Annotated in this window: 376 protein-coding genes, 16 tRNA genes, 1 other RNA gene and 1 pseudogene (2 of these 394 cut by a window edge); 171 read left to right on the top strand and 223 right to left on the bottom strand. The window is 67.6% G+C overall.

The features are described 5' to 3' along the window. From HFGMBDPB_RS11905 to HFGMBDPB_RS11895, 3 genes are all read right to left on the bottom strand, one after another. A protein-coding gene (locus tag HFGMBDPB_RS11905; RefSeq protein ID WP_016450491.1) for a sodium:proton antiporter crosses the window boundary here: on the bottom strand, positions 1 to 589 show its 5' end (the start). The gene continues 839 nt to the left of window position 1, outside the view; only the first 589 of its 1,428 coding nucleotides appear in the window; its start codon is at positions 587 to 589; its stop codon lies beyond the left edge, outside the window. Positions 590 to 650: 61 nt separating this feature from the next. Continuing rightward, a complete protein-coding gene (pncB, locus tag HFGMBDPB_RS11900; RefSeq protein ID WP_016454370.1) occupies positions 651 to 1,871 on the bottom strand; it encodes a nicotinate phosphoribosyltransferase in 1,221 nt (406 codons plus the stop codon). A gap of 115 nt (positions 1,872 to 1,986) precedes the next feature. Beyond that, positions 1,987 to 2,448: an acyl-CoA thioesterase gene (locus HFGMBDPB_RS11895; RefSeq protein ID WP_017404735.1), complete on the bottom strand. Its 462-nt coding sequence runs from the start codon at positions 2,446 to 2,448 to the stop codon at positions 1,987 to 1,989. Between the two features lie 323 nt (positions 2,449 to 2,771). On the opposite strand from HFGMBDPB_RS11895, the gene HFGMBDPB_RS11890 reads away from it, so the two are divergent. Beyond that, positions 2,772 to 3,320: a phasin family protein gene (locus HFGMBDPB_RS11890; RefSeq protein ID WP_016450488.1), complete on the top strand. Its 549-nt coding sequence runs from the start codon at positions 2,772 to 2,774 to the stop codon at positions 3,318 to 3,320. A 178-nt stretch (positions 3,321 to 3,498) separates the two neighbouring features. Here HFGMBDPB_RS11890 and HFGMBDPB_RS11885 read toward each other — a convergent pair whose 3' ends face one another. Next, entirely contained in the window at positions 3,499 to 4,821 is a 1,323-nt protein-coding gene (locus HFGMBDPB_RS11885) for an MFS transporter (RefSeq protein ID WP_016454372.1), read from the bottom strand. 169 nt (positions 4,822 to 4,990) lie between these two features. Further along, on the bottom strand, positions 4,991 to 5,650 hold the full coding sequence (locus HFGMBDPB_RS11880; RefSeq protein ID WP_016454373.1) for a GntR family transcriptional regulator: 660 nt from the start codon (positions 5,648 to 5,650) through the stop codon (positions 4,991 to 4,993). Between the two features lie 281 nt (positions 5,651 to 5,931). Between HFGMBDPB_RS11880 and HFGMBDPB_RS11875 the strand changes: the two genes are divergently transcribed. From HFGMBDPB_RS11875 to HFGMBDPB_RS11845, 7 genes are all read left to right on the top strand, one after another. Next, the gene (locus HFGMBDPB_RS11875; protein ID WP_212645437.1) at positions 5,932 to 7,242 is read left to right on the top strand and encodes an amidase; all 1,311 of its coding nucleotides are present in this window, start codon (positions 5,932 to 5,934) and stop codon (positions 7,240 to 7,242) included. 14 nt (positions 7,243 to 7,256) lie between these two features. After that, a complete protein-coding gene (locus HFGMBDPB_RS11870; protein WP_047218005.1) occupies positions 7,257 to 8,453 on the top strand; it encodes a CaiB/BaiF CoA transferase family protein in 1,197 nt (398 codons plus the stop codon). Continuing rightward, positions 8,450 to 9,238: an enoyl-CoA hydratase gene (locus HFGMBDPB_RS11865; RefSeq protein ID WP_212645436.1), complete on the top strand. Its 789-nt coding sequence runs from the start codon at positions 8,450 to 8,452 to the stop codon at positions 9,236 to 9,238. The genes HFGMBDPB_RS11870 and HFGMBDPB_RS11865 overlap by 4 nt, the downstream gene beginning before the upstream one ends. Positions 9,239 to 9,249: 11 nt before the next feature. Beyond that, the gene (locus tag HFGMBDPB_RS11860; protein WP_349305368.1) at positions 9,250 to 10,161 is read left to right on the top strand and encodes a polysaccharide deacetylase family protein; all 912 of its coding nucleotides are present in this window, start codon (positions 9,250 to 9,252) and stop codon (positions 10,159 to 10,161) included. Continuing rightward, positions 10,158 to 11,534, top strand: coding sequence for an MmgE/PrpD family protein (locus tag HFGMBDPB_RS11855; protein ID WP_016454379.1), 1,377 nt, complete (start codon positions 10,158 to 10,160; stop codon positions 11,532 to 11,534). The genes HFGMBDPB_RS11860 and HFGMBDPB_RS11855 overlap by 4 nt, the downstream gene beginning before the upstream one ends. Before the next feature lie 126 nt (positions 11,535 to 11,660). After that, entirely contained in the window at positions 11,661 to 12,707 is a 1,047-nt protein-coding gene (locus HFGMBDPB_RS11850; protein ID WP_016450487.1) for an extracellular solute-binding protein, read from the top strand. A gap of 131 nt (positions 12,708 to 12,838) precedes the next feature. Then, positions 12,839 to 13,597: a 3-hydroxyacyl-CoA dehydrogenase gene (locus tag HFGMBDPB_RS11845; RefSeq protein ID WP_034363673.1), complete on the top strand. Its 759-nt coding sequence runs from the start codon at positions 12,839 to 12,841 to the stop codon at positions 13,595 to 13,597. 153 nt (positions 13,598 to 13,750) lie between these two features. On the opposite strand, the gene HFGMBDPB_RS11840 is transcribed toward HFGMBDPB_RS11845, so the two are convergent. Both HFGMBDPB_RS11840 and HFGMBDPB_RS11835 read right to left on the bottom strand, forming a co-directional pair. Next, a complete protein-coding gene (locus tag HFGMBDPB_RS11840; protein WP_034363668.1) occupies positions 13,751 to 14,605 on the bottom strand; it encodes a formyl transferase in 855 nt (284 codons plus the stop codon). A gap of 21 nt (positions 14,606 to 14,626) precedes the next feature. After that, entirely contained in the window at positions 14,627 to 16,342 is a 1,716-nt protein-coding gene (locus HFGMBDPB_RS11835; protein WP_212645434.1) for a cyclic peptide export ABC transporter, read from the bottom strand. A 247-nt stretch (positions 16,343 to 16,589) separates the two neighbouring features. On the opposite strand from HFGMBDPB_RS11835, the gene HFGMBDPB_RS11830 reads away from it, so the two are divergent. The 5 genes from HFGMBDPB_RS11830 (at position 16,590) to HFGMBDPB_RS11810 (ending at position 21,991) form a co-directional block, all read left to right on the top strand. Continuing rightward, positions 16,590 to 17,555 carry an alpha/beta hydrolase gene (locus HFGMBDPB_RS11830; RefSeq protein WP_212645433.1) on the top strand — a complete coding sequence of 322 codons (966 nt, stop codon included), beginning with the start codon at positions 16,590 to 16,592 and terminating at the stop codon, positions 17,553 to 17,555. Between the two features lie 152 nt (positions 17,556 to 17,707). Further along, positions 17,708 to 18,820 carry a GNAT family N-acetyltransferase gene (locus tag HFGMBDPB_RS11825; protein WP_212645432.1) on the top strand — a complete coding sequence of 371 codons (1,113 nt, stop codon included), beginning with the start codon at positions 17,708 to 17,710 and terminating at the stop codon, positions 18,818 to 18,820. An 11-nt stretch (positions 18,821 to 18,831) separates the two neighbouring features. Further along, complete coding sequence (locus HFGMBDPB_RS11820) at positions 18,832 to 20,130, top strand: lysine N(6)-hydroxylase/L-ornithine N(5)-oxygenase family protein (RefSeq protein WP_212645431.1); 1,299 nt, start codon at positions 18,832 to 18,834, stop codon at positions 20,128 to 20,130. 214 nt (positions 20,131 to 20,344) lie between these two features. Continuing rightward, positions 20,345 to 20,944 carry an RNA polymerase sigma factor gene (locus HFGMBDPB_RS11815; protein ID WP_016450480.1) on the top strand — a complete coding sequence of 200 codons (600 nt, stop codon included), beginning with the start codon at positions 20,345 to 20,347 and terminating at the stop codon, positions 20,942 to 20,944. A 12-nt stretch (positions 20,945 to 20,956) separates the two neighbouring features. Then, the gene (locus tag HFGMBDPB_RS11810) at positions 20,957 to 21,991 is read left to right on the top strand and encodes a FecR family protein (RefSeq protein ID WP_212645430.1); all 1,035 of its coding nucleotides are present in this window, start codon (positions 20,957 to 20,959) and stop codon (positions 21,989 to 21,991) included. Positions 21,992 to 22,067: 76 nt separating this feature from the next. Here HFGMBDPB_RS11810 and HFGMBDPB_RS11805 read toward each other — a convergent pair whose 3' ends face one another. The 32 genes from HFGMBDPB_RS11805 to folC all read right to left on the bottom strand — a co-directional run bounded on the left by HFGMBDPB_RS11805 (position 22,068) and on the right by folC (position 83,620). Beyond that, a complete protein-coding gene (locus HFGMBDPB_RS11805) occupies positions 22,068 to 24,467 on the bottom strand; it encodes a TonB-dependent siderophore receptor (protein ID WP_017404743.1) in 2,400 nt (799 codons plus the stop codon). Positions 24,468 to 24,649: 182 nt separating this feature from the next. Beyond that, on the bottom strand, positions 24,650 to 43,474 hold the full coding sequence (locus HFGMBDPB_RS11800) for a non-ribosomal peptide synthase/polyketide synthase (protein WP_249343409.1): 18,825 nt from the start codon (positions 43,472 to 43,474) through the stop codon (positions 24,650 to 24,652). After that, a complete protein-coding gene (locus tag HFGMBDPB_RS11790; RefSeq protein WP_249343408.1) occupies positions 43,474 to 53,667 on the bottom strand; it encodes a non-ribosomal peptide synthetase in 10,194 nt (3,397 codons plus the stop codon). The genes HFGMBDPB_RS11800 and HFGMBDPB_RS11790 overlap by 1 nt, the downstream gene beginning before the upstream one ends. A 10-nt stretch (positions 53,668 to 53,677) precedes the next feature. Further along, the gene (locus HFGMBDPB_RS11785; RefSeq protein ID WP_212645428.1) at positions 53,678 to 58,384 is read right to left on the bottom strand and encodes a type I polyketide synthase; all 4,707 of its coding nucleotides are present in this window, start codon (positions 58,382 to 58,384) and stop codon (positions 53,678 to 53,680) included. Then, the gene (locus HFGMBDPB_RS11780; protein WP_212645427.1) at positions 58,384 to 63,729 is read right to left on the bottom strand and encodes a non-ribosomal peptide synthetase; all 5,346 of its coding nucleotides are present in this window, start codon (positions 63,727 to 63,729) and stop codon (positions 58,384 to 58,386) included. Before HFGMBDPB_RS11780 ends, HFGMBDPB_RS11785 begins: the two co-directional genes overlap by 1 nt. Before the next feature lie 20 nt (positions 63,730 to 63,749). Beyond that, complete coding sequence (locus tag HFGMBDPB_RS11775; RefSeq protein WP_016450666.1) at positions 63,750 to 64,739, bottom strand: TauD/TfdA family dioxygenase; 990 nt, start codon at positions 64,737 to 64,739, stop codon at positions 63,750 to 63,752. Beyond that, positions 64,736 to 65,425 carry a 4'-phosphopantetheinyl transferase family protein gene (locus HFGMBDPB_RS11770; RefSeq protein WP_212645426.1) on the bottom strand — a complete coding sequence of 230 codons (690 nt, stop codon included), beginning with the start codon at positions 65,423 to 65,425 and terminating at the stop codon, positions 64,736 to 64,738. Before HFGMBDPB_RS11770 ends, HFGMBDPB_RS11775 begins: the two co-directional genes overlap by 4 nt. Next, entirely contained in the window at positions 65,403 to 66,146 is a 744-nt protein-coding gene (locus tag HFGMBDPB_RS11765) for a thioesterase II family protein (protein ID WP_212645425.1), read from the bottom strand. The genes HFGMBDPB_RS11770 and HFGMBDPB_RS11765 overlap by 23 nt, the downstream gene beginning before the upstream one ends. Positions 66,147 to 66,151: 5 nt before the next feature. Continuing rightward, positions 66,152 to 66,433, bottom strand: a complete 282-nt coding sequence (locus HFGMBDPB_RS11760; RefSeq protein WP_043790278.1) for an MbtH family protein — start codon at positions 66,431 to 66,433, stop codon at positions 66,152 to 66,154. 150 nt (positions 66,434 to 66,583) lie between these two features. After that, positions 66,584 to 67,108: a sigma-70 family RNA polymerase sigma factor gene (locus HFGMBDPB_RS11755; protein WP_212645424.1), complete on the bottom strand. Its 525-nt coding sequence runs from the start codon at positions 67,106 to 67,108 to the stop codon at positions 66,584 to 66,586. Positions 67,109 to 67,838: 730 nt separating this feature from the next. Continuing rightward, positions 67,839 to 67,915 (bottom strand) — tRNA-Asp (locus HFGMBDPB_RS11750). 44 nt (positions 67,916 to 67,959) lie between these two features. Continuing rightward, positions 67,960 to 68,035 (bottom strand) — tRNA-Glu (locus HFGMBDPB_RS11745). Between the two features lie 38 nt (positions 68,036 to 68,073). Then, a tRNA-Ala gene (locus tag HFGMBDPB_RS11740) sits at positions 68,074 to 68,149 on the bottom strand. 126 nt (positions 68,150 to 68,275) lie between these two features. Next, entirely contained in the window at positions 68,276 to 68,611 is a 336-nt protein-coding gene (locus HFGMBDPB_RS11735; RefSeq protein WP_016450797.1) for a P-II family nitrogen regulator, read from the bottom strand. 16 nt (positions 68,612 to 68,627) lie between these two features. Beyond that, on the bottom strand, positions 68,628 to 71,717 hold the full coding sequence (locus tag HFGMBDPB_RS11730) for an efflux RND transporter permease subunit (protein WP_016450796.1): 3,090 nt from the start codon (positions 71,715 to 71,717) through the stop codon (positions 68,628 to 68,630). A 4-nt stretch (positions 71,718 to 71,721) separates the two neighbouring features. Then, on the bottom strand, positions 71,722 to 72,939 hold the full coding sequence (locus tag HFGMBDPB_RS11725) for an efflux RND transporter periplasmic adaptor subunit (protein ID WP_016450795.1): 1,218 nt from the start codon (positions 72,937 to 72,939) through the stop codon (positions 71,722 to 71,724). A gap of 38 nt (positions 72,940 to 72,977) precedes the next feature. Further along, positions 72,978 to 74,432, bottom strand: a complete 1,455-nt coding sequence (locus HFGMBDPB_RS11720) for a TolC family protein (RefSeq protein ID WP_016451428.1) — start codon at positions 74,430 to 74,432, stop codon at positions 72,978 to 72,980. 226 nt (positions 74,433 to 74,658) lie between these two features. Next, entirely contained in the window at positions 74,659 to 75,027 is a 369-nt protein-coding gene (locus tag HFGMBDPB_RS11715) for a hypothetical protein (protein ID WP_017407525.1), read from the bottom strand. A gap of 278 nt (positions 75,028 to 75,305) precedes the next feature. Further along, positions 75,306 to 75,382: transfer RNA gene (locus tag HFGMBDPB_RS11710), tRNA-Asp, on the bottom strand. 44 nt (positions 75,383 to 75,426) lie between these two features. Beyond that, a tRNA-Glu gene (locus HFGMBDPB_RS11705) sits at positions 75,427 to 75,502 on the bottom strand. Between the two features lie 39 nt (positions 75,503 to 75,541). Further along, a tRNA-Ala gene (locus HFGMBDPB_RS11700) sits at positions 75,542 to 75,617 on the bottom strand. Positions 75,618 to 75,630: 13 nt separating this feature from the next. After that, positions 75,631 to 75,707, bottom strand: a tRNA-Asp gene (locus tag HFGMBDPB_RS11695). Between the two features lie 44 nt (positions 75,708 to 75,751). After that, positions 75,752 to 75,827 (bottom strand) — tRNA-Glu (locus tag HFGMBDPB_RS11690). A 71-nt stretch (positions 75,828 to 75,898) separates the two neighbouring features. Beyond that, positions 75,899 to 75,975 (bottom strand) — tRNA-Asp (locus HFGMBDPB_RS11685). Between the two features lie 44 nt (positions 75,976 to 76,019). After that, a tRNA-Glu gene (locus tag HFGMBDPB_RS11680) sits at positions 76,020 to 76,095 on the bottom strand. Between the two features lie 38 nt (positions 76,096 to 76,133). Further along, positions 76,134 to 76,209 (bottom strand) — tRNA-Ala (locus tag HFGMBDPB_RS11675). A gap of 70 nt (positions 76,210 to 76,279) precedes the next feature. Further along, positions 76,280 to 77,686, bottom strand: coding sequence for a glutamate--tRNA ligase (gltX, locus tag HFGMBDPB_RS11670; RefSeq protein ID WP_017404949.1), 1,407 nt, complete (start codon positions 77,684 to 77,686; stop codon positions 76,280 to 76,282). Further along, on the bottom strand, positions 77,683 to 78,897 hold the full coding sequence (locus HFGMBDPB_RS11665; RefSeq protein WP_017404950.1) for an O-succinylhomoserine sulfhydrylase: 1,215 nt from the start codon (positions 78,895 to 78,897) through the stop codon (positions 77,683 to 77,685). Before HFGMBDPB_RS11665 ends, gltX begins: the two co-directional genes overlap by 4 nt. Positions 78,898 to 79,092: 195 nt before the next feature. Next, positions 79,093 to 80,601, bottom strand: a complete 1,509-nt coding sequence (gene purF / locus HFGMBDPB_RS11660) for an amidophosphoribosyltransferase (RefSeq protein ID WP_016449259.1) — start codon at positions 80,599 to 80,601, stop codon at positions 79,093 to 79,095. Between the two features lie 133 nt (positions 80,602 to 80,734). Further along, positions 80,735 to 81,226: a CvpA family protein gene (locus HFGMBDPB_RS11655; RefSeq protein WP_016451425.1), complete on the bottom strand. Its 492-nt coding sequence runs from the start codon at positions 81,224 to 81,226 to the stop codon at positions 80,735 to 80,737. Between the two features lie 55 nt (positions 81,227 to 81,281). Continuing rightward, positions 81,282 to 82,226, bottom strand: coding sequence for an SPOR domain-containing protein (locus tag HFGMBDPB_RS11650; RefSeq protein ID WP_212645423.1), 945 nt, complete (start codon positions 82,224 to 82,226; stop codon positions 81,282 to 81,284). A 71-nt stretch (positions 82,227 to 82,297) separates the two neighbouring features. Further along, positions 82,298 to 83,620 carry a bifunctional tetrahydrofolate synthase/dihydrofolate synthase gene (folC, locus tag HFGMBDPB_RS11645; RefSeq protein WP_016449256.1) on the bottom strand — a complete coding sequence of 441 codons (1,323 nt, stop codon included), beginning with the start codon at positions 83,618 to 83,620 and terminating at the stop codon, positions 82,298 to 82,300. A 79-nt stretch (positions 83,621 to 83,699) separates the two neighbouring features. On the opposite strand from folC, the gene HFGMBDPB_RS11640 reads away from it, so the two are divergent. The 4 genes from HFGMBDPB_RS11640 to argG all read left to right on the top strand — a co-directional run bounded on the left by HFGMBDPB_RS11640 (position 83,700) and on the right by argG (position 86,841). Then, positions 83,700 to 84,077 carry an ArsC family reductase gene (locus HFGMBDPB_RS11640; RefSeq protein ID WP_016449255.1) on the top strand — a complete coding sequence of 126 codons (378 nt, stop codon included), beginning with the start codon at positions 83,700 to 83,702 and terminating at the stop codon, positions 84,075 to 84,077. A 127-nt stretch (positions 84,078 to 84,204) separates the two neighbouring features. Next, positions 84,205 to 84,945, top strand: coding sequence for a glycine zipper 2TM domain-containing protein (locus HFGMBDPB_RS11635; protein ID WP_016449254.1), 741 nt, complete (start codon positions 84,205 to 84,207; stop codon positions 84,943 to 84,945). Between the two features lie 123 nt (positions 84,946 to 85,068). Further along, a complete protein-coding gene (gene ppnP / locus HFGMBDPB_RS11630) occupies positions 85,069 to 85,386 on the top strand; it encodes a pyrimidine/purine nucleoside phosphorylase (RefSeq protein WP_016449253.1) in 318 nt (105 codons plus the stop codon). A gap of 120 nt (positions 85,387 to 85,506) precedes the next feature. After that, positions 85,507 to 86,841: an argininosuccinate synthase gene (argG, locus tag HFGMBDPB_RS11625; RefSeq protein ID WP_016449252.1), complete on the top strand. Its 1,335-nt coding sequence runs from the start codon at positions 85,507 to 85,509 to the stop codon at positions 86,839 to 86,841. A gap of 202 nt (positions 86,842 to 87,043) precedes the next feature. On the opposite strand, the gene HFGMBDPB_RS11620 is transcribed toward argG, so the two are convergent. Continuing rightward, entirely contained in the window at positions 87,044 to 87,943 is a 900-nt protein-coding gene (locus HFGMBDPB_RS11620) for a LysR family transcriptional regulator (protein WP_026062941.1), read from the bottom strand. A 138-nt stretch (positions 87,944 to 88,081) separates the two neighbouring features. Between HFGMBDPB_RS11620 and HFGMBDPB_RS11615 the strand changes: the two genes are divergently transcribed. Further along, entirely contained in the window at positions 88,082 to 88,951 is an 870-nt protein-coding gene (locus HFGMBDPB_RS11615; RefSeq protein WP_017407584.1) for an MBL fold metallo-hydrolase, read from the top strand. A 98-nt stretch (positions 88,952 to 89,049) separates the two neighbouring features. After that, positions 89,050 to 89,412: an SPW repeat protein gene (locus HFGMBDPB_RS11610; RefSeq protein WP_016451422.1), complete on the top strand. Its 363-nt coding sequence runs from the start codon at positions 89,050 to 89,052 to the stop codon at positions 89,410 to 89,412. A 101-nt stretch (positions 89,413 to 89,513) separates the two neighbouring features. Here HFGMBDPB_RS11610 and murB read toward each other — a convergent pair whose 3' ends face one another. Next, complete coding sequence (gene murB / locus HFGMBDPB_RS11605) at positions 89,514 to 90,614, bottom strand: UDP-N-acetylmuramate dehydrogenase (RefSeq protein WP_016449248.1); 1,101 nt, start codon at positions 90,612 to 90,614, stop codon at positions 89,514 to 89,516. Positions 90,615 to 90,718: 104 nt separating this feature from the next. Here murB and HFGMBDPB_RS11600 point away from each other — a divergent pair, with 104 nt between their 5' ends. The 3 genes from HFGMBDPB_RS11600 to HFGMBDPB_RS11590 are packed head-to-tail and all read left to right on the top strand — an operon-like array spanning position 90,719 to position 92,936. Continuing rightward, positions 90,719 to 91,204, top strand: a complete 486-nt coding sequence (locus HFGMBDPB_RS11600; protein WP_012206580.1) for a YajQ family cyclic di-GMP-binding protein — start codon at positions 90,719 to 90,721, stop codon at positions 91,202 to 91,204. A 36-nt stretch (positions 91,205 to 91,240) separates the two neighbouring features. Further along, positions 91,241 to 91,906, top strand: a complete 666-nt coding sequence (locus tag HFGMBDPB_RS11595; RefSeq protein WP_016449247.1) for a retropepsin-like aspartic protease family protein — start codon at positions 91,241 to 91,243, stop codon at positions 91,904 to 91,906. A 40-nt stretch (positions 91,907 to 91,946) separates the two neighbouring features. Continuing rightward, on the top strand, positions 91,947 to 92,936 hold the full coding sequence (locus tag HFGMBDPB_RS11590; protein WP_016451420.1) for an HD-GYP domain-containing protein: 990 nt from the start codon (positions 91,947 to 91,949) through the stop codon (positions 92,934 to 92,936). A gap of 45 nt (positions 92,937 to 92,981) precedes the next feature. Here the strand turns inward: HFGMBDPB_RS11590 and HFGMBDPB_RS11585 are convergent, their stop codons facing one another. The 7 genes from HFGMBDPB_RS11585 to ybaK form a co-directional block, all read right to left on the bottom strand. Then, entirely contained in the window at positions 92,982 to 94,742 is a 1,761-nt protein-coding gene (locus HFGMBDPB_RS11585) for an FAD-dependent oxidoreductase (RefSeq protein WP_212645422.1), read from the bottom strand. Then, on the bottom strand, positions 94,721 to 96,265 hold the full coding sequence (locus HFGMBDPB_RS11580) for a polyamine aminopropyltransferase (protein ID WP_212645421.1): 1,545 nt from the start codon (positions 96,263 to 96,265) through the stop codon (positions 94,721 to 94,723). The genes HFGMBDPB_RS11585 and HFGMBDPB_RS11580 overlap by 22 nt, the downstream gene beginning before the upstream one ends. Positions 96,266 to 96,352: 87 nt before the next feature. Then, a complete protein-coding gene (locus tag HFGMBDPB_RS11575) occupies positions 96,353 to 98,503 on the bottom strand; it encodes a TonB-dependent receptor (protein WP_212645420.1) in 2,151 nt (716 codons plus the stop codon). Positions 98,504 to 98,690: 187 nt separating this feature from the next. Continuing rightward, on the bottom strand, positions 98,691 to 98,909 hold the full coding sequence (locus HFGMBDPB_RS11570; RefSeq protein WP_016449242.1) for a DUF350 domain-containing protein: 219 nt from the start codon (positions 98,907 to 98,909) through the stop codon (positions 98,691 to 98,693). Between the two features lie 18 nt (positions 98,910 to 98,927). Next, positions 98,928 to 100,460, bottom strand: coding sequence for a DUF4178 domain-containing protein (locus HFGMBDPB_RS11565; protein WP_016449241.1), 1,533 nt, complete (start codon positions 100,458 to 100,460; stop codon positions 98,928 to 98,930). A gap of 98 nt (positions 100,461 to 100,558) precedes the next feature. Continuing rightward, a complete protein-coding gene (gene plsY / locus HFGMBDPB_RS11560; RefSeq protein WP_016451416.1) occupies positions 100,559 to 101,239 on the bottom strand; it encodes a glycerol-3-phosphate 1-O-acyltransferase PlsY in 681 nt (226 codons plus the stop codon). A 168-nt stretch (positions 101,240 to 101,407) separates the two neighbouring features. Further along, positions 101,408 to 101,902: a Cys-tRNA(Pro) deacylase gene (ybaK, locus tag HFGMBDPB_RS11555; RefSeq protein ID WP_017404114.1), complete on the bottom strand. Its 495-nt coding sequence runs from the start codon at positions 101,900 to 101,902 to the stop codon at positions 101,408 to 101,410. Between the two features lie 57 nt (positions 101,903 to 101,959). On the opposite strand from ybaK, the gene HFGMBDPB_RS11550 reads away from it, so the two are divergent. Genes HFGMBDPB_RS11550 through HFGMBDPB_RS11535 form a run of 4 tightly spaced genes read left to right on the top strand, consistent with a single transcriptional unit; the run spans position 101,960 to position 103,517 of the window. Beyond that, positions 101,960 to 102,508, top strand: coding sequence for a DUF2975 domain-containing protein (locus HFGMBDPB_RS11550; RefSeq protein ID WP_016449239.1), 549 nt, complete (start codon positions 101,960 to 101,962; stop codon positions 102,506 to 102,508). Then, entirely contained in the window at positions 102,505 to 102,663 is a 159-nt protein-coding gene (locus HFGMBDPB_RS11545; RefSeq protein WP_016449238.1) for a hypothetical protein, read from the top strand. The genes HFGMBDPB_RS11550 and HFGMBDPB_RS11545 overlap by 4 nt, the downstream gene beginning before the upstream one ends. A 3-nt stretch (positions 102,664 to 102,666) precedes the next feature. Then, positions 102,667 to 102,882 (top strand): helix-turn-helix domain-containing protein, encoded by a 216-nt coding sequence (locus HFGMBDPB_RS11540; RefSeq protein WP_013801570.1) that lies wholly within the window; start codon positions 102,667 to 102,669, stop codon positions 102,880 to 102,882. Then, positions 102,879 to 103,517 carry a hypothetical protein gene (locus HFGMBDPB_RS11535; protein WP_212645419.1) on the top strand — a complete coding sequence of 213 codons (639 nt, stop codon included), beginning with the start codon at positions 102,879 to 102,881 and terminating at the stop codon, positions 103,515 to 103,517. The genes HFGMBDPB_RS11540 and HFGMBDPB_RS11535 overlap by 4 nt, the downstream gene beginning before the upstream one ends. 37 nt (positions 103,518 to 103,554) lie before the next feature. On the opposite strand, the gene HFGMBDPB_RS11530 is transcribed toward HFGMBDPB_RS11535, so the two are convergent. The 3 genes from HFGMBDPB_RS11530 to HFGMBDPB_RS11520 form a co-directional block, all read right to left on the bottom strand. Further along, complete coding sequence (locus HFGMBDPB_RS11530; RefSeq protein WP_212645495.1) at positions 103,555 to 104,616, bottom strand: aldo/keto reductase; 1,062 nt, start codon at positions 104,614 to 104,616, stop codon at positions 103,555 to 103,557. Positions 104,617 to 104,720: 104 nt separating this feature from the next. Beyond that, positions 104,721 to 105,815: a 4-hydroxyphenylpyruvate dioxygenase gene (hppD, locus tag HFGMBDPB_RS11525; RefSeq protein WP_016449235.1), complete on the bottom strand. Its 1,095-nt coding sequence runs from the start codon at positions 105,813 to 105,815 to the stop codon at positions 104,721 to 104,723. A gap of 21 nt (positions 105,816 to 105,836) precedes the next feature. Next, a complete protein-coding gene (locus tag HFGMBDPB_RS11520; protein ID WP_212645418.1) occupies positions 105,837 to 107,261 on the bottom strand; it encodes an amino acid permease in 1,425 nt (474 codons plus the stop codon). Between the two features lie 320 nt (positions 107,262 to 107,581). Between HFGMBDPB_RS11520 and HFGMBDPB_RS11515 the strand changes: the two genes are divergently transcribed. Beyond that, positions 107,582 to 108,229 (top strand): TetR/AcrR family transcriptional regulator, encoded by a 648-nt coding sequence (locus HFGMBDPB_RS11515; protein WP_016449233.1) that lies wholly within the window; start codon positions 107,582 to 107,584, stop codon positions 108,227 to 108,229. On the opposite strand, the gene HFGMBDPB_RS11510 is transcribed toward HFGMBDPB_RS11515, so the two are convergent. From HFGMBDPB_RS11510 to HFGMBDPB_RS11495, 4 genes are all read right to left on the bottom strand, one after another. Next, positions 108,202 to 109,113 (bottom strand): LysR family transcriptional regulator, encoded by a 912-nt coding sequence (locus HFGMBDPB_RS11510; protein ID WP_016451411.1) that lies wholly within the window; start codon positions 109,111 to 109,113, stop codon positions 108,202 to 108,204. The genes HFGMBDPB_RS11515 and HFGMBDPB_RS11510 overlap by 28 nt on opposite strands. Before the next feature lie 83 nt (positions 109,114 to 109,196). After that, entirely contained in the window at positions 109,197 to 110,288 is a 1,092-nt protein-coding gene (locus tag HFGMBDPB_RS11505; protein ID WP_016449231.1) for an ABC transporter ATP-binding protein, read from the bottom strand. Between the two features lie 6 nt (positions 110,289 to 110,294). After that, positions 110,295 to 112,034, bottom strand: coding sequence for an ABC transporter permease (locus tag HFGMBDPB_RS11500; protein WP_012206599.1), 1,740 nt, complete (start codon positions 112,032 to 112,034; stop codon positions 110,295 to 110,297). Positions 112,035 to 112,131: 97 nt separating this feature from the next. Further along, on the bottom strand, positions 112,132 to 113,460 hold the full coding sequence (locus HFGMBDPB_RS11495; protein ID WP_212645417.1) for an ABC transporter substrate-binding protein: 1,329 nt from the start codon (positions 113,458 to 113,460) through the stop codon (positions 112,132 to 112,134). A gap of 201 nt (positions 113,461 to 113,661) precedes the next feature. Between HFGMBDPB_RS11495 and HFGMBDPB_RS11490 the strand changes: the two genes are divergently transcribed. The 3 genes from HFGMBDPB_RS11490 to HFGMBDPB_RS11480 all read left to right on the top strand — a co-directional run bounded on the left by HFGMBDPB_RS11490 (position 113,662) and on the right by HFGMBDPB_RS11480 (position 115,455). Continuing rightward, on the top strand, positions 113,662 to 113,976 hold the full coding sequence (locus HFGMBDPB_RS11490; RefSeq protein ID WP_013801561.1) for a type II toxin-antitoxin system HigB family toxin: 315 nt from the start codon (positions 113,662 to 113,664) through the stop codon (positions 113,974 to 113,976). 5 nt (positions 113,977 to 113,981) lie between these two features. Beyond that, complete coding sequence (locus HFGMBDPB_RS11485) at positions 113,982 to 114,374, top strand: transcriptional regulator (RefSeq protein ID WP_193726204.1); 393 nt, start codon at positions 113,982 to 113,984, stop codon at positions 114,372 to 114,374. Between the two features lie 103 nt (positions 114,375 to 114,477). Then, entirely contained in the window at positions 114,478 to 115,455 is a 978-nt protein-coding gene (locus HFGMBDPB_RS11480) for an alpha/beta fold hydrolase (RefSeq protein ID WP_047326805.1), read from the top strand. Between the two features lie 55 nt (positions 115,456 to 115,510). On the opposite strand, the gene HFGMBDPB_RS11475 is transcribed toward HFGMBDPB_RS11480, so the two are convergent. Next, positions 115,511 to 118,045: a penicillin acylase family protein gene (locus HFGMBDPB_RS11475; protein WP_047326804.1), complete on the bottom strand. Its 2,535-nt coding sequence runs from the start codon at positions 118,043 to 118,045 to the stop codon at positions 115,511 to 115,513. 185 nt (positions 118,046 to 118,230) lie between these two features. Between HFGMBDPB_RS11475 and HFGMBDPB_RS11470 the strand changes: the two genes are divergently transcribed. After that, positions 118,231 to 118,611 (top strand): hypothetical protein, encoded by a 381-nt coding sequence (locus HFGMBDPB_RS11470; protein ID WP_212645416.1) that lies wholly within the window; start codon positions 118,231 to 118,233, stop codon positions 118,609 to 118,611. Positions 118,612 to 118,759: 148 nt separating this feature from the next. Here the strand turns inward: HFGMBDPB_RS11470 and HFGMBDPB_RS11465 are convergent, their stop codons facing one another. The 4 genes from HFGMBDPB_RS11465 to HFGMBDPB_RS11450 all read right to left on the bottom strand — a co-directional run bounded on the left by HFGMBDPB_RS11465 (position 118,760) and on the right by HFGMBDPB_RS11450 (position 123,447). Next, positions 118,760 to 119,509: a sterol desaturase family protein gene (locus tag HFGMBDPB_RS11465; RefSeq protein ID WP_016449226.1), complete on the bottom strand. Its 750-nt coding sequence runs from the start codon at positions 119,507 to 119,509 to the stop codon at positions 118,760 to 118,762. Between the two features lie 19 nt (positions 119,510 to 119,528). After that, positions 119,529 to 120,521: an LD-carboxypeptidase gene (locus tag HFGMBDPB_RS11460; protein ID WP_034363628.1), complete on the bottom strand. Its 993-nt coding sequence runs from the start codon at positions 120,519 to 120,521 to the stop codon at positions 119,529 to 119,531. A 286-nt stretch (positions 120,522 to 120,807) separates the two neighbouring features. Next, complete coding sequence (gene tadA / locus HFGMBDPB_RS11455) at positions 120,808 to 122,127, bottom strand: tRNA adenosine(34) deaminase TadA (RefSeq protein WP_212645494.1); 1,320 nt, start codon at positions 122,125 to 122,127, stop codon at positions 120,808 to 120,810. Between the two features lie 60 nt (positions 122,128 to 122,187). After that, positions 122,188 to 123,447 (bottom strand): branched-chain amino acid ABC transporter substrate-binding protein, encoded by a 1,260-nt coding sequence (locus tag HFGMBDPB_RS11450; protein ID WP_061287833.1) that lies wholly within the window; start codon positions 123,445 to 123,447, stop codon positions 122,188 to 122,190. A gap of 467 nt (positions 123,448 to 123,914) precedes the next feature. On the opposite strand from HFGMBDPB_RS11450, the gene HFGMBDPB_RS11445 reads away from it, so the two are divergent. After that, on the top strand, positions 123,915 to 125,921 hold the full coding sequence (locus HFGMBDPB_RS11445) for a peptidase U32 family protein (protein WP_016451402.1): 2,007 nt from the start codon (positions 123,915 to 123,917) through the stop codon (positions 125,919 to 125,921). On the opposite strand, the gene HFGMBDPB_RS11440 is transcribed toward HFGMBDPB_RS11445, so the two are convergent. Together HFGMBDPB_RS11440 and HFGMBDPB_RS11435 are read right to left on the bottom strand one after the other, a co-directional pair. Continuing rightward, positions 125,885 to 126,166, bottom strand: a complete 282-nt coding sequence (locus HFGMBDPB_RS11440; protein WP_012206611.1) for a hypothetical protein — start codon at positions 126,164 to 126,166, stop codon at positions 125,885 to 125,887. The genes HFGMBDPB_RS11445 and HFGMBDPB_RS11440 overlap by 37 nt on opposite strands. Positions 126,167 to 126,176: 10 nt before the next feature. Beyond that, positions 126,177 to 128,519 (bottom strand): FdhF/YdeP family oxidoreductase, encoded by a 2,343-nt coding sequence (locus tag HFGMBDPB_RS11435; protein ID WP_016449221.1) that lies wholly within the window; start codon positions 128,517 to 128,519, stop codon positions 126,177 to 126,179. A gap of 128 nt (positions 128,520 to 128,647) precedes the next feature. On the opposite strand from HFGMBDPB_RS11435, the gene HFGMBDPB_RS11430 reads away from it, so the two are divergent. Continuing rightward, positions 128,648 to 129,106 carry a GNAT family N-acetyltransferase gene (locus tag HFGMBDPB_RS11430; protein WP_013801551.1) on the top strand — a complete coding sequence of 153 codons (459 nt, stop codon included), beginning with the start codon at positions 128,648 to 128,650 and terminating at the stop codon, positions 129,104 to 129,106. Between the two features lie 12 nt (positions 129,107 to 129,118). Here the strand turns inward: HFGMBDPB_RS11430 and HFGMBDPB_RS11425 are convergent, their stop codons facing one another. Continuing rightward, positions 129,119 to 131,881 carry a winged helix-turn-helix domain-containing protein gene (locus tag HFGMBDPB_RS11425; RefSeq protein ID WP_212645415.1) on the bottom strand — a complete coding sequence of 921 codons (2,763 nt, stop codon included), beginning with the start codon at positions 131,879 to 131,881 and terminating at the stop codon, positions 129,119 to 129,121. 177 nt (positions 131,882 to 132,058) lie between these two features. On the opposite strand from HFGMBDPB_RS11425, the gene HFGMBDPB_RS11420 reads away from it, so the two are divergent. The 15 genes from HFGMBDPB_RS11420 (at position 132,059) to HFGMBDPB_RS11350 (ending at position 148,403) form a co-directional block, all read left to right on the top strand. Further along, on the top strand, positions 132,059 to 132,841 hold the full coding sequence (locus HFGMBDPB_RS11420) for an SDR family NAD(P)-dependent oxidoreductase (RefSeq protein ID WP_016449219.1): 783 nt from the start codon (positions 132,059 to 132,061) through the stop codon (positions 132,839 to 132,841). Positions 132,842 to 132,975: 134 nt separating this feature from the next. Next, positions 132,976 to 134,160: an acetyl-CoA C-acetyltransferase gene (locus tag HFGMBDPB_RS11415; RefSeq protein ID WP_016451397.1), complete on the top strand. Its 1,185-nt coding sequence runs from the start codon at positions 132,976 to 132,978 to the stop codon at positions 134,158 to 134,160. Positions 134,161 to 134,229: 69 nt separating this feature from the next. Continuing rightward, positions 134,230 to 135,054, top strand: a complete 825-nt coding sequence (locus tag HFGMBDPB_RS11410) for an ABC transporter ATP-binding protein (protein ID WP_212645414.1) — start codon at positions 134,230 to 134,232, stop codon at positions 135,052 to 135,054. After that, positions 135,038 to 135,763, top strand: a complete 726-nt coding sequence (locus HFGMBDPB_RS11405) for an ABC transporter ATP-binding protein (RefSeq protein WP_046240650.1) — start codon at positions 135,038 to 135,040, stop codon at positions 135,761 to 135,763. The genes HFGMBDPB_RS11410 and HFGMBDPB_RS11405 overlap by 17 nt, the downstream gene beginning before the upstream one ends. Before the next feature lie 5 nt (positions 135,764 to 135,768). Beyond that, positions 135,769 to 136,641, top strand: coding sequence for a branched-chain amino acid ABC transporter permease (locus HFGMBDPB_RS11400; protein WP_034363620.1), 873 nt, complete (start codon positions 135,769 to 135,771; stop codon positions 136,639 to 136,641). 130 nt (positions 136,642 to 136,771) lie between these two features. Beyond that, entirely contained in the window at positions 136,772 to 137,809 is a 1,038-nt protein-coding gene (locus HFGMBDPB_RS11395; RefSeq protein ID WP_212645413.1) for a branched-chain amino acid ABC transporter permease, read from the top strand. A gap of 29 nt (positions 137,810 to 137,838) precedes the next feature. Continuing rightward, entirely contained in the window at positions 137,839 to 138,717 is an 879-nt protein-coding gene (locus HFGMBDPB_RS11390; RefSeq protein ID WP_212645412.1) for an enoyl-CoA hydratase-related protein, read from the top strand. A 143-nt stretch (positions 138,718 to 138,860) separates the two neighbouring features. After that, positions 138,861 to 140,069, top strand: a complete 1,209-nt coding sequence (locus HFGMBDPB_RS11385; RefSeq protein WP_212645411.1) for an ABC transporter substrate-binding protein — start codon at positions 138,861 to 138,863, stop codon at positions 140,067 to 140,069. Between the two features lie 34 nt (positions 140,070 to 140,103). Beyond that, on the top strand, positions 140,104 to 141,759 hold the full coding sequence (locus HFGMBDPB_RS11380; protein WP_047218397.1) for a long-chain-fatty-acid--CoA ligase: 1,656 nt from the start codon (positions 140,104 to 140,106) through the stop codon (positions 141,757 to 141,759). A 12-nt stretch (positions 141,760 to 141,771) separates the two neighbouring features. Continuing rightward, positions 141,772 to 142,854 carry a CaiB/BaiF CoA transferase family protein gene (locus HFGMBDPB_RS11375; protein WP_012206624.1) on the top strand — a complete coding sequence of 361 codons (1,083 nt, stop codon included), beginning with the start codon at positions 141,772 to 141,774 and terminating at the stop codon, positions 142,852 to 142,854. A gap of 9 nt (positions 142,855 to 142,863) precedes the next feature. Continuing rightward, a complete protein-coding gene (locus tag HFGMBDPB_RS11370) occupies positions 142,864 to 144,426 on the top strand; it encodes a long-chain-fatty-acid--CoA ligase (RefSeq protein WP_016451389.1) in 1,563 nt (520 codons plus the stop codon). Positions 144,427 to 144,451: 25 nt separating this feature from the next. Further along, positions 144,452 to 145,600: an acyl-CoA dehydrogenase family protein gene (locus HFGMBDPB_RS11365; protein ID WP_047218395.1), complete on the top strand. Its 1,149-nt coding sequence runs from the start codon at positions 144,452 to 144,454 to the stop codon at positions 145,598 to 145,600. A gap of 77 nt (positions 145,601 to 145,677) precedes the next feature. Continuing rightward, a complete protein-coding gene (locus HFGMBDPB_RS11360) occupies positions 145,678 to 146,568 on the top strand; it encodes an SDR family oxidoreductase (protein WP_034363614.1) in 891 nt (296 codons plus the stop codon). A gap of 17 nt (positions 146,569 to 146,585) precedes the next feature. Next, the gene (locus HFGMBDPB_RS11355) at positions 146,586 to 147,398 is read left to right on the top strand and encodes a crotonase/enoyl-CoA hydratase family protein (protein WP_016449207.1); all 813 of its coding nucleotides are present in this window, start codon (positions 146,586 to 146,588) and stop codon (positions 147,396 to 147,398) included. Positions 147,399 to 147,656: 258 nt separating this feature from the next. After that, positions 147,657 to 148,403, top strand: coding sequence for a 3'-5' exonuclease (locus HFGMBDPB_RS11350; protein WP_212645410.1), 747 nt, complete (start codon positions 147,657 to 147,659; stop codon positions 148,401 to 148,403). Here HFGMBDPB_RS11350 and HFGMBDPB_RS11345 read toward each other — a convergent pair. Continuing rightward, positions 148,400 to 149,578, bottom strand: coding sequence for a GGDEF domain-containing protein (locus HFGMBDPB_RS11345; protein ID WP_212645409.1), 1,179 nt, complete (start codon positions 149,576 to 149,578; stop codon positions 148,400 to 148,402). The two genes, HFGMBDPB_RS11350 and HFGMBDPB_RS11345, sit on opposite strands and share 4 nt — an antisense overlap. A gap of 313 nt (positions 149,579 to 149,891) precedes the next feature. Here HFGMBDPB_RS11345 and HFGMBDPB_RS11340 point away from each other — a divergent pair, with 313 nt between their 5' ends. Beyond that, positions 149,892 to 151,181 (top strand): O-acetylhomoserine aminocarboxypropyltransferase/cysteine synthase family protein, encoded by a 1,290-nt coding sequence (locus HFGMBDPB_RS11340; RefSeq protein WP_016449204.1) that lies wholly within the window; start codon positions 149,892 to 149,894, stop codon positions 151,179 to 151,181. A gap of 7 nt (positions 151,182 to 151,188) precedes the next feature. On the opposite strand, the gene HFGMBDPB_RS11335 is transcribed toward HFGMBDPB_RS11340, so the two are convergent. From HFGMBDPB_RS11335 to HFGMBDPB_RS11320, 4 genes are all read right to left on the bottom strand, one after another. Next, entirely contained in the window at positions 151,189 to 152,253 is a 1,065-nt protein-coding gene (locus HFGMBDPB_RS11335; RefSeq protein WP_016449203.1) for a hypothetical protein, read from the bottom strand. 86 nt (positions 152,254 to 152,339) lie between these two features. Beyond that, positions 152,340 to 153,650, bottom strand: a complete 1,311-nt coding sequence (egtB, locus tag HFGMBDPB_RS11330) for an ergothioneine biosynthesis protein EgtB (protein ID WP_126312129.1) — start codon at positions 153,648 to 153,650, stop codon at positions 152,340 to 152,342. Further along, positions 153,637 to 154,695 carry an L-histidine N(alpha)-methyltransferase gene (gene egtD, locus HFGMBDPB_RS11325; RefSeq protein ID WP_043790104.1) on the bottom strand — a complete coding sequence of 353 codons (1,059 nt, stop codon included), beginning with the start codon at positions 154,693 to 154,695 and terminating at the stop codon, positions 153,637 to 153,639. The genes egtB and egtD overlap by 14 nt, the downstream gene beginning before the upstream one ends. A gap of 362 nt (positions 154,696 to 155,057) precedes the next feature. Continuing rightward, positions 155,058 to 155,672: an OmpW/AlkL family protein gene (locus HFGMBDPB_RS11320; protein ID WP_016449200.1), complete on the bottom strand. Its 615-nt coding sequence runs from the start codon at positions 155,670 to 155,672 to the stop codon at positions 155,058 to 155,060. Between the two features lie 230 nt (positions 155,673 to 155,902). On the opposite strand from HFGMBDPB_RS11320, the gene HFGMBDPB_RS11315 reads away from it, so the two are divergent. From HFGMBDPB_RS11315 to HFGMBDPB_RS11295, 5 genes are all read left to right on the top strand, one after another. Beyond that, the gene (locus HFGMBDPB_RS11315) at positions 155,903 to 156,418 is read left to right on the top strand and encodes a sigma-70 family RNA polymerase sigma factor (protein WP_016449199.1); all 516 of its coding nucleotides are present in this window, start codon (positions 155,903 to 155,905) and stop codon (positions 156,416 to 156,418) included. Next, positions 156,415 to 157,452: a FecR family protein gene (locus tag HFGMBDPB_RS11310; protein WP_212645408.1), complete on the top strand. Its 1,038-nt coding sequence runs from the start codon at positions 156,415 to 156,417 to the stop codon at positions 157,450 to 157,452. The genes HFGMBDPB_RS11315 and HFGMBDPB_RS11310 overlap by 4 nt, the downstream gene beginning before the upstream one ends. A 102-nt stretch (positions 157,453 to 157,554) precedes the next feature. Next, positions 157,555 to 160,026: a TonB-dependent siderophore receptor gene (locus HFGMBDPB_RS11305; RefSeq protein ID WP_212645407.1), complete on the top strand. Its 2,472-nt coding sequence runs from the start codon at positions 157,555 to 157,557 to the stop codon at positions 160,024 to 160,026. Between the two features lie 279 nt (positions 160,027 to 160,305). Then, positions 160,306 to 161,847 (top strand): hypothetical protein, encoded by a 1,542-nt coding sequence (locus tag HFGMBDPB_RS11300; RefSeq protein WP_212645406.1) that lies wholly within the window; start codon positions 160,306 to 160,308, stop codon positions 161,845 to 161,847. A 117-nt stretch (positions 161,848 to 161,964) separates the two neighbouring features. After that, positions 161,965 to 162,585, top strand: a complete 621-nt coding sequence (locus HFGMBDPB_RS11295) for a glutathione S-transferase family protein (RefSeq protein ID WP_016449195.1) — start codon at positions 161,965 to 161,967, stop codon at positions 162,583 to 162,585. Positions 162,586 to 162,621: 36 nt separating this feature from the next. Here the strand turns inward: HFGMBDPB_RS11295 and HFGMBDPB_RS11290 are convergent, their stop codons facing one another. Then, positions 162,622 to 162,957, bottom strand: coding sequence for a type II toxin-antitoxin system YafQ family toxin (locus HFGMBDPB_RS11290; RefSeq protein ID WP_212645405.1), 336 nt, complete (start codon positions 162,955 to 162,957; stop codon positions 162,622 to 162,624). Continuing rightward, complete coding sequence (locus tag HFGMBDPB_RS11285; RefSeq protein WP_016449193.1) at positions 162,957 to 163,253, bottom strand: type II toxin-antitoxin system RelB/DinJ family antitoxin; 297 nt, start codon at positions 163,251 to 163,253, stop codon at positions 162,957 to 162,959. The genes HFGMBDPB_RS11290 and HFGMBDPB_RS11285 overlap by 1 nt, the downstream gene beginning before the upstream one ends. A 262-nt stretch (positions 163,254 to 163,515) precedes the next feature. Between HFGMBDPB_RS11285 and HFGMBDPB_RS11280 the strand changes: the two genes are divergently transcribed. Continuing rightward, positions 163,516 to 163,770: a hypothetical protein gene (locus tag HFGMBDPB_RS11280; protein WP_016449192.1), complete on the top strand. Its 255-nt coding sequence runs from the start codon at positions 163,516 to 163,518 to the stop codon at positions 163,768 to 163,770. Between the two features lie 33 nt (positions 163,771 to 163,803). On the opposite strand, the gene HFGMBDPB_RS11275 is transcribed toward HFGMBDPB_RS11280, so the two are convergent. From HFGMBDPB_RS11275 to HFGMBDPB_RS11240, 8 genes are all read right to left on the bottom strand, one after another. Continuing rightward, entirely contained in the window at positions 163,804 to 164,610 is an 807-nt protein-coding gene (locus HFGMBDPB_RS11275) for a hypothetical protein (protein ID WP_016449191.1), read from the bottom strand. A 32-nt stretch (positions 164,611 to 164,642) separates the two neighbouring features. Then, positions 164,643 to 165,287, bottom strand: coding sequence for a hypothetical protein (locus tag HFGMBDPB_RS11270; protein ID WP_016451378.1), 645 nt, complete (start codon positions 165,285 to 165,287; stop codon positions 164,643 to 164,645). 318 nt (positions 165,288 to 165,605) lie between these two features. Further along, entirely contained in the window at positions 165,606 to 166,583 is a 978-nt protein-coding gene (locus HFGMBDPB_RS11265; RefSeq protein ID WP_016449189.1) for a DUF808 domain-containing protein, read from the bottom strand. Positions 166,584 to 166,708: 125 nt separating this feature from the next. Then, on the bottom strand, positions 166,709 to 167,941 hold the full coding sequence (locus tag HFGMBDPB_RS11260; RefSeq protein ID WP_016449188.1) for a VWA domain-containing protein: 1,233 nt from the start codon (positions 167,939 to 167,941) through the stop codon (positions 166,709 to 166,711). Continuing rightward, a complete protein-coding gene (locus HFGMBDPB_RS11255) occupies positions 167,938 to 170,505 on the bottom strand; it encodes a DUF5682 family protein (RefSeq protein ID WP_016449187.1) in 2,568 nt (855 codons plus the stop codon). The genes HFGMBDPB_RS11260 and HFGMBDPB_RS11255 overlap by 4 nt, the downstream gene beginning before the upstream one ends. Before the next feature lie 62 nt (positions 170,506 to 170,567). Next, complete coding sequence (locus HFGMBDPB_RS11250; RefSeq protein ID WP_016449186.1) at positions 170,568 to 171,650, bottom strand: AAA family ATPase; 1,083 nt, start codon at positions 171,648 to 171,650, stop codon at positions 170,568 to 170,570. Between the two features lie 66 nt (positions 171,651 to 171,716). Beyond that, positions 171,717 to 173,471, bottom strand: a complete 1,755-nt coding sequence (locus HFGMBDPB_RS11245) for a DUF5691 domain-containing protein (protein WP_047218383.1) — start codon at positions 173,469 to 173,471, stop codon at positions 171,717 to 171,719. Next, positions 173,468 to 174,898, bottom strand: coding sequence for an SWIM zinc finger family protein (locus tag HFGMBDPB_RS11240; RefSeq protein WP_227740950.1), 1,431 nt, complete (start codon positions 174,896 to 174,898; stop codon positions 173,468 to 173,470). Before HFGMBDPB_RS11240 ends, HFGMBDPB_RS11245 begins: the two co-directional genes overlap by 4 nt. A 511-nt stretch (positions 174,899 to 175,409) precedes the next feature. On the opposite strand from HFGMBDPB_RS11240, the gene HFGMBDPB_RS11235 reads away from it, so the two are divergent. After that, a complete protein-coding gene (locus HFGMBDPB_RS11235) occupies positions 175,410 to 176,729 on the top strand; it encodes a putative DNA modification/repair radical SAM protein (protein WP_016450772.1) in 1,320 nt (439 codons plus the stop codon). Between the two features lie 15 nt (positions 176,730 to 176,744). After that, complete coding sequence (locus HFGMBDPB_RS11230; protein WP_070080959.1) at positions 176,745 to 177,584, top strand: TIGR03915 family putative DNA repair protein; 840 nt, start codon at positions 176,745 to 176,747, stop codon at positions 177,582 to 177,584. A gap of 77 nt (positions 177,585 to 177,661) precedes the next feature. Here HFGMBDPB_RS11230 and purL read toward each other — a convergent pair whose 3' ends face one another. Beyond that, a complete protein-coding gene (gene purL, locus HFGMBDPB_RS11225; RefSeq protein WP_016450770.1) occupies positions 177,662 to 181,693 on the bottom strand; it encodes a phosphoribosylformylglycinamidine synthase in 4,032 nt (1,343 codons plus the stop codon). 178 nt (positions 181,694 to 181,871) lie between these two features. Here purL and map point away from each other — a divergent pair, with 178 nt between their 5' ends. Further along, a complete protein-coding gene (map, locus tag HFGMBDPB_RS11220) occupies positions 181,872 to 182,687 on the top strand; it encodes a type I methionyl aminopeptidase (RefSeq protein WP_016450769.1) in 816 nt (271 codons plus the stop codon). A gap of 89 nt (positions 182,688 to 182,776) precedes the next feature. Continuing rightward, positions 182,777 to 185,410: a [protein-PII] uridylyltransferase gene (locus tag HFGMBDPB_RS11215; RefSeq protein ID WP_046986780.1), complete on the top strand. Its 2,634-nt coding sequence runs from the start codon at positions 182,777 to 182,779 to the stop codon at positions 185,408 to 185,410. Positions 185,411 to 185,491: 81 nt separating this feature from the next. On the opposite strand, the gene HFGMBDPB_RS11210 is transcribed toward HFGMBDPB_RS11215, so the two are convergent. Continuing rightward, entirely contained in the window at positions 185,492 to 186,985 is a 1,494-nt protein-coding gene (locus tag HFGMBDPB_RS11210; protein WP_016450767.1) for a nucleobase:cation symporter-2 family protein, read from the bottom strand. A 291-nt stretch (positions 186,986 to 187,276) separates the two neighbouring features. Continuing rightward, positions 187,277 to 187,816 (bottom strand): peptide deformylase, encoded by a 540-nt coding sequence (gene def, locus HFGMBDPB_RS11205; RefSeq protein WP_016450766.1) that lies wholly within the window; start codon positions 187,814 to 187,816, stop codon positions 187,277 to 187,279. Between the two features lie 262 nt (positions 187,817 to 188,078). Between def and HFGMBDPB_RS11200 the strand changes: the two genes are divergently transcribed. The 4 genes from HFGMBDPB_RS11200 (at position 188,079) to HFGMBDPB_RS11185 (ending at position 188,909) form a co-directional block, all read left to right on the top strand. Beyond that, positions 188,079 to 188,498: a YbaN family protein gene (locus tag HFGMBDPB_RS11200; protein WP_016451371.1), complete on the top strand. Its 420-nt coding sequence runs from the start codon at positions 188,079 to 188,081 to the stop codon at positions 188,496 to 188,498. A gap of 86 nt (positions 188,499 to 188,584) precedes the next feature. Further along, positions 188,585 to 188,660, top strand: a tRNA-Asn gene (locus HFGMBDPB_RS11195). A gap of 52 nt (positions 188,661 to 188,712) precedes the next feature. After that, positions 188,713 to 188,788: transfer RNA gene (locus tag HFGMBDPB_RS11190), tRNA-Asn, on the top strand. A gap of 45 nt (positions 188,789 to 188,833) precedes the next feature. Then, positions 188,834 to 188,909, top strand: a tRNA-Asn gene (locus tag HFGMBDPB_RS11185). Between the two features lie 44 nt (positions 188,910 to 188,953). On the opposite strand, the gene HFGMBDPB_RS11180 is transcribed toward HFGMBDPB_RS11185, so the two are convergent. Continuing rightward, positions 188,954 to 189,280, bottom strand: coding sequence for a hypothetical protein (locus tag HFGMBDPB_RS11180; protein WP_016447407.1), 327 nt, complete (start codon positions 189,278 to 189,280; stop codon positions 188,954 to 188,956). Between the two features lie 237 nt (positions 189,281 to 189,517). On the opposite strand from HFGMBDPB_RS11180, the gene aat reads away from it, so the two are divergent. The 3 genes from aat to HFGMBDPB_RS11165 all read left to right on the top strand — a co-directional run bounded on the left by aat (position 189,518) and on the right by HFGMBDPB_RS11165 (position 192,001). Continuing rightward, complete coding sequence (gene aat / locus HFGMBDPB_RS11175; protein ID WP_212645404.1) at positions 189,518 to 190,303, top strand: leucyl/phenylalanyl-tRNA--protein transferase; 786 nt, start codon at positions 189,518 to 189,520, stop codon at positions 190,301 to 190,303. Beyond that, positions 190,300 to 191,049: an arginyltransferase gene (locus tag HFGMBDPB_RS11170; RefSeq protein ID WP_133073726.1), complete on the top strand. Its 750-nt coding sequence runs from the start codon at positions 190,300 to 190,302 to the stop codon at positions 191,047 to 191,049. Before aat ends, HFGMBDPB_RS11170 begins: the two co-directional genes overlap by 4 nt. Before the next feature lie 127 nt (positions 191,050 to 191,176). Beyond that, positions 191,177 to 192,001, top strand: coding sequence for an IclR family transcriptional regulator (locus HFGMBDPB_RS11165; protein WP_016447410.1), 825 nt, complete (start codon positions 191,177 to 191,179; stop codon positions 191,999 to 192,001). An 89-nt stretch (positions 192,002 to 192,090) separates the two neighbouring features. Here HFGMBDPB_RS11165 and HFGMBDPB_RS11160 read toward each other — a convergent pair whose 3' ends face one another. The 7 genes from HFGMBDPB_RS11160 to HFGMBDPB_RS11130 all read right to left on the bottom strand — a co-directional run bounded on the left by HFGMBDPB_RS11160 (position 192,091) and on the right by HFGMBDPB_RS11130 (position 201,418). Then, a complete protein-coding gene (locus HFGMBDPB_RS11160) occupies positions 192,091 to 193,188 on the bottom strand; it encodes a serine hydrolase (RefSeq protein ID WP_016447411.1) in 1,098 nt (365 codons plus the stop codon). 119 nt (positions 193,189 to 193,307) lie between these two features. Beyond that, positions 193,308 to 194,846, bottom strand: a complete 1,539-nt coding sequence (locus HFGMBDPB_RS11155; protein ID WP_016447412.1) for a 2-isopropylmalate synthase — start codon at positions 194,844 to 194,846, stop codon at positions 193,308 to 193,310. A gap of 98 nt (positions 194,847 to 194,944) precedes the next feature. Further along, positions 194,945 to 196,630 (bottom strand): 2-isopropylmalate synthase, encoded by a 1,686-nt coding sequence (leuA, locus tag HFGMBDPB_RS11150; RefSeq protein WP_212645403.1) that lies wholly within the window; start codon positions 196,628 to 196,630, stop codon positions 194,945 to 194,947. A 226-nt stretch (positions 196,631 to 196,856) separates the two neighbouring features. Continuing rightward, a complete protein-coding gene (pssA, locus tag HFGMBDPB_RS11145; protein ID WP_012206663.1) occupies positions 196,857 to 197,690 on the bottom strand; it encodes a CDP-diacylglycerol--serine O-phosphatidyltransferase in 834 nt (277 codons plus the stop codon). A 210-nt stretch (positions 197,691 to 197,900) separates the two neighbouring features. Further along, complete coding sequence (ilvC, locus tag HFGMBDPB_RS11140) at positions 197,901 to 198,917, bottom strand: ketol-acid reductoisomerase (RefSeq protein ID WP_034365514.1); 1,017 nt, start codon at positions 198,915 to 198,917, stop codon at positions 197,901 to 197,903. Positions 198,918 to 198,990: 73 nt separating this feature from the next. Further along, on the bottom strand, positions 198,991 to 199,482 hold the full coding sequence (gene ilvN, locus HFGMBDPB_RS11135) for an acetolactate synthase small subunit (RefSeq protein ID WP_012206665.1): 492 nt from the start codon (positions 199,480 to 199,482) through the stop codon (positions 198,991 to 198,993). A 154-nt stretch (positions 199,483 to 199,636) separates the two neighbouring features. Beyond that, positions 199,637 to 201,418 (bottom strand): acetolactate synthase 3 catalytic subunit, encoded by a 1,782-nt coding sequence (locus HFGMBDPB_RS11130; protein ID WP_016447415.1) that lies wholly within the window; start codon positions 201,416 to 201,418, stop codon positions 199,637 to 199,639. Between the two features lie 276 nt (positions 201,419 to 201,694). On the opposite strand from HFGMBDPB_RS11130, the gene HFGMBDPB_RS11125 reads away from it, so the two are divergent. Genes HFGMBDPB_RS11125 through HFGMBDPB_RS11100 form a run of 6 tightly spaced genes read left to right on the top strand, consistent with a single transcriptional unit; the run spans position 201,695 to position 205,201 of the window. After that, complete coding sequence (locus HFGMBDPB_RS11125) at positions 201,695 to 202,267, top strand: RNA polymerase sigma factor (RefSeq protein WP_016447416.1); 573 nt, start codon at positions 201,695 to 201,697, stop codon at positions 202,265 to 202,267. Continuing rightward, entirely contained in the window at positions 202,264 to 202,722 is a 459-nt protein-coding gene (locus tag HFGMBDPB_RS11120) for a DUF3619 family protein (protein WP_026062765.1), read from the top strand. Before HFGMBDPB_RS11125 ends, HFGMBDPB_RS11120 begins: the two co-directional genes overlap by 4 nt. 20 nt (positions 202,723 to 202,742) lie before the next feature. After that, a complete protein-coding gene (locus HFGMBDPB_RS11115) occupies positions 202,743 to 203,594 on the top strand; it encodes a DUF3106 domain-containing protein (protein WP_016451365.1) in 852 nt (283 codons plus the stop codon). Between the two features lie 22 nt (positions 203,595 to 203,616). Then, complete coding sequence (locus HFGMBDPB_RS11110) at positions 203,617 to 204,159, top strand: RDD family protein (protein WP_212645402.1); 543 nt, start codon at positions 203,617 to 203,619, stop codon at positions 204,157 to 204,159. Between the two features lie 38 nt (positions 204,160 to 204,197). After that, entirely contained in the window at positions 204,198 to 204,611 is a 414-nt protein-coding gene (locus HFGMBDPB_RS11105) for a diacylglycerol kinase (protein ID WP_016447420.1), read from the top strand. Next, positions 204,608 to 205,201 (top strand): LOG family protein, encoded by a 594-nt coding sequence (locus tag HFGMBDPB_RS11100; protein WP_016447421.1) that lies wholly within the window; start codon positions 204,608 to 204,610, stop codon positions 205,199 to 205,201. The genes HFGMBDPB_RS11105 and HFGMBDPB_RS11100 overlap by 4 nt, the downstream gene beginning before the upstream one ends. Positions 205,202 to 205,289: 88 nt before the next feature. Here the strand turns inward: HFGMBDPB_RS11100 and HFGMBDPB_RS11095 are convergent, their stop codons facing one another. Together HFGMBDPB_RS11095 and HFGMBDPB_RS11090 are read right to left on the bottom strand one after the other, a co-directional pair. After that, complete coding sequence (locus tag HFGMBDPB_RS11095; RefSeq protein WP_012206673.1) at positions 205,290 to 205,628, bottom strand: P-II family nitrogen regulator; 339 nt, start codon at positions 205,626 to 205,628, stop codon at positions 205,290 to 205,292. A 71-nt stretch (positions 205,629 to 205,699) separates the two neighbouring features. Continuing rightward, complete coding sequence (locus HFGMBDPB_RS11090; RefSeq protein ID WP_016451363.1) at positions 205,700 to 207,349, bottom strand: NAD+ synthase; 1,650 nt, start codon at positions 207,347 to 207,349, stop codon at positions 205,700 to 205,702. 86 nt (positions 207,350 to 207,435) lie between these two features. On the opposite strand from HFGMBDPB_RS11090, the gene HFGMBDPB_RS11085 reads away from it, so the two are divergent. Then, positions 207,436 to 208,653, top strand: coding sequence for a GNAT family N-acetyltransferase (locus tag HFGMBDPB_RS11085; RefSeq protein ID WP_016447423.1), 1,218 nt, complete (start codon positions 207,436 to 207,438; stop codon positions 208,651 to 208,653). A gap of 3 nt (positions 208,654 to 208,656) precedes the next feature. Here HFGMBDPB_RS11085 and HFGMBDPB_RS11080 read toward each other — a convergent pair whose 3' ends face one another. The 4 genes from HFGMBDPB_RS11080 to HFGMBDPB_RS11065 all read right to left on the bottom strand — a co-directional run bounded on the left by HFGMBDPB_RS11080 (position 208,657) and on the right by HFGMBDPB_RS11065 (position 214,151). After that, positions 208,657 to 210,483: a methyl-accepting chemotaxis protein gene (locus HFGMBDPB_RS11080; protein WP_016451361.1), complete on the bottom strand. Its 1,827-nt coding sequence runs from the start codon at positions 210,481 to 210,483 to the stop codon at positions 208,657 to 208,659. Between the two features lie 500 nt (positions 210,484 to 210,983). After that, entirely contained in the window at positions 210,984 to 212,753 is a 1,770-nt protein-coding gene (locus tag HFGMBDPB_RS11075) for a methyl-accepting chemotaxis protein (protein ID WP_126312146.1), read from the bottom strand. Between the two features lie 180 nt (positions 212,754 to 212,933). After that, positions 212,934 to 213,461 (bottom strand): inorganic diphosphatase, encoded by a 528-nt coding sequence (ppa, locus tag HFGMBDPB_RS11070; RefSeq protein WP_013801496.1) that lies wholly within the window; start codon positions 213,459 to 213,461, stop codon positions 212,934 to 212,936. A gap of 147 nt (positions 213,462 to 213,608) precedes the next feature. After that, a complete protein-coding gene (locus tag HFGMBDPB_RS11065; RefSeq protein WP_016451358.1) occupies positions 213,609 to 214,151 on the bottom strand; it encodes an Mpo1 family 2-hydroxy fatty acid dioxygenase in 543 nt (180 codons plus the stop codon). Between the two features lie 62 nt (positions 214,152 to 214,213). Here HFGMBDPB_RS11065 and HFGMBDPB_RS11060 point away from each other — a divergent pair, with 62 nt between their 5' ends. The 9 genes from HFGMBDPB_RS11060 (at position 214,214) to HFGMBDPB_RS11020 (ending at position 222,483) form a co-directional block, all read left to right on the top strand. Further along, positions 214,214 to 215,053, top strand: coding sequence for a Crp/Fnr family transcriptional regulator (locus HFGMBDPB_RS11060; RefSeq protein WP_016447427.1), 840 nt, complete (start codon positions 214,214 to 214,216; stop codon positions 215,051 to 215,053). Positions 215,054 to 215,114: 61 nt separating this feature from the next. After that, complete coding sequence (locus tag HFGMBDPB_RS11055; RefSeq protein WP_016447428.1) at positions 215,115 to 216,548, top strand: aldehyde dehydrogenase family protein; 1,434 nt, start codon at positions 215,115 to 215,117, stop codon at positions 216,546 to 216,548. Positions 216,549 to 216,621: 73 nt separating this feature from the next. Continuing rightward, a complete protein-coding gene (locus tag HFGMBDPB_RS11050; RefSeq protein WP_126312147.1) occupies positions 216,622 to 217,221 on the top strand; it encodes a DUF2889 domain-containing protein in 600 nt (199 codons plus the stop codon). Between the two features lie 24 nt (positions 217,222 to 217,245). Continuing rightward, positions 217,246 to 218,031 (top strand): SDR family oxidoreductase, encoded by a 786-nt coding sequence (locus HFGMBDPB_RS11045; protein ID WP_016447430.1) that lies wholly within the window; start codon positions 217,246 to 217,248, stop codon positions 218,029 to 218,031. 65 nt (positions 218,032 to 218,096) lie between these two features. Then, a complete protein-coding gene (gene moaA / locus HFGMBDPB_RS11040; protein ID WP_016447431.1) occupies positions 218,097 to 219,233 on the top strand; it encodes a GTP 3',8-cyclase MoaA in 1,137 nt (378 codons plus the stop codon). Between the two features lie 62 nt (positions 219,234 to 219,295). Continuing rightward, positions 219,296 to 219,991 carry a molybdenum cofactor guanylyltransferase MobA gene (gene mobA / locus HFGMBDPB_RS11035; protein WP_212645401.1) on the top strand — a complete coding sequence of 232 codons (696 nt, stop codon included), beginning with the start codon at positions 219,296 to 219,298 and terminating at the stop codon, positions 219,989 to 219,991. Positions 219,992 to 220,020: 29 nt separating this feature from the next. Next, positions 220,021 to 221,358, top strand: a complete 1,338-nt coding sequence (gene moeA / locus HFGMBDPB_RS11030; protein WP_047326770.1) for a molybdopterin molybdotransferase MoeA — start codon at positions 220,021 to 220,023, stop codon at positions 221,356 to 221,358. Positions 221,359 to 221,372: 14 nt separating this feature from the next. After that, the gene (locus tag HFGMBDPB_RS11025) at positions 221,373 to 221,705 is read left to right on the top strand and encodes a thioredoxin family protein (protein WP_034365530.1); all 333 of its coding nucleotides are present in this window, start codon (positions 221,373 to 221,375) and stop codon (positions 221,703 to 221,705) included. 46 nt (positions 221,706 to 221,751) lie between these two features. Next, a complete protein-coding gene (locus HFGMBDPB_RS11020; protein ID WP_227472562.1) occupies positions 221,752 to 222,483 on the top strand; it encodes a TetR/AcrR family transcriptional regulator in 732 nt (243 codons plus the stop codon). 47 nt (positions 222,484 to 222,530) lie between these two features. Here HFGMBDPB_RS11020 and HFGMBDPB_RS11015 read toward each other — a convergent pair whose 3' ends face one another. From HFGMBDPB_RS11015 to HFGMBDPB_RS10985, 7 genes are all read right to left on the bottom strand, one after another. Further along, positions 222,531 to 223,508, bottom strand: coding sequence for a Bug family tripartite tricarboxylate transporter substrate binding protein (locus HFGMBDPB_RS11015; RefSeq protein WP_026062757.1), 978 nt, complete (start codon positions 223,506 to 223,508; stop codon positions 222,531 to 222,533). 54 nt (positions 223,509 to 223,562) lie between these two features. Continuing rightward, positions 223,563 to 224,384: a TauD/TfdA dioxygenase family protein gene (locus tag HFGMBDPB_RS11010; RefSeq protein WP_016451352.1), complete on the bottom strand. Its 822-nt coding sequence runs from the start codon at positions 224,382 to 224,384 to the stop codon at positions 223,563 to 223,565. 38 nt (positions 224,385 to 224,422) lie between these two features. Further along, complete coding sequence (locus HFGMBDPB_RS11005; RefSeq protein ID WP_160855571.1) at positions 224,423 to 226,666, bottom strand: xanthine dehydrogenase family protein molybdopterin-binding subunit; 2,244 nt, start codon at positions 226,664 to 226,666, stop codon at positions 224,423 to 224,425. Continuing rightward, entirely contained in the window at positions 226,644 to 227,090 is a 447-nt protein-coding gene (locus HFGMBDPB_RS11000) for a (2Fe-2S)-binding protein (protein ID WP_017404538.1), read from the bottom strand. The genes HFGMBDPB_RS11005 and HFGMBDPB_RS11000 overlap by 23 nt, the downstream gene beginning before the upstream one ends. Positions 227,091 to 227,141: 51 nt before the next feature. Continuing rightward, positions 227,142 to 228,227, bottom strand: coding sequence for a porin (locus HFGMBDPB_RS10995; RefSeq protein ID WP_034365538.1), 1,086 nt, complete (start codon positions 228,225 to 228,227; stop codon positions 227,142 to 227,144). 223 nt (positions 228,228 to 228,450) lie between these two features. Then, on the bottom strand, positions 228,451 to 228,897 hold the full coding sequence (gene rnhA / locus HFGMBDPB_RS10990) for a ribonuclease HI (protein ID WP_016447441.1): 447 nt from the start codon (positions 228,895 to 228,897) through the stop codon (positions 228,451 to 228,453). Then, positions 228,894 to 229,703, bottom strand: a complete 810-nt coding sequence (locus tag HFGMBDPB_RS10985) for a class I SAM-dependent methyltransferase (RefSeq protein ID WP_017404536.1) — start codon at positions 229,701 to 229,703, stop codon at positions 228,894 to 228,896. The genes rnhA and HFGMBDPB_RS10985 overlap by 4 nt, the downstream gene beginning before the upstream one ends. A 19-nt stretch (positions 229,704 to 229,722) precedes the next feature. Between HFGMBDPB_RS10985 and gloB the strand changes: the two genes are divergently transcribed. Together gloB and HFGMBDPB_RS10975 are read left to right on the top strand one after the other, a co-directional pair. After that, complete coding sequence (gloB, locus tag HFGMBDPB_RS10980; RefSeq protein WP_016447443.1) at positions 229,723 to 230,496, top strand: hydroxyacylglutathione hydrolase; 774 nt, start codon at positions 229,723 to 229,725, stop codon at positions 230,494 to 230,496. Then, positions 230,496 to 232,034: a transglycosylase SLT domain-containing protein gene (locus HFGMBDPB_RS10975; protein WP_016451348.1), complete on the top strand. Its 1,539-nt coding sequence runs from the start codon at positions 230,496 to 230,498 to the stop codon at positions 232,032 to 232,034. The genes gloB and HFGMBDPB_RS10975 overlap by 1 nt, the downstream gene beginning before the upstream one ends. Before the next feature lie 67 nt (positions 232,035 to 232,101). Here HFGMBDPB_RS10975 and HFGMBDPB_RS10970 read toward each other — a convergent pair whose 3' ends face one another. The 5 genes from HFGMBDPB_RS10970 to dnaX form a co-directional block, all read right to left on the bottom strand. Further along, positions 232,102 to 233,187: an ABC transporter substrate-binding protein gene (locus HFGMBDPB_RS10970; RefSeq protein WP_016447445.1), complete on the bottom strand. Its 1,086-nt coding sequence runs from the start codon at positions 233,185 to 233,187 to the stop codon at positions 232,102 to 232,104. An 84-nt stretch (positions 233,188 to 233,271) separates the two neighbouring features. After that, positions 233,272 to 233,703 carry an MAPEG family protein gene (locus tag HFGMBDPB_RS10965; protein WP_212645400.1) on the bottom strand — a complete coding sequence of 144 codons (432 nt, stop codon included), beginning with the start codon at positions 233,701 to 233,703 and terminating at the stop codon, positions 233,272 to 233,274. 45 nt (positions 233,704 to 233,748) lie between these two features. Further along, positions 233,749 to 234,339 (bottom strand): recombination mediator RecR, encoded by a 591-nt coding sequence (gene recR / locus HFGMBDPB_RS10960; protein ID WP_034365541.1) that lies wholly within the window; start codon positions 234,337 to 234,339, stop codon positions 233,749 to 233,751. A 146-nt stretch (positions 234,340 to 234,485) separates the two neighbouring features. After that, on the bottom strand, positions 234,486 to 234,818 hold the full coding sequence (locus tag HFGMBDPB_RS10955) for a YbaB/EbfC family nucleoid-associated protein (protein WP_012206701.1): 333 nt from the start codon (positions 234,816 to 234,818) through the stop codon (positions 234,486 to 234,488). A gap of 47 nt (positions 234,819 to 234,865) precedes the next feature. Continuing rightward, complete coding sequence (gene dnaX, locus HFGMBDPB_RS10950) at positions 234,866 to 237,052, bottom strand: DNA polymerase III subunit gamma/tau (protein WP_212645399.1); 2,187 nt, start codon at positions 237,050 to 237,052, stop codon at positions 234,866 to 234,868. Positions 237,053 to 237,152: 100 nt separating this feature from the next. On the opposite strand from dnaX, the gene ffs reads away from it, so the two are divergent. Beyond that, positions 237,153 to 237,249, top strand: an RNA gene (gene ffs / locus HFGMBDPB_RS10945) — signal recognition particle sRNA small type. A 65-nt stretch (positions 237,250 to 237,314) separates the two neighbouring features. On the opposite strand, the gene HFGMBDPB_RS10940 is transcribed toward ffs, so the two are convergent. After that, entirely contained in the window at positions 237,315 to 238,691 is a 1,377-nt protein-coding gene (locus HFGMBDPB_RS10940; protein WP_209671526.1) for a TIGR03862 family flavoprotein, read from the bottom strand. 271 nt (positions 238,692 to 238,962) lie between these two features. On the opposite strand from HFGMBDPB_RS10940, the gene trxA reads away from it, so the two are divergent. Then, on the top strand, positions 238,963 to 239,295 hold the full coding sequence (trxA, locus tag HFGMBDPB_RS10935; protein WP_016447450.1) for a thioredoxin TrxA: 333 nt from the start codon (positions 238,963 to 238,965) through the stop codon (positions 239,293 to 239,295). A 266-nt stretch (positions 239,296 to 239,561) separates the two neighbouring features. Then, the gene (gene rho, locus HFGMBDPB_RS10930) at positions 239,562 to 240,824 is read left to right on the top strand and encodes a transcription termination factor Rho (protein WP_016447451.1); all 1,263 of its coding nucleotides are present in this window, start codon (positions 239,562 to 239,564) and stop codon (positions 240,822 to 240,824) included. Between the two features lie 66 nt (positions 240,825 to 240,890). Here rho and HFGMBDPB_RS10925 read toward each other — a convergent pair whose 3' ends face one another. Further along, the gene (locus HFGMBDPB_RS10925) at positions 240,891 to 242,300 is read right to left on the bottom strand and encodes a CoA transferase (protein WP_212645398.1); all 1,410 of its coding nucleotides are present in this window, start codon (positions 242,298 to 242,300) and stop codon (positions 240,891 to 240,893) included. 100 nt (positions 242,301 to 242,400) lie between these two features. Here HFGMBDPB_RS10925 and HFGMBDPB_RS10920 point away from each other — a divergent pair, with 100 nt between their 5' ends. From HFGMBDPB_RS10920 to HFGMBDPB_RS10905, 4 genes are all read left to right on the top strand, one after another. Then, positions 242,401 to 243,594, top strand: coding sequence for a citrate synthase family protein (locus HFGMBDPB_RS10920; protein WP_016447453.1), 1,194 nt, complete (start codon positions 242,401 to 242,403; stop codon positions 243,592 to 243,594). A gap of 114 nt (positions 243,595 to 243,708) precedes the next feature. After that, positions 243,709 to 243,954: a type B 50S ribosomal protein L31 gene (locus HFGMBDPB_RS10915; RefSeq protein ID WP_012206708.1), complete on the top strand. Its 246-nt coding sequence runs from the start codon at positions 243,709 to 243,711 to the stop codon at positions 243,952 to 243,954. 155 nt (positions 243,955 to 244,109) lie between these two features. Then, a complete protein-coding gene (locus HFGMBDPB_RS10910; protein ID WP_016447454.1) occupies positions 244,110 to 245,849 on the top strand; it encodes a glycosyltransferase family protein in 1,740 nt (579 codons plus the stop codon). Then, entirely contained in the window at positions 245,846 to 247,213 is a 1,368-nt protein-coding gene (locus HFGMBDPB_RS10905) for an MATE family efflux transporter (RefSeq protein WP_016451342.1), read from the top strand. The genes HFGMBDPB_RS10910 and HFGMBDPB_RS10905 overlap by 4 nt, the downstream gene beginning before the upstream one ends. A 28-nt stretch (positions 247,214 to 247,241) precedes the next feature. Here the strand turns inward: HFGMBDPB_RS10905 and phoR are convergent, their stop codons facing one another. The 7 genes from phoR to pstS all read right to left on the bottom strand — a co-directional run bounded on the left by phoR (position 247,242) and on the right by pstS (position 254,041). Beyond that, complete coding sequence (gene phoR / locus HFGMBDPB_RS10900; protein WP_212645397.1) at positions 247,242 to 248,636, bottom strand: phosphate regulon sensor histidine kinase PhoR; 1,395 nt, start codon at positions 248,634 to 248,636, stop codon at positions 247,242 to 247,244. A gap of 120 nt (positions 248,637 to 248,756) precedes the next feature. After that, the gene (gene phoB / locus HFGMBDPB_RS10895) at positions 248,757 to 249,452 is read right to left on the bottom strand and encodes a phosphate regulon transcriptional regulator PhoB (RefSeq protein ID WP_016447457.1); all 696 of its coding nucleotides are present in this window, start codon (positions 249,450 to 249,452) and stop codon (positions 248,757 to 248,759) included. Positions 249,453 to 249,472: 20 nt separating this feature from the next. Further along, positions 249,473 to 250,174 carry a phosphate signaling complex protein PhoU gene (phoU, locus tag HFGMBDPB_RS10890; protein WP_016447458.1) on the bottom strand — a complete coding sequence of 234 codons (702 nt, stop codon included), beginning with the start codon at positions 250,172 to 250,174 and terminating at the stop codon, positions 249,473 to 249,475. A 13-nt stretch (positions 250,175 to 250,187) separates the two neighbouring features. Beyond that, positions 250,188 to 250,970: a phosphate ABC transporter ATP-binding protein PstB gene (pstB, locus tag HFGMBDPB_RS10885; protein WP_016447459.1), complete on the bottom strand. Its 783-nt coding sequence runs from the start codon at positions 250,968 to 250,970 to the stop codon at positions 250,188 to 250,190. Positions 250,971 to 251,008: 38 nt separating this feature from the next. After that, positions 251,009 to 251,872: a phosphate ABC transporter permease PstA gene (gene pstA / locus HFGMBDPB_RS10880; RefSeq protein WP_034347746.1), complete on the bottom strand. Its 864-nt coding sequence runs from the start codon at positions 251,870 to 251,872 to the stop codon at positions 251,009 to 251,011. A gap of 17 nt (positions 251,873 to 251,889) precedes the next feature. Further along, a complete protein-coding gene (gene pstC, locus HFGMBDPB_RS10875) occupies positions 251,890 to 252,828 on the bottom strand; it encodes a phosphate ABC transporter permease subunit PstC (RefSeq protein WP_016447461.1) in 939 nt (312 codons plus the stop codon). Between the two features lie 172 nt (positions 252,829 to 253,000). Next, positions 253,001 to 254,041 carry a phosphate ABC transporter substrate-binding protein PstS gene (gene pstS, locus HFGMBDPB_RS10870; RefSeq protein WP_016447462.1) on the bottom strand — a complete coding sequence of 347 codons (1,041 nt, stop codon included), beginning with the start codon at positions 254,039 to 254,041 and terminating at the stop codon, positions 253,001 to 253,003. Between the two features lie 249 nt (positions 254,042 to 254,290). On the opposite strand from pstS, the gene HFGMBDPB_RS10865 reads away from it, so the two are divergent. Beyond that, entirely contained in the window at positions 254,291 to 255,775 is a 1,485-nt protein-coding gene (locus HFGMBDPB_RS10865; protein ID WP_046238476.1) for a Ppx/GppA phosphatase family protein, read from the top strand. A gap of 117 nt (positions 255,776 to 255,892) precedes the next feature. On the opposite strand, the gene ppk1 is transcribed toward HFGMBDPB_RS10865, so the two are convergent. Beyond that, complete coding sequence (gene ppk1 / locus HFGMBDPB_RS10860; protein WP_212645396.1) at positions 255,893 to 258,337, bottom strand: polyphosphate kinase 1; 2,445 nt, start codon at positions 258,335 to 258,337, stop codon at positions 255,893 to 255,895. Positions 258,338 to 258,546: 209 nt separating this feature from the next. Between ppk1 and HFGMBDPB_RS10855 the strand changes: the two genes are divergently transcribed. Together HFGMBDPB_RS10855 and HFGMBDPB_RS10850 are read left to right on the top strand one after the other, a co-directional pair. Next, positions 258,547 to 259,518 (top strand): Ppx/GppA family phosphatase, encoded by a 972-nt coding sequence (locus HFGMBDPB_RS10855; protein WP_016447465.1) that lies wholly within the window; start codon positions 258,547 to 258,549, stop codon positions 259,516 to 259,518. A 109-nt stretch (positions 259,519 to 259,627) separates the two neighbouring features. Further along, complete coding sequence (locus HFGMBDPB_RS10850; RefSeq protein WP_016447466.1) at positions 259,628 to 261,481, top strand: EAL domain-containing protein; 1,854 nt, start codon at positions 259,628 to 259,630, stop codon at positions 261,479 to 261,481. 86 nt (positions 261,482 to 261,567) lie between these two features. Here HFGMBDPB_RS10850 and glmM read toward each other — a convergent pair whose 3' ends face one another. From glmM to HFGMBDPB_RS10830, 4 genes are all read right to left on the bottom strand, one after another. Further along, entirely contained in the window at positions 261,568 to 262,911 is a 1,344-nt protein-coding gene (gene glmM / locus HFGMBDPB_RS10845) for a phosphoglucosamine mutase (protein WP_046984523.1), read from the bottom strand. Positions 262,912 to 262,927: 16 nt separating this feature from the next. Then, the gene (gene folP / locus HFGMBDPB_RS10840; protein ID WP_016447468.1) at positions 262,928 to 263,764 is read right to left on the bottom strand and encodes a dihydropteroate synthase; all 837 of its coding nucleotides are present in this window, start codon (positions 263,762 to 263,764) and stop codon (positions 262,928 to 262,930) included. A gap of 139 nt (positions 263,765 to 263,903) precedes the next feature. Then, positions 263,904 to 265,826, bottom strand: coding sequence for an ATP-dependent zinc metalloprotease FtsH (gene ftsH / locus HFGMBDPB_RS10835; protein ID WP_016447469.1), 1,923 nt, complete (start codon positions 265,824 to 265,826; stop codon positions 263,904 to 263,906). A 171-nt stretch (positions 265,827 to 265,997) separates the two neighbouring features. Beyond that, positions 265,998 to 266,651, bottom strand: a complete 654-nt coding sequence (locus HFGMBDPB_RS10830) for an RlmE family RNA methyltransferase (RefSeq protein WP_026062160.1) — start codon at positions 266,649 to 266,651, stop codon at positions 265,998 to 266,000. 550 nt (positions 266,652 to 267,201) lie between these two features. On the opposite strand from HFGMBDPB_RS10830, the gene HFGMBDPB_RS10825 reads away from it, so the two are divergent. From HFGMBDPB_RS10825 to HFGMBDPB_RS10775, 11 genes are all read left to right on the top strand, one after another. After that, complete coding sequence (locus tag HFGMBDPB_RS10825) at positions 267,202 to 267,528, top strand: hypothetical protein (RefSeq protein ID WP_017404517.1); 327 nt, start codon at positions 267,202 to 267,204, stop codon at positions 267,526 to 267,528. Beyond that, on the top strand, positions 267,518 to 268,702 hold the full coding sequence (locus HFGMBDPB_RS10820; protein ID WP_212645395.1) for a phage/plasmid replication protein, II/X family: 1,185 nt from the start codon (positions 267,518 to 267,520) through the stop codon (positions 268,700 to 268,702). Before HFGMBDPB_RS10825 ends, HFGMBDPB_RS10820 begins: the two co-directional genes overlap by 11 nt. A gap of 9 nt (positions 268,703 to 268,711) precedes the next feature. Then, positions 268,712 to 269,032 (top strand): single-stranded DNA-binding protein, encoded by a 321-nt coding sequence (locus HFGMBDPB_RS10815; protein WP_212645394.1) that lies wholly within the window; start codon positions 268,712 to 268,714, stop codon positions 269,030 to 269,032. Positions 269,033 to 269,179: 147 nt separating this feature from the next. Then, positions 269,180 to 269,377, top strand: coding sequence for a major capsid protein (locus HFGMBDPB_RS10810; protein ID WP_212645393.1), 198 nt, complete (start codon positions 269,180 to 269,182; stop codon positions 269,375 to 269,377). Next, on the top strand, positions 269,377 to 269,697 hold the full coding sequence (locus HFGMBDPB_RS10805; RefSeq protein ID WP_212645392.1) for a hypothetical protein: 321 nt from the start codon (positions 269,377 to 269,379) through the stop codon (positions 269,695 to 269,697). Before HFGMBDPB_RS10810 ends, HFGMBDPB_RS10805 begins: the two co-directional genes overlap by 1 nt. Before the next feature lie 43 nt (positions 269,698 to 269,740). After that, positions 269,741 to 271,078 carry a virulence factor TspB C-terminal domain-related protein gene (locus tag HFGMBDPB_RS10800; protein WP_212645391.1) on the top strand — a complete coding sequence of 446 codons (1,338 nt, stop codon included), beginning with the start codon at positions 269,741 to 269,743 and terminating at the stop codon, positions 271,076 to 271,078. Beyond that, entirely contained in the window at positions 271,075 to 271,356 is a 282-nt protein-coding gene (locus HFGMBDPB_RS10795) for a DUF2523 family protein (protein WP_212645390.1), read from the top strand. Before HFGMBDPB_RS10800 ends, HFGMBDPB_RS10795 begins: the two co-directional genes overlap by 4 nt. Continuing rightward, complete coding sequence (locus HFGMBDPB_RS10790) at positions 271,353 to 272,432, top strand: zonular occludens toxin domain-containing protein (RefSeq protein WP_212645389.1); 1,080 nt, start codon at positions 271,353 to 271,355, stop codon at positions 272,430 to 272,432. Before HFGMBDPB_RS10795 ends, HFGMBDPB_RS10790 begins: the two co-directional genes overlap by 4 nt. A 619-nt stretch (positions 272,433 to 273,051) precedes the next feature. Next, the gene (locus HFGMBDPB_RS10785) at positions 273,052 to 273,654 is read left to right on the top strand and encodes a recombinase family protein (RefSeq protein WP_212645388.1); all 603 of its coding nucleotides are present in this window, start codon (positions 273,052 to 273,054) and stop codon (positions 273,652 to 273,654) included. Positions 273,655 to 273,742: 88 nt separating this feature from the next. Then, entirely contained in the window at positions 273,743 to 274,216 is a 474-nt protein-coding gene (locus HFGMBDPB_RS10780) for a YhbY family RNA-binding protein (protein WP_012206726.1), read from the top strand. Between the two features lie 13 nt (positions 274,217 to 274,229). Further along, positions 274,230 to 275,024 carry a hypothetical protein gene (locus HFGMBDPB_RS10775; protein ID WP_046238475.1) on the top strand — a complete coding sequence of 265 codons (795 nt, stop codon included), beginning with the start codon at positions 274,230 to 274,232 and terminating at the stop codon, positions 275,022 to 275,024. A 66-nt stretch (positions 275,025 to 275,090) separates the two neighbouring features. Here the strand turns inward: HFGMBDPB_RS10775 and HFGMBDPB_RS10770 are convergent. From HFGMBDPB_RS10770 to uvrB, 16 genes and pseudogenes are all read right to left on the bottom strand, one after another. Continuing rightward, positions 275,091 to 276,413: pseudogene (locus HFGMBDPB_RS10770) on the bottom strand (IS3 family transposase). 48 nt (positions 276,414 to 276,461) lie between these two features. Continuing rightward, on the bottom strand, positions 276,462 to 276,620 hold the full coding sequence (locus HFGMBDPB_RS10765; protein ID WP_212645387.1) for a helix-turn-helix domain-containing protein: 159 nt from the start codon (positions 276,618 to 276,620) through the stop codon (positions 276,462 to 276,464). 186 nt (positions 276,621 to 276,806) lie between these two features. Further along, a complete protein-coding gene (locus tag HFGMBDPB_RS10760) occupies positions 276,807 to 277,178 on the bottom strand; it encodes a hypothetical protein (RefSeq protein WP_212645386.1) in 372 nt (123 codons plus the stop codon). Positions 277,179 to 277,180: 2 nt separating this feature from the next. Beyond that, the gene (locus HFGMBDPB_RS10755; RefSeq protein WP_016447116.1) at positions 277,181 to 277,600 is read right to left on the bottom strand and encodes a phage holin family protein; all 420 of its coding nucleotides are present in this window, start codon (positions 277,598 to 277,600) and stop codon (positions 277,181 to 277,183) included. A gap of 8 nt (positions 277,601 to 277,608) precedes the next feature. After that, positions 277,609 to 277,920, bottom strand: a complete 312-nt coding sequence (locus HFGMBDPB_RS10750; protein WP_016447117.1) for a DUF883 domain-containing protein — start codon at positions 277,918 to 277,920, stop codon at positions 277,609 to 277,611. A gap of 201 nt (positions 277,921 to 278,121) precedes the next feature. Then, positions 278,122 to 279,222: an NAD(P)/FAD-dependent oxidoreductase gene (locus HFGMBDPB_RS10745; RefSeq protein WP_047327346.1), complete on the bottom strand. Its 1,101-nt coding sequence runs from the start codon at positions 279,220 to 279,222 to the stop codon at positions 278,122 to 278,124. Between the two features lie 159 nt (positions 279,223 to 279,381). After that, a tRNA-Val gene (locus HFGMBDPB_RS10740) sits at positions 279,382 to 279,456 on the bottom strand. A gap of 42 nt (positions 279,457 to 279,498) precedes the next feature. After that, complete coding sequence (gene dnaQ / locus HFGMBDPB_RS10735) at positions 279,499 to 280,215, bottom strand: DNA polymerase III subunit epsilon (protein WP_016447119.1); 717 nt, start codon at positions 280,213 to 280,215, stop codon at positions 279,499 to 279,501. An 11-nt stretch (positions 280,216 to 280,226) separates the two neighbouring features. Next, on the bottom strand, positions 280,227 to 280,565 hold the full coding sequence (gene fdx / locus HFGMBDPB_RS10730; RefSeq protein ID WP_013802212.1) for an ISC system 2Fe-2S type ferredoxin: 339 nt from the start codon (positions 280,563 to 280,565) through the stop codon (positions 280,227 to 280,229). Between the two features lie 25 nt (positions 280,566 to 280,590). Further along, positions 280,591 to 282,459 (bottom strand): Fe-S protein assembly chaperone HscA, encoded by a 1,869-nt coding sequence (hscA, locus tag HFGMBDPB_RS10725; protein ID WP_212645385.1) that lies wholly within the window; start codon positions 282,457 to 282,459, stop codon positions 280,591 to 280,593. An 84-nt stretch (positions 282,460 to 282,543) separates the two neighbouring features. Then, positions 282,544 to 283,062: a Fe-S protein assembly co-chaperone HscB gene (hscB, locus tag HFGMBDPB_RS10720; protein WP_212645384.1), complete on the bottom strand. Its 519-nt coding sequence runs from the start codon at positions 283,060 to 283,062 to the stop codon at positions 282,544 to 282,546. 116 nt (positions 283,063 to 283,178) lie between these two features. Further along, entirely contained in the window at positions 283,179 to 283,502 is a 324-nt protein-coding gene (iscA, locus tag HFGMBDPB_RS10715) for an iron-sulfur cluster assembly protein IscA (RefSeq protein ID WP_016447122.1), read from the bottom strand. Position 283,503: 1 nt separating this feature from the next. Beyond that, complete coding sequence (gene iscU, locus HFGMBDPB_RS10710) at positions 283,504 to 283,902, bottom strand: Fe-S cluster assembly scaffold IscU (RefSeq protein WP_016447123.1); 399 nt, start codon at positions 283,900 to 283,902, stop codon at positions 283,504 to 283,506. Positions 283,903 to 283,945: 43 nt separating this feature from the next. Next, entirely contained in the window at positions 283,946 to 285,166 is a 1,221-nt protein-coding gene (locus HFGMBDPB_RS10705) for an IscS subfamily cysteine desulfurase (protein WP_017403940.1), read from the bottom strand. Between the two features lie 134 nt (positions 285,167 to 285,300). Continuing rightward, positions 285,301 to 285,837, bottom strand: a complete 537-nt coding sequence (gene iscR / locus HFGMBDPB_RS10700; RefSeq protein WP_012205825.1) for a Fe-S cluster assembly transcriptional regulator IscR — start codon at positions 285,835 to 285,837, stop codon at positions 285,301 to 285,303. Positions 285,838 to 286,062: 225 nt separating this feature from the next. Further along, entirely contained in the window at positions 286,063 to 288,150 is a 2,088-nt protein-coding gene (gene uvrB, locus HFGMBDPB_RS10695; RefSeq protein ID WP_017403939.1) for an excinuclease ABC subunit UvrB, read from the bottom strand. A 128-nt stretch (positions 288,151 to 288,278) separates the two neighbouring features. Here uvrB and HFGMBDPB_RS10690 point away from each other — a divergent pair, with 128 nt between their 5' ends. The 3 genes from HFGMBDPB_RS10690 to HFGMBDPB_RS10680 all read left to right on the top strand — a co-directional run bounded on the left by HFGMBDPB_RS10690 (position 288,279) and on the right by HFGMBDPB_RS10680 (position 293,415). Beyond that, entirely contained in the window at positions 288,279 to 289,475 is a 1,197-nt protein-coding gene (locus HFGMBDPB_RS10690) for an amino acid aminotransferase (protein WP_016447126.1), read from the top strand. 192 nt (positions 289,476 to 289,667) lie between these two features. Next, a complete protein-coding gene (locus HFGMBDPB_RS10685; RefSeq protein ID WP_212645383.1) occupies positions 289,668 to 290,621 on the top strand; it encodes a CoA transferase in 954 nt (317 codons plus the stop codon). Between the two features lie 331 nt (positions 290,622 to 290,952). Beyond that, complete coding sequence (locus HFGMBDPB_RS10680) at positions 290,953 to 293,415, top strand: EAL domain-containing protein (RefSeq protein WP_212645382.1); 2,463 nt, start codon at positions 290,953 to 290,955, stop codon at positions 293,413 to 293,415. A 6-nt stretch (positions 293,416 to 293,421) separates the two neighbouring features. Here the strand turns inward: HFGMBDPB_RS10680 and HFGMBDPB_RS10675 are convergent, their stop codons facing one another. The 6 genes from HFGMBDPB_RS10675 to HFGMBDPB_RS10650 form a co-directional block, all read right to left on the bottom strand. After that, complete coding sequence (locus tag HFGMBDPB_RS10675) at positions 293,422 to 295,908, bottom strand: YgiQ family radical SAM protein (protein ID WP_016451686.1); 2,487 nt, start codon at positions 295,906 to 295,908, stop codon at positions 293,422 to 293,424. A gap of 75 nt (positions 295,909 to 295,983) precedes the next feature. Beyond that, positions 295,984 to 296,976, bottom strand: coding sequence for an AraC family transcriptional regulator (locus tag HFGMBDPB_RS10670; RefSeq protein ID WP_046239848.1), 993 nt, complete (start codon positions 296,974 to 296,976; stop codon positions 295,984 to 295,986). A 108-nt stretch (positions 296,977 to 297,084) separates the two neighbouring features. After that, on the bottom strand, positions 297,085 to 297,288 hold the full coding sequence (locus tag HFGMBDPB_RS10665; RefSeq protein ID WP_016447131.1) for a hypothetical protein: 204 nt from the start codon (positions 297,286 to 297,288) through the stop codon (positions 297,085 to 297,087). Next, positions 297,285 to 299,021 (bottom strand): FAD-dependent monooxygenase, encoded by a 1,737-nt coding sequence (locus HFGMBDPB_RS10660; RefSeq protein WP_212645381.1) that lies wholly within the window; start codon positions 299,019 to 299,021, stop codon positions 297,285 to 297,287. The genes HFGMBDPB_RS10665 and HFGMBDPB_RS10660 overlap by 4 nt, the downstream gene beginning before the upstream one ends. A 115-nt stretch (positions 299,022 to 299,136) precedes the next feature. Next, the gene (locus HFGMBDPB_RS10655) at positions 299,137 to 300,003 is read right to left on the bottom strand and encodes a helix-turn-helix transcriptional regulator (RefSeq protein ID WP_212645380.1); all 867 of its coding nucleotides are present in this window, start codon (positions 300,001 to 300,003) and stop codon (positions 299,137 to 299,139) included. A 181-nt stretch (positions 300,004 to 300,184) separates the two neighbouring features. Beyond that, positions 300,185 to 300,355, bottom strand: a complete 171-nt coding sequence (locus tag HFGMBDPB_RS10650) for a hypothetical protein (protein ID WP_016447134.1) — start codon at positions 300,353 to 300,355, stop codon at positions 300,185 to 300,187. A 196-nt stretch (positions 300,356 to 300,551) separates the two neighbouring features. Between HFGMBDPB_RS10650 and HFGMBDPB_RS10645 the strand changes: the two genes are divergently transcribed. Continuing rightward, complete coding sequence (locus tag HFGMBDPB_RS10645) at positions 300,552 to 301,151, top strand: IMPACT family protein (RefSeq protein WP_016451681.1); 600 nt, start codon at positions 300,552 to 300,554, stop codon at positions 301,149 to 301,151. A gap of 21 nt (positions 301,152 to 301,172) precedes the next feature. Here HFGMBDPB_RS10645 and HFGMBDPB_RS10640 read toward each other — a convergent pair whose 3' ends face one another. Beyond that, positions 301,173 to 302,351: a M20 aminoacylase family protein gene (locus HFGMBDPB_RS10640; protein WP_212645379.1), complete on the bottom strand. Its 1,179-nt coding sequence runs from the start codon at positions 302,349 to 302,351 to the stop codon at positions 301,173 to 301,175. 10 nt (positions 302,352 to 302,361) lie between these two features. Beyond that, entirely contained in the window at positions 302,362 to 303,345 is a 984-nt protein-coding gene (locus tag HFGMBDPB_RS10635) for a tripartite tricarboxylate transporter substrate binding protein (RefSeq protein WP_013802199.1), read from the bottom strand. A 134-nt stretch (positions 303,346 to 303,479) separates the two neighbouring features. Between HFGMBDPB_RS10635 and HFGMBDPB_RS10630 the strand changes: the two genes are divergently transcribed. After that, positions 303,480 to 304,430, top strand: coding sequence for a LysR family transcriptional regulator (locus HFGMBDPB_RS10630; RefSeq protein WP_180319425.1), 951 nt, complete (start codon positions 303,480 to 303,482; stop codon positions 304,428 to 304,430). A gap of 107 nt (positions 304,431 to 304,537) precedes the next feature. On the opposite strand, the gene HFGMBDPB_RS10625 is transcribed toward HFGMBDPB_RS10630, so the two are convergent. The 3 genes from HFGMBDPB_RS10625 to HFGMBDPB_RS10615 all read right to left on the bottom strand — a co-directional run bounded on the left by HFGMBDPB_RS10625 (position 304,538) and on the right by HFGMBDPB_RS10615 (position 306,506). Next, positions 304,538 to 304,843, bottom strand: coding sequence for a hypothetical protein (locus HFGMBDPB_RS10625; protein ID WP_212645378.1), 306 nt, complete (start codon positions 304,841 to 304,843; stop codon positions 304,538 to 304,540). Between the two features lie 132 nt (positions 304,844 to 304,975). After that, on the bottom strand, positions 304,976 to 305,251 hold the full coding sequence (locus HFGMBDPB_RS10620; protein WP_212645377.1) for a hypothetical protein: 276 nt from the start codon (positions 305,249 to 305,251) through the stop codon (positions 304,976 to 304,978). Positions 305,252 to 305,291: 40 nt separating this feature from the next. Then, entirely contained in the window at positions 305,292 to 306,506 is a 1,215-nt protein-coding gene (locus HFGMBDPB_RS10615) for an HAF repeat-containing protein (protein ID WP_212645376.1), read from the bottom strand. Between the two features lie 294 nt (positions 306,507 to 306,800). Here HFGMBDPB_RS10615 and HFGMBDPB_RS10610 point away from each other — a divergent pair, with 294 nt between their 5' ends. Continuing rightward, complete coding sequence (locus tag HFGMBDPB_RS10610) at positions 306,801 to 307,295, top strand: hypothetical protein (RefSeq protein ID WP_212645375.1); 495 nt, start codon at positions 306,801 to 306,803, stop codon at positions 307,293 to 307,295. Between the two features lie 237 nt (positions 307,296 to 307,532). Next, positions 307,533 to 308,957, top strand: coding sequence for a dihydrolipoyl dehydrogenase (locus HFGMBDPB_RS10605; RefSeq protein ID WP_212645374.1), 1,425 nt, complete (start codon positions 307,533 to 307,535; stop codon positions 308,955 to 308,957). 28 nt (positions 308,958 to 308,985) lie between these two features. Here the strand turns inward: HFGMBDPB_RS10605 and HFGMBDPB_RS10600 are convergent, their stop codons facing one another. Beyond that, complete coding sequence (locus HFGMBDPB_RS10600; protein WP_212645373.1) at positions 308,986 to 310,806, bottom strand: ABC transporter ATP-binding protein/permease; 1,821 nt, start codon at positions 310,804 to 310,806, stop codon at positions 308,986 to 308,988. 284 nt (positions 310,807 to 311,090) lie between these two features. On the opposite strand from HFGMBDPB_RS10600, the gene HFGMBDPB_RS10595 reads away from it, so the two are divergent. Continuing rightward, positions 311,091 to 311,702, top strand: coding sequence for a chromate transporter (locus HFGMBDPB_RS10595; RefSeq protein WP_016447143.1), 612 nt, complete (start codon positions 311,091 to 311,093; stop codon positions 311,700 to 311,702). After that, positions 311,699 to 312,307, top strand: a complete 609-nt coding sequence (locus tag HFGMBDPB_RS10590; RefSeq protein WP_016447144.1) for a chromate transporter — start codon at positions 311,699 to 311,701, stop codon at positions 312,305 to 312,307. The genes HFGMBDPB_RS10595 and HFGMBDPB_RS10590 overlap by 4 nt, the downstream gene beginning before the upstream one ends. A gap of 111 nt (positions 312,308 to 312,418) precedes the next feature. Here HFGMBDPB_RS10590 and HFGMBDPB_RS10585 read toward each other — a convergent pair whose 3' ends face one another. Both HFGMBDPB_RS10585 and HFGMBDPB_RS10580 read right to left on the bottom strand, forming a co-directional pair. Then, the gene (locus tag HFGMBDPB_RS10585) at positions 312,419 to 313,198 is read right to left on the bottom strand and encodes an SIR2 family NAD-dependent protein deacylase (RefSeq protein WP_026062008.1); all 780 of its coding nucleotides are present in this window, start codon (positions 313,196 to 313,198) and stop codon (positions 312,419 to 312,421) included. A gap of 57 nt (positions 313,199 to 313,255) precedes the next feature. Further along, positions 313,256 to 313,894 (bottom strand): TetR/AcrR family transcriptional regulator, encoded by a 639-nt coding sequence (locus HFGMBDPB_RS10580; protein WP_016447146.1) that lies wholly within the window; start codon positions 313,892 to 313,894, stop codon positions 313,256 to 313,258. Positions 313,895 to 314,116: 222 nt separating this feature from the next. Here HFGMBDPB_RS10580 and HFGMBDPB_RS10575 point away from each other — a divergent pair, with 222 nt between their 5' ends. From HFGMBDPB_RS10575 to HFGMBDPB_RS10555, 5 genes are all read left to right on the top strand, one after another. Next, entirely contained in the window at positions 314,117 to 314,620 is a 504-nt protein-coding gene (locus HFGMBDPB_RS10575; RefSeq protein WP_016447147.1) for a VOC family protein, read from the top strand. A gap of 61 nt (positions 314,621 to 314,681) precedes the next feature. Then, a complete protein-coding gene (locus tag HFGMBDPB_RS10570; protein ID WP_209802569.1) occupies positions 314,682 to 315,104 on the top strand; it encodes a VOC family protein in 423 nt (140 codons plus the stop codon). A gap of 47 nt (positions 315,105 to 315,151) precedes the next feature. Continuing rightward, a complete protein-coding gene (locus tag HFGMBDPB_RS10565) occupies positions 315,152 to 315,535 on the top strand; it encodes a VOC family protein (RefSeq protein ID WP_013802186.1) in 384 nt (127 codons plus the stop codon). 8 nt (positions 315,536 to 315,543) lie between these two features. After that, positions 315,544 to 316,020, top strand: a complete 477-nt coding sequence (locus HFGMBDPB_RS10560) for an SRPBCC family protein (RefSeq protein ID WP_016447149.1) — start codon at positions 315,544 to 315,546, stop codon at positions 316,018 to 316,020. Between the two features lie 25 nt (positions 316,021 to 316,045). Beyond that, positions 316,046 to 316,423 carry a DUF1428 domain-containing protein gene (locus HFGMBDPB_RS10555; RefSeq protein WP_016447150.1) on the top strand — a complete coding sequence of 126 codons (378 nt, stop codon included), beginning with the start codon at positions 316,046 to 316,048 and terminating at the stop codon, positions 316,421 to 316,423. Here HFGMBDPB_RS10555 and rlmB read toward each other — a convergent pair. Continuing rightward, positions 316,420 to 317,211, bottom strand: a complete 792-nt coding sequence (rlmB, locus tag HFGMBDPB_RS10550) for a 23S rRNA (guanosine(2251)-2'-O)-methyltransferase RlmB (RefSeq protein WP_212645372.1) — start codon at positions 317,209 to 317,211, stop codon at positions 316,420 to 316,422. The genes HFGMBDPB_RS10555 and rlmB overlap by 4 nt on opposite strands. Before the next feature lie 215 nt (positions 317,212 to 317,426). On the opposite strand from rlmB, the gene sstT reads away from it, so the two are divergent. Next, entirely contained in the window at positions 317,427 to 318,650 is a 1,224-nt protein-coding gene (gene sstT / locus HFGMBDPB_RS10545) for a serine/threonine transporter SstT (protein ID WP_212645371.1), read from the top strand. A gap of 40 nt (positions 318,651 to 318,690) precedes the next feature. On the opposite strand, the gene HFGMBDPB_RS10540 is transcribed toward sstT, so the two are convergent. Further along, the gene (locus tag HFGMBDPB_RS10540) at positions 318,691 to 319,401 is read right to left on the bottom strand and encodes an ABC transporter ATP-binding protein (RefSeq protein ID WP_017403911.1); all 711 of its coding nucleotides are present in this window, start codon (positions 319,399 to 319,401) and stop codon (positions 318,691 to 318,693) included. Positions 319,402 to 319,417: 16 nt separating this feature from the next. On the opposite strand from HFGMBDPB_RS10540, the gene HFGMBDPB_RS10535 reads away from it, so the two are divergent. Beyond that, positions 319,418 to 320,083, top strand: a complete 666-nt coding sequence (locus HFGMBDPB_RS10535) for an arylesterase (RefSeq protein ID WP_016447154.1) — start codon at positions 319,418 to 319,420, stop codon at positions 320,081 to 320,083. A gap of 19 nt (positions 320,084 to 320,102) precedes the next feature. On the opposite strand, the gene HFGMBDPB_RS10530 is transcribed toward HFGMBDPB_RS10535, so the two are convergent. From HFGMBDPB_RS10530 to HFGMBDPB_RS10510, 5 genes are all read right to left on the bottom strand, one after another. Further along, positions 320,103 to 320,288, bottom strand: coding sequence for a hypothetical protein (locus HFGMBDPB_RS10530; protein WP_016447155.1), 186 nt, complete (start codon positions 320,286 to 320,288; stop codon positions 320,103 to 320,105). A 64-nt stretch (positions 320,289 to 320,352) separates the two neighbouring features. Beyond that, positions 320,353 to 321,162, bottom strand: coding sequence for a DUF2189 domain-containing protein (locus tag HFGMBDPB_RS10525; protein WP_047470570.1), 810 nt, complete (start codon positions 321,160 to 321,162; stop codon positions 320,353 to 320,355). A 116-nt stretch (positions 321,163 to 321,278) separates the two neighbouring features. Continuing rightward, positions 321,279 to 323,030: an alkaline phosphatase D family protein gene (locus HFGMBDPB_RS10520; RefSeq protein WP_212645370.1), complete on the bottom strand. Its 1,752-nt coding sequence runs from the start codon at positions 323,028 to 323,030 to the stop codon at positions 321,279 to 321,281. 98 nt (positions 323,031 to 323,128) lie between these two features. After that, complete coding sequence (locus HFGMBDPB_RS10515) at positions 323,129 to 324,358, bottom strand: PLP-dependent transferase (RefSeq protein WP_046239850.1); 1,230 nt, start codon at positions 324,356 to 324,358, stop codon at positions 323,129 to 323,131. 100 nt (positions 324,359 to 324,458) lie between these two features. Then, positions 324,459 to 324,929: a BON domain-containing protein gene (locus tag HFGMBDPB_RS10510; protein ID WP_016447159.1), complete on the bottom strand. Its 471-nt coding sequence runs from the start codon at positions 324,927 to 324,929 to the stop codon at positions 324,459 to 324,461. Between the two features lie 150 nt (positions 324,930 to 325,079). Here HFGMBDPB_RS10510 and HFGMBDPB_RS10505 point away from each other — a divergent pair, with 150 nt between their 5' ends. From HFGMBDPB_RS10505 to HFGMBDPB_RS10490, 4 genes are all read left to right on the top strand, one after another. Then, positions 325,080 to 326,825, top strand: a complete 1,746-nt coding sequence (locus HFGMBDPB_RS10505; protein ID WP_212645369.1) for a SulP family inorganic anion transporter — start codon at positions 325,080 to 325,082, stop codon at positions 326,823 to 326,825. Between the two features lie 31 nt (positions 326,826 to 326,856). Next, a complete protein-coding gene (locus HFGMBDPB_RS10500) occupies positions 326,857 to 327,639 on the top strand; it encodes a GGDEF domain-containing protein (protein ID WP_212645368.1) in 783 nt (260 codons plus the stop codon). Beyond that, the gene (locus HFGMBDPB_RS10495; RefSeq protein ID WP_016447162.1) at positions 327,626 to 328,495 is read left to right on the top strand and encodes a MinD/ParA family protein; all 870 of its coding nucleotides are present in this window, start codon (positions 327,626 to 327,628) and stop codon (positions 328,493 to 328,495) included. Before HFGMBDPB_RS10500 ends, HFGMBDPB_RS10495 begins: the two co-directional genes overlap by 14 nt. Before the next feature lie 66 nt (positions 328,496 to 328,561). After that, entirely contained in the window at positions 328,562 to 329,353 is a 792-nt protein-coding gene (locus tag HFGMBDPB_RS10490; protein WP_203400913.1) for a sulfurtransferase, read from the top strand. On the opposite strand, the gene HFGMBDPB_RS10485 is transcribed toward HFGMBDPB_RS10490, so the two are convergent. The 3 genes from HFGMBDPB_RS10485 to HFGMBDPB_RS10475 form a co-directional block, all read right to left on the bottom strand. Further along, positions 329,350 to 329,904, bottom strand: coding sequence for a flavodoxin family protein (locus tag HFGMBDPB_RS10485; RefSeq protein WP_074921314.1), 555 nt, complete (start codon positions 329,902 to 329,904; stop codon positions 329,350 to 329,352). The two genes, HFGMBDPB_RS10490 and HFGMBDPB_RS10485, sit on opposite strands and share 4 nt — an antisense overlap. Before the next feature lie 154 nt (positions 329,905 to 330,058). Beyond that, entirely contained in the window at positions 330,059 to 330,466 is a 408-nt protein-coding gene (locus HFGMBDPB_RS10480) for a DoxX family protein (protein ID WP_016447170.1), read from the bottom strand. 22 nt (positions 330,467 to 330,488) lie between these two features. Further along, the gene (locus HFGMBDPB_RS10475; RefSeq protein ID WP_016451660.1) at positions 330,489 to 331,190 is read right to left on the bottom strand and encodes a pirin family protein; all 702 of its coding nucleotides are present in this window, start codon (positions 331,188 to 331,190) and stop codon (positions 330,489 to 330,491) included. Positions 331,191 to 331,322: 132 nt separating this feature from the next. Between HFGMBDPB_RS10475 and HFGMBDPB_RS10470 the strand changes: the two genes are divergently transcribed. From HFGMBDPB_RS10470 to HFGMBDPB_RS10450, 5 genes are all read left to right on the top strand, one after another. Further along, positions 331,323 to 332,261, top strand: a complete 939-nt coding sequence (locus HFGMBDPB_RS10470) for a LysR family transcriptional regulator (RefSeq protein WP_016447172.1) — start codon at positions 331,323 to 331,325, stop codon at positions 332,259 to 332,261. Positions 332,262 to 332,395: 134 nt separating this feature from the next. After that, entirely contained in the window at positions 332,396 to 333,523 is a 1,128-nt protein-coding gene (locus HFGMBDPB_RS10465) for an NAD(P)/FAD-dependent oxidoreductase (protein WP_046239826.1), read from the top strand. Between the two features lie 66 nt (positions 333,524 to 333,589). Next, positions 333,590 to 334,528 (top strand): tRNA glutamyl-Q(34) synthetase GluQRS, encoded by a 939-nt coding sequence (gene gluQRS / locus HFGMBDPB_RS10460; protein WP_212645367.1) that lies wholly within the window; start codon positions 333,590 to 333,592, stop codon positions 334,526 to 334,528. A 64-nt stretch (positions 334,529 to 334,592) separates the two neighbouring features. Further along, positions 334,593 to 335,348 carry a tRNA (guanosine(46)-N7)-methyltransferase TrmB gene (trmB, locus tag HFGMBDPB_RS10455; protein ID WP_197065211.1) on the top strand — a complete coding sequence of 252 codons (756 nt, stop codon included), beginning with the start codon at positions 334,593 to 334,595 and terminating at the stop codon, positions 335,346 to 335,348. Positions 335,349 to 335,382: 34 nt separating this feature from the next. Next, positions 335,383 to 336,405 carry a GGDEF domain-containing protein gene (locus tag HFGMBDPB_RS10450; RefSeq protein WP_016447176.1) on the top strand — a complete coding sequence of 341 codons (1,023 nt, stop codon included), beginning with the start codon at positions 335,383 to 335,385 and terminating at the stop codon, positions 336,403 to 336,405. Between the two features lie 22 nt (positions 336,406 to 336,427). Here HFGMBDPB_RS10450 and HFGMBDPB_RS10445 read toward each other — a convergent pair whose 3' ends face one another. The 3 genes from HFGMBDPB_RS10445 to alaS all read right to left on the bottom strand — a co-directional run bounded on the left by HFGMBDPB_RS10445 (position 336,428) and on the right by alaS (position 341,486). Continuing rightward, positions 336,428 to 337,678 carry a GGDEF domain-containing protein gene (locus tag HFGMBDPB_RS10445; RefSeq protein WP_154834186.1) on the bottom strand — a complete coding sequence of 417 codons (1,251 nt, stop codon included), beginning with the start codon at positions 337,676 to 337,678 and terminating at the stop codon, positions 336,428 to 336,430. A gap of 9 nt (positions 337,679 to 337,687) precedes the next feature. Then, on the bottom strand, positions 337,688 to 338,770 hold the full coding sequence (locus HFGMBDPB_RS10440) for an ABC transporter substrate-binding protein (RefSeq protein ID WP_016447178.1): 1,083 nt from the start codon (positions 338,768 to 338,770) through the stop codon (positions 337,688 to 337,690). 91 nt (positions 338,771 to 338,861) lie between these two features. Further along, positions 338,862 to 341,486, bottom strand: coding sequence for an alanine--tRNA ligase (gene alaS, locus HFGMBDPB_RS10435; RefSeq protein ID WP_047327365.1), 2,625 nt, complete (start codon positions 341,484 to 341,486; stop codon positions 338,862 to 338,864). Between the two features lie 436 nt (positions 341,487 to 341,922). Here alaS and HFGMBDPB_RS10430 point away from each other — a divergent pair, with 436 nt between their 5' ends. Continuing rightward, positions 341,923 to 342,222: a hypothetical protein gene (locus HFGMBDPB_RS10430; protein WP_212645366.1), complete on the top strand. Its 300-nt coding sequence runs from the start codon at positions 341,923 to 341,925 to the stop codon at positions 342,220 to 342,222. A gap of 140 nt (positions 342,223 to 342,362) precedes the next feature. Here HFGMBDPB_RS10430 and HFGMBDPB_RS10425 read toward each other — a convergent pair whose 3' ends face one another. Further along, positions 342,363 to 343,700, bottom strand: coding sequence for an MFS transporter (locus tag HFGMBDPB_RS10425; RefSeq protein ID WP_212645365.1), 1,338 nt, complete (start codon positions 343,698 to 343,700; stop codon positions 342,363 to 342,365). Between the two features lie 297 nt (positions 343,701 to 343,997). On the opposite strand from HFGMBDPB_RS10425, the gene cyoA reads away from it, so the two are divergent. The 7 genes from cyoA (at position 343,998) to HFGMBDPB_RS10390 (ending at position 350,942) form a co-directional block, all read left to right on the top strand. Continuing rightward, positions 343,998 to 345,044 (top strand): ubiquinol oxidase subunit II, encoded by a 1,047-nt coding sequence (gene cyoA, locus HFGMBDPB_RS10420; protein ID WP_016447182.1) that lies wholly within the window; start codon positions 343,998 to 344,000, stop codon positions 345,042 to 345,044. Positions 345,045 to 345,109: 65 nt separating this feature from the next. Beyond that, entirely contained in the window at positions 345,110 to 347,116 is a 2,007-nt protein-coding gene (gene cyoB / locus HFGMBDPB_RS10415; RefSeq protein WP_016447183.1) for a cytochrome o ubiquinol oxidase subunit I, read from the top strand. Beyond that, on the top strand, positions 347,109 to 347,741 hold the full coding sequence (cyoC, locus tag HFGMBDPB_RS10410) for a cytochrome o ubiquinol oxidase subunit III (protein WP_016447184.1): 633 nt from the start codon (positions 347,109 to 347,111) through the stop codon (positions 347,739 to 347,741). Before cyoB ends, cyoC begins: the two co-directional genes overlap by 8 nt. Beyond that, the gene (gene cyoD, locus HFGMBDPB_RS10405; protein ID WP_016447185.1) at positions 347,742 to 348,176 is read left to right on the top strand and encodes a cytochrome o ubiquinol oxidase subunit IV; all 435 of its coding nucleotides are present in this window, start codon (positions 347,742 to 347,744) and stop codon (positions 348,174 to 348,176) included. It abuts the gene before it with no gap. 71 nt (positions 348,177 to 348,247) lie between these two features. Beyond that, positions 348,248 to 348,961, top strand: a complete 714-nt coding sequence (locus HFGMBDPB_RS10400) for an SURF1 family protein (RefSeq protein WP_160855247.1) — start codon at positions 348,248 to 348,250, stop codon at positions 348,959 to 348,961. Positions 348,962 to 349,074: 113 nt separating this feature from the next. After that, positions 349,075 to 350,376 (top strand): ATP-binding protein, encoded by a 1,302-nt coding sequence (locus HFGMBDPB_RS10395; RefSeq protein ID WP_016447187.1) that lies wholly within the window; start codon positions 349,075 to 349,077, stop codon positions 350,374 to 350,376. A gap of 29 nt (positions 350,377 to 350,405) precedes the next feature. Beyond that, a complete protein-coding gene (locus HFGMBDPB_RS10390; RefSeq protein ID WP_012205888.1) occupies positions 350,406 to 350,942 on the top strand; it encodes a response regulator transcription factor in 537 nt (178 codons plus the stop codon). A 72-nt stretch (positions 350,943 to 351,014) separates the two neighbouring features. Here the strand turns inward: HFGMBDPB_RS10390 and cyoE are convergent, their stop codons facing one another. Further along, positions 351,015 to 351,920 carry a heme o synthase gene (gene cyoE, locus HFGMBDPB_RS10385; RefSeq protein WP_016447188.1) on the bottom strand — a complete coding sequence of 302 codons (906 nt, stop codon included), beginning with the start codon at positions 351,918 to 351,920 and terminating at the stop codon, positions 351,015 to 351,017. Next, positions 351,917 to 353,107 (bottom strand): COX15/CtaA family protein, encoded by a 1,191-nt coding sequence (locus HFGMBDPB_RS10380; protein WP_212645364.1) that lies wholly within the window; start codon positions 353,105 to 353,107, stop codon positions 351,917 to 351,919. Before HFGMBDPB_RS10380 ends, cyoE begins: the two co-directional genes overlap by 4 nt. A 522-nt stretch (positions 353,108 to 353,629) precedes the next feature. On the opposite strand from HFGMBDPB_RS10380, the gene HFGMBDPB_RS10375 reads away from it, so the two are divergent. The 4 genes from HFGMBDPB_RS10375 to HFGMBDPB_RS10360 all read left to right on the top strand — a co-directional run bounded on the left by HFGMBDPB_RS10375 (position 353,630) and on the right by HFGMBDPB_RS10360 (position 354,860). Beyond that, positions 353,630 to 353,851: a hypothetical protein gene (locus HFGMBDPB_RS10375; protein WP_017403888.1), complete on the top strand. Its 222-nt coding sequence runs from the start codon at positions 353,630 to 353,632 to the stop codon at positions 353,849 to 353,851. Between the two features lie 200 nt (positions 353,852 to 354,051). Continuing rightward, the gene (locus tag HFGMBDPB_RS10370; RefSeq protein ID WP_016447190.1) at positions 354,052 to 354,234 is read left to right on the top strand and encodes a hypothetical protein; all 183 of its coding nucleotides are present in this window, start codon (positions 354,052 to 354,054) and stop codon (positions 354,232 to 354,234) included. Continuing rightward, positions 354,231 to 354,479, top strand: a complete 249-nt coding sequence (locus HFGMBDPB_RS10365) for a hypothetical protein (protein WP_016447191.1) — start codon at positions 354,231 to 354,233, stop codon at positions 354,477 to 354,479. Before HFGMBDPB_RS10370 ends, HFGMBDPB_RS10365 begins: the two co-directional genes overlap by 4 nt. Positions 354,480 to 354,578: 99 nt before the next feature. Next, on the top strand, positions 354,579 to 354,860 hold the full coding sequence (locus HFGMBDPB_RS10360; RefSeq protein ID WP_212645363.1) for a hypothetical protein: 282 nt from the start codon (positions 354,579 to 354,581) through the stop codon (positions 354,858 to 354,860). 36 nt (positions 354,861 to 354,896) lie between these two features. On the opposite strand, the gene HFGMBDPB_RS10355 is transcribed toward HFGMBDPB_RS10360, so the two are convergent. The 4 genes from HFGMBDPB_RS10355 to HFGMBDPB_RS10340 all read right to left on the bottom strand — a co-directional run bounded on the left by HFGMBDPB_RS10355 (position 354,897) and on the right by HFGMBDPB_RS10340 (position 358,186). After that, positions 354,897 to 355,685, bottom strand: a complete 789-nt coding sequence (locus HFGMBDPB_RS10355) for a class I SAM-dependent methyltransferase (protein WP_212645362.1) — start codon at positions 355,683 to 355,685, stop codon at positions 354,897 to 354,899. Between the two features lie 710 nt (positions 355,686 to 356,395). Further along, positions 356,396 to 356,533, bottom strand: coding sequence for a hypothetical protein (locus tag HFGMBDPB_RS10350; protein WP_162233967.1), 138 nt, complete (start codon positions 356,531 to 356,533; stop codon positions 356,396 to 356,398). Between the two features lie 170 nt (positions 356,534 to 356,703). Beyond that, positions 356,704 to 357,240 (bottom strand): cysteine hydrolase family protein, encoded by a 537-nt coding sequence (locus HFGMBDPB_RS10345; protein WP_016447196.1) that lies wholly within the window; start codon positions 357,238 to 357,240, stop codon positions 356,704 to 356,706. Between the two features lie 442 nt (positions 357,241 to 357,682). Beyond that, complete coding sequence (locus HFGMBDPB_RS10340) at positions 357,683 to 358,186, bottom strand: GNAT family N-acetyltransferase (protein WP_016447197.1); 504 nt, start codon at positions 358,184 to 358,186, stop codon at positions 357,683 to 357,685. 1,328 nt (positions 358,187 to 359,514) lie between these two features. Between HFGMBDPB_RS10340 and HFGMBDPB_RS10335 the strand changes: the two genes are divergently transcribed. Beyond that, positions 359,515 to 359,588 (top strand) — tRNA-Gly (locus tag HFGMBDPB_RS10335). An 83-nt stretch (positions 359,589 to 359,671) separates the two neighbouring features. On the opposite strand, the gene HFGMBDPB_RS10330 is transcribed toward HFGMBDPB_RS10335, so the two are convergent. Continuing rightward, positions 359,672 to 359,998 carry a 7(1) septoil knot domain-containing protein gene (locus tag HFGMBDPB_RS10330; RefSeq protein ID WP_016446204.1) on the bottom strand — a complete coding sequence of 109 codons (327 nt, stop codon included), beginning with the start codon at positions 359,996 to 359,998 and terminating at the stop codon, positions 359,672 to 359,674. A 135-nt stretch (positions 359,999 to 360,133) separates the two neighbouring features. Next, entirely contained in the window at positions 360,134 to 361,507 is a 1,374-nt protein-coding gene (locus HFGMBDPB_RS10325; protein WP_249343405.1) for a helix-turn-helix domain-containing protein, read from the bottom strand. Between HFGMBDPB_RS10325 and HFGMBDPB_RS10320 the strand changes: the two genes are divergently transcribed. Next, entirely contained in the window at positions 361,506 to 362,333 is an 828-nt protein-coding gene (locus tag HFGMBDPB_RS10320; protein ID WP_016451625.1) for an isocitrate lyase/PEP mutase family protein, read from the top strand. The genes HFGMBDPB_RS10325 and HFGMBDPB_RS10320 overlap by 2 nt on opposite strands. Here the strand turns inward: HFGMBDPB_RS10320 and HFGMBDPB_RS10315 are convergent. From HFGMBDPB_RS10315 to HFGMBDPB_RS10280, 8 genes are all read right to left on the bottom strand, one after another. Continuing rightward, a complete protein-coding gene (locus HFGMBDPB_RS10315; RefSeq protein ID WP_017403878.1) occupies positions 362,318 to 362,623 on the bottom strand; it encodes a hypothetical protein in 306 nt (101 codons plus the stop codon). The genes HFGMBDPB_RS10320 and HFGMBDPB_RS10315 overlap by 16 nt on opposite strands. Then, positions 362,620 to 364,290: an SWIM zinc finger family protein gene (locus HFGMBDPB_RS10310; protein ID WP_212645361.1), complete on the bottom strand. Its 1,671-nt coding sequence runs from the start codon at positions 364,288 to 364,290 to the stop codon at positions 362,620 to 362,622. The genes HFGMBDPB_RS10315 and HFGMBDPB_RS10310 overlap by 4 nt, the downstream gene beginning before the upstream one ends. Beyond that, on the bottom strand, positions 364,287 to 365,480 hold the full coding sequence (locus HFGMBDPB_RS10305) for a VWA domain-containing protein (RefSeq protein ID WP_212645360.1): 1,194 nt from the start codon (positions 365,478 to 365,480) through the stop codon (positions 364,287 to 364,289). Before HFGMBDPB_RS10305 ends, HFGMBDPB_RS10310 begins: the two co-directional genes overlap by 4 nt. A gap of 47 nt (positions 365,481 to 365,527) precedes the next feature. Continuing rightward, positions 365,528 to 367,984, bottom strand: coding sequence for a DUF5682 family protein (locus tag HFGMBDPB_RS10300; RefSeq protein ID WP_212645359.1), 2,457 nt, complete (start codon positions 367,982 to 367,984; stop codon positions 365,528 to 365,530). Next, positions 367,974 to 369,098 carry an ATP-binding protein gene (locus tag HFGMBDPB_RS10295; protein WP_212645358.1) on the bottom strand — a complete coding sequence of 375 codons (1,125 nt, stop codon included), beginning with the start codon at positions 369,096 to 369,098 and terminating at the stop codon, positions 367,974 to 367,976. The genes HFGMBDPB_RS10300 and HFGMBDPB_RS10295 overlap by 11 nt, the downstream gene beginning before the upstream one ends. Further along, positions 369,098 to 372,025: a DUF4132 domain-containing protein gene (locus HFGMBDPB_RS10290; RefSeq protein ID WP_212645357.1), complete on the bottom strand. Its 2,928-nt coding sequence runs from the start codon at positions 372,023 to 372,025 to the stop codon at positions 369,098 to 369,100. The genes HFGMBDPB_RS10295 and HFGMBDPB_RS10290 overlap by 1 nt, the downstream gene beginning before the upstream one ends. Before the next feature lie 23 nt (positions 372,026 to 372,048). After that, positions 372,049 to 375,042, bottom strand: a complete 2,994-nt coding sequence (locus HFGMBDPB_RS10285) for a DUF4132 domain-containing protein (RefSeq protein WP_017403873.1) — start codon at positions 375,040 to 375,042, stop codon at positions 372,049 to 372,051. A 75-nt stretch (positions 375,043 to 375,117) separates the two neighbouring features. Beyond that, positions 375,118 to 378,060 (bottom strand): DUF4132 domain-containing protein, encoded by a 2,943-nt coding sequence (locus HFGMBDPB_RS10280; RefSeq protein ID WP_212645356.1) that lies wholly within the window; start codon positions 378,058 to 378,060, stop codon positions 375,118 to 375,120. 392 nt (positions 378,061 to 378,452) lie between these two features. On the opposite strand from HFGMBDPB_RS10280, the gene HFGMBDPB_RS10275 reads away from it, so the two are divergent. Continuing rightward, the gene (locus tag HFGMBDPB_RS10275) at positions 378,453 to 379,175 is read left to right on the top strand and encodes an alanyl-tRNA editing protein (protein WP_016451616.1); all 723 of its coding nucleotides are present in this window, start codon (positions 378,453 to 378,455) and stop codon (positions 379,173 to 379,175) included. A gap of 45 nt (positions 379,176 to 379,220) precedes the next feature. On the opposite strand, the gene HFGMBDPB_RS10270 is transcribed toward HFGMBDPB_RS10275, so the two are convergent. After that, a complete protein-coding gene (locus HFGMBDPB_RS10270; protein ID WP_016446216.1) occupies positions 379,221 to 379,511 on the bottom strand; it encodes a hypothetical protein in 291 nt (96 codons plus the stop codon). A 326-nt stretch (positions 379,512 to 379,837) separates the two neighbouring features. Between HFGMBDPB_RS10270 and azu the strand changes: the two genes are divergently transcribed. Next, positions 379,838 to 380,296, top strand: a complete 459-nt coding sequence (gene azu / locus HFGMBDPB_RS10265; RefSeq protein WP_016446217.1) for an azurin — start codon at positions 379,838 to 379,840, stop codon at positions 380,294 to 380,296. Between the two features lie 190 nt (positions 380,297 to 380,486). Here azu and HFGMBDPB_RS10260 read toward each other — a convergent pair whose 3' ends face one another. The 3 genes from HFGMBDPB_RS10260 to HFGMBDPB_RS10250 form a co-directional block, all read right to left on the bottom strand. Then, positions 380,487 to 380,996 carry a hypothetical protein gene (locus HFGMBDPB_RS10260; RefSeq protein ID WP_017403869.1) on the bottom strand — a complete coding sequence of 170 codons (510 nt, stop codon included), beginning with the start codon at positions 380,994 to 380,996 and terminating at the stop codon, positions 380,487 to 380,489. Beyond that, positions 380,983 to 382,320, bottom strand: coding sequence for a hemolysin family protein (locus tag HFGMBDPB_RS10255; protein WP_016446219.1), 1,338 nt, complete (start codon positions 382,318 to 382,320; stop codon positions 380,983 to 380,985). Before HFGMBDPB_RS10255 ends, HFGMBDPB_RS10260 begins: the two co-directional genes overlap by 14 nt. A 189-nt stretch (positions 382,321 to 382,509) precedes the next feature. Next, positions 382,510 to 382,860 (bottom strand): hypothetical protein, encoded by a 351-nt coding sequence (locus HFGMBDPB_RS10250; protein WP_016451613.1) that lies wholly within the window; start codon positions 382,858 to 382,860, stop codon positions 382,510 to 382,512. A 153-nt stretch (positions 382,861 to 383,013) separates the two neighbouring features. Between HFGMBDPB_RS10250 and HFGMBDPB_RS10245 the strand changes: the two genes are divergently transcribed. Beyond that, the gene (locus tag HFGMBDPB_RS10245; protein ID WP_026061999.1) at positions 383,014 to 383,520 is read left to right on the top strand and encodes a hypothetical protein; all 507 of its coding nucleotides are present in this window, start codon (positions 383,014 to 383,016) and stop codon (positions 383,518 to 383,520) included. A gap of 128 nt (positions 383,521 to 383,648) precedes the next feature. Beyond that, positions 383,649 to 384,536 (top strand): class I SAM-dependent methyltransferase, encoded by an 888-nt coding sequence (locus tag HFGMBDPB_RS10240; RefSeq protein ID WP_016446222.1) that lies wholly within the window; start codon positions 383,649 to 383,651, stop codon positions 384,534 to 384,536. 67 nt (positions 384,537 to 384,603) lie between these two features. On the opposite strand, the gene HFGMBDPB_RS10235 is transcribed toward HFGMBDPB_RS10240, so the two are convergent. The 8 genes from HFGMBDPB_RS10235 to HFGMBDPB_RS10200 all read right to left on the bottom strand — a co-directional run bounded on the left by HFGMBDPB_RS10235 (position 384,604) and on the right by HFGMBDPB_RS10200 (position 391,559). Continuing rightward, complete coding sequence (locus HFGMBDPB_RS10235) at positions 384,604 to 385,251, bottom strand: nitroreductase family protein (RefSeq protein ID WP_133072914.1); 648 nt, start codon at positions 385,249 to 385,251, stop codon at positions 384,604 to 384,606. After that, positions 385,248 to 385,751, bottom strand: a complete 504-nt coding sequence (gene fur / locus HFGMBDPB_RS10230) for a ferric iron uptake transcriptional regulator (RefSeq protein ID WP_160852292.1) — start codon at positions 385,749 to 385,751, stop codon at positions 385,248 to 385,250. The genes HFGMBDPB_RS10235 and fur overlap by 4 nt, the downstream gene beginning before the upstream one ends. Next, entirely contained in the window at positions 385,748 to 386,368 is a 621-nt protein-coding gene (locus HFGMBDPB_RS10225; protein ID WP_212645355.1) for a DUF2325 domain-containing protein, read from the bottom strand. The genes fur and HFGMBDPB_RS10225 overlap by 4 nt, the downstream gene beginning before the upstream one ends. Before the next feature lie 303 nt (positions 386,369 to 386,671). Continuing rightward, positions 386,672 to 387,673 (bottom strand): c-type cytochrome, encoded by a 1,002-nt coding sequence (locus HFGMBDPB_RS10220; protein WP_047327448.1) that lies wholly within the window; start codon positions 387,671 to 387,673, stop codon positions 386,672 to 386,674. Positions 387,674 to 387,690: 17 nt separating this feature from the next. Then, positions 387,691 to 388,428, bottom strand: coding sequence for a c-type cytochrome (locus HFGMBDPB_RS10215; RefSeq protein ID WP_016446227.1), 738 nt, complete (start codon positions 388,426 to 388,428; stop codon positions 387,691 to 387,693). 204 nt (positions 388,429 to 388,632) lie between these two features. Continuing rightward, positions 388,633 to 390,162 (bottom strand): ATP-binding protein, encoded by a 1,530-nt coding sequence (locus HFGMBDPB_RS10210; RefSeq protein WP_212645354.1) that lies wholly within the window; start codon positions 390,160 to 390,162, stop codon positions 388,633 to 388,635. Further along, the gene (locus HFGMBDPB_RS10205) at positions 390,159 to 390,821 is read right to left on the bottom strand and encodes a response regulator (protein ID WP_012206042.1); all 663 of its coding nucleotides are present in this window, start codon (positions 390,819 to 390,821) and stop codon (positions 390,159 to 390,161) included. The genes HFGMBDPB_RS10210 and HFGMBDPB_RS10205 overlap by 4 nt, the downstream gene beginning before the upstream one ends. 150 nt (positions 390,822 to 390,971) lie before the next feature. Beyond that, positions 390,972 to 391,559: a TetR/AcrR family transcriptional regulator gene (locus tag HFGMBDPB_RS10200; RefSeq protein ID WP_016446229.1), complete on the bottom strand. Its 588-nt coding sequence runs from the start codon at positions 391,557 to 391,559 to the stop codon at positions 390,972 to 390,974. A gap of 145 nt (positions 391,560 to 391,704) precedes the next feature. Here HFGMBDPB_RS10200 and HFGMBDPB_RS10195 point away from each other — a divergent pair, with 145 nt between their 5' ends. The 4 genes from HFGMBDPB_RS10195 to HFGMBDPB_RS10180 all read left to right on the top strand — a co-directional run bounded on the left by HFGMBDPB_RS10195 (position 391,705) and on the right by HFGMBDPB_RS10180 (position 395,204). Next, entirely contained in the window at positions 391,705 to 392,904 is a 1,200-nt protein-coding gene (locus HFGMBDPB_RS10195; protein ID WP_074921337.1) for an MFS transporter, read from the top strand. An 85-nt stretch (positions 392,905 to 392,989) separates the two neighbouring features. After that, complete coding sequence (locus HFGMBDPB_RS10190) at positions 392,990 to 393,988, top strand: TlpA family protein disulfide reductase (RefSeq protein WP_016446231.1); 999 nt, start codon at positions 392,990 to 392,992, stop codon at positions 393,986 to 393,988. Continuing rightward, complete coding sequence (dsbG, locus tag HFGMBDPB_RS10185; protein ID WP_016446232.1) at positions 393,985 to 394,791, top strand: thiol:disulfide interchange protein DsbG; 807 nt, start codon at positions 393,985 to 393,987, stop codon at positions 394,789 to 394,791. The genes HFGMBDPB_RS10190 and dsbG overlap by 4 nt, the downstream gene beginning before the upstream one ends. Positions 394,792 to 394,802: 11 nt before the next feature. Next, positions 394,803 to 395,204: a DsrE family protein gene (locus HFGMBDPB_RS10180; protein WP_212645353.1), complete on the top strand. Its 402-nt coding sequence runs from the start codon at positions 394,803 to 394,805 to the stop codon at positions 395,202 to 395,204. On the opposite strand, the gene HFGMBDPB_RS10175 is transcribed toward HFGMBDPB_RS10180, so the two are convergent. Beyond that, complete coding sequence (locus HFGMBDPB_RS10175; protein ID WP_012206046.1) at positions 395,189 to 395,653, bottom strand: hypothetical protein; 465 nt, start codon at positions 395,651 to 395,653, stop codon at positions 395,189 to 395,191. The genes HFGMBDPB_RS10180 and HFGMBDPB_RS10175 overlap by 16 nt on opposite strands. Positions 395,654 to 396,041: 388 nt before the next feature. Between HFGMBDPB_RS10175 and dsrO the strand changes: the two genes are divergently transcribed. The 3 genes from dsrO to HFGMBDPB_RS10160 all read left to right on the top strand — a co-directional run bounded on the left by dsrO (position 396,042) and on the right by HFGMBDPB_RS10160 (position 401,226). Further along, on the top strand, positions 396,042 to 396,887 hold the full coding sequence (dsrO, locus tag HFGMBDPB_RS10170; RefSeq protein ID WP_016446234.1) for a sulfate reduction electron transfer complex DsrMKJOP subunit DsrO: 846 nt from the start codon (positions 396,042 to 396,044) through the stop codon (positions 396,885 to 396,887). A gap of 16 nt (positions 396,888 to 396,903) precedes the next feature. Then, positions 396,904 to 397,947 (top strand): NrfD/PsrC family molybdoenzyme membrane anchor subunit, encoded by a 1,044-nt coding sequence (gene nrfD / locus HFGMBDPB_RS10165; RefSeq protein ID WP_016446235.1) that lies wholly within the window; start codon positions 396,904 to 396,906, stop codon positions 397,945 to 397,947. Positions 397,948 to 398,025: 78 nt separating this feature from the next. Beyond that, a complete protein-coding gene (locus HFGMBDPB_RS10160; protein ID WP_212645352.1) occupies positions 398,026 to 401,226 on the top strand; it encodes a tetrathionate reductase subunit A in 3,201 nt (1,066 codons plus the stop codon). On the opposite strand, the gene HFGMBDPB_RS10155 is transcribed toward HFGMBDPB_RS10160, so the two are convergent. The 8 genes from HFGMBDPB_RS10155 to HFGMBDPB_RS10120 form a co-directional block, all read right to left on the bottom strand. Next, positions 401,227 to 402,681, bottom strand: coding sequence for an efflux transporter outer membrane subunit (locus HFGMBDPB_RS10155; protein ID WP_212645351.1), 1,455 nt, complete (start codon positions 402,679 to 402,681; stop codon positions 401,227 to 401,229). Then, a complete protein-coding gene (locus HFGMBDPB_RS10150; protein WP_212645350.1) occupies positions 402,678 to 403,913 on the bottom strand; it encodes an efflux RND transporter periplasmic adaptor subunit in 1,236 nt (411 codons plus the stop codon). The genes HFGMBDPB_RS10155 and HFGMBDPB_RS10150 overlap by 4 nt, the downstream gene beginning before the upstream one ends. 29 nt (positions 403,914 to 403,942) lie before the next feature. Continuing rightward, positions 403,943 to 405,718, bottom strand: a complete 1,776-nt coding sequence (locus HFGMBDPB_RS10145) for an MFS transporter (protein WP_016451598.1) — start codon at positions 405,716 to 405,718, stop codon at positions 403,943 to 403,945. A 1-nt stretch (position 405,719) separates the two neighbouring features. Continuing rightward, positions 405,720 to 406,268 (bottom strand): TetR/AcrR family transcriptional regulator, encoded by a 549-nt coding sequence (locus HFGMBDPB_RS10140; RefSeq protein WP_016446240.1) that lies wholly within the window; start codon positions 406,266 to 406,268, stop codon positions 405,720 to 405,722. A gap of 105 nt (positions 406,269 to 406,373) precedes the next feature. Continuing rightward, positions 406,374 to 407,291 carry a pseudouridine synthase gene (locus HFGMBDPB_RS10135; RefSeq protein ID WP_074921343.1) on the bottom strand — a complete coding sequence of 306 codons (918 nt, stop codon included), beginning with the start codon at positions 407,289 to 407,291 and terminating at the stop codon, positions 406,374 to 406,376. A 12-nt stretch (positions 407,292 to 407,303) separates the two neighbouring features. Continuing rightward, positions 407,304 to 407,720 carry a putative toxin-antitoxin system toxin component, PIN family gene (locus HFGMBDPB_RS10130; RefSeq protein WP_016451596.1) on the bottom strand — a complete coding sequence of 139 codons (417 nt, stop codon included), beginning with the start codon at positions 407,718 to 407,720 and terminating at the stop codon, positions 407,304 to 407,306. Beyond that, positions 407,717 to 407,944 (bottom strand): AbrB/MazE/SpoVT family DNA-binding domain-containing protein, encoded by a 228-nt coding sequence (locus HFGMBDPB_RS10125; protein ID WP_016446243.1) that lies wholly within the window; start codon positions 407,942 to 407,944, stop codon positions 407,717 to 407,719. Before HFGMBDPB_RS10125 ends, HFGMBDPB_RS10130 begins: the two co-directional genes overlap by 4 nt. A 64-nt stretch (positions 407,945 to 408,008) precedes the next feature. Then, positions 408,009 to 408,764: a GntR family transcriptional regulator gene (locus HFGMBDPB_RS10120; RefSeq protein ID WP_016446244.1), complete on the bottom strand. Its 756-nt coding sequence runs from the start codon at positions 408,762 to 408,764 to the stop codon at positions 408,009 to 408,011. Between the two features lie 138 nt (positions 408,765 to 408,902). Between HFGMBDPB_RS10120 and HFGMBDPB_RS10115 the strand changes: the two genes are divergently transcribed. The 8 genes from HFGMBDPB_RS10115 to tsaA all read left to right on the top strand — a co-directional run bounded on the left by HFGMBDPB_RS10115 (position 408,903) and on the right by tsaA (position 418,061). After that, positions 408,903 to 409,697 (top strand): SDR family oxidoreductase, encoded by a 795-nt coding sequence (locus HFGMBDPB_RS10115; protein ID WP_046988026.1) that lies wholly within the window; start codon positions 408,903 to 408,905, stop codon positions 409,695 to 409,697. Positions 409,698 to 409,752: 55 nt separating this feature from the next. Further along, positions 409,753 to 410,685: a 3,5-dioxohexanoate:acetyl-CoA acetone transferase gene (gene kce / locus HFGMBDPB_RS10110; protein ID WP_016451593.1), complete on the top strand. Its 933-nt coding sequence runs from the start codon at positions 409,753 to 409,755 to the stop codon at positions 410,683 to 410,685. Positions 410,686 to 410,731: 46 nt separating this feature from the next. After that, the gene (locus HFGMBDPB_RS10105; RefSeq protein ID WP_016446247.1) at positions 410,732 to 411,610 is read left to right on the top strand and encodes an SMP-30/gluconolactonase/LRE family protein; all 879 of its coding nucleotides are present in this window, start codon (positions 410,732 to 410,734) and stop codon (positions 411,608 to 411,610) included. Positions 411,611 to 411,731: 121 nt separating this feature from the next. Then, a complete protein-coding gene (locus tag HFGMBDPB_RS10100; protein WP_016451591.1) occupies positions 411,732 to 413,051 on the top strand; it encodes an MFS transporter in 1,320 nt (439 codons plus the stop codon). 37 nt (positions 413,052 to 413,088) lie between these two features. After that, positions 413,089 to 414,435 carry an MFS transporter gene (locus HFGMBDPB_RS10095; RefSeq protein WP_212645349.1) on the top strand — a complete coding sequence of 449 codons (1,347 nt, stop codon included), beginning with the start codon at positions 413,089 to 413,091 and terminating at the stop codon, positions 414,433 to 414,435. Between the two features lie 147 nt (positions 414,436 to 414,582). Next, positions 414,583 to 416,865: an AsmA family protein gene (locus HFGMBDPB_RS10090; RefSeq protein ID WP_212645348.1), complete on the top strand. Its 2,283-nt coding sequence runs from the start codon at positions 414,583 to 414,585 to the stop codon at positions 416,863 to 416,865. Positions 416,866 to 417,204: 339 nt separating this feature from the next. Then, positions 417,205 to 417,570 (top strand): winged helix-turn-helix domain-containing protein, encoded by a 366-nt coding sequence (locus HFGMBDPB_RS10085; protein WP_016446251.1) that lies wholly within the window; start codon positions 417,205 to 417,207, stop codon positions 417,568 to 417,570. Further along, positions 417,567 to 418,061 carry a tRNA (N6-threonylcarbamoyladenosine(37)-N6)-methyltransferase TrmO gene (gene tsaA / locus HFGMBDPB_RS10080; RefSeq protein WP_016451588.1) on the top strand — a complete coding sequence of 165 codons (495 nt, stop codon included), beginning with the start codon at positions 417,567 to 417,569 and terminating at the stop codon, positions 418,059 to 418,061. Before HFGMBDPB_RS10085 ends, tsaA begins: the two co-directional genes overlap by 4 nt. Before the next feature lie 35 nt (positions 418,062 to 418,096). On the opposite strand, the gene HFGMBDPB_RS10075 is transcribed toward tsaA, so the two are convergent. From HFGMBDPB_RS10075 to HFGMBDPB_RS10050, 6 genes are all read right to left on the bottom strand, one after another. Next, the gene (locus HFGMBDPB_RS10075) at positions 418,097 to 421,483 is read right to left on the bottom strand and encodes an error-prone DNA polymerase (protein ID WP_212645347.1); all 3,387 of its coding nucleotides are present in this window, start codon (positions 421,481 to 421,483) and stop codon (positions 418,097 to 418,099) included. Then, positions 421,476 to 422,984 carry a Y-family DNA polymerase gene (locus HFGMBDPB_RS10070; RefSeq protein ID WP_212645346.1) on the bottom strand — a complete coding sequence of 503 codons (1,509 nt, stop codon included), beginning with the start codon at positions 422,982 to 422,984 and terminating at the stop codon, positions 421,476 to 421,478. The genes HFGMBDPB_RS10075 and HFGMBDPB_RS10070 overlap by 8 nt, the downstream gene beginning before the upstream one ends. A gap of 6 nt (positions 422,985 to 422,990) precedes the next feature. Continuing rightward, on the bottom strand, positions 422,991 to 423,875 hold the full coding sequence (imuA, locus tag HFGMBDPB_RS10065; protein ID WP_016451585.1) for a translesion DNA synthesis-associated protein ImuA: 885 nt from the start codon (positions 423,873 to 423,875) through the stop codon (positions 422,991 to 422,993). A gap of 91 nt (positions 423,876 to 423,966) precedes the next feature. Next, complete coding sequence (locus HFGMBDPB_RS10060; RefSeq protein ID WP_016451584.1) at positions 423,967 to 425,331, bottom strand: HD-GYP domain-containing protein; 1,365 nt, start codon at positions 425,329 to 425,331, stop codon at positions 423,967 to 423,969. Positions 425,332 to 425,439: 108 nt separating this feature from the next. After that, positions 425,440 to 426,078, bottom strand: a complete 639-nt coding sequence (locus HFGMBDPB_RS10055) for a 3-oxoacid CoA-transferase subunit B (RefSeq protein WP_012206068.1) — start codon at positions 426,076 to 426,078, stop codon at positions 425,440 to 425,442. A gap of 2 nt (positions 426,079 to 426,080) precedes the next feature. Further along, positions 426,081 to 426,788 (bottom strand): CoA transferase subunit A, encoded by a 708-nt coding sequence (locus HFGMBDPB_RS10050; protein WP_016446257.1) that lies wholly within the window; start codon positions 426,786 to 426,788, stop codon positions 426,081 to 426,083. 73 nt (positions 426,789 to 426,861) lie between these two features. Between HFGMBDPB_RS10050 and HFGMBDPB_RS10045 the strand changes: the two genes are divergently transcribed. Next, positions 426,862 to 427,404 carry a PAS and helix-turn-helix domain-containing protein gene (locus HFGMBDPB_RS10045; protein ID WP_016446258.1) on the top strand — a complete coding sequence of 181 codons (543 nt, stop codon included), beginning with the start codon at positions 426,862 to 426,864 and terminating at the stop codon, positions 427,402 to 427,404. Positions 427,405 to 427,668: 264 nt separating this feature from the next. Continuing rightward, positions 427,669 to 429,120 carry a catalase gene (locus tag HFGMBDPB_RS10040; RefSeq protein ID WP_016446259.1) on the top strand — a complete coding sequence of 484 codons (1,452 nt, stop codon included), beginning with the start codon at positions 427,669 to 427,671 and terminating at the stop codon, positions 429,118 to 429,120. Between the two features lie 66 nt (positions 429,121 to 429,186). Here the strand turns inward: HFGMBDPB_RS10040 and HFGMBDPB_RS10035 are convergent, their stop codons facing one another. Both HFGMBDPB_RS10035 and HFGMBDPB_RS10030 read right to left on the bottom strand, forming a co-directional pair. Next, positions 429,187 to 429,627, bottom strand: coding sequence for a nuclear transport factor 2 family protein (locus HFGMBDPB_RS10035; RefSeq protein WP_154834156.1), 441 nt, complete (start codon positions 429,625 to 429,627; stop codon positions 429,187 to 429,189). Between the two features lie 47 nt (positions 429,628 to 429,674). Then, entirely contained in the window at positions 429,675 to 431,696 is a 2,022-nt protein-coding gene (locus HFGMBDPB_RS10030; RefSeq protein ID WP_212645345.1) for an NADPH-dependent 2,4-dienoyl-CoA reductase, read from the bottom strand. A gap of 160 nt (positions 431,697 to 431,856) precedes the next feature. On the opposite strand from HFGMBDPB_RS10030, the gene HFGMBDPB_RS10025 reads away from it, so the two are divergent. Next, positions 431,857 to 432,396 (top strand): PadR family transcriptional regulator, encoded by a 540-nt coding sequence (locus HFGMBDPB_RS10025; RefSeq protein WP_212645344.1) that lies wholly within the window; start codon positions 431,857 to 431,859, stop codon positions 432,394 to 432,396. A 57-nt stretch (positions 432,397 to 432,453) separates the two neighbouring features. Here the strand turns inward: HFGMBDPB_RS10025 and HFGMBDPB_RS10020 are convergent, their stop codons facing one another. From HFGMBDPB_RS10020 to HFGMBDPB_RS09980, 9 genes are all read right to left on the bottom strand, one after another. After that, a complete protein-coding gene (locus HFGMBDPB_RS10020) occupies positions 432,454 to 433,377 on the bottom strand; it encodes an SMP-30/gluconolactonase/LRE family protein (protein WP_212645343.1) in 924 nt (307 codons plus the stop codon). Between the two features lie 22 nt (positions 433,378 to 433,399). Continuing rightward, positions 433,400 to 434,290 (bottom strand): amidohydrolase family protein, encoded by an 891-nt coding sequence (locus HFGMBDPB_RS10015; protein ID WP_212645342.1) that lies wholly within the window; start codon positions 434,288 to 434,290, stop codon positions 433,400 to 433,402. 4 nt (positions 434,291 to 434,294) lie between these two features. Continuing rightward, complete coding sequence (locus tag HFGMBDPB_RS10010; protein WP_016446265.1) at positions 434,295 to 435,251, bottom strand: tripartite tricarboxylate transporter substrate binding protein; 957 nt, start codon at positions 435,249 to 435,251, stop codon at positions 434,295 to 434,297. A gap of 39 nt (positions 435,252 to 435,290) precedes the next feature. Continuing rightward, positions 435,291 to 436,295: a Bug family tripartite tricarboxylate transporter substrate binding protein gene (locus HFGMBDPB_RS10005; RefSeq protein ID WP_043790526.1), complete on the bottom strand. Its 1,005-nt coding sequence runs from the start codon at positions 436,293 to 436,295 to the stop codon at positions 435,291 to 435,293. 70 nt (positions 436,296 to 436,365) lie between these two features. Beyond that, positions 436,366 to 437,298 (bottom strand): NAD(P)-dependent oxidoreductase, encoded by a 933-nt coding sequence (locus HFGMBDPB_RS10000; RefSeq protein WP_212645341.1) that lies wholly within the window; start codon positions 437,296 to 437,298, stop codon positions 436,366 to 436,368. Beyond that, the gene (locus HFGMBDPB_RS09995; protein WP_016451551.1) at positions 437,295 to 437,981 is read right to left on the bottom strand and encodes an RraA family protein; all 687 of its coding nucleotides are present in this window, start codon (positions 437,979 to 437,981) and stop codon (positions 437,295 to 437,297) included. Before HFGMBDPB_RS09995 ends, HFGMBDPB_RS10000 begins: the two co-directional genes overlap by 4 nt. Positions 437,982 to 438,029: 48 nt before the next feature. Then, positions 438,030 to 439,028, bottom strand: coding sequence for a Bug family tripartite tricarboxylate transporter substrate binding protein (locus HFGMBDPB_RS09990; protein ID WP_212645340.1), 999 nt, complete (start codon positions 439,026 to 439,028; stop codon positions 438,030 to 438,032). After that, positions 439,025 to 439,960, bottom strand: coding sequence for an amidohydrolase family protein (locus HFGMBDPB_RS09985; protein WP_209802459.1), 936 nt, complete (start codon positions 439,958 to 439,960; stop codon positions 439,025 to 439,027). The genes HFGMBDPB_RS09990 and HFGMBDPB_RS09985 overlap by 4 nt, the downstream gene beginning before the upstream one ends. 77 nt (positions 439,961 to 440,037) lie before the next feature. Further along, positions 440,038 to 441,039 (bottom strand): Bug family tripartite tricarboxylate transporter substrate binding protein, encoded by a 1,002-nt coding sequence (locus HFGMBDPB_RS09980; protein ID WP_016451549.1) that lies wholly within the window; start codon positions 441,037 to 441,039, stop codon positions 440,038 to 440,040. Between the two features lie 127 nt (positions 441,040 to 441,166). Between HFGMBDPB_RS09980 and HFGMBDPB_RS09975 the strand changes: the two genes are divergently transcribed. Then, on the top strand, positions 441,167 to 441,955 hold the full coding sequence (locus HFGMBDPB_RS09975; protein ID WP_016451548.1) for an IclR family transcriptional regulator: 789 nt from the start codon (positions 441,167 to 441,169) through the stop codon (positions 441,953 to 441,955). Between the two features lie 40 nt (positions 441,956 to 441,995). Here the strand turns inward: HFGMBDPB_RS09975 and HFGMBDPB_RS09970 are convergent, their stop codons facing one another. Both HFGMBDPB_RS09970 and HFGMBDPB_RS09965 read right to left on the bottom strand, forming a co-directional pair. Continuing rightward, a complete protein-coding gene (locus HFGMBDPB_RS09970) occupies positions 441,996 to 443,504 on the bottom strand; it encodes a YdgA family protein (protein WP_016446273.1) in 1,509 nt (502 codons plus the stop codon). Positions 443,505 to 443,892: 388 nt separating this feature from the next. Continuing rightward, a complete protein-coding gene (locus HFGMBDPB_RS09965; protein ID WP_212645339.1) occupies positions 443,893 to 444,795 on the bottom strand; it encodes an alpha/beta fold hydrolase in 903 nt (300 codons plus the stop codon). A 133-nt stretch (positions 444,796 to 444,928) separates the two neighbouring features. Between HFGMBDPB_RS09965 and HFGMBDPB_RS09960 the strand changes: the two genes are divergently transcribed. Continuing rightward, positions 444,929 to 445,855 (top strand): LysR family transcriptional regulator, encoded by a 927-nt coding sequence (locus tag HFGMBDPB_RS09960; protein WP_212645338.1) that lies wholly within the window; start codon positions 444,929 to 444,931, stop codon positions 445,853 to 445,855. A gap of 120 nt (positions 445,856 to 445,975) precedes the next feature. After that, complete coding sequence (locus HFGMBDPB_RS09955; RefSeq protein ID WP_013801997.1) at positions 445,976 to 446,557, top strand: peroxidase-related enzyme; 582 nt, start codon at positions 445,976 to 445,978, stop codon at positions 446,555 to 446,557. Here the strand turns inward: HFGMBDPB_RS09955 and HFGMBDPB_RS09950 are convergent. Then, entirely contained in the window at positions 446,526 to 448,019 is a 1,494-nt protein-coding gene (locus HFGMBDPB_RS09950) for an aminotransferase-like domain-containing protein (RefSeq protein WP_212645337.1), read from the bottom strand. The two genes, HFGMBDPB_RS09955 and HFGMBDPB_RS09950, sit on opposite strands and share 32 nt — an antisense overlap. Positions 448,020 to 448,115: 96 nt before the next feature. Between HFGMBDPB_RS09950 and HFGMBDPB_RS09945 the strand changes: the two genes are divergently transcribed. Next, a complete protein-coding gene (locus HFGMBDPB_RS09945; RefSeq protein ID WP_212645336.1) occupies positions 448,116 to 448,910 on the top strand; it encodes an arylamine N-acetyltransferase family protein in 795 nt (264 codons plus the stop codon). A 4-nt stretch (positions 448,911 to 448,914) separates the two neighbouring features. Here HFGMBDPB_RS09945 and HFGMBDPB_RS09940 read toward each other — a convergent pair whose 3' ends face one another. Then, positions 448,915 to 449,919, bottom strand: coding sequence for a LacI family DNA-binding transcriptional regulator (locus tag HFGMBDPB_RS09940; protein WP_046239660.1), 1,005 nt, complete (start codon positions 449,917 to 449,919; stop codon positions 448,915 to 448,917). A 229-nt stretch (positions 449,920 to 450,148) separates the two neighbouring features. On the opposite strand from HFGMBDPB_RS09940, the gene HFGMBDPB_RS09935 reads away from it, so the two are divergent. Continuing rightward, positions 450,149 to 450,983: the 5' portion of a Bug family tripartite tricarboxylate transporter substrate binding protein gene (locus HFGMBDPB_RS09935; protein WP_212645335.1), read on the top strand. The gene runs 134 nt beyond the window's last position; 835 of the gene's 969 nt are visible here — the first part of the coding sequence; it begins with the start codon at positions 450,149 to 450,151; its stop codon lies off the right edge, out of view.

The following is a 450,983-nucleotide window of genomic DNA, read 5'->3' as shown; positions in this document are numbered from 1 at the left end:
CCACCCCCTTGAGAAAGCCCAGGAACAGCGGTGGATCGCCCAGCGGCGTCAGCGAGCCGCCGGCATTGGAGACGATGAAGATGAAGAACACCACCACATGCACCTGGTGCCTGCGGTTGTCGTTGGCGCGCAGCAGCGGCCGGATCAGCAGCATCGAGGCGCCCGTGGTCCCCATGAAGCTGGCCAGCACGGCGCCGATCGCCAGGATGGCCGTGTTCAGCCCCGGCGATCCCTTGAGATTGCCGCGCACATAGATGCCGCCCGACACCGTGTACAGCGCCGTCAGCAGGATCACGAACGGCAGGTATTCGGCCAGCAGGGCATGCACCAGGTTGGCCATGGCCGCGCCCACGCCGAACACCGCCGCGAAGGGCAGCAGAAAGACCAGCGCCCAGGCGGCCGTCACCTTGCCGAAATGCCGGTGCCAGAAGTGGGGCGCCGCCAGCGGCACCAGGGCGATGGACAACAGCATGCCCGCAAACGGCACGCCCCAAAGTACCGAAAGCTGGCCGCCGTCGATATCGGCGGCCAGGGCCCAGGATGGCGCGCAGGTGGCCAGCAGCGCCAGCAATCCGCGCAATGCCTTCATGGTCCCGTCTCCTCTTTGTTCTCTATTCACTGTCCCCTCCTGGCGGCAGGTGGTGCCGCAATCAAGCCTGCGCCGCAGGCGGCGCAATCTCGAACACCTGGCGCAGGTAGGCCAGGTACTTCTCGTCATCGCACATGCTCTTGCCCGGCGTGTCCGAGAGCTTGGCCACGGGCTGGCCGTTGCAGCGGGTCATCTTGATGACGATCTGCAGCGGCACATGGTCGGGCGCGTCGCCCAGGTCGTTGGTCAGGTTGGTGCCTATGCCGAAGGCCAGCTGGCAGCGGCCATGGAAGCGCTGGAACAGCTCGATGGTGCGCGGCACCGTCAGGCCGTCGCTGAAGATCAGCGTCTTGGTCAGCGGATCGATGCGGTTGGCACGGTAGTGGGCCAGCAGCCGCTCGCCCCACTCGAACGGGTCGCCGCTGTCGTGGCGCGCACCGTCGAAGAGCTTGCAGAAGTACAGGTCGAAATCGCGCAGGAAGGCCGACATGCCGTAGACGTCCGACAGCGCAATGCCCAGGTCGCCCCGGTATTCGCGCGCCCAGGATTCGAAGCCGAAGATCTGGCTGTCGCGCAGGCGCGGGCCCAGGGACTGGCAGGCCTGCAGGTATTCATGCGCCAGCGTGCCCAGGGGTCGCACGCCCAGCTTCATGGCGTACAGCACATTGCTGGTGCCGGCGAACTGGCCTTCGGACTCCGCGGATGCGCCGGGCCGGCCCAGGCGTGCGCACAGCACGCGCAGCACCTCTTCATGCCAGGCCCGCGAAAAGCGACGGCGCGTGCCGTAGTCGGCAATCTTGAGCTGCTCCAGGCCGGGCTGCTGCAGCAGCGCAATCTTGGCGTCGAGACGGCGCCGGCCCTCGGGAAAATCGGGCACCGGCTGGGTGTTGCGGAAGTACACCTCGTTGACGATGGCCAGCACGGGAATCTCGAACAGGATGGTGTGCAGCCAGGGCCCGCGGATGGTGATGTCGATCTCGCCATTGGGCAGCGCCTGCACCGTGATGCATTTCTCGTTGAGGTGGAACAGGCCCAGGAAATCGACGAAGTCGCTCTTGATGAAGCGCAGCGAGCTCAGATAGGCCAGCTCCGCGTCCTGGAAACGCAGGCTGCACAGCGAGCGGATCTCGGAGCGGATCTCGTTCACATAGGGTGCGAGCTGCACGCCGGGGTTGCGGCACTTGAAGCGGTACTCGACCTGTGCTCCGGGAAACTGGTGCAGCACCACCTGCATCATCGTGAATTTGTACAGGTCGGTATCGAGCAGGCTGGTGATGATCATGGACAGAGCCGGGCGGTAAGCGCCCCAGCGGTCAGATGGCAGACAGCTTTCGAGTGTAGGCCATACACACGCTGCCGCGCTGCGAGCGGGCGCCTTGCATGCGCCCCGAACGCCATCAACCGCGCAGCAGCGGCTCCAGCACCTGTCGCAGCGCCTGCGGAATCTGGGCAGGCCGGCGCGTATGCCGGTCCACATAGACATGCACGAAATGCCCGGCCGCCGCCGTCAATGGCTCGCCCTGCGCGAACAGCCCCACCTCGTAGCGCACGCTGGAGCCACCGATGCGGGCCACCCGGATACCGGCCTCCACCTCCTGCGGGAAGGCCAGCGGCGCAAAGTAATTGCATTGCGTCTCTATGACCAGGCCTATCGTCTCGCCCGCGTGGATATCCAGCGCGCCCTGCTCGATCAGATGGGCATTCACCGCCGTATCGAACCAGCTGTAATAGACGACGTTGTTGACGTGCCCGTAGACGTCGTTGTCCGACCAGCGCGTGCTGATGCGTCGGAATGCCGCATAGGCCGAACGGGGCTGCGGCGCGGGGCGGCTCGGGGGCGATTCATTCATGGCGGCCATTGTGCCGCCGGCCGAATGCGCCCTGTCCCCAGCCCCTGTCGCCATCACGACGCGCACTGCTGCCAATCACTCGCCAAGCGAGTAAGCATGCAAACCGAAAAATGTCGTCAAACCGACATAAAATCAATTCAAAATCAAAGACTTACAAAAAACCCACAGCTTTGCCGATTTTTTTGCTGCACCGCAGCATCAGGTACTTGATTCCTTTTTTGCAATCCCTACAATAAGACCCATGCTGCACTGCAACATGACACTCAGTCAGGTCAGCGCAGGCAATTCCCCGTAACCCGAGACCCCTGTGGTCCGTTTTTCTGGAGACTGACATGAGCTTGACCCCTGACCAAATCCTGAGCGCACAAAAGGCCAACCTGGAAACCCTGTTCGGCCTGACGAGCAAGGCCTTCGAAGGCGTTGAAAAGCTGGTGGAACTGAATGTGACCGCCTCGCGCGCCGCACTGAACGAAGCCGCCCAGCACACCCAGGCCGTCCTGAGCGTGAAGGATGCGCAGGAGCTGCTGTCGCTGCAGGCCAACCTGTTCCAGCCCCTGGCTGAAAAGACCGCTGCCTACAGCCGCCACCTGTACGACATCGCCAGCGGCACCGGTGCCGAGCTGGCCAAGGCCTTCGAAAGCCAGGCGTCCGATCTGCAGAAGAACTTCAGCGCCCTGGTGGACACCACCGCCAAGAACGCACCCGCAGGTTCCGAAACCGCCGTGGCCGTGATGAAGAGCGCCGTGTCGGCTGCCAACAATGCCTTCGAGTCGGTGCAAAAGGCCGTCAAGCAGGCTTCGGACCTGGCGGAAGCCAACTTCACGGCCGTGACCAACACCGCCAGCGAAGCCGTCCAGTCGGCCCAGACCCGCAAGCGTTGATCACGCCGTCTTACAACAGGACTGCGTGCAAGAATCAGTGATTACCCTCATAATTGCATGCATCCCGGGTCGCAAGACCTGACCAGTTGTCTCCTTGGATCCTCTCGAAACCCCCGTTTCTGGATCCTTTCAAAACCCAGTCCTTGGACTGGGTTTTTTTTCGCCTGCCATGGCCTGTTCATGGTTTGAGCCTGCGCATGGCCAAAGCCACAATGGCCGATGCGGCCAGCTGCATTGCGGCCACTCCATAAAGGCCCGCGCCGACACCACCGGTCCACTGCTTGGCCCAGCCCATCATGAACGGCGTGGCAAAGCCTGCGAGATTGCCTACCGAATTGATGAAGGCAATGCCCGCAGCAGCCGCTGTGCCGGTCAGAAACGAAGCTGGCATGGCCCAGAACACCGGGAAGGCGCCCAGAACACCAATGGCAGCAATGCTCAAGGCCACCATGGCCAGCACCGGGTTGCCCATGGTGGCGCCAGTCAGCGCAAGCCCGACAGCACCGACCAAGGTGGCACCCGCACAATGCAGACGGCGCTCGCGGGTGGCGTCGGAATGTGCCCCGTTGATCACCATGGCCGCCGTGCCAAGCATGAACGGAATCGCCGACAGCAGGCCGATGTGCAACGCACTGTGCACACCCAGCTCACGCACCAGCGAAGGCATCCAGAAGGCCAGCGTGGCATTGCCGCCCACGATGCAGAAGTACGCCGCCGTGCACAGCCACAGCGCGGGCAGACGCAGTGCCTGCATGAAGCTTGCATGCTTGCCCGCACCCTGCCGCTCGGCGTCGAGTTGCATTTCCAACGCGCTTTTCTCTGCCTCGGACAGCCAGTGAGCCTGGCAGGGCCTGTCGGGCAGCCATGCCAGGACCACCAAGCCAGCGATCACCGAGGGAATGCCTTCCAGGACGAACAGCCACTGCCAGTTTCGCAGAGGGGCCACTGCCTCCATTCCACTCATGATGAGCCCAGCGATGGGCCCGCCCACCACGCCCGCGATGCCGAAGGAAGTCATGAACCATCCGTTGATGCGGCCTCGCCTGGCAGCCGGAATCCAGTAGGTCAGGTAAAGCATGACGCCCGGGAAAAACCCCGCCTCGAACACACCGAGCAGGAAGCGCAGCGCATAAAAGGCCTCGGGCGTGGTCACAAAAGCCATGCCCATGGACGCCAGCCCCCACAGGATGGTGATGCGCGCCAGCGTCTTGCGCGCACCTATGCGCTGCAGCAACAGATTGCTGGGGACCTCGAAGAGAAAGTAGCCGATGAAGAAGATGCCTGCGCCCAGTCCGTAGACAGCCTCACTGAATCGCAGGTCCTGCAGCATCTGCAGCTTGGCAAAGCCGACATTGACACGGTCTATCCAGGCCAACAGAAACAGGAAGACAAGAAAGGGGATCAGCCGCCATGCAACCTTGCGATGCACGGCGTCCGAATCGAAAGCCGGCGCTTGGACCAGCGCCTGGGGCAAAGGCAACTGCGGGGAAAGAGCGTCCATGATGGGTGGTTCCTTGGTAGGTATGCCTGCACAAGACATCCCCCTCGAAACAGCGAGGTCAGGATGCACGATCAAATTTTTTTGATTTCTATAAATATATTTTTGATCGCGCAAATAACTTATATACCCCGGGACTTCCCGCAGATGTCCTGCCTGCGCCCTCGTGCGCTCAAGCCAGCAGGTGCTTGGGCAGGGCCGCGATGAACGACGCGAAACTGGCCGAGCCCTGGCCAGGACTCATGTGCCGGGTCATCAGGGAGGCCGCCCGCGAAGCATCCTGCGCCTGGACTGCTTCGACCATTTCTCCATGCTGAGCCCAGGACAGGGCCGTCTGGCCAAAGGCCGAAAATGCATGGCGTCTGTAGGCACCGGTGCGTGAACGCATACGCAGGATCTCCTGCCGAAGATAGGGATTGCGCGCCCCCTGGTACAGCGCCTCGTGGAAGCGCCGGTTGTGCTCCTGCCAGGCTTGTGCGTCCTCTCGACGCGCCACGGCTGACGCGCGTTCATGGATGGCGGCCAGCTCCTCGCGCTCTGCTGGTGTCATGCGCTCGCAGGCCAGCCTTGCGCCTATGCCCTCCAGCTCCGCCAGCAACTCCCACATGGCCAGCAGTTGGCCCACATCCATCTTGGCCACCACCATGCCGGCGCGCGGCAGATTGACCACCAGGCCCTGGGCCTGCAACTGCAGCAGAGCCTCGCGTACGGGTGTGCGTGACACGTCATAGGTCTGCATCAGCGCCTGTTCATCCACCGCATCCCCGGGCAGCAGGCTGCCGTCGCGTATGGATTCCTCAATGGAAAGGCGGATGCGCTCAGCAGCCTTCATGGCAAGCCTCCCCTTCGCAAAAACAGAACGGATCGCGGCCTGATTTTATTTCCTTGACTTTCATAAATATATTTATGACACTCAAAATTAGATCAATGCACAAGCGTAGCAGGAGACAAGCACCATGCACGAAGACTGCTCACATGATTGGCTGGCCTGGGCTGCGCTGGCCTGCCGACTGCGGGGCCTGGCTTTGCCACCGCAGGACCTTCAGGCCATTGCCCAAACACTGGCCCGATTGAGCGCCGTGGCGAACGAACTGGAGTGCACGGAGCCCGGCCATGGCTGAGTTCGAGACGCTTCCTTCAGTGGACGAAATGCTCCGGCGCTTCGCCCTGCTGCCTCCCTCGGCACATGACAGTCATGCGGCAGCACTGGCCACCGAATTCAGGCGCCGCAACGCGCAGTGGCACTGCGCGGAGCACATCTTTGCCGCACCGTCGCCCCAACCCGGCGGCCTGCTCTCCGGCGTGCCACTGGCACACAAGGACGTCTTCGACACGGGCCTGCACGTGCCAGGTCTGGGCCGGCCTCGCACAACGGGGCAGATCCGGCCGGCCGCCACCGTCTTGCAACGGCTGAAGGCGCAGGGCGCACTGCACCTGGGCGCGCTCACCATGGCGGAATTTGCATGCGGCGCCACGGCAGAGAGCCTCCATTCACCACGGCTGCTCAACCCTCTTGACGCCCAGGCTGCCGTCGGCGGCTCGTCCAGCGGATCGGCCGTGGCCGTGGCTGCGGGTCTTTGCGCGGCTTCGCTGGGCACCGACACGGCGGGCTCAGTGCGCATGCCGGCGGCAACCTGCGCCCTGATCGGCCTGAAGCCTACGCGCGGCCTGCTGCCCTCCGATGGCGTGGCGCCATTGGCTCCCACTCTGGATACCGTCGGGGTGATCGCGCGCAGCGCAGCCGATGCGGCCCGCATCTTCACAGCCATGCTGCCGACGCGGCCTGACACGCCGGAGCCCCCACCGCGCTGGCGCATCGGCAACGCAATGCGCACAACCCACGAGGATGCCGGCGTGGCGGCTGCGCTGACCCTCTTCGAAAAGAGCCTGCACGCCAGCGTGCAGATCCAAAGCCGCCCGGCGCCTGACCTGGGCCGGCTGAACCGGCTGGCCCAGATCGTCCTGCATGCCGAGGCAGCCATTTCACTGGAGGCCGCTGTGCGCACAGAGCTTGACACCCTGGCTCCGGCCACAAGGGCCATCGCCCTGCCGGGCTGGGCCATGCCAAATGGCTGGTATCGCCATGCCTTGCATCAGATACCGGCACAGAGCCATGCCTTCATGACCACCTGCCTGGACGGCATCGACCTTTTGCTGACGCCCTGCCTGCCAAAAGGCGTGCCCGACCGCGAGACCGTCACAACCTCCTGCCCCGGCTTCGACCCTCGCGCGCTGGCGGCAATGCACCGCCACCACGCCTATATCAACTACCTGGGGCTGCCAGCGCTGGTCATGCCCGTGGGCAAGGACGGCCGGGGCCGTCCGGTCAGTGTCCAGATCGTGGGAGCACCCGGCAGCGAAAGCCTGCTGCTGGCCTTTGCCCACGAGTTTGCCTTGCCCTTCCATCACTTTGTGCACCCTTGATACCGGGAGACAACATGCCTCAAATCAACGCATCCCCCGCCCTTGCGCATCTGCGAGTGCTTGACCTGTCACGCGTGCGGGCCGGCCCGACCTGCGTGCGCATCCTTGCCGACTTCGGCGCCGATGTGATACGGATCGAGCCACCGGCAGGCATCGATCCCAATGAGGCCATGTTTGCCGCCGACCGCCAGGGGGGAGACTTCCAGAACCTGAACCGCAACAAGCGGTCGCTGACACTCAATCTCAAGACGCCCGAGGGCTTGGAGGTATTTCGCAAGCTCGTGGTCGACGCCGACGTGGTGGTCGAGAACTGGCGGCCCGATGTCAAGGACAGGCTGGGTCTGTCCTACGAAAAGCTGAGCGCCATCAACCCCCGCGTCATCCTGGCCAGCATTTCGGGCTTCGGCCAGAACGGTCCCTATGCAGGCAGGCCCGGCTTCGACCAGATCATTCAGGGCATGGGTGGGCTCATGTCGGTCACCGGCTTTTCTGGTGGCGGACCGCTGCGTGCAGGTCTGGCCGTGGCCGATTGCGGCACCGGAATCTATGCCGCCGTCGGTATCCTGCTGGCTTTGCTGGAGCGCGAGCATTCGGGCCTGGGTCAGTGGATTCACAGCTCGCTGCTGCACACGCAGATAGCGCTGATGGACTTCCAGGCCGCGCGCTACCTCAACGAAGGCGACCTGCCGGTGCAAGTGGGCAATGACCATCCCACAAGCAGCCCCATGGGCCTGTTCAATGCGCGCGATGGCGCCTTCAACCTGGGAGCCTCGGGAGAGGGCAATTGGAAGCGTCTGTGTGACTGTCTGGGCGAGGCCGCGTGGCTGCAGGACCCGCGCTACGCGTCGGAAAAACTGCGCGTGCGCCACCGCACTGCGCTGAACGAGGCCCTGGCCAGGCGCTTTCGGGAACGCGACGTAGCCCACTGGGTGAAGCTGCTCAATGACGCAGGTGTTCCCGCAGGTCCGGTCTATTCCATGCCTGAGGTGTTCGACGACCCCCAGGTGCGACATCTGGGTGTGGCGCAGGCCGTCCCCGGCGACGATGGCAGCAGCTACCGGCTCATCTCCCAGCCCGTCACCCTGGAGCGCACGCCTGCCGGCATTGCGCGTCCCGCGCCTGGCTGGGGCGAGCACACACAGGAAGTGCTGGCCGAGATCGGCTATGGCACCGCCGATGTGCAGCGCATGCGCAGCGAGGGGGTGGTATGAGCGGCGGCCATATCCAGCAGGCGTTGACCGACGGCATCGCCACCTTGACGATCTGCCACCCCGAACGGCGCAATGCAATGACGCTGGCCATGTGGCAGCAGCTGGCGCAGGCGCTGTACCAATTGCGCGAGGCCGATGGCCTTCGTGTGCTGGCACTGCAGGGCACAGGCAGCCAGGCCTTTGTCTCGGGCGCTGATATCGCAGAGTTCGATCAGGTTCGCGATGGCGCCGAGGCTGTGCTGCGCTACAACCAGGCAGTCTCTGAGGCACAGCAGGCGCTGGCAGGGTTTCCCGCCCCGACCGTGGCGCTGATCCAGGGCGCCTGCATGGGCGGGGGTATTGGCCTGGCACTGGCTTGCGACCTGCGCTATGCCAGCGCAAGCGCGCGCTTGCGCATGCCGGCCGCACGGCTCGGCCTGGGTTACGGCTTGGCCGACATGCGCCGTCTCGTCGAGGTGACAGGCATGGCATCAGCCTTCGAACTGTTCTACACGGCACGCACGCTGGACGCATTCCAGGCCCTGGCCAGGGGACTGGTGCAGGAGTGCTTTGCTTTGGAAGACTTTGCAGCCATGTCACGCACGCGCCTCGAGACCATCGCAGCAAACGCGCCGCTGACGTTGCGCGCCGCGAAAGCAGCCATACTGGCCTCGCGCCAGCCAGGCAGCAGTGCACAGGCCGTGGCCACAGAGGCACTGATACGCCAATGCTTCGACAGCGCGGACTATGCAGAAGGCCGCCGCGCCTTTGCGGAAAAGCGCGCCCCTTCATTCACAGGCCGATGACCGCACCCATGATGAACAATCCCCGCATCCCGTTTCAGCTATCCAGCCGCAGGCCAGCGCTGCGCGGATTGGACGGCCGACATATCCTGGTCCACCTGGTCATCAATGTGGAGCACTGGCCCTTTGACCAGCCCATGCCGCGCACCATACTCACGCCGCCCCACGGCCGAGAGAATCTGCCCGACGTTCCCAACTTCAGTTGGGCCGAATACGGTCTGCGCTGCGGCCTGCCTCGCATGATGGCGGCCATTCGCAGCCGCGGCCTTGTTGCCTCGGCCAGCCTCAACGCCACCGTCATCGACGCCTATCCCCAGGCCGCTCAGGCATTGCTGGACGCAGGCTGGGAAATCATCGGACATGGCATGCACCAGCGCGCGCTGTCGCACGATGGTGGTTCGGACCAAGCCGGGGCCATTTCCAGCGCACTGGACCGCATAGAACGCTTTTGCGGAATCCGGCCCCGCGGATGGCTGTCGCCGGGCCTGCGAGAAACGCTGCAAACGCCCGACCTGCTGGCCCAGGCCGGCATAGACCATGTATTCGACTGGTGCCTGGACGATCTGCCCAACTGGATGCAGACCTCCAGCGGTCAGTTGCTGGCGCTTCCATACGCGCTGGAACTCAACGATTCGGTCATTCACGCCGTGGAAAAGCACGCCACGGGCGAGTTCGGGCGCCGCCTGGAAAGCACGCTGCAGGTTTTCGAGAACGAGGTGCGCGAGCATGGCTCACCGCGCGTGCTGACGCTGGGCCTGCACCCTCATCTGATGGGAGTCCCCCATCGCCTGCCCGATTTCGAGTCCATACTGGATCGGCTACAGCAGCATCCGATGACCCGCTTCGTGACAGGCACCACCCTGCATGCCTGGTATGCGCAGCAGTGCCCGCCACCCACCTGCACGCATGACCGAGGTGCTGCATGAATGCAATCGACACACTGGTCGCGCACGTACAGCACCTGCGCTATGAGGACCTGCCCGCGCCTGCCGTGAACGCCGCCAAGGCATTTTTGCTCGATGCCGTCGGCGTGGGGCTGTCAGGCTCACGCCATCCGCGCATGGCCGCGCTGCACCGGGCGGCAGCGGCCCTGGGCCAGGGACAAGAGGCCACGGTGTGGGCCAGCGGCGAGCGACTGCCGCTGGCCAGTGCGGTGATGCTCAACGCCTACCAGGTCTTCAATCAGGAATTCGATGCCATCCATGACCGCGCCGTGGTCCATGCATTCGCCTGCATCGCGCCTGCGACGCTGGGCTACGCCGAGCGCGAGGGCGCAATCGACGGCCGCCAACTCATAGAGGCGGTGGCCGCTGGCCTGGACTTCGCCATCCATGTGGCGCTGGCGCAGCGCGCGCCCATGCGCTTTTTCCGGCCCGCCATGTGCGGCGGGCTGGGCGCCACGGCCGCACTGTGCAAGCTGGCGAGTCTGGACGAGACCACCACGCGTGATGCGCTGGGCCTGGCCTACAGCCATCTGTCGGGCACCATGCAGGCGCATGCCGAGGGATCGCCGGCCGTAGGACTGCAGGTAGGACTGAACGCGCGTGCCGCAGTCACAGCCTTCGAACTCGCACAAGCGGGTTTTCCTGGGCCGCGTGACATTCTCGAAGGGCCGTTTGGCTATTTCGCGCTGTTCGACGCCGGCCAGGCCCGCTGGCACGAAGTGGCTGCCGACGTGGGTCATGTGTTCCAGATCGAGCGCATGAGCCACAAGCCCTACCCCACAGGCCGCGCCACGCACAGCGGCATAGGCGCCGTACTGCAATTGATGCGCGAGCACGGATTGCATGCGCAGGACATCGCAAGCGTATGCGTACATGCCTCTGCACTCATCGTGCGCCTGGTAGGCCGGCCGGCGCACGCCGGCATGGACTCGGCCAGCGCAAGACTGTGCATGGGCTACGCGGTGGCCACGGCCGCGCTGCAAGGCCACGTAGGCCTGGACGACTTCGACGCCGCCATGCTGTCCGACCCGCGCAGGCTGGAGCTGGCCTCACGCGTGCAGGTGCTCGACGACGGCAACCCCGACCCCAATGCAATGACACCGCAGCGCGTGGAGTTGCGGCTTTGCAATGGGCGCGTGCTGTCACTGGACATGCCCGATCTTCCTGGCAGCCCCGCATTGCCGCTCAACGAAGCCGAGCAGGATGCGAAATTCCACGCCTGCTGCGCGCATGCACTGCCGCCGGTACCGAGTGCACGGGCCGAGAAACTGCGGCAGGCGCTGCGCCAGTTGCAGGACCAGACGGACCTGCGCGACATCATTGCGCTGATGCGTCCGGCATCCTCGCCGCACTGAGCACCGCACCCTGCAACGCACAAAGGCCCTGGGGCGAGAAAACCTTTGGAAGCCTCTTCCCTTTATTAAGAACAATTCGCGTCTGGCCTATCATCGCACTTTGCCAACAAAGAGAGGCCTGTCTTCATGTCGAAATCCCTGAAAGCCCTGTTTGCCGCTTGCGCCCTGGTGGCTGCCGGCACAGCCATTGCCGACTCCCAGGTCGTCAACCTCTACTCCGCGCGCCACTACTCCACGGACGAGGAGCTGTACAACGGCTTCACCAAGGCCACCGGCATCAAGATCAACCGCGTGGACGGCGACGACGCCGGCATCATTGCGCGCCTGAAGGCCGAGGGCCAGGCCTCGCCGGCCGACGTGATCCTGCTGGTCGATGCCGCGCGCCTGTACCGCGGCGAGGTGGATGGCCTGTTCCAGCCCATCCACTCCAAGCTGCTGGAAGACGCCATTCCCTCCAACCTGCGCGCCCAGCCCACGGCCGATGGCATCAGCTGGTTCGGCCTGTCCACACGCGCCCGCGTCATCGTCTACAACAAGGCCAAGGTCCAGCCTGCCGACGTGCAGAACTACGAATCGCTGGCCGACCCCAAGTTCAAGGGCCAGCTGTGCATCCGCTCGGGCTCGCACCCCTACAACCTGAGCCTGTTCGGCACCGTGGTCGAACACATGGGCGAGCAAAAGGCAGAGGGCTGGATCCAGGGCATGAAGGCCAACCTGGCCCGCCCGCCCAAGGGTGGCGACACCGACCAGATCAAGGCCGTGGCCTCGGGCGAATGCACCATCGGCGTGACCAACAGCTACTACCTGGCGCGCATGATGCGCTCGGGCAAGCCCGAGGACCAGGCCGTGGTCGGCAAGATCGGCGTGGTCTTCCCCAACCAGTCCAGCTGGGGCACGCACCTGAACATCGCGGGCGGCGCCGTGGCACGCCATGCCAAGAACAAGGACAACGCCGTCAAGTTCCTGGAGTACCTGGCCAGCCCTGCGGCCCAGAACTACTTTGCCAACGGCAACAACGAGTGGCCAGCAGCCAAGGGCGTGGAACTGGACAACCCCGCACTCAAGGAAATGACCGGCGGCAAGCCCTTCAAGAGCGAGACCATCCCGATCACGGCCGTGGGCAAGAACATGACCAAGGTCCAGCAAATGCTGGACCGTGCCGGGTTCCAGTAACCCCCATCGCGCCCATCACCAGCCCGGCACTGCCGGGCTTTTTCTTGGGCGCGACATGGCTGCGGCCGGGGCTGCATGCATAATTTGAGAGTTACGTTTACGTCAACGTCAGATAACCAAGGAGACATTCCATGCAGATCAAGGACCGGGTATTCATCGTCACGGGCGGCGCCTCCGGGCTGGGCGAAGGCACGGCGCGCATGCTGGCGGCCGAGGGCGGCAAGGTGGTGATCGCCGATATGCAGGCGGACAAGGGCGAGGCCGTGGCGCGCGAGATCGGCGGCGTCTTCGTCAAATGCGATGTGAGCCAGGAGGCCGATGGCCAGGCCGTGGTGGACAAGGCCGTGAGCCTGGGCAAGCTGGCAGGCCTGGTCAACTGCGCAGGCATTGCGCCCGCCGAGAAGACCGTGGGCAAGAACGGCGCGCACAACCTGGCGCTGTTTTCCAAGACCATCACGGTCAACCTGATCGGCAGCTTCAACATGATCCGCCTGGCCGCCGCCGCCATGTCGGCCAACGAGCCCGAGAGCACGGGCGAGCGCGGCGTGCTGATCTCCACGGCCAGCGTGGCGGCCTACGACGGCCAGATCGGCCAGGCGGCCTATGCGGCGTCCAAGGGCGGCGTGGTCGGCATGACGCTGCCCATTGCGCGCGACCTGGCGCGCAACGGCATCCGCAACATGACGATTGCCCCCGGCATCTTCGGCACGCCCATGCTGTTCGGCATGCCGCAGGAAGTGCAGGATGCGCTGGCCGCCGGCGTGCCCTTCCCCAGCCGCCTGGGCACGCCCCAGGACTATGCCAAGCTGGTGCGCCACATCCTGGACAACGACATGCTCAATGGCGAGGTGATCCGGCTGGACGGGGCCATTCGTCTGGCGCCGAAGTAAGCACCCCCTGAGCGGCTGCGCCGCTTCCCCCTCTCTTTCTCGCTTCGCGAGGGAGGGGGACGACACCCTCGCGGCGGGGCGGCGCGGCCGGCATAGGCCCTTGCTCGGTGTCCCTCGCTTTGGGCCGTGCCGGTTTTTGAGATACGCACGTTGTCACACCGTGGTGTCTGCAGGCGTGTCTGCAGGCGCTCTGGCCATCATCTCCAGCCCCTTGCGCAATGCAGGGAACAGGCTGTGCTGGAAGTTGTTCCAGCGCAGCTCAAGAATCGTGTCTTGGGGATCGATGTCGGTGCCCAGCACGTCGGCGATGACTTCGCCGGAGTCGATGCCGTTGTCCACGTAGTGAAAGGATGCGCCGGTCTTGAAAAGGGGCGGGACCGGGCGCTGTTCCATGGTCTTCCAGTCCACGACCTTGTAGCCTTGTGCGCCATGCAGCGCGTCCAGCGTGGCGCAGGCGCCCCGGCGTTCATAGGGTGACTCCAGGCGCGTGATGCCGGGGTGGATGTTGGCGATCCTGCGGTGGAACAGGGCACCGGGCCGCACGAGCCGGTCCAGGATGACGAGCAGGCCATCCAGCACCACCCGCTCGGCACCCAGCTGTACCAGCCTGTCCTGCAACTGCGCCTCGAACATCTGCTTGCCCACGGCGCGCTGCGGATCGTTCAGCGGCAGGCGCCGGTAGGAAGACGGCACGGCCATGAGCAGGTCATTGACCCTGCGCCCCTGGATGCGCAGGTCCGGCGGATAGAACCAGCGGCCGCCCGGCCGGTAGCTGAAGCCGTAGTCGCCGATCTTTTCGCGGTCGCGCGGCGAGGCCTCGTCGTCGTCGTGGATCACGGCCTCCAGGCTGTAGATATCGCCCAGCGGGCTGGTGTCCAGCAGCTCGCCCAGGTATTCGAGCGGCGACTTCATGTAGCGCGTTGCGCCCTTGTAGGCGATGTGCTGGCCGGCCTGGTCGGCGGCGGCGTTTCTCAGGGACCAGATGTAGACGAGTTTTGTCTTTGCCATGTTCGTGGATTCAGCAGGAATTCAGATGTCGGCCAGCACGCCTTGACTGGCCAGTCCGGCCGGGCTGGCCGCCACCGGCTGCGCCCCGTCTTGCGGCAGGACCATGCGGCCGGCCTCCATGCGTACGATGCGGTCGGCCAGGTGGAAGTAGCGATCGTCATGGGAGATGACCACCAGCAGGTGGCCCCTGGCGCGCAGCTCGGGCAGCAGCTCGGTGTAGAACAGGTGGCGGAAGCTCGGGTCCTGGTCGGCCGCCCATTCGTCGAAGACCAGCACGGGCCGGCCCTCCAGATAGGCGTGGACCAGGGCCAGGCGCTTGCGCTGGCCGGTGGACAGGTCGATGGTGCTGAAGCTGCCGTTGCGCACGCTGACCTTGTGGGCGATCTCCAGCCGCTGCAGGTAGGGCAGCGCGGCCTCGGGCAGCGCGGCGGCCTGGCCCTCTTCGCCACCGGCCACCAGGTCCTCGAACAGGTAGAAGTCCGAGAACACCGTGGTGAACAGCTGGCGGTAGTCATCGCGCGTCTGTGCCGTGACGGGCTGGCCGTCATGCAGGATCTCGCCCTGCTGGGGCGCATACAGGCCCAGCAGCAGCTTGATCAGCGTGGTCTTGCCCGAGCCGTTGTCACCCACCACAAAGACCAGTTCGCCCTTGCGCAGCTTCAGGTCGATGGGGCCGATCTCGAAGGCCTTGCCGCCTTCGGGCGCATCGAAGGCATAGCGCACGCCCCGCAGCTCCAGGCCGTGGTCCAGGCGGACCTCGCCGGGCAGGCTGTCCAGGTGCAGGTGCGGCTCGGGGCTGGCAAAGCGCGCCGACAGGTCGGCAATGCGCTGCAGCGCCACCTTGGCACGGCCCAGGTTGGGCAGCGCGCCCGCGATCTGGTCCATGGGGCCCTTGAGGAACAGCAGCACCAGCACGAAGCCGCTGAGCACCACGGGCTCGGTGGTGCGCAGCGCGGCCCAGCCCAGGATGAGGGCGATCAACAGAAAGAACAGCGCGGAACCGAAGGCCGTGGCCAGCACATAGGTGTTGATGGCGCGGCTGTTGATGCGGCGGATGGCATCCACCGTGCCGCCGATCTGCCCGTCGAAGATGCGGCCCCGGCGCGCGCGGTGCATGCGCAGTTCCTTGGCGCCTTCGCTGATGGCGCGGTAGGCCTTGTGCAGCACTTCCTCGTGATCGCGCGCCTTCCAGAACCCCGCCACGCCGCGCGACTGGGCCAGCGCCTGCAGGCTGACGCCCAGCACCAGCGCCACCACCAGCATGGCAAACAGCGGCGGCGACAGCAGGGCCAGATAGGCCAGGCAGCCCAGCGCAATGGCCAGGGCGATCACGTTGGAGGCCAGCACGAAGGCCACGTCGCTGATCATGTCCACGTCCTGCGTGAGCACGGGCATGAGGCGGTGCGTGCGGTAGCGCTCCAGCGCGTCGATGGGCGCGGCCAGGATCTTGCTGGCCAGTTCCTTGCGCAGCCGGGCCACCAGGCGCTGCCCCACGAAATTGCCCGACATGTCCGACGCGGCCCGGCACACCAGCACGGTGGCGCACAGGGCGATGAAGGTCAGCAGCAGCCCGCCCGCCAGCCCACCGGGACGATTGAGCACCTGGTTGATGGTCGCCAGCAGCGCCACCGTGGCCCCACCCGCGCAAATGCCCGTGACCACGGACAGGGCCATCCACGGCAGGAAGGGCCTGAGCAGGCGCAGTACCTCGGATGGCGGTCGGCTGGCGTTTTCCATAAGGGATTCCTCTGGCGCCCGTGGGCGCATGGCCTTGCAATACCGGCGCGGCCCGGCGTTTTCCTGGGGATGCGGCGCACGGCGCACGCTGCCCACTCCCTGCAAGACGTGCGAGCGCGGGAAATGTTCATCGTCCCGGCGATGAACAAATTCCGCCGCCCAGCGTCATCACGGGGAAGGGGCAGCGCGGGCGCCATGCCCTGCACCGGCCCGCCCTGCCTTGTCTGCCGCACACCCGAAGGACGCCATGGCTCTCCACCCCGACCTGCAAGCATTTCTTGAACTCGCCAACGCCCAGGCATCCAGCCGCCCGCGCATGAGCCAGATGACGGCAGCGCAGGCGCGCACCGCCTACGACAACGCCACGCTGGCGCTGGACCTGCCGGGCGACGATCTGCCCACCGAGGACCTGGAGCTGCCCACGCGCGACGGCGCGCGTATCCGTGCCCGGCTCTACCGCGCAGCCCCTGGACACACAGCCGCGCCCTGCCTGCTGTTCCTTCACGGCGGCGGCTATGTGCTGGGCGGGCTCGACTCGCATGACAGCCTGTGCCGAAGCCTGGCGCTGGGCACGCCCTGCAATGTGCTGGCCATCGACTACCGGCTGGCGCCAGAGCACCGCTTTCCCACCGCCTTCCTCGACGCAGAGGACGCCCTGGCCTGGCTGCTGGAGCACGGCGGCCGCCATGGCCTGGACGCGCAGCGCCTGGCCATTGGCGGCGACAGCGTCGGGGGCACGCTGGCCACGGCCCTGTGCATCGCCGCACGCGACGCGGGCATGCCCCAGCCCTTGCTGCAGTTGCTGCTCTACCCCTGCACGGCAGCGCAGCAGGACAGTGACTCGCATGCGCGCCTGGCCACCGGCCATCTGCTGGAAGGTGACACCCTGGCCTGGATGTTCGGCCAATACCTGCGCAGTGATGCGGACCGGCAGGACTGGCGCTTTGCCCCGCTGCAGGCATCCGACCTGGGCCGGCTGGCCCTCACGCTGATGGTGCTGGCCGAGTACGACCCGCTGATCGACGAAGGAAAGCGCTATGCCGAGCGGCTGCAGGCCGCCGGCGTGGCCGTGGACCTGCAGATCTACGCCGGCATGGTCCATGACTTTGCGCGGCTGGGCGCCCTCACCGAAGAGACCGAGGTGCTGCGCGACCGGCTCTGCAAGGCACTGGCCCATGCCTTCCAGGCGGCCCGGATCCCGGCCCTGGCATGAACGGCCCTGGCATGAACATTTGCCGCGCCTGCACGTCATCCCGGTCATGAGGCTGCCTTGTGTCCCCTGCGTCCCCTGCGTCCCCTGCGTCCCTTGTGCCCTTGCCCCCATCCGTGTCCCGCACGCGGGGCACTCCACCTGAAAGAGTCCACGTGCGTCCAGTCGAAGCCACCGCTACACCGTCACCGGACGCCTCTGGCGCCAGCTACCTTGCGCATGCCGGCGCCGAGACGATCAGCGTCTTCGGCGATGGACAGCGGCTGCGCCTGGAACGTTCGGGGCCCGTGGATGCCGGCAGGCCCGGCAAGCACAGTCTCTGGAACCTGTCACCCGCGGCCGCGCCAGGCCTGCTGCGGCTGCAATGGCTGGGCCCCTGCTCGGGCATGCCCGAAGCGGATGAACTGCTGGCCGCGCTGCAGGCCGGTTTCGGCCTGCGCCCGGATGCCCGGGAAATCGAGCTGTCCCTGCCCCGCCTGCCACCGGGCCTGCGCGACAGCATTGCCACAGTGCAGCCGGGCCAGGCCCCGTGCGTGGCAAGAAGCGTGCTCTGGCAGCAGCCCCTGTGGCTGCCCCGCCCGCGCCCACCCTATGCCCTGCACTACACGCTCACCGAAGGCCGGCGCCACCCCGTGCGCCTGCACAAGCCGCGCGGCGAGGTCTACCGCCGCTTCATCCCCTGGCTGGGCCGCACGCTGAGCTTTCGCACCGTGGAGCCCGAGGCCGACCTGCCCCTCATCCACCGCTGGATGAACGACCCGGTCGTCGCGCATTTCTGGGAGGAAAGCGGCGACCTCGCCCACCACCGCGCCTACCTGCAGCGCATGGCCGGCGACCCGCATGCGCTGGGCCTCATCGGCTGCTTCGACGGCGAGCCCTTCGGCTACTTCGAGGCCTACTGGGCCAAGGAAGACCGCATCGCCCCCTTCTATGACGCGGGCGACCATGACCGGGGCTGGCATGCGCTGGTGGGGGAGGCGCGGTTTCGCGGCCAGCCCTACCTGACGGCCTGGCTGCCCTCGCTGTCGCACTACCTCTTTCTGGACGACTGCCGCACGCAGCGCATCGTCGTGGAGCCGCGCGCCGACAACCGCAAGATGCGCAAAAGCCTGCCGCGCTGCGGCTATGCGCTGGTCAAGGAATTCGACTTCCCGCACAAGCGCGCCGTGCTGGGAGTGCTGCTGAGGGAACGCTTTTTCGCAGACGCCTTGTGGATACCGCAGACCGACGCAGCCGCGCCGGACGCACTGGACGCATCGACCCAATGAAAGGACCTTCCATGCAAACCCACCCGCTGATCGGCATCGGCTTCGGCCCCTCCAACATTGCCCTGGCCATCGCCCTCAAGGAGCGCGAAGCCACCGCGCGGGCCATGCACCCCGTCTTCATCGAAAAGCAGCCGCGCTTCGCCTGGCACAAGGACATGCTGCTGGAGCAGGCCCACATGCAGGTGTCCTTCCTCAAGGACCTGGCCACGCTGCGCAATCCCACCAGCCGCTTCACCTTCATCAACTACCTGCACGAGAAGGGCCGGCTGCAGGACTTCATCAACCTCAAGACCTTCTTTCCCAGCCGCCACGAGTTCAACGACTACCTGGCCTGGGCCGCCTCCAAGTTCGAGGACCGTTGCGTCTACGGCCAGGAAGTCATCGAGGTGCTGCCTGAAAAACGCGACGGCAAGGTGGAGCTGCTGCGCGTGCGCTCGCGCGATGCGGCCGGCAACGTGCATGAGCGCCTGGGCCAGAACCTGGTCATGAGCATCGGCGGCACGCCCAGTATTCCCGAGCAGTTCAAGCCCCTGCGCGGCGATGCGCGCGTCTTCCACTCCAGCGCCTACCTGCGCAGCATTGCCGAGCATGCCAGGCCGCTGCGCATCGCCGTCGTGGGCGCGGGCCAGAGCGCCGCGGAAATCTTCATGGACCTGCACGGCCGCTACGCCAAGGCCGAGATCGACCTGGTCATGCGCGCCCGCTCCATCCGCCCCTCGGACGACAGCCCCTTCGTCAACGAAATCTTCAACGCCGACTTCGTGGACCATGTCTACAGCCGCCCGCACGACGAGCGCGGCGCTCTGCTGCGCGAGTTCTGGCACACCAACTACGCCTGTCCCGACCTGGAGCTGATCGAGAGCATCTTCAAGGTGTTCTATGAACAGAAGGTCGTCGGCGACACGCGCCACCGCTTCCTGCGCCGCCACGAGGTGCAGGATGCGCGCGCTGCCAGCGACGGCATCCACCTGGGCCTGCGCGACCTCAACAGCGGCATCGACCATGCATCGCGCTACGACGTGGTGGTGCTGGCCACGGGCTATGCGCGCGAGCACCACAAGACCCTGCTGGACCCGCTGGCCCCCTACCTGGGCGACTTCTCCGTGAGCCGCGACTACCAGGTGCACACCACGCCGGACTTTCGCCCCGCCATCTTCCTGCAGGGCGCCTGCGAGGGCTCCCACGGCCTCAGCGACACCCTGCTGTCGGTCACCTCGGTGCGCACCGGCGAAATCGGCGACGCCCTGCTGGCAGCGCAAGCCCAAAAACCCGATGTTGCGCGCACAGAACAGCTGGCGCTGCAGGACTGAAAGATCGCACCGGGCATGATGGCGCACGAATCTCCCATGCCATAATTTGAATGCAAACCATTTGCATTTGAATTCGAATCACCTGCGCCGCTGAATCCCATACCCGCTGCTGCACCGCCCCGGCCCTGGCCGGGGTTGCGGCATCCGGTAGGCCCATCTCTGTACGGACCCAGGGGTTCCAACCCATCGCCCTTGCGGAAAGGCAGGTATCCGGATGCGTGACCTGATCCAGGAACTCGTGGCTCACTATGGCGATCTGCGCCGCCAGCTCACGCGCGATCTCCGGGATCCGCACTATGCGGCCGACATCGCGCAATCGAGCTTCGAGCGGGTCTATGTGCACGCCCTGGGCCTGCGCAGCGGCAAGAAGGCCGAGGCGCTCCCCGATGCCGACATCGAATCCCCGCGCGCCCTGCTGTTTCGCGTGGCACGCAACCTGTGCATAGACGATGCGCGCAAGCGCAAGACCTCCCAGGACTGGACGCGCCAGCAAATGGCGGTGCAGCACAGCGCGCCCTCCAGCGAAACCCTGGCCGCCCAGCGCCAGATCCTGGACCGCGTCGTCCAGGCGCTGGAAGGCCTGCCGCCGCGCCGGCGCGAAGTCTTCATCCTCTTTCGCGCCCATGGCTACACGCGCGCGGAAATCGCCGATCAGCTCAACATCACCGAAATGGCCGTCGCCAAGCACATGGTGCGCGCCACGCTGGACTGCTCGCGCGTGCTGGCCCAGCTGCGCTCCGAGCTGATCGAGGACCATGCGCTGGGCAGCGCCATGGATTTCGACAACAGTACACTGACCGACGACGCATCCTGACCCCCCCTTTCCATGGCAAGTGCACCTAGCGAGCGCATGGTCGAGCATGCGCTGACGCTGATCGTTCAAAGCGAAATCGCTCCCGACCCGGTGGCCCACCAGGCACGCCTGACCCTGGGCGCATGGCGCGAGAAATCAGCCCGGCACGATGCCGCCGCACGCGAGGCGCACCTGCGCTGGAACATGCTCGGCGGCCTGTCCGGCGGCCTGCGCGAGCAATTCCAGGAAACCGCCCTGCTGGCGGACAGCGCCTCGCGCTCCACCAGGAGCGTCCAGCGCCGCAAGCTGCTGCTGTCGTTTGCAGGGCTAGTGGGCACCGGCGCGCTGGCGGGCCGGGGCGCCTACTGGTACTGGCAGCAGCCCCTGCACACCTCGGCCTATGCCACGCGCAACTCGCAGATGCTCAAGGTCACGCTGGCCGACGGCAAGGCGCCGCTGCAGGCCAGCCGCATCGAGCTGGCGCCCCAGAGCGCCATTGCCGTGACGCTCTACCGCCAGCGCCGCAGCGTATCCATGTCGCGCGGGGAAGCGCGATTCGAAGTGGCCTCGGACCCCGACCGCCCCTTCGAGGTCATCACGCGCGAGGCGCGCATCGAGGTCGTGGGCACGGTGTTCACCGTGCGCGACCGTGGCGGCACGGTCACGGTGGGCGTGGAGCATGGCCATGTCAGGGTCCGCGTGCTGGGCAGGGATGCGCAGGATCCGGCGACCGAGGCGGCGGCCACGCTGGACCTGCTGCCAGGCCAGGTGGTGGACATCCGCAATGGCCAGCCCGAGGCCGTGCGCCAGGCCGATGCCGCCACGCTGTCCGCCTGGCGCGAAGGCTGGCTGGTCTTCGAGAACACCCCGCTGGCCGAGGCCCTGGCCACCGTCAACGCCTACCGCACCCAGCCCATCGAAGCCGCCGATGCGCGCGTGGCCGCGCTGCGCCTGACGGGGCGCTTTCGCGCCAATGACTCGGCCGGCCTGCTGGCCGTGCTGCCCTCCATCCTGCCGCTGAGGGTGCGCGCGCAGGCCGATGGCAGCGTGCAGCTGCAGGCGCTCTGAACGGCGCCTTCGGTTCCCCGACAAAGAAAAGGCCACGGCCGGATCGCTCCAGCCGTGGCCCATGGCCCGTGCCCGCTTACCAGCGATAGGTGGCCGTGCCGATCACCTTGCGGGGCTCGCCGTAGAAGCAGCCGTAGGAGCAGCTGGCGATATAGGTCTTGTCGGTCAGGTTGGTGAGGTTCAGGGCGAAGCGCCAGGGTCCGGTGGTGTAGCTGACCATGGCATCCACCAGGGTGAACGCCGGCAGCGAGACGGGAACGCCATAGGCCAGGCCGCGTGTCTGGCCCAGGTACCTGGCGCCCATGCCCACCTTGAGGCCGGCAAGCCCGAAGTCGCCAAAGCTGTAGTCGCCCCACAGCGATATCTGGTTGTAGGGCACGCCGATGGAGCGCTTGCCCAGCTCGTCCGGCTGCAGGGGGCTTGCCTGCGTGGTGCGCGCATCCGTGTAGGCATAGGCGGCAATGATGTTCACATTGCGGCCGATGGAGCTTCGCGCCTCCAGCTCGAAGCCGCGGGAACGGACTTCACCGGCCTGTATGTTGAACGCCCTGCTGGCGTCCTGGGGATCGGGCACGAGCAGGTTCTGGCGGGTGAGCTGGAAGACCGCCGCCGAAACCATGGCCCTGGAGCCGCTGGGCTGGTAGCGGACACCGGCCTCGTACTGCTGCCCCGTCGTGGGCTTGAACCGCGATCCAAGGCGGTCCTGGCCCTGGGTGGGCTCGAAGGACTCGCTGTAGCTGAAGAAGGGGGCAAGGCCATTGGCGGCGAGATAGACCACGCCCACCCGGCCCGTGAAGGCCGAGCTTTTCTCATTGGCCGCGCTCACGTCCCCGGTGAAGAAGTTCGTCTCGTTGAAGCGGACCTTGTCATAGCGGCCGCCCAGCAGAACCACCCACTTGTCATCGATCTTGATCTGGTCCTGCGCATAGATGCCGAGGCGCTTGTAGTCGTTCTTCCAGGACGATCGGTAGTAGGGGGAGACAGGCCCCACCGGCTTGCCGTAGACCGGGTTGAAGACATCGAGGTCGGCGGCCTGCTGTTCATAGCGCTCGGTCTCGTGCTTTGGCAGGGCGTAGTCGAAGCCCACCAGCATGGTGTGCTTGATGCGGCCCTGGTCCAGCTGGTACTGCAGCGAGGTATCGGTCACGAAGGCCGACGAGCGGTCCCAGCGCGGCTGGTAGTAGCGCTCCACCACCGAGCGCTGGTCGGCGGACAGGCCCCAGCCGTCCGTGCTGAAGTAGCTGCTCTTTGCGTTGTAGTAGCGCATGCTGTTCCTGAGCTTGAGCTTCTCGGAAAAGGCATGTTCGAAGAGATAGCCGATGGAGTAGCGGTCCAGATCGAATTTGTCCCGCCCCGCCTCTCCGATGAAGCGGTTGCGGGGAATCTGTCCATTGATGTTGGGCAGCAGGGTGCCGTAGGCGGGCAGCCCGTAGACGTAGGTGGTGCGGTCCTTCTGGACCTCGGCCAACAGTGTCAGCGAGGTATTCGCATCGGGCTGCCACTTGAGCGATGGGGCGACATAGGTTCTGTCATCGGGGACACGGTCGATGAAGCTGTCGCTGTCGCGCTTGAGCGCCACCAGCCGGTAGGACCATTTGCCCTCGTCGTCCAGGGCACCCGCAAAATCACCCGAGACCTGCCTGCGCCCGAAGCTTCCGGCGTCGATGTTCAGCTCCCGGATTTTTTCCGTGGTGGGCCGCTTGCTCACGGTGTTGACCACGCCGCCCGGGGAGACCGAGCCAAAGATCACCGAAGAGGCGCCCTTGAGCAGCTCGATGCGCTCCAGGCCGTAGGGCTCCTGCCGTCCGTCGTAGATGTTGGCCGTGAACAGGCTGCCGTCCCGGTACATGCCCGTGGTGCGGAATCCGCGCAGGTACAGGCTGTCCGAGGTGCGGTCCAGGCCCTCGGCGCGGGTGACGCCGGCCGCGTAGCCCAGCGCATCCTGCAGGCTTTGCGACTTCAGCGTCTCGATCTCCTGGGCACCGATGACCGTGATGGACTGCGGTGTCTCCAGGATGGGCGTATCGGTCTTCGTGCCCGTTGAACTGCGCCGGGCGACATAGCCCTGCACGGGGCCGGCTGCGGTTTCGCTGTCCGTGACGTTGATGGTCGGCAAGGTCGCGCCGGAGACCGCGGGACGGCGGATGGCGAAGCCTCCGTTGTTCATCCTGATGGCTTCCAGGGACGTGCCGGCCAGCAGCTCCCGCAAGGCCTGCTCCGATGTCAGGCGGCCGTTGACGGCGCGGGAACTGAGCCCGGCAACCAGCTCGCCTGCGGCAAACATCTGGGTTCCCGTCTGGCGGGACAGCTCGTTGATGGCCGAAGCCAGGGCCTGGGCCGGCACATGGATATCGAACACTTGGGCAGCCTCCTGCCCTGTGGCCTGGGCCACCGCCTCGGTGCTCCAGAACGAGACGGAACCAAAGGCCGTGGCAAGGGCCAGGCTCAGCAGATGTTGACGGGGCAAGGAAGGCATGGTCGAAGAATTTCCAAAGGCATTGAATGAGACTGGTTACCAACCGGGCACGGACCTCCGCCCGGGTTGTTGTGCATTCCAAAGACGTTCTGCGCGCAAAAATGGAGACAAGGTGTAACCCGGTTTTCACGAAAAAGACCCGGGACGGGGCGGGCCGGGGGCACCCCGGCCGCCGTTGCCCCTCAGTCCAGCGCGTACTCCAGCGCCAAGGCGTCGAGGATTTCGGCTGTCAGCCCCTCGTTCCTCATGATGGCGTAGTGGTCGGCGCGGATCACCGCGCCCTCTGCCCTTTCGGCCCTTCCGGCGTCCTCCTGGCGCAGCTGGTGCGCGAGCCGCAGCCGGTGCCCGGCCGCGGTTTCATCGCTCCACCAAAGGCTTGCCGCCGCTTGCACGGGCGCCAGGGCCTGCGCCTGCAGCGCCAGGTGCTTCAGGTGCAGGGTGGTCAGAAAGGCCTGGGCCAGGTCGGCGCCGTCCATGCAGGCATGGCCGCTCGGTCCCCCCGGTCCCTGCCTTGCAGCTTCGCGGCCCAGCGCGGCAGCCAGCAGATCGGCGCGGGGCGGCACCGATGCATCGATGTCCGCAAGGTCCTCGATGCGTGCCAAGGGCAGCATCTGCGAGACGAAGAGCCGGAAGTCATCCCACCACGACGGGGACCCGGCCGTATCGCCAGCAGGCACGAACGGGTCCACCAGCCCCAGGAAGCCCACCGTCTGTCCCTGGCCTTCGAGCCGGGCCGCGATCAGGGCCGCCAGGCTGCCGCCCAGGGACCAGCCGAGCAGGTGGTAGGGGCCGGCGGGCTGTACCTGCCTCACCATCGCGCAGTAGTCGTCGGCCATCTGCTCCAGCGAGCGGTCGCGGTAGCCGGGATCGCCCAGGCTGCGGCAGGGTATGGCGTGGACGGTGCGCCGGTCCTGCAAGGCCCGCGCCAGCGGCTGGTAGTCAAACACCGTGCCGAACCCGGCATGCACGCAAAACAGCGGTGGCGCAGCCTCACACACGGCGTTGAGCGCCACGACGCCCCCAGCTCCACCGGCGCCGGCTGAGCGAAGCTCCAGCAAGCCGGCAATGGTCGGCCGCTGCAGCAGGTCGCGCAGCTTGAAGTCCAGCTGCGGATCGCCCAGCTTGCGCACCTTGGCGTGCATCCTGAGACTGAGCAGGGAGTCCCCGCCCAGTTCGAAGAAGTTGTCGGTCTCGCCCACGCGTTCCACGCCAAGCACCTCCTGCCAGATGCGGGCCAGCGCCATGGCCGACGCTGTGGACGGTGGCACGTGAACCCGCGCGGCATCTGCCTGCGGCAGCGGCAGCGCACCACGGTCGAGCTTGCCGCTGACCAGTCTTGGCAGGGCGGGCAGGACCAGCGTATGGGCCGGCAGCATGTAGTCGGGCAGGTGCTCGCCTGTCTGCTGGCGGATGCGCTGGACCAGGGACTGCGCGGCCGTGCCCTCCTCCCCCACCACATAGGCCACCAGCTGCTTGCCTGTACCGGCATCCTGGACCAGCACGGCGGCATCGACCACGCCGGGCACGGCCCGGACGGCCTTCTCGACCTCGCCCAACTCGATGCGGAAGCCCCGGATCTTGACCTGGTGGTCGGCCCGGCCTATGTACTCGATGTTGCCGTCCGGCATCTCGCGCACCAGGTCCCCCGTGCGGTACAGGCGGCCGCCACCGCCGTCGAAGGGGTCGGCGACGAAGCGCTCGGCCGTCAGGCCGTGGCGCGACAGATAGCCGCGCGCCAGGCCGTAGCCGCCGATGTACAGCTCGCCCACGACGCCGTGCGGCACCCGGTGCAGGTCGGCATCCAGGATGTGCACCGTGCGCTCGCCCACGGGCCGGCCGATGGGGGCGTAGGCGCAGTCGAAGGTCTCGCTGGCCTCGGCCTTCCAGATCAGCGGCGTCACCACCGTCTCGGTGGGGCCGTAGCCGTTGATGAGCAGGCGCGGGCGCAGGCTCTGGCGCACCTTGTCGTAGGCGGCCTTGGGCATGGCCTCGCCACCGAAGACGTACAGCTCCACCGGCGGCGGCTCCTGCGACTGTTCTGCGGCCCAGTCCGCGATCTGCGCCAGATAGGCCGGCGGGAACGCGGCATTGGAGATGCCGTGGTGGCGCAGGGCCTCGCAGGCCTGCTCCGCCGTCCACATCTGCGGCTCGCGCAGCACCAGGCCGGCGCCGATGCTCAGGGCCGTCAGCCAGCGCTCATGCGCGCCGTCGAACGAGAAGGACATGAAATGCAGCTCACGCGAGTTCGCCCGCATGCCGTAGATCCCGGCCGTGGCCGCGCAGTGCATGGACAGCGGCCCGTGCTCGACCACCACGCCCTTGGGCTGCCCGGTCGAGCCCGAGGTGTAGATCACATAGGCCAGGTCGTGCTCGTGCACGGCATGGGCCGGCGCCGCGTTGCAGGCCTGGGTGAAGTCCACCTCCTCGGCCACCACCAGATGGGCCACAGCGGGCGTGCCCAGCTTGTGCAGCGCCGCCCTGTGGGCGATCAGGTGGGAGGCACCGCTGTCTGCCAGCATGAACCTCTGGCGTTCGGCGGGCGACGCCGGGTCCAGGGGCAGGTAGGCCGCGCCCGCCTTGAGCACGGACAGCAGGCAGATCACCATTTCCAGCGAACGCTCCATGGCGATGCCGACGATGGCGCCGCGCCCCACGCCGGCCTGCACCAGGCGGTTGGCGAAATGGTTGCTGCGCGCCTGCAGCTCGCCATGGCTGATGGTCTGCTCGCCCATGACCAGCGCCACCGCGCCCGGGTCCCGGTGCGCCTGCAGCGCCATGCCGGCATGCACGGGCAGGAATGGCGTGCGGCAGGCATCCGTGCCCGTGCCCGTGCCTGTGCCTGTGTCCGTGCCCTCCGGCCCATCGCGGCCGGGCTCGGGCAGCAAGGCGATGTCCCGCAGGCAGTGCATGCCCTCGCCCGCCATGGACGCCAGCACCTGCACCAGTTGCCGCAGCAGGGCCTGCACGGCGTCATCGCCGAAGCTGCTCCGCTGGTAGATCATCTTGAGCGACAGCACATCGCCCAGCCGCACCTCCAGGTCCATGGGATAGGAGGTCACGTCGATGGCATGCGTCACCGCAAACCGCAGATGCGGGTCGTCGTGCGCGGACAGCACGGCATCCATGGGGTAGTTCTCGAACACCAGGATGCTGTCGAACAGGCCGCGCTGGCCCTTGCCCGCCCAGCGCTGGATGTCCGAAAGCGACGTCTGCTCATGCTCGCGCGAGGCCAGGTTCTGAGCCTGCAGCGTGCGCAGCCAGGGACCCAGCTCCAGCGCGCCGTCGCAGGCCACGACCACCGGCAAGGTGTTGATGAACAGCCCCTGCATTCTTTCCACACCGGCCAGCTCGGGCGGGCGGCCAGCCACCGTGGCCCCGAAGGCCACCGTGGCCTGGCCCGTGTACCGCGCCAGCACCAGCGACCATGCGGCCTGCACCACGGTGTTGGCCGTCACGCGCTCGCGCTGGGCAAACTCCACCAGCTGCTGCGTGACACCGGCATCCAGCGCGGCGCCGGCCTCGTGGTGCCCCTGACGGGCTGCAGGCAAGGCACCAGGCCGGACAGCAGGCCGGGCAAGCGCATCCACCAGCAAGGTGGGCTCGTGCAGCGGCTGCACCAGGCGCCTCCAGTAGGCCTCGCTGGCCCCGTGGTCCAGGCTTTGCAGCCATGCGATGTAGTCGCGGTAGCTGGTGTCCACGGGCTCCACGGCAATGCCCTTGTAGTCGCGCAGCACCTCGCCCAGCAGGCTCGATGAACTCCATCCGTCCGTGAGCAGGTGGTGGGCGGTCCAGATGCAGTGGTGGCTGCCATCGGACACGCGGACCAGGGCCAGCCGCATCAGCGGCGGCTTGCTGAGGTCGAAGGCCGCGAACTGCCCGGCGGCCAGGGCATCCAGGGCCCCCGCCACATCCTCGCTGTGCCGGCAGTCATGCTCGGTGATGTCCAGCAGGACCTGCCGGGCCACCCATTGCAGCGGCAGGGACGCGTCGGCCAGGAAGCCGCTGCGCAGCACGGCATGGCGGTCCAGCACCGCCTGCCAGGCCTTTCGGAAGCGCGCGGCATCCAGGCCATGCGCGTCGATGCGCAGCTGGGTGACATAGGACAGCCCCGAGGGATCGGACAGGCTGTGGAACAGCATGCCCGACTGCATGGGAGACAGCGGATAGAGGTCCGCCAGATTGCCCGCAGGCAGGTCCAGGCCGTCCAGTTGCGCCTGCGTGACCCGGGCCAGCGGGAAGTCCGAGGGCGTCACCCCCTGCGCGCCGCTCAGGCAGTGGTCGATCAGGCCTTCCAGCTCCTGCCGGTAGCGCCCCATCCAGGCCTGCACATCGGCGGTGTCGTGGCGCGCCGTGCTGAAGGCGGCCGTCATCACCAGCTCGCCGTCGTAGACGCGGCCATTGATGGTGAACTCGTGCGACAGCGGCGCCGAGGCGTCGGCCGGCATGCCGCTGCCCTCGGCAGCCGGCAGCCATTGGGCCGCGCTGTCAAAGCTTGCGTCGAACTGCCCCAGGTAGTTGAAGACCAGGCTGGCCTGGGGCAAGGCCCGCATGGCCTGCCTTTGCTGCGCCGTGCCCAGGTACTTGAGCACGCCATGGCCCAGGCCGTGCAGCGGCACTTCGCGCAGGCTTTGCTTGACGCGCTTGAGCGCGTCGCCCGGGCCTGTGCCCGCATCGAGCGCCACCGGGAAGACGCTGGTGAACCAGCCCACGGTGCGCGAGACGTCCACGCCGGCCGAAAGCTCCTCGCGGCCATGGCCCTCCAGGTCCACGAGGATGCGCTGCTGCCCGCTCCACGCGCACAGGGCGCGCCCCAGGGCGGCCAGCAGGATGTCGTTGATCTGCGTCCTGTAGGCCGCCGGCACGCGGCTGATCAGGGCCTCGGTGCGCTCGCGGTCCAGCCGCAGCTCGACGCTGGACTGCCATGCCAGGGTGTTGGCCCCCCCGGGGCGGGCACAGGGCAGGCTGGCCGGCACCTGGGCCAGCGCCTGCCAGAAGGCCAGCTCGCCGCCGCATTGCGCGGCATGGGCCTGCAGCGCCTGCGACCAGCGCTGGTAGCTGGCGGTCTTGTGGACCCTGGCGGGCTCCAGGCCCTGCAGCCGGCTGGCATAGGCCGAACGCAGGTCTTCGAGCAGGATGCGCCAGGAGACCCCATCGACGACCAGATGGTGGGCCACCAGCAGCAGGCGCCAGCTGCCGTCGCCCACCTCGATGCACAGCCCGCGCAGCAGCGGCCCGTGGACGATGTCCAGGCTGCGCTGCGCCTGTTCGCACAAGTCCTCGATCGCGCCGGCATCCCGTGCCTGGCGCACCCACAGCAGTTCCTGCAGGTCGGCCTCGGACGGGCTTGCGTAGGCCTGCTCCCAGGCGCCCTGCGCCGTGGGGCGAAAGCGCAGGCGCAGGCTGTCGTGCCGGGCCAGCAGATCGGCCAGGGCCTGGCGCAGCGGCGCAGGCTGCAGCGGCTGCGTGCTGCGCAGCAGCAGGGCCTGGTTCCAGTGGGATCGCTGCGGCACGTCCGTTTCGAAGAACTCCGCCTGAATGGGCAGCAGGGGAACGCTTCCCTGGACCGGTGTGTCCTGCTGCACGGCCTCGTCCTGCACGGGCTCGGCCACACGCGCCAGCTCGGCAATGCTTTGCCGCTCGAACAGCTGCCGTGGCGACAGCTTCCAGCCGAAGCGGCGCAGGCGCGAGACGATCTGCAGGCTGAGGATGGAATCACCGCCCAGCGCGAAGAAGTTGTCGCTGCGCCCCACCCGCTCCAGGCCCAGCACCTCGGCCCAGATACGGGCCAGCAGCGCCTCCAGTTCGCCCTCGGGCGCCTGGCTGGCGGCTGGCATGCCGAACGCGGGCAGGGCCTGCCGGTCCAGCTTGCCGTTGGCGTTCTGCGGCAACTGGTCCAGCACCATGATGGCGCCCGGCACCATGTAGTCGGGCAGTACCGTGGCCAGGCGCTCGCGCATCTCCTGCCCGTCCAGGGTCCGCCCGCTGCGGGCAGACACATAGGCCAGCAGCCGCGTGCCCGCCGGTCCCTCGCCGGCCACGACCACGGCCTCGCGCACATCGTCCAGCGCCAGCAGTTGCGACTGCACCTCGCTCAACTCGATGCGCAGGCCGCGGATCTTGACCTGGTGGTCCACCCGCCCCAGGTACTCCAGCTGGCCCTGTGCATTCCAGCGCACCAGGTCGCCCGTGCGATAGAGTCTTGCGCCATCGTGGCCGAAGGGGTCGGCGACAAAGCGCTCCGCGCTGAGCCCTGCCCGGTTCAGATAGCCGCGCGACAGCAGGGGGCCGCCTATGCACAGCTCACCGGCCACGCCCAGGGGCACGGGGCGCATCCGGTCGTCCACCACCCACATGTGCCGGCCCGCCAGAGGCCGGCCTATGGGAAGGTCCTGGGGCGCCGCGCCGGCGCCTTCCACCAGGCCCGTGCAGTCGAAGAGGGAGGCCGTGACGGTGGCCTCGGTCGGGCCATAGGCATTGAGCAGCCTCACATGGCCCAGCCCGGCATCGCGCCAGGCCTTCAGGCCGGCGCCCGGCATGGCCTCGCCGCCCACATGCACCTGCCTGAGCCGCCCGTACCCGCGCAGGCCCTGGCGCGCGAAATCCTGAACCAGCAGCAGCCAGTAGGCGGTGGTCAGATCGGCCACGCTGATCTGCCTGGCCATGAGTTCCCTGTGGAAGGTGGCGCTGTCCCAGAGTTCGGGCCCGCGCAGCACCATGGCCGCGCCGGCCACCAGCGGCGCGAACAGCTGCTCGATGCAGCCATCGAAATTCAGCGTGGCGAACTGCAGCACGCGGTCCTGCGGCGACAGCGCGGCAAAGCCGACGGCCAGCTGCGCCTGCTCGGCCAGGCAGCGGTGGGAGATGCCCACGCCCTTGGGCCGTCCGGTGGAGCCCGAGGTGTAGATCACATAGGCCAGGCATTCGCCATGCACGGCGGCGCCGGGGTTGTGGCCGGGCCCCGGCATCACGCCGATGGCGTCCAGGTCCAGCGCCTTCACGCGACCGGCCACCTCCAGCCCCAGGCGGGACTGCGTGAGCAGGCAGGCCATGCCGCTGTCCTCGACCATGTGGGCCAGGCGCTCGGCCGGATAGCCGGGGTCCAGGGGCACATAGGCCGCGCCCGACTTGAGCACGGCCAGCACGGCCACCACCATCTCCACCGAGCGTTCCACCGCAATGCCCACGCGCACCTCCGCGCCCACGCCCTCGGCGATCAGGCGGTGCGCAAGGCGGTTGGCACGCCGGTTGAGCTGCGCATAGCTGATGCATTCGTCGCCAAAGACCAGGGCCGTGGCCTGGGGCCGCTCGTCCACCTGCTGCTCGAACAGCCTGTGCACCAGGGGCGGGGCGTCGCGGCTCTGGGGGTTGCATCCAGACTGCACCGATTGCGCCCATTGCGTCAGCTGCGCCCATTCATCCCGGTCCAGCAGCTCGATATCGCAGGCCGGCAGCGCGGGCGTTTCGGCCAGAGCCGCAACAATGCCTTCCACGGCGGCCAGCATGTAGGCGCACAGGCGCTGCGCGCCCACGGTCTTGCTGGCCTGCCCGACCAGGCGGAAGCCCTGGCCCAGGTCATCGATGGACATGTCCACCGGGTAGTTGGTGCGCTCCTGTCCGCCCAGGGCCGTCATGCCCTCCCACGCTCCCGAGGCTGCGCCCGCTGCCTCCGTCTCCTGCGGCGCTGCGGTGTAGCGGTAGTTGAGCAGGGCCGAGAACAGCGGCGTCCCCCCCGCCAGAGCGCTGCAGCGCTGCGCCAGCGACAGCGTGGCGTGCTCGTGGTGCATCAGCCCCGTCAGCAGCTCATGCGTCTGGCGCAGGCATTCCTGCACGCTGCGCCCGCCCAGCTGTATGCGCAGCGGCAGCGTGTTGATGAACATGCCCAGCGCGCTGTGCGCGCCCTCTCCGCCCTGCATGCGGCCAAAGAGCACGGTGCCGAACACCACGTCATCCTTGCCCGTGGTCCTGCCCAGCACCAGCGCCCAGGCCAGGTGGAACAGGCTGGCGGCACTCACCCCATGGCGCTGCGCCTGCCGGCGCAGCTCGCGCGACAGCGGTGCATCCAGCGCAAGCCTGGCCTCCTCCACCGCGCTGCCGTCGCCCTGCACATCCAGCAGGCCAAACGGCGCCGTGGGCTCATCCACATCGCCGAGCATGGCGCGGAAGAAGTCCTCATGCGCGCTGGTGCTCACGCCCAACCGGGCCTGGGCCACGAAGCGCCTGAACGGCAGGGGCCTGGGCAGCTCCGCCTCGCGGCCCTGGGCCATCAGTGCGATCTCCTCGACGATGCGCTCCAGCGTCGTGTGGTCCAGCACCAGGTGGTGGGTCAGCAGCTGCAGCAGCCAGCGTCCGTTGCGCGCATCCTGCGCCGCCACGGCGCGGATCATGGGTGCACGGCGCACATCGATGCGCTGCACGCGCGGGTCCAGGCGCTGCTGCAGCACGGCGGCTACATCGCCCTCGCTTTCACCAGGCTCCAGCCAATCGACCAGCACCTGTGCCTGCCGGCAGACCACCTGCACAGGCTCGGCCAACCCCTCCCACACCACGGCCGTGCGCAGGATGTCGTGGCGTGCGATGACCCGGTTCAGGTGGGCCACAAAGCCCAGCAGCCGCTCGCGCGTATCGAAGCCCAGCAGCGTGGGCGTGGCGTAGGCGTCGCCCTGCGGGTGCAGCGTGTGGTGGAACAGAATGCCTTCCTGCAATGGCGCCAGCGGATAGATGTCCTGGATGTTGGCCGCGCCACCGGGCACGGCGGCCTCGACCCGTGCGATCTCCTGCACGTCCAGCGCCGCCAGTGTCAGCATGGCGGGCGTGATGGCCGTGCAGCCTTCGGGGATGCCGTTGGGCGGCACCTGCACCTGGGCGGCGCTGTCCGCCTGCATCAGCTGCGCCGCAAAATCCGCCAGCTGCGGATGCTGGAACAGGCTGCGCACCGAGGCCGACAGGCCCTGCGCGCGCATGCGTTCCAGCATGCCCATGGCCAGCAGCGAGTGCCCGCCCAGCTCGAAGAAGTTGTCGCGCCGCCCCACGCGGTCCTGCCCCAGAAGCTCGGCCCATATCGCCGACAGCTGCTGCTCCACCCCGTTGTGCGGCGGCTCGTATCCACGCTGCGCCCATTCGGGCTGCGGCAGGGCCTTGCGATCCACCTTGCCGTTGGCATTGAGCGCAAGCGCAGGCAGCACGACGATGGCCGAAGGCTGCATGTAGTCCGGCAGCCGCCGGGCCAGCGCCTGGCGCAAGGTTTCGGCCAGCCCCGCATCGGCGTCCGGGCCGGCCACATAGGCGACAAGGCGCGCGCCCGCCGCGCCCGATGTGGCTTGCGCCGCGACCACCACGGCCTCGCGCACGCCGGGCTGGGCCAGCAGATGGGCCTCGATCTCGCCCAGCTCGATGCGCAGGCCGCGGATCTTCACCTGGTGGTCCAGGCGCCCCAGGTACTCGATCTGGCCGTCGACGTTCCAGCGCACCAGGTCGCCCGTGCGGTACAGCAGGCCGCCCTGCGTGTCCAGCGGGTCGGCCACAAAGCGCTCGGCCGTCAGTGCGGGGCGGTTCAGATAGCCGCGCGCCAGGCCCATGCCGCCCAGGTACAGCTCGCCGGCCACGCCCTGTGGCGCCGGCCGCATGGCGCAGTCCAGCACATAGGTGCGGATGCCGCTGATGGGCCGGCCGATGGGAACCTGGAGCCGCCCGTCGTCGCGGCAGCGCCAGTGGGTGACGTCGATGGCCGCCTCGGTAGGCCCATAGAGGTTGTAGAGACCGGCTCCGGGCAGGAGCCTGAAGACGGCGTTCTGCGCCTCGGCCGGCAGGGCCTCGCCGCTGCACAGGATGCGCCTGAGGCCCGTGCATGCTGCAACGCCCGCGTGCGCCACAAAGGCCTGCAGCATGGAAGGCACGAAGTGCACGGTGGTGACGCCATGGCCCGTGATCAGCGCCACCAGCCTTGCGGGGTCACGGTGATCGCCAGGCGCGGCCATCACCAGCCGGGCGCCGGCCATCAGGGGCCAGAAGAACTCCCAGGCCGACACATCGAAGCTGAACGGTGTCTTTTGCAGCACGGCGTCCGAGGCATCGAGCGCATGGGCCTGCTGCATCCAGGCCAGCCGGTTGTGCAGGGCCGCATGCCGGTTGGCCGCGCCCTTGGGGCGGCCCGTGGAGCCCGAGGTGAAGATCACATAGGCCAGATGCTCCCCATGCACGGCAACCACGGGGTTGCGCTGAGATTCACCGGCCACATCGATGCGGTCGATGTCCAGCCACTGCAGATCCTCGCCTGCGGGCAGGCGCTTGCGCAGCGCGCTGTGGGTGAGCAGGCGCCGCACGGCGCCGTCTTCGATCATCTGCGCCAGCCGTTCGGGCGGGTGATCGGGGTCCAGGGGCACATAGGCGCCACCGGCCTTCATGATGGCCAGCAGGCCCACCACCATCTCGATGGACCGCTCCATGGCGATGCCCACCCGGGTCTCCGGCCTCACGCCCAGGGCCATCAGCCGGTGGGCCAGCTGGTTGGCGCGGCGGTTGAGCTGGTCGTAGCTCAGCACCTGATCGCCAAAGACCAGCGCCACGGCATCCGGCCGTGCCTGGACCTGGCGCTCGATCAGCTGGTGCACGGGCTGCATTCCGGGTTCGGCTCGGGCGCCCAGGCTCCAGGCCTGCAGCTGCGCCCATTCCTTGCCGTCCAGCATGTCCAGCGCCGCAGCCTCCAGGCCGGGCTCGCTTTCCAGCGCGTGGACCAGGGAGGCCACGGCCGCCGCCATGTATCCACACAGCCGTTCAGCCCCCAGAGCAGCATCGGCCTGGGCCACGATGCCAAAGCCTTCGCCCAGGTCGTCGATGGACACGGTCACGGGGTAGTTGGTGCGCTCCTGCCCGCCCAGCGCCGTCATGCCTTCCCATGCGCCCGAGGCTCCGCCCGCTGCGCCCCCCTCCTGCGGCGCCGCGCTGTAGCGGTAGTTGAGCAGGGCCGAGAACAGCGGCGTCCCCCCCGCCAGAGCGCTGCAGCGCTGTGCGAGCGACAGCGTGGCGTGCTCGTGGTGCATCAGCCCCGTCAGCCCCGCATGCGTCTCATGCAGGCAGTCCTGCACGCTGCGCCCGCCCAGCCGTATGCGCAGCGGCAGCGTGTTGATGAACATGCCCAGCGCACTGTGCGCGCCCTCCCCGCCCTGCATGCGGCCAAAGAGCACGGTGCCGAACACCACGTCATCCTTGCCCGTGGTCCTGCCCAGCACCAGCGCCCAGGCCAGGTGGAACAGGCTGGCCGCACTCACCCCATGGCGCTGCGCCTGCCGGCGCACGCTGCGCGCCAGGGGCTCGTCCAAGGCCATCCTTGCCTCCTCCACCGCGCTGCCGTCGCCCTGCACATCCAGCAGGCCAAACGGCGCCGTGGGCTCATCCACATCGCCGAGCATGGCGCGGAAGAAGTCCTCATGCTCACTGGTGCCCACGCCCAGCCGGGCCTGGGCCACGAAGCGCCTGAACGGCAGGGGCCTGGGCAACTCCGCCTCGCGGCCCTGGGCCATCAGCGCAATCTCCTCGACGATGCGCTCCAGCGTCGTGTGGTCCAGCACCAGGTGGTGGGTCAGCAGCTGCAGCAGCCAGCGCCCGTGGGGCGCATCCTGCGCCGCCACGGCGCGGATCATGGGTGCGCGGCGCACATCGATGCGCTGCACGCGCGGGTCCAGCACGGCCTGCAGCCGGCTGGCCACGTCCGCAACCTCCCCTTCGCTACCATTTTCGCTCTCGTCCAGCCAGTCGAGCAGCACCTGCGCCTGCCGGCAGACCACCTGCACGGGCTCGGCCAGCCCTTCCCACAGCACGGCCGTGCGCAGGATGTCGTGGCGTGCGATGACCCGGTTCAGGTGGGCCACAAAGCCCAGCAGCCGCTCGCGCGTGTCGAAGCCCAGCAGCGTGGGCGTGGCATAGGCGTCGCCCTGCTGGTGCAGGGTGTGGTGGAACAGAATGCCTTCCTGCAGCGGCGCCAGCGGATAGATGTCCTGGATGTTGGCCGCGCCACCGGGCACGGCGGCCTCGACCCGTGCGATCTCCTGCGCGTCCAGTGCCACCAGCGTCAGCATGGCGGGCGTGATGGCCGTGCAGCCTTCGGGGATGCCGTTGGGCGGCACCAGCACCTCATGCCGGGGCAGGCCTTGTTCGCGGCGCAGCGCCAGTGCCAGATCCGCCAGCCGGGGGTGCTGGAACAGCGTGCGCACCTGCGTCACCCAGCCCTGGGCGCGCATGCGCTCCAGCAGCTTCAGGGCCAGCAGCGAGTGCCCGCCCAGCTCAAAGAAATGGTCGTGGCGCCCCACGCGCTCCACGCCCAGCACCTCGCTCCAGAGTGCGGCCAGACGCTGCTCGCCATCGCCCACGGGCGCCTCGTAGTGCAGGCTGGCCAGCAGTTCAGGCTCGGGCAAGGCGGCCCTGTCCACCTTGCCATTGGCATTCAGGGGAAGGCGGTCCAGCACCATGATGGCGGCCGGCACCATGTAGTCCGGCAGTTCAAGGGCCAGGCGCTCGCGCAGTTCGGCCGCCGTGACCTGCTGCCCTTCATGCGCCGAGACATAGGCCGCCAGGTGCATTCCGGCAGAGCCCTTGCGGGCCACGACCACGGACTCCCGCACCTGGGGCTGGGCCAGCAGCCGGGCCTCGATCTCGCCCAGCTCGATGCGAAAGCCCCGGATCTTCACCTGGTGGTCCCGGCGCCCCAGGTACTCCAGCTGGCCTTCGTCGTTCCAGCGCACCAGGTCGCCCGTGCGGTACAGGCGGCCGCCGCCCTGGTCGAACGGGTCGGCGACGAAGCGCTCGGCGCTCAGGCCGGGCCGGCCCAGGTAGCCCTGCGCCAGCGCCTGCCCGCCCAGATAGAGTTCGCCGACCACGCCTGCGGGAACCAGTCCCAGATCCTGGCCCAGCACCAGGGCCTTGGTCGCGCTGACGGGGCGGCCGATGGGGACCGGGCTGCGGCCATCGTCGCGGCAGGTCCAGTGCGTCACGTGGATGGCGGCCTCGGTGGGGCCATAGAGGTTTTGCAGGCTGACGCCGTGCAGGCGGCGCAGGGCCTCGCGCTGTGTCTCGGCCGGCATGGCCTCGCCGCCGCAGATCACATAGCGCAGGCGGGTCTCCTCCTCGATGCCCTCATGGGCCAGAAACGCCTGCAGCATGGCCGGCACGAAGTTCAGCGTGGTGATCTGGTGGCGGCGGATCAGCGCGACGATGCGCTCGGGATCGCGGTGGTCGCCGGGCCGGGCCACCACCAGGCGCACGCCTGCCGTCAGCGGCCAGAAGATTTCCCAGGCCGAGACATCGAAGCCGAAGGCCGCCTTGTGCAGCACCGCGTCGGCCCGCGTGAGCCGGTAGTGGTCCTGCATCCAGGCCATGCAATTGGACAGCGCGGCATGCCGGTTGGCCGCCCCCTTGGGCCGGCCGGTGGAGCCCGAGGTGTAGATCACATAGGCCAGATGGTCGCCATGGACCACCACTCCGGGATTGTGGTCAGGCCCTGCGTCCAGGTCCAGATCGTCGAGCTCGACCACGTTCAGCGCCTGCGCGAACGGCAGGCGCTCGCGTGCCTTGCGCTCGGTCAGCAGCAGGGCAATGCCGCTGTCCTGGGCAATGTAGGCCAGGCGGTCCACCGGGTACTCCATGTCCAGCGGCACGTAGGCGCCACCGGCCTTGAGCACCGCCAGCAGTCCCGCCACCATGTCCACCGAGCGCTCCAGCGCAACGCCCACGCGCACGTCCGGCCCCACGCCCAGGGCCATCAGCCGGTGGGCCAGCCGGTTGGCACGGGCGTTGAGCCGGGCCGAGGTCAGCGCCTCGTCGCCATGGACCAGGCAGACGGCATCGGGCTGCTCCCGCACGCGGGCCTCGAATTCCCGGTGCACGGGCAGGGCCTGGGGATGGGACTTGCCATTGAGGCTCCACTGCAGCAGCCTGTCCCGTTCATGCGCGGGCAGCACCGCAATCGTGGTCACGGGCTGGCCGGGGTCGCGCGCCAGGGCATCGGCCAGGCCGTCCAGCGCCTGGTGCATGTAGCCGCACATGCTGTGGGCATTCACCGCATCGATCACATGCGCGATCAGCGTGAAGCCCTCGCCCGTGTCGTTGACCGACAGGCCGAACGGGAAGTTGGTGCGCTCGTGGCTTTGCAGTATCTGCACGCCGCTCCAGGCATCGCCGGCGTCCGCGTCCTGCAGCGCCGTGTGCCGGTAGTTGAGCAGGGCCGTGAACAGCGGCGCCCCGCCGGCCAGGCCGCTGCAGGACTGGGCCATCGACAGGCTGGCGTGCTCGTGCTGCAGCAGGTCCGTCAGCGTGGCCTGGGTCTGGCGCAGGGCCTGGGCCACGCTACATCCGGCCAGGCGAACGCGCAGCGGCAGCGTGTTGATGAACATGCCCAGCGCGCGGGCCGCGCCCTGCTGCGCCTGCATGCGGCCGAACAGCACGGTGCCGAACACCACGTCGTCCCTGCCGCTGGTCCTGGCCAGCACCAGGGCCCAGGCCAGGTGGAACAGCGCGGCGGCGCTGACGCCGTGGCGCCGGGACTGCTGCCGCAACCGGGCGGCAAGGCCGCCGTCAAGCACCTGCCGCACCTCGTTCGTGCGCGCTCCGTCGCCCTGGACATCCAGCAGCCCGAAGGGCGCCGTGGGCTCCTGCACATCGCCCAGCATGGTGCGGAAAAACGCCTCATGCCCGGCCGTGCCCTCGCCCGAGCGCGCCTGGGCCACAAACTGGCGGAACGGCAGCGGCCGGGGCAGCGCGCTGGAGCGGCCCTGCTGGATCAGCGCGATCTCACCGATCACCTGCTTGAGCGTGGTGTTGTCGTCCACCATGTGGTGGGCCAGGATCTGCAGCAGCCAGCGCTGGCCCGGCGCGTCGTGCGCGGCCACCAGATGGATCAGCGGCGCCTTGCGCAGGTCGATGCGGTAGCCCTGGGCGCAGGCGGCCAGCCGGGCCAGCGCGTCCTGCGCGTCCTGCGCGTCCTGCGCGTCCTGCGCGTCCTGCGCGTCCTGCGCGTCCTGCGCGTCCTGCGATGATGCCGCTGTTCCGCCCTCCTCCAGCCAGGACAGCGGCAGGCGGGCCTGCCGGCAGACGACCTGCACGGGCGTCGCCAGGCCCTCCCAGAACACGGCCGTGCGCAGGATGTCATGCCGCGCGACCACCTGGTCAAAGCTCTCGGCAAACCGCTGCAGCCGCTCGCGCGAGTCGAAGCTCAGCGTGTGCGAGGTGACATAGGCATCGCCCTCGGACTGCAGCAGGTGGTGGAACAGAATCCCCTCCTGCAGCGGCGCCAGCGGGTAGATGTCCTGGATATTGGCCGCGCCACCGGGCACCGCAGCGGCAATGCGTGCAATCTCCTCCTCATCCAGCGCCACCAGGGTCAGCATGTCCGGCGTGATCGCCGTGCAGCCTTCGGGGATGCCGTTGGGCGGCACATCGATCTCGCCGGCCACCTGCTCCCCTTGCTCACCCTGCTGCTCCTGCTGTTCCTCCAGTACCGCCTGCGCAAACTCCGCCAGCCCCGGATGCTGGAACAGCGTGCGCACCTGCACGCGCAGGCCCTGGGCGCGCACGCGCTCCAGCAGGCCCAGGGCCAGCAGCGAATGCCCGCCCAGCTCGTCCGGCGTGATCGCCGTGCAGCCTTCGGGGATGCCGTTGGGCGGCACATCGATCTCGCCGGCCACCTGCTCCCCTTGCTCACCCTGCTGCTCCTGCTGTTCCTCCAGTACCGCCTGCGCAAACTCCGCCAGCCCCGGATGCTGGAACAGCGTGCGCACCTGCACGCGCAGGCCCTGGGCGCGCACGCGCTCCAGCAGGCCCAGGGCCAGCAGCGAATGCCCGCCCAGCTCGAAGAAGCCGTCCTGCCGACCCACTCGCTCCACGCCCAGCACCTCGGCCCAGATCTTCGCCAGCGTTTCTTCCAACTCGCCCTGCGGTGCCTCGTATTGCTGGGCGCTGACCATCTCCGGCTCGGGCAGCGCCTTGCGGTCCACCTTGCCGTTGGCGGTCAAAGGCAGGGCATCGAGCACGACGATGGCCGAGGGCACCATGTAGTCGGGCAGTACCTCGCCCAGCCGGTCCTTGAGCAGACCCTCTGCGATTTCTGCATTCAGCGACACATAGGCGATCAGTCTGGCACCGCCCGCCCCCTCCTTGGCCAGCACCACCGCCTCGCGCACCTCGGGCTGGGCCAGCAGTTGCGACTGCACCTCGCCCAGCTCGATGCGGAAGCCCCGGATCTTGACCTGCTGGTCGGCACGGCCCAGGTATTCGAGTTCGCCCTGGGCACTCCAGCGCACCAGGTCGCCTGTGCGGTACAGGCGCTCGCCCGTCTCGCTGAACGGGTTGGCAATGAAGCGCTCTGCCGTCAGTCCTTGCCTGTTGAGATAGCCGCGTGCCAGTCCTTCGCCGGCCACGTACAGCTCCCCGGCCACGCCCTGCGGCAGCAGGTTCAGGCTGCCATCCAGCACATACAGGCCCAGGTCCGGAATCGCCACGCCCACGGGGCTGCGCCCGCCCTCCAGATCCTTCCGGGTGATCTCCCGGTACGTCACATGCACGGTGGTCTCGGTGATGCCGTACATGTTGATGAGCTGCGGGCTCTCGTCACCGAAGCGGTCGAACCAGGGCCGCAGGGTCTCGGGCTCCAGCGCCTCGCCGCCGAAGATCACCTGGCGCAGCGCCAGGCCAGCGCCACACTCCTCATCCTGCTCCACGGCATGCACCAGCTGCCCAAAGGCCGAGGGTGTTTGATTGAGAACCGTTACGCGCTCCGCACGCAGCAAAGCCAGGAAGTCCTGGGGCGAGCGGCTGACCCAGTAAGGCACCACCACCAGCCGGCCGCCCGTGCACAGGGCGCCAAAGATCTCCCAGACCGAGAAGTCGAAGGCGTAGGAGTGGAACAGGGTCCAGACATCGTCAGGCCCGAAGCCGAACCAGGCATCGGTGGCGTCCAGCAGCCGTGCCACGTTGCGGTGGCTCAGTTGCGCGCCTTTGGGTTTGCCTGTCGAGCCCGAGGTGTAGATCACATAGGCCAGACTGTCGGCCGAGACTTCAACCTGCGGATCGGTATCGGGTTCGCCCGACAGGTCCAGCGTATCGATCTCCAGCACCTGCAGCGCAGCAGCGCCGGGAATGCGCTCACGAACAGCAGCCTGCGTCAGCACCAGAGAGATCCCGCTGTCGGCCACCATGTGCGCCAGCCGGTCGGCAGGGTAGTCCGGGTCCAGCGGCACGTAGGCGCCGCCGGCCTTGAGGATGGCCAGCAGGCCGGCCACCATCTCCACCGAGCGCTGCATGGCGATGCCCACGCGGGTCTCCGGCCGCACGCCCAGGGCGATGAGGCGGTGGGCCAGGCGGTTGGCCCGGGCGTCGAGTTCGGCGTAGGTCAGTCGTGCGGACTCGCAGGTCAACGCCACCGCATCCGGCCGCTGCTGCGCGCTTGTGGCAAAGCGCTGGTGCAGGCAGGCGGGCTGCGCAGGGTTGAGGGCCGGTCCATTGCGGGTACTGCGGCGCGCGCTGCGGTCCAGAAGCTGCGCCTGCTCATCGCCGGGCAGCAGCTGCACCTGGTCCAGCGCGCACTGCGGCGCATGCGCCAGCGCCTGCAGCAGCAGCGACAGATGCGCGCCCATGCGCTGCACCGTGGCCGGCTCGAAGCGCTCGCGCGCATAGGCAAAGCCCAGTTGCAGGCTGCCGTCGGCGCGGCGGCTGGCGTGCAGGGTCAGCTCGAACTGGGCGGCCAGGCCGTCCAGCTCCAGCTTCTGGATCTCCAGGCCCGCCAGGCCGGCCGCCTCTTCGTGCTGGTAGTTCAGCATCACCTGGAACAGCGAGCTGCCGTCCAGGCTGCGGCGCGGCTGCAGCGCCTCGACCAGTTGCTCGTAGGGCAGGTCCTGGTGGGCCAGGCCCAGGCGGACCCGCTCGGCCAGTTGGGCCAGCAGCTCCTGCAGGCGCATGCGGGGATCGAGCCGGCCACGCATCACCAGCGTGTTGACGAAGAAGCCGACCAGCGGCTGGGCCTCGGGCTGGTTGCGGTTGGCCACGGGCACGCCCACGCGGATATCGGTCTCGGCGGTATAGCGGTGCAGCAGGGCCTGGAACCCGGCCAGCAGCGCCACGAAGAGGGAGGTGCCCTGCTCGCGGGCGCGCTGCTCCAGTCCGGCCACCAGGCTGGCGGGCAGATCCAGCCGGTGCCAGGCGGCATGCCAGCGGTTCTCGGCGCCCGGCGCGCGGGCATGGTCGGCGGGCAGCTCCAGATGCAGGTCCTGACCACCGGCCAGCTCGGGCAGCCAGTAGTCCAGCAGGCGCTGTCTTTCCCCGGCCTCCAGCCAGTCGCGCTGCCAGGCGGCGTAGTCGGTGTAGGCAATGGGCAGCGGCGGCAGGCGGGTCGGGCGCTGCTGCACCAGTGCCGCGTACAGGCCGGCGAACTCCTCCAGCAGGATCTGCATGGAGCGGCCGTCGGAGATGATGTGGTGCATCACCACCACCAGCAGGTGCTGGCGGCTGTCCAGGCGAACGGCGGCCACGCGCAGCAGCGGGCCGCGCGTCAGGTCAAAGGGCGTGAGGCACAGGCGCTCGGCTTCGGCCAGGGCCCGTTCGCGCCGCTGTGCGGCAGGCAGGGAGCTGAGGTCGATCAGCGGCAGCTCCAGGGCCAGCTGCGGCACGATACGCTGCCGCGCCAGGCCGTCGGGGCTTTCCTCGAACACCGTGCGCAGTCCGCCGTGGCGCTCCAGCAGCACGCCGAAGGCCTGCCGCAAGGCCGCCAGATCCAGCTCGCCATGCATCCACGAGGCCTGGGCGATGTGGTAGGCCGAGCTTTGCGGGTCCAGCTTCCACAGGAACCACTGGCGCAGCTGCGCATGGGACAGGGCTTCGGTCTGGTCGGGCGATGGTGCGCGGACCGGGATGGGGAAGTGCGAGAGATCCAGTCCCTCGGCCCGGATCTTTTGCAATGCCAGCGTGCGCTGGGCAGGGCTCAGGCTTGCAAAGCGCTCGGCGATTTGGCGCAGGCGGCCACGGTCCATCAGATATCTCCCAGAGTTTCGAGAAAGGAATCCAGCGCATCGAGCACCTGCGCATCCGCGCCTGTCGTGCCTGTTGCACCCGCAGCACCCGCAGCATCCGCGCCGCCATGGGCCGGCAGGCGCACCAGGCCTGCCATGTCCTGCAGCACCGGGGTGCGGAAAATGTCCTGGGCGGTCAGCCCCGCAGCGCCTGCCCCCTGCAGCCGCGCCAGCAGTTGCACCACCTTGAGCGAGTGCCCGCCGCGCTCGAAGAAGCTGTCGCGGCGGTCCACGCGGCCACCGCCCAGCAGCTCGGACCAGAGCCCGGCCAGCATTTCCTCGGCCTGCCCCGAAGGCGCCTCGTAGGACTGGCCGGCCGGTGCCTGCGCCGCAGGCAGCGCGGCACGGTCCACCTTGCCGTTGTTGTTCAGCGGCAGCGTGTCCAGCACCACGATGGCGGACGGCAGCATGTAGTCGGGCAGGCCGCTGGCCAGTCTTGCGCGCAGTGCCGCAGCGTCCAGGGGCGGGCCTGCATGCAGCGGTGCATGCAGCGATGCATGTAGAGATACGTGCGCCACAAGGCGCGTATCGCTGCCGGACCCCGCTGCCGTGACCACGGCCTCGCGCACCTCGGGCTGGGCCAGCAGCGCGGCCTCCACCTCGCCCAGCTCGATGCGGTGGCCGCGGATCTTGACCTGGTGGTCCAGCCGGCCCAGGTATTCGAGCGCGCCATCGGCATTGCGGCGCACCAGGTCGCCCGTGCGGTACAGGCGTTCGCCAGCCGCGCCCGGACCCGCGAAAGGATCGGCCACAAAACGCTCTGCGCTCAGGCCCGGCCGCTGCCAGTAGCCGCGCGCCAGGCCCTGGCCGCCAATGAACAGCTCCCCGGCCACGCCTTGCGGCACGCAGCGCAGTCCTTCGTCAAGCACCAGCAGCCGGGTGGCCGCGATGGCCTGGCCCAGGGTGGCGGCATCGCCCTGCACCTGCTGCAGGCTGGACCAGATCGTGGTCTCGGTCGGGCCGTAGAGGTTCCAGAGGTCCACGCCCGCCGCGCGCAGCAGGGCGATCAGGTCCGGCGCAAGCGCCTCGCCGCCGCACAGCGCCTTCAGCGGCCGTGCCGCCTTCCAGCCACCGGCCAGCAGCAGGCGCCAGCCCGAGGGCGTGGCCTGCATCACGCTGGCGCGGCTGCGCTCCAGCAGCGCCGCCAGCGCGGCCGCGTCGCGCACCTGTTCGCGCCCGGCCACCACCAGCTGCGCGCCCACGGCCAGGGGCAGGAAGATCTCCAGGCCCGCAATGTCGAAGGACACGGAGGTCGTGGCCAGCACCACGTCCTGCGCCTGCAGGCCCGGCTGTGCCGCCATGGACTGCAGGAAGTTGGAGAAGGCCGCATGCCGCACCACCACGCCCTTGGGCCGCCCGGTGGAGCCCGAGGTGTAGATCACATAGGCGGCCTGGTCGCCATGCACCTCGACGCGGGGCGCGCGTTCCGTGCCTGCCTGCGGCCCTGGCTCCGATGCCTCCAGTACCTCCAGCGCCTCCAGTTCCAGCACCTTCGGCACGCTGGCGGCGAGCACGGCCAGCCGGCCCGGCGCCAGGCCCGAGGCCAGCACCAGGCAGGCCCCGCTGTCCTGCAGCATGTACTGCATGCGCTCATCGGGCAGGGCCGGATCGACGGGCACGTAGGCGGCGCCCGCCTTGAGGATGGCCAGCAGGCCGGCCACCATGGCGGCCCCACGCTCGGCCACCAGACCCACGCGCTGCCCGGGCCGCAGCCCCTGGGCGATCAGGGCCTGCGCCAGGCGGCTGGCCCGCCGATCCAGATCGCCGTAGCTGAACACCTGCCCGTCCGCAGCCAGGGCCGGGGCCTGGGGCCGCTGCCTTGCCTGCGCCTCGAACATGCGGTGCACCGGCAAGGCCTGCGGCCAGGACCGGGGGTTGCAGGCCTGCGCCAGCAGCGCCTGGCGCTCGGCCGGGGGCACCACGTCCAGCGTGCGCAGATCGCGGCCGGGCTGCTGCTGCAGCGCCTGCACCAGCGCCTGCAGGGCCTGCTGCATGTAGGCGCAGACACGCCCGGCCCCTACGCTGCGCACCACCTGGGCGACGAGCACAAAGCCCTGGCCGTCGTCATCCACGGCCATGCCCACGGGATAGTTGCTGCGCTCGGGGCGGCCCAGCACCTGCACGCCGGCCCGGGCCAGCTCTTGCGCAGCGCCCTCTGCCGCGCCATGCCGGTAGTTCAGCAATGCGCCGAACAGCGGCGTTCCCGCAGGCAGGCCGCTGCAGCGCTGGGCCAGCGACAGGCTGGCATGCTCGTGCTGCAGCAGCGCCGCAAGCGCCGCCGCCGTGCTGCGCAGGCCCTGGAGCACGCTGCCTTCGCCCAGCGGCAGGCGCAGCGGCAAGGTGTTGATGAACATGCCCAGCGCCTGCTGCGCACCGGCGCCGCCGTCCATGCGGCCCATCAGCACGGTGCCGAAGACCGGCTCCTGCCTGCCGCTGGTCCGGGCCAGTACCAGCGCCCAGGCCAGGTGGCAGAGCGCGGCGGGGCTGACCCCGTGCGCACGCGCCTGGCCGCGCATGCCCTGGGCCAGTGGGGCGTCCAACCGCAGGCGGGCCTCCTCCATGCCACGGCCATCGCCTTGCACGTCCAGCAGGCCGAAGGCGGCCGTGGGCTCCTGCACATCGGCCAGCATGCGGCGGAAGAACCGCTCGTGCGCCTCGGCCGCCACGCCCTGGCGAGCCTGCGCCACAAAGCGCCGGAAGGGCACGGGCACCGGCAACTCGGCCGCACGGCCCTGCTGAAGCCGCAGCACCTCCTGCAGCAGCAGGTCCAGCGTGATGCGGTCCATCACCAGGTGGTGACTCAGCAGCTGCAGCAGCCAGCGGCCTTGCCCGGCATCGTGCGCGGCCCGCGCCCCTATCATCGGCGCCTGCCGCACGTCCAGGCGCAGGTCGTGGCTGCGCAGTTGCTCCAGCATCTGCGGCACCAGTGCCTCATGTGCCTCATGTGCCTCATGTGCCTCATCCGCATCAGGCCACTGCAGCTGCAGCGGAGCCTGGCGCAGCACCACCTGCACGGGCTCGGACAGCCCCTCCCAGAGCACGGCCGTGCGCAGGATGTCATGGCGCGCAATCACCTGGTTGAGGCTATGCACGAAGGATTGCAGCTGCTCGCGCGCCCCGAAGCTCAGCAGGTTGGGCGAGACGAACACATCGCCCCCGGACTGCAGCAGGTGGTGGAACAGAATTCCCTCCTGCAACGGCGCCAGCGGATAGATGTCCTGGATGTTGGCTGCGCCACCGGGCACCGCAGCGGCAATGCGTGCAATCTCCTCCTCATCCAGCGCCACCAGGGTCAGCATGTCCGGCGTGATCGCCGTGCAGCCTTCGGGGATGCCGTTGGGCGGCACATCGATCTCGCCGGCCACCTGCTCCCCTTGCTCACCCTGCTGCTCCTGCTGTTCCTCCAGTACCGCCTGCGCAAACTCCGCCAGCCCCGGATGCTGGAACAGCGTGCGCACCTGCACGCGCAGGCCCTGGGCGCGCACGCGCTCCAGCAGGCCCAGGGCCAGCAGCGAATGCCCGCCCAGCTCCTCCGGCGTGATCGCCGTGCAGCCTTCGGGGATGCCGTTGGGCGGCACATCGATCTCGCCGGCCACCTGCTCCCCTTGCTCACCCTGCTGCTCCTGCTGTTCCTCCAGTACCGCCTGCGCAAACTCCGCCAGCCCCGGATGCTGGAACAGCGTGCGCACCTGCACGCGCAGGCCCTGGGCGCGCACGCGCTCCAGCAGGCCCAGGGCCAGCAGCGAATGCCCGCCCAGCTCGAAGAAGCCGTCCTGCCGACCCACTCGCTCCACGCCCAGCACCTCGGCCCAGATCTTCGCCAGCGTTTCCTCCAACTCGCCCTGCGGTGCCTCATATTGCTGGGCGCTGACCATCTCCGGCTCGGGCAGCGCCTTGCGGTCCACCTTGCCGTTGGCCGTCAAAGGCAGGGCATCGAGCACGACGATGGCCGAGGGCACCATGTAGTCGGGCAGTACTTCGCCCAGCCGGTCCTTGAGCAGACCCTCTGCGATTTCTGCATTCAGCGACACATAGGCGATCAGTCTGGCACCGCCCGCCCCCTCCTTGGCCAGCACCACCGCCTCACGCACTTCAGGCTGGGCCAGCAGTTGCGACTGCACCTCGCCCAGCTCGATGCGGAAGCCCCGGATCTTGACCTGCTGGTCGGCACGGCCCAGGTATTCGAGTTCGCCCTGAGCGTTCCAGCGCACCAGATCGCCCGTGCGGTACAGGCGCTCGCCCCTCTCGCTGAACGGGTTGGCAATGAAGCGCTCTGCCGTCAGCCCTTGCCTGTTGAGATAGCCGCGTGCCAAGCCCTCGCCCGCCACATACAACTCTCCCGCCACGCCCTGCGGCAGCAGGTTCAGGCTGCCATCCAGCACATACAGGCCCAGGTCCGGAATCGCCACGCCCACGGGGCTGCGTCCGCCCTCCAGATCCTTCCGCGTGATCTCCCGGTACGTCACATGCACCGTGGTCTCGGTGATGCCGTACATGTTGATGAGTTGGGGGCTCTGGTCACCGAAGCGCTCGAACCAGGGCCGCAGGCTCTCGGGCTCCAGCGCCTCGCCGCCAAAGATCACCTGGCGTAGCGCCAGGCCAGCGCCGTTCCCATCTTCCTGCTCGACGGCATGGACCAGTTGCCCAAAGGCCGAAGGTGTTTGATTGAGAACCGTTACGCGCTCCGCACGCAGCAAAGCCAGGAAGTCCTGGGGCGAGCGGCTGACCCAGTACGGCACCACCACCAGCCTGCCGCCCGTGCACAGCGCGCCGAAGATCTCCCAGACCGAGAAATCGAAGGCATAGGAGTGGAACAGGGTCCAGACATCGTCCGGGCCGAAGCCGAACCAGGCATCGGTGGCGTCCAGCAGCCGTGCCACGTTGCGGTGGCTCAGTTGCGCGCCTTTGGGGCGGCCCGTGGAGCCCGAGGTGTAGATCACATAGGCCAGGCTGTCCGGGTTCACATCGACCTGCGGATCGGTATCGGGTTCACCCGACAGGTCCAGCGTGTCGATCTCCAGCACCTGCAGCGCAGCAGCGCCGGGAATGCGCTTGCGCACCACAGCCTGCGTCAGCACCAGAGAGATCCCGCTGTCGGCCACCATGTGCGCCAGCCGGTCGGCAGGGTAGTCCGGGTCCAGCGGCACATAGGCGCCACCAGCCTTGAGGATGGCCAGCAGGCCGACCACCATCTCCACCGAGCGCTGCATGGCAATGCCCACGCGCGTCTCCGGCCGCACGCCCAGGGCGATGAGGCGGTGGGCCAGGCGGTTGGCGCGGGCGTCGAGTTCGGCGTAGCCGAGAACGTGGTGCTCGAAGGACAGCGCCTGCGCCCCGGCCCGCGCCAATGCCTGGCTGGCGAAGCGGCCGTGCAGCGTCTGCGCTGCGGCCGGCCGACCGGCAGGCAGGCCGGCGGCGCGGCCCCATGCCTGCTGCCTGTGCAGTTCGGCCGCGCCCAGCAAGGCGACCTCGCCCACCTTGCGGGCCGGATCATCAGCCAGCGCCTGCAGCATGGCCACATAGTGGCCGGCCAGCGCGCCGATGGTGGAAGCCTCGAACAATTCGCGGGCATAGGTCAGGCGCAGATGCAGGCGGCCCTGTGCATCGTCGGTGGTGTCCACGGTCAGCTCGAACTGGGCGCCCTGGCCCTGCAGCGCATATTCCTGCAGCTCCAGCCCAGGCAGTTGCTGCAGCGCGCTGCGGTCCTGGCGCTGGTGGTTGAACAGCACCTGGAACAGCGGCTGGGTGCCGGCGTTGCGTTCAGGCTGCAGCGCCTCGACCAGTTGCTCGAAGGGCAGGTCCTGGTGGGCCTGCGCGCCCTGGGCGGCCTGCCGGGCCTGGTCCAGCAGTTGCGCCAGGCCCATGCGCCCGTCCAGCGTGGCGCGCAGAACCTGGGTGTTCACGAAAAAGCCCACCGTGCCCTGCGTTTCCACCCGGTGGCGGTTGGCAATGGGCACGCCCACGCGAATGTCTTCCTGGCCCGTGTAGCGGTGCAGCACGGCCTGCAGGCCCGCCAGCAGCAGCACGAACAGCGTTGCGTCCTGCGCCTGGGCGCGGCGGCGCAGGCTGCCGACCAGTTCGGCCGGCAGCTGCAGGCCATGGCTGGCGGCCACATGGTCCGCGCCGGGCCGGCGCGGGTGGTCGGTGGGCAGTTGCAGCACGGGGTGCGTGTCGCCCAGCTGGGTGCGCCAGTAGGCCAGTTGCCGCTGCCGCTCGCCGGCCTCCAGCCACTGGCGCTGCCAGGCCGCGTAGTCGGCGTACTGCAGCGGCAGGGGTGCGGCCTGCGGCACCTGTCCCTGGCACCGTGCGCGGTACTGCTGCACGGATTCATCCACGATGATCTGCATGGACCAGCCGTCGGAGACGATGTGGTGCATGGCCACGACCAGCAGATGCGCCTCGGCCGACTCCCGGATCAGGCCCACGCGCAGCAGCGGCCCGGCCTGCAGGTCGAAGGGCTGGCGGTGCACGGCGGCCGCCGCCTGGTGCAGTTGCTCCTGGCGCTGCGCAGCGGGGAGTTCGGACAGATCCGTTTGTTCGACCCGCACACCGCCCTGTGCGGCGATCACCTGCACCACCTGCCCGTCCCCGCCCATGCGGAACACCGTGCGCAGCGACTCGTGGCGCGCCACCAGCGCGTCGAAGCTTTGCTGCAGCGCCAGCACGTCGAGCGTGCCCAGCAGACGCAGCGCGCCGCTGATGTGATAGGCCGTACCGGCCGGCTCCAGCTGCCACAGGAACCACTGGCGCAATTGCGCAAAGGACAGCGGCAGCGGGCCACTGCGGTCGGCCCTGGGCAGGGGCGCCGTGCCTTCGGTCTGCTCGGCGCCGGCAACCGGCCCCTCCACCAGCCGTGCCACACCCGCCGGCGTCTTGCCCGTGAACAGCTGCTTGGGCGTGAGCTTGACGCCGCGCCTGCGGGCGCGCGCCACCAGCTTGAGCGCGAGGATGGAGTCCCCGCCCAGCGCGAAGAAGTCGTCATGCCGGCCCGCGCGCTCCAGGCCGAAGAGGTCGGCCCAGACGGCGGCCAGCGCCTGCTCGGCCTCGCCTTGGGGCGCCTCGAACAGATCGGCGGCCGCCTGCTCCGGCACGGGCAGGGCCTTGCGGTCGATCTTGCCGTTGGCCGTCAGGGGCATGCCTTCCAGCACGGTGATGCTGGCGGGGACCATGTATTCGGGCAGCGCCTGCGCCAGCGCGGCGGCCCACCCCGGCCTGTCGGCGGGAACGCCGGCCTGGGGCACGGCATAGGCATGCAGCTGCATGCGCCCGTCCCCGCCCCCATCCCCATTCCCATTCCCGTCCAGCCGCGCCACGACTTCGGCCTGGGCCACGCCGGGCACGGCCTGCAGCGCCAGCGCCACCTCGCGCAGCTCCACGCGGTAGCCTCGCACCTTCACCTGGTCGTCCATGCGGCCCAGGAACTGCAGGCCGCCATCGGCCAGCATGGTCACGCGGTCGCCCGTGCGGTACAGGCGCTCGCCCGGCTGGAACGGGCTGGCCACGAATCGCTCTGCCGTCTGCCCGGGCCGGGCCTGGTAGCCGCGCGCCAGGCCCGGCCCGCCCAGATACAGCTCGCCGCTGGCGCCCCGAGGCACGGGCTGCAGGTCGGCATCCAGCACCAGGGCGCGGCTATTGGCCAGCGGCCTGCCCACGGGCAGGCTTTCGCCGCCGCGCAGCGCCTCGCCCGCCTCCTGGGTGAGGATGCCCACCGTGGTTTCGGTGGGGCCGTAATGGTTGAGCACGCGGCAGCCGGGCCTGAGCGCGGCGATGCGGTCCACCAGCGGCCAGCGCGTGGCCTCGCCGCCCAGCACCAGGCGGCTGGCAGGCAGCACCTCGGCGGGCATGCCGGCGTTCAGCAGCCCCTGCAGATGGCTGGGCACGATCTTGAGCACGTCCACGCGGTGCTCTGCCATGTAGCGCGCGAAGCCGTCGGGGTCGAAGGCCAGTTCGGGCGCCATCAGATGCAGCGCGCGCCCCGAGCACAGCGCGCCGAACAGCACGGTGTGCCCCAGGTCCGCCGCCACGGTCGAGACCATGGCCATGCTGCGCGCCGCCTCGGGCAGGTCCAGCCGCTGCAGCACGGCCTGCACATAGTGGGCCAGCGCCCCGTGGCTGACGACCACGCCCTTGGGCTGCCCGGTCGATCCCGAGGTGTAGATCACATAGGCGCCCTGTGCGGAATGCGGCGGCGCGGCCGGCGGCGCCTGCCCCGCAATGCACGGCTCCCGGCAGGCATTCAGGTCCAGGCTCAGCAGGGGAACGCCCGCGTCCCAGGCGGGCGCCTGCTGGCAGAGCATCAGCACCGCGCCGCTGTCGCGCAGCTGCCAGGCCAGCCGCTGCGCCGGCAGGCCGGGGTCCAGGGGCACACAGGTGCCACCGGCCTTGAGCACGGCGAGCAGGCCCAGCACAAAGGCGCAGCTGCGCTCGGCATGCAGGGCCACGCGCACATCGGCCCCCACGCCGCGCGCCACCAGGGCCCGGGCCAGCTGGTCGGATTGCCGGTCCAGCTGCGCGTAGTCCAGGGCCGAGCCTGCGTCCCTGACCGCCGTGCCATCGGGATGGGCCTGCACGGCGCGCGACCACAGCTGCAGCACGCTGTCGGCGCCAAAGGCCTGCACCGGGCCTGCAGACTCCGACACGCGGCCTGGCAGTGACAGTTCGCCCAGCCTGGGCTGCCTGTCGCTGATTGCGCCGGTGACCTGCCGCGCAAGGTCCTGGAACGCGGCGGCCATGTCACGCACCGCGGCTTGGTCGAACAGTTCATCGGCGTAGATCAGCACGCAGTCGATGCCGTCCTGCCGGTCGGTGAAGTCCAGGCTCAGGTCGAAATGCGCCTGGCCGCTGGAGACGGCCTGCATGGCGATCTCCAGGCCGGCGATGTGGCGCGCGGCCGATGCATCCTCCTGCTGGGTGCACTTGACCTGGAACAGCGGGTGAACGCCCGGCTGGCGGGCCGGCTGCAGCGCCTCGACCAGCAGGTGGAACGGCAGGTCCTGGTGGGCCTGCGCGCCCAGCACCGCCTCGCGCACCTGCGCCAGCAGCGCGCCGAAGTCCTGCGCGGGATCGATGTGCGTGCGCAGCACCAGCAGGTTCAGGAAGTAGCCGATCAGCCCATGCGTCTCGGCCTTCTGGCGGTTGGCCACGGGCGTGCCCACGCGCAGCTCGCGCGTGCCGCTGAAGCGGTACAGCACCAGCTTGAGCAGGGCCAGCATCACCATGAACAGCGAGGCGCCATGCGCGCGGCCCAGGGCACGCACGCGGGTGGCCAGCGCGGCGGGCAGCGTGAACTCCAGGCGCTGCTCCTGTGCTTCCTGCACGGCCGCCCTGGCCTGCTTCATCGGCAGGGCCAGGGCCTCGTGCTCGGTGCCCAGCCGGGCGCGCCAGTAGGCCAGCTGCCGCTCGCGCTCACCGGCATCGAACCAGCGGCGCTGCCAGACGGCGTAGTCGGCGAACTGCAGGGCCATGGCCGGCAGGCGCGATGGCTGCTGCGTGCGCAGGGCCTCGTACAGGTGGAACAGCTCCTCGACCACGATGCCGTTGGACCAGCCATCGCCCGCAATGTGGTGCAGCGACAGGCCCAGCACATGCTCCTGCGCGCCCAGCCGGCACAGGACGGCGCGCAATGGCGTTTCCGTGTCCAGCGCAAAGGGCTGGCGGGCCAGCAGCAGCACCTGGCGCTGCGCCTCGGCCTGCGGATCGCCGTCCGCCCATGCACCCAGATCGACATGGCGCAGGGGCACGGGCGCGGCGGGCTGGATGGACTGCCGGGGCTCGCCGTCCTCGCCGGCCGGATAGCAGGTGCGCAGGATCTCGTGGCGCTCGGCCAGGGCCTGCAGCGCCTGCTCCAGCGCCAGCGCATCCAGCGGCCCCTTGAGCGACAGCGATCCCACCATGTTGTAGGCGGGGCTGGCGGGCTCCAGCCGCCAGGTGAGCCAGAGGCTGCGCTGCGCGGGGGACAGGGCAATGGCCAGCGTGCGGTCGCAGCGGGTGATGGTATGGGCCGTGTTGCGGGTGTCGCCGTCCGGCAGGCCACCTGCGCCACCTGCATCGGATGCAGCGGGTGCACCGGATGCACCCCGGAGCCTCAGGGCCAGTGCGGCGCGCTGCGCATCGGACAGGCGGGACTTGCGGGAATCGAGATCGTTCAGGGACATGGTGGTCTTCTCACGCAGATGCGAAGGCGGCAAGGGCATCGCCTTCATCGGTAACGGTGGCCTCGATCTCCTCGATCAGCCGGGTCTCCACCAGCACGGCCAGCTCGCCGACGGTGGGGGCCTTGAAGAAGGCCGCAGGGTGCAGCTCGACACCAAAGCGCTTTTTCACGCGGCCCAGGATCTGCAGGGCCAGCAGCGAGTCGCCGCCCAGCTCGAACAGGTTGTCGTCCACGCCCACCGGGGCAATGCCCAGCATGTCGGTCCACAGAGCGGCCAGTGCCTGCTGCAGCTCGCCTTCGGCCGCGACGTAGGCGGTCTGCAGCGCCGGGCGCTGATGGCCGCCACGGGCCTGCGATCCGTTGGCAGGTTCGGCGACGGCTTCGGCGGCAGGTTCTGCCAGCGCATCCACCAGCCCGGCATCGATCTCGCCCAGGCGCTGCCGCAGGTCGGTGGTGGAGATGACCACCTGGTGCGGCACATCGCCGTTGACGATGCGCTCGAACACCGCTGCCGCTTCTGCGCCGCTCCAGCCTATGCCCTCGGGAATGCGCATGCCGGCGGCCATGCCCAGGTCACGCCAGGCGTCCCAGTCCACGGAGATGACGGGCCAGGCGCGCTGGCGGCTGGCCAGTGCCGCCAATGCATCCATGCAGGCATTGGCGGCGGCGTAGTCGCTCTTGCCCAGGCCTGCGGTGAGGCTGGAGATGGACGAGCACAGCAGCACGAAGTCCGGCGCCTGCACGTCCTGCGTGCCCTGCGTGCCCTGCGTGCCCAGCAGGTCCAGCAGCAGCCGGGTACCACGCAGCTTGGGGGCGAATACGCGCTCCACGCTGTCCCGCGTGCGGGTGGCCAGCATGCCGCTGTCGGCATGGCCTGCGGCATGGACCACGCCATGCAGGGCGCCAAAGCGCTGGTGCGCCAGCGCCAGCGCCGCCTGCATCTGCGCGGCGTCGGCCACATCGGCGGCCAGGGTCAGCACCTGGGCGCCCTCGGCCTCCAGGGCCAGCAACTGCAGCAGTTGCTGGCGCAGAGTGCTCGGCTGCCCGTCATCGGCGGCCAGCGCCTCCCATTGGCTGCGCGCAGGCAGCGCCGTGCGGCCCAGCAGCACCAGGCGGGCCTGCCAGTGCGCGGCCAGATGCCGGGCCAGCGCCAGGCCCACGCCGCCCAGGCCGCCTGTGATCAGGTACACGCCCTGCCTGCGCAGGCGCGGCGCTGCGGCTTCCTGCCATTGCAGGGGCTCGTAGGTCTTGCGCCAGCGGTGGGCACCGCGCAGGGCGATGGCCGTGTCGGCCGCGCGCAGCCCATGCGGCGCGCGGGCTTCGTCCAGCAGCTGGCGCGCCAGCCGGGCCTGCATTGCGGGCGAACCCGCCTGCACCACATCGACGAAACGGCAGTCGATGGACGGGCATTCCTGCCCTATCGCCTTGCACAGCGGAAAGACGGCGGCCATCTCGGGGTTCAGCGCTTCCGCTCCGGTCACATCTTCCGAACCGCCTGCGGCCACCAGCAGCAGCCGCCGTGTGCGCGGGCCTCCAGCGCCGTGCGCACGGGCCTCCAGCGCCTGCGTCAGGGCCAGCACGCTGTGAAAGCCGCGCTCCAGCGGCGCAGGGGCGGCCGCGTCCATGGCCCACAGGTGGTAGATGGCGCCCACGGGGCCGAACTGCGCCTGCACCGCATCGAGCAAGTCCTCGCAATCGCGGCGCTCGCCGGGGCGCACGGCATGCCGGCCCGGGGCCAGGCAGGCGGGGGCGGCGCCCGCTTCCACGCAGACCACATCGGCGCCCTGCGCGCGCAATGCGTGCACCAGGGCCTCGGCCGTGGCACTGCCGTCGCCAAACACCAGGGCCACCTGGGCTGCGGCGGCAGCGGTGCCTGCCGCCAACTGCAGAGGACTGCGCTGCCAGGCGGCTGCGTAGAACGGACCCGCAGTCGCCGAGGGACCTGCCGTGCCTGCCGCTTTCGGTGCATCGCCACCCTGCCCCGCCGCCTGCACCCAGAAAGAGCGGCGCTGGAAGGCATAGGTCGGCAACGGCACGCGCCGGCCTGGCCGCCCGCCCCGGCAGGCAGTCCAGTCGATGTCCACGCCCGCGCACCACAGTCCGGCAACGGCCTGCGCCAGCAGTTGCGCGCTGCGTGCGGTCTGCTGGGGATGGGCCTGGCTGGGCCAGATGCCGGCCGCCGTGGCGGCGCGCGCATGCTGGCGGGCCAGGGCGGCAAGGGCCTGGCCGGGGCCCACCTCCAGCAGCACGCGGCCCGGCACGCTCAGCAGCTCGTCCAGCCCGTCCGCAAAGCGCACGGTATGGCGCAGGTGGCCGGCCCAGTAGGCGGGGTTCATGGCCTGCTCGGCCGTGATGGGCTTGCCGGTCACGCTGGAGATGAAGGCCAGGCGCGGCGCATGCCGGGGCACGCTGGCCACCACCTGCTCCAGCTGCGCCAGCAGGGGCTCGGTCATGGCCGAGTGCGAGGCCACGGCAATGTGCAGCCGGCGCGCGGTGATGTCGCGCGCGCGCAGCGCCTCTTCGGCCGCCTCGACGGCGGACAGCGGGCCGGACAGCACGCACAGGCGTTCGCCATTGACGGCACCCAGGTCACAGCCCAGATCCAGCAGGGATTGCAGCTCGACCTCGGCCAGGGGCACCGAGGTCATGGCGCCCTGCGGCAGCGACTGCAGCAGGCGGCCGCGCGCCGCGACGATGCGCAGGGCATGCGGCAGCTCGAACACGCCGGCCAGGCAGGCCGCCACATACTCGCCCAGGCTGTGGCCCAGCATGGACATGGGCTGCACGCCGCGTGCCATCCACATCCGGGCCAGCGCATAGCCGATCACGAACAGGGCCGGCTGGGCCTTGTCCATGGCGGACAGCGCCGCGTCGGCCTCCACCTCTTCACCCGGGGCGGGGAACAGCCACTGGCGCAGGTCCCAGCCTGTTTCGGCCTGCAGCAGCTCGCAGCAGCGGTCCACCTCCTGCCGGAACACACCGCCGTCGCGGTACAGGTCCAGGCCCATGTTGGCGTGCTGCACGCCCCCGCCCGGGAAAAGAAAGACCACGCCGGGCGGCTGTGCCGGCACCTCGGTGGCCTGGCCTGGCGGCGCAGCAGCAGCAGCAGCAGCAGCAGCAGCAGTAGCAGCAGAGAGGTGCAGGCCCTCCACCGCCATGCCCATGCCGTCGGCCACCACGGCACGGCGATGGCCGAAGGCGCGGCGGCCCTGCTGCAGGGTGTGGGCCACATCGTCCAGCGACAGGCCGCTGCCGGCCTGCTGCAGATGGGCAGCCAGGCGGCGCGCCGACTCATCCAGCGCACGGGGGCTGCGAGCGGACAGCGGCAGCACCTGCCAGCCCCGGGCTGCATCCGCCTGTGTAAGGGAAGGGGCGGCAGAGGTGGCAGGGGCGGCAGCAGCCTCCTGCAGCACCACATGGACATTGGTGCCGCCAATGCCGAAGGCGCTCACGCCCGCGCGGCGCGGTGTGGCCGCCTGGGGCCAGGGCCTGGCCACGGTGTTGACATGGAAGGGACTGCGCTCGAAGTCGATCTGCGGATGCGGCCGCTCGAAATGCAGGCTCGGCGGCAAGGTGGCATGCCGCAGCGAGAGCACCGCCTTGATCAGGCCCGTGACACCGGCGGCCGCATCGAGATGGCCGATATTGGTCTTCACCGAGCCGATGGCGCAGTAGCCCCTGCGCTGCGTGCTGGCGCGAAAGGCCTGGGTCAGCGCCGCGATCTCGATGGGGTCGCCCAGCGCCGTGCCCGTGCCATGGGCTTCCACATAGCCGATGGTGTCGGCCGGCACGTCCGCCAGGGCCTGCGCCGCGCGCACCACGGCGGCCTGGCCGTTGACGCCGGGCGCCGTGAAGCCCACCTTGTCTGCGCCATCGTTGTTGGCGGCGCTGGCCAGGATGACGGCGTGGATGGTGTCGCCGTCGCGCAGCGCATCGTCCAGGCGCTTGAGCACCACAATGCCCGCGCCGCTGCCCTGCAGCGTGCCTGCGGCCTGGGCATCGAAGGCGCGGCAATGCCCGTCCGGCGAGAAGATGGCGCCGGCCTGGTAGCGGTAGCCGCCGTTTTGCAGCAGGTTGAGCGAGACGCCGCCGGCCAGCGCCATGGCGCATTCATGGCCCAGCAGCGCTTGGCAGGCGGTGTGCACGGCCATCAGCGAGGTCGAGCAGGCCGTCTGCACGGTGACGGCCGGGCCGCGCAGGTCCAGCTTGTAGGCCACGCGCGTGGCCAGGGCATCGGCGATGTTGCCGCTCATCAGGCCCAGCAGGTCGGCGACCTGGGCGCCAGGGCCCGGCGCATGGCGGGGCAGCAGATGGCGCATCAGGTAGACGCTGGCGCCCGTGCCCGCATACACGCCGATGGCGCCGGGGTAGCGCCGGCCCTCATAGCCCGCATGCTCCATCGCCTGCCACGCGCATTCCAGGAAAAGGCGGTGCTGCGGGTCCAGCTGCTCGGCATCGCGCGGGGTGTAGCCGAAGAAGTCGGCATCGAAGAGGTCCATGCCGGCCAGCGGCATGCCGGCCTTCACGTAGCCGGCATCGTCCAGCAGGGCCTGGGGCACGCCCAGGGCGCGCAGCTCATCGTCGCTGTAGCGCTTCACGGATTCGACGCCGTCACGGATGTTGGCCCAGAAGCGGTCGATGTCGTCGGCGCCCGGAAAGCGCCCGGCCATGCCGATGACGGCGATCTCCAGGCCGGTGGTTTCGGAGGAAGAAGACATCAGAGGGTCCTTTCGATGTGGCGCTTGCGCTGCAGCAGCGCCTCGCGGCGGCGCTGGGCCGCGTCCATGCCGTCCCGGGCGGCGGCCGCCTGCGCGGCGCCGTCGCCCTCGCCCTCGCTATCTGCGCCCTGCTCGATGCGTCGCGCCAGGGCCGACACCGTGGGGTGCTTGAAGAGATCGACCAGGGACAGCTCCCGGCCCAGCCGCGCCTCCAGCAGGCCATGCACGCGGATGAGTTGCAGCGAATGCCCGCCCAGGTCGAAGAAGTTGTCGCTGGCGCCTATGCGCTCCACGCCCAGCACCTGGGTCCAGAGGGCGGCAATGGTCGCGGCCACGCCGCCTTCGGGCGGCTCGTAGGCCTGGTGCTCCAGGGCCGGCAGGGCGGGCGCCTCGGGCAGCGCCTTGCGGTCCACCTTGCCATTGGCGTTCAGCGGCAAGGCATCCAGCACGGTGATGGACGAGGGCAGCATGTAGTCGGGCAGGGCCGCGGCCAGCGCGCTGCGCAGCGCGGCCATGTCCAGGGTCTGCCCCTGCTGCACCGAGACAAAGGCGGCCAGCCGCGCGCCGTCGGCCGCCTGGCGGGCGACCACCACAGCCTCGCGCACGGCGGGGTGGGCCAGCAGTTGCGCCTCCACCTCGGCCAGCTCGATGCGAAAGCCGCGGATCTTCACCTGGTGGTCCACGCGGCCCAGGTAGTCGATCTGGCCGTCGCCGCGCCAGCGCACCAGGTCGCCCGTGCGGTACAGGCGCTCGCCCGTGCGGCTGGCGGGATCGGCGACAAAGCGCTCGGCGCTCAGGCCCGGGCGCCGCCAGTAGCCGCGCGCCAGGCCCACACCGCCCAGATACAGCTCGCCGGCCACGCCGCGCGGCACCTCGTTGAGCGCGGCATCCAGCACATGGGTGCGCAGCCCGGCCACGGGGCGGCCTATGGGCACGGACAACGCGCCCTCGTCCCGGCAGTCCCACCAGGTGACCTCGATGGCCGCCTCCGTGGGGCCGTAGAGATTGAGCAGGCGGGTGCCGGGGAAGGCCTGCAGCACGGTCGCCTGCAATTCGGCGGACAGGGCTTCGCCGCTGCAGATGATGCGCTGCAGCCCCTGGCAGGTGGCGGCCGCCGGGTGCGCCATGAAGGCCTGCAGCATGGACGGCACGAAGTGGATGGTGCTGACCTGGTGGCGCGCTATCAGCTCGGCCAGGCGCCGGGGATCGCGGTGGTCGCCGGGGGCGGCCAGCGCCAGGCGTGCGCCGGTGGTCAACGGCCAGAAGAATTCCCAGAAGGAGATGTCGAAGCCGAAGGGCGTTTTCTGCAGCACCGTATCGCCCGGGCCCAGCGGCTGGTGCATCTGCCCCCAGGCCAGGCGGTTGCACAGCGAACGGTGGCGGTTGGCCGCGCCCTTGGGCCGGCCCGTGGAGCCCGAGGTGTAGATGACATAGACCAGGCTGTCGCCATGCAGGGCAACGGCCGGGTTGTGGGCCGGCATGTCCTGCAGCCGGGACGCCAGGCCCGGCACATCGACCAGTCGGGCACTGCAGCTGGCCGGCAGGCGGTCACGCACCTGCGGCTGCACCAGCACCAGGGACACGCCGCTGTCCTCCAGCATGTAGGCGATGCGGTCGGCCGGGTGCTCGGGGTCGATGGGCACATAGGCCGCGCCGGCCTTCATGATGGCCAGCAGCCCCACGACCATCTCGATGGAGCGCTCCATGGCAATGCCCACCGGCACGCCGGGCCGCACGCCCGATGCGATCAGGTGATGCGCCAGGCGGTTGGCGCGCGCATTGAGCTCGGCGTAGCCCAGCGTGGCCTCGCCCAGGCACAGGGCCGGGGCATCGGGGCTGCGCGCCACCTGCTGCTCGAAGCGGCGGTGCACGATGTCGCCGCCGTGCAGGACCTGGCCATTGCAGCTCCAGGCCGCCAGTTGCTGGCGTTCGTCGGGATCCAGCAGCGGCACCTCGTCCACGGCACATTGGGGCTGGTGCGCCAGTGCGTCCAGCATGGCCGCATAGTGGGCGGCCAGGCGCTGCATGCTGCCCGGCTCGAACAGCTCGCGGGCATAGACCAGGCTGATGCCCAGGCCGCCATCGGAGCGCTCGCGCACTTCCACGGTCAGCTCGAACTGTGCATCTGCGGCCGCCAGCGGCTGGCCGGCCACCGTCCAGCCCGGCACCTGCTGCAGCGCGTGCCAGTCCTCCACCAGATGATTGAACAGCACCTGGAACAAGGGGCTGTGCGCCAGGCTGCGCTGCGGCTGCAGCGCCTCCACCAGCTGCTCGAACGGCAGCGCGTGGTGGGCCTGGGCGCCCTGCGCCGCCTCGCGGGCCTGCTGCAGCACCTCGGACAGGCGCATGCGCCCGTCGATGCGGTTGCGCAGCACCAGGGTGTTGACGAAAAAGCCGACCACGCCCTGCAGGTCGGCATGCGCGCGGTTGGCTACGGGCACGCCGACGCGGATGTCCTCCTGGCCCGTGTAGCGGTACAGCAGTGCCTGCCATCCTGCCAGCAGCAGCGTGAAGAGCGTGTCTGCCTGCTGGCGGGCCTGCGCGCGCAGCGCCTGCAAGGTCGCGCCGGGCAGTTCGAAGCCGTGCCGCCCCGCACGATAGCGTGCCAGCGCCTGGCGAGGATGGTCGGTAGGCAGGGCCAGCACAGGCTGGGCCTCGCCTGGAGGCACCTGCAACCGTTCCAGCCAGTAGGCCAGCGAGGCCTGCTGGCCTTGCTGGGCCTGCTGAGCCTGCTCCCGCTGCCAGACGGCGTAGTCCACGTACTGCAGCGCCGGGCCGCTGTCCGGGGCGCCGGCATACAGCGCCGCCAGATCGTCCAGCAGGATCTGCATGGAGGCGCCGTCGGAGACGATGTGGTGCATCACCAGCGCCAGGATGTGCTCATGGGCCTGCAGCCGCACCAGGCCAGCCCTGGCCAGCGGCCCCTGCTGCAGATCAAAGGGCTGGGCGCACAGCGCCTGCAGCCATTGGGCGGCGTGCTCCTGGCGCTGCGCGGAGTCGCCCTGCGCGGCATCCAGCCACTGCAGCTCCAGCCTGCCCTGGGGGTCCAGGCGCTGCTCGACCTCCCCATCGGGCCGGGCGTTGAATACCGTGCGCAGCGAACCATGCCGTTCGGCCAGGCCCTGCACGGCTGCACGCAGGGCGCCTGCATCCAGCGGCCCGGTGATGCGCAGGGCGCCCTGCACGTGGTAGGCCGTGCTGCGCGTATCCATCTTCCAGAGAAACCATTGGCGCTGCTGGGCCGGCGTCAGCGGCAGGGGCATGGCGCGACGAGCCTCGGCCAGCGGGGCAATGCGCTGCAGTGCCGTGCCCGGCTGGCGCTGTTGGCACAGCCGGTCGATGTCGTGCGCCTGGTCGCGCAGCCGCGGGTGCTCGAAGACCCGCCCGGCCGGATACTCCAGGGACCATTGCCGGCAGATGCGCGCAGCCAGCCGCACGGCGGCCAGGGAGTTGCCGCCTTGCGCGAAGAAGTTGGCCTCGCCGGCCGGCTTGTGCAGGGCATCGCCACCGAGCACTTCGCGCCACAGGCCGGCCAGCGTGCCTGTGGTGGGATCTGCCGCGCCCGCCTCCTGCGGTGCCTGGCTGCCGCCGTCCGCGAAGCGGCCCGACTCGAACACGGCCCAGGCATCCAGCGTGCGCGCGGACCAGCCCTGGCGGCAGGCTGCGCGCTGCAGCTTGCCGCTGGAGGTGCGGGGCAAGGCGCCGGGGTTGAGCAGCACGATCACCGTGGGTGCCTCGCCGCACTGCGCGCCCACGGCGGTGCTCAGGGCATCGACCAGGGCCTGGGCCGGCACCAGCTTTTGCATGCCGAACGAGACTTCGGCAGCAATGCCTATGCCCTCCCGGCCATCGATGTCCACCGCAAACGCGGCCACGCGTCCCTTGCGCACGGCTTCTACCTCGGCCTCGACCACGCGCTCGATGTCCTGCGGGTAGAGGTTGTGCCCGCGCACGATGATCAGGTCCTTGATGCGGCCCGCCACATGGACCTGCCCGCCGTGCACGAAACCCAGGTCGCCCGTGCGCAGCCAGCGCCGGCCTGCATGCTCGACAAAGGCCTGCTGCGTTTGCTGCGGCTTGCCCCAGTAGCCCTGGCTGATGCTGGGGCCGTGCGCCCAGATCTCGCCCACGCGGCCGGGCTCCAGCACCTGCAGGCTGTGCGGATCGACGATGGCCACGGCATGGCCGGGAACGGCGGGGCCGCAGCCCACCAGCGCGGTGGTCTGCGAGGCGCCGGGGCTTTCCACGGCCCGGCCCTGGCCCAGGGCCTCGGTATCGAAGGACGTGATCGTGGCGCCCGCGCCGCAACTGCCGCCGGTGATGAACAGGGTGGCCTCGGCCAGGCCGTAGCAGGCATAGGCCGCGTCGGGCCGCAGGCCGCAGGCGGCAAAGCGCTGCGCGAAGGCCGTGACGGTGTCGGCACGCACGGGCTCGGCGCCGGTGTAGGCCAGCCGCCAGCTCGACAGGTCCAGCTGCGCCAGCTGCGACGGCTTGATGCGCTCCAGGCACATGCAGTAGGCGAAGTCGGGGCCGCCGCTGATGGTGGCGCGGTGGCGCGAGATCAGCTCCAGCCAGCGCACGGGGCTTTCCAGGAAGAGGCGCGGCGAGGTCAGCACCAGCGGCAGCCCGCTGTACAGCGGCTGCAGCAGGCCGCCGATCAGGCCCATGTCGTGGTACAGCGGTGCCCAGGACATGAAGCGGTCGCCCGCGCCGATGTCCATGCGCTGCTGGATGGCGGCCTCGTTGGCGATGAGGTTGCCGTGGCTGACCATCACGCCCTTGGGCGCCGAGGTGGAGCCCGAGGTGTATTGCAGGAAGGCGATGTCGTCGGCAGCCGGCGCATGGGGCCGCCAGGCGTCGGCATCGGCCAGGTCCACCTGGTCGGCGGCCACGGCGGCAATGCCGGCAAAGCGCGCATCGGCGCCGGGCAGGGCCTGCATCACTTCGGCCGTGCTGATCACGCAGGCCGCGTCCGCGTCGCCCACGATGCCCAGCAGCCGCTCCAGGTGCTGCACGCGCAGCGATTCCAGCGGCGGCACCGGCACGGCGATCACGCCCGCGTAGAAGCAGGCCAGCATGCTGGCGGCGTAGTGCTCGTCGTTGTCCATCATCACCAGGGCGCGCGCGCCCACGGGGCACAGCTGCTGCAGCCGGGCGGCCAGCGCGCGCACGCGGCGATCGAACTCGCCATAGCTGTGGCTGCGCTCGACCACGCGGCCGTCCTGCACGGCGGCCACGGTGAGCCAGATGTCGTCGGGCCGCTGCTGCGCCAGGCCCCTCAGATGCTCGACCAGGCTGGCCGGCGCCTGGCCTGCTGCCGCGATTGCACTTTGTCCACTCAGCATGTCAGCTGCCTCCCGGGTTCTCAGAAACGGTCCAGATTGCTGCGCGGCTCGGCCATGGCGACGATGACCTTGCGCGGCCCCTTGAAGGGCGAGCGGGCATGGGCCACGAGCATGTTGTCCAGCATCAGCACGTCGCCCTGCTCCCAGGGGAAGCTGACGGTCTCGGCATCCAGCGCGGCGCGCACCTCGGCGAAGATGTCGTCGCCGATGGTGGAGCCGTCGGCGAAGAAGGTGTTGCGCGGCAGGTTCTCGATGCCGTAGACCTCCTCCAGCACCTCGCGCTCCTCGGGCTCGCGCGCCGAGATGTGGAACAGGTGGGCCTGGTTGAACCAGACCATCTCGCCCGTGACGGGATGGCTTTCCATGGCCTGGCACAACTGGCGCGTGCGCAGGCCGTCGTCCTCCTTCCACTCCCAGTCCATGCGCGCATGGCGGCAGAAGGCCTCGACCTCGGCGCGGCTTTCGGTGTTGAAGACCTTCTGCCAGGGCACGTCCATCTCGCCGAAGTTGCGCACGTAGAGGATGCCGGGCTCGAACAGCTCGCGGATGCGCGCCGGAATGCGGCGGTAGACCGCACGGCTGTCGGCAATCGGCGTCTCGCCGCCCTCGGGCGATGCGGTGACGCAGTGGAACCAGATCTTCATGGGCCACTCGCGCGTGTAGGCCTGCTCGTTGTGCAGTGGAATGCTCTGGTGGGCCGGGTACTCGGTGGAGGTGTAGACGCCCGCGCCGCTGGAGGCCTCGACCGCGCTGCGCGGCGTGGAGGCGAATTCGTACTTGAGCAGCGGATGGCCGAAGGCCGAGGCGAAGCGCTGGAAGGTCTCCACATCGGGTACGCCAAAGCCGCGCAGCAGAACGCCGCCCGTGGTCAGCAGCGCCTCGTCGATGTCGCGGCGCAGCGGCGGCAGCGCGGCCAGCAGGTCCTGGCCCGGCTGGGCGGGCGTGATGAGCTGGGGAAGCAGCGAGCCCGCGGGGGCCTTGCGCTCGAAGCGCTGGAGGGTTTCGTTCATGTCGATTCCTTGGTGCGCCACGCAAGAGCTGCCGCGTAGCCCGGCGGCGCTGGCAGCGCCATCGCTTGAAAACCATTCCAGTCGGGGACCGCGCAGGCGATGGCCAGCCGTCCGTCCCCTCCCGGGCTGATGCCTATGGAGCGCAGGTGCTCGGCCACGCCAATGCCGATGGCCTTGAGCACGGCCTCCTTGCCCACCCAGCGCTGGTAGAAGGCCGCCAGCCGATCAGGCGCACGGCGCACGCTGGCGCGTTCCTGGTCGGTGCAGACGGCGTCGAGCATGACCTCGGCATCGAGGTCGGGCTTGTGCTGCTCGATGTCCACGCCCAGGTGCAGCACGCCACCGGGGTCGGCCAGCGCGATCAGCGCATGGCCGCCCGAATGCGAGACGTTGAAGAGCGGTGCCCGCAGCGGGTCCTCGTCGACAAAGGGCTTGCCGTGGACGCCGACCGCCAGCGGCACATCGGCCGGGCAGCAGCCCAGCCTGCGCCCCAGCAGCCGCCGCGTGGCAGCGCGCGTCTGTGCGAAGCGCAGCCGGTCGGCGGCCCGCACGAAGCGCGCGGCGCGACCGCGCTCCTCGGGGGTCAGGTGCGGCAGGCTGTCGCTCAGTTCGGCCGACAGGTCCAGGTCCAGCCTGAAGACCTCGATGCCCTGGCTCATGGCCTCACGCACGGACACGAGCTGCATGGATTTCCCCCTGGAGTGACTGGGACCCGGCCAGGCGCTGCTCCAGCACGGCCAGCACATCGCCTTCGCGCTGCCTGATGAAGAAATGCCCGCCCTCGAACCAGTCCAGCGTGAAGGCCCCGGCGGCCTCCTGCGACCAGGCCTGGACGCGGGGCGCCTCGATGTCGTCCTGCCGCCCCGCAAAGACGTGCACCGGCAGCGGCAGGCCCGCAGCGGGCACATGGCCGAAGCTCTCGCAGACGCGGTAGTCGGACCCCAGCACATCCAGCGTGATGCGCATGAGCTCGGGGCTGCCAAACACCTCTTCGGGCGTGCCGCCCTGTCTGCGCAGATCGGCAATCAGCGCCGCATCGTCGCCCTTGCCCGCAAAGCGCTCGGGAGCACGGCAGGCCGGTGCCGGGCTGCCCGAGGCAACCAGAGCCAGCGGCAGCTCCCTGCCCTCCTCGCGCAACTGCCGCGCCATGCCGAAGGCCAGCAGCGCGCCCATGCTGTGGCCCAGCAGCGCAAAGCGGCCGCGCATGGCCTGGCGCTGCTCGGCGCACAGCAGCGATACCAGCTGCCCGAAGTCCTCGACCGCAGGCTCGCCCAGCCGGCTGCCCCGCCCCGGCAGCTCCACCGGCGCAATGCGGATCCAGTGGGGCAGCAGCCTGCGCCAGCGCAGGTACATGGTGGCGCTGGCGCCTGCGCACGGCAGGCACAGCAGGGTCAGCGGCGCGTGCATGCGCGTCAGCCCGCTGCGGTTTCGGTATCGGTATCGGCCTTGTGCAGCGCGGCGCCGGAGCCCGCCTGTTCCTGCTGCTGCATCCACACGCGCAGCGACTTGGGCCGCATGTCGGTCCAGGTGGCGTCCACGTAGTCGAGCACGGTTTTCTTGTCGCCCTTCACGCCCTCCACGGCGGTCCAGCCGCCGGGCACGGCCTTCCAGTGCGGCCAGATGGAATACTGTTCCTCGTGGTTGACCAGAACGATGAAGGTTTCGTCTTCGCGGTCGAAGCAGCTTGTAGACATGCAGGCGTCCTTGTGCAGTTGAACATCGGTGAGGCCAGTTCCGGATCGCGGCGACCCGGTACTGCGCCTCTGTTGAACATGACGTTCCGGATCCGAAACTGTTCACGCCGCGTGCGCGCCGGTTCCGGGTCGTGCGCCGGGCTGCACCGTTCAATGGCGGTCCAGCAGCGAGCGGTGGACATGGATGGCCTTGCAGGCGTCGGCAATCCTGGCGTTCACCAGGCCCAGCGCGCACTCCATGTGCTCGGCGATCTGGCGCTGCGTGAGTCCCTTGATGCGGTACAGCTCGAAGGTCTCCCGTGTCTTGGGCGGCACCTCATCAAGAGCTTGGTCGATCAGGCGTATGGCCTGGGACTCGAACAGGCTGCGCTCGGGCGAGCGGCCGTCCGGTATCTCCAGCGTCTCCACATCCACGCCGTGGGTGCGGTAGGTGTTCTCGCGCTCCTGGCGGCGCAGGTAGTCCAGCGCCATGTTGCAGACGGCGCGCGTCCAGTAGGCGGCGGGCCTGGCGATCTCGGCATCGCTGCGCATCTCGGCAACGCGCAGATAGGTGTCCTGCACGGCGTCGTCGGCCAGTTCGGGATTCCTGAGAATTCTTCGCGCGACCCTCACCAACTGTCCACGCGAAGCAATGAAGACCTCTTCCAGCGAAGAATGTGTGTGATTCAAGGACACGATGCAGTTCCTCTCGCAAGCTAGGCAAGAACGTCAAGGGGAAATGTCGACCGCAGGTCGATGGACGGCCGGCGTGCCGCCCGTGCAATAGGGCGGAGCGGGACTCGGCACAGGCGGCAAGCGGAGGCACAACCGCTGACCGCAGGGCATCAGTGCGCGCCGATGCGCATCGGCGTGACTTGGGAGGCAGGCCTAGATCGGGCCTAGATCGGCCTCATGACGGCCTCAGGGCGGCGGCCGCCCTCGCCGGATCCATGCGTCCTGCAACAGGATCGGCAAGGGCTGTGCGGCCTTGCAGACGTGCTGAAACTTGAACCGGGACCATGGCATGCAGTGGCGCTCCTTTGACGTTTTCCAACATTGAAATGAGAAGCATTACCAGTTCCGGCGGCAGGACCGGGCCTGGAATGGCTGCTCACACCTGCCTGGAAGACGTCCCGCCAGTGCAAACGGAGACACGGCTATCGGCTGTGGAAAATCGGCAGGCATCGCCTATGGCGCATCGCATCACCATGGCTTTCCCTCGCCGTGGATGATGGGCCTGGATCATGACGGACTGGTGATGCCCGATACATCGGGATGGAAGCAGGAACTGCCTGCAGCGCAGGCCCCTGCCATCGCACTGGGCAGGCCCCATCGAGACGCGGCCCGCAGCGAAACTGCAGACGAAAAAAAGCCACCTTGCGGTGGCTTCTTGTCTGCGCAAACGCGGTGGTTTGCACAAGGAATCTGGCGGAGTGGACGGGACTCGAACCCGCGACCCCCGGCGTGACAGGCCGGTATTCTAACCAACTGAACTACCACTCCTGGCAGACAGCTTTTGCGCTCTTGCGAGCCAAGTGCTGCAAACTTGGCGACCCTACGGGGATTCGAACCCCGGTACTCACCGTGAAAGGGTGATGTCCTAGGCCTCTAGACGATAGGGTCAATCCTAGAACTTGCGTAAATACTCAAGTCTCAATTTTTGGTGGAGGTAAACGGGATCGAACCGATGACCTCTTGCATGCCATGCAAGCGCTCTCCCAGCTGAGCTATACCCCCTTGCTGCAACGTTGCACTGCTTCGTTGCTGCGATTCAAAAATTGTAGCACAGCGTTTTTGGGGCAATTCCGGAATGCATGACTTTTTTATGTCGCCCTGCATTCCGGCGCCCTGCTCAAGCCCGGGTCAGGCCAGGCTTTGCCCGTCGCGTATGCGGTGGATCTCGGCGATGTCCACCACCCAGACCAGGCCGTCGCCGACCTGGCCCGAGTGACAGGCCGAGGTGATGGCCGCGCGGATGGGCTCGACCATGGATGCCTCGGCCAGCACGCAGACCATGATCTTGTCGGAGAAGTCGGTCAACTCCTCCTTCACGCTGCGCTTGTCGATGGCGGCCGGGGCCGTGAAGCCCTCGGCACGGAACAGCGTCACGCCGGGGAAGTTGGGAATGGCGCGCAGCGCGTCGCGCAGGCGCTCCAGGCGGCTGGGGCGCACGATGGCCCGGATTTCCTTCATGGTCATTGCAGTGTCTCCTTCATCAGGCTTCCAGCGGTTTTTCGTCAAACCAGCGGTACAGGGTCGGCAACACCACCAGCGTGAGCAGGGTGGACGAGATCAGGCCACCGATCACCACGATGGCCAGCGGGCGTTGCACCTCCGAGCCGGGGCCGGTGGCGAACAGGAAGGGCACCAGGCCCAGCAGCGCGACGGTGGCCGTCATCATCACGGGGCGGAAGCGCTGCACGCAGCCTTCGCGCACGGCCTCGGCCACGTTCATGCCATCTTCGCGCAGCTTGCGGATGCAGGAGACCAGCACCACGCCGTTGAGCACCGCAATGCCCCACAGCGCGATGAAGCCCACCGATGCCGGCACGCTCACGTATTCGCCCGTGACGAACAGGCCTATCAGTCCCCCGATGGAGGCGAAGGGCAGCACCAGGATGATCAGCCCGGCCAGCTTGACCGAGTTGAACAGCAGGAACAGCAGGAAGAAGATGGCCACGATGGTCAGCGGCACGATGATCTGCAGCGTGCCCATGGCGCGCTCCATGTTCTCGAACTGGCCACCGTACTTGAAGTAGTAGCCATCGGGCAACTGCACTTCACTGTCGATGCGCTGCTGCACTTCGGTCACGAAGCCGCCCAGGTCGCGCCCTTCCACGTTGGCTCCCACCACCACGCGGCGCTTGCCGCCTTCGCGGCTGATCTGCGCGGGGCCGTCCACCAGCTCGATGCGGGCCACGCTGCTCAGCGGCACCTGGGCGCCCGTGGCCGTGGTCAGCAAGGTGGCGCCGATGGCGGCGGGCGAGCCGCGGAACGGCTCGGGGAAGCGAACCACCACGTTGTAGCGGCGCTCGCCCTCGTAGACCGTGGTCACTTCCTTGCCGCCGATGGCCGACTCGATCACGCCCTGCACGTCGGTGACGTTCAGGCCGTGGCGGGCGATCGCCTTGCGGTCGATATCCACGGTCAGCGCCTGCTGGCCTGACAGGCGCTCGACGCGGATGTCCGTGCTGCCCGGCACGCTCTTGAGGATGCGTGCGACCTGCTCGGACACGTCGCGCAGCTCGCTCAGCTCGTCGCCGAAGACCTTGATGGCCAGTTGCGAGCGCACGCCCGTGACCATTTCGTCCACGCGCTCGGAGATCGGCTGGGACAGCACGATCTGCACGCCCGGGATCGAGGACAGGCGCTGGCGGATGTCTTCGTCGATCTCATCCTGGGTGCGGTCGGACTCGGGGTCCAGCAGCACGATGGGGTCGGACTCGTTGGGGCCTGCGGGATCGGCCGGCGATTCGCCGCGTCCGAGCTTGGAGACCACGCTGAGCACGCCGGGCACTTCGGCCACGGACTTCATCGCCGCCATTTCCATGCGGATGGACTCGTCCAGCGAGATGCTGGGCACGCGGTTGATCTGCGGCGTCAGCGCCCCCTCCTTCATGGTGGGCATGAAGGACTTGCCCAGCAGCGGGAACAGTCCCAGCGAGCCCAGCAGCAGCGCCACGGCCACGGCCAGCGTGGCGCGGTTGCGCGCGGTGGCCAGGTCCAGCAGGCGCAGGTAGTGGCGCTTGAGGAAGGCGATCAGGCGCGTGTCATGGTCCGCGCCGCCCTTGAGGAAGTACGAGCACAGCACGGGCGACAGGAACAGCGACACGGCCAGCGAGACGGCCAGCGAGATCGCGATGGTCAGCGCCAGCGGGCCGAACATCTTGCCTTCGATGCCTTGCAGCGTCATCAGCGGCAGGAACACCAGGATGATGATGGCGATGCCGAAGATGGTGGGCGTGGCCACCTCGGTGGTGGCCGACAGCACGGTGCGCACGCGTGCGCCCATGCTGTCGCCGGCCTGGCCGAGCTTGTGGAACACGTTCTCCACCACCACCACGGTGGCATCGACCATGAGGCCGATGGCGATCGCCAGCCCCCCCAGCGACATGAGGTTGGCCGAGATGCCCCAGCGGTTCATCATGATGAAGGTGGTCAGCGGCGTGATGATCAGCGTGGCCACCACGATCAGGCTGGAGCGCACGTCACCCAGGAAGATGAAGAGCACCACGACCACGAGCAGGATGCCCTCGATCAGCACCTTGCCCACGGTCCACAGCGCCGAGTCGACCAGGTCGGTACGGTCGTAGTAGGGAACGATCTGCAGGCCGCCGGGGAGCATGCCCTTGGAGTTGATCTCCTGCACGCGCTCCTTCACGCGGGTGACCACCTCCTTGGCATTGCCGCCGCGCATCATCAGCACGATGCCGGAGACGCCTTCGGTATAGCCGCCCTTGATGATGGCGCCCTGGCGCACTTCCTGGCCCAGCTGGACTTCGGCCACATCGCGCACGAAGACCGGCACGCCGCCTTCCTGCTTGAGAACGATGTTGCCGATGTCATCCAGCGACTGGACCAGGCCCACGGCGCGGATCAGGTACTGCTCGGTGACCTGGGGCAGGATGCCGCCGCTGGCATTGGCGTTGTTGTCGGCGATGGCCTGGACCACATGGCGCACGGACAGGCCGTAGTGGCGCAGCCGGCCGGGATCGACCTCCACCTGGTACTGCTTGACGTAGCCGCCCTGCGAGTTGATTTCGGCCACGCCGGGAATGGAGCGCAGCAGCGGGCGCGCCACCCAGTCCTGGATGGTGCGGCGCTCGGTCAGCTCCTCGGGCGTGAGGGCCCGCTTGCCGTCGTCGGGATGGTCCAGCGTGTACTGGTAGACCTCGCCCAGGCCCGTGGACACCGGCCCCAGCACGGGGATGATGCCTGCGGGCATGCGCGGCGTGACCTCCATCAGCCGCTCGGTGACGAGCTGGCGTGCAAAGTACACGTCGGTGGCATCGGTGAAGACCAGGGTGATGATGGACAGGCCGCTCTTGTTGAGCGAGCGCATCTCCACCAGGCCCGGCATGCCGGTCATGGCGATTTCCAGCGGCACGGTCACGAAGCGCTCGATTTCCTCGGGCGAACGGCCTGGCGCCTCGGTGGCCACCTGAACCTGGACGTTGGTCACGTCAGGAAAGGCATCCACCGACAGATTCATGGCGGCGCGCAGGCCGAAGCCGCACAGCACCAGCGAGAGCACGATCACGATGAGCCGCTGGCTCAGTGCGGCCCGGATCATGGAAGCGATCATGGGCTTACTCCAGCTCTGCGCGCTTGCGCTCGTTGTTCAGGTGGAAGGCACCCGTGGTGACGATGACCGTGCCATCGGCCACGCCCTTGTTCACGGGGCGCATGCCGCCGCTGGCGGTGCCCAGCTCGACGGGCGTGAGGCGGTAGTGGTTCTCGCCCTTCTTGACGAAGACATGGTCGCGGTCGTTCTCGCGCACCACGGCCTCGGCCGGCACGGCCAGCAGCTGGCGCACCTCGCCCTGGATGCGCATGGTGGCCAGCATCTGGGGCTTGAGGTCGCGCTCGGGGTTGTCCACCTGGGTTCGGATGGTGACGGTGCGGGTCTCGGGCGTGACGGTGTCGCCCACATGCACGATCTGGCCCGACAGCACCCGCTCGCCCAGGGCGGGCACGGCGATCTCCACGGCCTGGCCGGCACGCACGCCGCTGGCCATCTGCTCGGGGATCGCGCCCACCACCCAGACGCTGCTCAGGTCGGCCACGGTGAACAGCGGATCGCCGGGCTGGGTCACCTGGCCGGAGCTGACCTTGCGCTCGATCACCACGCCGGCCCCTGTGGACAGCACGGCCGCATGCGACTGCAGCGTGCCCTTGTCGCGCAGCTGGGCGATGGCGCTGTCGGGAATGCCGATCAGGCGCAACTGGTCGCCGGCAGCGCGCTGCTCGGCGCGCGCAATCGACAGCTCGGACTCGCGGCGCTGCAGCTCGGCCGAGCCGATGACGTCGGCGGCTATCAGCTGGCGCGCGCGCTCCACGCCGCGCTCGGCCAGCGTGGCGGCGGAGTGTGCACGCAGATAGGCCAGCTGGGCGGTGGTCAGCTCGGGGCTGGCCACGCGGGCCAGCACCTGGCCCGCGCGCACGCGGTCGCCCACTTCGACCAGCACTTCGGTCACGCGTCCCGTGGCGGCCGCGCCAATGCGGGTGACCTGGCGCTCATTGGCCTCGATGCGGCCGGACACCTCCTGCAGCAGCGCGATCTGCGCCTGCGCCACGGGCTTGACGGCGAAGTTGGGCGCCATCTCGGCGGTGACGCGGACCTCCATCGGGTCCTGCTCCTGCGCAGCGGCCGCTGCGGGCGCCGCCTTGGCTTCGGCCTCTTCGTTCTTGCCGCAGGCGCTCAGCGCCAGCGTTGCGGCCAGCAGGCCGGCCAGGGCCAGGGAGTTCACCAAGGTGCTGCTGCCTGCGCGGGCGGCGATGGGTTGCGGATGCATATTCAAGGACATGTTCGTTTCTGATTTCGGGTGTGAGGCAGGGGCGCGCTTCACAGCGCGGACGGATCGTCGTAGCGGCCCGCCAGGTATTCGAGCTGTATGCGCGCCGCCTGCAGCTGGTAGCGCGCGTCGAGCAGGTCTGCACGGATGGAGCGCAGCACGCGCTGCGCATCGAGCACATCGAGAATGCCGCGCTCGCCGAAGCGGTAGGCGGCCTCGGCCACGCGCAGGGCCGACTCGGCCTCGCGCACCGAACCCTGGCTCAGTGCCTGGGTGCGCAGTCGCGCCATCTCCAGCTCCTTCCAGGCCTGCAGCGTCTGCTGGCGCAGCTCGATCTGCCGGCCTTCCAGCTGCAGACGCGCGCGCTCCAGCTCGGAGGCCGCCTCGTCGATGGGGCCGCGGTGCTGGTCGAGCAAGGGGATCTGGATGCTCACGCCCACCGTGTTCAGGCGCACATCGGGCTCGCGCGTCTGGCCGTAGCGCAGCTCCACGCCCGGCCAGCGCGAGGCCTTGGCACCGTCAAGCCGCGCCTGGGCACGCTCGACCTCCGCCTTGAGCTGGCGCAGTTCGGGATGCTCCATGGGATCGATCTCGCCCATGTCCTCGATGCGCAGCGGATCCTCCAGCGACACATCCAGGCGGAAGCGCACGGGCAGCTGGCCTGCGGCCAGGCGGCCCAGCGCCAGCTGCGCCTGCTCGGCACGCAGCCTTGCGGTCTGCTCCTGCTGGCGCGCCTGGATGATTTCGGCATCGGCCTTGATGATTTCGTAGCGGGCCGCCTCGCCGCTGTCCACGCGGACGCGGACGCGCTCATGGGCCTGCTCCAGAAGGCGCACCGCCTCCTTGGCGGCCTCGACCTCCGCCTCGCGCAGCACCATTTCGTAGGCGCGCAGCCGCACCTGGGCCACCAGCGCATTGCGCGTGGTCGCCACGAAGTGCACCGAGCCCTGCTCGCCTGCCCTCGCGGCCTCCACGCGCGCACCGCGCACGGCGGGGTTCTCGATGGGCAAGGCCACGGCCCAGCCCTGCACCGTGCCGGCTGCCGCGCCCGGAACGCGGGCGCTGTTGCGGCCCTGGTTCCATTCGAGCTTGGGATTGGGCAGCGCCGAGGCGCTGACCACGCCTGCGCGCGCCGTGGTCCGGGACTGCTCGACAGCGCGCAGATCGGGGTTGTGGTCCAGCACGGCGCGAACGACCTCGTTCAGGCTCAGCTGGGGCAGGCGCTGTGCGGCGGCCGAAGCCACCGAAGGCGCCTCTGCGGCCGAACCGGCCTTCGGCACGATCGGCGTACGGGACGCCGCGGCCTCGGCGGCCTCGGCGGCGGCCGGAGCCGCCTGCGTCAGGGGCGCCTGGGACGCCTGGGGCTTGCCAGGGGGATGGGCCTGCGCCGAAGCGCCAGCACCCCAGCCCACCAGCAGGCTGCAGATCGCGCCTTGCAGGACCTTGCGCGAACAGGATGGAAAACGGGCGGGGGCCATTCCCGCCAATACCGTTGGATTCACCATGGCATGCATCTGCCGCAAAGCGACAGTCGAGGGGTTGAGTAAGAGATGGGCCCTTCCCTGCGGACCACGCGGGAACGGGCATGGCCGCGCCGTGCGCAGTCAGCGCGCGGACGACGGCATGGCGTGCACGCCAGCAAGGCGCGCACGAGCAGTGATCAGGCAGTGGGATGCGTCAGCCGACAAGGGGCGCAAGGGGCACAAGGCATGCCTGCGCCGCAATATGCGGTCAGCCGAGCAGGGAAGGTCTTGGAGGGCGCAGCAGCTGGCCCGGGGCGGGCGACAGGTGCGCCTGGGAATAGGTCGAAGGCGGGGCCCACAGCGACACCACCTGCACGGCGATGGGCTCGGGCGGCCAGTACATCTCGGCGGAACGGTCCTCGCCGCAGGCCAGCAGGGCCAGCAGCTGGCGCTTGTTGCCGCTGTGTGCCGTCAGCTCGGCAAACTCGGTCTCGTCGTCTTCCTCCACTTCCGCGAGTTCCTCGAGGAATTCCTCATCGATGGTCACGACGGGATGGTGCGCCAGCAGGCCATCGCCTTCCAGTCCATCGGAAGATGCCGAAGCTGCCACCTGCCCGCAGAAGATGGACAACAGCATCAGCAACGAAAAGACAAACGATGGCGCAAGGCGCATGGAGCGGGGCAGACGAGTCGGTGAAAGATGGACGCCCTGCAAACAGGACACCGTCTATTGTTACGAATGTTGAGGGAAAGTTCCGGGTTTGCCCTTAAAAAATCTGGGCAATAGATCGTGTTTTGTGCACAAAGGCTTTCCATGTGAAGAAGTCACACCAAAAACCGCAACAACCAGAAACAAAAAAGCCACCTTGCGGTGGCTTCTTGTCTGCGCAAACACGAGGGTCTGCACAAGGAATCTGGCGGAGTGGACGGGACTCGAACCCGCGACCCCCGGCGTGACAGGCCGGTATTCTAACCAACTGAACTACCACTCCTGGCAGGCAACTTTTGCGCTCTTTCGAGCCAAGTGCTGCAAACTTGGCGACCCTACGGGGATTCGAACCCCGGTACTCACCGTGAAAGGGTGATGTCCTAGGCCTCTAGACGATAGGGTCAATCCTAGAACTTGCGTTACAAACTCAAGTCTCGATTTTTGGTGGAGGTAAACGGGATCGAACCGATGACCTCTTGCATGCCATGCAAGCGCTCTCCCAGCTGAGCTATACCCCCAAGAATCCGATACTGGCGGAGTGGACGGGACTCGAACCCGCGACCCCCGGCGTGACAGGCCGGTATTCTAACCAACTGAACTACCACTCCTGGCAGGCAGCTTTTGCGCTCTTGCGAGCCAAGTGCTGCAAACTTGGCGACCCTACGGGGATTCGAACCCCGGTACTCACCGTGAAAGGGTGATGTCCTAGGCCTCTAGACGATAGGGTCACAGCCTGTGATCCGCCGATAAAAAAGCGCCTTCGTGTTTCAAAGGCGCTTACATACCAAGCGACAAATTTTGGCGGAGTGGACGGGACTCGAACCCGCGACCCCCGGCGTGACAGGCCGGTATTCTAACCAACTGAACTACCACTCCTGGCAGACAGCTTTTGCGCTCTTTCGAGCCAAGTGCTGCAAACTTGGCGACCCTACGGGGATTCGAACCCCGGTACTCACCGTGAAAGGGTGATGTCCTAGGCCTCTAGACGATAGGGTCAATCCTAGAACTTGCGTTACAAACTCAAGTCTCAATTTTGGTGGAGGTAAACGGGATCGAACCGATGACCTCTTGCATGCCATGCAAGCGCTCTCCCAGCTGAGCTATACCCCCTTCATGCTGCAATCGCTGCTTCTTGTTAGTTGCTGCGTTTGCATCAGAGACTCGAATTATAGACAGGTTTTCAGCGGTTTTTCAAACGCGCCAGAATTTTTTCACGACCCAGCAGCTCCAGCACCGCATCCACCGAAGGCGTGTGCGCTGTGCCCAGCGTCAGCACGCGCACCGGCATGGCCAGTTGCGGCATCTTCAGGCCCTGGGCCTTGAGCACTTCCTTGATCAGGGCAGCAATGGCTTCCTTGCTCCACTCCACCGAGGCGATGCCTTCGGCGAAGGCGTCCAGGGTGGGCGCCACGGCGTCGGTCACGTGCTTTGCCAGGTCCTCGGCGTTGCGGTCGAAGGCGTCCACATAGAACAGGCGCACCCAGCCGGCCAGATCGACCAGGGTTTCGCAGCGGTCCTTGAACAGGGCGCAGATGCGCGGCAGGCGGTCGTCTGCGTCGAGCAGGGCCTGGTCCAGGCCGGTCTTGAGCACGAAGGGGCGCACCAGCTCTGCCAGGGCCGCGTCGTCCAGCGCCTTCAGGTGCTGGGCGTTGACCCAGCGCAGCTTGGCCTCGTCGAACTGGCCAGCGCTGCGGCCCAGGTGGTCCAGGTTGAACCACTCCAGGAACTGGGCGCGGCTGAAGATTTCGTCGTCGCCGTGGCTCCAGCCCAGGCGGGCCAGGTAGTTGACCATGGCGTCGGGCAGGTAGCCTTCGTCGCGGTACTGGGTGACGGCCTTGGCGCCGTTGCGCTTGCTCATCTTCTCGCCCTGCTCGTTGAGCACGGTGGGCAGATGGGCGAACACGGGCACGCTGGCGCCCAGGGCCTCGAAGATGTGGATCTGGCGCGGCGTGTTGTTGACGTGGTCGTCGCCACGGATGACATGGGTGATGGCCATGTCCATGTCGTCCACGCAGACGCAGAAGTTGTAGGTGGGCGTGCCATCGGGGCGCGCGATCACCAGGTCGTCCAGCTCGCTGTTCTGGAACTCGATGCGGCCCTTGCACTTGTCTTCCCAGGCCACGACGCCGCCCTTCGGCGTCTTGAAGCGCAGCACGGGACGCACGCCTTCGGGCACGGGCGGCAGCACCTTGCCTTCCTCAGGGCGCCAGGTGCCGTCGTAGCGCGGCTTTTCCTTGTTGGCCATCTGGCGCTCGCGCAGGGCGTCGAGTTCTTCCACGCTCATGTAGCAGGGGTAGACATGGCCCGAAGCCTGCAGGCCGGCCAGCACCTCCTTGTAGCGGTCCATGCGCTGCATTTGATAGAACGGACCTTCGTCATGGTCCAGCTGCAGCCAGGCCATGCCCTCGATGATCACGTCCACCGAGGCCTGGGTGGAGCGCTCCACGTCGGTGTCCTCGATGCGCAGGATGAAATCGCCGCCCGTGGCGCGCGCAAAGGCCCAGGGATACAGGGCCGAGCGGATGTTGCCCAGGTGGATGAAGCCCGTGGGAGACGGGGCAAAACGGGTACGTACTTTTTGTGTCATTGCAGGGTATCCAGTCCGCGGGAGAGATCGTTCTTGAGGTCGCCCAGGTATTCCAGTCCGACGGAGATGCGCAGCAGGCCCTGGCCGATGCCGGCGGCACGGCGCTGCTCTTCGCTCAGGCGGCCATGCGAGGTGCTGGCCGGATGGGTGATGGTGGTCTTGACGTCGCCCAGGTTGGCCGTGATCGAGCACACTCGGGTGCTGTCGGCCACATGGAAGGCGTTGGCGCGCAGCTGTTCGGCGCCCTCGCCCACCACGTCGAAGGACAGCACGCCGCCGCCCATGCCGTTTTGCTGGCGCATGGCCAGCTCGTGCTGCGGGTGGCTGGCCAGGCCCGGGTAGTAGACGCGGGCGACCTTGGGATGAGCTTCCAGCCAGGTGGCCAGCTCCAGCGCGGAGGCGCTTTGCGCCTTCACGCGCAGGGACAGCGTCTCCAGCCCCTTGAGCACCACCCAGGCGTTGAACGGTGCCAGGTTCAGGCCGCCGCTGCGCAGAAAGGTGCCCATGACCTTGTCCACCAGTGCCATCGTGCCGCAGACGGCGCCCGACATGACACGGCCCTGGCCGTCCAGCAGCTTGGTGCCGGAGTGCACGACCAGGTCGGCGCCGAACTTGGCAGGCTGCTGCAGCACGGGCGATGCAAAGCTGTTGTCCACGGCCAGCAGCGCGCCATGGGCGTGCGCCAGCTCGGCCAGCGCGGCGATGTCGCACAGGTCGGTCAGCGGGTTGGTCGGCGTCTCGGCGAACAGAAGGCGCGTGTTGGGACGGATGGCCGCCTTCCAGGCCTGCACATCGGTCTGCGAGACAAAGCTGGTCTCCACGCCAAAGCGCGCCATCTCGCCGCCCAGCAGCTTGATGGTGGAGCCGAACATGGACTGCGAGCAGATCACATGGTCGCCGGCCTTGAGCGTGGTCAGCGCCACGAGCAAGATGGCCGACATGCCCGTGGACGTGGCCACCGCGCATTCCGTGCCCTCCATGGCGGCCAGGCGCTGCTCGAAGCTGGTGACCGTGGGGTTGGAGGTGCGGCTGTAGGTGTAGCCGGGCTCTTCATTGGCGAAGCGGCGTGCGGCCGTTGCACAGTCGGGCTGCACGAAGCTGCTGGTCATGTACAGGGCTTCGCTGTGCTCACCCCACTGGCTTCGCTCCACGCCCACGCGCAGGGCCAGCGTATCGGGATGCAGGCCTTCGGGAAGTGTCTTGTTGGTCACGTTGATGGTCCTTGGGGATCGGGCGCAGCCCGCCAGCGGTGGCGGTGCCCGGAAAAAAGGAGCTAGAAGCACTTGTCACCTGGCGGCTTCCAGGGCCTTGCGGCCCTGGACGCTCCAGCACCAGCGCTTTTAGCTCATTTGTCAAAAAAGGCGGGCCACAGGCCCGCCCGACATTGTCACTGAATGCCCTGGCGCTCAGGCTTCCTGGGCATTGGGCAGGGACAGGCGCGACGCATCGCTGGCCTCTTCCTCCCCGCCCCGGTTACGACCCTCGTTGAGCGCCGTGACCTCGTCCTCGGAGATGTCGCCCGTGATGTAGACGCCGTCGAAGCACGAGGCCTCGAAGCCCTGCACCTGCGGATTGATCTTGCCCACGGTCTGCTTCATGGCGGCCACGTCCTGGTAGATCAGCGCGTCGGCGCCGATGACCTGGCGGATTTCCTCGACCGTGCGGCCATGCGCCACCAGTTCGGCGCGCGTGGGCATGTCGATGCCGTAGACGTTGGGATGGCGCACCGGAGGAGCGGCCGAGGCCAGGTAGACCTTGACGGCGCCGGCGTCACGCGCCATCTGCACGATTTCCTTGGAGGTGGTGCCGCGCACGATGGAGTCGTCCACCAGCAGCACCTTGCGGCCCTTGAACTCGCTGCCGATGGCGTTGAGCTTCTGGCGCACGGATTTCTTGCGCGAGGCCTGGCCCGGCATGATGAAGGTGCGGCCCACGTAGCGGTTCTTGACGAAGCCTTCGCGGTAGGGGATGCCCAGCAGCTGGGCCAGCTGCATGGCGCTGGGCCGGCTGGATTCCGGAATCGGGATGATGGCGTCGATCTCGTTGGGCGGCACGGTGGAGACCACGCGCTTGGCCAGCGTCTCGCCCATGTTCAGGCGCGCCTGGTAGACGGAGATGCCGTCGAGCACCGAGTCCGGACGGGCCAGGTACACGTACTCGAACACGCAGGGGTGCAGCTCGCTCTTTTCGGCGCACTGGCGGGTTTCGACCTGGCCGTCGCTGTGCACGAACACGGCTTCACCCGGAGCGACATCGCGCTCGAGCTGGTGCAGCGTGCCTTCCAGGGCCACGGATTCGCTGGCCAGCATCACCGTGCCGTCGGCGCTGCGGCCCATGCACAGGGGACGGATGCCGAAGGGGTCGCGGAAGGCCAGCAGGCCGTAGCCCGCAATCAGCGCGATCACGGCGTACGAGCCCTTGATGCGCTTGTGCACGGCGCTGACGGCCTGGAAGACGTCTTCGCTCTTGAGCGGTGCGCCGCTGCTGGCGCGGGCCAGCTCGTGGGCCAGCACGTTGAGCAGGACTTCGGAGTCGCTCTCGGTGTTGGTGTGGCGGTGGTCGGTGTCCGACAGTTCCTCGCGCAGCTGCTTGGCGTTGGTGAGGTTGCCGTTGTGCACCATGACGATGCCGAAGGGCGCGTTCACGTAGAAGGGCTGGGCCTCTTCCTCGCTGGTCGCGTTGCCGGCCGTCGGGTAGCGCACCTGGCCCAGGCCCACCGTGCCCGGCAGGGCGCGCATGTTGCGGGTGCGGAACACGTCGCGCACCATGCCCTTGGCCTTGTGCATGAAGAACTTGCGTTCCTGCTGGGTCACGATGCCGGCGGCATCCTGGCCACGGTGCTGCAGCAGCAGCAGGGCGTCATAGATCAGTTGATTCACGGGCGCGGTGCTGACTACACCAACGATTCCACACATAGTTGCGTTCCATCCGTTTGCGAAGGTCGCCCTTCGCTGTCTGGGCCGTAGCAGCCACCCATTGGCCACGCCTGCGCCCGATTTCTCTATCCAAACTGTTTCTGCCAGCCGACTCCTGCGCTGCAGCGCCTTGTCATGCAGCCGGCAGATAGCGTCCCCATTCCTGCGGCAGCTGCGGCAAAACCGCAGCCAGCGCCTGCATCAGCCACGGCGCCAGGGCTGAATCCTGCCACCACTGTCCCTGGTGCAGCGGCGTGTAGCTGATCACCATCGTTGCCACCAGGGCCAGCAGCGCCCCGCGCAGCACGCCGAACAGCGCGCCCAGCGTGCGGTCCACGGGCCTCAGGCCCACCGCCTCGATCAGCCGGCGCGACAGCCAGGACACCAGGCCCCAGCCGAACAGCGCCAGCACGAACAACAGCACAAAGCCTGCGGCATAGCGCAGCTGCATGTCCCAGTCCTGCATGGGCAGCCACAGCGCCACGTCGGCCGCCCAGATGCGGGCCACGACGAAGGCCACCAGCCAGCCGAGCAGCGACAGCACCTCATACACCAGCCCGCGCCAGGCGCCTAGCAGCATCGATGCCAGCACGCAGGCCAGCAAAACCCAGTCCACCGTGGACATACGCTATCTCTGTGCGCCTGTGCTGCTTTGCAAGATCAAGATGTACGTCACCGCCTCAGAGCTTGAGCACCGACGCCGGCAGGCCCTGGCCCTTGACGCGCGCCGCCGCCTTGTCGGCTTCGGCACGGCCGTTGAACGGACCCACACGCACACGCGTGCGCTTGCCGTCCTTGGTGTCCACCACCTGCGTGAAAGTCTTCAGGCCCGCCAGCTCCAGCTTGGCGCGGATTTCCTGGGCCTTGCCGGCATCGGAGAAGGCGCCGACCTGCACGATGAAGCGCTCGTTCGTCGCCGCAGCAGCCGCCGGCGCCGCCGGTGCGCTGCGACCTTCCAGCAGGGCCCGGGCACGCGCGGCGTCGTCGCTCCTGGACGGCTCGGGCTTGGGTTCGGGCTTGGGTTCGGGCTTTGGCTTCGGCTCGGGTTTGGGTTCGGGCTTGGGCTCCGGCTTGTGTTCGGGTTTGGCCGGCTCGGGCTTGGGCCTGGGTTCCGGCTTGGGCTCGGGTTTGGTCTCAGGCTTGGCGGCGGGCTTGGGCTCAGGCTTTGCCTCGGGCCGGGTTTCGGGCTTTGCTTCCGGCTTGACCGGAGCCACCTGCGAGACGGCCGGCGCCACGGGCACGGAAGGCCTGCCCATGGGAACCTCTTCCTCGTCGGCGCCCAGCGAGGCCTGGGCCGACACGCGGCCTGCCGGGGAAGCCGCGCCCTGGTGCGGATGGGCGTCCACGGCATTGGCGCCGGGCACGACCAGAGGAGCGACCTTGTCGCGGTCGGGAATCTCGATGGGGATGTCCACGGGAATCGGACGCGGCTGGGTGTCGAACAGCAGGGGGAAACCCACCACGCCCGCCAGGACCAGCACGGCAGCGCCGATGAGGCGGTGGCGCGCCCGGCGGCGCATGACATCGACGCTTTCCGCCTGTCCCAGCCGTGTGGGCCGCCTCGATGCGGACGACGAATCACCGTCGTCTTTTTTGCCGGGCCAACGAAAATTGAAAAATGCCATGGAGTGCGGACTCGTTCAGATCGGCCACCACAGGCAGCCACGATGGCCGTTTGCGGTGCGGATCACTGGATTCAGGTGCCCAGATGCTTGGCGTTCAGCCGGGGCGGGCCGTCCTGCAGCACGCCGCCCACCGTGAAGAACGAGCCAAAGACCACGATTCTATCAGTGGGACCTGCTGCAAGAACCGCGGCATCCAGCGCCAGCTGCGGGTTTGCGAAGGTGGCCAGCGAGATCTCGCGCGGCACGCCCGGCGCGGGCGGCAGGGCTTCGATCTTCTGGCGCAGCACCTCGGCGCTCTCGGCGCGCGGCGTGGGCAGGTCGGTCAGATACCAGCGGTCGATCAACGGGGCAATCCTGGCCAGCATGGGCGCCAGGTCCTTGTCGTGCATGGCGCCGAAGACCGCATGCGTGCAGGGAAAGTAGCCCATGGCATCGAGGTTGGCCGTCAGCGCCGCCACCGAATGCGGGTTGTGCGCCACGTCCAGCACCAGCGTGGGCTGGCCCGGAATGATCTGGAAACGGCCCGGCAGCTCGACCATGGCCAGCCCCGTGCGCACGGCCTGGGCCGTGACCGGAAGGCGGCTGCGGATGGCCTCGAGCGCGGCCAGCGCACCCGATGCATTGACCAGCTGGTTGGCGCCGCGCAGCGCCGGATAGGCCAGACCGGCATAGCGCCGCCCGCGTCCGGCCCAGCCCCACTGCTGCTTGTCGCCCGAGAAATTGAAGTCCTGGCCCAGGCGCCAGAGATCGGCGCCAATGGCCTGTGCATGGTCCAGCACGCTTTGCGGCGGCATGGGATCGCTGACCACCACAGGCCGGCCGGCGCGCATGATGCCGGCCTTCTCGCGGCCGATGCTCTCGCGGTCCGGCCCCAGGAATTCCACATGGTCGATGTCGATGCTGGTGATGACGGCGCAATCGGCGTCGATCACATTGGTGGCATCCAGCCGCCCGCCCAGGCCCACCTCGAGAATCGCCACATCCAGCCTGGACTGGCTCATCAGCCGCAGGATGGCCAGCGTGGTGAATTCGAAATAGGTGAGCGCCACTTCCGTGCCCTGCACGCGCGCCTGCTCCACGGCCTCGAACTGCGGCAGCAGCTCGGCGGCCTTCACGATCTCGCCGCCCACGCGGCAGCGTTCCTCGAAATGCACCAGATGCGGCGATGTGTAGACGCCGGGGCGAAAGCCCGATTGCAGCGCCACGGCCTCCAGCATGGCGCAGGTCGAGCCCTTGCCGTTGGTGCCCGCAACCGTGATCACGGGGCAGTCGAAACGCAGGTCCAGGCGCTGGGCAACTTCGCGCACGCGATCCAGGCCCAGCGCAATATTCTTGGGGTGCAGGCGCTCGCAATAGGCGAGCCATGCATCCAATGTGGGAAATGAGGTGTGCATACTGCGCGCTATTGTTACCCAGGGACAGTGTCCTTATGGGGTCCTCGCCATCCATTGACTGCGGCAACTGCAACCAATCATGACCACTGCAAACACTGTGACGCTCTACGGCATTCCCAACTGCGACACCGTCAAGAAGGCCCGCGCCTGGCTCACCGACCAGGGCATCGCCTACGAATTCCACGACTTCAAGAAACAGGGTGTTCCCGCCGAGCAGTTGCCCGCCTGGATGCAGGCTGTCGGCTGGGAAAAGCTGCTCAACCGCCAAGGCACGACGTGGCGCAAGCTCGATGCCGACACCCAGGCCGCCGCCCAGGATGCGGCCGGTGCCGCAGCCCTCATGCAGCAGCAGCCCAGCGTCATCAAGCGCCCGGTCGTCCAATGGCCGCAGGGACGCATCACCGTGGGTTTTGCGCCCGACGCCTGGGCAGAGATGGCCCACGGGGGCAAGCGCTGACTCTGCCATCAGGCCTGGAACAGCTTATTACGTGGATTTACGCGACCGCAAACTGCTTTCCAGGCCCGAGGAATACACTTGCATGGAGCCTGGCAGGAAATACCGCCAGCGCAACAGGAGTGCAATCATGAAATCCCTGGTTCTTTTGACGCTGGCGGCCACGACCGCCACCGTGGCCCTGGCCCAGGAGCAAGGCCGGGTGCTGTCGGTGACCCCGGTGACCCAGCAGGTGGCCGTGCCCCAGCAGGTCTGCCGCGATGAAAACGTCTATACCGGCCAGCGCACCTCGGGCGCGGGCGCCGTTCTGGGTGCCCTGGCGGGCGGCGTGGTCGGCAATGCCATCGGCCATGGCGGCGGACGCGCGGCCGCCACGGCGGCCGGCGTGATCGGCGGCGCTATGCTGGGCAACCAGGCCGAGGCCACGGGCCAGCCCCAGTACCAGACGGTGCGCAACTGCACCACCCAGACCTACTACCAGAACCGCGCCGTGGCCTATGACGTGGTCTACGAGTACGCAGGCCGCAACTACACGACGCGTACCACCACGCCGCCCGGGGACTGGATCGCGCTGAGCGTGCAGCCCGCCGCCAACAGCGCGGCCTATGGCAGCAACGGCTACTACGGCACCAACCAGCCGCCCCAGGCCGCGTACTCCACCGCACCCGTGCCGCCGCCCGTGGTCTACCAGAACAACTACTACGACGGCGGTGGCTACTACGCCCCCCAGCCTGTGCAGCCCGTGTATTCGGCCGGTGACTATGTGGCTCCCGTGGTGATTGGAGCAGCCCTTGCTGCCGGCGTGTACTACGCCTCGCGCCCCAGCTATCACGGCTGGCGCGGCGGCTACCGTCATGGCTGGCGCCGCTGAGACGGACCTGCGCATGCAAAGCCCCGACAAGGGGCTTTTTGCATGGCGGCGGCCAGCACGTACGGGCAGCGGCCGGGTGCTGGCCTAAAATGGGCGGTTTAGTCCACCCTCTGCCCAGCTTCCATGACCACCGAAACCATCTCTGGCATCACCCTGACCACCAAGGCCAATGTCTATTTCGACGGCAAATGCATCAGCCATGGCTTCACGCTGGCCGATGGCACGAAGAAGTCTGCGGGCGTGGTGCTGCCCAGCCAGCTGACTTTCGGCACGGCCGCCGCCGAGATCATGGAATGCGTGGCCGGCTCCTGCGAGTACAAGCTCGACGGCACGGACCAGTGGCTGACCTCCAAGGCCGGCGAGTCCTTCCAGGTGCCTGCGAACTCCAAGTTCGACATCCGCGTGACCGAGGCCTATCACTACATCTGCCACTACGCCTAAGAGCGCCTGAGCGCCTGGGCAGACCGACGCATTCGACCTGACGGCGCCCAGGCGCCTTCCGTGTTTTCCGGCAGCCGCGTCCCGCACGCCAGCCGCCATCGTTATTGAGAGAAGCATCGTATGGAAACCATCCTGCAAAACGTCCCCGTCGGCCAAAAGGTCGGCATCGCCTTCTCGGGCGGCCTGGACACCAGCGCCGCCCTGCGCTGGATGAAGAACAAGGGCGCCCTGCCCTACGCCTACACGGCCAACCTGGGCCAGCCCGACGAGGCCGACTACGACGAAATCCCCCGCAAGGCCATGGAGTACGGTGCCGAGCAGGCCCGCCTGATCGACTGCCGCGCGCAGCTGGCCGGCGAAGGCATTGCCGCCATCCAGGCCGGCGCCTTCCACATCTCCACGGGCGGCATCACCTACTTCAACACCACGCCCCTGGGCCGTGCCGTGACCGGCACCATGCTGGTGGCCGCCATGAAGGAAGACGACGTCAACATCTGGGGTGACGGCTCGACCTTCAAGGGCAACGACATCGAGCGCTTCTACCGCTACGGCCTGCTGACCAACCCCGCGCTGAAGATCTACAAGCCCTGGCTGGACCAGACCTTCATCGACGAGCTGGGCGGCCGCGCCGAGATGTCGGCCTTCATGACCAAGGAAGGCTTCGGCTACAAGATGAGCGCCGAGAAGGCCTACTCGACCGACAGCAACATGCTGGGCGCCACGCACGAGGCCAAGGACCTGGAGTTCCTGAACAGCGGCATCCGCATCGTCAACCCCATCATGGGCGTGGCGTTCTGGAAGCCCGAGGTCGAGGTCAAGGCCGAGGAAGTGTCGGTGACCTTCGAAGAAGGCCGCCCCGTGGCCCTCAATGGCAAGGAAATCGCCGATCCCGTGGAGCTGTTCCTGGAAGCCAACCGCATCGGTGGCCGCCACGGCCTGGGCATGAGCGACCAGATCGAGAACCGCATCATCGAAGCCAAGAGCCGCGGCATCTACGAGGCCCCCGGCATGGCCCTGCTGCACATCGCCTACGAGCGCCTGGTGACCGGCATCCACAACGAGGACACCATCGAGCAGTACCGCATCAACGGCCTGCGCCTGGGCCGCCTGCTGTACCAGGGCCGCTGGTTCGACCCGCAGGCCATCATGCTGCGCGAAACCGCCCAGCGCTGGGTGGCCCGCGCCGTGACCGGCACCGTGACGCTGGAGCTGCGCCGCGGCAATGACTACTCCATCCTGAACACCGAATCGCCCAACCTGACCTACGCGCCCGAGCGCCTGTCGATGGAAAAGGTCGAGGACGCGCCCTTCAGCCCCGCCGACCGCATCGGCCAGCTGACCATGCGCAACCTGGACCTGATGGACACCCGCGACAAGCTGGCCATCTACGCCAAGGCCGGCCTGCTGTCCCTGGGCACCAGCACCGCCCTGCCCCAATTGGGCGGCAAGGAATGACCTACACCCCCTGAGCGGCTGACGCCGCTTCCCCCTCTCTACTCGCTTCGCGAGGGAGGGGGACGACGCCCTCGCTGCGGGGCGGCCCTTGCTCGGCGTCCCTGGCATGGGACGCGCCCGCCAAGCACGCGACGCCATGGGCCAGAAAATCGCACACTTGCATCCCACAAGCCGCCGCAAGGCGGCTTTTTTTACGCCCCTGCTACCAGTGCGCGCCCTCGAAACGCTGCACGAGAAAATCCAGCAGCGCACGAACGGCCACCGGCAGATGGCGGCGCGAGCTGTACAGCGCATGCACGGTCAGCGGCTGCGGGCGCCAGTCGGGCAGCACCAGCTCCAGCTGGCCGTTTTGCAGCATGGGCTGGACCAGGTAGGTTGGCTGCAAGGCAATGCCGGCGCCTTCGACGGCAGCGGCGGCCAGCACGGTGGCTTCGTTGGCGTTGAACCAGGTGGTGACGGCGATCTGCTGCTCATCGCTTTCATCGTCACGGCGAGTCAATTGCCAGACATTGCGCCCCACGCGCATGTGTCCCAGGCAGCGGTGCGCCTGCAGCTGGGCCGGTGCCTGCGGCCGGCCAGCCGCATCCAGATAGGCGGTCGAGGCCACCAGCACCGATTCGCAGACGGCCAGCGGCCGGCCGATGAGTGCGGCGCCCGGATCGGCGCTGATGCGTATGGCCAGGTCGATGCGCTGCTGCACCAGGTCCAGCGCGCCGTCGTCCACCAGCAGGTCGATCTTGAGGTGCGGGTGCAGCCGCATGAACTGCGCAATGGCCGGCGCCATCTGCGCATGGCCGAAGGACATGCTGCAGGTCACGCGCAGCAGGCCGCGCAACTGGCTGTCGCTGGCGCGCATCTCGCCTTGCACCTCATCGGCCAGGGCCAGCATCTGCTGGCTGTAGCGCAGGCACTGCGCACCGGCATCGGTGAGCGAGACACGGCGCGTGGTGCGGTGCAGCAGGCGCGCGCCCAGCCACTGCTCCAGCGACTCCACATGGCGCGTGGCCATGGCGCGCGACAGGTCCAGCCGCTCGGCCGCCGCCGTGAAGCTGCCGCATTCGGCCACCGTGGCAAACACCTGCATCGCCAGCAATCGGTCCATGGATATGCTCGATTTCTGCAACAAACAAGCGCATATTTTGCCGTTTATCTGCTCGATTTCAAAAACTAAAGTACCACCCATGGCAGCACGGCGCTGCCACCCGCTTTCTGTCTTGTGCTTTTTTCAAAGGAAATCGACATGCTTCGCACCACCTTGCTTTCGCTCACCCTGGCCCTGTCGGCCGGCCTGTCCCACGCCCAGGCGCCCGCCCCGCTGCAGATGAAGGTCTACCAGGCCGACGAACACAGCTTTGCCGTGACCTCCACCCTGATCACCGGTGCCAAGGAGGCCGTGGTCGTGGACAGCGGCTTCACCCGCGCCGACGGCCTGCGCATTGCCGCCAACGTGCTGGACAGCGGCAAGCAGCTGACCACCATCCTCATCAGCAATGCCGACCCCGACTACTACTTCGGCGCCGAGGTGCTCAAGAGCCTGTTCCCGCAGGCCAAGGTGGTGGCCACGCCGGCCGTGCGCGAGAAGATCGAGTCCAAGCTGCAGGGCAAGCTGGCCTTCTGGGGCCCCAAGATGGGCGCCAACGCCCCCAGCCATCCCGTGCTGCCCGAGGCCCTGCAAGGCAATACGGTGATGGTGGACGGCCAGGCGCTGGAGCTGCGCGGCACCACCGGCCCGCTGGCCCACCGCCCCTATGTCTGGGTGCCTGCGCTGCAGGCCATCGTCGGCAACGTGGGCGTGTTCGGCAACCTGCATGTCTGGACAGCGGACACGCAAAAGAGCGCCGAGCGCAAGGCCTGGCTGGCGCAGCTGGACGAGATGCAGGCCCTCAAGCCCGCTGTCGTCGTGCCCGGCCACATGCAGGCCGGCACGGCCATGGACGCCAGCGCCATCGCCTATACACGCGACTATCTCCAGCGTTTCGAGGCCGCCGCCGCCAAGGCCGGCAACAGCGCCGAGCTGATCGGTGCCATGAAGCAGGCCTACCCGCAGGCCGGCATGGCGCTGTCGCTGGACATCGGCGCCAAGGTGAACAAGGGCGAGATGCCATGGTAAGCATGCACTTTCGCAAAAATCCTCATGGAACCTGCATGCTGCGCCCTTGATCCAACCAGCTGCCGCCCTCATTCGTCGTGGCGGCAGGAGGTGCAGCCATGAAATACATGAAGCATTGGCAGGACCCGCTCAACGTCCTGCTGGGAGTCTGGTTGGCAGTCTCGCCCTGGGTGCTGGGGTTCCAGGACCAGATGGCGCCCACGGCCAACGGCGTGGTCATCGGACTGGCGCTGATTGCCGCTGCGCTGGGAGCCATCTTCATGCCCCGCGCGTGGGAGGAATGGACCGAAGGCCTGCTGGGTCTGTGGATGGTGATCTCGCCCTGGGTGCTGGGCTTTGCCGGCCAGATGGACGCCATGCGCAATGCCGTGGTGTCGGGCATCGTGGTGCTGGTGCTCGCGCTGTGGGTGCTGATGACCGACAAGGACTATATGGACTGGCGCAGTCACTCCGCCCACTGAGGCGCTGATGCGCAGCGGCCCGCAGGCGGCAATGCCCTGCGGGCCGCTGTTTTTTTGCCGCCGTGCCCCTCAAGAACCGCCCAAGGACCGCCCAAGGCCGCTCAGACTACGACGGGCTCGGGCTCCAGGCGGATGCCGAATCGCTCGTAGACGCTGGTCTGTATCGCTCCGGCCAGCGTCATGACCTCGCCGCCCGTGACGCTGCTGTCCACGCTGTGCCGGTCGCCCCGGTTGACCAGCACCAGGGCCTGCTTGTCATACACCCCGGCGCGGCCCATGGACTTGCCCTTCCAGCCGCAGGCATCGATCAGCCAGCCGGCGGCCAGCTTGATGGAGCCGTCGTCCATGGGGTAGTGCACGATGCGGGGCTCGCGCGCAATGATGTCGGCGCACTGCTCGGGCGTCACCGTCGGGTTCTTGAAGAAGCTGCCCGCGTTGCCGATGTGCTCCGGATCGGGCAGCTTGGCGCGGCGGATCTCGCACACCCAGTCGAAGATCTGGCGGGCCGTGGGCTCGGCCACGCCCGCCTCGGCCTGGCGGCGCTGCAGGTCCAGGTAGCCCAGGCCGGGCTTCCAGTCCTTGGGCAGGGCCAGGCGCACGCGCGTGATCACGGCACGCCCCTTCAGGCCCATGCCGCGCGGCGGCACGCCGCTCATGCGCGCACGCGCCACGGGCGTGGGCTCGGCCGGCGCATGCTTGAACACCGAGTCGCGGTAGCCGAAGGCGCATTGCGCGGCATCCAGCGTGAAGGACTCCCCCGTGGCCAGGTCGATGGCATCCAGCGACTCGAACCGGTCCTGCAGCTCCAATCCGTAGGCGCCGATGTTCTGCACCGGCGACGCGCCCACGGTGCCGGGAATCAGCGCCATGTTCTCCAGGCCGCCGTAGCCCTGCGACAGGGTCCAGGCCACCAGGTCGTGCCAGCGTTCGCCGGCACCGGCCTCGACGATCCAGTGGCGATCGGTCTCGCGCAGCAGGCGCATGCCCGCTATCTCCATCTTGAGGACCACGGGATCGACGTCGCCCGTGATCACCACATTGCTGCCGCCGCCCAGCACGAACACGGGCTGGCGGCCCCACAGCGGATCGGCCAGGAAATGACGCACGTCCTCGTCGCTGCGCACGCGCACCAGGGTGTGGGCACGGGCGGCGATGCCGAAGCTGTTGCAATGCTGCAGCGGAACATTTTTCTCGACTAACATCGACCGGATTGTCGCACCGCCTCCCTGCGCCGCCGGCCCCGCGCCCGCATCGCCCGGCCGCGCGCTGCGGTACTTTTTCAGAACATTTACAGGAAATATTTGCCATGCCTTCTTTTGACACCGTGTGCGAAGCCGACTTCGTCGAAGTGAAGAACGCCGTGGAGAACACCGCCAAGGAAATCGGCACACGCTTCGACTTCAAGGGCACCTCGGCCGCCATCGAGCTCAAGGACAAGGAAATCACGCTGTTCGGCGATGCCGACTTCCAGTTGCAGCAGGTCGAGGACATCCTGCGCAACAAGCTGACCAAGCGCAGCGTGGACGTGCGCTTCCTGGACATCCAGAAGGCCCAGAAGATCGGCGGCGACAAGCTCAAGCAGACCATCAAGGTCAAGAACGGCATCGAGGCCGAGCTGGGCAAGAAGCTGCAAAAGCTGATCAAGGACAGCAAGCTCAAGGTGCAGGCCGCCATCCAGGGCGACGCCGTGCGCGTCACCGGCGCCAAGCGCGACGACCTGCAGGCCGCCATGGCCCTGATCCGCAAGGACCTGGCCGACCATCCCCTGTCCTTCAACAACTTCCGCGACTGATCGCCTGGCACCCGCCTCTGCGCCACAAGCCACCCCATGCGCCACCTACGTGCCGTACTTCTGAGCCTGGCCGCAGCGGCCGCGCTGGCTCCACCATCGGCGACGGCGCAGTCCGTGGCGCTCAGCGGCGTGCTGGGCAGCAAGGCCTTGCTGGTCATAGACGGCGGCACGCCGCGCGCGCTGGCGGCGGGCGACAGCCTGCAGGACGTGCGCGTGCTGCAGGTATCGGGTGACACGGCCGAGGTGGAAATCAAGGGCCGCCGCCAGACATTGCGCCTGGGCGAGGCGCCCATCAGCCTGGGCGGCCGGGGCGCGGCGGCGGGCGATCCCGCGCTCGGCCGGCGCGTGGTGCTCAAGGCCGACAACCGGGGGCACTTCATCGAACGCGGCCAGATCAATGGCAAGACCATGGTCTACATGGTGGACACGGGCGCCAGCTCGGTCGCCATCGGCCGGTCCGACGCCGAACGCATGGGCCTGCCCTTTCTCAAGGGCCAGCCGGTGATGATGCGCACCGCCAACGGCGATGCCCAGGGCTGGCGCCTGCGGCTGGATTCGGTGCGCGTGGGCGATGTCGAGGTCTTCGGTGTGGACGCCGTGGTCGCCCCTCTTCCCATGCCCTATGTGCTGCTGGGCAACAGCTTTCTTGCCCACGTCCAGATGACCCGCCAGGGCAGCGAGATGGTGCTGGAGCGGCGCTGATGCGGCCTGCATGCGCCCCGCTTCCCGCACCCCGCCAACGATGAGCCGACGCCCCGACGATTCCTACGAAGACCTGCTGGGCCTGTGGTCCGACCTGGAGGCCGCACTGTCCGTGCTGCTGTCCGCGCCGCTGCAGGTGCAGGGCTTCCTGGTCAAGCTGCAGCAGATCGACCTGTGGCTGCAGGAGCTGATCGCCCACGACAGCGATGCCGCGCTGTACCTGATGTTCCAGCGCGCCTGCTCGTCCACCGTGGGCTACAGCGCCTCCCATGCCCTGGTCTGCGCCTGCCTGTGCCATGTGCTGGCGCGCGAGCTGCGCCTGGACGAGTCCGAACACCGCACCCTGGTGTATGGCGCACTGACCATGAACATCGGCATGAACGCGCTCCAGGACGAACTGGCGCTGCAGCGCGAGCCGCTGACCCCCGCCCAGCAGCAGGCCGTGCAGCGCCACCCGCTGCACAGCCAGGCCCTGCTGGCGCGGCTGTTCGTCAACGATGCGCTGTGGCTGGAGCTGGTGGGCCACCACCACGAGGCCGTGCCGCAGCAGCCGCTGTCCACGCTGGCGCCCGTGCAGCGGCTGGTCCGCATCCTGGGCACGGTGGACCGCTACGCCGCCCTGATCAGCCCGCGCAAGTCACGCGAAGGCCGCAGCGCCGCCGAGTCGCTGCGCGCGCTCACCCAGCAGCAGCGCTACTCCGACGAGGTGGGCTTCGCGCTGGTGCGCGCCGTGGGCCTGTGCCCGCCGGGCACCTATGTGCGGCTGGACAACGGTGACATCGCCGTGGTGCTGCGCCGTGGCGAGCCGCCGCAGCCGCCGCTGGTGGCCAGCGTGATCGGCGCCGACGGCGCGAGCCTGTATCCGCCCGTCATCCATGAAGGCGAGGACGGCCCCCGCATCCGCTCGGCACTGGCGCGCGCCGCCATCACGCTGGAGCTGGACCCGCGCACGCTGGCCCAGCTGGGCGTGCTGGCCGCACGCGGCAGCCAGTCGCTGTACCGCATGGTGCAGATGCCCGGGCCTGTCTGAACGATCTGGCGCCTGAAGCGCGCGACACCGGCGCCGCGGCCCGTGTCAGGTCCGCGCGCCAGCCCACAGGCCCGCATGGTGGCCACGCGTGAAGGCCTCCTCCAGTACCGAGTAGCCGGCCCAGTCGGAATGTGCGAACCACAGGCGGCGCGTGCCCGGCGTGGGCAGCAGGGCCACGCGCTCGCCGGCGCACAGCGCGCTGCGCCCCCGGTGCAGCGACTGCAGCGCCACCTGGCTGAGCAGTTGCTGGTCACCGGGCCGGGGTATGGCCATGGCGTGGCCGTAGCGCGTGATCTCCATGCGCGTGGCCTTGTGCAGCAGGTCGGGATGGGGGACGAGCAGGCTGCCGACGATGCGGTCCCGCCAGAAGCCGAAGGGCTGGCCCAGCAGTTGGGCGCGCCCGTCAGGCCAGTCGCCCAGCGCCTGGTAGTAGCTGAGCACCGTGGGCCGGGGCGTGAGCCGGTCCAGGCCCTGGTGGCCCGCGTCCACGTAGCCCAGGCCGCCCGCATTCGGATCGGCAAACAGCACGTTGTCCCAGGCCGGATCGGCGCCGGGCCGGTCGGCCAGCGGCCGCTGCAGATGGATGTTGGCCACCAGCCAGGACGCCCAGTCCAGCCGGCCCGCCACCGCGCGCAGGAAGTCCGGCGCATCGCGCACCACGCGTGCCGCGATGAAGCTGGGCAGGGCCACGATGCAGCGCGCGGCCAGCCAGCGCTCGTGCTGCTGGCGACCGTGGTGGTAGACGTCGATCTCCACGCCATCGGCACTCTCGGCAATGGATAGCACGCTGCAATCGGTCTGCAGGTCGGTGGAGCCCAGCCCGGCCACCAGTTGCTGCGACAGCCAGCCATTGCCCTGGGGCCAGGTCAGCACGGCATCACCCGCGTCTTCGGGCGTGCGCTCATCCTGGCGGCGCGGGGCCGAGAAGCCGTGGCGGCTGGCGAAATAGTGAATGCCTGCCCAGGCCGACACCCGCGCCAGGCCCGCGCCGAAATCGTCGCGGCAGCAGTACTCCAGATACCAGATCAGCTGCGCATCATCGATGCCCTGGCTGGCCAGCCAGGCCTGCATGGTCTGGCCGTCCAGCGCGGCATGGGCGGCGGGCAGCCGGCCCTGGCGCTGCCAGACGCGGATGGACGGCATGGCAAAGGGCGCCCTGTCTATCTCCTGGGCCACGCTGCGCGCAAAGAGTTCGTACTGCTCCAGCGTGCGCGGCGCCACGCCATCGACGGGCAGCAGGCCCTCATGCCAGGCGCCCTGCCAGAACAGGCGCTCCTGCGGGCTGTGGCACAGATGGCGCTCGTCGTACTGCCAGCGGCCTGCGCGGCGCTGGCGCAGGCCCAGGGCCTCGAGCCAGTCCTGGACCTCGGATGCATCGTCGCCAGGCAAGGGCAGATAGTGGGCGCCCAAAGGACAGGCCAGCCCGGACATGCTGCCGCCCTGGCTGTTTCCGCCCATGGCCGGCTGCGTGTCCAGCAGTGCCACACCCTGCACCCCCGACAGCTCCAGCGCCCGCGCAGCCGCCAGGCCCGCCATGCCGCCACCGGCAATCACCACGTTGGCGCGGTGCACCACGGCCGGCGCCGGCAGCGCCAGGCCCTGGCCCAATCGCTGCCAGAACGCGCGCAAGGCATGGCCACGCTCCAGCGCCACGCCGCTGAAGCCACCAGGCAGGTCTTCCAGACGAGGCGGCGTTGGCGTGCAGCCGACCAGGCCTGCGGCCGCACCGCCGGCCAGGCCCTGCAGCCATTGGCGCCGGCTCCACAAAGACGGGCGGTCGGGGCTCAACGCTCCACCCTGCCCCATTCGCGTTCGTAGGTATTGACCAGCACCTGGTTGGACAGGCGGTTGACCTCGGCCGGCACACGCGCCATGTCCAGCGGAAAGTCGAACATCAGCGCCATGGTCTGCGCGCTCAGAAAACGCAGGCCCGCAGGCAGTGCATCGGGCTCGCGCCAGGGCCGGTGGCTGGCGATGACGAAGCCCCACTCGCCAAAGCTGGGCACATGGGCGTGGTAGGGCGTGGCCTGCAGGCCGATGGATTCGATGGTCTGCACCACGGTCCAGTAGCTCTTGCGCGCGATCAGGGGCGACGTGGTCTGCACCACGGCGTAGCCGCTGGCGGCCAGGCGCTTGTCCAGCAAGGCATAGAAGCTGTTGGTGAACAGCTTGCCGATGGCGAAATTGGTCGGGTCGGGGAAATCGACGATGACCACGTCGAAGGTGTCTGCGCCCTGCTGCAGCCAGTGGAAGGCATCGGTGTTGACGATGCGCACGCGCGCATCGCTGAGCGCATCGCCGTTGAGCCGGCGCAGCATGGCATTGTCCTTGAACAGGTCGGTCATGGCCGGGTCCAGCTCCACCAGGGTGACCGACTCCACCGAGGGGTACTTGAGCACCTCGCGCACGGCCATGCCGTCGCCGCCGCCCAGCACGGCCACGCGCTTGGGCGCGCCATGCGCGGCCATCACGGGATGGACCAGGGCCTCGTGGTAGCGGTACTCGTCGCCTTGCGCGAACTGCAGGTTGCCATTGAGGTACAGCCGCGCGCCCTGGCGTCCCTGCGTCACCACGATGCGCTGGTAGGGCGAGCTGCTGGAGAGCACGATGCGGTCCTGGTAGAAATGGTCGTCGGCCAGGCGCGTCAGATGGTCGGCTCCCCAGATGCCCGTGCCAAGCAGGGCCAGCACGGCCGCGCAGGCCAGGGCATGGGCGCGCGGGCGCCGCAGTTCATGCCGAAACAGCAGCAGCGCCCAGACCGCCACCGCCGCGTTCATGAAGCCGAACAGCAGCCCCGTGCGCACCAGGCCCAGCTTGGGCACCAGCAGCAGCGGAAATGCCAGCGACACGGCCAGCGCCCCCAGGTAGTCGAAGGTCAGCACCTGGGACACCAGGTCCTTGAGCGTCACATTGCGCTTGAGGATGCGCATCACCAGCGGAATCTCCAGCCCCACCAGCGTGCCCACCACCAGCACCATGCCGTACAGCAGGAACCGGAACGCGCCGGGCGCGTAGGCATTGGCAATGAACAGCGTGGCCGGCAACGCACCGCCGATCAGGGCCACCATCAGCTCGATGCGCAGAAAGTGCGCAGGCAGGTGGTCCTCGAAATAGCGCGACAGCCAGGAGCCTATGCCCATGGCGAACAGGTAGCTGCCGATGATGGTGGAGAACTGCAGGACGGAATCGCCCAGCAGATAGGAAGCCAGCGCGCCCGCAGCCAACTCATAGAGCAGGCCGCAGGCCGCGATCACGAAGACGCTGACCAGCAGGGCGATGTCGATGGGGCGCGCCGGCTGCGCGCCGGCAAGAGAGGCTGAGGTTTGCACGGCCGGTATTGTGCGCGATGCGCCCCCCGTGTGCGCGAGAGGCGCCGTGCAACGGGAGAAGGCGCCGCGCGCCTCCTGGGGGTTCCGTCAGAACTGGTAGTTGGCGCTGACCAGCACGCTGCGCGGTGCGCCCGGCATGGAGCTGGAGCGCCAGTACTGCTTGTCGAACAGGTTGGACAGGGCCACGGTCACGGTCCAGGCGTCCTGGCGCCAGCCCACCAGCGCATCCCAGCGCGAGTAGCCGGGCAGGATGGCCGTGTTGGCGGCGTTGGTGAAGCGGCTGCCCGTGTAGGTCACGCCGACTTCGCCATACCAGGGTCCCTTGGGCGCATAGCGCAGGAACAGGTTGCCGTTGCGCTTTGCCGTGTCACGCAGGTACAGGCCCACGTTGGCGGGGTTTTGCGCGTCTTCAGCCACCTTGGCCTGCATGAAGGCCACGCCGCCGCGCACATACCAGGAACCGGCCACGCGGCCGGCCGCGCTGAACTCGATGCCGCGCGAACGGTCCTTGCCCCGGATGGCCCAGGTGTAGGGATCATTCTCGGGATCGGGGCGGTAGCGGATGTTGTACTTCTCCAGCTGGTAGACGGAGACCTGGGTGGACAGCGCACCGCCCAGCCAGTCGCTCTTGACGCCGACCTCGGACTGGCGCGAGTACTGGGGCTCGTCGTCCGGCACCGCGCCCACGGCGGTTTCCACGGTCAGGATGCCGCGCCCGCCATAGGGCGAGTAGCTCTTGTTCCAGGACGCATAGAAGCTGTGCTCGCGCACCGGCTGCCACACCACGCCCACGCGCGGGCTGAAGCCGTTGCCGTCGGTCTTGCGCGTGAGGTTGGCGATCTTGTTGGTGCTCTGGAAGTCATAGCTGTCGTAGCGCAGGCCCAGCAGCAGCTTCCACTGCTCGGTCAGGCTGACCAGGTCCTGCATGTACAGCGCCTGGCCTTTGCCCTTGTGATAGTTGTCCTGGGTCGGCTTGCCCTGCGCCGGACGGCTGAGCCAGACGATGGGCTGCAACGGGTCATAGGCGAAGGTGCTGCCGGGCTGGCCGACGCGCGGCGCGCGCTCTTCCTCGCTGGCCTCCAGGCCCACCAGCAGGTCGTGCTTGATGCTGCCCGTGCTGAACTTGCCCGTCAGGTCCAGCGTGTTGGACAGCGTGGTGTTGCGGGTCTGCTGCCAGGCGTAGTTGGGCGTGATCTTGCCGGTGGCGGCACGATAGGTGCCGGCGAAGTAGTGGTCGAAATCCTGGCTGGCCTCGCGCTTGCTGGCCACCCAGCGCAGACTCCAGCGGTTGTTGAAGTCGTAGGACAGGTCGGAGCGCAGCACGCGCAGGCGGTCTTCCACATAGTCGCCCGGCGCCGCAAAGCCCTTGCGGATGGAGACACCGGCCGGCAGCTGGTCGTAGACCGGGCCGCGATCGGGCACGCGCCAGACGTTGTCATAGGTGTACTGGCCGGTCCAGCGCCAGCCCGTGCGCGAGTCCACCAGGATGCTGGGCGAGACCATCTCGTTGCGGTTGCGTATGCCTTCGCGGAAGCTGTGGGCCTGCTCGCGGTCGGCCGTCAGTCGCACGGCCACGTTCTCGTTGAGCACGCGGTTGATGTCGATGGTGCCGCCCACGTTGTCCCAGGAGCCGCCGCGCAGCGTGATGCTGCTCTTGGCGTCGAAGCGCGCCTGCTTGCTCACCATGTTGACCACGCCGCCGCCCGCGCTGCGGCCATAGAGCACCGAGGCCGGGCCCTTGAGGATCTCGATGCGCTCCACATTGGCGGTGCTGCGGCGTACCTGGCCGCTCTCGCGCACGCCGTCGCGGTAGATGTCGCTCTCGTCGGCCTTGAAGCCTCGGATGTACACGCCTTCGCCGCGCATGTCATAGCTGGTGTTCACGCCGGGAACGCCGTCCAGCATGGTGGCCAGGTCGTTGATGCCGTAGCTCTTGTACTTGTTGACCTCCAGCGTGTCGATGGTCTGCGGGATGTCCTTGGGCGCCAGGTAGGTCTTGGTCGCCGTGGTCACGCCTTCGGGCCGCACGTCGTCAGGGTCGTACTGGGAGGCGTTGACCTGCAGCGTGGGCAGGGTGTGGGCCTGTTGAGGATGCGTCTGCGTCTGCGTCTGTGCCAGGGCCGGATCGGCTGGAGCGGCCTCCTGGGCATGGACCCCGCCCGCCAGCGCGGTGGTGATGATGCCAGCGGTCACACCCACTGAAAGCCTTGCCCTGCGGGCAGCTTGATGGTCTGTCATGGAAACCCTCTCTTCGAATGAAGGGGGCGATTTTATTTAGAATGCAAACGAATATCATTTGCAAACTCACTATCAACAAGGAATTTGTTGCAACGCAGCAACGCCGCCATGCGCAGCGCAGCCGCACCTTTTCAGGCGGGCTGCGTGTCGGCAGGAGATGGGGAATGCGGGGGCCAGGCGGCCCCGTTCAGTGGATAGCGGCCGCGACGATGATGCTGATGCCCAGGCACATGGCGGCCACCACCATGGCCAGCGCCTTGTTGTGCTTCTCGACGATCTCGGCCCACATGTCCACGGGTGTGATCTTGTCGATGATGAAGAAGCACAGCCAGAACACCACCACGCCTACCAGCGCATAGAGGATCGAGCCGAAGAAGGCGGCGGGGTTGAGCCAGTCGAAGTTCATGATCAGTTTCTCCGTTGTTTACTTGTGGCTGCCGCCCGAGGTGTAGCCACCCCAGGAGCCGCCGCTGCTGCGGGTGTAGCTGTTGCAGTTGGCGTCGGTATTGGGGTCGCAGTTGGGGCGCGATGCGCAGCCGCGCAAGGTGACGAACACCAGCCAGAGGATGAGCAGCCCGATGATGATGGTCCACAGCCCGAAGCGGCTGCCCGACATCACACCGACCTGCGAGCGGTCACGCAACTGCTTGAGGCCGAAGGCCATTGCCAGCGTGGTGGCCGAGACGGCGCTGCCATGCGACCAGGTGGTCTCGCCGCTCTCGGTCTCGCTGGCCAGGAAGGCCTTGTTCTGCGCGCCTGCGCTCACATAGTCCACATTGCGCGTGGTCTGGCCGCGCTGCACGGGCCAGTAGAACTCGCCCAGGGCGTAGGTGGTCTCGGCCGTGTAGCGCGATTCAAGCTGGTACTGCCGGCCCATGTACTTGGCCGTGCTGCGGTTCTTGGAGAGCTTGGGCACGCCCGTGGTCACGCGGGCCATGCTCCAGCCATCGGAGGAATCGACCAGGAATGCGAAGCCGGCCTTCTGGTTGAACAGCAGGTACTCCTCCCAGCCAAAGCTCTCGTCGTCGCCAGGCTCCTGGCCCATGCGGTGCTGAAAGCCCACCACCTGCCATTGCTGGCCTTCCAGCACACCCTTGCTGCCCAGCGGGATGGCCGGGCGCACGGGCTCGTTCTGTTCCGCATAGGCCAATTCCTTGCCAATGCCCTGGCTCAGGTCCACCAGCGACCCGCAGCTGGGGCAGCTCAGGCTCTTGGTGGTGGAAAAGCGCACGGGCACCACGGCGCCGCACTTGGGGCAGTTGAAGTGCCGGCCCTGCTCACCCTTGAGCGAGGCGCCGTCGCGCAGCCCCTGCATCCTGAGGTCGTCCAGCACCACGCGCTCGCCCAGGCTCAGCGCGGGCGGCTGGACGGAGAAGTCCACGGACAGCACCTGGCCCTGCTCGCTGCGCAGCTCCACCAGCCGGTACGGTGTGCCGGGCTCGGGCAGCTGCGCCAGCTCGCCCTGGGCCGATACCAGCCGCGCGTTCTGCACGCTGCTGACCGTGAAGCTCTTGCCGCCCAGCACACGCTGCGAACCCAGCAGCCAGTCGGAGGCCTTGAACGGCCCGTTACGCAGGGCCTCGGCCTCCCAGGGCCAGGACCAGACGAACTGGCCGTTGTCCTCGCTCAGGAAGCCCAGCGCGCCATCGCTGAACGCGGCCACCCATTCGCTCCAGGCGCCCGCCTCGCTCTTGAGCTGCAGCCGCCCGACCAGGGTGAAGTGCTCGGGCTTGCCGTTGCGCAGCATCTGGCCCGTGGCGCCGATGCGCAGGGGGCTGTAGTCCTCGAAGACCTCGGCCATGGAGCCACGGCGCTGCAGCACATCGCCCTGGCGCACCACGGTGCTGCGGCAGAACTCGCAGACGGCATAGCTGGCCTGGGCGCTGGCAAATTCCACGGGCGCGCCGCAGCCGGGGCATGGTGCGCGGTACACGCGCTGCGATGGACTGGATGCCATGTGTGAAGGTCGTCAGTGAAGAGAGGGCCTGGAGCGTGACCGGCCGGCCACGCCCCGCACGCAAGCTGCGCCCGTGGTGCGCGGCGCGGCGACGACGGTCAATGCGGCTTGCCTTTGGCCGTGCCGGGCTTGGCCGCGGCGGCTGCCGGGTCGGCCTTCTTGCTGCCCAGCCTGGATTCCTTGCCGGCCATCAGGCGCTGGATGTTCTCGCGGTGGCGCCAGATCAGCAGGGCCGCCATGGCGACGATGGCGGCGGCAATCGGTGTCTCGGCATACCAGACCACGCCGCTGCACAGCAGGTAGTAGACGGGAGCGAACACGGAGGCCACCAGGGCCGCCAGCGAGGAATAGCGGAAGAACACGGCAATGATCAGCCAGGTCAGCGCCACCGCCAGGCCCAGCCAGACGCTGATGCCCAGCAACACGCCCAGGGCCGTGGCCACGCCCTTGCCGCCCTTGAAGCGGAAGAACACCGGGTACAGGTGGCCCAGGAAGGCAGCCAGCGCCACCATGGCCACCGTGCCATCTCCCATGCCGAAGCGGCTGCCGAACCATTGCACCAGGGCCACGGGCAGCCAGCCCTTGGCGGCGTCCAGCAGCAGGGTGACGGCCGCTGCCGCCTTGCTGCCGGAGCGCAGCACATTGGTGGCGCCGGGGTTGCCGCTGCCATAGGTACGCGGATCATTCAGGCCCATGGCCCGGCTGACGATGACGGCGAACGACAGCGAGCCGATCAGGTAGGCCGCCACGGTGGCGAGAAGGGGGTAGAGCGCGTTCAATTGAAGTCCTTGGCCGGTCTGTGGAGCGCCGGCGCGCGATCCGGCCGGCCCTGATGGCCCGCCCTCCCTGATCGCCGACACATGTTTTTCATCAGGACCTGCGCGAACCCGGTGGAGGCGGCGGCCGCCTTCCCGTGTGCGCAAGTCGTGTTCATTTCTTCAGGGCATCTATTCTGCCAGCGCGCAGTGCACGGGCCGTGCATCCAGCAGCCGCACGCAGACCTGCGGGTCCAGCTGCACCAGAAAGCCCCGGCGCCCGCCGTTGATGGCGATGCGCGGCAGCGCCAGGATGCTCTCTTCGATATAGACCGGCATGTCGCGGCGCGTGCCGAAGGGCGAGGTGCCGCCGACCAGGTAGCCGCTGTGGCGGTTGGCGACTTCGGGCTTGCAGGGCTCCACGCTCTTGGCGCCGATCTGCCGCGCCAGGTTCTTGGTGGAGACCTTGCAGTCGCCGTGCATGAGCACGATCAGCGGCCTGGCGTCCTGGTCCTGCATCACCAGGGTCTTGACCACCATGTGCTCGTCCAGGCCCAGGCTGGCCGCGCTGTGCTCGGTGCCGCCGTGTTCCAGGTACTCATAGGGATGCTCGGTGAACTCCACCTTGTGCGCGCGCAGCAGTTGGGTGGCCGGTGTCTCGCTGACATGAGAGTTTTTCTTGGACATGAATTTTTTATCGTTTTACAATAAATTTTTATCGATTCATCAATACAAGGCTGTGCCATGAACTATACGCCCCACGCCGCGGGCAACGCCCTGAGGCGCCACTCCCAGGCGGCGCGCATCCTGATTGCCCTCGGTGCCGTCGCGCTGCTGGCCCTGCCGGCAGCCGCCCTGCTGTCGCCGCAAGATCTTTCGGGCCAGGCGCAAGGCCTGCTGGGCATGCCGCCCGGCCAGCCGCTGGACATGGCTGCGCGCTGGCGCACCGCACTGGTCAGCCTGCTGCCCGTGGGCTGCGGGCTGTATGCGCTGCGCCAGCTGTGGACACTGTTCGGCGAGTACCTGCAGGGCCGTGTCTTCGGCCAGCAGGCGCAGCACGCCCTGATGCGCTTTGCCTGGACGGTGCTGGCGGGCGCGCTGGCCCTGCCCTTCACGCGCGCGCTGATGTCGGTGGCGGCCAGCATGGGCAATCCGCCAGGGCAGCGCTTCGTCACGCTGGGCCTGTACTGGCACGATGGCCTGCTGGTCCTGCTCGGCGTGGTGCTGGTCTCCATCGCCCATGTGATGCTGCAGGCGCGGCGCATCGCCGACGAGAACGCGGGATTCGTATGAGCGGCGTTCCCATCACGATCCACCTCATGGTGCTCCCCGGCCAGCGCCCGCTCTCGCTGCACCTGTACGAGGCCGCATTGGTGCTGCTGGGCCTATTCCTGCTGACCCTGGTGATCTTCCTTCGCGACGCCAACCGATTCCGGGATGGCGACTGAACCATGCCCATCATCGTCCACCTCGATGTGATGCTGGCGCGCCGCAAGATGCGCTCGCGCGAACTGGCCGAGATGGTCGGCATCACCGAACAGAATATTTCCCTGCTCAAGAGCGGCAAGGTGCGCGGCGTGCGCTTCGACACGCTGGAGCGCATCTGCGAGGCACTGCAGTGCCAGCCCGGCGACCTGCTGGAATGGGTGGCAGGGCCCGAGGCTTGAGCAGCGGACGGCTGCGGCTGATCGCGGGCCTGCTGCTGTCGCTGCTGCTGCACGGGGCGCTGCTGTGGCAGGGTCTGGCCCCGGACAATGCGCGGCCCGGCAGCGGGCAGGCCGAGGCGCACCGCCTTCAGGTGGTCTGGGTCGAGACGCCGACGCCGACGCCGATGCCGATGCCGATGCCGACGCCGACGCCGGCCCCCTCTCCTGCTCCTGCTCCAGTGGCTGCCCGGCCCGGACCGGCGCCCGCGCCTACGCGACGGCCGGACACCGCCGCCGTCGCACCGCCATCAAGGCAAAGCGCAGGGGCTGCAAAGGCCACGGAGCAGGCCGCGACAGCCGCCGCGCAAGCGCCTGTGCTCGCCGACACCGAGGCCGCTCCGGACGCCGCGCGCAGCGCCAGGGCCATGGGCCGCCTGCTGGACTCGGCCGCAGGCCGCGAGGCCGTGCAGTCGGCGGCCCGGCAGGGCCTGGTCAGGCCCCAGATCCCTGCGCAGCGCGAGGACCCGCTGGCCAGCGGCATGCGCGAGGCCGCCCAGGGCGACTGCATGAAGGGCGAGTTCAAGGGCGGCGGCATGGGCCTGCTGAGCCTGCCCATGCTGGCGGCCGCTGCGCTCAAGGGCGAGTGCAGCCGCTGAAGGCGCAGAGCCTAGGCCTATTGCGCAGGGCCGAGGCCTATTGCGCAGGGTCGCGCACTTCCCAGCGGATGGCGTCGATGGCCGACAGCAGTTCGGGCGACAGTTGCGTGCCCCAGGCGTTCAGGTCCTCATCGAGCTGGGCCACCGAGGTCACGCCGATGATGGTGCTGGCCACCTGCCACTTGGTGTAGCAAAACGCCAGCGCCAGCTGCGTGGGCGTCATGCCGTGCTCGCGCGCCAGCGCGTTGTAGCGGCGCGCGGCGGCCAGGGCTTCGGGCCGGCCCCAGCGCTGCTTGCGCACGGACTCGTAGCGCGCAATGCGTGCGGCCTGCGGCGCAGCGGGATCGGTGGGCGCATGCACGTCGAACTTGCCCGTGAGCAGGCCGAAGGCCAGCGGCGAATAGGCCAGCAGCGAGACACCCAGGCGGTGGCAGCTTTCGTCCATGCCGTTTTCCCAGCTGCGGTTGAGCATGCAGTAGGCGTTCTGCACCGAGGCCACGCGCGGCAGGCCGTGCTGCTCGGCCAGGCGCACGAATTCGTGCACGCCCCAGGGCGTTTCGTTGGACAGGCCGATGTGGCGCACCTTGCCTTCACGGACCAGGCGGCCCAGCGCCTCGAGCTGCTCATGGATGCCGGTCTGCGAGCTTTCCTTGGACGGGTCGTAGTACAGCTGGCCGAAGGCCGGCACATTGCGCTCGGGCCAGTGGATCTGGTAGAGGTCGATCACGTCCGTGCCCAGGCGGCGCAGGCTGCCTTCGCAGGAGGCGGCGATGTCGGCCGCCGTCATGCCCTTGCCCTCGCGCACCCAGGGCATGCCCCGCGAAGGACCGGCCACCTTGGTGGCCAGCACGACCCTGGCGCGCGCGCCAGGGCGCTGGGCGAACCAGCGGCCGATGATGGTTTCGGTGGCGCCGCAGGTTTCGGCGCGTGCGGGCACGGCATACATCTCGGCCGTGTCGAAGAAGTCCACGCCGCGTTCCAGCGCGCGGTCCATGATGGCAAAGGCCTCGGCCTCGCCGACCTGCTCGCCGAACGTCATGGTGCCCAGGCAGATGGGGCTGACTTGCAATGCGCTTTGACCGAGCGCCACCGGTTGCATCGAGGGGGAATTCATGGGCACCGAGTGTAGGGCCGCCCGTGTTTACCCTGACGACAGCGCGCCCACCCGGCCAGGGCCGGGCGGGCGCGCTGCGTCCGTCGGTATCAGGCGCCCTGCGGTGCCTCGGCCTGCAGCACGCCGCGGTTGATCTGGTCGCGCTCCATGGACTCGAACAGGGCCTTGAAATTGCCTTCGCCGAAGCCCTCGCGGTAGTTGCCCTTGCGCTCGATGAACTCGAAGAACACGGGCCCCAGCATGGGCTGGGAGAAGATCTGCAGCAGCAGGCGCGGCTGGCCGCCCTCGGTCGTGCCGTCCAGCAGGATGCCGCGTGCCTGCAGCTCGCCCACGGGCTGGCCGTGGCCGGGCAGGCGGCCTTCCAGGTTCTGGTAGTAGATGTCGTTGGGCGCGGTCAGCAGCGGAATGCCGGCCATCTGCAGCTGGTCGATGGAGTCCAGCAGGTTGTCCGTCAGCAGCGCGATGTGCTGGATGCCCTCGCCGTTGAACTGCATGAGGAATTCCTCGATCTGGCCGCCGCCCTGGCGCGATTCCTCGTTCAGCGGGATGCGGATCAGGCCGTCGGGCGCCGTCATGGCCTTGGAAGCCAGGCCGGTGTATTCGCCCGAGATGTCGAAGTAGCGGATCTCACGGAAATTGAACAGCTTGCTGTAGAAGTCCGCCCAGTAGGTCATGCGGCCGCGGTAGACGTTGTGCGTCAGGTGGTCCACCACCTGGAAGCCGTGGCCCTTGGGGTTGCGGTCCACGCCGGGCAGGAACTCGAAGTCGATGTCGTAGATGGACTTGCCTTCGTCGAAGCGGTCGATCAGGTACAGCGGCGCGCCGCCGATGCCCTTGATGGCCGGCAGGCGCAGCTCCATGGGACCCGTGGGGATCTCCACCGGCTGCGCGCCCAGCTCCAGCGCGCGCTTGTAGGCCTGGTGCGCATCCTTGACGCGGAAGGCCAGGCCGCAGGCCGAGGCGCCGTGCTCGGCAGCGAAATAGGCGGCCTGCCCCGGCTCATTGTTGATGATGAAGTTGATGCCTCCCTGGCGGTACAGCAGCACGTTCTTGGAACGGTGCCTGGCCACCAGCGTGAAGCCCAGCTTCTCGAACAGCGGCTCCAGCACGCCGGGCGTGGGCGATGCGAATTCCACGAATTCGAAGCCCATCAGGCCCATCGGGTTGTCGAACAGGTCTGCCATGGTTGGTTCTCCTTGAAGGTTTCAACGGGGGATGTGCGCGGGTTCCAGTACGGATTCCAGCACAGGCGTGGGACGTTGGCGGAACACGAGGCGATAGGCCCCGTAGACCACCAGGACCCAGATCGGAATGGCCAGCGCGGAGGACCGCACCGACGGTGTCAGCAGCATCACGCCCACCACCAGGGCCATGGCGGCCAGGCAGATGGCATTGGTCAGCGGCGCGGCCGGTGCGGGAAAGCCCAGCACGGTCCCGCGTGCCGCATGGGCCCGGCGAAAGCGCCAGTGCGCCACGATGATGATGGTCCAGGTAATCACCAGGGCCGCCACGATCAGCGACATCAGCAACTCCAGCACGCCGGCCGGCGCCACATAGTTCAGCACGATGGCCAGCGCCGTGAAGATGGCCGGATAGACGATGGCCCGCACCGGCACGCCGCGGCGGTTGACCTGCATCAGCGAGCGCGGTGCATTGCCTTCGCTGGCCATGCCGTACAGCAGGCGGCTGTTGCTGTAGACCATGCTGTTGTAGACCGACAGCGTGGCCGTGAGGATCACGAAGTTCAGCAGGTGGGCGGCCACGTTCTCGCCCAGGCCCGAGAACACCAGCACGAAGGGGCTGCTGCTGTAGGTGTCGCCGCCGGCCTTGAGCTGGCCCAGCAGGTCGGTCCAGGGCATCAGCGACATCAGCACGGCCATGGAGCCGATGTAGAACACCAGCACGCGGTAGATGAGCTGGTTCACGGCCTTGGGGATGACGGTGCGCGGCTGGTCGGTCTCGGCCGCCGCGAAGCCCAGCATCTCCACGCCGCCGAAGGCGAACATGATGAAGGCGAAGGCCATCACCAGGCCTGAGAAGCCGTTGGGGAAGAAGCCGCCGTGCGTCCACAGGTTGCGCACGGCCTGCTCGGGCCGGTCGGCGCTGAACAGCAAATACAGGCCTGCGCCGATCATGGCCATCACGGCCACGATCTTGATCAGCGCGAACCAGAACTCGAACTCGCCATAGGCCTTGACGTTGATGAAGTTCACGCCGTTGATCAGCACGAAGAACACCGCCGCCGTCACCCAGGTGGGTATGCCGGGCCACCAGAACTGGATGAACTTGCCTGCGGCCGTCAGCTCCAGCATGCCCACGAGCACATACAGCGCCACACAGTTCCAGCCCGCCAGAAAGCCCGCGAAGCGGCCCAGGTAGCGGTTGGCGAAATAGCTGAACGAGCCCGCGTTGGGCTCCTCGACCAGCATCTCGCCCAGGAAACGCATGATGAAAAAGATGATCAGCCCGCCAATGGCGTAGCCGAGCAGCACGGACGGGCCGGCCAGCTCGATGATGCCGGCCGAGCCCAGGAACAGGCCCGTGCCGATGGTGCCGCCCAGCGCGATGAGCTGGATGTGGCGGTTCTTGAGCCTGCGCTCCAGATGGCCCTGCGAAGAAGAACTGTGCATCAAGGGGGTGCTCCGGCTCTCAGCAAGGCGCGCGGCGGCGCAGGGGTTGGAACACTTCGGTGGTCTTCACGGCAATGTCTCCTCGTGGGGTGCCTGTTGGAATGCGGGGCCTTGTGCGCCCCTTGTTGATGGGTATCAACTATAAAAAACAATAAATTATTATTTCTTGTAATTTATCCCTATGGACAAGCCCAAAAAGAAGGAGTAGCGAAGGCGATCGACGCATTGCCGCCCGCCATGCCGCACTCCGGCAACGGTTGAACGCCCGCAACAAACAAAAACAATCTACTATTATTTTTTTGCCCTCTGGAGCCCAGAACATGACGACGTCCGCCACGCAGCGGCGCGCACGCACGCCGCAGACCGAGCGTGTGGAGACAACGCAACGCAAGATCATCGACTCCGCCCTGGCGCTGCTGCGCGAGGGCGGCTTCAAGAGCGCCACGCTGCAGGCCATCGCGCGCGGCGCCGATGTGTCGCTGGGCGCGCTGCAGCACCACTTCGAGAGCCGCGATGCGCTGATGGAGCGGCTGGTCATCGAGGTCATGGAGCCGCTGAGCGACCAGGGCACGGTCTGGCCCGACAAGGCCCTGCCCCTGCGCGAGCGTGCCGAGGCCTTCGTCACCCTAGCCTGGGACAACATCTTCGGCGCGGCCAACTACCAGGCGGCCTGGAGCATGTTCTTCGGCTGCAAGGCCTCCCCCTCGCTGTTCGACCGCGTGGACGCGCGCCGGGTACATGTGGACAGCGTGTTCTACACCCGCTTCCTGGACGTCTTCCCCGAGATCGCGGCCCACCATCCCCGCCCCCAGGGCTTTGCGGCCATGGCCTTCGCCATCCTGCGCGGCACCGGCGTGCTGGAGCTGTTCGAGGTGGGCGAGCAGGAACGCCAGGGCAGCCTCGATGCGCTGGTCGAGGCCATCGTCCAGGCAGGCACCCCTCAGGCCGGCGGCGGCGCCGCCGCCTGAACCTCGGTCAGCCCCCAGACCCTGCGCAGCTGCGACAGCGTGGCCACCAGGGCCGGGTCGTGCTCGGCCTCGCGCGGATGGATGAAGCCCAGCTGCGCCGACACGCGCGCATGCGGCCAGATGGCCACGCAGCCATGCTCGGCCGCGGCCAGAGCGCGGTCCTCGCGCAGCAGCGCCAGGCCCAGGCCGGCGCGCACCAGGCTCTCGGGCGCGGCGGCGGCATCGCTTTCCACGATCTGATTGGGGCTCAGCCCCTGGCGGGCGAACAGCGCCAGCAGCAGGGCCTGCTCATGGTGCTGCGCTGGCGCGCCGATCCAGGGCAGTTGCGCCAGGTCCTTCCAGCCCGATTGCAGGACGCGTTCGCGCAGCGCGGGCGGCGCCGCCACGCGGTAGTGCAGTGTCTGCAGCACCAGCGCGCCCAGGTCGCGCGGCATATGGGCGCCGATATAGAACGCGCCCTGCAGGCCGCCGGCCGCGACCTGCGCGCGCAGCTCCTCGGCCCAGCCCTGGCGTGTCTTGATGTCCAGCAGCGGCAGCGCCTCCACCAGGCCATGCAGCAGCGAGCCCAGGCGCAGCGCCTCGGGGTCGGCCACCGTGCCCAGCAGCAGCTGGCCGGTGACCTCGCCCTGCAGCTCGCGGGCCTGGCCCTGCAGCCGTCCTGCCGCATCCAGCACCTGCCGGGCGGGCTCCATCAGGGCCTCGCCGGCCCGCGTGAGGCTGATGCGGCCCGGGCGCCGGTCGAACAGCGCCACGCCCAGCTCTTCCTCCAGCGCCTTGATCTGGGCCGTGATGGCCGGCTGGGTCAGGTGCAGGGCCTCGGCCGTGCGCGTGACGCTGCCCAGCGTGGCCGCCGTGACGTAGGCGCGCAGCTGATACATCTCCATGGGCGGCCAGCCTAGCGCAGGCGCCAGGGCCTGCGGCCCGGGCAGGCCCGGGTGTCAGGGAACATCCCTAGCCGTCTCATCGTTCACTCATCGAGGTAGCGCAGCTGCGTGGGCTCGATGCCCAGCCGCACCGGCATGCCCATGGGGAACATGGCAATGCCCGCGTAGTGCGCCTGGTCGGCGACCACGGCCACCTCTCCCACGCGCACGCGGTAGCGCGAGAACTCGCCCAGGAATTCGGCGCTCTCGATCTGCCCTTCCACCCACACACGCGAGGCATCGCCCGCATCGTCGCGCACCGCAATCTGCACCTGGTGCGGCCGGAAGGCCAGCGCCGCACGCCCCGGCACGGGCGGCTGCGCCGGGCGCGGCAGGGTCAGCGTGCCCAGGCCCGGCACCTTGAAGACCAGCGACTCGCCTGTCGTCGGCAGCACCTCGCCCTCCAGCACATTGGCCGTGCCGACAAAGCCCGCCACGAAGCGGTTGGCCGGATAGTCGTACAGCCCCGCCGCCGAGCCCACCTGCTGCAGCACGCCCTTGTCCAGCACGGCCATGCGGTCGGCCGTGGTCATGGCCTCTTCCTGGTCGTGGGTGACGAAGATGGTGGTCAGGCCCAGCTTGCGCTGCAGGCTGCGCAGTTCCTCGCGCATCTGCACGCGCAGCTGCTTGTCGAGGTTGGACAGCGGCTCGTCCAGCAGCAGCAGCTTGGGCGCGATGACCACGGTGCGCGCCAGCGCCACGCGCTGCTGCTGCCCGCCCGACAGCTGGCCCGGGCGGCGCTGCGCGTACTGCGACAGGCCCACCAGCTCCAGCACCTCGCCCACCTTGCGGCGGATGGTGTCGCGGCTTTCGCGGCGCTCGACCAGGCCGAAGGCCACGTTGTCGTACACCGTCATGTGCGGCCACAGCGCGTAGTTCTGGAACACCATGCCGATGTTGCGCGCATGCGGCGGCACGCCCGTGATGTCCTGCCCGCCCACCAGCAGCTCGCCGCGCTGGTGCCGGTTGAAGCCCGCGATCAGCCGCAGCAGCGTGGACTTGCCCGAGCCCGAAGGCCCCAGCAGCGCGAAGAACTCGCCGGGCTCGATCTTGAGGTTGACGTCGCGCAGCACTTCGTTGCTGCCGTAGCTCAGGCTGATGTGCCTGCATTCGAGGGAGACAGGGTCCAGGTGCATGGCGGTTCACTCCGAAGTCGATTGCACGGTGGCGCGCGAGCGCTCCACGAAGCGGTGCGAGAAATACGTGCCCAGGCCGACCACGACCACGGCCAGCACGCCCAATGCCGCACCGGGCCCGCGCCCCGAGATGCTTTGCATGTACAGGTAGATGCCGTAGCTCATGGGCGCCTGGCTCTGGGCCGAGGCCAGCATGATGGTGGCCGACAGCTCCACCGCCGCCGTGATGAAGCTGGTGACGAAGCCGGCCAGGATGCCGCCGGCCATCAGCGGCACCATCACGCGCCGTATCACGCTGGTGCGGCCCGCGCCCAGGCTTTGCGCGGCCTCCTCCAGCGAGATGTGCACCTGCTGCAGCGCCGCCATGCACGAGCGCAGCGCATACGGCAGCCGCCGCACCGCATAGGCCAGCATGATCAGCACCCAGGTGGTGACGATGGGCGTATCGGTGAAGGGCAGGTTCACGCCCTTGAACAGCCGCAGGTAGCCGATGGCCAGCACCAGCCCCGGAATCGCCAGCGCCACCGAGGCCAGGTAGTCCAGCCACTGCCGGGCAGGCAGCCGGGTGCGCAGGATCAGGTAGGCGATGGCGGTGCCGATCACCACGTCGATGCCCGCTGCCATCAGGCAGTACAGCAGCGTGTTGCCGATCATGTAGCCCGAGTCGGTGAACACCGTGGCGTAGTGCTCCAGCGTATAGCTGTCGGGCAGCACCGAGAAGCTCCAGACCTTGGAGAAGGACATCAGCAAGATGCCGATGTGCGGCGCCAGCACCACCAGCAGCACCAGGGCGATCCAGCCATAGGCCAGCAGCGCCTCCCAGGCCGACAGCCGGCGCTTTTGCAGCGCGCTGCCGCCCTTTTGCAGCGTGGCGTAGTCCTTGCCCTTCATCACCCGCGCGGCCAGCCACAGGGCGACGATGGAGAACGCGATCATGATCACGCTGATCACATAGCCAAGCGGATCATCGAGCCCCACCGAGGTGATGCGCAGATAGGCCTGGGGCGCCAGCATATTGGTCACGCCCATCACCAGCGGCGTGCCCAGGTCGTCGAACACCTTGACGAACACCAGGGCCGCGCCCGCCAGGTAGCCGGGCATGGCCAGCGGAAAGATCACGCGCCGGAACAGCCGGAATCCACGCGAGCCCAGGTTCAGCGCCGACTCCTCCATGGCCCCGTCGATATTGCGCATGGCCGCCACGAGGTTGAGCAGGATGAACGGGAAGTAGTGGATGCTCTCCACGAAGATCACGCCCGTCAGCCCCTCCATGATGGGCACGGTGAAGCCGAACCAGTCGTCCAGCAGCAGGTTGACCGAGCCGCTGCGCCCGAAGATCAGCTGCAGCGCCACCGCCCCCACGAAGGGCGGCATGATCAGCGGCAGCACGCCCAGCGTCTGTATCAGCAGCGCGCCCCGGAACTCGAAGCGCACGGTCAGGTAGGCCAGCGGCACGGCGATCAGGCTGGCGAAGAACACGCTGGCCAGGGACACGCCCAGGCTGTTGAAGAACGACTCGCGGAAGACGGTCTGGCCGAAGAAATTGCCGAAGTGCCCCAGCGTGAGCCCGCCGCCTTCATTGACGAAGGCGGTGTAGACCACCATGCCCACGGGCACGATGAGAAAGGCCAGCAAAAAGGCCAGGATCAGCGCGAAGGCCAGCCACGGCCCCCAGCCCGACGGAATGCGCCGTGCGCGCGCAGCAAGGGGGGCGGCGCCGGGCGCCGCCATGGAATCGATGCTCATGCGAATGCTCCGCAGCGAAAGAGACTGTCAAGGGGAGTGCATGCAGGCGCCCGGTGCCGGGCCCCTGCGCCACCTACCACGCCACCTACTGCGCCACCTACCGGGCCAGGCCGCGCGCCTCGGCCGCCAGCTTGGCCGCGCGCTCGTAGTTGGCACGCGCCTTGTCGGCCCACATCTGCTCCAGGCCCGTCAGTTCCTTGGACACGGCCACATCGCGCCGGCTCTTGCGGAACAGCTCCAGGAACTGCTCATCCTTCACATTGGCTTCGCCCACCAGCGGCGAGTAGGCGATGTCGCGCGCCTGCGCCAGCAGCTCCTGCCCCCTGGCATTGGGCTTGGCCTGCAGGGCCTTGTGCGCCTCCTGGATGGCGCGCGTGGCCGCCTGCAGCTCCTTGAGGCGGAAGGTCACCATCTGGTCGAACAGGCTGATCACCACGGCATAGCGCGACTCGGACAGGTTGGCATCGAACTGCACCTTGGCGCGCTGCGCCACCTCCTGCGGCACGGGGTAGCCGGCCGGCGCCTTGAGCTGGCTGTAGGGCAGGATGGGCAGACGGCTGATCTTGGGGTCGAACAGCAGCTGCTGGCCCGGCACCGACATGGTGAAGGCCATGAACTTGCGCGCCTCATCGGCATTCTTGGCGCCCGCGATCAGCGCGATGTTGGCCGGCACCACGGCCGTCATCGCCGGGTAGGCGAAGTCCACCGGGAAGCCCGAGTACTTGCCCGCCAGCCCGAAGAAATCGATCACGATGCCTATGCCGTACTGGCCGTTGTTCACGCCATCGGGCACGGCAAAGCTGCGATCGGTCACGGCAGCGGCATTGCCCATCATGGACAGCAGCTGGCGCCAGCCCTTGTCCCAGCCCTCGCCCTGCAGGATGGTCTCCACCGTCAACTGCGTGGTGCCCGAACGCGAGGGCGAGGAGATGGCGATGTGGCCGAAGTACTCGGGCCGCGTCAGATCGCTCCACTCCTTGGGCGCCGCCAGCTTGTGCGCCTTCAGGTAGCGCGTGTTCCACATGATTCCGTAGCCTGCCAGCGCCTGGCCGTAGTACAGGCCCTGCGGGTCGTTGAGCGGGTAGTTGCCGATCTTGGCGGGCGCGGCCGGATTGCGCGTCTCGGGCGCGGCGGTCAGCAGCTTGTTGCGCGCCAGCACCTCGAAGGCATCGGGGGCGCTGGCCCACATGATGTCGGGCCGCTGGCCCTCGGGCAGCTCGCGCACATAGGCCACGGCGGCCGTGGTGTTCTTGTTCAGGATCTCGATCTTGATCCCCGGATTGGCCGCCTCGAAGGCCTTCTGGTAGGCCGTGGTCAGCTCCTTGGGAAACGAGGTCAGCACCGTCACCGTGCCGGCCTGCGCCGCCATGGCGGCGCCCCACAATCCTGCGGCCATGGCGGCCGTCAGCCATCTGCGTTGCTGCATTGCTGTCTCCTTCGGGTTGTTGTGCGGTCAATCTGCAACCCACTGTAGGCAGCGCCGGCCCGGCCGGCCAATCATTGTTTCTGATGCCATGCATCAGCGGCGGCGGCGCTCGGGTTAACCCGGCGCGAAAGCACAAGCACGGCAAAGAGCACAAAGACCATGCCGGCAGCCTCAGTCCCAATTTGGGACTAACATCCACCCATGCACATCGTGGCCCGTTCCACCCTCGTCAATTTCTACAGCAGGCCGGAGCATGCGGATGCCAAAGGGCCGCTTGAGGCGTGGTTCGACATGGCCACCCGCGCGCAGTGGACCTGCCCCCAGGACGTGAAGGACCAGATCGGCAATGCCAGCATCGTGGGCAACAACCGGGTCGTGTTCAACGTCAAAGGCAACGACTACCGCCTGATTGCCGCCATCGCCTACAGGCAGCAGTGGCTGTACATCAAGTTCATAGGCACGCACGCGCAGTACGACAAGGTGGATGCCGCCACGGTGGACCAGAGCCTGCAATGAAAGGAATGACCATGGAAATCCGCCCCATCCGGACCGAGCAGGATTACAGGACAGCACTGACCGAGATCTCGCAACTGATCGACAAGGACCCGGCCCCGGGAACGCCCGACGGCGACAGGCTGGACATTCTCGGAACGCTGGTTGAGGCCTACGAGGCCAGGCATTACCCCATCGCTCCCCCCGACCCTATCGATGCGCTGCGCCTGCTCATGGAGTCCCGGGGCATGACGGTCAAGGACCTGGTGCCCTACATCGGGCAGACCAACCGCATCTACGAAATACTCAACCGCAGCCGCCCCCTGACGCTGAACATGCTCTACAGGCTTCATGACCTGGGCATACCGGCCGAGAGCCTGCTGTCCCGCCCGCGCACCGCCGCCCCGGAAAGCCACGGTTGATGCCCACCCCGGCCGGGAGCCGTGCTGGCGCACCGGGAAATCCCCAGCCACCGCTGTCCCGCCCCTGACTGCTGCACAGCAGCAAACCGGAATAATCGGCGGGATGCTGCAAGCCCCCTCTTCCCTCCCCGCCACGGCCGCTGAAGAAGCGCCCATCTACGCTCCCACACGCCCCTGGCGCTCGCGCATGGTGCCGGTGCGCACCATGGAGTACCACGTGCGCGAGTGGGGACCTGTGGATGGCGATCCCGCGCTGGCGCCGCTGGTGCTGGTGCACGGCTGGATGGATGTGGCGGCCTCCTACCAGTTCGTGGTCGATGCCTTTGGCGAGGCCTTCATGGCGGGGCGCCGCATCATCGCGCCGGACTGGCGCGGCTTCGGCCTGAGCCGGCCGGCCTGGCCTGCCGACCGGCATGACTTTGCCGACTACCTGGGCGACCTGGACCATCTGCTGGACACCCTGGCGGGCGATACGCCCGTGGACCTGGTGGGCCACAGCATGGGCGGCAACGTGTCCATGATGTATGCGGGCGCGCGGCCTGCACGCATACGCCGGCTGGTCAACCTCGAAGGCTTCGGCATGCCGGCCACCCGGCCAGACCAGGCGCCTGCGCGCTATGCGCAGTGGATGGACGAGCTGCGCCAGCTGCGCAGCGGCGGCATGGAACTCAAGAGCTATGACAGCGTGCAGGACGTGGCGCGCAGGCTGATGAAGACCAACCGCCGCCTGCCCGAGGACAAGGCGCTGTGGCTGGCCCACCACTGGGCGGCGCCCAATGCGCAGGGCCGCTGGGAAATCCTGGGCGACACGGCGCACAAGCTCATCAGCGCCCAGCTGTTCCGCGTGGAAGAAATCCTGGCCCTGTACCGCGCCATCACGGCGCCGGTACTGGCCGTCGAGGCCAGCGACGACAGCCTGGGCATGTGGTGGAAGGACCGCTACACGCTGGCCGAGTACCACGAGCGCATCGGGCAGATTGCGGACTGCCGCACGGCCGTGGTTCAGGACGCCGGCCATATGCTGCACCACGACCAGCCGGCGGCCGTGGCCGGGCTGATCGAGCAATTCCTCAGCACCTGAGGCCTGCGCGCGCCGCTACTGCAGCCTATTGCAACCTACTGCAACCTACTGCAACCTACTGCGGCCGCAGCATCATCGAATGGCGCCAGCGCGCGGGCGCCATCTGCAGCGGCCGGTAGCGGCCGTCGGCCCATTCGGCAGACATGTCCGCATAGCGGCTGGACAGGGCCACGCCGCTTTGGCCGGTCTGGTAGATGAACAGCGAGCGCTCGGGCTCGGCCAGGTCGTAGATGGCGCGCAGCGATGCCGCATGGCGGTTGGCGAACGGCGCCCTGGCATCGCCGGGCAGGTACTGGCCCACGTTGACGGTGTAGCTGTCACCGCCCGAAGGCACGCTGACATTGAAGATGCCCGCCAGCAGCCCCACGCTGCCCAGCGGCCGGTGGCTGCTCAGGGCCGCATGCGCCGTGCCCCAGCGCCAGCGGCCCAGATCGCTGCCCTGCATGGACTGCAGGCGCACCAGCGCCCGGTCCAGCGCCTGGCTGACCTGGGCACTGCAGCCTGCAGCCGCGCACCACCAGCCGTCGCGGCGTTCCAGCATGCCTTCGATGCCTGCGCGGTAGTCGCGCTTGCCATAGGTGGCCGCAAAGGTCTGTGCGCCAATGCGCGGGATCACCAGGCCGCGCGTGAGTTCGTCCACCCAGGCGGCAAAGATCAGGGGCGCGGCCTGCGCAGCATCCATGCGGCCGTCGAACTGCGCCATCACCCGGCGCGCCTGCCCGGCCAGCGGATGTGTGGCCGGCGCTTCGTCCAGGGCCTTGAGCATTTGCGGCAGCAGGGCACGGGCGGCCAGCGAGGTCTGGTCGTTCTGGATGGAGGCCATGCTGACCACGTCGTGCCTGTCCTTCGCATCGATGAGTTCGGTGATGCGCTGGTGCCGGTACGGCAGGCTCCAGTCCTGGGTGAGGAAGTGGGCATAGCCCTCGCGCGTGATGCGCTGGTTGGCGGTGGCCAGATAGCCCTGCGCCGTTCCATCGTCCTGCGGGGCCTGGTCGTAGGGCAGCCAGCCCTGCCAGTCGTAGCGTGCCTCCCAGCCCGGCGCGGGCGCCACGCCGCGCAGGTCGTTGTCGGCCGCGCGCAGCGGCACCCGGCCTGCGGCCTTGAAGCCGATGTCGCCATGGACATCGGCCGCGACGATGCTCTGCATGGGCGAGTGGTAGTCGGCAAAGGCCTCGAACAGCTGGGCCACGCTGCGCGCCTCGTTGGCGCGCAGGCCGGCCTGCACGGTGAGGTTGTCGGTGTCCAGCGCGGCCCAGCGCAGGGCCACGGCGTAGCGGCGCTTGTCGAGCACGGCCTCGTACTGGGGCTGCACATCGCTGATCACGGGGCCGTGGCGCGTGCTGCGCAGCGTGAGCTGCACATCGGCCCGGCCCTTGACCCTGATTCGCTCGCTACGCTCGGTGAAAGGCGCCCAGCCGTCCGGCGTGCGGTAGCGGCCCGGGTTGCCTGGATCGATCTGCTCCAGGTACAGATCCTGCACATCGGGATTGGTGTTGGTAAAGCCCCAGGCCACCTCGCGCGTGCGCCCCAGCACCACGAAGGGCAGGCCCGGCAGGGTGGCCCCCACCACATCGATGGGCGCCAGCGGCGTGCCGTCCTGCGCATGGCCGGCGGGCGACTGCAGGCGCGCGTAGTACCAGATGGCGGGCGCGCTCAGGCCCAGATGGGGATCGTTGGCCAACAGGGGCTTGCCGCTGACCGTGCGGCTACCCGACAGCACCCAGTTGTTGCTGCCCTTGCCGTCGTTGGTGCCCGCATCGCGCACCATGTCGCGGGACCAGCGGGCCCAGGCATCGCTCGCCTCGCCGGCAGCAGCCACCTTGGGCGCAGACGCCGCCTGTGCCTCCTGGCGGTACACGCCCAGCCCTCGGTAAAGCGCGGCCAGATCGGTGGCGGTGGCCGGCGCCTCGCCCGGATAGGGCGGCATCAGCTGCCACAGCTGCTGTGTGTCCAGTTGCGAGAGCGCGGCCAGCCGCGCGAACTCGTTGCCCCAGTTGCCGCCCAGGTCCAGCGCCATCATCAGCGCCCAGCCCACGCTGTCCTCGGGCGCCCAGGCCGAGCTGTCGCCTCCGCCCGGCGTGGTGCCCAGCAGCATGAATTCGGGCACCTGCGGATGCTGGCGCATGGGCAGGGCCGCATAGAAGGCCGCGATGCCCTCGCTGTAGGCCTGCAGCGCCTCGCGCGCGTTGGCGGGCAGGGATGCGTACTGGCGCCGCGCCGCGCCGCGTATGTCCAGCGCACGCATGAGCTTGTCGGTGTCCAGCGTGGCCGGCCCGAGGATCTCGGACAGCGTGCCGTGCATCAGGCGGCGGTTGAACTCCAGCTGCCAGCCGCGCTCCTGCGCATGCACATGGCCCAGCGCGCGCCACAGGTCCTGCGGCGTGAAGGCGCTGATGTGGGTGATGTCGGCCTCGTCGCGCCGCACACGCACGGGCTGCTCCAGGCCGGCCAGCGTGAGCTGTCCGTCGAGCACCGGCTGCACGCGCACGGCATAGATGGCCACCGCGCTGCCGGCCAGCAGGGCCGAGCCGACCAACGCCACGGCGCCCACGCTCCACCATCGCGAGTTCAGGATTCGCATGATTCCCATTCTTCTCCCTTCCCCCTGCTTTTTTTCATATCGTAGTGTTGCAGTTTGTAGCATATGAACTGGTCCATTGCTCACATTGCTCACGACGAATCGTCAGCAAGTCTGGCCCCGCCTTCAGGCGACAATCAGCGCCCGCCCTGCGCAAATGGATGCAGGGCGCCAGACAGAAACAGGAAGTACCAGGAATGTGGCCTTTCAGCCTCTTGAAGAAGCTCAGCCAGGACCCGCCCGTGGGCCAGCCCCGTGGTGACTACATAGGCTGCTACCTGCTGGGAACCGAGGCGCCGGGCCAGGCCGGTGTCAGCTACGTCTCGCTGGCCACCACGCGCGAGCAGCTGCAGGCCGATGCCCGCGCCTACCTTGAAGGCTTGGTGCGCGACCACCCCGAAGCGGCCGACACCGACCTGTCCGCCATCCGCTCCCTGCTGGAGAACCTGCCCCAGCGCCTGGACGCCCACCTGTCCGGCGACACGCGCGCGCCGCTGGCCGAGCAAGGCGGCACCGTGCTCTTCCTGCGCACCGGCATGCGCGCCCGCCGCAAGGAAAACGGCCGCTACCTCGAATAGCAGTCAGCCCCCCGCCACCGGACAGAGCATCAAAAACTGGCGCGGCCAAGAACAAGGGACAGCGAGCAAGGGCCTACGCCGGCCGCGCCGCCCCGCAGCGAGGCTGTAGTCCCCCCCGCGAAGCGAGAGGGGGAAGGCGCGCAGCGCCTCAGGGGGAGTTCTGCTTGTGCACGTCTTGCCAGCGCAGCATGTCGGTCACGCGCTCGGCCTTGTCGGCATCAAAGCCCAGGCGCTCCACCCGCTCGGCCGGATTGGCCCAGGTGCCGAACAGCAGATCCCAGACGGGCAGGCCGTAGTTCTGCGCATGGTGGCCGTACTGGTGGTGCACGGTGTGCATCTCGGGCCGCTGCACGATGTATCCCAGCCAGCGCGGCGTGCGGATGTCGGCATGCAGGAACAGGTCGAACGCCCCCGTGAGGCCGATGGCAAAGGCGGCAGCCAGCGGGCTGGCCCCCAGCACCCAGTAGCTGGAGAGCGCGCTCAGCAGCACGGCGGCGGCCGTGTCCATGGGATGGGCGAAAAACGCCGTGAGCGCCTCCACGCGCGGCGCGCTGTGGTGAAGCTGGTGGAACAGGCGCCACAGCGTGTCCGACCGGTGCGTGGCGCGGTGCCACCAGTAAAAGACAAAGCTGGTGAGCACAAAGCTCAGTGCGCCCACGGCCCAGGCCGGCCATTGCCGGCCCACGTCCAGCAGCGCATGGCGGCGGATGCCGTCCGAGAACAGATGGCCTACCGCCAAGGTGGTGGCCAGCGTGCCCAGGCCCAGCAGCGTGGACAGGATCAGCCAGCGCCGGTCGCAATGGTTGCGCGAGGCCGGCGCGATCACCTCGCGCGTGAAGATGCCGACGAACATCAGCGCCAGCAGCGGGTAGGCCGCGAACTCCCACATCTGCAGCATGCCGTCTGCTCCTTGCCGCTCAGTGCACGTGGCCCCAGTAGATCAGCGCATCGCGCCCTTCGACCGACAGCGACACGGGCGCGCCCACGGGCAGCATCACCTTGGTCGGCACATGGCCGTAGGGCAGGCCCTGCAGCACGGGGCACTTGACCTGGCTGCGCAGCCAGTCGATCACGGTCTGCAGCTTGAAGCCCTTGTCATGCGAGCTGAGCTTGAACTCGCTGAACTGGCCGAACACGATGGCCTTTTGCTGGGCCAGCACGCCCGCATGCAGCAGCTGGGTCAGCATGCGCTCCACGCGGTAGGGATGCTCGCCCACGTCTTCCAGGAACAGGATGCCGCCCTTGATCTGCGGGAAGTACGGCGTGCCCAGCAGGGACACCAGCACGGCCAGGTTGCCGCCCCACAGCGTGGCGCCGCCGCTGATGTAGAAGTCCTTGACGGCAGGCTTGCCGTCTTCGCGCAGGCCGATCTTCGGCATCTGCCAGCCTGCGCCCTCGCCCTGGCCGCTGAGCAGGTCGTTGAAGCAGTCCAGCATGATGTCGTCCACGCCGCCCTCGTCGTCGGGGCGGCCGAAGTCGTGCACCAGCAGCGGGCCGGCCCAGGTGGTGGCGCCGGTCTTGGCCAGCAGGGCCAGCGACAGCGCCGTGAAGTCGCTCAGGCCCACGAAACGCGTGCCGCCTGCGATGGCCTTGGCCACGGCCTTGTACTTGATGCCCGGCAGGATGCGCGTGAGGCCGTAGCCGCCGCGCGTGGGCAGCGCCAGGTCGGCACCGCTGGCCGCCGCACGGTCGATGGCCGCCAGGCGCGTGGCGTCGTCGCCGGCAAAGCGCTGGTGGCTGCTCAGCGCATCGGCATCGATCTCCACCTGGTGGCCCATGGCCTCCAGGCGGCGCACGGCCCGCTTGAAACCGGCCTTGTCGCGCACGGCGCCGGCGGGCGAGTAGATATAGATGTGGCGCGGACCCTGGTCATGCGCGTGGCCGCAGCAGCTGCCGTCGGCGGCGTGCACATGCTCGTGGTCGTGGGCATCCCCATGGTCATCGGCACGCCCGTGGCCATGCGCGCAGCACTGGCCGTCGGCTGAATGCACATGCTCGTGCGAGTGATCTGCGGGAGCAGAAACGGGGGCTGAAACGGTAGCGGTAGCGGCTGCCGTTTTGCGGGGGGTGCGGGAACTGCGCGAAGTGGCCAAGGTGGTTCCATGCCGGCCCTGGCCGGCATGCTCCATATTGCAAGGGGAGTGAAGACGGGGACCTGGCGCCGCGCAGCCCCGGCAAGGGGCCGGCGGCGCTGGCCTATGGGCGGAAGTATTCCACAGCGTCGGCCACCATGCCGGCTGCGCACAGGGGAACCCAATGGCCGCACGGGGATAGGCGCAGCTGTGCCGGCGGCAGCTGTGGCAGCGCCTGCAGCCAGGCCTGTCGCCATGCGGGCGCGGGCAGCAGCGCATCGTGCTCGCCGCCCTGCACCCACAGGCGCTGCTGCTGGCTCCACTGCGCCAGCAACGCCATCGGCAGCGCAGGCATTTCGGCCCGCACGCGGGGCCAGGCCTGCAGCGCGGCGCGGTGGCCGGGTTGGGAAAACGGCAGGTTCCAGGCCTGCGGCTGTGCGCCGGCCTCCTCGCCCACCTCGCGCATGGCGCGGCCCACGGGCCATGACGGCTTGCGCGCCGCCTGCGCAAACCATTGCATGCAGGCATCAGGCGCCGGGCCTGCGGGCCAGGCATTCATGAGCCAGGCGCCGCAAAAACGGGCGGGCTCGGCCTGCGCCACGGCCAGGCCCAGGTGCGCGCCATCGTCATGGCCGACCAGCACGATGTTCCGCAGGTCCAGCGCCAGCACCAGCTCAAGCAGCACTTGCACATGCCAGGCCGCGCTGTGCGCCTTGTCCTTCTTGGGCTGGTCGCTGCGGCCAAAGCCCGGCAGGTCGGGAACCACCACGCGATGGCCGGCCTGGAGCCACCCGGGCAGCATGGGCTGGAACAGCTGGCCCCATGCCGGGCTGCCGTGCAGGCACAGCCAGGTCAGCGGTGCATCGTGCGGTCCTTCATCGACCACGGCCAGGCGCAGGCCTGCCAGCGCCGGCAGGTCGCTGCGCCACTGCGGCTGGGCAAAGCCGCCGAAGGTGGAATCCGCATGGCGCAGCGCCGTGTCCTTGAGCGGATGCGGCTGGGCCGCGCGCTGCTCGGCGCGGCGCATGCGAAAGAAGTCCGACATCAGGGCCGCGCATTCGCCGGCCAGCACGCCGCGCGTCACCTGCGTGTGGTGGTTGATCTGCGGCAGCGCAAACACGTCCAGCACCGATCCGGCCGCGCCCGTGCGCGGCTCGGCCGCGCCATAGACCACGCGGCCCAGGCGCGCATGCAGCATGGCGCCGCTGCACATGGTGCAGGGCTCCAGGGTCACGTAGAGCGTGCAGTCGTCCAGCCGGTAGTTGCCCAGGTGCGCGGCCGCATCGCGCAGCGCCAGCACCTCGGCATGGGCCGTGGGATCGCCGTGGGCCACGGGCGCGTTGCGGCCCCGGCCGATGATGGCGCCGTCCTTGACGATGACGGCGCCCACGGGCACCTCGCCCGCCCCGGCAGCGGCGCGTGCCAGCTCCAGGGCGGCGCGCATCCAGGCCTCGTCGTCGGCCTGCGGCAAGAATGGGTGTTCGGCAGCCACGTTGTCAGCGCGTCAGGGCAGCGCCTTGCGCACGCCCTGCGCGTAGTGGTACAGCGTGACCACCGGCGCCTGCAGCTCGCCCTGGGGCGTGAAGGCAATCGGCGCCGTCACGCCCTCATACCGGGTCTGGCGCAGATAGGGGATATAGGCATCGGGCCGGATGGAGTCGGCCCGCACCATGGCCTGGGCCAGCACCATGGTGGCATCGTAGGCGTAGGGGCTGAAGACCTGGTACTGGTCGGCAAAGCGCTGGTCATAGCGCTGCTTCCAGGCGGTGCCGCCCGGCATGCGCTCCAGCGGGCTGCCGCCCACGGCGCAGGTCACGTTGCGCAGCGGCGCCGCGTTGCCGGCCAGCTCGGGCAGGCGCAGCGTGCACTGGCCGTCGCCGCCCAGAAAGCGCACCTTGTCCATGGCCAGCTGGGCCATCTGCCTGAGCATGGGGCCGGCCTGGGCATCCAGGCCGCCGAAGAAGATGGCGTCGGGCTTCTTGCCCTTGATGGCCGTGAGGATGGGGACGAAGTCCGTGGACTTGTCGCCGGTGTACTGCTTGTCCACGATCTCGATGCCCTGCTCGCGCGCCTGGGCCTCGAACAGCGCCACGATGCCCTGGCCGTAGGCCGAGCGGTCATCGATGATGGCCACGCGCTTGACGCCCAGCTTGCCCACGGCGTGGGACACCAGCGCATCGACCATGGCGCGGTCGTCGGCGATCACGCGGTACGTGGTGTCATAGCCCGACTGAGTGATGGCCGGGTTGCTGGCCGCCGGCGTGACCATGACGATGCCGCAGTCCTGATAGATGGACGTGGCCGGCAGCGTGGTGCCCGACTGCAGGTGGCCGACCACGGCCGCCACCTTCTTGTCGCACAGGCGCCGGGCCAGGGCCACGGCCTGGCCGGGGTCGCCGCCGTCGTCGCCGGCCTCCAGCTTCCAGTGCAGCTTGCGCCCGCCGATCTCCAGGCCCTTGGCATTGAGATCGTCCAGGGCCATGCGCACGCCGTTTTCCTCATCCTTGCCCAGGCTGGCAATGGGGCCGGACACCGGCCCGGCATGGGCAATGCGCACCACCAGGGGCGCATCGGCTGCACCCGGTGCAGCGGGCGCAGCGGGTGCAGCGGCCGTACCGGGTGCAGCCGCCGCAGCGGAAGCCCCTGCCGCCTGCCCGTTGGCCGGGCCGCTTCCCGGCAGCGCCCAGGCCAGGCCGCCGCTGCCCAGCATGGCGCACAGCAGGGCCGGGCCGGCCCACGGGAAATGGCGAATCGAGGCGTGCATGGCAACTCCTGGAAAAAACGGTCAATCAGTGAAACGGCGCCTTGGCCAGCGAAATCCGCTGCGGCGTGGCCAGTCTGGCGCTGCCCGGCCGGTCAAGGACTGGCGCAGCGAAAGCGCACCAGGCAGAGGGCGGAGCAGGCACGGGCCAGGGTGTCCGGCATGGCGGCCCGGCCCGTGCAGTGCGCATCCTAAAGGATAGGCAAAAACCGGCGCTGCGCGTCCGGGCATCGGGCGCATACCCCCTGGCGCGCGTTTTTTCGGGGCTGCGGCGATAATGCTGCGCCTCACCGCAAGCGGGCTGCGAGGTTTTCGTCGCCGGACCGCCCCAAGACAAAAAGCGGCCCCCTTGGGGGGCAGCGGACCTTGCGCAGCAAGGGTAGCGTGGGGGCCAGTTTCCCCCGCATTGCGCCCGACGCCCGGCCCCCCCACGCCGGTGCGGGTACGAACACAGAACACCACAAAGCCCCATGTCCCTCCTGCCCCACCAGCTCGAACTCCTGTCTCCCGCGCGCGATGCCGACATCGGCATCGAGGCCGTGAACCATGGCGCCGACGCCGTCTACATCGGCGGCCCGGCCTTCGGCGCGCGCGCCACGGCGGGCAACGACATCCGCGACCTGCAGCGCCTGATCAACCACGCGCACCGCTTCGGCAGCCGCATCTTCATCACGCTCAACACCATCCTGCGAGACGATGAACTGGAGGCCGCGCGCAAGATGGCCTGGCAGATCTACGAGGCCGGTGCCGACGCGCTGATCATCCAGGACATGGGCCTGCTGGAGCTGGACCTGCCGCCCATCCAGCTGCACGCCAGCACCCAGACCGACATCCGCACCCCCGAGAAGGCCCGCTTCCTGCAGGATGCCGGCCTGTCGCAGATCGTCGTTGCGCGCGAGCTGGACCTGCAGCAGATCGCCGCCGTGCGTGCGGCCACCGACCCGGCGCGCACCACCATCGAATTCTTCGTGCACGGCGCGCTGTGCGTGGCCTACTCGGGCCAGTGCTACATCACCCACGCCCACACGGGCCGCAGCGCCAACCGCGGCGACTGCAACCAGGCCTGCCGCCTGCCCTACGAGGTGCTGGACGCCAGCGGCCGCATCATTGCCCACGAAAAGCACGTGCTGTCCATGAAGGACAACAACCAGAGCGACAACCTGCGCGCCCTGATCGACGCCGGCGTGCGCAGCTTCAAGATCGAGGGCCGCTACAAGGACATGGGCTATGTGAAGAACATCACGGCCCACTACCGCAAGCTGCTGGACGAAATCATCGAGGAGCGCGAATTCTCCGACACGCCGCTGGCGCGCTCGTCTTCAGGCAGCACCACGTTCAGCTTCACGCCCGACCCCGACCAGAACTTCAACCGCGAGTTCACCGACTACTTCGTCAACGGCCGCAAGGACGACATCGGCGCCTTCGACACGCCCAAGACACCAGGCCGCGCCATCGGCTGGGTCACCAAGGTGGGCGAGAACTTCGTGGAGATCGAGACCTCGAGCCGCGACACCGAACTGCACAACGGCGACGGCCTGTGCTACTACGACCTGCAAAAGGAACTGGTGGGCCTGCAGATCAACCGCGCCGAGTCGGTGGATGCGAAGAAGTCGCTGTGGCGCCTGTTCCCCAAGGACCCCATCGCCGGCTTCAAGGATCTGCGCAAGGGCCTGGAAGTCAACCGCAACCGCGACATGGCCTGGGTGCGCACGCTGGACAAGAAATCCAGCGACCGCCGCATCGGCCTGTGGGCCGAACTCAAGGAAACGCCCGACGGCTTTGCGCTCACGCTGACCGACGAGGACGGCTTCACCGCCACCGCCGCCATCGTGCAGGAACACCAGGCCGCCACCGACGCAGCCCGTGCCGAGGCCACGCTGCGCGAGCAGCTGGGCCGCTTCGGTGCCACCATCTTCTCCGTGCATGACATCGGCCTGCAACTGAGCCAGCCCTGGTTCGTGCCGGCCTCGGCCCTGAACCAGCTGCGCCGCGACGCCGTCGCCGCGCTGGAGGCCGCGCGCCAGGCCGGCTTCGTGCGCCTGCCGCGCGCCCTGCCCGTGGAGCCGCCCGTGCCCTTCCCCGAGGACACGCTGACCTACCTGGCCAACGTCTACAACCAGAAGGCGCACGACTTCTACATCAAGCACGGCGTCAAGGTCATCGACGCGGCCTACGAGAGCAAGGAAGAAGAAGGCGAAGTCAGCCTGATGATCACCAAGCATTGCGTGCGCTTTTCCATGAGCCTGTGCCCCAAGCAGGCCAAGGGCGTCATCGGCGTCAAGGGCACGATCAAGGCCGAGCCGCTGCAGCTGATCAACGGCAAGGAAAAACTCACGCTGCGCTTCGACTGCAAGCCCTGCGAAATGCACGTGGTGGGCAAGATGAAGCGCGCGGTGATCAACCAGCACGCCAAGGAAATGCAGGAGTTTCCGATGCAGTTCTACCGCACGCGTCCCGTGCCCTCGGCCAGCGCCTGACAGGCCTCGGCCTCCACCCACAAGCGCCCGCGCTCCGTCAGGGCCGCCAGCCACCGCCCCTCTTCCTGCTCCAGCCTGACCCAGCCCGGCCCCGGTGTGCCGGCAATGGGCGCATCGCCCATCAGCGCCAGGCAGCGCATGAGCACGCTGGCGCCCTGCCCCAGTCGCTTGCCCAGCCTGGGCAGGGACATGGGTGCGGGCTCGGTGGCCAATTCGCGCAGGATGGCGGCGGCCAGTTCTTCCATGCCTTGCACTTCAGGCCGCCATTTCTTCCAGCGCGGGAGACGGCACGGCAGGCAGCCGGTGCGCCACCAGCTGCACGGGAATGGACTTGGAGCTGGGCGTGCCCGCCACAATGGCCGTGGCCGACAGCGGCACCAGCGGATTGGTCTCCGGATAGTAGGCAGCGATGCAGCCGCGCGGAATGTCGTAGGCCACGAGCCTGAAGCGCTCGGCGCTGCGCTGCTGGCCGTCATCCCACACCGTCTGCAGGTCCACCCAGTCGCCCTCCTTCATGCCCAGGGCGCGGATGTCCTCGGCATGGATGAAGACCACGCGGCGCTGTCCGAAGACGCCGCGGTAGCGGTCGTCCATGCCGTAGATGGTGGTGTTGTACTGGTCGTGCGAGCGCGTGGTGAACAGCGTGAACACCGGCGATGCGCCGGGGCTGCGCGCGGCGCGTGCGCGGTGCACGGGCGTGTCGCGCGGCACGGCGTGCACGAAGAAGCCAGCCTTGCCCCGGGGCGTCTCCCAGATGCGCTCGCTTGCCGCATTGCGCAGCTTGAAGCCGCCCGGCACGGCGACGCGCGCGTTGAAGTCGTGGAAGTCGTCGAAGACCTGCTCGATCAGCTCGCGTATGCGTGCATAGTCGCCGGCCAGCTCCAGCCAGGGCACGGGCCGCTGCGCGCCCAGCGTGGCGGCCGCCAGGCGCGCGACGATGGCGATCTCGCTGAGCAGGTGCTCGGACGCAGGCGGGTTGATGCCGCTGGAGATATGGACCATGCCCATGGAGTCCTCCACCGTCACGCCCTGCGGGCCGCCGGCCTGCATGTCGATCTCGGTGCGGCCCAGGCAGGGCAGGATCAGCGCCTCGCGGCCGTGCACCAGGTGGCTGCGATTGAGCTTGGTGGTCACATGCACGGTCAGGTCGCAGCGGCGCAGAGCCTGCCAGGTGGCATGCGTGTCGGGCGTGGCCGCCGCGAAGTTGCCGCCCAGCGCGAAGAAGACCTTGCCCCTGCCTTCGAGCATGAGGCGGATGGACTCGACCACGTCCACGCCGTGGGCACGCGGCGGCTCGAAGCCGAAGACCTGCTGCAGCCGGTCCAGCAGCGCGGCCGGCGGCTTCTCCCAGATGCCCATGCTGCGGTCGCCCTGCACATTGCTGTGGCCGCGCACCGGGCAGGCGCCCGCACCCGGGCGGCCGATGTTGCCGCGCAGCAGCAGCAGGTTGACCAGCATCTGCACGGCGGCCACCGAATGCATGTGCTGCGTGATGCCCATGCCCCAGCAGACGATGGTGCTGCGGGCGGCGATGTAGACCTCGGCCGCCGTCTGCATCTGCGCGCGGCTCAGGCCGGACTCGGCCTCCAGCAGGCCCCAGTCCTCGGCACGCAGGTCCTCGGCCAGGGCCTCGAAGCCGGTCGTGTGTTCGGCGATGAAGGCATGGTCCAGCACGCCGCCGCACCCGTGCCCCAGTGCATCGTCCTGCGCGATCACATGCTTCATGATGCCCTTGACGGCCGCGATGTCGCCGCCCACGCGCAGCTGGAAGTAGTGCGTGCTGATGGGCGTGGCGCCCAGGGTGGCCATCTCCAGCTTGCTTTGCGGATCCTGGAAGCGCTCCAGCCCGCGCTCGCGCAGCGGGTTGAAGCTCAGGATGCGCGCGCCGCGCTTGTGGGCTGCGCGCAGTTCGCCCAGCATGCGCGGGTGGTTGGTGCCGGGGTTCTGGCCGAAGATGAAGATGGCATCGGCCTGCTCGAAATCGGCCAGCTGCACCGTGCCCTTGCCCACGCCGATCTGCGGCTTCATGCCGCTGCCGCTGGGCTCGTGGCACATGTTGGAGCAGTCGGGGAAATTGTTGGTGCCGTAGGCGCGCACGAACAGCTGGTACAGGAAGGCCGCCTCGTTGCTGGCGCGGCCCGAGGTGTAGAAGATGGCCTGGTTCGGGTCGGGCAGCGCGTTCAGGTGGCGGGCAATCAGCGCAAAGGCGTCGTCCCAGGCGATAGGCCGGTAGCGGTCGCTGGCCGCGTCGTACACCATGGGCTCGGTGAGCCGGCCCTGGTCTTCCAGCCAGAAATCGCTTTGCGCCATGAGCTCGGCCACCGTGTGCCGGGCAAAGAATTCGGGCGTCACGCGGCGCGCCGTGGCCTCGGCCGCCACGGCCTTGGCGCCGTTCTCGCAGAACTCGAAGGTGGAATGGTGGTTGCGGTCGGGCCAGGCGCAGCCCGGGCAGTCGAAGCCGTCGGGCTGGTTGGCCGACAGCAGGGTCTTGGCGCCCTTGACGGCGATATCCTGGCGCATCAGGGCCTGGCTCACGCTGCGCAGTGCGCCCCAGCCGCCGGCGGCCCCCTTGTAGAACTCGATCTTTTGTTCGGACATGGGCCGGGAGTGTTCCGCCTGTCCATGATCCAGGTCAAATCACATCTCCAAATGGAGAGATTCAGCAAAGATATGAGCACGGCATCCTTGCCCTGCGCCATGCTGGCAACCTCAGCCCCGGACCACCGATGAACTCCACAGCCATACACACCGCCATCCCCGAAGACGCCGCGCTGATCGCGCCGCTGTTCGATGCCTACCGCCAGTTCTACGAGCAACCTGCGGATGCCGACGCGGCGCTGGCCTTCATCACGGCGCGGCTGGAGCGCGGCGAATCCGTGATCCTGCTGGCCCGCCGACCGGACGGCAGCGCCCTGGGCTTTTGCCAGCTCTACCCCTCGTTCTGCTCGGTGCTGGCCGCGCCCATCTACGTGCTCTACGACCTCTTCGTGGTGCCCGATGCGCGCCGCCTGGGCGTGGGCCGCGCCCTGCTGCTGGCGGCCGAAGCCCATGCCCGCGCCACGGGCCATGCACGCATGGACCTGACCACGGCACGCAACAACCTGCGCGCCCAGGCGCTGTACGAGTCGCTGGGCTGGGTGCGTGACGAAGTGTTCCTGACCTATGCGCGCCATCTGCAGGCTTGAGACGCCAGCGGCCTAGCGCAGAACCCGCAGCTCCCGCGCCAGCGCCACGGCCTGGGTGCGGCTGCGCGCGCCCAGCTTGAGGTTGATGCTGCGCAGGTGGGTGCGCACCGTGCTGTCGGAGACGAAGAGCTTCTCGGCCATGGCCGCATTGGAGTAGCCCGAGGCCAGCAGTTCCAGCACGCGCAGCTCCTTGCGGGTCAGGGGCTCGGCAAGCGCCGTGGCCGGCGCCGGGCCCTGGGGCGCATCCGCTGCCTGCAGCTCGGGGGGATCGGCGGGCTCGGCAGGCTCGCCCAGGGCAGACAGCAGCCGCTGCGCATGGGCGGCCGCCTCCGGCTCCGCCGCTTCCGTGCGGCGCGACAGTGAGGACGACAGTGAAGGAGACAGTGAGGGCGACAGCACGCGCTGCAGCACAGGCGCGAGCAGCGGCCCCTCATCGAGCATCAGGCGCACAAAGCCTTCGCTGGCCCCGTGGCGCAGCGGCTGGGCCAGCATGGCGGCGGCGGCGTCCAAGTCGCCGCAGCCTGCCTCGGCCAGCGCGCACAGCACCTGCAGCTTGAGGCTGCGGTGGCGGCGCCCGCGCAGTTGCGCATCGGCCAGCAAGGGGGCGATGGCATCGCGCACGGCACGGCAGTCGCCAAAGTGCAGACCCCAGCGCAGCCGGGCGATGGCGATGTCCTCCACCTCGTGCGGCGGCAGGCGCAGGCGTTCCACGCGCGGCCATACGCCAGGGTCGTCGGCACGCTCCAGCGCCTCGGACGCGGCCGCCCGGTTGCCCTGCAGCACGAAGATGCGCGCATGTTCCAGCCGCGCGCTGGCCGTCACGCGGGGCAGCTGGCGCTCGTGCCCCAGGTATTCCAGTTCGGTGAGCAGGCCCACGGCGGCATCCACGTCGCCGCGCAGGAAGGCGATGCGCGCGCGCATGCGGTAGCTGGCGATCACGTGGTCGGGCAGGCCCACATCGCGTGCCAGCGGCAGGTAGACCTGCAGCAGGTGATCGGCGCCGTCGATGTCATTGCCCTCGTAGAGCACCCCCGCGTACAGGACGCCTGCCCAGGCATTGCCGTTGGTGGGGTTGTAGGCCGCGCTGCGCGGCGTGGCAGCCAGCGCCACCCTGAAACGCGCTGCCGCCTGGCGCAGCCGGCCGGCGGACAGGTCCAGCACGCCTTCCATGGCCTCGGTGTACATGCGGCTGAACAGGCTGCCGGCCTGGGTGCTGCGTGCCGCATCCAGCAGGCGGCGGGCCTCGTCGGTATCGCCCAGCACCGATGCCACGTAGGCCATGGCATTGGTCAGCGAGCTGTCCGCAAAGGGCCGGCAGCTGGGCAGGCGCGCCAGCGCCTCGCGGCCCAGGGGCGCAGCCTCTTCCACGCGGTCCATCATGGCCAGCAGCAGCGGCCGCAGGGCGATGACCAGGGCCTGCGCCGCAGGGTCGGCGGCCATGCCGGGCTCCAGCGCATCCAGCCACAGCTGTGCCTGCACGGGACCACGGGTGAAGCAGTCGGCATAGGCGGCGACGGCCTGCAGCAGCGGCTCGCGCGCCAGCAGCGGCGCCGGCAGGGCCGTGAACCAGCGCGACAGCAGGCGCATGCGGCCCTGCTCCATAAGCGCCTCGGCATGGCGCGCCAGCAGGGACAGGGCATGCGGCAGGTCGCCGCCTTCCAGCGCATGCTCGATGGCGGGCACGGGCCGGCCGCAGGATTCGTACCAGCCGCTGGCCGCCAGGTGCAGGCGCTGCACCTCGCCGGGGCGCTCGCGCTGCAGCTGGGCGCGAAGGAAGTCGGCAAACATGCTGTGGTAGCGCCAGCTGCGCCTGCCCTGCCCTTCCTCGGCCAGCGGCAGCAAGAACAGATGGGCCTGCTCCAGCGCCTGCAGCATGGCGGCGCCATCGGCGCGCGGCACCAGGGCCTGGCAGACCTGGGCATCCAGCGTGCGCAGGATGCTGGTGCGCAGCAAAAAATCGCGCACGGGCGCGGCCTGCTGGGCCAGCACGTCCTCGGCCAGGTAGTCGGCCACGGCACGCTCCGAGCCCGAGAAGCGCTCGATGAAATCGCTGTGCGCCCCATGCCGCTCCAGCGCCAGCGAGGCCAGCCACAGCGCGCCTATCCAGCCTTCGGTCTTGTCCACCAGGCGCGCCACGGCCTCGCGCGGCAGCGCGCAGCCGCGCAGGCGAAAGAACTCCTCGGCCTCGGCCGCTGAAAAGCGCAGCAGCGCCGCATCGATCTCGAGCAGCTGGCCGCTGGTGCGCAGCCGCCCCAGTCCCAGGGCCGGCAGCGCGCGCGAGCCTATGACCAGCCGGCCGTGCACGGGCAACTGCTCCATCAGCTGGCGCACCAGGCCCAGCACGGCATCGTTGTGCAGCACCTCGAAATCGTCGATGAACAGCGCAAACGACCGGCCTTCGCCGGCCAGCGACTGCAGCGCCCGGGACAGCTCGCCCGGCCCGTCCGCCTCGCGCTCGGCCATGCCGCCCAGGCCGCGCACGGCCGCACCCAGGCATTGCAGAAAGCGCGAGACATCGTTGTCGGCGGCATCCAGCGTGAGCCAGGCCGTGGCCTGCCCTTCGGCCTGCAGGCGCTCGCGCATCTGGCGCATGGCCGTGGTCTTGCCGAAGCCGGCCGGCGCACGCACCAGCACCACGCGGGCGCGCAGCGCCTCGGGCCAGCGCGCGGCCACCGCCAGGCGCGCCACCTGGGCTGCGGCCGCGCGCGGCGGGCTCAGCTTGGCCTGGGGCACATAGCCGGAACCGGGAGCAGGAATGGGCACTGGGGACGGCATGCGGGCGAGGAGCACATGGCAGGAGTGAAGGAGCGGGCACTTTCGTCGGTTTCGACGATGGCGGCAATGCGGGGTGATTCCTAGACTGGCCTGCAGATCATAGGCAGCGCAGCGCGCCCTGTCGCGAGCCAAGGCGACAGGGCGCGCGGCAAAGACTCTCACAAAGGAGACCCACACATGAAGCTTGACGCAAGCATCAGCGCCGTCGTCACGGGCGGGGCATCGGGCCTGGGCGCGGCCACCGCGCGCCGCCTGGCCGCCAGGGGCGTGCGCGTTGCCCTGTTCGACCTCAACGAGACGGCCGGGCAGGCGCTGGCGCGCGAGACAGGCGGCCTGTTCTGCCGCGTGGACGTGACCGACGAGGCCAGCGTGGACGCGGGCTTTTCCCAGGCCCGCGCGGCCCACGGGCAGGAGCGCATCCTGATCAACTGCGCGGGCACGGGCAATGCCGTCAAGACGGCCAGCCGCGACAAGGCCACAGGCGAGATCCGGCACCTGCCCGTGGCCAATTTCGACCGCATCATCCAGATCAACCTGGTGGGCACCTTCCGCTGCATCGCCAAGTCGGCCGCGGGCATGCTCACGCTGGAGCCGCTGGCCGACGGCGAGCGCGGCGCCATCGTCAACACGGCCTCGGTGGCGGCGCAGGACGGGCAGATGGGCCAGGCCAGCTACTCGGCCAGCAAGGCCGGCATCACGGGCATGACCCTGCCCATTGCGCGCGACCTCATGGGCGAGGGCATCCGCGTGAACACCATCCTGCCCGGCATCTTCGACACCCCGCTGCTGCAGGGCGCGCCCGACAACGTGAAGGCGGCGCTGGCCGCCTCCGTGCCCTTCCCCAAGCGGCTGGGCCAGCCCGACGAATACGCCCACCTGGCCGAGACCATGATCACCAACGGCTACTTCAACGGCGAGTGCGTGCGCCTGGACGGCGCCATCCGCATGGCGCCGCGCTAGGCGTACCGCCCAGGCACCACGGCAGGCACCGTCCCCGCGTTTTCCCTGGCCGGAATCGTCGCTTGCGACGATGCCCGGCCCGCGCCGGCCGGGCCACCATCCCCCCCAGGAATACAGGAACAGGAGACATATCCATGGCACAGGCATACATCGTCGCCGCCACGCGCACGGCGGGCGGCAAGCGCGGCGGAAAGCTCTCGGGCTGGCATCCGGCCGATCTCGCGGCCCAGGTGCTGGACGAGCTGGTGCGCCGCAGCCAGGCCGACCCGGCCCAGGTCGAGGACGTGATCATGGGCTGCGTCAGCCAGGTCGGCCAGCAGGCGACGAACGTGGCGCGCAACGCGGTGCTGGCCTCGTCCCTGCCCGAGTCCGTGCCGGGCACCACGGTGGACCGGCAGTGCGGGTCGTCCCAGCAGGCCCTGCATTTCGCGGCCCAGGCCGTGATGTCGGGCAGCATGGACATGGTGATCGCCGCAGGCGTGGAGAGCATGTCGCGCGTGCCCATGGGCACGCCCAACGCCCTGCCCGCCAAGTCCGGCCTGGGCGTGTACATGAGCCCGGCCATGCAGCAGCGCTATCCAGGCGTGGAGTTCAGCCAGTTCATGGGCGCCGAGATGATGGCCGGCAAGTACGGCCTGGCCAAGGACCAGCTGGACGCCTATGCGCTGCAAAGCCATGAGCGCGCCGTGCAGGCCGCGCGCGAGGGCCGCTTCGACCGCGAGATCCTGGCCGTGCAGGCGCGCAGCGCCGAAGGCGGTGCCGAGGGGGAAGGCCAGCCGCACACGGTGGACGAAGGCATACGCTTCAACGCCACGCTGGAAGGCATTGCCGGCGTCAAGACCATCCGCGAAGGCGGCTGCGTGACCGCCGCCACGGCCAGCCAGATCTGCGATGGCGCCAGCGGCGTCATGGTGGTCAGCGAGCGCGGCCTCAAGGCCCTGGGCGTGCAGCCGCTGGCGCGCATCCACCACATGAGCCTGCTCGGGCATGACCCGGTGATCATGCTGGAGGCCCCCATCCCCGCCACCCAGGCCGCGCTGAAGAAGGCCGGCATGCGCATCTCCGACATCGACCTGTACGAAGTCAACGAGGCCTTTGCCCCCGTGCCCCTGGCCTGGCTGCAGGCCACGGGCGCCGATCCGGCGCGGCTCAACGTCAACGGCGGCGCCATTGCGCTTGGCCATCCGCTAGGCGCCTCGGGCACCAAGCTCATGGCCACGCTGATCCACGCCCTGCATGCGCGCGGCGGGCGCTACGGCCTGCAGACCATGTGCGAGGGCGGCGGCATGGCCAACGTCACCATCATCGAGCGCCTGTAGGCGCCGCCATGCCACCGTGCGGCCGGCGCCGCCCGCGCCGGTCGCCCACCATCGGGGGGAGGGAAAGCCATGAGCCAGGACTCGCAGCCCCTGCTGCGCATCGAAGGCGTTTCGCTGCGCTTCGGCGGCATCGTCGCGCTGGACGGCGTGAGTTTCGATGTTGCGGCAGGCCAGATCTGCGGCCTCATCGGCCCCAACGGCGCAGGCAAGAGCAGCCTGTTCAACTGCCTGTCGCGGCTGTATGCCTGGCAGGCCGGCCACATCCGCTTTCGCGGCCAGCCGCTGGCCACGCTGGCGCGCCACCGCATGGCCGCGCTGGGCATGGGCCGTACCTTCCAGAACCTGGCCCTGTTTTCCAGCATGACGGTGGCCGACAACGTGCGCCTGGGCACGCACAGCCACCAGCACGCCGGCTTTGTGCGCGACGCCCTGCGCCTGCCCGGCGTGCGCCGGCGCGAGGCAGAAGCCCGCGCCCAGGCGCAATCGCTGATGGCCCTGCTGGAGCTGACGGGCGTGGCAGAGCGCCGCGTGGCCGACCTGCCCTTCGGCACGCAAAAGCGCGTGGAGCTGGCGCGCGCCCTGGCCTGCCGCCCGCAGTTGCTGCTGCTGGACGAGCCGGCCTGCGGCCTCAACCATGAGGAGCTGGCCGGCCTGGGCGACCTGATCCTGTCGCTGCGCGACCGGCTGGGGCTGACCGTGCTGCTGGTGGAGCACCACATGGGCCTGGTCATGCGCGTGAGCGACAAGGTCGTGGCGCTGAACTTCGGCCGCAAGATCGCCGAGGGCACGCCGGGCGAGGTCCGCGCCCATGCCGAAGTCATCCGCGCCTACCTGGGCTCGGACATGCAGCCGCAGGATCAGGACAGGGAGGTGGCGCATGGCGGCACTGCTTGAAATCCGCGGACTGCATGCGGCCTACGGGTCGGTGCGCGTGCTGAACGGCATCGACATGGACCTGGCCGAAGGCCGCGTCACGGCCCTGCTGGGCGCCAATGGCGCGGGCAAGACCACCACGCTGCGCGCCATCTGCCGCCACCTCGTGGACACGCGCGGCGAGGTGCGCCTGGCCGGCGAACGCATAGACCGGCACAGCACCGAGCGCATCGCGCGCCAGGGCGTGGGCCATGTGCCCGACGGGCGCGGCACCTTCGCCCAGCTCAGCGCCGAGGAGAACCTGCGCCTGGGCGCGCAGGCCCGGCCCACGCGCGCTGCCCGTGCAGACGTGGGCAGCGATATGGAGCGCATGTTCGGCTACTTCCCCCGCCTGCGCGAGCGCCGCACCCAGCAGGCCGGCACGCTGTCGGGCGGCGAGCAGCAGATGCTGGCCATTGCCCGCGCCCTCATGGGCCGCCCGCGCCTGCTGCTGCTGGACGAGCCCTCCTTCGGCCTGGCGCCGCTGGTGGTGCGCGACATCTTCGGCATCCTGCGGCGCATCAACGCCGAGCAGGGCACGACCGTCCTGCTGGTGGAGCAGAACGCGCGCCTGGCGCTGGAGCTGGCGCACAGCGCCTACCTGCTGGAGACCGGTCGCATCGTGCTGCACGGCCCCAGCGAAGCCATGCGCCGCAACGATGCGGTACGCCAGGCCTATCTCGGGGAGTAGCGGCCATGGACGCCTTCATCCACCAGTTGCTGGCCGGCCTGGCCACGGGCGGCATCTACGCCACCGTGGCGCTGGCCCTGGTCATGATCTACCAGGCCACGCACCACATCAATTTCGCGCAGGGCGAGATGGCCATGTTCTCCACCTTCATCGCCTGGGCGCTGCTGCAGGCGGGGCTGCCGTACTGGTGGGCCTTCCTGGCCACGGTGGCGCTGTCCTTCGTGCTGGGCGCGGCCGTGGAGTTCGCCATCATCCGCCCCATGCACAAGGCGGCGGACCTGGCCCAGGTGGTGGTCTTCATCGGCCTGCTGATCGTCTTCCACAGCCTGGCCGGCTGGATCTTCGGCTACACCATCAAGGAGTTCCCCAGCCCGTTCCCGGCCGACGCCTGGTACGGCAGCGCCCTGATGTCGGCCCATGAGGTGGGCACCATCTTCGTGGCGCTGTCCATCGTGGCCCTGCTGTTTGCCTTCTTCCGGCTCACGCCGCTGGGGCTGGCCATGCGCGCGGCCGCGCAGAACCCAGCCTCCTCGCGCCTGGTGGGCATCTCCGTGGGGCGCATGCTGATGCTGGGCTGGGGCCTGGCCGGCGCCATCGGCGCGGTGGCCGGGATGATGGTGGCGCCCGTGGTTTTCCTTGATCCGCACATGATGAGCGGCGTGCTGCTGTACGCCTTTGCGGGCGCGCTGCTGGGCGGCATCGACAGCCCCGCGGGCGCCGTGCTGGGCGGCTTCATCGTGGGCGTGCTTGAAAACCTCGTGGGCAGCTACGTCGTTGGCACCGAACTCAAGCTCTCGGTGGCCCTGGTACTGATCGTGGGCGTGCTCATCGTGCGGCCGGCCGGGCTGATGGGCCGCAAGGTCGTCAGGAGGGTTTGAACAATGTCCCCCCTGAGCGGCTACGCCGCTTCCCGTTGCACGGCGCCCCCTCTCTCGCTACGCGGGAGGGGGACGACACCCTCGCTTTTGGGCCACGCCAGTTTTGTGCCAAACGCCCTGGAGAACAATGATGTCCACACGATCCGCCTCCTCGTCTGACGCGCTGGTCGCCTCCATCAGCGCGCGCCGCCCCCTGCCCCTGGGCACGGTACTGATCGCGGCGCTGGCGCTGGCGGCCTGCTCGCTGGTCTTCGTGGCCAAGGGCTACCAGTTGTTCCAGGCCACCATGGTGCTGGCCTATGCCGTGGCCCTGGTGGGGCTGAACATCCTCACGGGCTACAGCGGCCAGATCTCGCTGGGCCATGGCGCCTTCTTCGCCATAGGCGCCTATGCGGCCGGCATCCTGATGGACCGCGCGGGCCTGGCCTACTGGCTTGCCGTGCCTGCAGCGGGCCTGGTGAGCCTGGCGGCGGGCCACCTGTTCGGGCGGCCCGCGCTCAGGCTGGAAGGGCTGTACCTGGCGCTGGCCACCTTTGCGCTGGGCGTGGCCATGCCCCAGCTGCTCAAGTACCGCCACCTGGAAGCCTGGACGGGCGGCGTGGGCGGCATCGTGCTGACCAAGCCCGAGGCGCCCTGGGGCCTGCCGCTGGATGCCGACCAGTGGTTCTACCTCTATGCATTGGCCGTGGCGGCGCTGCTGTTCTGGATGGCGCGCAACCTCATAGACAGCGGCAGCGGCCTGGCGCTGCGCGCCATCCGCGACCACGCCATGGCGGCCGAGGCCATGGGCGTGGACAACGCGCACTGCAAGTCCATGGCCTTTGCGATTTCGGCCGGCTACACGGGCGTGGGCGGCGCGCTGTCGGCCATTGCCGTGCAGTTCGTGGCGCCCGACTCCTTCACCATGTTCCTGTCCATTTCGCTGCTGGTGGGCGTGGTGGTGGGCGGCGTGGGAACGCTGTGGGGCGCGCTGTTCGGCGCCCTGTTCATCATGTTCATCCCGGGGCTGGCCGAGCAGGTGTCCAAGGCCGCGCCCTGGGCCGTCTACGGCACCGTGCTCATCGTCTTCATGTTCGCCATGCCCGGCGGCGTGATGGGCCTGCTGCACCGACTGGGCCGACCGGGCCGGCCGGGCATGCACCTGCCCCGGCAGCGGCCGCGCACCTGACTTTCCATCCCCACCCACAGGAGTCCCCCATGAATTCCAGTCCGGCCGTCCGCATGGAACGCCACGGCAACAACGGCGACAGCGGCAACAACGGCGAGATCGCACTCATCGTCCTCCAGGACAGCGCCCGCATGAATCCGCTGGGCAGGCCCTTGCAGCTGCGGCTGCGCGAACTGCTGGCCGAGGTGCGCGAGGACAGCTCCCTCCGCGCCCTGGTGCTCACCGCCGAGGGCCGGGGCTTTTGCGTGGGAGCGGACCTGTCGTCCATGGGCGGCGCACAAGGCGGGGCACAAGGTGGGGCACAAGGCGGGGCCCAGGCCGATGGCCGCACGCTGGGCGAGCAGACGGCCGACAACATGCAGCAGCTGTCCAACCGCCTCATCCTGGACCTGCAGCAGTTGCCCGTGCCCGTGGTCTGCGCCATCAACGGCGCGGCAGCCGGGGCCGGCGTGGGCCTGGCACTGGCCGGCGACGTGGCGTTGGCGGCGCGCTCGGCCTACTTCTACCTGCCTTTCCTGCCGCGCCTGGGCATCGTGCCGGACCTGGGCACCACCTGGTTCATCGAGCGCCGGCTGGGCCGTGCGCGCGCCCTGGGCCTGTCCCTGCTGGGCGACAGGCTGGGCGCGCAGCAGGCTGCCGACTGGGGCCTGGTCTGGGCCTGCGTGGACGACGAGGCCCTGCGCGAGCAGGCCCTGGCCGCGGCCGCCCGCCTGGCGCGGCTGCCGGCCGGTGCCGTGCTGGAAGCCCGCCGCGCGCTGGACCACGCAGCCGCTTCCACGCTGGAGCAGCAGCTTCACTACGAGGCTGAACGCCAGCGCGAGCTGGTGGGCGCGCCGGCCTTCATGGAAGGCGTGCAGGCCTTCATGCAAAAGCGCGAGCCCGTGTTCGCGCCCCGCCAGCCGGGCTGAGCGCCACACCTTCCCGACGCACCTTGCTGCGCCCGCACATGCATTCGTCGGAATCGACGATGGGCGCGCGCCGGGCCGGTTCCTACCATGGACCGGCCACCACAAGAAAAGCGGGCACGGCGCCCGCAAGCCAGGAGACCACCATGCGCAACCCCTTCGCCCGCGGCCCCCGGGCCCTGATCGCCTGCCTGGCGCTGGTCCTGCCGGCCATCACCCAGGTGCCAGCCCAGGCCCAGAAGAAGTACGACACCGGCGCCAGCGACACCGAGATCCGCATCGGCAACTTCGTGCCCTACTCAGGTCCCGTGTCGGCCTATGGAACCATAGGCAAGACCCATGCGGCCTACTTCGCCAAGATCAACGCCGAAGGCGGCATCAACGGCCGCAAGATCACCTACCTCTCGGCCGACGACGCCTACAACCCCGCCCAGAGCGTGGAGCAGACGCGCAAGCTGGTCGAGCGCGACGGCGTGCTGCTGATGTTCGGCGCGCTGGGCACCTCGCACAACCAGGCCGTGCATCGCTACATGAACCAGCGCAAGGTGCCCCAGCTGTTCGTCTCCACGGGCGCCACGCGCTGGGGCGATCCGAAGAACTTCCCCTGGACCATGGGCTGGCAGCCCACCTACCAGCTCGAAGGCCGCACCTTCGCCCAGCACATCCTGGCCACGCGGCCCCAGGCCAAGGTGGCCGTCCTGATGCAGAACGACGACTTCGGCAAGGACTACCTCAAGGGCGTGCTCGACGGCTTTGGCGAGCAGGCCAAGCAGCGCATCGTCGTGCAGCAGACCTACGAGGTCGGCGACCCCACGGTGGACAGCCAGATGGTGGCGCTCAAGGGCTCGGGGGCGGACACCTTCATCAACATCAGCACGCCCAAGTTCGCGGCCCAGTCCATACGCAAGGCCGCCGACATCGGCTGGAAGCCTGCGCACTACCTGGTCAGCGTCTCGCTGTCCATCAGCTCGGTGCTCAAGCCCGCTGGCCTGGACAACGCGCGCGGCGTGATGACGGCCAGCTACCTGCGCGAGCCCTCGGCCCCCTCCAACCAGGGCACGCCCGAGCTGGCGGGCTACCTGGCCTTCATGAAGCAGTTCTACCCGGCCGGCGACCCCAACGATTCGCTCAACGTCATCGGCTACTCCCAGGCCCAGACCCTGGTGCAGGTGCTCAGGCAGGCCGGCGACGAGCTCACGCGCGCCAACATCATGAAGCAGGCCGCCAGCCTGAAGATGGACCTGCCCATGCTCTACCCGGGCATCAGCCTGCAGACCGGTGCGGACGATTTCTTCCCCATCAAGAAGATGCAGCTCGTGCGCTTCGACGGCAGCCGCTACGCGCCCGTGCAATGACCCCGGCCATCAGGACAACGACAGGAGACACCCCATGCCCGCCTTGCAAGGACTGATGCAGGACCGCCCGCTCATGATCTCGTCGCTGATCGAGCATGCGGCGCGCTTTCACCCGCACACCGAGATCGTCTCGCGCCTGCCGGAAACCCGGGACGGTGGCCTGCACCGCACCGACTGGGCCGGCATGCGCCGCGCCTCCTGCCAGGTGGCCAACGCCCTGCAGTCGCTGGGCGTGCAGCCTGGCGAACGCGTGGGCACGCTGGCCTGGAACAGCTGGCGCCACCTGGCGCTGTACTTCGGCGTCTCGGGCAGCGGCGCGGTGCTGCACACCATCAACCCGCGCCTGTTTCCCGAGCAGATCGAATACATCGCCAACCATGCCGAGGACCGGGTGCTGTTCTTCGACGTGACCTTCGCGCCGCTGGTGGAAAAGCTCGCACCGCATCTGAAGACCGTCACCACCTATGTCTGCATGAGTTCGCGTGAGCACATGCCCGCGCTGGACCTTCCCGGCCTGCACTGCTGGGACGAGCTGGTGGGCAACCAGAGCGAGGACTTCGAGTGGCCCGAGTTCGACGAGCGCACGGCCTCGTCGCTGTGCTACACCTCGGGCACCACGGGCCACCCCAAGGGCGTGCTGTACTCGCACCGCTCCACCGTGCTGCACACGCTGATGGAGCTGGCGCCCGACACCTTCGGCCTGAACGCGCGCGAGACCGTGATGCTCATCGTGCCCATGTTCCATGCCAACGCCTGGGGCACGCCCTATGCGGCGGCCATGGCCGGCGCACGGCTGGTGCTGCCCGGCCCCCACCTGGACGGCCAGAGCGTCTACGAGCTCATGCGCGACGAGAAGGTCACCTTCTCCCAGGGCGTGCCCACCGTGTGGCTGATGCTGTTCCAGTACCTGGATGCGCATCCCGACATCGACCCGCGCGCGCTGGGCGTCAAGAGCATAGGCATCGGCGGCGCGGCCGTGCCGCGCGCCATGCTGGAGCGCTTCGAGAACCAGTTCGGCGCCCAGGTCGTGCAGGGCTGGGGCATGACCGAGACCAGCCCCATCGGCGTGGTCAGCAAGCTGCTGCCCCGGCACGACGCGCTGTCGGGCGAGGAACTGGTCAAGGTCAAGCTCAAGCAGGGGCGCGGCGTCTGGGGCGTGGACCTCAAGATCGTGGACGACGACGGCCGGCCCCAGCCCTGGGACGGCCAGGCCCGGGGACACCTGCGCGTGCGCGGCCCCTGGATCGCCAGCGGCTACTTCAAGGGCGAAGGCGGCTCGCCCGTCGATGAGGAAGGCTTCTTCACCACGGGCGACGTGGCCACCATCGATGCCGACGGCTTCCTGCAGCTGGTGGACCGCGCCAAGGACGTGATCAAGTCGGGCGGCGAGTGGATTTCCTCCATCGACGTTGAGAACGCCGCCATGGGCCATCCCGGCGTGGCCGAGGCCGCCATCATCGGCGTGGCCCATCCCAAGTGGCAGGAGCGGCCGCTGCTGCTGGTGGTGCCGCGCGCAGGCCACAGCGTCAGCCGCGAGTCCATGCTCGACTTCCTGTCCACGCGCATCGCCAAATGGTGGCTGCCCGACGATGTGCTGCAGGTGGCCGAGCTGCCGCACACGGCCACGGGAAAACTGCTAAAGACCAAGCTGCGCGAGCAGTACAAGAACCATCCACTGCCCACGGCCTGAAAGGAGACCTCCATGCCAGGACCGCTTGAAGGCGTGCGCGTTGTCGAGTTCGCGGGCCTGGGCCCGGGGCCGTTCTGCGCCATGCTGCTGGCCGACATGGGTGCCGAGGTGCTGCGCATCGCGCGGCCCGGCACGCCGGTCGATGCACAGGACATCACCACGCGCAGCCGCAGCCAGGTCGAGATCGACCTGCGCGGCGAGGAAGGCCAGGCCTCGGCCCTGGCGCTGATCGCACGCGCCGATCTGCTGATCGAGGGCTTTCGGCCCGGCGTGATGGAGCGCCTGGGCCTGGGGCCCGAGCCCTGCCTGGCGCGCAACCCGCGCCTGGTCTACGGCCGCATGACGGGCTGGGGCCAGCACGGGCCGCTGGCGCATGCGGCGGGGCATGACATCAACTACATCGCCATCTCCGGCGCGCTGCACGCCATCGGCCGCGCGGGCGAGGCTCCCGTGCCGCCGCTCAACTACGTGGGCGACTTCGGCGGCGGCGGCATGCTGCTGGCCGTGGGCCTGCTGGCCGCCCTGCACGAGGCCGGGCGCAGCGGCCGGGGCCAGGTCATCGACGCGGCCATGACCGATGGCACGGCCCTGCTGTCGGCCTTCATGTACGGCTTCAAGGCCAAGGGCCAGTGGAGCAACCAGCGCGGAGAGAACCTGCTGGACGGCGGCGCGCACTTCTATGACACCTATGCCTGCGCCGACGGCAAATACATCGCCATAGGCGCCATCGAGCCGCAGTTCTACGCCGAGCTGCGCCAGCGCTGCGGCATACAGGACCCGCTGTTCGACGCGCAGCTGGACGCCGCGCGCTGGCCCCTGCTCAAGCTGCGCCTGGCCGACGTGTTCCGCACGCGCACGCGCCAGCAGTGGTGCGAGCTGCTGGAAGGCAGCGATGCCTGCTTCGCGCCCGTGCTCGACTGGGACGAGGCGCCCCAGCACGCCCACAACCGCGCGCGCGCCACGTTCACCGAGGCCGGCGGCGTGCTCCAGCCCGCGCCGGCGCCGCGCTTTTCGCGCAGCGTGCCCGAGCAGCCCCGCCCCCCGCGCGCCGCCAGCCTGCAGGACACGCTGGCCGCCTGGAATGCCCGCTCCTGAGGAAACCCCATGCCCATGTATCTCACCCAGGCCATCCACAAGGGCCGCCGCGAAAGGGCCGGCGCCACGGCAGCCATCTGCGGCGCAGAGCAGGCCAGCTGGTCGCAGCTTGCGCAGCGCATCGAACGCTGCGCCGGCCTGCTGCGAGCGCTGGACGTGGCGCCCGGCGACCGCGTCGGCATGATGGGCCTGAACTCCATCCGCTACCTTGAATACTTCTATGGCTGCTGGTGGGCAGGCGCCGCGGTCAACCCCGTCAACATCCGCTGGAGCGCGCACGAGGTGGCCTACTCGCTGGACGACTGCGACACGCGCGTGCTCTTCGTGGACGATGCCTTCGCGCCCCTGGTGCCCCGGCTGCGCGAGCTGTCCTCCAGCCTGCGCACCGTGGTGTTCTGCGGCACGGGCGCCGCGCCCGAAGGCGCGCTGCACTACGAGCAATTGCTGGCCGCCGCCACGCCCTGCGCCGACGCGCTGCGCAGCGGCAACGACCTGGCCGCCGTGATGTATACGGGCGGCACCACGGGCCGGCCCAAGGGGGTGATGCTCAGCCACGACAACCTGTTCATCAACGCCCTGTCCAATGCCAGCAACGTGCCGCGCCAGCATGTGAAGGTGGGCATGGTGGTCACGCCCATGTTCCATGTGGCCGGCTGCGGCCTGGCCCTGCTCATGGCCCAGCGCCTGGTTCCCCAGGTCATCGTGCCGGCCTTCGACGAGCTGGCCATCCTCGCCGGCGTGCAGCAGCACGGCGTGAACGAGCTGTTCCTGGTGCCCACCATGATCCGCCGGCTGATCGAGCATCCGCGCATGGCCGAATTCGACCTGTCCAGCCTGCGCCTCATGCTCTATGGCGCGGCGCCCATAGACGCCAGCCTGCTGGAGCGCGCCATGCAGGCATTGCCCGGCGCCGACTTCGCCCAGGCCTACGGCATGACCGAGCTGTCGCCCACCATCGTGTCCATGGGCCCGGCCGAGCACCGTCCCGGCCCGCAGCGCGAGCGCCTGCTGCGCGCGGCCGGCCGGCCCGTGACCATTGCCGAGGTGCGCATCGTCGATGGCGAGGGCCGCGAGCTGCCGCCCGGCGAGGTGGGCGAGATCACGGCACGCGGCCCCATGGTCATGCAGGGCTACTGGAACAGGCCCGCCGAGACGGCCGCCGCGCTCAAGGACGGCTGGATGCACACGGGCGACATGGGCCGGCTGGATGCCGACGGCTACCTCTTCGTCGTGGACCGGCTCAAGGACATGATCGTCAGCGGCGGCGAGAACGTGTACTCGGCCGAGGTCGAGAACGCCATCGCCCAGCTGCCCCAGGTCGCCATGTGCGCCGTCATCGGCGTGCCCGACGAACGCTGGGGCGAGCGCGTGCACGCCGTGATCGTCGCGCGCGAGGGCCAGCCGCTGACCGAGGCCGAGGTCATCGCCCACTGCCGCGAACGCATCGCGGGCTACAAGTGCCCGCGCTCGGTGGAGTTCCGCAGCGAGCTGCCGCTGTCGGCCGCGGGCAAGCTGCAGAAATTCCAGCTGCGCGAACCCTACTGGCAGGGCCGCGAACGCCGCATCAACTGAACCCCTCAATCCACCGGTCCAAGCCATGCCACTGCAACTGACACGCTCCTGGAGCACCCCCGAACTGGAAAGCCTGCGCGCCACCGCCGTGCGCTTTCTGGAAACCGAAATGCAGCCGCAGGACGAAGCCGCACGCCAGCGCGGCAACGTGGGCCATGCCATCTGGCGCCGCGCCGGCGAGCTGGGCCTGCTGTGCACCGACATCCCCGAGGACTACGGCGGCGGCGGCGGCGACTTCCGCCACGAGGCCGTGATCCACGAGGAGATGGCGCGCCGCGCCCTCTCGGGCATGAGCAACTCCGTGCATTCCATCGTGGCCCACTACCTGCTCAACCACGGCACCGAGGCGCAAAAGCGCAAGTACCTGCCCGCCATGGCGCGCGGCGAACTGGTGGGCGCCATCGCCATGACCGAGCCCGGCGCGGGCTCGGACCTGCAGGGCGTGCGCACGCGCGCAGAACTCAGGGACGGCCGCTACCGCATCAACGGCAGCAAGACCTTCATCACCAACGGCCTGCTGGCCGGCCTGATCCTCGTGGTCTGCAAGACCGACCCGGCCCAGGGCGCGCGCGGCACCTCCATCCTCATCGTGGAGACCCGGGACTGCGCGGGCTTTCGCGTGGGCCGCGTGCTCGACAAGATGGGCATGAAGGCCCAGGACACCTCGGAGCTTTTCTTCGACGACGTGACCGTGCCGCAGGACGCGCTGCTGGGCGGGCGCGAAGGCCAGGGCTTCTACCAGCTCATGGGCGACCTGCCCTACGAACGCCTGATCATCGGCCTGGCCGCCCTGGCCTGCATGGAAGGCGCCTATGAGGCCACGCTGGCCTACGTGCGCGAGCGCCGCGCCTTCGGCCAGGCCATTGCCGACATGCAGAACACCCGGTTCAAGCTCGCCGAGGTGGCCACCACGCTGACCGTGGGCCGCGCCTTCATCGACCGCTGCGTGGAGCAGCTGGTGGCCGGCACGCTGGACACGGCCACGGCCTCCATGGCCAAACTCTGGGGCTCGGAAGCTCAGGGCCGCGTGCTCGACGAACTCGTGCAGCTGCATGGCGGCTACGGCTACATGAACGAATACATGGTCACGCGCATGTACGCCGATGCGCGCGTGCAGCGCATCTACGGCGGCACCAGCGAAATCATGAAGGAAGTGATCTCGCGCGCGCTCTGACGCTCCGATCCCCTGGCGGTGCCAAGCGCTGCCGCAGTCCCCCTATCCCTTCCCTGGCAGCACAGGAGACAGCAGCCATGACCCTCGACGACCTCATCTACAAGCCCGGCCTGCTCCAGGGCGAACGCATCCTCGTCACCGGCGGCGGCACCGGCCTGGGCCGTGTCATGGCCGAGGCGTTTCTCATGCTGGGCGCCGACATCCACCTGTGCGGCCGGCGCGGCGCCGTGGTCGAGCAGACAGCGCAGGAGCTGATGCAGCAGCACGGCGGCCGGGCCACGGGCCATGCCTGCGACGTGCGCCAGCCCGAGGCCGTGGAGCAGATGATCGAGGCCATCTGGGCCGACGGCGGCGCGCTCACGGGCCTGGTCAACAACGCGGCCGGCAACTTCGTGAGCCGCACCGAGGACCTGTCCATGCGCGCCTTCGACGCCGTGGCCAACATCGTCATGCGCGGCAGCTTCAACCTCACGCTGGAGTGCGGCCGCCGCTGGCTGGCCGAGGGCCGCAAGGCCAGCGTGCTGTCCATCCTCACCACCTGGGTCTGGAACGGCTCGGCCTTCACCGTGCCCTCGGCCATGGCCAAGTCGGGCGTGCATGCCATGACGCAGTCGCTGGCCGTGGAATGGGGCAACCGGGGCATACGCTTCAACGCCATCGCGCCGGGCCTGTTTCCCACCGAAGGCATGAGCGCGCGGCTGAACCCGCAGGGCGGCGAGCATGTGCGCGCCGACAACCCCATGGGCCGCAACGGCCGCATGCCCGAGCTGGCCAACCTGGCCGTCTTCCTCATGAGCCGCCAGGCCGAGTACCTGACGGGACAGACCATCGCCATAGACGGCGGACAATACCAGGCGACGGGCGGCAACTTCGCCGGGCTGGCCAGCTGGAGCGACCAGGACTGGGCGAATGCGCGCAGCGCCATCGAATCGCGCAACGCGGCCGACCGCCAGCAAAGAACCGCATAGCAACAAGGAGACAAGCCATGAGCCAAGAACGCGTGCGCATATCGGTGGACCACGGCGTGGCCGAGGTGACCCTGGCCCGGCCCGACAAGATGAATGCGCTGGACCCCGCCATGTTCGACGCACTGATCGACGCATTGGCGCGGCTGCGGGACACGCCCGGGTTGCGCGCCGTGGTGCTGCATGGCGAGGGGCGCGCCTTCTGCGCGGGCCTGGACATGGGCAGCATGGCCGGCATTGCCGACGGCCAGCAGACGGCAGACATGACGGACCTGGCCGCGCGCACGCACGGCATTGCCAACCGCTTCCAGCAGATCTGCTGGGGCTGGCGCGAACTGCCCGTGCCCGTGATCGCCGCCGTGCACGGCGTGGCCTACGGCGGCGGCCTGCAGCTGGCGCTGGGCGCGGACATCCGCCTGGTGGCCGAGGATGCGCGGCTGTCCATCATGGAAATCAAGTGGGGACTGGTGCCCGACATGGCCGGCTGCGCGCTGGCCGCGCCGCTGGTGCGCGGCGATGTGCTGCGCGAGCTGGTCTACACGGGCCGCATCGTGCCCGGCCCCGAGGCCGTGGCCCTGGGCCTGGCCACGCGCGTGAGTTCCGCGCCGCTGGAGGAAGCGCGCCACCTGGCCCGCCAGATCGCGGCCAGCAGCCCGCACGCCATGCGTGCGTCCAAGCGCCTGATGCAGCTCAGCGAAACGGCATCGCCCCAGGACATCCTGCTGGCCGAGGCGCGCGAGCAGCAGGCCCTGCTGGGCAGTGCCAACCAGGCCGAAGCCGTGCGCGCAGGCCTGGAAAAACGGGCCCCGGTGTTCAGCGACCAAGGCCTTTAGACACCTCTTGAAACAACCACCGGACCCTGCCCACGGGTCCGGCGCGGTCATCCGTAATTACCCTTAATCGACGCCCTTTCGCCACTGCGCTGATTTTTTAGGCATTCCGTGGAAAGCCTTGCAGGGCGCGGATTCGGCAAGTTACACCCGGAGTTTTCCACAACTCCGTCCACATGCATCGGGGATAAAAACCCGGGGCCGAAGGGACATGCAGGAGCAGGCATACTTGACGGCTCGCCTCGGCCTCCCCCCTTTCCCATGCCCCGCCTGCACGCCCCCAGCAAGGAAGACAGCCGCCTGCTGCCGCCTTTTTCCGCCCTGCCGGAACGCTGCATCCACGTGCCCGCCACCGACGCCGAATTCGCGGCCGCCCGCGCCGCGCTGATGGCCGCGCCCGTGCTCGGCTTCGATACCGAGAGCAAGCCTCTTTTCCACGCCAGCCAGACCGACACCGGCCCCCATGTGGTGCAGTTGGCCACCTGCGACCAGGCCTGGCTGCTGCAGTTGCACCATGCGCAGGCACGCGCGCTTGCGGCCGACGTGATGGCCAGCGAGGCCATCTGCAAGGCCGGCTTCGGGCTGGACCATGACCGCAGTGCGCTGCCCGCGCGCCTGGGCGTGGCGCTGAACAACGTGATCGACCTGGACCGCGTGTTCAAGCGCCATGGCTACGCCAGCTCGGTAGGCGTGCGCGCGGCCGTGGCCCTGGTGCTGGGGCAGAACTTCCAAAAGTCCAAGAAGATCTCCACCTCCAACTGGGCTGCACCGCAACTGAGCCTGGCCCAGCGCCACTACGCGGCCAACGACGCCCACGGCGCCGCCATGGTGCATGCCGCGCTGCCGGGCTGGGAGCTGCGCCAGCCGGCAGCGGCCCAGCGGCCTTCCAGGCCTGCGCTTGAACCGCGCGGGCCGCGCGAGTCCAGCGCCCCGCAGACGCCGCAGACACCGCGTCCGCCCCGCACCGCTCGCCTGCTGCAGGCTGCGGTCGCGCCGGCCAAGTCCTAGAGCGTTTCCTCTTCCTTCACCAGCCGCACCCGGTCCCGGCCTGCGCGCTTGGCCTCGTAGAGCATGGCGTCGGCACGCGCGAGCGCCTGCTCCAGCGTCTGGCCCGGCGCCATCCAGGCCACGCCGAAGCTGGCGGTGATGCGCACCTCGTCGGGCAGTCCGCTGAAGCCCATCAGGCGCAGCTGGGTCTGTATGCGCCGGGTGATCGACTGCACGGCCAGAGGGTCCGCACGCGGCAGCAAGGCCACGAACTCTTCCCCGCCAAAGCGGGCCACCAGGTCCTGCTGGCGCGTGCTGCGCAGCAGCAGTCGCGCAAAGCGCTGCAGCACTTCGTCACCGGCCGCGTGGCCCCAGCCGTCGTTGACCCGCTTGAAATGGTCCAGATCACAGACCAGCACGGCGGCTGAAAGCTGAGGGTGCTCGGCCCGCCGGCGCTGCACCTCCTCCTTGAAGGCGCGCCGGTTCAACAGCCCTGTCAGCGGATCGCGGTCGCGCTCCTCATGCAGCTCCTGCACGGTGTCGCGCACCGCCGCCGCCAGGAACACCATGGCGAACAGCAGGCCGAACACCAGCAGGCTCAGCTGCTTCGCCAGGCACGCGGAAGAAACGCCCAGCCATTCACTGGCCGCGTCGGCCGGTGGCGAGGCGCCAGGCGGTGTCAGCCACAGCGCACGAACGAAAAAGCTCAGCGCAAAGACCACGAACACCCCCAGCAGCAGCCGGTCCCAGTCCGTACCGGGATGCCTGCGCGGCAAACGCCACAGCGGCAGGGCCAGTTGCAGTCCCAGGCCGAAATTGAGCACATGCTGGCGCGCCTGCGCATCGGGAACGACCCAGGCGTAGTAGCCCAGCACCGCCAGCACTGCGCTGCCAAAGACAGCCGCCAGCGGCGCATCCGGTCGCACGCCCTGGCGCATGGCCATGGCCTCGGTGATGAACCAGGCCGCACACAGCTGCAGCGCGGCCGTGGCCAGCGCATTGACGGGCACGGCCGCAGGCCGCTCCAGGACCTGCAGCAGCAGCGCCAGGCTGAATCCGGTGAAGGCGAGGGACATGCTGCGCAACTCGCGCCGGGCACGCAGATGCCGCCAGCAGACATAGAAACAGCCGGCCAGCAGCGAGGTGCACAAGGGCACCGCCAGCGCCAGAAAATGTCTTGCTGTCAACGTCACCATCAACTCCCGAATGGAGTCTAGCGATCAGGTCACGTTACAACACGTTGTTAACAAAAATACACATTCACTCACGATCCTGGCAAAGCCAGGCCGGACATATCTGCGCACGGCAGAGGAGCAACCGGTCTGCGGCGTATATGTTCGTAACCAACGCATCGTTGGGCACCGGAGGCCGGCACGCCACAATGCCAACCGTCCTCCGCTTGTAAAACCTCAGGACTTACTCAAACAGGATGCGGGACGCGCCGCTGCCCATGGCAAATGGCCCGCCCTGCCCTTCTTGCGTAAGCCGTCACCAGAAAGGCAATCTTCCATGCGCATCGAAACCCTGGCCGTCCACGCCGGCTACTCGCCCGACCCCACCACCAAGTCGGCCGCCGTGCCCATCTACCAGACCGTGGCCTATGCCTTCGACAGTGCCCAGCATGGCGCCGACCTGTTCGACCTCAAGGTGGCCGGCAACATCTACACGCGCATCATGAACCCCACCACCGACGTGCTGGAAAAGCGCGTCGCGGCGCTGGAAGGCGGCATTGCCGCCGTGGCCGTGGCCTCGGGCATGGCCGCCATCACCTATGCCATCCAGGCCATCGCGGAGGCAGGCGACAACATCGTCTCGGCCAGCACGCTCTACGGCGGCACCTACAACCTGTTCGCCCACACCTTCCCGCAGCAGGGCATCACGGTGCGCTTTGCCGATCCGCGCGACCCGGCCAGCTTCGCCCAGCACATCGACGAAAAGACCAAGGCCATCTTCATCGAGTCCATCGGCAACCCGCTGGGCAATGTCACCGACATCCGCGCCCTGGCCGACGTGGCTCACGCCCACGGCGTGCCGCTGATCGTGGACAACACCGTGCCCAGCCCCTACCTGCTGCGCCCCATCGAGCATGGCGCCGACATCGTCGTGCACTCGCTGACCAAGTACCTGGGCGGCCACGGCAACAGCGTGGGCGGCGCCGTCGTGGACAGCGGCAAGTTCCCCTGGGCCGAGCACAAGGCCCGCTTCAAGCGCCTGAACGAGCCCGATGTCAGCTACCACGGCGTGGTCTACACCGAGGCCCTGGGCGAGGCAGCCTACATCGGCCGCGTGCGCGTGGTGCCGCTGCGCAATACCGGCGCCGCACTGTCGCCGCACAACGCCTTCCTGATCCTGCAAGGCATAGAGACGCTGGCCCTGCGCATGGACCGCATCTGCGAGAACACCCAGAAGATCGCCGAGACGCTGCAAAGGCATCCCAAGATCGAATGGGTGCGCTACGCCGGCCTGCAGGACCATCCCGACCACGCCCTGGTGAAGAAGCAGCTGGGCGGCCGCGCCTCGGGCATCCTGTCGTTCAGCCTCAGGAACGGCAGCGGCGACAGCGACACCCGCGCCGCCGGTGCGCGCTTCCTGGATGCGCTGCAGCTGTTCACGCGCCTGGTCAACATCGGCGACGCCAAGTCCCTGGCCACGCACCCCGCATCGACCACGCACCGCCAGCTCGACGCCGAGGAACTGGCCAAGGCCGGCGTCACCGAAGGCATGGTGCGCCTGTCCGTGGGCATTGAGCACATCAGCGACCTGCTGGCCGACCTGGAGCAGGCGCTGGACAAGGTCTGAGACGCCCTCAGCGCCTGCGCGAGCGCTCGCGCAGTTCCTGCGAGGAATAGAAGATCAGCGGGTCCGGCGTGCGCTGCGGATTGGCGCAGGGCTCGATGGCATGGCCGCGCGGCGGGGCGCAGCGGGCCAGGTCACGCAGCTGGGCCTGGGTTCGTTCGGCGTGGCGCGCGGCGGTCTCCCCTTCGGAGGGGCGGCTGCCGGGCACGATCAGGCGCAGCTCCATCTTGCGGATGGCCGGCTCCACGGCGTAGGTGCCCTGGAACTGCAGCACCACGCGGCGCTCGGGCAGGTCCACCGTGGCCAGCACGGCACGCATGGGCACGGGAATCATCGCTCCCGACTGGTAGCGCACCAGCACGAAGGGCGCAAAGGGCTTGGGCAGCTTCAGCGCCAGCGTCTGGCCCTTGCCGTTTCCATTGCCGTTACGCGCATCGGCACGCACACGCAGCTGTCCGCCATCGGGCAGATAGCGGTCCAGCCGCCAGCCGGTGGCCACGCGCTGCGCGCCCACACAGGGCGCGTAGTAGTACTCGGTGGGGTCGGCATCCTTGCCCGTGTACAGCATCTGGGCGCCTTCATGCTCGGTCAGCGTCTTGATGGCCGCATCGGCGCCATCCGCCTGGGCGCCGACCAGCGTGCCGCCGCGCACGAACACGCCCGTATACGGGAACCAGGTGGTGCGCTGGTTGGCCACGGCGCCATAGGGCTTGCATTCGGTGGACATGCTCTGGTCCTGCATGTCGGCATGCGGGGCCACGGGCTCGCCGCCCTGGCCGCCGCCCTGGTCGGCCAGGGTCAGGCGGCCATCGGACTCGATGGTGAAGGTGGCCTTGGCCACCATGGAGTAGTAGCGGCCGGCTGCGTCTTCGCCGATCAGCAGCAGGCTGGGCAGGGGCGTGAGGTTGGCCACCTCGGGCTCGGCGCGCGGCGTGTCGGCCGGGGCCTGGGCAGGCACCTGGGGCCGGGGCTGCTCCTGTGGCTGGCTGGGCGCCGGAGCCTGGGGCGGCGCAGTGGCGCAGCCGGCAAGGACCAGGGACAGCGGCATGGCAAGAACAAGCGAACGCAACAACATGGAACTCCCTCGGATCATTGAGGCCGACGATGCTACTGCATGCACCGGCGGGCGGCGCAATGCATGGGGATGCGGCAGGGGCAGGCTCAAGCCGGATCCCGCGCCAGCCGCAGGCCGGTCATCTGCCAGCGCGCCTGCGTGGGAAAGAAATTGCGGTAGCTGGCGCGCGCATGGCCTGGCGGCGTGAGGCAGGAGCCGCCCCGCAGCACATACTGGTTGACCATGAACTTGCCGTTGTATTCACCCACGGCGCCCTCCGCGATCTGGAAGCCCGGGTAGGCGCCGTAGGCGGACTGGGTCCATTCCCAGACCTCGCCCAGCGCAAGGCTGCCGGGCTGCATGGCGCGCGGGTGCACGGGGCCGGGAGGCTCGTCGTGCTCGGGGCGCTGCGCCATGGGCGCGGCAAAGGCCGCCTCCCATTCCGCCTCGGTAGGCAAGCGCGCGCCGGCCCAGCGCGCATAGGCGTCGGCCTCGAAAAACGAGATGTGGCAGACGGGGCGGCGCCCGTCCAGCGCCAGCGCGCCATGCAGGCTGAACTCCTGCCACGTGCCGTCCGATGCGCCATCCAACGCGCCGCCTGCATTGCGCCGCCAGTACCAGGGATGCTCCAGTTGCTGCGCGCAGCGCCAGTCCCAGCCTTCGGCCAGCCACCACTGCGGCTGGGCATAGCCGCCGTCCTCGACGAAGCGCAGGAACTCGGCATTGCTCACGGGCCGCTGCGCGATCTCGCAGCCTTGCACAAACACCTCGTGGCGCGGGCGCTCGTTGTCGAACGCAAAGCCCTCGCCGCCATGGCCCACGGCATGCATGCCACGCGGCACGGTCTGCCACTGCAGCGGGGCAGGCGTTCCATCTGCCGGCCCAGGCGCAGGCATGCCCTCTTCCTGCTCTCGATAGGCAGGCCACAGCGGGTGGCACGACAGCAGGTGCTTGATGTCGGTCAGCAGCAGCTCCTGGTGCTGCTGCTCATGCTGCAGGCCCAGCTCCAGCAACGCGGCCAGACGCGCAGGCGGCTGCGTGCCCCAGTCCTCGAACATCTGCAGCATGCGCTGGTCCACCGCCTCGCGGTAGGCCAGCACCCGCGCCAGCGAGGGCCGGGTCAGCAGCCCGCGCTGGGCACGCGGATGCCGCGCACCCACCTGCTGGTAGTAGGAGTTGAACAGCACGCGGAAGTCGGGATCGAAGGGCGGCACGCCGGGCGCGTGCTCGGCCAGGACAAAGGTCTCGAAGAACCAGGTGGTATGCGCCAGATGCCATTTGGCAGGGCTGGCATCGGGCATGGACTGTACGCAGGCATCCTCGGCGGACAAGGGGGCGGCCAGCAGCACGGTGGTCTGGCGCACGGCCTCGTAGCGCTGCACCCAGCGGAAGACGGCGGGCATTTCACGCATGGGCATGGATCACGGCAAACCACTGGCGCTCATCGGTCCAGACCTGGCAGGCCCCGAAACCCGCACAGGCCAGCATGTCCAGGAAGTCGGGCAGCGGGTATTTGTAGCTGTTCTCGGTGTGTATGGTCTCGCCGGCCGCGAAGTGCCGCAGCCCCTGGGGCCAGCCCACGATCAGCGGGCGCCGCGCGCGCAGGTGCATTTCGATGCGCGAGTGCTCGGTGTTGAAGAAGGCCACATGTTCCCAGTCGCTCTCGTTGAAGTCGCTGCCCAGAAGGTGGTTCACATGGCTGAGCAGGTTGAGGTTGAAGCGCGCCGTCACGCCCTGGGCATCGTCATAGGCAGGCTCCAGCCACTGTATGGGTTTGGGCAGGTCTATGCCGATCAGCAGCCCACCGTCGTCGCTGAGCAGGGCCCGCATCTGGCCCAGCATGCGCTGGGCCTGTTCAGGGTCGAAGTTGCCTATGGACGAGCCCGGGTAGAACAGCAGCCGGCCGGCCTGCGGGATGTAGGGCGGCAGGGCCAGCGGCTCGGTGATGTCGGCCGTGACGGCATGGGCCTGCAGCTGCGGAAACTCCTCGGCCAGGCGCCGCACGGACTGGCGCAGGAAGGCGCCCGCAATGTCCACGCCCACGAAGTGCCGTGGACGCAGGCTGCGGCACAGGCCGCGCACCTTTTCGCAGTTGCCGGCACCCAGCTCGATCAGCACCTCGCTGCCGCGCAGGGCCTCGGCCATGGCCGGACCGGAGTCGGCCAGGATGGCAGCCTCGGTGCGCGTGGGGTAGTACTCGGGCAGCCGCGTGATCTGCTCGAACAGGTCGCAGCCGCGTGAGTCATAGAGAAACTTGGGCGAGACCCGGGCCTGCGGCTGCATCAGCCCGTGCTGCAATTCGGCCAGGGTTGCTCGCAGGGCGCTGTCTGCCAGCTCCGGCGCAGCCTCTCTCCTGCCACCTTCGGCCGGTGTGCGCGGAGCCGAAGGCAGGGGCAGGGGCACGCGCTGGGCGCGCGACGCCAATGGAGGGGAAGACACGGAATGATCGTGGGCATACAGCATGGTGGGGGCCTCGCGTTGTGCGCCGACCGCCTCAGCATGGTGAATGCCGCGCCCCCGCCTTGCAGCGGGGAGCGGTCGCCAAGGGGGCGGGCAGCCAGAATGAAGCCTGCAAACTGGCGTCCCGCCTCGCAAGGCGCGCGCCGACAGGCCGAGGCACCAGCCTAGGCGCCCGCCCCGGGCACGCGGGTAGGACAGTTTCCAGCGAGCGTGTCTTTTTCATGACCTGCAGATCTGGTGCGCTGCAGCATGCCGGACGAAAAAAATCCGGTATGCCGCGAACGGCATACCGGACCAAGTACCCATCCTTGCCTCACTACGCGCTGCCGGATGAAGCAGCGCGTGCCTCGCTCATGATCCGAAGATCAGAAGCGATAGCCCAGTCCCACGCCAACCAGCACGGGGTTCACCTTGAAGGTGCCCACCTTGGTGCCGCCAGCGCGCACGTCCGTCTCGATGAAGACCTTCTTCACGTCGAAATTCAGCGACCAGTTCTTGTCCAGCGCATAGTCGAAGCCGATCTGCAGCGCGCCGCCAAAACTGTTCTTCTTGATGGAGGGGTTCAGCGCGGCCTGCACGGCGGGATCGAAGTTCACGCTGGAAAAGCGCGTGAAGTTGACACCGGCGCCCACGTAGGGCTTGAACGCGCCGAAATTGGTGAAGTGGTATTGCGCCAGCAGCGTGGGCGGCAGGTGCTTGAGGCTGCCGATCTGACCCAGGCCGTTGGCACGCAGGTCATGCTTTTGCGGGTAGGTCAGCACCAGCTCGGCCGCGATATTGGGCGTGAAGAAGTAGGACACGTCCAGCTCGGGCATCCATTTGTCATTGATCGACAGGCCCAGGCCCGTGCTGTCCTTGTTGACGCTGTCCAGGTGGACGGCGCGCACGCGCACCATCCAGGGGCCTTCGGCCTGCTGCGCAAAGGCGGCACCCGACGACAGGGCGCAAACGGCAGCAACGGCGAGCAGAGTTCTTTTCATGATGGAGAGTCTTGGAGTAGCCCGGGGCAAATCCCGTAGCTGTATTGCAGCAGGGGCAGGCAAGGCCGGTCTTGTCCTAGCTCAAATCCGAAGGTGGGCGCCGTCGCATGGCCGGATCGCGTTGGATGCATGCAACGCATTGCGCGGCAGGCCAGTTGCGGCCAGGCTGCAGCCATTGCTCAAATAGAATGCGAATCATTATCAAATCCGCTTCCCCAGGAACCCGCTCCATGGCCGCCGCGCCTTCGCACCCCGATATCGCCCTGCTCTACAGCGACCACCACGGCTGGCTGGTGGGCTGGCTCAGGCGCAGGCTGGGCAATCCCTGCGATGCGGCCGACCTGGCCCAGGACACCTTCATTCGCGTGCTGGGCAAGCCCCAGTCCCTGCATGGCGTGCGCGAGCCGCGCGCCTGGCTCACCACCATCGCCCACGGCCTGGTCGTGGACCACACACGCCGCGCCGCGCTGGAGCGCGCCTGCCTGGACGCCATCGCCAGCCTGCCCGAGCCGCTGGCACCCTCGGCCGAGGAGCGCCATCTGCTGATCGAATCCCTGGTGCGCATGGACAACCTGCTGGCCGGCCTGCCGCCCAAGGCCCGCAGCGCCTTTCTGCTCTCCCGCCTGGAAGGCCTGAGCTACCCCGAAATCGCCCTGCAGCTGGGCGTGTGCCTGAGCTCCGTCGAGAAATACATGGCCACCGCCATACGCCACTGCCTTGCCCTGCGCAGGGAACTGACGGCGTGAGCACAGACCAGGCCCCCCAGGCGCTGGAACAGGCCATTGCCTGGGCCGTGCGGCTGGCCTCCGGCACGGCCACCGATGCCGACCGCGCCGCCTGCCAGGCATGGCGCAGCAGCCACGCCGCGCACGAACAGGCCTGGCAACAGGTCCAGGCTGTGGAGGCCCAGTTCGCCCTGCCCGCCGGCCAGGCGGGACTGGCCCACGGCGTGCTGCGGTCCGCCGGCCCAGGGCCGGCGCGAGGCCGGCGCGCAAGCCTGCAGCGGCTGCTGTTCCTGGGCCCCGCTGCCCTGCTGCTGGGATCCATGGCTTGGCGCTGGGCTGCACCGCGCGAGCAGATCGCGCTGGAAACGGCCATTGGTGAGCGCCGCAGCACGCTGCTGGCCGACGGCAGCCGCCTGCACCTGGCACCGGACACGCTGGTGCAGGTGGATTTCACCTTGCTGCGCCGCGTGGTCCGCCTGGCACGCGGCGAGATCTTCATCGACACCGGCAGCGACCCGCGCTCCCTCGCGGGCCGACGCTCCTTCTGGGTGGAAACGCCGCTGGCCCGCTTCGAGGCCCTGGGCACCAGCTTCGGCGTGCGCCACGAAAAACACCCGGACACTGCCACGCGCCTGTACGTCACCGAGGGCCGCGTGGCCATCCATGTCAGGGCGCTGGACGGCACTGCGCCAGGCACCCTGGACGCCATCGTCGCCACCTCCGGCGAAACCCATGTGCTGCACGCCGGCCAGCACCGCCCTGTGCGCCTGCCCGACGAAGGCCTGGTGCCCGACGCATGGACCGACGGCGTACTGGTCGCCCGCCGCATGCGCCTGGACGCCTTCGTGACCGAGCTGTCACGCCAGAGCGGCATGCCCATGGAATGCGCCGACGACGTGGCTGCCCTGCGTGTTTCAGGCGTATTCCAGCTGGACGGCCCGGATCCGGCGGGTCGTGCGCTGGCCGCCATTGCCCGCACGCTGCCTGTGCGTGTGGAGCGCGGACAAGGTGCGGCCAGCGGTGCCCGCAGCGCCAGGCGCCTGGTCAAAGCCTGATCCGGAATTTTTTCAGGCAGTCATTACGGGTTTCACACCGCCCGTTCGGCATAGGAGCAAAGACATCGCTTTTTCCTTTGCCGCTTCTCAAGGACTGCCTCCATGCCCAGCCTGCCCAGCACCCGCCGCGCCGCCCATCCACCCTCGTGCACACGCCCCACGGCGCTGGCTGCACAGGCCTTGATGCTGGGCCTGTTTATCACGCTGGGCCTGCCCATGACCGCCCTGGCCCAGAGCCCGAGCTCCGCCCCGGATGCCAGATCCATCCGGTTCGACCTGCCGGCCGGTGAACTGGAGACCAGCCTGCACAGCCTCGCGCGCCAGGCAGGCATCACCCTCTCGTTCGATCCAGCCCTGGTCCAGGGCCGACAGTCGGCGGCGCTGAGCGGTACGCGCGGCGTGCACGAAGGGCTTGCCGCCCTGCTCGCCCCGCACCAGCTGCAGGCCACGCGCACGGCCGAAGGCGGCTGGGCCGTGCACCGTGCGCGGCCCGGGGCCGCGGCCGAGCATGCGCTGCCCACCGTGAACGTGCTGGCCGATGCCGAGCATGAAAGCGCCTGGGGCGCCGTGCCCGGCTACGGGCCGCGCCGCAGCGCCTCGGCCATGAAGATGGATGTGCCGCTGCTGGAGACGCCGCAGCAGGTCAGCATCATCGGCGAGGCCCAGATCCGCGACCAGGCCATCTCCAGCGTGGCCGAAGCCGTGCGCTACAGCGCGGGCGTGCGCCCCATGGACTACGGCATCACCGATGACGACGTGGCCGTGCGCGGTTTCTATCTGACGGGCACGGGCCTGTACCGCGACGGCATGCGCATGGTCCACAACGGCTTCATGACCAACCTGGAGCCATATGGGCTGGAGCGGCTGGAAGTCGTGCACGGCCCGGCCTCGGTGCTGTACGGCCAGTCCGCGCCCGGCGGCCTGATCAATGCCGTCACCAAGCGCCCGCGCGCCGGCATGCAGCGCGAAGTGGGCGTGGAATTCGGCAGCCACGACCGGCGCCAGCTCACGGCCGACATCGGTGGCGCCATCAATGAACAGGGCACGGCGCTGGCACGGCTAACCGTGCTCAAGCGCGAATCGGGCACGCAGTGGAACGGCCTGCGCGCCGATCGCAGCTACATCGCCCCCTCCTTCACACTGCTGGGCGAGCGCACCAGCCTCACCCTGCTGGCGCAGTACCAGGAGGACGAAACCGGCTTCGTCATCCCCTACTACCGCCAGACGCCTGCGGGCTGGTCGGCCACGGACATCAACGTCAGCGGACCGGGATCTGGCCACCACAAGCGCAACGCCAGCGTGGGCTGGCTGCTGGAGCACCGGCTGAACGACCAGCTCACGCTGCGCAACAACCTGCGCTACCTGGATGGCCGCAACGACCGGCGCGAGATGCGCAACCGGGGCCTGACGGCCGACCAGCGCGGCATGGCACGCCTGGCCATGGTGCGGCCCGACGCCGAACAGACCTGGGTCATGGACACGCAGATCGAAGGCCGCCACCGGACGGGTGCCGTCTCGCACCAGTGGGCCGTGGGCTTCGACTACTACCGCTCCAGGCTCGACTGGCGCATCTACTCGCTCAACGGCGCCGTGGCGCCGCTGGACCTGGTCAACCCCATCCACATCGCGCCGAACTGGAATGACAACTACCTCAGCGACCGCGCGCTGGCCCGCACGCACCAGGCGGGCCTGTACGTGCAGGACCAGATCAAGTTCGGCGAGCGCTGGGTGCTCAGCGCCGGCCTGCGCCGCGACAGCGCACGCATAGACACCGACTACGACGCGCGCGCCGCAGCCACCGCGCCCTTCGCCATCACCACCGTGCGCCGCACCGACAGCGCCGTCACCGGACGACTGGGCCTGATCTACCTGGCGCCCAGCGGCCTGGCTCCCTATGTGTCCTTCAACAACTCCTTCCAGCCGCCGCTGACCACGGTCACGGCCACCGACGCCAACGGCAGGCCCTACGAGCCCGAGACTGCGCGCCAGTTCGAGGCCGGCCTGCGCTACGCGCCGCCGTCGACCGGCTACACGCTCAGCGCCGCCGTGTTCGACCTGCGCAAGCGCAATGTGCGCACGCCATCCACACTCAACCCGCGCTTCGACGTGCAGACCGGCGAAGTGCGCAACCGGGGGCTGGAGCTGCAGGCCCAGGGCGAGATCGGCGGCGGCTTCTCGGCCATTGCGGCCTATACCTACCTCGACTCCAGGGTCACGCGCAGCAACAACGCCATCGAGATCGGCGCGCGCCCCGGCGCCACGCCGCGCCATGCCGCATCGCTGTGGGGCAAGTACCAGCGCGGCGCCCTGGAGCTGGGCCTGGGCCTGCGCCACATCAGCGCCACGCCTGGCGAGCTGCCCATGGACGGCGTGAAGACCCCCATGAACGACGCCTACACGCTGTGGGACGCCATGGCCGCCTACACCACCGGCCCGTGGCGCTTCTCGGTCAACCTCAGCAACCTCACCGACAGGCAGTACCGCACGCAATGCAACACCTTCCGTGGCGGCGCGCAATTCTGCGCGCTGGGCTTCGGGCGTGAGGTGCGTGTGGCTGCGGCCTATCGGTTCTGAGTGCCGCCATTGCTGCCCGCCAGGGCGGGAGCAATGCAGGCCCCGCTCTTGGAACAACGCCTGGCGGACAGCAACAGACCGCCCACTCGGCATGCATCTGCAGCACGCTCGGTGCAGCTTCCATCCAGCACAGCGCATCGCGGACCTGCTCGTCTGGATCGGATGGCGTTGCACCGCCGCAGCTGCATTGGTTCAGCCGCGCACCACGCCATCGACTTGACATTTCGCCCAGTCCACACCGCGCTCTGCTGGCGACAATCAGGTCTTTGAAAGGCGCGCATGCACTACGGCAAATCCCAGGCCATTGGAGACAAGAGCATCTTCATCATCGACACCGCCATGAGCGTGGTCGATGGCCGGCTCTACTACGAGTACTGCAACAAGGGGGACAGCACAACGTCCTTTCTGCGCGCCGTTGATGTGGCCACCGGCAACGTGCTCTGGGACCACCGCATGCGCGAGAGCGAGGGCATGTCGTGGTTCGTGGACGAGCGGCATCTGATGCTCTGCGACCAGGTGCTTGATGCCCGCACCGGCGAATGCCTGCTCGACTTCCATGCCGTGCCGGGCATGCAGGCCAGGCATTGGCCCGTTCCCGTGGAGCTGGACGCGCATCGCTGGCTCGTAGCGATGGAGGAGAGCAGTCCCGAGGGCCGCTATCTGCTGCTGGACCGTCGCACCTGGCAGGGCAGCACGCTGGCGCTGGGCCTGCAGGGTGCGTTTGTGCTGGAGGGGGCGGTCTACGGCTGGATCGTCCACCCTGAGCGCTCGGAGCTGCGGCGCTGGCATGAAACAGACGGGCACACCGAGCATGTGCTGTGGGTGGACAGTGCCCGCGACCTGTACTCGCCCGCCATTGCAGGCGCGTGGGCCGTGTTCGGCCCCGGCAGCAGAGACCACGTGGACATCGATGCACCCTGGCTTCGCATCCATCCTTGCAGCGGCGAAGTCCTGGCCATCACACCTCCCGTTCAACCTGACGATGAGCGCCGGCATGTGCATGCCCAGCGGGCAGCGCATCGTGACGGCGTGGTCTATTTCTGCTTTGCACGCCAGGGCATGTATGGCTATGACATTCGCAGCAACCGTTTCGGACCGTGCCTGTCGCCTACCCATGTCAGCGCGCCGCAATGCCATGCCGGCGTCCTTTATGGAATACAGGACAGGCACGAGGACGGCATGGAGCGGGCCTATCTTGTCGCCGTGGACCCGGACACCGGCGCCCCGCTTTGGGAAACCCCGTGCAGCAGCCGCAACTACAGGCATCTGAGCGTGAGCGAATGCGGTGTCTTTCTAGGCATTGCGGGCGGCAAAATCCAGCACCTTCCGCCAGCGGGCCGCAGGCGCAGCACCCCAACGGCAGAGCCTGCCAAACGCGCCAAACGCGCCGAAAGCGCCAAAAGCGCCAAAAGCGCCAAGGCCGCCACCCGGCCAGTACGCACCGTGCCGCCCGAGTCTCCCTATGCACACATGCTGGACGACATGCCCACGCTGCTCGATGCCCTGCAGGCGCGCGCCTGCGCGCAGAGCCCAGATAGCACCCTCACGGCCGTGGCCGTCTCCAAGCCCTGGGCCATGGTGGCCTGCATCGAATATGGCGAGGACCCCGACTTCCCCCATCTGCGTCTGCTGGATCTGCAAACCGATGCCTGGATCGCGCTCGACTGCAACGACCTGATCGACGCACCCATGATTGAAGGCATCACGTTCGTGGATGGCCAGGACGGGAAGCTGGACCTGCTACTGCATGACGGCGGCCGCCACACCATCCACATTGACCTGCCCGCACGCACCGTGCGCTGGAATGCCGAGCAGGCATAGGACAAGACAACGATGCCGCTTGCACGACCGTGCAATCCGCACTAAGTTGGAGGGCCGGTCCGGCCATCGGCGCCGACGGCAGAATCTGCCCGTATCCCACCCCTACCCGTCTCTTTCATGACCACCCTCAAGCTCTACTACGCTCCCGGCACCTGCGCCCTGGCCGCCCGCATCGCCCTGATCGAGGCCAATGCGCCCCATGAAGTCGTTAAGCTCGATTTCTCCAAGGGCGAGCAGCGCAGCCCCGAATACCTGGCCATCAATCCCAAGGGCCGCGTGCCCGCCCTGGTGACCGAGCGCGGAGTGCTCACCGAAACGCCGGCCCTGCTCGCCTATATTGCCCGGCGCTTTCCCGAAGCCCGGCTTGCCCCGCTGGACGATGCCTATGCTTTCGCCCACATGCAGGAGTTCCACGGCTACCTGTCCTCCACCGTGCACGTGGCCCACGCCCACGGCCGGCGCGCAGGCCGCTGGGCCGATGACGAAGCGGCCATTGCCTCCATGCAGCGCAAGGTGGCAGCCAACATGGCCGAATGCTTTGGCGTGATAGAGCGCCATTACCTGGGCGACGCGCCCTGGGTGCTGGGCTCCGACTATTCCGTGGCCGACGCCTATCTGTTCACCATTGCCGGCTGGCTGGAGGGCGACGGCGTGGACATCGCCGGCTTCCCCAAGGTGCAGGCGCACTTCAAGCGCATGGGCGAGCGCGCTGCCGTGCGCGGGGCGCTGGGGAGCTGAGAGGGGGAGGCTGCCCGCGGCCTGCGATGGCCGCGCTCAGCCAAACAGATCGCTGTGGGTTCCAAGGCGCTTGAAGATGACGATCTCCATGTCCTTGGCTTCGGGATGCGGATCAATGCGATAGATCAGCAGGAAGTCCCCTCCCAGATGGATGTCCCGGTCGCCCGCGTCCCATTCATCGTCGGCGATCAAGGCGTGATCGCTCCACTGCGCCGACAGCACCTGTTGCGCCGTGTGGGCGATGAGCAGGCCGCCGACCTGGTTCACCAGTGTCATGTCGTAGCGGCCTGATGCCGCCATGCGCTGGTAGTCCTTCCTGAAGGTCTTGGTGTACGCGATGGTGCGCAGCCTGTAGCCCTTCTTGCCGGCCATCAGGCTTCATCCTTTTCCATGGCCTGCAGCATGGCTTCAACAGAGGCATGTCCAGGTTCACCGCCTCTGGCGATTTCTCTCGCCTCCAAAGTGGCCTGCCGGTTTGTCTCGCGACGCAGCCTCATGGCCTGCACCTGCTCCGCCGTTAGCCGCAGGTCAAAGGGAATCCCGTTGTGCAGCACAACGCCCTGCAGAAACATGCGCACGGCGGCGTTCACATCCATGCCCAGCGTAGAAAGTATGTCGGCAGCGCTGTCGTAGATCTTGTCATCCACAGTAGTACGGATGATGGTCATCTTTTGCTCCTTTGAGGTCACTTGCCGACATATTCTAGGCAATCTCAAATCAACTGTTGCTGCGACCTTCTACACGCATTCACTTGCAAAAACAAAAAACCAGACAGTCATTCATAAATTTACCTTGGCAGTCCACCAAGCCCCGGACCTCTACCGCCGCCCCCAAGCCTTGCCTACAGTCGCCAGGACAGGCAGGGGCGTTGCACAAGGCGGCGCCTTTTCGCCATTCCAGAAACGACGGATTCAGACGACAGGGTGGAGCATGCAAAGACAAGCCAGGGTGATTGCCATCAACAACCAGACGGGGCTCATCGGCCTGCAGCCGGAGGGAGAGGACAGCTGTGTGCTGGTCCAGCAGCTCGACACCCGCCCCGTGAATACGGGCCAGATGCTGTCAGGGGAGATGGACAGCGTGGGCATGGAGACGTTTGTGAACGCGCAGACGCAGGACCGCATCGAGGTCTTTGTCGAGGCCTACGGGCTGTCTGCGGAGGCCGTGGAGCTGGCGATGCGCTGAGTGGGCCGGCCAGCGAAGGTGCGGGTGCCGGTCTCAAGGCCGCGCCCACTGCGCCAGCGTGTGCCGCGCCAGCGCCTCGACATCCAGCGGAGACCGGGGGTCCACCGCCAGCTCTCCCAGCATCACCATGGCCTCGGGAATCTGGTTGCGCTCGCGCAGCAGCAGGGCCTTGTTCAGCAGCAGAAAGCCGCGGGTCTGGGCATCGGGGCCGGCCTTCAGGCCGCTGTCCAGCAGGGCAAGGCATTGGTCGGGGTCGTCCTCCATCAGGGCGGCTGTCTTCCAGGCGGGGGCGAAGCCAGGGGTTTCGCGGGTCATGGCCAGGGCGGCCTGGCGCACCTTGCTCCTGTCGGTCTCCCACTCCAGGGCGAGGTAGCGCAGATAGGTGCCTTGCGGGAGCTTGCCATCGCGCTCCATGCGCAGGCTGTGCACGGCCGTCTTGGCCGTGAAGAAACCCCTGGGAGCCATTGCATCCACGCGCCGGTAGTGGCGATAGGCCGCATCGAAGTCCTTTTGCAGCAGGTAGGTGAATGCGGCGTCGTAGACGGGATAAGGCCAGTCCGGCGCCAGCTTCGAGGCGGTCTCGAAATGCGCCAGCGCAGCCCGGTTGTCACCGCGCTGCCCTGCGGCGCGGCCCAGGGCATGGGCATCGCGTGCCGCCTGGCTGACGGGTGTGGCGCGGGGCAGTTCCCAGCTGAAACGGCCATCGGCCTTGTCCAGGTCGCTGCGCTTGAGCACGCGGCCGGCGCTGTCCTTGAAGACGATGTCGTCGGCTGCCATGGCGGGCGCTGGCGCCAGCAGCTGCAGTGCCAGGGCCATGGCGGCAAGCAAGGGGAGCTTCATGGTGTGCTGAGCTTGGTTCGGGAAAGCCGATATTAGGGCGCAGAAGCAGACGCAGACGCAGACGCAGGAGCGGAGCCGGCAGAAGGGGATTCACCTGCAGGCCTGCCAGTTGAGGGGGCCGTGGCGGCGGCACGCCTTCCCCTGCCCCTGGCGCGCGGACGGGCAAGGTGATTCATTTGCCATTCCAGCGATTCGGTATCGAAGTCGAAGGCATCCAGCAGGGCAATGGCTTTCCTGGCCTCCCTGAAGTCCACTTCCGTGACGGGCGGACTGTGCCGCAGCGACAGATCGTGCTTGAGCAGCCATTGCTGCAGATCGGCCAGCGCGACGATGGAGATGCCCTGGTTGATGAGCTGTGACGCGGTAACTTGCGCCAGCATGGCCGGCGTCAGTTGCCTGCAGGAGCGCAGGCCCAGGACCTGCCTGAGCTTGGCCACCAGGGGAGTGCGCAGCTCGAACTGGGGCAGGCTCTCGAAATGGGCCAGGGATTCGAGGTACAGGTCCGGCTCCGCATGTATGGCGTCCAGGTCGTTGGGCAGATTCAGCAGTTCGCAGATGCGATTGAGGGCGGTGCGTGCGCGTTCGGTGCCGAGTTTCTCGGCCTTGCCCGCTTGCGCGACCGAGCAGCCGGCGATGACGGAGCGCAGCACATTGGCCTTGGTGAGATTGGAAATCATGGAATCCCCCTGATGAAAATCCAGGGACCCGCGCGGAATCAGCTTCAGCCGCCCGGTCCCGACAATGGCTCTGGCGCGGCGATGGGCCGTTCACGGAACCTCGGAGGCCAGCAGGCGCAAGTGCATTGCGCCGCCGCCAAGGGACAGGAGGACGCCAGGCCTTGCAGAGTTCCAGGGGAAATGCACGTGCTTGCGCCCACAGTCAAATGCAATGCGCTGAGGTGCAAATTCCATGCAGATTCCATCGAAAAGGGGGCCTGACGGCCCCCCTGGTGTGCTCTGCCGGCTGCAGCCCCGGCAGGCCTTGCTTGCGGCGACTCAGCGGCGGCGCAGGCGCTTGATGCCTTCGACAGCCGCCAGCACGATGGCGCCGGCCACGATGCCGGCCACCGCGTTGAGCACATTCACCGCCAGCACGCGCCACAGGCCGCCCAGCGCGCCCTGGGCCACGGCATCGCCCAGGCCCTCCACGGCGTGGTGCAGCGCAGGCACGCCGTGCACGAGGATGCCGCCGCCCACCAGGAACATGGCGGCCGTGCCCGCAACGGACAGCCCCTTCATCAGCCAGGGCGCGGCGGCGACGATGCCCCGGCCCAGCGCGCGGGCTGCGGCGCTGGCACGCTGGCCCAGCCACAGTCCCAGGTCATCGAGCTTGACGATGCCGGCCACCAGGCCATAGACGCCCAAGGTCATGATGAGGGCAATGCCCGCCAGCACGGCGACCTGCTGCCCGAACGGCGCCGAGGCCACGGTGCCCAGGGTAATGGCGATGATCTCGGCCGAGAGGATGAAGTCGGTGCGCACGGCGCCCTTGATCTTGTCCTTTTCCATGGCGACGAGATCGACGCTCGCATCGGCATTGGCCTGGGTGAGGCGCTCGCGCTCCACGGCATCTTCCTCGGGCGAATGCAGGAATTTGTGGGCCAGCTTCTCGCAACCCTCAAAGCACAGAAAGGCGCCGCCGACCATGAGCAGCGGCGTGACAGCCCAGGGAATGAAGGCGCTGATGAGCAGCGCCGTCGGCACGAGGATGACCTTGTTGACCAGCGAGCCCTTGGCCACGGCCCAGACCACGGGAATCTCGCGCTCGGCGCGCACGCCCGTGACCTGCTGGGCGTTGAGGGCCAGGTCATCGCCCAGCACGCCGGCCGTCTTCTGCGCAGCCACCTTGGTCATGACGGACACATCGTCGGCCATGGCCACGCTCTTGCGGGCCGCGACCTTGGTCATGAGGGCCACGTCGTCAAGGATCGCTGCAATATCGTCAAGCAGCATCAGCAAACCAGCACCAGCCATCGCGTTTCTCCAGTGAATTGTTGGGGGGCCTTGCGGCCTGGGCGCCATCATGGGGCACGGGCATGTCCTGCCCGTGTAGGAGAGGCCCGGCGGCCGGCCGGGCCACCGGCCTGAGCGGCCATCCGCTACTTGCTTGTCTTGAAGCCCTGCCCTGCCGCCCAGGCCGCCACGTCGTCGCGGCGGATGGCGGCGGCCATGAGCTGCGGGAAGGCGTCCGGCGTGCAGGCAAACGAGGGCACGCCCAGCGCGGCCAGCTTGGCGGCCAATTGTGCATCGTAGGCAGGCGCGCCTTCGTCGCTGAGCGCCAGCAGCGTGATGAACTGCACGCCCGACTCCACCAGCTCGGAGGCACGTCGCAGCAGGCCGCTTTCCACGCCGCCTTCGTAGAGGTCGGAGATGAGCACGACGATGGCATTGCGCGGCTCGCTGATCAGGCCCTGGCAGTAGCCCACGGCGCGGTTGATGTCGGTGCCGCCGCCCAGTTGCACGCCGAACAGCACGTCCACGGGGTCGGAGAGCTTGTCGGTCAGGTCCACCACCGCCGTGTCGAAGACCACCAGACGGGTAGCGACGGCCGGCAGGCTGGCCATGACGGCACCGAAGATGCTGGAGTAGACGACGGAGTTGGCCATGGAGCCGCTCTGGTCTATGCACAGGATGACTTCGCGCTGCGGGCGGCGGACCTTGCGGCCGTAGCCGACCAGGGTCTCGGGCACGATGGTGCGGTAGTCGGGCTGCCAGTGGCGCAGGTTGGCGCGGATGGTGCGGTTCCAGTCGATCTCGGAATGGCGCGGGCGGCGGTTGCGCTGGCTGCGGTCCAGCGCGCCCGAGACGGCGCTGCGCATGGGCTCTTCCAGGCGGCGCATGAGGTCGTCCACCACCTTGCGCACGACGATGCGCGCGGTCTCCTTGGTGTTCTGCGGGATGACGGAGCCCAGGGAGATGAGGTCGGCCACCATGTGCACGTCGGGCTGCACATGCTCCAGCATTTCGGGCTGGAGCATGAGTTCGCGCAGGTTCAGGCGCTCCATGGCGTCGCGCTGCATGACCTGCACGACCTGGCTGGGAAAGTACTTGCGGATGTCGCCCAGCCAGCGCGCCACGCTGGGCGAGGAGTTGCCCCGGCCGCCCCGGCGCGAGAGGCTGCCGTCCTTGTTGTCTTCTTCGTAGAGCGCGGCCAGAGCCTTGTCCATCTCTTCGAGGGAGCCGCCCTTGGCGCCCAGCCCGCCGCAGCTGCCCTCGGCCGGCTGGCCCAGCACCAGGCGCCAGCGCTGCAGCCGGTTGGTGGGCTGGACAGCGGGGTCCTGCGGATCGGCGTCGGCAAGGGATGCATCGTTCACGGTGGCAGCGGTGTTCATGGCTGGGCCTCCTGCGGGCTGGACAGCAGTTGCGCGGGCAGGTTCAGGCCCAGCAGTTGATCGAGTACGGGAAGGGCAAGCACGGCGCGCGCCTCGTTCCAGGCGCCGTCGTCACCGCCGCCTGCCGCGCCTGCGGCACCTGCGGATGCAGCCGCCACGACGGCCGCACTGCCCTGCCCTCGCCGGGCCTTTTCGCCCAGGCTCTGGCGGTCATGGTTGGAGAAGGCCGAGAAGCTGCGGCGCACCAGCGGCAGGATCTGGGTGAACTGGGTCTCGCCCAGCTGGGCCAGCCAGGCATCGACCGCGCCCCAGATGGCGTCGTCGTGCAGCAGCACCAGGGCCTGGCGGTTGAGAAAGCCGTCCAGCCAGGCGGCAGCGTCCAGCGGCGGCACGCCCAGCGAGAGATTGCGGCCCAGTTGCGTGGCCACGGCCTCGCTGTCCAGGCGGTGGGCATCCAGCAGCAGGCGGCAGGACGTGCCGCGCAGCAGGGCCGCGCCGGCATCGCCCAGGGCAATGCTGCGCAGGGCGCCGAACCAGACCTCGCGCGGCTCCTCGGCATCGCGCAGACGCAGGGCTTCATGGGCCTGCAGCACCGTGGCCTGCATGTGCCTTGCGGCGTCTTCATCCAGCGCCATGCAGGCCAGGGGCAGGCCGATGGCGGCACGCAGCGCCATGCTGTCGATCACCGTGGCCAGCGCCTGGGTGTCGGTCTGGCGCACGCTGCCGTAGCGCAGCACATTGGCCAGCGGCGGCAGCGCCTGCATGAGCTGGGAAACGTCGCCGGTGCTGGCAGAGCGGTCTGCCAGGTCGTGCATGAGGGCATCGACCAGGTGCGGCAGGTCGGCCAGCAGGGCGTCGTCGATGGTCCTGGCCAGCTCGGGCAGCGGTGTCTCGGGCGTCAGCGCCTGGCGCACCTTGGCGGCTGCGGCCTGCACCAGGGTGCCGCCGTAGCGGCTGGCCTCGATGACGCGCACGGCCAGCTCGGGCTCCCACTGCAGCTGCCAGCTTTCGCGGAAGGTGCCTCGGTTGCGCTGCTGGTCGGTGGTGACGCTGCCCCACTCTATGCCCAGCAGGCGCAGCCGGTGCAGGAAGTGGCTGCGGTCGCGGTCCGTGTCCTTGCGCAGGTCCAGGGCCAGGACCTTGGCGGCCGCCTCGGGCTTGAGGCGCAGGCTTTTTTGCTGCTGCTCGATGTCGCGCTGCAGCGGCACCTGGGGCACGTCGGCGGGCACGCCGCCGATGCGGTCGCCCACGCTGAGTTCGCGCTCGATCAGGCGCAGCGGAGCGCGCTCGCCCATGCTGATGACGGTGACGATGGCCTCGTCCAGCTCGGGCAGGCCCGGGCTGGCGTGGCCGCGCAGGGCGGCCAGGCTTTCGGCCAGGCGCGTGGCCTCGATGATGTGGGCGCTGGAGCAGTCCAGGTCCTTGGAACGCAGCAGATGGGCCACGCGCGCCAGCCAGCCGACGGTGCGCCGGGTGCTGGCGCGTGCCGGGTCGGCAGCAGGTGCGGACTGGAGCAAGGACTCGGGCGCAGGCTCGGAGCAGCGCCACAGGTGTTCATACCAGCCCGGCGAATCCACGCCCGCGCCATAGCCGCTGGACGAGCACAGGTTGCGGTAGGTCCAGGGCGCCCAGGTGGCCTGGACCTTGGCCTTGGGCAGGCCCTTGAGCGTGGCGGCATCGGCCTTGGCGGTGACCTGGGCCTGCAGGGCCGGCACATGCCATGCGCCGCAGACCACGGCAATGCGCTGGTGGCCGGCCTTGACGGCCTCGCGCATGCACTGGCGCATCCAGGCTTCGCGCAGCGCCTCGCGCCGGGCGTGGCGTTCTCCGCGCACTTCGTTGGGCAGCTCGGCGCGCACCACGGCCATGGCTTCGGCAATGCCCTCGAACAGGGTGGCGCCGTCGCCGCGCTCCTCGACCATGCGGTTCCACCAGCTTTCGCCGTCGGGGTAGCCTGCGGCCTCGGCCAGCAGGTCCAGCGGATCGCGCCAGTCCCGCCTGCCGGGGTCCGAGGGATCGACGGCGAGGTCGGCAGCCGGCACGGACTGCGTGGTGTCGTCGCGGTCCAGGGCCTCGGCGGCATTGCTCTGGAGCTGGCCGCCGTCTGCCGCAGCGACGCCGGAATCGGAGCCGGTGTCGGCATCCTGGCCTTCATCGCCCGCATCCTCGCCCGCATCACCTGCATCTGCTGCCGCCGCCTCGGCCCGGCGCCGCTCCTGCTCGGCCATGTCCAGCGCCATGCGGTGGGTCTGGGGCAGGTCGATGAAGCGCGTGGCCACGCCCTGGCGCGCCGCCCATTGCAGGGCCTGCCATTCGGGCGAGAACTCGGCGTAGGGATAGAAGGCGGCATGGGCCGGGCTGTCCTGCACATAGACCAGCATGGCCACGGGCGGCTGCAGGTCGGCATGCTGGAGCATGGGCAGCAGGGACTCGCCCTCGGGCGGGCCTTCGACCAGCAGGCAGTCGGGCTGCAGCTGCTCCAGGGCCTGCAGCAGGCTGCGCGCGCAGCCCGGGCCATGGTGGCGGATGCCGAAGAAATGAAGCGGATTGGCAGAGGTGGCCATACGGGAAGTGCGCAGGAGATGCGCAGAAGATGCGGTCGGTCAGCGGAGCGGGAGTGCGGGCTTCAGAGCTGTTCGCGGCAGGCGCGGTACAGGTCCTTCCAGTCGCTGCGCTCCTTGACCACGGTCTCCAGGTATTCCTTCCAGACCACGCTGTCCTGCACCGGGTCCTTGATCACGGCGCCCAGCAGGCCCGAGGCCACATCGCCCGCGCGCAGCACGCCGTCGCCGAAATGCCCGGCCAGCGCCATGCCGCTGTTGATGACCGAGATGGCCTCGGCCGTGGACAGCGTGCTGCTGGGCGACTTCACGCGCACGGTCTTGCCGTCCTCGGTCTGGCCGTTGCGCAGCTCGCGGAAGATCTGCACCACGCGGCGCACTTCCTGCAGGGCCGGCGGCTCGGCGGGCAGTGCCAGGGCGCGGCCCTGCTCGGCCACGCGCTTGGTGACGATCTGCACTTCCTCGTCCTGCGATGCCGGCACGGGCAGGACCACGGTGTTGAAGCGGCGCTTGAGCGCGCTGGACAGCTCGTTCACGCCCTTGTCGCGGTTGTTGGCCGTGGCGATGACCGAGAAGCCCTGCACGGCCTGCACCTCGGTGCCCAGCTCGGGCACGGGCAGTGTCTTTTCGGACAGCACGGTGATCAGCGTGTCCTGCACGTCGGCCGGGATGCGGGTCAGCTCTTCGATGCGGGCGATCTTGCCCAGCTTCATGGCGTTGACCAGGGGGCTGGGAATCAGCGCCTTCTCGGACGGGCCATGGGCCAGCAGCTGCGCGTAGTTCCAGCCGTAGCGCAGTTGCTCCTCGCTGGTGCCGGCCGTGCCCTGCACCAGCATGGTGGAGTCGCCGCTGACGGCGGCCGACAGGTGCTCGGACACCCAGGACTTGGCCGTGCCCGGCACGCCGTACAGCAGCAGGGCGCGGTCGGTGGCCAGGGTGGAGACGGCGATTTCCATCAGGCGCGGATTGCCGATGTACTTGGGGCTGACCTCGAAGCCGTTGCCGAGCTTGCCGCCCATCAGGTACTGGAGCACGGCCCAGGGCGACAGCTTCCAGTTGGGCGGACGCGGACGGTCGTCCACCTTGCGCAGGGCTTCGAGTTCTTCGGCGAATTGCTGTTCGGCATGCTGGCGCAGGACTTGGCTCATGGTGTGCTTCCGGAAAGGGGTGGGAATGGGATTCGGTAGGGGGTGGGTGGCAAAGCGGGCCCGGCCTCAGGCCTGGCCGCGCAGTGCGATGAAGGCCTGGTGCAGGCCCAGGCGCAGCTCGACGATGCGCTCCAGGTGGCCGCGCATGCGCTCCTCGTCCCAGGGCCGCGCGCGGCTGCGTTCGAGGCGCGCCTGCTGCTGGGGCGTGAGGGGAATGGCCGGGGCGGCTGTTGCTGCAGATGCCGAAGCGGCTGCGGTCTCTGCAACAGGCTCGGCCGGGGGCTCCGGCTCGGGCTCGACCTGTGCATCCAGCACCGAGGGCTTGCGCCACAGCTCGGCAAAGCGCTCCAGCGCAGTCACGTCCAGCATGCGCGCGCAGGACAGCAGGGCCTGGTCGGCGCGGTAGCTGTGCCAGTTGCCCGTGATCTGCTTGCCGCCCACGGCCACATGCAGTGCCTCGGTCAGCCGCGCCGACAGCGCCGGCGAGAGCAGTTCGGCACCGCCCAGCGACTGGGACATGCCCTCGATGGCGTCGATGAGCTTGTGCCTGTCGCGCTCGAACTGGGCAATCCAGCGGGACTCGCGTTCTTCGGGGGACAGCCGGGCCATGAGGGCGGGCAGCAGCGCATCGTGGCGCATGTCGCGGCCCAGGGCCTGGGCGGCATCGATCCATTCCACGTCCAGCTGGTACTGCAGGGCCCGCACCCAGCCCTGGCGCAGCGAGGATTTCCAGTCGCTGCGCCGGCTCCACTCCATCACTTCCAGGGGCGTCAGGCCCAGGGCCCGGGTCCAGAAGGACACCGGGGTGAGCTGCACCATCTGCTCCAGCAGCCAGGCCTTCTTGCCGCCACGGAAGTAGGCATCGGGCTTGAGCGTGATGCCGTCGCGCTCCCATTCCTTGAGGCCTTCCTCGGGAGGCTCCACGATCCACTGGCCCTTGTCGTCCTGCTGCAGCATGGACTGCATCCAGCCCATGACGCGCTGGCTGTGCGCGCTGTCCGGCAGGCACGAGAGCATTTGTGCGGCGTTCTCGCGGATTTCCTTGCTGCGGTCGGACAGCAGTTTTTCGAGCAGCGGCTCGTCGTCCATGCCCAGCCCCACGGTCAGTGCCTGGACCATGGGCAGGCGCTCCTTGGCGCCCAGCTCCTTCAGGCTGCCTTCCAGCCGCGCACGGGCCTGGGCGGCATCGGCCGCGCGCTCGCTGCGCAGCAGGGCCACGCGCTGCTCGACCGAGCCCTCCTGCCAGACCAGTTCGGGGTCGGCGGTTTCCTCCACGCCGCTGGCATAGCTCCATTGCGGATTGAGCGCGCCCAGCCAGCGCCCGCGCTCGCCCAGCACCGGGGCCAGCCACTGGCGCAGCTCCACGGACTGGCGGCCCTGCTCCAGCGCAGGCACCAGCAGGTCATGGGGCAGGCGCTGGCCCGCCTGGTCCAGGGTGCGCAGCATCGAGGCCTGCAGCTCGAACGGCCCGTCCTTGAGCACGTCGCCCATCAAGGTCTGCAGGCGAGCATCGGCAGGCGCGGGGCGCGATTCTGCAGGCGCCGCGGCCGGCACGGCCAGCGGCGCCGGCAGGCGCACCTGCGCGCCGGGCTGCCAGCCTGCGCGCTCGAACACGGCCGCCACGGCGCTGGCGCGCAGCAGTTGCTGGGCGGGCGAGTCGCCGGGCAGGTCCGCCCGGGGCAGCAGCGCGGCCTGCACGGCCTGCTGCGACCACGGGGCAGACGGATCAACGCCCGAAGCCAGCGCAGGCGGCACGGCCAGCCGGTCCGAGCCGACCATGGCCGATTGCTGCAGCGCAGTCCAAAGTTGTGTGTTGCTCATACCGGTTCACCCTGGTTCTGCCAGATACATTGCCGGGCGCTTTCGCCCTCGCGGGCCTGCCAGGCGCTCAGCAGGCGCCAGCGGCCCACGGCCGGGCCGGGCTCCCATTCGCCAAACAGCTGCATGGGCGCGCCGCCGCTGAGCGCCAGCAGGCGCCAGGCTTCGGCATCGTCAATGGCCACGGGAACGGGTTGCACAGGCGCGGCAGTGCCGTCAGCAGACACGCCGGGCGCAGCCGCCGATGCGCCCGGCGCATCGGGCCAGGCCGCAAACCATTGGCCCTGGGCAGGCACCAGGCGCAACCCGTCCTGGCACAGCGGCTGCGTGGCCTGCAGCGGGTTGGCGGCAATGCGCCGGCCCATCTGCTGCAGGACGTCGCCCACGGCCGAGGTGTCCAGCGGGCTGGCGCCCTCGGCAGGCAGCGCAGGCCCGTTGCCGTTGGCGGCAATGGCGCGCAGCGGCGCATGGCCCGGGTAGAAATTCAGCGCGCATCCGTAGCGATGGCCAGGCACCCAGGCCGATTCGAAGCCGCGCCCGCCCTGCGCATAGTCCAGCACCAGGGCCATGCGGCCCGTGCGCTGCCCGTGCAGCCAGACGCGGCGCTCCATGAGCCGGCCTTCGCGCTCGATCATGCGCAGGCCGGCCACCAGCCATTCGTCCTCGACCAGCTGGCCCCTGGCCTGCACCTCGGCCTTGTCCATGGGCCAGCCCAGCGCGGCCATCACGTCGGCCTTGACCTCGGGGCTCAGCGATTCGCGGCGGCGCACGGCGTCGATGATCAGCTGCCAGTGGCCCAGCTGCACCAGCATGTCGCGCGGCCAGTCGCGGTGGCTGTCCACCAGATCCCGGCAGTCCTTGATGCGTGCCGCCATGCCCGTGGCCTGCGCATCGACCATGCGCGCGGCCATGGTGTTCCAGCGCTGGCGCATCTGGGAGTCGCCGGCCTGGTTGGCCAGGCCCGCGCGCACCATGTCCTGCATCCACAGCGACAGTTCCTGCAGGCCCGCCTCGACCTTGTCCCAGCGCTTGTCTTCGCGCCTGGCCTGCTGCCTGGCCGCAACCTCGGGATCGGGTGGCGGCTCGGCCGCCGCGGCGGCTGCCTTGGCCTCCTTCTTCTCGGCCTTTTCCTGGCGGCTGTCCAGCCAGGTCTGCACCCAGGCCGGTGGATCGCCGCCCTCGGTGACCTGGCCGCCCGCACGCATCAGCATCAGCGCCAGCCCATGCTTGCAGGGGAACTTGCGGCTGGGGCAAGAGCATTTGAAGGAGGGTCCCGACAGGTCCACCTGGGTCTGGTAGGGCTTGCTGCCGCTGCCCTGGCACTCGCCCCACACCGCCACATCGTTGGCACCCATGGTGGGCCATTTGGCGGGCGATTGCAGCCCCTTGGCGGCCTTGCTGGAGGAAGCGTCCGGCGATAGCGCCAGCACTTCGCTCTCTGTTCCTAATACACGCGACACCGAAGCTCCCTCTCCAAGTGTTTGTCATCGCCAGGCGCATTGAATGAAGAAACGACCGCGCCCGGCAAGCCCAAAAGCCTATCAGCAATAGTTATCGGCAATTTGAAACAAATCACAACAACGTCAAACCTCTCTCCCATGAACCGGGAACCCCATGGCGCGCAGCCAGCTGCGCTATATCAGCGCATGCATTGATGGCACCAAGCCGTACCAGCCTTCAGACATTGCAAAAAGACGCAGGAAACACGCATTCACCATTTCCTGCGATGCACATCGCCACCCATTGAAAGCAAGCACTCATTCCGCACTGAAAACGGTTTCATTCCATTGCACTGGCAACCATTGCAATCCGCTGGCCATTGCGATAGCCCGACAGTGCGTTCAAACCGGAGCCAGGCAAGGCCGGACCAGACCCTGGCTGGGGGATGGGCTCTCCAAAAACCGGATGTGCCAGGCAAATATACTGTATATTCATACAGCCATGGAGCTGCAACGCAAACTTTTCATCCTCGCCGACGCCGCCAAGTACGACGCCAGCTGCGCCTCCAGCGGATCGCAGGGGCGCGACTCGCTGGACGGCAAGGGCATGGGCTCGGTCACCGGCATGGGCATCTGCCACAGCTATGCGCCCGACGGGCGCTGCATCTCGCTGCTCAAGATCCTGCTGACCAATGTCTGCATCTTCGACTGCCGCTACTGCATCAATCGCAAGAGCTCCAACGTGCAGCGCGCCCGCTTCACGGTGGCCGAGGTGGTGCAGCTGACGCTGGACTTCTACCGGCGCAACTGCATCGAGGGACTGTTCCTGTCCAGCGGCATCATCCGCTCCAGCGACTACACCATGGAGCAGCTGGTGGAAGTGGCCCGCCGCCTGCGCGAGGAGCATGACTTTCGCGGCTACATCCATCTGAAGACCATCCCGGATGCCGCCCCTGAATTGCTGGCCCAGGCAGGCCGCCATGCCGACCGCCTGAGCATCAATGTGGAACTGCCCACGGCCAGCGGCCTGGCGCAGTTCGCGCCTGAAAAGGACGGCCGGCGCATACGCCAGGCCATGCAGGGCGTGGACCGGCATGTGCAGGCCTGGCGCGCGGCCACGCGCGAGCAGCGCCAGGCGCAGTCCCTGCCCGGCGCGCCCGCGCAGCGCGCCGCCGTGCCGCGCTTTGCGCCGGGCGGGCAAAGCACGCAGATGATCGTGGGCGCCGACCGCGCAACCGATGCCGACATCCTCGAATCCAGCCATACGCTGTATGCGGGCTACGGCCTGCGCCGCGTGTACTACTCGGCCTTCAGCCCCATTCCCGATGCCTCGCGCGACCTGCCGCCGCAGGCGCCGCCCCTCATGCGCGAGCACCGGCTCTACCAGGCCGACTGGCTCATGCGCTTTTACGGCTACGGGGCGGGCGAGATCGCGGCGGCCAGCCGCCACGGCATGCTGGACCTGGAGATCGACCCCAAGCTGGCCTGGGCACTGGCCAACCGCCAGCAGTTCCCCGTGGACCTCAACCGTGCGCCGCGCAGCCTGCTGCTGCGCGTGCCGGGCCTGGGCACGCAGACGGTGGAGCGCCTGCTGGCGGCGCGCCGCGTGCGCCGGCTGCGGCTGGACGACCTGCTGCGGCTGCGCGCCCCCGTGCAAAAGGCCCTGCCCTTCGTGCTGATCGACGGCCACCGCCCCCTGCTGGGCGAGACCGACTCGGCCGCGCTGCGCACGCGGCTGATCGCGCAGTCGCAGGCCAGCCAGGCCCAGGCGCGGCACAGCGGCATGCGCGTGCAAAGCGCACTGCAGGCCAGCCTGTTCTAGAACCTGGAGCACGCCATGCACGGACAGGCCCTCACCATCGAACTCGACAGCCCCGACGACTGGCCCGGCTTTCGCGCAGCCTGCCGGGCGCTGCTGGCCCACGGCGCCGACCCCGCTGCGGTGCGCTGGCGGTGGCCCGACACGCGGGGTGCGCAGCCACTCGGCGCGGGGGTGGATCTGTTTTCCAGCGCGCCGCAGCAGGCCATGCCCGCCTCGGCACTCGCCGGGCTGGCCGGCCCCGGCGAGGCAGGGCTGTCCCTGTCGGACACCCAGATGTCCGCCCTGCGCCATGCCTGCATGCACCGCGCGGCGGGCCGCTTCGAGCTATGCCACCGCTGGCTGGCGCGCATGCAGGCCCGGCCCGAACTGCGGCTGGATGCGCTGGATGCGGACTGGCGCGCCATCGAGGCCCTGGCCCGCCCCGTCTCGCGCGAGATCCACAAGATGCACGCCTTTGTGCGCTTTCGGACGACGCAGCGACCGGACCAGCCCGATCTGCACATCGCCTGGTTCGAGCCCGAGCACCACATCGTGCGCGCGGCGGCGCCCTTCTTCTGCAAGCGCTTTGCCAACATGCACTGGGCCATCCTCACGCCGCAATGCAGCGCGCACTGGGACGGCCATGCGCTGCGCCTGGCGCCCGGCGCGCGCCGCAGCGATGCCCCGCCAGCCGACGCGGGCGAGGCCCTGTGGCTGACCTACTACGCCAGCACCTTCAACCCCGCGCGCCTGAAGGAGCAGGCCATGCTGCGCGAGATGCCGCGCCGCTACTGGCACAACCTGCCCGAGACGGTGCTGATCTCCACCCTGGTCCAGCAGGCCCGCGCGCGCACGGCGCAGATGCTGGCGCCGTAACGGCAGCCGCCAAAAAGAAACAGAAAAAGAAAAGGCCCCGAAGGGCCTTTGTCTGCTTTGCAGCGTCGCTCAGTGCATCAACCCAGCCATTTGCGGGCGTTGCGCCACACGCGCATCCAGGGGCTGAATTCCGACTTGTCGCCGTTGGTCCAGCTCATCTGCACGTTGCGGAACACGCGCTCGGGGTGGGGCATCATGGCCGTGAAGCGGCCATCGGCCGTGGTCACTGCCGTCAGGCCGCCGGCCGATCCGTTGGGATTGAACGGGTACTGCTCGGTGGCCTTGCCGTGGTTGTCCACGTAGCGCATGGAGGCGATGGCCTTGTCCGCATTGCCGCGGAAGCGGAAGTTGGCAAAGCCTTCGCCGTGGGCCACGGCGATGGGCAGGCGGCTGCCGGCCATGCCCTGCAGGAACAGGCTGGGCGACTCCAGCACTTCCACCATGGACAGGCGCGCCTCGAAGCGGTTGCTCTGGTTCTGCGTGAAACGCGGCCAGTCCTGGGCACCGGGAATGATGTCGGCCAGCTCGGCAAACATCTGGCAGCCGTTGCACACGCCCAGGCCGAAGGTGTCGCTGCGGCCGAAGAACTGCTGGAACTGCGCGGACAGGCTGTCGTTGAAGGTGATGGAGCGCGCCCAGCCGATGCCGGCGCCCAGCGTGTCGCCGTAGCTGAAGCCGCCGCAGGCCACCACGCCGGCGAAGTCCTGCAGCTGCGCGCGGCCGCTTTGCAGGTCGGTCATGTGCACGTCCACGGCGTCGAAGCCGGCCTCGGTGAAGGCGTAGGCCATTTCCACATGGGAGTTCACGCCCTGCTCGCGCAGCACAGCCACGCGGGGCCGCGCGCCCAGGTTCAGGAAGGGTGCGGCCGGGTTCTCGGCCGGGTCGAACGTCAGGTGCAGGTGCATGCCCGGGTCGGCAGGCTCGCCGGCTGCGGCGTGCTCGCTGTCGGCGCAGGCCGGGTTGTCGCGCTGCTGGGCAATCTTCCAGCTGACGGCATCCCAGACCTGATGCAGGTCGCTGAGCGAGGCGCCGAAGACGGACTTGGCATCGCGCCAGACCTGCAGCTCGCCCTTGCCCGCATCGACCTTGGAGGAGGCAGGACGCGTCTTGCCGATGATGTGGCTGCAGGTGGACAGGCCATGCTCGCGCAGGGTCTGCAGCACGGCGGCGCGGTCGGCCGTGCGGATCTGCAGCACGGCGCCCAGCTCTTCGTTGAACAGCGCGCGCAGCGTCATGTCGTCGCGGCGGCCGCTGATCTGGGAGGCCCAGTTCTTGCCTTCGCCCGAGTCCATGCGGCTGTCGCTGATGCCGTCGCCTTCGGTGACCAGCATGTCCACGTTGATGGCCACGCCCACATGGCCGGCAAAGGCCATCTCGGCCACGGTGGCCAGCAGGCCGCCGTCGCCCTTGTCGTGGTAGGCCAGGATCTGGCCCTTGGCGCGCAGGTCGTTGACGGCATCGACCAGGGCAATCAGGTCCTTGGCGTCATCGAGGTCGGGCGTCTCGTTGCCGGTCTGGCCCAGCACCTGGCCCAGGATGGAGCCGCCCATGCGCATCTTGCCGCGGCCCAGGTCCACCAGCACCAGGGTGCTGTCGTCTTCCGAGGCGTCCAGCTGGGGCGTGAGCGTGCCGCGCACATCGTCGATGGAGGCAAAGCCCGTGATGATCAGGCTGACCGGCGAGGTCACCTTCTTGACCTGGCCGCCCTCGTTCCACTGGGTGCGCATGGACAGGCTGTCCTTGCCCACGGGGATCGAGATGTCCAGCTGCGGGCACAGCTCCATGCCCACGGCCTTGACGGTGGCGTAGAGCGCCGCGTCTTCGCCGGGCTCCCCGCAGGCCGCCATCCAGTTGGCCGACATCTTGACCCTGGACAGTTCGATGGGCGCGGCCAGCATGTTGGTGATGGCCTCGGCCACGGCCATGCGGCCCGACGCCGGCGCGTTGATGGCCGCCAGCGGCGTGCGCTCGCCCATGGCCATGGCCTCGCCCTTGAAGCCCTGGAAATCGGCCAGCGTGACGGCCACGTCGGCCACGGGCACCTGCCAGGGGCCGACCATCTGGTCGCGGTGGGTCAGGCCGCCCACGGCGCGGTCGCCGATGGTGATCAGGAAGCGCTTGGAGGCCACGGTGGGGTGGGCCAGCACGTCGATCACGGCCTTTTCCAGGGGCACGCCGGTCAGGTCCATGGGGGGCAGCTCCCGCTGCACGGTGGCCACGTCGCGGTGCATCTTGGGCGGCTTGCCCAGCAGCACGTTCATGGGCATGTCCACGGGGAACTTCTGGTCGCCCGAGGCCACGGCCGTGTCCTCCAGCACCAGCTGGCGCTCCTCGGTGGCCGTGCCGATCACGGCAAACGGGCAGCGCTCGCGCTCGCAGAAGGCCGTGAATTCGGCCAGCGATTCGGGCGCGATGGCCAGTACATAGCGCTCCTGGCTTTCGTTGGACCAGATTTCCTTGGGCGCCAGGCCGGATTCCTCCAGGTTGACGGCGCGCAGATCGAAGCGCGCGCCACGGCCCGCATCGTTGGTCAGCTCGGGGAAGGCATTGGACAGGCCGCCGGCACCCACGTCGTGGATGGCCAGGATGGGGTTCTTGTCACCCTGGGCCCAGCAGTGGTTGATGACTTCCTGGGCGCGGCGCTCGATCTCGGGGTTGCCGCGCTGCACGGAGTCGAAGTCCAGCTCGGCCGCGTTCGTGCCGCTGGCCATGGAGCTGGCAGCGCCGCCGCCCATGCCGATGCGCATGCCGGGGCCGCCCAGCTGGATCAGCAGGGTGCCGGCGGGGAATTCGATCTTGCGCGTCAGCTCGGAGTCGATCACGCCCAGGCCGCCCGCGATCATGATGGGCTTGTGGTAGCCGCGCATCACGGCATCGGCACCCACGCCGACCTGCTGCTCGTACTCGCGGAAATAGCCGGTCAGGTTGGGACGGCCGAACTCGTTGTTGAAGGCCGCGCCACCGAGCGGGCCCTCGATCATGATCTGCAGCGGGCTGGCGATGTGCTCGGGCTTGCCCACTTCGCTGCCCCACAGCTTGGAGACCGTGAAGCCCGACAGGCCGGCCTTGGGCTTGGAGCCGCGGCCCGTGGCGCCCTCGTCGCGGATCTCGCCGCCCGCGCCGGTCGATGCGCCGGGGAAGGGAGAGATGGCCGTGGGGTGGTTGTGCGTCTCCACCTTCATGAGGACGTGGTTGACGGCCTTCTTCTTCTGGTAGCTGGGCGCCTTGATCTTGTCCAGGGCTGCCTCGAAGGTGGCGACGAAGCGCTCGACCTCATGGCCTTCCATGATGGAGGCGTTGTCCGAGTACGCGACCACCGTGTGCTGGGGCGAGACCTGGTGCGTGTGGCGGATCATGCCGAACAGGCTCTTGTCCTGGGCCACGCCGTCAATGGTGAACTGGGCGTTGAAGATCTTGTGGCGGCAGTGCTCGCTGTTGGCCTGCGCGAACATCATCAGCTCCACATCCGTGGGATTGCGCTGCAGGCCCTTGAAGGCGTCGACCAGGTAGTCGATCTCGTCGTCGGCCAGGGCCAGGCCCCATTGGCGGTTGGCAGTCTCCAGCGCCGCGCGGCCGCCGCCCAGCACATCGACGAACTCCATGGGAGCGGCTTCCAGGGCGGAGAACAGCTGCTCGGCCTCGGCGCGCGTGGCGAAGACCGATTCGGTCATGCGGTCGTGCAGCAGGGCCGCGATCTGCGCGGTCTGCTCGGCCGACAGCTCGGGCTTGCCACCGAGCAGGCCGCTCTTGAGGACCACGCGGTACTCGGTGATGCGCTCGACGCGGAAGACTTCAAGGCCGCAGTTGCGCGCGATATCGGTGGCCTTGGAGGCCCAGGGCGAGATCGTGCCCAGGCGCGGGGTGACCACCAGGGCGGTGCCATCGGCCGGGCCTTGCGGGCCTTCGTAGGGATCTCCATAGGTCAAGAGCGCCTGGAGGCGCTCTTGCAATGCGGGCGTGGGTGCGGCGTCCGTGGCCACCAGGTGCACGAAGCGCGCGGCAATGCCGGTGATTTTGGGATGGATGGCGACCAGGTCGGTCAGAAGCTGCTGGGCGCGGAACGAGCTGAGAGCGTTTCCACCCTCGAACTGTGTCAGATGCAAGGTCACGTGGCGGCCTGTTGGGTGAGGAGGCTTGTGAAAAGCGCCCTGCGGCCCCGCCCGGCTGGGGGCAGGCCGCAAGGCGCTGAATCGGTGAGGCCGCCATTTTACCGGGCTGCGCCGTCCCGGTGGCGACAGCCGCCCCTTACCCCTGCACGTCCAAAGGCGCAATGGGATAATTGCGGGCATGAGCATCACCATCAAGAGCGCCGAAGACATCGCAGCCATGCGCGTGGCATGCCGCCTGGCTTCGGAAGTGCTGGACTACATCACCCCCCACATCAAGCCCGGCATCACCACGGCCGAGATCGACCGGCTGGGCGCCGAATGCATGGCGCAGCAGGGCACGGTCTCCGCCACCATCGGCTACCAGCCGCCTGGCTACCCGCCCTATCCCGGGCACCTGTGCACCTCGGTCAACCATGTGGTCTGCCACGGCATCCCCAATGACAAGCCGCTCAAGAAGGGCGACATCGTCAATGTGGATGTCACGGTCATCACCAAGGACGGCTGGTACGGCGACAACAGCCGCATGTTCCTGATCGGCGAGTGCTCCATCGCGGCCAAGCGCCTGTCGGCGCTGACCTTCGACGCCATGTGGCTGGGCATCCAGCAGGTCAGGCCCGGCGCCACGCTGGGCGACATCGGCAACGCCATCCAGACCTTTGCCGAAGGCCACGGCCTGTCGGTGGTGCGCGAGTTCTGCGGCCACGGCATCGGCCAGAAGTTCCACGAAGAGCCGCAGATCCTGCACTATGGCCGCCCCGGCACGGGCACCGTTCTCGAAGAGGGCATGGTCTTCACCGTCGAGCCCATGCTCAACCTGGGCAGGCGCGAGATCAAGGAACTGGGCAAGGACGGCTGGACCATCGTGACCAAGGACCACAGCCTCTCGGCCCAGTGGGAACACACCCTGGTGGTGACCAAGACGGGCTACGAAGTCATGACCCTGTCGGCCGGCTCGCCCGCGCTCCCGCCCTTCGTGACCGCCACGAGCTGCTGAGGCTCGGCATGTTTCTTGCGTGATGCGCAGGCAAAATGGCACTGCGCCCGGGGCACCCGCTCCAGGCGCCTCCCCTGCCCTGGCCGCGCATGAAACAGATCACTGACCACACTCCTTCCAACTCTGCGCCCGCAGCCCCGGATTCGCTGGAGCAGTTGCGCGCGCAGTACGCCCTCGATCGCGGACGCTGGATAGGCTCGCTGCTGGCGCCCACCATGGGCCGGCGCGGCGTGCGCCTGGTGCTGCAGCACCTGAGCGATCTGGCCGACACGCTGCTGCGCGCGCTGTGGCACCGCGCCGGCATGCCTGCCGAGGCCTGCCTGGCCGCCGTGGGAGGCTATGGCCGCGCCCAGTTGTTTCCCTACTCCGACATCGACGTGCTGGTGCTGCTGCCGGCCACCGGCACGGCAGACCCGGAGCTGACCTCGCGCATAGAAAAGTTTATCGGCAGCTGCTGGGACGCGGGCCTGGAGATCGGCTCCAGCGTGCGCACGCTGGCCGAATGCCTGCAAGAGTCCGGGCGCGACCTCACCGTGCAGACCGCCTTGCTGGAGTCGCGCCGCATCTGCGGAAACGAGCCGCTGTTCGGCGAGTTCCAGCAGCGCTACCAGGCACAGATGAATGCGCGCGCCTTTCTGTCCGGCAAGCTGCTGGAAATGCGCCAGCGCCACAACAAGTACGAGAGCACGCCCTACTCGCTGGAGCCCAACTGCAAGGAATCGCCCGGCGGCCTGCGCGATCTGCACACCATGATCTGGCTGGCCCGCGCCGCAGGCCTGGGCCACAGCTGGCAGGCCCTGGCGGAAAAGGGACTGATCACCGATTTCGAGCGCCAGCAGCTCGAAGACAACGAGGCCATGCTCAGCCTGATACGCGCACGCCTGCACGCCGTGGCGGGCCGGCACGAGGACCGCCTGGTCTTCGACCAGCAGACCGCCGTGGCCGAGGCCTTTGGCTACCGCTCCACCTCGGCCGAGGGCCGCAAGCTGGCCATGCGCGCCAGCGAGACGCTGATGCGCCACTACTACTGGGCAGCCAAGGCCGTGACCCAGCTGTGCCAGATCCTGCGGCTGAACATCGAGGAGCGCCTGAACCCGCGCCCCACGCCGCGGATCCGGCTGAACTCGCGCTTCTACGAGAAGGCCGGCACCATCGAAGTGGCCAGCGACGATCTGTACGAGCGCGAGCCGCATGCCATCCTCGAAACCTTCCTGATGTACGAGACCCATGTGGGCCTCACCGACCTGTCGGCACGCACGCTGCGCGCGCTGTACGGCGCGCGTGACCTGATGGATGCGGCCTTCCGGCGCGACCCGGTCAACCGCGCCACGTTCATGAAGATCCTGCAGCAGCCCAGCGGCATCACGCATGCCATGCGGCTGATGAACCAGACCTCGGTGCTGGGGCGCTACCTGTGGCCCTTCCGGCGCATCGTGGGCCAGATGCAGCACGACCTGTTCCACGTCTACACGGTGGACCAGCACATTCTCATGGTGCTGCGCAATGTGCGGCGCTTTTTCATGGCCGAGCATGCGCATGAGTATCCGTTCTGCTCCCAGCTGGCCAGCGGCTGGGACAAGCCCTGGCTGCTGTACGTGGCCGCGCTGTTCCACGACATCGGCAAGGGCCGCGGCGGCGACCACTCCATCATCGGCGCCGTGGAGGCCAAGCGCTTTTGCCGTGCCCACGGCATTGCGCGCGCCGACGCCGAGCTGATCGAGTTCCTCGTGCGCGAGCACCTGACCATGAGCCAGGTCGCGCAAAAGCAGGATCTGTCGGATCCCGAAGTGATCCAGGCCTTTGCCGAGCGCGTGGGCAACGAACGCAACCTCACGGCGCTGTACCTGCTCACCGTGGCCGACATCCGTGGCACCAGCCCCAAGGTGTGGAGCGCCTGGAAGGGCAAGCTGCTGGAGGACACCTATCGCCTGACTCTGCGCGTGATGGGCGGCCGCGCGCCCGACGCGGCCGCCGAGATCGAGGCGCGCCGGCGCGAGGCGCTGGTGCAGCTGGCGCTGACGGCCCAGCCCTTCGAGTCCCACAAGAAGCTCTGGGACACGCTGGGCGTGGACTACTTCATGCGCCATGAGGCGGCCGACATCGCCTGGCACACACGCCACCTGTCGCGCCACGTGGGCACCACCCGCCCCGTGGTGCGTGCGCGCCGCTCACTGGCGGGCGAGGGACTGCAGGTGCTGGTCTACGCACCCGACCAGCCCGATCTGTTCGCGCGCATCTGCGGCTACTTCGACCGCGCAGCGTTTTCCATCCTGGATGCGCGCGTGCACACGGCCCACAACAGCTATGCGCTGGACACCTTCCAGGTGGTGGCGCCCGCCATGCAGGAGCAGTACCGCGAACTGATGCACATGGTCGAGAACGATCTGGTCGCCGCCCTGATGGAGGGCGGACCGCTGCGCGAGCCCTCGCCCCGGCGCCTGTCGCGCCGCGTCAAGAGCTTCCCCTTCGCGCCGCGCGTCACGCTGCGACCCGACGACAAGGCCCAGCACTGGCTGCTGTCCATCTCGGCCACGGACCGCGCCGGCCTGCTCTACACCGTGGCGCGCATCCTGGCCCAGCACCACCTGAGCGTGCAGTTGGCCAAGGTCAGCACGCTGGGCGAGCGCGTGGAGGACAGCTTCCTCATCGAGGGTGCGGAGCTGCAGAACAACCAGCGCCAGCTGCTCATAGAGACCGAGCTTTTGCAGGCCCTGGCAGTCTGAGCCGATTGCGCAAAAAAAGCCCGCCCTGTTGTGCAGGGCGGGCTCGTCGGGTTCATGCGCTGGCAGGCGGGGATGCAGCCATCAGTGCATGGCGGACGCAGGCGCCGACACCGTGGCCACTTGCTTGCCCTCGCGGTCATAGAGCTTGCCATCGACCACCCGGTCGCCATCGGCCAGGGCAGACAGCACAGCCTCGCTGAGCACGCGCTCCGATCCGGCGCCGAACACCGATGGCTCTTCGGGGTTGCCCTGCTTGAAGTGGTTGAAGACCAGGTTCAGCAGCAGCACGGTCACCGCAGTGGAGCTGATGCCCGAATGGAACATGGTGGCGAACCAGTCCGGGAAGTGGTGATAGAAGTCCGGCTTGACCATGGGCAGCACGCCCATGCCGATGGACGCCGCCACGATGATCAGGTTCATGTTGTTGTGATAGTCCACCTTGGCCAGCGTGCGGATGCCGCTGGCTGCCACCGTGCCAAAGAGCACCAGGCCCGCGCCGCCCAGCACCGAGGGCGGCACGCAGGCTACGATGCGCCCCATGATGGGCAGCAGTCCGAAGGCGATCAGGATCAGCCCGCTGAAGGCCACCACATAGCGGCTCTTGATGCCCGTGACCGCGACCAGGCCCACGTTCTGGGCAAAGGCGCTCTGCGTGAACGAACCGAAGAACGGGGCCACCACGCTGGACAGCATGTCGGCACGCAGGCCGTCGGCCAGGCGGCGCGAATCCACGCGCGTGCCCACGATGTCGCCCACGGCCAGGATGTCGGCCGAGGTCTCCACCAAGGTCACCAGGATCACGATGGACATGGAAAGCGTCGCCGCCAGGCTGAAGGTCGGCCAGCCGAAGTGCAGCGGCATGGGCACGGCGAACCACGCACCGCTGCCCACCTCGGAAAAGTCGGACTTGCCGATCATGGCCGCCACCGCCGTGCCGATGACGATGGCCAGCAGGATGGACAGGCGCGAGATCATGGCGTTGCCCAGCTTGCTCAGCGCCAGCACGATGACCAGGGACAGCCCGGCCAGGCCGATGTTGCCCATGCTTCCGTAGTCGGCCGCCTGGGGATTGCCACCCATGGCCCAGTGGGCGGCCACCGGCATCAGCGACAGGCCGATGATGGTGATCACGCAGCCATTGACCAGCGGAGGAAAAAAGCGCGTGAGCTTGGAGAAGATGGGCGCAATGATCAGGCCGAACACCGAGGCAAAGAGCACGGCGCCCAGCACCCCCTGCATGCCGCCGCCCGTATGCAGGATGCTGACCATGGTGGCCACGCCCGAGAAGGACACGCCCTGCACCAGCGGCAGGCGCGAGCCGAAGAACGGAATGCCCAGCGTCTGCAGCAGCGTGGCCAGCCCGCCCATGAAAAGGCAGGCCGTGATCAGCAGGCCCGTGTCGGCCGCCGACATGCCCGCCGCATTGGCCATGACCAGGGGCACGGCCACGATGCCGCCGTACATGGTCAGCACATGCTGCAAACCATAGAGGGTGTTGGCCGTGAGGCCGAGTTGCTCGTCCTCCGGGCGGATGTCTGCGCCCAGGGCCGGCGCATTGCCAGAACTTTTTTCCATCGCTGTCTCCTTGTCCTCTTGTTCACAGAACGCCGGACAAGTACGCGGCAGCCGGATGGCGGCAGGCACGCCCCCGCGCACCCTTTGCCGCCGACCCGATAGGCCGCGCTCTCCTGCATCCTGCATCGCGAAGCCCGGTGGCTGCTTGGCAGCTCTTGGCAGGCGCACGCACACAATCCCCGCCTTCGCGGGAAGTGCCACTGTACGGCGCCAGCATGGAAAAATTGTCTACCGATTTGTATACAAAGATCTGACCGAAGATCCTGGAATTACAGCGGCACGCAAGTCCGCTCAGTCATCCTCGGCAGCGCTGATGCCGGGGAACAGCACATCGGTGAAGCCGAACTGGCGGAAGTCGCGCATGCGCATGGGATAGAGCTTTCCCCAGAGGTGGTCGCACTCATGCTGGACCACCCGCGCATGAAAGCCATCCACCGTGCGATCGATCGCATCGCCAAAGACATCGAAGCCCGTGTAGCGGATACGGCTCCAGCGCGGCACCATGCCACGCATGCCGGGTACGGACAGGCAGCCTTCCCAGTCCATCTGTTCGTCTTCGCCGATGGGCGTGATGACCGGGTTGATGAGCACGGTGCGCGGCACCACCGGTGCATCGGGGTAGCGCGGATTGGGCAGGCCGGAGCCGAACACCACCATCTGCAGGTCCACGCCAATCTGCGGCGCGGCCAGCCCCGCGCCATTGGCGGCATGCATGGTGTCCAGCAGGTCGCTGAGCAGCAGGTGCAGTTCGTCGGTGTCGAATTCGGTCACGGGCTGGGCGACGCGCAGCAGGCGCGGATCACCCATTTTCAATATGGTGCGTACAGTCATGGCAGTGCACGGTGATGCAGGAAATGCGGGTCGCCAAGCATAGCGGGCGCACCGCGCACCTTGACCACACCCACCTGCTTCGCCCCCCGATCACCCCCTCTCGCCCCCCTTGGCCGCCATGGCTACACCGCGCTGGCACAATCGCAGCATGCCCAGCACCGCCAGAGAGTCATCCGCCGCGTCCCCAGAGGACCGTGACACAGGCGCGCAGCAAACACCCGCGGCACAGGCCCGGCAGCCGGATGCCACTGCGCAGGCAGGCATGGCGCAGGCGCAGGCCTTCAATGATGATGATCCCCCTCCCCTGCACCGCATGCCGGCCGCGCCGTTGCGCTGGGCGCTGCAGCTGTTTGCCTGCCTGAGCCTGGCGACGGGCATTGCCGGCATCTTCATTCCAGGATTGCCCACCACGGTGTTCGTGCTCATGGCCGGATGGGCCGCGGCGCGCAGCTCGCATCGCATGCACACCTGGCTGTGGCGCCATCGCCTGTTCGGGCCCATGCTGCGCAATTGGGCGCGAGGTGGCTGCGTGAGCCGGCGCGCCAAATGGAGCGCCAGCGCCATGATGAGCCTGTGCGCCGTCCTCCTGCTGTGGACACGCCCGCCCGCCTGGGTACAGGCCGTGGCGCTGACGTCCATGGGCTGCGTGCTGGTGTGGCTGTGGTTCAGGCCAGAGCCCTGAGAATGAAGGCCTGCGGCAGGCCTGCTGAAAAAAATTCCCCGAGTTTTCTGTGACGTGTTTTTTACGTCATATAATCTAGGTCTTGTTCCTCAATAGCTCAGTTGGTAGAGCGCCGGACTGTTAATCCGTAGGTCCCTGGTTCGAGCCCAGGTTGAGGAGCCAAAGAATTTCAAGACCCTGCAATCGCACAGGGTCTTTGTCGATAGACACGTATTCCTCAATAGCTCAGTTGGTAGAGCGCCGGACTGTTAATCCGTAGGTCCCTGGTTCGAGCCCAGGTTGAGGAGCCAAATTTCAGCGGCCTTGCAATCGCACAGGGCCCAGCACCAACATATTCCTCAATAGCTCAGTTGGTAGAGCGCCGGACTGTTAATCCGTAGGTCCCTGGTTCGAGCCCAGGTTGAGGAGCCAGATAAAAAGCCCGCATGCCAGCGCATGCGGGCTTTTTTGTTTGCTCAGGCTGCGCGCACCATGCCGACAGTCGGCGTGCTCGGCGCTGCGGCAGGGGCGGCCGACTCCACGGTGACAGGCTTGCCGTGCTTGGCATGTGCGCGACGCGCACCGTGCGCAGCGCGCGCTTGCTCCACGCCCTCTTCCCATGCACGCAGCTCTTCTTCCAGCCGCGCAGCCCGCTCCGCATACATGTCCGCAGAGGACTTGTAGTATTCGGCAGCAATGGTGTGCTCCAGCATCGCCATGCGTGCCTCCTGCAGGTAGGCCCGGGTGCGACGGATATAGCGCGGCTCGGCAAGGCTTGCGCCAAAGATTTTGCTGAAAAACATCGCTCATCCTCCTTCGATGTCTTCGCAGCGAAAGCCATGCATCCGCAAGAAGACAAGCCCAGGATAGCCAACCCGGCCTGGCGGCGCTGTCCCCCGGCGGGACAAGGCCGCGTAGGAGGTTCACTTACCCCGGCCAGGCGATGCTCTCGCATCCACGCAACCCTCTTCACCATGGTTTGTGCAAGACTGCGGCTGCAGAGAAGCACGAATCCATTATTTTTCAGTCCGCACCCGATCATGTCCCACCCCCTCCCATGGCTCATTCCCCACCAGGCCTTCCCTCCTGTGGAAACGGCATGGGGCCCCAACGACCCGATTCCGGGCCTGCTGGCCGCAGGCGGCACGCTGGATGCGGCGCACCTGCGCATCGCCTACAGCCAGGGCATTTTTCCCTGGTTCAGCGAAGGCCAGCCCACGCTATGGTGGTCGCCCGATCCACGCATGGTGCTGCAGACATCGCAGTTCCGGCTGCACCGCAGCCTGCGCAAGACATTGCAGCGCTTTCGCTCCACCGCCGGCTGCGAGATCCGCATCGACAGCGCTTTCGAGGCTGTGATGCAGCACTGCGCCCAAACGGTGCGCCGCGATCAGGATGGCACCTGGATCGTGCAGGAAATTCTCGACGCCTATACCGAACTGCACCGCCAGGGTGCAGCCCACAGCGTGGAAACCTGGATCGACGGGCGCCTGGTGGGCGGCCTGTACTGCGTGGCGCTGGGCCGCGCCGTATTCGGCGAGTCCATGTTCGCGCATGCCACAGACGCATCCAAGATCGCACTGTCGGCACTGGTGGCGCTGTGCCGGCACCAAGGCTCCGCGCAAATCGATTGCCAGCAGGCCACGCAGCACCTGGCTTCGCTGGGCGCGCGCGAGATGCCCCGCTCCCAGTTCCTGCGCACCGTGGCAGAGCAAAGCCAGCTGCCGCCCATGCACTGGCAATTCGAAAACGTATACTGGAACGAGTTGCTGCCGCCGTCCGGTGACGCCGGCAGCACATCACCGGCTGCCGCCAGCACACCATGACGCACCCGAACGATCTTCCGCTGCAGGCCCTGCAGTTCTACGCCACAGCCGCCTATCCCTGCAGCTACCTGGATGGCCGGCTGGCGCGTTCGCAAGTGGCCACGCCCAGCCACCTGATCCAGAACAGCGCCTATTCGGAGCTGGTCTCCCTGGGGTTTCGCCGCAGCGGAATGTTCACCTACCGGCCGTATTGCGATGGTTGCCGGGCCTGCGTGCCCATGCGCATCCTGGTCCACGATTTCCGCCCGGACCGCAGCCAGCGCCGCGCCGCCGTGCGCCACGCCGATCTCACGGCATCGATCCAGCGCCTGCATTACTCGAACGAGCATTACCAGCTGTACCTGCGCTACCAGCAAAGCCGTCACAGCGGCGGCGGCATGGACCACGACAGCGTGGACCAGTACACGCAGTTCCTGCTGCAAAGCCGCGTCAACTCACGGCTTGTGGAGTTCCGCGCACCGGCGGCCGACGGCGCAGCCGGCAGGCTGAAGATGGTCTCCATCCTCGATGTGCTGGAAGACGGGCTGTCCGCCGTCTACACCTTCTACGAGCCCGATGACCAGGCCAGCTACGGCACGTTCAACGTGCTGTGGCAGATCGATCAGGCACGCTCCATGAGCCTGCCCTATGTCTATCTGGGCTACTGGATCGCCGACAGCCAGAAGATGAATTACAAGGCGCGCTTTCTTCCCCATGAAGTGCGCGTGGACGAGCGCTGGCAGCGCGTGGATCAGCTGCCACGCTGATATGGCGCCACCGCGCCCTTTTCAGCGACATTTCTTATGCACATGGCCGCTGTTTGCAGGCGGCACATATGCCGCCAAGCCATGCCCGCCGCTAGAATGACCGAATCCCGAAATCCCCTTGCGCCTCATGAAAAAAGACGATAACGCGGCCTCGCCCAAGCCCAGCGTCCAGGTCCTGGAACGCATGTTCACGTTGATCGACGTGTTGGCCTCGCGTGAGGAAGCGGTATCGCTCAAGGAGATCAGCGAGCGCACCGGCCTGCACCCCTCCACCACGCACCGCATTCTCAACGACCTGGCCATCGGCCGCTTTGTCGACCGCCCCGAATCGGGCAGCTACCGGCTGGGCATGCGTTTCCTGGAGCTGGGCAACCTGGTCAAGGCCCGCCTGAGCGTGCGCGAAGCGGCCCTGATTCCCATGCGCCAGCTGCACAAGCAGATCCAGCAGCCGGTCAGCCTCAGCGTGCGCCAGGGCGATGAAATCGTCTATGTGGAACGCGCCTACAGCGAGCGCTCGGGCATGCAGGTGGTGCGCGCCATCGGCGGCCATGCGCCGCTGCACCTCACATCCAATGGCAAGCTGTTTCTGGCGGCCGATGATGCGCAGCAGGTGCGCGCCTACGCCACACGAACCGGCCTTCCCGGCAAGACGCACTTCAGCATCACGCGGCTTGCCGACATGGAAAACGAGCTGGACAAGGTACGCCACCACGGCGTCGCCCGCGACAACGAGGAGCTGGAGCTGGGTGTGCGCTGCATGGCCGCCGGCATCTATGACGACCAGGGCAAGCTGGTGGCCGGCCTGTCCATCTCCGCTCCCGCCGACCGGCTGGACGAAAGCTGGTTGTCCAAGCTCCAGGCCACCGCGCAGGAGATCTCGGGCGCCCTGGGCTTCAATGCGGTCCGCCCTGCAGCCCCGCCCCCCAATCCCTACGCGCGCAGCAGCCACTGATCTGCAAGCAGCCATCCGCAAGCAGCAAGACCGGTCATCAAAAACAACAAAGGCGCCCAGGGCGCCTTTGTTGTTGAGGGGGAGGAAACTCAGCCCTTGACCTTGTGGATCATGGAATCGCCGGCCACCTGCCCCATGGATTCCACCCAGTGGCGTACGCGCTCGGCATCGCCCAGGCGGCTGAACTTTCCGGCGGAGTCCAGGAAGACCATGATGATCTTGCGGCCAGCCACCTGCGCCTGCATGACCAGGCAGCGACCCGCTTCGGAGATGTAGCCGGTCTTTTGCAGGCCGATATCCCAGGTCGGGCTCAGCACCAGGCGGTTGGTGTTGTTGTACTGCAGCGTGCGGCGGCCCACGGCCACTTCATAGCCGGGTGAAGTGGTGTACTCGCGCACCAGTGGATCACTGTGCGCCACATTCACGAGCACGGCCAGATCACGGGCGCTGGACTGGTTGCGGCTGGACAGCCCGGTGGGCTCCACGTAACGGGTATCGGTCATGCCCAGCAGGCGCGCCTTGGCATTCATCTGCTGGACGAAGGCATCCAGGCCACCTGGGAAGGTGCGACCCAGCGCATGGGCAGCACGGTTTTCGCTGGACATCAGGGCCAGGTGCAGCATTTCGGCACGGGTGAGCGTGGTGCCCACGGCCAGGCGCGAACTGCTGCCCTTTTCGGTATCCACATCATCCTGCGTGATGGTGATGGATTCATCCATGGGCAGATGGGCCTGGGAAATCAGCAGACCCGTCATCAGCTTGGTCAGCGAGGCGATGGGCAGCACGGCATGGTCGTTCTTGCTGAGCAGCACTTCGTGGGTGTCCTGGTCCATGACCAGGGCCACGCTGCTCTTGAGATCAAGAGGATCGGCCACTGCATGCAGCCCGGCCATCTGTCCGAACGACAGGCGTGGCTCGTAGGCAACGGCACGAATGGGGCTGGCAGCGCTGCGGGCGGCCACGCGGCTGGGCTGGCGCGCGCTCTTGGCAACGCGCTTGCCCTGAGGAGCCGCCGTGGCGCGCTCCTTCACGGCCTTCTTCTTGACAGGGGCCACGGCCACCTGTTTCTTGGCAACTTTCTTGGCCGGTGCGGCATGCGCGCCCGGGGCAGTGAGAGCACAACTCAGGGCCAGCAACGAGAGAACCTGAGCAAATCGACCGAGGCGGGCACGGCGTAGGGTGGGCATGAGAAATGCTCCAAGCAGCAAGAATTTGTGACTAGACCTTACATTAATCGAAAAAGTCGCACTGTGACAATAACTTGTGCGACTTTTCGATAATTTAAATGAAATTATAAGGCGAGTGCTTACCCCTGCGCAGCCACGACCTCTGCATTGCTGTGTAATTTGTTCAACGCGCTCAGATAGGCCTTGGCCGAGGCCACGACGATGTCCGGGTCCGCGCCCACGCCGTTGACCACGCGCCCGCTGCGCTGCAGGCGAACGGTCACTTCGCCCTGGCTCTCGGTGGAGCCGCTGATGGCGTTGACCGAGTACAGCAGCATCTCGGCACCGCTCTTCACCTCGGACTCGATGGCCTTGAACGAGGCATCGACCGGGCCATTGCCGTCGGACTGGGCCTTGATCTCACGGCCATCGCGGCTGAACACCACCGACGCGTGTGGGCGCTCACCCGTTTCGCTTTGCTGGGCCAGCGAGATGAACTGGAAGGGATCGGCCTGCTGATGCGCATCCTGCTCGGTCACCAGGGCCAGGATGTCCTCGTCGAAGATTTCACTCTTGCGGTCGGCCAGTTCCTTGAAGGCCGCAAAGGCAGTGTTGATCGCGGCCTCGCTGTCGAGTTCCACGCCCAGCTCCTGCAGGCGCTGCTTGAAGGCATTGCGGCCGCTGAGCTTGCCCAGCACGATCTTGTTGGCGCTCCAGCCCACATCCTCGGCACGCATGATTTCGTAGGTGTCGCGCGCCTTGAGCACGCCATCCTGATGGATGCCCGAGGCGTGGGCGAAGGCGTTGGCGCCCACGACGGCCTTGTTGGGCTGCACCACGAAGCCCGTGGTCTGGCTGACCATGCGGCTGGCGGCCACGATGTGCTGGGCGTCGATGTTGACGTCAAGGCCGAAGTAGTCCTTGCGCGTCTTGATGGCCATCACCACCTCCTCGAGCGAGCAGTTGCCCGCGCGTTCGCCCAGGCCGTTGATGGTGCACTCGATCTGGCGCGCCCCGCCAAGCTTGACGCCGGCCAGCGAGTTGGCCACGGCCATGCCCAGGTCGTTGTGGCAATGCACGCTCCAGACGGCCTTGTCGCTGTTGGGCACGCGCTCGCGCAGGTTCTTGATGAAGGCGCCGTACAGCTCCGGAATGGCGTAGCCCACGGTGTCGGGCACGTTGATGGTGGTCGCGCCTTCGGCAATCACCGTCTCGATGACGCGGCACAGAAAGTCCGGGTCGCTGCGGTAGCCGTCTTCGGGGCTGAACTCGATGTCGGCGATCAGGTTGCGCGCAAATCGCACCGACTGGCGCGCCTGCTCCAGCACCTGCTCGGGCGTCATGCGCAGCTTTTTCTCCATGTGCAGCGCACTGGTGGCGATGAAGGTGTGGATGCGCGCGCGGCTGGCGTCCTTGAGGGCCTCGGCCGCACGGGCGATGTCGCGGTCATTGGCACGGGCCAGCGAGCAGATGGTGGAGTCCTTGATGGCGCGCGCAATGGCCTGCACCGACTCGAAGTCGCCATTGGAACTCGCCGCAAAACCGGCCTCGATCACATCGACCTTCAGCCGCTCGAGCTGGCGCGCAATGCGCAGCTTTTCGTCGCGGGTCATGGAGGCACCGGGCGACTGCTCGCCGTCACGCAAGGTGGTGTCGAAAATGATCAATTGGTCGGTCATGGGAGTCTCGTCTTTCTTGTGGATGCGAATCTCCTGCCCACGGGCAGGTGATGAAAAAAGCCGGTGCGCTTGTGGCTGCACCGGCTAGGCAATGGAATTTAAGCGGCAACCGCCTCCTGCACCGTCACCTTCTCGGCAGAGGGCACGCGCTGCAAGCCCGACATGATGGCCCGGAACGAAGCGGAGACGATATTCGCATCAACCCCAACGCCGTAGCACACGTGCAACTCGTCCACGCGCAGTTCCACGTAGGCAATGGCCTTGGCATTGGCACCCTCGCCGATGGCATGCTCGTTGTAGTCCAGCACGCGCACGGCCCGGCCGCTGTGCTCGCTCAGCGCCTGCACGAAGGCATCGATGGGCCCCGTGCCTTGCGCCTCGACCGTGCGCTTGCCGCCGTCAACGGACAGATCGGCCGACAGGCTGACCACGCCGTCGTTCTCGCTGAGGCGGTAATGCGGCGCCTGCACGGATTGCAGGCCGTACTCGCGCTGGAACAGCGCCCACAGGTCGGCCGCGGCCAGCTCCTTGCCGCTGGCGTCCATCTCGCGCTGCACCACCTGGCTGAACTCGATCTGCAGGCGACGCGGCAACTGGAGGCCATACTCGCTTTCAAGCAGATAGGCGATGCCGCCCTTGCCGGACTGGCTGTTGACGCGGATCACGGCCTCGTAGCTGCGACCCAGGTCCTTGGGGTCGATGGGCAGATAGGGCATGTCCCAGATGTCGCCGTCCTTGCGATCGGCGAAGGCCTTCTTGATGGCATCCTGGTGCGAGCCCGAGAACGAGGTGTAGACCAGATCGCCCACATAGGGATGGCGCGGATGCACGGGCAGCTGGTTGCAATGCTCGACCGTGCTGCGGATGCCGTCGATATCGGAGAAATCCAGGCCAGGCGACACGCCCTGGATGTACATGTTCAACGCCACGTTGACCACATCGAGGTTGCCCGTGCGCTCGCCATTGCCGAACAGGCAGCCTTCAAGGCGGTCCGCACCGGCCATCAACGCCAGCTCGGCTGTGGCCGTGCCCGTGCCGCGGTCATTGTGCGGATGCACGGACAGCACGATGGAGTCGCGGCGCTGGATGTGGCGATGCGTCCACTCCACCATGTCGGCGAAGATGTTGGGCGTGGAGTGCTCCACAGTGGTGGGCAGGTTGATGATGCACTTGCGCTCGGGCGTGGGCTGCCATACATCGGTGACCGCATCGATGACGCGCTTGGAAAACTCCAGCTCGGTGTCCGAATACATCTCGGGCGAGTACTGGAAGGTCCACTGCGTCTGGGGATAGCCGGTAGCGATCTCGTTGAACATGCGGGCATTGGTGGTGGCCAGCTCGACGATCTCGTCCTCGCTCATGTTCAATACCACGCGGCGCATCACGGGCGCGGTGGCGTTGTAGAGGTGGACGATGGCCCGGGGCACGCCTTCGAGCGCCTCGAAGGTACGGCGGATGAGGTGCTCACGGGCCTGGGTCAGCACCTGGACGGTCACGTCATCGGGAATGCGGTTTTCCTCGATGAGCTTGCGCATGAAGTCGAACTCGACCTGGGACGCGGAAGGAAAGCCGACCTCGATTTCCTTGAAGCCAATCTTCACCAGTTGCTCGAACATGCGCATCTTGCGATCGATGTCCATGGGCTCGATCAGCGCCTGGTTGCCATCGCGCAGGTCCACGCTGCACCAGACCGGGGCCTGGGTGATCACCGCATCGGGCCAGCGACGGTCTTGCAGGCGGACCGGAGCGAACGGACGGTACTTGGTCGAAGGGTTTTGCAACATGGCTGAAGTGCTTTCTATCGTCTAGGTAAAAACAAGACCCACCTGCTCCAGCGACCCCACAAACGCAAAACGGCCCGTCGCTGGTGCAAACGGGCCGTGAAAGTAGGAATGTACGCGCGCGCTACTGTCTCTGCCCGTGGGACATCAGTAGTAGAGCTAGCGACAGGTATTGCATGCGGGTCACTTTAGCACAGGTTCTCAGGCGCTGTGAAGATGCTGCGGCGCATCATTTGTGCAGGCCGCGCTCTTCAGGCTCATCGGTCGAGGTGCTGATGACGCTGGTGCGCTGGCCCTTGGCCTTGCGCCATGCATAGACGCCGTAGCCCGAGAAACCGTAGAGCAGGAACACGCCGAACAGCACGATGGGCGGATGGATATTGATGATGGCGATGCCCAGGGCGATCAGCACGATGGCCGCAAAGGGCACGCTCTTCTTGAAATGCACGTCCTTGAAGCTGTAGAAAGGCACGTTGGTGACCATGGTCAGGCCCGCGTACAGCGTCAGGAAGAACATGATCCAGGTGATCTGCGTCCAGCTCAGCCAGGCATCCTGGCCGCGCAGCAGGCCCGCCTCGTCCAGCAGCCAGATGAAGCCGGTGACCAGCGCTGCAGCGGCGGGCGAAGGCAGGCCCTGGAACCAGCGCTTGTCCACGGTGCCGGTGTTGACGTTGAAGCGCGCCAGCCGCAGCGCAGCGCAGGCGCAATAGACGAAGGCTGCAATCCAGCCCCAGCGGCCAATGCCCTTGAGCGCCCACTCATAGGCGATCAAGGCGGGAGCGGCGCCGAAGGACACCATGTCTGACAGCGAATCCATCTGCTCCCCGAAAGCGCTCTGCGTATTGGTCATGCGTGCCACACGGCCGTCAAGGCTGTCGAGCACCATGGCGCAGAACACGCCTGCAGCAGCCAGTTCGAAGCGGCCGTTCATGGCCATCACGATGGCGTAGAAGCCACCGAACAGCGCAGCCAGCGTGAACAGGTTGGGCAGGATGTAGATACCCTTGCGGCGCTTGCGCACCACCACGCCTTCGATTTCGTTGGACTCATTGTGGTTTTGCATCAATCCGGCCTCCAGCACAGCGCACGCAAGCGTGAGCGGCTATTAAAACGATAGTATTCTAAGGGAGCGGACAGTGCCGCCCCGAAAGGGTCAGTGTACCTGCGCACCGCCCCCCTTCTCTGCACGAAAAAGGCCACCCGTCGGGGTGGCCTTGTCCTGCACCTTGCGTAGGCCGCATGCGCGACCCATGCAAGATGGAATGCAGCAATCTCAGTTGCGGCTCTGGTCAACCAGCTTGTTCTTGGAGATCCAGGGCATCATGGCGCGCAGCTGGCCGCCCACCTTTTCGATGGCGTGTTCGGCGTTCATGCGGCGGCGGGCCGTCATGCTCGGGTAGTTGGTGCGGCCTTCCTGGATGAACATCTTGGCGTATTCGCCGGTCTGGATGCGCTTGAGGGCAGCACGCATGGCTTCGCGCGACTTGTCGTTGATGACTTCTGTACCCGTCACGTACTCGCCGTATTCGGCGTTGTTCGAGATCGAGTAGTTCATGTTGGCGATGCCGCCTTCGTACATCAGGTCCACGATGAGCTTGAGCTCATGCAGGCACTCGAAGTAGGCCATTTCGGGAGCGTAGCCGGCTTCGGTCAGGGTCTCGAAGCCCATCTTCACCAGTTCCACCGCGCCGCCGCACAGAACGGCCTGCTCGCCGAACAGGTCGGTCTCGGTTTCTTCCTTGAAGTTGGTTTCGATGATGCCGCCCTTGCCGCCACCGTTGGCCATGGCATAGGACAGGGCCAGGTCACGGGCCTTGCCGGACTTGTCCTGGTATACGGCGATCAGCGAAGGCACGCCGCCGCCCTTGAGGTATTCGGAGCGCACGGTGTGGCCAGGGCCCTTGGGGGCGACCATGATCACGTCCAGATCGGCGCGCGGCACAACCTGGTTGTAGTGGATGTTGAAGCCGTGGGCAAAGGCCAGCGTGGCGCCTTGCTTGATGTTGGGGGCCACGTTGTTGTTGTAGACCTCGGGGATGTTCTCATCCGGCAGCAGGATCATGACCAGATCGGCGGCCTTCACGGCGTCGTCGACTTCAGCGACGGTCAGGCCAGCCTTGGCGACCTTGTCCCAGGAAGCGCCGCCCTTGCGCAGGCCGACCACGACCTTCACGCCGCTTTCGTTCAGGTTTTGAGCGTGTGCGTGGCCCTGGCTGCCGTAGCCGATGATGGCAACGGTCTTGCCCTTGATCAGGCTCAGGTCACAGTCCTTGTCGTAGAAAACTTTCATGTTGGCTCCAGGCTTCGTGTGTGTGTAGGGGTTGAAAGGGGAAGGGGACAGGTTTCAGGTGCGTTGCAGCGCATCAAACGCGCAGAATGCGTTCGCCGCGGCCGATGCCGCAGGAGCCGGTACGCACGGTTTCCAGAATGGCCGTGCGGTCCAGCGCCTGCAGGAAGGCGTCGTTCTTGGATTGGTCGCCGGTCAGCTCGACCGTGTAGCTCTTTTCGGTCACGTCGATGATGCGGCCGCGGAAGATGTCGGCCATGCGCTTCATCTCCTCGCGTTCCTTGCCCACGGCGCGGACCTTGACCATCATGAGCTCGCGCTCGGTATAGGAGCCTTCCGTCAGGTCCACGACCTTGACGACCTCGATCAGGCGGTTCAGGTGCTTGGTGATCTGCTCGATCACGTCTTCGGAGCCATTCGTCTGAATGGTCATGCGTGACAGCGATGCGTCTTCCGTGGGAGCCACGGTCAGCGATTCGATGTTGTAGCCGCGGGCCGAGAACAGGCCCACCACGCGCGACAAGGCTCCCGGCTCGTTTTCGAGCAGCACGGCAATGATGTGTTTCATGAAAGAAAGATTCCTCTTTTCGCTGCCCTCCCCCGGCGCCGGTAAACGTCGGGCTTGGCAGGCAATAGATTCGTCAAGGGGTTGCCGCCTTGAGGGCGGCTACTGAAGAAGATGCGGCAGGAACAGGCCCTGGCGAACCCGGCCAAGGGCTCGCTCAGAGGTCGTCAGCTCCCAGCAGCATCTCGGTGATCCCACGGCCGGCCTGCACCATGGGGAACACATTCTCGGTGGGATCGGTGCGGAAGTCCATGAACACCGTCCGATCCTTGAGCTTGCGGGCCTCGCGCAGGGCGGGCTCCACGTCCTCGGGGCGCTCGATCAGCATGCCCACGTGGCCATAGGCCTCGGCCAGCTTCACGAAGTTGGGCAGCGAGTCCATGTAGCTGCTGCTATAGCGGCCCGAGTACTCGATCTCCTGCCACTGGCGCACCATGCCCAGGTAGCGGTTGTTCAGCGACACCACCTTGACCGGCGTGTTGTACTGCAGGCAGGTGGCCAGCTCCTGGATGTTCATCTGGATGGAGCCTTCGCCCGTGATGCAGAACACCTCGGATTCAGGCTTGGCCAGCTTGATGCCCATGGCGTAGGGCAGGCCCACGCCCATGGTGCCCAGGCCGCCGGAGTTGATCCAGCGGCGCGGCTCGTCGAAGCGGTAGTACTGCGCAGCCCACATCTGGTGCTGGCCCACGTCGGACGTGATGTAGGCATCGGCGTCGCGGGTCATGTTCCACAGCGTCTCCACCACGTACTGGGGCTTGATGACCGAGCCGTCGCCACGGCTGTACTGCAGGCAGTCGCGGCTGCGCCAGCCTTCGATGGTCTCCCACCACTGGCCCAGGGCCGCAGCATCGGGACGGGCGCTGGCCTCGCGGATCATGGAGATCAGCTCGGTCAGCACTTCCTTGACGTCGCCCACGATGGGCACGTCCACCTTCACACGCTTGGAGATGGAGGAGGGATCGATGTCGATATGGATGATCTTGCGCTCCACCGACATGAAATGCTTGGGGTTGCCGATCACCCGGTCGTCAAAGCGCGCACCCACGGCCAGCAGCACATCGCAGTTCTGCATGGCGTTGTTGGCTTCGATGGTGCCGTGCATGCCCAGCATGCCGAGGAACTTGCGGTCGCTGGCCGGATAGGCACCCAGGCCCAGCAGCGTATGCGTGACCGGGTAGCCCAGCATGTCCACCAGGGTGCGCAGCTCGTTGCAGGCATTGCCCAGCAGCACGCCGCCACCCGTGTAGATATAAGGACGCTTGGCAGCCAGCAGCAACTGCAGCGCCTTGCGGATCTGGCCGGCATGGCCCTTGCGCACCGGGTTGTAGGAGCGCATCTCCACCTTTTCGGGGTAACCGGTGTAGAGAGCCTTCTTGAAGGACACATCCTTGGGGATGTCCACCACCACGGGGCCGGGGCGGCCGGTGCGCGCGATGTGGAAGGCCTTCTTCATGGTGTCCGCCAGCTCGCGCACATCCTTGACTAGGAAGTTGTGCTTGACGATGGGGCGGGTGATGCCGACGGTGTCGCACTCCTGGAATGCATCGGTGCCGATGTAGGCCGTCGAGGTCTGGCCGCTGATCACGACCAGAGGAATGGAATCGGTGTAGGCGGTGGCAATGCCGGTGACGGCGTTGGTCAGGCCGGGACCCGAGGTCACCAGTGCCACGCCGACTTCACCCGTGGCACGGGCAAAACCGTCTGCCGCATGCACAGCCGCCTGCTCGTGGCGCACCAGCACATGCTGAATGGTGTCTTGCTTGTAGAGGGCGTCGTAGATGTACAGGACCGCACCGCCCGGATAGCCCCAAAGCTGCTTGACGCCTTCGGCCTGCAGGGACTTGACGAGGATCTCGGAGCCCATCAGCTCCTGGGATGCATGGGACTGCGACGCCGCTGCTGCCGCGCTGGAGTACTCGGCTTTGGAAATTTCCATGATCAACCTTTGTGAATTTCTCTAACGAAAAACCTTGGGTGCCCCTTGCCTGAAGCCCTTGTGAGGCCGGTGCGGGACTTAGGACCAACAGACATGGGCGAGTGAGTAAACGCCGGACCGTGACCCGTTTGCCTTTTTGAATTGCAGCAGACATTATCGCACTGCAACAAGCCTGTGCGCCATCGTGCGAAAAAAATTGACACTGCGGTGCGATAATCGGGTCCCGCGTCCGTTCAGCCCCCCTCAACGAGCCCCTCATCCGGGCCTGCGTTCCTTTTGGCAACCGAGCAAGAACTATCCGACTTCCTCAAAAGCGTAGAAAAGCGTGCCTTCAAGCGCAGCTTTTTCCACGTCCGGGACGAGGAGGCGGCGCTGGACATCGTGCAGGACAGCATGCTCAAGCTGGCGCAGCACTATGGCGACAAGCCCATCACCGAGCTGCCCATGCTCTTCCAGCGCATCCTGTCCAACAGCACCCTGGACTGGTTTCGCAGGCAAAAGACGCAGAACGCCCTCTTCACCCGCATGAGCGATCTGGAGGCCTCGGCCGGCGACGATGCGGACTTCGACTGGCTCGAGACCTACGCCGACTCCGCACAGAACGGCGAAACCGCCCGCAGCGCCGAGGATCTGACCGAGCGGGCGCAGATTTTGCAAAGCATTGAAAAAGAGATACAGGAGCTGCCGGCGCGTCAACGCGAAGCATTCCTGATGCGTTATTGGGAAGAGATGGACGTTGCGGAGACCGCTGCCGCGATGGGGTGTTCCGAAGGAAGTGTAAAAACACATTGTTTCCGCGCCATCCAGACATTGAGCAAGGCACTGAAGGCCAAAGGAATCGAGCTATGAAGACTGCGCCCACTCTCACTCTCCACAGCGAAATGGCGGCCGACCGCATCGCACGCCGGATCACCGCGCGCCTGGGTGACGGCGAGGCGTTGCTGCCATACGACATCACCGAGCGGCTGCGCGCTGGGCGCGAGCGCGCCCTGTCCGTTCGCCGGCGCGAACTGCGCGCTGCGCCCGTGCAGGCTGCCAGCGCAACCCAGGCTCAGGGTGGCACCATGACGCTGGGCTCTGGCGACGAAGGCGGCACCTGGTGGCGCGCGCTGATCTCGGCCGTGCCGGTGCTGGCCCTCATCATTGGCCTGGTGGTCGTCAACGTGCAGACCGATCAGATTGGCCTGACCGAGGTTGCCGAGGTCGATACGGCCCTGCTGACCGATGACCTGCCCCCTGCCGCCTATGCCGACCCCGGTTTCATCCAGTACCTGAAGACTTCGGCCACCAACACGGAACGCTGATACCCGCCTTGCCTGCCTGCATGCCCACTGATTCACGCGCCGCGTTCCACCGATCACCCGCCGCCATCCTGGCGGCGGTGCTGTTGATGGCGCTGGCCTGGACCGGCTGGCGCGTCGTGCAACAGGTGCGGCTGGCGCCCAGCACGGTGTCGCCGGCCACCATTGCGGCCTCCAAGACCCTGCATGGCGACGCAGCCACGCGCCAGCGCGCCACGGCCCTGGCCTCAGGCCCACGCTGGGCCGAGCTGACGCCTGCGCAAAGCAGGGTGCTCGAGCCCCTTTCCGAGCGCTGGTCCATGATGGACGCGCTGCAAAAGCGCCGCTGGATGGCATTGGCCGAAGGCTGGGACAAGCTCAGCGAAAAGGAGCAGGAAAAGCTGCGCGACCGCATGCAGACCTGGTCCAGCCTCAGCGCCCAGCAGCGCAGCCAGGCCCGCCTGAATTTCGCCCTGACCAACCGCCTTGCCACGGACAAGCGAGCCCAGTGGGAGGCCTACCAGGCGCTCAGCGACGAAGAAAAACGCCTTCTGGCTGCACGCGCCGCGCCCAAGGTCAAGGGCGCCGCCAACGCCATACAGCCCGTGGCGCCCAAGCGGCTGGCGCGGATTCCTGCGGCCTCGGTGGCACCGGCCACCATTCCGAATCCCCCCAAGATTCCACCAGCCACCATCTACAATCCGCCGCCTCCGGTTCCACCGGTCGCGCCGCCTTCGGCCGTGGAAACCCATCCCGTGCGCCCGCCTGCGCTGGTGGAGACAGCCCCGGTGGAAGTGCCTTCGGCCACACCCATGCCCTTGCCGCCCATGGAACTGCATGACGGCGCCGAGGCCACCCCACAGCCCTCGCACGGCGAAGCAGCCCCTTCGCATTGATGCAGCGCCCCGACACGCCCGCATGACGAACGCCACCTCCCCCGCCTCCACGGCAGCCGGCTCCGCCGCCGATCCACGGATGGCCCCGCGCCTGGCCCGGCGCATGGCCTGCTGGCTATATGAGGGCATGCTGCTGTTCGGCGTGGTCTTCATCGCCGGATATCTGTTTGGCACCTTGTCTCAGACGCGCAACGCCATGGACAACCGCCATGCGCTGCAGGCCTTCATGTTCGTGGTGCTGGGCATCTATTTCGTCTGGTTCTGGTCCAAGGGGCAGACATTGGCCATGAAGACCTGGCACATCCGCCTGGTGGATGCTGCAGGCCAGCCCGTCAGCCAGCCGCGCGCACTGCGGCGCTATGTGCTGAGCTGGATCTGGCTGCTGCCACCGCTGGCGGCCTACTCCACCGGCGTGCCGGCCTTGACCACCTTGGTGCTGCTGGTGCTGTGGGTGGCACTCTGGGCCCTGCTCAGTCGCCTTCATCCGCGCCGCCAGTTCTGGCATGACGCCTTGGCCGGCACACAGCTGATCCACCAGGCCCCGCCGCCCAGGAAAAAACGCTGAGCGGCAAAGGCAGCATCGCATCTCCTACACTCCCCAGCATGCCCGCCGCTTCACCCAAGTCCAACGACAGCACGCCTGTCAATCCCCAGAAAAGCCGCACGGGCCTGAACCGTGTCTGGCACGCTGCGGGTTATTCGCTGTCCGGCCTTCGTGCCGGATGGAATGAGAAAGCCTTCCGCCAGGAGGCGCTGGCCGCCATCGTGCTGATCCCTGCCGCCTTCTGGCTGGGACGCAGCTGGATCGAGGTCTCGCTGCTGGCGGGCACGGTCTTGCTGGTGCTGATCGTGGAATTGCTCAACAGCGGCATCGAGGCCGTGGTCGATCGCATAGGCCCCGAATGGCACGCCCTGTCCAAGCAAGCCAAGGACATGGGCAGCGCCGCCGTGCTACTGGCGCTGCTGCTGTGCACGGGTGTCTGGCTGGCGGCTCTCTATCAACGGTTCATTGCATGACAAATCCCACGTTTTCCATTTGTGTGTATTGCGGCTCGCGCCCCGGCGACCAGCCCGGATTCATCGAGGCCGCCCGCGCCACCGGCCGCTGGATTGGCGAGCACGGCGGCCAGTTGGTCTACGGCGGCGGGCGCAGCGGCCTGATGGGCGAGGTGGCCGAGGCCACGCGGCAGGCCGGTGGCCGCGTCGTGGGAGTGATCCCGCAGGCGCTGGTGGACAAGGAGCTGGCCAACCATGCCTGCGACGAACTGCACATCGTCCAGACCATGCACGAGCGCAAGGCCATGATGGCCGAGCGCAGCGATGCCTTCGTCGCCCTGCCCGGCGGCATAGGCACCTTCGAGGAATTGTTCGAGGTCTGGACCTGGCGCCAGCTGCGCTACCACGACAAGCCCATCGGCCTGCTCAATGTGGACGGCTACTACGACAGCATGCTGCAGTTCCTGCAGACCTGCGTGGGCCATGGCTTCATGGGCGAGTGGCAGATGGGACTGATAGAAAGCGGCAGCGACATCCCCGCACTGCTGCAATCCCTGGTGCAGAACGCCGGCACGGGCCTGGAAACGGCCCCCTTGCGCGCCGTGATCTGAAACGGAAACGGCCACCCGTTCAGGGGTGGCCGCTGGAATCCGGATGTCGAGCCCAGGGCGCCGCGCGCGCCCTGCACTGCTGCCGGGTTCAGATGGCTCCGTCGTCGAGTTCGCCGGTACGGATGCGCACCACGCGCTCCACGGCGGTGACGAAGATCTTCCCGTCACCGATCTTGCCCGTGCGGGCCACGTTGACGATGGCATCCACGCAGCGGTCCACGTCTTCCGTGCGGACCACCACCTCGATCTTCACCTTGGGCAGGAAGTCCACCACGTACTCGGCGCCACGGTAGAGCTCGGTATGGCCCTTCTGGCGACCAAAGCCCTTGACCTCGGTGACGGTCAGGCCGTTGACGCCGCAGTCGGCCAGTGCCTCGCGGACCTCTTCCAGCTTGAACGGCTTGATGATGGCGGTGATCATTTTCATGGGGTGAACTCCTCAGTGCATGCAATACGGGGCAAGACGGCTGGCCAGGAAACCCCGCCGCCTCAGGTGCTTCAAGCGCGAAAGCGGTTGGTGATCGGGTAGCGCCAGTCCTTGCCGAAGCTGCGGCGCGTCAGCCGCGGCCCCACGGGCGCCTGGCGGCGTTTGTATTCGTTGATCTGGATGAGGCGCGTCACTCGCTCCACATCGGCGCCGGCATATCCGTCGGCCACGATGGAGGCGATGCTTTCGTTATTTTCCATGTATCGGCGCACGATGGCGTCGAGCACCTCATAAGCGGGCAGGCTGTCCTGGTCTTTCTGGTCCGGGCGCAGTTCGGCGCTGGGCGGGCGCGTGATGATGCGATCCGGAATGGGGTCCAGCCCCGTGCCGAACGGATCGTTGGCATTGCGCCAGCGCGCCAGCGCAAAAACCTCGGTCTTGAGCACGTCCTTGATCACGGCAAAGCCGCCGGCCATGTCGCCATAGAGCGTGCAGTAGCCGGTGGACATCTCGCTCTTGTTGCCGGTGGTCAGCACCACGGAGCCGAATTTGTTGGACAGGCCCATCAGCAAGGTGCCGCGGATGCGGGCCTGCAGGTTCTCTTCGGTCGTGTCCTCGGCGCGGCCCGCGAAGGCCGGGGCCAGGGCAGCCTTGAAGGCCTCGAACTGGGGCGCGATGGAGATTTCGTCATAGCGCACGCCCACACGCTCGGCCATGTCGCGCGCATCGATCCAGCTGATGTCCGCCGTATAGGGCGAAGGCATCATCACCGTGTGCACCTTGTCCGCGCCCAGCGCATCGACCGCAATCGCCAGCACCAGGGCAGAGTCGATCCCGCCCGACAGGCCCAGCAGCGCGCCGGGGAAACGGTTCTTGCCCACGTAGTCGCGCACGGCCAGCACCAGGGCGGACCACAGCGCCGGCAGGTGCTCCACCGGTGGCTGCACATCGGCGGCCAGCGTCAATTCCTGCGCGCCGGCACGCACTTCCACCAACGGCAGCGCCTCGGCAAAGGCCGCCGCGCGTGCGGCAATGCTGCCGTCGGCGTGCACGGCAAAAGAGCTGCCATCGAAGACAATTTCATCCTGGCCACCGACCAGATGTGCGTAGACCAGGGGCAGGCCGGTCTCACGCGCACGTGCAGCCAGCGTGGCTTCACGTTCGGCCTGCTTGCCCTCATGAAAGGGCGAAGCATTGATCACGGCCAGCAATTGCGCACCCGCCGCGGCAGCCGCGCTTGCCGGCCCGGGATGCCAGGCGTCCTCGCAGATCAGCAAGCCCACGCGAACTGCCTGGACCTCGACCACGCAAGGCGACTGGCCGGCCACAAAGTAGCGCTGCTCGTCGAACACGCCGTAGTTGGGCAGGCATTGCTTGGCGTAGCTGCATTCCACGCGCCCGTCGCGCAGCACGCTGGCTGCATTGCGCAACGCGCCACCAGCGCCGGGGTCGCGCCAGGGATGGCCCAGCACCAGCGCCAGGCCCGGCCATTGCGCGGTCTCCAGCGCCAGCTGCTGCACGGCCTGATCGCAGGCGTCCAGAAAGGCGGGACGCAGATAGAGATCTTCGGCCGCATAGCCGCACAGGGCAAGCTCGGGAGTCAGCAGCAAGCGCGCTCCCGTGGCATAAGCTTCACGGGCTGCGGCAATGATTTTCTGGACATTGCCGGGCAGATCGCCCACGACAAAGTTGAGCTGGGCAGTGCAGATGGAGAGCGTCATGGAATGCAATGGAGCCAACAGGGCCGACAAGGCCACCCCACAGCGCAAGGCGGCAGCGCGCGTCACACGGGCCTGCAAGGAATGGCATGGCTGAAACCGCAATTATCACCCGCGTGCTGGACAGCGTGCAGCAGCTCGATGCCCAGGCCTGGAATGCTCTGCTGGCATCGCAGGCTGCGCCCACCCCCTTCATGCGCCACGAGTACCTGAGCGCGCTGGAATCCAGCGGCAGCGCCGTGCCGCAAACCGGCTGGGCCGCCCGCGTGGTCACGCTCTGGCAGGGCGGCGAGCTGGTCGCCGCCTGCCCGGTCTACGCCAAGGCGCATTCCTATGGCGAGTACGTGTTCGACTTTGCCTGGGCGCGCGCCTACGCCCAGCATGGGCTGGATTACTACCCCAAGGGCGTGCTCGCCGTGCCTTTCACGCCTGTGCCGGGCAGCCGGCTGCTGGCACGCACGCCGCTGCTGCGTGCGGCCCTGGTGCGCGCCGTGCGCGAATGGGCCCAGGCGCAGCAGCTGTCTTCCCTGCATTTGCTGTTCAGCGATGCCGAGGATCTGGCAGCCTGCGACGCCGACGGCTGGATGCAGCGCAGCACCGTGCAGTTCCACTGGAGCAACCAGAACGCCGGGGGCGCGGGCCACCGGGACTTCGACCACTTTCTGTCCACGCTGAACCAGGAAAAGCGCAAGAAGATTCGCCAGGAACGGCGCAAGGTGCACGAGGCCGGCGTGCGCTTTCGAGCAGTGCACGGCCCCGACATGAGCGCCCAGGACTGGGCCTTCTTCTATCGCTGCCACGAACGCACCTATCTGGAACACGGCAACGCCCCGTACCTCCAGCCGGCCTTCTTCGAGGCCATGGCGCACCAGATGCCCGAGAACTGGCTGATGTTCGTCGCCGAGCGCGACGGCCAACCCATGGCCTGCAGCCTGATCGCACTCGATGCGGCAGCCGCACGGCTTTCGGCCGGCAGCTGCGACCGCGACACGCCGCAGATCCCGCAGGGCACGGCCTACGGCCGCTACTGGGGCGCGCTGGAGCGCGTGGACTGCCTGCATTTCGAGGCCTGCTACTACCAGCCTATCGCCTGGTGCATAGAACGCGGGATTGCGCACTTCGAGGGAGGCGCCCAGGGCGAGCACAAGATGGCGCGGGCGCTGCTGCCCGTGGTGACGCCCAGCGCCCACTGGATTGCCCACCCGTCCTTCGCCGACGCCATCTCGCGCTTTCTGGACCGCGAAGGCGAAGGCATGGCCGGCTACCTGCAGGAGCTGCAGGCGCACAGCCCGCTGCGCCAGGACTGAGGCTCAGAAGGTTTCCCAGTCGTCATCGCCCTGACCGGGCTGGCGCGGAGCCGGCTTGCCTGTTGCTGCGGGCCCAGGGCGTGGCTGGATGGGAGGCGTGGCATCGCGTTCAAGCCGGCGGGCCAGTGTCTCGCCACCCGCTGCAGCACCGCCGCCCCCCAAGGCCGCAGGCCGTGCGGGGCTGGCCGGCGGGTTCGGCCGGACAGGCTGCGCTGCGGCGCGTGGCGCGGCGCCGGCCTGCGCCACCATCCTGTTGGGCACATGCGCATGGCTGTCCATGGCACCGCGCGGCAGCTGGAACACGGCCACGGCCTCGACCAGGTCCTGCGCCTGCTTGCGCAGCGAGGCAGCGGCGGCCGCGCTTTCCTCGACCAGGGCAGCGTTTTGCTGCGTGGTCTGGTCCATTTGCGTGACGGCTTCGCTGACCTGGGCGACGCCGGAACTCTGCTCGGTACTGGCCGCGCTGATCTCGCCCATGATGTCGGTGACCTGGCCGATGGCAGCCACCACTTCGGTCATGGTCGTGCCTGCGCGGTCCACCAGTTGCGAGCCCTGCTCCACACGCTCCACGCTGGCCGTGATCAGCGCCTTGATTTCCTTGGCCGCCTCGGCGCTGCGCTGCGCCAGCGAGCGCACCTCGCCCGCGACCACGGCAAAGCCCCGGCCCTGCTCACCGGCACGCGCAGCCTCCACCGCGGCATTGAGCGCGAGGATGTTGGTCTGAAAGGCAATGCCGTCGATCACGCCGATGATGTCGCCGATGCGCCGGCTGCTGTCGTTGATGCCCTTCATGGTTTCCACGGCCTCGGCCACCACGTCGCCGCCACGGCGCGCAACGCTGGATGCATTGAGCGCCAGCTGATTGGCCTGGCGTGCGTTGTCGGCGTTCTGGCGCACGGTGGAGCCCAGCTCCTCCATGGAGGCTGCCGTCTGCTCCAGGGCACTGGCCTGCTCTTCCGTGCGGCTGGACAGGTCGGCATTGCCCGAGGCAATCTGCGCACTGGCCGAGGCCACGCCTTCGGCGTTCTGGCGCACGCTGCGCACGGTCTGCACCAGGCTCGATTGCATGCGCTGCAGCGCGCCCAGCAGCAGGCCGGTTTCGTCATGGCGGTCGATGTGAATGGTCCCGCCCAGATCGCCATTGGCCACGCGGTCTGCGGCATCGACCGCATGGGCCAGCGGCGTGCGGATGGAGCGCGTCAGCCACAGCCCGGCCAGCACGGCCAGCAGCACGGCGGCCAGCGCCGCCACGCTGAGGACGACGACCGAGCGCCCGTACACGGCCTCGGCGTTGCGGCTTTCCTGCACGGCCGCATCGCTGTTGAGCTTGACCAGCAGGTCCAGCGTGTTCGACGAATCGTTGTAGAGCTTCAGCGACTCGCCGCCCAGCACCGCCTGGGCCTTTTCCTTTTCGCCCTGGCGTGACAGCGCCAGCACCTGCTGGCTCAGTTGCTGGTAGCGCTCGCGTTCCTGGAGCAGTTGGGCGTAGAGCCTTCGCTCTTCGTCGGAGGACAGCAGCGGCTCGTAGGCCTTCTTGCGCTCGGCCAGGCGGCGCTGCAGTTGCTCCAGCTGCTTTTCCGAATCGGTCTTGTAGGCGACATCATCATTGTTGACGTGGCGCACCTCCAGCAAACGGGTACGCACGACATCGGTGCCTATCTGGTTGATCACTTCCACGCTGGGCATGGCATTGCCGGTGATGACTTCCATGCTGGTGCGCATGGAGCGCAGTTGCACCAGGGCCGCGGCCACCACGGCCAGCAGCAGCAGCACCAGCAGGCCGAAGGTGCCCAGCATGCGCGTTGAAATCTTGAGGTTTTTCACATTCATCTCTCTTGTAGAGGTCCCGTCATCTTGTTGCGTCTTGCTCTGTCTCGCGCCATGGGCAGGCTATCAGCCAGGCCCGGCGCGAACCTTGCAGAAACAGGCCAGCCGCACCGGCCGATGGCAGCTGGCAGGCAAGGCTTGGAGAGGGGGAGGACGGGACCCCGCGGGAGCGCGGTCTGCTGGATGGCCGATGGCCGCCAGGCCAGGCGGCCATGAGAACAAGGTAATCATGGGATATCCCTTCGTTCCGAGCGAACGAGGCCAGGAGCGGCCGTTCCTCAATCTGTAAGAATAGGACTACATCTATTTACATTCTGCCAGTATCCAAGCATTGTTCAGGACAAGTTCAGGTACTTGCAGTAGGCAGAAACCTTCACTGGAGGATTTGCGCCACAGCCTCCTGCCACCCGGCGTGAGCAAGCTCAACGCAGCACGCAAAAAGAAAGCGGCCCCATGCAGGGCATGGGGCCGCCAGAGGATGGGGCGCAGCTGCGGGCAAGGCCTCAGAACGCGGCCCACTCCTCGTCGTCGGCGGTTGCGGTCCTGCTGACCTGGGCTGGCGTGGCATGTTTCGCTGGCCGGGCTGCGATGGGCGCCAGGACCGGCGGTGATGCCAAAGGGGCGGCCGCCGTTGCGCGCGGCACCGCCACGGCCGCCTTGGCGGTCTCAGCCACCTCGGGGACCGCTGTCGAGTCTTCCGGCGCCGTGCGAAACACCGATACCGATGCCACCATGGCCCGCGCCTGCTGCTGCAGCGACTGGGCAGCGGCCGCACTTTGCTCGACCAGGGCGGCGTTCTGCTGGGTGGCCTGGTCCATTTGCGTAATGGCATCGCCCACCTGGGCCACGCCCGCGCTCTGCTCGCTGCTGGCGGCGCTGATCTCGCCCATGATGTCGGTCACGCGCCGGATGGCGGCGACGATTTCGGACATGGTCTCGCCGGCCTTGTCCACCAGCTGCGTGCCCTGCTCCACACGCTGCTCGCTGGCCTGGATCAAGGCCTTGATCTCCTTGGCCGCCTCGGCACTGCGCTGGGCCAGCGTGCGCACCTCGCCGGCCACCACGGCAAAGCCCCGGCCCTGCTCGCCAGCGCGGGCCGCCTCCACGGCGGCGTTCAGCGCCAGGATATTGGTCTGGAAGGCAATGCCGTCGATCACGCCGATGATGTCGGCGATCTGGCGGCTGCTGTCGTTGATGCCCTTCATGGTGTCCACCACCTGGGCCACAACCTCGCCGCCACGCGCGGCAATGCCCGAGGCGGAGGCAGCCATCTGGTTGGCCTGGCGCGCGTTGTCCGCGTTCTGGCGCACGGTGGCGCCCAGCTGCTCCATGGAGGCCGCGGTTTCTTCCAGAGCACTGGCCTGGCTTTCGGTGCGCGCCGACAGGTCCGCATTGCCCTGGGCGATCTCGCCAGCGGCCAGCGCCACGCCGTGCGCATTGCCGCGCACATCGCCCACCAGCTCGGCGAGCTTGCGGCGCATGTCCTCCTGTGCGTTGATGAGCTGGCCCATTTCATCCCGGCGCCGGCTGGTGACCGGCTTTTCCAGATGGCCGGCCGCCACATTGCGCGCCACGGCCACGGCCTGGGCCACCGGGCCGGTGACAGCACGCGTGATGGCCCAGCCCACCAGGGCCGCAATCGCCACCACCGCGGCCAGCGTGCCCAGCACCCAGATGCGGGCCAGGTCAAAGCCTGCCTGCGCCTGCTGCCGCGCCTGCTCGCCCGCCTCGCGCTGCAGGGTCAGCAGGCGGCCGGCGCTTTCGGCCAGCTTGCCGAACTGCGCCTCGGACTCGCCGGCGAACATCAACCCCATCTCGTCGGCCATGAAGGCCTGCTCCTCGGTGGTGGAATAGTTGCCGGCGCGCGCACGCTCCAGCAATCGCGCATGCATGGCCAGGAACTGTTGCTTGAAGCCGAGGTAGTCGTCGAAGGCCGCGCGCAAGGCCTGCTGGTCGATCAGCGAACGCAGGGCCGTCTCATGCTCGCCAATGGTCTGCAGCCGGTCCTGCACCTGCTTGGCAAAGCCATCGACCTCGGCCAGGCTGCGCGCGGAGGCAATGCCGGCCTCGTGGCGGCGCAGGCGGTTGTATTCGGATCGCATGGCGCCCGCATGGAACATGCTGGGCAGGGCCACATCCGACAAATGCAATGCGTTGCGGTGCATCTGCGCCAGTTGCAACCAGGCTACCGCCCCCAGAACCGCCGAGAACAGGACCATGATGAGGAATCCCATGCCCAGCTTCGTGCCCATGCGCCAATCTGCCACCTTCATTTGCTCGCTCCCGGGCCGATGTCCCCATCAGCGCCTGATTGATCTGTCCAAACCCTGATCCATGACAAAACAAAAAACGCACCCGGCGCCTAGGCACCGGGTGCGTTTCAAATTGTATCAACTGCGAAGCGGGCATTTACCTCAGCGCAGTTGAGACTCCCTCGACGGGAGTGAAAGGGATCAGCCCTTGTAGTTGGCGATGCCGTCCACGACTTCCTTCTTGGCCTCGTCCACGCCCTTCCAGCCCAGAACCTTGACCCACTTGCCCTTTTCCAGGTCCTTGTAGTGCTCGAAGAAATGCTGGATCTGCTTGAGGGTGATCTCGTGGATGTCTTCCAGCGTGTTGATCTTGTCGTAGGCGGGCAGCAGCTTTTGCGTGGGCACGGCCAGGACCTTGCCATCCACGCCGGACTCGTCTTCCATGAGCAGGATGCCGATGGGGCGGCAGGCCACGACCACGCCCGGGGGCAGCGGGAAGGGCGTCATCACCAGCACGTCCACCGGATCGCCGTCGCCGGACAGCGTCTGGGGCACATAGCCGTAGTTGGCCGGGTAGTGCATGGCCGTGCCCATGAAGCGGTCCACGAAGACGGCGCCGCTTTCCTTGTCCACTTCGTACTTGATGGGATCGGAGTTGGCCGAGATCTCGATCACGACGTTGAAGGATTCAGGAGCGTTCTTGCCCGGTGTGACTTTGTCGAAAGACATGATGGATAAGCAGAGTTGAAACGAAAGAGCCCCCGCAGGGGATAGCAGCGTGATTTTAGGCGCAGGCACACGCCCCCACGGATGGCTCCGCAGGAACGCCCGCCATGCTAAGGGCGCAAGCCTGCGCCAAGCTTGCAGCGCCCGGTCTCAGGCGTGTGCCCCGCCCGCGCGCCGGCGCACGGGGCCGCTGCGCTGCTCCACCGCATGCTGCACTTCGCGGCGCAGGCCCAGTGCAAAGCCCAGCTCGGCCAGCACGAACAGGGGTCCGATGACCAGGCCCAGGATGTCGTCCAGGAAGGCTGGCTTGCGGCCCTCGTAGTAGTGGCCCACGAACTGGATCACCCAGCCCACGGCAAAGATGCCCAGCCCCCATCCCAGCCAAGCCCCCAACGGCAGCATGGCGATGGGCTGTGCCAAGGCCAGCATCAGGGCAAGCACCACAGCCATGGCAATGCCGTAGCGCAGGTCCAGCAAACAGTAGTAGATGCCTGCCGCCAGCGCCGCCAGCAAGGCCAGGCTCAGCGGCAGGGCAGGCAGGCCGTCGCCCAATGGCATCGCCCATTGCAGACGTGCCAGCAGGATCACCACGGCCCACATGATCAGCGGCACGCCAAAGAAGTGCGTGAGGATGTTGCGTGGATCACGGTGATAGTCCGCGTACTGGGACAGTTGGTCGATGAGGGTTTTCATAGGCTGCACCGGCAGTGGATGTTGCGCAACCATGGTGGTGTCATCAAGGATTGGCGTCTGTCATGGATCCGACACAAGCCTCATCGCACACCTCGGGCTTACCCGCACCGGCAGCTCCGGCAGCCACGGCAACTGCCGCCGCCACGCGCGGCGTACGGCGCCGCGCAGTGGCCGGTCCGCCGGGCATGGCCGATCTCTGGGCCACCGTCGAGGCAGGCCGCTGGTTCCACGCCCTGCCGCCAGAGCTGGCCGCGCAGCTCAAGGCACTGGCCCAGCCCCGCACGCTGGCCGCAGGCGACTGGCTGTTTCGCCGGGGCGACCCGCCCTGTGGCCTGTACGCGGTGGCGCGTGGCGCCCTCAGCATCTCGGGCACGGCCGCCTGCGGCGAGCAGGCCCGCACGGCGCTGCTGGCCCTGGTGGAGCCGCCGATGTGGCTGGGAGAGATTGCCCTGTTCGATGGCGCACAACGCACGCACGATGCCCAGGCCGCCACGGCCTGCATCGTGCTTCACGTGCCCCAGGCACCGCTGATGGAGTGGCTGGCCGCCCACCCCGGACACTGGCAAGCGCTAGCGTTACTGCTGACGGACAAGCTGCGCGTGTGCCTGGTGGCGCTGGAAGAGCACACGCTGCTGCCGGCCCCCCAGCGCCTGGCGCGGCGCCTGGTGCGCATGGCCGAAGGCTTTGACCAGTGGCAGCCCGACGGCCAGGGCCGCCAGCGTTGGCGGCGCGAGCTGGATGTATCCCAGGAGCAGCTGGCGCGCATGCTGGGCCTGTCACGCCAGACCACCAACCAGATCCTGCAGGAGCTGCAACTGGCCGGCTGCCTGCAGTTGCGGCGCGGCAAGATGGAGGTGCTGGACCGCCAAGGCCTGCGCGACGCGGGCTGGCCTGCGCAGTAGGCAGGCGCGCTGCAACGCCCGGGACTGGACAAGCGTCCCGGGCGCCCCACAATCGGGCTCCATGCAATACCACCACATCGGCAATGCGTCCGTGCCTACGGAATCGGGACGCACGATCCCCGTGCTGGACCCGTCGGACGGGCAGGCTTTCGACGAGCTCCAACGCGGCTCGCCCCAGGACATCGACCTGGCCGTGCGCTCTGCGCGCGAATGCCAGGACAGCGTCTGGAGCAAGCTCTCGGCCGCCGAACGCGGGCGCCTGCTGATGCGCCTGTCGGGCAGCGTGCTGCAGCATGCCGATGAACTCACGGCCATCGAGCAGCGCGACTGCGGCAAGCCCACGCGCCAGGCCCGCGCCGATGCGCTGGCGCTGGCGCGCTACTTCGAGTTCTATGCAGGCGCCTGCGACAAGCTGCACGGCGAGACCCTGCCCTATCAGCAAGGCTACAGCGCCCTGACCTGGCGCGAGCCCCACGGAGTGACCGGCCATATCGTCCCCTGGAACTACCCCATGCAAATCCTGGGCCGCAGCGTGGGCGCGGCGCTGGCCGCGGGCAATACCTGCGTGGTCAAGCCCTCGGAAGACGCCTGCCTGTCCGTGCTGCGCGTGGCGCGGCTGGCCACCGAGGTCGGCTTTCCGGCAGGCGCCTTCAACGTGGTCACCGGCCTGGGGCACGAGGTGGGCGAGGCCCTGGCGCGCCATCCAGGAGTGGACCACCTGAGCTTCACGGGCAGCCCCGGCGTGGGCACGCTGATCCAGCAGGCTGCGGCCGAACGGCACTGCCCCGTCACGCTGGAGCTGGGCGGCAAGAGTCCGCAGATCGTGTTCGCGGACGCGGACCTGGACGCCGCCGTGCCGGCCATCGTCAACGCCATCGTGCAGAACGCCGGCCAGACCTGCTCGGCAGGCTCGCGCGTGCTGATCGACTCGCTGATCTACGAGCCGCTGCTCGAACGCCTGGGCCAGGCCTTCGAGGCGCTGCGCGTGGGTCCGGCCGCCATGGACCTGGACCTGGGTCCGCTGATCCGCGCCAGCCAGCAGCAGCGTGTCTGGGATTTCCTGTCCGACGCCCAGGTGGCAGGCATTGCCGTGGTGGCGCAGGGCCAGATCGTGGAGCATGCGCCCGACAGCGGCTTCTACCAGGCGCCCACCCTGCTGCGCGACGTGCCACCCGAGCACCGGCTGGCGCAGGAAGAGATCTTCGGCCCCGTGCTCTGCGCCATGCCCTTCCATGACGAGGACCATGCCGTGCAACTGGCCAACGGCACGGCCTACGGCCTGGTGGCCGGCCTGTGGACCCGTGACGGCGCGCGCCAGCTGCGCCTGGCGCGGCGCCTGCGCTGCGGCCAGGTCTTCGTCAACAACTACGGGGCGGGTGGCGGCGTGGAGCTGCCCTTCGGCGGCGTCAAGTCCAGCGGCCATGGCCGCGAAAAGGGCTTCGAGGCGCTCTATGGCTTCACCACGCTGAAGACCGTCGCCATACGGCATGGCTGATCCTGGCGCATGACGGAAAATCGCAAGGTGCCCGGCGCCAGCCGGCCGCACGCGACAGAAAGAAGAATTCCCCATGCCCTTGTCTCCCGTTCCCGACCGCACGCCCCAGCATGAACGCGACGTGCGCTACCGCAGCTACGCCCGCGCCGATGGCCTCTGGGACATCGAAGGCGAGCTGCGCGACAGCAAGACCCATGACATCGAACTGAGCGGCGGCCGCCACATGCCGGCCGGCACGGCCATACACCACATGTGGATACGCACCACGGTCGATGCCCGCCTGGCGGTGCAGGCCATCGAGGTCGTCATGGACTCCCATCCGCTGGGCCACTGCCCCGAGGCCACGCGGGCCCTGCAGAAAATGGTCGGCTGCAGCATGGCGCGCGGATGGCGCAAGGCCATCAACGAGAACCTGGGCGGCGTGGCCAGCTGCACGCATCTGCGCGAGCTGCTGTTCAACATGGCCACGGCAGCCTTCCAGTCCGTGCCCGGCGTCTTTGGCGATGCCGACCCCAGCCAGCCGCCACGCCACCTGGGCCAGTGCCTGGGCTGGGACTTCAATGGCCCCGGCGTGGCGCGCTACTACCCGCAGTTCGTGGGCTGGCAGCCCGGCACAGGCGGCGTGACCCCGACCCCGGCGACCACAGCCACCACCGAAACCCAGGGGGCCTGACCCCCGACCGAGGAGCAAAGCCCGATGCGTGTCCAGGACAAATCCATCATCGTCACAGGCGCCGGCAGCGGCATAGGAGCCGGCATCGCCATGCGGCTGGCCGCCGAAGGCGCGCACATCGTCGTCAACGACATCGACCGCGAGGCCGGCACGCGCGTGGCACAGGCCATCAACGCCGTGGGCGGCCGCGCGCTCTATGTGCAGGCGGACATGACGCAGGGCGAACAGGTCAAGGCCCTGGTGGCCGCCACGCTGCAGGCCCACGGCCGGCTCGATGTCTTCGTCAACAACGCGGGCTGGACGCACCGCAACCGTCCCATGCTCGAAGTCAGCGAGGCCGAGTTCGACCGGGTCTATGCCATCAACGTCAAGAGCATTTATCTCTCGGCCATCCACGGCGTGCCGGCCATGCGCGCCAATCCGCCGATGGCCGATGGCCGCCCCGGCGGCGGCAGCTTCATCAACATCGCCTCCACGGCAGGCCTGCGCCCGCGCCCGGGGCTGACCTGGTACAACGGCTCCAAGGGCGCCGTCATCGTGACCAGCAAGTCCATGGCCGCGGAACTGGGCCCGGAGAACATCCGCGTCAACTGCATCAACCCCGTCTTCAACCCCGACACCGGCCTGGCCGCCGAGTTTGCCGGCGGCCCCGTGGACGAGGAGCGCCGCGCGCGCTTTCGGGCGACGATTCCGCTGGGCCGCTTTTCCACGGCGCTGGACGTGGCCAATGCCGCGCTGTATCTGGCCAGCGACGAGGCGGCCTTCATCAGCGGCACCTGCATCGAGGTGGATGGAGCGCGCTGCGTCTAGACGCAGATCAAGATCTGCAGGCTTGCGCAGAGCCTGGACATAGGCATTCGGGCAAAATCGCGGGCATGGCAGAACGAGTGATCCCCCTGGTCGACGAGCGCGCCCCGACTCGCCCGGCCACCGTGCCAAGACTGCTGCAGGCGCCCACCGGCGATCTGCGTGACAGGCTTGGCCGGCCGCTGCGCGACCTGCGCATCAGCATCACCGACCGCTGCAACTTCCGCTGCAGCTACTGCATGCCCAAGGAAGTCTTCGACAAGAACTACCGCTACCTGCCGCACGGCTCGCTGCTGAGCTTCGAGGAGATCACGCGCACGGCCCGCCTGTTCGTGCAGCATGGCGTGCGCAAGATCCGCCTGACCGGCGGCGAGCCGCTGCTGCGCAAGAACGTGGAAACGCTGGTGGAGCAGCTGTCTGCCCTGCGCACGCCCGACGGCCATCCGCTGGACCTGACGCTGACCACCAACGGCTCGCTGCTGGCGCGCAAGGCCCGGGCGCTCAAGGCAGCCGGCCTGAACCGCGTCACCGTCAGCCTGGACGGGCTGGACGACGCGGTGTTCCGCAGCATGAACGACGTGGACTTTCCGGTCTCCGACGTGCTGGCCGGCATCGAGGCGGCCCAGGCGGCAGGCCTGGGCAACATCAAGGTCAACATGGTGGTCAAGCGCGGCACCAACGAGGACCAGATCCTGCCTATGGCGCGCCACTTCCAGGGTACCGGCGTGACCTTGCGCTTCATCGAATACATGGACGTGGGCGCGACCAACGGCTGGCGCATGAACGAGGTCCTGCCCTCCGACGAAGTCATCGCCCGGCTGCGCGCCGAGCTGCCCCTGGTGCCGCTGCAGGCCAGCAGCCTGGGCGAGACCGCCGTGCGCTGGGGATATGCCGATGCGCAGGGCCTGCACGATCCCTCGCTGGGCGAGGTCGGCGTGATCAGCAGCGTCACCCACGCCTTTTGCGGCGACTGCAACCGTGCGCGCCTGTCCACCGAGGGCCGGCTGTACCTGTGCCTGTTCGCCTCCGAAGGCTGGGACCTGCGCAGCCTGCTGCGCAGCGGCGCCAGCGACGAGGAAGTGGCAGCCGCGCTGGCCCCCATCTGGCAGCAGCGCACCGACCGCTATTCCGAACTGCGCGCCAGCCTGCCGTCCAGCACGGACACGCAGCGCAGGCGCATAGAGATGAGCTACATCGGCGGCTGAGCCCGCGCGGCGCGCGCGGCTCCCTTTCCCCTTCCCCTCGGTTTCTCCATCACAAGCCACACATGCCCGTTTCCTCCCTGCCCGACACCCTGCCCTTGAGCGACATCACGGGCTGCGTGCTGGCAGGCGGGCGCGGCATGCGCATGGGCGGCATCGACAAGGGCCTGCAGCCCTTTCTGGGCCAGCCGCTGGCGGGCCACGCGCTCAGCCGCCTTGCGCCCCAGGTCGGGCATCTGATGCTCAACGCCAATCGCCATACCGAGGCCTATGCGCAACTGGGCGCCCTCTATGGTGCCCCGGTCTGGCCCGATGCCGAACCCGACTACCCCGGCCCGCTGGCCGGCTTTCTGAGCGGCCTCACCCATTGCCAGACACCCTGGCTGGTCTGCGTGCCCTGCGACACGCCGCTGTTCCCCCAGGACCTTGTACAGCGGCTCGCGCAGGCTGCGCTGGCGCAGCAGCCTGCGGCCGACATCGTCGTCGCCCATGGCTGGGAACGCTCGCTTGATACAGATCAATCCAGGCTGCGGGCCCAGCCCGTGTTCTGCCTGATGCGGTCATCGCTGCGTGATAGCCTGCAGTCCTTCATACGTTCGGGCGGCCGCAAGATCGATGCCTGGACGGGCCAGCACCGCTGCGCCACCGCCCTCTTCGATCGCGCGGACGACAGCCCGCTGGCCTTTGCCAACGCCAACACGCAGCAGGAGCTGCAGGCCCTGGCGCAGGCCGCGGCCTGTGTGCCCGTGACGCCGCCGTGACCGGCCTTGCCCCACCGGATTCCGTTCTGATGACCGCCACCTTCCAGCCCGCCTCCGCCCCCATCGCCTCCGCCCAGGACCTGAGCGTTGATCAGGCACTGTCCCAGCTGGCCAGCCTGCTGCAGCCCCTGGGCCCGGTGGCGGATGTGGAAACACTGGCGCTGGCCGACGCGCTGGACCGCATGCTGGCCGAAGACATCGTCTCCCCCATCGACGTGCCCGCACATGACAACGCCGCCATGGATGGCTATGCCTTCGACGGCAGCCAGCTGCAGGCCGGCGCCCCGCTGGTGCTGCGCGTGGTCGGCCAGGCCCTGGCCGGCAAGCCCTGGCATGGCACGGTGCGGGCGGGCGAGTGCATCAAGATCATGACGGGCGCCGTGCTGCCGCCCGGTCTGGACACGGTGATCGCGCACGAACGCACCGAGCCCGCCGATGCGGCCTCGCCCGACCATGTACGCATCCCCGCCGGCAGCGTGCGCACCGGAGACAACCGCCGCAGGCGCGGCGAGGATCTGAGCCAGGGCTGCGTGGCGCTGGCGGCGGGCCAGCGCCTGCATCCGGCGGCCCTGGGCCTGATCGCCAGCCTGGGCCAGTCTCAGGTGCATGTTCGCAGGCGGCTGCGCGTGGCCTATTTCTCCACGGGCGATGAAATCCTGCACCCCGGCACGGCGCTGCGCGAAGGGGCGGTCTACGACAGCAACCGCTTCAGCCTCATCGGCCTGCTGCAGCGCATGGGCGTCAAGGTGCTGGACCTGGGCGTGGTGGCCGACCAGCCCGAAGCCTTGCAGGAGCGCCTGCGCGAAGCCGCCTCCCTGGCCGACGTGGTGCTGACCAGCGGCGGCATCAGTGCGGGCGAGGCCGACCATACGCGCGCCATGCTGCAACGCATGGGCAGCGTTCATTTCTGGCGACTGGCCATGCGGCCCGGCCGGCCGCTGGCCGTGGGGCTGTTGCAACCCGATGCGGGCACGCCATTTGCCGCCAGCCGGCCACCGGCACGCACCACGGTACTGATCGGCCTGCCCGGCAATCCCGTGGCTGCCATGGTGAGCTTTCTGGTCTTTGTACGGCCGGCGCTGCTGCAGCTCATGGGCGCCGCCGCCGTGGACGGTGAATCGGCCGCCCTGCCCCAGGCTGTGGCTGCGCAGGCCCTGTCCAAGCGGCCCGGCCGCACCGAGTACCAGCGCGGCATTCTGTCCAAGGGCGCCGATGGCCGCTGCATGGTGCGCACCACGGGGCCGCAGGGCTCGGGCGTACTCAGTTCCATGGCCGAGGCCGACTGCCTCATCGTGCTCGAACATGAGCGCGCTGCCGTGCAAGCCGGCGAAACCGTGTCCATCCTGCCGCTGCAGGCCTTTCCCTGACAGGAGATTGCCCCATGCCCTTCCAGTCCAAGCACCTGACCGACGCCCCCGATCGCAGCACCGTCGATACGCTGCCCGGCGCTACCTTGCTGGAGTTCGGCACCGCCTGGTGCGGCCACTGCCAGCGCGCGCAACCGCTGATTGCCCAGGCGCTGGATGCCGCCCCGCAGGTGGCCCACATCAAGGTGGAAGACGGCCCCGGCAGGGCCCTGGGACGCAGCTACCGCGTCAAGCTCTGGCCCACCCTGGTCTTTCTGCGTGACGGGCAGGAGGTGCAAAGGCTGGTGCGGCCCCAGCAGGCCCGCGAGATCGAGGACGCGCTGGCCCGCATCACCGCCCAGCCCTGACACTTGCGGCGCAGCCGCTGCCTGTGTATCGCCGACAATGGCCCGCATGCCGTCCCAAAAGAAGCCTGCCGATTCCGCGCCCAAGAAGCCCCGCCGCAACAGCGGCCGCCCGCTGGCCGACGATGCCGTCGGCCGGGACATCATCCTGCAGACCACGGTCAACCTGCTCAAGACCCGCACGCCGGAGCAACTGAGCATTCTGGAAATCGCGGCGGCGGCCGGCGTCACGCGGGCGCTGGTGCGCTACTACTTCAGCAGCCTCAAGGGACTGCTGCAGGAAGTGACGGAGTCCCTGATGCAGGAGCTGCAAAACCGCATGGAAGTGGCGCTCAGGACGCAGGGCACGGTGGAAGAGCGCGTCTACCAGCGCCTGCTGCTGCGGCTGGATTTCATGCGCGAGCACCCGCAGTTCGAGCGGCTGGCGCTGTCCGAGATCTACCACTATGAAAGCGAAGAAGAGCCTCCGCCCTCGGGCACGCCGCTGCAGCGCATCACGCGGCGCGGGCTGGAGCTGACCTCGACCATGCTGATGGACGGAGCGCAGGCCAGCCACCCGGCACAGGTGGACCCGCGCTTCATCCACCTGGCCATCCTCAGCATTTCGGCCTTCCTGCCCACGGCACGGCCGCTGCTGGCCGAACTGTTCGGGGAAGGGCCGCAGGCAGACCAGCAGGTCGAGCACTATCTGCGCTTCATGTCCCACCTGCTGGCCGAGCGCATCAGGCAGGATGCGCCGGCGCAAGACCACCCACCACACCCGGGCCACCACCCGGATTGACTTGCGCCGGCGCCCGCTGCTCCCTCCTTTCGTCCGGTGCGCCGCCCTCAGTCGGACTGTATGCCCAGCTCCTTGACCAGCCGCCCGAAGCGCTCGAAGTCGCTGGCATTGGTCTTGCCCAGGCGCTGCGGCGGGCCGCCCACAGGGACGGTTCCCAGCGTGGCCATGCGTGCCACCACGTCGGGCATCTTGAGGACCTCGTTCAGGTGCGTATTCAGCAGCCTGACCACGTCGGCAGGCATGTTCCTGGGGCCGAACAGGCCATACCAGGCCGTCAGCTCCACGTCCTTGTAGCCCAGCTCGGCCAGCGTGGGCACGTCGGGCGCCAGCGGCGAGCGCTGGGCGTCGGCCACGGCCAGCGCCACGAGCTTGCCGCCGGGCAGGTAGGGCGCGATGGAGCCCAGCGTGCTGTAGGTGAAGGGCACATGGCCGCCCACCACGTCCGTGACCGCAGGCGCCACCCCCTTGTAGGGGATGGACTCGAAGCGGGCGCCCGTGGCGCGCCGGACCATCTCGCCCAGAAAGTGCATGGGCGAGCCATTGCCCGGGGTGGCGTAGCCCAGCGAACGGCCCTGGCTCGCGGATACGGCCTCCTTGAGCGTGCGCACGCCCGCGCCGGGTCCGGCGACAAGGAACAGCGATGTGGAGCCGACCTCGATCACGGGCGTGAATCCGTTGAGCACGTCATATCCGTGGCCTGCGCCCAGCTTGAGCACCAGCTGGGCCATGGCAAAGGTATTGGGCGCCAGCAGCAGCGTATAGCCATCGGCCGGCGCCTTGGCCACATAGCTGCTGCCGATGGTGCCGCTGGCGCCTGCGCGGTTGTCCACAAGCACCGACTGTCCGATGCGGGCCGACAGCTTCTCGCCCAGCAGGCGCGCCAGCGCATCGGTGTCACCGCCTGCGGGATAGGCCACGACGATGGTGACGGGCTTGTGGGGATAGGCCTGCGCCTGGGCAGGACCGGCCAGCAGGGCCATGGCCAGGGCCATGCCTAGGGCAAGCGTTTTGCGTTTCGCTTTCATGGGGTGGGCTTTCATCGTGGGTTTTGTCATTTTCAGCAAAGGCCGGGGCCGGGCTCACGCCTGGCGTATCGCCACACGGTGCATCCGCCGCGCTGCGGGGTGGTAGTCGTTGACCGCGTAATGCTGGGTGGCCAGGTTGTCCCAGATGGCCACCGAGCCCTTGCGCCAGCGAAAGCGCACCTGCCACTCAGGCACCTTGGCCAGGCCGCTGAGCATGGCGATCAGCGCCGCGCTCTCGTCGCTGGTCACGCCCTCGATGTGCGTGGTGTAGAGCGAGTTCACAAAGGCCACGGGCAGGCAGGTCACCGGGTGCACCAGGACCACGGGCTGCTCCAGCGGCGGATGCTTGAGGCGCGTGGCCCGATAGGCCTCGCCCGAGGGATCGCGGCGCATCAGGCTTTGCCTCAGGGCCGGCGCCTCCCAGTTGTGGGTGGCGCGCAGCGTGCGCAGATAGGCCTGCAGCTCGGGCGCCAGCGAGGCGAAGGCCGTGGTCATGCTGGCCCACATGGTGTCGCCGCCCGTGGGCGGCACGTCCACGGCGTAGAGGCAGGCACCGGCGGGCGGCTTGGTCTGCCAGGTCAGGTCGGCATGCCAGATGTCGGTGCCGGTGCGCGTGCCCTGGCTGATCAGCAGCTCGACATGGGGATCGTCCGGGTGCGAGGGAAAGGTGGAGGACACGGGCTCGACCTTGCCGAACACCTGGGCCACGCGCACCTGCTGCGCAGGGTCCAGCGTCTGGTCGCGGAAGAAGATGACCTGGCGCTCGGCCAGCAGCTTGCGCAGCGCGTCCGCATGGTCATGCACCTGCGCCGGGTCCGAGAGATCGATGCCGTATATCTCCGATCCTATGCACGGGGTGATGTGTTCGACTTGCATGAAATTCCTTTTCTCAAAAAAAGCGGGTTGGGGGGTGATCAGGTGGACGCGATGTCCTGCGGCAGCGGCATGGAGCGGAACCGGCGGCCCGTGGCATGGAACATGGCCGTGGCCACGGCAGGCGCCGTGGGACCCAGGGCCACTTCGCCGCAGCCCTGGGGCGGCCGGTCGCTTTCGACCAGGACCACCTCCACGCGGGGCATTTCGGACAGTTGCAGCAGCGGGTAGTCGTGGAAGTTGCTTTGCTGTACCGCGCCCTTGTCGAAGTCCAGCCGGCTCTTGAAGGTGTTGGTCAGCGCAAAGCCGATGCCGCCTTCCACATTGGCCTTGACCAGGCCCGGATTGACCACGCGGCCTGCATCAATGGCGCAGATGGCACGCTCCAGCCGCACGCGGCCTTGCACAACACGCAATTCCATGACCAGTGCGACGAAGGTCTGGAAGCTCTCGCCCCGCCCCGTGTAGACGTTGAAGGTCATGGCGCGGTGCAGGCCTGCCGGCGCGGGCTGCTCCCAGCGCGCGGCGCGCGCCGCCGCATCCAACACGCCCAGCGCCAGCGGCTGGCCGGCCAGCAGGCGGCGCCGGTACTGGTAGTCGTCCACGCCTGCGGTGTGGGCCAGCTCGCTGATGAAGCTTTCCAGGAAGAACACGCTGGACGTGGTGCCCACGCTGCGCAGGTAGCTCAGCGGTATGGGCTGCTGCACGTCCACGGCATCCACCAGCAGGTTGGGCACGCCGTAGATCAGGTCGTAGATGGACTCGACCATGGTCTCGTCCCAGCCGCCGGCATCGGCCATCTTCTTGGGGTTGATGGCCCCGTACAGCGACTGGCCCGAGATGCGCGCATGCAGAGCGGCCGGCATGCCGTCGGCGCCGAGCACGGCGCTCAAGCGCCCCGATGCGCCGGGCCGGTAGTAGGAATGCCGTATGTCGTCCTCGCGCGAGCGGATGACCTTGACGGGCCGGCCCACGGCCTTGGACGCCGCCGCCGCATGCAGGGCGAAGTCGGGCATGTACTTGCGCCCGAAGCTGCCGCCCAGGAACGTGGTGTGCACGATCACCTTGTCTGCAGGCACGCCGCAGGCCTTGCCGAGTTCGCCACGCAGGAAGTCCTGGCCCTGGTACGGCCCCCAGGTCTCGACCTCGCCGTCGCGCACATGCACGGTGGCGGCCAGCGGCTCCATGGTGGCGTGCGTGATGTAGGGCGAGTGGTAGTCGGCCGTGATGGTCTTGCCGGCCGCCAGCACTTCACGCGGCTTGCCCAGGCTGCGGGCCACGACAGCCTTGTCGTTCGACAAGCCTGCGACGAACTGCGCATGGATGCGCTCGCTGTCCACGGCTGCCGCCGCGCCGGCGTCGAATTCGATGTCCAGCGCATCGGCAGCCTGCTTGGCAATCCAGTACGAATCGGCCACCACGACCACGGTGCTGGGCTCGGGGTCGGGCCACTGCGTGGTGCGCACGACGGCATGCACGCCGGGGCGCGCGCGCACCTCTGCCTCGTTGCGGATGCGCACGATGCGCCCCGTCACGCTGGGCGCCATGCGCACGGCGCCGATCAGCATGCCGGGCACCTCGACATCGATGCCGAACACCGCGCTGCCGTCGACCTTGGAAGGCGTATCTACACGGCGCAGGTTGCGGCCGATCAGGCCCTGCTCGGAAGCCGACTTCATGCGCGGCCGCGCGGCCAGGGGCAGCCTGGAGGCATCAGCCACGATCTCGCCATACCCCACGCTGCGGCCCGTCGCGGGGTGCAGCACGCGGCCGGCACGCGTCATGCACTGGGAGGCACGCACACCCAGGCGGCTTGCGCCGGCGCGCAGCAGCACATCGCGCGCCTGGGCGCCGGCCAGGCGCATGCGTTCATAGAAATAGTTCATCGACATCGACGCACCCACGAACTGCTGGAACGGCATCTCGCCCGCATCGTTGCGGTAGGCGTCGCGCCCTGTGACGAAGCGCACGGTCACGCTGGCCCAGTCGGCATCCAGTTCATCGGCCAGCACCTGGGGCAGGCCTGTGTAGATACCCTGGCCGACCTCGCACTGCGAAACGCCGATCACCACCTGGCCCGAAGGCTCGATCCAGACCCAGTCGCCGATGGCTGCTGCCGCCGCCGCACCGGCTGCCGGCGGCGCGGCCTGCGCCAGCGGAATCAGCAGGCTGCCTGCAGCAGGCGCCACCAGCAGCGCAGCGGCGCTCTGGAGCAGGTGCCTGCGCCGCAGCGAGATGGCCGAATCGGCCACGCGGCCTCGTTCATTGCTTGGACGCTGCGGCATGGATGGCCTCCCGGATGCGGTGGTAGGTGGCGCAGCGGCACAGATTGGTCATGGCCTCGTCGATCTGCGCATCGGTGGGCTGCGGATGGGCCTTGAGCAGTGCGGCAGCGGCCATGACCATGCCGGACTGGCAGTAGCCGCACTGCGGCACGTCCTTGTCCATCCAGGCCTTCTGGATGGGGTGGGAGCGGTTGCTGGACAGTCCTTCGATGGTCGTTACCGCCTTGCCGCCCACCGTCGAGACGGGCAGCACGCAGGAACGCACGGGCTCGCCATCGACATGGACCGTGCAGGCCCCGCACATGCTGATGCCGCAGCCGAACTTGGTGCCCGGCAGCTTGAAGTGGTCACGCAGCACCCACAGCAAGGGGGTCTGCCCGTCGCCGTCAAAGGCCACGCTTCGGGAATTGAGGGTGAATTTCATCGTGGGGTCTCCAATGCGCCCGCATCGACCGGGCTGCATGTCTCATGCCTCTCAGAACGAGTGGTGTATGCCTGCCGCAATCACGGTCTGCGTGCGCCCGCTGGCAACGCCCACGGAATTCATCGCCGCCACGCCATCGGAGGCGCGCTGGTGCGTGACCGAGGCATGCAGCTGCGTGCGCTTGGAGAAGGCGTAGCGCGCGCCCAGGTGGACCTGGTTCCACTTCGTCTGCTCGAAACGGCTGAAGGAGTAGCCGGTGTTGATGGTCACCGCCTGGCTGGTCTGCCAGGCCAGGCCCAGGTCGAGCGCGCTCATGTGGCTGGAGGCTGCGCCATACTTGAGCGTGGAGCGCGTCAGCAGCGCGTTGAGCCGTACCGGAAGCGCATCGAGCTGGTAGCCGCCGCCGATGCCCAGCACCTGGAAGGTATCGAGCACCAGCGGCCGGCCCGCCACCAGGTCCTGGCCCAGCGCGTTCGCCAGGCCCGTGCGCCCGGCGATATCGAAGGCACGGCCACGCGCATCGGTGTAGGCCACGGCCAGATTGAGCTTGGCACTGGAATAGCTGCCCATGACGCTGTAGGTACGGTTGGCCTGCGAGCGGCCCGGCACCTCGCCAAATCCATACTGCGCGCCGAACTGCATACCGCCCATGCGCGGCGTCAGGTAGACCACGGAGTTGTCCACGGGGAACTGGCTGGACAGGCCGTCCAGGTTGCCCGGGTGGTACAGATAGAAGTTGTAGAGCTGGTAGCCATTGCCCCATTGGCTCAGCGTGCCGGCCGTGAAATCGACCTGGCGCCCCAGCCGCAGCGTGCCCAGCGAAGCGCTGTCCAGGCCCACCCAGGAAGCCCGGTTGAAGTAGCTGGTGGGCGAGATCGGCGAGCCGATGTCCGTGAGGAATCCGTTTTCCAGCTGGAACGAGGCCTTCAGGCCGCCCCCCAGGTCCTCGGAGCCGCGCAGGCCCCAGAGGTCAGGCTGGGAGATGGCCGAATCCATGCGCGTGAGCCGGCTCCCGCGCACATCGCTGATCCAGGGCATGGTCAGGTCCATGCTGCCGTACAGCGTCACCGAACTCTGGGCCAGCGCCGCTCCCGCGCCGCCCAGCATCGCCAATGCGGCAATTGCTTTGTATTTCATCGCAAGGCTCTTTCATCGTGAGATGGTTTAAAAATTCCACAAGTGGCAATTTCAAACACCACACCACGGAAGATGCCTGGCAGGGCGTGCATTAATTTCCACTTATGGAAATATTAGCTGCACCCATCGAGTCCTGTGTCTGGGGTTTTCATCTACCGCGTTTGAGGTAGTCCTCGGGAAGAGGAGCAAGGGACAGGCATTGCACCTGTCCCGCACAAGGCGTTCAGCGTCCCAGCGCCTGATCCACGCCCATGTTGGCCAGCGCGTCGGCGCGCTCGTTGCCGGGATCGCCCGCATGGCCCTTGACCCAGCGCCAGTCGATGCGGTGCCCGCCCCCCTGCACCAGGGCGTCCAGCCGCTGCCACAGCTCCACGTTCTTGACGGGCTCCTTGGAGGCCGTCTTCCAGCCCTTGGCCTTCCAGCCGTGGATCCACTCGGTGATGCCCTTGAGCACGTACTGGCTGTCGATGTAGAGCACCACGTCGCAGGGCCGCCTGAGCGCAGACAGCGCCTCGATCACGGCCATCATCTCCATGCGATTGTTGGTGGTGTTCAGCTCGCCGCCGAACAGCTCCTTCCTGGCGCTGCCAGCCTCCAGCACCACGCCCCAGCCGCCAGGACCCGGATTGCCCTTGCAGGCACCGTCCGTATAGATAACAACTTGATTCAAAAAAAATCCTTGATATGAATGGCCCGGCCGTCAGGCCGGTTGGAATGCAGATCACCGTCCGGCGCGGCCTGTGCCGGCATGCGACGGGCGACCGGCACCGTGGCGCCCGACACGACCGCGCGGCCGCGCCAGGCAGGCTCCAGCATGCGCGCACCCGGCACACGCTTGACGGCCACCACGCAGTACACACCGCCCAGCATGGGCCAGCCCAGCCGTCCCACGCGGTCCATGAACTGCCAACGGCGCAGCCAGCGATCCGTCTGCACGGCGGGACGATAACAGCCGAATTGCACGGCCTCGATCTCGAAGGCCAGCAATCGCAGCCAGTCGCGCAGCCGCCAGTAACCCACGCCCCAGCCCACATCGGGCAGGTACACGCCACGCTCGGCACGCCGCTGCACGCCCAGCAAACTGGCAGGATTGAGTCCGCACACCACGATGCGGCCTTCAGGCATCAGCACCCTGGCCGCCTCGCGCAGCACGGCATGCGGGTCCGGCGAGGTCTCCAGCGTATGGGGCATCACGACCAGGTCGAGGCTGGCCTCGGGAAATGGCAGCGCGGCGGGATCGGCCAGCAGCGCCACGGGAACCTCCAGCGGGGCGGCGCCGTCCGCTGGCGCTGCATCCTGCGTGGAATCCAGCGCCAGCCAGCGGTGCGGCATGCGGTTGGCACGCAGCCCCTGGAGCATGGGCATGCCCAGCTGCAGGCTGTGATAGCCGAAAATATCGGCCACCGCCTCGTCGCAGCGCTGCTGCTCCCATTCCAGCAGGTAGTGGCCGAGGGCAGATTGCGTCCAGTGATGCATCCCTATAATTTTGCTGCTCATGAACCTGTTGCCCATTCCTGCTTTTTCCGACAACTACATCTGGCTGCTGCATGACGCCGGGCAGGCCCTGGTCGTCGATCCCGGCGATGCAGCGCCCGTGCTCGCCACGTTGCACCGGCTGGGCCTGCAGCTGCAGGGCATTTTAGTCACCCACCACCATGCCGATCATGTCGGTGGCGTGGCCCAGCTGCACCAGGCCACGGGCGCCCAGGTCTGGGGTCCTGCCTACGAGCAGTTGCCCGAACCCGTTCAGCGCGTGCAGGGAGGCGATGCCGTGCAGGCGCTGGGCGGCCCCTGGCAGGTCATCGATGTGCCAGGCCATACCAGCGGCCACATTGCCTTCTACAGCACGGCGGCACAGGCACAGCCCGTGCTGTTTTGCGGCGACACGCTGTTTTCCGGGGGATGCGGCCGCCTGTTCGAGGGCACTGCGCAGCAGATGCAGCAATCGCTGGACGATCTGGCCTCGCTGCCGGGCAATACACTGGTGTGCTGCGCACATGAGTACACAATGTCCAACCTGCGCTTTGCTCAGGCCGTGGAACCAAACAACGAAACCCTGGCTCACTACCAGCGGCATTGTCAGGCGTTGCGCGAGGCCGGTCGGCCCACGCTGCCATCCCTGATGGAGACCGAGCGCTCCATCAATCCCTTTCTGAGAACGCGCGAATCCGCGGTGGCCGCGGCCGCCGCAGGCTTCGACGCACAGGTGAGACAGCAGGACCCTGCCAGCGTGCTGGCCGGCCTGCGCCAATGGAAAAACGTCTTCTGATGAAACTGCTACACACCCTGCTGCTGGGCAGCCTGCTGGTTCTTGCCGGCTGCGCCACCACCAGCGGCCCGGACTTGGCCGGCACGACGGATCCCTCCCCCAGCCCCGCACCCCACTCCCCCATGTATCCCAAAGGGCCGCTGAGCCCGCTGGGCACAGGCAGTGCCAGCAACGGCGACGTGGCCTCGCTGGAGACCACGGGCGACCTGTGGGTACGCATCCGCCAGGGCTTTGCCATGCCCGACCTGGACCAGGATCTGGTCAAGGACCGCGAGCAGTGGTACGCCAGCCGTCCCGACTACATACAGCGCATGACCGAGCGCTCCAGCAAATACCTGTTCCACATCGTCGAGGAACTGGAGCGGCGCAACATGCCCACCGAGCTGGCGCTGCTGCCCTATATCGAGAGTGCCTTCAACCCGCAGGCCGTCTCCACCGCCAAGGCGGCCGGCATGTGGCAGTTCATGCCGGCCACCGGCACCTATTTCGACCTCAAGCAGAACGCCTTCCGCGACGACCGCCGCGACGTGCTGGCCTCCACGCGCGCCGCGCTGGACTACTTGCAAAAGCTCTATGACATGTTCGGCGACTGGCACCTGGCCCTGGCCGCCTACAACTGGGGCGAAGGCAGCGTGGGCCGCGCCATCAAGCGCAACGAGAAGCTGGGGCTGCCCACGGGCTACACCGACCTGCAGATGCCGGCCGAGACCCGCATGTACGTGCCCAAGCTGCAGGCCGTCAAGAACATCGTGGCCAACCCCGATGCGTTCAACACCGAGCTGCCGGTGATCGAAAACCACCCCTACTTCCAGACCGTCACCATCACCCGCGACATCGACGTGGAACTGGTGGCCAAGCTGGCCGACGTATCGACCGAGGACTTCAAGGCGCTGAATCCCAGCTTTCGCAAGCCGGTGATCTTTGCGGCCGGCACGCCGGAGATCCTGCTGCCCTGGGACAACGCCAAGGTGTTTCGCCGCAACATGCAGGCCTTCGACGAAGGCCAGTACGCGAGCTGGACCGTCTGGACCGTGCCCTCCACCATCAGCGTGGCCGAGGCGGCCCAGCGCGTGGGCCTGGGCGAGTCCGACCTGCGCGCCCTCAACAACATTCCGCCGCGCATGCTGATCAAGGCCGGCTCCGCGCTCATGGTGCCGCGCGGCGCCAACGTGCGTGCCGACGTGGCCGGCCACGTGGCCGACAACGGCCAGATCAGCTTTGCCCCCGAGATCATCACGCGCCGCACCACCATCAAGGCACGCAAGCGCGACACGCTGATCAGCGTGGCCAACCGCTACGGCGTCAGCGTGTCCAACCTGGCGGACTGGAATGACCTGAAGTCCTCGGCCACGCTGCATGCAGGCCAGTCGCTGGTGGCCTATCTGCCGGTACGCGCCAGCAGCGGCGGCAACGCCCGCGCAGCCAAGTCCACGGGAACCGCACGCAAGGTGGCCGTTCAGCCGCAAAGCCGCAACGCCAAGACGGCCGTCACCACGGCACAGCGCGGAGGCAAGCCATCCAAGGTGAAAAAGCGCTGAGGAATCCCTCTGGCACCCGCTTCACGGAGCCCGCTTTCGCGGGCTTTTTTGCGTGCGGCCGCCGGGCTCAGGTGTGAAAGCGCTGGCGGGACTGGCGCACGAATTCGTTGGTGTACGAGCGCTCCAGGTCAATGCCGCCGCGCGCCAGCGCAGGGTCGAGCCGGACCAGCGCACGCAGGGCCGTGGCGGGCCCGTCATCGGGCATCATCCCATCGGGCGAAATCGTGGTGCGCATGTGCTCGAAGGCCGACAGATAGGCGCGCCGGGAGCCCAGCAGATAGGGCGCAGGCACGGCCCGCAGCACATCCATGGGCGCGGCAGTCTGCAGCCACTTGAGCGAGCGCACCATGGCGTTGCTGAGCGCCTGGGCCTTGGCCGGGTTCCTGCGCAAGAAGGCCTGTGTCGCATACAGCGTGCCCGAGGGCATGGAGCCGCCGTACAACTGCGCGCTGCTGCGCAGATCACGCAGGTCCCGCACGATGCGCACGGCGCCCTTGTCCTCCAGCACGCTCATCAGCGGGTCCGCATGGCACAGCGCATGCACACGCCCGGTGCGCAGCGCCTCCATGGCATCGGGCCCCGAGCCCACGCCCACCAGTTGCACCGCAGCGGGATCCAGGCCATCGCCCAGCAGCATCAGCTGCATGGCCCGGGCCGTGGATGCGCCCAGCGAGGAAACACCCACGCGCCGCCCGCGCAGATCGGCCAGCGTCTGGTAGCGCGGCATCCAGCGCGCAGCCACGCCCAGCGCGATCTGGGGTGCACGCCCCTGCACGACGAAGGCCCGCAGCTGGCTGCCGCGCTGCTGGGCAAGAAGCGTGTGTTCATAGGCGCCCGCGCAGACATCGGCGGCGCCCGACTCCAGGGCCTGCAGCGACTGCGATCCGCCTGGATAGTCCTCAATGCGCACGGCCAGGCCTTCGGCCTCGAAATAACCCAGCTGCTGCGCAATCACCAGCGGCAGGTAGTACAGCAGGCCCTGGCCGCCCACGGCAATCGTCAGCAGCTCGGCCGAGCCGAGCACAGGGAGCGACCAAAGAGGAGCCAGCCCCAGAAGGCTCAACAAGGTTCGGCGATCAAGCACGTGGGAAGACATGATGGTTATTTTGCTGCAGTGCAACACGATCATGCCCAGAGCCCGCATACGCAGCATCGGTGCTTGCCCGTACGTGAAACACCTCAGGGCCTGTGGTGCAGGCCCTGCGCGGGACGAGGGCGCCGGATGCGGCCGCAGGCCTCAGCGGTAGCCTGCGAAAAACAGCAGCAGATTCACCACCAGGGCCAGGGCCCAGGCCAGACTGCGCAGCGTGGCGCGGTCCATCACATAGAAGGCGATGTAGGCGATGCGCAACACCACGAAGGCCACGGCAAGGCCATCGACCCGCGCAGCTGGCGCGCCCAGTTGCCAGGCAACCAGCAAGGCGCCAATGAAGAACGGCAGGCACTCGAAACTGTTGGCCTGCGCCGCATTCGCCCGCGCCTGGTAGCCGGTCTGCTGGGCGAGCCAGGCGCGGGGGTCGTGGTTGTCGAAGCCGCGCTGCCCCGGCCGGTGCTTCATTCCGGGCGCCTTGGCGATGTAGGCGCAGACCAGCGGCAGCAGGACCACCACCAGCAGGCACCAATGGGCAAGGGAAAAACCGCCGGGCGGCAGGACGACAGAGGTCGGCATACGGGCTCCTGATGAAAAGACAAGGAATGCTGGCCGCCTCCACCACTACCGGCGATCCACCAGCGCATGGGCGATCGTACCCAGGTCCACGTACTCGAGTTCGCTGCCGATGGGCACGCCGCGCGCCAGCCGCGTCACATGGATGCCGCGCGCTTTCAGCGCCTCGCTGATCGCATGGGCCGTGGCCTCGCCCTCGGCCGTGAAACTGGTGGCCAGGATCACCTCCTGCACCTTGCCGTCGCCAGCGCGCTCCAGCAGGGATGACAGATTCAGGTCGCGCGGACCTATGCCGTCGAGCGGCGACAGCCGCCCCATCAGCACGTAGTAGTAGCCGTTGTAGGCCCCCGTGCGTTCCATGGCCCCCATGTCGGCAGGCGCCTCCACCACGCACAGCCGGGCCGAGTCGCGCCCGTCGTCCTGGCAGATGGAGCAGATGCGGCCTTCGGTGAAGGTATGGCAGCGCTCGCAATGGCTTACCGACTCCACGGCCGTGGTCAGGGCACGGGCCAGCTGCCGCGCGCCGTCCTGGTCGCGCTGCAACAGGTGAAAGGCCATGCGCTGCGCAGACTTGATGCCCACGCCCGGGAGCCTGCGCAGGGCTTCGATCAGACCATCGAGCGATTGCACATCCGACATGGCGGCTTCCTTTCAATGAAGAAGATTCTCAGAAAAAAAGCGACCTGCAAGGGCAGATCGCTCGATGGCCGCTCAACGCAATTGAGTGGCTGGGGAAACCGTCACGGCCTCTCCTGGCTGTTCGGCACAACCTCTCGGGGCCAGCCTCAGAAAGGGAACTTCATGCCGCCCGGCAGGCCGGGCATGCCGGCCGTGAGCTTGCCCATCTTTTCGTTGGAGGTTTCTTCTGCCTTGCGCACGGCAGCGTTGAAGGCGGCAGCCACCAGGTCTTCCAGCATGTCCTTGTCTTCGGCCAGCAGGCTGGGGTCGATGGTGATGCGCTTGACGTCGTGCTTGCAGGTCATGACCACCTTCACCAGGCCCGCGCCGGACTCGCCTTCCACCTCGATGTTGCCCAGTTCATCCTGGGCCTTCTTGAGGTTGTCCTGCATGGCCTGGGCTTGCTTCATCAGGCCGGCCAGTTGTCCTTTGTTGAACATGTGAGTTCCTTCTTCTGTAGGGTAAAAACGAAACGCTCTAGAGCGTGTCAGGGCTGAATGGATACGGGCTTGATACTGCCAGGCACGATTTTCGCGCCATGGCTGCGGATCAGGGTCTGCACCAAAGAATGATTCATCACGATGTCTTCGGCAATGCGCTGGCGCTCATGGCTGGCCACCGCATTGCGCCGTGCGGGGCTGTCCACCACGGCGCCCTGCTCGACATGCAGCTGCCGGGCCAGGCCGGAAGCCTCCAGCGCCGCACGCAGGCGCTCGCGCGTGGCGGGCTGGGCCAGCGAGCTGCTTTCCACACGCAGCGTCCAAGTATCGCCCTCGCGCGCCACCAGCTGCGACTGCAGCGCCAGCTGGCGCGCCAGCGCAGTGACGGCCTCGGCCTGCACCAGTTGCTGGACGGCAGCGTGCCAGACATCGCCCTCGGCCGTGCGCTCCACGGTCGGCGCGGGTGGCGCATCCGGGGACTGGCGGCCACGTTCGGGAGCGAAATCCTGCACATCGATCTGAGTGTCGATCTGCGGTTCGGACTGCCGTGCCACGGCAGCGGCAGGCGGCTCCAGGGCCAGATCTCCGTCATCGCTCCAGCGGCCTTCGTCGGCCCAGCCCTCATCGGGCATCCCGGCCCAGGCACCCTCGTCCGGCGCATCGGCATCCTGCACCTGCGGCGCCTCATCGGCAGAAGAGTCTGCGTCTTCCTGCACATCGTCCACGGGCTCATCCACAGGCTCGTCCAGGGGCTCTTGGGCGACACCGGCGGCCGGCTTCAGCTCTGGAGCAGCGGAAGGCCTGGCCTCCTGGACAGGCGCAAGCACAGGTTCCGGCCTGGCAACTGCGGCCACGGCCACGGGCGCCTGAACAGGCGCTGGAGCCGCAACGGCTTGCACCACGGGAGCGACCACGGCGGGCGCAGCGGTCACGGGAGATACGACAGGCGCGACAGGAGCAGGAGGCGCGACCGGGACGGGCATGGCCGCCTTGACTGGGACAGCGGGGGCCTCGGGCACAGCGGGCTGTGCGGGCCGCGTCTGCGCAAAGGGCGCGGGAGATTCAGGCTTCGCCGTGGAGGGGGTCAGCGCTGGAGTTTTTTTTTCAGCCGCGCCCGGGGCGGGCTCTGCAGATTGCGGCTTGAACGCCAGCAGCCGCAGCAGCGCCATGGTCAGCGCCGCGTACTCGTCGGGTGCCAGGCCCAGTTCGGCCCGACCATGCAGGCAGATGCTGTAGAGCAGCTGGGTTTCGTCGCGCGGCATCAGCACCGCAAGGCGGGCGATCTCTGCGGCCTCCGGATCGCTGGCGTCGGCGGCCATCTGCGGCACAGCCTGCGCCACGGCCATGCGCTGCAGCACGGCGCACATTTCCTCCAGCGTGGAGGCTGCAGACAGGCCATTGCGGCGCAGCGCCTCGGAGGTTTCCACCACCACCTGGCCATCGGCCTGGGCGAGTGCCTCGATCAGGCGGAACACATGGCTGCGGTCCACGCTGCCCAGCATCTGGCGCACCATGGACTCCTGCAGCTGGCCGCTGCCAAAGGCAATGGCCTGGTCGGTCAGCGACAGCGCATCGCGCATGGAGCCGCGCGCGGCGCGAGACAGCAGGCGCAGGGCCTGGGGTTCGGAAGCCACGCCTTCCTGGCCAAGCACCTGGCCCAGATGCTCCAGCACGGTCTCGGGCGCCATGGGCCGCAGGTTGAACTGCAGGCAGCGGCTGAGCACGGTCACGGGCACCTTCTGCGGATCGGTGGTGGCCAGCACGAACTTCAGGTACTCGGGTGGCTCTTCCAGCGTCTTGAGCATGGCGTTGAAGGCCGTGTTCGTGAGCATGTGCACTTCGTCGATCATGAAGACCTTGAAGCGTCCCTGCACCGGCTTGTAGACGGCCTGCTCCAGCAGGCTTTGCACCTCGTCCACCCCGCGGTTGGAGGCGGCGTCCAGCTCGGTGTAATCGGGAAAGCGGCCGCTGTCGATTTCGGTACAGGCCGCACAGACGCCGCAGGGCGTTGCCGTGATGCCGCCCTGGCCATCGGCGCCCTGGCAGTTGAGCGACTTGGCCAGAATGCGCGAGACCGTGGTCTTGCCCACGCCGCGCGTGCCGGTGAACAGATAGGCATGGTGCAGGCGCTGCTGCGTCAGGGCATTGGTGAGCGCCTGAACGACATGCTCCTGCCCCACCATTTCGGAGAAATTGCGGGGGCGGTATTTGCGGGCCAGCACAAGATAAGACATCCCGCGATTCTACGGGGCTGAGCACCCTCGCCCGGTGCGCCCCGGGTTTGGCCGGCCTTGTCGCCCGGGCAGCCCGGTGTTTGCCCCTATAATCGGGAGTGACGGGCCTCCTCGCATGGGGAAGCGGCCAACCGGGTCAGGTGGGGAACCAAGCAGCCCTAACCGTGAAACCAGTGCCGAGGGCAAGGCTCGTCACCTTCCATTGAACAGCAGGCCCTGCGGGCGCCTGCCCCGTCCAAGCCCGCAGCGGCCCCTTCTCTCCTCAACGCGTCTCGCCATCCACCTTCAGATAGCGGGCGACGCCCTGTGCCGCGTGCACGCCGCTGGCCATGCATGCCGTCAGCAGGTAGCCACCCGTGGGAGCCTCCCAGTCCAGCATTTCGCCGGCACAGAAAACGCCGGGCGCAGCCACGCACATGCCATTGGCATCCAGCGCCTGCAGCCGCACGCCACCTGCGGTGCTGATGGCCTCATCGATGGGCCGGGCCGCCACCACGGTGATGGGCAGGGCCTTGATGGCCTGGGCCAGCCGCGTGGAATCGGCCACGCCGTCCTTGCCCAGCACCTCATGCAGCACGGCGGCCTTGATGCCGTCCAGGCCCAGGCGCCCCTTCAGATGGCTGGCCAGGCTGCGTGAGCCACGCGGATGGCGCACCTCCGCCAGCACGCGCTCGGGTGTCAACTGGGGCAGCAGGTCGAGATGGACGGTGGCATGCCCGTCGCGCGCAATGGCTTCGCGCAGCGCGGCAGAGACGGCATAGACCAGGCTGCCCTCCACGCCCGTGGTCGTGGCCACGAATTCGCCCTTGCGCGAGAAAACGTTGCCCTGACCATCATCAAAGGACAGCGCCACCGACTTGAAAGGCTGGCCGGCAAAGCGCTCGGTGAAATAGGGGCTCCAGCCGCGCGCAGGCTGGGGGCTGGCCCCCAGCAGCTCGGCCATGAATTCCCTGCGATCGATCTGCCCGCCCGGCGCCGCATCGCCCAGGCCCACATCGAACCCGCAGTTGGAGGGCTTCAACGCAGCGACTTCCACGCCGCGCTGCTCCAGCCAGGGCATCCAGGCGCCATCCGAGCCCAGCCGCGCCCAGCTGCCGCCGCCCAGCGCCAGCACCACGGCCTTCGCGTGCACCTGCAGCCGCCCTTCGGGGGTATCAAAGCCCAGCGCATCGCCATCCCGCCAACCCAGCCAGCGGTGGCGCGTGTGCAGGACCACGCCCTGGGTCTGCAGACGCACCAGCCAGGCACGCAGCAAGGGCGCAGCCTTCATGTCCTTGGGGAATACGCGGCCCGAACTGCCCACAAAGGTTTCCACGCCCAGCTCGCCGGCCCAGGCACGCAGCTGATCCGGGGGCAGCAGCTCCAGCCAGCGCGAGACCTCGGCACTGCGCTCGCCATAGCGGGAGACAAAGGCGGGCAGGTTTTCGGAATGGGTCAGGTTGAGCCCGCCCTTGCCGGCCATGAGGAACTTGCGTCCTGCGGAGGACTTGGCCTCGAACACATGGACAGTCAGCCCCTTGCCGGCCAGCCCTTCGGCCGCCATCAGGCCCGCAGGCCCGGCGCCGATCACCGCCACATCGCAGTCCATCGTGCGCGCCGCCGCGCCGTGTTCAAAAGCATCCATCACATCAGTTCCCATTCCAAGCTCGCATTCAACTTTGCGCTGCCGGCAGACTTATATGCCGGCAGCGCGGGCGCGCAGAATACCCTGCCGCAGGCCGGCCTGCGCGCAGGCGCCACTAATTCCCGATGACCCCGCAACCCTGCTGCCGCCCCGTAAACAGCTATGACAGTCATAGCATCCAGCTACCGCCCATACGGTGCAGCAGGTGATAGGTTTCTGTCACAATCATTTCGCGGTGCGGATTTTCCTGCGCCTTCCTCATTGCGAAAAATCAAGGACATCACCCATGGCCAGCGAACTGATCAAACACATCTCCGACGCAAGCTTTGAAGCTGACGTCTTGCAACCCGGCTCCACGGTGCTGGTCGATTACTGGGCCGAATGGTGCGGTCCCTGCAAGATGATCGCCCCCATCCTCGACGAAGCAGCCCAGACCTACAAGGACAAGCTGTCCATCGCCAAGATGAATGTGGACGAGAACCGCGAGATCCCGGCCAAGTTCGGCATCCGCGGCATCCCCACGCTGATGCTGTTCAAGGACGGCCAGCTGGCTGCCACCAAGGTCGGCGCCCTCAACAAGGCACAGCTGTCTGCTTTCCTGGACCAGCACCTGGCCTGATTCTTCTGACTGCCCCTACACCGGGGCAGCCAAACATGCGGCCCGGCGCTGACCGCTGCACCGCATCGCACTGGCGCACAAACCCTGCGCCAGCGCAAATTTCCCTATGACCTGCGGATTTTTTCCTGTCATAATGCCCTTCATCACCGGCCTTATGCATCGAAGGCCGCGCTGAGACCCTCAGGCAAGCCAGCCCACTTCCACAGTGTTTCGCTTGGCTCAACGCCTCCCCCTGGTTTCTTTCCACTCCGTTCTGGAGTCTCTCCATGCACCTTAATGAACTCAAGGCACTGCACGTGTCTGAAGTCCTGAAGCAGGCCGAAGCGCTTGAGATCGAAAACGTCGGTCGCATGCGCAAGCAAGAGTTGATGTTCGCCATCATCAAAAAGCGCGCCAAGGCCGGGGAACAAGTGTTCGCCGACGGCGTGCTGGAAATCCTGCCGGATGGTTTCGGCTTCCTGCGCAGCCCCGACACCAGCTACACGGCCAGCACCGACGACATCTACATCTCGCCCAGCCAGGTCCGCCGCTTCAACCTGCACACCGGCGACATGATCGAAGGCGAAGTGCGCACACCCAAGGATGGCGAGCGCTACTTTGCCCTGACCAAGCTCGACTCCGTCAATGGCGGCTCGCCCGAGCAGAACAAGCACAAGGTGCTGTTCGAGAATCTGACCCCCCTGTTCCCCACCCAGCAGCTGCGCCTGGAGCGCGAGATCAAGGGCGAGGAGAACATCACCGGCCGCATCATCGACATCATCGCCCCCATCGGCCGCGGCCAGCGCGCGCTGATCGTCGCGCCGCCCAAGAGCGGCAAGACCATGATGATGCAGAGCATCGCCCACGCCATCACGGCCAACCATCCCGACGTTCACCTGATGGTGCTGCTGGTCGATGAGCGCCCCGAGGAAGTGACCGAGATGCAGCGCTCGGTCAAGGGCGAGATCATCGCCTCCACCTTCGACGAGCCCGCCACGCGCCACGTGCACGTGGCCGAGATGGTGATCGAGCGCGCCAAGCGCCTGGTCGAACTCAAGAAGGACGTGGTCATCCTGCTGGACTCCATCACCCGCCTGGCCCGCGCCTACAACAACGTCGTGCCCTCGTCGGGCAAGGTGCTGTCGGGCGGCGTGGACTCCAACGCGCTGCAGCGCCCCAAGCGCTTCTTCGGCGCGGCGCGCAATGTGGAAGAAGGCGGCTCGCTGACCATCATCGCCACGGCCCTGGTCGATACCGGCAGCCGCATGGACGAAGTGATCTTCGAAGAGTTCAAGGGCACGGGCAACAGCGAACTGGCCCTGAACCGCCGCCTCTACGAAAAGCGCGTGTTCCCCGCCATCGAACTCAACAAGAGCGGCACGCGCCGCGAAGAACTGCTGCTGGCTCCCGAGATCCTGCAGAAGACGCGCATCCTGCGCCAGTTCATGTACAACATGGACGAGATCGAGGCCATGGAGCTGATGATCAAGAACATGCGGGCCACCAAGACCAACGTGGACTTCTTCGACATGATGCGCCGCGGCGGCTGATCTCAGAGATCCAGCCCACGGCCCCTCTGCGAACGCCTCGCTCACGCGGGGCGTTTTGCATTCAGCTCACCATACAGCGGCAGCCGTACCCAGGGCGCAAGCCGCACGCTCCCAGTGCATGGGAGCGCCCGCCACCTCCACCGGCGCCCGCAGGCGCCGCGCGGGCCCCCAGGAAGTGGCCTCGACGGCCGCGCCGAAATCCGCACAACGGTCCACCGGCGCCAGCGTGCAGGAGTCCGGATCACCGACGCCCTGGCCCGCCAGGAGATGGGCCGTGCGCGCCAGCGAGGCTTGCACCGTGCTGCCGCCCAGCCCCTGGCTGCGCCGCACCAGCGCCATCACCACGGCGGCCGCCATCAGATAACCCGTTGCATGATCCAACGCCTGCAGCGGCAACGGCGTGGGCCGGTCGCGACCCAGCTGACGCATGCCCGCATCGGCAATGCCGGCGCTCATCTGCACCAGACTGTCGAAACCGCGCCGCTGCTGCCAGGGCCCGCTCCAGCCATAGGCATTGAGCGACACGTCGATGAGCGAAGGATTCACCTGCCGACGCCACGCGGCACCGAATCCCAGGCCTTCCAGCGCGCCGTCCCGGTAGCCATGGACCAGCACATCGGCCCCGGCCAGCAGTTGCTCGAACACGGCACGATGCTGTGGCGCCCGCAGATCCAGCCGGGCACAGCGCTTGCCCAGCGTGACCTCGGGCACCGTGCCGGGCTCCTCCCAGCCCGGCGGATCGATGCGCAATACCTCGGCGCCGTGACCCGCCAGCCATCGCGTGGCAGCGGGGCCGGCCAGAATGCGCGTCAGGTCCAGCACGCGCAGCCCCTGCAGCGGCCGCCTGGCCGATGGCTGCCAGGCACCCGCATGCCGGCTCGATTGCGGATGCGGATGTGGATGCATCTGCCACGCCAGCAAGGGCTCCCGCTGCACTGCGCGACCCTGCGGGTGCGCGGCCCATTCAGACAGCCCGCGCATGGCTGCGGCACAGCCGCCTTGCGCCACAACGGCCGACTCCAGTTCTTGTGCTGCCCAGCGCTCGACCGCGGCAGCCACGGCCTCGCGTTCGGCGGGCGCATCCAGAACGGCCAGTGCCGCTGCACGGTGATGGGGCGCATTGGTATGCAGGCGAATCCAGCCGTCCGCCGTGCGGTAGTCGCCGGCCACGGAATCCCACAGCGCGGGCATCTCCCAGCCCTGCGGATGCAGGCTATGGCCAAACCACAAGGAGGCAAGCCTGCGATCCACCACCACACGCGGCGCTGCAGCGTCGAGCTGCGCGATCAACTCGGATAGGCAAAGGCCTGCCACGCCCAGGCTGGCGGCCGCCAGATCGGAGACCGGGAACACGGAGGCCAAGGAGCCACGACCTCGCTGCTCCAGACGTTGGAGCGCCGCCGGATCACCATCCAGCGCCTCCCAGATCTGGCCGGTGCAATGGTCGAAAGCGCAGGGAAAAGGGAGACGGGACATGGAGCACTCCTGGCAGCTGAAACAAGGCTTGGAACTCGCACCATAGGTTCCTGGTAAATATTGTCAATATTGATTCAATTAATCAACATATGATCGACCCATGCCCGACTACCTGAACTCCACCGAGGCCACCGCGCTGCTGGGCGTGAGCCGTGCCACGCTGTACGCCTATGTCAGCCGAGGCCTGCTGCAGGCCCACGCCGCAGACACGCCGCGCCAAAGCCGCTACCTGCGCGAAGAGGTCGAGCAGCTCGCACGCCAGCGCGGCCAGGGCCGCAAGCCGCGCGAAGTGGCGCAGGCCGCGCTCAGCTGGGGCCTGCCGGTACTGGAGTCCACGATCACATTGATAGAAAAGGGCCGCCTGTACTACCGGGGCGAGGACGCCGTGCACTGGGCGCGAACCCGCACGCTGGAGGAGACAGCCGCCCTCCTGTGGCAATGCCCGACCCAGGCAGCCTTCGCTGCAAACGCCGTGGAGGCCGCGCCTTTGCTGTCCGACCTGCAGCAGCGCATGGCAGGCCAACCGTGCGAAAACACATTGCTGCCCCTGTTCACCGTCGCCAGCGATGACACGGCCACCGCTGCCTGGCAGCAATCACCCGAACGGCTGGCGGCAGGCTGCGGTGCGCTGTTGCGCCTGCTGGCTGCCTGCCTGCTGGGCACCGTGCCGGACAAGGCCGCCATCCATCTGCAATGCGCACGGGCCTGGAAGCTGGATGCGCCAGGCGCGGACCTCGTGCGCATGGCCCTGGTGCTGTGCGCCGACCATGAACTCAACGCATCAGGCTTCACGGCGCGCTGCGTGGCCTCCACGGGCGCAAGCCTGCGCGCTGCCGTGGTGGGAGGCCTTGCCGCTTTGACAGGCGGGCGCCACGGCGGCACGACCGCGCGCGTGGAAGCGCTGTGGGACGAGGTGGGCGAGCAGCAGATCGCCACCCGCCTGCGCCAGCGTCTGGCGCGCGGCGAATCCCTGCCCGGCTTCGGCCACCACCTCTACCCTGATGGCGACGTGCGTGCCGCCCTGCTGCTTGACATGCTGCCGGCGCATGGCCCGGCAACGATGCTGGCCAAGGAGGTGATGGCGCTGACGGGGCAGGCGCCTTCGGTCGATTTCGCGCTGGTGGCCCTGCGACGGCATCTGCAGCTGCCGCCGGGCAGCGCCTTCGGCCTGTTCGCGCTGGGCCGCTGCGCCGGCTGGCTGGCGCAGGCGCTGGAGCAGCGTGCCACCCGGCAAATCATCCGTCCGCGCGCGGCGTACACGGGCCCCAGGCCTGCCGGTTTGGCACGGAACTGAGTACTATGCGATAATGCAGGGCTTTTTCTTGCGGAAAGTACGCTTGATTTGAACCGCTACAAAGGTTGCAGCGGGTCAGGCACGGCTACCGCACTTGCATCAGAAGGAAAGATCATGAAAGAAGGCATCCACCCCAACTACCGCGAAGTGCTGTTCGTGGACCTGTCCAACGGCTTCAAGTTCGTGACCCGCTCCTGCGTGAACACGAAGGAAACCGAAACCTTCGAAGGCAAGGACTACCCCCTGTTCAAGCTGGACACCTCGTCCGAGTCGCACCCCTTCTACACCGGCACGCAAAAGTCGGTGGACAACATGGGCGGCCGTGTGGAGCGCTTCCGCAACCGTTTCGGCAAGAAGTAAATCCTGCTTCTCCGGCCAGAAGGGCAGCACGGGCAACCGCGCTGCCCTTTTGTTTTTCGCAGTCCGGCCAATCCATGCCGGCCAGGCATGCCCCATTCTTTTCGAGGCCCTTGCTTCGCGTATTCTTGCGCCCTCCGTTGCAGAAAGTCCTGTGAGTGAACCAGCCCACCCCTGCCATCGTTGCCCAAAGCGCCGTGCGCCGCCTGCCGCGCTGGTCGCTGCTGCTGCTGTGCCTGGCCTATGTCGTGCCCGGATATGTGGGGCGCAGCCCCTGGCGCATGGCCGACATGGAGGCCTTCGGCTACATGCGGGAGCTGGCCCTGGGCCATACCTCCTGGCTGGCACCGCGCATGGCGGGGCTGCTGCCCGAATCCGAAGGCCTGCTCTCGTACTGGCTCGGTGCGCTGGCCATGCAGGGAGCACCTTCCTGGCTGCACCCGGAGATGGCGGCACGCCTGCCCTTCATCGCCATGCTGGTGATCACGCTGGCGGCCACCTGGTGGGGCGTGTACTACCTGGCGCGCACACCGGGCGCACGCCCCGTGGCCTTTGCCTTTGGCGGTGAGGCCCAGCCTACCGACTATGCGCGCGCCATGGCCGACGGAGGGTTGCTGGCCCTGGTGGCCTGCCTGGGACTGGCCCAGCTCTCCCACGAAACCACCAGCTACATGACCCAGCTGGGCTGCGCGGCCCTGCTGTTCTTTGCCGCCGCCGCCATGCCCTACCACGGCCGCACGGCCACGCTGGCATTGCTGCTGGGCCTGCCCGGCCTGGCACTGAGCGGCGCGCCGACCGTGGCCACGCTGTTCGGCCTGGGCGGTACCGCCATGGCTTTCTTCTCGCGCACCTGGGGCGACGAAGCCACGCCCGCCCCACGCGCATCACGCCTGTGGACCGTGCTGTGGCTGGCGGTGACGATCTTGGCGGCCGCACTGTCCTGGTGGCTGGACCAGTGGGCCTGGCGCGTGGTGGACAGCGGCACTGCCAAGGAATGGCAAAGCCTGGTCAGGCTGCTGCTGTGGTTCAGCTGGCCCGCCTGGCCGCTGGCACTGTGGACGCTGTGGGTCTGGCGTCGCCAGATCGCCACGCCCCGGCGCTATCCCCATCTGGCGCTGCCGCTGTGGTTTGCCATCATTCCGGTGATCGCTTCGTTGAGCACGCTGCCAGCAGACCGCGCCCTGCTGCTGGGCCTGCCCGCCATCGCCACGCTGGCGGCCTTTGCCCTGCCCACGCTGCGCCGCAGCATCAGCGCCCTGATCGACTGGTTCACCCTGCTGTTCTTCAGCGCCGCGGCCATTGCCATCTGGGTGATCTGGCTTTCGCTGCAGACCGGCATTCCCGCCAAGCCCGCCGCCAATGTGGCAAGGCTGGCCCCGCAGTTCACGCCGGAATTCTCGGTGCTGTCCTTCGCCGTGGCGGTGGCCGCCACCCTGGCCTGGTGTGTGCTCGTGGCCTGGCGCACCTCGCGCAACCGTGCGGCCATCTGGAAGAGCCTGGTGCTGCCCGCCAGTGGCGCCACGCTGGCCTGGCTGCTGCTGATGACGCTGTGGCTGCCGCTGATGGACCATGCGCGCAGCTTCGAGCCACAGATGCGCCTGGTACTGGCCGAACTGCCCAGGGACGGCAGCTGCGTTCAAACCTATGGCCTGCCGCGCGCCCACATTGCCGCGCTGCGCTACTACGGTGACATCGATACCCAGCGCCTGAGCATGGCCGGTGCCGCGCGCTGCGACTGGATGGTGGCCGAGGAAGAAACCTGGCTGGATCCTCACAGCGCACGTCTGCAGGCCACCTGGGAGACCGTGGCCCGCGTGGTACGCCCCACCGACCGCAAGGACTTCCTTCTGGTCTTGAAACGCAGGCCTGAGGCGAGGCCCGTCCAGGTCAAGCCATGAACCTGCCAGCGCACGCCCCCCTGAGCGCTGAGCGACGCACCATTGCCCAGCATGCCTTGACCGTGCTGGCCGGGCAGCTGGCCGTGATGGCCTTCGGCGTGACCGACACCATCGTGGCGGGCCGCTATTCAGAAGAGGCGCTGGCGGCGCTGTCCGTGGGATCGGCCATCTTCGTGAGCGTCTACGTCTCGCTGATGGGCATTTTCCAGGCCCTGCTGCCGCTGTGGGCCGAGCACCGCGGCGCCGGACAGCCCCAGGTCATAGGCCGCACGCTGCGGCAGGCCATGTACATGCTGCTGGCGGCCTGCGCCGTGGGCATGGGCGTGCTGCTGTTTCCCGATGCACTGCTGCGCTGGGCCGATGTTCCGCTGCCGCTGCAGGTGCAGGTGCGGGCCTATCTCTCGGTGCTGGCCTGGAGCCTGCCGGCCGCCCTGCTGTTTCGCATCTACAGCACGCTCAACCAGGCGCTGGGCCACCCCTTGCTGGTGACCTGGCTGCAGCTGGTGTCGCTGCTGATCAAGATCCCTTTGTCCATCTGGCTGGCCTTTGGCGGAGCCGGCCTGCCGGCCTTGGGCGCCGAAGGCTGCGCCTGGGCCACGCTGATCGTGAACTACGCCATGGTCGCGCTGGCCTTGTCTTTGATGCGCAGCCAACGCCTGTACGCACCGCTGGCGCTGTGGCAGCGCATGGAGCCGCCGGACTGGCCCCAGCTGGCGCAGTTCGCGCGCCTGGGCATTCCTGCGGGACTGGCGATTCTGGTGGAGGTGACATCGTTCACGCTGATGGCCTTGTTCGTGGCGCGCCAGGGCACGCTGGCCTCGGCCAGCCACCAGATCGCCGCCAACCTTGCGGCGCTGTGCTACATGGTGCCTCTGTCACTGGCCATTGCCACCAGCGCACGGGTCAGCTACTGGCGCGGCGCCGGCGACGAGGTCACGGCGCGGCGCCTGGTCGCCATGGGCTGGCGATTGGCGGCAATGGGCGGGTTGGTGCTGGCCTGTGCACTGTTCCTTTCCCGCGAGGGCCTGGCCCGCATCTACAGCGGCAACCCCGAGGTGGTGGCCATCACCGCCAGCCTGCTGGCCTGGGTGGCTGCCTACCATGTGGCGGACGCCATCCAGACTTTCTGCATCTTCGTGCTGCGCTGCTACCGCATCACCGTGGCGCCGCTGGTCATCTATTGCCTGCTGCTATGGGGTGGCGGTCTGGCCGGCGGATACTGGCTGGCCTATGGCACGGACAGCGTCCTGCCCGCCTGGCTGCACCCGGGCACGCCCGCCCCCTTCTGGGCCGGCAGCGCCTGTGCGCTGCTGGTGACCGCCGTGGTGTTCAGCGCGGTCGTACGCAAGGCCACAAACCGCTGAGCGGGTAGCGGCCATCCGTCAGAGCGCGCTATGCGGCGCGGCTGCCCCGGCTGTCGCTGCTGTCACGGGCCTCGGGCGCAGGAATGCGCACCCGGCTGGCCGGAAAGGTCACCGAAAACTCCGATCCCTGGCCCGGTGCGCTGGTGATGCCCAGCTTGGCACCATGGCGCTGCAGCACATGCTTGACGATGGCCAGGCCCAGGCCCGTGCCGCCGGTATCGCGCGAACGGCTGCGGTCCACGCGGTAAAAGCGTTCCGTCAGGCGTGCCAGGTGCTTGGGCTCGATCCCTGGCCCGGAGTCCTGCACGGCAAAGCGTGCCGATCCATCGGGCAAGGTCTCCCAGGTGACGTCGATGCGCCCGCCTGCCGGTGTGTAGCGCATGGCGTTGGCCAGCAGGTTGGAGAAGGCGCTTTGCAGCTCGGCGCTGGCGCCGGCCACCTCGCCGGCCTGCGCCAGCATCTCGGCCGACGGAAAGCTCAGCGCATGCGGCAGGGATTGCTTGCGTGTCAGCATGGACGACAGGCCGCGCGCCTCGTTTTCGCAGCGCTGCATGAGCTGGGCCACGGGCACCCATTCGTTGCTGCTGGGCAGCGGACTACCCTCCAGGCGCGACAGCGCCAGCAGGTCTTCCACCAGATGCTGCATGCGCTCGGCCTGCTGGGCCATCAGGCCCAGGTAGCGGTTGCGTTCCTCGGGCTCCAGCGGCAGGTTCTGCAGCGTCTCGACAAAGCCCACGAGCACGGTCAGCGGCGTGCGGATTTCATGCGAGACGTTGGCCACGAAGTCACGGCGCATGGCCTCGGCCTGCTCCACCGCGGTCACATCGCGCGCCAGCAGCAGCTTGCGCCCTTCGCCATAGCCGTACAGTTGCACCGACAGCTTGACGGGGCGCGAGGCCGTGCTTTCGCGGCCCTGCATGACCAGATCGCGCGAGAAATCCTGGGTGGCGAAATAGGCGCTGAACTCGGGGTCGCGCACCAGGTTGCCAATGCTTTGCAGCAGGTCGCGTTCGGCATCGAAGCCGAACTGGCGCGCCGCGATCTGGTTGCACCATTCGATGCGGCCGTCGGCATCCAGCAGGACCACGCCGTTGGGACTGGCCTGCAGGGCAGAAAGAATGTCATTGAGCCGCTGGTCGCCCTGCTGCACCTGCTGCACGCTCTGGCGCAGCCAGCGGCGCATGCGCACGCTGGCTTCTCCCCAGATGCCGCTGAGTTCAGGCGCCTCCCGCAGCTCCGACTGGCGCAGCCAGGACAGCAGGCGCATGGCGTTCCAGCTGTCCACCAGCCACCAGATCCAGCCCGCGCACAACGCACCCGCCAGGGCCGCCACGGCCTGTGGCGCCATGCCGGGGCTGGAGGCCGCCATGGCGCCCCACAGCCACCATCCCAGCAATGCGCCCGCGATCTGGGACGCCAACAAGCGAAAACCTCGCCAACCCATACTTGCGCCTTCTTTGCGTTGTATTCGCTGCCTGGGGCAGCGGCGCCCGGGCATGGCCTGCGGGGGCCATGCGTGGATTCATTGGAACGCAGGACCGCCTCAGGCCAGCGCCTGCGCGCTGAGCCGGTAGCCGGCGCCCCGCACCGTTTCGATCAATGCACCGGCCATGCCCAGCGCCTCGCGCAGCCGCTTGACGTGGACGTCCACCGTGCGCTCCTCGATGAAGACGTGATCGCCCCAGACTTTATCCAGCAACTGGGCACGGCTGTGCACACGCTCGGGGTGCTTCATCAGATAGTGCAGCAGCTTGAACTCGGTGGGGCCCACCTTGATCATGTCGCCCTGCCAGCTCACGCGGTGCGCGGCGGCGTCGAGCACCAGCTCGCCGATGCTGACCTTGTCCTGGATCTGCTCGGGCGCGCGGCGCCGCAGCACGGCACGGATGCGCGCCAGCAGCTCCTGGGTCGAGAAGGGCTTGGTGATGTAGTCATCGGCACCCGCATCGAGCCCCGCCACCTTGTCCGGCTCATCGCCGCGCGCCGTGAGCATCAGGATGGGCACGGCCTTGGTGCGGCTGTCGGCGCGCCACTTGCGCGCCAGGGCCAGACCGCTGGCACCGGGCAGCATCCAGTCAAGCAGGATCACGTCGGGCAGCACGGCATCGAGCTCGCGCTGCGCGGTCACGCCGTCCTCGGCCCAGACCGGCTGGAAGCCGTTGTGCCGCAGGTTGACAGCGATCAGCTCCGCGATGGCGGGCTCGTCCTCGACGATAAGGACCATGGGCATCTTCTTCATCCGTTGTTCGCCTCCGGCACTTACAGCACTGCCGACTCGATGGCATCCATGGTCTGGTGGCGGACATCCTTGCCCTCCACCAGATAGATGATCAGCTCGGCCACATTCTTGGAATGGTCACCGATGCGCTCAATGGCCTTGGCCAGGAACAGCAGGTCCAGGCTGGCCGAGATGGTGCGCGGGTCTTCCATCATGTAGGTGATGAGCTTGCGCACGAAGCCGTCGAACTCCTGGTCGATCAGGTCATCTTCCTTGAGGATGGCCACGGCCGCCTTGGTGTCCAGGCGCGCAAAGGCGTCCAGCGTCTTGCGCAGCAGGCCCGAGGCCATCTCGGCCGCAGTGCGCAGGTCGCCCGTGGGCAGGGAGCGTGCGGCGCCGCTTTCGATGATGGACTTGACCATGCGCGCCATCTTGTGCGCTTCGTCGCCCATGCGCTCCAGGTTGGCCGTGGCCTTGGAGAAGGCGATCAGCAGGCGCAGATCGCGCGCCGTGGGCTGGCGCCGGGCAATGATGGACGACAGTTCGTGGTCGATCTCCACTTCCATGGCATTGACGCGCTTTTCTGCGGCATCGACCTGCTCCACGGCCTCGATGCTGAAGCGCGACAGCGCATAGACGGCCTGGCGGATCTGGGACTCGACCAGGCCGCCGAGTTCCATGACGCGCGCCGAGACGCGGTTGAGTTCGCTGTCGAACTGGCTGGAAAGGTGTTTTTCGGTCATCGATGGCTCCTGCTCAGCCGAAGCGGCCGGTGATGTAGTCTTCCGTTTCCTTGCGCTGGGGCTTGAAGAACATCTGCTCGGTGTCTCCGAATTCCACCAGGTCGCCCAGGTACATGTAGGCCGTGTAGTCGCTGCAGCGGGCCGCCTGCTGCATGTTGTGCGTGACGATGACGACGGTGTAGTCGTTCTTCAGTTCGGCAATCAGCTCCTCGATCTTGGCCGTGGAGATCGGATCCAAGGCCGAGCAGGGCTCGTCGAGCAGCAGCACTTCGGGCTTGATGGCAATGCCGCGTGCAATGCACAGGCGCTGCTGCTGGCCGCCGGACAGGCCCGAGCCGCTTTGCTGCAGCTTGTCCTTGACCTCGCCCCACAGGGCCGCCTTGCGCAGTGCCCATTCCACACGGTCGTCCATGTCGGAGGAGCTGAGGTTTTCAAACAGCTTCACGCCGAAGGCGATGTTGTCATAGATGGACATGGGAAACGGCGTGGGCTTCTGGAACACCATGCCGACCTTGGCGCGGATCAGCGCCACGTCCTGCTTGCTGGTCAGCAGGTTCTCGCCGTCCAGCAAGATCTGGCCTTCGGCGCGCTGCTCGGGATACAGCTCGAACATGCGGTTGAAGGTGCGCAGCAGCGTGGACTTGCCGCAGCCCGACGGGCCGATGAAAGCCGTGACCTTCTTTTCGGGAATGTCCAGGTTGATGCCCTTCAAGGCGTGGAACTTGCCGTAGTAGAAGTTCAGGTCGCGCACCGTCAGCTTGGAAGAGGTCAGCGCGCTGGAAGAGGTCGCAGTCATTGCGGAATCCTTGTCCTGGTTGATTGCTTGTTGCTGCATTACTTCTGGCGGGTCAGGAACCGCGCCAGGATATTGAGACCGAGCACCGCCACGGTGATCAGGAACACACCGGCCCAGGCCAGTTGCTGCCAATTCTCGTAAGGGCTCATCGCGAACTTGAAGATGGTCACCGGCAGGCTGGCCATGGGCTTGGACAGGTCGGCATTCCAGAACTGGTTGTTCAGCGCCGTGAACAGCAGCGGGGCGGTCTCGCCGGCAATGCGGGCCACGGCCAGCAGCACGCCGGTGATCACGCCGGCGCGCGCTGCACGCAGCGTCACCATGATGATGACCTTCCACTTGGGCGTGCCCAGCGCGTAGGCGGCTTCGCGCAGGCTGGCAGGCACCAGCACCAGCATGTTCTCGGTGGTGCGGATGACCACGGGAATCACGATCAGCGCCAGCGCCACCACGCCCGCATAGCCGGAAAAGCTCTTGAAGCGCGCCACGACCACGGTGTAGACGAACAGGCCGATCACGATGGACGGCGCCGACAGCAGGATGTCGTTGACGAAGCGTGTGGTATTGGCCAGCCAGCCACGCGCATCGTATTCAGCCAGGTAGACACCGGCCATCACGCCGATGGGCGTGCCCACGAACGTGGCCAGCGCCACCATGATCAGCGAGCCGAAGATGGCGTTGGCAATGCCACCGGCCTCATTGGGCGGAGGCGTCATCTCGCTGAACAGTGCCAGGCTCAGGCCGCCGATGCCAAGGGTGATGGTCTCCCACAGAATCCAGATCAGCCAGAACACGCCGAAGGCCATGGCAGCCAGGGACAGGGTCAGCGCCACCTGGTTTACACGCTTGCGCTGGGCATACTTGGCCTGGCGCACGCGCGACAGCTCGGCGGCATTGATCATCTTGGTGGAGGTGCTGCTCACGAGCGTGCTCCTTCATTCTTTTGCAGGCGGTTGAGCAGGACCTTGGAGCAAGCCAGCACCACGAAGGTGATGAAGAACAGCACCAGACCCAGATAGATCAGCGAAGCCTGGTGCAAGCCCTCGCCCGCTTCGGCGAACTCGTTGGCCAGGGCCGAGGTGATGCTGTTGGCAGCCTCGAAGACCGACAGCGAGTTGAGCTGGTTCATGTTGCCGATCACGAAGGTCACGGCCATGGTCTCGCCCAATGCACGGCCCAGGCCCAGCATCACGCCGCCGAGCACGCCGGTCTTGGTGTAGGGCAGAACCACCTTCCAGACCACTTCCCAGGTCGTGGAACCCAGGCCATAGGCGGACTCCTTGAGCAGGGCCGGAGTGACCTCGAACACATCGCGCATCACGGAGGCGATGAAGGGAATGATCATGATGGCCAGGATGATGCCGGCCGACAGGATGCCGATGCCCACCGGCGGGCCGGACACGAAGGCCTCCAGATAGGGAACGCCCTGGAACAGCTTTTGCAGGGGCTGCTGCACGTAGGTGGACAGCACGGGGCCGAACACCATCAGGCCCCACATGCCGTAGACGATGGAAGGCACGGCGGCCAGCAGCTCCACGGCCGTGCCCAGCGGGCGCTTGAGCCAGGCCGGCGACAGCTCGGTGAGGAACAGCGCGATGCCGAAGCTCACGGGCACCGCAATCAGCAAAGCGATGGCCGAGGTGGCCAGCGTGCCGTAGATCATGACCAGGCCGCCGAATTCGTTGCGAACGGGGTCCCAGACACTGCGGCCGAGGAAACTCAGGCCGTATTCATAGATGGCGGGCCAGGCACCGACCAGCAGCGAGGCCAGGATGGCCAGCAGCAGGCCCAGCGTCAGCAGCGCGGCCAGACGCGCGAGAGCGCCAAACAAGCGATCCGCCACGCGCCCCGACAGCATCGGGGGGCGTAGCGGAGAAGGTGTGCGTCGCTGGGAAGCCTGTGCAGAGGCGGCCAGCGAGTTCGAGGGCGACGTTGTGGACACGTGAGGCGCCTTTATTCGCGGTTTGTGAAGGGATCAGGGGAGCCATGATGCACCTGCCGGCGGTGCGCCATGGTCCCCTTTTCAGGGTTTACTTCAGGGAAATGGCAGTGCCGGAGGTGTCCTTGATCTGGCCCCAGGATTGGAAGATCACGTTCTTGACGGCGTCAGGCATGGGCACGTAGTCCAGGTCGGTGGCGGTCTTGTCGCCGGACTTGTAGGCCCACTCGAAGAACTTCAGCGAGGCAGCGGCCTGTGCAGGCTTGTCCTGGGCCTTGTGCATGATGATGAAGGTGGCCGAGGTGATGGGCCATGCCTCCTTGCCAGGCTGGTTGGTCAGGATCTGGTAGAAGCTCTTGGCCCAGTCGGCACCGGCAGCAGCGGCCTTGAAGGTGGCGTCATCAGGGGACACGAAGGTGCCGCCTGCGGTCTGCAGCTGGGTGTAGGTCAGCTTGTTTTGCTTGACGTAGGCGTACTCGACGTAGCCGATGGAGTTGGGCAGGCGACCCACGAAGGCGGCCACGCCTTCGTTGCCCTTGCCGCCTGCGCCCGTGGGCCAGTTCACGGCCTTGCCTTCGCCAACCTTTTCCTTCCACTCGGCATTGACCTTGGACAAGTAGTTGGTGAAGCCGAAGGTGGTGCCCGAGCCGTCAGCGCGGCGCACGGGAGCGATGGTGGCGTCAGGCAGGTTCACGCCCGGGTTCAGGGCCTTGATGGCCTCGTCATTCCACTTGCTGATCTTGCCCAGGTAGATGTCGCCCAGCACCTGGCCGGTCAGCTTGAGCTGGCCGGGCTGGATGCCCTTGATGTTGACCACGGGCACGATGCCGCCGATCACGGTGGGAAATTGCACCAGCCCCTTCTTGGCCAGTTCTTCATCCTTGAGCGGCTCGTCGGAGGCGCCGAAGTCCACGGTCTTGGCTTCGATCTGCTTGATGCCGGCGCTGGAGCCCACGGACTGGTAGTTGATCTTCACGCCGGTGGCCTTGTTGTAGTCCGCAGCCCACTTGGAGTACAGCGGAGCCGGGAAGCTGGCGCCTGCGCCGGTGGCTTCCTGCTGAGCCAGGGCCTGGCCCACGCCGCCCGCAGACAGAGCACCAGCCACCAGAATGTGAATCACAGACAACTTCATGTACAGACCTCTTAGGGGTTGAAAGATGCGATGGCTGGACTGTAAGAAGGCTTTGTGACATTGATGTGACATGGAAAAAAGGCGTCACAAACAGCAGGACTTCCCATGTAAGAACCCGGTCATCGCGATGTCACAATTCCGTCTTAGTCTTGTGTGTCGCACGAGCAGGCACCAGACAGGTGCAGCCCTGCCCCCCCTCGGACATCGCTGTGCAATCGTGCTCGACGAATCTTGATTGGCGTTTCTTTCATGGCACCAGAATCCCTGCTCGCTGCCGTTGACCTCGGGTCCAACAGCTTTCGCCTCGAAATAGGCCGCGTCGGCAGCCACCAGCGCATAGAGCGCGTGGAATACCTCAAGGAAACCGTGCGCCAGGGCAATGGGCTCAACGAGCGCCATGAACTGACTGACGAAGCCATGCAACGCGGCTGGGACTGCCTGGCACGCTTTGGCGAACGGCTGGCCGGCTTTGCGGCCGACCAGGTCCGCGCCGTGGCCACACAGACCCTGCGCGAGGCCCGCAACCGCGATGTCTTCATCGCGCGAGGCAGCACCCTGCTGGGCTTTCCCATCGAAGTCATCTCGGGCGAGGAAGAGGCCCGGCTGATCTATCGCGGCGTCTCCAGCCTGCTGCCGCCGTCGTCTCAACGGCGTCTGGTGGTGGACATTGGCGGGCGCTCTACCGAAGTCATCATCGGCCAGCATGGCGAAGCGCGCCAGGTGGCCTCCTACCCCATAGGCAGCGTGGCCTGGAGCACGCAGTTCTTTGGCGAGGGCACGCTGTCGCGCGCGCACTTCTCGGCCGCCATCAAGGCGGCGCAGGCGGCACTCACCCAGACCGTATCGGCCTATCCAGCCACCGCATGGGACTGCGCCTATGCATCGTCAGGCACGGCCAACGCCGTGGGAGACATCCTGGCGGCCAACGGCTACTCCGGGCGGCTGATCACGCCCGACAGCCTGCGCTGGCTGCATGAGCAGTTGATGGACGCCGGTCACGTGGACCGCATCCGCCTGGCTGGACTCAAGGAAGACCGGCGAGCCGTCATCGCCGGCGGCCTGAGCATTCTGATGGCCGCCCTGGGCCTGCTGGGCATCGACGAACTGGAGGTTGCACAGGGCGCGCTGCGCCAGGGCGTGCTGCACGATCTGCTGGAACACGAGCCGCCTGCCGATCGCGAAGCCGCCGAGATCGCGGCGCTGCAACAGGACTTCGGCATTGACGCATCCCACGCACTGCGTGTTCGCAAGGTGGCACGCTGGGCCTGGCAGTCGCTGCAGGCGCAGCAGCCGCCCGATGCACTGGCCACGCACGCACTGGACACGGCTGCCAGCCTGCATGAGATCGGCATGCGCATCTCTCTGAGCGCCTACCACCGCCACGGCGCCTACATCACCGAACACTGCAGTGCCGCCACCTGGCCCGTGGAGCTGCGCGAACGCATCACCCAGCTGGTGCTTGGCCACCAGGGCAAGCTGCGCAAGCTCGAGGCTGCCATCGAGGACCGTGCCGTGGCCTGGCCATTGCTGGCGCTGCGCCTGGCCGTGCAGCTGTGCCACGCCCGGCGCGATCCCGATCTGCAGGGCATGCGCCTGCACCGCTCGGACAGCGTCTTTCACCTGACCGTGCCGGAAGGCTGGACCAGGAGCTACCCCCAGTCCGCCCAGTTGCTGCGCACCGAAGCCGTGGCCTGGCAGAAGACGCCCTGGACGCTGCAGTTGCATCTGCACTGAACGCCGAACGTCTCCGGCTGCCGCAGCGACAAGCAAAAAGCCCTGCCAGCGCAATGCGTTGGCGGGGCTTTTCGATTGCACAGGGCAGGCACGCGGCGCCCTGACAGGATATGCGGCTCAGGCCCGAGGGCCGTAACGCTCCATCAAGGCGTTCTGCGCCCCCAGGCCCGTGGTCGGATAGGGTGCGCGCTGGTAGGCGCCATTGGCTTCCAGCGTCCAGGCGTCGCGGTTGTCATGCAGGCTGGCGACAAGACATTCGTCTATCACCTGCTGGCGCAACGCCGGATCGCGCACAGGCCAGGCCAGCTCCACCCGGCGCATCATGTTGCGGTTCATCCAGTCCGCACTGGACAGCAGCAGTTCCTGCTGATTGCCCCAGGCGAAGTAGAAGACGCGCGAATGCTCCAGGAAGCGGCCGATGATGGAGCGCACGCGGATGTTGTCCGTCCAGCCCTTGCGCTGCGGCGGCAGCATGCAGGCGCTGCGCACGATGAGATCGATGCGTGCGCCCTGCTGACCGGCACGCACCAGGGCCTGCATGAGCAGTTCGTCAGTCAGCGCATTCATCTTCAGCACAATCCGCGCCTCTTCGCCGCGCTGTGCGGCCTCGCCCACCTGGGCAATCAGCGCCAGCATGCGATCGTGCAGCTGGAACGGCGCAATCACAAGCTGGTGCAGCTTGGGCAAGCGGTTGTGGCTGGACAGGTGGCTGAACACGGCATCCATGTCGGCCGTGATCTGCGCATCGCAGGTCAGCTGGCTGATGTCCGTGTACAGGCGCGCCGTGCGCACGTTGTAGTTGCCGGTGGACAGGTGGCCGTAGCGCTTGAGCTGACCGCTGCGCTTTTCGCGCCGGGTAATCAGCAGCATCTTGGCGTGCGTCTTCAGGCCCAGCACGCCGTAGACCACCTGGGCGCCCAAGGCCTCCAGCTTTTCGGCGGAGTTGATGTTGGCCTCTTCGTCAAAGCGGGCCTTGAGCTCCAGCACGGCCAGCACTTCCTTGCCGCGGCGAACCGCCTCGGCCAGCAACTGCATGATCTCGGAGTCCGATCCCGTGCGGTAGATGGTCTGCTTGATGGCCAGCACCTCAGGGTCATTGACGGCTTCGCGCAGCAGCTCCAGCACGCCGTCGAAGCTCTCGAAGGGCTGGTGGATCAGCACATCACGCTTGCGGATCTGGGCCATCACCGAGCGGCCCGGCTGCAGCTGGCGCGGCCATGCCGGACGCCAAGGCGGAAACAGCAGCGCGGGGTCATCGACCAGATCCACCAGCTGCGACTGGCGCACCAAGTTCACGGGCCCCTTGACGCGGAACAGTGCCTCGGTCGGCAGGCCGAACTGGCCCAGCAGCAGGTCGGACAGCATGGGCGAGCAGGCAAAGGACACCTCCAGCCTCACCGCCTGGCCGTAGTGGCGATGGTGCAGACCCTGGCGCAAGGCCGTGCGCAGGTCGCTGACGTCTTCCTCATCCACTGCCAGGTCCGAATGGCGCGTGACACGGAATTGCGCAAACTCCGCCACCTCACGCCCCGGGAACAGCTCGACGAGATGGGCGCGCACGATGCTGGAGATGCTCACGAACAGGCGCTGCTTGCCCGCGATCTTCTCGGGCAGGCGCACCAGGCGAGGCAAGACACGCGGCACCTTGACGATGGCCACCTCGTTGGCACGGCCAAAGGCATCGACACCTTTGAGGCGCACGATGAAGTTCAGCGCCTTGTTGGCCACCTGGGGGAATGGATGGGATGGGTCCAGGCCCACGGGCATGAGCAGCGGCTGGACTTCGCGCAGGAAGTACTCGCGCACCCATTTGCGCTGGGCGCTGCTGCGCTCGCCATGGGATACCACGCGTATGCCCTGCCCCGCAAAGGCCGGAATCAGCGACTGGTTGTACAGCGTGTACTGGCGCAATACCAGCTCATGCGCCTTGTCCATCAGCGAGCGGAAGCTCTGCAGGGTGTACAGGCCCTTGGCGTCGCCGGCCTTGGCGGCCGTCACATGCGGGGCGCAACGCACCTCGAACCATTCGTCGAGATTCGAGGAGACGATGCACAGATAGCGCAAACGCTCCAGCAGCGGCACATCTTCACGCACGGCCCAATCCAGCACGCGCTCATTGAAGGCCAGGATGCAATGGTCACGGTCAAGAAACTGTTGCTGCTGCTCTTGCACTTCACCGCTTTCGGCTGTGGCGTGCAGTCCAGTGTATCCGGGGGCGGGAAGCCTTGCAGAAGAAGCAGAGGCAGAAGCCGCAATAGCCTGGCCCTGCAGCTCCGACAAGGCGGTGGAGAGGCTTTTCGCCAGGGGCATCATCGGGACATTCAGGGGTGCAGAGACGGGTATGGGAGCTGTCTGGCGGGCCATGCCCAGCGAAGCCGGCCCTTCGGGCACGGCACGCGCTCCCTGTTCATGTTCTGGTTCGGCAGGTGCGGCAGAGGCGCCACCGGGAATCGGCGTGAATGTCTGGGGCATGGATGCAGGGGCCCGGCCTGGGCAGGACCCGGTAGTCACCCCGCTAGCCGGGGATTCGGGCAGTCTGCCCCGGATTTGTGACATGTTCATGACATGCATTCCTCTGTTCATGACATCTGTCATACAAGCCAAGCCAGGCGCAAGCAACGGCGCAGAAACCGTCACGCAAAGGTCATGACCCAGTCACACCGGCACGAGAGCGACGCGACATCGCCGGGGTGCTAAGCTAGCTGCCTTCCCCTGGATGCCGTTGGCTGCTGCAAACCTGCCGCAGCCGTGCCGTCGTCCGCCTTTCGCGCATGTCCTCTTCCAATCCCCCCGAAAGCCGCCTGGCCGCCATCGACATTGGCTCCAACAGCTGCCTGCTGGCCATGGCCCGCAGCGACGGCGCAAAGGTACAGCTGCTCAGCCATCGCAAGGAAGCCATACGCCTGGGCAGCGCCCTCGACGCCCAGGGCGCCTTGAGCCTGGAGGCCATGCAGCGCGGCTGGGCCTGCCTGGAGCGCTATGCGCAGGTGCTGGGTGATTTGCCCCGCCACCGCGTACGTGCAGTGGCCACGCAGACGCTGAGAGAGGCATCGAATCGCCAGATCTTCCTGGACGAAGGCCAGCGCATTCTGGGCTGCCCCATCGAGGTCATTGACGGCGAGGAGGAAGCACGCCTGATCTATCGCGGCGTCGCCCAGTTGCTGCCGCCCGGCGCCCAGCGGAGGCTGGTGGTGGATATCGGCGGCCGCTCGACCGAGCTGTGCCTGGGTCAGCAGCGGCAAGTACTGCAGGCACGCTCCTTCGCCTTCGGCAGCGTGACCTGGGCCTTGCGTCACTTCCCCGATGGCGAGCTGTCGGCCCAGGCCCTGTCCCAGGCCGAAGCAGCCGTGGCCGACATCATTGCGCCCGAAGCAGGACTTTTCGCTGCCGGGCAATGGAGCCATGCCTATGGCTCCTCGGGCACGGCCGGTGCCATTGTCAAGGTCCTGGCCCATGCGCCCGGGGGCACGGCCGGCTGGATCACGCGGCAGGGACTGGACTGGCTGCATGCGCAGTTGCTGCGCGCAGGCCATGTCGACCGTGTGAACATGGACGGACTCAAGGAAGAGCTGCGCCCCATGATCGGCGGCGGCATGAGCGTGATGCGGGGCATCTTCTCCAGCCTGGGCATCGAGCGCATGCGCGTCACGCACGGCGCCCTGCGCCATGGCGTGCTCTATGAATTGGCCCACAAGCTCGATGCGCAGGCCAAGGGCCGGCAACGACAGTCCACCGGCACCTGAAAACCAAGGCCCTGCCCTCGCCAGGGAACGACAAAATGCTGTTTTGCGCGCAAGTGCTACACTTTGTAAGTTCCCCCTCATCCCTTTACCACCGCCCTACCGCTTCGCCATGTCCGCGCCGACGATTGCGTACGACCCTGTACTCGAACGTCCGTCTTCGATGATGGCGGCGTCGCTGCAGCGCAGCCTGCGCGAGCAGCAGGCACTGCTCGACAATGCCGGCGTGGGCATCGTCTTCATCCGCCAGCGCGTCATCGTCCGATGCAACCAGTGCTATGCCGACATCTTCGGCTACGCGGGCGAGCATGCGCTGGTCGGCATCAACAGCGAGCACCTGCACCCCAGCCGCGACGAGCTGCGCAGCCTGGGGCGCGAGGCCTATCGCACGCTGAGCGCGGGCCTGTCCTTTCGCACGCAGCGCCGCCTGCGCCGCAAGGATGGCAGCCTGTTCTGGGGTGAACTGACGGGCCGGCTTATCAATCCGGGCGATGCACGCGAAGGCTCCATCTGGATCGTCAGCGACATCGACGACCGTCTGCGCGCCCAGCAGGCCCTGAGCCAGGCCCACGAACTGCTGGAGCAGCAGGTGCGCGACCGCACACGCGAACTCAGCGCCACGGTGGAGAACCTGCACCGCGAGATCGCCGACCGCAAGCTGGACCAGGAACGCATCTACTGGATGGCGCACTACGACGCGCTCACCGGCCTGCCCAACCGCACGCTGCTGGCCGAGCGCAGCGCCCGCGCCATCGAGCTGGCCAAGGTCAACGACACGCCACTGGCCGTGATGTTCCTGGACCTGGACCATTTCAAGCATGTCAATGATTCGCTGGGCCATCGCGTGGGCGATGCCCTGCTGGTGGAGATTGCCCGCCGCCTGCGTGCCGTGGTGCGTGACCGCGATACGGTGGCCCGCATCGGCGGCGACGAATTCGTGCTGCTGCTGCCCGGTGCCAATGCCCAGGGTGCGGCCCGCGTGGCAGGCAAGCTGCAGGAGGCGTCGCGCCAGGCCTACCAGATCGACCGCCACGAACTGACCATTGCGCCGTCCATGGGCATCGCGCTGTACCCGCGCGACGGCCACGACATCGACTCGCTGACACAGGCCGCCGACGCGGCCATGTACCACGCCAAGCAGGCCGGCCGCAACACCTACCGCTTCTTCACTCCGCAGATGCAGGCCCAGTCCCTGCGCGCCCTGCAGCTGGAGAACGCCTTGCGGCGGGCGCTGGAGCGCAATCAGCTGTATCTGCACTACCAGCCGCAGATCACCCTGAGCACCGGGCGCGTGCGCAGCGTGGAGGCACTGCTGCGATGGGAGCACCCCGAGCTGGGCTCGGTCTCGCCCGCGGAGTTCATCCCCGTCGCCGAGGACAGCGGCCAGATCCTGCAGATCGGCGAATGGGTGCTGCGCAGCGCCATGCAGCAACTGCAGGCCTGGCGCAATGCGGGGCTGCGGGACCTGAAGGTGGCCGTGAACCTGTCGGCCATCCAGTTCCACCAGCAGCAACTGCCCGAAATCATCAACCGCATCCTGCTCGACAGCGACCTGCCGGCCGATTCTCTGGAGCTGGAGCTGACCGAGGGCGTGGCCATCCATGATCCGCGCCAGGCCACGGCCACCATGGACCGGCTGCGCGAGCATGGCGTGCGCCTGGCCATGGATGACTTCGGCACCGGCTATTCATCCCTGAGCCAGCTCAAGCGCTTTCAGATCTACAAACTCAAGATCGACCAGTCCTTCATCCAGGACCTGGACCACGACAGCAATGACCGCGCCATTGTCAGCGCCATCATCCGTATGGCCCAGGCCCTGGGCATGCAGACCACGGCCGAAGGCGTGGAAACGGAGGCGCAGCTGGAGTTCCTGCGCGAGCAAGGCTGCGATGAAGCCCAGGGCTACCATTTCAGCCGCCCGCTGCCGCCCCAGGCGCTGGAGGCCTTTCTGCGCAGCCAGGGCTGAACGGCTCACCGCGCCACGGTCTGCAGACGCAAAAGCCGAAGCCTGCAGCTTCGGCTTTCCATGGCCGAGAACGTGCCGCCCGCCGCTCAGGGCATGGGTGAATTCTTCGCCACGCTGGCCAGGCGCTCGGCGCAGCGGCTGGCCTGGTCGCCATCGCGTGCCTCCACCATCACGCGCAGCAAAGGCTCGGTGCCGCTGGCGCGGATAAGCACGCGCCCCGTATCGCCCAATTCGGCCTTGACGGCCTCGGTGGCTTCCTCCAGCTGGGTGTTGCGCTTCCAGTCCTGGCCCGGCTGCAACCGCACGTTGAGCAGCACCTGGGGAAACAGCTGCACGGACGACAGCCACTGCGACAGGCTCTTGCCCGAACGCACGCAGGCCTGCAGCACCTGCAGCGCGCTGACCAGGCCATCGCCCGTGGTGTGCTTGTCCAGCGCCAGCAGATGGCCCGAGCCCTCGCCCCCCAGGGTCCAGCCCTGCCGGTGCAGCTCCTCCAGCACATAGCGGTCGCCGACCTTGGCGCGCACAAAGCCCACACCCTGGGACTTCAGCGCCACCTCCACGGCCATATTGGTCATCAGTGTGCCCACGGCACCCGGCACGGCCTCGCCACGCGCCAGCCGATCGGCCGCCATCAGGTACAGCAGTTCGTCGCCGTTGTAGAGCCGGCCAGCCGCATCGACCAGCAGCAGCCGGTCGGCATCACCATCCAGCGCCACACCGAAGTCGGCCTTGTTCGCTCGCACGGCCAGCACCAGGGCCTCGGGATGGGTGGCACCCACGCCTTCGTTGATGTTCAGTCCATCGGGCGCACAGCCAATGGCCACCACATCGGCCCCCAGTTCATGGAAGACCTTGGGGGCGATCTGGTAGGCCGCGCCATGGGCCGCATCGACCACGATCTTCACACCCTTGAGCGTGAGCGCATGGTCGAAGGTGCTCTTGCAGAACTCGATGTAGCGCCCTGGCGCGTCTTCAAGGCGCCGGGCCTTTCCCAGAGCGGCAGAGTCGACCCATACGGGATCTTCGGTCAAGGCCTGCTCGACCTCTTCCTCCCAGGCATCGGGCAGCTTGGTGCCCTGTGCGCTGAAGAACTTGATGCCGTTGTCGTAATAAGGGTTGTGGCTGGCGCTGATGACCACGCCCAGGCTGGCGCGCTGGGCGCGCGTCAGATAGGCCACGCCCGGCGTGGGCAAGGGGCCCAGCAGCATCACGTCCACGCCGGCAGAGTTGAACCCGGACTCCAGCGCGCTCTCCAGCATGTAGCCCGAGATCCGCGTGTCCTTGCCGATCAGCACCATGGGACGGGCTTCCTTGCGCCGCAGCACACGGCCCACGGCATGCGCCAGACGCAGCGCGAAGTCGGGGGTGATGGGCGAACGGCCCACCAGGCCGCGAATTCCATCGGTACCAAAATATGTGCGTGCCATAGTGCTCCTTTGTTGTTCAGTCGTTGTCGTGCATGGTCTGCCAGACCGTCAATGCCGCCACCGTATCGGCCACGTCGTGCACGCGCACCACGCGCGCGCCACGCTCCACCGCCAGCAGTGCCGCCGCCACGCTGGGCACCATGCGCTGGCCCTGTGGACGGCCACTGACCTGCCCGAGCGAGCCCTTGCGCGACCAGCCGGCCAGCAGCGGGAAGTCTAGGCCCAGCAATTCATGCTGGCGTGCAAGCAGGGAAAAATTCTGTGCCACGCTTTTGCCGAAGCCGATGCCATAGTCCCAGACGATGCGCTCCCGCGCCACGCCCCGGGCCAGCAGGGCATCGCTGTGCAACTGCAGGAAATCGCGCACGGCGGGCACGGCATCGCCTTGCATGGGCGTGGTCTGCATGTCCTGCGGCGTGCCATGCATGTGCATGAGACAGATGCCGCAGCTCGGGTGCGCGGCCACCACCTGCTGCGCGCCCGGCTGGCGCAGCGCCCAGATGTCGTTGACGATGTCGGCCCCCAGATCCAGCACGGCCTGCATGACCTCGGGCTTGTAGGTATCGACGGAGACAGGCACGCCCAGTTGCACTGCGCCCTGTACAACAGGCAGCACGCGCCGCAACTCCTCATCCAGCGGAACAGCCGGTGAGCCGGGCCTGGTGGACTCGCCACCAATATCGAGGATGTGCGCGCCCTCACTGACCAGTTGCTCTGCATGCCGCAAGGCCTGCTCCACCGTGTTGTGCCGCCCGCCGTCGGAAAACGAGTCGGGCGTCACATTGACGATGCCCATGACCAGTGGACGCTGAAGGTCTAGAACAAAGCGCGAAGTCTGCCATTGATGCGGCATGGGGTTTCCTGAAGGTAGGCGCCTGCCGGACCGGGTTCATCGCCCGGCCGTTGCGGGCGATTGAGCACATCCTGCAAGCAAAGCAAAAGGGCCCCTCAGGGCCCTTTGCATGGGATTGACCGATTCTGCGGCAAGCAGCTCAGGCCGTGGTGGGCGCAGGGTCGGCATCCACTGCCGGCGTGCCGCCGGACGAGTTGCCACCGTCGGACGACGGCGGGTTGCGCGGCACCCAGTCCTTGGGAGGACGCGGCTCACGGCCGGCCATGATGTCATCGAGCTGCTCGGCATCAATGGTTTCCCAGTCGAGCATGGCCTTGGCCATGGCATGCATCTTGTCGGAGTTGTCCTCGATCAGCTTGCGCGCCAGTCCGTACTGCTCGTCGATGATGCGGCGAACCTCCTGGTCCACCTTCTGCATCGTCTGCTCGCTCATGCTGTTGGTCTTGCTCATCGAGCGGCCCAGGAAAGGCTCGCCTTCCTGCTCCGCATAGACCATGGGACCCAGCGCGTCGGTCATGCCGTAGCGGGTGACCATGTCGCGTGCGATCTGCGTGGCCCGCTCGAAGTCGTTGCTCGCGCCCGTGGTCATCTGGTTCATGAACACTTCTTCGGCAATGCGTCCACCGAACAGCATGGCGATCTGGTTGAGCATGAACTCCTTGTCGTAGGAGTAGCGGTCCTTCTCGGGCAGGCTCATGGTCACGCCCAGCGCACGGCCGCGCGGGATGATGGTGACCTTGTGCACGGGATCGCACTTGGGCAGCAGCTTGCCGATCAGTGCGTGGCCTGCCTCGTGGTAGGCCGTATTGCGGCGCTCTTCCTCGGGCATGACCATGCTCTTGCGCTCGGGGCCCATGATGATCTTGTCCTTGGCCTTCTCGAAATCCTGCATCTCGACGGTGCGCGCATTGCGGCGCGCGGCCATCAGGGCTGCTTCGTTGCAGAGGTTGGCCAGATCGGCACCCGACATGCCGGGCGTGCCGCGGGCGATCACGCCCGGATTCACGTCCTGGCCTACAGGGATCTTGCGCATGTGCACATTGAGGATCTGCTCGCGGCCACGGATGTCGGGCAGCGTCACATACACCTGGCGGTCGAAACGGCCGGGGCGCAGCAGCGCCGCATCCAGGATGTCGGGACGGTTGGTTGCAGCCACGACGATCACGCCGAGGTTGGTCTCAAAACCGTCCATCTCGACCAGCATCTGGTTCAGGGTCTGCTCACGCTCATCGTTACCACCGCCCAGGCCTGCGCCACGCTGGCGGCCCACGGCATCGATTTCATCGATGAAGATGATGCAGGGTGCATTCTTCTTGGCGTTCTCGAACATGTCGCGCACGCGGGCCGCGCCCACGCCGACGAACATTTCCACGAAGTCGGAGCCCGAGATGCTGAAGAACGGGACCTTGGCTTCACCAGCGATGGACTTGGCCAGCAGCGTCTTGCCGGTACCCGGAGGCCCTACCAGCAGCAGGCCGCGCGGAATGCGGCCGCCGAGCTTCTGGAACTTGTTGGGGTCCTTCAGGAAGTCCACGACTTCCTTGACCTCTTCCTTGGCTTCGTCGCAGCCTGCAACGTCGGCAAAGGTCACGGTGTTGTTGTTCTCGTCCAGCATGCGCGCCTTGCTCTTGCCGAAGCTGAAAGCACCGCCCTTGCCGCCGCCCTGCATCTGGCGCATGAAGTACACCCACACGCCGATCAACAGCAGCATGGGCCCCCAGCTGACGAGCAGGGTCATGAGGACCGAGCCTTCTTCGCGGGGCTTGACGTCGAACTTGACGTTGTTGTTGATCAGGTCACCCACGAGCCCGCGATCCAGGTAGGTGGCGGTGGTGCGCACCTTGCGGTCATCGTTGGTCGTGGCCACGATCTCGGTGCCGCCGGGGCTTTCCTGGATGGTGGCGCTCTTGATGCGATTGCTTCGCACCTCTTCCAGGAACTCGGAGTAACCGACATGGGACGCGCCAGCGCCGCCACGGGTGTCAAATTGCTTGAACACCGTAAACAGCACCATGGCGATGACCAGCCAGACGGCAATTTTTGAAAACCACTGATTGTTCAAGCGGGGCTCCAATGGGGGATACAGATAAAACGACTTCCAGCGTGCTCGAAGCGTATTTGCGGTCCATTTTAGGTGTTTCAAGCTGGCTGGTCGCCTATATCCCTCTATAGCAGCCATAGCTTGAATACGGTCTTGACCCGGGTCAGGACAGCGCCGGGCGGCTGCACAGGGCTACTTGAGCCCCATGCCCACCAAAAACGTCTCCGAAGACTTGTCACGCGAGGACTTGGGCTTGATCGGCTTGACCACCTTGAAGGTCTGCCGGAACAGCGCAACCAGGTCATCGTAGGCCCCGCCGTGGAAGAGCTTCACGACCAAGGCGCCTTCAGGTTTCATATGGTGGATGGAAAAATCAACCGCCAGTTCGACCAGCAGCGCAATGCGCGCCGCATCCGTCGTGCCGTTGCCGGACAGATTGGGAGCCATGTCGGAGACCACCACGTCGGCCTTGCCCCCGCCCAGGGCCTCCTGGAGCTGGGCCAGAACCGGCTCCTCGCGGAAATCGCCCTGGATGTACTGCACGCCCTCGATGGGCTCCATGGGCAGCAGATCCAGCGAGATGATGCGGCCGTTGAGCGCGCCGACGGCCGCCCCGTTGGGCGACAGGCAACGGCGCACATACTGGCTCCAAGCCCCGGGTGCGCAGCCCAGGTCCACCACCGTGGCACCCGGCCGGATGAGCTTGAGCTGCTCGTCGATCTCCTTGAGTTTGTAGGCCGCGCGCGCGCGGTAGCCGTCCTTCTGGGCGGCCTTGACGTAAGGATCGTTGACGTGGCTGTTGAGCCAAGCCTTGTTGACCTTCTTGCTTTTTGTTTGGACTTTCATTTCTTCTTCCGACTCGTGGTCGATCGGCATGCTTGCGAGTATGGCCAGGACACCTGTTTCGACCTGGTCTAGCGCCCCCTTGATCAGGGCCTCGTGTTCGACATCATCGCTCAGGCCCGATGCCATGCCTTCGATGAGGATTCGCACAGCCTCTTCCCGCATACCTGCTGCAGCTGCGATTTGTGCGTGCTTCTGATAGCTGCAGGGCCTGCCCTTCTTGAAGCCGCTGATATGGGTCTCGGGTATGCCCAAGAGATGGGCAAGCGCCTTCTGGCTGCCTACAGCACGTGTTGCGGCCTCAATTGTTTCAGCAATAGACACACTTTGCCTCTCTTGCAAAAAAGTTACTAGTCATGGTATCTTTGGCTCTTCGATTACCACAGATGGTCATTGCCATCAAAGGTAATTTTCTCACAGGAGCCGGCATGCCCCCCTCGCACATCGAACGTCCATCCCCTGCCGAACAAACGGCACCGGCTGCTTGCTTGCCGGCTCCGGCCGCTGCCGGGCAGGGGGTGGGCACCTTCCGTCATTCTGCTGAGCGCCACGCATGACCTCGGTTACAGCACAGCGCCTGCAGGGCTTCCGCCGTTTGCACGATTCCATGATGGCTCGCCCCGAGCGGGCAGACGATTTCCGGCTCTATGAGCTGTCTTCGCGCATCCGCGTGGAGGCCCTTGCACTCATGGCCTACAGCACGTTGGACCTCGATTTCCTGGGCTTCCTGAGCCGGGAAAAAGCCGCTGGCCGCACGTACTCGTCGCAGGCTCTGGCAAGGCAGGTTTTTTCTCAGGCGGGCGTGGTAGCACCGCCTGAGAGTCTCATTTCTGAGATTCCGCTGATTTCCGGACAGGGGGCCGAAAGCCATGGCGTATGACACGCTGAAGCTCAAGAGCCCGTCCATGGATTTGCACTTTGTGCGGCTCATCGAACAGCAGTGTGTTCTGCGCAGCGGCGTTGACCTGGCTACGGGCGCGCTGCTCTACGAACTGCACAGCGGCGAGCTTTTGGGCTCTTGGGATTCGCGCATCAGCGTGCGCCCGATGTACGAGGATTGGGTGACGGACGCCAACGGCCGGCCGCGCTTGGCACCCTGCGAGCCCTACATCCTTGTCGAGGGTTCGGTGCACAAAGCCATGCTTGGGCACAACGTCTATGGAGGCCCAAGCAACTTCCAGCGAGCCTGCTCGTTCTTCGTCCATCTCGTGGAGCGCCTGCTCGGCGTGGACCTGCCAGCGTCCAGCCTCTGGACCGTGCACCGGGTGGACGTGGCCCACGTCTACGCGCTGAGCAAGCCTGCGATCAAAGAGTTCTTCGACAGCATCCAGCTGCGCAACTTCCCGCGTCGGCAGAAGAAGGCGGCCAAGTACGACATGGCCGTGTACTTCGCGGGCAAGACCACCACGGTCAAGTTCTATCACAAGGGTTCTGAGTTCTCTGTGCACGACAGGGGGCGCCTGCGCAACTACTTCCGGCAGGTGTTCGCCTACCACTACGGCAAAGCCGACACGGACAACCTCAAGCGGGCCGACCGCAAGCTGGACGCATTGCAGCGCCTGGCCGACCGGCGCCTACGCGTTGAGGTCGAAGTCCATTCCGACAAGTTCCAGTACGACTTTGGGCGTAACCCGCTGGTGAGCGAAGTCACCGACGCCTACCTGGAAGCCATTCACGACAAAGAAGTTGAGCGCCTCCTGCGCGAAGGGAAGCAAGCCATGGACACCGTTCGCACGACCACTGCCGTCATGACGCGGCTTCAGAACATTTACGGTGGCACTGCAGGCCAGCGCCTGTATGGCTTCTGGGCTGCCATGTGCACGCTCAACGAGAACGTCATGCGCGAGCAGTACTCGCGTGCCACGTTCTTTCGCAACCGCAAGTTGCTGGAGGAGGCCGGCGTCTCCTGGCGCTCTTCGGACATCACTGTCACCGCCAATGACAGCCTCATTTTTGACTTCACGCCGCAACGCGTGGACAGGCGTTTCTGCAGTGGCTCGGCCAGGAACAGACCTGAATTCAACATCAGCCGAGAACTGCGGCTTGCCGCTTAAGGGGATCACATGAACGCATCAGCAACACCAGCATCGGCCCACAAGATCGGCGCCAATCAATGCCTCATCGCGGGCCGTATCGAGTCGCTGCGCCGTCACGAGCAGACCCGCTATACCACCATCGTCACCCCTGCACCGGACCCCTACAGCCGCCCGCAGACAGTCCAGGTGCGCAGCCGTGCGGCCCTGGGGCAGCGTGGCGATGACGTCCAGGTCCTTTGCAAGGTCGGAGGCTACACACGCAAGGCGTTCCGGGCCTTGGACAAGGAAACCGGCGAGACAACGATGGTCACGCCGGTGGACCTCACGCTTGACGCGATCGAGAGCTGACCGTCAGGCCGCATGCGGGCCCAAGCGCGAGCTTCCGCGAGCGCATGGGCCCGCAGGCGGATCGAGTGTGTAGCGGTGATCCAGTCGCAGGACGGATCACCGGTGCAGCGCGGTGCTGTGCCGCAATCATTCGAAAGGCTATTTCATATGAAATTCTTCAAGCAGTCCCTCAAGTACGGTGCCGGCGTGGCGCTCCTGGCAGCTGGTGCAGCTCACGCGGCAGTGCCCACCGAGATCAGCGATGCGATCTCCACAATGAAGGCTGACGGCGTGACCGTGGCCACGGCGTTCGTCGTTGCGTCTATCGCCGTCGCTGCCATCAAGTTCCTGCGCAGCGCCAAGTAATGGCCTACCAGGTCGGCGCCACCTGCTACAGCAGCGCTCAACAAGCGCTGTCTGCGATCGCATCGTCACAGGTGGGCGGTGTTGTCGTGCACGGTGGCGCCGCGTACGTGGTCGATGTTGCAGGGATCACCGCTGCATCGATCACGTATCGGCTCACGCCTGTGGCTGGCGGTGGGTCAATCCAGTCTTTGGTGCAGGTCACGCCGCAGCCCTGCGGTTTACTGCAGTGGCAAGACGGTCTCACCCTGGGCTGGGGAGTCGCGGCGGCTTGGATCGTCACAGCCGCAGTTATGCATTTACGCCGGGCAGCTCACCAATGACACCCGAATTCATTGTTGTTTTTGTTGCCGTTGTGGGGATAGCATGGATCGTTTCTCAAAATTGGTAGCGGGTTTGCTATTTTCGTTCTCGGCATCTAGCTATGCAGGATATGCGCAGCTAGCTCCGCCTGTTGGATGGTCTCCCGGTGCGGGATTGTCATCGGGCGCTGGAGGCGCCTTTAATTTTGGTAATGCTGCAAACAGTGCACAATTAGTTAATGGCACGGTACGCACTAGTGCTGCATTAAATGTTGGCGGACGAGCCGTTAGCGTGCCAGCCACCATGCGTTTTGCTGCCAATGCCCCCAAGATTATTTCCGCCGTTCTTTACTTAAATCCAGCCCTCCGGACGATTGGCACAATTGCCGGATGGCTTGGTGCTGCTGCTCTTATCTATGATGTCACAGACGGACTTTGGAAAAAAAACGATCCTGATTTTCCTGTTTCGGATGGATTCGAGTATGGCCGCGACTATCAAGGCGTATTAATAAGAGAGCCCAATCCGGATTTGGCTTGTAAGAAGCTCGGGCCTTTATTTTTCAATAATGTTGTAGGTAGCGGAAATGGGTGGCAGTTGCAGTCTACGTCTGCTCAGGGTCAAACTTGCGTCATTTCCATATACAACCCTAGTCAGAATAGGTGGGATGGTTATCGTATTGATGTTTTCCAGTACCCTGGAAAATGTCCTGCCGGCTCGTATTCAACTCCTGCCGGATGTGTTATGCAGCCCCCACCGAGAACTATTGATCAAGAAGAATTTGAACGTGCGCTTGATGGTCAGCCCATGCCAGAAAAGTTGCCCGAAGTATTTCCGCAACCATTACCCATTGATGTGCCGGAAATACAGCCAATGTTTGTCCCTACGGGCAATCCTGTGCAGAATCCCAATTACGACCCATCGAAGCCATTAAGTCCAGATAATCAGCCATGGAATCAGCCGGGTGTCCGTGTTGTTCCGTCGCCATCTCCCGGAAATCCGTGGCAAGTCGATCTGCAGCCGGTGGACAGGCCTGTGGCTACACCAACTCCTAGTCCCGACCCTAAGCCGGATCCTGACGGCAATCCTGATGACAAGCCAAAGGATAAAGATCCTGGATTGTGTGATCTTTACCCTGAAATCCTTGCTTGCGCAAAGCTTGACGAGCCACCAAGCATTGATTTGCAAAATATAGACAAACCCATTTCGATTACTCCTGATTCTGGCTGGGGATCAGACGACGCTATTTGCCCCGCGCCACGGGTGCTTAATGTACAGGGCCAGCAGATTGCTATCCCATTTGACTTGTTCTGCACATACATGCAAGGCATGCGTCCAATCATCATTGCTATGGCGTGGCTCTCTGCAGCATTTATTTTGATTGGGGCGAGGGAGTCTTCATGAACGGCCTAGGAACTTTTCTTGCTGCGATTGCCGGCACATTGGCGAAGCGCGTTTTAACCGCCTTGGGAATTGGCATCGTCAGCTATGCAGCAATGACCGCTGCCCTTAATGCCGCGCTCGTTGCTGCAAAGAACGCATGGGCAGGCTTGGCAGGCTTTCCGGAAGCCTTGGCGCTTATTCAGATGGCTGGGGTATCCACTGCTGCATCAATCGTCGCTGGTGCTCTCGTCGCCCGCGTAGCTCTGCAGAGTCTCAAGAAATTGGAGCTTGTGAAATGATCACGCTGTTCACGGGCATGCCCGGGGCTGGGAAGACAGCAGCCATGATTGACGTGCTGCGCGATCTTGCAAAAGACCGCCCGCTGTTCGTGCACTTCGACCCTGCCGAGCGCCTGCGGCCTGAGCAGAAACTCCTGCACGAAACCCTCCAGCTACCGCATACAGCAGTCAATGCGGCCACGTGGCATACAGAGGTTCCAGACGGTGGCATTCTGGTCGTTGACGAGGGGCAGGGCTGCTGGCGGCCCCGTGGCCCTGCTGCAAAGGTGCCGGAGGCCATCGCAGCGCTGGAAACTCATCGGCATGCTGGCGTTGACATTTTCATCACGACTCAGGCCCCGCGGCTGATTGATGCAAATGTGCGTGGACTGGTCGGCAGGCATGTCCACATCAGGGATACAGGATGGTTGGGTCGGTGGTGGTACGAGTGGCCGGAGGTCAACGAGTCCTTGGCATGGAAAACTTGCCCTGTCAAAAAGCGCTACAAGCTCCCCAAGTCGGTGTTTGACCTCTATACCAGCGCCTCTGTGCATACGACGCCGGTCCGTATGGCGCCGAAAACGCTCATGCTGATAGCCGTGCTGTTGGCTTGCCTCACTGTGCTGGTGGGCATGATCGTGCGCTCGGTCGGACGGCACACGTCATCAGAGCCTGAGGTCAAGCCGGCACCTGCCCACCACGTGGCCACAGCCCAGCAGGCCCAGGGCGGCCAAGTGCTGCAACCAGAACTACCGGATGAGCGAGTTGACTTCATCCCGCGCCTCAGCGATCGCCCGTGGACAGCCCCCGCCTATGACAATATCCGCCGCGTTGTCAGGCTGCCTGCGATCAGTGGCGCGATCTGTATCAACCATGTGTGCGATTGCTATATGGGTAAAGAGCGCTTGATGGATGTCTCCAGCGAAGCGTGCGCCTATTGGGCCAAGTACCGCCCATTTAATCCCTACGTCGCCGATTCGACCGACGATAGGGGCGAGGGTCGTACACAGTCGATAGGGGGTCAAAAGCCCGCTGACCACGGCGCGAGCGCAGCAGGGGCGCCTGGCGGCGGCGTCTCTTTAGCAAAGCTGCTGTGATGCGGACTCCAGCAAACAGCACAGCACCGCCGAAGAATATCCAGATGGCTTGCATGATCGTCATAACGCCAAGCATATCTCGCGGGGATGGAATGAACTGAGCGCTGGCCGCATTGCGCAGCAGGGCATCGACGTTGTTTTGCCGAGAGGCGGGATCACGAGGTTTGCGGGAGCGAGAGGATTTCCGGAGGAATGCATGGCATTCCGTAGGAAACCGCAGCGCGGAAGCTGGGCACGATCTCTGCACGGATAGCACGGGGGTATCGGGGGCGAAGCCCCTGATGATCACATTGTCCCGCGCGACATACCCGGCGATGTGCTCACGGTCTCCCCAGCGCGCCTGCGCGAGCTTCCAGATTTCGGCCAGGTCGAACACTGTCGCGTCGTTGCATCCACGGCCGCGCCGACTCAGGTCCGCGAAGCACAGCGCTTGAATCCAGCGGGCCGCAAACCGCCGCCCTAAAAGACAACGGCTGTTGCGCGTAGCGCCTCTGTTGCCGCGTGCTGCCCTGGCACACATTGCGCGGGCGCTGTGCCCCGCTCTCCCACTCTCACGGGCCCGCACAGGCAGCGCCTCGCTCCCTAGCATCGATCAAATCGAAACAACGTGGATCAAAGAATGCTCATCGGTTACGCCCGTGTCTCGACACGGGACCAAGAGACACACCTCCAGCTCGATGCACTGCACCGCGCAGGCGTGCAGGAGATCTATCAGGAAAAGGCCAGCTCTGTGAATGCCCGGCCTGAGCTACAGCGCTGTCTTGCTGCGCTACAGCCCGGCGATACCCTCGTTGTCTACAAGATGGACCGCATTGCTCGATCGCTGCTCGATCTGCTGATGATCTTGGACCGCATCAAGGCATCGCAGGCTGCGGTGCGCTCCCTCACCGAACCTCTGGACACCACAGGGCCGCTTGGCGTTTTCATGGTCCAGATCCTCGGCGCAGTGGCCCAGCTCGAACGGGGCATCATCCGTGAGCGAACGGTTGCAGGTCAGGTTGCGGCCGTCAAGCGCGGGCGTGTCTTTGGCAGGCCCAAAAAGCTCGACGATGAGCAGGAGGCGGAAGTTTTACGCATGTTGGCTGATGGATGGACGAAGGCTGCCACGGCAAGGCACTTTGATGTGTCGTTGATCGTCGTGCGCCGGATCGCCGATGAGGCTGCAGGCAAAAAAAACACCGGGCGTTACCCGGTGTTGCGCAAGTTCCTTGATGCTGAGTAGCCGCCGTCGGTGACGGCTTCTAATATTGACTTTCATACTTTTAGTATGGACTTTCATGCTGGATTCTTTCAGCCTCGATAATACGGCCATGCCCCAAATTCAATTGACTCCCGCCGAGCGCCGGGAACACCGCGCCAACGCACACCACCTGGACCCCGTGGTCCTCATCGGGGGTGACGGCCTGACGGCTGCCGTGCAAAAGGAGGTCAACGCCGGCCTTAACGCACATGGCCTGATCAAGGTCCGTGTCTTCAACGACGACCGCGCCGCACGCGAGCAGATGTATCTGCAGCTGTGCGACGAGCTTGGCGCTGCACCCATTCAGCACATCGGCAAGCTGCTCGTGCTCTGGCGCCCCATGCCGGAAAAGGAAAAAGCCATCGACGAGAACCGCATGCCCGGCCCTCGCGATGTCAAGCTGCTCAAGTTCAGCAAGCGCTCCGGCCAGAAGCCCGAGGTCAAGCAGATCCGCGTGCTGGGCAACCAGCGCCTGACGGCAGGTGGCCAGGTCAAGCGCGCCAAGCCCAAGCAGAAGTCGGTCAAGAAGCGTCAGGCAGACTGAGTCCGCCGCATCCATGACCGTAGCATCCCATGCCGCCAGCGTGGCCCAGGCCGCGCAACCGCCCTCCGCCTCCCCCTCTGCGCAGCAGCGCTTCGTGATCTGCATGAAGTGGGGCAAGAAGTACGGTCCGGAGTATGTCAACAGGCTCTACGCCATGGTGCGTCGGCATCTGAAGGGCGATTTTCGCCTTGTCTGCCTGACCGATGACGGCGTGGGGATTCGCGACGAGGTCGAATGCCTGCCGATTCCTCCGCTGAACCTGCCCGCGGGCATTCCGGAGCGTGGTTGGAACAAGCTGGCCACCTTCAGTGCCGACCTGCACGGCCTGCGCGGCACGGCGCTGTTTCTTGACGTGGACGTGGTCATCACCGGGCCGCTGGACGATTTTTTCACCGAGCCCGGCGAGTTCCTGATCATCCACGACTACAAGCGTCCGTGGCGCATCACGGGCAATTCCTCGGTGTACCGCTTCGAGCTGGGTGCCCACCCCGAGGTGCTGGACTACTTCCGCACGCATTTCGAAGAGATACGCCGCAACTTTCGCAATGAGCAGGCCTATCTGTCCGATATGCTGCACAAGCAAGGCAAGCTCAAGTACTGGCCGCAGGCCTGGTGCCCCAGCTTCAAGTACCACTGCATTCCGGCCTGGCCGACGAACTACTGGAAGCCGCCCTTCGTGCCGGAGGGTGCGCGCGTGGTGATCTTCCACGGCGAATGCAACCCGCCCGACGCGTTGGCCGGCCGGCGCAATCGGCGCTTTCGCTATATCCGGCCTGCCACCTGGGTGGCCGAGCACTGGCACGAGTGAGCAGCTCGACCCACAAAAAAACGCCCGCGCTTGTGAACTGACCCCAAGAAGTTGGACGGTTGGAAGCTAGCGGCTCAAGGCCTGAGTTCGGTACTGCACCGGGCTCAGGCCTTTTAGTTTGAGCTTGATGCGTTGGTGGCTGAACGCTTGCGAACTTGTTCAGGTAGAAGAATTCCGATTTCAGCGTACCGAAGAAGCTTTCCATGGCCGCGTTGTCCAGGCAGTTGCCTTTGCGGGACATGCTTTGCGTCAAGCCGTGCTCGTGGAGCTGCTCTCGATAGTGGGACATTTGGTACTGCCACCCCTGGTCGGAGTGCAAGAGTGGCGCATCGCCGCGGGTCTTCAGCTTGCGCAACGCCTTCCTGAGCATGTTCCCTACGAGCGAGTACACAGGGCGCTCCTGCATCTCGTAGGCCACGATCTCCCCGTTGTAGAGGTCCATGATCGGCGACAGGTACAGCTTGTTGCCTCGGACATTGAATTCGGTCACATCGGTCACCCACTTCTCGTTCGGTCGCTCTGCACCGAACTGGCGATCGAGCAAGTTGGGCGATGAGGCGCACTCGCCTCGGTGGGAACGGTACTTCTTTGGCCGAACCAGTGACTTCAGGGCAAGGCTGTTCATCAGCCGCTGCACGGTCTTGTGGTTCACAGCCTGGCCTGCTTGACGAAGCTGGGCAGTGATGCGCCGATAGCCGTAGCGGCCTTTGTGGCTCTCATAGATTGCCCTGATGCTTGTCTTCAAGCTGGCGTATCTGTCGCCAGACCGCAGCACCTTGGCCTGGTAGTAGAACGTGCTGCGCGACAGGCTTGCCGCACTCAGCAGTGCGCGTAACGAATGCTCTGGCCTCAGCTCGAGGACGGCTTGCGCTTTTTGGGCGCAGCCTGCCGGCCTTCCCGAACCAAGGCCTGCACTTTTTTTAGGTAGGCCACCTCCGCACGCAGATACTCGTTTTCTTTGCGCAGCGTCTCCAGTGCGCTGGCATCGTCAGCCTGCGGCGGCAGGTTCTTGGGGGGGTTGGGAGTCGGCATCTTCTTCGGACGGCCCCGAGGCTTGGGTTTGAGTGCCTCGGGACCACCTTCATGATACTGGCTCAGCCACTTCGATACGACACCTGATCCGCCACGCAAATCGAACAACGCGGCCACTTGCGTTTGCGATAACCCCTGCTGCTTCATGCGTTGCAGCACCGAGATCTTGAACTGCGCGCTGTACTCGCTGCGCTTCTTGCGCAACGCGCTCTCGCCGTGCTCCCGGTAGGCGTTGACCCATCCGCGCAGGCAGGAGCGGCTCACACCTTACTGCTGCGCCAGCGTCCTGTAACCGGCCGACCCCGATAAATATTTCTGAACAACTTCGAGCTTCAAGCGCTCATCGTGCTTCGCCATGAAAAACACCCCATAGGTTGGACTGGTGTCCAACTTTTGGGGTGCAGTTCATGCGGCCACTTGCGTTTGCGATAACCCCTGCTGCTTCATGCGTTGCAGCACCGAGATCTTGAACTGCGCGCTGTACTCGCTGCGCTTCTTGCGCAACGCGCTCTCGCCGTGCTCCCGGTAGGCGTTGACCCATCCGCGCAGGCAGGAGCGGCTCACACCTTACTGCTGCGCCAGCGTCCTGTAACCGGCCGACCCCGATAAATATTTCTGAACAACTTCGAGCTTCAAGCGCTCATCGTGCTTCGCCATGAAAAACACCCCATAGGTTGGACTGGTGTCCAACTTTTGGGGTGCAGTTCATGCCGGGCGTTTTTTGTGCAAGAAGCCTTGCAAGGCCTTATCTCAGCCCCAGCGCTGCTGAAGGCGTGCCAGCAAAGGCATGAGTGTGGTGCCGATGCGGATCAGTTTGCGCGGCCCCATGACCAAGGCAGCGGCAGCCGCCACGCCCACGGCCACGGGGTGCAGACGCGCAAACGTTGCGACGCGCTCGATCAGCGGTGCATCCGGGCGCACGTGTGTGGCGGCACGGCTCAGCGCCCGGGCCTGGGCCACGGCCGCCGAGCGCGCCCTGAGGCGCTCGCGCTGCTGGGCAATGCGCTGCATCACCTGCTGCTGCTCCACGGTGGAAGTGGGCCACAGCGCCGCATTGGGGCCCGTGGGCCTGGGCGACGCAACCTCGTCGCGGGACTGGGAAGCATTGGAAGCATTGACCATGGTTACAGCCTCTTCTTCAGCGCCTGCCAGTCCTGGCTCAGCTCGTTGCGGGTGAGGATGAAAGGGCGTGCCAGGCGTCGTACGGCCGCAAGCAACTGCCACAAGGCAATTGCAAGGATAGCCAGCCAGCCGCCAAACAGCAGCCAGGCCACCATCACGCGGTGCTCGGTGTCCCAGAACTGCACCAGCACCGCCACGGACAGCATGAGCATGACCACGACGCTGAGTCCGGCCAGCGCAATCAGCAGCACGACCACGGTCTGCATGCTGCGCTTGTGCTGAACCCATTCAAGCCGAGCCAGGTCGGTACGGTCCTCGGCGGCAATGGCCAGCTCGATCACGGCAGCACGCCAGCGCGCCACCCAGGCATCCAAACCCAGAAGGGAAATCCAGTTCACAGGCATCCTTTTCTGGTCAGGCATGCCGTTGATCAGCGACGGCCCAGCATGAAGCCCAGCAAGGCGCCCACAGCCAGGGCTGCGCCAGCCACACGCCACGGCTCGTCGTGGGCATAGCGATCCGCCGCATAGGCGGCATCCTTGGCTTGGCGGGCCGCTTCCTGCGCGGCGCGCACAGCCGAGTCACGCACATTGGACATGCCGTCATCGATGCGCTGGCGCAGCATGTGGATTTCCGGCACGGCATCCAGCTCCTTGGCAGACAGCAGGCCACGCAGGTCGCTGACCAGTTTTTCAAGATCGGCTTGCGCGGTGGAGACGGTTTCAGTGATCGACTTCGTCATGATGAGCCTTTCTATTGAGGTGAAAACAAATACAGCGGGGAGCAGGCAATCATGTCGCCCGATACCTGTCACGCAACATGGGCAGGCCCTTGTTACATGCAAGCATCTTATCCAATTGTTCCCTGGCTTCCGGGAAGCGAGGGGGCCTGAGCCTTGTCAGACAAGGCCTGCCGTGGCCGTGTGTCGTGGACCGGCAGACCATCAGGCCAGCAACTTCGCCACATGTGCGCCGATGGCCAGGCAGCTGGTCAGCCCCGGCGATTCGATGCCCAGCAACTGCACCACGCCCGCAACGCCATGGACCTGCGGCCCCTGGATCGTGAAGTCTGCCGCCGCCTCGCCAGGACCGCTGATCTTGGGACGGATGCCAGCGTAGCCGGGCACCAGCGCGCCATCGGCCAGGGCCGGCCAGTACCGGCGGATCTCTGCATAGAAGGCGTCGGCGCGCGCTGGATCGACCTGCAGATCGCTTGCGCTTTCCACCCACTGCACATCGGGGCCGAACTTGGCCTGTCCACCCATGTCCAGCGTGAGATGCACGCCCAGACCTGCAGCCTCGGGCACGGGATAGATGAGGCGCGAGAACGGCGCGCGCCCCGACAGCGTGAAATAGTTGCCCTTGGCATAGAAGGCGCGTGGAACCAACTGCTGCGGAAAGCCTTGCAGGCGCGCCGCCAGCAACGGGGCATTCAGGCCTGCCGCATTGACCAGGCTACGCGCCTGCAGTTGCGTGCCGTCGGCGGTGCGCAGCCACACGCCGCCAGACGTGGCGGCGGCCTCCTGCACCTCGGCATGGCAGACCACCATGCCGCCTGCGTTTTCGAGATCGCCCTGCAGAGCCAGCATCAGGCCGTGGCTGTCGATGATGCCGGTGCTGGGCGAATGCAGTGCCGCCACACACTGCAGCGCAGGCTCCAAGGCCCGTGCCTCGGGGCCATCCAGCCAGCGCAGATCATTGACGCCATTGGCCTCGGCCTTGCGCGCAATGGCCTGGAGCTGGCCGCGCTGCGCCTCATCCGTTGCCACGATGAACTTGCCGCAGCGCTGATGGGCAACGCCGCGTTCCTCGCAATAGGCATAGAGACGCTGGCGGCCTTCGACGCAAAACAGGGCCTTCAGCGAACCCTGGGGATAGTAGATGCCGGCATGGATGACCTCGCTGTTGCGCGAACTGGTACCCGTACCAATGGCTTCAGCTGCCTCCAGCACCATGACTTCCCTGCCCTGCAACGCCAGGGCCCTGGCCACGGCCAGCCCCACGACGCCCGCCCCCACCACCACGCAATCGACCTGCTCGCTCATCCTGCCTGCCCTTTCGTCGTTCAGCCACTGATTATCAGACCGCGCCAGATACGAATACGCCGCAGATCACCGGGCTGCACTGGAATATCCAGGACCTGGAACAAATGGGAGCAACCAAAACGGAAAAGCCCTCCTGAACAAGTTTCAGGAGGGCTTGAATGGTGGGTGATACATGGATCGAACATGTGACCCCTGCCGTGTGAAGGCAGTGCTCTACCGCTGAGCTAATCACCCATATGTCGTTACTGCGACAAGACTTAGATTATGTCATAACTTCTAGGACTGATTTTCGAAGCTGCGCCAAATTGTCTTGCCGCCGCTCGATTTATCCATCTGCACCATCACGTCCTCGTGCGCGGCCAGCTCCTGATCATTGGCGCTCACCACGCGTAGCCTGAAGCTGCGCAGATCGACCTGCGCGACCACCAGGCCGCCCTCGGACTGGGCCGGCTCCTCCACCATCAGCAGGGCCTCCTGGCCTCGCGTGAGGTTGATGTAGACATCGGCCAGCAGTTCCGCATCCAGCAAGGCGCCGTGCAGCGTGCGCCCGGAGTTGTCCACTTCCAGGCGGTCGCACAGCGAGTCCAGCGAGTTGCGCTTGCCTGGGAACATTTCCTTGGCCATGACCAGGGTGTCGATGACACCGCTCACGCACTGCCTGATCGGCGGGCGGTTGGCAAGCTCCAGCTCCTTGTTCAGGAATCCCAGATCGAAAGGCGCGTTGTGAATGATGAGTTCAGCGCCTTGCAGATACTCCCAGATCTCATCGACCTTTTGCTCGAAGCGAGGCTTGTCCTTGAGGAACTCGGTGGTGATGCCGTGCACGCGCAGCGCGTCCGGATGGCTGTCGCGCCCCGCATTGAAGTACAGATGCAGGTTGTTGCCGGTCAGCTTGCGGTTGACCATCTCCACGCACCCCAGCTCGATGAGCCGGTCGCCGTTGTCGGCGGACAGGCCCGTGGTTTCCGTGTCGAGAATGATTTGACGCGACATGTGCTGGGTCCTCAGTGGTTTTCCTTGGCGTGGTTGAGCGAGTACTTGGGAATCTCGATGGTCACGTCCTCGCGCGCCAGGATGGCCTGGCAGGACAGGCGGGACTGCGGCTGCAGGCCCCATGCGCGGTCCAGCAGGTCTTCTTCCTCTTCCTCCGCCTCGTTCAACGAGTTGTAGCCTGCCTTGACCACCACGTGGCAGGTGGTGCATGCACAGCTCATGTCGCAGGCGTGCTCGATCTTGATGTTGTTGTCCAGCAGTGCCTCGCAGATGGAGGTGCCGGCAGGCGCCTCGATTTCGGCACCCTGGGGACAGTATTCGGCGTGGGGAAGTATTTTGATAACGGGCATGGCGGATCTGCGTTCGGATCAGAAATCAGGAAAGGGATTGCACGCTCTTGCCGGCCAGGGCCTGCTGGATGCTGCGGTTCATGCGCTCGGCGGCAAAGGACTCCGTGCCCTTGGCCAGCGCCTGTGTTGCGGCCTCGATGACGGCGGCATCCTCGGAGCCCACGCTGGCGCGCAGGGCGTCGACCAGAGCGTCGATGGCTGCACGCTGGTCTGCAGCCAGCACATCGCCATCGGCCTGCAGCGCGCTCTCCGTGGCCATGAGCATGCGGTCGGCATCGACACGCGCCTCCACCAGCGCGCGCACCTGAATGTCCTGCTGGGCCGTGGCAAAGCCGTCCTGCAGCATGCGGGCAACCTCGTCGTCCGAGAGGCCGTACGAGGGCTTGACATGGATATGCGCCTCGACGCCGCTGATCTGCTCCTTGGCACCCACCGACAGCAGGCCGTCGGCATCCACGGTGAAGGTCACGCGGATGCGCGCCGCGCCGGCTGCCATGGGCGGGATGCCGCGCAGTTCGAAACGCGCCAGGCTGCGGCAGTCCGCCACAAGATCGCGCTCACCCTGCACCACATGAATGGCCAGGGCCGTCTGCCCGTCCTTGTAGGTGGTGAAGTCCTGGGCGCGGGCCGTGGGAATGGTCTCGTTGCGCGTGATGATGCGCTCCACCAGGCCGCCCATGGTCTCCACACCCAGCGACAGGGGAATCACATCCAGCAGCAGCATGTCGCCGCTGGAACTGTTGCCCGCGAGTTGATTGGCCTGAATGGCAGCGCCCAACGCCACGACTTCATCGGGATTGAGGTTGACGAGAGGATCGCGGCCAAAGAACTGGGCCACTGCCTCGCGCACCTGGGGCATGCGGGTGGAACCACCGACCAGGACCACGCCCTGCACCTCGTCGCGCGTCAGGCCAGCGTCCTTGAGTGCGCGGCGCACCGCCGCCAGCGAGCGCGCCGTCAGATGGGCCGTGCTCGCATCGAAGTCCCCACGCTTGACATCGAAATGCACAGTGCCGGTGGACAGCTCTGCCGTGAACGTGGCGGCCTGAGCATCCGTCAATGCCTGCTTGCAAAGGCGTGCCGCCATGCGCCAGCGGGCCTTGTCCTCGGCGGTCTGCGGAACCACGCCGGTCTGCTGGGCCACCCACTCAGCCAGTGCCGCATCGTAGTCATCGCCACCCAAGGCCGAGTCCCCCCCCGTGGAGACGACCTCGAACACACCCTGGGACAGGCGCAGGACCGAAATATCGAAAGTGCCGCCACCCAGATCGTAGACGGCGTAAACACCTTCGGAGCCGTTGTCCAGGCCATAGGCAATGGCGGCAGCCGTGGGCTCGTTGATCAGGCGCAGCAGGTTGATGCCGGCGAGCTTGGCCGCATCCTTGGTGGCCTGGCGCTGCGCGTCGTCAAAGTAGGCTGGCACGGTGATGACCGCGCCATGGATGTCGTCGTTGAAGGTGTCCTCGGCGCGAAAGCGCAGCGTGGCCAGGATCTCGGCGCTGACTTCCACGGGGGTCTTCGTGCCATCGATGGTCTCGATCCCGATCACGCCACGACCGGCTTCTTGCTCAGCAAAGCGGTAAGGCAGCTTCTCCGGCGCGTCGATGTCCGCCAGCGTACGGCCCATGAAGCGCTTGGCCGAGGCGATGGTGTTGCCCGCATCGGTGGACAGCGCCGCCTGCGCGGCGTAGCCGATCTCGCGGCGTCCCTGGGGCAGATAGCGCACGACGGAAGGCAGCAGTACCTGGCCCTGATCATCCGGCAGGCATTCGGCCACGCCATTGCGGACTGCGGCGACCAGCGAATGGGTGGTGCCCAGGTCGATACCCACGGCAATGCGTCGCTGGTGGGGATCGGGGGACTGACCGGGTTCGGAAATCTGCAAAAGCGCCATGGAAATACTCGGGGAAATTGCAGGTCCGGGCCGGCCGGCCTGCCTTGTGAATGAGGGACTCTCGTGGGAGGTTCGGGTCGCGGACTATTGTCCCAGTTGATCGCGGCGACGCTCTATGTCCTGCGCAAATCGCGCAACAAACATGAGGGCTCTGACCTGCTGCACGGCCGCCTGGGCATCGTGCAGTTCATCGAGCTGGCGGCCGCATTCGGCCAGCATGCTCTTTCTGGCCCGCGACACTTCGCCGTCCAGCGCATCCAAGGCGGCCTCGTCCTGCGCATCGTCCAGCGCCTCGCGCCATTCCATCTGCTGCATCAAAAAGGCGGTGGGCATGGAGGTGTTGTCCTCGGCACGCACGGGTGCACCCAGCAATTCGCAAAGATAGGCTGCTCGCCTGAGCGGCTCTTTCAGCCGTTGATAGGCCTCGTTGATGCGTACCGACCATTGCATGGCCACACGCTGCGCAGCTGCGCCCTGCGAGGCAAAGCGGTCAGGATGGGCCTCGCGCTGCAACTCCTTCCAGCGCGCGTCAATGGTGCTGCGCTCCTGCGCAAATTGGCGCGGCAGCGCAAACAGCTCGAAATCGTCCGATTGCAGGTTCATGTCGATAAAAAGCCGCCAGCACCGAAGCGATGGCGGCCTCTTGAGGGAGTAGAAAAGTCAGGGCCTGCCGGGCATGCCGCCAGGCCACCAGAGCCTGGCCCCCCGGCAAATGCCGGTCAGATGCGAAAGCTCTCGCCGCAGCCGCAGCGATCGCGCTCGTTGGGGTTGTGGAACTTGAAGCCTTCGTTCAAGCCTTCACGCACGAAGTCCAGTTCCGTGCCATCGATATAGGCCAGGCTCTTGGGGTCGACCAGCACCTTGATGCCGTGGTCCTCGAAGATCACATCCTCGGGCAACTGTTCGTCCACATACTCCAGCTTGTAGGCCAGCCCGGAGCAGCCCGTGGTCTTGACCCCAAGGCGCACGCCGATGCCCTTGCCGCGGCGCGACAGGTAGCGGCTCACATGGCGGGCCGCGGACTCGGTCAGCGAGATCGCCATATCAGGCGGCCACCACCGCAGTGCGCTTGGCACGGTAGTCGTCCACTGCGGCCTTGATGGCGTCTTCGGCCAGGATGGAGCAGTGCACCTTGACGGGAGGCAGGGCCAGTTCTTCGGCGATCTGGCTGTTCTTCAGCGCAGCCGCTTCATCCAGCGTCTTTCCCTTGACCCACTCGGTCACCAGCGAAGACGAGGCGATTGCCGAACCACAGCCATAGGTCTTGAAACGGGCATCTTCAATGACGCCGGTTTCGGGGTTGACCTTGATCTGCAGCTTCATCACGTCGCCACAGGCAGGCGCGCCGACCATGCCGGTGCCCACCGATTCGTCGCTCTTGTCGAACGAACCCACGTTGCGGGGGTTTTCGTAGTGGTCTACCACTTTGTCGGAATAAGCCATGATGTCTACCTCTTCAATACTTGATTCGCGTGCCGGCCGACGCTCAGTGCGCCGCCCACTGGATGGTGCTGAGGTCGATGCCGTCCTTGTACATCTCCCACAGCGGGCTGAGTTCGCGCAGCTTGACCACATTGGTGCGGATGGTGCTGATCGCGTAGTCGATTTCTTCCTCGGTCGTGAAACGGCCGATGGTCATGCGCAGGCTGCTGTGCGCCAGCTCGTCACTGCGGCCGAGGGCACGCAGCACATAGCTGGGCTCCAGGCTGGCCGAGGTGCAAGCAGAGCCCGACGACACTGCCAGCCCCTTGATGCCCATGATGAGCGACTCGCCTTCGACGAAGTTGAAGCTCATGTTCAGGTTCTGAGGCACACGGTGCTCCATGCTGCCGTTGATGAAGACCTGTTCCAGATCCTTCAAACCGTTGAGCAGGCGCTGTTGCAGCGCATAGGCCTTGGCATTGCTCTCGACCATCTCTTCCTTGGCGATGCGGAAAGCCTCGCCCATGCCGACGATCTGGTGCGTGGGCAGCGTACCCGAACGCATGCCACGCTCATGACCACCGCCGTGGATCTGCGCCTCCAGACGCACACGCGGCTTGCGGCGCACGTACAGGGCACCCACGCCCTTGGGGCCGTAGGTCTTGTGCGCGGTCATGCTCATCAGGTCGATCGGCAACTTGGACATGTCGATCTCCACGCGGCCCGTAGCCTGCGCAGCATCCACATGGAACAGGATGCCCTTCTCGCGGCATAGCGCGCCAATCGTGGGAATGTCCTGGATGACGCCGATTTCGTTGTTCACGAAGAGCACGCTCACCAAGATGGTATCGGGACGCAGCGCGGCCTTGAATGCCTCAATGTCGAGCAGACCATCAGGCTGCACGTCCATGTAGGTCACTTCAAACCCCTGGCGCTCGAGTTCACGCATGGTGTCGAGCACGGCCTTGTGCTCGGTCTTGAGCGTGATCAGATGCTTGCCCTTGCCTTGATAGAAGTGAGCCGCACCCTTGATGGCAAGATTGATGGACTCGGTCGCGCCACTGGTCCACACAATTTCACGGGGATCCGCGCCAATCAGATCCGCCACCTGGCCGCGGGCCTTCTCGATGGCCTCTTCGGCCTCCCAGCCCCAGGCATGGCTGCGCGATGCAGCGTTGCCGAAGTGCTCACGCAACCATGGGATCATGGCGTCCACCACGCGAGGGTCCACGGGAGTGGTCGCGCCATAATCGAGATAGATGGGGAAATGCGGGGTCATGTCCATGACTGGCTCTTATCAAAGTTCCGGCTGGCAAAAATCGGGAAGGCGATGAACTCCGGTGAATCCATCCGGGCGGGCAGCACCGCGCCACACAGCCATGCGCAGCGGCGCCCTGCCCTCAGGGTGTCAAAAGTCGATCAGGACTTGGCGAAGGCGTTGCCCAGCGCGAATACCGAGTTCGGTGCATTCACGCGGATGGGCTTGACCACGGGAGCCGTGGAAATCGCACGACGCACTACGGGCTTGTCCTCGATCTGGATGCCCTTGGCCAATTGTTCGTCGACGAGCTTTTGCAGCGTCACGGAATCGAGGAACTCGACCATGCGCTGATTCAATGCCGCCCACAGCTCATGCGTCATGCAGCGGCCAGCTTCGCCCAGACAATTTTCCTTGCCGCCGCATTGGGTGGCGTCAATGGGCTCGTCCACGGAGACGATGATGTCGGCCACGGTGATGTCGCCAGCCTTGCGGGCCAGCGTGTAGCCGCCGCCGGGTCCACGGGTGGACTCGACGAGTTCATGGCGGCGCAGCTTGCCGAACAGCTGTTCGAGATACGACAGGGAAATCTGCTGTCGCTGGCTGATGGCAGCCAGCGTAACAGGGCCATTGTTCTGGCGCAGGGCCAGATCGATCATGGCAGTGACCGCAAAACGGCCTTTGGTGGTGAGACGCATTACGAGCTCCTTCAGTCAGGCTTGTACGTTACAGAAACACCCGCTCCAGCGATTTGACTGGAGTTGGGCACAGTCTCCGCCCTTACTCCGTCCTGTTCAAAAGGTTCAGAGCCCTTCTTTTCATCGAAGTTTTTGTTGTTGTTGAGTGTTGACCCTGAGTGTACCACATTCCCCATCAATTTTGTCGGGTAACAAGAGCCAACAGGCTTCAGACAAGGCACCGCCTCAGGAAACCTGCGCGGAAGAGCCTCCGAACAGTTGCTCCTTGAGCAGTGCCAGCTGATCGCGCACCCGCGCCGCCTGCTCGAACTCCAGGCTGCGCGCATGTTCGAGCATCTGCTTCTCCAGACGCTTGATTTCCTTGGCCACATCTTTTTCGGACATGTCCTCGACACGCGCTCTTTCGAGCTGATTGGCCTCCAGACGTTCCGCTTCCTTGCCGCTTTTTTCGCTGTAGACACCATCAATCAGGTCTTTCACCCGCTTGACAATCTGCTTGGGCTCAATGCCGTTTTCCTCGTTGAACGCCATTTGCCTGGCGCGGCGGCGCTCGGTCTCGCCGATGGCCTTCTTCATCGACTCCGTGATCCTGTCCGCGTAGAGGATGGCCTTGCCGTGCAGGTTGCGTGCTGCGCGGCCGATGGTCTGGATGAGACTTCGCTCGGCGCGAAGAAAGCCTTCCTTGTCGGCATCGAGGATGGCGACCAGCGAGACTTCAGGGATGTCCAAGCCCTCTCGCAGCAGGTTGATGCCCACGAGAACGTCGAAGACGCCCAGACGCAGGTCACGAATGATCTCCACGCGCTCCACCGTCTCCACGTCGGAGTGCAGATAGCGCACCTTGACCCCGTTTTCGCTCAGGTAGTCGGTGAGCTGCTCGGCCATGCGCTTGGTGAGCGTGGTGATGAGAACACGCTCCCCGCGCTCGACGCGCAGGCGGATTTCCTGCAGCACGTCATCCACCTGGTTGGTGGCTGGGCGCACTTCGATTTCGGGGTCGATCAGCCCCGTCGGGCGCACAACCTGGTCCACGATCTGACCTGAGTGGGTTTTTTCGTAGTCTGCCGGCGTGGCCGAGACAAAGATGACCTGGCGCATGCGCCGCTCGAATTCCTCGAATTTCAGCGGCCGGTTGTCCAGCGCCGACGGCAGCCGAAAGCCGTACTCCACGAGCGTGGTCTTGCGCGAGCGATCGCCGCTGTACATGGCGTTGAGCTGACCGATCATCTGGTGGCTCTCGTCCAGGAACATGAGCGCGTCGTTGGGCAGGTAGTCGGTCAATGTGCTGGGGGGCTCGCCCGGGGCTGCGCCGGAGAGGTGGCGCGTGTAGTTCTCGATGCCCTTGCAGTGGCCGACCTCGGTGAGCATTTCAAGGTCGAAGCGCGTGCGCTGCTCCAGGCGCTGGGCCTCGACCAGCTTGCCGTCACCCACCAGTTGCTTGAGCCGCTCGGCCAGTTCCAGCTTGATGGTTTCCACGGCGGCCAGCACCTTGTCGCGCGGCGTGACGTAGTGGCTGCTGGGGTAGACAGTGAAGCGCGGAATGCTCTGGCGCACGCGGCCCGTGAGCGGGTCGAACAGCTGCAGGCTTTCAACCTCGTCGTCGAAAAGTTCGATGCGGATGGCCAGCTCGGAATGCTCGGCGGGGAAGACATCGATGGTGTCGCCGCGCACGCGGAACTTGCCGCGGCTGAAGTCCTGGTCGTTGCGCTGGTACTGCATGCGGATCAACTGCGCGATGACGTCGCGCTGGTTGATGCGGTCGCCGGTACGCAGCGTCATGATCATGCGGTGGTAGCTTTCGGGTTCGCCGATGCCGTAGATGGCCGAGACCGTGGCCACGATGACCACGTCGCGCCGCTCCATGAGACTTTTGGTGCACGAAAGCCGCATCTGCTCGATGTGCTCGTTGATGGCGCTGTCCTTTTCGATGAAAAGGTCGCGCTGGGGCACGTAGGCCTCGGGCTGGTAGTAGTCGTAGTAGCTGACGAAGTACTCGACGGAGTTCTTGGGAAAGAACTCGCGGAACTCGCTGTACAGCTGTGCGGCCAGTGTCTTGTTGGGTGCGAAGACGATGGCCGGACGACCCAGGCGGGCGATCACGTTGGCCATGGTGAAGGTCTTGCCCGAGCCCGTCACGCCCAGCAGGGTCTGAAAGGATTCACCGTCCTGGATGCCCTCGACCAGCTTCTCAATGGCGGCGGGCTGGTCGCCAGCCGGTGGATAGGGCTGGAACAGCTCGAAGGGGGAGTCCGCGAAATGCACGAACTGGCCCGAGGCCGCAGGTGCTGGAGAGGAATCAGAGACTTCGTGCATGACGTGGGTTCGCAAAAGTGGGTATCGGCCGGCGAGATCGCTAGAATTCATGGGTTAACCCGAAAGCCTACCGCAGCTTGGGGCTAGCCGCGTTTTTTCCACCTCCCAAGACATCCCAAGGACGCTTCATGTCTCTGTTTACCGCCGTCGAAATGGCCCCCCGCGACCCCATCCTGGGTCTGAACGAGCAGTTCGCTGCCGACACCAACCCCAGCAAGGTGAATCTGGGCGTGGGCGTGTACTTCGACGACAACGGCAAGTTGCCCCTGCTCGAGTGCGTGCAGGCCGCCGAGAAGGCGATGATGGACAAGCCCACGGCCCGCGGCTACCTGCCCATCGACGGCATCGCTGCCTATGATGCCGCAGTCAAGGGCCTGGTGTTCGGCGCCGAGTCCGACGTCGTCAAGTCCGGCCGCGTGTCCACGGTGCAGGCCATCGGCGGCACCGGCGGCCTGAAGATCGGCGCCGACTTCCTCAAGAAGATCAGCCCCGCTGCCAAGGTGCTGATCTCCGACCCGAGCTGGGAAAACCACAAGGCCATCTTCACGAACGCCGGTTTCGAAGTGGGCACCTATGCCTACTACGACGCCGTCAACCGCAAGGTGAACTTCGAAGGCATGCTGGCCGACCTGAACGCAGCAGCCCCTGGCACCATCGTGGTGCTGCACGCCTGCTGCCACAACCCGACCGGCTACGACATCACGGCCGAGCAGTGGGACCAGGTGATTGCCGCCGTCAAGGCCAAGGGCCTGGTGGCCTTCCTTGACATGGCCTACCAGGGCTTTGGCCACGGCATTGCCGAAGACGGCGCCGTGATCGGCAAGTTCGTGGCCGCCGGCCTGAACATCTTCGTCTCGACCTCGTTCTCCAAGAGCTTCAGCCTGTACGGCGAGCGCGTGGGCGCACTGTCGGTGGTCGCCAACGACAAGGAAGAGGCGGCCCGCGTGCTGAGCCAGCTCAAGATCGTGATCCGCACCAACTATTCCAACCCGCCCACCCATGGTGGCGCCGTGGTGGCGGCCGTGCTGAACAACCCCGAGCTGCGCGCACTGTGGGAAAAGGAACTGGGCGAGATGCGCGTGCGCATCAAGGCCATGCGCCAGAAGCTGGTCGATGGCCTGAAGGCTGCCGGCGTCCAGCAGGACATGAGCTTCATCACCACGCAGATCGGCATGTTCAGCTACTCCGGCCTCAGCAAGGACCAGATGGTGCGCCTGCGCACCGAGTTCGGCGTCTACGGCACGGACACGGGCCGCATGTGCGTGGCCGCGCTCAACAGCAAGAATATCGACTACGTCTGCCAGTCGATCGCCAAGGTGGTCTGACCGCCACTCCAGCCACCTGGCCCTGCGCCGGGTGACAAGGCATGCCGCCAGCGCTCCCTGCCCTGGCGGCATTTTCTTTGTGCGGGCGGTTTTTGCATCCTGGCAGTCCGGTATGCGCCAGGTCTGCGCGGGTACCGGTGCGATCATCCGGGCAGCCGAAACATCGAATGAAGAACGAGACGCTCCATTCCCATGCCAGATCACGCCTGCCTCACTCCCTTCACCGCCTCGCCTGCAGACGGGCTGCCCCTGTCCGGCGTACGCATTCTGAGCCTGGCACTGAACCTGCCGGGTCCCGCCGCCCTGATGCGCTGCGCGGCCATGGGCGCACAGTGCAGCAAGCTGGAGCCGCCCTCTGCGCAGCCAGGGCCTGCCGGCGCGGACCCGATGGCGCTCTACAGCCCGCAGGCCTATTCCGACATGCACCAGGGCATCGCGGTCTGGCAGGCACAGCTCAAGACCGAGGACGGACAGGCCGCGCTGCACAAGGCGCTGGACAGCGCCGATATCCTGCTGACCTCGTTCCGCCCCGCCGCGCTGGCCAAGCTGGGGCTGGACTGGGCTTCATTGCAGCAACGCCATCCGCAGCTGTCGCTGGTGCGCATCGTCGGCAGTGCGGGTGCGCTGGCCGATGTGCCCGGCCACGACCTGACCTATCAGGCGGAGGCCGGCCTGGTGCAGGGCGGCGCCATGCCCCCCAGCCTGTTTGCCGACATGGCCGGTGCGCTGATGGCCAGCGAGGCCGTGCTCAAGGCCTGGCTGCTGCGCCAGCGCAGCGGCCACGGCAACCTCCAGGAAACAGGACTGGCACAGGCCGCGCAATGGCTGGCCCTGCCCTGGCACTGGGGCCTGACCCGGCCCGACGGAGATGTGGGCGGAGCACACGCAGGCTATCGCGTCTATGCCTGCGCCGACGGTTCGGTGGCCGTGGCGGCACTGGAGCCGCATTTCGCGGCACGCCTGTGCGCAGCAGCATCGGTGCCGGGCGATGGCAGCATCGCCTGCATGCGCAACCCGGCCACGCATGCGGCCCTGGAAGCCTTCCTGGCTGCCCTGTCCTGCGCCGAACTGGCAGACCTGGCCGAGCGCCACGACCTGCCCCTGCATCCGCTCGCCGCTCAGCCAGCGGCCTCGCGCCGCTTGTAGGCGAATGCCGAAAGGCAGCATCTGCGCACGGCCTACAAGCCGCCTGGGTCGCGGCTGCCCGCCGAGTATGAACATGCTGCTGCCGACGACCCTCTTTACCGCGATAGCCTGCTCCTCTTAAATCAGAGTTGCGCATACAACCAGACAACCCGAACACATCTGGAAACACCCATAATCGGCTCATCTGGAGGCAGCCCCATGGTTCGAGAACATCCATCGACCGCCCCGCTATCCGGGATGCGTCAGCCACCTAGCCACTCAGCGCCTGGCCTGCAGCGCATCGGCGCCAGCGCCTGAGGCCGCCGCCGGGTCCCCCTTCCGTCCACCGCCTATGCAAAGCCAGCCCCCAGCCCATGTGCCGGTACTGCAGCTGGTGCAGCGCATCTGGCCCCTGGTGCTGGTGGTCGTGGTGCTGGTGGTCATGGCCAGCGGCAGCCTCTACCTTGTGTCTGCGGTGCGCGCCTTCGTGGCCGGAGAAAGCCTGTGGTCCAAGGCACAGAAGGATGCCATCTACGCCCTGAGCCGCTATGTGGACAGCGGCTCGGCGCGCGACCTGGCGCGCTTCGAGCAGGCCATGATCGTTCCTGCAGGCGACTGGCAGGCCCGCATGGCGCTGGACGATGTGCCAGCCAGGGTCAAGGACGCGCGCGCCGGCATTCTGCTGGGAGGCAACCACCCGGACGATGCCGACGCGCTGATCTGGCTGATGCAGACTTTTCGCCATGTCGAACTGCTGGAGGAGCCCTATCGTTACTGGAAGCAGGGCGACCAGTACCTGCAGCAGCTCGACCGGCTGGCGCAGGAGATAGAGCAGCGCCACACCGTGGGAAGCGTGAGCGCCGAGGACGTCATCACCTGGAAGCGCGAGATCGAGCAGATCAACGCCGGCGTCACACCCGCCACCCAGCAGTTCAGCGCCTCGCTGGGCCGCAGCTCCCGGCAGATGGTGATGTGGCTGCAGTGCATTCACCTGATGCTGGGCGTGGCGCTGATCCTGGTGGCGCTCTGGCATACGCGGCGCATGCTGCAGCAGCGCCAGCAGGTGCAAAACGACCTGCTGACCGAAAAGGAAAGGGCCCAGACCACGCTGGCATCGCTGGGCGATGCCGTGATCACCACGGACGCCCAGGGCGTGGTGGACTATGCCAACCCTGCCGCGCTGGGCCTGCTGGGCAGCAGCGAGCAGCAGCTCAAGGGACGGCACCTGGCCAAGGGCCTGCATTTCAACAGCATCGACACCACCCAGACGGCGGAAAGCCTGCTGACCCATCTGCTGTCGGGTCGGCAATTGCGCGAAGAGCACACGCGGTGGCTGCGGCGCCATGACCGCAGCATCGTGCCGGTCAAGCTCATGGGCTCGGCCATCAGCGGCGGCGGGGAGCGCCCGGCAGGTGCGGTGATCGTGCTCAGGGATGTCTCGCGTGAGCAGCAGTATCTGGACCAGCTTTCCTGGCATGCCAGCCATGACGGCCTGACCGGGCTGGAGAACCGCGTGGAATTCGAGCGCCGCCTGCAGCGCCTGCTCAACCAGGGCCAGCACAGGCTGCGGCCCGCAGCCCTGCTGTACATGGATCTGGACCAGTTCAAGCTCATCAACGAGACCTGCGGCCATCCGGCGGGCGATGAAATGCTGTGCGAGGTCAGCCGTCTGCTGCTGCACAACCTGCGCGAGACAGACACCCTGGCCCGCCTGGGCGGCGACGAATTCGGCGTTCTTCTGGAGAACTGTCCGCCCGAGCCCGCGCTGCGCATTGCCGAAAAGCTGCGCCAGGCTGCCGAAGCCCTGCACGTGCACTGGGGCAAGCAGGTGCTGCGCACAGGACTGAGCATTGGACTGGTCCACATCGGCGGCGAGGTCCAGTCGGCCCAGGACCTGCTGCGCATGGCCGACATGGCCTGCTACCGCGCCAAGGAGCGCGGCCGCAACCGCATCTATGTCTACCGCAGCGACGACGGCGAATACACCCGCCACGTCAGCGAGATGGAATGGGTCACGCGCATACGCACGGCGCTGGAGCAGGAGCGCTTTTGCCTGTATGCACAAAGCATTGCACCGCTGCAGCCCGATGGCCAGCGCGGCCTGCATTTCGAGGTGCTGCTGCGGTTGCGCGACGAGCAGGGCCAGATCATCTCGCCAGCCGCGTTCATACCCGCGGCAGAGCGCTACGGCATCATGCCCACCGTCGACCGCTGGGTGATCGCCAGAACGCTGGCCACGCTGGCCGAGCATCCGGCCGCGCTGCGCCATATCGACACCTGCGCCATCAATCTGTCAGGCCCCAGCCTCGACGACGACGGGCTGCTGGACTTTGTGCAGGCGCAGCTGAGCGCGCACGGCATCGCGCCGCAGCTGCTGTGCTTCGAGATCACCGAGACCAGCGCCATCGCCAGTCTGTCCAGCGCCACCCGGCTGATCCAGGCCCTGCGCACGCTGGGCTGCCGTTTTGCGCTGGACGACTTCGGCGTGGGCATGTCCTCGCTGACCTATCTGAAGCAGTTGCCCGTGGACTATCTGAAGATCGACGGCGGCTTTGTGCGCGACATGCTCCAGGACCCCAGCAACCACGCCATGGTGGAGATGATCAACCGCATAGGCCATATCCTGGGCAAGCGCACGGTGGCCGAGTATGTGGAAAGCCGGGAGATCGCCCAGGCCCTGCAGGCCGTGGGCGTGGACTACGCGCAGGGCTTCGCCCTGGCACGGCCCGTGCCGCTGGACACGCAGTACTTCGAAAGCGGTGCCCAGGCCGCCCGCCGCGAATGGCAGGGCACGCTGGCGCCGGCAGTCGGCTGAGGCGCCTCAGCGCGGCTTGCGCCCGCCCGGCGCGGCCTTGCGGCCGGCACCGGCAGCGCCTGCGGAGCCGCCCACGCCAGGGCGCGGTGGCAGGCCCGTGTGCTGGGTCAGCATGCGGCCGGGCTTGGGCTGGCTGGAGCGCAAGCGCACGTCGCCTCCGGGGTCGCGGGCCTGTGCCTGCGCCTTGCCCGGCCCCGCACTCTTGCCACCGGCCTTGTTGAGGGCATAGGCCTTGCCCTGCTGGGAGACCACGGCACGCGCGGCCACGCCCGTTCCCTGGGTGCTGTTCTTGCGGCGCGCGCTCTGGTAGCCGCCATCGACCAGGGGCTGGAAGGTGGGGATCAGGTGCTGCTTGCCGTTGCCGATGAGGTCGGCACGGCCCATGGCCTTCAAGGCCTCGCGCAGCAGCGGCCAGTTGTTGGGGTCGTGGTAGCGCAGGAAGGCCTTGTGCAGGCGACGGCGCTTTTCACCGCGCACGATGTCCACCGACTCCTCGTTCACGTCGCGCATCTGGCGACGCACCTTGGTGAGGGTGTTGCGACCCGAGTGGTACATGGCCGTGGCCGTGGCCATGGGGCTGGGGTAGAAGGTCTGCACCTGGTCGGCGCGAAATCCGTTCTTCTTCAGCCAGATGGCGAGGTTCATCATGTCCTCGTCGCTGGTGCCCGGGTGGGCGGCGATGAAGTAGGGAATCAGGTACTGCTTCTTGCCCGCTTCCTCGCTGAACTGCTCGAACATCTGCTTGAAGCGGTCATAGCTGCCTATGCCCGGCTTCATCATCTTGGTCAGCGGCCCGGATTCGGTGTGCTCGGGCGCGATCTTCAGGTAGCCGCCCACATGGTGCTGCACCAGTTCCTTGACGTACTCGGGCGACTTCACGGCCAAGTCGTAGCGCAGGCCCGAGCCGATCAGGATCTTCTTGATGCCCGGCAGATTGCGCGCGCGGCGGTAGATCTTGACCAGCGGGGCATGGTCGGTGTGCAGGTTCTGGCAGATGCCGGGGAACACGCAGCTGGGCTTGCGGCAGGCGGCCTCGATCTCGGGGCTCTTGCAGCCCAGGCGGTACATGTTGGCCGTGGGGCCGCCCAGGTCGGAGATGGTGCCGGTGAAGCCCTTGACCTTGTCGCGGATGTCCTCGACCTCCTGGATGATGGACTCCTCGGAGCGGCTCTGGATGATGCGGCCTTCATGCTCGGTGATGGAGCAGAAGGTGCAGCCGCCGAAGCAGCCACGCATGATGTTGACCGAGGTGCGGATCATCTCCCAGGCCGGGATCTTGGTCTCGCCCTCATGGCTGCCGTTGGCGTCGGCATAGCTGGGATGGGGGCTTCGCGCATACGGCAGGCCAAAGACCCAGTCCATCTCGGCCGTGGTCAGCGGGATGGGGGGCGGGTTCAGCCACACATCGCGCGCGGTCACGCCTTCGCCGTGGGCCTGGACCAGGGCGCGGGCGTTGCCGGGATTGGTCTCCAGGTGCAGCACGCGGTTGGCGTGGGCGTAGAGGATGGGATCGGCCTTGACCTGCTCGTAGCTGGGCAGGCGCAGCACGGTCTTGTCGCGCGGCGGCTGCTTGCCCTTGCCGCGCAGCGACGGGTTGGGCACGAACTGGATGGTCTGAACGGCGGCGACCGAGGCGCCGTCCGGCTTCGCGTCGGCATCACCCTCTTCCTTGGAGCAGGTCTGGCCCTGGGCCTCGGCCTGCTCGCTGGTGGTCATGTAGGGGTTGATGTGGGGCTCGACCACGCCGGGCTCGTCCACCACGGAGGAATCCAGCTCGAACCAGCCCGCTTCCGACTCGCGGCGGAAGAAGGCCGTGCCGCGCACATCGGTAATGCTTTCCACGGGCTCACGCGCAGCCAGGCGGTGGGCCACCTCGACCAGGGCGCGTTCGGCGTTGCCGTACAGCAGGATGTCGCACTTGCTGTCCACGACGATGGAGCGGCGCACCTTGTCGCTCCAGTAGTCGTAGTGGGCGATGCGGCGCAGGCTGCCCTCGATGCCGCCCAGCACGATGGGCACGTCCTTGTAGGCCTCGCGGCAGCGCTGGCTGTAGACGATGGCCGCGCGGTCAGGGCGCTTGCCGCCCACGTCGCCCGGCGTATAGGCATCGTCGGAGCGGATCTTGCGATCGGCCGTGTAGCGGTTGATCATGGAATCCATGTTGCCCGCCGTCACGCCCCAGAACAGGTTGGGCCGGCCCAGGGCCTTGAAGGCCTCGGCGCTTTGCCAGTCAGGCTGGGCAATGATGCCCACGCGAAAGCCCTGTGCCTCCAGCACCCGGCCGATCACCGACATGCCGAAGCTGGGGTGATCCACATAGGCGTCGCCCGTCACCAGGATCACGTCGCAGCTGTCCCAGCCAAGCTGTTCCATCTCAGCCCGGCTCATCGGCAGGAACGGGGCCGTGCCAAAACGCTTGGCCCAGTAAGGACGATAGCTGGTCAGCGGCTTGGCGGCGCGATGGAAGAAGGAAACGTCAACGGGGGCGTTCATGATGGGCGGTTCGGCTTCTGGGAGCCTGTGCGGAAGGAACCGGCCAGTGTACGTTTCGGCACTCAACCCTGCTGGTCAAGGGTCTTGCTCCAGCCCCCTGATACGGCCTTCCTGCTGCTGCCAGCCCGACCTCTTTGCGGCCTCCTGCGCCAGCCAAGCCTTGGGCGTGTGCCCGGACCAGCGGCGAAATGCCCGTGCAAACACCTTCGGCGAGTCGTAGCCCGCGTTCTCGGCGATGCGGGCCGATGACAGCCCGCCGGCCTCCATCTGCTGGGCGGCCAGCGCCATGCGGTGCGCCGTCAGATAGCCGATGGGCGTGGCACCCACCAGCTCCTTGAAACGCATGCTGAAGCGGGTGCGCGACATGCCGGCCTCGATGGCCAGCGTCTCCACGCTCCAGGCCCGCTGCGGTTCGCGGTGCATGCACACCAGAGCACGCGCAACACAGGCATCGCCCAGGCCCCGCAGCCAGCCTTCACCCACGGCGGCCTCGCGCGCCAGGTGCTCGCGCAGGATGTTGACCAGCAGCAGCTCGCCCATGCGCGCGGCCGACAGGCGCCAGCCCGGGCGCCGCGCCAGCGTCTCCAGCGTGAGCGACTCCATGGTGGTGGCCAGGCAGTCGGCCAGCGGCAGGTCGCTTGCCCGGATGTGGATCAGCGGCGGCAGGATGCGGAATACCGAATGACGGCAGTAGGCGGAAAACCACAACAGGGCCGAAAACATGTCCGTGGCCTCGCCGCCGCCGCCATGGCTGAAGACCAGGGGATTCTCGTCCCGCGGTCCTTCGGCGTGGCGGGCGATCATGCGCGAGAACAGCTCGCTGGCAACGTCCATGTCGGACGCCACCACATGCGCGGCGCCCATGGGCAGCATGACCAAATCGCCGGGGTCGACACGCAGCGCCGGCATGCCCTCCACCTGGATCCAGTAAGGCGCGCCGCGCGCCATGCGGATCATGGCGCCGGTGACGCCCGTGGACTTCAGGCTCCACGGCGCCGTCAGCGCAAAGCGCGCCGTGACGGCGCGCTCCGAGCGGCAAATATCGAGAACTTCACTGAGTACATCCATGGCTCGCGGGACCCTTGTTTTCGGGCCGATGTTAGCCAGTGCCGGCCATGCCACGGCCCGTCGGCACCCCGACAGCGATAGCGGTTTTCCCTGGAGCGCGACTACGCACTAGAGATCCTGCTGCGCCGCCTGCACCAGCTCCGAGAACACGGACGCGCTGCCCAGCCGTTCGGCCGCCAGCAGCGCCAGCTTGACCAGGAACAGCTCAGACCGCTGCGGGCCCGCCGTGTCGATGGCTGTGGCCAGCTGGTCGTAGACAGTTTCCAGGCCGGCGATATCGAGGGTGTGGGGTGATGTCTGTTCTTGGCTCATGCCGGAACTCCTTGCGTGCAGGTGGCGTTGTCGATGGCCGATTGCAGGCGCCGGGCATCCAGCGCCAGCCAGCGCGCGCAGACATGCTGATCGGGCCGCAGCAGATAGGCGGCGCCGGGCGGGTGCCCTGCCGGCACGCCATGGCGTGCACGGCAGCGGCCATCTGCATCGGCCAGGGTCAGATCGGCACCCTGGACCGGCTGCGCGGCCGCCTGGCTGGAGATGGCCACGATGCGCAGGCCCACGCCACGGCCGCGCACCATCCTGGCAACTTCGCACCACTGGGCGGGCACGGGCGTGCCATCGGTGAAATACAGCAGGTCGAATCCACCGCCCAGGTGGTCCAGCAAATAGTCATCGGGCCCCAGGCGCAGGTTCAGCGGCGGTGCGCCATGGCCAGGGCCGGCTTCAAACAGGTGGTTGTCGTCATCCGCGCTGTTGAGCGGCGAGTGCGCGTATTCGTGCGGCCGGGAGGTGCGCCAGTGGTACAGCGGCCGCACGAATTCCTGGGTGAGCGACAGCGACAGCACGGCATCGCGCAGCAGCCGGAAGCCGCGCGAGGGCGGCGCCATGAAGCGCGTGCTCTTGCCGGCCTCTTCGACAATCTCGCGCGCCGCGCCCACGCGCTCGCCGCTGTAGCTGTCCAGCAGCCTCACCGGCGCCACGCCGCGCGCCACCAGGGCCAGCCGCCAGGCCAGGGCCTGGGCATCCTGAAAACCCGTGTTGGCACCGCGCACGCCGAAGATGGGCAGCATGTGGGCCGCATCGCCCGCGAAGATCACGCGGCCGTGCACATAGTCCGGCAAGGTCAGCGCGCGGGCGGAGTAGACCGAACTCCAGTCCATTTCCCAGGGCGTGCCGCCGAAGCCGATCATCTCCAGCTGCGCGTCGATGCGCGCCTTGAGCGATTCGGGCTGCAGCGCCTGCTGCGCGTCCTCGCCCGCAGGCAGTTGGTAGTCCACGCGCCAGATGCCATGCGGCTCGCGGTGCATCAGGATGGTGTTGCCGGGGTTCCAGACCGGGTCGAAGAAGGCCAGGCGCTCCGTGGGCAGTGGCAGGTCGATGCGGATGTCGGCGATCACGAAGCGGCCCTCGTACGACGCCCCCTCCATCACCAGGCCCATGGCCGTGCGTATGCCGGAGCGGGCGCCATCGGCGGCGACCAGCCAGTCGGCCTCCATCGCATACGGGCCTTGCGGCGTGTCCACTTGCAGCCGCGCCTTTGCGGCGGCGCCGTTGCCGACCTGCTCCACCCGGTCCACGCGGTTGCCCCAGCGCAGCTCGATCAGCGGATGGGCCAGCACCGCATCGACCAGGTATTCCTCCAGGTACTGCTGCTGCAGATTGGTCATGGGATGGAAGCGATCGTCCTCGCTGTGCGGCGCCTCCATGCGGAATACGCGCCGCCCCCGGTAGAACGAGTTGCCACAGCGCCAGGGCAAGGCGTTCGCCATGACCCGCTCGGCCACGCCCACCTGCTGCAGGATCTCCATGGAGCGGCGCGTGAAGACGATGGCGCGGCTGCCTTCGGACACCTGCAGTTCGGACTCCAGCAGCACGCAGCGCTGGCCGTGGCGCGCCAGCTCCAGCGCCGTGGTCAGCCCCACAGGGCCCGTGCCGACGATGACGACAGGATGGCGCTGCACCCCTGGATGCTGCGAAGGCAGCCAGGGCTGGTGCACCCGGTACCGGTAGTAGATGGAATGCCGCGGCTGGGCATGGGGCTGGTGCATGGATGTCTCCGTCTTGCGTCTTGCGTCTTGCGTCTTTGTGAGGCCGCAGTGTAGGCAGCCCCCGCTCCGGCAATGTCCCCGGATGGGGACAGACAGGACCCTCCAGCCCCCAGGCTCAGGACAGCGCCTCGGGCTCCATCAGCAAGGCAAACAGCTCGCGCTGCCCCTGCACGCCCAGCTTGCCGCAGACGCGCTTGAGATAGGTCCGGGCACTGGCCACCGTGATGCCCAGGCGCTGCGCCAGCCGCTCGGTGTCCAGCCCCTCGACCACGCAGCGCACCACATCCATATCGCGTTGCGTGAGATGCGCAAAGCGCCGCGCCAGGCGCGCCAGCACTAGGCCCGCCAGATCGTCCTGCAGGGCCTGGCCCGCGTAATGCAGGCGCATGGCCTGCATGACCAGCGGAGCAAAGGCCTCGATGCGTGCAATGGACTGCGGGTCAAAGCCGCCGTGCTCCTCACCCCGGTACAGATTCACCGCCAGCCAGCGTGCGCCGGTCTGCAGGGTCAGCAGCGAAAGCCGCTCCACCAGGCGGGGCAGGTCATAGCAGACACGGCGGTACTCGGGATGGCTCACGTCTGAAGGCCTCTGGCGATGGAGCCAGACGCGCGCTGGCGCCTGGGGATTGCGCTGCTGCCGCGCCAGCTCGGCCTGCATCACGCGCTGCGCGCCGTCCAGTGGATAGAAGCGCTCGCTGTAATCCTGGGAAATCAAAGGCAGTGCGCCTGTGCGTGCCCGGTCCCCGAACCCCACGATGCGCGGCCGAGATCGCCCCTGGAACGAAAAGATCGTGCACTGCGCCAACGGCACATGCCGGCCCAGCAGGTGCAGCAGCTGCCCGGCCACCTCGTCGCTGCTGGCGCTGGAGCGGCCCACCTGCTCCAGCAGCGCCGTCACATCGCCCAGCGGCACAGGCAGGCTGGCATCGCTGGCGCAGGCAGGTGCCAGCAGCCAATGGCTGCGGACGGTGTCATTGCTCATGGGTGCGGGAACAGGCTGTGGCAGGAATGCAAAAAGGCCGGTGCATTGCGCAGCCGGCCTGGGTGAAGATGTTGGAATGATAAATCCAGCGCAGCGAGGCCATTGCCTGCTGCGTTCCTGTCGGCGGTCGTTGGAGCCGCTCAGCCTGGCCGGATGGCCCTTGGCTGCACGGCTGCAGCCATCACCATTCGCCTACGTTGCGAATGCGCTGGTCCAGGTCCAGAGGAAGGCCGCCGCCGGCGGCTTCATGGTCCTGGCCTGCCTGCTCCAACGCCATGGGCGGAGGACTGAAATGATCGCGGCCAAAGGTGTGTTCGGTGAGAACGGGATCGCGGGAAGGTGGGGTGTTCATGGTTGCGCCTCCTTGACAGAAAGCTTACTGCGAATCTTTCACGATTTCTGTAGGACAAACCTGGATGCAACCCGCTGAAGCTGAAATGACACAAGGTACGCATGCTCACAAATGTGTAGCGCTTCGTAATAAAGGCGTAATGAATCCATGCGCCAAACACCGAGCCAGGGGCAATCGGGTAAGCTTGCCGCCCTCCATGCCACAGACACTCCGCGCGCCTGCGCACAGCGAACTCCTCATCAAGAAAAGCCGTTTCATCGGCTGCGTGCAGCCCATGGCCGACCGCGCCAGCGCCCAGGCGGTGGTCGATGCGCTATGGCGCGAGCACCCCGGCGCCGCCCATGTCTGCTGGGCGCTGCTGGCAGGCGGCCAGTCGGCAGCCGTCGATGACGGCGAGCCCAGCGGCACGGCAGGCCGCCCCATGCTGGACGTGCTGCGCCACCAGGACCTGGAAGGCGTGCTAGCCACCGTGGTGCGCTACTTCGGCGGCGTCAAGCTGGGCGCCGGTGGCCTGGTCCGTGCCTACACCGATGCCGTGGCCCAGGCCTTGCTGACCGCCGAAAAGGTGACGCTGCAGCGCATGCAATTGCTGCGCTGCAGTGTCCCTTATGCACTCGAAGGCTTGGTGCGGCGCGAGATCGAGGCGGCAGGCGCCGAATTGCTCCAGGTCGAGCATGGATCGCTGGTGCAGTTCGATCTGCGCCTGCCGCAGTCGCAGGCTGAAGGCTTTGTGAGCCGCCTCAACGAGAGCGGTCAAGGACGCGTGGGCTGGCTGGAAGTCCACCCCAGCGAATGAGATGCGCCGGGCTCAAGCAGTTCAACCGGCCACCAGAAACCGCTGCGCCAGCAGCACCCAATAGGCGGCTCCCACGGCGATGTTGTCGTCGTTGAAGTCATAGCCCGGGTTGTGCACCATGCAGGCGCCTTGCTCGCTTCCCTCGCCATTGCCAATCAGCAGATAGCTGCCTGGCACGCGCTGCAGCATGAAGGCAAAGTCTTCGCTGCCCGGCAAGGGTGGCGCCTGCAGCGTGACATGTTCCGGGCCGAGCAGCTCCAGCGCGATCTGGCGCGCGAAGTCCGTCTCCTTGGGCGTGTTGACCAGCACGGCATAGCCGGGTCGCCAGTCGAGTTGCGCCTGCACGCCGAAGCTCTCGGCCTGCGCACTCACCAGATCGCGAATGCGCTGCTCCAGCAGCCTGCGCACATCGGCATCCAGCGCACGCACGCTCAACTCCAGCACCGCGCTGTGGGCGATCACGTTGTTGGCCTTGCCCGCATGGATGGCGCCCACGGTCACCACCGCCATCTGCAGCGGATCGATGTTGCGCGAGACGATGGTCTGCAAGGCCATGACGATGCTGGCGGCCGCAACGATGGGGTCGGCCGCGCGGTGCGGCATGGCACCATGCCCGCCCACCCCGGTGAGCGTGAGCGTGGCGTAGTCGGAGGACGCCATGGCTGCGCCCTCGCGCAAGGCCAGCCTTCCCTGGGGCAGGCCCGGCATGTTGTGCATGGCAAAGATGGCGTCGCAGGGATGTCGCTCGAAGAGGCCGTCCTCCATCATGCGCAGGGCGCCGCCGCCGCCCTCCTCCGCAGGCTGGAAGATCAGCGTGAGCGTTCCGTCGAAGCCGCCGTGCTCGGCCAGATGCCGGGCCGCTGCCAGCAGCATGGCGGTATGGCCGTCATGGCCGCAGGCATGCATGACCCCGGCATGCGTGCTGGCATGGGCGAATTCATTGGCCTCGGCGATGGGTAGCGCGTCCATGTCGGCGCGCAGGCCCAGGCGCCGGCTGCCGCTGCCGCGCACCAGCCGCCCCACCACGCCCGTGCCGCCCAGGCCGCGTTCCACCTCGTAGCCCCATTGCTCCAGTTGCTGCGCGACCAAGGCGCTGGTGCGGTGTTCCTCGAAGCCGAGCTCGGGGTGCCTGTGGATGTCGCGGCGCAGCTCGACGAAGGCTGCGGCCGAGCCGCGCAAAGTGTCCAGAAGGGTGTTCATGTGCGGCGTCTCACTGGGGTTGCAGGCGGATGGAGCGGGCAATGCTGCGGTAGCGGGCCGTCTCGGCCTCATAGAACTGCGCCGCTTCGGCCAGCGACATGGGCGCCGCGGCCAGTTGGGTCTGCAGGGCCAGTTGCTCGCGCACGCCCGGGTCCTTGAGCATGGCGCCTATCGCCTGGTGCAGCCTTTGCACCACCTCCTGCGGCGTGTCCTTGCGCACCAGGAAGCTGGTCCAAGTCTTGTAGGCGAAGTTTTTCAGCTCCCGGCCCTCACGCACCGTGGGCACATTCTTGAGCAGCTCCGATCGCTGCTCCCCCAGCTGGCCCAGGATCTTGAGCCGGCCCTGCTCGGCCAGCGCGCCCATGGCAGCGCTGTAGACGAGCACAGCGAAATCGACCTGCCCGCTGCCTATGTCCTGCAGCAGCGGCGCATTGCCCTTGTAGGGCGCATGCATGAGTTGTATGCCGGCGTCCTGCTGCACCTTCTCCAGGATCAGGTGGTAGAGCGAGCCAATGCCGACACTGCCGTACGACAGCGGCCGGCTGGCGCTTTTGCGGGCCAGCGCGATCAGCTCATCCACGTTGCCGGCCTCCAGGTCCTTGCGAGCGACGAAGACCATCACGGCCTCGGCCACGGGATGGACCAGGCGGAAATCCTCGGCCTTGAGCCGCACGGCGGCATTGGCCAGCGGCGACAGGATCACCTCGTTGGGCGAGCCCTGGAAGACGTAGTGCCCGTCAGGCGGAGCGGCCAGCACTTTCTGCGCGGCCATGGCGCCGCTCACGCCGCCCAGGTTCTCCACGATGACCTGCTGGCCCAGTGCCTTGGACAGCGGCACGCTGAAGATGCGGGCAATGGCATCCGAAGGGCCGCCGGCCGGATAGGGAACCATCAGGCTCACGGGTCTGGAGGACGGGCTCTGCGCACAGGCCAGGCCCGCGCTCAGCAACAGGCCGGCGCCCGTCAGCCAAACGCGCTGGAACAAAAATCTCATCATGTCTCCTTGGTGGATGGCTCCGGCTCGGTCGGCCGGATACGCGGCATCCTAGGAGCCGGGTCATCGAACGTCCAATGCATTGTTGGCTGCATTAGCATGAGTTTCATGCAGACTTCAGGGCGCGAAAAATCATGACGCTGGTGCAGCTCAGGCATCTCATATCGGTGGCGCAGACCGGCTCCTTCAGCCGCTCGGCCGAGGCCATGCATCTGACACAGCCGGCCCTCAGCCGCAGCGTGCGCGCGCTGGAGCAGGAGCTGGGCATACCCTTGTTCGACCGCATCGGCCGCCACAGCGAACTCACAGCCTTCGGCCGCGAGATGCTGGGACGGGCGCGCGCCCTGGTGGCCGAGGCCGACGCGCTGCGTGACAGGGGGCGCCAATTGCGCGAGGGTGCGGCCGGCACCGTGCGTGTGGGCCTGGGATCGGGCCCCGGCGCAATATTGATGACGCCGTTCCTGCAGCACATGACCGTGCACCACCCCGGCGTGCGAACCGAGGTGGCGCGCGGCAGCACCGATCTGCTGGTGCACTCGCTACGCGAGCGCTTGCTCGACGCCCTGGTCGTGGACCTGCGCGCGCTGCGGCCCGCACCCGACCTTGCGCTGGACGTCGTGCACGAAATGCGCGCCGCCTTCATGTGCCGCACCGACCATCCACTGGCCCGCCTGCAGCGGGATCTGCGCTTCGAGGATGTGCAGCGCTACCCCGTCGCCTCCACACCGCTGAGCGACCAGGTGGCCTGGCTGCTGGTGGAGACCTATGGCGCCACGGCCCACCCGGCGCGGTTCGTCACACTGCAGTGCGAGGAGCTGCCCAGCCTTGTGGACGTTGCGCGCAACAGCGACACCGTGCTGCTGGCCGTGCGCGCCGTCGCCCCGGACCTGGCCGAATTGCCCATGGACCCGCCCATGCGCAGCACCGCCCGCTTCGGGCTGGTCACGCTGCGTCAGCGCAGTGAGGCGCCGACGCTGGCAATCCTGCGAGGGCTGATGGGAAAGTTGATGGCCGACGATGCCCCTGCGCCGGAACGGGCGCCCAGCCACGGCGGAAGGCTGGGCCGCATGGCATTGCCAGACTGATTTGATGCTGGTGATCACCCATCGACTACCCTCAATGCAAAATCGCAAGCCGGGACAACAAGCCATGTCAAATTAAATAGTTTGCACAGCCTGTTTTCAAGGCCTGGCTAATGAAATTTCCCAAAATTATGCCCCTGGCAATGAGCAGCCGTCAGCACTCTACCCCCCATAAAAATACTGCCACAAATATGATAAAAGCCATATACAACTGAACCACCATTCGCATGCAGGCTGCTATTTTCCAAATTTATTAGACCATCTTCCGAAAGATAAATATTCTTCGCATGCAGCGCGGATGAGGACATTAAAACAACAAATACCACAATAGTGGACAATGATTTTTCATATCGAAATCTCATTTCAGCCCCTTTTCTCATCGTTTTCGAATTGATACTGACGACCAGGGAATGCACAGGTTCTGCACAAAAGCACGCGTTGCCTGTAGGTGCCTGGAGCGAAAGCTCTCATCGGCCAGTTCGCTGTGGCAAGCCACCATTGCGATATCGTCCATATTCACCCCAGGCGCATTCATATCCCAAGTATGCTCATACTCCTTTCGCCATCATCAGCAATGGCAGCAGTTCATTTTTATCTGTATTTGCAGCCTTCATGCCCTGCATCATTTCCATCCATTTCAACGACTCGCTCGCTTGCCCCATAATTATCAGGGGCAACATATGATATGAGCCGCCAAAAGCCTGTGCCGCATTGGAGGAGGAAAAATTCTCGAATGAAATGCCGTTCGCTTGCACAGCAGGGACCCAGAGCCCGCACACAACGATTGCCAGTGTGGTTGCAAGTCTTGGATATCGCATCTTCATGGTATTTCCTTTATGCACGTTGTGAGATGAGGCTCCGCCTTCATGGCGTGCACAGGTTCTGCACGAAGGCATGCGAGGCCAATTGCGCGACTTCGCTCCTTCCTGTCATGTAGCAGCCATCCTGGCTCAGTGCCGAGGCCGCACTGTTCTCGCCGCCTGCGAGGGTTCCCTGGTCCACGGTGCCGCCCAAGGGGGTCCAGGTGATGGCGTGCGAACTTCCGTCGGCCAGTTCGCTGTGGCCTGCCACTGTTCCGTTGTCACCGATATCCACCACACGTGCATTCATGCCGCCAGGCAGCGGAGGAATATCGCGGATGACACCGGTCTGGCTGTTCCAGTAATAGGGCATGCTGCGCCCGTCTGCCAACTGGTAGTGCCCAATCACCTCGCCGAGGAGGTTGAGATCGACGCCGCTGTTTCGCGCGGGCGGGGACGATATGGACAACACCTGCGGACTGGAGGACGAGTTGAGCCAGACGACGGTGCGTCCACCCTGGGCACCGAAATCGCAGTAGCCCATGATGCGGGTATTGACGACGGTCTTTGCGCGGCAGAAGACGGCATTGAGAGGCAGGTTCAGGGCCGTGGCCATATAGCCGCCCAGGACTGCGGCAGACCAATAGACAGGACGCGGATGCCCGCTGTTGTCGGGACAGTTGCCCACGATGCCCGGCATGTTGCCGCCCACCACGAAATTGTCCACATCGGACGGCACGCAGTTGGTGCTGTTCAGGCCCAGCAGGCCCGCCGGCAGCGCGCGTGCCGTGGTTTCATTGTTGCGCCACATGACAGGGCGGGCCGTGTTGCTGCCGCTCAGGCTGACGCCTGCCACATAGCCGCCCTGGTTGAATGCCGTGGGCATGCTGCGCACATCGAGCGTCAGCGGCTGCAGTGTCTGCACCGTGGCCGGCGTGGCCGCATTCCAGAACACGCCCACGGACACCGAATTGCCGTCCAGGCAGCTGCCCACCACCTGGCCGCTGTTGGTAATGGCCGCCGCGTTGCAGTTGCGCCCCGGCGACAGGCGCACAAGGTCTGCCGCACTGCCCGGCGCCAGCGACACGAAGCCTGCGGACGAGCCGTCGCTCTCTGCACAGGCGCCCACGACATGGCCGCTGTTGTTGATGTCCAGGCCCACGCATTGCGGACCTGCCGACGTGCCCACGTCCTGCATGGGCAGGGCCTGCGCGGCCGGCAGTGCCAGCAACGCTAGGCACGCAACGGAAAAATTCAAATGCTTTGGCTGAAGGCGCATGAAGGGTTCTCCTGAAAAAGCAAAGAAGTCGTTCATGGAAATCGGGCGCCGAACAGGAAATCCGCATGGGGCTTGGCATATGCGCGCCGGTGCAGACGCTATTTCCGTGATCCGCATCCCGGCTCCACGATAGGCATCGCGGTATGGAGCCGTCCATCCGAGCAGCAATCAAAACAACAAAAACAATCAACAAAATCAAAAGCTTGCAAAAGAATCCCCCATCAATAATTGTCTCATCGGCATCCGGGATTCAGGCCATGCCACAGCGCAGCGCCATATGAATGGGAGCTTTCCATGGCAATCACACACTGCCTGACATCCGACAGCGCATGGCCGAATGGCGCAATTCGCCGCCGTTGGAGTCCGGCAGAACTGCTGGCACTCGAACGCTGGGCCGGCGTCCTGCCCGTGCAGGTGATCTGCCGCCGGCTGGACCGCAGCGAACGCTCCGTTCGCTGCCAGATGCACAGGCGCGGCCTGAGCACCCGGGTCCGCGAAGGCGTCGGGCTGAGGCAGGTCTGCGAGGATCTGCAGCTTTCTGCACGGTCGGTGAGGGCCTTCATCCTCGATGGCCGCCTGCGCCTGCACAGCGCACAGGTGCATGGCGAGATGGTGGCGCAGCTTCATTGGTCCCTGCGCCGCTGGCTGCAAACAGCGCAAAGCCGCTTGTGCCGTGTCAGCCATTTGAGTGTTACCGAGACATCCCTCAGGCGCTTTGCGCGGGAAGCGGATTTCGGCGCATCAGGCAGCCGCACGGGCGCGGCATGGCAACACTGGGCATCCGGCTAGCCCCTGCGCGGCACGGGCCGGGCCCTGGATGTCCAGCAGCGGTTTCGGCCCTTCGCCTACGACTGCCGCGAGCGCCAGCATGCAGACTGGCACGCATGTCCCATGGCAGGCGAGGCAGTCATCTCGACCATCTGTCGGCACTTCAGTCAGCACTCCCGTCGGCACACCTTTCGGCACATCCACCGGCAGCGGAGACCTCCACGGGACCTGGTGCCACAGTCAAAGGAATCAGACAGCATGAAAAACCCACCCACCACCGCCCTCGACGTGATCATCGTCGGTGCCGGCTCGGCCGGACTGTCGGCATTGCGCGAGGTGCGCAAGCACACGGAGCATTTCGCCATCGTCAACGACGGGCCCTGGGGAACGACCTGTGCGCGGGTGGGATGCATGCCGTCCAAGCTCCTGATCGAGGCGGCCAACGCCTTCCATGCACGCCATCACTTCGATACCTTCGGCATACGCGGTGCGAGCGGGCTGCAGCTGGACCTGCCCGCCGTTTTGCGCCGCGTGCGCAAGCTGCGCGACGAGTTCGTGGCAAGCACGATCAAGGCCACGGAGGGCCTGGGCTGGCGGGCCATCGACGGGCGTGCCAGGCTGCTGGCGGCCAATCGGATCGAGGTCAATGGCAAGGTGCTGGCTGCGCGCAAGCTCATCCTCGCTCCAGGCTCCAGCCCCGTGGTGCCGGAGGAATGGAAGCGCTTTGGCAAGCGCATCCTGACCACCGACACCTTGTTCGAACGCAAGACGCTGGGCCCGCGCGTGGCCGTCGTCGGCCTGGGCCCGCTGGGCGTGGAGATTGCACAGGCGCTGGCACGGCTGGGACTGGAGGTCACCGCACTGGGACGCGGCCCGAAGCTTGCCGGCCTGTCCGACCCGAATGTCACCGACGCATTGCGGCATCTGCTTGAGAAAGAGATGGTGGTGATCACCGACCATGAAGTGCAGTTGAGCAAGGGCCCGGACAGCAGCATCGTCGTGCGTGCAGGCGACACCCGCATCGTCGTGGACCACGTGGTGGCCGCCATGGGTCGGCGCCCGCAGCTCGAAGGCCTGGGCCTTGAGACGCTGGGACTTGAGCTGGACGAACACGGCCAGCCGCCCGTAAGCCGCGAGACACTGCAGGTCGGCGAGCTGCCGCTGTTCCTCGCGGGCGATGCCAATGGCGACCGCCCCTTGCTGCATGAGGCCGTGGACGAAGGCCATATTGCCGGCACCAACGCCATGGCAGAGAACGTGGCCTGCTTCGAGCGGCGCACGCCGCTGTCCATCGTCTTCAGCTCGCCCAACGCGGCCGTCGTGGGCCAGCCCATGAAGGCGCTGCTGGGGCAGGACTTCGTGGTGGGCCGCGTGGATTTCGCGCACCAGGGGCGTGCGCGCGCTGCGCAGCACAACGCGGGCCTGCTTCACGTCTATGCGGACCCGGCCAGCGGCCGGCTGCTGGGCGCGGAAATGTGCGCGCCGGCCGGCGAGCATCTGGCCCATCTGCTGGCCCTGGCCGTGCAGCAGCAACTGACCGTGCATGAGTTGCTGCGTGCGCCCATCTATCACCCCGTGCTGGAAGAGGGCCTGCGCACCGCCCTGCGCGACGCGGTGCGCCAGCTGCCCCAGCAGCCGCCTTCCGACCTGGGCAACTGCGATTCTTTGCCCATGGACGATTGATCGCGCGCGGCCCAGGGCCGCACGCGGATCAAGCCTGGGGGGCGCTCTGCGGTGCGCTTACTTCCGACAGCGTCCACCCGCCATTGCCATCGACCGCCAGCGCGTGGGTATGGAAACCCGCCAGCGTGCTGCGGTGGCCCACGCTCACCAGCATGGTCGAGCGCATCTGCTCGCGCAGCAGCGTGTACAGCGCATGCTCCAGGCCCTCGTCCATGGCCGAGGTGGATTCATCGAGAAAGACGATGGCGGGCCGGTTGAACAGCACGCGCGCAAAGGCCAGGCGCTGCTGCTCGCCAATCGACAGGATGCGGGACCAATCCTGGTTGACATCCAGCTTGTCGGCCAGATGGGCCAGGCTGACCTGGCGCAGCGCCTGTTGAAGGCGCTCGTCGTCCTGCGGTGAAGCATCCATCGGATAGGCAATGGCCGTGCGCAGGTCCCCCAGCGGCAGATACGGGCGCTGCGACAGGAACAGCGCCTGGTGGCCGCCCGGGCGGCCCACCGTGCCCTGGGCATGCGGCCACAGGCCGGCAATGGACCGCAGCAAGGTGGTCTTGCCGCTGCCCGAAGGCCCCTTGATCAGCAGCGCCTGGCCGGGAATGAGCTTGAGTTGCAGGCCGCTGAGCAGGTGGTGGCCGTCCGGGCGGCTGACCTGCAGGTCCTCGATGTCCAGGGCGCCGGGCTGCTCTCTGTGGACGACCTGGGGCAGTTCGCGGGTCTGGGCATTGGCATCCAGAAAGCCGCACAGGCGATCCAGCGCGGCGCGGTACTGGGCGAAGGTGTCGTAGGAGGTGCGGAAAAATGACAGCGCATCCTGCACCTGCCCGAAGGCCTGCGAGGTCTGCATCACATCACCGAGCTTGATGGCACCGCTGAAAAAGCGCGGCGCCTGCAGCAGAAAGGGAAAGACCACGGCCACTTGGTTGACGGTGAGGTTGAAGCCGTCGAACTTCAGGCTGCGGTAGACCAGCGCCCAGACATTGGCGATCAACGCCGAAAAGCGCGTCAAAAGCGTGTTGCGCTCGATGGCCGCGCCCTGGTAGAAGGCGATGTTCTCCGCATATTCGCGCACGCGCACCAGGGCGTAGCGGAAGTTGGCGGTCAGCCTCTCGTTCAGGAAGTTCAGCCGGATCAGCGGCTGGCCCAGGCGAAAGGCGATCAGCGTGGCGACGATCACATAGAGGTAGACCGCGAACACCATGGCCCGCGGAACCTCCACGCCCGCCACCGCGATGGGCGCGGACAGCCCCCAGAGAATGCCCGTGAACGCCACCAGCGAGACCACCGCGCTGACGGCACCCAGCGCCAGGGTCAGCGAGTTCGAGACAAAGGTGTTCACATCCAGCTCGATGCGCTGGTCGGGGTTGTCCACCGGCTCGTCCAGGAAGTGGCTGCGATAGTAGGCATCGCCGCGCATCCAGTCGGTGGTCACGCGCTCGTTGAGCCACACCCGCCAGCGGATGCGAAACGCCTGGTTCACATAGAAATTGAACAGCTCGCGCAGGATGTGGACCGTGGCCAGCACCGCAAAGATACCCAGGAAGCGCCAAAAGCCCTTCTGGTCCAGTTCCTGCAGCGCGCTGTAGAAGCCGTTGTACCAGTAGGAAAACAGCACGTTCATGCGCACCGAGACCAGGGCCAGCACCAGCAGCAGCGTGAACACCAGCAGCGGCCACCAGCTGTTTCTGGGGTGCAGGAACGGGCCGGCCAGCTGCCAGAACTGCCGACCCCAGCGGGTGAATCGAACCACCAGCAGCGCCACGGCCGCGAAAGCCACGACGGTGATCACTGAGGCCGCCGCCAGCCAGACCAGGCTTTCCTGCAGCGCCTTGCTCCAATCCATGTCCATGTCGGAGATCCTCGGGTTGTGTGGGTGGAGAGAATCTACTCCTGTTCAGACAGGCCGGCGGGCAGGCCTGGGCGCATGCCGGCAGCAAGCCATCTGCGCTTGCAATGCCCCCATCGCCGTTGCCGATGGGGCCGCTGCCGACAAGGCCGCTGCGCAGGATTAACATTCCGTGCGTGCCGCCCCGGCGGCAGGCACGAAGACAGGACCGGCCCGCGCGGTTCCCCCACGACAACAGCGATGCCCTCCCGGGGCCCTGCCCGGGCGGCTCAGACACAAGCCAGAACATGCCCGCATCGCCGCCCCAGGCCCACCCGCCACACGACCCCGCCGATGTGCCGGCCCGGCGCCCCGCCCCCGTCAATCTGCGCGATCTGTTCTGGTCCTTCACCTGGCTGGCCCTGCAGGGCTTTGGCGGTGTGCTGGCCGTGGTGCAGCGCGAGCTGGTCGAGAAAAAGCGCTGGCTGACCAATGAAGAGTTTGTGGAGGACTGGGCCGTGGCCCAGATCATGCCCGGCCCCAATGTGGTCAACCTGTCCATCACCATTGGCGAGCGCTACTTCGGCTGGCGCGGTGCCGTGGTGGCCGTGTGCGGCATGCTGTGCTTTCCCATGCTGCTGGTGCTGACGCTGACCGTGATCTATTCCCAGCTGGCCGACCACCCCGCCGTGGCCGGCGCGCTGCGCGGCATGGGCGCCGTCGCAGCCGGCCTGGTGGCGGGCATGGGCCTGAAGCTGGCCAGCACGCTGAGCCGCCACCCGCTGGGGCGCTGGTGCAGCGCGGGCCTGGCGCTGGCCTCGTTCATTGCCATGGCGGTGATGCGCATTCCGCTGGCCTGGGTGCTGCTGGTGGTCGGCGGCGCGGGCTGCGTGCTGACCTGGAGAAAGCTCACGCCATGAATGCTGCCCACCAGATTGCACTGAGCCTGCAGCCCGCCGACTGGTTGCAGTTGCTGCTGTATTTCCTGACGCTGTCGCTGATGGCCGTGGGCGGGGCCATTGCCACGGCGCCCGACATGCACCGTTTTCTGGTCGATGGCCATGGCTGGCTCAGTGAGGCGCAGTTCAGCTCCTCCATCGCCATTGCCCAGGCGGCGCCCGGGCCCAATGTGCTGTTCATCGCCCTGCTGGGATGGAACCTGGGCCTGAACGCAGGCGGAGGCACGGGCCTGCTGGCCTGGGCCTTTGGAGCACTGGGCGTGACCATCTGCATGATCGGCATCCTCTTGCCCAGTTCGCTGCTGGCCTGGCAGGCATCGCGCTGGGGCCAGCGCAACAGGAACCGGCGCGGCGTGCGGGCCTTCAAGCAGGGCATGGGCCCTCTGGTCATCGGCCTGCTGCTGGCCACGGGCTGGCTGCTGGGCACGGGCAGCGGCCGCCCCGCCCAGGATTGGCGCCTGTGGCTGCTGACCCTGGTCTGCGCCCTGCTGGTCTGGCGCACGCGCATTCACCTGCTGTGGCTGCTGGGCGCCGGCGCGGCGCTGGGAGCGCTGGGCTGGATCTGAGCGGATGCGCGAGAGGGAGGGGACTGCCCCGGTTGTGCGTCAAAAGGAGCCGCCATGGCGCAAGCCCCTTCCCTCCCCCTGGGCCGCGTCGGGCGGCCTGCCCCTCCGCCTTCAGTCGCCCAACAGCAGCGGCAGCACCTGTGCCGACGGGCCGCGCAGGCATTGGTGGGCCGCGTCATCCAGCTCGGACGGTGCGGGATTGATCACGGCCACATGTGCGCCCGCCCTGCGTGCGATTCGCGCCAGCCCTGCAGCCGGGTACACGGCGCCCGATGTGCCCACCACCAGCAGCACATCGCAGTGCTGCACCGCCGCCTCGGCGGCCTGCCACACGCCCATGGGCAGGGACTCGCCGAACCAGACCACGCCCGGGCGCACCAGGTTGCCGCAGACGGCGCACTGCGGCGGCTCGCCCGGCTTCACCTGGGCCAGATCGCAGCATGCGCGCGGCCTTTCCAGCCATCGGTCCCGCATCAGCTCACCATGCAGGCACAGCACGCCGGGGCTGCCTGCGCGCTGGTGCAGGCCATCGACGTTCTGCGTGACCAGCGTCATGCGGCCCGGGTGGCGCAAGGCCCATTGCGCCAGCGCATGGTGGCCGGCGTTGGGCTGCACCGCAGCCACGGCTTCGCGCCGGTGCGCATACCACTGCCAGACGCGCTGCGGATGCGCGCGAAAGCCTGCCTCGCTGGCCATGTCCTGCGGGTTGAACTGTGCCCAGTAGCTGTTCTTGTCGTCGCGAAAGGTGGGTACGCCGGATTCGGCGCTGACGCCTGCGCCCGTGAGCACCGCGATATGGGCTGCACGCGCGATGCGGTCGCGCAGCTCGCCCTGGCCGGCCAGTTCAGGCTCGGCGGGGGAAGGCGAGGAAAGGGAATGTTCGTCGGGCATCGGGGCGGCGATGGAAAAAAGGCAGGCCATTGTGAGGCAGTGTCGCCCCGCCACGCATCAAATGCCTTTTTCCACCATCTCCAGCAGGCGCAGCGCCAGCGCACGCCGCTGCTCGGCGGTGGCGTGGCGTAGCGGCCCGTCTATCACCAGCAAGGCCATGCCGTGCACCGCGGACCAGGCCAGGAACTCGGCCTGGGGCCGGCGCTCGGCAGGCAGCACGCCGGCCTCGGCCATGCTGTCCAGCGCATAGCCCAGCAGCTCGAACGGGTTCAGTCCCATGGCCGCTGCACGCGTGGTGTCCGGCGGCAGGTCCACGTCGTACTCGACCGAAGCAAAGGCCGTGCGAAACCAGCCGGTCTCCGTCTGGGCAAAGCCCAGATAGCCGCGCCCCACGGCGGCCAGCAGCGCGCGTGAGCGCTGCAGCACATCGGGCAGGGTGCGCGCCTGGGCCATTTCGGCCTCGATGGCTGCGGCCAGTGCGCCCAGGGCCGCAGCGCGCACGGCATCAAACAGCGCCTGGCGGTTGGCAAAGTGACGATAGGCTGCATTGGGCGCCACGCCCGCCCGGCGCGTGGCCTCGCGCAGCACGATCGCCTGGGGACCGCCTTCACGCGCCAGCGCCAGGCCAGCCTCGACCAGGGCCTGGCGCAGGTCGCCGTGGTGATATGACTCACGCCTGACACGTCGCTGCGTCACTGTTTTGCTTCCTTTTTTCTGCGTGGCCACATCACCCGAGAGGGAAGACAGCCCTGCCCCGCCGATTTACAGCTTGACACCGAAGCTGACAGCGCTTGATGTGGACAGCGTCCATTTTAGTCCCTAGCATATGTGAACGGCGTACACACGCCGGGCAGAAATCGATAAAAAGCCGGCATCGAACGGCATGAAACGGTTATCACCGTCACCAAGGAGACAAGCATGGCTTTGCACACCGGCCGCATACAGCCCTGCCTCTGGTTCGACAACCAGGGCGAGCAGGCGGCGCGCTTCTATACCGAAGTCTTTCCCGATTCCCGCATCACGGCTATTGCGCGCTACGGCGAAGCAGGCCACGACATCCACGGCAGGCCGGCGGGCAGCGTGATGACGGTGCAATTCGAGCTGGAAGGCCAGCCCTTTCTGGCGCTCAACGGCGGCCCCATGTTCCGCTTCAACGAGGCCGTCTCGCTGATGGTCAGTTGCGATACACAGGACGAGATAGACCACTACTGGGGCGCCCTGTCCGAGGGCGGCGACCCGGCGGCGCGTCAATGCGGCTGGCTCAAGGACCGCCATGGCCTGTCGTGGCAAATCGTTCCGTCCCAGATGGCCAGCTGGATGGGAGGCCCCGACATGGCCGCCGCCCAGCGCGTGATGCAGGCCCTGCTGGGCATGCAAAAGCTGGACATCGCCGCTCTTGAGCGCGCGCATGACGGCGGCTGAAGCCTCCCCCGCCGTCCCGTTCCTCCACTCCCCTCGCCACCGTCCCTCCCAGGAGCGTTCCATGCAATTCATCCCCTATCTGAACTTCAACGGCAACTGTGCCGAGGCCTTCGCCTTCTACGCCAGGCTGTTCGGCGGCACCATCTTGCACCAGAGCACCTTTGGCGAGACGCCGGGCATGGAGCAGATGCCCGAGGCCGACAAGCGCCTGATCATGCATGCCCACCTGCAGATCAAGGACCAGGCGCTGATGGCCTCGGACGCCACCGACAACTGCGGTGGCGGCGGCTACCAGCAGGCCCAGGGCATGTGGATCTCGATCGGCGTGGACGACGCCACCGAAGGCGGCCGCATCTTCAACGCGCTGGCCGAAGGCGGCAAGGTGACCATGCCCTTCCAGGCCACGTTCTGGTCGCCGGGCTTTGGCATGGTGACGGACCGCTTCAACACACCCTGGATGGTCAACGTCAAGGGCGAGGCCTGAACAAGGCCGGCCGACACATTGCCTCAGTCACCCAAGAAGGAGTCCTCATGAACGCCAATCCCGTCGTCTGGTTCGAGATCCATGTGCAGGACATGGCGCGTGCGCGCCGGTTCTATGAAACCGTCTTCCAGGGCAAGCTGGAGCACCTGCCCGCGCCCGATGGCTCCGACAGCCAGGAGATGCTGTCCTTTCCGATGGACATGACAGGCCCCGGCGCGGGCGGAATGCTGGTGCGGATGGACGGCGCACCTTCCGGCGGCGGCGGCACGCTGGTCTATTTCGGCTGCGAGGACTGCGCCATAGAACAGGGCCGCGTCGAGGCCGCAGGCGGGCGCATCGAGCAGGCCAAATTCTCCATCGGCCCCCACGGCCACTGCGCCGTCGTGGTGGACACCGAGGGCAACCGCATCGGCCTGCACTCCATGCAATGAGGAGCACCATGACAGCACAAGACCTTCCCGAACACGCCAACGACCTGGTGCTCACGCGCCTGTTCGACATCCCCGCCGACAGGCTCTACCGCTGCTGGACCGAGCCGACGCTGATCCAGCAATGGTTTGCACCCAGCCCCTGGAGCGTGGCCCGGGTGGACAACGACGTGCGGCCCGGCGGCCACAGCCTCATCGTCATGCGCAGCCCCGAAGGCCAGGAGATGCCCGGCAGCGGTGTCTACCTGGAAGTCATTCCCAACCGGCGCCTGGTCTTCACCGACGCCTTCACCCAAGGCTGGGTGCCAGCCGAAAAGCCCTTCATGACGGGCATCGTCACCTTCGACCCCGAAGGCAGCCAGACCCGCTATACCGCCCGGGTGCGCCATTGGAATGCCGCCGACCGCGCCCAGCACGAGGCCATGGGCTTTCACAGCGGCTGGGGCCAGTGCGCAGACCAGTTGGCGGAACTCGCAGCCCGGCTCTGACGCCGGTTTTCACCAGGAGAGCACCATGCACTACATCGACGGATTCGTACTGCCCGTTCCCCGGGCCAACCTGCAGGCCTACCGCGAGGTGGCCGAGGCCGCAGGCAAGGTCTGGATGGAATACGGAGCGCTGCAGTACTGGGAATGCGCGGGCGACGACGTGCCCATGGGCAAGCTGACCTCGTTTCCCCAGGCCGTGCAGCTCAAGGAAGGCGAGATCGTGTTCTTTTCATGGATCGTCTATGCCTCGCGCGCGGAGCGCGACCGCATCAATGCCGCCGTCATGAAGGACCCGCGCATTGCCTCCATGGACCCGGCCACCATGCCCTTCGACGCCAAGCGCATGTTCTGGGGCGGCTTCGAGAGCGTGGTGGAGCTGGGCGCCGACGGCGCGCCAGCCTAGATCTGGTCGGCCGGGGCGGCGGATACGGCAGGCGTGGTGCCCAGGCCGCGCTGGCGCAGCGCCTCGTACAGGCACACGCCGCTGGCCACGGACACATTGAGGCTGGAGACGGCGCCCATCATGGGAATGCCGATCAGCTCGTCGCAGGTCTTGCGCGTGAGCTGGCGCATGCCGTCGCCTTCTGCGCCCAGCACCAGGGCCGTGGGGCCCTTGAGGTCCACTTCGTACAGGGTCTTGGACGCATCGTCGCTGGTGCCGATGATCCAGATGTCGCGCTCCTTGAGCTCGTTGAGCGTGCGCGCCAGATTGGTGACCATGAAATAGGGCACGGTCTCGGCCGCGCCGCTGGCCACCTTGGCCACGGTGGCGTTCACGCCCACCGCATGGTCCTTGGGCGCAATCACCGCATGGGCGCCTGCGCCATCGGCCACGCGCAGGCAGGCGCCGAGGTTGTGCGGATCGGTCACGCCGTCCAGCACCAGCAGCAGCGGGTTGCTGACGCCGTCGGCCTCCAGCTGCTCCAGCAGTTCATCCAGCGAATGCACCTGGGCCACCGCCTCCACGCGCGCGGCCACGCCCTGGTGGCCATGGCTGCCGGCGAGCTTGGCCAGGCGTTCACCGTCGGCCTCGATCAGCCGGACGCCGGCCGACTTGGCGCGGTCGAGGAACTGGCGCATGCGCGCATCGCGGCGCGTGGCCTCGTAGTAGACCTCGATGATGGATTGGGGCGCGGTCTTCATGCGCACGCCGACGGCGTGGAAGCCGAAGAGAACTTTGGGGGACGACATGGGGCGCGATTATCCCGCCAATTGGGCGCAGCCCCGGCACCCGCCGGACGAAGCCCGTCTGCACGCAACGGCTCCTGTGGTTTTTACGTAGCCGCTACACTGCGCGGGTTGGCCGCTTTCCAGCGGGCCCCTCTCATTGCGGCATGCACCGAAGCCACGGGCATGCCGCTTTGCATTTTTCATCGCCCTGTTTTTCCATTTCTTTTTCAACCATCATGCTCAAAGCCTTTCTTGCCTGGCTTGCCCGCACCAGCCTGGTGGGCCAGATCGCCATCAGTCTGGTCGCCGGCGGCCTGTTGGCCTGGCTCTGGCCCGAGGCCGCCCAGTCCGTATCCCTGCTGGGGACGCTGTTCATCTCCGCCCTCAAGGCCGTTGCCCCTGTCCTGGTGCTGCTGCTGGTGGTCTCGGCCACCAGCAACCACCGGCCCGGCCACGCCACGCAGATACGGCCCATCCTGTGGCTGTATGTGCTGGGCACCTTTGCCGCGGCCGTGGTGGCCGTGGTGGCCAGCATGGCCTTCCCGTCCACCATCCAGTTCAAGGACGCCGCCCCCGCCCAGGGCGCGCCTGGGCGCATTGGTGAAGTGCTGATGGCCCTGGTGCAAAGCGCCTTCGACAACCCGGTACGCGCGCTGATGAATGCCAACTACATCGGCATCCTTGCCTGGGCAGTGGCCATGGGCCTGGCCCTGCGCCACGCCTCTGAGACCACGCGCGCCGTGATGCATGACCTGGGCCAGGCCATCACCCGCGTGATCCAGGGCGTGATCCGCCTGGCGCCGCTGGGCATCTTCGGCCTGGTGGCGGGCACCTTTGCCCAGTCGGGCCTGGAAAAGCTGCTGGACTATGCCCACCTGCTGGCCGTGCTGCTGGGCTGCATGCTCTTCGTGGCCCTGGTGGTCAATCCGCTCATCGTCTGGACGCAGACGCGCCGCAATCCCTATCCCCTGGTGCTGACCTGCCTGCGCGAGAGCGCGGTCACGGCCTTCTTCACGCGCAGCTCGGCCGCCAACATCCCGGTGAACCTGGCGCTGGCCAAGCGCCTGGGCCTGGATGAGGACACCTACAGCGTCTCCATCCCGCTGGGCGCCACCATCAACATGGCCGGCGCCGCCGTCACCATCAGCGTGCTCTCGCTGGCTGCGGCCCATACCCTGGGCATCCAGGTCGATCTGCTGACCGCCATCTTGCTGTGCGTGGTGTCCGCGGTGTGCGCCTGCGGCGCCTCGGGCGTGGCCGGTGGCTCGCTGCTGCTGATTCCGCTGGCCTGCAGCCTGTTCGGCATCTCCAACGATCTGGCCATGCAGGTGGTGGGCGTGGGCTTTGTGATCGGCGTGATCCAGGACTCGGCCGAAACCGCACTCAACTCCTCCACGGACGTGATCTTCACGGCCGCGGCCTGCGAGGCGGCCGGGCGGCGCGAAGCTGTCGCCGCCTGAGGTCCTGCCACTGGTTGCAGCCGCTTGACCCGGCGGCCGATCAGGCCGCCAGCGCCTGCCCCTCTTCGATGCTGGCGACGCGGCCGGCCTCGATGGTCACGCGCCGCTCGCAGCGCGCGGCGATGGCTCGGTCATGCGTGACCATGACCAACGTGGTGCCGCGCTCACGGTTGAGCGCGAACATCAGCTCCATGATGGTTTCGCCGGTCGCAAAGTCCAGGCTGCCCGTGGGCTCGTCGGCCAGCAGCACGGCGGGCTCGACCACGAAGGCGCGGGCCAGCGCCACACGCTGCTGCTCACCGCCCGACAGCAGCTTGGGATAGTGGCCCAGGCGCTGGCCCAGCCCCACGCGCTCCAGCATTTCGGTGGCGCGGCGGCGGGCGTCGCGGCTGCCGGCCAGCTCCAGCGGCAGCATCACGTTCTCCAGCGCCGTCAGATTGCCCAGCAGCTGGAAGCTCTGGAAGACAAAGCCCAGCTTCTGCGCACGCACGGCAGCGCGCGCATCCTCGTCCAGCGCAAACATGTCCTGGCCCTGCAGCCGCACCGTGCCGCGCGTGGGCGTATCCAGGCCTGCGAGTATGGACAGCAGCGTGCTCTTGCCCGAGCCCGAGGCACCGACGATGGCCACGGTTTCCCTTGCCGCGAAGCGCAGATCGATATCCCTCAGAATATCCAGTGTTCCGGTCGAATCGCTGACCGACTTGAAGACATGCTCGACTTCGATCAGGGGCTGGGCAGTGCTTTGTGACATGGAGGATGGGAAGACGATGCAAGACAAGCTGCGCGCAATGCGCCGACGCCGCCACTTTATCTCGGCCGGCTTGGCCTTCGGTCTGCTGGGTACTTGGACAGCCATGCCCGCCCGGGCTGCAGACGCCGGCCCGTTGCTGGTGCTGGGCGATTCGCTGAGTGCCGAGTACGGTCTGGCCCGCGGAACGGGCTGGGTGGCGCTGCTGCAAAAGCGCCTGCAGGAGAGCCAGAAAAATGTGCCGCTGGTCAACGCCAGCGTGAGCGGCGAGACCACCTCGGGCGGCCGCTCGCGCCTGCCGGCCCTGCTCAAGCAGCACAAGCCGTCGGTGGTGGTGATCGAATTGGGAGGCAACGATGCGCTGCGCGGCTTGCCGCTGCAAAGCACGCAGGGCAATCTGGACGCCATGGTACGCGCGGCCCGTGATGCCGGGGCCAAGGTGCTGCTGGTGGGCATGCAGGTGCCTCCCAACTACGGCAGCGGCTATACGCGCCAGTTCGAGCAGTTGTTCTCCAAGGTGGCGCAAGAGCAGAAGGTACCGCTCGTGCCCTTCCTGCTGGCCGGTATAGGCGATGCGGCCGACTCGGCCCAGTGGTTCCAGGCTGACCGCATCCACCCCACGGCCAAGGCCCAGCCGCGCATGCTGGACAACGTCTGGCCACAGCTCAGCAAACTGCTGCCCTGAGCACAGGGCAGCCAGGCTGTCAGCTGCTGCGGCCTTCCTCGCCGGAATGCGCCGCTGCGGGGGATGCCTGGTCTTCACCCGCCATACCGCCGCCCTCATGGTCGTCGGGTTTTCTTTCGGCCTTGGCCTTCTCCTTTTCAAGCTTCTTCTGCTTCTTGGCCAGTTCGCGCTGGCGTTTTTCATAGGCGTAGTTGGGTGTCGCCACAGGTGGACTCCTCTGTTGTTGCAAGCCCCACTGTAGCCGCAAGACGGGGCCCGGCCGTAAAACCTCAGGATAGGGGGGACGCAGGGTCGGCAGATTCACCCACGCTGCAGCGGTAAGCATGCCAACTGGCGCAGCCCAGCAAAGGCCCCACCAGCAGCAGGCCCACGCCGTGCCACCACAGCGCAGCAGCCACCAGCACGGTGATGATCGCGGCCCATTGCAGCATGACGGCCAGGTTGAGGCCGACCACGCGCATGCTGGTGATGCAGGCCGTCAGCGCATCGCTGCCCCGGTCCAGCATGGCCGGCAGCGCCACCACCATGCTGGCGAACACCAGGGCCGCGAAGGCGCCGCCGACCAGCACGTAGATCGCCAGGAACTCCCAATTCTCCGGCCGTGCCACGGCCTGCAGCATGCCGGCCGTGGTGGGCATGCCGGTATCGAAGAACACGGCAAACACCACCATGGAGGCGCGCGCCCAGAGCATTTCCAGCACCAGCAAAACCATGACCAGCATGCCCATGCTGCCCATTTGCGTGTCCCAGCAGGTCAGCGAGCTGCCAAGCTCCGGCGGCAATCCCCGCTCCAGCCTGCGGCTGGTGTCGTACAGGCCCATGGCCAGGAAGGGGCCGATGAGCAGACAGCCGCTGGCCATGGCCATGCTGTATTCAGGGCTGGCACGGAACACCCAGCCGATGAGCAGGGCCATGGCCCAGAAGCACAGGCCATAGAACAGCGCAACGCCCGGCGCCCGCCGCAGATCGCGCCAGCCCAGCGCCAGCCAGCGCCAGGGATCGGCCATGCGCAGCGGTTGCACCTGCAGCGCGCCAGCCGGGTGGTCGGAAGCTTTCTCGGGAGCGGGGGATGCCTGCATGCCTGGACCTCCTGGATCAGCGAGCCCCAAGTTAGCGCAGCCATGGCCGCGCTGCCATGGCGGAAACTACCGAGGGCCCCCGCCCAGACCGCGCAGGCCCGCACCCCGGTCCGCCCTCAGGCCTGCACCAGCTTGCCCGGCTGGCCGGGCAGCACCTTCCAGGCCGCGTCCCGCACGGTCTGGTACTGGCGGCTGAACACCGTATCCACATAGATCCATTCGGCCTGGCAGGCCTGGGGGGTTGCCGTGACGATCATGTAGCCGCGGCGGGAGGTATCGCAGTACTTGAGCGTGTTGATGAACTGCAGCAGCGCGCCACGCAACTGGGCCGGATCCTGGCCGGGCAGGTAGTCCTCGAAGCCGGGCGAGCTGACGGACGAGGTGGCGAACTCCACACCCACGCCCTGTCCGCTGCGGTCGCGCAGCTCGCTGGCCCAGGCGTTGTGGGTGTCACCGGCCAGCACGACCAGGTTCTTGCCCAGGCTGCGCGCCGTGGCCAGCACGGTCTCGCGAGCCACGGCGTAGCCGTCCCAGGCATCGAGGTTGTAGGGAATGCTGGGCTGGGCCAGGATGGCCTTTTCCGCCGCCGTCAGGCTGGCCGGGTTGGCCTGGGCCTTGGCCAGCAGCGCCGCGTAGGCCGGCAGCGAGACACCGCTGCCGGGGCTGAGGATGTCCATCAGCAAGGGCGCCGGCAGCTCCATGCGCCCCATCAGCACCTGCTGGCCCAGCACCTGCCAGGTGGCCTGCGAGGCCGCCATCTGCTGGCCAAGCCACTGGGTCTGCGTGGCGCCCATGAGCTGGCGTGCGGGATTGGCCATGTCGGAGGAAAAGCGCGCCGCGTCCAGCCCCTGGGCCGTGAAATAGTCGGCGTAGTCCAGCTGTTCGTCGCGGCCGATGACGCGCGTGTCCAGCATGTGCAGCGCCAGCAGGTCGCCGAAGGCGAAGCTGCGGTAGATGATCTCGGGCTGTGCGTTGCGCGTGGGCATCCACTCGTGATAGGCCTTGAGCGCGGCCACCTTGCGCAGCTCGAAGTCGCCTTCGGCGGCCGGCTGGTGGTTCTCGGCGCCGTGCATCCAGGTGTCATTGGAGACTTCGTGGTCGTCCCAGACCGCAATCATGGGCGCTGCCGCATGCAGGGCCTGCAGGTCGGCATCGCTCTTGTACTGGGCATGGCGCTGGCGGTAGTCGGCCAGGCTGACGATTTCGTTGGCCGGCAGGCTCTGGCGCTGCATGGCTTCGGCCTTGCCGTTGGCATAGCCGCCGCGCGCATATTCGTAGATGTAGTCGCCCAGATGCACGGTGGCGTCCAGGTCGCCCTGGCGTGCCGCATGCGCGTAGACATTGAAGTAGCCGGCCGGGTAGTTGGCGCAGGAAAACACGGCCAGCTTGACCTGCTGCACGGCGCCCACGGGCAGGGTTCGCGTGCGGCCCGTGGCGCTGGTCATGCCCTGGCAGCGAAAGCGGTAGTGGTAGCGCGTGGCGGGCCTGAGGCCCGTGGCATCGGCCTTGAAGGTGAAATCCTGGGTGGCGCGCGCCATGGCCTTGCCCGAAGTCACGAGGGTCTTGAAGTCGGCGTCCGATGCCACTTCCCACTCCACCTCGATGTCGCTGGAATGGCCCTGCGGCGGCGTCACGCGGGTCCAGAGGATGACGCGGTCACTCAACGGGTCGCCGCTGGCCACGCCGTGGCGGAACTCGACGGGAATGCGGCTGTCGCCATCCGACCCGCCGCAGCCGGCCAGTGGCAGCGCCAGGGCCGAGGCGCCCATGCCGCGCACGAAATGGCGGCGGCTGGCGACGAGGCCGGATTCGCGGGAGCCGGCTTTCGCCTGCTGCAGGATGTTGGTGATGCTCTCTTTGTGCTTCATGCTGGACCGGGGCCCGAAGGCCTCCGTGGGGTGGTATGAAGCCAGCGAGCATCGGCGGCGCAGGTGACAGGCAGATGTCACCTGCGCCTGGCGCTCAACTATGCAAACGCGGCGGCCAGGGCCTGCTCCAGGTCGGCACGCAGGTCCTGCACCGCTTCCAGGCCGATGGCAAAGCGCACCACGGTGCCGCTGCGCAGCTGGGGCGTGGGGCAGCTGCGCATGGACGACAGCTCATAGGGCACGACCAGGCTGATGGGACCGCCCCAGCTGTAGCCGATCTTGAACAGGCGCAGGCTGTCGCAGAAACGGTCCACGGCCTGCTGGCCGTGGCGCGGATCGATGACCACGCTGAACAGGCCGGCGGCCACGCCCTCGCCGCCTGCGGCTGCGCCACACAGCGCCTTCCAGTTCTCGTGGCCCGGAGCGCCTTCCAGCGCCGGGTGCAGCACCTGGGCCACGGCCGGCTGCTGCTGCAGCCAGCGCGCCAGCTCGCGCGCGGCGCGGTCCTGTGCGTGGTAGCGCAGCGCAATGCTGGGCAGGGAGCGCAGCACGGCCTCGGTGTCGTTGCCGCCCACGCCCAGGCCCAGGCGCATGTGCGCCAGCTTGATGCGCATGTGCAGCGCCTGGTCGCGCGTGATGATGCTGCCCATGAGCACGTCGCCACCGCCGCTGGGGTACTTGGTCAGCGCATGCACGGTGGCATCCACGCCCAGGCTGTGCGTTCCATCGGCCAGCAGATCGAAGGGGTTGAAGGCCAGGCCCGCGCCCCAGGTGTTGTCCAGCACGGTGGTGATGCCCCGCTCTCGGCACAGGCGCACCATGGCGATGAGGTCGGGGAACTCCATGGTCACCGAGCCCGGCGCCTCCAGCCAGACCAGCCGCGTCTTGGGCGTGATTTTGGCTTCGAGGTCGGCAACATCCATGGCGTCATAGCACTGGTGGCGCACGCCGAAATGGGCCAGCTCGCCCTCGCTCAGGGTCTTGTTGGGGCCGTAGGCGTTGTCGGGCAGCAGCATCTCGTCGCCGGTGCGCAGCAGGGCCAGGGAGGTGGTCGCAATCGCAGCCAGGCCGCTGGGTACCAGCAGGCACTGCAGGCCGCCTTCCAGCGCGCTCAGGCGCTCTTCCAGCAAGAAGGTGGTGGGCGTGCCGTGCAGGCCGTAGGTATAGCTGCTCTTGTCCAGCCACTGGCGGCGGCGCATGGCCGCCACGTTCTCGAAGATCACCGTCGAGGCCTTGTGCACGGGCGGCTGCGGCGCAACAAAGCCCTCGGGCGGCTGGTAGGGATGGTGGATGAGATGGGTGCTGATCTGCAGGTCGGGTGTGCTCATGCAGCGCATCTTATGCGCTGGGCTGCAGCGTTCAGGCATAAAAAAACCAGGCGGGGAATCCGCCTGGTTTTCACAAGGGCAACGGAGCCGGTGGCTGCGATCAGCTGGCCTTGATCTCCAGCATGTTGCTGACGTTGTTCACGCCCTTGACGGATTTGGCAATGTCGCCTGCGCGCATCTTGAGTGCTTCGCTGGGGACCGAGCCGGTCAGCGTCACGGCGCCTGCCTTGGTGTCCACGTCGATCTTGAGGGCGGAGATATCGGGCTCCTTGATCAGGTCGGCCTTGATCTGGGCGGTGATGCCGGCGTCGTCGAGTGCGGCGCCTGCCTGGCTCATGGCGTTGTTGGTGGCCGCTTCGGCCTTGGCAGCACCTTCCTCGATCTTGGTACCGGCGCTGCTCATGGCATTGTCGATCTTCTGGCCGGCGCTTTGCGCGGCCTGCTGGGACTGCTGAACCGCAGAGTCGAGCTTCTGGCCCGCAGTGTCTTCGGTCTTGCCGCAGGCGGCAAGGCCGAAGGCCAGGGCAGACACGGCGAGGATCTGGCAGCAGCGTTGGGTGATGAAAGTCATGCGGTTACTCCTTGAATAGTTGTGAGGCGGTCAACACAGGCCTCGACTTTATTGAGGGCCCTGGGACAAACCCATACGACGCCGACGCAAGCGCCTGTAGGACAAGCCCGAACATCCCGGCACTATCCAGTTAGCATGACAATAGCGGCCATGCATTCCCTGGCGCGCTGGTTTCCCTTCCTGGCATGGCCCAAACCTTCGGCAGCCGTGCTGCGCGGGGAGTTCTGGGCAGGTCTCACCGTTGGTCTGATGCTTCTGCCCCAGGGCGTGGCCTATGCCGCCCTTGCGGGCATGCCGCTGATCACGGGCATTTACGCATCCATCGTTCCGGCCCTGGTGGCCGCGCTGTTCAGCGGCTCGCCCCGTCTGGGCGTGGGACCCACGGCCCTGAGCGCGCTGCTGATCGGCGCCTCGCTCACAGGCCTGGCCGAGCCAGGCTCCGCGCACTGGGTGGCGCTGGCCGCATGGATGGCGATTCTGTCGGGCCTGGTGCAGTGGTCGCTGGGGCTGATGCGCGCCGGCTGGCTGCTCAACCTGGTGACCTCGCCCGTGCTCACGGGCTTCACGCAGGCTGCGGCGCTGCTGATCCTGGCCTCGCAGCTGCCCACGCTGCTGGGCCTGCGCTCGACCTGGGGTGCCGTCTGGAACACGCCGTCGCTGCAGCTTTTCGACTGGCAGTCCATCGTCTACGGCATGGCCAGCATTGCCTTGCTCGTGCTCGCCAAGCGCTGGCGTGCGGCCTTTCCCTCGGCCATCTTCATCATCGCGCTGACCGGCGTGATCAGTTGGGCCACGGACTTTGCCGACGACGGCGGCGCCGTGGTCGGCCATCTGCCCGCGGGCCTGCCCAGCTTCCAGCTGCCGGGGCTGCTGAGCTGGGACGAGTTCGGCGCCCTGGTGATGCCGGTGCTGGTGATCTCGCTGGTGAGCTTTCTGGAGACGGCCTCCAGCGCCCAGGTGGAGCACCAGCAGGCCGGCACGCGCTGGAACGAGAACCAGGACCTGGTCGCCCAGGGCCTGTCCAAGATCAGTGCGGGCCTGTTCGGCAGCTTTGCCACCAGCGCCTCGTTCTCGCGCTCGGCCGTGAATCTGCTGGCCGGCGCCAAGACGGGATGGTCCAACGTGTTCTCCATCCTGCTGGTGGTCATCGTGGTGATGTGGTTCATCCCGGCGCTGTACCACGTGCCCAAGGCGGCGCTGGCGGCCATCGTGATCACGGCCGTGGTCAACCTCGTCAAGCCGCGTGTGCTGCTGCAGCTGTTCAAGGTGTCGCGCGTGGAGGGCAGCATTGCCCTGGCCACGCTGCTGCTGACCATCGTCACGGCGCCGCGCATGTACTGGGGCGTGTTCGCGGGCATCGTGCTGAGCCTGGGCTACTTCCTCTACCAGCGCCTGCACCCGCGCATCATCGAGGTGGGCCAGCATCCTGATGGCAGCCTGCGCGACCGCAACCTCTGGCAGTTGCCTCCGCTGGCGCCAGGCCTGCTGGCCCTGCGCATGGATGCCGAGCTGGACTTCGGCTCGGCCTCGGCCCTGGAGCGACGCATCGGCGACGAATGGGCGCTGCGCCCCGAGACGCACCACCTGTGCCTGCTGGCCCAGCCCATCAACCGCATCGACGTGACGGGCGTGGAGACCTTCGTGCGCCTGCAGCTGCTGGTGGCCAAGCGCAGCGGCGTGCTGCACGTGGTGGGCCTGAAGTTGCCGGCCGAGCAGGTGCTGCTGCGCGCCGGCGCCCTGCACCGCGGGCCGCACCTGCGGCTGTACCGCACCGATGCGGAATTCCTCGCCGCGCTGGCCCTGCCGCCCTTCATATCTCGGCCGGGATCAACATCTGTTACCAGCGATGGTGCAAAAGTCGACGCCGGCGCGGCGACAATTGAGCCTACACACTGATACACTTCACCGGCTTTTGATTCAGCCCTCTGTGACTGCCCCCGCCTCCCACCAATCCGTATACCTGCGCGACCTGCGCCTGGCCACAGCCCACGCGCTGGTTACCCACGCTGGCGGGGCGGTCCATTTGCCCACGGATTCGCCGACGCGATACCTGCAGGCGCTGATCGACGAACTGTGTTCGCTGTCGCTGCGCGACCCGCTCACGGGGCTGGCCAACCGCCGCCATTTCCGCACCATTGCCGAGCGCGAGATCGACCGCGTGGCGCGCTCGGGCGAAGCGGCGCTGATGCTGATGCTGGACATCGACCATTTCAAGCAGATCAACGACCAGCACGGCCATATCGTCGGCGACCGGGTTCTGCAGTCGGTGGCCCGAACCCTGACCAGTTGCGTGCGCCCCATGGACACGCTGGCCCGCTACGGAGGCGAGGAGTTCGCCATCGTGCTGCCGGCCTGCCCTGCGACGTTCGGCCTGTCCGTGGCCGAGCGCATACGCAGCGCCATCGAGCGCATGCCGGTGGTCATCTCACCCACGTTGACACTGCAGATCACCATCAGCATCGGCGGCGCCTATGCGCTGCAGTGGATACGCAGCACCACGACCTTGTGGACCGAGCGTGCCGACAAACAGTTGTACCTGGCCAAGTCTGCCGGCCGCAACCGCGTGCACATTGAAGAACAACCAGACAGTACGGTAAGCGCGGAGGAAAAAAGCCTGCTTTTCGGACCTTTGTATGCCCCCTCCCCGTTTGACAATGGGCTGAATCCAGTTATTGCAACCGATGTGGACCCCGAAGATGGACTCCGCTGATAGCCCGGTGGTAAGCGACAACGCCATTCCCCACCCCTCCCTGCCCGCTGCCGTTTCGATGAGCGATGCCGTGCGCGCCAAGCCGCGCGGACACATCATCGCCGTGACCAGCGGCAAGGGCGGCGTGGGCAAGACCTTCGTTTCGGCCAACCTGGCCGCAGCGCTGACACGCCATGGCCTCAAGGTCCTGGTGCTCGATGCCGACCTGGGCCTGGCCAACCTGGACGTGGTGCTCAACCTCTACCCCAAGGTCACGCTGCACGATGTGTTCACCGGCCGTTCCACGCTGGAGGAAGCCATCCTGCCCGCCCCCGGCGGCTACTCGGTGCTGCTGGCCGGCTCGGGGATGATCGAGTACTCGCGGCTCACGCCCGAGATCCGCCAGCAGTTCACGCACACCATCGAGACGCTGGCCCCTCGCTACGACATCGTGCTGCTGGACACGGGCGCGGGCATCTCCGACGTGGTGCTGTTCTCGGTGTCCATGGCCACCGAAGTGCTGGTCATCGCCACGCCCGAGCCCACCTCGCTGACCGATGCCTATGCAGCCATCAAGGTGCTTGCCATTCAGCAAAAGCGCCAGCAGATCCGCCTGGCCATCAACCAGGCCGCGCGTCCCGGCGATGGCCGCGCCATCACGGGTCAGCTCCAGCAGGTGCTCAACCGCTTTGTCAGCACGGCCTCCGGCGAGCCATTGCGGCTCACGCACCTGGGCGACATTCCCTCCGACCCGGCCGTGCGCGAGGCCGTGATGCGACGCCAGTTGCTGCTGCAATCCATGCCCGGTGCACCGGCTTCGCTGGCCGTGGCCCAGCTGGCCAATAAAATCAAGGCCCTGCTGGTGTCGGGCGGCTGATCGGGCCGCCCCTCGCCGGCGACCCGATCCAACCTGCGGCCCTTGCCGCCCCCCGCCTGCCTGCCTGTGCCCGATATCCTCAATATTTCCTGCTACAAGTTCACGCCGCTGCCCGACGCAGCGGCGCTGCGCGACACCCTGGCCGAACGCGCCCAGGCCCTTGCGCTCAAGGGCACCATCCTGCTGGCCGAGGAAGGCATCAACTTCTTCCTGGCAGGCCCCGCCCAGGCGGTGCACAGCTTCGTCGATCAGTTGCGCAGCGATGAGCGCTTTGCCGACCTGGCCCCCAAGGAAAGCTGGTCCGACACCGTGCCTTTCCGCAAGATGCTGGTCAAGGTCAAGCGCGAGATCATCCGCATGGACCACCCCACCATCCGCCCGGCAGAGGGCCGCGCGCCTTCTGTCAGCCCCGCCACGCTGCGCCGCTGGCTGCAGCAGGGCCACGATGACGAGGGCCGCGAGGTGGTGACGCTGGATACGCGCAACGATTTCGAGGTCGATGCCGGCGCCTTCAAGGGCACCATCGACTGGCGCATCACCAAGTTCACCGAATTCCCGCCCGCGCTGCGCGCCCACAAGGCCGAACTGGCCGGCAAGACCGTGGTCAGCTACTGCACGGGCGGCATACGCTGCGAGAAGGCCGCCATCCTCATGCAGGACGAAGGCCTGGACCATGTCTATCAGCTCGAGGGCGGCATCCTCAAGTACTTCGAGGAGACCGACGGCGCCTTCTATGACGGCGGCTGCTTCGTCTTCGACGAGCGCCGCGCCGTGGGTGCGGACCTGGCCATCACGCCCTTGGCTCCGGCAGAGCCGCTGGAGCCGATACAGCCGACAAGCCCGCCAGGCAAGGCTTAGGCCTTCAACCGCAGCGCCTGCTGCGCCACGCGCTCGCCGAACAGGCGCGCGGTCTCCAGGTCGCCCGGCAGCATCTCGGCGGCCGAGGCATCCGAGGCCGATTGCGCCATGGCGCCGCTGAAGGCGCCTATCCAGTTGAGGTCGTTGCGCTGCGCGGCGCGCGCGTTGGACGGCAGCATGCCGCTGCCCACCCACAGCCCGCCGTGCTGCATGGCCAGCTGGAACAGATAGTCCAGCGTGGTCTGCTTGTTGCCGTTGACGCTGGCACTGTTGGTGAAGCCGGCGAACAGCTTGTCCTTCCAGGCCTGCACGAACCACGGCTTGGACGAGGCATCGGCAAAGCGCTTGAACTGCCAGCTGGGCCCGCCCATGTAGGTGGGCGAGCCGAAGATGATGGCATCTGCCGCCGCCAGCAGCTCCCAGCCGCCGGCAGGCAGCTGGCCGTCGCTGTCTATGGCCAGCATGCGCGCACCCGCGCCATCGGCCACGGCCTGGGCCATGCGCTGGGTGTGCCCGTAACCCGAGTGGTAGACCACCACGATATCTGCCATACAAGAAATCCTCGGGCGCCGGCCACGGCTCCAGGCCGGCAGGCGCCACATTCATCAATCATCCACGCCAAAAGGCCCCACAGCGCTGCTGCGGGGCCCACTCAGGCCGGTAGCCTAACAAAAATAAAGGAGCTGGCGGCAGTGCGCGGACCACTCAATGGCGCCGTGCATCCACACTCCAGCCACCGGCGCCATGGGCGGCAAAGCCCAGCAGGCCGCCCGTGACGGCGATGTTCTTCCAGAACAGCAGCTGCTGCATCATGGCCGCGTCAGCCGGCACGCTCCAGTAGGCATGGAAGAAGAAGCTGGCCACCAGCGTGAAGAAGGCCAGCGCCAGGGCCGCCCAGCGCGTGCACCAGCCCAGCAGCAGGGCCAGCCCGCCGACGATCTCCACCACCAGGGCCACGGCCACGCCGATCTGCGGCATGGGCATGCCCACCGAGGCCGCATAGCCCACCGTGCCGGCGAAGCCTCCGATTTTCTGAAAGCCCGCAGGCACGAACATCAGCGCGATCAGGATGCGGCCGGCCAGCGCCAGCGGGTTGCTCAGACGGTTCAGCATGATGGTTACTCCTCGTGAATGCTCAGGCTTGCAGATCGAACACCAGGACCTCGGACTGTTCCCCGTCGTGCAGGCGCAGTCGCGGTTCATTCTCCACAAGGGCCGCATCGCCCGTTGTCAGCCGTTGCCCATTGACGCTCAGCGCGCCGCGCACCAGGTGCACATAGGTTTTGCGGCCGGGGGGCAGCTCCATTTCGGCGTGCTCATCGCCGTCGAACAGGCCGGCATAGAGCCGGGCATCGGCATGGACGGTGACCGAGCCATCCGCGCCATCGGGCGAGGCCACCAGGCGCAGGCGGCCGCGCTTTTCCTCGTCGGCAAAGGCTTTCTGCGCATAGCCGGGCGCAATGCCCGTCTCGCTGGGCAGCAGCCAGATCTGCAGGAAATGCGTGGTCTGGCCCGGTGCGTGGTTGTGCTCGCTGTGCACCACGCCCGAGCCGGCGCTCATGCGCTGCACCTCTCCCGGCGAGATGGTCTGCTCATTGCCCATGCTGTCCTTGTGCGAGAGCCGGCCTTCGAGCACGTAGCTGATGATCTCCATGTCCTTGTGGCCATGGGCGCCAAAGCCCGTGCCCGGGGCGATATGGTCTTCATTGATCACGCGCAGGTTGCCAAAGCCCATGTGGCGCGGATCGTGATAGCCCGCAAACGAGAAGCTGTGGTGCGAGCGCAGCCAGCCGTGGTCGGCATGGCCGCGTTCGCGGGATTTGCGCAGGGCGATCATGTGTATGTCCCTTTCAACTGGTCAGATCTTCAAAACTCTTGCGTCGGTGGCTCCACTGTAGAAGCCGCTGTAGCAGGCCAGGCACAGCGGGATTGATGGCATCATTCAAAGCTTTTGAATCCATAACGCCCCATGCCCAGCCCCCGCGACGTGCTCACTCCCGACAGCCTGGCCATGCTCCAGGCGATTGCCGAGGCCGGCAGCTTTGCCGCCGCCGCACGCCAGCTGGGCCTGGTGCCAAGTGCCCTGACCTACCGCGTGCGCCAGATCGAGGATGCGCTGGACGTGCTGCTGTTCGACCGCCGCTCGCGCCACGCCCAGCCCACCGAGGCCGGCCGGGAACTGCTGCGCGAAGGCACCCGGCTGCTGCATGAGATCGACACCGTGGCCCACCGCGTGCGCCGTGTGGCCACGGGCTGGGAGCCGCACCTGACCATCGTGGTGGACGGCGCCGTGGCGCGCACGCCCATGCTGGAACTGGTCGAGGCCTTCTACGCCATGCAGCCGCCCACGCGGCTGAAGCTGCGCGACGGCATCCTCACCGGCACGCTGGAGACGCTGACCTCGGGCCGCGCCGACCTGGCCATCGGCGTGGCCGTCAACTCCAGCAACGTGGCAGGCCTGCAGGCCTGCGAGCTGGGCGAGCTGGACTTCGTCTTTGCCGTGGCGCCACACCATCCGCTGGCCACGGCGCCCGAGCCCATCACCGACGCGACGCTGCTGCAGCACCGCATCATCGCCGTGGCCGATTCAGGCCTGCGCGACAGCGCCAGCATGGGCCTGCTCAGCGGCCAGGACATCTTCACCGTGGACTCCATGCAGGCCAAGATCGAGGCCCAGGTGCGCGGCATAGGCTGCGGCTTCCTGCCCCATTTCATGGCCGACGTCTATGTGCAGGCCGGCCTGCTGGTAACGCGCCAGGTCGCCCGGCCCTCGCGCAATGTGCGCATGCACTACGCATGGTCCTGCCCGCCGCAGCAGGACCCGCCGCGCGCGCTGCAGTGGTGGCTGCAGCAGCTGGAAAGCCCCGCCACGCGCCGCGCTCTCATGGAAAATCATCACCGACATTGAGCTGGCGCACGCCGCCGGGCGGTCTGTGCGGGTGTAGAGTGGTTACAGGTCCCGGCCTGCTCCGCCGCTGCGGCGAAGCAGGCCGGCAAGGACATGCTTCCCGGAATCTGCCACTGCCCGCAAAGGTCTGCTCCATGAACGCTTCCCGCGCCGCCTCCAAGTCCACGGTCAAGAAAAAGGCCACCAAGCCCCCCGAAGCCTCCAAGGCGCGCCCCAAGGCCGGCGCGCGCCGCATCGCCGTGATCGGTGCCGGCATGGCGGGCCTGGCCTGCGCCCGCACGCTGATGCAGGCCGGCCACGATGTCCATGTCTACGAACGGCTGCCCCAGGTGGGCGGGCGCATGCGCTCCGTCAACGCCGCGCATGGCGCCTTCGACATCGGCGCGCAGTATTTCACCGTGCGCGACAAGCGCTTCGAGCTGGCCCTGCAGACCGTGCCCGGCCTGTGCCGCCCCTGGAGCGTGAGCACGCTGCGCGTGCTGGATGCGCAGGGTCGCCAGTCCAGCGCCGCACCCGCACCCACCGAGGCCCATTGGGTGGCCACGCCCGACATGCAGGCCCTGCCCATGGCCTGGGCCGCGCCGCTGTGGGACGCCGACCGCCTGCATCTGGGCCAGCGCGTGACCAAGCTCGAACGCCAGCTCGGCTCGCGCGGCTGGAGCCTGCATGTGGAGACGACCGAGCCGACCACGCAGATCCGCACGGGATTCGATGAAGTGATACTCGCCCTGCCCGCGCCCCAGGCGCGCCAGCTGCTGCAGACCACGCCCCTGGCCCTGTCGCTGGTGCAGGGCATGGCGGCCGTGGAGATGGCACCCTGCTGGGCGCTGACGCTGTCCTATCCCATGGCCACCGAGGCCGGCCTGTCCACCCTGGGCCCACAGTGGAATGCAGCCCGTACCACCCATGAGCGTGCAGTCTGGGTGGCGCGCGAATCGTCCAAGCCGGGACGCTCCCAGAGCGAGCGATGGACCGTGCTGGCCAGCCCCCAATGGTCCCAGGAGCACCGCTCCGACGACGCGCCCCGCGTGCTGGCCAAGATGCAGAAGGCCTTTGGCGAGATCACGCGCATCCGCATCCCCCCCCGCCATGCCAGCGTCTATCTCTGGCCCCATGCCCAGACCCTGTCGCCGCTGGGCAGCAGCCATTTGCGCAACAAGGACGCCGGCCTGGGCCTGTGCGGCGACTGGTGCATTGGCCGCCGTGTCGAGGATGCCTTCGTCTCGGGGCTGGAGATGGCGCTGGCCATGGTTGCGGACTGAGCCGGGGCAGTGTCCGGCTCCCAGGTCATGGCAAGGGGCGGCGCGAGGCTTTAACATCCGGCCCCGATGATTTGCGCCGTCCCTCAGTCCCCCGATCCCGGCATTGCCACCGCGGCCTCCCCCTATGTGGGCCGCTTTGCGCCCTCGCCCACGGGCCTGCTGCACGCAGGCTCCCTGGTGGCAGCGCTGGCCAGCTGGCTGGATGCCCGGGCCCACGGCGGGCGCTGGCTGGTGCGCATCGAGGACATAGATCCCCCGCGCTGCCAGCCCGGTGCCGACATGGCCATCCTGGGCCAGCTCGCCGCCTGCGGCCTGCTGCCCGACGAGGAGCCGGTCTGGCAATCCCGCCGCGGCGCCCTCTACGAGGCCGCTGTGGAGCAGCTCAAGGCCAGCGGCCTGGCCTATCCCTGCGGCTGCACGCGCAAGGACATCGAGGCCGCCTGGGACCGCCTGGGCTGGATCCATGAACGCCATGTGGAGCGCCCCTACCCCGGCACCTGCCGCGGCGGCCTGCATGGCAAGAGCCCCCGCGCCTGGCGCTTTGCGCTGGACCACTTTGCCGGCCGCCACCCCGTGCTGCACTGGCAGGACCGCCGCATGGGCGCCCAGCAACAGGACGTGATCCACAGCGTCGGCGACTTCGTGCTGCGCCGGGCCGATGGCCTGTGGGCCTATCAGCTGGCCGTGGTCGTCGATGACGGCCTGCAGGGCGTCACCCATGTGGTGCGCGGCGCCGACCTCGCCGACAATACGCCCCGCCAGATGCTGCTGCAGCGCGCCCTGGGCCTGCCCGCCCCGCAGTACCTGCATACGCCGCTGGTGCTCATGCCTGACGGCGAGAAACTTTCCAAGCAGCACGGCGCCCCCGCCCTGGACCTGAGCGTCCCCCTGGCCACGCTTCGCACCGCCGCCACCCACCTGGGCCTGCCCCAGCCTTCTCCACAGACCGCATTGGGCGAAGCGCTGCAGTTCTGGGTACGGAGCTGGCGCCATACATACAATTGAGCCCGTGAACCCAATTCCTTCCTCCCACGCCGAGCAGTCCATGGACGGCGACATCCCGAACACCATGCCCGCTGCCTCCGGCACGCCGCATGATTGCCCTTCACCCTCCACGCCTGCGGCCGCGCGTACCGGCCAGCCGCCCGAGGGCGTGGCCCATCCCAAGACCATCAAGAGCTATGTGCGCCGCGCCGGCCGCACCACGACCGGCCAGGCCAAGGCCTTCGAGGAACTGGGCCCGCGCTTCGTGCTCAACTACCAGGCCGCGCCGCTGGACGCCGCAGCCACCTATGGCCGCCAGGGCCGGCTGATCCTGGAGATCGGCTTCGGCATGGGCGAGGCCACGGCACACATTGCGCGCGTGCGCCCGGACGACAACTTCCTTTGCTGCGAGGTGCACGAGCCTGGCGTGGGCGCCCTGCTCAAGCGCATTGGCGAGCAGGACATCACCAACATCCGCATCCTGCAGCACGACGCCGTCGAAGTCATAGACAACATGCTGCCCGAGGCCAGCCTCGACGGCGTGCACATCTTCTTTCCCGATCCCTGGCACAAGAAGAAGCACAACAAGCGCCGCCTGATCCAGGAGCCGCTGGTGGCCAAGCTGGCGCGCCGGCTGCGCCCCGGTGGCTACATCCACTGCGCCACCGACTGGGAACCCTACGCAGTGCAGATGCTGGAAGTGCTGGGCGCCGAGCCACTGCTGGCCAACACGGCACAAGGCTATGCCGCCAAGCCCGACTACCGGCCGCTGACCAAGTTCGAGAACCGCGGCATCCGCCTGGGCCACGGCGTATGGGATCTGGTGTTTGAGCGCCGCTGAGCCGGTCGCGCCCTCCTCCAAGACAAGGCCTCGCATGCAGCCATTGCTACAGAATCTGGTCGAGATGACGGCCCACCGGGACCATCTGCGATTGGAAATCTCGGTGCTGTCCACCTTGTTCAAGCTCAACGGCGTGGTGCAGGTGCGGGCGCTGGAGCTGTTCGCCATGCCTGACGGCAGGCACTGCGTGCGTGCGCGCACCTGGAGCCAGGGCGATGAGGTCATGTCCACCGATGCCGAGGCCCTGTACGACCCGCAGAGCGTGGAGCTGTCCTCCATGCCCTCGCTGCAGCAGGCCCTGCAGCAGCGCGCCCTGGTCGCCTCGGCCGTGCAGCCCGATGGCCGCCATGTGCTGTGGCTGCCGCTGTGGCGCCAGGAGACGGCCTACCACTGCCTGGAGATTGCCCAGTCTACGGCCTTCTCGCCCAGCCGGCTGGATGTGATCCAGGGCATCTTCGGCGTCTATCACAACTACCAGAGCCTGCTGGACTACAGCGAGCGCGACGCGCTGACCGGCCTGCTCAACCGCAAGACCTTCGACGAGCAGTTCCTGCGCCTGTCTCTGCAGGAGCCGCCGGCAGCCATGCCTGGCGTGGCCACGCAAGATGTTCCGGGCCAGTGGCTGGCCGCCATCGACATCGACCATTTCAAGCGCATCAACGACCGCTTCGGCCATCTGTATGGCGACGAGGTGCTGATCCTGGTGGCCAACATCCTGCGCAGCTGCTTCGATGCCAAGGACCGCGTATTCCGCTTCGGCGGAGAGGAGTTCGTGGTGCTGCTGCGCTCGGTCAGCCTGGCCAATGCGCGCAAGGCGCTGGAGCGCCTGCGCCACGATGTGGAGAGCTACGAGTTTCCCCAGGTCGGCCGCATCACCGTGAGCGCGGGATTTGCCGCCATGGGCACCGGCGCGCCCGTGGAGGTTCTGGGGCATGCCGACCAGGCGCTTTACCACGCCAAGGAACATGGCCGCAACCAGACCTGGTACTACGGCGACCTGATCACCCAGGGATTGCTGGCACCCCAGGTGAACAGCAACGACATCGAACTGTTCTGAGCCCGACCTGAGGCCAGGCCGGTCAGGCCGGGTCGGCCACGCGCACGCAGTCGCGCCCGGCGTGCTTAGCCTCGTAGAGCATGGCATCGGCACGCTGCAGCAGTTGCTGCACGCCCTCGCCGCCACGCAATTGGGCCACGCCAAAGCTGGCCGTCAGCATCAGATCCAGCCCGTGGACATGCACGGGCGTGGTGCGCACGGTCTCGCGCAGTTGACCGGCCAGTGCCCCGGCCCGGGCCGCAGCGACACCTGGGATCACGATCAGGAACTCCTCCCCGCCGTAGCGCGCCATCCAGTGCGCCGACGAATCCAGCTCCAGCGCACGCTGGCAGCGCAGCGCCACCTCGCGCAGCGCGGCGTCGCCAGCGGCATGGCCGTGCCTGTCGTTCACCCGCTTGAAGTGGTCCACGTCCACGAACATCACGCTCAGCGCCGCGCCCCGGTCCCGGCTCTGGACGACCTCGGTCGCCAGGCGCTCGTCCATGGCGCGCCGGTTGAGGCAGCCGGTCAGCGCGTCGGTCAGCGACATGCGCTTGACCTCTTCCACCAGCTCCTGCAGTTGCCCGGTGCGCTGGGCCACCAGCAGGTCCAGATGCTCGATGTGGCCGCGCAGGTCATGCTGCAGCTGGGCAAAGCCCTGCACCACCAGATCGATCTCGTCGTGCTGGCCGCGCCGGGTCCGCTCCAGCACCAGTGGCCGCGACAGCTCGTTGGGCTTGAGGCTGGCCGCAAAGCTTGCAATCTGCTGCAGCGGCTGGCGAAGTTCGCGGCGCATCACCCAGGCCACCATCAGGCAGACCAGGGCCGTGAACAGCGCATAGCCCAGCAGCACACGCAGCGTGGAGTCGCGCAGCACCTCCAGGTAGTGGCCCCGGTTTTCCCAGACCTGCAACTCACCCAGCGGCAGGCTGGACTGGCTGTGCCTGGGCGCGGCAATGGCCATGGACACGGCGGGAGCCTGGCCATCCCTGGGCTCGCCGGCCTCGTACATCTCGCCCGTGGAGGTGACGCGCAGCTGCACATGGCCGACCAGGGGCAACCGGCCCAGCCACTGCACCTGCTCGTGCACCAGGGCAGGCTCTATATCCCACAGCGCGGCCGACAGCGAGATCATGCTGTTGGTCACCACCGTCTCCATGGAACGGCGAAACTCCTGCTGCCCCTTGCGGTACTCCCACCAGGCGTGGGCACCGCCGAACACCAGCATGCAGGCCACGGCCAGCAGCATGATGCGCACAATCAGCAAGGAGGCGATCGAACGGAAGCGGGGCATGGAAGGCGCTCAGCGCAGCAGGTGCTTCAACTCGAATCCGTAGCGCCGCAGCCGGGGATTGAGGTGCTTGCTGTAGCTGCGAAAGTCCAGCGGAGCCAGGGGCGCGCTGATCCTGTGCTCGTAGCGGTCGATCTGGGACTTGTCCAGCAAGGCGAACATGGGCCGCACCTGCTCCAGCCCTTCGGTGGCGAAATCGCTGCCGTGCGCATGGTCGTACAGCATGACCAGGGCCCAGGCGCCCGTGAGGAAATGGCCGCCCGCCAACGCGCTCAGCTCGCCCGTGCGCAGCGCCGTCATGGCGGCGGCCGATGAATTGATGGCACTGAAGAAGGCATCGTGCCCGGGCGCTCCCCCGCGCGCGCGCCAGGCCTGCATGGCGCCAAAGGCCATCTCGTCGTTGCCGGCCCATACCAGGCGCACTTCGGGATAGCGCTGGAACAGCACGGCCGCCTGCTGCTCGGCGCGTTCGCGGCGCCATTCGCCAAAGACTTCCTGCTGCAGCACCACGTCACCGGCCTCGGCCGCTGCGCGGCGCATGCCGGCATTGCGCTCCACCGACGAGGGCGTGGAGCGGTCGCCGGCAATGGCCACCATGTGCAGCCGGCCATCGGCCGCACGCGCGTGGCCCGACGCCCGCGCGGCGGCGAACAGGGCCTTGGCCGTGAGGTAGCCGGCCTCTTCGGCGCCCGGCTCCAGGCTGCCCAGCCAGTGGCGATAGCGCTCTCGCGCCACGCCGGTCTGGCCACGCAATGTCTCGGGCACGCCACTGAAGGCCATGAAGCTGTCTATGCCTGCCGCCTCCAGCGTGCGCAGGATTTCGGGCGCCACGCTGTAGTCGTTGGTGAACATCACGTAGCGGGGCCGCTGCGCCTTGGGCAGGGCCGCGATCTGCCGCGCGATCTCGATGGGGCGCAGGTGGTCGCGCTGCGCATAGCGCACCTGCAGCTGCATGCCCAGGCTGCTGGCCGCGTCCTGCATGGCCTCGCTGACCGTGGTCCAGTAGCGCTCGTCGGATCGGCCGGGGTTGATGAAGACCACGCTTTGCGCGGCGGCAGCGGCCGATTGCGCCACCACGCCCATCACGCACGCCATGCGCAGCGCCCACGGCAAGACGCCCCGGTGGAGGAATCCACCGGGGCGTCCCGAAGCGGGAGCAGCAGCAATCATCTGCCGCGCAGCTGGATCAGGCGCGCTCTGCCACCCAGGCCTGCACGGCGGCCAGCGCGGCCGGCAGGCCCGCTGCATCCGTGCCACCGGCCATGGCCATGTCGGGCTTGCCGCCGCCCTTGCCGCCGACCTGGCTGGCCACGAAGTTCACCAGCTCGCCAGCCTTGATGCGCGAGGTCTCGGCCTTGGTCACGCCGGCAGCCAGCTGCACCTTGTCGCCATCGACCGCCGCCAGCACGATGGCGGCGGCGCCCAGCTTGTCCTTGAGCTTGTCCATGGTCTCGCGCAGGGTCTTGGCATCGGCGCCTTCCAGCCTGGCGGCCAGCACCTTGATGCCCTTGACGTCGACGGCCTGACCGGCCAGTTCGTCGCCCTGGCTGGAAGCGAGCTTGCCCTTGAGCGCAGCCACTTCCTTCTCCAGCGCACGGATCTGCTCCAGCGCGCCGCCGATGCGGGTGTTCAGCTCGGCCGTCGGCGCCTTCAGCGCAGCGGCCGCCTGGTCCACCGTGGATTCCAGCGATTGCAGGTAGGCCAGCGCGTTCTCGCCGGTCACCGCCTCGATGCGGCGCACGCCAGCGGCCACGCCGCCTTCGCCCACCACCTTGAACAGGCCGATGTCGCCTGTGCGCTGCACGTGGGTGCCGCCGCACAGCTCGCGGCTGGTGCCGATGTCCAGCACGCGCACGGAGTCGCCGTACTTCTCGCCGAACAGCATCATGGCGCCCGTGGCCTTGGCCGATTCGATGTCCATCACCCGCGCGTCGGTGGGCGTGTTGGCCAGGATCTCGGCGTTCACGCGGCGCTCGATCTCGCGGATCTCGGCAGCGGTCACGGCCTGGTTGTGGGCAAAGTCGAAGCGCGTGCGCTCGGCGTTGACCAGCGAGCCCTTTTGCTGCACGTGGTCGCCCAGCACTTCGCGCAGGGCCTTGTGCATGATGTGCGTGACCGAGTGGTTGCGCATGGTGGCGGCACGCAGCTGCGTGTCCACCTCGGCCTGCACGGCATCGCCCACCTTCAGGCTGCCGGACTCCAGCACGCCATGGTGGCCGAACACATCGGCCTTGATCTTGAGCGTGTCCTCGACCGCGAAGCGCGCGCCTGCGGTGCTGATCACGCCCTGGTCGCCCACCTGGCCGCCGGACTCGGCGTAGAAGGGTGTGGTGTCGAGCACGACCACGCCGCTCTGGCCGGCCTTGAGTTCCTGCACGGCGCAGCCTTCGGCATACAGTGCCACCACCTTGGCGGCCTCGGCCAGCTTCTGGTAGCCGGTGAAGGCATTGGCCTGGCCCGTGTACTCGAGGGCGCGGTCCATCTTGAACTTGCCAGCCGCGCGGGCCTTGTTCTTCTGTTCTTCCATGGCGGCCTGAAAGCCTGCCTCGTCCACGCCCAGGCCACGCTCGCGGCAGACGTCGTTGGTCAGGTCCAGCGGGAAGCCATAGGTGTCGTGCAGCTTGAAGGCCACGTCGCCGGGCAGCACCTTGGCGCCACCGGCCAGCGCCGCATCCAGGATTTCCATGCCGTTGGCCAGGGTCTCGAAGAAGCGTTCTTCCTCGACCTTGAGCACTTCGGTGATGCGCGCTTCCTGCTCGCGGATCTTGGGATAGGCGTCGCCCATCACGGCCACGAGGTCCTTGACCAGCTTGTGGAAGAACGGAGTCTTCTGGCCCAGCTTGTAGCCGTGGCGGATGGCGCGGCGCACGATGCGGCGCTGCACGTAGCCGCGGCCTTCGTTGGACGGGATCACGCCGTCGGCCACCAGGAAGGAGGTGGCGCGGATGTGGTCGGCAATGACCTTGAGCGACGGGGTCTCGAGGTCGGCAATGTGCGTCTCGCGCGCAGCCGCCTTGATCAGTGCCTGGAACAGGTCGATCTCGTAGTTGCTGTGCACATGCTGCAGGATGGCGGCCAGGCGCTCCAGGCCCATGCCGGTATCCACGCAGGGGGCGGGCAGCGGCTTGACGTTGCCCTGCTCGTCCATGTCGAACTGCATGAACACGTTGTTCCAGATCTCGATGAAGCGGTCGCCGTCTTCGTCAGGGCTGCCCGGAGGGCCGCCGGCCACGTGCGCGCCGTGGTCGTAGAAGATTTCCGAGCAGGGGCCGCAGGGGCCGGTGTCGGCCATCATCCAGAAGTTGTCGCTCTTGTAGCGGCCGCCCTTGTTGTCGCCGATGCGGATCACGCGCTCGGGCGGCAGGCCGATTTCCTTGGTCCAGATGTCGTAGGCCTCGTCGTCCTCGGCGTAGACCGTGGCCAGCAGGCGCTCCTTGGGCAGCTTGTAGACCTCGGTCAGCAGTTCCCAGGCCCACTTGAGCGACTCGCGCTTGAAGTAGTCGCCAAAGGACCAGTTGCCCAGCATCTCGAAGAAGGTGTGGTGGCGGGCGGTGTAGCCCACGTTTTCCAGGTCGTTGTGCTTGCCGCCTGCGCGCAGGCAGGTCTGCACCGAGGTGGCACGCGTGTAGGGGCGCTTGTCGGTACCCAGGAACACGTCCTTGAACTGGACCATGCCCGAGTTGGTGAACATCAGCGTCGGGTCGTTGCCGGGCACCAGGGGGCTCGACTCCACGATGGTGTGGCCCTTGGATGCGAAAAAGTCCAGAAAGCTCTTGCGAATGTCGGCAACGGTGAAAGTGGGTGTGCTCATGGTGTCTAGGAGTTCGGAGCGCGCACGCGGGGCGCTGTCCCTGGCGGGAGGGTGTCCCGTCGGGACCAACGCGCATTATAGGTTTGCCCCATCGTCGCGGCAGCGAGCCCCACCCGTCCCTCCATCGCGCACCTGGCCGAAGAAGGCCTCACCCCCCATCTGCCCGCCCTTGAGCGCGATCTCAAGCCCGCCGCTGGCCGGATCGCTGACATGCGCGCGCAACAGCGGCGCGCGACTGGCCGGTCCGCGGCGCCTGCAGCTGTGGGTGGCGCCCCATACGGGCCGCAGGGCCGACATTCTTGCGCTGGAGAAATGGCGGGTGCAGGAGATGGGGGAGATGGCTAGCACAGGCGATCTCGCCGTTCCCTGATCCCGCTCAGACTGCGCGCGATGGGCGCCCTGGATAATCGCCAGCCGGAACCACAGCAAGCACACCATGGCGCAACCACCGACACCCGAGCCTCATTCCGCCGAACCGGCCCAACCAGGCAAAAGCCGCATCGTGCCCTGGCTCATCGGCCTGCCCGTGGCCTTCTTCGCTGTGCTCATGCTGGCTGGCCAGTTGCTGTCCACGCCCGAAGGCGAGGCGCGCTGGGTGGAGCGCGAAACCATCAAGATCTGCCGCAAGGAAACCGCCAGGCCTGAGGCCGAGCGCAAGACGCGGCAGTTTGAATCGGTGCAGGACTGCGACAGGCTCGAATTCGACTTCAAGCAGCGCTACGGTGAAAACCCCTGAGGCGGAGCCGCAACGGAAAATGCCCCCACGCTCCCCTGCTTCGCAAGGTCCGCTGCCCCCAGGGGGCCAGCTTTTTGCCTTGGGGCGGCCCGGCGACAAAAAAGGCCGGCAGAGCCGGCCTTTGGCTTGCGAGGGCCCGTTCAGTCGCGCGTCTCGATGGCCCGGTTGATGCCCAGCGCCGCCAGCGTGCACAGCGCGCCCGACAGCAGATAGATGCCCAGCGCCACCAGTCCGAAGCGCGAGGACACGCCCAGCGCCACCAGCGGGGCAAAGGCCGCGCCGACCAGCCAGGCCATGTCCGAGGACAGGGCCGCGCCCGTATAGCGATAGCGCGAGGGGAAGTTGGCCGTCACCGTGCCTGCCGCCTGCCCGTAGGACAGGCCCAGCAGGATGAAGCCGACGATGATGAACACGTTGTTGCCCGTGGTGCCGCTGCCCAGCAGCCAGGGAGCCACAAAGCTGAAGATGCCGATCAGGCAGGCCATGGTGCCCAGCGTGTTGCGCCGCCCCACCCGGTCGGCCAGCCAGCCCGAAGCCATGATGGCGCCGGCCGCACAGAAGGCGCCAACGATCTGCACGCCCAGCACATGGTTCACCGACTGGTCCGAATACAGCGAGATCCAGGACAGCGGGAAGATGGTCACCAGGTGGAAGAGCGCAAAGCTGGCAAGGGCTGCAAAGGCACCGATGACCACGTTGCGGCCCTCGTCGCGCATCAGCGGCACCACGCCCATGGGCTCCAGCTCGCGCTGCGCCAGCAGCTCGGTGTAGGACTGGCCCACCACCAGGCGCAACCGGGCAAACAGTGCCACCACGTTGATGGCAAAGGCCACGCAGAAGGGATAGCGCCAGCCCCAGCTGAGGAACTCGTCGGCATCCACATGGGCATAGATGAAGGCAAACAGGCCTGCCGCCAGCACAAAGCCCAGCGGCGCACCCAACTGCCCGATCATCGAATACCAGCCCCGCCGGTTCTGGGGCGCCGACATGGCCAGCAGCGACGGCAGGCCATCCCAGGAGCCGCCCAGTGCAATGCCCTGGCCGATGCGCAGCAGCGCCAGCACGATGATGGCGTTCACGCCCGCCTGCTGGTAGCTGGGCAGGAAAGCCATGCCCACCGTACACACGCCCAGCAGGAAGAGCGCCAGCGTCAGCTTGGTCGCCCGGCCCCAGCGCCGCTGCACGGCCATGGACAGCGCCGTGCCCAACGGCCGCGCCACGAAGGCCAGCGCGAAGATGCCGAACGACATCAACGTGCCGTCAAGCTTGGAAAGATAGGGGAACAGCAGTGCCGGGAAGACCAGCACGCAGGCGATGCCGAACACGAAGAAGTCGAAGTACTCCGAGGATCGCCCCAGGATCACGCCGACGGCGATCTCGTTGGGCGTGACATCTTCGTGGGTGTCGGCGCGGGACAGAGATTCCTTGCTTTCGTAGCTTCCGTTGGGGAAGCTTGCAGTTGTGTCGAGGCCGCTCATAGATGGATGCTCCTTGTCTCGTCTCACTGACAGCTCCGTTCTACGCCCTCGCTTGATCTGGCGCAAGGCGGTTTCACCTCGACCGGACTTGGTGTTTTTCCTGCTGCGCGCGGCCGAAAAATGCGGCCTCCGGGCCGCCGGGACCCCGCTGCCTGCCCCGCCAGGTAGCAGAAAGTTCCCGGCTTCTCCTTGACGTTGGACAAAATGTCCAATGGACAAATTTATACTTCGTAATACATTTGCCCGGATCTTGTAATCCGCGTTTCTATGTAAACGCGCTCTTGTTGCGCCCCTAGCATGCTAAAAATCAAGGAACTCCGTGGGCCTGCGTGGCTCACCGCGGCCGCTTTGACAGCCAGTCTCACTGGCTGCAGCAAAGCCGTCGTGCTCAACCCGGCCGGCGATATCGCCGCGCAGCAAGGCAACCTGGTGGTCACGGCCACCTTGCTGATGCTGATCATCATCATCCCGGTGATCATCCTCACGCTGCTGTTCGCCTGGAAATACCGCCAGTCGAACACCGAGGCCCACTACGACCCCGAATGGCACCACTCCACCACGCTGGAGCTGGTGATCTGGTCCGTGCCGCTGATGATCATCATCGCGCTGGGCGCCATCACCTGGATCAGCACCCACAAGCTCGACCCCTACCGCCCGCTGGACCGCGTCTCGGCCTCCAAGCCCTTGAGCACCGATGTCAAGCCGCTGGAAGTGCAGGTCGTGGCCATGGACTGGAAGTGGCTGTTCTTCATCCCTGAAAAGGGCATCGCCACCGTCAACGAGCTGGCCGCTCCCGTGGATCGTCCCATCCACTTCAAGCTGACCGCCACCTCGACGATGAACGCCTTCTACGTGCCTGACCTGGCCGGCATGATCTATGCCATGCCCGGCATGCAGACCGAGCTGAACGCAGTGATCAACAAGACCGGTGTGTTCCACGGCCTGGCATCGCACTACAGCGGCGCCGGCTTCTCGGGCATGACGTTCAAGTTCCACGGCCTCAGCGACGAGGAATTCGAGCAGTGGGTTGCCAAGGCCAAGTCCGAAGGCAAGGCCCTGAACCGCGACACCTACCTGAATCTGGTCAAACCCAGCGAGCGCAACCCGGTCGAGCGCTTCGCCACCGTGGACGAAGGCCTGTACGACAAGGTGCTCAACCGCTGCGTCGAGGAAGGCAAGATGTGCATGCACCACATGATGGCCATCGATGCCGCAGGCGGTGAAGCCTATCTCAAGGCCGTGGGCATGAACCTGCCCCAGGATGTGTGCACGGTGCAAAACGCCGACCGCGTCGTGGCCTTCCTGGACCAGCGCGACGGCTCGGCCGCCAGCGCACAGCAATAAGCAGATAGCGGAAGCGGACGACGGCCAGCCCGCCGCCCGTTCCAAAACGACCTAAGAGACTCGATATGTCTGAACATACCTCCCCGGCACAGGCCCACTGGCTGCTGGGACGCATCACCTGGGACTCCATCCCGATGGCGCATGAGCCCATCGTGCTGGTGACCTTCATCGCCGTGGTGCTCGGCGGCCTCGGCGTGCTGGGCCTTCTCACCAAGTTCCGCCTGTGGGGCCCGCTGTGGCGCGACTGGCTGTGCAGCATCGACCACAAGAAGATCGGCATCATGTACATGATCCTCGGTCTGGTCATGCTGCTGCGCGGCTTCGCAGATGCGCTGATGATGCGCCTGCAGCAGGCCATGGCCTTCGGCGACAACCTGGGCTACCTGCCTCCGCACCACTACGACCAGATCTTCACGGCCCACGGCGTGATCATGATCTTCTTCGTGGCCATGCCCTTCGTGACCGGCCTGATGAACTACCTGGTGCCGCTGCAGATCGGCGCCCGCGACGTGTCCTTCCCGTTCCTGAACAACTTCAGCTTCTGGATGACCACGGGCGGCGCCGTGCTGGTGATGATCTCGCTGTTCCTGGGCGAGTTCTCCACCTCCGGCTGGCTGGCCCTGTCCAACCTGGGGGCGCAGAACCCGGGGGTGGGGCTTGACTACTACATCTGGGGATTGCAGGTGGCCGGTGTCGGCACCACGCTGTCGGGCATCAACCTGATCGTGACCATCATCAAGATGCGCGCACCCGGCATGAACCTGATGAAGATGCCCGTCTTCACCTGGACTGCCCTGTGCACCAACGCGCTGATCGTGGCCTCGTTCCCCATCCTGACAGCAGCCCTGGTGCTGATGTCGCTGGACCGCTACGTCGGCACGAACTTCTTCACGAACGACCTGGGCGGCAACCCCATGCTGTACGTGAACCTGATCTGGATCTGGGGCCACCCCGAGGTCTACATCCTGATCCTGCCGTGCTTCGGCATCTTCTCCGAGATCGTCTCGACCTTCAGCCGCAAGCGCCTGTTCGGCTACACCTCCATGGTGTACGCGACGGTGTGTATCACCATCCTGTCCTACCTGGTGTGGCTGCACCACTTCTTCACCATGGGCTCGGGCGCCAGCGTGAACACGTTCTTCGGCATCACGACGATGATCATTTCGATCCCGACGGGCGCCAAGATCTTCAACTGGCTGTTCACCATGTACCGCGGCCGCATCCGCTTCACCGTGCCGATGCTGTGGACCGTGGGCTTCATGTGCACCTTCGCCATCGGCGGCATGACCGGCGTGCTGCTGGCCGTTCCCCCGGCCGACTTCGTGCTGCACAACAGCCTGTTCCTGATCGCCCACTTCCACAACGTGATCATCGGCGGCGTGGTGTTCGGCGTGTTCGCCGGCATCAACTTCTGGTTCCCCAAGGCCTTCGGCTACAAGCTCGATGAGTTCTGGGGCAAGTGCTCCTTCTGGTTCTGGCTGGTCGGCTTCTGGGTGGCCTTCACGCCGCTGTACGTGCTGGGCCTGATGGGTGTGACGCGCCGCGCCAACCACTTCGAGGACCCCTCGCTGCAGATCTGGTTCATCATCGCCGCCTGCGGCGCAGGCCTGGTGGCCCTGGGCATCGGCAGCTTCCTGATGCAGCTCGTGGTCAGCTACTTCAAGCGCGACCAGCTGCGTGACGAAACCGGCGATCCATGGGAAGGCCGCACGCTGGAGTGGGCCACATCCTCGCCCCCGCCCCAGTACAACTTCGCCTTCACGCCCGTGGTGCATGAGATCGATGCCTGGTGGGATATGAAGAAGCACGGCTACCAGCGTCCGCTGACCGGCTTCAAGCCCGTGCACATGCCCGCCAACACCGGCGCCGGTGTCGTGATCGCTGCGCTGTCCACGGTCTTCGGCTTCGCGATGATCTGGCACATGTGGCCCCTGGCCATCGTGTCCTTCGCCGCCACCGTGCTGGCGTCGATCATCCACACGTTCAACTACAAGCGCGACTACTACATCCCCGCCGCGGAAGTCGCGGCCACGGAAGAACTGCGCACACAACAGCTGGCACGTCATGTCTGATATCCGTTACACCGCAGGCGGCGCTGCCGCCCTGGCCCCGCGTGAGTACCACCTCGCCGAGGAGCCCCATCCCGAAAACGGCACCGCTCTGGGCTTCTGGCTCTACCTGATGAGCGACTGCCTGATCTTTGCAGCGCTGTTCGCCACCTATGGCGTGCTGGGCCGCAACTACGCTGCAGGCCCCACGGGCGCCCAGCTGTTCGACCTGCCCCTGGTGGCGATGAACACGGCCTTCCTGCTGCTGTCGTCCATCACCTTCGGCTTCGCCATGCTGCAAAAGCAGCAGGGCAAGCTGGGCGGCACGCAGATGTGGCTGGCCATCACTGGCCTGTTCGGCCTGTGCTTCCTGGGCCTGGAACTCTATGAGTTCTCCCACCTGCTGCACGAGGGCGCTGGCCCTCAGCGCAGCGCCTTCCTGTCCTCGTTCTTCACGCTGGTGGGCACCCACGGCCTGCACGTGACCTTCGGCCTGATCTGGCTGGTCACGCTGATGATCCAGATCAACAAGCACGGCCTGACGCACGAGAACAACCGCCGCCTGATGTGCCTGTCGATGTTCTGGCACTTCTTGGACGTGGTCTGGATCGGCGTCTTCACTTTTGTTTATCTGATGGGGGTGCTGTAAATGGCTGCACACGACATCCACGCCGGCCACGGTCACCACGACCATCACGGCCATGACGACCACCACCACGATGCCGGCCCGCACAGCACGTTCTCGGGCTACATGTGGGGCTTCGTGCTCTCGATCATCCTGACGGCCATCCCGTTCTGGCTGGTGATGGGCAACATCATCTCGGACCGCTCGACGGCCGTGATGGTGCTCGGCGGCTTCGCCGTGGTGCAGATCCTGGTCCACATGGTCTTCTTCCTGCACATGAACGGCAAGATCGAAGGCGGCTGGACCCTGCTGTCCACCATCTTCACCGTGGTCTTCGTGGCCATCGGCATCGCAGGCACGCTGTGGGTCATGTTCCACATGAACACCAACATGATGCCCCAGCACACCATGCCGGCCGATCCTGCGGCGCAGACGGCACCGGCCGTGGTCACGCCTTGACCGCATCCGGAAACTCCGGGCCCTCCAGCCGCGCAGGCGCATCGCGCCGGCGCGGCCCACTCGCTCAGGCGATGCTCATCTCGGTGGGCATCGCCTTGTTTTTGGGCTTCATCTTCCTGGGCAGCTGGCAGGTGCAGCGCCGCGCCTGGAAGCTGGATCTCATAGAGCGCGTGGAGCAGCGCGTGCACGCCGCACCCGCTGCCCTGCCCCCGCCCGCCGAATGGCCGCAGATCACGGCCGCCGACCATGAATACCGCGCCGTGCAGGCCAGCGGCCAATGGCTGACAGGCAAGACCGTGCTGACCCAGGCCGTGACCGAGCTGGGAGCAGGCTTCTGGGTGCTGACGCCGCTGCAGCTGGACGATGGCAGCCAGGTGCTGGTCAACCGGGGCTTCATCCCCACGGAGCAGCGCGCACGCTGGCAGGCGCAGCCCGGGCAGGCATCCCAGGACCAGGTGACGGTGTCCGGCCTGCTGCGCATCAGCGAGCCGCGCGGCGGTTTTCTGCGCGAGAACGATCCTGCTCAGCAGCGCTGGTTCTCGCGCGATGTGGCGGCCATTGCACAGGCCCAGGGCCTTGGCAAGGCAGCGCCCTATTTCATCGACGCCGGCCTGCCCGGCCAGCCCGTGGCGGACGGCACCTGGCCGCGCCCGGGCATGACCGTGATCCGCTTTCCCAACAGCCACCTGGTCTACGCACTGACCTGGTACGGATTGGCGCTGATGGTGGTCGGTGCCGCCTGGCTGGTCAGGCGCAATGACCGGCAGCCGGCCGGCAAGCCATAGAACCGCCTTGCGCAGGCAATGGGGCCATCGATGACATCGGTGGCCCTTTTTCTTCAGTCCTCTACAAGACCCTGCCGCGCCACGGCTGCCTGCGGTAGCGCACAATCGCCCGCGTGAATTCGCCTTCAGAGTCCCTGTTCCGCGTCGAGCGCACCACCGAACGCCAGAACATGCAGCTGCTGATACAGCTGCGCTGGTTTGCCGTGGTCGGGCAGGTGATCACCATCTCCCTGGTGCACTACGGCTTCGGCATCAACCTGCCGCTGCCGGCCATGGCCCTGGTGCTGATGGCCAGCGTATTCACCAACCTCGGCTACATCTACTGGTACCGCAGCCACCGCCGCCAGATCTCGGCGCGCAACCTGTTCCTGGCCCTGCTGGCCGACGTGCTCGCCCTGGCCATACAGCTGTATTTGAGCGGCGGCGCCAGCAATCCCTTCATCTATCTGTTCCTGCTGCAGGGCATTCTGGGCGCCGTGCTGCTCAGGCCCGTGCACGCCTGGATCATCGTCGCCAGCACATCGCTGTGCACCCTGGTGCTGGCCATCGTGCACTGGCCCCTGCCCATTGGCGCGGCGGGGCCGGACGGGCTGCCCGGCCTGTACGTGAGCGGCATCCTGATCAGCTTCGGGCTGACCACGGTGCTGCTGGTGGTCTTCCTGCGCCGCATCGTCTCCAACCTGCGACGGCGCGACGCGCGGCTGGCCAACATGCGCCAGCGCGCCAGCGAGGAAGAGCACATCGTGCGCATGGGCCTGCTGGCCACGGGCGCGGCGCACGAGCTGGGCACGCCGCTGTCGACCATGTCCGTCATCCTGGGCGACTGGCAGCGCATGCCCGTCATCACGCAAGATCCCGATCTGCTCGCCGACCTGCAGGAGATGCAGCAGCAGCTGCTGCGCTGCAAATCCATCGTCTCCAGCGTGCTCATGTCCGCCGGCGAAACCCGCGCCGACGCGCCCCAGGCCACGACCTTGCATGCCTTCATGGATGGAGTGGTCGCCCAATGGCAGTCACGCCATGCGGTAGAGCGTTTCGACTATGTCCAGGCCGAAGAGGACTTCCCCATTCTTTCGGATACCGCGTTGCAGCAAATGGTTTGCAATGTGCTCGACAATGCCGCCGAGGCATCTCCCGGCCATGTGGCGCTGCACCTGTCCGTGCGCACCGGCATGCTGTGCATCACCGTGCGCGACAAGGGTCCCGGCTTTGCACCTGCCGTGCTGGAGCAGCTGGGCCAGCGCCATATCTCCACCAAGACGGAGCGCCCGGGCCGCGGACTGGGCCTGTTCCTGGTGCTCAACGTGGCGCGCTCGCTGGGCGGACGCGTTCAGGTGAGGAACACCCCGCCCAGGGGCAGCGAGGTGGAGATCCGCCTGCCCCTGTCATCGATTGCCATTGAACCCGGCGCCTGAAGCGGCGCCCACAGGAACCCGAATCGCCCATGGACAGCTCCCGCCTCCTGCTGCTGGTTGAAGACGATGCAACGTTTGCACGCACGCTGACGCGATCGTTCGAGCGGCGCGGCTACCGCGTGCTGCAGGCCGCCAGCGCCGAGGAAGTGCGCGAGCTGCTGCAGACGCATTCGCCGCAATACGCCGTCATGGACCTCAAGCTGGCCGGCAATGCCTCGGGCCTGAGCTGCGTGCAGATGCTGCACCAGCACAACCCCGAGGCGCTGATCGTCGTGCTCACCGGCTATGCCAGCATTGCCACGGCCGTGGAGGCCGTCAAGCTCGGCGCCTGCCACTACCTGGCCAAGCCGTCCAACACCGACGACATCGAGGCCGCCTTCGGCCGCCTCGAAGGCCGCACCGACGTGGAGCTGTCGCGCAACCCCACTTCCATCAAGACACTGGAGTGGGAACACATCCACGAAACCCTGGCCGAGAGCGACTTCAACATCTCCGAGGCCGCACGCCGCCTGGGCATGCACCGGCGCACGCTGGCGCGCAAGCTGGAAAAGCGGCAGATCAAGTAAGACGGCAGGCACCAAGACAAACCGGGCCTCAAGGGCCCGGTTTGTCATTGCGCGGCCATGGCCCTCAGGCCATCAGCCCAGCCAGAGGTAGTGATCGATCAGCAGTGCCAGGAACAGCACGCTCAGATGCACCAGCGAGAAGCGGAAAGTCCTGCGCGACAGCTCGTCCGAGTAATTGCGCCACAGCGCGAAGGCATAGCCGCAAAAGCCCACGCTCAGCACCACGGCCACCACCAGGTACAGCCAGGAGCTCATGCCGTACATGAAGGGCAGCATGCAGGCTGCGAACAGGATCACCGTGTACAGCAGGATCTGCAGCCGCGTGTACTCGCTGCCATGCGTGACGGGCAGCATTGGCAGGCCCGACTGGCGGTAGTCCTCCACGCGGTACAGCGCCAGCGCCCAGAAATGCGGAGGCGTCCACAGGAAGATGATGAGAAACAGGATCAGCGCCTCGGGTCCGACCTGGCCCGTCATCGCGGCCCAGCCCAGCACGGGCGGCATGGCGCCGGAGGCGCCGCCGATCACGATGTTCTGCGGCGTGGCGGGCTTGAGGATCACCGTGTAGATCACGGCATAGCCCACGAAGGTGGCCAGCGTCAGCCACATGGTCAGCGGATTGGTGCACAGCAGCAGCACCAGCGCACCCAGCGTGCACAGGATGGCCGAGAAGGCCAGGGCCTGCTGGCTGGTCAGCTCCCCGCGCGCCGTGGGCCGCCAGGAGGTGCGCTTCATGCGCGCATCGATATGGCGCTCCACCAGGCAGTTGAAGGCCGCTGCGGCGCCCGCCACCAGCCAGATGCCCAGGCAGGCCAGCGCCATGTGCAGCCACTGGTCGGCGTTGGGCCAGCCCGGCACGGCCAGCACCATGCCGATCAGCGCGCAGAACACGATCAGCTGCACCACGCGGGGCTTGGTCAGGGCATAGAACTGCGTCCAGCGTGAGGACTCGACACTCAGGGAAGCTTGTTTACTCATGCAATCTCTCCACGGGCAACCGGCAACCCGGCCCGCAGCGTGCCCGGGCGACTGGCCGCCAGGCACCAAACAATCACGGTCACCAGCGCGGCTGCGCCACCCGTATGCAGCACTGCAGCCACCAGCGGCCAGTCCAGCACCACGTTCGACAGGCCTGTCAGCACCTGCAACACCAAAAACCCAGCCAGCACGCGGCGCTGCGGCGCCAGGGCAGGCGCCTCGCCCAACCGCCACCACAGCCCGGCAAGCGCGGCCACCACCACATAGGCCGCAAGGCGGTGCAGATAGTGGATGGCCGTGAGGCCCGCAAGGCTGATGTTGCTGCCGTCCTGCAGCAGGCCCAGCGGACGCCAGATCTGCAGCGCCTGCGAAAAATCCATGGCCGGCCACCAACTGCCCTGGCAGGTCGGAAAACTGCTGCAGGCCAGCACCGCATAGTTGGTGCTGACCCAGCCACCCAGTGCCACCTGCAGCACCAGCAAGCCCAGGCCCAGCCACAGCAGAGCACGCAGGCCCGGGGAAATCACCGTTGCCTGCTGCTGGCGTGCCTCCCGGCTCAGCCCCACGGCGGGCACGCACAGCAAGGCCAGCAGGCCCGTGCCGCCCAGCAGGTGCAGGGTCACGATGGCCGGAAACAGCTTCATGGTCACGGTCCAGGCGCCAAAGGCACCCTGCAGGCAGACCCAGAACAGCGCCAGCGTGGGCCACCAGGGGCTCATGGCCCCCCGCCGTGCGCCTTCCACGCCTTGGGCGCCACCCGCCCTGCCCTGGCGGCGCGCACGCCGCCAGGCCATGATGGTCATGGCGATGATGAGCACGCCCACGGTGGTGGCCAGATAGCGGTGGACCATCTCTATCCATGCCTTGCCATGCGTCACCGGCCCGGTGGGCATGGCGGCCTGCGCCTCGGCAATCTGCGCGCGGGCGCCCATGGGGCTGGCGCTGCCATAGCAGCCCGGCCAGTCAGGGCAGCCCAGGCCGGAATCGGTCAAGCGCGTAAAGGCGCCGAACAGCACCAGGTCGAAAGTCAGAAACAGCGTCAGCACCGACAGTGCCTGCAGCCGCTTGAGCGAGCCACCGTTGCGGTTGCGCAGCCACACCCAGGCCAAGGGTCCCAGCGCCAGCAACAGGCCCAGCAGCATCAGCTCCAGAACGGGGGCCAGATCGTACAGCGCCTGCTCGTTCACCTCCGCCCTCCGCAGCGCAGCGTCCACCGGACGGAACCGACCCCAGGCAAGCCGCAAGGCAATGCCACAGGCGCATCCGGTTGGCGACAGCAGAACTTCATAAATGAGAGCAATTTGACGAGAAGGCTCAGCCCCATGCGCGAGATTGGATCGCAGGCCGGGCCCACAGAGAATCAGGACATGCACCCAGATACAGGCTGCGGGACGGCGCCCCATGCACAAGGCCCGCCAAGCGGGCCCGGTCGCTGCAACTTTCAGAGCAGCATGTCTTTGATATGAAACAATTCTACTTGCCTGCGCACCACTCAAGCGCCCAAGCGCGCAGTGCCCCTAGACCGCAGCCAGCTTCTTTTGGCCGGCGTGATGCGGCTTGGGCCGGGCGCACACGAATTTGCGCCGGGTGCCACCCGAGGCATCGGTGGCCCGGCTTTGCACAACTGCTCAGATTCGCTCAGATTCAGACGCCCAGCGTTCCTTAGATTGACGCTTTCACTTGGGGACCGGCAACCGCCGGGTGAGGCCATGATTGCAGGACGCTCGTGGACTGTGCTTGATGGGCGCGGACACGAAATCGGGCGTGTCGAAGGCGATGAATTCGTCCGGTGCGGGACCAGGCTCATCTACCGCATCGATGGGCCGGCGCTGTACTCCATGGACGGCTCGGCCAGACTGATGGGCTTTATCGAAGGGACCGAGGTCAGAACCCGGCAGGGGCGGATCTTTCTCAAATTCCTCGCGCATTGAACTGCGCTGCTCTGATCTACGCAGCACCGTGCGCATGCAGCGGCAAGCTTTCGGCCCCCTTCTGCGCCAGCCGATGACAATCTATATCAATTCATTCATAGCCAGTCGCTAAGACGCACAGATAATTGCCGGCATTCGTGTGAATTGTGAGAAGGGACCGGGCCACGTGCCACGCCCTTCGCATGCTGGAGGATTGGCAGATGAGCGCCCCGGAAATGGAGGCCATACAGGAGCGGCTGAAGAAGCTGCGGGCCGACGAGGCGCAGGTAGCCGAGCAGCTGGAACGGCTGCAGACCCAGAAGGCTGCGCTGGAGCACAGGCAGGCCATGATCCAGGGCGCCTTGGAGGTGCTGGAAGAGATGCGGCAGGAGCTGGAGCCATGAACCGCGGCAAGCCCGGTTCGTCCCCGTCCTCGTCACCGCCCGCCACTGCCCTGCCAACAACCCAGGACTGGCTGGAAAGAATTGCAGCCCTGGATGCCACGGAGCCGCCGCCTACCCCACCTCGTCCGCGCAACACCCGCAAAGCAGCGCGCCGCAAGGCGGTCACCATCGTGGCAAGGCTGGTGCTGCTGGTGCTGCTGGCCATCGCCCTGGCCGTGGCGGCGCAATTGATGTGGGTCAAGTAGCTGCCTGCGGTATACCCTCGCATCCTGGCAAAGTCCCCATATTGTTTGCATGCTCACTTGCGCCTAGCATGGAGGCACACTCAACGCAGTGGAGGTGTCATGGCCGATCCCGAAGAACCGCTGGAAATACGCTCAGAACGCTGGCAGTCGCTGAAGGGGCTGGACATCGCCTCCGTGGATCTGGGCCCCATCTGCGTGGTGCTCTTGCTGACGTTGATCTGCACGGCCGTGATGCTGCTGCTGGCCAAGTCCGGCGCCGAGCAGGTGCGGCAGGCCCAGCCATCGCCCCAGGCCAAAGGCGCTGCTCCCCGACCGCAACCGGCGCAGCCCGTGGCAGAACCCGCCCAGCAACAGACCTGGATACCGGCCTTGCGCACCTGAGCGCGGCAAGGCCGGTCCAGGCCGTAGGTAGCGCGTTCAGACCTTCATCGAACGTGTCGCAATGAAGGTCGGCACGAACTTCTCGATCACAAAACGGGCGTGGGGCTGCCAGTCCTCGTGGAAGCCCGTCAGCACAAGCCCCGCATCCAACTGCCCCCCGATCTGATCGGCCAGCGTATGGCCGAACACCAGGGCCTCGTTGCGCTCGCGCTTGGCCGCAATCGCCTCGGGCGGCAAATCCGTCACATCGGAATACGGCAGGCGCCAGGCGGGCCGCACGAGTCCTTGCTCGCGCAATGCAGGATCACGGTCCTCCACGAAGACCACCGGATTCCAGAAGCTGGACAGAAGACGCCCGCCCGTCGTCAGCACCCGCGCGCATTCACGCCACACGGGCCGCACATCGGGCACGTAGAGGTTGGAGATGGGGTGAAAGATCACATCAAAGCTGGCGTCTGCAAAGACCCCCAGATCGCGCATATCGCCCTGCACGCAGGTCAGCGCAAGGCCTTCGCGCTCGGCCACGTGCCGGTCCTGCGCAAGCTGGCCGGCTGAGGCGTCGAAGACGGTGACCTGGGCGCCCGCCGCAGCAAGAATGGGCGCCTGCTGGCCGCCGCCGCTGGCAAGGCAGAGGATGCGCAGGCCGCGTACATCATCCAGCCAGCCGGCAGGCAAGGGGCCTGGCGTGAGCCGCGCCTGCCAGCTTCCGGCGCGGGCCCGTGCTATTTCGGCGCTGTCGACCGGGCGCGACCAGTCGCAGGACTTGGCAGCCTGCTGGTTCCAGGCGGCCGTGTTGTGGGCAAGGATATCGATGGATTCCGTCATGGGCACTCTTTCAAAAATTCCGAAAGGAGGCCGCACGGCGACGCCGGGTTGCGTTCAGGAAACGCAGAGCAATCAACGAACAGGCAGGAGGTGACGCAGGCGTCCGCCGTCGGCCGGCAAAGGGCTTCGGGGGATTGGTCGGACGAAGGTCCGAAGGCGTCACAGGTTCATGTCAGGCTCGCAATGGTCGCAGGAATGGAAGCAAAAATTCTAGGGTTGCCCGAAGCACGCTGTCAAACAGCTGCGGCGCCTTCCCCACACGGTCATGCAAAAGTCACAACCGTGAGACGGCCTGGCTGTAAGTTGAACCCGCACCCTCGATGGCGCCGGCTTCTGCTGCGCCTTGGCGCGCCCGCTGACGACCGCCTTTTCCAACCCGGCGCCCAATGGATACCGAGGAGCAACACTTTGAAGGAGAGCTATGCGTAGTCCCAAGAAAGGCAGAGAGCCGATCCGGCTCCTGGACCTGGCCCCCGCCGTCTTCTGCATGCAGTGCGAACAGGAAAAGCCCGCCACAGGCGCCCGCCAATTCCATGCGTGGCACGTGTGCAGCGATTGCTCGCAGAAGCTGGCCCGACTCCCCACGGCGCAAGCACCGACGGCGCACCCTGCGCACTGAGGCAAGCGATTCCCCAAAACGACAGCCCGCCAAATGGCGGGCTTTCTCATGCCCTTTCGGGCATGGGCGGGACCATGACAGTGGATCGCGCCTACCAGGGCGCAAACACCATCATCAGCGCCACGGCCACGACGGCTGCGGCGATGTACATGGTCCGCTTGGTGGCGAACCGGTTGCGGGACGACGACGTGGGCACTTGGCCAGGGGTGTTGGGAGGAGGTGTGTTCATGGCCTCAAGCATGGGTGCCGCCCAGGCACGCCCTTGTCGGACAAGCACAGGTCAGGGAATCAGCGCAAGGCAGGACCAGGCCGTCGGCATTGGCCCATGGCCCGGTGGTCTGAAAGACAAATGACGCTGCAATCGCTCGCGTGTGCCTCAATATGGGCGGACTCCGCAGATCAGGTGTGAACCGGTGCCGAGAAATCCCAGGCGTTTGCGGGCATGACCGCGCAAAATGCCCCTGCCAGCGTCGCGTTGTGGTGTTCCACAATTTTCTGCGCTGCAAGCTGGGGGGTGTCGGCACAAGTATGTCCATCCGCAATAAGGACGGCATCAAGGCCCAGATCGCGAGCGACCCGGCAATTGGTGTCCACGCAGTACTGAGTCTTCATGCCGGTGATGACCAGGCCGGTCACGTTGCGTGCTTGAAGCTGCTGCAACAGATCGGTGCCTGCAAAGGCGCTTGGGCGGTGTTTTTCGAACACAACCTCACTGCCGTCCAGTTGCAGTTCGGGTGCGAGTTGGGTCAGTGGGCTGCCTGGGCCAATGGGCGTTCCCACGGGACCGATGTGACGAGCCAGAAAAACTGGCGCTCCCGCACGGCGGGCCTGTGCCATCAAGGTGTTGATGGTGTCCAGCACCTCGGTGCAGCGCCACATGGGTTCAGGGCCTCGGACCAGGCCGACCTGAACATCGAGGACTAACAGAGCAAACATGAGAACAACTCCTTGCGTGGTGCCGGCGACGCAAGGGCAAAAAAAAGGGCCCTGTCCATCGCTGGCGGGCCTGGGAAGTGGTTCAACTGAGACTCACGGCACTTCACACGGTCCGCAGGAAGCGGTCGTGGAGATGGTAGTGGTGAGAGTGCAGTGAACCATGGAGTTCCATTGTAACGAGCGCCTTCGCCTGTCATCTCAGCCCTATGCGGCTTTTTTGCGTTTGTCGCGCCGCAGATCTCGCCCCTGTAGTTCCGGACGCTGTCCAGCTGTTTTCGGGGGATACGTCAGGCAAGAACAAGCCCACTGTTAGGCCTTGTCTGCACCTCGGTGTGCTTCACCTTCTTCGACGTCTCGTCACTTCCCAGGATGACAAGGTGCTGCGTCCTTTGCGAGACCAGTTCATGGAGAACCCTCAGGCGCTGACGGATCCGGGCAGCGACTACGCGGACAACAGCGCCCAGCGTTCGTGATCTCGCCAGCGACCACCGACCTTCATGAATGCGGGCGACAACCCCTCCAACTTGAAACCACAGGACTTCACCAGTGCTATGGCTGCCTTGTTCTCAGGCTGAATGTTGGCTTCCAGCCGATGCAGCTTCGAAGTCCTGAAGACCTGCTTCACGACATGCGCGAGGCCCTCCTTCATCAGGCCCTTCCCTTCGAAGCCCGAGAATGCAAAGAAGTCGATATGGGCAGAGCGGAACGGGTCCATCAGGATGTTCGTGATCTGCACGACCCCGGCAAAACCATCGCTGCGCCACTCCCAGATCACAAATGCCGCACCCGACGGCTCCTGCACGCGAGCCAGGTAGCCCTGGAACTCCTGTGCCGTGCTGGGCGGCGAAACCCATGGAGCGTGCAGTTTGCGGCTCTGTCCGACCGCGTCGATGAACTGCTGCTCCAGATCGGCGGTCAGCGTCGAAACGTAGATATCTGTGCCCATGACTTCCCTTCTCTGTGGAAAGAAAAGTGTAGCCAGCCCAGGAATCCGTCGGAAGCCTGGCAGCGCGCTTGCACCCTACAGCTTTGTCAAGTGCACCATTGAAACGACGAAGCCCGCTTTGAACTGACCCCATGAAGTTGGACGGTTGGAAGTTAGCGGCTCAAGGCCTGATTTCGGTACTGCACCGGACTCAGGCCTTCTAGCATGAGCTTGATGCATTGGTAGTTGCCCAAAGACCACCACCGCGACGATGCCCTGCCCTTCGGCGACTGCCCCTCTCAGAAAGGAAACCTCGAAATGACCGGTCACAAGCCCTTGCGGCAGCAGAAAGGACCGGCATCGTGACCACGAAACCCGAACCCATCGCCACTAACGTCTATGACAAACAGCCGGGCGGAACCTATAGGGCCACCATGCACGTCAGTGGGCTGGCCATCCAGCGCGCTCTGCGACATATCCGTCCGGGGACACGACAGGAGCTTGCGCGGTTCCGCCTGGGACAGCACCCGGCGCCAAAACCCCACATGCTTCCCCCCGGCGGTTTTCCCCTTGGAACACAGCTGGCGTTTGAGAAGGCTACGCCAACAGTTCGGCGCCTCCCTACCGATCTTTCCTGCATCGAGCCCCAGTCCCACGCCTGCCCCAGCTGTGCCCGCAGCTGCTTGGCCGCCGTGGGAGGGTCTCGTCGCTTGTCGAGTACGTCGTAAGCTTGGCCACAGGTCACGTCACGCGGCACTGTCCAGGCAAGCTCTGGTACCTCGCCCAGCATTCGCGCCAGAGCGCTCCGCGCAAGGTGATCGCGGAAACCCTCCAGCAGCGCACGCACCTTAGACGATACGGCAGGACCATGTTTGGCCAGTGCTGCCTTGCGACGGGCAGTGACCGGATCAACTCCTGCGCTACCCCCGCGCTTGTCTCCCTGAACTGAGACAGCCTCTGCAAAGCGCTATCTCGGGCCAGTGCCCGAGCCTCACCTACTTCATCAGGCCAGCAGAGCTGTTTGTAGCAGTAGGCCCGTGTTTTGTGCGATTGGGAGGTGACCTATCGCAATTCATCGCACCCCTTCACGAGCAGGTGCGAGCCTGGCTGAAGCTGCTTTGCAGACCGCGAATCGAATAGCACTAGAATCTCACCCAGAGTCATGGCGCAGGTTCTATTGCCAGCGACGTAGGAGGCAAAAACCTACTCCCGAACCTACGCCAAGGTTGCAGGTGCAGATAGATTTCGCTGGGTGCCAAGTTGAGGTTTTGCGGCAAACGCGCCGTGAAACTCTCAAGAAAACAAGCATCTAGCGAAGAAATGCATGATTCGACAATGGCTCAACCCAGGCGGGCGTCGTTCAATGGCAGGACCTGAGCTTCCCAAGCTCATGACGTGGGTTCGATTCCCATCGCCCGCTCCAGCTTTCCTCGCGCACTCTTCATTTGCGCGCGCGGGCCAATCTCTGGACTGAGGAGCAGGCGCCGCCGCAGCGGCGCCGGGGCGCTATCGCACGCCAGGCGATGAACTGCCCATCTCGACTTTCAGGTCCGGGAAGGAGTTGACCATCTGGACCTTGAAGTCAGGGAAAGAGGTGACGATCTGCCACTCTCCGCAACGGTCTGCGGAGGAGTTCACCACCTTGACCTTGAGGTCCGGGAAAGAGCTGGTTGCCTGGACCTTGATGTCGGGGAAGGACTGCACGAGCTGGACCTTGCCGTAGAGGCGGATGCCTTTGTAGGTGCAGTTTTTCTTGTCGAAGTCTGCGGCGTGAACGAATGCCGGCAGGGCAAGACAGGCAAAGACAAAGCTACAACGCTGCAGAAGATGCATATGCGAAAAGGGAGTGGGTCTTCGGAAACAAGCCAGGCCGTGGCTTGCGGCCGCCCTATTAGAGCATCCTGCATGCAGAAGCCCCTGACGTTTTCGACTGAGCGTCAGCCTGGGGCAAGACCATCCATCCGGCACTCAGGCCATGAGCCCAAGCAGCCAGTCCGCATACTCCACGGTGGCGGGAGTGGTCCCGGAAGGAGGTTTGATGCATGCCGCGCGTGTGGAATTCGCCATGGCGCGTATGTCGCTGGGTGTGTGGCCGAATTTGGCCCGGAATGCGCGGCTGAAGTGGGCCTCACTGGCAAAGCCCAGGCGTGCGGCCACCTCGGCGACACGCAGGCGTCGGTAGGCAGGGTTTGACAGGGCATGGAAGGCCTCTTGCAACCGTCGCTGCTGCACATAGCGCATCACACCCCCCAAAGGTTCGAAAAGGTGGTAGAGCCGGTGACGTGAGATGCCGAAGCACCGGCAAAGCAGCTCGGGCGAGAGGGGAGCGGCCAGGTTTCGTGCGATATGGCGCTTGATACGGTCCAGCATTGCTGCCCGCAATTCAGTCCGAGCCTCGGCCACCGTCCGTAGACTGGGGCGCAGGCAGGCTGCCAGCATCTGGGTAGTGGCATGCACTATGTCGTCAGCCTGCTCCAGGCCGATGGAAGGCAGGCGTCGCTGCAGAGCGCAAAGATGATCTGCCAATAGCCCGGCGAAGATGCTGCTGCCGGTCAACACGGTTCCGTGCAAGCCTGAACTCGATGCACCCATTGCCTGGTCGCCAAGGCTGCGGGGCACGATCAACGAGAGCACATGGGAGTCGTCCGCAACGGTATGCTGGCAGCGAGCCATGTCGAAGAAGACCACATCACCTGCTTGCACCGTCAGCTCGTGACCATCGTCACAGCGCCCTGTGAAGCCGCCTCCCCGGTACCACTGCACCAGATAGTGGTCCAGCCCGTCATGGGCCGCGCGTGCATGTCCGCGCGAGAAGCGCTGTGCACCGAAGCGCAGGTCTCCCAAAAGCAATTGTCCCAAGTGGACTGCATCTACCGAGGCGTGGAAGCCACCGCGCACCGTACCGCGTTCCAGCGGGGTCACATCGAACAGTACAGAGATGCCGCTGCGCCAAGCGTCGAACCTGTCCGCCTCCAGGCACTGCTCGGTGGTGAAGGTGGTGCTCGGCAGGGCTGAGGTCGGAGTCTGCATGTCGAATGATCTGGGCAAAAGAATGCCGTGGTGAAGCCGTCCCTCCGATAGCAGCCAAGGCGTTGCGACACACTCGCCCAGGACGGCTTTCATTTGAGAGCCGCGGCATCGTAACGCAATGTGTGCTGGGGCGAATCGAACTGACGAACGGTAGCCCGTCAAGATGCAACCCAGGCAGTGATGCAGGAAGATGCGCAGAAGTTGGTGCCTCGGCAGGTCCAGCAGCCATTCAGCCTGTGGCGGTGGATAGCGTTCACAGGCCTTGGAGAATCGATGCTTGAGTTTCTCAAGAGTCAAAACGGAGTGTTCCATGACCCCTACCACCGAACAAAAACGTGCCAGCTTCCGGGCCCTGCACCGCCAGGGCTGCTTTGTACTGCCCAATCCATGGGACGCCGGCAGCGCCCGCATGCTGCAGGGCCTGGGCTTCAAGGCGCTGGCCAGCACCAGCTCGGGCCATGCATGGTCGCTGGGCAGGCCCGATGGCGCCATCTCGCGCGACATGACCCTGGCGCATCTGCGCACCCTGGTCGCGGCCACCGACCTGCCCGTGAACGCGGACTTTGAAAGCGGCTTCGGCCTGGGTCCGCAGGAGGTGGCAGAGAGCGTTCGCATGGCCTTGGACACCGGCGTGGCAGGGCTGTCCATCGAGGATTCGACAGGCGATGCGGCCAACCCCTTGCGCAGCATCGAGGACGCCGTGGCCCGGCTGCGCGCCGCCCGCGCTGCCATCGACGAGGCAGGCGGCAGCACCTTGCTGGTCGGGCGTGCGGAGAATTTCTTCGTGGGCCGGCCCGATCTCGACGACACCATTGCCCGGCTCAAGGCCTATGCCGAGGCCGGCGCGGACTGCCTGTACGCACCCGGCATCCGCAGCGCCGAGCAGATCCGTGCCGTGGTGGCGGCCGTGGCACCCAAGCCGGTGAATCTGCTGATCGGAGGGGCCAGCGAATGGAGCCTGCAGGATGCCGAGGCCATGGGCGTGCGCCGCATCAGCGTGGGCGGCGCACTGGCGCGCGCAGCCTGGGGCGGCTTTCTGCATGCGGCGCGCTCCATTGCCGAGACGGGGCGCTTCGACGCGTTCGCCCAGGCCACGCCGGGCGCCGAGCTCAATGGCTTTTTTCAGGGCAAGGACTGATCCGCACCGGCCTGCAGCCGCTGCGCGGTCATGACCCAGACCGCGATATCGAGCAGGGCGGCCGCGCGCTCCACCGGCGCAAGCTGCGGGTCCAGCACGCCGTCCATCTGCCGTGCCAGGGCGGACCAGCCCAGCAGTGCGGCCTGATCGGCCCAGGCCCGGCCTGCGGCCAGCAGCGGTGCGCCGGCACCCACCAGGCCTGCGGCCTGCATATCGGCCAGCCAGACCTGGCCCTGTGCCAGCCAATGGCGCAGCGGCGCCTCGGCGTTTTCGTTCGGTGCCGTGCTCATGGCTGTTTCTCCCTGCTGCCCTGCGCTGGCGGCGGCTTCCAGGCCGTGCTGGGATGGTGCCAGTCCGTACTGTCCCGCCAGCGCACCGATGCCACGGCCATCTGCAATCGCCCGGCCACGAATTCCACGCGGCCAAAGACCTCCTGCAGCACCCGGCCGCACGCCAGCTCCCGGCGCAGGGCCTCGCCCGCCCTGCCCTGCATGCCGTGCAGATCGCCGGCCAGGCATATGACGGGGCCGGAGGTTGGCAGCTGCGGTTGCAGCTCCATCGTCCAGCGCTGCAGCAGCAGGTCAGTCTGCGGCAGGCCGCTGCCGCTCACCTGCCATCGCGCCCAAAGGGGCGGCTGCTGGCGCCAGGGGTCGGCATGCAGCTCCTGCAGATGGCGGCGCAGCAGGACCTGGGGGTCGTCGGCCCCCGGCAAGGGGCCGGCCGCCTGGGCCGCCACCAGCCGGGTGGCATCCCGCGCCGAAAGGCGGCCGTCGTCGCTGACCCAGCCGTCCACCAGCACATGAGGACCTTGCAGCAGCTGCCTTGCCGTGAGGCCGCCCAGGGTTTCCGATTCCAGCGCCTGGGCAGGCTCCCATTGCGGATCAAAGCCCTCAGCGCGCGATGCCGACCAGGTCAGGAACCGGCCGCTGGCCGCATCCTGCAAGTGCACCGAAAAACCGCGCTGCCCTCCGCGCGCCAGCCACAGCTCGGCCGCCACGGCATGCAGACACAGGCCTTGCACGCGCCGGTAGCTGCGCCTATGCACGCCAGCCAGCTCCTGCAGAGGCCGAGGCAGGGGTTGCTGGGCCAGGCCGCGCAGCAGCATCCACAGCGCGGCCAGCAGGGGAGCCACGCGCTCGGCCGCGCCGGCACGGCCCGCGCGCTCGTCGCGCAAGGCGCGCACCAGCAGGTTGAGCACGCTGGCGGGGCGCGGCAGGTCGGCCTGGCGCAGTTCGGTGGACAGTGCCTCGCCCTGGGCGAGGAAGGCCGGGCTCATGCCGGCACGGCCCTGCAGCACCCAGCCGGTCAGCCAGAGCCTCACCTGCGCCAGACGCTGCAGTGCGCCGGCTTCCAGCGCATGCGCAGGCAGCTCGGGCATGGGTGCGCCCGCTGCGCGCCGCGCCTGCAATGCCACCAGGGCGCGGTGCGCGCAGGTGGCGGCCTTGCAGCTGCAACTGGCCGCCGCCAGGCCGCCAGCACGCGGCAGGCGCACGGTCACTTCGTCGGGATTGGAGAGTTCACCGACCAGCGCGGCCGGCGTCTCTTCCAGCACGGCCTCGAAACCCTGTGCCATCCAGCGCAGGGCCTTGCGCTGGGCAGCGCTGCCGAAGGCCCGCGCCACGACCTCGGCATCGCCCTCCAGCCATGGCGCGATAGGGGCCTGTGCTGCCTCATCGGCCGCCCCTCCGCTGGCCAGGCGCGCACGCAGGCCCAGCAGCAAGGCGCACAGATGGTGGCAGGGTCCATACGCCGGGCAGCTGCATTGCAGCGTGGCAAAGCCCGCGCCGGCCAGGGTCTGGACATGGCCTTCGATATCGGCCCGGGCATGGCTGGCATCCAGCTCCCAGGCCGCCGCATCCAATGTCGCCAGGGCCTTTGCGCCGCGCTTGAGCAGGCCCTTGTTGGCCCAGTCGGCAATGGCGTCATCGTCCAGGGTGCGCAGCCATTCCTGCATCATGAGGATCGCCCTGCCTGCATGGCACGGGCCAGCCAGTCCACCAGATGGTCGGGCGTCATGGCGCCGACCTGCGCACCGCGTTCCACCAGTTGCGCAGCCAGGTCCCGGTCGTAGTCGGGATGGGCGCGGCGATCCAGGGCAGCCAGCACCAGCACGCGCGCACCGCTGGCGATCAGCCGCTCGGTCTCGGCGATGACGCGGGCCTCGTCATGGCCTTCGTAGAGATCGGTGATCAGCACGACCACGCTGCGGCGCGGCGCGGCCAGTTGCCCGGCCGCATGCGCCAGGGCGGCACCGATATTCGTGCCTCCGCCCAGTTGCGCGCCCAGCAGCAGTTCTTCGGGCGCATGCAACTGGCTGGTGACGTCGGCCACCTCGTCGGCGAACAGCAGCACATGGGTGCGCAGGGCGCGCACGCGCGCGAAGATGCTGCCCATCACGGCGCTGTGGATGACGGATTCGTACATGGAGCCGCTCTGGTCCACCAGCAGCCACAGGTCCCAGGTCAGGCGCTGCGCCTCGTTCTCCCTGAAGAACAGGCGCTCCAGCACCAGCACCTGCTCCTCGCGCTGGTAGTGGCGCAGGTTGTGACGCAGGGTGCGCGGCCAGTCCAGATCGCTCATCTGCCCCTGGCCCCGGCCACTGCGGCGCCTGCGCCGCCGCCCGAAGGCCGAACGCACGCGCGAGGACAGCCGTGCCTGCAGATCCGCCACCACGCGTGCCACCAGCCGCCGGGCCTCGTCCAGCACCTGCACGGGCAGGCTGGCGCGCACGGCCATCAGCGCGGCCACCAATTCAATGCTGGGCGTGGCCTGGGCCAGTACCTGGGGGTCGCCGAGCAGGCCGTGCAGCCCGTACCGCGACAGCGCATCGCGCTGCAGCGTTTCCACGGCGCTGTGCGGAAACAGGTCGCGCACCTCGCCCAGCCAGTGCACGGCCTGGGGCTCGGGCACGCCGCTGCCGCCCTGGCGGGCGGATAGCCCACCCGTGCCCTGCCAGGCGTCGGTGCCTGCACCGTCGGGCTGCTCGCGCAGGCTGTGCTCGCGCTGGTAGAGATAGTCCAGTGCCGCGTCGCGGCGCGCATCGGCGTCATCGAGCGGCTGCGCCGCAGCCAGGGGCTGGGCCGCCTCGGGCCCGAGGATGAGGCGCCAGCGCCGCAGGGTGGCGGCATCGATTGCCTGTTCCTGCATTGGCGGCTCGTGCATTGGCAGTTTGTGCATTGGCGGATCTTTCCGGCTCATGACAGTCCCCAGGGTTGCAGCAGCCGGCCCACCTGGGCCGCCAAGGCGCGGCTGTGCGCCAGGGCCTTGTCCGATGGCAGGTGCACGCAGGCCAGCGTGATTGCGCCGGGTGGCGTGGCCGCGCCCGACAAACCGGCCAGCCGCCCGGCCAGCTGCCGCAGTTCGGCACGGGTCAGCTGGGCAAAGGCCAGCCGCAAGGCCGGCAGGCCGGCCAGGAAGGCGTCTTCCGGCCAGTGCGCAATGCCGTCGCTGAGCAGGCGCAGCAGCGGCGGATGACTGAGCAGCCAGCCCTTGGCCACGCGCACAAAGCCCTGCAGGTACTCGCCCATGGCGGCAGCATCGACCTGCGCCAGGCCCAGCATGGCGCGCAGGGCGGCATCGGTCTGCGCAATCTGCCAGCGGCCGGCCATGCTCAGGATGCCGGCGGTGGCGCCGCGCACGCGCGCAGGCGTGCTGCCGGCTCCTGCCTCATGCAAGGCGGCACAGGCATCGTGGAACAGGCCGGCGTCGGCCCAGGGCGCGTGGCGGCAGACCATGCCGTGCAGATCGGCCAGGGCATCCAGGGCCTGTGCCTGCTGGGATGCAACGCCCTCGCCCAGCCAGGGCATGCGCAGGCAGGCCTGCGCAAAGCAGCGCCGCAGCAGCGGCAGCAGGCGCGCCAGGCCCACGCCGCCCAGCGCATGGCGGGCCTCGTAGGCCAGGGCCAAGCAGCCGGTGGCGCGGGCCAGGGCCAGGGCGTCGTGGCTGCGCTCCATCCAGGCCTGCACGGTGTCCAGCACCTGCTGGGCAATGCCGTCCAGGCCCATGACCAGCACTTCCAGCACGCGCTGCGCCGGCTCGGTGTCGGCGGTCTGCGACAGCCGCTCCAGCACGCGGTGGACAGCGGCCTCTTGCAGGCTGGAGCCGTGGCGCATGGCCTCGGTGAGTGCCACCGTGGTCTCGACCTGCCAGCCCAGCGTCCAGACCTCGCGCACGCGCGCCAGGCCGGTGCCCGCCACAAAGTCCGGTCCCGCCAGGCATTGCGCATAGGGCACGCCCAGGTAGCGCAGCCGGTGCAGTCCCTGCGAAAGGCGGCGGTGGCGGGCGCTGCGGTAGATGTCCAGCTCCTTGCGCACGGGTGCGGCAGGCCGCACGGGCAGGCGGTGGCGCAGGCAGAAGGCCTGTACATCGACCAGCAGCGGGGCGGCCGGCGCGTTGGGTGGCAGCTGGCCGTAGTCGTCGGCGTCCAGCAGCCATTGACCAGTCTGCTGCCCGGTCTGCTGCCCGGTCTGCTGCACCATAGGCTGCGGACGCAGGGCCTGGGCATGCTCCTTGAACACGGCGCTGTCCAGCGCTTCCAGCAGCTCGGCCCGGCCGCCGTGGCAGGCGCGCAGTGCAGCCAGGCCATGGGCCAGGCGCACGGCCTCTGCCGCGTCGGGCAGGCTGGCGGGCAGGCCCCGGGCACGCAGGCCGTTCACGGTGCGTGCCGCCATCTCGGGCCAGGCCTGGGCATCGGGTTGCGAGGCGCCCTGCTCCAGCGCCTGCCAAACGCCCTGGTAGTAGCCGGGCATGGGCATGCCGGCCGCGTAGCCGCTGGCACGCTCCAGCCGCTGCAGCGTGTAGGGGATGAGATGCACGCCCACATCGATGGGCTGACCGGCCGCAGCCGGACGCTCGGGCGCCGACAGGCCAGCGGTGATCCCAGCCACGATGCCCGCCACATGAAAGCCGCCGCAGACCACCAGGCAGCGCCCGCCTTCGGCCAGGGCCTTGCGGACCTGGGCGGCCATGTGGGCCTCGCGAGCCCTGTCTTCGGCATCAGGGCCCGCGCCGCCCGCTGCCTCGTCCCGCTCGCGCAGCAGCTGGCTGAAGGCCAGCACGCCGGCAAAGTACGCCTGGGGCGAGGCGTCCTCATTGCCCGATTCGTAATGCCGGTCCCACCATTCGTCGAAGTCTCGGCAGCCGCCGGCCTGGATGAGGCCGGCCAGCACGTCGGGCGCGCGCCGCGAGGGTTCGTCGGCCAGCAGGGGTTCGGGCGCGCAGGCGAAGTAGTCCAGCTGCGCGGCCTGGGCCAGCCGCGCCGCATAGGGCAGGTCGATGAAGCGCACATGGCTGCGCAGCCGCACCGCCTCGCGCAGGGCCACCCATTCAGGAGAGAAGGCCGCAAAGGGCACATAGCAGCGGCAGCGCCAGTCGTCCTCCAAAGCGCCATTCGAGCCATTCGTTTCATGTGCGCCATCGCCGCCTGCCACGGTCGCATGCAGGTAGGCCGCCAGCGGTGGACGCGCCTGGGCGTGCTGCAGCGCAGGCAGCAGGGCATCGAGTTCGCCCGGGCCTTCGATCAGCACGTGGGTGGGCTTGAACTCGCGCATCAGCGCGCGCAGGTGATGGGCGCAGCGCGGGCTGTGGTGGCGCACGGGCACCAGGCGCAGCTGCGGCAGCGGCGCCAGCCACGCGGCAGCGTCAGTGCTCACGGCCGCCTGCGACAAAGTCCTGCCAAGCCGGCTGCCCTGCACGCTGGCGTACCACCACGCGCAGGTATTCGGCGAAGCGGCGGCGATCCTCGTCGTCGTCCTTGATCACCGTGCCCAGCAGGTGGCGCGCCAGGTGGGCCGGACCCACGCGCTCCTGCCCGAAGTACCAGCACTGGCAGGCGGCGTTGAAGGCCACGTCGATGGCCTCGGCCGTGGACAGCACGGTGCCCGGCCGCTCCACGGCCGTGCCCTCCACGCTGCCGCTGCGCAGCTCCTGGAAGGCCGTGGCCAGCAGGGCCAGCACATCGGGCGCGACGGTGGTGCCGATGCGCTGCTGCGCCAGTGCGCGGCCCACCTCCTGCCCTATCAATGCGGCCTGCGCGGCCACGCCTTCGAGCGGGCGCATGGTCTCGAAGTTGAAGCGGCGCTTGAGCGCGGCCGACATCTCGTTGACGCCGCGATCGCGCAGGTTGGCCGTGGCAATCACATTGAAGCCCGGCCGTGCCAGCAGCCAGGGCTGCTCGTGCTTGAGTTCGGGAATCTGCAGCAGCCGGTCGGAGAGCACGGGCACCATGCAGTCCTGCACTTCGGTGGAGCAGCGCGTGATCTCCTCGAAGCGCAGCAGCCGCCCTTCGCCCATGGCGCGGTGCAGCGGGCCGGGCACCAGGGCCTCGGGGCCGGGGCCGTCGCGCAGCAGCAGGGCGTAGTTCCAGCCATAGCGGATCTGCTCCTCCACCACGCCGGCACCGCCCTGCACGGTGAGCTTGCTGTCGCCGCTGATGGCGGCGGCCAGCAGCTCGGACAGCAGGGATTTGGCCGTGCCCGGCTCGCCCACCAGCATCAGGCCGCGCTGGCCGGCCAGGGTGACGATGGCGCGCTCGACCAGGGCATCGTTGCCGTGGATCTTGCGGGCGATTTCGGGGCCGCCGCCATCCGGGGCCGGGCCGCCCAGGATGAAGCGCCGAACGGAGCGCGGGCTCAGGCGCCAGCCGTCGGGGCGCGGGCCCTGGTCGGCGGCCTGCAGGGCCGCAAGTTCCTGGGCGTGGGCCATCTCGGCCGGCAGCCGCTGGGCGGCAGGTTCCGGGGCGGGCGCTGCAATGCGTTTGGTGGCCATCAGTCGCTCTCTTTGGTGCTGGCCGATTTGGCGGCGATGGCCGCGAACTGCGCCATCAGCGTGGCCTGCAGCGCGCGCGGCCACTGCTGCGGCTGCAGCCGGGGCCAGCGGCCATCCTCGCCGCGGTGGCTGCTGTCATAGACCACGGCGTGGGCGATGTCCACGCGGTGGTCCAGTTCCATGAACGGCATGTAGCGCCCGTGGTGAAGCTCGATGTACAGCTGCGGGCCCGCCAGGTCCAGCCTGTGCTCGTAGATGCCGGGGCCGTCTTCCACGGGGCCAGGGCGGTAGTTCCACTTGGCCAACAGGCCGGACAGCGCGCCCTGGCGTATCTGCAGCGGGCCGGCAGGGTGCAGGGCATGGTTCTTCCACTGGCTGGCGTCGGGCAGTTGCGCACCCGCGCCCAGCTGGTCGATCAGCGGCTGCAGCTCGTAGTCGGCCAGGCAGGTGCGCCAGGCCTCAACCTCGCCCGCTGCGGCATCGACCGGATGCCAGAGCAGCACCTGCGCATCGTCGGGCAGCTCCACGGCATCGTCTGCGGCATCGAGCAGGGAAAAGTCCTCGGCAATGCGAAAGCTGGCGCCCTGCTCCAGCCGCCAGATCAGGGTGCGGCCCATGATGCGCAGCAGGGGATGCTGCAGGAACAGGCGGCGCCAGCGCGGGACGGACCAGCGCTGTCCCGTCATGAAGGCGGTACCCATGCGCGGCGCCTGCTGCTTGGCGATGGCCTTGACGCCAGCGGCAACGGTCTTGAATTCGGCCTGTGCCGCATTCCACTGAAGGCGCAGCGATTCGTCCTTGAGCGCAGGCAGGGTCTTGGAGGCCTTGCCCTTGTCGCCCACCACGCGCAGGCTCAGGTCGCCCTGCAGCTGCAGGCGGTAGCGCTGCGGGCCCACCTCCAGCACCAGGCCTTCGCCGCCCAGGCCGAAATCGGGCGTCAGCTCGTCATACAGCTCGATCAGGCTCAGGCCGCGCCGCTGGGCGGCTGCCTCCAGCGCGTCATGCGCTGCCGCAATCACCAGGTCCTTGAGCTTGCGCGAGGTGGACAGGGTCTGGACCTGGGACAGCGCGTACAGCGTGTCCAGCGCACCGAGCTGCTCCACGGCGATGATGGCGCGCAGCTTCTTGCTCCAGCCCCAGGCCTTCACGGCGGCCACCAGGGTCTGCACCAGGCGGTCGTCGACATGGCCGTTGGCCAGTCGCAGCGCCCAGCGCGCCTTGGGCTCGCCCTCCAGGGCCACCCAGGCATTGACCAGGTGCAGGGACAGCTGGGCGCGGCTTTCGGCCGGCACATGGGCCAGCAACTGCTCCACCAGCGGCGGCAGCTCTTCCTCGGCCGTGGCCACCAGATGCAGCACGATGCGGGCCGCATGCCCGGACAGCGGCGCGAACAGGGCCAGGGTCTCTGGCTGGTCATAGGCCTTGATGCTGCTGGAAAAGCGCTTGAAGCGCGCCACGCGGGCCTCCAGTGCGTCAAGCGGCACCCTGCCCCCCTCCCCCTGCGCCACGGTCAAAGCACCCGGCACTGGCACACCCAGGGCCAGCAGCCGGCCCTCGACCATGCTTTCGGAGCCCAGGTCCAGGCCCGTGCGCAGCAGCGCCTGCAGCAGCGGTGCGACCCCGGGATCGGGGTGGACCAGCAGGATGTCGCGGCAGGCCAGCTGCATCGCCTTCTCGCGCCGCTGCAGCCAGGCGTTGGACTCGAAGACAGCGCCTACGGCCTGCGCATCCAGCCCTTGCATGAAGCGCGCCACCGCTTCGCGCAGCGCCCGCGAGCTGCTGGCCGCCAGCAGTTCGCCCAGCAGGGGCAGCCGGGCATGCAGCATGGTCGGGTCCAGCTGCGCCAGCAGCGGGGCCAGGCGCACGGTGGGAATCTCGCGCAGATAGTCGGGCTGCTCGGCCAGCATCTGGTTGAGCAGGCCGATGAAGGGCTCGATCCGCGATACCTGCAATATGCAGCGCAGCAGATGGGGCAAAAGCTCCGGGTAGCGTGCCGCCCAGATCTGCCGGGCGACCACCGCATCGAAGTGGTACTTGGGCTGCCATCCTTCGATCCAGGCGATGAAGGGCGCGGCATCCTCCCGCACCAGGCGGTCGAAAATGGGAATGAAGTAATCAACCGGCTCGCGGTCCGCCCTGCCCAGCAGCAGGTTGACCAGCTCCAGCCGCCGCTGGGCATCGGCGCCCAGGTCCCAGCGCAGCGCGATCAGGCCCGGGTCTTCGTTGATGGGCTTGTCGTCGAACCAGTCGGGATGGCGGCGGTAGAAGTCGTACCAGGGCGCGCAGCGCTGCGGGTGCGGAACGTCGCTGTGCCGCGTCAGGTAGACATCGCGGATGTCGGCATAGAGCGCGCCACCGCGCTCGGCCAGCTCCATCAGGTCCTGGTCGTCCAGGCTGCCCAGCAGCAGCTTCCAGTCGGCTCTGTCATACCCGCCACCGGACTGGACGTTCAGCTCTGCGGCCCAGTCCAGCAGCTGCATCACCCGTTCACGGCTGATGCCCGGGTACCAGAGCCAGCCGAACATGTCCAGGATGCGGATTTCACGGTAGTCGTTGTCGCCGTCCGGCGCAGGTGGACGGGCCAGGCTGGCGCGCGCCATCTGCTCGAACTCGGCCGCAAGCTCGGGGCTGTGGCGTGGAATGTCGCCGTCCAGGCTGCCGTCGATCCTGCGCCCGAAGGGGATGGTCTGCCGCGCGAAGGCCAGCCACAGGTCATGGTCATGGGTCCAGGGCAGATCGAAGTTGCCCAGGGCGCGGATGGGGTTGGAATAGTCGTCGAAGGCCTTGCGCGTGAAGGCGCCCACTTCGTCATGCCGGCCCGCGCGCATGCGGCTGGCCAGCACCTGGACCAGTTCGGCGGGTGGCAGCGAGGCGCTCAGTTCCTCGAGCGTGGCCTGGTCGGTGTGTTCTAGGGTCGAAGAGTTCATGGAGTCAGGGGTTCTGGAGGGAGTCAAACCTGGGCTGCAGCCGCTGCGGCTGCCGCGCCCGCAGCGCGCGAGGCCAGGGCCTGGAGCATGGCGCACAGCGATGCCTGCAGCGGTAGCGGCCATTCGGCCGGGGGCAGCAGGCGGTCGGCGGCCATGTCGCGCAGGGCAAAGCCTTCGATGTCGATCTCATGGCCGGGCTCGTAGTACGGCATGGCCGCGCTGTGCAGCAGTTCCACGCGCCAGCGCTGCACGGCAAAGTCCCGCAGGTGCAGGTAGATGCCGGGGCCATCGCACACGGGGCCGGCATGAAAGTGCCATGGCCCTGCCAGGCCGTCCAGCGCCTGCTGCGTGAGCCGTATCGGTGCCAGGGGCTGCAGCAGTTCCTGCTGCCACTGACTGGACAGCGGCAGGTCGGCGGGCGCATCGACCTGCTCGACCAGGGCCTTGAGGCCGTAGTCGGCCAGGCATTCGCGCCACTGCGCACGCTCCTGCTCGGTGGCCTGCGCGGGGTGCCACAGGGCGATGCGGCCCTCGGCCGGCAGTTGCACCGCGTCGCTCTCGGCATCGACCAGGGACAGGTCCTCGGCAATGCGCAGGCTGAACGGCTGGCCGGCTGCGGGCTCCACCCGCCAGACCAGGCCCTGTGCTACCACGCGCAGCAGCGGGTGCTCCAGGAAGAGGCGGCGCCAGGTGTCCAGCGGCCAGTGCCGGCCCAGCATCAGGCAGGACTGCAGGCGCGGCGCCTGCTGCTGCAGCACGGCCTTGATGCCCTTGGACAGCGTCTTGAGCCGCGCGGCGGCCGCCTCCCACTCCGTGCGCAGGCCCTCGTCGGCCAGGGCCGGCAGGCTGCGCACCAGCTTGCCGGCCGGCGTGCGCAGGCGCAGCGACAGGTCGCCCTGCAGCAGCACGTCATAGGTCTGCGCGCCCACCTGCAATTGCACGCCCCGGCCCAGGTCGAAGTCCGGGGTCAGCTCGTCGCCGAGGTCGGCCAGCGCCATGCCGCGCCGCGTGGCGGCCTCGGCCAGCACGGCCTGCGCGGCGGCCAGCACGCTGGGCTTGAGGGTCTTGCCGGTGGCCAGGGCCTGCACGCAGGACAGGGCATAGACCGTGTCGAGCCGGCCCAGCTGCTGCAGCGCGACCACGGCGCGCTCCTTGCGCGTCTTGTGCCAGGCCAGGGCGGCCGAGGACAGCACATCGACGATGCGGTCGTCCGCCGCGCCGGGCAGCAGCTTGAGCACCCAGCGCGATTCGGGCGCGCCATCGGCAGCCACCCAGTGCTGGACCAGGGCCAGCGCCAGCCGCGCACGGTTCTCCGCGCCGGCCTGGGCCAGCAGTTGGCGGGCCAGCGCAGGCAGCTCCTGCGGGCTGGAGGCCGCCAAGTGCAGCAGCGCACGCGCGGCCTGGGCCGACAGGGGCGCGAGCAGGTCCAGCAGCGCCGGCTGGTCCAGCGCGGCAATGGCGGGCGACAGGCGCTGCAGGCTGGCGGCCTGGGCTTCAAGCGCTGCCAGGGAGCCGGCATCGCTGCCCGCTGGCACGGCCTCGCCGCCAGGTGACCCGGCTGCGTCCGCAACCGGGGCTGCGGCACCCAGATCCTTCAGTCGCGCCTGCACCGGGCCTTGCTCGGCCACGTCCAGCAATCCACCGGACAGCAGTGCCGACAGCAGGCTGCCAGACGCCGGATCAGGATGGGCCACCAGCACATCGCGGTAGGCCAGCACCAGGTTCTTGTTGGGCTTGGCCAGCCAGCCGGCGGCCTGGGGCGCATCCACGGGCAAGGCAGACAGCGCCTGTGCCAGCGCCGCACGCAAACCCTTGGAGGCACTGCCGGAGGCGGCCTTGCCCAGTTGCGGCAGCAGCCGCTGCAGCGTGTCCACGCGCAGCGCGGGCAGCAGGTGCGTGAGCGGGCCGGCGGCCAGCCGGGCCAGGTCGCCAGGGCGATCGGCCAGCAGGGTCTCGGCCACCGAGGCGTAGCCGGCGCGGTCGGATTCGTGCTTGCAGCCGTCTGCGCAGGCCGGCAATAGCAGCGGCAGCAGGGCCGGCCACCGGGCTTCCCACAGCCGCTGCGCCACGGCGGGATTGATCGCCAGGTGGCCCAGTTGCTTGAACCAGGCGGCCAGGGGCGCAGCGTCGGTCTGCAGCATGCGCTCCACCAGGGCACGGTCATGCGGCCAGTCATCGTCCGAGGCAAAGCACAAGGCCTTGAACAGGTCCTGGGCCAGCAGGTCGCGGCGCGCGGCATCGGCCGTCTCCCAGCGCGATGCGATCAGCACGGGCTCGGGCAGGCGCAGCTGGTCAAGCACGGCGGGGAATTGCGCAAAAAAATCCCGCCACAGCGCCCAGCGCTGCGCTGCAGGCCGCGTGCGCTGCAGCGGCAGCTGGCGTTGGACGATGTCGCGGCTGAGCTGGCCGCCGCCGTCCTCGATGGCCATGGCCAGCAGTTCGGGCTCGGGCAGCTGGTGCAGCAGGTGCTGCCACTGGCAGTAGTACTGCGCGCCGGGCGCAATGCCGGCCTTTGCGCTCAGTTCCCGCGCCCAGCGCAGCAGGCCGGTGATATCGGCACTGGACATGCCTTCATGGCCCAGCACGCCGAACACCTGCCTGAGCACGAGGTCGTAGCCATCGCGCAGTCTCCAGGGCTGGTGGGTGCGGCTGCCCCAGTCATCCAGCCAGGCGCGGGCCAGTGCCGTCAGCTCTGCGGTCAGCTCGGCACTGCGCCGGGGCACGCCCGGGTTGCCCCCATAGAACTGTCCCAGCGGAAGGCTGATGCGCGCCAGCGCCAGCCACAGCGCGTGGTCACGCTGCCAGGGCGCATGCTCGCCGGGCAGCTGGCGCAACCGCTCCTGGCACAGGCTGCTGCTGTCGCGCAGGAAGTCCGCCACCTCGGCATCACGCCCCTGGGCCAGGCGCTTTGCCAGTTCGGCGGCAAAGGCCGGCATGCCCTCGCGCCCGGCCGGCGCGGCCGTGTGCAGTTCGTACAAAGCCTGCAGGGGAAGCGCTGCTGTCTCGTTGTTGCTCATGGTCTGTGGAGTCTTCGGTGATGGGCGGTCGGCCGGCCAACGTTTCAGGGAGCAAAGGTTCACAAAGACAAGGGCTCAGGCAGCCGCCTTGGCCGCCAGGGCCAGCCACTGGCCTTGCAGCGTGGCCAGCAGCGGCTTGGGCAGCCGCGCCGGGTCGGCGCTGGCCCCGTAACCCTTGCTCAGGTCGTGCACGCGCAGGCCTTCCACGGCCACGGGCAGGCCCAGGTCCAGGTAGGGCGGGAAATAGCCGTGCGACAGCTCCAGGCTCAGCTCCAGCGCGGGCAGGCGCCACACATGCTCGTTGATGCTGGGGCCATCGCCCACGGGGCCGGGCCGGTAGCCGAACTTCTTGAGCATGGCGCCGAGCTGCTCCTGCGCCAGCGTGATCGGCGCGGGCGGCAGCAGCATGCCGTTCCTGAACTGGCCGGGCGCAGGCTGCTCGGCGCAGGCGCCCAGCTGGTCGACCAGGGGCTCCAGCTCATAGTCGGCCATGTAGGCCTGCCAGGCCTCGCGCTCGCCGGGCTGGGCCGTGGCCGGGTGCCAGAGGCTGATGCTGCAGCCTGCCGGCAGGGCCACGGTTTCATCCTCCACATCGACCAGCGAGAAATCCTCGGCCAGGCGGAAGCTGGTGCGCGCCAGGCCCGGCGCATCCTCTGCGCGCCAGATCAGGCTGCGCCCAACGATGCGCAGCAGCGGGTGGGCCACGAACAGCCGCTGCCAGCGATCCAGCGGCCAGCGCTTGCCGCTGACCAGGGCCGCCAGCATGCGCGGCGCCTGCTGCTTGACCACGGTCTTGAGGCTGGTGGCCAGGGTCTTGAGCTGCGCGGTGGCCGCCTCCCATTCGGGCTTGAGCGCCTCGTCCTTGACCGCAGGAATGGTCTTGCTGGCCTTGTTTTTGTCGTTGATGACGCGCAGGCTCAGATCGCCCTGCAGCTCCACGCGGTAGCTCTGCGGCCCGACCGTGACCGTCAGGCCCTGGCCCAGGCCGAAGTCGGGGGTCAGCTCGTCGAAGAGCTCGGGCACGCTCATCTTGCGGCGGGCAGCGGCGGCACGCAGGGCGCTGCGCGCCGTGCGCTGCACCTGGTCCTTGAGCGAGCGCGATTCGGAGATCTCCTGCACGCGCAGCAGAGCGTAGAGGCTGTCCACCTCGCCCAGATGCTCGACAGCGGCGGCCGCGCGCTGCAGGCGCGGGCGGTTCCAGGCCTGGACGGCGGCCACCAGCGCATCGACCACGCGGTCATCGGCATGGCCGGGCAGCAGCCTGAGCGCCCAGCGCTGCTTGGGCTCGCCCTCGCAAGCAATCCATTGCTGCACCAGGGCCAGCGCCAGGCGGGCACGGTTGTCGGCCGGAATGCGCGCCAGCAGCTCGCCGGCCAGCGGCGGCAGGCCGCCTTCGGCAATGGCGGATACGTGCAGCAGCACGCGGGCCGCGTGCTCGGACAGCGGCGCGCACAGCGCCAGCAGCTCGGGCGTGTCGAAGGGCTTGATGGCCGCGCTCAGGCGCTTGATGGAGGCGATCTGGGCTTCCAAGTCCACGCCGCCAGCGGCAGACGCTGGCGATGCGGCATCTGCCCGGCTTTCTTCCGATGCCGAGGCGCCCTGCCCTGTCAGGCCCAATTGGTTCAGCCGCTGCTGCACGCTGCTGGCCGAGGCCGCATCCAGCTTGCCGCCGGCCAGCAACTGCGCCAGCAAGGGACCGACGGCGGGGTCGGGGTGGGCCAGCAGCACGTCGCGGCAGGTCAGCAGCAGGTTCTTGGGCGGCTTGTTCAGCCAGCCGGCATCCACCAAGCTGGCCAGCGGAATATGGGCGGCCAAGCCGGCCATGGCGGCGCGCAGGCCCTTGGCGCTGCTGCCTGCGATGAGCGGGGTCAGGGTGGGCAGCGTGGCCTTCAGGCTGGCGGTGTCGAACGCGGGCAGCACATTGACCAGGTCCTTGACAGGCACCTCGGCCAGATCGGCCGGGCGGCGGGTCACCAGTTCGCGGATCGCGCTGCGGTAGCGGCGCAGCTCGTCCTCGCGGTCGCAGTGCTGGGCAATGGCCGGCAGCAGCAGGGGCAGCAAGGCGGCATCGTCCTGCTTCATGACATGCATGGCCAGCGCCAGGCTGATCCGATAGCCGCCGTTCTCACGCAGCTGCCGGGCAAAGGGCGCGGGATCCTCGGCCACCAGGCGGTCCAGCAGCTGCAGCGCACGGGTACGCTCCCCGCCCTGGGCATGGCCCAATTGGCCCATCAGGGTGCCCGCCAGTTCCTCACGCCGTGGGGCATCTGCGCTGGCCCAGCGCTGCTCTATCAGGTCCGGATCGCCTATGTAGGTCTGGTCATACAGCTCGGGATGCGCGGCAAAGAAGCCCATCCAGGACTTCCAGCCCTGCCCCTTGGGCTGCTTGGGTTGGCGCTCTTCGCGGTAGTGCACTATCACATCAGCGAACAGCTTGCCGCCCACGGCGGCGTAGCGCTGCAGGTCGGCATCGTTCAGCTGGGCGATCAGCCGCTTCCAGGGCGCGTGGTACTCGGTGTCGGGCTTGTACTCACCTTCCTTGCGCAGGGCCAGCGTCCAGTCCAGCGTGGCCGTCACTTCCTCGTAGGGCATGCCTGGATAGCAGAGCCAGGGCACCAGGTTGCCCAGCACCATGCCTATGCCTTTGAAGACCGGCAGATCCGCGCTGCGGGCATGGGCCAGCCATTGCTCGGCCATCACGCGCACTTCGGCGGCCACCTTGGCATTGGTCAGCTTATCGCTGAGCCCTGCCGGCGCATGGCCGCGCGGCACCGTGAGCCGTGCCAGGGCCAGCCAGCGCTCACCGTCATGTGTCCAGGGCGATTCGCTGCTGTTCAGGCGCCCCAGCATGTAAAGGCAGCGCTCCTCGCAATCACGCAGGAAAACCTGCACCTCATCGGCCCGCCCGTCATGAAGCCGGGCATCAAGTTCGGCGGCAAAGGCCTCTTCGCTGAGGCCTTCGTCCAGCCGGTCATAGAGATCGCTCAGGGAAGCTGCGTGAAGATCGGTAGTGCTCATAAAGATGAGGAGATGAACAATGTGGGCAGCCGCAAACCGGGGCCTGCCGGGATGGAGACGGGGGTGGAGCCTGCACGGGATGGACGCAAAGGTTCTTGATCCATTCGGACAGTTCCTCGGAAAACTCACAGATTCATGCCCTGCGTATGTCGTCAGCTTCGGAAAAAACTGTAGCGCCGTCGGCAAGGAATGCGCCATTGTTCAGCGGCACGCGCGCGGCGCGGGCGCCGATCTTGTCAGGTCGCGGACCCGGGCACTTGACAGGCTGTCAAGCAGCCGACTGCCACCGCTGCGGGCCATGGACTGTACTGGGGACTTTTCGCCCAGGCGTACTGCCCGGCCCCGCCATGCCGCCGATACCATGGACCGCGACATGACCCCGGAGACACCCCATGCCCATGCCCCTGTCCCAGACGCACAAGCTCTTTGACGACGACGCCTACCTGGACCGCTGCGAAGCCACCGTGATCGCGGTCAGCCCCGAAGGCATCGAGCTGGATGCCACGGTCTGCTATGCCCGCAGCGGCGGCCAGGCCGGAGACACCGGCACGCTGATCCTGGCAGACGGACGCAGCCTGGCGGTCATCGACACCGTCTATGCCGATGACCGCCAGCGCATCCTGCATGTGCTGCAGACCGATGCGCCGCCCCAGGTCGGCGAGCGCGTGCAGGTAGCCATCGACTGGGACAGGCGCCACCGTCTGATGCGCCTGCACACCTGCCTGCACCTGCTGGGCGTGCTGGTGCCCGTGCCCGTGACGGGCTGCAGCATCTCGCCGGACTCGGCACGCCTGGATTTCGACCTGCCTGAATCCACGCTGGACAAGGCCGATCTGACGGAGCGCCTGAACGCCCTGATCGCCGCCAGCCATGCCGTGAACGTGGACCGCATCACGCCCGAGCAATTGGCCGCCCAGCCCGACCTGGTACGCACCGCAGGCGCCGCGCCCCCGGGCGGCACGGCGACGATCCGCATCATCGACATCCCCGGCCTGGACCGCCAGCCCTGCGGCGGCACGCATGTGCGCAGCACGGCCGAGATCGGCACGGTGGCCGTCACCAAGATCGAGAAGAAAAGCCGCACCAACCGGCGCGTGGTCGTGCAGTTCGCCTGAGGCCTGCAGGACCTGCCTGGCCTGCCTTGGCTGCCGCCCCGTGCCTCAGGACATCCAGGACCTGGGCGCCGAGGGGCCACCCGGCTCACGGGACCCCTCGCCGCCCGGAGCCACCCCTTCGGGCTGGCTGCCGGACTTTCGCATCAGCTGCAGGATCTGATCGAGCTTGTCCTGCTCGACGGCGATCGAGTGCAACCTGAACAGCACGTACGGAATGAGGACGCTGGCACAGGCCATGCCCGCCAGCGCCGTCTGTTGCTGGGAGCTGTCGACGAAGAACGCCGTCAGCAGAAAGATGGCGCCAATGACAGCACCTATGAAAACCATCACTCTCATAAACCCTCTCTATGTGCCGCAATCGTACCCAAATGTGACTGGGGTGAGTAGAGGCATGCGAGCTGTGGGGTTGCCCGTCGCCAAAAGACGACGGACGGCAAGTGATTCCCGGCGACAGCCACCGCGCATACCCTGCCGGCGTGACGCCATACCGCATGCTTGGAGCGCAGGTCTTCGAACTGTTTTGACTTGATTCAAATCAACCCGCCCTCCCCCATCCTGTCTATGCTGGAGGCAGCCATACAAAGCATCCATGGCGACAGACCGCCTGCCGGTCCATGGCCACCGGATGCCAGCCACCTCACCCGCTTTTCAAGGAGAAAACAATGGCAATGCAATGGAAACCCGTCCTCTTGGCCCTCGCAATGACTGCCGTCGCCGCACCTGTGCTGGCCGCCGACTGCGCCGTCGAGATCGAAGGCAATGACGCCATGCAGTTCAACAAGCCCACCATCAGCGTGCCCGCCAGCTGCAAGCAGTTCACGGTCAAGCTCAAGCACGTGGGCAAGTTGCCCAAGACGGCCATGGGCCACAACTGGGTACTGAGCAAGACGGCCGACCTGCAGCCCGTGGCCAATGACGGCATCGCCGCCGGCGCCGCCAAGGACTTCGTGAAGGACAAGGACGCCCGCGTGATCGCCCACACCAAGGTGATCGGCGGCGGCGAGACCGACTCCGTGACCTTCTCCACCGCCGCCCTGAAGGCGGGCGAAGCCTACAGCTACTTTTGCTCCTTCCCCGGCCATTCCGCGCTGATGAAGGGCACGCTGACGCTGGCCAAGTAAGCCGGCGATCTGCCCTGGCCCGGGACCCTGCGCCCCGCGCCCTACCCGGCGGCACTTCGGTGCCGCTTGTCGTTTCCGCCCCTCACATTTGCGGGACCGGGCAAGCCACGCTTGCCTGGCCTGCCGGTCCCTGCAGGTCCCTGCCGATGCATGCCGATCCGTGCCGATCCGTGCCGTTGTGCGCTGCCTCTCAGTGCCGGCTGGCGGTCCTGCCGTGCGGGCGGCCCTGCATTTCCATGCAACCCTTTTGCATCAGGCGCAGCAGCAGCTGGGTCCAGCTGGCGTCGGCCCATTTGGTGCTTTCCAGCACCAGGGACCGTGCCGACTGCAGGCCGTCGCCGGGCTGCAACTCCACGCGGAAACTGCCGCGTTCACGCTGGGACGTGACGGCCACCACGCTGCCCAGCAGGGCGATATCGAGGGAAGGGCGCGGGCCTTGCGGGCCGTCCAGGTCCACGCGCAGCACGCAGCCGGGGCGAAGTTCGTAGGTCCAGCGGTGGTCGGCATGGCCGGCCGCGCCCATGGCGTTCATTTCGGCAAGCCGCTGCTCCTGCGTCATGTCGTAGGGGCTGATGATGGGCGCCTGCTGCTGCGGGTAGCCCTGCACGCCGTCCAGGCAGGCGGCCATGAAGACCACGGCCGCCGCGCATGCCAGCAGTTTCCAGGCGCAGCGCGGGGCCCGTCGTTCAACGCGGTGCATGGGCTGCTCCTGCGTCTTCGTCGCCGGGCACCTGCAGCGACACGTCAACGCGCATGGCCAGCACCTTGTCGATGGCCTTGCCGTCCATGTCCACCACCTCGAAGCGCCAGCCTTCCCATTGCACGGTGTCGGTGACACGCGGCAGCCGGCCCGTGAGCAGCATGACCATGCCGGCCAGCGTGTGGTAGCGGCCGCGCTCTTCCTCGGGCACGGTGGCCAGCTCCAGCCGGTCCTTGAGCTCGGGCACGGGGATGTGGCCGTCCAGCAGCCAGCTGCCGTCCTCGCGCTGCAGCGCCCAGGAGTTGCGCGGATCGCGGGGCTGGAATTCGCCCGTGATGGCCTCCACCAGGTCCTGCAGGGTGACGATGCCCTGGACCTCGCCGTACTCGTCGATCACGAAGGCCATGTGCACGTCGGACAGCCGAAAGCTCTCCAGCAACTCCATGCCGGTGATGGTCTCGGGCACATAGAGCGCGGTCTGCATGGGCTGGTCGGTCAGGCCCTGATCCTTGCCCTGCAGCGCGCGCGACAGCCACTGGCGCGCGTTGAGCACGCCGATGATGGAGTCCATGCCGCCGCGCACCACGGGAAAGCGCGCATGGTCGGACTGCTCGATCACGCGCAGGTTGTCCTCGAATGGCGCATCGGCATCCAGGCAGACCACATCGCTGCGCGGCACCATCAGCGAGCCGATCTGGCGGTCGTCAAGGCGGAACACGTTGCGCACCATGGTGTGCTCGTGCGATTCGATGACGCCGGCCGTCGTGCCTTCGGCCAGCATGGCGTGGATCTCTTCCTCCGTGACGGCGCTGCCGCTGTTTTCCTTGACGCCCAGCAGGCGCAGCAGCGCATGGGTGGACACGGACAGCAGCACCACGAAGGGCTTGGTCAGATGGGCCAGCCAGTTGACTGGGCGTGCGATCAGGCGCGCAAAGGTCTCGGGATAGGTCTGGCCGATGCGCTTGGGCACCAGCTCGCCGACGACGATGGAGAAATAGGTGATCAGCACCACCACCAGCGCCGTGGCCGTGTAGCCGCCATAGGGCGCGGGCACGCCCAGGCGCTGCAGCCACTCGGCCAGGGGAGCGGCCAGCGCGGCCTCGCCGACGATGCCGTTGAGCACGCCGATGGAGGTGATGCCGATCTGGATGGTGGACAGGAAACGCGTGGGGTCGGCCCCCAGCTGGGCGGCTGCGGCGGCGCCGGCGTCCCCCTCGTCTATGAGTTTTTGCAGGCGAGCCTTGCGCGCCGTCACCAGCGCGATCTCGGACATGGCGAAGACGCCATTGAGCAGGATCAGCGCAAAAAGAATGGCAATTTCCATGATGCTTGTTCTGGGAACCGGGAGCCGCCGCTGCGGCAAAAAGGGCCCATGCTGCGCTGGGTCCGGAGAGATTGGAAGCGATAGGCCAGCCCCGCAGACGGGGCATGCCGGACAGGACCCGGCGAACGGCGTGGATGCCGCATGCGCCGACCCGGCGGAGCCAACGGCCCCGGCAGGTCGCAAAGGGGATCAGGCCGCCCGGGGAGGCCGGTCGGGCGGGGCCAGGCTGCGCCACGGTCCTTCGCGAAGGCTGCTGGCGACATGGCGATCGGCCTGCAGCCGAGGGGCATCCACGCCATCGACGGCATGCATGACATCGGGGAGGTCCTGCTGATCGTCCATCAGCGCATGGTCGAAGTCATCGAGCAGGGAGGCCGTGTCCACCAGCGGCGCTGCCGTGCGCTGCACGCTGGCGCAGGCGGCGCCGGCCGGCTCGCAAGCGGCCCCCGGCAGGGCCCGCCATGGCACAAGCCCCAGCGTGGACAAGGCCACGCTGACGACGAAGTGCAGGGAAAAAGCCACGATGAACCATCTGGACATGGTCCGGGGATTTTATCCATGCGCCGCACCCGCGGGCAGGCACCGCGCCTGCCCACCGCTGCCTGCCACTGTCCACGGCTGTTCGCCGTTTCCTACAAGCGGCGCGCCGGCGCCGTGGAAACATGCGCCACGGCCCACTCTCCGCCCTTTGCCATGAAAGCACTCCATACCCTTTTCACCGTCGTGCACGCGCTCATCGCCCTGCTGTTTTCGCTGGCGGCCATCGCCCTGCTGTGGATTGCAGGCCTCAAGGGCTGGAACGCCATGGCGCATGGCGTGGATGGCGATTCGGGGCTGCGCATCGTCGAGGCGCTGGGCATTCTGGCCTCGGGCGTGGTCGCGCTGCAGATCGCCCAGACCATCACCGAAGAGGAGGTCATACGCGAGGCCCATATCAGCGGCCCCACGCGCGTGCGCCGGTTTCTCTCGCGCTTTCTGGTGGTGCTGGTCGTGGCCCTGGCCGTCGAAGCCCTGGTCGCTGCCTTCAAGACGCAGGAAGAGCCGGCCCACCTGCTCTATCCCGCCGCCCTGGTCAGCGCCGTGGGTGTCCTGCTGCTGGGCTGGGGTGCCTTCATCCACCTCAACCGCTCCGCCGAGGAGCTGGAGCCCGAGGCCATGGAACAGGCCAAGGGCGAGGACCACAAGGTGAACAAGGATTGATGGCAGGCAGCTTCCCTTCAGGTTGCCTGCATTCGTGCGAACAGGCCCTAATATGGGTATCAGCCCTTGAAGCAATTCATGGAAGGTGGATGCCGCCCGCCCCGGCCGGCAACGCACAGGAGCCCGCCATGCCCGAATCTCTTGCCCCGACGGCCGCAACGGCCTTGCCCGACGCGCAGCCCTCCTCGCCACGCCAGGAAAAACTGTCCGATGTCAGCGAGACCTTGCGCATTCCACTGGCCGCCCGCGCCCTGGGCGAGCGGCTGTTTCCCGGCATGGCCGTCAGTGACGCCCACGCCTTGGACACCCTGACCCAGCTGGGCGACGACGGCAGCCGGTGGCTGCAGGACCGGCAGAGCATCTACGGCGTGCTGGCGCGCACGCACTGCTTTCGCGCGCTGGCGCAGGACTTCTTGCAGCGCCAGCCGCAGGGCCATGTGGTGAACCTGGGCTGCGGCCTCAGCGACTATTTCCAATGGCTGGACAACGGGCAGATGCACATGACGGATGCGGACCTGGGACCGGTGACCGCGCTGCGCAGGCAGCTGCTGCCCCGGCAATCGGAGCGCCAGGAGATCCGCGAATTCGACCTGGCCGATGCCGACTGGTGGCAGCGGCTGGGACTGCCGGCCGACAGGTCCGGGCCTGCGGTGTTCATGATGGCCGAGGGCGTTTCCATGTACCTGCAGCCAGAGCAGATGCAGGCGCTGTGGACCACGTTTGCGCAACGCAGCCCGCCGGGCTCGGAGCTGGTGTTCGACGCCATGTGCTGGCTGGCGGCCGGGCGCGCAAGCCAGCACCCTTCGGTCCGGCTCACCCAGGCCCAGTTCCATTGGGGCCTGCGCCGCGAGGCCGATCTGGCGCAAGCCCATCCCCGCCTGCAGCTGGTGGCCGCGCACCAGGTGATGGAAGGCTACGGCCCGCCCTACTCGCTGGTGGGGCCGGCATTCCGCTGGACCTTTGGCGTGCACTTCTATGCCATCTACCAGCTGAAGTCGGTCGAGACGGCGGCTTAGGCCGATTGCGCAGCCGCAACGAAAGATGCCCGGTCAAGCCGGGCATCTTTGCTTCAAGGAAGCAGGATCAGCCTGCGTCGGCCGCGCTGGAAGACAGGGCCAGGGCCAGGCCTTGCACCAGGTCTTTCCCGGGCTGCCATTCGCGCACAAAGCGGTTGCGCGGCGGCCGCAGGGCTTCGCGGCCGGCCGAGACGGGCGTGCCCACATACAGCAGGCCGACGAGCCGGTCATGGGGCTCGAATCCCAGGGCCTCGCGCACGCGCGCATCGTGGCTGTTGGCGCCGCTGGCCCAGAAGCCGCCAAAGCCCAGGATGTGCAGGGCGTTGAGCATGTTCATGGCGGCAGCGCCACCAGCCAGCAGTTGCTCGCTCTCTGGCACCTTGTGCTCGGGCTGCAGGTGCACGCCCAGCGCAATGATCAGCGGGGCGGACAAGGCCTTGGCGCGGAATCGCTCGGCGTCGGCCTGCGGGTCGCGCGCCCTGGCGGCCTGCACGAACACCTCGCCCAGCGCATGGCGCGCATCGCCCTGCACCAGCACGAAGCGCCAGGGCCGCAGCTGCCCGTGGTCGGGGGCGCGCAGTGCGGCATCGATGACGGTGTCGATCACGTCTGCGCCCGGCGCCGGGTCCTGCAGCGGCCAGCGCGACTGGCGCGACATCAGCAGGTCCAGGGCGGCGCGCTGCTCGGGGGTCAGGGATCTGTCGTTGGTGCTCATTCGTTGTCCTGCAGCGCAGGCTGTCTTGCCTGCTCGGGCTGTGCCGGTGATTCGGGTGGCAGCCGCGAGCACGCGCTGCAATGGCCGTACAGGGCCAGGCGGTGGTCGGCCAGGCGGTAGCCGTGGGCCTGGGCCACCTGGTGCTGCAGCGCCTCGATGTGGTCGTTGCTGAATTCATCCACGCGTCCGCACTGCAGGCAGATCAGGTGGTCATGGTGCGGCCCCTCGTTGAGCTCGAACACCGCCTTGCCGCTTTCAAAGGTCTGGCGCAGCAGCAGGCCCGCCGCCTCCAGCTGGGACAGCACGCGGTAGATGGTGGCCAGGCCCACTTCGGCACGCCGCTCGGCCAGCAGGCGGAACACGTCCTCGGCATGCAGGTGGCGCGATGCGCTCTGCCTGAAGATTTCCAGCACCTGCATGCGCGGCAGCGTGGCCTTCAGGCCCACGCTGCGCAGTTCGGGTTCGCCACCCGGGCTCAGGGGCATCTTGCTGCGTGTCATGCGGTCGTGTCTCCGTGGCTCAGCGTCATGGCGGGGTTGTCGCCGCCGTCGGCGCCCCGGTGTATGCGGACGATGCGCAGCGCATCGGGCTGCTCCACCAGCACGCAGGTCTTGCCCGTGCGCTGGCAATGGTCCTGCACGCGCCAGTACTCGCCGTGGCTCAGGCAGCCGGTCTGGCAGATCACCAGGTCGGCCTCGCGCAGGCTGGCCTCGAAGGCCTCGGCGTCCTGTTCGGGCTTCCGCGCATGCGCGCCCGCTGCAGGCACGGCGGGCTGCGCCAGGGGCGCGGCCGATTGGCGCTGCCAGCGTGCGCGCTCGCGCAACAGGTCCTGCACGCGCACCAGCAGCGACTCCACGCGCCGCGCCAGCGTGACGCGGCGCGAGAGGCCGGGAATGGCCTTCTCCAGCGCCTCGCGCTCCTCGCGCGCCCACAGCAGCTGGGTTTCCTTGGCCATCAAGGCCGCGCGCTGGCGGATCACCAGCCTTTGCAGCCTCTCTATTTCCTGGGCTTGAAGGCACAGCAGCTCGCTGCTGCGCAATTGGGCGTGGCCGTAGCCACGCAGCAGCACCTGGTGCTCGTGCGCCAGCTGCTGAATGTCGTCCAAGGTCTGGGTCATGGTTTCCTCGGCAAACCTGAGCATCGCGCGGCGGTCGCGCGAAGGCCTGTGCGCATGGCCGCGTGCGGCACGGGCCGGGCTTGCCGGCAAGGCGGTGTGCTGCGGTGCAAGCCGGATGCGTCGGCAAATCAGTGAGAATGATTCTTATTAAATCATGAAATGCCGGCCGTCAAACCGATGACCGTACGCCGTCTGGTGCAAAGGCCGCACCGGCGCAGATGCGCTTGCAGGGCGGCCGTCAGCGCCCTGTCCCTTGCAGCAACGCAGGCCTGCGCCCGGCCTGCCGTTGCCTGTCCGATCCGCTCAAAGACCCTTGAGCAGCCGCCCGTTGACCTCGGTGCCGTACAGCGAGTACGGGTTGTCGTGGAACTGCTTGCGCGTGTCGGCCACGTTGCCGGTGAAGCGCGGGTCCTGGGGGCGCTCCATGCTGTTGATGTAGGTGGCCACGTCCCAGGCCTCCTGGTCATCCAGCGTGGGGTTGCCGTAGGGCATGTTGCCCTTGATGAAGCTGGCGGCCTTGTCCACTTCGTGCGTGCCCGCGCCCCAGTTGTAGGACTGCTTGCCCCACAGCGGCGGGAACACGGTCACGCCGCCTACTTCCTGGCCCTGGCCCTGAGGGCCGTGGCACAGCGCGCACTTGGCCTCGTAGACCTTGGCGCCGCGCTCGAAGCTGGGCTCCTGCACGGCCTTGCCCACCTTGGTGAAGCCCGCGCCGGGCAGCTTCTCGCCCGTGGGCGCCTTCTGCGCCATCCAGTAGGCATAGGCCTCCAGCGCCACGAGGATGTCGTGGCCGTCGTCGGGGGCCTTGCCGTTCATGCTGTACATGAAGCAGCCGCGCACGCGCTCGGCGAAGGTGTCCACGTGGTTGGTCTTCTTGCGGTAGGCCGGGTACAGCGGGTAGGCACCCCACATGGGTGCGGCGCCCTTGAGCCGGCCTGCGTCCAGGTGGCAGTTCACGCAGTTGAGGGTGTTGCCCGAAAAGCCCACGGCGTTGGCCGGCGTGCGCAGGAAGATGGCCTCGCCACGGCGGATCCACTCGCCCATGGGGGTGTCCGGAATGTCGCGGGCACCGGGCGGCGTGAAGGCTGCGCCGTCGGCAGCCCCCTGAACGGGCTGGGCATCGGGCTTTGCGGGGACAGCAGCGGGTGCGGCGGCCACGTTGACCGGCACGTCGGGCCGGGCAGGACGGCTGACGTACATGCCATAGGCGAGTGTGCCCGCCAGACCGGCGAACAGGCAGGCAACGACGATGTATTCGGCGGTGTTGGAACTGCCGGGGGCGGGATTGCGTGGTGTGTCGGACATGATCGGCTCCCGGTCCATCAGGGTTTGGCCGGCGCGGAGGCCGTGGCTGCGGTGGCTGTGCCCGCGCCATGCAGGCGGGCGTAGTAGGACGCCACCGCCTGGATGTCTTCGGGCGTGAGCTTGCGGGCGATCTTGCCCATCAGGCCCAGGGGGCCGGCCTCGCGCTGGCCCTTGTTCCAGGCGGCGACCTGGCTTTGCATGTAGTCGGCCGTCAGGTGGCCGATGGCGGGGAAGTCCGCTCCCACGCCCACGCCGCCAGGGCCATGGCACTGGGCGCAGGCAGGAATGCCGTCGGCCCAGCGGCCACGCTCGACCAGCCAGGCGCCGTCATCGTCCTTGCCCTTGGGCAGCGGGCCGCGCACGGGCTGGATGGGCAGCGGCAGGCTGGCGTAGTAGGCCGAGACGTCGGCACGGTCCTGGGCCGACAGGGCCTTGGCCATGGGCGCCATCACGGGCGCCTGCCGGCTGCCGTCGGCCAGGTGCTGCAGCTGGCGCGCCAGATAGCCGGCGTGCTGGCCGGCCAGGGCCGGAAAGCCCGCCATGCCCTCGCCCTTGGCGCCGTGGCAGGTGGCACAGGCCGCCGCGCCCTGGGGCGTGCCCGCCTGGGCGATCTTCTGGCCAGCGGCAGCGTTGCCTTGCACTGCCGCCTGCGCAGCGGAGGTGTCTTGTGCCCAGGCGCCGCCCATCGGCATGCAGATGCCGACAGCAATGGCGATGCACGACCGGGACAGGGTCTGTTTGTTCATGCGGTTCATCGTGGGAAGAGGCTGTTGCCCTGCCATGCGTGGGCGCCGGCAGGTGCGCGGCAGCGGCGGACAGGGTCAGTTCTGGATACCTGCGGCTGCCCCCGCACGGCGCAATACCTGCGCGGCTGGCCAGCCAGGTCGGCACGATACGCAGCGCAGATTAAGTCGGCGTTAATGCGCCGGCGTCGGTGCGCCGGCGTCGGTGCGCTCTCGTCAGTGCGTCGGCACCAGTGCGCCGGCGCCCGCCGCCAACGGCAGATAAAGGCGTGCGACCAGCCCGCTCGCATCGCCTTCTTCGGGCCTCCACAGGCTGCGCGGCTGCAACAGCAGGCAGCCGCCTGCGCATTCGGCGATGCGCTGCACGATGGGCAGGCCCAGGCCGCTGCCATGCTCCTGGGGACGCTTGCGCCAGAAGCGGCGCGTGGCCTCTTCGCATTCCTCGGCGCTGAGCCCCGGGCCATGGTCGGCCACGGTGAACTCCACATAGCCTGTGCCCGGCTGCTGCGTCGTGCCCGGCATGGCGCCAATGGGCCGCACGGCCAGTTCCACGGCATGCTGCGGCGCATGGCGCAGGGCGTTTTCCAGCAGATTGCGCAGGGCCGAGACCAGCAGGGGCTCGGAGATGGCCAGCGGCCAGGCGCCGTTGCCGGGCTGCTGGTGCGTGTCCAACCATTGGCGCTGCGCCGGCGCCGGTGCTCCGGCGCTCACGGCATTCACCGCCAGTTGCCAGGCCTTGTCCAGCGCCTGCAGCGCATCGGCAGGCGCATCGCCGCAGGCCAGCGCATTGGCGGCACCCGATTCATGCTGCTCCAGCCGCGCCAGCAGCAGCAACTGCTCCAGCGTGTGCTGCAGGTGCTCCACGCCTTCGCCCGCCTGGGCCAGCGAATCGCGGGCCATGGAGCCGGGCGGCGCGGCCAGAAGGCCGGCAGGCATGCCGGGCGCCGCCAGCGCCATCTGCGCCACCTGCACATGGGTCTTGATGGCGGTCAGCGGCGTGCGCAGCTCATGGGCCGCGTCGTCGCTCCAGCGGCGCTCGCGGTCGATGGCCGCGCGCACGCGGTGCAGCAACTGGTTGAGCGTGCCCACCAGCGGCGCCAGCTCGCGCGTCTGCAGGCCCTGGGCCACGGGCGAATCGTCGCCGGGCGGGCGGCGCGCCAGTTCGCGCCGCAGGGCCTCCAGCGGCCTGAGGCCCTGGGTCACGGCCCACCACATCAGCCCCATGCTGGCCAGCAGGGCCAGCACGAAGGGCAGGACGATGGTGTAGGCAAAGCCGTGGATCAGGCCCTCGCGCACATCGATGCGGTCGGCCGTGGCGATGCGCACGCCGTGGTCCTCCAGCACATAGGTGCGCCAGGGCTTGCCCCCCTTGATGATGGTCGAGAAGCCCAGCGGCATGCTCTGCGGGAACACGGGGCTGCCCTCGGTCTTGGCCAGCACCTGCGGCAGGGCCGATTCGGGCCGCACGGGCTGGACCTCGCCGCGCACCAGGCTGACCTCGCAGGCCACGCCGTCGCGCGCGATCACGTTGAGCATGGGGCTCCAGTCCTGCGGCAGCTCCCGGGCAGGCCGGAACTGGTGGACGATGCCTGCCACCATGCGCGCCGAGGCGATCAGCCGGTCATCCAGCACGGTGCGCAGCTCGTTGCGCATGTCCGAGAACATCCAGGCCGCCACCCCGCCCCACAACGTGCACAGCGCCAGGCACAGACATGCCAGCAGGCGCACGCGCAGGCTGCGCATCATGGGTGCAGGCCCAGGCGGTAGCCCTCGCCGCGCACCGTCTCCACCAGTTCATGGCCCAGCTTGCGGCGCAGGTGGTGCACATGCACGTTGACGGCATTGCTCTCCACGTCCTGGCTGTAGCCGTAGAGGCTGTCGCGCAGTTGCTCGGTACTCAGGATGCGGCCCGGCGACTGCAGCAGCGCGCGCAGCAGCGACCACTCGCGGCGCGACAGCTCCACGGTGCGGCCCTGGCGCTGGATATGGCCGGCAGCGGGGTTGATGCGCACCTCGCCCAGCTCGATCCAGTCCACGCTGCGGCCGGCCGCGCGGCGCAGCAGCGCATGCAGGCGCGCCGCCAGTTCGTGCAGGTCAAAGGGCTTGACCAGGTAATCGTCGGCGCCGGTCTGCAGGCCCTCGATGCGCTGTGACACGGCATCGCGCGCCGTCAGCACCAGCACGGGCACCTGCAGGCCCTGGCCGCGCCAGCGCGCCAGCAGCGAGAGGCCATCCTCGTCCGGCAGGCCCAGGTCCAGCACGCAGGCATCGAAATGCGAGGAACGGATGGCCGCATCCGCCTGCCCGGCCGAGGCCACGGTATCCACGCCAAAGCCCTGCAGTTGCAGGCCGGCCCGCACGCCGCTGGCCACCAGCGCGTTGTCTTCCACCAAGAGAACATGCATGTTGTTGTCCGCAGGGCCTGGCGCCAGGCCCCGCCGTCTGTATCCAAGTCGGGAACGAAAAGCGACTGAGCATCGCAGATTTGCCGCGCTGGCGCGGCGGCGTGCCGAATTTCGCAGGCGGGTGCACAAGAATGCGGCCAGGCGGCCCGCTCAGGGCCGGGCCAGCAGCCCGCCCAGCAGCAGGTCCAGCGCCGCCGCGCCGCGCTCCAGCCGCAGGTCGGCGTCCTCGCCCTCGGCAATCCAGAAAGCCGCTTCGGCCAGGCTGCCGTAGATCAGCGATGCCAGCGCCTGCGGATCGGCCCGGGCCACGATGCCCTGCGCCATGAGGTCAGCAATCAATGCCTGCATGGACGCAATGCAGTGGCGCTGCGATTGCGGCAGCGCTCCGCCCAAAGCCGCGCGCGCATCGCGCAGCACGATGCGCTGGATTTCAGGCTCCAGCGCCATTTCCAGGTAGGCCCGGCAGCGGCTGCGAAAGCCCTGCCAGGGATCCCGGGCATGGGCGGTGATGGCCTTCAGGCGTTCATCCACCTCGGCATCGATCTGCTCGACCACGGCCGCCAGCAGGCCCTGCTTGTCGCCGAAATGGTGGTACAGCGCGCCCCGCGTCAGGCCCACCTGCGCGGTGAGATCGTCCATGGAGGCATCGGCGTAGCCCTGCTCTCCAAAGGCCTTGCGGGCCGTGGCCAGCAGCGTGGCGCGGGTTTCTTCCATCTCGGCGCGGGTGCGGCGGACCATGGCCAATCTCCTTACATACGGCATGCATGATTATTTACATACGAAGCGCATGTATATAGGATTCTATTCATACGCAGCGTATGTATTTTCTCTGTCCCGCGACGGCGGTGCAACACCCCCCCACCTGTTTGAAGGGATCTGGACCATGAATTCGTCTTCCTCCACGCGGCCCGAACCCGCCGCGCGCCGCCCGTGGCTGGCCGTGTCCGCCGTGGGCCTGGCCACCTTTTCCGTGGTGACCACGGAAATGCTGCCGGTCGGCCTGCTCACATCCATTGCTGGCAGCCTGGGCACCTCCATGGGCAGGGCCGGCCTGATGATCTCGCTGCCGGCGCTGCTGGCCGCGCTGTTCGCGCCGCTGGTGGTGATGGCGGCGGGCGGCATGGACCGGCGCCGCATCCTGTGCGGACTGCTGGCCCTGCTCGTGCTGGCCAACCTGGCCTCGGCGCTGGCGCCGTCGCTGATCTGGCTGCTGGCCGCGCGCGTCCTGGTGGGCTTTTGCATGGGCGGCATCTGGGCAATCGCGGGCGGGCTGGCGGCACGGCTGGTACCCCAGGCGTCGATGGGCCTGGCAACCTCCATCATCTTTGGCGGCGTGGCGGCGGCCTCGGTGCTGGGCGTGCCGCTGGGCGCGCTGATCGGCGATTTCGCGGGATGGCGCTGGGCATTCGGTGGCATGGCAGGCTTCAGCGCACTGGTGCTGGCGCTGCACATGGCCGTTCTCCCCGCCCTGCCTGCCACAGGCTCGGCCAGCCTGCGCCAATTCAGTCATCAGCTGGCCAACCGCAGGCTGCAGGCCGGGCTGGCACTGACGCTGCTGCTGGTGGCCGGGCATTTCATGGCCTTCACCTTCGTGCGCCCGCTGCTGCTGACGGTGTCCGGGTTCGATGCGCAATGGATGAGCGCGCTGCTGCTGGCTTACGGCATCGCGGGCATTGCGGGCAACTTCCTGGCGGGCATCATCGCGGCGCGCCGCACGGTGCCGAGTCTGGCTGCGATCGCCATGGGCCTGCTGCTGGCGCCTGTGCTGTTCCTGTCCGTGGGCGACTCGCCAACCGGTGGTGGCGCCGTGCTGCTGGTCTGGGGCCTGGCCTACGGCGGCGTATCGGTGGGCCTGATGACCTGGATGATGCAGGCTGCGCCACGCGCCGTGGAAATTGCCACGGCGCTGTACGTTGGCGTCTTCAACATCGGTATTGCGCTGGGCTCATGGGCAGGCGGCCAACTGGTCGATGGCTGGGGGCTGCACGCCACGCTCTGGCTGTCTGGCGGCTTGGCCGCTGCGGCCTTGCTGCTGTCTGCGGCCATGGGATTGGCTGGGCGAAATGGACCGGTCGCAGCCTGATGGCCATGAGGCCGTTAACCCCCCGTTAATTCCCCGCTGCCAGCATCCACGGCCTGTCAGCCTGCATGGCTGAAACTCCTTGCCCATGCATCTCCGGTCATCCCCTCTTCTTTCGTCCTTCCTGCCCTTGCTTGCCGGCCTGCTGCTGGCGCCTTCGCCTGTTCTTGCCGGAGCGGCAGAGCCTGGCGGGCCGTCAGCGCTATCGGCGCTGGGCGCCTGGCTGCACCTGCCTGCCAGCCTGGCGCTGGGGCCGCTGGTCCTGCCGGTGGGCGTGGTGGTGGCCATGCTGGCCTGGCTGCTGGCGCAGTGGCTGGCGCGCAGGAATGAAAGGCGCACAGGCCAGGCCGTGGATGCGCTGCTGTGGCAAAGCACCCTGGCCGGCCTGCTGGCGGCGCGCCTGGCCTATGTCGCGCAGTGGTGGGCCGAGGTCGCGCCGGCCCCCTGGGATTGGAGCGGGATGCCGGCCTTCGCAGGCCGCATCATCGATATCCGCGACGGGGGATGGAACCTGTGGGCCGGCCTGCTGGCCGCGCTGCTGTACATGCTGTGGCGCAGCCGCCGCTCCCCGGTGCTGCGCCGCGCCACAGGGCTGGCGCTGGGCGCGGGGGCGGCCCTGCTGGTGCTGGGCAGCCTGCTGCAGGCGCTGCCCTCCGCAGATGCACCGGCCCTGCCGGCCTTCACCCTGGTCAACGGACAGGCGCAGCCGGTATCGCTGCAGCAGTTGCAGCAGGCCGATGGCAAGCCCATGGTGATCAACCTCTGGGCCACCTGGTGCCCGCCCTGCCGGCGCGAGATGCCGGTGCTGGCCCAGGCCCAGCAGCAGCGGCCCGATGTGCGTTTCATCTGGATCAACCAGGGCGAGTCTGCCGAGGCCGTGATGGGCTACCTGCGGCGCGAGCAGGCGACGGCCCCGCTGCCGCTGGCCCAGGTGCTGTTCGACCCGCAGCAGCAGGCCGGCCGGCACTGGCGCCAGCGGGGCCTGCCTTCCACCTATTTCTATGGCGCCGACGGCCGGCTGTGCGGCATGCGCATGGGCGAGCTGTCGCGCGCCAGCCTGGCCCAGCATCTGAAGGAATGTTCATGAGCGCTTCCCCCCTGTTCCCCCTGCCTGCACTGGCAGGAGCCCTGGCCCTATCGGCAGCCTTGGCCCTGCCGGCTGCGGCGTCCGAGCTGCCATCGGAGGATTTCCTGGCCCAGCAGGGACTGACCCTGGTGGGACCGCTGCCGGCCGTGGGCGGACTCAAGGCCTGGGCCGCCTACCGCGACCGCCAGCCCGTGCCCATCTACCGCATGCCTGACGGCAAGCACTGGGTGCTGGGCACGGTGATCGACGCCCAGGGCCGCGACGTGAACGCCCAGGCCCTGCAGGCCGCCGTGCAAAAGCCCATGGGCGAGCAACTGTGGAGCGATGTGCAGCGCGCCCAGTCCATACCGGATGGCCGCGCCGACGCGCCGCGCACGGTCTATGTGTTCACCGACCCCAACTGCCCCTATTGCAACCAGCTGTGGAACGATGCCCGGCCCTGGGTGGAGAGCGGCCAGGTGCAGTTGCGCCACATTCTGGTGGGCATCCTCAAGCCCAGCAGCGAGGGCAAGGCCGCCGCCATGCTGACCGCGCGCCAGCCAGAGCAGGCCCTGGCCGAGCACGCACGTGCCTATGCCAAGGCCGGCCGCGCCAGCGCAGAAGGCGCGGGCGCCACGCCGCTGGCCCCGGTGCCGCAGGCCACGCGGCAGGTGCTGGCCAGCCATGCCTCGCTGATGTCCACCTGGGGCCTGCGTGCCACGCCGGCCCTGGTCTGGAAGGATGACAAGGGAGTGGTGCAGGTACGCACCGGCCTGCCACCGGGCCTGCTGGAAGAGGTCATGGGGCCGCGTGGCAGGAAATGATGAGGACGACCATGAGCACAAGCCGTTGTCCCGCCGATTCAACCGCCTCCAGCGACTGGAGCGACCTGTTCCCCACCCGGCCGGATGCGCCGCCGCTGCGCATCGTGCTGCATGCGCCCACGCCCGGCGCCCTGGCCCGTGCACGCAGCAATCTGGCCAACCTGCGCCAGGACCGGCCCGGTGCCGAAGTCCGCATCGTCATCAACGGCCCGGCCGTCGAGGCACTGCTGGATGCCGCGCCGGGCACGCCGCAGCATCTGGATGCAGAGGCCCTGGCCCATGCGCTGGTCTGCCCGAACACGCTCAGGAAGCTGGGCCGCGAGGCGCCTGCCGGCATGCGCGTGCTGCCGCAGGGCGGCATCGAGTCACTGGCCCTGCTGCAGCAGTCGGCCTGGTGCTACGTGCGCTGCTGAGCGGCCTGCGCCAGCGAGGCCAGGCAGCGCGCCTGCCATTGGTATTCAGGCTCGAACGACTCGCGGTCCGTGACGGCGCCGTGGCCGCCCTCGCCATAGACCATGGCGTAGGCCGCGTAGTCGGCCGCCTGCAGCGCCCGGCCCGCCAGCCCATGGGCCGTGGCATAGGTGGCGGACACGGCGGCATGGCCGCAGCCGTCGAGGGAGCGTGATCCCTGGTGGTGGTTGGCCAGGCTGGCCGCCTCGCGGGCCAGGCGGTCCAGCTCCTGCCGGTCGATCTGGCCGTCCAGGTAGCGGCGAAGGCCTTGTGCGCAGCGGATGACGTCCGGGTCTTCCAGCAGGTGCGCGATGCGGTCCACGCAGGCCTGTGTGAATTGCAGCCTCAGGTGCTCGCCGGCTTCGGCGGCAAGGTCCAGTTCCGAAGCAAGGCTGTTCAGGGCATGGTTCATGGAGAACTCCTTGGCAGTGGCGACACAAGCAGCGTAGACCGGGGCCGCGCACGGAAACAAGAGGGTGATTTCCGATACGCGCCCTGCATTCCCGAGGAATGCAGTCACCCTGTTAACCCCGTCTTAATCCCTGCGCCACACGCTATGGACTGCCTTGGGCGCCTGTCCATGGCAGGCAGTCGGTGGCGCTTTGCAAGCACTCGGCAGGCACTCGGCAGGCACTCGGCAGGCACTCGGCAGGCACTTGGAAAGCCCATTGCTTGACTCACATCAAGCCGCCAAGGCCCTGAATTTCATATATTAAATTCAATATAAAAAGCATATTTTTAATGCTTTATTGAGTTTGAGCGACCACCCTCCGTGGCCGCAGGACGATGAAAGACAGGCCATGCCAAAAACATCCCGCGCCGGCAGCGGCTGCAACGACTGCAGCTGCAAGCCCTCCACTCAGGACATCCCCGCCCCTACCCTCTCCCATGCGCAGCCCGCCGCAGGCAAGCGCGGCTTCCTGCAGGATCTGCTGGCCGCTGCCATGGCGGCCGTGGCCCTGCCCGTGGCGGCGGCCGCGCCCGGCACCCCCGGTTTTCAACCGCCGCGCCGTCCCGGCGAGGCCGGCAGGCGCTACGGCATGCTGGTGGACCTGCGCCGCTGCATAGGCTGCCAGGCCTGCACGGTGAGCTGCTCCATGGAGAACCTGCCGCCGCTGGGCCAGTTCCGCACCACGGTGCTGCAGTACGAGGTGCAGCACGCGGGCAACGAGGACCTGCCGCCGGCCATGCTCAACCTGCCGCGCCTGTGCAACCACTGCGACAACCCGCCCTGCGTGCCGGTCTGCCCGGTGCAGGCCACCTTCCAGCGCAGCGACGGCATCGTGCTGGTGGACAACGAGCGCTGCGTGGGCTGCGGCTACTGCGTGCAGGCCTGCCCCTATGACGCACGCTTCATCAACCACGAGACGCAGACCGCCGACAAGTGCACCTTCTGCGAGCACCGGCTGGAGGCCGGCCTGCTGCCGGCCTGCGTGGAAAGCTGCGTGGGCGGCGCCCGCGTGATCGGCGACCTCAACGACGAGGGCAGCGAGATCCGCCAGCGCATGCGCGAGCACGCCAAGGACCTCAAGGTGCTCAAGCCCGCCATGGGCACGGACCCGCATGTGTACTACCTGGGATTGCCCGACGCCTTCGTCGACGGCGTGGACGGGCAGGCCAGCGTGCGGCTGGTCACTTCCCACTGAACGCAAGGAGCACCCCATGCACATCGTCGAACTCCTGACCCCCGCCTACGAATCGGCCTGGCTGCCCTGGGCCGTGCAGTACTTCTTCCTGGCCGGCATTGCCACGGGCGCCGCCCTGCTGGCCGCCGCCTGCGCCTGGGCGCCGCGCGCCAGCGCCATGGCGCGCCTGCTGCCGGCCGCCGTGCTGGTGCTGGCCGTCAGCGCCATCGCGGCGCCCGTGTCGCTGCTGGCCGACCTGCACCAGCCTGCGCGCTTCTGGCATTTCTATGCGCACTTCACGCCGTGGTCGTGGATGTCGGTGGGCGCGCTGCTGCTGCCTGTCTTCGTGGGACTGGCGCTGGCCTTCGTGCTGGCCTGGTGGCTGGGCCGGCCGCAGTGGCTGCGCTGGCTGGCGCCGCTGCTGGCCGTGTCGGCGCTGACCATCACCGCCTATACCGGCGCCGAGCTGATGGCCGTGCGCTCGCGCCCGCTGTGGAACACGCTGTGGGTGCCGCTGAACCTGGCACTCACGGGCTGGCTGGCCACGGTGGGCTGCATGCTGGTGACGGCGCGCTTTCTGCCCGCCCGCCACCGCCCCGATGCCGGCGCCCTGCAGGCGCTGCGCATGCTGGGCCTGGCGCTGGCGCTGTGCCTGCTGGCCATGGTGGTGGTCTGGGCCGTTGCCGGCTGGCTGGGCCAGGGCCGCTCCTTCCAGGCGGCGCTGCAGCTGTGGCAGCAGTTTCCGGTCTGGCGCCTGAGCATGCTGGGCTCGGCCGTGGCCGGTGCCGCCCTGCTGTGGGCCCTGGTGCGGGGTGGTCAGCGCATGGCCTGCCCGCGCTACACGCTGGCCCTGGGGCTGGGGCTGGCCGCCGCGGCCTGGGCCTTCCGCTGGGCGCTGTTCATGGGCGTGCAAGGCGTGCCCAAGTACGGCGCGGGCCTGTACATCTACCACATGCCGCTGGGCGGCGACGGCCTGCTGGGCATGCTGGGCGTGGCCGGCCTGTGCATTGCACTGGTGACGCTGGCCACCTGGGCGCTGGAGCTGTTTCCCGCGCGCTCGGCCGCGGCCCGCGCCCTCTGACACCGCCGCCCTGACGACCCCTCACCCATTCACGGAGCGCGGCCCGCCACCGGCCGGCCGCGCCACAGAAAGCCTTTCATGACCGACAAGAAGAAACTCCCCCAAGCCCCCGAAGATTCCCTGGATGCCGAGGCCGCCCGCCGCCGCCTGCTGCTGCGCGGCGGACTCACCGCCGGTGGGCTGGCCGCCTTTGCGGCCGGCTACGGCGAGACGCTGGCACGTGGCGCCAAGGGCCTGGTGACAGGCAGCTCGGGCACGCCCACGGCCAGCGCCACGCGCGGCAATTCGCTGACGCCCGAGTTCCGCATCGACCCGGCCACGGGCGCGCTCGCCACCCAGCCCGGCCAGGTGGTCAGCCCGTCCAGCTGCCTGGGCTGCTGGACGCAGTGCGGCGTGCGCGTGCGTGTCGATACCGCCAGCAACCGCATCCTGCGCGTGGCAGGCAACCCCTACCACCCGCTGGCCACCACGCGCCCGGCCGCCATGGAAGAACCCGTGCGCGAGGTCTACGCCAAGCTGGGCAAGGAGCTGGGCCTGGAGGGCCGGGCCACGTCCTGCGCGCGCGGCTCGTCCATGCTGGAGCACCAGAGTGCACCGCACCGCGTGCTCACCCCGCTCAAGCGCGTGGGCCCGCGCGGCAGCGGCCGCTGGCAGAGCATTTCCTTCGAGCAGCTGGTGCAGGAAGTCTGCGAGGGCGGCGATCTGTTCGGCGAAGGCCAGGTCGATGGCCTGCGTGCCATCTGGGACACAAAGACGCCGCTGGACGCCGACAACCCCGAGTTCGGCCCGCGCTCCAACCAGTTGCTGGTGACCGACGCCTCCAACGAAGGCCGCGCCCAGCTGCTGCGCCGCTTTGCGGGGCCGTCCTTCGGCACCGTGAACGTCAGCAACCACGGCGCCTACTGCGGCCAGAGCTTTCGCGTGGGTGCGGCAGCGGCCCTGGGCGACCTGCCCGGCATGCCGCACGGCAAGCCCGACTGGAGCCATGCCAGCTTCGGCCTGTTCATCGGCGCGGCGCCCGCACAGTCCGGCAACCCCTTCCAGCGCCAGGGCCGCGAACTGGCCGAGGCCCGCTCGCGCGAGGACAACCGGTTCCGCTACGTGGTGGTCTCGCCCGTGCTGCCCACCTCGTCCAGCCTGGCTGCGGGCAGCGGCAACCGCTGGCTGGCCGTCAAGCCGGCCAGCGACCTGGCCCTGGCCATGGCGCTGATCCGCGTCATCCTGGACGAGGCGCGCCATGACACGGGCTTTCTCGCCCAGCCCGGCCCGGCCGCCATGCAGGCGGCGGGCGAGGCGTCCTGGAGCAATGCCACGCACCTGCTGGTCAACGAGCCCGGCCACCCGCGCCACGGCAGCTTTCTGCGCGGCGCCGACCTGGGCTGGGCCCTGCCCGCGCCTGCCGAAGACGGCAAGCCGGCCCAGGATGTGTTCGTGGTGCAGCGTGCCGATGGCAGCCTGGCGCCGCACACCCAGGCCGAGCCTGCACAGCTGATGGTGCGCACCCGCGTGGCCGTGCCCGGCCTGAAGGCCGAAGGCGCGGACCAGGCCCCCGAGCTGTCGGTCTGCTCCTCGCTGGCCAAGCTGCATGAGCAGGCCAGCCTCAAGACACTGGACGAATACGCGGCGCTGTGCGGCGTGGCGCGCGGCGAGATCGAGGCGCTGGCGCGCGAGTTCACCAGCCATGGCAAGCGCGCCGTGGCCGATGCGCATGGCGGCACCATGAGCGGCGCGGGCTTCTACACCGCCTACGCCATCAGCATGCTCAACACCCTGGTGGGCAACCTCAACGTGCAGGGCGGCCTGGTGCTGGATGCCGGCCCGTTCGGCCCCTTCGGCCCGGGCCCGCGCTATGACTTCGCCAACTTCGACGGCAAGGTCAAGCCGCGCGGCCTGGCGCTGTCACGCCACCGCCAGCCCTACGAGAAAAGCGCGGAATTCCAGCGCAAGCGCGAGGGCCAGCCCGAGGGCGCGAAGGACTACCCCGCCGCCCAGGCCCCGTGGTACCCGGCCGTGGGCGGCCTGTCCAGCGAGATGCTGGCCAGCGCGCTGGCCGGCTACCCCTATCGCGCCAAGGCCTGGATCAACCACATGAGCAACCCCGTCTACGGCATTGCGGGCTTTCGCAATGCGCTGGTGGACGATCTCAAGGACCCGAAGAAGCTGCCGCTGATCGTCTCCATCGACCCCTTCATCAACGAGACCAGCGCGCTGGCCGATTTCATCGTGCCCGATACCGTGACCTACGAGAGCTGGGGCATCTCGGCGCCCTGGGCCGACGTGGTGGCCAAAAGCTCCACCGTGCGCTGGCCCGTGGTGCAGCCCGCCGTGGCGCGCACGGCAGGCGGCCAGCCCGTGAACGTGGAGAGCTTTCTCTTCGCCGTGGCAGAACGGCTGGGCCTGCCCGGCTTTGGCGAGGCCGCCATCAAGGACGCCCAGGGCCAGCCCCATGCGCTGCGCTCGGCCGAGGACTTCTTCATCCACGCCCTGGCCAACGTGGCCTGGGCAGGCGGCAAGCCCGTGTCGGCGGCCAGCGATGACGACATCGCCATCACCGGCGTGGACAGGCTGGTGCCCGCGCTGCGCCAGCGCCTGAAGGACGATGAATGGCGTCAGGTGGCCATGCTGCTGACGCGCGGCGGGCGCTTCGACCGCATCGAGGACGCCTGGAAGGATGGCCACACCCGCAAGGCCCACGCGCCTGCCCTGCAGGTGTGGAGCGAGGAGCTGGCCCGCATGCGCCACGCCATGACGGGCGAGCGCTACAGCGGCTGCCCCACCTGGTATCCGGCACGGCTGGCCGACGGCAGCGCCATGCGCACGCATTTCGGCGAGCAGCAATGGCCGCTGCTGCTGACCTCGTACAAGTCCAACCTGATGAGTTCCATGTCGATTGCCGTCTCGCGGCTGCGCCAGGTGCATCCGCACAACCCGGTGTCCCTGCACCGCGATGACGCCGAGCGGCTGGGCATCGCCAACGGCGACACGGTGCGCATCCGCACGCCGGGCGGCGCGGTGACGGCCGTGGCCATGGTGCGCGACGGCGTGATGCCGGGCACCGTGGCCATCGAGCACGGCTACGGCCACCGCGAGCTGGGCGCAGGCCGCCACAGCATCGACGGCCAGCCCATGCCGGTGAACGCCGAGCATGCCAATGGCGTGAACCTCAACGACCTGGGCTTTGCCGATCCCACGCGGCCCGGCTGCAAAAACGTGTGGGTGGACTGGGTGTCGGGCGCCGCGGTGCGCCAGGGGCTGCCTGCGCGCATCGAGAAGGTCTGATCAGCGGGCGGGGCTGGCGACAGGTGCAGCGACAGGTGCAGCGACTGGTGCAGCGTCGGCCTGCCAGCCGCCGCCCAGCGCCTGGTACAGCGCAATGGCGTTTTCCAGCTGGCTCTGGCGCAGGCGTATGACTTCCTGCTGGGCCTGGTAGAGATTGCGCTGGGCGTCCAGCTCTTCCAGGTAGCTGGCGTAGCCGGCCTCGTAGCGGTCCTTGGCAAAGCCCAGGGAGCGCTGCAGCACCGCCTCGCGCTCGCTGGCGTGCTGCCACTGCGACTGCAGGCGCCGGGTGCCGACCAGGGCGTTTTCCACATCGGCCAGGGCCTTGATCACCACGCCCCGATAGGCATAGGCGGCCTGGTCGCGCTGGGCGGTCACGGCGTCGAACTGGCCCTGCAGCCGCCCGCCCGTGAACAGCGGCGCCAGCACGCTGCCGCCCAGGGCCCAGACCGTGGCCGGGTGGTATTGCAGGGCATTGACCAGCAGGCTGCCGGCGCTGGCCGTCAGCGAGACCTGGGGCAGGAAGGCGGTGCGCTGCACGGCCAGGCTTTCGTCGGCGGCCGCCAGCTGCAGTTGGGCCCGTGCAATGTCGGGGCGGCGCTGCAGCAAGGCCGAAGGCAGGCCGGCGGCCGGCGCAGGCGGCGGTGCGCCCAACGCAGCGGACTGGCCGTCGGTTGTTGCCATGAGCGCGGCGGCCTGCTCGTCACCCTCGCCGCCGGCCAGCAGCAGGAGCGCCGTGCGCTGGCGCGCCAGCGACAGCTCCAGCTGCTCCACGGCCTGCTGCACGCCCTGCAGCTCGGCCTGGGCCTGGGTGAGCTGCAGCTGCGAGGTGTAGCCGACGCGCGCCTGCTCGTCGGCCAGGCGCAGGGCCTGTTCGCGCGAGCGGGCCGTGGCCTGGGCCACTTGCAACTGCGATTGCAGCGAGCGCAGGCCCACATAGGCCTGGGCCGTGGTGGCGGCCACGGCCAGGGCCACGGCGTCGCGGTCGGCCTCGCTGGCCTGCAGGCGCAGGGCAGCGGCCTTTTCCAGGTGGGCGATGCGGCCCCACAGATCAGGCTCCCAGCTGGCCTGCAGGCCGGGCTGAACCGAGCGCGTGTGCGCCAAGCCCCGCGCGCCCAGGCTGCGGCCCGTGGAGGCGCCGGCCGTGGCCGAGAGCTGGGGCAGGCCCGCAGCACCTGCCACATCCAGGTTGGCCCGCGCCTCATCCACGCGCGACAGGGCCAGCAGCACATCGTTGTTGCGGGACTGGGCCAGTTCCACCCAGCGCGTGAGCAGCGGATCGCCAAAGGCCTGCCACCACGATGCCTGGACGGCGGCGGCAGGCTCCTGCCCTGCCCCGCTCCACTGGGCGGGCATGGCCGGCCGGGCCGCTTCAGGCGCGGTGCTCAGCGGCGGCACGCTGCAGCCGGCCAGCGCGGCAGCGCAGGCGATGGCCATGGCCAGTGCGCGGGCGGTCATGGGCGGGCCTCCGGTTGGGGTGCGGGCTGCCGTGCGGGCTGCCGTGCGGGCTGCTGTGCGGGTTGCCGTGCGGGTTGGGGCTCAGGCTGCGCCGTATCCAGCCGCACCACCACCGACATGCCCGCGCGCAGCCGCGCGGCCAGCTCCTGGTCGGGATCGATTGCAATCTTGACCGGCAGGCGCTGCACGACCTTGGTGAAGTTGCCCGTGGCGTTGTCGGCCTTGAGCACGCTGAATTCCGAGCCCGTGGCCGGCGCGATCTCCAGCACGCGGCCCGTGAGGTGGGCGCCGCCCAGCGCATCGACGCTGAAGCGCACAGCCTGGCCTATGCGCACCTGGGCGGTCTGGGTTTCCTTGAAGTTGGCCACCACCCACAGCGTGTGCGGCACCACATACATGAGCTGGGAGCCGGCCGTGACGTACTGGCCCCGGCGCACGCCGACTTCGCTGACCTGGCCATCGCCTGGCGCATGCACCACGGTGTTGTCCAGGTTGATCTGGGCCTGGCGCAGCTGGGCCTCGGCCATCTGGACCTGGGCTTCGAGCGAGGCGCGGTTCACCGTCGTCGCCTTGATCTTCTGGGCGTTGATCTCGATGTCGGCCTGGGCCTTGGCCACGTTGGTGGCCGCCAGGCGCGCGGTGGCACGCACCTTGTCGCGCTCGTTGAGCGAGACGGAGCCGCGCTCGGACAGCGCCTGCACGCGCTGCAGCTCGGCTGCGGCGCGGTCGGATTCGGCCTGCGCCGCCGCCAGGCCGGCGCGGCTGGCGCCCAGCGTGGCGCGGTTCTGCGCCTGGGTCTGGTCGGCATTGGCCAGCTGTGCGCGGGCATTGGCCAGCTGGGCCTGCGCCTGGGCCTGGGCGGCTTCGTAGGTGCGGGCGTCGATGCGCACCAGGGGCTGGCCGGCCTTGACGTTCTCGTAGTCCTGCACCAGCACCTCGGTCACATAGCCGCTGACCTGGGGCGCGAGCACGGTGACGGCGCCGCGCACATAGGCGTTGTCGGTGCTGACCACGGTGCCCGCGAAGGGGAACAGGTTCCAGGCACGCAGCACCAGCAGCACGCCGGCCAGTGCGACCACCAGCATCACCAGCACGCTGCGCAGCGAGGGCTTGATGAGCTTGGGCGATGGCGATGGCGAGGGTGAAGGCGAGGGCGAAGGCGCCGCAGCGGGAGCCGGCGCAGGCGAGGCAGAGGCGGCCGTGCCGCCATTGGAATTTTCGGAGTCACTCATGTTGTTGTCTTTTCTCTGGGCGAACGGTTTCAGGCGCGGGCGACGGGTTGGGTGGGCGGCTGGCCCGGCGCGTCCTGCGGCGCGGCGGCATCGGTGCCGCGCATGGCCGAGGCATCGGCAGCGGCGGCGCGCATGCGCTCCACGAAGGCGCGCTGGCGTGCGCGGCCGGCCAGGGCCAGCGTCCACAGCAGGTAGAGCACGGCCACGCCGGCCGTGAGGGCGAACACGTCGTTGTAGGCGCGCACATTGGCCTCGCGGCGTGCGGCCTGCGCCAGCTGGGCCGTGCCCTGGGCCGCGCGCAGGGCCGGGTCGGCGATGACGCGGGCCAGGCTTTGCTGCTGCAGGCGCAGGCGGTCGGCCACGATGGGGTCGGTGGGATCGACATCGGCCACGATGGCGGCCGAATACACTTGCTCGCGGTGCATCTGGTAGGTGCTCAGCAGGGCCGAGCCCATGAGCGCGCCCATGGCCTGCGTCATGGAGATGGTGACGATGGCCGTCAGCATGTAGTGCGCGCCGAACTTCAGGCCCTGCACCACGCCGATCAGCATCAGCGGCCCCATGAACAGGCCCGCGCCCACGGCCATGAGGAACTGGCTGCCGAAGAAGTCCTCGGGCCGGGCCAGGCTGGTGCGGCTGTGGTCCAGCCAGGCCGCCAGCGCGAACAGCACGATGGAGCCCACGATCTGCTTGCCCATGTTCTCCAGCCCGAAGGTCAGCGCCGACACGGCAATGCCCGCGATGGTGCCCAGCAGGATGACGATGAACAGCGGCTGCATCTGGTCCACCGTCATGCCCAGCATGCGCTGCATGCCGATCACGCCATAGGTCTGCTCGGTGGTCAGAAAGCGCAGCAGCAGCGCACCGATCACGAAGCGCACCGTGGGCGCCAGCACGAACCAGCGCGTCTGCAGCATGGGATTGCGGCGGTGGTGCTCGATGTACAGCGCCACGCTCAGCAGGACGATGGAGCCGATCAGCATCCAGGCCAGCCAGGGCGTGTCCAGCCACCAGTGGTTGTAGCCCTGCACCAGCACGGCGATCAGCAGGCCCACGCCGGGCACCATGAGGAAGAAGGTCAGGAAGTCCAGCCGCTCGAAGCTGCGGATATGCACGCCCGGCGGCAGCTTGAGCACCACCACGCCCGCGAACGAGATCAGGGCCAGGCCGGCCTCGAACAGGTAGAGGTTGTGCCACTCGCTGTTGAACAGCAGGCCCGGCGACAGGATCCAGGCCAGCGGCGTGGCGATCTGCCCCAGGCCCACGCCGATCACCAGCATCTTGAGCACATGCTTGCGCGGCGCGGCCTGCAGCATGTAGAGCGTGCCCAGCGTGCTGCAGGTGGCGCCCGCCAGGCCGCTGGCCGCGCGCAGCATGAGCAGGCTGGTGTAGCTGCCCAGCACCAGGTGCAGCAGCGTCAGCAGCGCATACAGGCCCAGGCCGATCTCGGCGAACAGCCGCATGCCGAACTGCTGGCGGAACTTGTAGACCAGCAAATTGGCCGTCATGTTGAGCATGACGTAGGCGCCGGTCAGCCAGGCGGCCTCGGAAGACGTCAGCCCCATCTGCCCCTGGATGGTGGGCAGGTTGGCCGTGAACAGTGCATTGCCCAGGCCGCCCGTCAGCGCCACCAGCACGGCGATCAGGCCATAGGCTGCGCGCACGGCCGGCTGGTGCAGCGGCATGGACGGCGAGCCCGGCAGGCTGGGCTTTTCATGCTCTTCCCAGTCCGGCGGGGGCTTGAGGTAGACGACGGGGGGCGACGGGGGCAGCACGGGCCCTGGTGGAGTGGGTGTGGTGGCCATGTCAGGCCTTCAGGCCTTGCCAGACGATCTGCAGCGCCTTGCGCGCCAGTGTGCGCCGCTGCTGCGGCGTCTCGCCGCGCAGCGAGGCGCCCAGCATGCCGAAGACCAGGGACAGCTCGGCCTGCGTCAGCGGCTGGCGGCAATGGCCACAGGCCACGGCCCGGTCCATGGCCGGCCGAAAGATCTGCCACATGGCAACGCGGGCCTGGGCGATGACCTCGTCGCCGCGCTCCACGGTGCGCCAGTAATCGGTGATGGGGGCCGAGACCGCAATGCGCTCGGCCAGGCGCGACAGCAGCTTGTAGAAGGCGTCGTCGTCCTCGGCCATGGCTTCGGCCGCGCTGCGCATGCTGTCCAGCGAACGCTCCAGCAGCGCCAGCATCAGCGCACGCCGGTCAGGAAACTGCCGGTACAGCGTGGCGCGGCCGACCTCGGCGCGCTCGACCACCAGGTCCAGCGGCGCGGTCACGCCATGCTCGGAAAACACGGCATCGGCCGCGTCCAGCAGCTGGGCGCGGCGGATATCGGCACTGGGTCTTTTGGAAGTCATGCGGACAATTATCGGACAAAATTGTCCGTTAAATGTCCGCAGCCGGCCTATCCCATGGCGGGGCCATGGGCAAAAAACCAACGGTTTCCGGCAGCGGCAAGGCCTCTACAGGTCGGTCAGCGGCAGCAGCTGGCGGCGGCTGTCAAAGCGCCGCGACTGGCCGTCCAGAGGATCGGTGAAGGCCAGGCTGCGCGCCAGCAGCTGCAGTGGGCGCGAGTAGTCGCCCTCGGGCAAGTCATGCACTTCGGGATAGAAGCCGTCGCCCCACAGCGGCAGGCCCAGGGCGGCCATGTGCACGCGCAACTGGTGGCGCTTGCCGCTTTCGGGCTCCAGCCGGTAGCGTGCCCAGGGGCCGTGCTGCTCCAGCACCTGCATGTGGGTGCGGGTGTTGGGCGTGCCGGCCACCTCGTGCATGCGAAAGAAATGGCCGCTTTCCTCCATGCGGCTTTCATGCGTGCGCGGGAAAACCACGTCCTCGCGCCAGGGAGCGACGGCCTCGTAGGTCTTGTGGATGGCGCGGTCGCGGAACAGCGCCTGGTAGATGCCGCGCGTGGCGCGCTGCACCGAAAACACCACCAGCCCCGCCGTGTCGCGGTCGATGCGGTGGATGGGCGACAGCTCGGGCAGGTCGAACTCGCGCTTGAGCCGCACCAGCAGCGTCTGCTGCAGGTACTTGCCGGCCGGCACCACGGGCAGGAAATGCGGCTTGTCGGCCACCAGCAGATGCGCGTCGCGGTGGAGGACCTCGGCCTCGAAGGGGATGGGCGGCTCGGACTGCAGCTCGCGGTAGTAGTAGTAGCGCAGGCCCGGCGCAAACGCCGTGCCTGCATGGGCGGCACGACCGTGCTCGTCCACCACTTCTTCCTGCGCCATGCGCCGCAGCCAATCCTCGCGCGCGACGGCCGGCAGGCGCTCGGCCAGAAAATCGATCAGCAACCCGCCGCCCTGGCTGGGCAGCACCACGCAGCTGGGGCTGACGCCGTCGCGCAGAGGAAGAACCTTGGGGTCGTGGGCGTTGTGCATGTGTTTCAGCCCTCAGAGCGCCTGCCGCGCAGCCCATTCATCGGGCGTCACGATCAGGCCGGGAAACTCGTCGCGCAGTGCCAGAAGATCGCCATCACCCGTGATGAGCGCCCGGGCCCGGCCCACATGCGCCAGCACCAGGAACACCTGGTCCTTGTCGTCCCGGCACAGCGGCAATGCAGGCCAGGGCTGCGGCAGTGTGACGACATCGGCCCAGGGCAGGAAATCCTCCAGCAAGGCCTGTTGCTCGGCCGTTGACAGCTTGAACTTCGGATAGGCGAGCACACGCAGCAGTTCGCTGGCCGTTTCCCTGCAGACCAGGGGCTGCAACTGCTGTTGCTGCCAGGCCCGGCGTATCCACGCAAGGCGGCCGGAAGTGAACAGCAATGCCGAGAGCACGACGTTGGTGTCCAGGACGACACGCATCATTTGCGCGCCCAGGAGGTCGCCTCCTGCACATCCTCTTCGGTGATGCCCATCTGCTGCAGCTTGTCGCGGACGGCCTGTGCGCGCTGGACGCGCTGCAGGTGCACGGGCGTGAGCACGATGCGGCCGTTTTCCACGGCCACCTCGAAATACTCGGTGGCCTCCACCTCGGACACCACGGCCTTGGGCAGGGTGATCTGGTTCTTCGACGTCAATTTGGCAAGCATGGCCGGCTCCTGCAAATCAGAGAAAACACGGAAATCTTACTTCCTTACTTCATTCCTCTGCGTCTCACCGGGTTTCTTCACCTGGCGAGGCTGGCCCGCTCAGTCCACTCACGCCGTTCAACCCGCTGTCCGCCGTCACCAGCACGCCCGCCGAAACAATGTAGTCGGCCGCGCTTTCGATGTCGCCGCGCAGCGCCTCCTTGGCGGCGGGCGCATCGCCGCGCCGCAGGGCCTCGACCAGGCGCGCGTGGTGGCCGACCGCCACCTGTTCGCTCACGCGGCGCGAGCCCGAGCGCATGTCGTGGTTGAGGATGGGGCCTATGCGCAGCCACAGCGCCTCGATCATCTGCAGCAGCATGGGCATGCCGGCCGCGCTGTAGACGGCGAAGTGGAAATCCTTGTTGAAGGCGATGAGCCGCGCGCCGTCCGGCGAGGCGCTGGCCATCTCGGCCGCAAAGCGGTCCTGCAGGGCGGCGATGCGTTCCAGCCCGGCGGCCGGCAGTTGCCGGGCCGCCTGCTCCGTGGCCAGGCCTTCGAGGTTGACGCGGATGCGGGTGATCTCGCGGAAGGCGCTTTCCGTCATCAAGGGCACGCGCAGCGCGCGGTTGGGCGTGAGTTCCAGCGCCTGCTCGGCCACGAGCCGGTGCACGGCCTCGCGCACGGGCATGACGCTGACGCCCAGCGCGCTGGCCGTGGTGCGCAGCGAGATCTGCTCGCCCGGAATCATCTGGCCCGTGATCAGCAATTCCCTGAGCTGTGCATAGACATCGCTGCTGAGGGTCTGCCGTTTGAGTGGGGTGACTAGTTCGTTGATGGCCATGGCGGCGATGGTAGCGCGGCGCCGCCGCTGTCATGCCTCATAGGGTATTCACCATATTTGATCTGTGATCACAGATACAAAATCCAAACCCAACCCGAATCCCTTTCACCTTTGTTTGAGTTCCCAAGGAGTTCCCGCATGTGGAAAAACGATCTTCTGGCCGGCCAGCGCGTCCTGGTGACGGCGGGCGCCGCCGGAATCGGCCTGGAAATCAGCCGCGCCTTTGCCGAGGCCGGCGCGCGCGTCATGGTCTGTGACGTGGCCCAGGCCAGCCTGGATGCGCTGGCTGCCGCCCTGCCCGGCGCCAGCGGCCGTCTTGCCGATGTGTCGGATGCCTTGCAGGTGCAGGCCCTGTTCAAGGCCGTGGACAACGAGTTGGGCGGCCTGGACATCCTCGTCAACAACGCCGGGGTGGCCGGCCCCACGGGCGCGGTGGAGACGCTGGAGCTGGCCGACTGGCAGCGCACGCTGGATGTGAACATCACCGGCGCCTTCCTGTGCACGCGGCTGGCCGTGCCCCGGCTTCGGCAATCGGCACGCGAGGGCCGGCAGGCGGCCATCGTCAACCTGTCTTCGGCGGCAGGCCACCTGGGCATGCCGGGCCGCACGGCCTATTCGGCGTCCAAGTGGGCGGTGATCGGCCTGACCAAGTCGCTGGCACTGGAGCTGGGCGCAGACGGCATCCGGGTGAACGCCATCCTGCCGGGCGCCGTGGACGGCCCGCGCATCCGCGATGTGATTGCCGCCAAGGCGCAGGCGCGCGGCCTGCCGCTGGAGGACGTCACGCGCAGCTACACGCACCAGGCCGCGCTGGGCCGCATGGCCACGGCGCGCGACATTGCCAACATGGCCGTGTTTGCCGCCAGCCCGCTGGCCGGCCATGTCACGGGCCAGGAGCTGGCCGTCGATGGCCTGACCCAGGCGCTGAGCTGAGCGCCCTCTCCTCCTCTCCTCCTCTCGCCTTTTTCACCGTTTGCAAGGACCTTCCATGGCCACCCGCACCAAAGCCATCATCACCTGCGCGCCCACGGGCGCCATCCACACGCCCAGCATGTCGCCCCACCTGCCCGTGACGGCCGAGCAGATTGCCCGCGCCGCCATCGATGCCGCCGAGGCCGGCGCCGCCATCGTGCACCTGCATGCCCGTGATCCCCGCGACGGACGCCCTTCGCAGGACCCTGAGCTGTTCCGCCCCTTTCTCAAGGCGATCCGTGCCGAGTGCGATGCCATTGTCAACATCACCACGGGCGGCAGCCCGCACATGACGGTGCCAGAGCGCATGCGGCCCGTGACCGAGTTCCAGCCCGAGCTGGCCTCGCTGAACATGGGCTCGATGAACTTCGGCCTGTTCCCCATGCTGGAGCGCTTCCCGAACCTGGAGCACGGCTGGGAGCGCGAGCACCTGGAAAACAGCCGCAACCTGGTCTTCAAGAACACCTTTGCCGATATCGAAGGCATCCTGCGGCTGGGCCAGGCCCAGGGCACGCGCTTCGAGTTCGAGTGCTACGACATCAGCCACCTGCACAACCTGGCGCATTTCGTGGACCGGGGTCTGGTGCAGGGGCCCGTGTTCGTGCAGTCGGTGTTCGGCATCCTGGGCGGCATCGGCGGCCACCCGGAGGACCTGATGCACATGCGGCGCACGGCCGACCGCCTGCTGGGCAGCAACTACCAGTGGTCCATCCTGGGCGCCGGGCGCAACCAGCTGCCGCTGGCCACCATGGGCGCGGCCATGGGCTCGCATGTGCGCGTGGGGCTGGAAGACTCTCTGTGGATAGGCCCGGGCCAGCTGGCCACCTCCAGCGCCGAGCAGGTGCGCCGCATCCGCACCGTGCTCGAGGCCCTGAATGTCGACGTCGCCACGCCTGACGAGGCGCGCCGGATGCTGGGCCTCAAGGGTGCGGCCAACGTGGCCTTCTGAACCGCCTTCCCGGGCCAGCCCCCATGCCACCGAACAGGAGACTCCCATGCAGATCGATATCGTCGCCGACCTCAAGACCACGCTGGGCGAAGGCCCGCTGTGGGACGTCGGGCAGCAGCGCCTGTACTGGATAGACAGCTTCGACGGCCGCATCTTCCGCTGCACGGCCGACGGGCGGGAACTGCGCGCCTGGGAAGTCGGCCAGAAGATTGGCTCCATGGCACTGCGCCGCGACGGCCGCTCGGCCCTGGTGGCGCTGCACGGCGGCGTGCACACGCTGGACCTGGAAAGCGGCGAGCTGGAGCTGGTCGTCGCCCCCGAGTCCCACCTTCCCGGCAACCGGCTCAACGACGGAAAGGTGGACCGGCAGGGCCGCTTCGTCTTCGGCTCCATGGACACCCTGGAGGAGCAGCCTTCGGCGCGGCTGTACCGGCTGGACACGGACCTGAGCCTGCATGTGCTGGACGAGGGCATCATCTGCTCGAACGGCCCGTGCTGGAGCCCGGACGGCACGACGCTCTATTTCTCGGACACGTGGAGCGGCGAGATCCGGGCCTACGACTACGACACGGCCACGGGCCATGCCAGCGGCCGCCGGACCTTTGCCCCGGTCGACACCAGCGGTGGCGGCGCGGCCGACGGGGCCACGGTCGATGCCGAAGGCTGCCTGTGGCAGGCCCTGGTGTACGCGGGCCAGCTGGTGCGCTACACGCCGGACGGCCGGGTGGACCGGGTGATAGAGATGCCGGTGCGCAAGGTGACCAGCGTGATGTTCGGCGGGCCCGGGCTCGACACGCTGTACGTCACCTCCATGGGCAAGCCGCCGTTGCCGCGTTTCCCGGGCGACGGCCAGTCCCGTGGCGCGCTGTTTGCCGTCAAGGGGCTGGGCGTGCGTGGCCTGCCCGAGCAGCGCTTCGGCGCCTGAGCGCGGAGCCGGGCATGCAGGCCCGGAGCCTTCGCACCGCAACGCCGCCCGCCCCGCGAAGCGGCGCCTTCATCCACACAACAATGAAACGGCACCCACCGCTGGTGCCCGGGAGACCGCCATGGCCCAGGCCCCGCGCGCTTCGCTGCGCCAGATCCACCGCTATTCATGGGTATCCCTGCTGGTCTGCTGGCTGATCTGGGTACTGAATGCCTACGACCGCGAGATCGTGCTGCGGCTGGGGCCGACCATCTCCCGGCACTTCGGCCTGTCGGCCGACGAATGGGGCACGGTGGCCACCATCGTGATGCTGGCCCTGGCCGTGCTGGACATTCCCGGCGCGATCTGGAGCGACCGCTACGGCGCGGGCTGGAAGCGCGCACGCTTTCAGGTGCCCCTGGTGCTGGGCTATACGGCGCTGTCGTTCGCCTCGGGCTTCAAGGCGCTCAGCGGCAGCCTGGCGGGCTTCGTGGCGCTGCGCGTCGGCGTCAACCTGGGCGCCGGCTGGGGCGAGCCCGTGGGCGTGAGCAACACCGCCGAGTGGTGGCCGGTGGAGCGGCGCGGCTTCGCGCTGGGCGCCCACCACACGGGCTATCCGGTGGGCGCCATGCTCAGCGGCCTGGTCGCCGGCTTTGTGCTGTACGCCTTCGGCGAGGAGAACTGGCGCTATGTGTTCTTTGTCGCGCTGGTCGTCGCCATCCCGCTGATGTGGTTCTGGGCGCGCTACTCCACGCCGCAGAAGATGGAACTGCTGTATGCCGACATCGCCGCCCGGGGCATGACCCCGCCGCAGGCCAGCGTGGCGGCGCAGGTGGAAAAAGGCCAGGCCTGGCGCACCCTGCGCAGCACGCTGGCCAACCGCAGCATCGCCCTGACAGCTGGAAACACCCTGCTCACGCAGGTGGTCTACATGGGCATCAACGTGGTGCTGCCCGCCTACCTCTACAACATCATGGGCCTGTCGCTGGCCGAATCGGCAGGCATGAGCGTGGTGTTCACGCTCACCGGCATCCTGGGCCAGCTGGTCTGGCCAGCTCTGTCGGACGTGATCGGGCGCCGTGTCACCCTGGTGATCTGCGGCCTGTGGATGGCCGCCAGCGTGGGCGCCTTCTACTTCGCCGACACCATGGCCCTGGTCGTGGTGATGCAGCTGCTGTTCGGCCTGGTCGCCAATGCGGTCTGGCCCATCTACTACGCGGTGGCCTCGGACTGCGCCCAGCCTGCGGCCACCTCCACGGCCAACGGAATCATCACCACCGCCATGTTCGTGGGCGGCGGCATCGCGCCCGTGCTGATGGGCAGCCTGATCTCCCTGGGCGGCGGCTGGACCAGCCCCGGCGGCTATGCCCTGTGCTTCCTGGTCATGGCCGGCTGCGCGCTGGGCGGCGTGGCCCTGCAGCTGGGCACGCGCGGCAACGCCGCCTCCACCGCCACCGCCTGACTCCGCTTTCATCCACCCATCTTTCCAAGGATTTGCCATGGTCCATCACCCATCGCCCTCCCCTGTTCACGCGCCGCCCGCACGGCCGCAGCCTGCCGCCGGCGACAGGCAGTCGCTGCTCAACGCCCGCATCTTCCGCAGGCTGATGCCGCTGCTGGTGCTGTCCTATGTGATCAGCTTCATAGACCGCACCAATATCGCGCTGGCCAAGTCGCACATCGAGGTGGACCTGGGCATCTCGGCGGCCGCCTACGGCCTGGGCGCGGGGCTGTTCTTCCTGAGCTACGCCCTGCTGGAAGTGCCCAGCAACCTCATCATGCACAGGGTGGGCGCGCGCTTTTGGATCACCCGCATCATGGTGACCTGGGGCCTGCTGTCGGCCGGCATGGCCTTCATCACCGGAGAGACCTCGTTCTACGTGATGCGCGTGCTGCTGGGCGCGGCCGAGGCGGGGCTGTTCCCCGGCGTGATGCTCTACCTGACCTACTGGTTCGGCCGCGAGGAACGGGCCCGCGCCATCGGCTACTTCCTGCTGGGCGTGTGCATTGCCAACATCCTCAGCGGCCCCGTGGGCGGCGCGCTGCTGCAGATGGACGGTTTCCTGGGCTGGCACGGCTGGCAATGGATGTTCGTGATCGAGGGCCTGCCCGCCGTGGCCCTGGCCTGGGTGGTCTGGAAGAAGCTGCCCGACGGCCCGGCCAGCGCGCCCTGGCTGACGGCCGCCGAATCGCGCGAGGTACTGCAACGCCTGCAGGCCGAGCAGGACCAGCAGGCCAGCGCCGGCCAGGTGGGCCACTCGCTCCGGGACTGCCTGCGTGACCGCCAGATCTGGCTGGCCATCCTTGTCTACTTCTGCCACCAGATCAGCATCTATACGGTGATCTTCTTCCTGCCCGGCATCATCGGCACCTACGGCCAACTCTCGCCGCTGCAGATCGGCACGCTCAACTCCGTGCCCTGGATCGCAGCGGCCATCGGTGCGGCCTGGCTGCCGCGCTTTGCCACCCACCCGCAGCGCTGCCGGCGCATGCTGCTGGCGGGCATGGGCACCATGGCTGCAGGCCTGCTGCTGGCGGCGCTGGCGGGCAAGGCCTCGCCCGCGCTGGGGCTGCTGGGCTTCAGCCTCACGGCGCTGATGTTCTTCGTGGTGCAGTCCGTCGTCTTCCTGTTCCCGGCCTCGCGGCTGGCGGGTGCGGGGCTGGCGGGCGGCATTGCCCTGGTCAATACCTGCGGACTGGTGGGCGGCTTCATCGGCCCCACGGTGATGGGGATGATCGAACAGGCCACGGGCAGCACGCGCAACGGCCTGTTCATCATGGCGGGCCTGCTGGTGGTGGCCGCCCTGGCATCCACCCGGCTGCGCCAAGGCCAGGAGACACGGTGATGACAGCGCTTTTGCCACGGCAGGCCGCGCTGTAGGCCAATCTCCTGTATGCGGGCCTGCCGGCTGCCCGCCAGCGCGTCCCGGACCTTGGCAAGCGGTTTTGCGGCGCTAGGATGGACCGAACTCCATTTAGCGGCCCCCTGCGCCATGACCGACACAGCGACCGACAGCTCCCCCACGCCGGCATCCAAGCCCACACCCCGCCCGCCGCGCCGCCGCTGGCTGCGCATCCTCGTGTGGATGGTCTCGGCCCTGGTGCTGCTGCTGGCGCTGGTCGTGGTCCTGATTGCCACCTATGACTGGAACCGCGCCAAGCCCTGGATCAATGAGCGGGTCAGTGAAAGCACCGGCCGGCATTTCGCGATTGAAGGCGACCTGCGGGTGCAATGGAACTGGCCCCAGCCGCTGGACCAGGGCTGGCGTCACTGGATTCCTGGCGTCACTGTCCAGGCCGAGCAGCTGACGCTGGGCCAGCCCGAAGGCTGGGAGGTTGAGCAGGAGCCGGCCAAGGGCAGTGGCGAGCTGCCAGCCCTGCCTGCGCCGCCCGACCAGTTGAACAAGGGCCGCTTGCCCGAGGAGAAAGCCAAGGAACAACCCAGGGGAAAGGCGAAGGACAAGGGCACGGACAAGGACGAAGGCAAGGACAAGGACTCGCAGGCCAGCCCTTCCGCGCCCAGTATCGACAGCGACAGCATCGTCCTGGCCGACGAGAAAATGGCCCCTCCCCCGCGCGACGCCGCCACCATGGCCACAGCAGCCCGCGCCACGGCCAGCCTGCGGCTGTGGCCGCTGCTGGGCCGGCACGTGCTGCTGGACCATCTGCAGCTCGAAGGGCCTGACCTGGTCTTTGCACGGCGCAAGGATGGCAGCAACAACTGGACCTTCAAGCGCCCGGAGCACACAGGGCCGCGCTGGCGTTTTCAGGTAGCGCAATTGAGCCTGCGCGGCGGCCTGGTGGGCTGGAGCGATGGCATGCGCCAGATGGCAGTGCGCGCACGCCTGGACAGCCTTGTACGGCCGCCCAGTCCAGACTTTCCGTATGGCATGCGCGTCGGCCTGACCGGCCGCATCGCCAAGGCCACGGTCGAGGCCCAGGGCCTCATCGGCCCCGTGCTGGACCTGCAAAGCGAGCAGGCACGCTTTCCGGTCAAGCTGTGGGCCCATGCGGGCAGCCTGCGCGCACGGGCCGAGGGCATTCTCGACAATCCCAGGGCACTCAAGGGCATGGACCTGCAGGTGCACCTGCGCGGCTCCAGCATGGCCGACCTGTTCCCACTGACCGGCCTGCTGCTGCCGCGCACACCGCCTTTCGACACCAACGGCCATCTGGTCGGCAGCCTGCAGCCCGGCCGCGCCGAGTGGGACTACGAAAACTTCGAGGGCCGCGTGGGCCAGAGCGATCTGCGCGGCTCGCTGCATTACGCATCCGGCAAGCCCCGGCCCAAGCTCAGCGGCAAGCTGGCATCGCGCAAGCTGCGCCTGGCCGACCTGGGGCCGGTGGTAGGAGCACCGTCCACCAGGCAGGACCAGAAAAGCCGGCAGGCGGCCAGCGGCAAGACCCTGCCCACGCAGCGCTTCGACACCAGCAAGTGGAATGCCATGGATATGGATGTGCACTTCCAGAGTGACCGCATCGAGCGTCCCCAGGCCCTGCCCATCGAGAACTTCAGCGTACATGCCGTCATGGACAACGGTGTGCTGCGCCTGGCGCCGCTGCGCTTCGGCATGGCCAAGGGCAAGCTGGACCTGCAGGCCATGGTGGACAGCGGCGCCAAGCCGCCCAAGGCCAACCTCCAGGGCAAGGTCCAGGGGCTGCAGCTGTCGGCCCTGTTCCCCGAGATCGAATTGATGAAGAAAAGCCTGGGCAGCATGGATGGCGCCATCGCCCTGGAGGGCCGAGGCCAGTCCATGGCCGAATGGCTGGGCACCAGCTCCGGCGACATGCGCCTGTATGTGCGCGACGGGCGCTTCAGCAAGCAACTGCTGGACCTGGCCGCGCTCAACCTGGGCAGCGTGGTGGTGACCAAGCTGTTCGGTGCCGACAAGGAAGTCCAGCTCAACTGCGCCGTGGCCGACCTGTCCGTGCAGAACGGCCTGGCACGCACGCGCAACGTCAAGTTGGCGACGCCGGAGGCGATCGTGGAGGCCACAGGCCAGATCAGCCTGGCGCAGGAGACCATGGATCTGCACATCAAGCCCGAATCGCTGAAGTGGAAGTTCTTCTCGCTGCGCACGCCCCTGTATGTGCGCGGCAGCTTCGCCAACCCCAAGGTGGGCGTGGAGCCCGGCCCGCTGCTGCTGCGTGCGGGCGCGGCCGTGGCCGCCGCCGTGGTGGCACCCGCCGCCCTGGCCCTGGTGCCGCTGACGGTGCCGGCTGCCGAGGAAGATGCGCAATGCCAGCGCCTGCTGGCAGACGCCGGCAAGAAGTAGGAAGGCCTGCCCGGCCTTCAGCTGCAGCGCGCCCTGGGAACGCCACGAACGGCCGTCCCCAGGCGCTGGCCAGCAAGACCATGATCACCGCGCGCCTATGTGAGCCGGGGCTTGGGCCAGCGTGCAGTCTGGCAAGAGTGGCAACGCCGACCGTGCGAGCCATCAGTACCATGAGGGCCACAGCCGTTGCGAACGGCGGCGGCGCACAGCGCATATGACCCGCCCCGCTGTAGCAGGCCATGCATTGCGTATTTCCCCTTAGCCCCATCGCGGCGCAGACCGTTGATTTCGCTTAACCTTCGCCGTTAACCCGCTTTTGCCGTGCCCAGCCCTTCTCCCATGTCCTCCAAAGTCCAGTTCCGCCTGCGCGTATACAACGACAGCACCATTGCCATCGGACCCGGCAAGGTGCAGTTGCTCGAATCCATCGCCGAGGCGGGCTCCATCTCGGCCGCAGCCCGTTCGCTGGGCATGTCCTACCGGCGCGCCTGGGTGCTCGTGGACGAGATGAACCGCGCGCTGCAGACGCCGGCCGTCAACACCAGCGCAGGCGGCGCCCATGGCGGCGGCGCCTCGCTCACGGCCACGGGCGAGGCCATCGTCAGGCATTACCGCTCCATAGAAACCACGTCGCGCATGGCGGCTGCGGCCGATATCGCAGCGCTGACGCGCCTGCTCAATCCCCAGGGCACCGCCAGCGCATGAGCGATGCCGCCGCGCAAGCCATAGGCTGCCGCCCCATCGGCCATGTGCGCAGCCGCTTCACCGATCCGGTGGGCATGCCCATACAGACGGCAGGCGCGGCCGACGAGGCAGGCCGCGTGGAGCTGCTGCCCGAGTTCGAGGCCGGGCTGCGCGACATCGAAGGCTTTGACTACCTGATCCTCATCACCCACCTGCACCAGGCCGTGGAAAAGCTGGAAGTCGTGCCCTTCATGGACGACAGCAGCCACGGCGTGTTCGCCACGCGCGCCCCGGCGCGGCCCAACCGGCTGGGCCTGTCCATCGTGCGCCTGGTGCGGCGCGAAGGACTGCTGCTGCATTTCCTGGGCAACGACATGCTGGACGGCACGCCCGTGCTCGACATCAAGCCCTACGTGCCCAGGCTGGATGTGCGCCAGACCGAGCGCATAGGCTGGTTCGGCAAGCGTATCGACCAGATGCCCGACATCCGCGCCGACGCCCGCATGGCCTGAGCCTGCTTCGGCAGCCGCAGCAACGGCAACAGCCCTCAGTGGAAATTGCGGCTCGCCACGCCGGCGCCGCCCAGGCGGCCCAGCCAGCGGCTCATGTCGCGGGCGCGGTGCACGATGAGATGGCGCACGGCGGGCACCTCCTGGCTGGCCTGCTCTGCAGGCACTGACTCGCCGCAGTCCTTGCCGCCGCCCCAGTCAGAGCTGCTTTGCCAGATGCCCTCGACCGCCAGCAGCCGCGCGTCCAGCAAGGGCTCGCCCCAGCGCGTGACGGTATCGGGCCAGACCACCAGGTTGACCGTGCCCGTCTCGTCCTCCAGCGTGATGAAGACCGTGCCCTTGGCCGTGGGCGGGCGCTGGCGCACGGTGACGATGCCGCAGGCCCGCACGCGCATGCCCGCCAGCGTGTCGCGCAGCTCCAGCGCCGTGCGAAGCCCGTGGCGGCGCAGGCGGTCACGCAGCAGGGCCAGCGGGTGGCGGCGCAGGCTCAGGCCCGTGGCCGCGTAGTCGAACAGGATTTCCTCGCCCTCGGGCGCGGCGGCCAGTTGCACGGGCGCCTCGTGCACGGGCACGCCCGCGAACAGCGGGGGCTGCACCTGCAGGGCCGCCGCATCCCACATCTGCTGGCGGCGGTGGCCTGACAGGCCCTGCAGCGCATCGGCCGCCGCCAGGGCCTGCAGCTCGGCGCGCTGCAGCCGGGCGCGCAGGGCCAGGTCCTCGGTGCTCCTGAACGGCGCCTGCGCGCGGACCTGGGCCACGCGCTCGCCCGAAGTCTTTGGCAGCTGCGCCACCATGCACAGCCCCAGGCGCACGGCCGGCTGCGGCAGCTCGACGCCGGCAATGCGCTCGTGCGGCGCCTCCAGCGTGCAGTCCCAGTCGCTGTGGCGCACATCGACGGGCAGCACGCGCACGCCGTGGCGGCGCGCATCCTGGATCAGTTGCGAGGGGGTGTAGAAGCCCATGGGCTGGGCATTGAGCAAGGCCATGAGGAAACAGGCCGGCTCATGGCGCTTGAGCCAGGCGCTGGCATAGGCCAGCATGGCGAAGCTGTAGGCATGGCTTTCTGGGAAGCCGTATTCGCCGAAGCCCAGCATCTGGCGGAAGATGGCCTGGGCAAATTCGGCGCTGTAGCCGTTGGCCAGCATGCCGTCTATCAACAGACGCTCGAAGCGGTGCACGCCGCCCTTGCGCCGCCAGGCCGCCATGGAGCGGCGCAGCTCGTCGGCATCGCCCGCCGAGAAGTTCGCCGCGATCATGGCGATCTGCATCACCTGCTCCTGAAAAATGGGCACGCCCAGCGTGCGCTTGAGCGCCTTCTCGAGCGCAGGCTTTTCCAGGACCAGCTCGCCGCCCTGCCGCCGACGCTCGCGCGCCTGAAGATAGGGATGGACCATGCCGCCCTGTATGGGGCCGGGCCGCACGATGGCGACCTCGACCACCAGGTCGTAGAACTCGCGCGGCTGCAGCCGGGGCAGCATGCTCATCTGCGCCCGGCTCTCGATCTGGAAGGTGCCCACGGTGTCGGCGCGGCAGATCATGTCGTAGGTGGCCGGGTCGTCCTTGGGAATGTCGGCCAGCTCCCAGCGCGGGCCGCGCAGCGCGGCGCGCGCGTGCAGGCTGCCGCGCAGCACGGTGAGCATGCCCAGGGCCAGCACATCGACCTTGAGCAGCTTCATGGTGTCCAGATCGTCCTTGTCCCACTGGATGACCGAGCGGCCCTCCATGGCGGCCGGCTCCACGGGCACCAGCCGCGTCAGCGGCCCGTCGGTCAGCACAAAGCCGCCCACATGCTGGCTCAGGTGGCGCGGGCTGTCGCGCAGCTGCAAGGCCAGCTCCAGCCACAGCCGCGCACGCTGGGGCGACAGTTGCGGGCAGTCGTAGCCCAGCCGCTCGCGCAGCCGGGCCAGGCGCAGCAGCTTGGAGCGCACCCAGCCCAGGGCGGGGTCATCGGGTTCGGGCTCCGGCTCGGCCGCCTGGTCCTCGGCATCGCTGAACCAGTGGTGCTGCCGGGCCATGGCGTCGATCAGCACCGCATCCACGCCCAGGGCCTTGCCCGCGTCGCGCAGCGCGCCGCGCGTGCGCCAGCAGCTGACCACGGCCGTCAGCGCCGCACGGCCGCGGCCGTATTTTTCGTAGATGTACTGGATGACGGTCTCGCGCCGCGCGTGCTCGAAGTCCACGTCGATATCTGGGGGCTCGCTGCGCTCGCGGCTGATGAAGCGCGCCATCAGCAGCGTGGTCTTGTTCGGGTCCACGGCCGTGATGCCCAGGCAATAGCAGACGGCCGAGTTCGCGGCCGAACCGCGCCCCTGGCACAGGATGCCTTCGCTGCGCGCATAGCGCACGATGTCGTGCACGGTGAGAAAGTACATCTCGTAGCGGCATTCGGCGATCAGCTCCAGCTCATCCTTCAATTGCTTGGCGACCGATTCGGGAATGCCTTGCGGATAGCGCCCCGCCGCTCCCTGCCAGGTATGCCAGGCCAGGGTCTGGCGCGCGTCCATGCCGGGCAGCACGCTTTCCTGCGGATAGTGGTAGCTGATCTCACTGAGCTTGAAATCGCAGCGCGCGGCAATCTGCAAGGTTGCATCCAGCATGGCGCGCGGATAGATGCCGCCCAGCCGCAAGCGCGAGCGCAGATGGCGCTCGGCATTGGGATGCAGCTCGAAGCCGCATTCGGCCACCGTGCAGCCCAGGCGCAGCGCCGTCACCAGGTCCTGCAGCGGCTTGCGCGAGCGCGCATGCATGTGCACGTCGCCGCATGCCACGCAGGACAGGCCCATTAACCCTGCCACGTCCTGCAGGCTTTGCAGCCACAGGCTGTCGTCGGGCGCCAGCAGCAGCTCCACGCCCAGCCAGCAGCCCGGCCCCAGCTGCGCCACGGCGGCCTGCACGGCCTGGGCGATGGCAGGCACATCGCCGGCTGGAAGCAGCGCGCACTGTGGCAGGACGATGCATTCGCAGCCTTCACGCAGCAGATGCCAGGGGCTGTCGGCATCGACCAGGTACCGGCCCTTGTCGGCACGGGCGCGCGCCGCGCTGATGAATTCGCAGAGGTTGCCCCAGCCGTTCAGATCGCGCGCCAGCGCCACCACGCGCAGCGGGCCCCAGGCAAATTCGCTGCCATGGATCAGGGCCATCTCGCAGTCGCGCGCGGCCTCGAAGGCCCGCACGGCGCCGGCCACCGAGCATTCGTCGGTCAGGGCCAGCGCCTGGTAGCCCAGGGCCTTGGCGCGCTGCACCAGTTGGGCCGGCGAAGAGGCGCCGCGCAGAAAGCTGAAGTTCGACAGGCAGTGCAGCTCCGCATAGCCGGGCAGGCCCGGGCCCGATGCCATGCCGGACACCGGCCCGGTGGCCTGGGGCGGGGGCTGCAGCCGCTGCAGCTGCGGGGGCGGCGGCTCCAGCAGGATGTCCTGTTCAGCCATAGATGCCTTGCGCAAACCAGGCGGCGGGCGACAGCAGGGCCGGCATGCCTGGCAGCCGCTCCGATGCAGGCGTGCGCTCGCGGTAGATCCAGACATGGCCGACAGCCGCGTTGCTGGCCACGAAATAGTCACGCACGGCCAGCGCCGCATCGGCCTGCGGCTCTCCCCACCAGCCGGCCTCCAGCCGATAGGGGCCGGCCAGCAATTGCAGCGGCCCCTGCCAGCAGGGGCGGCTGCCCTGCAGGAGCAGCGGCTGGGGCGGATCAAGCAGCCAGGGCGGCAGCAGGCCCTGCCAGGGGTTGGCCGCCTTGCGCGCGTGCGCGGGCCGCCGCGGTGCCTGCGGGGTCTGCAGGGCCTCGCAGGCCGGGGTCCAGCGCTGCATGGCCTCGGGCCGGTGGTCCGATTGCAGCTGCGCCACCCGCACGCCCTGCGCGCCACGGCGGGCCGAGACGCGCTCCACCCATTCATGCCAGGCGATGCCGCTGGCCGCGCCTGCCCCATCTGCCGCGCCTGCCGCCTCGCCCAGCGGCGCCGGACCGGGCGCGGCCGGTGGGAGGCAACTGCCGGCATCGGCCGCGAAAGGCGCGGTGTCCAGCGCCACCAGCTCCAGCATGTCCGCAGGCGCGCGCCAGGGCGTACGGGCCAGGCGTTCGCGCAGCAGGCGCTCCATGTGCTCCAGCGCCTGGGCGGGCCGGGCCGTGCGGATGTCCAGCGCTTCCCAGGCCGGCAGTTGCGTGCCGTCCACGCGCCGCAGATCGTGGTGCCAGCGCAGTTGCAGGCCCAGCACGCCCTGGTGGCGGGCCTGCAGCCAGGCCTGCAGCGCGCGCAGCAGGGGCCGGGCGGCCTGCAGCAGGGCCTGGGCGTCGCTGGCCGGATAGCCCAGGTCGGCGCGCAATGCAAAGTGCTCGGGCAGCTCCAGCCAGTCCAGCGCATGGGGGCTGCTGCCATAGGCCTGGTCCAGCGCCAGCAGGGCCGGCAGCCCGATGCGCCGCGCCAGGCCCGCGCGCGGCAGGGCGCGCAGCTCGCCCCAGCGGCGGCAGCCCATGCGCTCCAGGGCCGGCGCATGGGGTTCGAGCGCGGGCAGGGTCCAGATCGGCAGGGCATCGGCAGGCGGCCAGGGCTGGCGCAGGCCGTCGCCCTGCATGCGCCAGCGCAGACGCGCCAGCGCCTGCCAGGCCGTGGCGGCCCGGGCCCAGACCGGCATCTGCGGGCTGCCTGCCTGCCCTGTGTCAGGCTGCTGTTCACGCAGAGCGCGCAGCAGGCCCAGCAGCATGGACTGGCGGCCGCCCCACAGGCGCTCCACGCTGCCCACCTCCATCAGCGCCACGGCCTGCCCTGCGCCCTGCCAGACGGCCACGCGCGGCGTCCAGCGCAGGGCCCACCAGGCCTGCTGCGCGCAGGCACTGCCTTTGCCATCACTGTCGCCGTTGCCCTGGCCATCGCCCTGCGCGGCATGCAGCGGCCAGGCAATCCAGTGCAGTGCTTGATTCGGCTGTGCCATGGCATCTCATCCCAGGGTGTGCGCTGCCGCCTGCAGGGCGGGCGCCTCGGCGGGCAGCAGTTGCCCGTGTCCATGAAGCCAGCGCTGCGCCTCGCCCGCCTGCCGGGTGCGCCGCAGGGCCTGGGCCTGCAGCACGTCCTGCCAGGCCCAGTGGTGCAGCGGCAGTTTCAAGGGATGCTCCAGCGCAGGCCCCCGGCGCTTGAGCAACTGCACGCGCAGGCAGGCTGGCGTGCCGCCTTCGCCCGGCTCCCCCAACTCTGTCTCCACGCGCAGCCGCAGCGGCGCGGGCGAGGCCACCGTCTGCAGGGCGGCCGAGGCCTCGCGCCACAGCCACAGAATGCGCCCCTGCGCAGCGGCCGCCCATTGCAGCCGGCGCAGCGTGGCCATGGGCAGACCGGCCGGCAGCCAGGCCAGCACGGCCAGCACGTCGCGGCAGCGCAGTGCCTGCTCACAGACCCAGGCCAGCCCTGCCCCATCGCCTGCCGGGTGGGCGCCGGGGTGGGCGCCAGGGTGGGTATCGGCCTCCACGCAGCACAGCCGGTGCGCCGCCACGCCCGCCGCTTCCAGTCCCGGAGCAAAAGGCCTGCAAGGCGGCGCCACCAGCACCACCTGGCCCGCGCTGCGCTGCATCAGGGCCGCCAGGCCCGGCAGCAGCAGCGGCCATTCGGCATGGCCATGGGCGGGCTGCAGCAGCTCGACCATGGCGCCCAGCGGCCAGCCCCCGCCCGGCAATTGCGCATCCAGCAGCGCATGGCCCGAAGGCTGGACCCGCTGCTGCAGCGCCTGCTGCCAGCCATCGCCACGCCACACGCCCTGCAACTGAGGCAGCACACGCGCCGCGCCCGCCAGGGAGGCAGACTGCGCAGGTTGAAAGGCGTGTGTCGTGGTCATGGGGAATTCTCAAGATACTGTACAAATATACAGCACTCTTGATTTCCCCACAGCTCCACGGCCGTAAAAAAGCCGGGCAAGCCCGGCTGCCTCAATGCGCAGTTGTTCCTGCTGCCCCACCCGGCGGCGGCGTGGCGTCGATCTGCATGCAGGCTTCGCACCATTGCGCGACCGCCGTGTCCACGGCGTGGGTGCGGGCGTTGATGGCGGGCCAGCGGCGCAGGCAGGCGTTGACAATGGCCTGCAGCTGCCACAGGGCCTCGCGGCTGAGCAGTGCCAGCTCGCTCATGCCCTGCACGTCGTCCTTGAGGTAGGCCAGCAGGTCGGTCTGCTGGTTCGGGTGCAGGCCGGCCTCGGCCAGCTGCTTTTGCAGGCTGCCGATGCTGGAGTCGATGTAGACGGCCGCCTGGTGGTCGGGCATGGCCTGCCAGCGCTCGGGAAAGGCCTGGCTGAACGTGTCCCACATCTGGAAGGCGGCCGACAGCGCTGCCACGCTGTGCGTGACCTCGGCCTGCAGCGGCGGCAGCGGCGTGCCCGGCGAGATCTCGTCGTAAAGCAGCGGCAGCAGGATGCCGACCAGATCGGCCGGATAGCGGCGGTGGTTCATGCGCAGCATCAGCGACAGGCGCTGGCCGGGCAGGTCCTGGAATTTGTCGAAGAAGGCCGAGACCACCTCGGCCAGCAACAGGATCCGGCCCATTTTGGAGATGGCTTCGCCATGCACGCCGCGCGGATAGCCCGTGCCGTCCATGCGCTCGTGGTGCTCGAGCACGGCCATTTCCACGTCCTGCGAATACGCGCCCGCGCCCCGCATGATGAGCATGCCCGTGACCGAGTGCGCCACCAGGTGCTTGCGCTCGGCGCCCGTGAGCCGGTAGTTGGGGTCGGTCCAGGCCGGGTCCATGTAGAGCATGCCCACATCGTGCAGCAGGGCCGCCGTGGCCAGCGGGCCGCATTCACGCTCGCTCCATTCGCTTTGCAGCGCCAGGTAGACGGCCACCAGCATCATCTGCAGGCTGTGGGCGAACAGCTCGGGGCGCTGCTCGCGCATGACCGTGAGCTTGAAGGCGATCTGCGGCGGCAGCACCATCAGGCGCAGCGGCGCCAGCAGCCGGTCCGTGCCGCCCAGCGACTGCACCAGGCGGCGCATCAGGTCCACGGTTTCGCACTGCACCATGGCCTGGGCCTCGATGGCCAGCACGTCCACGCGGTTGTCCACGCCCAGGTGCTTGTCGATGGGGTCGCGCAGCTTGTGCTTGACCAGGCGCTCGTACATGTTGCTGTCGATGCGCGCGCCCTTGTCCACGAGCTTGACGCCCTTGTCGTTGAAGATGGGCTCGCCGGTCACCACGTTGCAATGCTCGGCCATGTCGGTGACGGCGCGCAGGAAATGCACGCCCTCGTCCTTCCATCCCTGCGCTGTCGGTGGATTGCGCACGGCCGCGACATCCGTCATAGAGGCTCCCATTGGCTCGAAATCTGAAATATAAGCAAAAGAGCCCGCGCAAGGCGGGCTCTTGTCGCGCAGGCCTGCACCAGGCAGGCACTGCACAGCACGGCAACATCAGCGAATCAGCGTCACGCCGGTCTTAGACTGGATGTCCTCGAAGCTCACTTCGGGGGCCAGTTCCACGAGCTTCAGGCCCTGCGGCGTCACGTCCATCACTCCCAGGTCGGTGATGATACGGTCCACCACGCCCACGCCGGTCAAAGGCAGAGTGCAGGCGGGAAGAATTTTGAGGTCGGTCGTGCCGTCCTTCTTCTTTGCCACATGCTCCATGAGCACGATGACGCGCTTGACGCCCGCCACCAGGTCCATGGCGCCGCCCATGCCCTTGACCATCTTGCCGGGGATCATCCAGTTGGCCAGGTCGCCCTTCTCGGACACCTGCATGGCGCCCAGGATGGACAGGTTGATCTTGCCGCCGCGGATCATGGCGAACGACTGGTCGCTGCCGAAGATGGACGAGCCGGCAATCGTCGTCACGGTCTGCTTGCCGGCGTTGATCAGGTCGGCGTCCACGGCATCCTCGGTCGGGAAGGGGCCGATGCCCAGCATGCCGTTCTCGGACTGCAGCCACACTTCCTTGTCACCCGTGTGGTTGGCCACCAGGGTGGGAATGCCGATGCCCAGGTTGACGTAGAAGCCGTCTTCGAGTTCTTGGGCCGCGCGGGCGGCCATCTGGTCTTGGGTCCACGGCATGGTCAGGCTCCTTGTTTTTCTGTGATGGTGCGCTTTTCGATGCGCTTTTCGGGGTTCGGGTTGTGCACGATGCGGTGCACGTAGATGCCGGGCAGGTGGATGTCGTCCGGTGCGATCTCGCCGACCTCGACCACCTCCTCCACTTCCACGATGCAGACCTTGCCGGCCGTGGCGGCGGCAGGGTTGAAGTTGCGCGCCGTCAGGCGGAACTGCAGGTTGCCGCTCTTGTCGGCACGGTGGGCCTTGACCAGGGAGACATCGGGCACGAGCGAGCGCTCCATCACATAGGTCTCGCCGTCGAACTCGCGCAGCTCCTTGCCCTCGGCCACCATGGTGCCCACGCCGGTCTTGGTGAAGAAGGCGGGAATGCCGGCGCCGCCTGCGCGCAGCTTCTCGGCCAGCGTGCCCTGGGGCGTGAATTCCAGCTCCAGCTCGCCGGCCAGGTACTGGCGCTCGAACTCCTTGTTCTCGCCCACATACGACGAGATCATCTTCTTGATCTGGCGCGTCTCCAGCAGCTTGCCCAGGCCAAAGCCGTCCACGCCCGCGTTGTTGGAAATCACCGTCAGGCCCTTGACGCCGCTGTCACGCAGCGCGTCGATCAGGGCCTCGGGAATGCCGCACAGGCCGAAGCCTCCCACAGCCAGCAATTGCCCGTCGGCCACGACGCCCTGGAGCGCCTGCTCCGCAGAGGGGTAGAGCTTTTTCACACATGTCTCCTTCAGATTGGATGCGCTACGATACTACGTACTTGCATAAGTAGTTTTTCGTAAAGATTTGCCCATGGATATAGATTACAGGCTGGCGTTCGAGGCCGCCCCCGTCGGTCTCGTGATCTCGCGCAACCGCACCATGATCGACTGCAACCGCCAGGTCTGCGAGATGTTCGAGGCCTCGCGCGAGGTGCTGATCGGCCAGACCTTCCAGATCCTCTACCCCAGCGCCGACGAGTATGAGCGGCTGGGCGCGCGCATCGCGCCCATTCTCAATGCAAGGGGCTTTTATTCGGACAACCGCATCATGAAGCGCGCCAACGGCGAAACGTTCTGGTGCCATGTCACGGGCCGCACGCTGGACCGCAGCGACCCGCATGCCTCGGGCATCTGGAGCTTCGAGGACCTCAGCGCCCAGCGCCCCGTCAAGGCCGAACTCACGGGGCGCGAGCGCGAGGTGGCCGCCCGCCTGCTGGAAGGCCTGACCTCCAAGGAAATCGGCCGTGCCCTGGCCATCAGCCACCGCACGGTGGAGATCTACCGCGCACGGCTGATGCGCAAGTACGGCGCCTCCACGGCCGCCGATCTGGTCCACAAGCTGGTCTCGGGCTGACAGGGCGACGGCCTACACGGGCCGCATCCGCCCGCGCAACACAATGCCTTGGCAAAAAGCATGCCCGGCACGACGCAGGCGGGGTGCGGTGAAATTTTTTGGCTATGGCGCAGTTGAGATTTGCCAATCGCCAAAGCCTTGCCGCATCCATAGAACGAAACAACAATAAAAGCAATTCGATAGCACGCAGCTATTGATTTTCCAAGCGCCGCGCTGCCTGCGTGCAAGCCGGCGCCGCTACCACCCCTCGATCAAGGAGAGACCATGACCCACAAGCTCACCACCGCCGCAGGTGCCCCGGTTGCCAACAACCAGGACTCGCTCACGGCCGGCCCGCGTGGCCCGATGCTGCTGCAGGACCTGTGGCATCTGGAAAAAATGGCCCACTTCAACCGCGAAGTGATTCCCGAGCGCCGCATGCACGCCAAGGGCTCGGGCGCCTTCGGCACCTTCACCGTGACGGGTGACATCACGCGCTACACCCGCGCCAAGGTGTTCTCCGACATCGGCAAGCAGACCGAAGTGTTCGCGCGCTTTTCCACCGTGGCCGGCGAACGCGGCGCGGCCGACGCCGAGCGCGATATCCGTGGCTTCGCCGTCAAGCTCTATACCGAGGAAGGCAACTGGGACTTGGTGGGCAACAACACGCCGGTGTTCTTCTTCCGCGACCCGCTCAAGTTCCCGGACCTGAACAAGGCCGTCAAGCGCGATCCCTACACCAACCTGCGCTCGCCCGAGAACAACTGGGACTTCTGGACCGGCCTGCCCGAGGCGCTGCACCAGATCACCATCGTCATGAGCGACCGGGGCATTCCGCGCGGCTACCGCCACATGCACGGCTTCGGCTCGCATACCTACAGCTTCATCAACGCCAGCAACGAGCGCCACTGGGTCAAGTTCCACTGGGTCTGCCAGCAGGGCATCGAGAACTTCACCGATTCCGAGGCGGCCTCCGTCGTCGCCTCCGACCGTGAAAGCAGCCAGCGCGACCTGCTCGAGGCCATCGACCGCGGCGAGTTCCCCCGCTGGAAGCTGTGCGTGCAGATCATGCCCGAGCATGAAGCCGAGACCTACCGCTTCCACCCCTTCGACCTGACCAAGGTCTGGAGCAAGAAGGACTACCCGCTGATCGAAGTGGGCGTGATGGAGCTCAACCGCAACCCGCGCAACTACCACGCCGATGTGGAGCAGGCCTCGTTCACGCCGGCCAACCTGGTGCCGGGCATCGGCCCCTCGCCCGACCGCATGCTGCAGTCGCGCCTGTTCTCGTACGGCGATGCCGCGCGCTACCGCCTGGGCGTGAACCACCACCAGATCCCCGTGAACGCGCCGCGCTGCCCCTACCACGCCTACCACCGGGACGGCGCCATGCGCGTGGACGGCAACTACGGCGGCACCATCGCCTACGAGCCCAACACCAAGGGCGAGTGGCAGGAGCAGCCGGCCTTCGCCGAGCCGCCGCTGGCCCTCAACGGCGCGGCCGACCGCTGGAACTACCGCGAGGACGATGCCGACTACTTCACCCAGCCCGGCGACCTGTTCCGCCTGCTCACGCCCGATGCGCAGCAGCGCCTGTTCGAGAACACGGCGCGCAACATCGCCGGCGTGTCCGAGCACATCGTGCAAAAGCACATAGCGCACTGCACCCAGGCTGACCCCGCCTACGGCAAGGGCGTGGCCGATGCCATCGCCCGCCAGAAGGCCGGCACGCTCTGACCGGCTGACGCCCACGGCAAAACGCCCCCGAAACTTCGGGGGCGTTTTTCATGGCACGCCCTGCCCTCAGGCCACGGCCTTGAAGGCGGGAAGCTTGTCGCCCAGCCGCTTGCCCATCTCCGAGCCCAGGGCCTGCAGGCCGCTCATGGGGCGCACCATGACCTCGAATTCCCGGATCAGCCCCTGCTCGTCGAAGCGGATGAAGTCGATTCCCTTGAGGTTCTTGCCACCCACGCTGGCGCTGAACTCCAGCACCACGTCCAGGCCGTCATCGCTGGCCATCTGGCGGTGGTAGGTGAAGTTCTCGAAGACCTGGACCACGGTGGACAGCGCCAGCATCAGCGCGGCTGCCGAGGCATAGGGCGTGTTGGCCATGGGCGAGCGGAACACCGCATCGGGATGGACGATGGTGTGCAGCTCGCCCAGGTCGCTGGCGGCAACCATGCGATGCCACAGCTCCAGGGAGCGGGCGACTGCGGGATGGGCGTTCTTCGGGGGCTGGGACATGCTTGTCTCCTGGTGGTTGAGGTGGAAAACGGAATCGGGCGGCGCCCTCAAAGGCTGGCCGCCAGCGTGGTGCCTTGCACGATGGCGCGCTTGGCGTCGAGTTCGGCCGCCACGTCGGCGCCGCCGATCAGGTGCACGCTGCAGCCCGCCGCGCTCAGGGCCGCATGCAGCTCGCGCTGCGGCTCCTGGCCCGCGCAGAGCACGACGTTGTCCACCTCCAGCAGTTGCGGCTGGCCGTCCACGGTGATGTGCAGCCCGGCGTCGTCGATGCGCTCATAGGCCACGCCCGAGCCCATGGCCACGCTGCGTGCCTTCAGCGAGGTGCGGTGTATCCAGCCCGTGGTCTTGCCCAGTTGGTCGCCCACCTTGGTGGACTTGCGCTGCAGCAGGTGCACGCGGCGCGGCGAGGGCTGGGCCTGCGGCTGCGCCAGGCCGCCGGCCTGGGCGTAGTCCGTGTCTATGCCCCACTCCGCATAGAACTTGCGGGGCGCCACGGCGCCGCTGTCGCCGGCATGGGTCAGGTACTCGGCCACATCGAAGCCGATGCCGCCCGCGCCGATGATGGCCACGCGCTCGCCCACGGGCCTGTCGCCCTGCAGCACGTCCAGATAGCCGAGCACCTTGGGATGGTCCACGCCGTCGATGGCGGGAACGCGCGGCCGTATGCCCGTGGCCAGCACGATCTCGTCATAGCCGCCCTCGATGAGCTGGGCCGCCTCCACGCGGTGGCCCAATTGCAGCGCCACGCCGCCCAGCTCCAGCTGGCGGCGGAAGTAGCGCAGCGTCTCGTGGAACTCCTCCTTGCCGGGCACCTTCTTGGCAATGTTGAACTGCCCGCCGATCTCGCTGGCCGCATCGAACAAGGTCACCGCATGGCCGCGCTGCGCGGCGGTGACGGCAAAGCTCAGGCCCGCCGGGCCGGCGCCCACCACGGCGATGCGCTTGGCGGCGGGCGCGGGCGCAATCACCAGCTCGGTCTCATGGCAGGCGCGCGGGTTGACCAGGCAGGAGGTGATCTTGCCGCCAAAGGTATGGTCCAGGCAGGCCTGGTTGCAGGCAATGCAGGTGTTGATCTCGTCGGCACGGCCCTGGCGTGCCTTGCGCACGAAGTCGCCATCGGCCAGCAGCGGCCGGGCCATGGAGACCATGTCGGCATAGCCCTCGGCCAGCAGGCGCTCGGCCACTTCGGGCGTGTTGATGCGGTTGGAGGTGATCAGCGGGATGCCCACCTGCCCCATCACGCGCTGCGTGACCCAGGCATAGGCGGCGCGCGGCACCTTGGTGGCGATGGTGGGGATGCGCGCCTCGTGCCAGCCTATGCCCGTGTTCAGCAGCGTGGCGCCCGCGGCCTCGATGGCCTGGGCCAGCGCGATCACTTCCTCCAGCGTGGAGCCGCCTTCCACCAGGTCCAGCATGGACAGGCGGTAGATGATGATGAAGTCCCGCCCCACGCGCTGGCGCGTGCGCCGCACGATCTCCACCGCAAAGCGCATGCGGCCCGCGTAGCTGCCGCCCCATTCGTCATCGCGGTGGTTGGTGCGCGCTGCGATGAACTCGTTGATCAGGTAGCCCTCCGAGCCCATGATCTCCACGCCGTCGTAGCCCGCGTGCCGGGCCAGGGCTGCGCAGCGCACGAAGTCCTCGATGGTCTGCTCCACCTCGTCGCCCGTCAGCGCATGCGGCACGAAGGGGTTGATGGGCGCCTGCAGCGCGCTGGGCGCCACCAGCCCGGGCTGGTAGGCGTAGCGGCCGAAGTGCAGGATCTGCATGGCGATCTTGCCGCCCTCGGCATGGACGGCCTGCGTGACGATGCGGTGCTGGTCCGCCTCGTGCTCATTGACCATCATGGCGCCGCCCTTCATGGGCCGGCCGCGCTCATTGGGGGCGATGCCGCCCGTGACGATCAAGCCCACCTCGCCGCGCGCGCGCTCGGCGTAGAAGGCGGCCATGCGCTCGAAACCGTTGGGCGCCTCTTCCAGGCCCACGTGCATGGAGCCCATGAGCACGCGGTTTCTGAGCGTGGTGAAGCCCAGGTCCAGTTCGGCATTCAGGTGGGGGTAGTGGGTCATGCCTGTCTCGCTTTTTTATGCAACTGATTGCATGAATGTAGTCAGCCTCCTTTATTTATGCAACTGGTTGCGCAAAAAATTGCAGAAATGACCGCAGCGCTTGGCCGCGCCTCCATGCAGGCCCGTAAGATGGCGCCCAGCGCCAGTCCCTTTGTTGCCGATGTCCCTGCCACACGCCCTTCTCACCGCCTTGGTCGAGCACCCCTGCTCGGGCTCGGAACTTGCCGAGCGCTTCGACCGCTCCATCGGCTATTTCTGGAATGCCACGCACCAGCAGATCTACCGCGAACTCGCGCGGCTGGAAGAGGCGCAATGGATAGAGGCCCTGCCCGCCGAATCCGGCCGGGGCCGCAAGCGCCAGTACCGCATCCTTCCCACCGGCCGCAAGGAGCTCAAGCGCTGGGTGGCCGAGCAGGAAGACCCCAAGCCGCTGCGCGAGGAATGGATGGTGCGCCTGCGTGCCGAGGCGGTGGTGGGGCCCTGCGGACTGCAGGACGAAGTGCAGCGGCTGCTGGCACTGCACCAGGCGCAGCTGGACGTCTACCAGCGCCTGGAGCAGCGCGACTTCCTGGACAAGCCGCCCACGCGCGAGCGGCGGCTGCAGCACCTGGTGCTCAAGGCCGGCATACAGCAGGAGCAGCTGTGGATAGGCCTGCTGCAGGAAACCCGGGAGATCCTGGACATGCCGGCCAGGCCCTGAGGAGCGGTTGCGACGGCTGAGACGGCCGAGACGGCTGAGAAGGTCTCGACGGCCGCCTCAGCCCTTGTTCAAGCCGTGCAGCACCAGCCCCGGCGCCTCCAGCCGGACACGCAGAATGCGCCCGTGCGTGGAGTCCGTCACATGCAGCGTGCGGCGGTCCGCACCGCCAAAGGCCAGGTTGGTGAGCGAGCTTCCCGGCACGCCACGCAGCACCTGCACGGGCTCGGCACGGTGGTTGAGCACCCACACCAGGCCCAGGCCCGGGTTGGCCACCAGCAGCCGGCCCTGGTCATCCACGGCCAACCCGTCGGGGCCGCTGGGGCCGTAGGAGGTGAAGAACTGCCCCACCTTGGCCACGCTGCCATCGGGCAGCAGGGGCACGCGCCAGACGCAGTTGCCGCGCGTCACGGCCAGGTAGAGCACGCGGCCATCGGGCGACAGCGCCACGCCGTTGGGGCTGGGCACGTTGGCCAGCAGCAGGTCCAGCCGGCCGTCCGGACGCAGGCGGTACAGGCGGCCGCTGGGATCGTGCAGGCCGCTCTGGCCCTGGTCGGTGAAGTAGAGGTTGCCTTCGGCATCGAAGACCAGGTCGTTCACGCCCTTGAAACGCTCGCTGTTGCGCCGCTGCAGATAGGGGCTGACGCGCCCCGTGGCCACCTCCAGGCACATCAGGCCGTTCTTGTAGTCGGTGATCAGCAGCGTGCGCTCGTCAAGGAACTTCATGCCGTTGGGCTCGCCGTCGTACTCGGCCACCAGGGTCCAGGCGCCTTGCGGATCGATGCGGAACACGCGGCCCCAGGGAATGTCGGCCACGTACAGGTTGCCGGCGCCGTCGAACACCGGCCCCTCGAGGAAGGAGTCGGTGACGGCGCCGCCCCGGTTGGCATCGGCCCAGTCGCTGCGCTCGGGGCGGCGCAGGGCGTCGGGCATGGCGGTGAACGATTCGAGTTCGCAGACCTGGGGGGCTTGCAGCAGGAACATGGTGCTTGTCTTTCTCGGGATTTCAGGGGATGGCGCTGAAACCGTACAGGCGCGCTGGATTGTCGACCAGGATGCGGTCCATGGCCTCGTCCGTGCCCGCCCAGGCCTGCAGCAGATCGACCAGATCGGCATCGTCGACGGAGCCCGGCGCCTCGGTGGTGTGCGGCCAGTCGCTGCCCCAGACCAGGCGCTCGGGTGCGGCGCGCACCAGGTCGCGGCCCAGCGGCAGCATGTCGGCATAGGAGGGGCCACCCACCGATGAACGCATATAGGCGCCGGAGAGCTTGACCCAGGTGTTGCCGCCATCGAGCAGCCGGCGCAGCGCGGCATGGGCCGCGCCCTCCATGCCTTCAGCCGGGTCGATGCGGCCCAGGTGGTCCACGACCAGGGGCACGGGCAGCGCGCCCAGCACGGGCTCCAGCGCCACCAGCTGTTCGGGCTGCACGAAGACCTGCACATGCCAGCCCAGCCGTGCGATCCGGTGCGCCAGCGTGACCAGCATGTGGGCCGTGGTCTCGCCCCAGGACTGCGGCGAGACAAAGTTCACGCGCAGCCCGCAGACGCGGTGCGCGGCCAGCCGGTCCAGCTCGGCATCGGCCACATCGTGGGCGACCACGGCCACGCCGCGCGCATCATCGCCCAGGCGCTCCAGCGCATCCAGCGTGCAGGCATTGTCCGTGCCATAGGTCGAGGGCGTGACCACCACGGCGCGCGAGGTGCCCAGGCGCCGCTGCAGTTGACGGTACATGGCCACGTCGGCCTGCGGAGGCGTGCGCGGCCAGTGCGGCGACGGCGCAAAGCGCGCATCGAAGATGTGCATGTGGCTGTCGCAAGCCAGGGGCGGCAGCGTGCGCGCAGGCCTGCTCGTGCCGGCCGAGTGCGGCACGGCCATGGCGATGTCGGTCATGCCCATGCGCTCAGTCCAGCACGATGGCGCCCTTGCGCACCACCTCGCCCCACTTGGCGTCTTCCTTCTGGAGGAAGGCGGCGAACTCGGCCGGCGTCGATGCCATGGGCTGGGCGCCCAGGTCGCTCAGGCGCTGGCGCACCTCGGCTTCCTGCAGCACCTCGGACAGCGCCTGGTGCAGGCGCGCGGCCACGGGCTCGGGCGTGCCCGTGGGCAGGAAGATGCCGTTCCACTCATAGGCCTCGTAGCCGGGAATCACGGTCTCGGACACGGTGGGCACATCGGGCAGGCGCGCCGAGCGCTGGGGCGCCGCCACGGCCAGGGCGCGCAGCTTGCCGCCCGTGACCAGCGGATAGGTGGCCGCCATGGTGCCGAACATGAAGTCCACCTGCCCGCCCATCACATCGGCAATGGCCGGCCCGCCGCTCTTGTAGGGCACATGGACCATGTCCAGCTCCAGCCGCTGGCGGAACAGCTCGGCCGCCAGGCGCTGCACCGTGCCGCTGCCGCCCGAGGCGAAGTTGATCTTGCCCGGCTGCGCCTTGGCCCTGGCCGCCAGGTCGGCCACGCTGCGCACGGGCGAATCGGCCTTCACCACGACCACATTGGGCATGAGCAGCACCAGCGACAGCGGCTGCAGCGCGCTGCGCGCATAGGGCAGCTTGGCAAACAGATGCGGGTTGATGGAAAACGGCGTGGCGTCGTAGAGCACCGTGTAGCCATCGGCGCGCGCCTTGGCCACCTGGCTGGCACCAATCGTGCCGCTGGCCCCGGGCCGGTTGTCCACGATGATGCTGGTGCCCAGCCGCGCGCCCATGCGCGTGGCCAGCAGGCGCGCGGCCGCGTCGGCGCCGCCGCCGGGCGCATAGGGCACGACCAGGGTGATGGGACGCTCGGGAAAGGCGGCCTGGGCCACGGCGGCGGCCAGGGCGCAGGCCGCGATCAGGGTTCTGGCAAGGAATTTCATGGCTTGTCTCCACATTTTTTAGAGGGGGCGGCGGCCGAATCAATCCGCCTTCAGGTTCAGTTCGCGGGCGATCTGCGCATAGGAGGCCGCTTCGCTGGCCACGCGCTGCGCGAAGGCGCTGCCGCAGCTGGACTCGGCATCCATGCCCAGGCCGTGCAGCTTTTCCGCGGCCGATGCACTCTTGGCGAACTCCACGGCCACACGCTCCAGCGCCTGGGCCGCGCCGTCGGGAATGCCGGCCGGCGCGAGCACGCCGTACCAGACATCGGCCGAGTAGTCGCCGCCACCCGCTTCGGCAAAGGTGGGCACCTGGGGCAGCAGGGACGCGCGCCTGGGCGAGGCCACGGCCAGCGCCGTGAGCTTGCCGCTGCGCACCTGGGGCAGCACCGAGCCCAGCGTGGCGAAGGAGCTGTCGAGCTGGCCGCCCATGAGGTCGGTCACCACGGGAGCCGCGCCCTTGTAGGGCACGTGGTTGAGCTTCAGGCTCTTGGCCCGCGCAAACATCTCGGTGGCGAAATGGCCCGAACTGCCCATGCCCGCCGTGCCAGCCGTGACGCTGCCGGGCCGGCTGCGTGCCTGGCCCATGTAATCCTGCAGGTTGCGCGCCGGCATGCCCGGCCCCACGACCAGCACCGTGGGGCTGCTGGCCACCGTGCACAGCGGCCGGAACGAGCGCACCACGTCGAACTTCACGCGGCCCTGGTACAGCGCCGGGATCATGCTGTGGTTGGTGGCGCCGAACAGCAGCGTATAGCCATCGGCCGGCGCGCCAGCCACGGCCTGCGCGGCCAGTATGGTGTTGGCCCCGGGCTTGTTGTCCACCACGAAGGGCTGGCCCAGCGCCTTGCCCGCATGGTCGGCAAAGGCGCGCGCCACCACGTCGGTGGGGCCGCCCGCCGCAAAGCCCACGACCAGCCGCACGGGCTTGGCCGGATAGTCCTTCTGCGCCAGCGCGGGCTGGGCGCCCAGCACGGCCAGCCCCACGGCGGCCAGCAGGCCGCCGCGCAAGGCCAGGCGGCGGACCTCTTGGAAATTCCTCGACATCGCTTGTCTCCTCAAATCACATGCATGCACATGCATGGGCCAAGGGCGCGCACGGCGCCCCTGCCCTGGCTCAGGCGCCGGCCGCCGCAGGCACGCGGGCCAGCACCTCCAGCACATTGCGGGCCGCGCCCACGCCCATGTTCACGTAGGCATCGCCGGTCACGCCGCCGATATGGGGGCTGAGCACGAAGTTCCTTTCGCCCTGGAACGGGTGGCCGGCCACCATGGGCTCCACCGCAAAGCTGTCCAGCCCTGCGGCCGCCACCTGGCCCGAGCGCACGGCGGCCAGCAGCGCGGCCTCGTCGATCAGGCCGCCGCGTGCGGTGTTGACCACGATCACGCCGCGCTTGCAGGCCGCCAGCGTGGAGGCGCCGAGCATGCCCCGGTTTTCCTCGGTCAGCGGGCAGTGCAGCGAAATCGCGTCGGACTCGCGCCAGATGGTTTCCAGGTCCACGGGCTGCACGTAGGCGGGCAGGTTCTTTGCGAAGGGATCGAAGCCGATCACGCGCATGCCCAGCGCATCGGCCATGCGCGCAAAGCGCAGGCCGATGGCGCCCAGCCCCACCAGGCCCACGGTGCGCCCGCCCAGCTCCAGGCTCTTGTGCGTGGCCTTGTCCCAGTGGCCTGCGTGCATGCGGGCGTCCAGCGCCACCACCGACTTGGCGCAGGCCAGCAGCAGCGCGAGTGCCTGCTCGGCCACGGCCGCCGCATTGGCGCCCGCGGCGGCCACCACGGCAATGCCGCGTTCGGCGGCGGCCGCCTTGTCGATGGTGTCCGTGCCGCTGCCGTGCTTGGAGATCACGCGCAGCGAGGGCGCCGCGTCCATCACGGCCGCGCCCACCTTGCCGTAGCGCAAGATGATGGCCACGGGATCATGGGCGCGGCACAGCGCAACCAGGTCCTCTTCGGTGGGCGTCTTGCCCGCATAGACGATGTCGTGCCGGGCCAGCAGGTCCAGGGCCTGTGGCGCCAGATCGGCGCCGGTGACGATGACGGTGCTCACAGCGATTCCCCTTCCTTGAGCACGCCGGCCGCGCGCAGGGCCGCGGGCAGCCACTTCGATGCCGTGTCGCCGCGCGCAATGGCCTCGATGCGGGCGGCCTCGTCGGCCACCTTCTTCACGGCCAGCTCCAGCATGGCGGGTGCCTTGGCGCGCTCGATGACGACCACGCCATCGGCATCGCCCACCACCAGGTCGCCCGGGTGAACTGTCGTGCCACCAGCGCAGATGGCGTGGTTGATGCGGCCCGGCACGAACTTGGTCGGGCCCGCGGGATTGAAGCCTGCGCTGAACACGGGGAAGTCCAGCTCCAGCAGCTCCAGGCGGTCGCGGATGGCGCCGTCCACGATGACGCCGGCCAGGCCCAGCTTCTTGCAGGCGCTGAGCATCAGCGTGCCCATCAGCGCGGCGGTCTGGTCGCCCTTGCCGTCGATGACCAGCACGTCGCCGGGCCGGGCCAGCGCGATGGCGGCGTGGATCATGAGGTTGTCGCCGGGACGCACCTCGACGGTGAAGGCCGGGCCGGCCACTTTCATGCCCTGGTGCACGGGCGCCACGCGCGAATGCATGGTGCCGCGGCGGCCCGCCACGTCGGCCAGGATGGCGGCCTGAAAGCCGGCTGCGCGCTGCACGACTTGGGCGTCCACGCGCTCTATGTCACGGATGATTTCTGGGAGTTGGCTCATGATGGTCCAGTGAGATGAGGTGAAGGAAAACAGAAAGATGTGCGCGCGTCAGTCGGCCTTGATGCCGGCCTCGCGGATGAGTTGGGCCCACTTGGCGGAGTCGGATTTCTGCAGCTCGCCCAATTGCCGGGACGTGCCGCCGACCAGGGTCACGCCCAGCCGCTCGGCCAGTGCCACGACGGCCGGGTCCCTGAGCGCCAGGCCGATCTCCTGGTTCAGCCGCTGCACGATGGCGGCCGGCGTCCTGGCCGGCGCAAAGACGGCCTGCCACTGTTCGACCACGAAGTCGCCGATGCCGGCTTCGGCCATGGTGGGCACATCAGGCAGGGCCTTCAGGCGCGCCGCCGAGGTCACGGCCAGCGCACGCAGCTTGCCGCCCTGCACATGGGGCAGCGCCGCGGCCACGGGGGCGAACATGAACTGCACCTGGCCCGCCAGCGTGTCCTGCAGCGCGGGCGTGTCGCCCTTGTAGGGCGCATGGATGAAGCGCACGCCGCCCTTTCTTTGCAGCAGCTCGCCCTGCATCTGCAAGATGGTTCCGCTGCCGCCCGAGGCAAAGGCCAGCTGGCCCGGCTGCGCCTTGGCGGCGGCCAGCAGATCGGCCACCGACTGGAAGGGCTGGGCCGCGCCCACCACCAGCAAATGGGGAATGGTGCCGATGGTGATGACGGGCTCGAAGCCCGCAATCGGGTCATAGGGCAGCTTGCCCATGAGGTGGGGCGCGATCGCCTGCGGGCCGATGGAGGTGCCCAGCAGCGTGTGGCCGTCCGGCGCCGCCTTGGCCACGTAGGCCGCGCCGATGGTGCCCGTGGCGCCCGCGCGGTTGTCCACGATCACGGTGCTGCCCAGGGCCTTGCCCAGGTGCAGTGCCACCTGGCGGCCCAGCACATCGGTGCTGCCGCCGGGCGGATAGGGCACGACCCAGGTGATGAGCTTGCCTGCCGGCCATGCGGGCTGCGCGTGGACGGCGGCGCTGCACAGCGGCCCCAGCAGGGCGGCGCCCCCTGCGGCCAGCAGGGTGCGGCGCGTGGGATGGAAGGTGTTCATGGTTTGTCTCCTGCTTGTGTGCAATGCAATGGCGGCGCTGCGGTCTCGAAGCCGTACAGCGCCCGCGGGTTGTCCACCAGCACGCGCCGCAGCGTGGCGGCACCGCCGGCATGGGAGGTCCAGTCGGCCAGGCGGTCGATCTGGCGGGCGTCATCAGGCAGGGGCTGCATGCCTGCCGAGGCGCTGACATGCGGCCAGTCGCTGCCCCAGAGCACACGCTCGGGCGCGCAGCGCAGATAGCTGGCGGCCAGGGCGTCCAGCGCCGGGTCTTCGACCGACTGCAGCGCGCTGACGATGTAGCCGCCGGACAACTTGACCCAGGCCCTGCCACCCTCCAGCAGCTCCAGCAGCAGCGCATGGCCCGCATGGCGCCCCGCCTGCTCGGGGGCGATGCGGCCGAAGTGGTCGAACACCAGCGGCACCGGCAATTGCCGCAGCACGCCGGCCAGCGACGCCAGCAGGTCCGGCGCCATCAGCAGTTGCAGATGCCAGCCCAGCGGCGCAATGCGGCGGGCCAGCGGCACCAGCAGCTCGGCCGTGCCCGTCACGCCCAGCGACAGGTTCAGCCGCACGCCGCGCACGCCCAGGCCGTGCAGGCGCTGCAGCTGGTCATCGCTTTCGCTGCCATCGATCACGGCCACGCCCCGCGCCTGCGGGCCGAGGGCGGCCAGCCCGTCCAACATGCAGCGGTTGTCGCTGCCGTAGGTGGACGGCGTGACCAGCACGCAGCGCGAGGTGCCCAGGCGCCGCTGCAGTGCGCGGTAGTCGCCGGCCGAGGCGTCGGGCGGCAGCAGCCGCGCGCCCGGGGCTGCCGGGTAGCGGCCGTCATAGACATGCACATGGCAGTCGCAGGCATCCGGGGGCAGCACGGCACGGGGCCGGGCGCTGCCCTGCGAGAAACGGACGGGCACGGCAAGGCTGTCGCAGTCCATGGCGAGATCTCGATGGAGGAAAGGAAGGGAGGTGGGAGCGAGAAGGAAGCGAAAGGGCTGGCGCCCCTGCCCCGGGCTCAGTCCAGGCTGGCGCCCGAGTCCTTGACGATGCGTGCCCAGCGCGGCACCTCGGCGCGCAGCAGCGCGGCGAACTTCTCGGACGAGCCGCCCAGCACCTCGCCGCCTTCGGAGCGCAGCTTCTCGGCCACCTCGGGCACCAGCAGCGCATCGTTGATGGCCTTGTTCAGCTGCTGCACGATGGCCTGGGGCGTCCCGGCCGGCGCCAGCACCCCGAACCAGGTGACGGCCTCGAAATCCTGGTAGCCGGACTCGGCCAGCGTGGGCGTCTGCGGCAGCTGGGCGGAGCGCTTGAGCGAGGTGACCATCACCGCGCGCAGCTTGCCGTTGCGCACCTGGCCCAGCAGCGTGGGCACGGCGGACATGTAGAAATCGATCTGCCCGCCCACCAGGTCGGTCATGGCCTGGGCTGCGCCCTTGTAGGGCACATGGCGCAGCTTGATGCCGGCCGCGTTCTCGGCCAGTTCGCCGGCCAGGTGCGCCACCGTGCCGTTGCCCGGGTAGCCCAGCGTGAGGCCGTCGGGCTTGGCCTTGGCGGCCTTGACCAGGTCGGCAAAGGTCTTGTAGGGCGAGTTGGCCGGCGCGGCCATGACGATGGGCGCGGAAGCCACCAGCGCCACGGGCACCAGATCCTTCAGCGGGTCATAGGGCAGCTTGGCGTACAGCGAGGGGTTGATGGCCAGGTTGCTGGTCTGGCCCATGACCAGAGTATGGCCGTCCGGCGCGGCCTTGGCCACGGCGTCCACGCCCAGGTTGCCGCCGGCCCCGGGCCGGTTGTCCACCACCACGGTCCACTTGTTGTGGTCCGCCAGCCGCTGGGCCACGGTGCGCGCGATCATGTCCGTGCCGCCACCGGGCGGAAACGGCACGACCAGGCGGATGGGCTTGCGGGGATAGGCGTCCTGGGCCTGGGCAGCGCCCATGGGCACGATGGCGGCAACGCCGACCAGGACGGCAAGAAGGCGTGCGTTGAGGCAACGCGAAAGCGAGGGAATCGGCATGGCGGTTTGTCTCCGTTTGTTGTGTCCAACGCCCGCATGGCTGCGGTGCGTGGGACGAACTTTATGAAAACGTTTCAACCTATACAATGCTGTTTCATACAGCGCAACCAATTGCATGCCTTGCACCATGAACAAGCCCCCCAGCACCCCTTCCCCGGCGCAGCCACCCGATGACAAGGCCAGCGCGGCCAAGGACGGCGGCGTCATCGCCGTCACGCGTGCCTTGCAGCTGCTTGGCGCCTTCGCCCTCGGGGAGTCGCACCTGTCCCTGGCGGAACTGAGCCGGCGCTGCGCGCTGCACAAGACCACGGTGCTGCGGCTGGCGCGCACGCTGGCGCAGTCGGGCTTCATGGTGCAAAGGGACGATGGGGACTGGCGCCTGGGCCCGGCCGCTGGCTGGCTGGGTGCGCGCTACCAGGCGGGCTTCGATGTGCAGAACGTGCTGGAGCCCGCGCTGCGCGCGCTCACGCAGGCCAGCGGCGAGAGCGCGGCCTTCTATGTGCGCGAAGGCAATGTGCGCACCTGCCTCGTGCGCGTGGAAGGGCCGCAGGCCCTGCGCCACCATGCGCGCATGGGCGAGGGGTTGCCGCTGGACCAGGGCTCGCCGGGGCGCGTGATCCTGGCGTTTTCAGGCGAGCCGGGGCCGGTGTACGAGCAGATCCGCCAGCGCGGCTACCACTGGTCCATCGGCGAGCGCGAACAGGGCGTGGCCACGGTGTCGGCGCCGGTGTTCGGCATGCACTGGCGGCTGATGGGGTCGGTGTGCATCTCCGGGCCGGCATCGCGCCTGCCCGAGGCCCGGCTGGAAGCCATGGCGCAGACGGTGGTGGCGGCGGCCAACCAGCTGTCCTATGCGCTGGCGGGCAGCGCCAGCACACAGGCCCCCGTGGTGCGCGCCAGCCAGTGGCATCCCTGAGAACCCCTTCCGGGGCGACGCCCCGAAGGTGGATGGCCGCTTACTGCAGCGCGCCCATGGGCAGGGCGATGGGCTTGCCGTTGAGCGTGACCTGGCCGGCCTGCATCTTGAGCGCGCTGACCAGCTTGTCGCCTTCCAGGCGGGCATAGCCCGTGGCCTGGGCCATGCCCAGCATGCCTTCCACATCCTCGGCCGAGACATCGGGCTTGCCCGATGCCTTGATCAGCGGCTCCAGCCAGGCCTTGGGTAGGCTGGCATTGGCCTGCAGTGCCGAGGTCTTGAGCAGCGCCGGCATCCAGCCGGCCTGGGCGACCTGCTCCTGCGTGGGCGCGCTTTGCACTTCGGCGCCGTACTCCAGGTGGCCGGTCTGGCCCTGGTAGGTGGCCTGCAGCTTCATGGAGTAGGCCGGCAGGGCCGCCACCAGGCGCGGGGCGTTCTGCATCAGCACGCCCATGCCCTGCTCTTCCAGCGATTCCAGTGCCTTGGCCAGGCCCTCCTTGCGGTAGCCCTCGACCATGACGCGCTGGAAGCCGCGCAGCGCCTCGATGTCCAGGCGCTGGATCTTTTCCTCGTAGCCCACGGACTCGAAATCGATGGGGCCGATACGGCCCGTGCCCTTGACCTGGGTGGTCATGCCCAGCGTGGTCTTGTCGGACTCGATGACCGAGCTGCCGTCCACGTTCTTGAGGTCCAGCAGCGTCTTGGCCTCGCCGCCTTCGGCGGGCGTGCTGCTCATGCCGAAGCGGGCGATGCGCACGCTGGCCTTGCCGGGGCCCAGGCCCCACAGGCCGTCGATGACCTTGTTCTCGAAGCTGCTTTCCAGGCCCGTGAGCACGATGCTGGTGCGCTCCACCGGCGCTGCGGCCGGCTGGGCAGCGATGGCCTCGTCGTTGTCGGATTCCTCCTCCTCGCCCTCTTCCTCTTCCACGCCCATGGACTTGTCGCGGCTGGGCAGGCCCAGCAGGGCCACCTCGGGCCAGCGCCAGGTGCCCTTGACGCTGCCACCGCCCAGGGCCGTGTCCAGCACCATTTCCTGCCAGCGCATGGTGACTTCGTTGTCGCCCATCTCGCCTGCAGGCAGCAGCAGGCGCACATCCTGGCCGCCCGTGAAGTGGTGCACGCTGGTCAGCGTGGGAGCGACAGCCTTGGCCAGGGTCTGGCGGCTCTTTTCGTCCAGGCCGTCGAGCGCAAAGCGCGTCTCCGACACCGCTGCCGCCAGGCGGCCACCGGCCAGCGGGCCGTGGCGCACCGTGGTGTCCACCACCAGGCGCACGGGCTTGGGGGCGGCTTCTGCGCCGGCGTCTGCAGCGGCGGGCGCATCGGCCTCGCCAGCCGCAGGCCACTGCAGCACCAGCTTGGCCTGGGACGACAGGAATCCCTTGTGGTATTCGTCGGTCACGACGGCCTTCTCGCCCAGCACCTTGCGCAATTCGGCCACGGCATCCTTGTAGCCGGACTCGGCCCTTTGGCCCGTATACCAGGTGGTTCCTCCATAGGCCACGACGGCCAATGCCACGGCAGCAGCCACTGCGGTTTTCTTGTTGCTCATTGTGAATATCCCGTGATGAATAAGACCCTCCCCCTCGGGCGGGCCGCGCGACTGTATCAGTTCGGCGTTTCACCATGCATCGGCAATGGGCTGCGCATTGGCCCGCCTGCACCTTGTGCGGTGGTCCCCTATGGGCGCAAGGCGTTGCCCAGCCCTTGCCAGGCCTTGTCTCCAGCGGCTTTCAAGGATTGGGACCTGGGCATTGCATGCGGGCAGCAGGCATGCGGTTTTTTCAATTGCTTACCTTTTCCGGACACGATTGGCATACCAATTGAATCCATGGAGAACGCTATGTCTCCCCAGATATGGTGCGAATGCACCTTTGCCCTCTTTGCCCTTTTTTGTCGGCTTGCCTGAATGCAGTCCCGAAAGCCAGCAATGACCGCACTCACCCGGCCTGCAACAGAAATGGCAGGGCCGCGTCCAGCAGTGCATCGGGCGCCTCCTCGGCAATGTAGTGCCCGCAGGCCAGCGGCCGGCCGCGCACATCGTCGGCCACGAGCTGCCACTCGCGCAGCGGATCGAAGCAGCGGTGCACCACGCCCTCCTCGCCCCAGAGCACCAGCAGCGGCATGGACAGCCTGCGCCCCAGCCGGCGGTCCTCGCGGTCATGATTCAGGTCGATGCCGGCCGAGGCGCGGTAGTCCTCGCACATGCCGTGCGCGCTGCCCGGCAGCGCCAGGCAGCGCTGGTACTCGGCCAGCGCCCGGGGATCGAAGGGCGCCAGGCCGGCGCTGCGCCGGCCCATGATCTCGCGCACATAGGCGGCGGGGTCGGCCTCGATCAGGCGCTCGGGCAGCGGCGCGGGCTGGATCAGGAAGAACCAGTGCCAGTAGGCGCGCGCAAAGGCCTCGCCGGTCTGCTCGTACATGGCCAGCGTGGGCGCAATGTCCAGCAGCACCAGACGCTGCACGCTGGCGGGATAGTCCATGGCCAGCCGGTGCGCCACGCGCGCGCCCCGGTCATGCGCCAGCACGCTGAAATGCTCATGGCCCAGCCGCGCCATCAACCGCAGCAGGTCGCGGGCCATGGTGCGCTTGCTGTAGCTCACATGCTCGGGATCGCCGGCCGGGCGCGAGGAGTCGCCATAGCCGCGCAGGTCGGCCAGCACCACGGTGAACTGCTGCGCCAGCCGGGGCGCGACGCGGTGCCAGATGGCGCTGGTCTGCGGGTGGCCGTGCACCAGCAGCAGGGCCGGCCCCTGGCCGCCCACCCAGGCGTTGATCTCCACCCCGTCATCGACCGTGATGCGCTGCTGGCGCAGGCCCGGCATCCATGGATCTGTGTGCATCCCGGAGATTCCTTCTACGTTGTTCATGACTGTCAGCCTGCCATGCTAATCAGTAAACCAGGCTGCATAAATAGCAAAATATTGCATTGATCCATCAGTTCAATTTACGAATCAACCTTCCACCGCATCCACCATGGACGGCTTTTCCGACCTGCGTTTCTTCTCGCTGCTGATCCGCGAAGGCAGCCTGGCCGCTGCGGCCCAGCAGATGGGCGTGACGCCGCCCGCCGTCAGCCGCCGCCTGTCCTTGCTGGAGCGGCGCCTGGGCGTGCGCCTGCTGCAGCGCACGACACGGCGCATCCACCTGACGCCCGAGGGCGAAGCCTACCTGCTGAACGGCGCGCGCATCCTGGCCGACCTGGAGGCGCTGGAGCGCAGCATCTCGGGCACGCGCGCCACGGCGCGCGGCCCGCTGTCCATTGCCTGCACACTGGGCTTTGGCCGCCAGCGGCTGGCGCCCGCGCTGTCGGCCTTTGCGCGCGCCTATCCAGAGGTGCAGGTGCAACTGCAGCTGACGGACAGGCCCGTCAACCTGGTCGAGCAGGGCTTTGACGCCGTGGTGCGCTTTGGCGCCCTGCCCGACTCCGCCCTCACCGCCCGCCTGCTGCTGCCCAACCGCCGCGTGCTGTGCGCCGCGCCCTCCTACCTCAACGCCCATGGCGAGCCACGCCAGCCTGCGGACCTGCAGGCCCACCGCTGCATCGTGATCCGCGAGAGCGACGAAACCTATGGCAGCTGGCGCCTGAGCCGCCGCACGCGCCAGGGCCTGAGCGAGCACAACATCAAGGTCAACGGCGTGATGAGCACCAACGATGGCGCTGCAGCCCTGACCTGGGCACTGGACGGCCACGGCATCCTGCAGCGCTCGCTCTGGGACGTGGCCGCGCCGCTGGCCGCAGGCGCGCTGCGCGAGGTCCTGCCCCAATGGCAGCTGCCTGCGGCCGACATCTACCTGGTGCACGCCACGCGCAGCGAGATGTCGGCCCGGATCCGCGCGCTCACCGGCTTTCTGGGTGACTGGTTTGCACAACGGCCTGAGCCGGAGATGGCGCCCGCCTGAGCCCGGGCGCAATCTGCAACCTCGGCGGCAGGCAGGCTGTCATGCGCGTTCACCCCGCGCAGCGCAGGCCATGCGAACATGGCCCGCAACGACAACCACCACACCCAGGAGACAAGACACATGGCCACCGCCCGCTACCCCCAGCCCGAACTGTCCAGCCTGCCCGAGGACATCCGCACCCGCATCCTTGAAGTGCAGGAAAAGGCCGGTTTCATCCCCAACGTCTTCCTGGCCTTTGCGCGCCGCCCTGCCGAGTGGCGCGCCTTCTTCGCCTACCACGATGCGCTCATGCTCAAGGAAGAAGGCAGCCTGACCAAGGGCGAGCGCGAGATGATCGTCACCACCACCAGCGCGGCCAACCAGTGCCTGTACTGCGTGGTGGCCCACGGCGCCATCCTGCGCATCTACGAAAAGCAGCCCTACGTGGCCGACCAGGTGGCCGTCAACTACCGCAAGGCCGACATCAGCGCCCGCCAGCGCGCCATGCTGGACTTCGCCATGAAGGTCTGCGAACGCAGCCATGAAATCTGCGAGGCCGACTTCGAGGCGCTGTACCCGCATGGCTTCGACGACGAGGACATCTGGGACATCGCCGCCATCACCGCCTTCTTCGGCCTGTCCAACCGCATGGCCAGCTTTGCCGGCATGCAGCCCAATCCCGAGTTCTTCCTCATGGGGCGCGTGCCGCGCGAGAAGAAGTAGGCTGGCCGACATGCGCTCCCTGGCGCGCAGCAGCACCCTCGACCAAACCCCGGCATATCTCCCCCACCTGCCCCACGGCCCCCAGCAGGCGCGGCGTGGGCTCGTTGGCGCAGTTCAGCCGCAGGTGGTTGGGCAGGTCCGAGCGCGATGAGAACAGCGGGCCGGGGCTGACGCCAATGCCCAGCTCCAGCGCGCGGCGGTGCACCTCCAGTGCATTGACCTGGCGCGGCAACTCCACCCACAGCAGAAAGCCCGCGCGCGGGGCCGAGACACGGGTGCCTGCGGGAAAGCTGGCCTCGACCCTGGCCGTGACGGCCTGCACCCCGGCCTGCACGCGGGACTTGAGACGGCGCAGGTGCCGGTCGTAGTCGCCGCTGGCCAGCACCTCGCTCACGGCAGCCTCCAGCAGCGGCGCACCGGCCCAGTCGCCCGCCAGGCGCACCTGCAGCACCTGGGCATGGAAGCGGCCCGCCGCAATCCAGCCCACGCGCCAGCCCGGCGCCAGGGTCTTGGACACGGAGCCGCAATACAGCACGTTGCCGCTGCCGTCGAAGGCCTTGCAGGCCGGCGGGCGCTGGCCGTCGCCTGCAAGGTCGCCATAGACATCGTCTTCGATCAAGGGAATGCCCGCCCGCTCCAGCAGCGCCACCAGGGCCTGCTTGCGCTCCACCGGCATGCTGGCGCCCAGCGGGTTCTGCACGGTGGGCGATGCCAGCACGGCAGCCGGCCGGTGGCGGGCAATGGCCTCGGCCAGCGGCTCCAGCAGCAGGCCTTCGCGGGGATCGGTGGCAATCTCCAGCGCCTTCAGGCCCAGGTCCTCCAGCAGCAGCAGGCTGCCGAAATAGGCGGGCCGCTCTACGGCCACGACATCGCCGGGCTTGCACACGGCGCGCAGGGCCAGCCGCACGGCCTGGGTGGCGCCTGCCGTCAGGACCAGGTCGTCGGGGCCGAAGCGCGCACCCCATTGCGCGGCCCGGGCCGCGATCTGGCCGCGCAGGTCGGCGCGGCCCGGCGGCATGCTGTAGGTCTGCCCGTGAGCGTCCAGGCGGCGCCCGGCGGTCTGCAGCGCGCGCTGCAGCCGGGCCGTGGGCAGCCAGGCCGGATCGGGCAATGCCGCACCCAGCGGGATCAGGCGCGTGTCGGGACTGCTGAACAGCGAGCGGGCCAGGGCCGACAGGGTCACGGGCACGGGGCGCGACGACGGGCGGGACGCCTGCAGCGCCGCGCCGCCGGTTGCCTGCCGCACAAAGTAGCCCGAGCGCGGACGCGCGACGATCAGGCCCTCGGCCTCCAGGCAGCGCAGCGCCTCCAGCGCGGTGGGCAGGCTGACCTGTTCGCGCTCGGCCAGGCTGCGGGCGGAGATCAGCCTGTCGCCGGGGCGCAGTGCGCCGCAGGCCAGCGTCTCGCGCAGGGCCTGGGCAATGCGGCGGTACTGGGGCAAGGGTTCGTTGTTGGTGGGCATGCCAATCTGTACAGGTCAGTTTTCTTGGATTCTGCTTATACAGGCATTGGCTGCCCGGATTTATCGTTGCAGCCATCAAGCAACCCGAGGAAACCCATGCAAGCCAGCAATTTCGATCTCCAGGCCTATTTCCGCCGCATCGGCTTCAGTGCCGGTGACTCCGCCAAGGCCGATACCGCCACCTTGCATGCGCTGATGCGCCACCAGTTGTTCGCGGTGCCTTTCGAGAACCTCGACGTGCAGGCCGGCAAGATCGTCTCTCTGGTGCCCGAAGACATTGCGGGCAAGATCCTCGGCGGCGCCCGGGGCGGCTACTGCTACGAGGTGAACGGCCTGTTCGCCATGGCGCTGCAGGCCCTGGGCATTGCCTACCGCTTTGTGGCGGCGCGGCCCATGTTCTATCCGGCCCGCCGGCCCCGCACCCACATGGCCCTGGTGGCCGAGGTCGAGGGACGGCGCTGGCTGTGCGACCTGGGCTTTGGCAGCTACGGCATACGCGCCCCCATGGCCCTGGACGTGCTGGACACCGAGGTCCGCCAGGACGGCGACACCTTCCACCTGAGCCTGGACGACCAGGGCGAGTACCTGCTGCAGGCCCGCGTGGACGGTGAATGGGCCAACCAGTACGCCTTCAACCTGTCGCCCCAGGAATGGGTGGATTTCGCCCCTGCCAACTACCTGAACTCCACGCACCCGGACGCCATCTTCGTGCAAAAGCGGGTGGTGGTGCTGCACCAGCCGGCCGGCCGCATGATCCTGGTGGGCGACGCGCTCAAGACCATCACGGCCAGCGGCACCGAGACCAAGCAGCTGGCGCCTGATGAAATCCAGCACGCGCTGGGCAGCCTGTTCGGGCTGGCGACCGAGCGCCAGGCAGCTGCCGTGGGCTGACCCTCTAAGCTCGGCGGGTCGAATCCCGCTCGATCAGCTCGAACCCCAGGTCGAACGCCGAGCGCCCGGCACTGTGGCCCTTGCAGCGTGCCAGCACGAGTTCGGCGGCCAGGCGGCCTATGCCCGGCCCGTCCACATGCACGGTGGTCAGCGACGGCAGCAGATGGGCCGCGAAATCGGCATTGCCGAAGCCCGAGACGGCCAGGTCCACGGGCACGCGCAGGCCGCGCGCCTGGGCTTCCACCAAAATGCCGTGGGCCAGCATGTCCGAGCTGCAGACCACGGCCTGCAGATCAGGCTGCTGCGCCAGCAACTGGCCCAGCGCCTGCCGGCCCAGCTCCAGGCTGCCGGGCGCGGACACGGTGACCGTGGGCACCTCGCGGCCCCAGGCTGCAAGAAAGCCCTCGCGCCGCTGCTGGGCCCGGTGGTCGCTGCCCGTGGCCATGCCCACGCGCTGCAGGCCGCGCGAGAGGAAATAGCCGGCCAGCGCGCTGCCCACCTTCAGGTGGGAAAAGCCCACCACCATGTCCAGCGGCCGGTCGCTGAAGTCCCAGGTTTCCACCACGGGAATGCCGGTCCTGCGCAGCCGCTCGCGCGCCTTGCCGGACTGCACCAGGCCCATCATCACAATGCCGTCGGGCTGGCGCCCGATCATGGCGTTGAGCACCTCCTCCTCGCGCTGCTCGTCGTAGAAGGTCTGGCCCAGCAGCAGCTGATAGCCCTCCTGCGCCAGCGTGGCCGTCAATGACTGCACCGTGGGCAGGAACTGCGACACCGACAGCGCGGGCACCACGCCGGCCACCATACGGCTGCGGCGGGACTTGAGCCCGCCGGCCAGCAGGTTGGGGATGTAGCCCGTGGCCTCCACGGCCTGGCGCACGCGCTCGCGCGTCTTCTCCGAAACGATGGAAGGATTGCCCAGGGCGCGCGAGGCCGTGATCAGCGAGACGCCGGCCGCCTCGGCCACGTCGTGCAGCGTGGCGGGCCTGGGGGGTGTGGGTGTGTTCATGGGCAAGCGCGATAGCGGGCTGGTATCGGGGACGGGCCTGAAGATAGCAGACCGCCCTCAACGCACGGGCGCCAGGCCTGCCCTGCATCGCAGAAATCGTGATTGACAGCCAAAATGACAACGATATCATTTTGCTGAAAGCGCAAATCCTTGCATCTACAAAACGGCATCGGCGCTTTTTCATTTCCCCGGAAATGACAACGATGTCATTCACAAATCAGGAGACAAGATGAATCACATTCTTCGTGCCATGGCGCTGGCCCTGGCCGCGCTCACCGCCTTTTCTGCATCGGCCCAGGCCTGGCCCGACAGGCCCGTGACCCTGGTCGTGCCCTTCCCCGCCGGCGGCTCCACCGACCAGGTCGCGCGCGCCGTGGCGCCCAGGCTGGGCGAGAAGCTCAGGCAGTCCTTCGTGGTGGAGAACAAGGCCGGCGCCACGGGCACCATCGGCGCGGCCTTCGTGCAGCGCGCGGCGGCGGACGGGCAGACCTTTCTCGTCACCTCGCTGGGCCCGCTGGTCATCGTGCCCCACCTGATCAAGAACCTGCCCTACGACGCGCTCAAGGACTTCGACCTGATCACCGTGGCCGTGCAGTCGCCCAACGTGCTGGTCGTGCCCGCAAGCTCGCCGCACAACAGCGTGGCCGACGTGGTCGCCCACCTCAAGGCCCATCCGGGCAAGATGAGCTTTGCCTCGGCCGGCCACGGCTCCAGCGACCACCTGACGGCCGAACTGTTCTGGCAGCAAACGGGCACCCAGGGCGTGCACATCCCCTACAAGGGCGGCGCGCCCGCCCATGCCGACCTGATCGGCGGCCAGGTCGATGCCTCGTTCCAGAACATCAATGCCGTGATACAGCACATCCGGGCCGGCAAGATGCGCGCCCTGGCCGTGACCAGCCCGCGCCGCTCGCCCGTGCTGCCGGACCTGCCCACGCTGGCCGAGGCCGGGGTGAAGAACGTGGAGGTCGCCTCCTGGCAGGCCATCGTCGCGCCCAAGGGCCTGCCGCCTGCGCTGCGCGACAAGGCGCATGCGGCCTTTGTCGAGGCGCTCAACGATCCCC

It is taken from the genome of Delftia sp. PE138 (assembly GCF_018320755.1).
Lineage (GTDB): Bacteria > Pseudomonadota > Gammaproteobacteria > Burkholderiales > Burkholderiaceae_C > Comamonas > Comamonas tsuruhatensis.
The sequence above is the reverse complement of the archived record's forward strand: the minus strand, read 5'-3'. Positions and strand labels throughout refer to the sequence as shown.

What these genes read in the sequence shown, in the direction of transcription:
- HFGMBDPB_RS11450 (WP_061287833.1), bottom strand. Translation starts at nt 123,447, where the DNA reads ATGCACGCCTCGATTCGCCATTTCCCGTGGGCCGGCCCGGCCCTGCTG.
- HFGMBDPB_RS10100 (WP_016451591.1), top strand. Translation starts at nt 411,732, where the DNA reads ATGGCCCAGGCCCCGCGCGCTTCGCTGCGCCAGATCCACCGCTATTCA.
- aat (WP_212645404.1), top strand. Translation starts at nt 189,518, where the DNA reads ATGTCCCACCCCCTCCCATGGCTCATTCCCCACCAGGCCTTCCCTCCT.
- HFGMBDPB_RS11275 (WP_016449191.1), bottom strand. Translation starts at nt 164,610, where the DNA reads ATGAAGCTCCCCTTGCTTGCCGCCATGGCCCTGGCACTGCAGCTGCTG.
- HFGMBDPB_RS11055 (WP_016447428.1), top strand. Translation starts at nt 215,115, where the DNA reads ATGCAATACCACCACATCGGCAATGCGTCCGTGCCTACGGAATCGGGA.
- HFGMBDPB_RS10680 (WP_212645382.1), top strand. Translation starts at nt 290,953, where the DNA reads ATGCAAAGCCAGCCCCCAGCCCATGTGCCGGTACTGCAGCTGGTGCAG.
- HFGMBDPB_RS09945 (WP_212645336.1), top strand. Translation starts at nt 448,116, where the DNA reads ATGCAAGCCAGCAATTTCGATCTCCAGGCCTATTTCCGCCGCATCGGC.
- HFGMBDPB_RS09990 (WP_212645340.1), bottom strand. Translation starts at nt 439,028, where the DNA reads ATGAACACCTTCCATCCCACGCGCCGCACCCTGCTGGCCGCAGGGGGC.
- HFGMBDPB_RS11470 (WP_212645416.1), top strand. Translation starts at nt 118,231, where the DNA reads ATGTGGCCTTTCAGCCTCTTGAAGAAGCTCAGCCAGGACCCGCCCGTG.
- ilvC (WP_034365514.1), bottom strand. Translation starts at nt 198,917, where the DNA reads ATGAAAGTTTTCTACGACAAGGACTGTGACCTGAGCCTGATCAAGGGC.
- HFGMBDPB_RS10805 (WP_212645392.1), top strand. Translation starts at nt 269,377, where the DNA reads ATGGCCTACCAGGTCGGCGCCACCTGCTACAGCAGCGCTCAACAAGCG.
- HFGMBDPB_RS10470 (WP_016447172.1), top strand. Translation starts at nt 331,323, where the DNA reads ATGCCCAGCCCCCGCGACGTGCTCACTCCCGACAGCCTGGCCATGCTC.
- HFGMBDPB_RS10150 (WP_212645350.1), bottom strand. Translation starts at nt 403,913, where the DNA reads ATGAGTGACTCCGAAAATTCCAATGGCGGCACGGCCGCCTCTGCCTCG.
- HFGMBDPB_RS11600 (WP_012206580.1), top strand. Translation starts at nt 90,719, where the DNA reads ATGCCTTCTTTTGACACCGTGTGCGAAGCCGACTTCGTCGAAGTGAAG.
- cyoD (WP_016447185.1), top strand. Translation starts at nt 347,742, where the DNA reads ATGGCTGCACACGACATCCACGCCGGCCACGGTCACCACGACCATCAC.
- HFGMBDPB_RS10355 (WP_212645362.1), bottom strand. Translation starts at nt 355,685, where the DNA reads ATGACGGAATCCATCGATATCCTTGCCCACAACACGGCCGCCTGGAAC.
- HFGMBDPB_RS11540 (WP_013801570.1), top strand. Translation starts at nt 102,667, where the DNA reads ATGCCCATCATCGTCCACCTCGATGTGATGCTGGCGCGCCGCAAGATG.
- moeA (WP_047326770.1), top strand. Translation starts at nt 220,021, where the DNA reads ATGACCGCCACCTTCCAGCCCGCCTCCGCCCCCATCGCCTCCGCCCAG.
- phoU (WP_016447458.1), bottom strand. Translation starts at nt 250,174, where the DNA reads ATGACCGAAAAACACCTTTCCAGCCAGTTCGACAGCGAACTCAACCGC.
- HFGMBDPB_RS10925 (WP_212645398.1), bottom strand. Translation starts at nt 242,300, where the DNA reads ATGTCCCGTCTCCCTTTTCCCTGCGCTTTCGACCATTGCACCGGCCAG.
- HFGMBDPB_RS11385 (WP_212645411.1), top strand. Translation starts at nt 138,861, where the DNA reads ATGCGCAACCCCTTCGCCCGCGGCCCCCGGGCCCTGATCGCCTGCCTG.
- HFGMBDPB_RS10780 (WP_012206726.1), top strand. Translation starts at nt 273,743, where the DNA reads ATGCCCCAAATTCAATTGACTCCCGCCGAGCGCCGGGAACACCGCGCC.
- azu (WP_016446217.1), top strand. Translation starts at nt 379,838, where the DNA reads ATGGCAATGCAATGGAAACCCGTCCTCTTGGCCCTCGCAATGACTGCC.
- HFGMBDPB_RS10205 (WP_012206042.1), bottom strand. Translation starts at nt 390,821, where the DNA reads ATGCATGTTCTCTTGGTGGAAGACAACGCGCTGGTGGCCAGCGGCGTG.
- HFGMBDPB_RS11780 (WP_212645427.1), bottom strand. Translation starts at nt 63,729, where the DNA reads ATGCTGAGTGGACAAAGTGCAATCGCGGCAGCAGGCCAGGCGCCGGCC.
- HFGMBDPB_RS10240 (WP_016446222.1), top strand. Translation starts at nt 383,649, where the DNA reads ATGCCCGAATCTCTTGCCCCGACGGCCGCAACGGCCTTGCCCGACGCG.
- HFGMBDPB_RS09965 (WP_212645339.1), bottom strand. Translation starts at nt 444,795, where the DNA reads ATGCACACAGATCCATGGATGCCGGGCCTGCGCCAGCAGCGCATCACG.
- cyoC (WP_016447184.1), top strand. Translation starts at nt 347,109, where the DNA reads ATGTCTGATATCCGTTACACCGCAGGCGGCGCTGCCGCCCTGGCCCCG.
- HFGMBDPB_RS10440 (WP_016447178.1), bottom strand. Translation starts at nt 338,770, where the DNA reads ATGGCGTGCGTGATGGGCGTGGTGGCGCAATCGGCCGCTGCCGCCGCG.
- HFGMBDPB_RS11270 (WP_016451378.1), bottom strand. Translation starts at nt 165,287, where the DNA reads ATGATTTCCAATCTCACCAAGGCCAATGTGCTGCGCTCCGTCATCGCC.
- HFGMBDPB_RS11845 (WP_034363673.1), top strand. Translation starts at nt 12,839, where the DNA reads ATGCAGATCAAGGACCGGGTATTCATCGTCACGGGCGGCGCCTCCGGG.
- HFGMBDPB_RS11010 (WP_016451352.1), bottom strand. Translation starts at nt 224,384, where the DNA reads ATGCAAGTCGAACACATCACCCCGTGCATAGGATCGGAGATATACGGC.
- HFGMBDPB_RS11025 (WP_034365530.1), top strand. Translation starts at nt 221,373, where the DNA reads ATGCCCTTCCAGTCCAAGCACCTGACCGACGCCCCCGATCGCAGCACC.
- HFGMBDPB_RS11725 (WP_016450795.1), bottom strand. Translation starts at nt 72,939, where the DNA reads ATGTCCTTGAATATGCATCCGCAACCCATCGCCGCCCGCGCAGGCAGC.
- HFGMBDPB_RS10595 (WP_016447143.1), top strand. Translation starts at nt 311,091, where the DNA reads ATGCCCGCATCGCCGCCCCAGGCCCACCCGCCACACGACCCCGCCGAT.
- HFGMBDPB_RS11335 (WP_016449203.1), bottom strand. Translation starts at nt 152,253, where the DNA reads ATGTTGTTGCGTTCGCTTGTTCTTGCCATGCCGCTGTCCCTGGTCCTT.
- HFGMBDPB_RS10655 (WP_212645380.1), bottom strand. Translation starts at nt 300,003, where the DNA reads ATGAGCAATGACACCGTCCGCAGCCATTGGCTGCTGGCACCTGCCTGC.
- HFGMBDPB_RS11215 (WP_046986780.1), top strand. Translation starts at nt 182,777, where the DNA reads ATGAAACAGATCACTGACCACACTCCTTCCAACTCTGCGCCCGCAGCC.
- HFGMBDPB_RS11430 (WP_013801551.1), top strand. Translation starts at nt 128,648, where the DNA reads ATGAACTCCACAGCCATACACACCGCCATCCCCGAAGACGCCGCGCTG.
- HFGMBDPB_RS11155 (WP_016447412.1), bottom strand. Translation starts at nt 194,846, where the DNA reads ATGACCGACCAATTGATCATTTTCGACACCACCTTGCGTGACGGCGAG.
- HFGMBDPB_RS11775 (WP_016450666.1), bottom strand. Translation starts at nt 64,739, where the DNA reads ATGAACGAAACCCTCCAGCGCTTCGAGCGCAAGGCCCCCGCGGGCTCG.
- HFGMBDPB_RS10235 (WP_133072914.1), bottom strand. Translation starts at nt 385,251, where the DNA reads ATGAGCACCAACGACAGATCCCTGACCCCCGAGCAGCGCGCCGCCCTG.
- HFGMBDPB_RS10525 (WP_047470570.1), bottom strand. Translation starts at nt 321,162, where the DNA reads ATGCAGGCATCCCCCGCTCCCGAGAAAGCTTCCGACCACCCGGCTGGC.
- HFGMBDPB_RS10005 (WP_043790526.1), bottom strand. Translation starts at nt 436,295, where the DNA reads ATGTCGAGGAATTTCCAAGAGGTCCGCCGCCTGGCCTTGCGCGGCGGC.
- HFGMBDPB_RS11735 (WP_016450797.1), bottom strand. Translation starts at nt 68,611, where the DNA reads ATGACCATGAAGGAAATCCGGGCCATCGTGCGCCCCAGCCGCCTGGAG.
- HFGMBDPB_RS11805 (WP_017404743.1), bottom strand. Translation starts at nt 24,467, where the DNA reads ATGCCTTCCTTGCCCCGTCAACATCTGCTGAGCCTGGCCCTTGCCACG.
- HFGMBDPB_RS11490 (WP_013801561.1), top strand. Translation starts at nt 113,662, where the DNA reads ATGCACATCGTGGCCCGTTCCACCCTCGTCAATTTCTACAGCAGGCCG.
- nrfD (WP_016446235.1), top strand. Translation starts at nt 396,904, where the DNA reads ATGCACATCGTCGAACTCCTGACCCCCGCCTACGAATCGGCCTGGCTG.
- HFGMBDPB_RS11860 (WP_349305368.1), top strand. Translation starts at nt 9,250, where the DNA reads ATGAACAATCCCCGCATCCCGTTTCAGCTATCCAGCCGCAGGCCAGCG.
- HFGMBDPB_RS10790 (WP_212645389.1), top strand. Translation starts at nt 271,353, where the DNA reads ATGATCACGCTGTTCACGGGCATGCCCGGGGCTGGGAAGACAGCAGCC.
- dsbG (WP_016446232.1), top strand. Translation starts at nt 393,985, where the DNA reads ATGAGCGCTTCCCCCCTGTTCCCCCTGCCTGCACTGGCAGGAGCCCTG.
- uvrB (WP_017403939.1), bottom strand. Translation starts at nt 288,150, where the DNA reads ATGCACGAAGTCTCTGATTCCTCTCCAGCACCTGCGGCCTCGGGCCAG.
- HFGMBDPB_RS11785 (WP_212645428.1), bottom strand. Translation starts at nt 58,384, where the DNA reads ATGTCTTCTTCCTCCGAAACCACCGGCCTGGAGATCGCCGTCATCGGC.
- HFGMBDPB_RS11315 (WP_016449199.1), top strand. Translation starts at nt 155,903, where the DNA reads ATGGCCGCCGCGCCTTCGCACCCCGATATCGCCCTGCTCTACAGCGAC.
- HFGMBDPB_RS11075 (WP_126312146.1), bottom strand. Translation starts at nt 212,753, where the DNA reads ATGAAGGTGGCAGATTGGCGCATGGGCACGAAGCTGGGCATGGGATTC.
- HFGMBDPB_RS10560 (WP_016447149.1), top strand. Translation starts at nt 315,544, where the DNA reads ATGACAGCACAAGACCTTCCCGAACACGCCAACGACCTGGTGCTCACG.
- HFGMBDPB_RS10285 (WP_017403873.1), bottom strand. Translation starts at nt 375,042, where the DNA reads ATGAGCAACAACGAGACAGCAGCGCTTCCCCTGCAGGCTTTGTACGAA.
- trmB (WP_197065211.1), top strand. Translation starts at nt 334,593, where the DNA reads ATGCCCGCTGCCTCCGGCACGCCGCATGATTGCCCTTCACCCTCCACG.
- dnaQ (WP_016447119.1), bottom strand. Translation starts at nt 280,215, where the DNA reads ATGTCGCGTCAAATCATTCTCGACACGGAAACCACGGGCCTGTCCGCC.
- HFGMBDPB_RS11550 (WP_016449239.1), top strand. Translation starts at nt 101,960, where the DNA reads ATGAACTATACGCCCCACGCCGCGGGCAACGCCCTGAGGCGCCACTCC.
- HFGMBDPB_RS10985 (WP_017404536.1), bottom strand. Translation starts at nt 229,703, where the DNA reads ATGCATCACTGGACGCAATCTGCCCTCGGCCACTACCTGCTGGAATGG.
- HFGMBDPB_RS10760 (WP_212645386.1), bottom strand. Translation starts at nt 277,178, where the DNA reads ATGGTCAATGCTTCCAATGCTTCCCAGTCCCGCGACGAGGTTGCGTCG.
- HFGMBDPB_RS10675 (WP_016451686.1), bottom strand. Translation starts at nt 295,908, where the DNA reads ATGAACGCCCCCGTTGACGTTTCCTTCTTCCATCGCGCCGCCAAGCCG.
- HFGMBDPB_RS11100 (WP_016447421.1), top strand. Translation starts at nt 204,608, where the DNA reads ATGACAAATCCCACGTTTTCCATTTGTGTGTATTGCGGCTCGCGCCCC.
- HFGMBDPB_RS10105 (WP_016446247.1), top strand. Translation starts at nt 410,732, where the DNA reads ATGCAGATCGATATCGTCGCCGACCTCAAGACCACGCTGGGCGAAGGC.
- HFGMBDPB_RS11730 (WP_016450796.1), bottom strand. Translation starts at nt 71,717, where the DNA reads ATGATCGCTTCCATGATCCGGGCCGCACTGAGCCAGCGGCTCATCGTG.
- HFGMBDPB_RS11320 (WP_016449200.1), bottom strand. Translation starts at nt 155,672, where the DNA reads ATGAAAAGAACTCTGCTCGCCGTTGCTGCCGTTTGCGCCCTGTCGTCG.
- HFGMBDPB_RS10535 (WP_016447154.1), top strand. Translation starts at nt 319,418, where the DNA reads ATGCAAGACAAGCTGCGCGCAATGCGCCGACGCCGCCACTTTATCTCG.
- HFGMBDPB_RS11590 (WP_016451420.1), top strand. Translation starts at nt 91,947, where the DNA reads ATGAGCCGACGCCCCGACGATTCCTACGAAGACCTGCTGGGCCTGTGG.
- ybaK (WP_017404114.1), bottom strand. Translation starts at nt 101,902, where the DNA reads ATGTCCAAGAAAAACTCTCATGTCAGCGAGACACCGGCCACCCAACTG.
- HFGMBDPB_RS10605 (WP_212645374.1), top strand. Translation starts at nt 307,533, where the DNA reads ATGAAAAACCCACCCACCACCGCCCTCGACGTGATCATCGTCGGTGCC.
- HFGMBDPB_RS10585 (WP_026062008.1), bottom strand. Translation starts at nt 313,198, where the DNA reads ATGCCCGACGAACATTCCCTTTCCTCGCCTTCCCCCGCCGAGCCTGAA.
- HFGMBDPB_RS10665 (WP_016447131.1), bottom strand. Translation starts at nt 297,288, where the DNA reads ATGAGCCAAGAACAGACATCACCCCACACCCTCGATATCGCCGGCCTG.
- HFGMBDPB_RS11095 (WP_012206673.1), bottom strand. Translation starts at nt 205,628, where the DNA reads ATGAAAATGATCACCGCCATCATCAAGCCGTTCAAGCTGGAAGAGGTC.
- HFGMBDPB_RS11545 (WP_016449238.1), top strand. Translation starts at nt 102,505, where the DNA reads ATGAGCGGCGTTCCCATCACGATCCACCTCATGGTGCTCCCCGGCCAG.
- HFGMBDPB_RS11465 (WP_016449226.1), bottom strand. Translation starts at nt 119,509, where the DNA reads ATGCTGCAGATGTGGGAGTTCGCGGCCTACCCGCTGCTGGCGCTGATG.
- HFGMBDPB_RS09980 (WP_016451549.1), bottom strand. Translation starts at nt 441,039, where the DNA reads ATGCCGATTCCCTCGCTTTCGCGTTGCCTCAACGCACGCCTTCTTGCC.
- HFGMBDPB_RS11050 (WP_126312147.1), top strand. Translation starts at nt 216,622, where the DNA reads ATGCCCTTGTCTCCCGTTCCCGACCGCACGCCCCAGCATGAACGCGAC.
- HFGMBDPB_RS10075 (WP_212645347.1), bottom strand. Translation starts at nt 421,483, where the DNA reads ATGGCTGAACAGGACATCCTGCTGGAGCCGCCGCCCCCGCAGCTGCAG.
- HFGMBDPB_RS11505 (WP_016449231.1), bottom strand. Translation starts at nt 110,288, where the DNA reads ATGCACCTGGACCCTGTCTCCCTCGAATGCAGGCACATCAGCCTGAGC.
- HFGMBDPB_RS11835 (WP_212645434.1), bottom strand. Translation starts at nt 16,342, where the DNA reads ATGGAAAACGCCAGCCGACCGCCATCCGAGGTACTGCGCCTGCTCAGG.
- HFGMBDPB_RS11650 (WP_212645423.1), bottom strand. Translation starts at nt 82,226, where the DNA reads ATGGCATTTTTCAATTTTCGTTGGCCCGGCAAAAAAGACGACGGTGAT.
- HFGMBDPB_RS10155 (WP_212645351.1), bottom strand. Translation starts at nt 402,681, where the DNA reads ATGACCGCCCGCGCACTGGCCATGGCCATCGCCTGCGCTGCCGCGCTG.
- HFGMBDPB_RS11200 (WP_016451371.1), top strand. Translation starts at nt 188,079, where the DNA reads ATGGCGCAGGCGCAGGCCTTCAATGATGATGATCCCCCTCCCCTGCAC.
- HFGMBDPB_RS11345 (WP_212645409.1), bottom strand. Translation starts at nt 149,578, where the DNA reads ATGGTGACGTTGACAGCAAGACATTTTCTGGCGCTGGCGGTGCCCTTG.
- HFGMBDPB_RS10955 (WP_012206701.1), bottom strand. Translation starts at nt 234,818, where the DNA reads ATGTTCAACAAAGGACAACTGGCCGGCCTGATGAAGCAAGCCCAGGCC.
- HFGMBDPB_RS11830 (WP_212645433.1), top strand. Translation starts at nt 16,590, where the DNA reads ATGGCTCTCCACCCCGACCTGCAAGCATTTCTTGAACTCGCCAACGCC.
- HFGMBDPB_RS10570 (WP_209802569.1), top strand. Translation starts at nt 314,682, where the DNA reads ATGCAATTCATCCCCTATCTGAACTTCAACGGCAACTGTGCCGAGGCC.
- HFGMBDPB_RS11620 (WP_026062941.1), bottom strand. Translation starts at nt 87,943, where the DNA reads ATGGACCGATTGCTGGCGATGCAGGTGTTTGCCACGGTGGCCGAATGC.
- HFGMBDPB_RS10750 (WP_016447117.1), bottom strand. Translation starts at nt 277,920, where the DNA reads ATGACGAAGTCGATCACTGAAACCGTCTCCACCGCGCAAGCCGATCTT.
- HFGMBDPB_RS11840 (WP_034363668.1), bottom strand. Translation starts at nt 14,605, where the DNA reads ATGGCAAAGACAAAACTCGTCTACATCTGGTCCCTGAGAAACGCCGCC.
- ppa (WP_013801496.1), bottom strand. Translation starts at nt 213,461, where the DNA reads ATGTCTTTCGACAAAGTCACACCGGGCAAGAACGCTCCTGAATCCTTC.
- dnaX (WP_212645399.1), bottom strand. Translation starts at nt 237,052, where the DNA reads ATGTCTTATCTTGTGCTGGCCCGCAAATACCGCCCCCGCAATTTCTCC.
- HFGMBDPB_RS10820 (WP_212645395.1), top strand. Translation starts at nt 267,518, where the DNA reads ATGGCGTATGACACGCTGAAGCTCAAGAGCCCGTCCATGGATTTGCAC.
- HFGMBDPB_RS11820 (WP_212645431.1), top strand. Translation starts at nt 18,832, where the DNA reads ATGCAAACCCACCCGCTGATCGGCATCGGCTTCGGCCCCTCCAACATT.
- HFGMBDPB_RS10430 (WP_212645366.1), top strand. Translation starts at nt 341,923, where the DNA reads ATGGCGCAACCACCGACACCCGAGCCTCATTCCGCCGAACCGGCCCAA.
- HFGMBDPB_RS11060 (WP_016447427.1), top strand. Translation starts at nt 214,214, where the DNA reads ATGGATCCGACACAAGCCTCATCGCACACCTCGGGCTTACCCGCACCG.
- HFGMBDPB_RS11355 (WP_016449207.1), top strand. Translation starts at nt 146,586, where the DNA reads ATGAGCCAAGAACGCGTGCGCATATCGGTGGACCACGGCGTGGCCGAG.
- fur (WP_160852292.1), bottom strand. Translation starts at nt 385,751, where the DNA reads ATGACACGCAGCAAGATGCCCCTGAGCCCGGGTGGCGAACCCGAACTG.
- HFGMBDPB_RS10995 (WP_034365538.1), bottom strand. Translation starts at nt 228,227, where the DNA reads ATGAAATACAAAGCAATTGCCGCATTGGCGATGCTGGGCGGCGCGGGA.
- HFGMBDPB_RS11800 (WP_249343409.1), bottom strand. Translation starts at nt 43,474, where the DNA reads ATGGACCGTGGCCGCCTGCGCCAAATCGCCGAGCGCTTTGCAAGCCTG.
- pstC (WP_016447461.1), bottom strand. Translation starts at nt 252,828, where the DNA reads ATGCTGTCGGGGCGCGTGGCGGATCGCTTGTTTGGCGCTCTCGCGCGT.
- HFGMBDPB_RS10225 (WP_212645355.1), bottom strand. Translation starts at nt 386,368, where the DNA reads ATGACCCAGACCTTGGACGACATTCAGCAGCTGGCGCACGAGCACCAG.
- HFGMBDPB_RS10195 (WP_074921337.1), top strand. Translation starts at nt 391,705, where the DNA reads ATGAATTCGTCTTCCTCCACGCGGCCCGAACCCGCCGCGCGCCGCCCG.
- HFGMBDPB_RS10330 (WP_016446204.1), bottom strand. Translation starts at nt 359,998, where the DNA reads ATGCATCTTCTGCAGCGTTGTAGCTTTGTCTTTGCCTGTCTTGCCCTG.
- HFGMBDPB_RS11440 (WP_012206611.1), bottom strand. Translation starts at nt 126,166, where the DNA reads ATGGAAGAACTGGCCGCCGCCATCCTGCGCGAATTGGCCACCGAGCCC.
- HFGMBDPB_RS11235 (WP_016450772.1), top strand. Translation starts at nt 175,410, where the DNA reads ATGGAGCTGCAACGCAAACTTTTCATCCTCGCCGACGCCGCCAAGTAC.
- HFGMBDPB_RS10130 (WP_016451596.1), bottom strand. Translation starts at nt 407,720, where the DNA reads ATGATGCGTGTCGTCCTGGACACCAACGTCGTGCTCTCGGCATTGCTG.
- HFGMBDPB_RS10180 (WP_212645353.1), top strand. Translation starts at nt 394,803, where the DNA reads ATGAGCACAAGCCGTTGTCCCGCCGATTCAACCGCCTCCAGCGACTGG.
- HFGMBDPB_RS11415 (WP_016451397.1), top strand. Translation starts at nt 132,976, where the DNA reads ATGGCACAGGCATACATCGTCGCCGCCACGCGCACGGCGGGCGGCAAG.
- HFGMBDPB_RS11500 (WP_012206599.1), bottom strand. Translation starts at nt 112,034, where the DNA reads ATGAGCATCGATTCCATGGCGGCGCCCGGCGCCGCCCCCCTTGCTGCG.
- HFGMBDPB_RS11575 (WP_212645420.1), bottom strand. Translation starts at nt 98,503, where the DNA reads ATGACAGACCATCAAGCTGCCCGCAGGGCAAGGCTTTCAGTGGGTGTG.
- HFGMBDPB_RS10030 (WP_212645345.1), bottom strand. Translation starts at nt 431,696, where the DNA reads ATGACCCACTACCCCCACCTGAATGCCGAACTGGACCTGGGCTTCACC.
- HFGMBDPB_RS11520 (WP_212645418.1), bottom strand. Translation starts at nt 107,261, where the DNA reads ATGCACAGTTCTTCTTCGCAGGGCCATCTGGAGCGCAGGCTCAAGAAC.
- rlmB (WP_212645372.1), bottom strand. Translation starts at nt 317,211, where the DNA reads ATGTCGTCCCCCAAAGTTCTCTTCGGCTTCCACGCCGTCGGCGTGCGC.
- HFGMBDPB_RS10650 (WP_016447134.1), bottom strand. Translation starts at nt 300,355, where the DNA reads ATGAACACCCCACCTTCCCGCGATCCCGTTCTCACCGAACACACCTTT.
- HFGMBDPB_RS10970 (WP_016447445.1), bottom strand. Translation starts at nt 233,187, where the DNA reads ATGCTGCGTATGCGGGCTCTGGGCATGATCGTGTTGCACTGCAGCAAA.
- pstA (WP_034347746.1), bottom strand. Translation starts at nt 251,872, where the DNA reads ATGATCAATGCCGCCGAGCTGTCGCGCGTGCGCCAGGCCAAGTATGCC.
- HFGMBDPB_RS11480 (WP_047326805.1), top strand. Translation starts at nt 114,478, where the DNA reads ATGCTGCAAGCCCCCTCTTCCCTCCCCGCCACGGCCGCTGAAGAAGCG.
- HFGMBDPB_RS10350 (WP_162233967.1), bottom strand. Translation starts at nt 356,533, where the DNA reads ATGAACACACCTCCTCCCAACACCCCTGGCCAAGTGCCCACGTCGTCG.
- alaS (WP_047327365.1), bottom strand. Translation starts at nt 341,486, where the DNA reads ATGAGCACACCCACTTTCACCGTTGCCGACATTCGCAAGAGCTTTCTG.
- HFGMBDPB_RS11815 (WP_016450480.1), top strand. Translation starts at nt 20,345, where the DNA reads ATGCGTGACCTGATCCAGGAACTCGTGGCTCACTATGGCGATCTGCGC.
- HFGMBDPB_RS11115 (WP_016451365.1), top strand. Translation starts at nt 202,743, where the DNA reads ATGCCCACTGATTCACGCGCCGCGTTCCACCGATCACCCGCCGCCATC.
- HFGMBDPB_RS10785 (WP_212645388.1), top strand. Translation starts at nt 273,052, where the DNA reads ATGCTCATCGGTTACGCCCGTGTCTCGACACGGGACCAAGAGACACAC.
- HFGMBDPB_RS11000 (WP_017404538.1), bottom strand. Translation starts at nt 227,090, where the DNA reads ATGAAATTCACCCTCAATTCCCGAAGCGTGGCCTTTGACGGCGACGGG.
- folC (WP_016449256.1), bottom strand. Translation starts at nt 83,620, where the DNA reads ATGCACACCTCATTTCCCACATTGGATGCATGGCTCGCCTATTGCGAG.
- HFGMBDPB_RS10055 (WP_012206068.1), bottom strand. Translation starts at nt 426,078, where the DNA reads ATGCCGTGGACCCAAGACCAGATGGCCGCCCGCGCGGCCCAAGAACTC.
- HFGMBDPB_RS09940 (WP_046239660.1), bottom strand. Translation starts at nt 449,919, where the DNA reads ATGAACACACCCACACCCCCCAGGCCCGCCACGCTGCACGACGTGGCC.
- HFGMBDPB_RS10660 (WP_212645381.1), bottom strand. Translation starts at nt 299,021, where the DNA reads ATGCACCAGCCCCATGCCCAGCCGCGGCATTCCATCTACTACCGGTAC.
- HFGMBDPB_RS10280 (WP_212645356.1), bottom strand. Translation starts at nt 378,060, where the DNA reads ATGAGCACTACCGATCTTCACGCAGCTTCCCTGAGCGATCTCTATGAC.
- HFGMBDPB_RS10135 (WP_074921343.1), bottom strand. Translation starts at nt 407,291, where the DNA reads ATGCACAACGCCCACGACCCCAAGGTTCTTCCTCTGCGCGACGGCGTC.
- HFGMBDPB_RS09950 (WP_212645337.1), bottom strand. Translation starts at nt 448,019, where the DNA reads ATGCCCACCAACAACGAACCCTTGCCCCAGTACCGCCGCATTGCCCAG.
- HFGMBDPB_RS10400 (WP_160855247.1), top strand. Translation starts at nt 348,248, where the DNA reads ATGCTCATCTCGGTGGGCATCGCCTTGTTTTTGGGCTTCATCTTCCTG.
- HFGMBDPB_RS10775 (WP_046238475.1), top strand. Translation starts at nt 274,230, where the DNA reads ATGACCGTAGCATCCCATGCCGCCAGCGTGGCCCAGGCCGCGCAACCG.
- HFGMBDPB_RS10360 (WP_212645363.1), top strand. Translation starts at nt 354,579, where the DNA reads ATGGCCGATCCCGAAGAACCGCTGGAAATACGCTCAGAACGCTGGCAG.
- HFGMBDPB_RS11610 (WP_016451422.1), top strand. Translation starts at nt 89,050, where the DNA reads ATGAAATACATGAAGCATTGGCAGGACCCGCTCAACGTCCTGCTGGGA.
- HFGMBDPB_RS09985 (WP_209802459.1), bottom strand. Translation starts at nt 439,960, where the DNA reads ATGGACTGCGACAGCCTTGCCGTGCCCGTCCGTTTCTCGCAGGGCAGC.
- HFGMBDPB_RS10505 (WP_212645369.1), top strand. Translation starts at nt 325,080, where the DNA reads ATGCATTCCCTGGCGCGCTGGTTTCCCTTCCTGGCATGGCCCAAACCT.
- HFGMBDPB_RS11020 (WP_227472562.1), top strand. Translation starts at nt 221,752, where the DNA reads ATGCCGTCCCAAAAGAAGCCTGCCGATTCCGCGCCCAAGAAGCCCCGC.
- HFGMBDPB_RS11295 (WP_016449195.1), top strand. Translation starts at nt 161,965, where the DNA reads ATGACCACCCTCAAGCTCTACTACGCTCCCGGCACCTGCGCCCTGGCC.
- HFGMBDPB_RS11585 (WP_212645422.1), bottom strand. Translation starts at nt 94,742, where the DNA reads ATGGGGCAGGGTGGAGCGTTGAGCCCCGACCGCCCGTCTTTGTGGAGC.
- pncB (WP_016454370.1), bottom strand. Translation starts at nt 1,871, where the DNA reads ATGATCATCACCAGCCTGCTCGATACCGACCTGTACAAATTCACGATG.
- HFGMBDPB_RS10565 (WP_013802186.1), top strand. Translation starts at nt 315,152, where the DNA reads ATGAACGCCAATCCCGTCGTCTGGTTCGAGATCCATGTGCAGGACATG.
- hppD (WP_016449235.1), bottom strand. Translation starts at nt 105,815, where the DNA reads ATGGCAGACCTGTTCGACAACCCGATGGGCCTGATGGGCTTCGAATTC.
- HFGMBDPB_RS10865 (WP_046238476.1), top strand. Translation starts at nt 254,291, where the DNA reads ATGGCACCAGAATCCCTGCTCGCTGCCGTTGACCTCGGGTCCAACAGC.
- iscA (WP_016447122.1), bottom strand. Translation starts at nt 283,502, where the DNA reads ATGGCGATCTCGCTGACCGAGTCCGCGGCCCGCCATGTGAGCCGCTAC.
- HFGMBDPB_RS11765 (WP_212645425.1), bottom strand. Translation starts at nt 66,146, where the DNA reads ATGCACGCGCCGCTGACCCTGCTGTGCCTGCCGTGCGCAGGCGCCAGC.
- HFGMBDPB_RS11265 (WP_016449189.1), bottom strand. Translation starts at nt 166,583, where the DNA reads ATGGCTGGTGCTGGTTTGCTGATGCTGCTTGACGATATTGCAGCGATC.
- HFGMBDPB_RS11880 (WP_016454373.1), bottom strand. Translation starts at nt 5,650, where the DNA reads ATGAAGGCTGCTGAGCGCATCCGCCTTTCCATTGAGGAATCCATACGC.
- HFGMBDPB_RS10940 (WP_209671526.1), bottom strand. Translation starts at nt 238,691, where the DNA reads ATGGGAACTGATGTGATGGATGCTTTTGAACACGGCGCGGCGGCGCGC.
- HFGMBDPB_RS10915 (WP_012206708.1), top strand. Translation starts at nt 243,709, where the DNA reads ATGAAAGAAGGCATCCACCCCAACTACCGCGAAGTGCTGTTCGTGGAC.
- HFGMBDPB_RS10060 (WP_016451584.1), bottom strand. Translation starts at nt 425,331, where the DNA reads ATGACGGATGTCGCGGCCGTGCGCAATCCACCGACAGCGCAGGGATGG.
- cyoE (WP_016447188.1), bottom strand. Translation starts at nt 351,920, where the DNA reads ATGAGTAAACAAGCTTCCCTGAGTGTCGAGTCCTCACGCTGGACGCAG.
- HFGMBDPB_RS11280 (WP_016449192.1), top strand. Translation starts at nt 163,516, where the DNA reads ATGCAAAGACAAGCCAGGGTGATTGCCATCAACAACCAGACGGGGCTC.
- HFGMBDPB_RS11170 (WP_133073726.1), top strand. Translation starts at nt 190,300, where the DNA reads ATGACGCACCCGAACGATCTTCCGCTGCAGGCCCTGCAGTTCTACGCC.
- HFGMBDPB_RS10305 (WP_212645360.1), bottom strand. Translation starts at nt 365,480, where the DNA reads ATGCAGGAACAGGCAATCGATGCCGCCACCCTGCGGCGCTGGCGCCTC.
- HFGMBDPB_RS10290 (WP_212645357.1), bottom strand. Translation starts at nt 372,025, where the DNA reads ATGAACTCTTCGACCCTAGAACACACCGACCAGGCCACGCTCGAGGAA.
- HFGMBDPB_RS11390 (WP_212645412.1), top strand. Translation starts at nt 137,839, where the DNA reads ATGAATTCCAGTCCGGCCGTCCGCATGGAACGCCACGGCAACAACGGC.
- HFGMBDPB_RS10795 (WP_212645390.1), top strand. Translation starts at nt 271,075, where the DNA reads ATGAACGGCCTAGGAACTTTTCTTGCTGCGATTGCCGGCACATTGGCG.
- HFGMBDPB_RS11285 (WP_016449193.1), bottom strand. Translation starts at nt 163,253, where the DNA reads ATGACCATCATCCGTACTACTGTGGATGACAAGATCTACGACAGCGCT.
- HFGMBDPB_RS10600 (WP_212645373.1), bottom strand. Translation starts at nt 310,806, where the DNA reads ATGGACATGGATTGGAGCAAGGCGCTGCAGGAAAGCCTGGTCTGGCTG.
- HFGMBDPB_RS10825 (WP_017404517.1), top strand. Translation starts at nt 267,202, where the DNA reads ATGACCTCGGTTACAGCACAGCGCCTGCAGGGCTTCCGCCGTTTGCAC.
- HFGMBDPB_RS11305 (WP_212645407.1), top strand. Translation starts at nt 157,555, where the DNA reads ATGCCCAGCCTGCCCAGCACCCGCCGCGCCGCCCATCCACCCTCGTGC.
- HFGMBDPB_RS10315 (WP_017403878.1), bottom strand. Translation starts at nt 362,623, where the DNA reads ATGAGCACGGCACCGAACGAAAACGCCGAGGCGCCGCTGCGCCATTGG.
- gltX (WP_017404949.1), bottom strand. Translation starts at nt 77,686, where the DNA reads ATGACACAAAAAGTACGTACCCGTTTTGCCCCGTCTCCCACGGGCTTC.
- HFGMBDPB_RS09960 (WP_212645338.1), top strand. Translation starts at nt 444,929, where the DNA reads ATGGACGGCTTTTCCGACCTGCGTTTCTTCTCGCTGCTGATCCGCGAA.
- HFGMBDPB_RS11770 (WP_212645426.1), bottom strand. Translation starts at nt 65,425, where the DNA reads ATGCAGCTCGTGTCCGTGCGTGAGGCCATGAGCCAGGGCATCGAGGTC.
- HFGMBDPB_RS10905 (WP_016451342.1), top strand. Translation starts at nt 245,846, where the DNA reads ATGAACCTGCCAGCGCACGCCCCCCTGAGCGCTGAGCGACGCACCATT.
- HFGMBDPB_RS11340 (WP_016449204.1), top strand. Translation starts at nt 149,892, where the DNA reads ATGCGCATCGAAACCCTGGCCGTCCACGCCGGCTACTCGCCCGACCCC.
- HFGMBDPB_RS10175 (WP_012206046.1), bottom strand. Translation starts at nt 395,653, where the DNA reads ATGAACCATGCCCTGAACAGCCTTGCTTCGGAACTGGACCTTGCCGCC.
- HFGMBDPB_RS10745 (WP_047327346.1), bottom strand. Translation starts at nt 279,222, where the DNA reads ATGAGCGAGCAGGTCGATTGCGTGGTGGTGGGGGCGGGCGTCGTGGGG.
- HFGMBDPB_RS11720 (WP_016451428.1), bottom strand. Translation starts at nt 74,432, where the DNA reads ATGGTGAATCCAACGGTATTGGCGGGAATGGCCCCCGCCCGTTTTCCA.
- HFGMBDPB_RS10210 (WP_212645354.1), bottom strand. Translation starts at nt 390,162, where the DNA reads ATGATGCGCAGCCTGCGCGTGCGCCTGCTGGCATGTCTGTGCCTGGCG.
- cyoB (WP_016447183.1), top strand. Translation starts at nt 345,110, where the DNA reads ATGTCTGAACATACCTCCCCGGCACAGGCCCACTGGCTGCTGGGACGC.
- HFGMBDPB_RS11180 (WP_016447407.1), bottom strand. Translation starts at nt 189,280, where the DNA reads ATGTTTTTCAGCAAAATCTTTGGCGCAAGCCTTGCCGAGCCGCGCTAT.
- glmM (WP_046984523.1), bottom strand. Translation starts at nt 262,911, where the DNA reads ATGGCACGCACATATTTTGGTACCGATGGAATTCGCGGCCTGGTGGGC.
- HFGMBDPB_RS11380 (WP_047218397.1), top strand. Translation starts at nt 140,104, where the DNA reads ATGCCCGCCTTGCAAGGACTGATGCAGGACCGCCCGCTCATGATCTCG.
- HFGMBDPB_RS11715 (WP_017407525.1), bottom strand. Translation starts at nt 75,027, where the DNA reads ATGCTGTTGTCCATCTTCTGCGGGCAGGTGGCAGCTTCGGCATCTTCC.
- HFGMBDPB_RS11530 (WP_212645495.1), bottom strand. Translation starts at nt 104,616, where the DNA reads ATGCAACCGGTGGCGCTCGGTCAAAGCGCATTGCAAGTCAGCCCCATC.
- HFGMBDPB_RS10705 (WP_017403940.1), bottom strand. Translation starts at nt 285,166, where the DNA reads ATGGACATGACCCCGCATTTCCCCATCTATCTCGATTATGGCGCGACC.
- HFGMBDPB_RS11400 (WP_034363620.1), top strand. Translation starts at nt 135,769, where the DNA reads ATGGACGCCTTCATCCACCAGTTGCTGGCCGGCCTGGCCACGGGCGGC.
- HFGMBDPB_RS11405 (WP_046240650.1), top strand. Translation starts at nt 135,038, where the DNA reads ATGGCGGCACTGCTTGAAATCCGCGGACTGCATGCGGCCTACGGGTCG.
- HFGMBDPB_RS10095 (WP_212645349.1), top strand. Translation starts at nt 413,089, where the DNA reads ATGGTCCATCACCCATCGCCCTCCCCTGTTCACGCGCCGCCCGCACGG.
- recR (WP_034365541.1), bottom strand. Translation starts at nt 234,339, where the DNA reads ATGTCGGATGTGCAATCGCTCGATGGTCTGATCGAAGCCCTGCGCAGG.
- HFGMBDPB_RS11395 (WP_212645413.1), top strand. Translation starts at nt 136,772, where the DNA reads ATGTCCACACGATCCGCCTCCTCGTCTGACGCGCTGGTCGCCTCCATC.
- HFGMBDPB_RS11855 (WP_016454379.1), top strand. Translation starts at nt 10,158, where the DNA reads ATGAATGCAATCGACACACTGGTCGCGCACGTACAGCACCTGCGCTAT.
- HFGMBDPB_RS11895 (WP_017404735.1), bottom strand. Translation starts at nt 2,448, where the DNA reads ATGGCCGCCATGAATGAATCGCCCCCGAGCCGCCCCGCGCCGCAGCCC.
- HFGMBDPB_RS11425 (WP_212645415.1), bottom strand. Translation starts at nt 131,881, where the DNA reads ATGCCGTCCCCAGTGCCCATTCCTGCTCCCGGTTCCGGCTATGTGCCC.
- HFGMBDPB_RS10310 (WP_212645361.1), bottom strand. Translation starts at nt 364,290, where the DNA reads ATGATGCAGGAATGGCTGCGCACCCTGGACGATGACGCCATTGCCGAC.
- HFGMBDPB_RS10120 (WP_016446244.1), bottom strand. Translation starts at nt 408,764, where the DNA reads ATGGCCATCAACGAACTAGTCACCCCACTCAAACGGCAGACCCTCAGC.
- dsrO (WP_016446234.1), top strand. Translation starts at nt 396,042, where the DNA reads ATGCCAAAAACATCCCGCGCCGGCAGCGGCTGCAACGACTGCAGCTGC.
- HFGMBDPB_RS10800 (WP_212645391.1), top strand. Translation starts at nt 269,741, where the DNA reads ATGGATCGTTTCTCAAAATTGGTAGCGGGTTTGCTATTTTCGTTCTCG.
- iscU (WP_016447123.1), bottom strand. Translation starts at nt 283,902, where the DNA reads ATGGCTTATTCCGACAAAGTGGTAGACCACTACGAAAACCCCCGCAAC.
- HFGMBDPB_RS11570 (WP_016449242.1), bottom strand. Translation starts at nt 98,909, where the DNA reads ATGAACTTCGACTGGCTCAACCCCGCCGCCTTCTTCGGCTCGATCCTC.
- HFGMBDPB_RS10465 (WP_046239826.1), top strand. Translation starts at nt 332,396, where the DNA reads ATGAACGCTTCCCGCGCCGCCTCCAAGTCCACGGTCAAGAAAAAGGCC.
- gluQRS (WP_212645367.1), top strand. Translation starts at nt 333,590, where the DNA reads ATGATTTGCGCCGTCCCTCAGTCCCCCGATCCCGGCATTGCCACCGCG.
- purF (WP_016449259.1), bottom strand. Translation starts at nt 80,601, where the DNA reads ATGTGTGGAATCGTTGGTGTAGTCAGCACCGCGCCCGTGAATCAACTG.
- HFGMBDPB_RS11850 (WP_016450487.1), top strand. Translation starts at nt 11,661, where the DNA reads ATGTCGAAATCCCTGAAAGCCCTGTTTGCCGCTTGCGCCCTGGTGGCT.
- HFGMBDPB_RS10270 (WP_016446216.1), bottom strand. Translation starts at nt 379,511, where the DNA reads ATGAGAGTGATGGTTTTCATAGGTGCTGTCATTGGCGCCATCTTTCTG.
- rho (WP_016447451.1), top strand. Translation starts at nt 239,562, where the DNA reads ATGCACCTTAATGAACTCAAGGCACTGCACGTGTCTGAAGTCCTGAAG.
- HFGMBDPB_RS11790 (WP_249343408.1), bottom strand. Translation starts at nt 53,667, where the DNA reads ATGTCCCTGAACGATCTCGATTCCCGCAAGTCCCGCCTGTCCGATGCG.
- HFGMBDPB_RS11300 (WP_212645406.1), top strand. Translation starts at nt 160,306, where the DNA reads ATGCACTACGGCAAATCCCAGGCCATTGGAGACAAGAGCATCTTCATC.
- HFGMBDPB_RS10035 (WP_154834156.1), bottom strand. Translation starts at nt 429,627, where the DNA reads ATGTCCCAGCCCCCGAAGAACGCCCATCCCGCAGTCGCCCGCTCCCTG.
- HFGMBDPB_RS10045 (WP_016446258.1), top strand. Translation starts at nt 426,862, where the DNA reads ATGGATATAGATTACAGGCTGGCGTTCGAGGCCGCCCCCGTCGGTCTC.
- HFGMBDPB_RS09975 (WP_016451548.1), top strand. Translation starts at nt 441,167, where the DNA reads ATGAACAAGCCCCCCAGCACCCCTTCCCCGGCGCAGCCACCCGATGAC.
- HFGMBDPB_RS10245 (WP_026061999.1), top strand. Translation starts at nt 383,014, where the DNA reads ATGAAAGCACTCCATACCCTTTTCACCGTCGTGCACGCGCTCATCGCC.
- HFGMBDPB_RS10975 (WP_016451348.1), top strand. Translation starts at nt 230,496, where the DNA reads ATGAAACTGCTACACACCCTGCTGCTGGGCAGCCTGCTGGTTCTTGCC.
- HFGMBDPB_RS11210 (WP_016450767.1), bottom strand. Translation starts at nt 186,985, where the DNA reads ATGGAAAAAAGTTCTGGCAATGCGCCGGCCCTGGGCGCAGACATCCGC.
- HFGMBDPB_RS11130 (WP_016447415.1), bottom strand. Translation starts at nt 201,418, where the DNA reads ATGGAAATTTCCAAAGCCGAGTACTCCAGCGCGGCAGCAGCGGCGTCG.
- HFGMBDPB_RS11475 (WP_047326804.1), bottom strand. Translation starts at nt 118,045, where the DNA reads ATGGGAATCATGCGAATCCTGAACTCGCGATGGTGGAGCGTGGGCGCC.
- HFGMBDPB_RS10325 (WP_249343405.1), bottom strand. Translation starts at nt 361,507, where the DNA reads ATGGAACACTCCGTTTTGACTCTTGAGAAACTCAAGCATCGATTCTCC.
- HFGMBDPB_RS10190 (WP_016446231.1), top strand. Translation starts at nt 392,990, where the DNA reads ATGCATCTCCGGTCATCCCCTCTTCTTTCGTCCTTCCTGCCCTTGCTT.
- fdx (WP_013802212.1), bottom strand. Translation starts at nt 280,565, where the DNA reads ATGCCCGTTATCAAAATACTTCCCCACGCCGAATACTGTCCCCAGGGT.
- HFGMBDPB_RS11445 (WP_016451402.1), top strand. Translation starts at nt 123,915, where the DNA reads ATGTCCCTCCTGCCCCACCAGCTCGAACTCCTGTCTCCCGCGCGCGAT.
- HFGMBDPB_RS10815 (WP_212645394.1), top strand. Translation starts at nt 268,712, where the DNA reads ATGAACGCATCAGCAACACCAGCATCGGCCCACAAGATCGGCGCCAAT.
- HFGMBDPB_RS11160 (WP_016447411.1), bottom strand. Translation starts at nt 193,188, where the DNA reads ATGCCCACCCTACGCCGTGCCCGCCTCGGTCGATTTGCTCAGGTTCTC.
- HFGMBDPB_RS10145 (WP_016451598.1), bottom strand. Translation starts at nt 405,718, where the DNA reads ATGGCCACCACACCCACTCCACCAGGGCCCGTGCTGCCCCCGTCGCCC.
- HFGMBDPB_RS10320 (WP_016451625.1), top strand. Translation starts at nt 361,506, where the DNA reads ATGACCCCTACCACCGAACAAAAACGTGCCAGCTTCCGGGCCCTGCAC.
- HFGMBDPB_RS10485 (WP_074921314.1), bottom strand. Translation starts at nt 329,904, where the DNA reads ATGGCAGATATCGTGGTGGTCTACCACTCGGGTTACGGGCACACCCAG.
- HFGMBDPB_RS10495 (WP_016447162.1), top strand. Translation starts at nt 327,626, where the DNA reads ATGGACTCCGCTGATAGCCCGGTGGTAAGCGACAACGCCATTCCCCAC.
- HFGMBDPB_RS10255 (WP_016446219.1), bottom strand. Translation starts at nt 382,320, where the DNA reads ATGGAAATTGCCATTCTTTTTGCGCTGATCCTGCTCAATGGCGTCTTC.
- HFGMBDPB_RS11595 (WP_016449247.1), top strand. Translation starts at nt 91,241, where the DNA reads ATGCGCCACCTACGTGCCGTACTTCTGAGCCTGGCCGCAGCGGCCGCG.
- pssA (WP_012206663.1), bottom strand. Translation starts at nt 197,690, where the DNA reads ATGCAAAACCACAATGAGTCCAACGAAATCGAAGGCGTGGTGGTGCGC.
- HFGMBDPB_RS10140 (WP_016446240.1), bottom strand. Translation starts at nt 406,268, where the DNA reads ATGACTTCCAAAAGACCCAGTGCCGATATCCGCCGCGCCCAGCTGCTG.
- HFGMBDPB_RS10090 (WP_212645348.1), top strand. Translation starts at nt 414,583, where the DNA reads ATGACCGACACAGCGACCGACAGCTCCCCCACGCCGGCATCCAAGCCC.
- HFGMBDPB_RS10125 (WP_016446243.1), bottom strand. Translation starts at nt 407,944, where the DNA reads ATGCTTGCCAAATTGACGTCGAAGAACCAGATCACCCTGCCCAAGGCC.
- HFGMBDPB_RS10520 (WP_212645370.1), bottom strand. Translation starts at nt 323,030, where the DNA reads ATGAAGCACAAAGAGAGCATCACCAACATCCTGCAGCAGGCGAAAGCC.
- HFGMBDPB_RS11870 (WP_047218005.1), top strand. Translation starts at nt 7,257, where the DNA reads ATGCCTCAAATCAACGCATCCCCCGCCCTTGCGCATCTGCGAGTGCTT.
- HFGMBDPB_RS10555 (WP_016447150.1), top strand. Translation starts at nt 316,046, where the DNA reads ATGCACTACATCGACGGATTCGTACTGCCCGTTCCCCGGGCCAACCTG.
- pstS (WP_016447462.1), bottom strand. Translation starts at nt 254,041, where the DNA reads ATGAAGTTGTCTGTGATTCACATTCTGGTGGCTGGTGCTCTGTCTGCG.
- HFGMBDPB_RS10025 (WP_212645344.1), top strand. Translation starts at nt 431,857, where the DNA reads ATGTCCCTGCCACACGCCCTTCTCACCGCCTTGGTCGAGCACCCCTGC.
- HFGMBDPB_RS11655 (WP_016451425.1), bottom strand. Translation starts at nt 81,226, where the DNA reads ATGTCCACGGTGGACTGGGTTTTGCTGGCCTGCGTGCTGGCATCGATG.
- HFGMBDPB_RS11640 (WP_016449255.1), top strand. Translation starts at nt 83,700, where the DNA reads ATGACCACTGCAAACACTGTGACGCTCTACGGCATTCCCAACTGCGAC.
- HFGMBDPB_RS10855 (WP_016447465.1), top strand. Translation starts at nt 258,547, where the DNA reads ATGTCCTCTTCCAATCCCCCCGAAAGCCGCCTGGCCGCCATCGACATT.
- HFGMBDPB_RS10575 (WP_016447147.1), top strand. Translation starts at nt 314,117, where the DNA reads ATGGCTTTGCACACCGGCCGCATACAGCCCTGCCTCTGGTTCGACAAC.
- HFGMBDPB_RS10160 (WP_212645352.1), top strand. Translation starts at nt 398,026, where the DNA reads ATGACCGACAAGAAGAAACTCCCCCAAGCCCCCGAAGATTCCCTGGAT.
- hscA (WP_212645385.1), bottom strand. Translation starts at nt 282,459, where the DNA reads ATGGCGCTTTTGCAGATTTCCGAACCCGGTCAGTCCCCCGATCCCCAC.
- HFGMBDPB_RS11065 (WP_016451358.1), bottom strand. Translation starts at nt 214,151, where the DNA reads ATGAAAACCCTCATCGACCAACTGTCCCAGTACGCGGACTATCACCGT.
- HFGMBDPB_RS10375 (WP_017403888.1), top strand. Translation starts at nt 353,630, where the DNA reads ATGATTGCAGGACGCTCGTGGACTGTGCTTGATGGGCGCGGACACGAA.
- HFGMBDPB_RS10515 (WP_046239850.1), bottom strand. Translation starts at nt 324,358, where the DNA reads ATGAGCACACCCGACCTGCAGATCAGCACCCATCTCATCCACCATCCC.
- phoB (WP_016447457.1), bottom strand. Translation starts at nt 249,452, where the DNA reads ATGAAGAAGATGCCCATGGTCCTTATCGTCGAGGACGAGCCCGCCATC.
- HFGMBDPB_RS10920 (WP_016447453.1), top strand. Translation starts at nt 242,401, where the DNA reads ATGCCCGACTACCTGAACTCCACCGAGGCCACCGCGCTGCTGGGCGTG.
- HFGMBDPB_RS11495 (WP_212645417.1), bottom strand. Translation starts at nt 113,460, where the DNA reads ATGCAGCAACGCAGATGGCTGACGGCCGCCATGGCCGCAGGATTGTGG.
- HFGMBDPB_RS10085 (WP_016446251.1), top strand. Translation starts at nt 417,205, where the DNA reads ATGTCCTCCAAAGTCCAGTTCCGCCTGCGCGTATACAACGACAGCACC.
- HFGMBDPB_RS10215 (WP_016446227.1), bottom strand. Translation starts at nt 388,428, where the DNA reads ATGAACCGCATGAACAAACAGACCCTGTCCCGGTCGTGCATCGCCATT.
- HFGMBDPB_RS11090 (WP_016451363.1), bottom strand. Translation starts at nt 207,349, where the DNA reads ATGACGCTCTCCATCTGCACTGCCCAGCTCAACTTTGTCGTGGGCGAT.
- HFGMBDPB_RS10635 (WP_013802199.1), bottom strand. Translation starts at nt 303,345, where the DNA reads ATGAGATTTTTGTTCCAGCGCGTTTGGCTGACGGGCGCCGGCCTGTTG.
- HFGMBDPB_RS10540 (WP_017403911.1), bottom strand. Translation starts at nt 319,401, where the DNA reads ATGTCACAAAGCACTGCCCAGCCCCTGATCGAAGTCGAGCATGTCTTC.
- HFGMBDPB_RS11615 (WP_017407584.1), top strand. Translation starts at nt 88,082, where the DNA reads ATGCTTCGCACCACCTTGCTTTCGCTCACCCTGGCCCTGTCGGCCGGC.
- imuA (WP_016451585.1), bottom strand. Translation starts at nt 423,875, where the DNA reads ATGACCACGACACACGCCTTTCAACCTGCGCAGTCTGCCTCCCTGGCG.
- HFGMBDPB_RS11370 (WP_016451389.1), top strand. Translation starts at nt 142,864, where the DNA reads ATGCCCATGTATCTCACCCAGGCCATCCACAAGGGCCGCCGCGAAAGG.
- HFGMBDPB_RS11255 (WP_016449187.1), bottom strand. Translation starts at nt 170,505, where the DNA reads ATGGCCACCTCTGCCAATCCGCTTCATTTCTTCGGCATCCGCCACCAT.
- HFGMBDPB_RS11865 (WP_212645436.1), top strand. Translation starts at nt 8,450, where the DNA reads ATGAGCGGCGGCCATATCCAGCAGGCGTTGACCGACGGCATCGCCACC.
- HFGMBDPB_RS10200 (WP_016446229.1), bottom strand. Translation starts at nt 391,559, where the DNA reads ATGGTCCGCCGCACCCGCGCCGAGATGGAAGAAACCCGCGCCACGCTG.
- pstB (WP_016447459.1), bottom strand. Translation starts at nt 250,970, where the DNA reads ATGACTGCGACCTCTTCCAGCGCGCTGACCTCTTCCAAGCTGACGGTG.
- HFGMBDPB_RS10475 (WP_016451660.1), bottom strand. Translation starts at nt 331,190, where the DNA reads ATGATCGCCCTGCGCAAATCCCGCGAACGCGGCCATGCCGACCACGGC.
- HFGMBDPB_RS11105 (WP_016447420.1), top strand. Translation starts at nt 204,198, where the DNA reads ATGCCCGCCGCTTCACCCAAGTCCAACGACAGCACGCCTGTCAATCCC.
- HFGMBDPB_RS10810 (WP_212645393.1), top strand. Translation starts at nt 269,180, where the DNA reads ATGAAATTCTTCAAGCAGTCCCTCAAGTACGGTGCCGGCGTGGCGCTC.
- def (WP_016450766.1), bottom strand. Translation starts at nt 187,816, where the DNA reads ATGACTGTACGCACCATATTGAAAATGGGTGATCCGCGCCTGCTGCGC.
- HFGMBDPB_RS10755 (WP_016447116.1), bottom strand. Translation starts at nt 277,600, where the DNA reads ATGCCTGACCAGAAAAGGATGCCTGTGAACTGGATTTCCCTTCTGGGT.
- HFGMBDPB_RS11350 (WP_212645410.1), top strand. Translation starts at nt 147,657, where the DNA reads ATGCCCCGCCTGCACGCCCCCAGCAAGGAAGACAGCCGCCTGCTGCCG.
- HFGMBDPB_RS11005 (WP_160855571.1), bottom strand. Translation starts at nt 226,666, where the DNA reads ATGCCGCAGCGTCCAAGCAATGAACGAGGCCGCGTGGCCGATTCGGCC.
- HFGMBDPB_RS10425 (WP_212645365.1), bottom strand. Translation starts at nt 343,700, where the DNA reads ATGAGCGGCCTCGACACAACTGCAAGCTTCCCCAACGGAAGCTACGAA.
- HFGMBDPB_RS10010 (WP_016446265.1), bottom strand. Translation starts at nt 435,251, where the DNA reads ATGAAATTCCTTGCCAGAACCCTGATCGCGGCCTGCGCCCTGGCCGCC.
- HFGMBDPB_RS11510 (WP_016451411.1), bottom strand. Translation starts at nt 109,113, where the DNA reads ATGGAGATGTATCAGCTGCGCGCCTACGTCACGGCGGCCACGCTGGGC.
- HFGMBDPB_RS10850 (WP_016447466.1), top strand. Translation starts at nt 259,628, where the DNA reads ATGTCCGCGCCGACGATTGCGTACGACCCTGTACTCGAACGTCCGTCT.
- HFGMBDPB_RS11435 (WP_016449221.1), bottom strand. Translation starts at nt 128,519, where the DNA reads ATGTCCGAACAAAAGATCGAGTTCTACAAGGGGGCCGCCGGCGGCTGG.
- HFGMBDPB_RS10620 (WP_212645377.1), bottom strand. Translation starts at nt 305,251, where the DNA reads ATGAAGATGCGATATCCAAGACTTGCAACCACACTGGCAATCGTTGTG.
- HFGMBDPB_RS10250 (WP_016451613.1), bottom strand. Translation starts at nt 382,860, where the DNA reads ATGTCCAGATGGTTCATCGTGGCTTTTTCCCTGCACTTCGTCGTCAGC.
- HFGMBDPB_RS10390 (WP_012205888.1), top strand. Translation starts at nt 350,406, where the DNA reads ATGGACAGCTCCCGCCTCCTGCTGCTGGTTGAAGACGATGCAACGTTT.
- HFGMBDPB_RS10590 (WP_016447144.1), top strand. Translation starts at nt 311,699, where the DNA reads ATGAATGCTGCCCACCAGATTGCACTGAGCCTGCAGCCCGCCGACTGG.
- leuA (WP_212645403.1), bottom strand. Translation starts at nt 196,630, where the DNA reads ATGTTGCAAAACCCTTCGACCAAGTACCGTCCGTTCGCTCCGGTCCGC.
- HFGMBDPB_RS09955 (WP_013801997.1), top strand. Translation starts at nt 445,976, where the DNA reads ATGGCCACCGCCCGCTACCCCCAGCCCGAACTGTCCAGCCTGCCCGAG.
- HFGMBDPB_RS11245 (WP_047218383.1), bottom strand. Translation starts at nt 173,471, where the DNA reads ATGAGCAACACACAACTTTGGACTGCGCTGCAGCAATCGGCCATGGTC.
- HFGMBDPB_RS10690 (WP_016447126.1), top strand. Translation starts at nt 288,279, where the DNA reads ATGTCTCTGTTTACCGCCGTCGAAATGGCCCCCCGCGACCCCATCCTG.
- HFGMBDPB_RS10295 (WP_212645358.1), bottom strand. Translation starts at nt 369,098, where the DNA reads ATGGCCACCAAACGCATTGCAGCGCCCGCCCCGGAACCTGCCGCCCAG.
- HFGMBDPB_RS10220 (WP_047327448.1), bottom strand. Translation starts at nt 387,673, where the DNA reads ATGTCCGACACACCACGCAATCCCGCCCCCGGCAGTTCCAACACCGCC.
- folP (WP_016447468.1), bottom strand. Translation starts at nt 263,764, where the DNA reads ATGCCGCATCAATGGCAGACTTCGCGCTTTGTTCTAGACCTTCAGCGT.
- HFGMBDPB_RS11760 (WP_043790278.1), bottom strand. Translation starts at nt 66,433, where the DNA reads ATGTCTACAAGCTGCTTCGACCGCGAAGACGAAACCTTCATCGTTCTG.
- HFGMBDPB_RS11515 (WP_016449233.1), top strand. Translation starts at nt 107,582, where the DNA reads ATGACGACGTCCGCCACGCAGCGGCGCGCACGCACGCCGCAGACCGAG.
- HFGMBDPB_RS09995 (WP_016451551.1), bottom strand. Translation starts at nt 437,981, where the DNA reads ATGAGCCAACTCCCAGAAATCATCCGTGACATAGAGCGCGTGGACGCC.
- HFGMBDPB_RS11015 (WP_026062757.1), bottom strand. Translation starts at nt 223,508, where the DNA reads ATGAAAGCGAAACGCAAAACGCTTGCCCTAGGCATGGCCCTGGCCATG.
- tsaA (WP_016451588.1), top strand. Translation starts at nt 417,567, where the DNA reads ATGAGCGATGCCGCCGCGCAAGCCATAGGCTGCCGCCCCATCGGCCAT.
- HFGMBDPB_RS11485 (WP_193726204.1), top strand. Translation starts at nt 113,982, where the DNA reads ATGACCATGGAAATCCGCCCCATCCGGACCGAGCAGGATTACAGGACA.
- murB (WP_016449248.1), bottom strand. Translation starts at nt 90,614, where the DNA reads ATGTTAGTCGAGAAAAATGTTCCGCTGCAGCATTGCAACAGCTTCGGC.
- ppk1 (WP_212645396.1), bottom strand. Translation starts at nt 258,337, where the DNA reads ATGAACATGTCACAAATCCGGGGCAGACTGCCCGAATCCCCGGCTAGC.
- argG (WP_016449252.1), top strand. Translation starts at nt 85,507, where the DNA reads ATGGAAACCATCCTGCAAAACGTCCCCGTCGGCCAAAAGGTCGGCATC.
- ilvN (WP_012206665.1), bottom strand. Translation starts at nt 199,482, where the DNA reads ATGAAACACATCATTGCCGTGCTGCTCGAAAACGAGCCGGGAGCCTTG.
- HFGMBDPB_RS10830 (WP_026062160.1), bottom strand. Translation starts at nt 266,651, where the DNA reads ATGAAAGTCCAAACAAAAAGCAAGAAGGTCAACAAGGCTTGGCTCAAC.
- HFGMBDPB_RS10480 (WP_016447170.1), bottom strand. Translation starts at nt 330,466, where the DNA reads ATGCTGAACCGTCTGAGCAACCCGCTGGCGCTGGCCGGCCGCATCCTG.
- HFGMBDPB_RS11565 (WP_016449241.1), bottom strand. Translation starts at nt 100,460, where the DNA reads ATGGCATCCAGTCCATCGCAGCGCGTGTACCGCGCACCATGCCCCGGC.
- HFGMBDPB_RS11810 (WP_212645430.1), top strand. Translation starts at nt 20,957, where the DNA reads ATGGCAAGTGCACCTAGCGAGCGCATGGTCGAGCATGCGCTGACGCTG.
- HFGMBDPB_RS11885 (WP_016454372.1), bottom strand. Translation starts at nt 4,821, where the DNA reads ATGGACGCTCTTTCCCCGCAGTTGCCTTTGCCCCAGGCGCTGGTCCAA.
- gloB (WP_016447443.1), top strand. Translation starts at nt 229,723, where the DNA reads ATGAACCTGTTGCCCATTCCTGCTTTTTCCGACAACTACATCTGGCTG.
- HFGMBDPB_RS10275 (WP_016451616.1), top strand. Translation starts at nt 378,453, where the DNA reads ATGCCCATGCCCCTGTCCCAGACGCACAAGCTCTTTGACGACGACGCC.
- HFGMBDPB_RS10685 (WP_212645383.1), top strand. Translation starts at nt 289,668, where the DNA reads ATGCCAGATCACGCCTGCCTCACTCCCTTCACCGCCTCGCCTGCAGAC.
- mobA (WP_212645401.1), top strand. Translation starts at nt 219,296, where the DNA reads ATGCCCGTTTCCTCCCTGCCCGACACCCTGCCCTTGAGCGACATCACG.
- moaA (WP_016447431.1), top strand. Translation starts at nt 218,097, where the DNA reads ATGGCAGAACGAGTGATCCCCCTGGTCGACGAGCGCGCCCCGACTCGC.
- trxA (WP_016447450.1), top strand. Translation starts at nt 238,963, where the DNA reads ATGGCCAGCGAACTGATCAAACACATCTCCGACGCAAGCTTTGAAGCT.
- tadA (WP_212645494.1), bottom strand. Translation starts at nt 122,127, where the DNA reads ATGCGCGCCGCCCTGGAGCTGGCACGCGCCGCTGCCGGGGCGGGCGAG.
- HFGMBDPB_RS11635 (WP_016449254.1), top strand. Translation starts at nt 84,205, where the DNA reads ATGAAATCCCTGGTTCTTTTGACGCTGGCGGCCACGACCGCCACCGTG.
- HFGMBDPB_RS11890 (WP_016450488.1), top strand. Translation starts at nt 2,772, where the DNA reads ATGAGCTTGACCCCTGACCAAATCCTGAGCGCACAAAAGGCCAACCTG.
- HFGMBDPB_RS10630 (WP_180319425.1), top strand. Translation starts at nt 303,480, where the DNA reads ATGACGCTGGTGCAGCTCAGGCATCTCATATCGGTGGCGCAGACCGGC.
- cyoA (WP_016447182.1), top strand. Translation starts at nt 343,998, where the DNA reads ATGCTAAAAATCAAGGAACTCCGTGGGCCTGCGTGGCTCACCGCGGCC.
- HFGMBDPB_RS11080 (WP_016451361.1), bottom strand. Translation starts at nt 210,483, where the DNA reads ATGAATGTGAAAAACCTCAAGATTTCAACGCGCATGCTGGGCACCTTC.
- HFGMBDPB_RS11875 (WP_212645437.1), top strand. Translation starts at nt 5,932, where the DNA reads ATGGCTGAGTTCGAGACGCTTCCTTCAGTGGACGAAATGCTCCGGCGC.
- map (WP_016450769.1), top strand. Translation starts at nt 181,872, where the DNA reads ATGAGCATCACCATCAAGAGCGCCGAAGACATCGCAGCCATGCGCGTG.
- HFGMBDPB_RS11230 (WP_070080959.1), top strand. Translation starts at nt 176,745, where the DNA reads ATGCACGGACAGGCCCTCACCATCGAACTCGACAGCCCCGACGACTGG.
- HFGMBDPB_RS10370 (WP_016447190.1), top strand. Translation starts at nt 354,052, where the DNA reads ATGAGCGCCCCGGAAATGGAGGCCATACAGGAGCGGCTGAAGAAGCTG.
- HFGMBDPB_RS11360 (WP_034363614.1), top strand. Translation starts at nt 145,678, where the DNA reads ATGACCCTCGACGACCTCATCTACAAGCCCGGCCTGCTCCAGGGCGAA.
- egtB (WP_126312129.1), bottom strand. Translation starts at nt 153,650, where the DNA reads ATGCCCATGCGTGAAATGCCCGCCGTCTTCCGCTGGGTGCAGCGCTAC.
- HFGMBDPB_RS10070 (WP_212645346.1), bottom strand. Translation starts at nt 422,984, where the DNA reads ATGGCACAGCCGAATCAAGCACTGCACTGGATTGCCTGGCCGCTGCAT.
- HFGMBDPB_RS11250 (WP_016449186.1), bottom strand. Translation starts at nt 171,650, where the DNA reads ATGAGCCAAGTCCTGCGCCAGCATGCCGAACAGCAATTCGCCGAAGAA.
- iscR (WP_012205825.1), bottom strand. Translation starts at nt 285,837, where the DNA reads ATGCGTCTCACCACCAAAGGCCGTTTTGCGGTCACTGCCATGATCGAT.
- ppnP (WP_016449253.1), top strand. Translation starts at nt 85,069, where the DNA reads ATGACCACCGAAACCATCTCTGGCATCACCCTGACCACCAAGGCCAAT.
- HFGMBDPB_RS11085 (WP_016447423.1), top strand. Translation starts at nt 207,436, where the DNA reads ATGGCTGAAACCGCAATTATCACCCGCGTGCTGGACAGCGTGCAGCAG.
- HFGMBDPB_RS11110 (WP_212645402.1), top strand. Translation starts at nt 203,617, where the DNA reads ATGACGAACGCCACCTCCCCCGCCTCCACGGCAGCCGGCTCCGCCGCC.
- HFGMBDPB_RS11365 (WP_047218395.1), top strand. Translation starts at nt 144,452, where the DNA reads ATGCCACTGCAACTGACACGCTCCTGGAGCACCCCCGAACTGGAAAGC.
- HFGMBDPB_RS09970 (WP_016446273.1), bottom strand. Translation starts at nt 443,504, where the DNA reads ATGAGCAACAAGAAAACCGCAGTGGCTGCTGCCGTGGCATTGGCCGTC.
- kce (WP_016451593.1), top strand. Translation starts at nt 409,753, where the DNA reads ATGGCCACCCGCACCAAAGCCATCATCACCTGCGCGCCCACGGGCGCC.
- HFGMBDPB_RS10015 (WP_212645342.1), bottom strand. Translation starts at nt 434,290, where the DNA reads ATGGGCATGACCGACATCGCCATGGCCGTGCCGCACTCGGCCGGCACG.
- HFGMBDPB_RS11260 (WP_016449188.1), bottom strand. Translation starts at nt 167,941, where the DNA reads ATGAACACCGCTGCCACCGTGAACGATGCATCCCTTGCCGACGCCGAT.
- HFGMBDPB_RS10115 (WP_046988026.1), top strand. Translation starts at nt 408,903, where the DNA reads ATGTGGAAAAACGATCTTCTGGCCGGCCAGCGCGTCCTGGTGACGGCG.
- HFGMBDPB_RS10365 (WP_016447191.1), top strand. Translation starts at nt 354,231, where the DNA reads ATGAACCGCGGCAAGCCCGGTTCGTCCCCGTCCTCGTCACCGCCCGCC.
- HFGMBDPB_RS11120 (WP_026062765.1), top strand. Translation starts at nt 202,264, where the DNA reads ATGAAGACTGCGCCCACTCTCACTCTCCACAGCGAAATGGCGGCCGAC.
- egtD (WP_043790104.1), bottom strand. Translation starts at nt 154,695, where the DNA reads ATGCTGTATGCCCACGATCATTCCGTGTCTTCCCCTCCATTGGCGTCG.
- HFGMBDPB_RS11420 (WP_016449219.1), top strand. Translation starts at nt 132,059, where the DNA reads ATGAAGCTTGACGCAAGCATCAGCGCCGTCGTCACGGGCGGGGCATCG.
- HFGMBDPB_RS10610 (WP_212645375.1), top strand. Translation starts at nt 306,801, where the DNA reads ATGGCAATCACACACTGCCTGACATCCGACAGCGCATGGCCGAATGGC.
- HFGMBDPB_RS11290 (WP_212645405.1), bottom strand. Translation starts at nt 162,957, where the DNA reads ATGGCCGGCAAGAAGGGCTACAGGCTGCGCACCATCGCGTACACCAAG.
- HFGMBDPB_RS10345 (WP_016447196.1), bottom strand. Translation starts at nt 357,240, where the DNA reads ATGTTTGCTCTGTTAGTCCTCGATGTTCAGGTCGGCCTGGTCCGAGGC.
- HFGMBDPB_RS10640 (WP_212645379.1), bottom strand. Translation starts at nt 302,351, where the DNA reads ATGAACACCCTTCTGGACACTTTGCGCGGCTCGGCCGCAGCCTTCGTC.
- HFGMBDPB_RS10645 (WP_016451681.1), top strand. Translation starts at nt 300,552, where the DNA reads ATGCCACAGACACTCCGCGCGCCTGCGCACAGCGAACTCCTCATCAAG.
- hscB (WP_212645384.1), bottom strand. Translation starts at nt 283,062, where the DNA reads ATGAACCTGCAATCGGACGATTTCGAGCTGTTTGCGCTGCCGCGCCAA.
- HFGMBDPB_RS10340 (WP_016447197.1), bottom strand. Translation starts at nt 358,186, where the DNA reads ATGGGCACAGATATCTACGTTTCGACGCTGACCGCCGATCTGGAGCAG.
- HFGMBDPB_RS11165 (WP_016447410.1), top strand. Translation starts at nt 191,177, where the DNA reads ATGAAAAAAGACGATAACGCGGCCTCGCCCAAGCCCAGCGTCCAGGTC.
- HFGMBDPB_RS10670 (WP_046239848.1), bottom strand. Translation starts at nt 296,976, where the DNA reads ATGGATGTACTCAGTGAAGTTCTCGATATTTGCCGCTCGGAGCGCGCC.
- HFGMBDPB_RS10450 (WP_016447176.1), top strand. Translation starts at nt 335,383, where the DNA reads ATGCAGCCATTGCTACAGAATCTGGTCGAGATGACGGCCCACCGGGAC.
- HFGMBDPB_RS10510 (WP_016447159.1), bottom strand. Translation starts at nt 324,929, where the DNA reads ATGACTTTCATCACCCAACGCTGCTGCCAGATCCTCGCCGTGTCTGCC.
- HFGMBDPB_RS11410 (WP_212645414.1), top strand. Translation starts at nt 134,230, where the DNA reads ATGAGCCAGGACTCGCAGCCCCTGCTGCGCATCGAAGGCGTTTCGCTG.
- HFGMBDPB_RS11375 (WP_012206624.1), top strand. Translation starts at nt 141,772, where the DNA reads ATGCCAGGACCGCTTGAAGGCGTGCGCGTTGTCGAGTTCGCGGGCCTG.
- HFGMBDPB_RS10965 (WP_212645400.1), bottom strand. Translation starts at nt 233,703, where the DNA reads ATGCCGACCTCTGTCGTCCTGCCGCCCGGCGGTTTTTCCCTTGCCCAT.
- HFGMBDPB_RS10260 (WP_017403869.1), bottom strand. Translation starts at nt 380,996, where the DNA reads ATGCACCGCGTTGAACGACGGGCCCCGCGCTGCGCCTGGAAACTGCTG.
- sstT (WP_212645371.1), top strand. Translation starts at nt 317,427, where the DNA reads ATGCTCAAAGCCTTTCTTGCCTGGCTTGCCCGCACCAGCCTGGTGGGC.
- HFGMBDPB_RS10040 (WP_016446259.1), top strand. Translation starts at nt 427,669, where the DNA reads ATGACCCACAAGCTCACCACCGCCGCAGGTGCCCCGGTTGCCAACAAC.
- HFGMBDPB_RS10445 (WP_154834186.1), bottom strand. Translation starts at nt 337,678, where the DNA reads ATGCCCCGCTTCCGTTCGATCGCCTCCTTGCTGATTGTGCGCATCATG.
- HFGMBDPB_RS10020 (WP_212645343.1), bottom strand. Translation starts at nt 433,377, where the DNA reads ATGTTCCTGCTGCAAGCCCCCCAGGTCTGCGAACTCGAATCGTTCACC.
- HFGMBDPB_RS11045 (WP_016447430.1), top strand. Translation starts at nt 217,246, where the DNA reads ATGCGTGTCCAGGACAAATCCATCATCGTCACAGGCGCCGGCAGCGGC.
- HFGMBDPB_RS10615 (WP_212645376.1), bottom strand. Translation starts at nt 306,506, where the DNA reads ATGCGCCTTCAGCCAAAGCATTTGAATTTTTCCGTTGCGTGCCTAGCG.